Genomic DNA, 461,373 nt, shown 5'->3' with positions numbered 1-461,373 from the left:
CCGGCGACGGTCAGGTCATGTAGACGTGCTGCGCATGTTCGGCGGTGATCAGGCCGTTCTTCACGTCCCGGGCCACCAGGGCGGGATCGCGCAGGGCGGGATTGCCATAGCCGCCGCCGGTGCCGGTGACGATGCGGATCACGTCGCCCTTGTCCACGCGCAGGCCGGAGACGAAGGCATGGCGCTCCTGCGTGCCGTCGCGGCGCAGGATCAGCGCGTAGTTGCCCGTTCCCTCATGCCCCTCTTTCAGGGACCACGGCATGATGCGCGAGCGCGTATAGCCGATCGTCAGGAAGGAATTGTCCTGGCGCACGCCATAGTCGATGACGATGCCGCGCCCGCCGCACCACTGGCCCTCGCCGCCCGGCCCGGTATGCAGCGCCATCCGGCCGATATGCAGGCCGTTGCGGGCTTCGGAAATCTCGGCGGGGCAATTGTAGGTTTCGCCGTGGAAGCCCGAGAACAGGGCGCTGTTGCCGTCATGCCCCTCGCGGCCGCCCCAGCCGCCGATCTGCGGTTCGATGATGGTGTATTGCCGGCCCGTATCGGGATGGATGCCGCCGATGAAGGTGCCGCCGATCGTGGCGAAATGCCCGGCCCCGAGGCGCTCGGGCATGTGCTGCGCCAGGCAGCGCCAGATCAGGTCGAAGACGCGCACTTCGGTTTCGAAATAGAAGCCGATCGCGGCGGGTTCGCGCGCATGGAAGACCGAGCCTTCGCGCGTCAGCAGGCGGATCGGCCGGAAGGTGCCGTCATTGGCCGGCGACTGGGGGTCGCACAGCGCCTTGAGCATCATCTGCGCGCAGATCATCGCGCCGTCGCGGCTGGTGTTGGTGGGGCCGACGTCCTGATCGGGGTTGTTGCGCAGGTCGACGACGAACTCGGTCGGTGAGATCGTGACCTTTACGTTGTAGACGCGGCCGTCATCCTGCTCCTCGTCCAGTGCGAAGGTGCCGTGGGGCAGGGAGGCGAGGGTGGAAAGCGTGACCTTCTCGCCGAAGGTCATGAACCCTTCCATCGCGGTTTCGAATGTCGCGACGCCGTATTTCGTCGCCAGTTCCGTCAGGCGGCGGGCGCCGATCCGCACGGCGGCGATGGCGGCCCAGAGATCGCCTTCCAGAAAGTTCGGCATCCGCGAGTTGCAGCGCAGGATCGCGAAGACCGACTCGTTCGCCTCGCCGGCGTCGATCAGGCGGATGGCCGGCAGGCGCAGGCCCTCCTGGAAGATTTCGGTCGCCTGGACCGAAAGGGAGCCGGGTGCCATGCCACCGACATCGGAATTATGGGCGATGTTCGCGGTCCAGGCGATGATGCGCCCTTCCGCGAAGACCGGCATGGCGACCACCAGGTCGTTCAGGTGGGTTACGCCGCCATAATAGGGGTCGTTGGTGATGAAGACGTCACCCGGGCGGATCGTCTCCTGCGGGAACTTGGCCAGCAGGACCTGGACGGCCTTGTCCAGCACGCCGACGAACGAGGGAATGCCTGCGCCTGACGAGGCGATGCGGCCCCGTGCATCGAGGATGCCCGTCCCCATGTCGAGGACTTCGTAGATGATCGAACTCATCGCCGTCTTGCGCATCGTGGCGAACATCTCGTCCGCCACGGCCTGGAGCGAGTTCTGGATGATCTCCAGCGTGATCGGGTCGTGGCCGGCCGGGCCCGTGCTGTCGTTCATGCGGCTTCTCCGGAAGCGAGAAGGATATGAAGATTGCCGTATCCGTCGACGGATACGCCGTTGCCGGGATGGATCACGATGGTGGTGCCGCTGTCCTCGACGATGGCGGGGCCCTGGAAACGCATGCCGGGGGCAAGCCGGTCGCCGTCATAGATCGCCGCGTCGTGCAGGCCGTCCTGCGCGTAATCCACCTGTCGCCTGCCCTTCAGCGCGCCATCGGCGTCGGGCGGGCCGCAGGGCTTTTCCTTCATGTCCAGCTTGCCGACGGCGGCCGAGGCCACCAGGTGCACGCCGACCATCTCGACGGGCGCATCCAGGCGGTAGGTATATTCGCGCTCGTAGGTCTGGTGGAAGGCCGCCAGGATATCGGCCAGATGTCCGGCGGCGAGGTCGCCGGCGGGGATCTGCACCTCGGTGGTATGTTCCTGGTTCTGGTAACGCAGTTTCACGTAGCGGATGAAGCGGATGGTCTCCGCCGGCACGCTTTCCTGGACGAAGCGTTCGGTGGCGGCGGACTCGATCTCGGCGAACAGGGTGCCGATCGCGTTTTCGGCGCCGTCCGCCATGTCCATCAGGCGCGTCACGAAATAATCGTGCCGCAGGTCGGACATCATCATGCCCCAGGCCGAGAACACGGACGCGCTGGCGGGGATGACGACCTTGCGCACGCCGAGTTCCATGCCCAGCGCGACCGCGTGCATCGCGCCGCCGCCGCCGAAGGCGACCAGCGTGAAGTCGCGCGGGTCGAAGCCCCGGTTCAGCGAAATCAGCTTCAGCGCGTTGGTCATGTTGTTGTTGGCAATGCGGATAATGCCGCGCGCCACGTCGGTGGTGGAGATGCCGATCTTCGCGCCGAGCGCCTCCAGCGCCCGTTCGGCGGCTTCCATGTCGGCCTTTACCGACCCGCCGCAGAAATAATCGCGGTTGATGCGGCCCAGCCAGAGATTCGCATCGGTCGTCGTCGCGTCGGTGCCGCCTCGGCCGTACGCGGCGGGGCCGGGGCTGGCGCCAGCGGATTTGGGCCCGACATGGAGTTTGGCGAATTCGTCGACCCAGGCGATGGAACCGCCGCCATTGCCGATTTCCACCAGGTCGACCACCGGCACCATGATCGGATAACCGGCCGAGGTCCGGTCCCGCTCGATCCAGTAATCGGTCATGATCCGGACCTGGCCGTTCTCGATCAGCGAGCATTTGGCCGTGGTGCCGCCGATATCGAGCGCCAGCACGTTCGGCTCGCCGATCATCCGCCCCAGTTCGGCGGCGCCCCAGAAGCCGGAGGCGGGGCCGGATTCGACCATCGTGATCGGGGTCGCGGCGGTGGAATCGACGGAATCGACGCCGCAATTGGACTGCATGATGAAGAGGTTGCCGGCAAAGCCGCGATCGGTCAGGCCGCTGCGCAGGCGCGACAGGTAGCGTTCGGCCACAGGCTGGACATAGGCCGACAGGACGGTCGTGTTCGTCCGTTCATATTCCCGCCATTCGCGGGTGATCTGATGCGACGCGACGACGGAAACCTCGGGCCACAGTCGCCGGATTTCGGCTGAAACGGCCTGTTCGTGCGACGGATTGGCATAGGAATGCAGGAAGCAGATCGCGATGGCCTGCACGCCTTCGGCACGAAACGTCTCGACGATCGACGGCAGAGTGGCCATATCGAGCGGCGTGGATTCCTCGCCCTTGTAGGACAGCCGGCCCGGCAGTTCCGCGCGCAGGTGGCGGGGCACGAACGGCGGCGGCTTGCGGTAGTTGAGGTTGAAGAAATCGGGCCGGTTTCCACGGGCGATTTCCAGGATGTCCCGAAAGCCCTCGGTGCTGATCAGGCCGACCTTCGCGCCCTTGCGCTCGGTCAGCGCGTTGATGACCACCGTTGTGCCGTGGGCGAGAAAATCGATCGCGCTGGCCGTTATCCCGGCCTTTTCGATGACGTTCAGAACCCCCTGCTCGAAGTTGGGGGGCGTCGTATCCGACTTGGCCGTCAGGACATGCGACTCGCCTGTGGCATGATCGGTCTCGAAACAGACCAGATCCGTGAATGTTCCGCCGACATCCGTTGTTACCCGGATCGTTTTCCGTGACATGATCCGATCTCCTGATCGAGATTGCTATGACAAGAGGCAGACTGCGCCGGGCACTTTGAGAAACTGCGCGGCCTGGACGCGTGAGGGCGTGTAATATCCGGCCTCGTGCAGGCAGTTGATGCTGCCGATATTCCGCCCGCCGACGATGACGGGAACATTGATGACCGAAGCGCAGCCGAGTGAATGGATCAGCTCATGATCGTTGAAGACTTCGGCGATTTCCGAGATCGTGTTGGCGACGAACGTCTCGTGCCGCTCGAGGACGACGGTGGACCATTTGCCGGGGCTGAGCGGCTTGGTGCCCGATACGGGATAGGCAGCGGGCATGTTGGTATAGCGGCGCTCGGAAACGCCCTTTTCCAGATCATAGGCCGTTATGGTGAACAGCTTGACGCCCACGGCCTGGTCCGCAAGCGTGTGCAGGGCATGAAACATGCCGGCGGGTTGTTCGCACCCGTTCTGCATCGCCGGAATGAAGATATCGTCCAGTTGTTCGGACATGATCTTTCCCTCGCCGGCCGGATGGTGATCCGGCCGGTGCATTTATTGATATGGTCTTTCCACTTCCCCGCCGTGGGGAAGTATCGTGATGCTACTTGTGTGTCATGACGATGCATCGCTCCGTTTTCGGGAGCGGGTTATCGCCACGACATCGGTGACTGGCGTGACGTGCCCATCCTCGGCGAACACGTCCATCGTGCAGGTATGCAGGACGGAGGCGGGTTCCATGGTATGGTTCCAGACCGAATGCTTGTGTGTCGACTGGAAATGCGCCGAATCGCCCGCGCGAAGGATCGAGCGGTGGCCGGCGACTTCCAGGGTGATTTCCCCTGCCAGGACGAAGAAGATTTCCTCGCCCTCATGGCTGACGGGGGCATCGCGAAAGCCGGGTGGCTTATGGATGATCACGCTGCGCAGGATGTTGCCCTGGAAGGGAACGGACAGGCGCTCGTATCGCACCGCCGTATGGGTTGACGGGTCCAGGGAGCGTTCGTGTCGTTCTTCACCAGCATCCTTTTCCAGCCGGAAGTTGGAAAAGAAATCGTTGGTGTCGATGCCGAGCGCCTGGCCGATCGAAAGCAGGGAGGTCAGGGACGGGACCGTGATGCCGCGTTCCACCTGCGAGATGAAGCCCACGGAGAAGCCCGCGGCACCGGCGACGTCCTTCAGGGTCAGGCCGCGCTCCTGGCGTACGGCACGCAACCGTTGCCCCAGCGGAGCAAGGCCGTCTGCCTGCGCAAGTCGAGAGGTGCGTGAACCCTGTTGAGACATCGCAAATCGTACCATACCCAGTTCGTTCCGTGACACGATTGAAGTATTCCTTCAAAGTGTCAATCGGAATTTTAGTGTGGGTGAAATTTTGTCCGTGAGGAGGGGAAGGTCGGGCATGATCCTCTCTTTCATGGCGTGGGGCCAGCATGGTGTGTGGCTGGCGGAAGGTGGCAGCGGCCAGCCCATTCGTGGATCACGACGGCGAACAGGATGGTTGCCAGATCGGCCGATGCGGTGGACAGGAGATGCTGCCCTCCGAACGGGCTGGCGCGGGAGAGAATGATCAGGCCCGTGAAATAGACGAAGATCCAGCCGGCATGGCGCAGGTCGTGACGCAGGGTGGCGCGCCCGTCGCGCGTGAAGCGCAAGGCCAGCATGAGCGTTGACAGGCCGAGCAGGACGGGCAGCAGCCATCGCAGGGTCGGCCAGCCTGTCCAGAGTACGATCAATGTCGCGATGGCGAAGGCGAGGGGAGAAAGCAGGGTGAACCCCCTGACGCGGAACGGGCGTTCCATGTCTGGACGGTTGCGTCGCAGCGCGACGGCGCAGACCGGCGCGAAGGCGTAGCTGAGCATGAGGGCGGAGGACACGACGGAGATCAGTGCCTGCCAGGAGGGAAAGGGCAACGTCCAGAACAGGGCCAGCCCGAAGGTCAGGAGCAGGGCGCCATCCGGTACGCCGTTGCGGGGGTTTACGCGGGTGAAGGCGGAAAGGAACGTGCCGCTCCGGGCCCATGCATAGATGATGCGGGGCGTCGCCGACATATAGATGTTTCCCGTGCCGGCGGGGGACAGCACGGCGTCCATGACCACGAGGGTTGCCAGCGTGCCGAGACCCAGCGCCATCGCGATATTGTGGAATGGCAGGGGCAGCCGGGTGCCGATGTCTGTCCAGCCGCCGGCAAGGAAGGCCGTCGGCAGGGCGCCGATGAAAGCAGCCTGCAACAGGACGTAGACGATGCTTGAGAGCGCGACGGACGCGATCAGGGCGATGGGAATGGTGCGCTGTGGATGGCGCACTTCGCTGGCGACGGACAGGATCGGTGTCAGGCCGAGATAGGCGAAGATGATGCCGCCGGTGGCGACGGCGCTCTGCACGCCCGCCGCCCCATGCGGCGCGAAGCCATGCGCGGTGAAATTGCCGCCGTGCAGATGGGCAAGCAGCACCACCACGACCATGGCGGGCACGCAGAATTTGAAGATCGTCATGAGGGTGTTGACGCGGGCGAAGGTCGCGATGCCGCGCCAGTTGATCCAGCACAGGGCGGCGAGGAGGGCCGTCTGCGCGCACCAGCCGGCGATTGTTGGATCGCCCGCCGTGTCGCGCGTCAGGCCGCCGATCCAGGCGCCGGCATATTGGCGCGCGGCGACGATTTCGATCGCGATCAGACTGGAGAACGCGATGGTGGTGATGAGGCCCATCAGGAAACCGGCGATCGCGCCATGGGACTGTTCGGGGTAGCGCACCACCCCGCCCGTCAGCGGCAGCGCCGCGCCGAGTTCACAGTAGATCAGGCCGATCAGGAGCACCGCGACGCCGCCTATGGCCCAGGAGATCAGGCTGGCGGGCCCTGCGATGTCCGCGACGTGGGCGGCGGCGAACAGCCAGCCGGACCCGAAGATCGCGCCGAATCCGATCATGGTCAGATCGAGCAGTCCCAGATCGCGTTTGAAACCGTCAGGGGGCATGCATGCCAATCCTGTCTGCTCGCTGTTGCCGGGGCGGTATGGATCAGTCCGTGCCGTCGATCATGCGGTGGAGCGCCAGGGGATTGCCGTCCCGCAGGGCGGCCGGCAGCAGGGCGTCGGGCAGGTCCTGATAGCAGACCGGACGCAGGAAACGCTCGATGGCCGCCGTGCCGACCGAAGTCGTGCGGCCATCGCTGGTGGCGGGGAAGGGGCCGCCATGAACCATGGCCGGGCAGACCTCGACGCCGGTTGGCCAGCCATTCGCCAGGATTCGGCCCGCCTTGCGTTCCAGCACCGGTATGAGCGCCCGGGCCTGATCGGTATCGGCCGCGTCCATCTGGAGGGTGGCGGTCAACTGGCCTTCCAGCCGACGCGCGACGGTGTGGAGCGTATCGAAATCGGGGCAGGAGACGATCAGGGCGCAGGAGCCGAAAATCTCGTGTGACAATACCGGATCGTGCAGGAAGGCGTGTGCGTCCGCGGCGAACAGGGTGGCGTGGCAGGCCCGTGGCCCGGACTCGGGGCCGCTTGCCAGCAGGTGAACGCCGGGGCGAGCCGCCAGCGCGGCGACCCCGGCCTCGTAGGCTGCGTGGATGGACGATGTCAGCATCGTCTGGGGTGTCACGGTGGCCAGGGCCCGTGCCGCCGCGGCCTTGAAGCGGTCCAGGCTTTCTCCCGCGATCGCCAGGACCAGGCCCGGTGAGGTGCAGAACTGGCCGGCGCCCATGCTCAGGGAACTGATGAAAGCGCTGGCCAATGCATCGGCGCGCGCGGCGAGAGCGGCAGGCAGCAGGAAGACCGGATTGATGCTGCTCATCTCCGCGAAGACGGGAATCGGAACCGGGCGTGCCGCCGCGATGGCGGACAGGGCGAGGCCGCCCGCGCGCGAGCCGGTAAAGCCCACGGCCGCGATGGCGCCGTCGCTGACCAGTGCCGCGCCGATGGCGTGGTCGGGGCCGCCGAGCAGCGAGAACACGCCCTCTGGCAGGCCGCATCGTTCCACCGCCCGCCGGATCGCCCGGCCCGCGAGTTCGCTGGTTCCCGGGTGGGCCGGGTGGGCCCTGGCGACGACGGGGCAGCCGGCGGCAAGGGCGGATGCCGTATCGCCGCCGGCCACGGAGAAGGCGAGCGGAAAGTTGCTGGCGCCGAAAACCGCGACCGGTCCCATGCCGATGCGGATCTGGCGCAGGTCGGCGCGCGGCATCGGCGTGCGTTCCGGCTGTGCCGGGTCGATCCGGGCGTCGAAGCAGCGTCCGGCGCGCAGAAGCCGGGCGAACAGGCGCAACTGGCCGGTGGTGCGCGCCCGTTCGCCCAGCAGGCGCGCCATCGGCAGGCCGCTTTCGCGATGGGCGCGCTCGGGCAGCGTGTCGCCCAGGGCGTCCAGTTCCTCCGCGATGGTGTCCAGGAACCGGGCCCGTTCCGCGGGGGGTGTCGTGCGGTAGGTGTCATAGGCCGCGTCGGCCAGCATGCAGGCCTCGCCGACATCCTCGGCCGTCGCGCAGGAGAAGGCGGTGGGCAATGCCTCGCCCGTGGTGGCGTCCACCGCATGGAAGGTCTCGGCGCGCGCGCGCGGGCGCGAACCGACAAGAAGCTCGCCTGTCAGGGTCATGATGTCCCTCTTGTTCTGGGATGAAATCGGTCTGGAGACAGGGCAGGCGGAATCGGCGTGCCCTCCAGCATGTGGGCCGCCATTCGCTCGGCCGTGGTGGCTGCCAAGGTCAGGCCCAGATGATTGTGCCCGCATGCCATGAAAAGGCGCGGCTGGCCGGCCGGTCTGCCCAGCATCGGAAGATAGTCGGGCAAGGTCGGACGCGACCCGTGCCAGCGTGCGATCGCGGAGGCGACCGGCAGGCCCAGCGCATGGATATGTCGTTCGAGTGCCGCCCATTTGCGCGGGTCCGGCGGTGCGTCGTGGCGCGTGAATTCGACGAACGACGTTGCGCGGAGCCGTTTGCCGAAGCGGGTTACCACCAGGGCGCGGTCCTCGAACACCATGTTCGGCAGGTCATGGACGTCGCCGTGATCCCATTCGATATGATAGCCGCGCTCGGCAATCATGGGGACCCGAAGATCGGGAAGCAGGCGCCCCGAGGTGACGCCGCCTGCGACCAGTGCGGCGTCGAACCGCAGGACGCGATCCGGAGTGCTGACGGTGATGCCGTCGATGTTCGCGCGCAGGCCTGTCGCTTCGTTGGCAATCCATGTCCCGCCCGCATTGATAAGGGCCTCGGCAAGTCGTTCCAGAACCTCGCTGGGCGAGACGACATGGGCCGTACCACCATAATGCACGCCCGCCGCGACCGGCGCATGCAGGCGGCTGCTGATCCGCGCGCATTCACTGTCGGTCAGCCGCCTGGCGGTCGCGGTGCCGCAATCGGCCTGGCAGGCCGCGTGGGCGCGCAGCGCGGCGCCGCTGCCTTCCCAGAGCTTCGTCGTGCCGTCGCGCTGCAGCAGCGTGGGGCCGGGCAGCGAGTGATCGAGGCGTTCCCATGCTGGAAGGGACTCCGCCTGAAGGGCGCGGAGCACCTGACGCCCGCGCGCCACCTGATCCGGCAGGCAGGCGCGCAGGAAACGGAACGACCAGGGAAGCCAGGCTGCGGGATGGCGCATATCGACCGCCACCGGACCCCGGGGGAAGCGGAGGCGTGGAAGGGACAGCAGGGTTGAAACCCGTGGCAGGGGCTCGACCTGTTCCGCCGCGATATGGCCGGCATTGCCGAAGGACGCCGGCGCGTCATCTGGTTTGGCGATGATCGTGACGGCGACGCCACGGCGTTGCAGGGCCAGGGCACAGCTGCGTGCGATGACACCGCCACCAACGACGGCAACCGATTTCAGGCCATGGGTCATGTCGTTTCCGCCGGTCGTTCAAAGCCCGAATGCCGGCGATGTGGAATATGGCAACCGTTCATGCTTTCTCATTTCCACACAAAAACGAATTACGTATACGATAGACGTCGCGTGCTTTTCCTGACAAGGTATGAGGCGATGCGTCAAGGGGGAGAGGCGATGAAAATGCTTCGGCATCCGCGAGCAGGCTGTGCGGCGCGATCGGTGCGGATTCCCCGCATTGGTCGCACGGACAGCGTGGCGTGCGGACATCAGCCTTCCCGCGCGCGATCGCGTCGTAACGGGAATTGCGGAGATGCATCATGACCAAAGTGTTGTGGATCAACCCAGTTTCCGATTCCGGTCAGAACGCGGGCATCGCACGGGAGCTGGCGGCCATCGTCGAGGATCGTGCCGAAGGGGTCGTCCTGGGATGCACGAGTGCGTTCGGTTATGCGGACCGCCTGCGCGAAGAATTCAGCATTCCGGTCGTCGATTGCCAGCAGGCCGCGTTCAAATGCGCGGAATTCATGGGGCAGGCCCGTGAGATGGTGCGCTGGATGCCAAGCCGGAAGGGAAGCTGTCAGGCGCCGACGAAGGATTTTCTTGAACGGTCGGGTCTCTTCGGGAAACCGTCTCCTCTTGCGGGACGAATCGTTGTCCCGGCGGTTTAGAGCATTTCCATCGAACGCAGGTGCGGTGGAAATGCTCTCGTTTATTGTTTTGACGAGTCTCTTCGCCTGTTCGAACGCACCCGTTCAAACATGATCTGCTCCAGGTCGCCAGCGGAACCAGGATGGGCCCATGGATATCTCCCACGACGAATATGTGCAGACACCTGTTCCGTATGAACGGCGCGGCAATGGCTGGAGCGTGTTTCTCATTATCCTCGGCACGCAATGCGGCCTGCCGGGGATTATTCTTTCCGGGGAGATCTTCAGGTCCATGGGGATCGGCATGGGGTGCCTGGCCATTGTCGCGGGTACGCTGCTGACGGGGGTGCTGTCCAGCGGCACGTCCTATCTGGGGGCGAAGAGTGGATTGAGTTTCGCGGTCATCACCGAATCCGTTTTTGGACGACGGGCCTCAATGCTGGTGAAACTGGCAATCGGCCTGGCGCTGGTAGGATGGTTCGCATCGACATGCGGCCTGCTTGGGCAGAGTGCGTCGGCCATCCTGCGGGCCCATTATGGCCTCGATATCAGCCCGCTGGCGATCTCGGCTCCGATCAGCGTCCTGATCGTCGCATCGGTGCTGTTCGGGGCGGAAGGGCTGGAGCGGATCGGCACCATCGCGGCCCCCGCTGTCGGGCTTGCGATCGCGGGAGTGATATGGATGGTCTGGCGGGGGGGATCCCCGCATCACGCCGAGGCGGCGGCTTCGGCGGGCATCTGGCATGGGTCGGCGGAATTCGGTCGCTTCGTATCGGCCGTTGTCGGGTCGTACGTCGTTGGTATTCTCATTCAGCCCGATTACAGCCGTTATGTCCGCAGGCCGACCGATGCGATGGCCGGCACGTTCGGCGCGCTTTCGATCGCCTGGCCGCTGGTCATGATCGGTGGCGGCGTTCCGGCCGCGATCAGCGGCCATGCCACGCTGATCGAGGCGCTGCCTGACGCGGGCCTGACGCTTCTTGCCGTTCTGATCTCGGTGCTCTGTGCATGGGTCGATGCGGCGGCCTGCCTCTATTCAGGCAGTCTTGCGCTGGCGAATCTTGGCGGAAGCCGGCGTCTGAACCGCTGGGTCGTCGGAGCGGGCGGTGCGGGTGTCGTTCTGAACATTCTGGGCATGAACGGGGCCTTCATGTCGTTTCTTCTTGCCCTGGGTATTATTCTTCCGCCGATCGCGCCGGTCATCCTGCTGGATGTCGTAATGCCGCCCCTGCCGGGCATGCGCTCGCGCACCGTTATCCACTTGCTGGCCTGGGGCGGGGGTGTGCTGGCCGGCATCGCCTCGCTGGCCGGTGTCGGCGCCTTGACCGGCGTGCCCAGTCTGGATGCGCTGATCGCCGCGGCTTTCGTGTCCGTGGCGGCGCGTCTGGTCCTGCAGATTCAGGACATGGGCGCCATCGGGCGTCGGCGGCAGGTTTGACGTCGATCATCACGTTTCAGGAGCCTTCATGGGTAGACAGATAGGAATTTCCACGCTGGCCGAGCAGTTGGCCTGCGTTCAGCCGCTGGCGCAGGATCGACCGGGGATTCCGGACGGGGACTATGCGGTGCGGCTCGGCAAAGCGGTGGAACTGTGCGCGGCGCGTGATATCGATGCGCTCGTCATCGGTGCCGGTTCGTCGCTGCGCTATTTCAGCGGCGTACCGTGGAAGGCCAGCGAACGACCGGTGCTTCTTGTGCTGCGCGCCGGCGCGGAGCCGGTCATGCTTTGTCCTGCGTTCGAACGGGGCTCGCTTCTCGACTGCCTGCGGATTCCGTGCGCCCTTGCATTGTGGGAGGAGCATGAAGACCCCTGTGCGGTGCTCGCGGACCTGCTGCACGGCAGGAAGCGGGTCGCGCTCGACCCCGAACTGCCGTTCCGGATTGCCGGGGCCGTCGCCGCGCTGGTCGGGGGGGCTGCGTTCGAAAGCGCCGCGCCGGTGATCGACGCGCTGCGGATGGTGAAATCGGCGGCGGAAATCGCCGTTCTGCGCTATGCGATGACGCTGACGCTCCAGGTTCATCGCCATGTGGCGGCGGCCATGCGTCCGGGGGTGCGGGCCAGCGAGGTCAGGAGCTTCATCGACCAGGCCCATCGTCGCATGGGGGCCGATAACGGGGCCTCCTTCGCGGCGGTGCAGTTCGGCCAGGCAACGGCCTTTCCGCATGGAATCGCGGGAGACCAGATCCTGCGGGACGATGAACTGGTGCTGGTCGATTGTGGCTGCCAGGTTCACGGATATCATGCCGATATTACCCGCACCTATGTCTGCGGGACGCCCGGGAGCCGGCAGCGGGAGATATGGGATATCGAGCGCCGTGCGCAGCAGGTCGTCTTCGATGCCGTGAAGCCGGGTGTGGCCTGCGGCGCGCTCGACGACGCCGTGCGCGGCTTCCTGGCGGACAATGGGCTTGGACCCGGCTACCGTCTGCCGGGCCTGCCGCATCGGGCGGGACACGGGATCGGCCTGGATATTCACGAAGCGCCCTACATCATGGGGGGCGATCGTCGTCCGATCGAGGTCGGCATGTGCTTTTCGGACGAGCCGATGATCGTGGTGCCCGATATGTTCGGCGTGCGGCTTGAAGACCATATCCACGTCTCCGAGGCCGGGCCGTGCTGGTTCAGCCAGCCGGCGGTCAGCATCACGCAACCCTTTGACGAGAAATGAACGAAGGTCAGTCGATGAACGAGCAGAAGACGGACGTGATTGCCGCTGCCGACGTGTTGCTTCCCCCGGCGGTCATGCGGGTGCTGGATGATGCGCAAAGGCGCTTTGCGGAGATCCTGCCCTTCCGTACCTTTACCGTCCTGGTCCTGGACGAGGCGCGGGGATTGAACCGGCGCATCTATTCCAATGTGCCGCACATGTATCCGGTCGGCGGGGCGAAGCCGATTCCGCATACCGCCTGGTTCGATATCGTGGTCGGCCGCCGCGAGCCGTTCGTGGCTGGAGATGTCGCAGGTTTTGCACCGCATTACGGCGACTGGGCCTATCTTGAGTCCCATGGGCTGCTGTCCGCGCTGAACCTGCCGATCGTGGTGGATGATCGCTGTGTCGGGAGCTTCAATTTCATGGGGGAAGGGGAGGATATCTTCACGCCCGCCATGGTCAGCGCCGCAATGGCATGCGCCGCCGACCTCGGCCCGACATTGAACGGGATCGAGGCCTATGTGTGACGTGGTCGTCGATTGGCATGGATATGGGACTTTGATTGTTTCGCCTGGGCGGAGCGGCTAGAGTTGAACGCTGTTCATCGGTTTTGTTGATATGGAAGACGAGCCCGGGATTATATGCATACCAAAAGCAAAGCGGACCAACTCTATACCCGGTCTATTTCCGATCAGCTTTATGATCTGCTGCGTGAGCGTGTGCTCTCGGGCGAACTGCCGGCCGGGAAACCGATCCGGCAGGATGTGATCGCGTCCTCCTATCAGGTGAGCAAGATCCCCGTCCGCGAGGCGCTGGCGCGCCTGCAGCAGGACGGGTTCGTGTCCGTCCATGCCAAGCGGGGATTTTTCGCCACATCCCTGACCCGTGCCGAAGCCGAGGACGTCTTTCGTCTGAGGCTTCGGATCGAGCCGGAAGCCGCCGCGCTGGGGGCGCAAAACGCGACGCCGGAAGATGCGCTCTATGCGCGCGAAACACTGGAGGCGCTGGAAGCGGCGATTGATCGCAAGGATGCCCAGCGCGGTGTCTACAACAGCCGTTTTCACTACGCCCTGGTCAAGCCGGGTGCTGGTCCGACCACGCTTCATGTTCTCGACCTGTTGAACGTGACGGCGGATCGCTACGTGCGATTCCACCTGCACATGCAGGATCATGACACACGTGCCAATCAGGAACATCGGGCGTTGCTCGAATGCTGGCTCAAGGGCCACAAGCGCCAGATCGAGAACCTGATGCGTGATCATATCCAGACGACGCTGGACGATCTTCGCAAGGCGCTGTAGCGCCGGGAGAAAGGAAAGCGCGGGGCGGAGCCTTTTGCGCGGCCGGCTTCTGCTGAGCCCTGTCGGTGGCGCCGCATAAGCCGACGCAGTCTCGATTTGACGACTTTTTGCGAAATATCAGGAAGATGACAAAATCGCGCGGAGGCGAATATTTTTCATTCCGCTATCAAATGATACATAGTATACGATAAACGATAGCCTCGTCATTCGGCGGCGAGGCGAACGGGAGTATGAGTTCATGAAGTGGTCCGGTGTTTTCCCGGCGGCGACGACGCAGTTCCATGCCGATCTGTCCATCGACATCGCTGGCACGCAAAAGGTTCTCGATACGCTGGTCGGCGACGGCGTGCATGGTGTCGTGATCATGGGAACATGCGGCGAAAACAATTCGCTGGAGCCGGACGAAAAGATAAATGTACTCGAAGCGGCGGTCGAAGCCGTGGCGGGGCGGGTGCCGGTCATCGTCGGCGTGTCGGAACTGACGACGCCCCGGGCCGCCGCCTGGGCGAAGGAGGCGGCCCGGATCGGTGCCGACGCGCTCATGGTCCTGCCGGCCATGGTCTATGTGCCCAAGCCCCATGAACTGGAGTACCATTTCCGCGCGGTTGCGGCGGCGAGCGATCTGCCGATCATGCTCTATAACAACCCGACGGCCTATCGGGTGAATATCGGCATGGATGTGCTGCAGCGCCTGGCGGAGGTGCCGACGATCGCGGCGGTCAAGGAAAGCTCCGCCGATACGCGACGCTACACCGATGTCTACAATACGTTCGGCGATCGCTTCGTCATCATGGCGGGGCTTGATGACGTGGCCTTCGAGGGGCTTCTGCTGGGCGCGCAGGGATGGGTCTCGGGCCTGACCAGCGCCTTTCCGAGGGAATCGGTGGCGCTGGTGGAGGCGCTGGCGCGGGGCGACGTGGAGACGGCCCGGAAAATCTATCGCTGGTTCATGCCGCTGCTGCATCTCGATGCCGAACATGACCTGGTGCAGTCGATCAAGCTGGCGGAGCAGATCATGGGACGCGGAAGCGAACGGGTGCGGCTGCCGCGCTTGCCGCTGGAAGGCGCGCGACGCGACGAAGTCGTGCGCATGGTCGAGCGGGCGGCGGCATCCCGGCCGCTCTGAGAGCCCGTTTTTGGAAAGACATGGAGAGCCCGCTATGCGTCACACCTTCTTTTGCATCGACGGTCACACGGCGGGCAATCCGGTGCGGCTGGTGGCGGGTGGGGCGCCGCTGTTGCGCGGCGCCAGCATGAGCGCGCGTCGGCTGGATTTTCTTGCACGCTATGACTGGATTCGTACCGGCCTGTGCTTCGAGCCGCGTGGTCATTCGATGATGTCGGGTGGCTTTCTTTATCCGCCGACACGCGAGGACAGTGACGGTGGCATTCTGTTCATCGAAACGTCGGGCTGTCTGCCGATGTGCGGGCATGGCACGATCGGCCTGGTCACGTTCGGGCTGGAGCATGGATTGCTGACGCCGCGCGTTCCCGGGCGGTTGCGCCTGGAAGTGCCTGCGGGGATTATCGACATCGACTATGTGGTGCAGGCGGGACGTGTCGCCAGCGTGCGGATCCGTAACGTGCCGTCCTATGTGGCGCGCACCGGCATCGCGATCACGGTTCCGGGGCTTGGGCCGCTGACGGTCGATGTCGCCTATGGCGGCAATTATTATGCGATCGTCGAGCCGCAGGAGGGTTATGAGGGGCTGGACAGCCTCGGGGCCGCGCGCATCCTCTCGCTCAGCCCGCTCGTGCGCGAAGCCGTGCGGGCGCAGTTCCATCCCGTTCATCCCGGGGACTCTTCGATCAACGGTGTCAGCCATGTCCTGTGGGCTGACGGAGGAGTGACACGGGAGCGCGGGCGGAACGCGGTGTTCTACGGCGACAATGCGATCGATCGCAGCCCCTGTGGAACCGGAACCTCGGCGCGCCTGGCGCATCTGCGGCACAAGGGCATTCTTGAGGTCGGCGACCGGTTCATTCATGAAAGCTACATTCACAGCAGCTTCATTGGCACCGTGGAGTCCGACACCAGCCTTTCGTCGGAAGGCGGTCCGATCCCGGCCATCGTTCCGTTGATCGAGGGAAGCGCCGTTTCCACCGGGTTCAATACAATCTGGATCGATTCCGAAGACATGTTCCAGCACGGGTTCCAGGTCGTGTGACGGATGGGGGCATGGGACATGCCCCATGATGCGTAATGGGCCGCCGCATCGACGAGATATTGGTTTTGACAGTGATGACGCGAGACGTGGCTCCAGGGCATGTCGTTCCGTCTTCATGGCAGGAAGATGACAGATGCAGAGTACGACAAGGCGTATTGCGACGGATGTCGGTGGAACCTTTACCGACCTCGTTTATTTCGAGACCGATCCGTCGACCGGAACGCAGAGGATCGTCACCGCGAAAGCGGACACCACCCCGCCGAACTTTGCCAAGGGGGTACTTGACGTCGTGGACAAGGGCGGCCTGAAACTGGACGAGGTCGATTTCTTCGCCCATGGCTCGACGGTCGTGATCAATGCCCTGACCGAACGCAAGGGGGCGCGAACGGGACTGATCACGACGGCGGGCTTCCGCGACGTGCTGGAAATCGCGCGTGGAAACAGGCCCGATTTCTTCAATCTGTTGTACGAGAAGCCCGAACCCTTCGTCGAACGCTATCTTCGGCGGGAGGTCGCGGGCCGGATGGATTATCGTGGCAACGAGACGGTACCCCTGGACCTGTCGGGCCTGCCCGCGATCCTGGATGATTTCCGGCGGGACGGGGTGGAGGCGATTGCGATCTGCCTTCTGCATGCCTATGCCAACCCCGCGCACGAACAGGCGGTGGCGGCGGAAATCCGTCGCCTGTGGACGGATGTCTCCGTTGTCGCGTCACACCAGATCACGCGGGAATGGCGGGAATACGAGCGTACGAGCACGACCGTGCTGTCGGCCTATGTCCAGCCGGTGGCTGAACGCTATCTCAGCGGACTGGGTGATGGCCTGCGCGATGCGGGATATCGGGGCAGCCTGTATGTCATGCAGTCCAATTGCGGTGTCGATTCCCTGGCATCGGCGAAGGCGACGCCGATCACCATGGTCGAGTCGGGGCCCGCGTCAGGTTTCTGGGCGGCGGCCGAACTCGGGCGGCTGATCGGCGAGCCCAATGTCCTGGCACTGGATATCGGTGGCACGACCGCCAAATGCTCGCTGATCGAAAATGGCCAGGTGCGTGTCAAGACGGATTACTGGATCGAGCGGAATCGTAAATCGGCCGGTTATCCGATCATGGTGCCGGTCGTGGATCTGGTCGAGATCGGCAATGGCGGCGGTTCGATCGCCTGGGTCGACGAATTCCGCAAATTGCATGTCGGGCCGCGATCGGCGGGCGCGATGCCGGGGCCGGCGGCCTATGGGCGCGGTGGAACCGAAGCGACGACGACCGATGCGAACCTGGCGCTGGGGCGGATCAATCGTGATTATTTCTGTGGCGGGACCGTCGTGGCCGACATGGATGCGGTGGATCGCGCGCTGGAGCGGCTTTCGGTGGCGCTGGGCTGCGCGCCGGCCGAGGCGGCACGCGGAATCGTGCGGATCGCGAATGCGAACATGGTCAATGCGCTGAAGCTCGTCTCGGTCAATCGCGGCTACGATCCGCGTGATTTCACGCTCGTCGTCTTCGGTGGCGGCGGGGCGATGCATGGCGTGGCCCTGGGGCAGGAACTGGGGGTGCGCAAGGTGGTCGTGCCACGCGGGGCGCCGGTATTCTCGGCGTGGGGCATGATGATGAGTGATCTGCGCCGCGATTATTTCATGACCCGGCTGCTGGAACAGGACGATGCGGGCGGACTGGATACTCTGGCGCGTACGCTTGTCGACCATGCGACGGCGCGTTTCATCGAGGAAGGCATTCCGGCAGAGCGGGTGCGGCACCAGCTACTCGTCAAGCTGCGCTACATGAACCAGGAACATGCGATCGAGGTTCCCCTGGCGGCCGGCCCGGTGGATGCGGCGTCGCTGGCCCGGCTGCTGGGCGATTTCCACGATGCCTATGAGCGCGAATATACCTATCGCCTGGATTCGGGCGTCGAGATCGTCGGATTGCACCTGATCGCCTCGGCCGAGGTCGGCCGGTTGGAGGTCATGCCCCTGCCGGTGACGGGGGCGGTGCTTCCCGATGCCGTGAAGGGCCGACGCCTGGTCGATTATGCAACGGACGGCATCCATGAAGCGACGGTGTACGATGCCGAACGGCTTGAACCGGGCATGACCTTCGCCGGCCCCGCCATCATCGAGGATCCGGGCACGACGATCGTCGTCCATCCGGGTAACGGCGTCACCATCGACGCCTACGGCAACACGCATATCGAGCTTGGGAACTGAAGCCATGGGTCATCCTTCCCACGACCAGGTCACGTTCGACATTATCCAGAATGCGCTGGAAGCCATTGCGGATGAAATGTTCGTCGTCCAGCGCAAGACGTCGATGAGTGCGATCATCTATGAGGTGCTAGACCTCGGCACCGGCATCTGCGACGCCAAAGGCGATATCGCCGCGTCGGGTGCCGGGATTCCGGCCTTCATCGGGGTGCTCGACAAGGCCGTGACGGCTATCCTGAAGAAGCATCCGCCCGAGACGATCCAGCCGGGCGACCTGTTCGCATCGAACGACCCCTATTGGGGTGGTGTCACGCATCTGAACGACATGATCCTGGCGATGCCGGTCTTTGCTGCCGGGCGTCTGGTCGCCTGGACGGCGAACATCGCCCACTGGAACGATGTCGGTGGACTTGTACCAGGCTCGATGTCCTCCGACGCGACCGAGATCTATCAGGAGGGTGTGCGGATTCCGGCTGTCAAGCTGATGGAGGCGGGCCGGCCGAACCAGGCGGTCTTCGATATCCTGTATGCCAATACGCGGCTGCCGGCCTTTCTCAAGGGCGATCTCTGGGCGGGGATCGCGGGTGTGCGCATCGGCGAGCGCCGGCTTCAGGAACTGATCGCGAAATATGGCGTGGACGTGGTGATCGCGGCGATCGACGACTTCATGGATCTGGGGGAACGCCGCGCCCGGGCGGCGCTCAAGGGTTTGACGAAGGGTGTCTTCACCTTTGCCGAGGAACAGGACGACGGCGCGGTCTACAAGGTCAGCATCGAGATTACCGACGATGCGTTCATCGTCGACCTGCGCGATAATCCGGACCAGTCCGGATCGCGCAATTCCAGCCTGGAAGGGGTGGTTATCGCGGCGCAGCTTGCCTTCAAGGCCATGACCGATACCGATGCCCCCGGCAATGGCGGATTCTTCCGCCCATTGAAGGTCGTGACCCGGCCCGGTTCGGTCTTCCATGTGGTCGAGCCCGGAGCGCTGGGCTATTATTCCGAAGTCGAGATCAGGCTTTTCGACCTGATCCTGCGCTGCATGGCCCGGTATGTGCCCGAGCTGGTTCCGGCTGGAAATTTCGCGTCGATCTGCGGCACCAATATCGGCGGAAAACATGCCGAGACGGGACGTCATTACACGATCGTCGAGCCGCAACTGGGCGGCTGGGGCGGCCAGCGCGGCCGGGATGGCAACAGCGCGATGTTTTCGGGCTTTCATGGCGAGACCTTCAATTGCCCGGCGGAGGTCGCCGAGGCGCGTTATGGCCTGGGGGTTGAGGAACTCGCCCTCAATCCCGCTGCCGGCGGCGAGGGCCAATGGCGCGGGGGCAAGGGGATTTCCCTGCGCTACCGGGTGCGCGCCGACGACAATTTCCTGAGTGTCGGCTACACGCGCTCGCGCATTCCGCCCTGGGGGGTCGATGGCGGACTGGATGGCTCGCCGAATTTCGTCGAAGTGCTGCGGCCGGGGGAGACGCCCGAGCGCTATGCGTTCGGAACCAACATCCCGTTGCGCGAGGGCGATGTCGTCCATGTCGTGACAGGGGTGGGAGGTGGTTTCGGACCGCCGGAACGCCGTTCTCGCGAGGCGGTGCTGCGGGATCTGCGTGACGGATACCTGACCGGCGAGCGCGCGCGTGAAATCTACGGCATCGAAGACTGAGAGAAAGGGACGACGCATGGTCACGCAGTCCGAAGGCCTGGCAGCGCGCCTTGCGCAGGCGGTGGAAGCCGACTGGGCCAAGCAGGTGTCCTGGCTCGGCACGTTGGCTTCCTTTCCCAGCCTGCGTGGCCAGGAAGCCCCCTGCCAGGACTGGCTGGCGGGCCAGTTCGCCGCGCGCGGCTGGGCCGTGGACCGTTTTACCCTGGCCGAGGTCGAGATCGAGGCGCTGCCGGGCTTTTCTCCAGTTTTCGAAGCCGATTACGAAAAGGCCGTCCAGGTCGTGGCGACGGTGCCCTCCAGCGCGGGAGGGGGGCGTAGCCTGATCCTCCAGGGCCATATTGATGTCGTGCCTCCGGGGCCGCTGCAGGACTGGGCGCATGATCCGTTCGCTCCACGGATAGACGGCACGTGGATCTCGGGCCGGGGGACCGCCGACATGAAGGTCGGCGTGACCGAGATCGTGTTTGCGCTCGATGCGCTCCGTGCCGTCGGCCTGCGCCCGGCCGCCCCGGTCCATGTCGAGACGGTAAGCGAGGAGGAATGCACGGGTAATGGCGCCCTGGGCACCCTGGCCCGAGGCTACCGGGCCGATGCCTGCCTGATTGCCGAGGCCGTCGGCAACCGCCTGCAAAGGGCACAGCTTGGCTCCATCTGGTTTCGTGTGCGTCTTTCCGGTACTGCCGCGCATATTCTCGAAGCCGGTCGTGGCGCCAGCGCGATCCTGGCGATGTATGATTTCATCACCGCATTACAGGGGCTTGCCGACCGCACGAACGAAGAGCACCGGGGCTCCCGATGGTACGGGCACATGGCCGCGCCCGTTTCCTTCAGCGTCGGCAGGATCCGGGGTGGGGACTGGATCGGCATGGTTCCGTCCTGGTGCGAGATCGACTGCCGTATCGGCATCCTGCCGGGGCAGTCGCTGGAAGCGGTGCGTCGCGCCATTCTCGACACGGTGGCCGCATGCGCCCGCGAGAAGGGCAACGAGGCCAGCGCGGACGTGACGTGGGTGGGATTCCAGGCGGAACCATATGTCCAGGAACCGGGCAGCGCGGCCGAGGCCGCTCTTGCCCTGGCGCACAAGACCGTTTTTGGAACCGAGCTGGAAAGTTTCAGCATGCCGGCGACCTGTGACGTGCGCCTGTATGGATTCCATTACGGCATACCGACGCTCTGCTACGGCTCGCTTGGAGAGGGGCTGCACAGTCCGCGAGAGCGGGCCGACCTGGAAAGCATGAAGAAAACGACTGTCGTGCTGGCACTTTTCATCGCGGAGTGGTGCGGAACGGCACCGCTCAATTCCGCGGACCACGGATAAGGACGACAGCCTATGGTGACCGTCTTCGATCATTGCAATCTGCTCGATCTGGAACTGGGCGACATGCGGCCCGCCTATATCGTGGTCGAGAAGGGAACGGTTCGGGAAGTCTCCGACACCAGACCGTCCTTCAGCGAGGCCAGGAGGATCGATGTCGGGGGGCGGACCGTCATGCCGGGCCTGATCGACGCCCACGCGCATGTGACCCTGAGTGAAGTGAATCTCGGCCGGCTCGGCGCGGTGCCGCCGACCCTGATGGCCGCACGGGCTTCCAGTTCGATGCGGGCGATGCTTGACCGGGGCTTCACGACGGTTCGCGATATGGGCGGCGCCGATTACGGGCTGGTTCAGGCCGTGCGCGAAGGCCATTTTGCCGGCCCGCGCCTGTTCATTTCGGGCCGTCCGCTCTCGCAGACCGGGGGGCATGCCGATCATCGCCTGCGGACCGAAGGGGACGGCTGCGGATGTAGCGGTGCCCTCGCGTTCCAGTCGCGCATCGTCGACGGGCGGGATGCCGTCCGGCACGGGGTGCGCGAAGAACTGCGTCTGGGCGCGCACCAGATCAAGATCATGGCCTCGGGTGGCGTGGCATCGGAGCATGACCCGATTGACGGTACCCAGTTTTCCATCGAGGAAATCGAGACAGCGGTCGCGGAAGCGGCAAGCTGGGGTACCTATGTCGGCGCGCATGCCTATGGTGCCGACGCGATCCGCCGGATCGTGCAGGCGGGTGTGCGCACGGTGGAGCATGGCAATCTGCTCGATGCGCAGGGTGCGCGTCTCATGGCCGAGCGGGGGGCCTACCTGGTACCGACATTGGTGGCTTACGACATGCTTGCCAAATCGGGGGCCGAGCACGGCCTTTCCCCGGCGAGCGGGGAAAAGCTGCAGGTCGTGCTGGCGGCTGGCCTGGATTCTCTGCGATTGGCGCGAAACGCCGGCGTGAAGATCGGCTTCGGCTCCGATCTGCTCGGTCCTTTGCAGGGTGCGCAGTCCCGGGAGTTCCTGATTCGCGCGGAAGCGGAACGGCCGATTGATATTCTGCGTTCCGCAACCATCGTTAATGCCGAGATCGTGCAGCAGAGCGGAAAGCTGGGCGTCATCGCACCTGGGAGCCACGCCGATCTTCTGGTTGTTGACGGAAATCCCTTGAAGGATTTGTCCGTGCTTGCCGATACGGGTGCAAGTCTGGCGCTTATCATGGCCAATGGCCGCATTCATAAAAACACGATCGGATGAAAACCGTCTATCTTATCACGAAATCAGCGTCTTATTTTATTCTGTATAATAAATGATTCAGCCGGATATTTTGTATCCGGCATTCATTTCAAGAATGCCGATGGCGGGTTCGGTCCATGCAGGCGGGTCGTGCCGAATGCCCGGATAGGGAGGAATGGCCACCTTCATGCCGATCCGGGAAAGCCTGGTGTGATTGTTTGTTTGCAGGGGCTGTATTTCCATCGTAGCCGTTTGCCGGGTCGGCTCCATCTTCATGAAACATGCGACAGGAAACGGGCCATCGGGCACGTCATAAAAATTCTTATTACGAAGAAGTATCGTTGTGCGGGCCTCTCGTTTCGTATACGGTATCCGAATGAAGACCTTCGTCTTGCCATATGGGAGAATGTTGATGGCCGGCTCTTCGCATCTGATGGCATTGCTCGTCATTCCAGGGGTTCTGGCGGCAAGTAGCATCGCGTCAAAAGCTTATGCCCAATCCACATCGGACGAGGCGTCGAGCAAGTTGAAAACACGTGGACCGGCGGCAGTGAAACGGTCGGATTCGACGGACAAACGACCATCGTCCAAGATCCGTGCCTCACGGGATACAGCCAGAACCGATTCCCCGGCCAAGCCCGAGGACATCATGGTGACCGGCATTTCCAGGCGCGAGGCAATGCAGAAGGCGCCCGTTACGGCCAGTGTCTTTACCAGACAGCAACTGGCGGATGCGCGAGTTCAGTCGGTCGAGGACCTGATCGCGATGGTCCCCAATATGGCGATTTCGCAGGGTGAGAGCGTTGGCACGACGTTCGTGACACTGCGCGGCATTTCTCAGGTGCGCAACGGGCAGAGTCCGGTCGCGGTCGTTGTCGATGGTGTCCAGCAAATGAACTACCGTCAGTTCACGCAGGATCTTTTCAATCTCGACCAGATCGAAGTACTGGAGGGCCCTCAGGGCGATCTATGGGGACGCAATGCCATCGGCGGTGCGATTATCATCAATACGAAGCAGCCGACCAATAAACATCAGGTCGATCTTCAGGGCCAGTATGGCAACGGGGGGTACAGGGTGGGGCGTATCTCACTTCGTGGACCGCTTGTGAAAGACCGCCTCTATTATGATCTGAATGCCGATGTGCGTGATTTCGACGGCCTGTTGTATAATGTCTATCGCGACAAGACAGTCGATTTCCAGACGGAATATTCCGCGCGTGGCCATATCAAGGCTATTCTGACCGACGATCTGGTCGCTGATTTCCGGGCGGGAATCGATGAAGTGCGTGGTGGCGCGTTGAATGCCTGGTACCAGGGGACAAAACTGCAGCCGGGTACGTGCAACCCTTCGGGTTCCAGCTACAGCAGCAGCACGTTCAGTGCCGATCACGTATATGATACATTCTGTGCGAATAATGGTGGCCTGAACACCAGGGATATTCGCGATGCGTCATTTCGGCTGACCTATACTCAGCCATGGGGGCGGGTGACGAATACACTCGGATGGATGAAGCTCAATGAGTATTTCGCCAGCGATAATTCGCCCTATACGGCTGCCCTGGATGGGACCCAGTCCCAATGGCGTACCAATACCTCGTGGGAAGACGAACTTCGCGTGACATCCTCCGACCGGTGGAAAGTCAAGTGGATGTTCGGAGGCTATTTTCTGGACGAGCGCGACTTCCTCTCGACGACCAGCGCCACGGATACGGGGCAGGGGATCGCGCGTGTCAGTACGACGCCGTTGTTTGGCTATGCTCCGAACCCGACAAATGCGTTCTTTGCGAATTCGGATCACAACCAGGATTTCGCGCTATTTGGCCACCTCTCCTATGATATACTCAAAAACCTGACGGCGGATTTCGGATTTCGTTACGACTGGAACGATTTGAGCCAATATGTGTCTCCAGATAGTACGGCTGGTGTTCCAGATGGCTGCTCAGCTTCCGATGGCGCGACATGCAAGCGTGAGCGCTGGTTCAGGCAGGCGCAACCAAAAGGCACGCTGTCCTATCGCCTCACGCCGCAGGTGACCTTCTATGTCGACTATGGCATCGGGTTTCGGAGTGGTCAGTTCAACCAGAGTGGGACGGCCGCCGCCGTCGGGTTGCCGGGTGCCTACGATGTCGTCAAGCCCGAGCGCGCGAATACGGTGGATGTCGGCTTCAAGACGAGCTGGCTGCACGACAAGCTGCGAATCAATGGCTCTTTCTTCGATACGAGAGATCACAATTCGTTTTTCTTCCTGTTCAATCCGTCTGTAAACGCGCAGATACTGGTCAATATCGACCAGGTGCATCTGACGGGTGGCGAATTGTCGGCGACCTATAATCCTCTTCCCGGCCTCAGCTTCTTTGCCAATCTGGGTTATACGCATAGCAGCATAACGAAATACAGCTACAATCCTTCGGCACAGGGTAATGCCGCGCCGGTCGTGCCAGAATATACGGTTTTTCTCGGAACGCAGTATGAGCACAAGCTTTTCCGGGGTGTTAACGGGTTCGGGCGGTTCGATATGACGTCGACCGGGAAAGAATATTGGGATCCGGAAAATACGACGGCACGCACCGCGTTCAATCTTTATAATTTCCAGCTTGGCCTGACGGCGGCGAACAAAAAGTGGCGCTTCGTCGGGTGGGTAAAGAATGTTACAAACAAGCGCTATAATTCCGAATATGATAGCTATGGCTGGTCGTATGCGGCCGAGCCGCGCACCTATGGCGGATCGTTCACCGTTTCTTTCTGAATTTGGAACGGGGCCGGTACTCATCCTGTGACGACGGTATCGGCCAATGCTGAAATCATGCGGACGGTCGTGATTAAAAAGCCATCATGGGAAGATTACCATGATGGCCAGCAGGCGGGGTGGACGGCATGACCTGGTATCGCTGCTTTCTGATGTTTGTTCTGGTATCGGGTGCCTGGTGCGGGGGGCTGTTCGCTGCGCATGGGTCGCCTCCGCAGCATCGCTGGCGGATCGCGTTCCTCGCTGCCGGTGCGCAGAATGGATATAACCAGTCGGTCTGGAATGGTATCCAGGCCGCTGCCGCGCGGGCAGGCAATGTCGATGTCCGCCTGTTCGATGGCGGTTTTGATTCGACTCTGCAATACAATCAGGTGGAAGATGTCGTTGCGTCCCATCATTATGACGGGATCATTCTCTTTCCCAATGATACGGTTTCCATCGCATCGGCGGTCGCCGAGGCGGCGGCGCTTGGCATGCCGACCGTTGCCCTGAATTTTCCGATCGGGCCTGATCTCGAGCAGATCACGCCGCAGACACGGGGAGTGGTATCTACGGTGGCGACGGCACCCGCCGTGATGGCGCGGCGTCAGGCGGAGGATGTGGGATTGCATTGTCGTGCCCGGCCGGTGTGCAATGTCCTGCTCTTGATCGGGCAGAAGGTCTATCCGTTCGATCAGTTGCGCTATCGTGTCTATCGCCAGACCCTGGCCAGTTTTCCCAATGTGCGGATCGTGGCGACAATCGAAGGGCAATATGATGCTGGAACAGCGATGAATGGCGTGCTGGACCGGCTTCAGGTCGATCGCCACATCGATGCCGTCCTGTCCACCGCGGATATTCAGACCATCGGCGCGGAAATGGCGTTCAAAAGTTATGGAATCGATCCGGCAGGGCTTTATCTTTCATCGGCAGGAGGGTCCGGAATCGGGGTGAGGGCTGTGCGGGAGGGACGCTGGGCAGTCACCTACGGGACCCTGACCAGAAGCATGGGAGAGGCATCGCTGGATGCGATTGTCGGTGCCGTGTCCGGACGAAAGATTCCCCCGGTTATCGACGCCGACAGCCTGTCGCCGCTGCCGCCGCTTTGGACGCGCGATATATTGCTGGCGCACCCTGCCTTTCAGGCGCAATGGGCGGGATAGGGATGCCGGAGGTCGGTCACCAGTCGTCTTCCACGGAAAGCCTGCTGAGCTTGAGGGGCATTTCCAAGCAGTTCGATGGGATCAAGGTTCTGTCGGATGTTAGCCTTGATGTCCGTGCGGGAGAAATTCACGCGCTGATCGGTGCCAACGGGGCCGGGAAATCCACGGTGGGCAAGATCGTCGCCGGGTATTACCGCCGTGACGCGGGCGAGATCCTTCTTGCCGGCCGGGCCGTCGGATTATGGACGCCGCACCGCGCTCTCAACAGCGGTGTTGCGATGATCCATCAGGAGATACAGTTGGTACCGGGGCTTTCGGTGGCCGATAACGTGTTCCTGGGGCAGGAGGAACGCCGTGGCTTCTTCGTGCCGAAGGGCAACAGGGAACGTTATCAACAATTGGAATCCGAACTCGCATTCGGTATTCGCGGAGATGCGATTGCGGGAACGCTGCCGCTTTACCGGCAGCAGCAGGTGGAAATCATGCGTGCGCTGGCGCGGCGTGCCGACGTCATTGTCATGGATGAACCGACGGCGATACTGGGGCCGCATGAGGCGGAGCGCCTGCATGATGTCATGCGTGCATTGCGGGCGAAGGGGCGGGCGATCATCTATGTTACGCATTTTCTCGATCATGTGCTGGCGCATTGCGATCGCGCGACGATCATGCGCGATGGGCAGGTTGTCGAAACCTGCGTGTTGAGCGGCCGGCGGCGGTCCGATCTGGTGGAAACCATGCTGGGGAGGTCCGTTACGCAGACTTACCCGGACAAGCGCACTCCGGCCCCGCAGGGGCCGACGATATTGCGTGCGCGGGGACTGACGGCCGGCTCCGCCGTCAGAGATGTGTCGCTGGACGTGCGAAAAGGCGAAATCGTCGGGCTTCTTGGTCTGGTCGGCAGTGGGCGGACCGAAATCCTCCGGGCACTGGCTGGGGTGGATCGGCGCGACGGAGGGGATGTGATATTTGACGGCCAGGCCCTGCCGTCCGGAGACCGACATCGCGCGCGGCAGAGCGGGTTGGTCCTTCTTCCCGAAGATCGGCGCAGGCAAGGGATTTTTCCAGAGGCAAGCGTGTGTGCGAATATGACCCTGCCCTATCTGAGCCGGTTCAGTCGTTTCGGCTTTGTCAGGCGGGGCGCGGAGCGGGCGGCTGTCGGGAAGCGAATCAGGCAGTTCGCCATCGTGCCGTCGAACATGAATCTGAAAATACGTGGGCAGTCTGGTGGCAATCAGCAAAAAGTCCTGATGGCCCGATGGCTTCTGGATGATCCCGGGTTGATCATGCTCGACGAACCGACGCGGGGGGTAGATATCGGCGCCAGGCAGCGCATTTATGATGTGATTGTGGACATGGCAGCGCGCGGGATGGCTGTTCTGCTGGTGTCCTCTGATTTCGAGGAGGTCCTGGGGCTGGCCCATCGGGCCTATCTTATACAGGACGGCCGTACGATCGGCGAAGTCGCGCCGGACCGGGTTGTCGCGGACGATATCACGCGCATGCTTTTTTCCGGCGACACCAGAACGGGGCAGGATCTGCCATGATGGCGCATTCAGCGGATTCCCTTCGGCGAGGCCTTTCAGAGCGGCTGGGATCGCTCTCCCGGCATGATGTTTCAGACATGCTGCGTTCGGGGGCCGTGCTTATTCTCATCCTGCTGACGGCAGCCGTCCTGGCCATTGGCAGCCCGCATTTTCTTGACCTGTTGAATCTGTTTAATATTCTCAACCAGAATGCGCCGCTCCTGATCGTGGCATCCGCTCTGACCCTGGTCGTGATCGGTGGTGGCTTCGACCTGTCGACTGGGGCGATCTTTGCGTTGTCGGCTGTCGTCTCGGCCAAGTGCGCGCACGATCCGTTCTTTATCCGCTGGTTCGGCGCGTCGGCCTGTTTCCTGGTTGGGCCGATGATCGGGCTGGGGCTGGGGGTGATCAATGGGGTCGTCATCACGACGCTGCGTGTCCACTCCTTTCTGGCCACTCTGGCGACCGCCCTTATCTTCCGTGGCGTGGCCCAGCAGATCGCCGGTGGGAATTCTCTGACGCTGTTCGACCTCATGCCGGCGATCGAATGGCCGATACGGCCGCGTATCGGCCTGATCACGATTGCCTTCATGACCATGGCGGGATTCTGCGTGGCCATGGCGATCATTCTCAGTCGTACGATATTCGGGCGCCATGTCTTTGCGGTTGGTGGCAACGAAGATGCGGCGGTGCTCGCGGGAATCAGCCCCGCAAAAGTCAGGATCGGTGCCTTCGCGCTTGTCGGTCTGGCGGCAGGCCTTGCTGGTTCCATCGGGCTTTCGCGCGTTCTTGCCGCCAAGGCCAGCGACGGTGCGGGCCTGGAGTTCGATGCGATCGCGGCCGTCATTCTGGGTGGCAACAGTATCTATGGGGGTGCGGGCGCGGTCTGGCGGTCGTGGGCCGGGGTTATCCTGTTGGCCCTGGTCAATAATGGGTTCAATATCCTTCAGATCGATCCTTTTTATAAGGATATCGCGAAGGGCCTGATTATATTGTCCTCGGTAGCGATTGGCTTCCGCAAGCGCGTTTAGGTGTTTAGTCCCGGGGTTTGGTGGTGCATTATTTTCACATGAGTGGGAAGGATGCGCTATGGGCCAGGTCGCCATCGATCGGACCAGCAAGTTCGCCTATGTCGAGCCTCATCAGCAGGCGGGCAAAAGGGTTGCAGCGGAGTTCCTTCGACGCCTGATCGAGGCCGTTCCCTATAAAATCCATACGATACTGACCGACAACGGGATCCAGTTCACTTCCCTGGCGCGTCATGACAGGCGGTGGAGAATATGCGCCTGGGTTTTCGATCGGGCTTCATGGGCCTTATTGAAGGCCCAGCACGTCTTCCATGCTGTACAGCCCCGGTGCGCGGCCGCGCAGCCATAGCGCGGCGCGGACGGCGCCGGTGGCGTAGATGCGGCGGTCGAAGGAGCGGTGGGTCAGGGCTATCTGTTCGCTGGCGGACGTGAAGAGCAGCGTATGCTCCCCCACGATCTGGCCGCCGCGCAGGGAGGCGAAGCCGATCGCGTCGGCTTGGCGGGGGCCGGTATGGCCGGTGCGGCCGGATTCCATGTGGGTGGGCAGGTCGATGTTGCGCCCGTCGGCGACGGCCTGGCCGATGGCGAGCGCGGTGCCGGAGGGGGCATCGACCTTCTGCCGGTGGTGCATTTCCAGGATTTCGGCGTCGTAAACCGAAGAAGGCAGCACTTCGGCCATCTGACGCGCCAGCCGGGTGACGAGGGTGACGCCCGGCGAGTAATTCGCGGCCTGGACCACGGGGATGGTGCGGGCGGCCGTGATGACGGCGTCCTGGTCCGCGTCCGACAGGCCGGTGGTGCCCAGTATCCAGGCCACGCCGGCTTTGGCCAGGGTGGCGGCATGTGCCTGGACGGTGACGGCATGGGTAAAGTCGATCACCACGTCGCATCGTGGGGCCAGGTCATCGAGGGTGGCGAAAAGCGTGGCGTCGGTCTGCTGGTCGCGACTGGTGCCGCCGGCGAGGAGGGCGCCGGCGGCCGTGGCCTCCTCGCGCAGCAGGCGGCCCATGCGCCCGTTGATGCCGGCGATGCCGATGCGGATCGTCTCTGTCGTCATGTCATGCTCCGGCATGGGGAAGGGAGTGGCATCATCGGGGCGCCGAAGGTCAGGCGAACCGGGCGGGGCGGTAATCGGACAGCCAGTCGATGGGGACGCCGTTCAGCACTTCCATGGCGACGCATTGCCCCATGATCGGCGCCTGCGTCATGCCGCTATGCATGACGGCGACATAGACGTTGGGATCGCTGGACGAGGCGCCGACGATCGGGTGCCCGTCGACCGGCAGGACCCTGTGGCCGAGGGTCATGAATTCGAGCGGCAGGGGCGGCAGGTGGGGGAAGAAGGTCCGGACTTTCGCCAGGAATTTCTCGCCCGTGGCGGCGTCGGCCGGGGTGTCGCCGCTGTCGCCGAAATTGGAGCCGGTGACCAGGCGCCCGTCGGGATTCTGCTTGATGTCGCAGCCCGGGGGCATCACGACCTGTCCGAACAGGGGGCGCAGGGGCTCGGTATGGGCCAGGACGCCCCGTGATTCCTTGAGGGGGGTCTTCAGACCCGCCGTGGCCGCCATCGGCGGCGTATCGTTGCCCATGCAGAGGACCACGTGGTCGGCGCGGATCAGGCCCTTGCTGGTCTGCACGCCCGTGACGCGCCCGCCCGTGCGGTCGAGGGCCAGCACGTTCGTGCCCATGGCGAGGCGGGCGCCTTTTCTGGCCGCAGCAGTGACCAAGGCCTCGGCGGCGGCGACCGGGTCTACCGTGCCGTCGATATCGGATCTCCACGCGATGGCGCAGGGACCGGTCCGCACGCCCGGCAGCCGGGCCTCGACGTCCGACCTGGGGATCGCGCGGATGGGATAGCCCCAGCCTTCGAGCCGGCGGATGACGTCCTGGGTTTCGGCCACCGCGTTTTTCTCGTCGGTGTGCCAGGCGATGCCGCCGCCCCACTGGATGGCGAGATCCTGGCCGATCTCCTGCTGGAGGCGGCGCCAGCCCAGGATGCCGAGCATGTTCAATGTGTAATAGGAATAGGGCTTCTTGTTGAACGCATTGAGCCAGGCGAAGGATTTGGCCGTGGTTTCCTGCCCCGGGCCGGCACGGTTGACGATCGTGACGTCGGCGCCGTAGGCGGCAAGGTGATAGCCGACCGACGCGCCGATGATCCCCGCCCCGACGACGACCACGGATTTGCGGGGCGATGCGGCAAAGGCGGAGGGCGCGGCCGTGCTGGCGAGGCCCATCAGGACGTGGCGTCTTTTCAAAAGCATGGGATGGCTCCTGTTCTGTTCGGATGGATTCGCGGGGATCAGCGTTTGTCGGCTGCCGGGATGACGTGGCCGAGCGGGTGCATGAGCCGGTTGGCCCAGCCGAAGATCGCGACCGCGTGGATGAGGTCGATGATGTCGGTCTCGGACAGGCCCGCGTCGCGCAGGGCCCGGATGTGGGCGGGCGTGGCGGATGAGGGCGTGGTCGAGAGGGCGCGGGCGAACGACCAGATCGCCTGGCCGCGTTGGGAAAGCAGGTCCGGGCGATCACGCCACAGGGCGGTGACCGCGTCGTCGCTGCCGGTCAGGTCGGTGAGGCGGCGGGCGTGGACCATGGCGCAATAGGGGCAGCCATTCACCACCGATGCGCCGAGGGCGCCCAGTTCGCGGTCCGCGCGCGGCAGGCCGCCGGGTGCGTACATGATCGCGTTGAACAGGATCGTGCGGGCCAGGTAGCTTTCCGGATCGTGGGCGAGCGTGCGGACATAGGGCGAAACCCCGATGGATGACGGGGTGACCTGCATCGCCTCGCGCTGCTTCTGGTCGGCCTGCGCGACGTCGACCGGCTCGATATAGGGGGCCCAGTCCAGGGGCTTGACGCGGATTCTGCCGGGCATTGTTCAGTCTTTCAGCAGGCGCAGGCCGGCGGTCACGCGGCATTGGTAATTGACGAACGCGATCAGTTCGGACAGCGCGACGATCTGGGGATTGGACAGGCCGGCCCCGACCAGGGCTGCGATGTCCGCCCGCGAGGCGGCCTGGTTGTTGGTGGTCACCAGATCCGCCTGCCGGGCCATGGCGGAGAGAGGGGCGGGAAGGGTGGAGGCCCCGTCGGCCAGGGCGCGGATGTCCGCGTCGGCATCGGTGTCGGCGAGGGCCGCCCGGTAGGATGCGGCCAGTGCCGCGTCCGCATTGAGCGTTGCGATGCGGCAGGCCAGGGCGAGGCGCAGCGCCGGCCCGAGGCCGTGATCGTCCGCAGGGGCCAGCACGGCATGGCGGCAGGATTCCGAGCCGGTGACGAATGCGGCTCTTGCCCGGCGGTGGGCGAAGAGGGGGGCGTCTTCGGCGAGCCCGACCGCGGCATCTATGGCGTCCATCATGTCGGATGACTTTCCTGGTTTCAGAGCGCGGGCAATGGAGTGTCGGTCCATTCGTCGCCCATCAGTTCCGGGTCGCTGAAGGCCACGAGGCCTGCGTAGTGAAGGGCGCGGTCCTCCACGAAAAGGGATTCGGCGATGTGGCGGACCAGCCGTTCCGCGCCATCGCTGATGGCGGGGATGTCGCCGCTGACCTTTCCGTGCGACAGGGTCGCCGGGTAGCAGAAACAATGCACGAGCCGGAGTGACGGACAATCTCCTGGAATTTTCTCGAGAAATTCGAAGCCTTTTCCGAGGTCGGGCGAGTTGTCCAGTTCCGCGTAGCGTATGCCCGAGGGCATGTCCTGCGGGGCCGGTGTGAAGCGGTCTTTCCAGAGACGGATGTGGGGCGCGATGGCCGACAGTTCCGGTCGCTGCGACAGATCTGCGGAAAAGCCTGTTGCGGCAATGATATAATCCGTATCCAGACGACCGCGCGATGTTTCGATATGGACGCTGTCGCCCTGGAGGGTGACGGATTCGAGGCTGCATCCGAGATGGAAGAACGCATTGGGCCGGCGGGAGACCCGCAGGACGCTGGCGCGCGGCGGCGGTGTCTGCGCATCGAGCACGCAATCCATGAAGCGCCATTTCCAGCCGTCGGGCAGGGCCTGGAAGCCCAGCACGACGCCCATGCTGCCGATGCCGGTGAATTTGTTGACGCGCGGCATGGCCGGTCGCCTCAGCAGGATATCGACGCGGCGCGCGCCGGCCTCCAGCGCGGTCGCGGCATTGTCCATGGCCGAGGCGCCGGCGCCGATGACGGCGACATCCCGGCCCCGGAGGGCCGCGAAGTCGATCCTGTCGGCGGAATGGGCCCATGCATGATGGGGCAGGGCCGCGATGACCGGCGGTACATAAGGGCCGCCCAGCCCGTCGCGCCCGGTTGCCAGGACGAGGCGCCGGCACAGGATCGTCTCGGGCCGGCCGCCCGAGAGGACGCGCAGGGCCAGCAGGCCGTCTTCGCGGAAGGCGATGCCGTCCAGGGTGGTTTCGTTGCGGACCGTGATTTCGAGGATTTCACGAAGCCAGATCAGGTAATCCATCCAGAGTGCGGTTGGAATCTTGTCCAGTTCCTCCCATCTCTCCTGTCCGAAACGATGTTCGTACCAGGCCCGGAATGTCAGGCTGGCGAGGCCCATGCAGGGGCCGGAGAGGGATTTCGGCGAGCGCAGCGTTTCCATGCGCGCGTAGGTCGCCCAGGGACCTTCGTGACCGGCCGGGGCGCGGTCGAGGACGATATGGTTGTCGATGCCGCAACGGCGCAGCGAGGCGGAGACCGTCAGGCCCGCCATGCCCGCGCCGACGACCACGACGTCGATTACCCGTTGGCCGTCCATCTGGCGTGGCGGGACCCACGGGCGCGTCGGGATTTCGAGCCATTGCAGATCCTGCCTGACCCGTTCGTTCAGCCGCTCCAGTCCGCCGGGGATGTCTTCGAAGTCGGGGTGTGACATTTCGTATCCTCTTACGGGGACAGACCAATATCACATTATAACGGAATCGGAACGCCTGGCGGTAGGTCTCGAATCTTTCCAATGGGTAATCGTATGATGAATTTTTCTCCTTCGAAACAAAACGGGTCCGACACGATTATGCTGGAAAGTGGGAGAGGATCGGCGGGAGAATGCGTCGTGACGGACGGGCGGGCGCCGAATGGGCATGACGCCCGGAGAAGAGGGCGGGGGATCGTCAGTCGGGATCCGGGCCCGGCCGGGACCGGCGAAGCGGTTACGGGAATTCTTTTCATGGTACCCGTAGAAACAATATCGGATCGCTATCCATATATGTTTTGTTGCCCAATCGAACTGAGGTAGGCTTTGCCGTGTATCGGGTTTGGTTCCTTGCGAAATGAGGCAATGGTTCCCGTAGGGTGCGATCTGGTGGCTGGCGAATATCGCGTCGTACGGCGAAAGAGGCGAAAGAGACAGAGCAGAATGAAACGTCAGGCACTTTTCTCCACGGCTCTTGCCGTTGTACTTCCGGCGGTGATGGCGTCCGAAGGCCTTGCCGCGACAAGCACGGATACCAAGGCCGCGCATGCCGCGAAGAGCCGGGCCGCGGCGTCGGTGCGCAGCCGGCCGGCACTTGTCCCGCAGCCGGTGGCGGCCCCGGCACCGGTGCCCGCCCGCGTCGTCGCGCCCGTGACGGTGCCCGTGCGTGGTGGCGGGGGCGATGGGGACGAGCAGGTGATCGTGACCGGCACGCGCGATCCGCATGCGAGGGCGCGTGACAGTATCAGCCCCGTGGTCGTGATTTCGGCGGCGCAGCTCAAATCCACCGGGCAGGCCGACCTGCGCGATGCGCTGACCACGCTGATCCCGTCCCTGACCCGCCAGACCGTCGGCACCGGCACCGCCAACACCATCGATTCGATCAACATGCGCGGCCTGACATCGAACCAGACGCTGATCCTGGTCGATGGCAAGCGCCGGCATACGACATCGACCGTCTATTACGCGCCAGGTCCGCAGCAGGGAACCACGCCGGTCGATATCGACATGATCCCGGTTTCGGAAATCGACCATATCGAGGTTCTGGAAGACGGTGCCGCCGCGCAGTACGGGTCGGATGCCATCGCGGGCGTCATCAACGTCATTCTGTCGCACCGCAACCACGGTATCCAGATGTCGGCCAACAATGGCGGATATTACAAGGGAGATGGCTTTACCTCGAAGGACTATATCGGGGGCGCCTTCGAATTGCCCAATGGGGGCTTCTTCAACCTGGGTGCGGATTTCAAGTTCCAGGACCATGCCATTCGGGGGGGCTGGGACAAGCGCACGAACAAATACGACAACCCGATCATGAGCATGCCGCGCGCGATTCAGGTCGTGCTCGGCTACAACATGGAATACAATATCAACAAGGACCTGACGCTGTATTCCTTCTCGACCTTCGGCCACAAGGTTGCCGATGCGCTGCAGAATTTCCGGACCGGTGTGGACGTGGCGGGAGCGACCTTCCCGACGCTTTTCCCCAATGGCTATGTTCCGATCATCCAGACCGACGAGACCGATTACGGCGTGACGGTCGGCTTCAAGGGCAAGACGTTCCTGGGCTTCGATTTCGACTTCTCGACGACCTATGGCGGCAATCATAACGATGTGAATATCGCCAATACGGGCAGCCAGAGTTATCTGGAAACCTACGGCTATACGCCGACGGAGTTCCACCAGACCGCCTATACGGCCACGCAGTGGACGAACAATCTCGATTTCCGGCGGAGCTTCGATACGGGTGTGCTGGCGGGACCGCTCAACTTCTCGATCGGCGCCGAATATCGTTATGAAACCTACAAGATCGGTGCCGGCGATTACAACGCCTATTATATTTCGGGTGCCCAGGGGCAGCATGCGATTCCGCCGGGCCTGGCCAGCACGTCGAGCCGCGACGTGACGGCGGGGTATATCGATGTCGGGACGGAACTGCTCAAGGGGTGGAAGCTCGACCTGGCGGGCCGGTTCGAGCATTATACCGATGTCGGGGATACCGAGATCGGCAAGGTGTCGACCCGGTATGACGTGAACAAATATTTCGCCTTCCGTGGCACCGTCAGCAGCGGTTTCCGCGCGCCGACGCTGGCGGAACAGTTTTTCTCCAGCCTGACGGAATCGCCGACATCGGCCTCGGGCGTGCTCGGCGTGAATTCGCCGGGTGCGAAGCTGCTGGGGGCGCGGCCGCTGAAGCCGGAACGCTCGACCAGCTACAGTGCCGGCATCATCCTCAATCCCATCAAGAACATGCATGTCTCGCTGGATGCCTATCAGATCGATATCCGCGACCGCATCGTGATCGGCGGCGTTTATGGGGGTGCCATGGCGATACAGGCCATGAACCTGTCCGGCCTGTATTTCCCTTCCACTTCGGCGACCGCGACCGCGCAGTATGAGACGAACGGGGCATCGACCCGCACGCGCGGCCTGGATATCACGGCGACCTATCTGACCAACCTGGGCCGGTACGGCCGGATCAACTGGGATGCGGCGGTCAATTTCAACCAGACCAACATCACGCATGTCGGGGAGGACCTGAATGGGAACACGCTGCTGAATGCCCAGCAGCGGTCGTTCCTGACCTCCTACATGCCGCGCAACAAGCTGATCTTCGGTGGTCGCTGGACGTGGGGGAAGCTGGATTTCACGGTGCATGAAACCCGCTATGGCCGGACGACGTCGAACAATACCTATTGGAACGACGTGCCGAGTTCCATGATCAATTCGGTTTCGCAATTCCTGCGCTGGGTCCAGACGCCGCGTTTCCAGACCGATCTTGCGATCGGCTACCAGGTGACGCCGCGCCTGCATGCCACGGTGGGCGGGAACAATATCGGCAATGCCTATCCGCGCAAGCTGCCCTATCAGGTGCAGTATCTCGGCTCGGAAATCTACAATATGGATGTCCAGCAGATGGGACTGTTCGGTGGCTACTACTATATGCAACTGGACCTGACGCTCTGACGGGGCGAAGAATATCCTGAACGACCGGGAGATGTCGCGTTGGTGAATACGCCGAAGAAGACCATGTCGATCGGTCTTTCGATCCGGTATCTGGGGTATCACGCGGCCGGATGGCGACATCCGGCCGCTGACCCCGGGGGGAGTACGCGCTTTCGCCATTTCGCGACGGTGGCGCGTCTGGCGGAGGAAAGCTGTTTCGACATGCTTTTTCTCGCCGACGGGATTGGCGTGCGGGTGACCGATACGCCGCCCGGTGCCCTGGCCCAATCGTCGCAGGTGGCGGATTTCGAACCGCTGACGCTGCTGTCGGCACTGTCGGCGGTGACCGAGCGGATCGGGCTGGTGGCCACGGCCTCCACCACCTATAACGAGCCGTTCCATATCGCGCGGAAATATGCCTCGCTGGACCGGATCAGCGGTGGCCGCGCCGGGTGGAACATCGTGACCTCGTGGTCGGACGCGGAGGCGCGCAATTTCGGGCGTGACAGGCATCTGGATTATGACACCCGCTATGACCGGGCTCTGGAATTTGCCGAAGTGGTCAAGGGGTTGTGGGATTCGTGGAGCGCGGATGCGCTGGTCGGCGACAAGGAGGGGGCGCGGTTCCTCGATCCGGCCGGATTGCATGTCCTGAATCATGAAGGCCCGCATTTTCGCGTGCGCGGGCCGCTCGACGTGCCGCGCAGCCCGCAGGGGCGGCCCATCATGGTCCAGGCCGGGGCCAGCGATGCCGGGATCGAACTGGCCGGGCGCAATGCGGAGGTGATCTATGCCCTGCCGCGCTCGCTGGCGGAGGCGCGGGCCTATTCCGAGAAATTGCGCGTGGCGATGGAACGGCACGGCCGTCGCCGCGAGGATCTGCGGATATTGGCGGGCGTCACCCTCTTCGTCGGGCGGACCGAGGAGGAGGCGCGCGCGCGATATGACGCGATGCGGGCGCTGATCCCGCCGGAACTCGGCCTGTCCTATCTCTACGCGCAACTGGGCGACCTGTCGGGCTATCCTCTGGACGGGCCGGTGCCGGAGCCGAAGGACCCGATGGTCAAGAGTATCGCGCGGGCGCTGGTCGACCAGGCGCATCGCGAGAACATGACCATCCGCGACCTGTATTCCCTCATTGCCTCCGGGTTCGGCTCGCATGTGCTGATCGGCACGCCGGAGCGCATCGTGGACACGATGGAGGAATGGTTCTCCTGCGGGGCGGTGGACGGGTTCAATCTCTGTCCGGCGCTGCTGCCGCTCAGTCTGCAGGAGTTTACCGAGATGATCCTGCCGGAACTGCGCCGGCGTGGGCTGTTCCGCACCCATTACGAGGGCACGACCCTGAGAGAGCATCTGCGCCTGCCGCTGCCGGCCAGCCGCTATGGCGATCCGGTCGTGCCCACTGTTGTTCCCACCGTCGCGGAGCCGATGTCATGACATGCGTGATCGCGGGGGAACCTGAGGATATCGCGCCGTTCCGGGATCGTTTTCCCCAGGCGCGGTATCTGTCCGCCATGGAGCAGCCGGTCTGGCATGGCGAGCCGGAGCGGCTCTGGGTCCAGTCGGAAGGGCGGGTCGAGACCGTGCCTTTCGCGCGGCTGGTGCTGGTGGGCGAGCCCGTGTTGCTGTGTGCGGTGCTGGGCTGCCGGATGGGCGAGGCCGGACCAGTTACCGATGCGAACCATCAGACCAGCCGGCAGGGGATTTTCTTTCTGCCGGGGCGGCCGGACGAAGCGGCCGTGGAGCGGATCGCGACCGCGATGGCGCGGGATCTGCCGCCGGTGGAGCGGGAACCGGTCGGGCCGGTTGAGGCAGTGGCGCGTCTGGAGCCGCTGGCGGTGGCCATGGTGTTGGGGCAGCCGGAGACGCCGATGCGTGACCGGGAGTTGCTCGCGCAGGTCGCGCTGACCGGCCCGATCGCCTTCTGTGCGCCGGTGAAACTGGCCGCGCTGGCGGCGATCGGGGCGGAGCGGCCGGCCCCTTATCCGATCCAGATGGATCCGGAGGGCGCATGAGCCAGGATACGGACCTGATCGTCATCGGTGGCGGGCTTCAGGGGCTTTCGACCGCATTCTGGGCCGCGCGCGACGGGCTGCGGGTGACGGTGGTGGAGAAGAACGCGCCGGGGCGCCATGCTTCGGGATTTTCCGCCGGCGGGGTGCGGACGCTGGGACGGGCGCTGCCCGAGGTTCCGTTGGCCTTGGCGGCGCTGGACCTCTGGTACGATCTTCCGGCGCTGCTGGATGACGATGGTGGCTTCGTACCCTCGGCGCAGGTGCGTGTCGCGGAAAACGATGCCGACATGCGCAGTCTGCGGGAGCGGGTGGCGGTGACCGCCGCGCGCGGCTGGACCCATGAGGTTCTGCTGGACGAGGCGGAGGTGAAAGCGCTGCTTCCGGCCGTGGCGCCGCATGTCGTCGGCGGGCTGGTGTGCCGCAGGGACGGGTTCGCGGACCCGATGCGGACGACGAAGGCGTTCCTGCGGGCCGCCACCCGCGCCGGCGCCGTGGTGCGCGTCGGTGCGGGCGTTGCCGGGCTGGATCGCGTGCAGGGGGGATGGCGCGTGACGCTGGAGGATGGCAGCGGGCTGCGCGCGCCCCGGATCGTCAATGCGGCGGGCGCGTGGGGCGGGCGGATCGCCCGCATGGTGGGAGATGATTTCCCGCTTGGGTTCAACGCGCTGATGATGATGTTTACCGCGCCGCTGCCGCCCTTCATCACGCAGGTGGCGCTGGCGACGGGGCGCCCGCTGTCGTTCAAGCAGGTCGCATCGGGCCATGTCATGATCGGTGGCGGCCCCAAGGGGGTGGCGGATCTCGATACCGGGCTGACGACGCTGGATGTCACGCGGCTGGCGGCTTCGGCGCGCACGGCGCTGGAACTGTTCCCGGTCCTGAAGGATGTGGCCATTCTGCATGCCTGGGCGGGGATCGAAGCGATCATGCCGGACGAGATTCCGGTGATCGGGCGGTCGTCGCGGGCGGAGGGCGTGGTGCATCTGTGCGGCTTCTCCGGCCATGGGTTCGCGCTGTCGCCCCTGACCGGGCGGATCGCGGCCGATCTGGCGCTGGGCCGGGAGTCCGCTTATCCGATCGAGGCGTTTTCGCCCGATCGCTTCGTGCCGGGCGGGACCGCGGACCGGCCCTCCGGCACGCTGCTCCAGCCTGCGGGCTAGCGCATTTCCACCGAACGCAGGTTCGATGGAAATGCTCTAGTTTATTGTTTTTACGAGCATCTTTACCTGCTCGAACGCACACGTTCAAACAGGATCTGCTCTAGGATGGGGGCCGTGCCATGATGAGCAGGCGAAGCCGGGCCGTGATCGGTTCCATCGCGGGCAATGCGCTCGAATGGTACGATTTCATGGTCTTCTCCTATCTCGTGCCGGTCATCAGCGCCGTTTTCTTCGGCGGCGCGGGGGAGCGGGCCGTACTGTTCACGACGGTCCTGTTCGGCATGGGCTTTCTGACCCGGCCGCTGGGCGGGCTGGTGCTTGGGCTGTTCGCCGACCGGCATGGCACCGGTAGCGCGATGGTGCTGGGCATGAGCGTCATGGCCGTCTCGATGCTGCTGATCGCCTGTGCGCCGGGGTGGCACACGGCCGGGCTGGTGGGGGCCGGTGTCGTCGTCGTCGCCCGTCTGTTGCAGGGATTTTCCGCAGGGGCGGAGTTCGCGACCTCGACGTCGTTCCTGATCGAGGAGGCGCCGCCCGGGCGGCGGGGCTTTTACGGATCGTGGCAGATGGTCGGGCAGGCCGTGGCCCAGATCCTGGGCAGCGGGGTCGGGTTCATGCTGGCCACCGCGCTGAGCCCGGAGATGCTGGTCGCGTGGGGGTGGCGGCTGCCCTTCGCGTTCGGGCTGGTCATCCTGCCGGCGATCCTGGTGCTGCGCCGGAGCGGGCAGGATACCGCGCCTCGCCCGGCCCGGGACACGCTGCGCGGCAGTGCGGTGCGTTTTCTGCGCGACCTGGGGCGGCAGAAGGGGCGGGCGCTGTCGGTGGCCGGGCTGGTCGGCGGCACGTCGGCGACGCTATACATTCTTTATGGCTACAACATCACCTTTGCCACGCGCACACTGCATCTGCCGATCCGGATGGTCTTTTTCATTACCATGGCCGCCGCGATCGTGATGGTGCCCTTTATCCTGCTGGCCGGGTGCCTGGGCGACCGGTTCGGCGGGCGGCGGGTGCTGTTCGCGTCCCTGATCGGGCTGTTGATCGCGATCATCCCGCTCTCCGCGTTCCTGGTCGCCGGGCCGTCGGTGGGGCGGCTGCTGATCATGCAGGTCGGGCTGGCGGTGTTCTCGGGCCTGTTCCTGGGGTCGTACAGCACGGTCGTGACCGAAGTGTTCGAGCCGGGGTCGCGGACCACGGTGCTGGCGACAGTGCATAACATGACGGTCATGCTGGTGGGCGGCACGTCGCAGACGATCGTGACCTGGCTGCTGGCGGCAACCGGGTCGCCGATGGCCAGCGGGCTGTATGTCGCGATGGCGGTGCTGGGGGCGACGCTGGGCGCGGGCTGGCTGGCGGCGGAGCGCAGGCCCGCCCGGCGCATGGCCCTGCCCGGTGGGGAGCCGGTGGCGATGCATGTCTGACGCGATGCGGCGTGCGCGGGCGATGCGCGGGGTGCTGCTTCGCTGGGTGGTCCTGCTGGCGGGGTCGATGGCTTTGGCCGAACTATTGCGCCGGATCGGTCTTCCCGCGTCGGCGATGCTCGGCCCCATGATCTGCGGCATCGTCGCCGGGGTGACCGGGCAGGGGTTGCGGATGCCCGGTCCGGTCTTTGCGCTGGCCCTTGGGGTCGTGGGCTGCCTGATCGCCACCAGCCTGCCGCTGTCCGTCCTGGCCAGCATCCTCGACAAGGGGCCGGTCTTTTTCGCCGGGGTCTTGTCCATCGTGTTGGTGAGTGCCGCCGCCGGCTTCGTGCTGGCGCGGACCGGGGTGCTGCCGGGTACGACGGCGCTGTGGGGATCGTCGCCGGGGGCGGCGACGCCGATGACCATCATGTCCGCCAGCTACGGCGCCGACATGCGGCTTGTCGCCTTCATGCAATATCTGCGCGTGATCTTCGTGTCGGGAAGTGCGGCGGCCGTCACGCGGTTTTTCGCCGTGGCCCCGGCCGGGCACGACGTGCTGGTGCGATCGGTGCCGCTGGCGGAGGGGAATGCGGGGGCGATCGGCGGTACGCTGCTGACCATCGTGGTGTCGACGTTCCTTGCCCAGAAATTCCGGATTCCCGCCGGGGTGCTGATGGTTCCGCTCGTCGTCGGCGCGGCGCTGCAGGATACGGGGCTGCTGACCATCGCCCTGCCCGGATGGGTGCGCGTGCCGGCCTATACCGCGCTGGGATGGGGGATCGGCCTGCGCTTCACGCCCGCCATCGTGCGGCATGCGCTGCGGGCCTCGCCCTGGGTTATCCTGTCCACCCTGCTGGTGATCGGCGCGTCGGGCGCTGTGGCTTGGCTGCTGGTGCTGTGCGGCGAGACGGACCCGCTTTCCGCCTGGCTGTCGTGCAGTCCGGGGGGGGAAGATACCATCGCCATCATCGCCTCCACCACGCCGGGGGTGGATATGTCGTTCGTGATGGCGATGCAGACGGTGCGTTTCGTGCTGGTGCTGTTTACCGGGCCGGGGCTTGCGCGTTGGCTCGGCCGCTGGATTCCATCCGTCGCCGGGCCCGGCAGCCGCTCGTCTCTTTCGGAAGGCGAGGCTTCCTGACCGGAGCGGCGTGCCGGGGAAAGCGTGTCAGCGGGCGAGGGCGGTGGCGATGATCTCGACGCGGATGTCGGGCAGCGCGAGCTTGACCTCGCCGCAGCAGCGGGCGGGGGCGCGGCCGGGGACGATCCAGGCGTCGTAGACCTCGTTCATGGCCTTGAAATCCTCCATCGAGGCCAGCCAGATCGTCACGCTCAGCAGGCGGTCCTTGCCGCTGTTCGCCTCGGCCAGGATCTGTTCGATCGCGGCGAGGATCTGGCGGGTCTGGCCGGCGGCGTCCTGGCTGCGGTCGGCGGCGGTGTGGCCGGCCACATGGACCATGCCGTTGGCCACCACGGCGCGGGAGCGGCGGTGATTGGTATCGATATAGAGAATGTCGCTCAATTTCGTGTTCCTTCATATCCGTTGAAATGCAGTGTGCCCGGCGCCGGGATGCCCAGGCCGCCATAGGCGGCGCTCTCCGCGCAGATCCAGCGGATGAAGGCGGAGATGGCCGGGTCGTGCGCCTTTTCGACCGGCGTGACGACGTAATAGGCGCCGCGCGAGCGGATCGTCTCCTGCGAGACGACGCAGAGCGTGCCCTCGGCGAGTTCGCGCTCCACGAAGATCGTGGGGACGAGCGCCACGCCGATCCCGGCCATTGCCGCCTCGATCGTCGCGTTGAACTGGTCGAAGACGTGCCCCTTGAAGGAGGCGGCGCCGGTGACGTTGACCTGGGCGAACCAGAAATCCCACAGGGCCGGGCGCGTGGTGAGCTGGATGAGGCTGGCGCGGGCCAGGTCCTCCGACGTCCGCAGTTCGGCCGCGTCGCGGTAGGCGGGGCTGCAGACCGGCACGATCGTCTCGTCGAACAGGTGGTGGAGCTGGCCGTCCGGCCAGACCGGCGCGCCGTAATGCACGGCGATGTCGCAGTCGGACCCGTCGAAGCTGAACGGTTCGAACACCGTGGTGATATTGACCTTGAGCTGCGGACATTGCGCCATCAGCCGCGGCAGGCGGGGGATGAGCCACCGGGACGAAAAGGTGGAGAACATGTGCAGGCTGAGCGTGTTCTCGCCGTCGCCCGAGGACAGGACGCGGTAGGTGGTGCCGGCGATCTGTTCGAGGATCGAGATCACGGACGGCAGGATCGACTTGGCCTGGCGCGTCATGATCAGGCGCTTGCGGCGCCTGTCGAACAGCGAAACGCCCAGCGTCATCTCCATGTTGCGGATCTGCTTGCTGATCGCGCCCTGGGTCAGGCTCAGTTCCTCGGCGGCGGCGCTGAAATTCTGGTGCCTGGCCGCTGCCTCGAACGCGACGAGTTCGGGCACCGACGGCATCAGGCGGCGGGGAAGGAGCATGCCGGCCTCCTTGTGATCTTGCGGCTGAGACTCAGCAGGGCGGCCGCCCAGGCGACGGCGACCGCGTAATCCAGGCAGAGGAGCGTCGGCCTGTCCGCTACCCGGGCCATGATCATGGCGACCAGGGTGGCGCCGCAGGTCTGGCCCATGATCCGTGACAGTGCGATCATGCCGCTGGCGCTCGCGCTGCGGTCGTGGGGGGCGGCGAGGACGATCGCCCGGTTGTTGGGCGAGACGAACATGGCGAAGCCCAGCCCCGCCAGGGCGAAGCGCCACATGATGTCGAAGCCGCCGGCATCCAGGGGCGTCATCCGCACCATCAGGAAACCGAAGCCGTTGATCGCCAGCCCGATCGACGACAGCGTGCCGGCCGGGACGCGGTCGGAGAGCCGGCCGACGAGCGGGCCCATCGCGACCATGGAGGCGGGCCATGCGGTGATCAGCAGCCCGGTCGTGACCGGTGAGCGGCCGAACAGGCCGGTCAGGGAAAACGGGATCGAGATCATGAAGAAATTCGCCGCCGTATAGCCCAGGAAGCAGGTCGCGGCCCCGATGGAGAAGGCGGGGAGGGCCAGCAGGTCCACCGGCATCAGCGGGGCGGCGTGCTCTTTCTGGCGGGCCAGCAGCAGCCCCCCTGCCGTCGCCCCCAGCAGGACCAGCACGGCGCCGCCCGATGCCCATTCGTTGCGGGCCAGGAAATCGCTGCCGGTGAGAATGAGGCAGAAGGCCGCCATGTTCAGGAGGATGGACAGCGGATCGATCAGCCTTTGGACCGGCGGCGTGGCGGGAAGGCGCGCCTTGCACAGGGCGAACACGAGCGCGCCGGCGGGCAGGTTGAACAGGAACAGCCAGCGCCACGAGCCGGTGCAGTAGAGGATTGCCGCCGCGACGGAGGGGCCGAGCGCGACGCTCAGTGCCGTCGTCAGCGAATTGAGCGCGAGGCAGTGGCCGAGGCGGGCGGGAGGGCAGACCATGCGGATCAGCGCGGTATTGACCGCCATGATCGCGGCGCCGCCCGCGCCCTGCACGCCGCGCGCGAAGGCGAGGGTGACGATGTGGTGCGACAGGGCGCACAGCAGCGAGCCCCCCATCAGCACCGCCAGCCCGCCCAGGCAGACCTTCTTGGCGCCGATCCGCTCGGCGACCGCCGCGAGCGGCAGCAGCAGCATGCAGTTGACGAGCTGGTAGGCGTTGACGACCCAGATCGAGACCGATGCCGAGGCGTGCAGGTCGGCTCCGATGGTCGGGAGGGCGATATTGGCGACCGCGTAATCGAGCACCGCGAGAAGGATCGCCAGCAGGATCGCCAGGAGCGCCCCCCGGTCGATGGCGGAGGGGCTTTCGTGAACCGGTGTTTCCGTCGCGATCACGTTCATGGAGCGGTCAGAGACGGAAACGGAGGAACCGGGCGGGGTCGTAGGGTGCGGCTTCGGGGACGGGCGTGCCGGTGACCATCCGCCCGATCAGCTCCGCCGTCCAGGGGGCGCTGACCAGCCCCAGATGGCCGTGGCCCGTGGCGTAGAACACGCCGCGCACCTTGGGGGAGGGCCCGATGACGGGCAGGCAGTCCGGCGTCGAGGGCCGGTTGCCCATCCAGTGCCGGACGGTGCCGAAGCCCCCGATCTTCATGAGGGGCAGGCCTTCGCGCAGGCAGTCGAGAAGGATACGGGCCCGGCGCCAGTCGGGGGGCGCCCCGTCGGGAGCGAATTCGACCTGTCCGGCGGCGCGCAGGCCGCCCTTCATGGGCGTAATGCCGAATTTGAGGTCTGACATCATGACGGGAATGGCGGGTTCGTCGGTCACGCCGGGAAGCTGGACGTGATAGCCGCGCTCGCTGACCAGCGGGATGGTGTCGCCGAGCATCGCGCCCAGTGCCCGCGAGCCCATGCCGGCGGCGGCGACGACGCCGTCGCACGCCATGACGCCGCCGGGTGTCCGCACGCCGCGTACCTGCCCGGCCTCGACCACGAAGCCGCCGGCATGGCCGTCGACGAAGCGGACGCCCTGGTCGCGCGCCAGGGTGGCCAGGGCCGCGACATAGCCGCCCGGGTCGGCGCAATGGGCGCCGTCGGGCAGCAGGGCGCCGAAGGTGTATTGGGGGCCGAGGCCGGGGCAGGCGGCTTCGAGCGCCGCGCGGTCGAGCGTCTGCCAGCGCACGCCGTTTTCGCGCCGGAGATGCCAGCCCAGGGCGTCGGCTTCGTATGCCGCCTCATCGGGATAGACGATCACCAGGCCCTTGCGCTGGATCAGGTCGGGCACGCCGGCTTCGGCGGCCAGCGTGGCGTGGCGGTCCGGCGCGTCGGCCAGGAACGGCCGCAGGGCCGAGGCGATGGCGCGGGCGCGGGCCGGCGTGGCACCGCAGGCGACGAAGCGCAGCAGCCATAGCCAGATATGCGGCAGGGACGAGGGGCGCAGGCGCAGCGGACCCCGGGCATCCAGCAGGTAGCCGGGCACCTTCTTCCACATGCCGGGCATGGAGATCGGCACCACGGAGCCCGGGCTCAGCCATCCGGCGTTGCCGTAGCTGGTGGCATTTTCCGACCCCGGCGCATCGGTGGACAGGAGGGTGACGTCATGCCCCAGGCGGCGCAGGTGCAGTGCCGTCGTCACGCCCACGGCCCCCGCCCCGATGACGACCAGCCGCGCGCCTTGCGCGGCGGTGGTGGACGTGTCTGCCATCATGCTTTTCCCATATGGAAATGTTTGAGGAATTCCCGGGTCCGTTCCTCGCGCGGGTCTTCGATGACCTGCCGCGCCGGACCCGATTCCACGATGGAGCCGTCGGCCATGAAGACGACGGTGTCCGCCACGTCGCGCGCGTAGGCCATTTCGTGCGTGACCACGATCTGTGTCATGCCGGCCTGGGCGAGGTCGCGCATCACGCTCAGGATTTCCGCCACGCGCTGCGGGTCGAGCGCGGAGGTGGCTTCGTCGAACAGCATGACCTTCGGTTCCATCGCCAGGGAGCGGGCGATGGCCACGCGCTGCTTCTGGCCGCCAGACAGGCGCTCGGGCATCGCGTCGGCGAAGCTGTCCATTCCCATGCGTTCCAGCAGGGGCCGGGCGATCTGCTCGGCTTCGTCGCGCGACTGGCCACGGACGAAGCGGGGGCCGGACATCACGTTTTCCAGAACCGTCATATGCGGAAACAGGTTGAAGGACTGGAAGACCATTCCGGCTTCGGCACGGAAGGCGGCCATCGCCTTTGCGCGGTGGCGCGAGGCGGTGGCGCCGAAGCGCATGGTGCTGTCGTCGATGGTAATCGAGCCGGAATCGGGAGTTTCCAGAAGATTGACGCAGCGGAGCAGGGTGGATTTGCCCGACCCACTGGGGCCGATCAGGGCGAGGACCTTCCCCTTGGGCACGCCCAGCGAGATGTCCCTGAGTACGTCGCGGCGGCCGAAACGCTTGGAGACGTTCACGATGTCGATCATCAGGGGTTCCCTAGCCATGACGGCGGCGCTCCAGCAGGCGCGCGCCCTGCGTCAGCGGAAACAGGATCAGGAAATAGATGACGGCGATCGTGGTGTAGACCTCCAGCGGCTTGTAGGTGGCGGAGGCGACCATCTGCCCCTGATAGACCAGGTCGGGAACGGTCACGACCGAGATCAGCGACGTGTTCTTCAGTTGCAGCACCACCTGGCTGACCAGCGGGGCGGTCATGCGCCGCAGGGCCTGCGGGACGATGACCCGGCGCATCATCGTGAAGGGGGTCATGCCCAGCGCGGCGGCGGCGTCCCACTGGCCGCGATCGATCGAATCCAGTCCCGCGCGGAAGATTTCGCTGTAGAAGGCCGCGCCGTAGAGCGACAGGGCCAGGAGCGCCGCCGTGGCGGGCGCCAGGCTGAGGCCCAGCACGACCGGCAGCGCGTAGTAGCACCAGACCAGTTGCACCAGTGCCGGCGTGCAGCGGAAGATTTCGACCACCGCGCCGGCGGGGATGGAAAGGATCTTCCAGCCGCTGCGCCGCGCCAGCGTCAGCAGCAGGCCCGCCGCCATGCCGACGATTGCGCTGGCGACGGTAAAGCCCAGCGTATATTCGAGGCCGATCCGGAAAAGCGACCAGTATTGCAGGATCGGGCCGAAATCCCATTTGTAGGTCATGAGGAGTGCCGCATCGGATCAGAATTCCAGGCCGGGCGGCAGCGATGCCGGATCGACATTGCTGGCGCGAAGCGCCTTGAACATCCACTCCTGCACGATGCCTTCCGAGCGGTTGTAGAGCAGCCAGTTATTGACGAAGGTCAGGAAGCGCGGGTCGGGCGAGACGGGCACGCCGATGCAGGTCGGCTGATGCACCACCGGCTGTGGCAGGATCAGGTCGCCCACCGCCGGGTTGCGCGCGTGCATCACGGCGGCGATCACCACCACCTGCACGACGCAGTCCGCGCGGCCGGCCTGGAGCGCCATGATGGCGTCGGTCGGGGACTGGACCGCGACGGGGGTGCAGTGAGGCAGGCTGCGCCGGACGAAGATGTCGTGCGACGAGCCGGTATCGAAGGCGACGCGGATCTCGGGCTTGTCGAGATCCTCCCATTTCGCGACGGAAAGGCCCTTCTTCGCGATCACCGTGAAGGCGTTGTTGATGGCGATGTCGCTGAACTGGATCTGGAGCGCCCGCGCCGGCGTGGGGCTGAGGGCGAACATGACGTCGATCTTGCCGGTCTGGAGGTCCATGACCGACGTGCCCCACTCGGCCTCGACGATCTCCGGCGTGACGCCCAGGGCCGAGGCCATGTCCTTGACCATGTCGATGCAGGCGCCGGTCCAGCCGCCGCCCAGCAGGTCCTTGTGGAAAAAGGGTTCGGCCCCCGGAATGGCCGCGGTGCGGAGCTTGCCCGAGGCCTTGATGCGTTCGATCGTTCCCCCCGCCTCCTGGGCGCGCGCCGGACGCAGGCCCGGAAAGGACGTCGCGGCGGCAAAGCTGCTCAGGGCCAGAACCGATGCAAAGGCTCGACGTGTTGTCACTTCTGGATCTCCCCCGCCATCAGGCGAACCGTTCACAATAGAGACCGACTTTAGGGGGGTGGACGGCACCGTAAAGCCGAAATCGCCCCGGCTCCGCCTGTCGCCCCCGGCCTGTCGTCAGACGATCTGGTTCTTCAGGGGCGTTCCGGCTTCGAGCGCCGCGATGTTCGCCATCAGGATGTCGACGACGTTGCGTTCGTAGAACTGCGTCTCGCCGGCCGCATGCGGGGTGACGACCACATTGTCCATCGACCAGAGGGGGGAGGCGGCGGGCAGGGGTTCCTCGACGAACGTGTCGAGCGCCGCGCCGGCGATCTGCCCGGATTGCAGGGCCGCGATCATGGCGCCCTCATCGACGACCTTGCCGCGCGCGACATTGATCAGCACCGCGTCCGGACGCATGGCGGCGAAGGCGTCCGCGCCCATGAGGCCGAAGGTCTCGGGCGTCAGCGGGCAGGTCAGGATCACCACGTCGGCCTGCGGCAGGGTGGCCAGGAAATCGCGGTTCGAGATGACCCGCACGCCTTCGGGCTGCGTTTCGGGAACCGAACGGCGCATCGCGATGACGTTCATGCCGAATGCCGCGCAAAGCCGGGCGACGCGGGCGCCGATTCCGCCGAAGCCGACGATCAGCACGGTCTTGCTGTCGAGTTCCTGCAACCGGTCTTTCGGATTGCTGCTGGTCGGACGCCAGTAGGCGTTCTTCTGGTCGTCGCGGGCTTCGTAGAGCCGGCGTGACAGGGAGAGCAGCAGGCCCAGCGCGTGGTCCGAAACGGCGTTCGCGTTCGCGCCCTGGGCGCTGCACAGATGGACGCCGCGTTCCCGGAACAGGGCATGGTCGTAATGATCGACGCCGGCGCTGACCGACTGCACCAGCTTGAGTTTCGGCGCCCAGTCGAGAATGTGGTTTTTCCAGAGCATGGACACGACCAGGACCTCGGCGTCGCCGATCACCGGCTCGAGATCCTTGAGGTTGGTCACCTGGGTGCAGGGCGGCGGATTGGGGCGGCGTTCCATCTCGCCCTTCAGGTCGTAATGCGCGTGCGCGACACAGACGTTGGGTTGTGCGCCGATCCATGGTTTTGTCATGTTTCATTTCCATCCGTTGCAGGAGAAAAAGGAGGGGAAACCCGACCTCCCGCGATCGTCTCTGTCCTGGAATGGAATGTATTATTCCTTTGTCGGAATGAGAAGGAAAAACGCCTCTGGCTTATATTCCATTTTGGAATGGTTTTGGCTTGTTTAGAGGCTGTTTCAAAAGCTCTGATAGTGAGCGGAAGCGCGGCGCCAGCCGCGCGTCTGGCGGTGGTTTTTGAGCATCGGAGCGGAGCGGCCTTGATGGCCGTGAGCACCGAAGCGCAGGAAACCGCCGTCAGGCCGCCGCTAGCGGGGCTTTTGAAACAGTCTCTTAGAATAGGCCGCGATAGTCGCCGCCATCGACCAGCAGGCTCTGGGCCGTGATGAAGCCGGCCTTGTGCGAGCAGAAGAATGCGACGGTCGCCGCGACCTCGTCGACGTCGCCGAAGCGTTTTGCGGGGTTGGCGGCGGCGCGTTCCGCCCAGATGCTGTCGTAGCTGCGCCCGGTCAGGCGCGACAGGTCGCGGACATGGGCATGTTGCGCCGCCGAATCGATGATGCCCGGCAGGACGTTGTTGATCGTGACGTTTCGCGCGATCAACTGCCGGGCCAGGCCCGACGAGAAGGCGACCAGTCCGGATCGCGCGGCGTTGGAAAGCGCCATTTCCGCCTGGGGATTCTTCACGCTGCGGGACACGATGTTGACGATGCGGCCGAAGCCGCGGTCGCCCATGCCGTCTACCGCCAGCCGGATCATCTCGATCGGGGCCAGCATCATCATGTCGACGCCGGCGATCCAGTGGGCGCGGTCCCAGTCGCGGAAATCGCCCGGTGGCATGCCGCCGCCGTTATTGACCAGAATGTCGGGTGCTGGGCAGGACTCGAAGATCCGTCGGCGGTCCGCGTCGCGCGTCAGGTCCGCCGCCACGGGCGTGGCGTCCCGCCCGGTTTGCGCGCGCACCAGCGATGCGGTTTCCTCCAGCGCCTTCGGGTCGCGCGCCACCAGCGTGACGGAGGCGCCTTCGGCCGCCAGGGTCAGGGCGATCGCCCGGCCCATGCCCCGGCTGGCGCCGCATACGATCGCCCGCCGGCCCTCAAGTCCCAGATCCATGCCCTGCCTCCGCCGAAAACATTACAGCCTTGAATAATCGCGGGAGAAGGCGCGCGGCCGGATGCCGGCCACGAACCACGTCACCATCGAATAGATATCGTACACCGGCAGGCCGGTCGCGGCGGCGACGGCTGCCGCATAGGGGGGCATGTTGGTGCATTCCAGGACGATCGCGCCGATATCGGGATTCTGGCACACCAGCGTGCGCGCCGCCTCCACGACATCGCGTTCCGCCAGGCCGATATCCATCATGTCGCTGTCGGCCTTGATGAGGACGCGGAAGAATTCGGCACCGTTTTCGGTGCCGGCGACCGGTGTGTCGGCCGGCGCCCCGACGGCCGCGAGATGGGCGGGGGTCAGTGCCGCCGCGCAGACCGTGACGATGCCCGCGCGCAGGCCCGGGGGCAGGGTCGCGTTGACCCATGGGACCTGCATGAGCGACGAGGTCGCGACCGGAACGGCGAGGGCGCTCGCCAGTTGTGGCTGGAGCAGGGCGAGGAAGCCGCAATTGGTGGTGATGGCCGAAACGCCCAGCTCGATCAGCCGCCGGCCGGCCCGGATGAAATGATCCAGCTGATCGCGCGGGTCGCCCAGGACGATGCGCTCGGGCGTGGCGCCCTCCACGACGCAGAGCTGGACCGGAAACGGCCAAGTTTCGGCATTGCCCATGTCGCCCGGAATGCGCGGGAAACGGGCTTCCAGCATCAGGATGCCGAGTGGTACGCCGTATATGGCCCGCCCGCCCCGTGCGATCATGTCCGCCATCGTTCGCCGTTTCCTATCCCGCCAGTAACCGGTTGACGCCTGTTTTCATGCGCTCCAGCGCGTCGTCGATCATCTCGTCGGATGCCGCGTAGGACAGCCGCAGATATCCCGGCCCTCCGAAACAGAAGCCGGGAACGATCGCGACATGGCATTCGTGCAGGAAATACCGGCACAGTGCGGCATCGTCGGTGATATCCTTGCGTTTTAATTCCGGTCTGGCAAGAAGCGCGCGCATGTCCGCGAACGCATAGAATGCCCCGTCGGGCATGGCGCAATGGACGTGCGGAATTGTGTTGAGGCCGGCGACGATCCTGTCCCGCCGGGCGCGAAAGGCGTCGCGCCGGCTGGTTATGACATCCTGCGGACCATCCAGGGCCTCGATCGCGGCGACCTGGCTGATCGAGCAGGGGTTGGACGAACTCTGGCTCTGCACGACCGCCATGGCGGTGATGACCTCCGGCGCGGCGGCGGCGTACCCCACGCGCCAGCCGGTCATCGAATAGGCCTTCGACACGCCGTTGACGGTGACCACGCGGGGCTTGAGGTCCGGGCATGTCGCGGCCATCGTCGCGAACGGAGCCGGATCGTAGAGGACATGCTCGTAGATGTCGTCGGAGATGATGCCGACGCGCGGTGCCGCGCGCAGCACTTCGCCCAGGGCCGCGAGATGCGATGCCCTGTAGACGGCGCCCGTGGGATTGGAGGGGGAGTTGAGCAGCAGCCAGCGCGTCCGGGGTGTCAGGGCGGCGGCAAGCTGCTCCGGCGACAGGCGGAAGCCGGTTTCCTCGGAACACGGGACCACGGTCGCCGTGCCGCCGGCGAGGCGGATCATGTCGAGGTAGGTTGTCCAGCACGGCGAGGGGACGATGACCTCGTCGCCCGGGTCCAGCGTCGCCATCAGGATATTGAAGAGCACCTGTTTTGCGCCGGCGCCGACGCTGATTTCGTTCTCGGCGTAATCCAGGCCGTTTTCGCGCTGGAACTTGCGGCGGATCGCCGCCTTGAGTTCGGCCGTGCCGTCGAGGGCCGTGTAACGGGTCTGGTTGGCCAAGATGGCATTGATGCCGGCCAGCTTGACATTGTCGGGGGTGGGAAAATCGGGCTCGCCCGCGCTGAGGGAGATGACGTCGTCATGAGATGCGGCCAGTTTCCGGGCTTCCGCGCCGATGCGGATGATCTCTGAAATGCCGATACCGTTCAGCTTCGCGGATCTGGAGAATTCTGGCCAGCGCCCCATGATTGCGTTCTTCCTATTCCTCTGGCTGATCGGGAATTTCTAGCAGGTCGGCAGCGGGCAGGCCTCTTCGTTCGGCTTACTTTTTGTGCGGAAATCATTCCATTGCCAGGATGAAGGACGATCCGGATTCAGGGGGGGCGTTTTGGTCAGGCCCGTTCCCGCGCCAGGGTGGACAGGTTCCGGGCGCGGTCTTTTCCGCTGCCACCGGCAGTCGTGCCCGGTCCTGAGGGCGCATTTCCAAACACGCTCTGACGATCCTGCGTCAAATACCCCATACGCATATCGTTTCAGGGTCGGTATCATCATTTTTCTGCGGTGGGTAAATGCGCGGAAGGGTGGAACATTGGCGTTATCCTGGTCCCGGACTGCCGTCATGCGGTTCGGCTTTGCGTTCCTGATCGGCGGATTATGTGCGACGTCCGTCGCTCTGGCGGCTCCAGCGCCAAATGCCGAGGCGGGCAAGGACCCGGCCGACCAGACCGAGACCGAGGTCGGTATTCCGGTCGCCAGCGCTCTTGTTCGCGAGAAATGCGGCTCGTGCCACACGCCCGACGACAAGGGCGATCTCTCCCGCATTTCGTGGGTGCGGGCCACGCCGGAAGGGTGGGCGCAGACCCTGAAGCGGATGGTCAAGCTGAATGGCCTGTCGATCACGCCGGACGAGGCGCGCTCGGTCGTCAGATATCTTTCGACCTATCAGGGCCTGGCCCCCGACGAGGCGAAACCGGTGATGTATCTGGCCGAGCATCGCGACCCGGACGAGACGATCATCCCCAATGAGACCCTGCGCCAGACCTGCGCCAGTTGCCATGCCTTCGCCCAACCCATGTCCTCGCGTCGCAGCCATCGTGAATGGGCGCTTCTGGAGAACATGCACAAGGCGCTCTATTCCACCGCGCAGGCCATCTACGATGCTCCGTCGGGAGGGGCGCAGGAAGGATCGGCTCTCGCCAGGGGGGCTGGGGACGAGGACAAGAAGTCTCCGCCCCGCTGGCAGGTCGCCCTCGACTGGCTGAGCGCGAACGCGCCGTTGCATACGGCCGAGTGGGCAGCGTGGCGCCCCGGTATCCATGCGCCGCATCTGGGTGGAAAATGGCTGGTCAGCGCCGTTCTGCCCGGGCATGGGCGTTTTGTGGGCGAAATGGTCATCGCGCCCGGACCGGGGGGGGCTGACGAATTCACCACCACGACGACGCTGCGCTCGATCGATGGGGGAGAGCAGGTCGTCCGCAAGGGGGTTGGTCTGGTCTATGCCGGCTATTCCTGGCGCGGTACGTCACAGGGCGGGACGAAGCCTGTCCGGCCCGACGACATGCCGGCCACCATGCGCGAGACGATGTGGTTCGCGCCCGACCAGGCCACCGCGATGGGGCGCTGGTATTGGGGCGAATATCACGAGTTCGGTTTTGATGTGACCATGACGCGCGAAACCGGTGGCGCGGCCCTGGTCGCGGCATCGGAGCAGGGATTGCGGATCGGTACGAATGGTGTGCGTCTTCGTCTGTTTGGCGCGAACCTGCCGACGGACCTGAAAGCCGCCGATATCGACCTGGGTGCGGGGGTGACGGTACGCCAGGTGGTGTCGGCCACGCCGGACGAGGCGGTGATTGTGGTGGATGTGGCGGGTGACGCCATTCCGGGACCGCGGGATATCGCCATGCGGGGCGCGGTCCTGCGCAAGGGCATATCGGTCTATGCCCATGTCGATTATATCAAGGTGGCGCCGGAAACCGCGCTTGCGCGGCTGGGTGGCATCAAGTTCGGCAAGGGCTATCAGCAATTCACTGCCATCGGCTGGTCGAACGGCGCGGACGGCAAGCCTGGCACGCAGGACGATTTCGCCGTGGGCACGGTGCCCGCGACGTGGTCGCTGGCGGAGTTTGCGACCGTGAGCTATGACGACGACATCAGTTTCGTCGGGACGCTCGATCCGAAGACCGGCCTCTTTACCCCGAATGTCGAAGGGCCGGACCCGAAGCGCCGTTTCTCGCGCAACAATTACGGCGATGTCTGGGTTGTCGCGACCGCGAAGGACGACAGGGGCAAGGCATTGACCGGGCGAGCGTTCCTGGTCACGACGGTGCCGGCCTACAAGCGTTGGGATCAACCGGAGGTCTCCAGATGAACGCATTGCGTGACGCTGTTCGCCCCACGACGACGGTGCGCTACCGTCGTGGAGAACTTCATGAATTCAGGGCGGCCGGCCAGGATTTCATCTATCTGGTGACGGCGGGGGCGATCTTCGCCCTGGACGATGGCGCGCGGCGTGTCCTGTCGGAGCTGAACGGCCGGGAGATGCGGCATGACGAGCTGACGGATGCGCTGACCCGGCAGGGTTTCCAGCATGGGGATGCCGAGGACCTGATTCGCGAACTGCTGCTCGTGCGGGGGATCGTGTCGGATCGGGATGGGATGGCGGTGAGCGGCCCGGAGACGCCGGCGGCCGATTTTCCGCTCCAGGCGCTGGTGCTCAACATCACCAACCAGTGCAATCTGGCCTGCACATATTGCTATGAATTCGGTGCGGACAAGATTGCGACCCCTCGGGGCAAGCCGAAATACATGACCCTCGACACCGCGAAGGCGTCTGTCGATTTCCTGCTGTCACAGTCGGCGGGACGCAAGGGGGTGCATATCACCTTCTTCGGCGGGGAGACGTTGATGAATTTCCGCCTGCTGCGCGATGTCGTGCAGTATGCCGACGAGCAGGCAGCGGAGCGCGGAAAGGCCATTACGTATAGCCTGACGACCAATGCGACCCTGCTGACGGACGAGATCATTGCGTTTCTGTCGGAAAAGGCGGTCGGGGTGACCGTGAGCATCGACGGGCCGGCGGATCTGCAGGACAAGCGGCGGGTCAGCAAGAGCGGCAAGGGCACGTACGATGTGATCGAGCCGCGATTGCGCAAGCTGATCGCCACGCATCGCACGCGCGCGGTGACCGCGCGCGTTACGCTGAGCGCGGGCGTGACCGATGTGATCCGCATTTTCCGTCATCTCAAGGATGATATCGGATTCCATGAGATCGGGTTTGCACCGGTGACCAATTCCGGCGATCAGGACTATGCAATTTCCGACGAGGACATGCACGATGTGCTGAGGCAGTTCCGCGAACTGGCCAATGAGTGGCAGGAATTCGCGCTGCGCGGGGAAATGCATGGATTTTCGAACGTATCGGAAACGATCGGCGAGCTTTTCCAGGGGGTGAACAAGTCGCATCCCTGTGGTGCCGGGCTTGGGCTTCTGGGTGTCAGCCCGTCCGGCGACCTGTCGCCCTGTCATCGCTTTACGGATGCCGACACGCATACGCTGGGGAATATCCGCACGGGTGTCGACGCGGATCGCCGGGAGGATTTTCTCGCGCGCGGGCATGTCAGCGCGAAATATGCGTGTCAGACATGCTGGGCTCGCCCCCTGTGTGCCGGTGGTTGCCATCATGAGGCGTTCGTCCGGTACGGCGATACGGGCCATGCGAACCTGCATTACTGCGACTGGATCCGGGATTGGACCGATACCTGTCTGACGATCTACGGCGCGCTGGCCGTGCAGAATCCGGACTTTCTTGATCGTTTCGCCGCGCGGAAGGCTCTGTCATGAAACATCTCAAGCCACTCAACCAGAAAGCGCGCCGCATCGATACGCAGCAGACCGATGCGGCGCAGGAAAACGATGTCGTGGCCCTGCAACAGGGGCCGTCACCTCATCCGCATGTTCCGACGGGATGTACCCTGGCTTTCTCTCCGGGATGGGAGGTCGATTCCACCGGCGGCACAGCGGGGCTGTGCCAGCCGGTCGAACGCGACATCTACGACTGTTATGTCAGTTGCTTCTGGCCGGTGCAGGTGCCCGACCACGTCAATTACTCCCCCGACTGGGCGAGCAAGTGCGCCACGGCGACGAAGGACTGGCGCAATCTGGATATCGTCTTTCCCTGAGCCCGTCGGCCGTCGTCCATCCCGAAGGTTCCCGCGTCTCCAGATCGAGAAAGAGTTCGCGTTATGAAATTGCTTTTTTCCGGCCTTGCGCTGTTTGCCGCTGCCGTGGCGACGGCCGCGCCTGCCGATGCGGCGACCGTGGTGCTCGGGGGGTATCCGGACCAGCTTCAGTTTATCAATGACGTCACCGGCAAGGTCACCGACAAGGTTACGCTCGACGAGGGGCTGCCCAATCGTATCCAGCTCTCGTCGGATGGCAGCAAGATCTACGTCACGACCATGTCTTCGGGGATCGAGGTCGTCGATGCCCGGAGTCACAAGGTTCTGAACCATTTTACCCTGAACGGGCCGCTCACCCGTTACCGTCTCAACGGCATGGCCGTGGACCCGTCCGGCCGCTATCTTTATGCGATCGGACACCGGATCGACAAGCTGATCGATCGCTACCGGTTCGGGAAACCGCAATATTTCGCGGTGGACCTGCAGGAGAAGAAGGTGATCCGCTCCGCCGATGTCGACGAGAAGGCAAAGACCGGGGGCCGGCCCCGGTTGCAGGTGTCTCCCGATGGCAAGAGTCTGTACGTCTTTGGCAAGAAGATCGAGGTTCTGAACGTCGCCGACTTCAAGGTGGCCAAGACGATCGACCTGTCGCGACCGGAGATGCCCTGGAAACAGGACGTCAATATGGGGGATGCGCTCGATAGCCTGCGGGGGCAGAAGGAATATGTCTCGCTCTATGAAAGCCGGGACCCCTATATCCATAACAAGATTTTCGGAATCGCCCGTTTCGATCTCGCCACGCAGGACGTGACATATCGACCGGTCGGTGCGGAGCCCCAGGCGATCGTCGGGTTGCAGGTGACGCCGGATGGCCAGGATGCCTATACCGTGGTGGTGAATGGCGATGCCGGGAGCCGGCGCTGCGAGTTCTGGCATTACAATCTGACGACGGCGGTGGCGGTAGCCCATGCTGAGTTCGCCTGTCGCCGGCGGTTCTATTTCGGTATGTCGCATGACGGTTCCAGCCTGTATATTTACGGGGCCGGATACGATGTGGCGTCCTATGACGCGAAAACGTTGAAATACCGGACCGACTGGGAACTCGGGAATGACATCACCATGGCCGGAATCATTACCCTTCCCTGATGACGGCATCGTCGGCCGGGACTGTCGCCCGGATGTGAGGACGGTTGGCGGACCGGATGTGATGATTCGGGGTGGTGGCGTGGCCGCGCGATGCTGCGACCGGCTGCTGCGCCATCACGGGTGTCGCACCGTCATCAAGGCTGGTGCGCCGACGCCGTCGCCGGCCGTTTTGCTGGGGGATGCCGCGCAGGCCCTCCTGCGCGATTGTTTCGGGACGCTGCCCGACTGGCCCGGAGTTGTGCGGATCACGCGCCGGGTCGTCGCCTGGGGGGGGCAGGAGCCGGTTTCGGTGCCGCATGATGCCCTGGCGCTTCAGCCGGGGGCATTGGATGCGCTGGGGCCGTTTGCCGGGCGTGTGGCTGCTGATGCGCGCCAGGGGGATGACGGCGCATTCACTATCCATGCCACGGTGCCGTTTCCCGACCCGGCCCGGCATGGTTTCGGCTGTCGCCAGGGGCTTGCCGTTCCCGTGGAAATCAGCGCGTCGGAGAGCGATTCCTGCTGGATCGAAGCGCTGGCGGATGGCTGGCTGTTCATGATTCCGACCGGGGGCGGGCAGGGCTGGCTGCTCGGGGTGGGGGGCGCGCTCGATGACCTGCTGGGCATGAGCCGTCATCTGGCGCCGCATGTGACCCTGACCGGGGCGGTGGCGCGGCGGTTTGAAACGGCGCCGCGCATGATCGGGCGGCTTTCGGGGGCGGGGTGGCTGGCGTGCGGTACCGAGGCCATCGCGTTCGATCCTCTGTGCGGGGATGGAACGGCGCAGGCGGTACGCGAAGCGATCCTGGCCGCCGCGGTGATCGAGGCCATGGGGCGGCATGCGGACGACCCATGCGAAAGGGAGGCCTTGTCCGTTCATTATCATGCGATGTTGCTGGCCGCGATGCGGCGGCATCTTCGTCTGTGCGCGGGGTTCTATCGCTCCGGCGGCAGGACGCCCTGGTGGGATGCGCAGGTGGCGGATCTTGCCGAGGGCTTTGCCTGGTGTAGCGGGCAACTCGCCCTGTTGCCCGAGCCGCGATATCAGTTGAGGGACCTGCGCCTGTTTCCCATGAGCCGGCCGCAATGACGCCACACGCCGTCGCGCGATGGGGCAGCTACCGGCTGCTGCTGTCGTTCATGCGCCCTTATGCCGGGTCGCTGCTGCTGGTCGGTATCATCAGCCTGTGCGCCACGGCCCTGGGGCTGGCCCAGCCGTGGCTGTCCAAGCTGATGATCGACAAGGCCCTGACGGGGCACGACCTGTCGGCGCTGATCGTCATTGCGGGACTGATGGTCGTGGTCGCGATCGCCGGGCATGTGCTGGGGATCCTGTCCGCTTATCGCTATGCGGCGACCTCGGCGGCGATGCTGTTCGATATCCGCGTGGCGCTGCTGAGTCATTTGCAGACATTGTCGCCCCGGTTCTATGCCCGGTTCCGTCTGGGCGATCTGATGTCGCGCCTCAACGGCGATGTCGGCGATGTGCAGCGTATTGCCGCCGATACGGTGCTGTCGGTACTGAGCAACCTGATGATGCTGGCCGGATGCGTGACGGTCATGCTGTCGCTCGATTGGCGGATGTTCGTCATCAGCGTGGTGCTGATCCCTTTTTGCGTCCTGTCGTTCCTGTATTTCCAGCGACGCCTGACCGCCCTGACACGGCAGATGCGCGAACGGGGCGCGGATGTCGGCAGCATGCTGGTCGATAGTATAATGGGCATGCGGGTCGTGACCTCGCTGCGCGCGCGCGACCATGAGATTGCGCGTTTTCGCGGGCGGAATGCCGCGTTCGTCGCCGTGATGCTGCGTATGCAGGTTTCCTCCTTCCTGGCCGGTGCCATCCCTGGTTCGCTGCTGATGCTCGCGACGTCGGGCGTGGTCGTCTATGGCGGCATGCAGGTCCTGGCCGGCAAGATGACGATCGGCACGCTGGTGGCGTTCATGACCTACCAGTCGCGGCTGTTCGGCCCGATCCAGGCGTTGATGGGCCTGATTTCAGGCTTGAGCGCGGCCCGCGTCTCCCTGGCGCGGCTGCTGCAACTGCTGGAAACCAGGCCGGACGTGCGCCAGAAGGAGACGGCCCGTGCGTTTGGCGGCTTGCGGAACGAGATCCGCATGTCCGGTGTCGTCCTGCGTCATGATGGGCGGGACATCCTGCGTGGTGTCGACCTGGCAATTCCGAAAGGCCGGGTCTGTGCCGTGCTGGGGGTCAGCGGCGTTGGAAAATCGAGCCTCGTCGACCTCATCGTCCGCAATCTCGACCCTGATGAAGGGTGTGTGACGATCGACGGCATTGATCTGCGGGACCTGGATCTTGACGACCTGCGGCGGGACATCGTGCTGGTCGATCAGGCGCCGCATCTGTTCAATGATACGATCGCCGCGAACATCGCCTTCGCGCTGCCGGAGGCGAGCCAGGCCGACATTGACCGCGCGGTGATGCTCGCCGGGCTGGATGGGTTGATCGCGCGGCTTCCGCAGGGGCTGCAGACCGAAGTGGGCGAACGCGGACTGGCCCTTTCCGTCGGGGAGAGGCAGCGGGTCGCCCTGGCACGGGTGCTGCTGCGGCGCCCCGGGGTGCTGGTGCTGGATGAACCGACGGCGGCGCTCGACAGCCAGACGGAGCGGCTCGTGATCGCGCGCCTGCGCGAAGCCCTGCCGGATGCGACGATGATCGTCGTGACGCACAGGCCCGCTGTGGCCGAGATGGCCGATCTGGTCATCGTGATGGAGGACGGACGCGCTTGCGTGCAAACGGCCGCGACGGCTGGAACCGTCTGAAATGACGATCTTTCCCGATATCCCCGACGACCGGCTGGACGCTTTGCCGGATCTTTTTCCCGGGCGGAACGGGGCGGGGGTGAGGATCGCCGTGATCGACAGTGGCGTGCAACCGGAGCACCCGCATATCGACAGGGAACGGATCGAGCCTGGCGTGGCCATATTGTCGGACGGCAGCATCGGGAGAACCGGGCCGGTACCTGACCGGCTGGGTCATGGGACCGCTGTGCTTGCTGCCATTCAGGAAAAGGCGCCTCGGGCGACGTTTGTGCCGGTTCAGGTCTTTCACGATGCCCTCAGGACCAGCGCGAAGGCCCTGGTCACGGCTATCCGATGGGCGGTGGCGCGGGATGTCGATCTGATCAACCTCAGTCTTGGTTCGACCAATGCGGCGCATCTGGCCCTCTTCACGGAGGCTGTCGAGGAGGCGGGCCGCCGGGGGGTGTCTGTGGTCGCGGCGCGGGAGACCGGGGAGGTACCCTGTTATCCTGGCACCATTCCCACTGTGATCGGTGTCGGGCTTGACTGGGACGTGCCGCGATCCCGCTATCGGGCGGCAAGGTGCGGTGGACAGTTCGTCATGATTTCGTCCGGTTACCCGCGCCCCATTCCTGGTGTTCCCCGCCGTCGCAATCTGTATGGCATCAGCTTCGCTGTCGCCCAGGCGACCGGGTTCGCGGCCCTGGCGATACAGGAATGCCGCAGTCGGGGGGCGGCGGGCTGCGATACCGGATTGGCGATGCGGTACAGGCCTGGGCACGCCGATCTTGCACGATGTCTGGAGGCTCCGCCCGGAGGCGCGGGCTGAAAGTGATAGCCGGAGATTATAGAGATTCGACACAGAAACGTGACGGCAGGATACGTCAAATGCCTCATGTTCATTTCGGGCGCGTATAGTCAGCCTGACGTCATGCCGGGGTCTTCAAACATCTGCGGCTGTCCATGTGTAGCCAATTACGACTGGGGCTTTGAATGAGAACACGTCTTGCATTCATGGCGGCCGTGGCGCTCGCGTTGCCGGCTATATCCGGTGGCCGCGCGGTTGCTGCGCCGACCGCCGACACGCCGGCCTTTCCCAAGGCCCCGCCGACCGTGCCCGGGGAGGTGCCGAAATATATCGATGCCTACACTCCGGGCATGATAAAACCGAAGCCTGTCACGATTCCAGACGACGTCATGGCCCGCCTGAAGGATATTCCGGCGGACAAGATCGACTTCCTCAAGAGTGGCAAGGCGTCGTCCGTCCTGCCTTCCGAGCTGATGTTCAAGCAGATCCGGGAGACGTCGTCGTCGAAGGACGTCGCGGAATATGTCGATACGGTCTCGGCACTGTATGACAAGATGGCGTTCCACAAGGGAACCGACGCCGAAACGATTCCGCTGGATACCGCGTCGTCGCGTTTCAACGACTGGCATCTGCGCCGGCCGGCGGAACTGGACCCGCACCGCGAGCCCGGTACCATCCAGGCGTCGCGCTATATCCATGGTCGGGGATCGGACATCCCGACCTTCGCGGGGTCCAGCATTGCCCTGACGCCCGAGGATCTGAAGGCCGCGAAGGTCGATATCGCCATCATGGGGGCGCCGCTGGACATGGGGAGCGGCTGGCGTGATGCCCGGCATGGCCCGACGGCGATGCGCGTCATGACCCAGGGAACCGGCGGCACGGAAGTGTCGAGCATGATCTCCCCGACCTCGGTGCTCAAGGTCGTCGATTACGGGAATGCCGCCATCGACCAGAACAGCACCGAGCGCAGCGTGCAGGAAGTCCGCCACATGGTGCGGGATATCGCCCAGGCGGGCGCGATACCCGTCGTGATCGGCGGTGACCATAGTCTGGAATATCCGGATGTTGCCGGCATCGCCGATGTCTATGGCAAGGGCAAGGTCGGGGTGATCCACTTCGACTCTCACCTGGATACCGGGCGCGGCCGGGTGCATCTGCTCGATCATGGGCAGCCGATCTACCGGGCGATGAAGGAAGGCCATATTCGCCCGGAGGATTATATCCAGATGGGTATCAAGGCCCATTATTCGGCGGTCGATTACGAATGGGAGCGCCTGATCGGCATGCGCTACCATACGATGGCGGAGATCGAGCGGCGCGGCTGGGATGCCGTGATGGAACGGGCGATTCAGGAAGCCAAGAAAGATACCAAATATCTGTGGATTTCCTTCGACGTGGACGTGCTCGACCCCGGTATCGAACCGGGCACCGGCACGCCGGTGGCGGGTGGTCTGACCATGCGTGAAGCCATCCCCATGATGCGTCGCCTCTGTGCGGAAGCGAATGTCGTCGGGTTCGATATCGTGGAGGTCGCTCCGGCGCTTGACCCCACCTATCGTACGGCGCTGAACGCGAACACGATTCTGTTCAGCTGCATGACGGGTATCGCGATGCGCAAGAAGGGCATCACGCAGGCGAATTATTTCAGCCCGCTGTCGTCCGAGCATGGACAGGACAATTATTACGGCACCAAGGGCAAGGGAGCGAAGCAGTGAGGCATTCAGCAATCTTGCGGGCCATGGGAGTTCCTGGCCTGCGCGCCGGTCTGGCGCGCAGGGCGACCCTCAATACCGCTCTCGGCCTGGCCATGGGGCTTCTTGTCGGCAGCGCGGGCGTTGCGTCCATGGCACATGCGGCCAGCCCGTCGATCGAGGGACTGACGGCGGAGCAGAAGACGTTCGTCGACAATGCCGACATGCTGGAACGGTTCGGCATGACGAAACGGAAGCTCGAACTGCTTCTGTCCGCGAAGACGCCGGAGAACGCGCGCAAGACCGTCGCGGCGATGATGAGCACGGTCGAAGCCGAGAAATTCCATGCGGCGCCGGAAAACACGACAGCCGGCCGGTCGGCGCTTGACCCCGAAGGCGACATGGCGGCGATCGCGCTCAACCCCCAGGCGGGTGGCTATAACAGCTCTTCGGCGTTGCGTCCGCCGATGCTGGACGAGTTCAAGCGTGAGCCCGGTCCGATCAACCTGAAGCGCTACATGTATGAGACGGACGGCATCCCGACCTTTGCCGGCGCGCCGCTCGCCCTGCGGAAGGAAGACCTGGTCGCCGGCAAGACGGAGGTTGCGTTCGTCGGTGTGCCGATCGATTTCAGCAGTGGCTGGCGCGATGCCGCCAATGCGCCGAAAGTGCTGCGCGCGATGTATGGGCTGGGCGATTTCGACGTCTATGCCGGGGTTAATCCCGGACTGGTCCTGAACATCGCGGATTACGGCAATATCGCCGTTGATCGCATGAGCGTCGAACTGTCCATGGGGCATGTGCGCCAGATGATCGGCGGCATGGCCGAGGCGAATGTCGTGCCTTTCGTCGTCGGCGGCGACCATTCGGTGCTGATCCCCACGATGCGGGCGATGGTGGACCATTACGGGGCGGGGAATGTCGGGCTGCTCCAGATCGATGCCCATAACAACGTGAACCACGACCAGGCCCATTTCTATTCCGACGATCAGGCGGTGTCGCGCCTGGTGGTGGATGGAACGGTCAAGGGCAGTGCCGTGGTCCAGGTCGGCACCCGTGGGCCGGGCCTGTCGGGCGCCGATTTCGAATGGATGAAGGCGCAGGGCATTCGTTATCACAGCATGGCGCAGGTCGAGACGAACGGCTGGAACAGCGTGGTCGAGGCCGCGCTGAGCGAGATTGAGAGCGGCCCGCAGAACGTCTTCGTGGCGTTCGATATCAGCGCGCTCGATCCGGCCTATGCGAGCGGCGCGGGGCGGCCGGCGGCCAACGGCCTGACGATCCGCGAGGCGGAATCCTTCGTGAGGCGCGTATGCGCGGAAACCAAGGTGGTCGGGTTTGCGATGCTGGATGTCGCGCCTTATCTCGACAATCGGTTCGCAACCGCGCTGAATGCCGACCAGATCATGAATGCGTGCCTGACTGGGGTCGCGATGCGCAAGCTGGGTGTGCAGGGCAAGAACTATCACGCACCGCTTACGGTCGCCGCATCGACGGCGCATTGATCCAGGCTGCCGCTCTTTGACGCAGCCTCTTCGCGATGCGGCCGGGAAGCTATTCCCGGCCGTTTTTGTTTCAATTATGTGTTGAAAATTTCGGGAAAGACGGCTTTTCTGGAAGCATGAAGACGAGAGCCCGTATTTCCTTCCTCCTTGTGATCATCACGGCTCTTGTTCTGGGGGGAGGCCTGGAAGATGCGATCGCCGCACCGGACGTGTTCGTGTGCAGTGGAACGACGACGGCACGCAACATGGAGCAGGAGCACGCCACGCCCTTCAATGCTCGCTTCGTGATCGACACCGTAGCGAAGAGCTGGCTCCGGGTAGACCCCGCGACATCTGTCCCGCATCCGCTTTGTACGACGCCCGATTGCACGATTACCGTCGATGGCGACACCCTCACCGCGCGCACCGGTACGCTCGTGGTCCGGTTCGACCGCAGACATCGGACGTTGACCGCAGGGGATCTCAAGACCGTTGGAGATGTTATGGTCGAACTGATTACCAAGGCATCCTGCCGTGCCGCTTCGGCCGATCCCGCGCCCCGCAGTCCCGCGCCATGATGGCGCATGCACGTCATGGCGAGCCGGTGGTGGCGAGCCCGCTGGATTATTTCCGCTCCGTGCGTTCCGGCACGGCCTTTCGGCCAGGCGCGATCGGGCTTTTCCCTTCGGGGGGAGGTGGTGCGGAACTGTCTTGTGCGATGCCTGTTGAGTGCGCGGAGGCGCTCTCCGTTGACCGGCCGGCCGTGAACGAACGTCGGAGAGCGGCGGGCATTCGGCCGATTCGGCAATTATTACGTCAAACACCCCATATCAAACGCGAAACGATAGCCGTAGAATAATTGCAGATGGATGGCGCTGATGGGCGCCATGTCATTGCGGTGTCGAAATGTGGCGCGTGGTGTGTCACGCATGCATGAGGTTTGAATGAGGAGTCGTGCCATGAAAAGAACCCTTCTGCTTTGTGCAACAATGTTTGCAACCGGGTCGTCGTCGGTCTTTGTTATGTCGGCGTCTGCGGCAACGACACCGACATCGGCACCGGTTTCTCCGACAAAGCATGTGAAGGGAAAGGCGTCGCATGCAGCCGCGACGCAGCCCGCGTCGGCGTCCGCGCCCGCCGCCGCTCCTGCGGCCGCAAAGGCCGGCCCCAGTGCGACCGCGGCTGGCACCGCTCAGGGGGCGGCAGCCGCCAGCCCGCTTCCGGCAGCGAACGAAGAAGTCTACGTCACCGCCACCCGCCGCCGTACGCGCCTTGAGGATTCGCCCATCAATATTTCGGTCGTAGACCAGAAATTAATCCAAACTCAACGTATTACCGACATCAAGCAGCTCAGTTCGTTCGTGCCCGGCCTGACGGTGGTGGATACCGGCCCTGGCAGCGCCGGCAACATCGTCCTGCGTGGCCTGGCATCCAGTGGCACCGGGACCAGTGGCAGCAACAGCAACAATTCTGTCGGCGTCTATCTCGGCGAAATCCCGCTCTATACGGATTTCAAGATGATCGATATTGATCGTATGGAGGTGCTGCAGGGGCCTCAGGGCACGCTGTATGGCCTTGGCACCCTCGCTGGCGCCATTCGCTACATGCCGCATCGACCCGACCTCAATAAATGGTCGGCGGATCTGACGGGCAAGACGTTCGGCGAGTCCGAGAGTAATTCTCCCGGTGGCGAAGTTACCGGAACCTTCAATATACCGATTCTGCGCGACCACATCGCCTTTCGGACGGTTGTCGGATATTATAACGATCCGGGCTTTATGGACTATAATTACCTGCTGAAGAATCCAGGGGTTTCAAATCCGCAGCCGGGTCTGGATTCCTTGGGAACGCCAGCCCAGCAGCGTGAAAACTTCTACAAGCGCGCGGATCTGAACTACGACCATACATTCACTACCCGCAATCAGTTGCTGCTTGAGGTCAACCCGCATATCAGGGGGTATCTGACCTATATGCATCAGGATACGCGCACGGGCGGCTCGCAGGCCAACGGGGTGGGCGTCCTTGGTACGGGGCATTACGAAGCGCCGTGGCGATATCAGGAGCCGGTATCTCGTACGTCCGATCTCTATAGTGGCGAATTCTATTTTGATATCGGAAACTTCGCTCAGTTGGTAAACAGCACGGCCTATACAAACCGGACAGTCGACAGCACGAGTGACAATACCGATCTTCTTATTGATCTGGATTACGGATATCAGGCGTTCCCGGACTTTTCGTCGTATGCGGTCGTTCATTCCAAATATACCCAGTTCAACGAAGAGCTTCGTCTCGTGTCGAAGCATCCCGGCCCCGTCAGCTGGGTCATCGGTGGATTCTATAACGACCAGAAGTCCGACTCGGCTCGTTCGGAATTCGTGCCGGGCTTTCCGGCGTGGGCCGGTATCGACCGGCCCGATGAACTTGAATACGCATCCAAGGTCCATAACAAGACCCAGGAGCGCGCGCTTTATGGCGAGCTGACTTATCATATCACGCCGAAGCTGCAGATTACCGGCGGGTTCCGTTATTTCGTCTATGATGCGTACGTCAATGGTGGAACCGCGCTTCCGCTGTTCCAAGCTTACCCGAATGTTGTTCTTTCGGACAAGACGGGCTCCACCGGTGCCAATGGAACGACGTGGAAGGCTAATATTTCCTATCGTTTCAATTCGAATATCATGGCGTATTTTACGTACAGCACCGGATATCGCCTTGGCGGCGCGAACCGTGTGGCGCCATGCGTGCTGCCCATGGACCCCAACACCCAGCATGCCTGCGCGCTTCCGAACGAAGTCGCGTATAAGCCTGATACAACGAACAACACCGAGCTTGGCATACGCGGCAATTTCTTCCATCGCCGCTTGATGTTTACTCTTGCCGGATACAATATCGACTGGAGCAGCATCCAGGTTCCCGGTCAGACGGTTTACGGCAATGTCGGGATTACCAAGAACGGCTCCAAGGCTGTTTCGCGCGGCTTCGATGCCACGGCGAGCGTCCGTGTTACGAAGAATCTGACGATTTCGGCAAATTACTCCTATGACGATGCACATCTGACGGCAAGTGCGCCTGGGCTCGTAACCAATGTGCTCGGCAGCTACGACGGTAAGCCGGGGGATCGGCTGCCGGGATCGATGAAGAATTCCGGTAGCATTATCGCCAATTACACGTATCCGATCGATGAAAACCGAAATGTCCAGTTCAACTGGGCGACGAACTATACCGGCAGCATCTATTCCCGTGTCGGCCTGATCGGGTACGGCACCCGGATGCCCAGCTATGTGACGCATCGCGTGTCCGTTACCTACAACACCCGTAAATGGAGCGCGGATCTCTTCGTCAACAACCTGACGAACCAGTATGCCGCGACCGCGGTCAGCGAGGACTCCAGCTCGATTCGTTCTCGTGACAATGTCGTGGAGCGCTATTACTCCTATAGCGTGCTGACACCGCGTACGTTCGGTCTCGAAGGGCGCGTTCATTTCTGATTGCACATGGAAGGGCGGGGCGCGTCACGAAAGGATGCGCCCCGCCCAACCTGTTCGTATAACAGCGTGAATATTTCGGCGTATTTTTAGAGTATCGTTCATCCGGCCATTACGGCCGAAGAGACGCGCGGTTTTCTCGTATCGGGTCGAGGTCGCCCGTCAGTCCTTCGCCCGTCCATACACGATCATGTGGACCTTTGGTCCATAGCTGCCGCGACTGAAGTGGTCCCGGAAAATGGGATCGGCCCTTAAGTTGGAAACGCGTGGCTCTGTCATATGATGGACGACGCTGACGCGTCATCCACATCTCCACAGGCTCAACATCATCAGGACGATCTGATGGTCGCCTGAAAAAAGGATCAACCGGGCCACGCTCTCCAACTTAAATTTGGCCACCCGTGGTCCTCATGATGGGGGCCACTTCACCGATTTCAATAAAAAAACCGCCTTGGATAGGATCGGTTCCCTGTGGAAATCGACAGGGTCCCTAAAGCAGATCCTGTTTGAACGTGTGCGTTCGAACAGGTGAAGATGCTCGTAAAAACAATAAACTAGAGCATTTCTACCGAACCTGTGTTCGGTGGAAATGCTCTAGCCGGTCAAAAACCCGCAACCGCCGTGGAAGTTGACCGGATGCCCGCACTTCGCATCGGTTCGGAAGGGGCGGACAGGGGGTGATCTACGCCAGATTGCGTATGGTCAGCCATGTCCGGATGCGGGAGGAAGGATGTTCTGTCACAAGGATAGATGCCATGCCTAAGTCGCCGTTGAGTTTTACCCGCCGTGATTTGTCCCGCTTCGGTCTTGCGGCCTCGGCGGCGATGCTGGCCGGCATCAAAGGGTCTCGCGCGGCGGCTCCTTCCGGCGAGCCGATCCGGATCGGTGTGCTGCACTCGCTTTCCGGTACCATGGCGATCAGCGAAACCACGCTCAAGGATGTGATCCTGATGCTGGTCGACCTTCAGAACAGGAAGGGCGGCGTGCTGGGCCGCCCGCTGGAGGCGGTCGTGGTGGACCCGGCATCCAACTGGCCGCTGTTCGCCGAAAAGGCGCGGCAGCTTCTGGCCGTGGACAAGGTGGCGTCCGTCTTCGGCTGCTGGACCAGCGTGTCGCGGAAATCCGTTCTGCCCGTGTTCGAGGAGCTGAACGGCATCCTGTTCTATCCGGTGCAGTACGAAGGGCAGGAATGCAGCCGGAACGTCTTTTATACCGGTGCCGCACCGAACCAGCAGGCGATCCCGGCAGTCGACTACCTGTTGAGCGCGGATGGCGGCGGTGCGTCGCGCTTTGCGCTGGTGGGCACGGATTACGTCTATCCGCGCACGACGAATCAGATCCTTCAGAATTATCTGAAGGGCAAGGGCATCGCCGATGCCGATATCATGGTCAATTATACGCCCTTCGGCCAGTCCGACTGGCAGACGATCGTTTCGCAGATCAAATCCTTCGGTTCGGCGGGCAAGAAGACGGCGGTGATATCGACCATCAATGGCGATGCCAACGTGCCGTTCTACAAGGAGCTTGGCGCCCAGGGTGTCGCCGCGACCGATATCCCGGTCATGGCCTTCAGCGTGGGCGAGGAAGAACTGGCCGGCATGGATACCGCCGCACTGGTGGGCCAGCTCGCGGCCTGGAACTATTTCGAGTCCATCGACTCTCCGGCCAACAAGAGCTTCATCAACGCATGGCATGGATTCACGAAATCTCCGAAGCGGACCACGAACGACCCGATGGAGGCCCATTATATCGGCTTCAATCTGTGGGTTCAGGCCGTGACCAAGGCCGGCAGCACAGACCATGACAAGGTGATCGCGGCGATGGTCGGGCTGAAGCAGCCCAACCTGACCGGCGGGATCGCCGAGGTGCTGCCGAACCATCACATCACCAAGCCCGTCTATATCGGCGAGATTCAGGATGACGGGCAGTTCAATGTCGTCTGGCAGACGCCGAAGGAGGTGCCGGGCCAGGCCTGGTCGCCCTACGTGCCGCAGACGAAGACCCTGATCGGGGATTGGACCGCGCCCATCAATTGCGGCAATTACGATACGGTCAGGAAGGCCTGCCTCGGTACAAAGCATGCGTAACGTCCTGGCGGCGGTGGCCGTCGCGATCCTGCTGGCGGCGGGCTTGCCGATGGCTGCCGGCGCGCAGGATGCGCCCGCTCCCCCGTCGTCCGCCGATGCGGTGTCGGATGATCCCTATGCGGGCCTTGCGTCCATGCGTTTCGACGATGTCGCGACGGCCGTGACGCACCTGGGCACGGCCGGCGACCAGCAGGCGCTGCCGGTGCTCCAGGCGCTCGAACAGCATCGGCTCTGGGTCGCGCGGGAGGGCGGTGCGCTCTATATCCGCTCGGGCGAGCAGTATGTGGACGCGCGGACCGGGCAGCCGGCTTCGCCGGAGCCGGGGACCGTACGCGCCGTGCGCGTCAATAATCGCGTGCGCCTCGCGGTTGCCGCCGCGCTGGCGGAGCGCCAGTTGGCGGCCGGTTCGCCCGGCGAGCGCCTGGCGGCGGCGCAGACCCTCTATCAGCGGCATGATCCGGCGTTGCTGCCGGCGATCGATCGTGCGCTGGCGCATGCGCCCGACGGCCGGCTGCACGCCGAGCTTGAGATTGCGCGTGCCGCGACCCTGCTCAGTCCGGGCGGGCCGGACGTGTCACCGGAAGACCAGGCGCGGGCCGTCGCGGCGTTGCGGGCCGCGGGCGGCATGGCGGCGCGATCGGTGCTGCTGGGGGCGGCCGATATGCCGCGTCTGGCGCCCGAGACACGGCGCGCTGCCCGCGACGCGGTGGCCGCGATCGATTTCAGGCTGCGGCTCTGGGGGTTCGGCCAGGATGTCTTCTACGGACTGAGCCTCGGTTCGGTATTGTTGCTGGCCGCGATGGGGCTGGCCATCACGTTCGGCGTCATGGGCGTTATCAACATGGCGCACGGCGAGCTGATGATGATCGGCGCCTATACCACCTATCTTACGCAGCGGGCCGTGGCGTCGTTCGCGCCCGGCCTGGAGCCCTTTGCCCTGTTGCTGGCGATTCCGGCGGCCTTCGCGGTCTGCGGCGGGATCGGCATCCTGATCGAGCGTGGGTTGATCCGGTTTCTCTACGGCCGGCCGCTGGAGACGCTGCTGGCGACCTGGGGCCTGTCGCTCGTGCTTCAGCAGGCGGTTCGGTCGCTGTTCGGCCCGACCAATGTTGCCGTCTCGACGCCGTCCTGGCTGGCGGGGTCGTTCGCGCTCGGTGGTCTGGACATTACGGGCGCGCGCCTGGCGATCATGCTGTTTGCTGGTGCGGTGATGGTGGGCCTGATGGTGGTCATGCGGCGTACGCCGCTCGGGCTGCAGATGCGTGCCGTGACGCAGAACCGGCGCATGGCGGCATTGATGGGGATTCCCACCGCGCGGGTCGATGCGCTGACCTTCGCGCTGGGGTCGGGCATTGCCGGGCTGGCGGGCGTCGCGGTCAGCCTGATCGATAATGTCAGCCCCAATCTGGGGCAGGGCTATATCATCGACAGTTTCCTCGTGGTCGTGTTCGGCGGCGTGGGCAATCTGTGGGGAACACTGGCGGCGGCGGCGACGCTGGGGGTCGGCGGCAAGGCGCTGGAGCCGCTGGTGGGGGCGGTTTCGGGCAAGATCCTGCTGCTGGTCCTGGTCATCCTGTTCATCCAGCGCCATCCGCGCGGGATGTTTCCGTTGCGCGGACGGGGGGTGGAATCATGAGGCGGGATTCCGCGTTCCGTGGGGCGGTCCGGGCGGCGGTTGCCGTCGGCCTGATCGTGGCGGTGCTGGCGCTGGCCAGTCTTCTGCCCCAATCCAATCCGCTGTCGGTTTCGCCCTTCCTGCTGACGCTGGCCGGTAAATATCTGGCCTATGCCCTGCTGGCGCTTTCGGTCGATCTGGTGTGGGGGTTCGCGGGAATCCTGACATTGGGCCATGCGGCGTTCTTCGCGCTGGGTGGCTACGCGATGGGCATGTACCTGATGCGCGAGATCGGCGCGCGCGGGGTCTATGGCAATGCGAACCTGCCGGATTTCATGGTGTTCCTGTCCTGGAACCGTCTGCCCTGGTACTGGTGGGGATCGGACCATTTCGTGGTGGCGCTGGGGCTGGTCCTGCTGGTGCCGGCGGCGCTGGCGGGGCTGTTCGGGTGGCTGGCCTTTCGCGCCCGTGTCTCGGGCGTGTATCTGTCGATCATCACGCAGGCGCTGACCTATGCGCTGATGCTGGCCTTCTTCCAGAACGGGTTCGGTTTCGGCGGCAATAACGGCCTGACGGATTTCAAGGACGTCCTGGGCTTCGACCTGCGCCGGACGGAGACGCGGGCGATGCTGCTGGTGGTGACGGGGGCGGTGCTGGTGTTGGCGCTGCTTGTGGCCCGCTGGGTGGTGGGCGGCCGGTTCGGGCATCTGCTGGTTGCGGTGCGTGATGCCGAGAGCCGGACGCGCTTCCTGGGCTATCGCCCCGAACAGGTGAAGCTGCTGGTGTGGGTGCTGTCCGCGATGATTGCCGCCGTGGGGGGGGCGCTTTACGTATTGCAGGTCGGCATCATCAATCCCGGGGAGTTCGCGCCGGCCAATTCGATTGAGGCCGTCATCTGGGTTGCCGTTGGTGGTCGCGGGACACTGGCGGGCGCGGTGCTGGGGGCGGTGCTGGTCAATCTGGGCAAGACACTGTTCACGGCGTGGCTGCCGGAATTCTGGCTTTACGGCCTGGGGGCGCTGTTCATCGCGACGACGCTGTTCCTGCCCGACGGGCTGATGGGGCTGTTCCGCCGCCGGGTCGCCCGCCCGCCGCAGGAAGTCACGCCCGAGATCACCGCGCCGGAAGGACATGAGGCATGAGCGCCGACCCTCTTCTCGACCTTCGGCATGTGTCGGTCAGTTTCGACGGGTTCAGGGCGATCAACGACCTGTCGCTCGGCCTCATGCCCGGCGAGATGCGCGCCATCGTGGGGCCGAACGGCGCGGGCAAGACGACGATGATGGACATCATTACCGGCCGCACGCGGCCGGATGCCGGCATCGTGCGGTTTCGCGGCCATGACCTGACCCGCCTGGACGAGCCGTCGATCGCGCGGCTGGGCATCGGGCGCAAATTCCAGAAACCGACTGTCTTCGAAGCCCTGAGCGTGCGCGACAACCTGATGCTGTCGCTCAAGGGGCTGCGCGCGCCGTTCGCGGTGCTGTTCGCGCGGGAGACGCCGGAAGAGGCGGAGCGCATCGAGGCGCTGCTGCGGATCGTGCGCCTGGGCGCGCGCGCGGATGTGCAGGCGGGCGGGTTGAGCCATGGCCAGAAGCAATGGCTGGAAATCGGCATGCTGCTGGGGCAGGAGCCGGACCTGCTGCTGGTCGACGAGCCGGTCGCCGGCATGACGGATGCCGAGACGATGGAGACCGCCGACCTGCTGCGCGAGATCAACCGCACCCGCAGTGTGGTCGTGGTGGAGCACGACATGGATTTCGTCCGCGCCCTGGGTGTCGGCGTGACCGTGCTGCATGAAGGGTCGGTGCTGGCCGAGGGAACGCTGGACGAGGTGAGTGCCGACCCGCGTGTCATCGACGTTTATCTGGGGCGCTGAGGGGGCGGATATGCTGCATGTTGACGATATCCGCCTGCATTACGGCGCCGCCCTTGCCCTGCGCGGCGTGTCGCTGGAGGCGCGTCCGGGGGCGGTGACCTGCCTGCTCGGGCGCAACGGGGTGGGCAAGACCAGCGTGTTGCGGGCGGTGACCGGGATGCATGCCGTGTCGTCGGGCCGTATCCTGTGGGAGGGGGCGGACATCACCCGGCTGCCGGCCCATGAGCGTGCCCGGCGCGGCATTGCGACCGTGCCGCAGGGGCGCGACATCTTTCCGCTGCTGACCGTCCGGGAGAACCTGGAGACCGGGTTCGGGCTGCTGCCCCGGGCGCAGCGCCGGGTGCCGGACGAGATTTTCGACCTGTTCCCCATCCTCGGCCAGATGCTTTCGCGCCGGGGAGGCGACCTGTCCGGCGGCCAGCAGCAGCAGCTTGCGATCGCCCGGGCGCTGGTGATCCGGCCCCGGCTGCTGGTGCTCGACGAGCCCACCGAGGGCATTCAGCCCAGTATTATCAAGGACATCGGAGCGGTCATCGCCATGCTGCGCCGGCGCGGCGACATGGCGATCCTGCTGGTGGAGCAATATTTCGATTTTGCCTACGACCTGGCGCAGTCGATCGTGGTGCTGGACCGGGGGAAGGTGGTGGTTTCGGGCGCCGTCGACAGCCTGGAGCGCGACATCGTGCGCGGCCACGTTGCGATCTGATTCCCCTGGAGGACGTGGAACCATGAGCGGGACGGATGTGCGGGCTGTGGGGGATGGGGCGGCCTGTGTGTCGGGCGGGGTCTCGCGCCGGCGCTTTCTTGCGGGGGCGGGGCTGTTGCTGGCTTATGCGGCGTCGGGGCCGGGGCGGGCGCGGGCAGACGTGCCGGCGGCGCCGGCGTGGCATGGGCTGGGCGGTTTCGTGCGGATCGGCACGGATGATTCGATTGCCCTGATCGTGCCGAATATCGAGATGGGGCAGGGGATCTTTACCGCCGAGGCGATGCTGATCGCGGAGGAACTGGAGGTTCCGCTCGACAGGATCGCGGTTCTGACGGCCTCGCCCCAGGATTTCGCCTCCGTTCCGCCCACGCTGCTGAAGACGCTGTCCACGGGCGGGTCGCGGTCGGTGCGCAGTGCCTGGCTGCCGTTGCGGCAGGCGGGGGCCGCCGCGCGCCTGATGCTGCTGGGTGCGGCGGCGGAACGGTGGGGCGTGGGGAGGGAGCTGCTGGTCGCCGAGGGGGGAGTGGTCCGCGATCCGACGGGGCGGCACCGGGCGACCTACGGGGAACTGGCCGAGGCGGCGGTGGGCCAGAGCGTGCCGGACCCCGTGCCCCTGAAGCCGCGCGAGGCCTGGACGTTGCTGGGCCGGCCGATGCCGCGCACCGACATTCCGGCCAAGACGACCGGCCGCGCCGTGTTCGGGATCGATGTGCGCCTGCCGGGCATGGCCTATGGCGCCGTTTCCGCCTGCCCGGTCATCGGCGGCACCGTCGCGCGCCTGGACGACCGGGCGGCGCGGGCGATTCCGGGGGTTGTGGATGTGGTCTCGATCGGGACCGCTGTTGCGGTCATCGCGCGGGCGTACTGGACCGCGCGGCGGGGGCTGGCGGCGCTGGAGATCGTGTGGGATGAGGGCGCGCATGCCACGCTGTCGTCGGCCGATGTGATGACGGCGCTGCGGGACGCGCACACCCATGTGCCGCCCGTGATGGCGCGGGACGCGGATGGGATCGATGCGCTGCTGGCCGATCCGGCCCGGCGGATCGAGGCGGCCTATGAACTGCCGTTTCTGGCGCATGCGGCGATGGAGCCGATCAATACGACGATCCATGTCCAGGCGGATCGCTGCGATGTCTGGGTCGGCACGCAGGTGCCGACCCGCGCGCGGCTGGCGGTCGCGAAACAGACGGGCCTGCCGGTCGAGAAGATCGCGATCCACAACCAGATGATCGGTGGCGGGTTCGGGCGCCGGCTGGCCACGGATTCGATCGAGCAGGCGGCGGCGCTGGCGCGGCATCTGCCTTATCCGGTGCAGTTTATCTGGAGCCGCGAGGAAGACATCCAGCACGATCTCTTTCGCCCGGCCTATTACGACCGCATGACCGCGACGCTGGGCGCGGACGGGTTGCCGAGCGCGTGGGTACACCATGTCAGCGGAGGTTCGGTCGCGGATCGTTTCGCGCCCGGAGGGCTGCCGCACGGCAAGCTGGACAAGGATGCCGTCGCGGGGGCGGCCGATACGCCCTATGGTTTTTCGAAGATGCGCGTGCTGTGGACGCGGGCGGATTCGCCGGTGCCCATCAGTTGGTGGCGGGGCGTGGGGCCCGCGCATAATGTCTATGTCGTCGAATGTTTCCTCGACGAGGTTGCCGCCGCCGCCGGGGCGGACCCTGTCGCCTATCGGCGGCGGCTGCTGGCGCATAATCCGCGTTCGCTGGCGGTGCTCGACCGCGTGGCGCGCGAAAGCGGGTGGGGACAGGCGCTGCCGGCGGGATCGGGGCGCGGTGTGGCGCTGCATAACGCATTCGGCAGCTTCTGTGCCGTGGTTGCGGAAATCTCGGTGCGGGCGGATGGGACGATCCGCATTGCGCGGGTGACGGTGGCGCTGGATTGCGGGTTCGTCATCAACCCCGATATCATCCGCGCGCAGATCGAGGGCGGCCTGCTGTTCGGGTTCAGCGCCGCGCTGAATGGTGAGATCACGTTCCGCGAAGGGCGTGTGCAGCAGAGCAATTTTCACGATTATCCGCAGATGCGCATCAACGAGGCGCCTGCGGTGGATATTCATATCCTGGATAGTACCGAGGCGCCCGGCGGTATTGGCGAGGTCGGGACGGTGTCGGCCTTTCCCGCCCTGGGGAATGCGCTGTTCGCCGCCACGGGGCGGCGCTGGCGGCGTTATCCGTTCCGGGATGCGCGCAAGACGGCCTGAGAGCCTGACCTGAAATGTGGGCTGGCGAGCGAGAGCGGTCCGGAACGGGCCGCGCCCGGCGTGTGTTTCCGAGCATCGGAGCGGAGCGGCCTTGATGGCCGCCCGCCGCGAAGCACAGGAAACGCGCGCTGGATCGCCGCCAGCGCGCATTTTAGGTCAGGCTCTGAGTCAGTGGCCGTCGGGCTGGGGGTCTGACAGCGGGATCACGTGCAGGTGGGCGTTATAGACGCCGCGCTGGGTGGTGATCGTGTCGGACAGTTTTTGCAGGGCGGATGCCGCGCCACGGAGCACCGTCGCCTCCAGGCACCGGTCATGATCGAGATGGACATGCAGGCTGGCGACCGAAAGGTCGTGATGATCGTGCAGTTCCTGGTTCAGGCGCTGGGCGAGGGCGCGGGTCTTGTGGTCGTAGACGTAATCCAGCACCGCGACGCAGGTGCCCTCGCGTGACAGGACTTCCTCGCGTGACGCGGCGTCGCGGATCATGTCGCGGATGGCTTCCGAACGGCTGGTATAGCCCCGCCGGTTCATGACGGAATCCACCACCTCCAGAAGCGCCGCGTCGATCGTGATCGTGATTCGCTCCATGTCCGTCCCTGTCCTTTCGGCCGCGCGCGTACGCAGTATGACCTATATGAATTTAAGTATGATCTCTCTTATCGTGGTGCCGGCCACGTTCGTGGCGTTCGCTGACCGTCCAGTCGAGGCCGGAGTTATCCATGTATGTTCTCCGCCGGGCCGTGGCGTTCGGCTTTCTGCAGATTCTTCTGGCATCGACCGCCTTTGCCGCACAAGAGACGCCTGCCGCCGCTGACCCGGATGGGGCGGCCGAGACGGTGACGGTGACGGCCTCGCGCCTCAACCTGCTGGGGCGGGCGCTCTCGGCCGGGCAGGGGAGCATTACGGAAGAGGAATTGCGGCTGCGCCCGGCCTATCGGGTCGGCGAATTGCTGGAATCCGTGCCCGGCCTCGTCGCCACCGTTCATTCGGGGGAAGGCAAGGCCAACCAGTTCCTGATGCGCGGCTTCAACCTCGATCATGGCACCGATCTGGCGAGTTTCGTCGATGACATGCCGATCAACGAGGTCACGCACGCCCATGGCCAGGGATATACCGACCTGAACTTCCTGATCCCCGAGATGATGGGCGGGATCGATTATACGAAGGGGCCGTTCAATGCCGCGACGGGGGATTTCGGGGTGGCGGGGTCGGATCGTATCCGTCTGGTCGAGGAAATGCCGGACATGATCGGCGGCAGCGGCGATACGCTGGGCAACGAGCGGTTCGTCACCGGGGGGACGGCGCATTTCCATAATGGCGACAAGCTGCTGGGGGCCTTCGAAACCGATCATGCGGATGGGCCCTGGACGTATCCGGACAATTTCCGCGCCATCAAATCCATGGCGCGTTACCTGCACGGCACCGCGACCAACGGTTTCGACCTGACCGGGATGTATTATCGCGGGCAGTGGCGCGCGACCAACGACCAGCCGCTGGAGGCGATCGAGCAGCATCTGATCGGCCGTTTCGGTTCGCTCGATCCCACGGATGGGGGATTTTCGGAACGGTACAGCCTGTCGGGTCATTACCGGTTCGGCGGTGACCGGCAGAAATGGAATGTGAGTTTCTATGCCGATCATAGCCGGCTCGCGCTGTGGAACGATTTTACGCATTACCTTGTCGATCCGGTCGATGGCGACCAGTTCCAGCAGGACGAGACGCGGACGAAGGTCGGTGGGACGGCGAGCTATGCCCGTTCCGACACGGTCCTGGGGCATATCCCGACCGAGACAATCTTCGGGATCGATGGGCGGTATGACACCGTTTATATCGACCGGCGCCATACCCGGCAGCGTGTCGTGCTCGCCACCTGTCCCGACAGCCCCTATGGGGGCGGGGTGGATGCCTGCAATGCCGACGATGTGCAGGAAGGCCGTGTGGCGGGCTATGTGCAGAACACGACGCACTGGCGGCCGTGGCTGCGTACGGTCGTCGGCTTGCGCGAGGAATATTATCAGGGCGAGGATCGGAGCCTGGTGACCGGCTTTTCCGGGCATGTGGGACAGGCGCTGTTCCAGCCGAAGGGGAGCCTGATCTTCGGGCCGTGGAACCGGACCGAGCTTTATCTGAGCGCGGGACGCGGCTTTCATTCCAACGATCTGCGCGGCGTGGTGGGCACGTTTTCCGGCGACCGCTTCACCGCCGGGTCGGTCCAGAGTCCGCTGATGACCAAGGCGGTTTCGGAGGAAATCGGGATTCGTTCGAGCCCGCTGGCGCATCTCGCCACCCAGCTTTCCTTCTGGCGGATCGATTTCGATTCCGAACTCATCTACGACCCCGATGAAGGCGTGAACGAGGCCGGGCCGCCGAGCCGCCGGCAGGGGATCGAGTTCTCGGCCCAGTATAATCCGCTGCCGTGGATGGAACTGAATACGGACGTTGCGTACTCGCATGCGCGCTACCGGGTGCGCGATCCGGAATATTACGGGATCGACGGCCGGTATGTCGCCAACGCACCGGACATGATCTGGTCCTTCGGGGTTCTGATCGACGACAAGGGGCCGTGGTTCGGTGGGCTTCAGGTGCGGTGGCTGGGCGGTTACCCTTTGCTGGAGGATAACAGCCTGCGCGCGAAAGGCTATCGCGAGGTCAATCTGGATGTCGGGTATCGTTTCAGCAAATGGCTGAAAGCGACGGTGTCGATCTTCAACCTGACGAATTCGCACGATAATGCCATCGAATATGGATATGATTATCGTATCTCGCCGACGGCCGGGCCGGTTACGGGGGCGAGCGTCCATCCGCTGGAGCCGATTTCGGCGCGCTTTGCGCTGACGCTCACCCTGTAGACCGGTTCCCGTCTTTTCCGGCCTGCAAAGGGAGATCAGTCCCTTTCCAGGCCGCCCTTGTCGCAGATGAAGCGGGCGATCTCTTCCACGCCCTGTCCCGCGCGGATATTGCAGAAGACGAAGGGCCGGTCGCCGCGCATCCTGCGGCTGTCGCGGTCCATGACCGCGAGGTCCGCGCCGACATGGGGGGCGAGGTCGATCTTGTTGATGACCAGAAGGTCGCTGCGGGTGATGCCGGGGCCGCCCTTGCGGGGGATCTTGTCGCCGGCGGAGACGTCGATCACGTAGATTGTCAAATCCGCCAGTTCGGGGCTGAAGGTGGCGGCCAGATTGTCGCCGCCGCTTTCGACCAGGACCAGTTCCAGGTTGGGGAATTTGTCGTTCAGCGTGTCGATGCCGGCCAGGTTGATGCTGGCGTCTTCGCGGATGGCGGTGTGGGGGCAGCCGCCGGTTTCGATCCCCATGATGCGCTCCGGCGGCAGGGAGCCGGCGCGGGTCAGGAATTCCGCGTCCTCACGGGTATAGATGTCGTTGGTCAGGGCCGCGATGTCGAAGCGGTTGCGGAACTGGCGGCAGAGGGCATCCATCAATGCCGTCTTGCCGGTGCCGACGGGGCCGCCGATCCCGACGCGCAGGGGGCCATTGTGGCGATATGTCATGTCCTGAACAGCCTTGTCTGTTGTGTTTCATGCTTCATGGCGGCCAGGTCGGCGCGGAAGCAGAGCGAGCCCGCGTCGTCGAGCGTCAGGTCGCGGGTGGCGTCGATGACGTCGCGCAGCGTGGGTTCGAGCGCCGCCAGGGCCCGGAGGCCGCAGGTCTGCCCCAGGGGGACGAGCCTGACGGCGGCGGAGACCAGCGAGGCGATCGCGGCGTGCGCGTTGGCCCAGGCGACGGTCTCCTGATCCAGGCCGGAGGCGCGGAAGGCCACGCCATGGGCGACCGGCAGCGGCCAGCGTGTGGCGCGGGGGTCGAAACCGGGCGGGAGGGCGTGCGGCCAGTTGGCGGCGGCCTTGAGAAAGGCTTCGCCCTGCTGGACGGTTTCCTCCCACCGTTCGCGGGACGAGGCGAGGGCGCAGCCGACCTGGGCGACGCGGATGCGCTCGGGCGCGGTTTCGGCCCGCCAGGCCGCGCGGAGCAGAATCAGGTCGGTATGGAGCGAGCCGTACCGCAGGAGATCGGTGATCCAGCCGACGAGGGTGGCGACATCGTGGATCTCGCCGCTTTCGACCACCCATTCCAGCCCGTGGCTGTAGGCGAAGCCGCCGGTGGGGAAGGACGGCGAAATCCATGCCAGCAGTCGGGCGAAGCGCATGTCGTGGGGCGGGAGGGATGGTGGTGGCCGGTCAGTGATGATGGCCGCCCCCGTGGTGCCCGTGGTGCCCGTGGTCTGCGTGGTCGTGCTCGTGGTCGTGACTGTGCCCGTGCCCATGGTCGTGTCCTTGACCGTCATAGGCGCCGCTTTCGGGATCGAAGGGGGCGCGGATTTCGCGGACATGGCCGCCGAGGCCGGACACCATGGCGGCGATGACGTGATCCTGGCGGATCAGGATGCGGTCCGGCGCGATCATCGCGGGCAGGTGGCGGTTGCCCAGGTGCCAGGCGAGGCGGAGCAGGTGGAGCGGGCCGTGGGCGGTGACTTCCAGCAGGGTTTCGGGTTCGGCCTCGACCAGGATGATGCTGCCGTCGTCGCAGCGCAGGCCGTCTCCCTGCCGCAGGAGGCGGGCCTGCGGGAGGTCGAGCATCACGCGGTCACCGGATGCGAGGTCGAGCACCATGCGGCGCCTGTGCCGGGCCTCGTAATCGCCGCGAAACCGGTCGGTGGCGTGTGCGGGGTCCCAGGTCCCGCCGGTCAGGATGTCCGTGCAGCGTTTCATTGTGTCATCGTGCCCTCAGAACAGGAAATAGCGTTGGGCCATGGGCAGGACCTCGGCGGGTTCGCAGGTCAGCAGGACGCCGTCGGCACGGACCTCGTAGGTTTCGGGGTCGACCTCGATCACGGGCATGGCGTCGTTATGGATCATGCTGCGCTTGCCGATGCCGCCACGCACGTTCGAGACGGCCGCGAGCTGGCGCTTCAGGCCGAGGCGGAGGCCGATTTCGTCCTCCAGCGCGGCCGCCGAGACGAAGGTGATGCAGGTGGCGGCCAGCGCGCCCCCGAGGGCACCGAACATCGGGCGGCCATGCACCGGCTGCGGGGTGGGGATCGAGGCGTTCGGGTCGCCCATCATGGCGTAGACGATGGCGCCGCCCTTGACGACCAGGTCCGGCTTGACGCCGAAGAATGCCTGGTCCCACAGGACGAGGTCGGCGAGCTTGCCGGCCTCGATCGAGCCGACATGGCCGGACAGGCCGTGGGCGATGGCCGGATTGATGGTGTATTTGGCGATATAGCGTTTGGCGCGCTGGTTGTCGGCGCGGCCGTCGCCCGGCAGGGCGCCGCGCTGGGCCTTCATCTTGTGCGCCGTCTGCCAGGTGCGGATGATGACCTCGCCCACGCGGCCCATCGCCTGGCTGTCGGAAGACATCATCGACAGCACGCCGAGGTCGTGAAAGATGTCTTCGGCGGCGATGGTTTCGCGGCGGATGCGGCTTTCGGCGAAGGCGATGTCTTCCGGCACCGAGCGGTCGAGATGGTGGCAGACCATGAGCATGTCGAGATGCTCGTCGAGCGTGTTGATGGTGTACGGGCGGGTCGGGTTGGTCGACGAGGGCAGGACGTTGGGCAGGCCGGCCACGCGGATGATGTCCGGGGCGTGGCCGCCGCCCGCGCCTTCGGTGTGGAAGGCGTGAATCGTCCGGCCCTGGAAGGCGGCGATCGTGTCTTCGACGAAGCCGCTTTCGTTGAGCGTGTCGGTGTGGATCATCACCTGCACGTCCATGCGGTCGGCGACGGACAGGCAGGTGTCGATCGCCGCCGGGGTCGAGCCCCAGTCTTCATGCAGCTTGAGGCAGCATGCGCCCGCGCGGACCATTTCCTCCAGCGCCTCGGGGCGGGAGGCGTTGCCCTTGCCGGCGAAGGCGAGATTGACCGGGAGGCCCTCGGCGGCCTGCAGCATGCGGGCCATGTGCCATGGGCCGGGGGTGCAGGTGGTCGCCGCCGTGCCGGTTGCCGGGCCGGTGCCGCCGCCCAGCAGCGTCGTGATGCCGGAGGCCAGGGCCTCTTCGACCTGCTGGGGGCAGATATAGTGAATGTGGCTGTCGATGCCGCCGGCGGTGAGGATGCGGCCTTCGCCGGCGATGATTTCGGTGCCGGGGCCGATGACGATATCGACGCCGGGCTGGATGTCCGGATTGCCGGCCTTGCCGATGCGGCTGATCCGCCCCTGGACGATGCCGACATCGGCCTTCACGATGCCCCAATGGTCGATGATCAGGGCGTTGGTGATGACCGTGTCGGCGGCGCCGGCGGCATTGGTCACCTGGGACTGGCCCATGCCGTCGCGGATGGTCTTGCCGCCGCCGAACTTGACTTCCTCGCCATAGGTCGTGAAGTCGCGTTCCACTTCGACCAGGATGTTGGTATCGGCGAGCCTGACGCGGTCGCCGGTCGTGGGGCCGTAGCTTGCGGCGTAATCGAAACGGTTGATGCGTGTCATGTCAGTCCAGTGCCCCCATCACGGTGCCACGGAAGCCGGTGACGTGCCGGCGGCCACGGAAGGGGACCAGGGTGATTTCCCGCTCCTGGCCCGGTTCGAAGCGCAGCGCGCCGCCCGAGGGCACGTCCAGCCGCCAGCCGCGCGCGGCCGCGCGGTCGAACAGCAGGGCCGGGTTGACCTCGGCGAAATGGTAATGGCTGCCGACCTGGATCGGCCGGTCGCCGGAATTGACGACGACGAGCGTCTGGCGGGGCGACCCTTCGTTGAGGGTGATTTCGCCCTCTTCCGGCAGGATCTCGCCCGGGATGGCGTCGGGCGGGAGGATGTCAGCGAATCGGGTCATGAACCGTCACCAGTTTTGTTCCGTCGGGGAAGGTGGCTTCGACCTGGACGTCGGGGATCATTTCGGCCACGCCGGCCATGACCTGCGCGCGGGTCAGGACGGTGGCGCCGCCTTCCATGAGATCGGCGACGCTGGCGCCGTCGCGGGCGCCTTCGACGACGAAATCGGTGATCAGCGCGACGGCTTCGGGATAGTTCAGCCGTACGCCGCGTTCCAGCCGGCGGCGCGCGACCTGGGCTGCCATGGCGATCAGCAGCTTGTCCTTCTCCCTGGGGGTCAGCTTCATTGCCTCATAAGCTCCATGTCGGTCGTGGGCGGCCTCTGTCCGTGCGTTACCAGCGCCATGTGGCCGGTTCCGGACTGTCGGGACGCAAGCGGGCCAGTAATCGGCGGGCCAGCGATGTTGCCGGGCGTGAACGGGCGGACAGGATACGGGCGACCAGAAGCCCGTTCCAGGCCGACACCGCGCATTCGACGTCTTCGCTTGTGCTGGTGCAGGTCTCCCGAAGCGGTTCGAGCCACGATGCGGCGTCCGGCGCGGCGTAGAGGATCGTGTGCATGATCGTGCGGCCGGCGGCGACGCTATCACGGTTCAGCGCGGCGTCGAAGGGGCCTTCGGTCAGGAAGGCGTCGATCATGACGGGGATGCCGTCGCGTTCGATCCTGATGACGTCGCGCAGGCGGAGCTGTTCCGTGCGCTCGCCGGATGCGGACCTGCCGAAGACCCGGCATTCGCTGACCAGTGCCGTGGCGCTGCCGGCCATGCGGATCGCCAGCGTGCGGTGGGCGGCGCTGTTGTCGAAGAAAATGGATTCGTGCGGCAGCCAGTCGAGACGCGCGCCGGGGGCGAGGGTGCAGTCGACATGGATCCGTGCCGCGTCCTCGCCCTTTCTGGCGCGATAGAAGCGTTCCGCCGCCTGGGTGGTGATGACGAGATGGCTGTCCGCGTCGCAGGTTATCTGCCCGGACAGCCTGTCGCCCGCAGCGATTCCGCCGGAGATGTTGACGAGGATGGCTTCCAGCGTGCCGGGGGGGCGGCGGGGGATCAGGACGCGGCTGCACCCTTGCTGCCGCAGAGCGTTCAGGGCCGTCCTGCCGTGCGTGTCATTGCGGACGCCGATGGAGAATGTGCCCTGGGCGCGTTGCAGGAACGGATGGGCATTCTGTTCGGGCAAGAGCCGGTCCTGCATGGCGTTCCGTGAAGTGCGAGAGGCGCATGCTTCCTGAAATTTCGGCTTTGGGCAAGGCGGGGCGGGGAAGGTTGGCGCGGGATTGTCGCCTTACGTCAAATGGACACTGTTCGCCGGTGGTGGCGGGGAATAGAGTGATATATTGTGTTGAAATGCCGTGGTTTTCTGGATTTTTCCCGGAAGCCTGGTTTCCGGTGACAGGCTCTGCCCGCGCGCGTCCCTCGGGTTTAGGATACGGTATGTCGTTCAGATTCGCCCCTTTGGCCAGTGCCATGGCTGTCAGTATCCTGGCGTTCGTCGCGATCGGCGTCATGGCCCCGGTGGCGGCGTGTGCGGCGGCCCCCGCGCCGGCTGGTGACAAGCCGTTCGATCCGCTGGCGGACAAGGTGGCGCCGCCCCCGCAGCCCATTGCCGTGCCCGCCGACCTGGACGCGAAGCTGTCGGGCCTGTCGCCGGAGCAGGTCGCGTTCCTGCGAAGCGGCAAGAGTCGCCGGATCGTCGATCCGGAGCTGATGTTTCGCCGGTTTCGCGAGATGACGCCCCAGCAGATCACGGCTTATGTCGAGGCGCTGGAATCGGTTCAGGCGCAGATCGATTTCAAGCCGGGGCGGGACAAGGCGGCGATTGCGCTGGATTCTTCCGCGCCGGATTTCAATGCCTGGAAAGTGGTCCGGCCGGCCATTCTCAACCCGAAGCGCGAGCCCGGGCCGATTGCGCTGTCGCGCTATGTCGGCGGGTGGGGAACGGGCTTTGCCACGTTCGCCGATGCGCCGGTAGCGTTGACGCTGGAGGATCTGCGCGCGGGAAAGGTGGAAGTCGCCATCGTCGGCGCGCCGCTGGATATGGGGTCGGGTTTTCGGGATGCGAAGGAGGGACCTGCCGCGCTGCGTACCGCGATGGGGGCGCAGGCGCCGTGGGGCCTGGACATGTATTCCATGATCGACCCCACGAAGGATCTGCGGATTGCGGATTATGGGGATATCGCGATCGATAATCTGAGCACGGATCGCAGTGTCGCGCATGTGCGCGAGGAGGTCGCGGCGATCGCGCGGACGGGGGCGATCCCGATCGTCGTCGGTGGCGACCACAGTCTGGAATATCCCGACGTGGCGGCGATGGCCGATGTTTATGGCAAGGGCAAGATCGGCGTCGTGCATTTCGACTCGCATTACGATGCGGGCAGCGATCGCGTGCATCTGATCGACCATGGCCAGCCGGTCTATCGGGTCATTCACGAAGGGCATGTTCTGGGCAGGAACTATGTGCAGGTCGGGCTGCGTGCGCGCATTCCCGACGCGCCGACCTTCAAATGGATGCGCAATGAAGGCATGCGCTATCATACCATGGTCGATGTTGAAAAACGCGGCTGGGAGGCGGTCATGAACGATGCCGTGGCCGAGGCGCGCGAGGGCACGGACAAATTATGGATTTCGTTCGATATCGACAGCCTTGATCCGGCCTTCATGCCGGGTACCGGGACGCCGGTTCCCGGTGGGCTGACGATGCGCGAGGCGCAGCCGATCGTGCGGCGCCTGTGCGCCGAGAACAACATCGTGGGCATGGATCTGGTCGAGGTCGCGCCGTATCTCGATACGAGTTACAAGACCGCGCTCAATTCGGACTTCCTGATCAATGCCTGCCTGTCGGGCATTGCGATGCGCAAGAAGGGGCTGACCAAGCCGCATTGGCTCAGCCCCCTGTCCAGCAGCTACAAGGGGGCGCTCGGCCCTGACGGAGTCCGGTGATGTTTCGCGCTCTTGTTGCCGCATTGCCGGTATTTGCGTTTTGTGTGCAGGCGGCGGTTGCCGCGCCGGCCACGTCCCCTGTGGGCAGCGAGGGGCGGCTGGCGGCGCTGACCCCCGAGCAGCGCGCGTTCGTATCCGACGCGCATATGCTGGCGCTGTTTCATCTCAGCCCCGAGAAGCTGTCCGATATCCTCGGTGCCCGGGATGACGCGCAGGCGCGGGCCTATGTGGCGGCGCTGATGCAGGTGGTGGCGGATTCCCGCTTTCAGCAGGGCAAGGACCAGGATGCGATTCCGCTGAATCCGAAGGCGACGGCGTTCAATATCTCGATGACGCTTAAGCCGGCGCTGTTCGATACCTACCGCCGCGACCCCGGGCCGATCAGCCTGGATCATTACATGTTCGAGCGCGGGGGGATTCCGACCTTCGCCCATGCGCCGGTGGCGATCCGCGCCGAGGATCTGAAGGCCGGGAAGGTCGATGTCGCCTTCGTCGGGGTGCCGATGGATTTCAGCACCGGCTATCGCGATGCCGCGCATGGCCCGATGGTGCTGCGCGGGGCGGATTCGCTGGTCGGCACGGACGTCTATACCGGTATCGACCCGGCGACCGTGCTGCGCCTGGCGGATTACGGCAACATCGCCATCGACTATATGAGCGTCGAACGGAGCGTGGCGCATGTGCGGACCATGGTCGGCGACATGGCGCGCGCCCACACCATCCCTTTCATCGTGGGGGGAGACCATGCGCTGATGTATCCGGACGTCGCCGCCATGAGCGATGTCTATGGCAGGGACCGTGTGGGGGTCGTGCAACTGGATGCCCATTATGAGGGCGAGGCGGCGAATGCCCACACCATTTCCGACATGCAGTCGGTGCGTCGCCTGTTGTCGGACCATATTCTCGATGGCCGGCATCTGGTGCAGATCGGGCTGCGCGGCGGCGAGGCGACGTCGGCGGATCTGGAGCGTCTGCGCGCGCAGGGGGTGCGGATGCACACCATGGGCGAAATCGAGCATGACGGCTGGCAGGAGGTCATGCGCCGGTCGTTGAGCGAGGTGCGGGACGGGACCGACTATCTGTTCGTCTCGTTCGACCTGTCGGTGCTGGACCCGGTCTATGCCACCGGTGTGGGGCGCCCGGTGCCGAATGGCCTGACCATGCGGGAGGTCGTGCCGCTGGTGCGCGAATTGTGCGCGCAGAAGAATGTCGTGGGGTTCGAGGTGCTGGACCCGGCGCCGATCATGGATGCGACATACAAGACCGCCCAGAATGCGAATTATATCATGCATAGCTGTCTGGCCGGGGTCGCCCAGCGCCATCTGATGGTTGCCGGCCCGTCGCACTGAGGGCCTGTTTGGAAATGCGTGCTGGCGGCGTGTCCTCCGCGCGTTTCCTGCGCTTCGCGGCGGGCGGCCATCAAGGCCGCTCCGCTCCGATGCTCAGAAACACACGACGGGCGCGGCCCGTTCCGGGCCGCTCTCGCCCACCAGCGCGCATTTCCAGGCAGGCTCTGGGGGACACGCCGCGGGGCCGGAGCCGGTGGGCTGGCCGCGCTATTCGTTTCGTGCGGGTCGGGTCCTGGTGTATAGGATCGTCCGTCGAAACGATTGAAGGCCCGGGTTGTGGCGGGCGGTGTGTCTGTTCCTTCACCGAGGGGGAGATCGAGGGCGAGGCGTGCTTGATGAAGACCGAAGTGTGATTCGTCCCGACCGGCGGAAATATAATCAGTGGGTCAATGCGCAGACCCTGGAAGATTTCGCTTTACGCTACACGGCGCCGCGTGGCCGGCGCTGGGGGGACTGGACGGTCGCCAATACCGCGCTGGGGGCGGCGGGCTTTCTGGCCTGCGAGGCGATCGGCGGCACGATTACCCTGCAATTCGGTTTTGCCAACGCCATTCTGGCCATTCTGGTCGCGACCGTCATTTTCCTGGTTGTCGGCGCGCCCATCGCCATCAATGCCGCGCGTGAGGGGCTGGATGTCGACCTGCTGACCCGCGGGGCGGGGTTTGGCTATCTGGGATCGACGATTACCTCGCTGATCTATGCCAGCTTTACGTTCCTGCTCTATGCCGTCGAAGCCTCGATCATGGCGGCGGCCATCACGATCGCGACCGGGTTGCCGATCGCGCTGTCCTATGTCGTGAGTGCGCTGGGTGTCGTGCCGATTGCCCTGTATGGCATGCGGGCCATCACGCGCATGCAGATCCTGACGCAGCCTTTGTGGATTCTGCTGCAATTCGGCCCGATCCTCTATGTCGTGCTGTTCGAGCGCCCGGCCCTGCATGTGTGGATGCGCAGCGAAGGGGTTCTCGGCGCCGCGCCGCTGAACCTGATCTATTTCGGGCTGGCCATTTCGACGCTGCTGTCGCTGCTGCCGCAGATCGGCGAGCAGGCCGACTATCTGCGCTTCATGAGGGTTCCCGGGAAAAAGGGCCGTCTGCGCTGGTGGTTGGCCGTGCTGTGCGGCGGGCCGGGCTGGGGGCTGGTGGGCGGGTTCAAGCTGGTCGCGGGGTCGTTCCTGGCCGTTCTGGCCATGATGCGCCATCAGCCGCCCGGCAGCGCGGACAGTCCGCCCGTCATGTATCTGGTTCTGTTCCACGACATGACGGATTCCCGGACGGCGGCGTTGATCTGCATGCTGCTGTTCGTGGTGGCCTGCCAGACCAAGATCAATGTCACGAACGTCTATGCCGGGTCGATCGCGTGGTCGAATTTCTTCGCCCGCCTGACCCATGCGCATCCGGGCCGGGTGGTCTGGCTGGTCTTCAATGCGATTCTGGCCCTGCTGCTGATGGAGGCGGGGGTCGTCAGGACCACGGCGACGCTGCTGGCGCTATACGCCAACCTCGCTTCCGGCTGGATCGGCGCGCTGTCGTCCGACCTGATGATTGCCAAGCCGCTGGGGCTGAGCCCGAAGGGAATCGAATTCAGGCGGGCCTATCTGTATGACATCAACCCGGTCGGCGTGGGGGCGATGGGGTTGTCCTTCGCCTGTTCGTCGCTGGCGCTGACCGGGATGATGGGGACGATGGCCGAAGCCTTCGCGCCGGTCCTTGGGCTGGCGGTGGCGTTCGTGGCCGCGCCGGGCATAGCGGCGCTGACCCGGGGGCGTTTCTATATCGCCCGGCCGCCCGAGATTTTCGCGCACGAAACCCGCTGCGTCGTCTGTGCGATGACGTATGACGGGCCGGACATGGTGTCCTGCCCGTTTCATTCGGGGCCCGTCTGCTCGCTGTGCTGCACGCTGGAAAGCCGGTGCCATGACACCTGCAAGCAGGCGAGCAATTTCACCCAGCAGACGATCGCGCTGCTGCTGCGACTGGTGCCCCAATGGATGGGGCGCTACCTGCGGGGGACGGTCGCGCATTTTCTGACGATCATGCTGGCGTTCAGCGTGACGCTGCTTGCCGTGTTCTATGTCGTGACGTTCGGCGAGACGGTTTCGGAAAAAGACAATGCCATCGTCTGGAAGACGTTCGTCATTCTGGAAGTGCTGGCCGGCATCGTGGGCTGGCTGCTCGTCCTGGCCCATGACAGCCGGCGTGCCGCCGAACGGGAGACGGCGGAGCAGACGGCGATGCTGCAACGTGAAATCGCGGCGCATATCGTCACGGACGCCAAATTGCAGAAGGCCCGCGACGCGGCCGAGGCCGCCAATGCGGCGAAGACGCGCTATCTTGTTGCCGTCAGCCACGAAATCCGGTCGCCGCTGAACGCCATTTATGGATATGCGCAGCTTCTGGAGCGTGGCAGCGCCGTGCGGGCGGACGAGGCCGGGTCGGTCATTCAGCAATCGGCGGAGCATCTGACCAACCTGGTGGAGGGGTTGCTGGAGATCTCGCGGATTGAAAGCGGGGTGGTCAGCCTGAGTTCGGATGTCGTCGCCTTTCCCCTGATGCTGCGCCATGTCGTCAATATGTTCCGCATGCAGGCATCGGCGAAGGGGCTGACGCTGGAGCTGAAGATCCATGACCGCTTGCCGTCCCATGTCCGCACCGACCAGGGGCGGCTGCGCCAGATCCTGATCAACCTGCTGTCGAACGCCGTGAAATATACCTATGCGGGCGGGGCCACGGTTTCCGTCTGGTACAGGAACGAGGTGGCGCGGATCGAGGTTGCCGATACCGGCATCGGCATCGATCCCGAGGATATCGAGCGGATTTTCCAGCCCTTCGAGCGTGGCGCGGCGCTGGAGGCGAGCCATGAGCCCGGGATCGGGCTCGGCCTGTCGATCACGCGCGTGCTGACGGGGGTTCTGGGGGGCGAACTGACGGTGACCAGCACGCCGGGCCAGGGCAGCGTGTTCCGTCTGCGCATGATGCTGCCGGTGGTGCGTGGCGCCACGGATTCGGCCATCGGGCAGGGAACCGTGCTGGGGTATGAAGGGCCGACGCGAACGGTGCTGGTCGTCGATGACGATATCAGGCAGCGGACGATGCTGCGCGAATTGCTGGTGCCACTGGGCTTTGTCGTCTTCACCGCCGGCAACGGGGCCGAGGCCAGGGACATCGCCGCCCGGGAAGCGGTGGACCTGGTGCTGCTGGATATCCAGCTTGTGGGGGAGGATGGCTGGACGATCGCCTCCGCGATCCGGCAGATGGCGGGGGCGGCGATCCGGATCGTGATGGTGTCGGCCAATGTCATGGACCAGCGGACGCGCAGCGATGCCGCGTCGGATCATGACGGGTTCGTGGCGAAGCCGGTCGATGTGGATCTGCTTCTGGATGTGATCAGGCGGCAGCTTGGGCTGACATGGCAGCTGGACACGCGCGAGACGCCTTCTCTCTTGCCGTCTGCCTTCGATCAGGCTCCAATGGCCGCGAAGGCGGAGGATCTGCCGGAGGCCGTGCGGGGGGGGCTGCCCGAGCTGCGCCGTCTGGCCCGGCAGGGCCATGTGCGGGCGGTCGAGGCGCTGGTTGCCGACATGCGCGGCGCGACTCCGGGCCGGCAGGCCCTGCTGGACCATCTGGAGGCATGTCTGAAACAGTTCGACCTGAAGGGCGTGATAAGGATTCTTGATGACGCAGGGGAGTGATGACAGTGCCGCGTCCCTCTCCGGTGCGTGCGTTCTGGTTGTGGACGATACCCCTGAATCCCTGCGCTTCGTCATGAATGCGCTGGAAGGGTGCGATATGACGGTGCTGATCGCGCAGGATGGGGATAGCGCGCTGGACCTGCTGCAGAATGTGGTGCCCGACCTGATCCTGATGGATGCGTCGATGCCGGGCCTGGACGGGTTTGAGACGACCAGGCGGATCAAGGGGGATGCGACGCTGAATCATATCCCGGTCATCTTCATGACGGGGTTGACCGAGACGGAGTATGTGCTGCGGGGCCTGCGCGCCGGCGGGGTGGATTATGTGCGCAAGCCGGTGATGGTCGATGAACTGATCGCGCGGGTCGAGGTGCATCTGCGGAATGCCCAGGCCATGCGCGCCAGCAGGCGGGCGCTGGACCATGGGCGGCGGCCGACGATCGGCACGACCATCACCGGCAGCCTGCTCTGGCATACGCCCGAGGCCGCCAGCGTGCTGGCGACATGCTTTCCGGGCTGGAAGCTGGGGGGGGCGTTGCCGGAGCCCCTGCGCGGGATCCTGATGGACCTCAACGGGCAGCGGCCCATCGTCGCGCGGCAGTCGATGGAACTGGACGTGGGGACGCTGGAGTGCGTTTTCAGCGGGATGGCGGATGACCGGTCGATGTGTTTCGCCCTGCTGCTGCGCCGGCCCGGAGAGGAAGAGCGTCTGCTCGCGCAGCGGCACGGCCTGACCACGCGCGAGGCCGAGGTGCTGCTGTGGATCAGTCGTGGAAAGCCCAATCGGGATGTGAGCGAGATCCTCAATATCAGCCCGCGCACGGTCAACAAGCATCTGGAGCAGATCTTCGCGAAGCTGGGCGTCGAGAACCGGGCATCGGCCGCCGCGATCGCCGTCACGACCCTGAACGACTGAGAGCCGGTTTGGACATGCACGCTGGCGGCGTATCGTCCGCGCCGTTCTCGCTCGCCAGCGCACATTTCCAAACCGGCTCTGAGGTGTTTGACGTAGTGACGGTAGCGTCACTGGAGAAAAGAGTGATGGGGTCGCGCTTTGTCGGCGTCATCGGGCATGGTGTCGTGGTGGTCGGCGCGGCATGCCGGATGACCGGTCATTTCGCTCTGGAGCGATGGGGCAGGCTGGCGAATGTCGCGCGCTTTTTCCGACGGAGGTTCCGGCTGTCCTTCCTGATGCGTCATGCGGAAAATCGCTGGAGATGTGGGGCGGTGAGGTGAGGGTTCGCCGGTGACGGGAGGGTTTATGGGGACGCAGACAACCGCCGGATGGTGGGATCGGGTGAGGGGCGGGGTGCCGTTCCTGATCTTCATCCTGATCGGCGGCAGCTTTTTCCTGCTCTATTGGCTGGTTGACGGCCGGCGGGAGACCATCAGCGTTTCGCGCACCGTCCAGACCTCCCTTTTCGACGATTACGCGGCTTTGTCGGGGCATGTGCCGGATGCGGCGGAGAAGGCGCGGGTCATAGAGAATTACGTTACGGACGAAGTGCTGTTCCGGGAGGCTGTCCGCCGCCATCTTTATCTTACGGATGGCGGTATCCGGCAGCGTCTGATCGAGCAGATGCGGTTCATGCTGGCCAGTCTGCCGCCTGATCCGACGGAGGATCAGATGATGGCGTATTATGCCGGGCATGCCCGCCTGTATCGCACCGAGCCCGAAATCAGCCTGCGGCATGTTTTCTTCCAGACGATGCCTGCCGATCCGGCGGGGATTCTGGCTGCCCTGAACAAGGGGGAGGACGTCAAGGGCGACGATTTCGGCATGGGGCTGGATCTGCCGCATTATGGCGAGTCGATGATCAGCGGCATGTTCGGCCTCGATTTTCTTCATGCCGTCCAGACGGCTCCGATGGGTGTCTGGATCGGGCCGGTGCGTTCAAGCCGTGGCGTGCATTTTGTGCGTGTCGAGGCGCGGGTGCCGTCGGAACGGGTGCCCTATGACCGCGTGCGTGATGAAATCAGGCAGGATTTGGTTTCCGAGCAGAGTGACGGGCTGGTTGCCAAGGAGGTCGCGGGCCTGAAACGGCAATATGATATCGCGGTGGATCGTTGAGATGACGCGGCGCGTGATCGTCTTTGCGGTATTGTTCCTGCTGTCCGGCCTGCCTGTGGCACGAGCCGATGTGTTCAATATGGGACGGTTCGTCTTCACCGCCGGTTCGGAACCGAACGATTATTTTCTGACCGTGACGCTGCCGCAGAGCGTCATGAACGAGGATGCCCTGGCGTTGCCCGGCGGGTGCCGGGAAAAGCAGCGCGTGGGATCGGGGGGCGGGGCGCGGGTTACGGTCGCCATCGAGATAAGCTGCGATCGGCCGCTCGTGGCGACGGACCATATTGGAACGCCCTGGCGGATTGATGGGGCCACCCTGCAAAGCGTCCTGAACGCGGATCGGGGGCAGCATCCCGTCGAACTGGAAGATGGTCGGGCCGTTCTGGCGGTCGCGGCGGCGGCGCCGGTTGCGCGGAGTCTGCCGCAGGCCGTCATCTATTACAGCACGCGCGGCGTCCTGCATATTCTGACCGGCTGGGACCACCTGACCTTCGTGTTCTGCCTGTGCATGCTGGTTGGCGGGTCGCGTCTGCTTCTGTTGATCACCACCTTTACGGTGGGGCATTCCATTTCCCTCGCGCTGTCGTTCCTGCATATCGTTGACATCCCGGAACCGCCCGTCGAGGCCGTGATTGCGCTCTCGATCATGTTCATGGCCCAGGAGGCGTTGCTGGCGGGGGCCGGTGCGCCGCGCGGTTCGTTCCCGCTGGCGAAATATGCTTTTGTTGTCGGCAGCTTCGGTTTGCTGCACGGGCTGGGTTTTGCCAGCGCGCTGGAGGAGATCGGGGTCGCGTCGGGGGAACGCCTTGTGGCGCTGGCCAGTTTCAATGTCGGGGTCGAGGTGGGGCAGTTGATCTTCGTTGCCCTCGTGACACTCTGTTTCGAGATATTCCGGCGGCTGAAGATAAGCATCGCCGTGCGGGCGATTGCGCTATACGCCGCCGGAGCCATGGGAGCATTCTGGATGATTGACAGGATCGCGTCGATGTTCGGGATTGTGGCGGCGATATGAAGCAGGTGAACAGGAATGCGCGCGATGCGCTGGCCGCGGGCGATCCGCAACGGGCGCGCCATCTTGCGGCTGGGGTTCTGTCCAGGGACGCCGCCAATGCGGAAGCGCATTTTCTGCTGGGCGTGAGCGAGGCGACGCTCGGGAACATACGTGGGGCGATCACGCATCTGCAGGCCGCGACCGAACTGGAGCAGTCGGCGGAATATTGGGCGCAACTGGCGCGGTGTCTGCTGCTTCTGCGGCGCGACGGCGAGGCCGCGACGGCATTGCGGGCGGCGGAAGAGTGCCTCCTGGCCGGCCGGCGGGCCGATGCGCTGACCCATGATACGATCGGATGCGCCTATGCGCGGCTGGGTGAGCATGCGGCGTCGCTTCCGCATTTCTCGATCGCGGTGAAAGAGGCGCCGGGCGTGGCGCAGTTTCGCTATAATCAGGCGGTGGCGCTGAGTTTTATCGGGCGTGTCGACGAGGCGGAGGCGGCGTTCGAAGAGCTGCTGAAGCGAGAGCCCGACCATGCCCGGGGGCATCATACGCTTGCCGGATTGCGACGCCAGACGGCCGAGCGCAACCATATTCCGCGTCTGCTGGCCGCGCATGGCCGCGCCCGGGCGCCTGAATCCCGGCTGTTGCTGGGCTATGCGCTGGCCAAGGAATATGAGGAGGCAGGCGAGGCGGGGGAAGGCTTCCGGTGGCTGGCGCAGGCGAATGCGGAACATCGGGCGCATCTGCCTTACAGTTTCACGCGCGATGAAGAGGTTTTCGATGCGATCGAGGAGAACTGGCCGGTCTGTGCCGCCGCGCCTGCGGTGAATCCGTCCGGCGAGGCGCCGATTTTCGTGATCGGCATGCCGCGTACCGGCACGACATTGGTGGATCGCATCCTGTCCTCTCATCCGCGGGTGGTGAGTGCCGGCGAGTTGCAGGCGTTTCCCCTGGCGGTGAAATTCGCGTCAGGTACGCGCACGCGCGTCGTGCTGGATCCGGAAACCGTGCGTCATGCCTCGGCGACCGATATGGCGGTGATCGGCCGCGCCTATCTGGAGCGGGCGCGGCATCATGTGCCCTCGGGCGGCGAGCGGTTTTGCGACAAGTTTCCGGGAAATTTCTTCTATGCGGGCATGATCGCCCGGGCCTTGCCCAATGCGCGCATCGTTTGCCTGAGGCGGCATCCGATGGATACGGTTCTGAGCAATTTCAAGAATCTTTTTGCGACGACATCGCGGTATTATGACTATAGTTACAGTATCGAGGAAATCGCCCGTTATTATGTCCGCTTCGATCGCCTGATGCGGTTCTGGCAGTCGGTGTTGCCTGGGCGGGTTCTCGAAGTCGGCTATGAGGACCTGGTGGGTGATCAGGAGGCGGAAACGCGGCGGCTTCTGGCGCATTGCGGCCTGGAATGGTCGGAGGCGTGCCTGAATTTTCACGCAAATGCCGCGCCGGTTTCGACCCCCAGTGCCGCGCAGGTCAGGCGACCGATCTATCGGGATTCCGTGGCGCGCTGGCGCCGTCACGAACGCGAACTGGAGCCGGCGCGACTGGTGTTCGCTCAGGCGGGGATTGACGTGCTGTAAGAGCCTGTCTGGAAACGCGCGTCGGATCGCCGCTGTCCAGTCGATTTAGTGAATCAGGCAGCGGCCTCGGCGATCGGCGTCCTGCATGAACTGGTTCAGGCTTACGCCTTTCCCTGCGGCAGCTTCGGCCGCACGTGCATGCAGTTCCTCACTCACGCGAACCTGGAACTTGCCCGAATAGTGCCGCACCGGGTCGATCCCTTTTTCGGCGCACATCTCGAGGAAGACCCGTAGCGAGGTTCCGCCCTCTTGCTGCAAACTGGCCACGCTATCCGTGTAGAAATCCGGGCTGCCGCCGAGGCCCAGGAACTCCCCGCGAAACAGGCCGATCTCGGGATCGAACTGGATCACGGCCCGCTGGCCGCCGATGGTCATGACCGGCGCAGGATAACCGCCTGTTTTTCAATGGAATGCTTTGCCATGAGCAGGTCCGGCGGATGGGTGAACCACGAACAGCCCCCATGGGGGCATGGAGAATGTGAGCATTCCTATACAGAATGCTTGGCCGCAGCCGAGGCCGCATAGTACGCGGATTGCCAATGGGCTCAGGGCGTTTGGCGTGAGGCCACTTTTTCCCGAATCCACTTCAGTCCGTCGACCATACTATGGTCTTCTAATGTATCGGAAATACCCAGGTCCTGTTCTACATGATCAAGATGCTCGGTCATCAGGGCGACGGCCAATGCCTTGTCGCGAGCCTGAATGGCGTCGGCAATGCGTGCGTGTTCATGGTCAGGGCAGCAGCTATAGCCCTTGGCATGTTGAAGGATGCACAGGCAGGTGAGTGCCTGCAATTCCGTCATGAGGCGCGCCAGGATTGGATTGCCGCACAAATCAGCGAGAATCAGATGAAATTCTCCCGTCAGTCGCACGAGAACACCGCGGTCCTTCTTCTCTCGCGCGAGCCGTTCACTCTCGATATGGGCTCGGAGAACGGCCAAATCCGTGTCTTCGACCATACTAATAACGGTCTTCACGATCTCGGGTTCGATAATACGGCGGACTTTAAGGATCTGGATCGTCTCTTTCTTGTTGGGCGACGCTACGTAAGTCCCATGATTTGATTTCTTGACGAAAATTCCATCCTGGCACAATCGCCCGATTGCCTGACGGATAATAGTCCGGCTGACACCAAAGGTACAAGCGAGATCGTCTTCCACCAAGTGGCTTCCCGGCGGTATTCTCAGTTCGAAAATGGCGTGCAGGAGATCCTTTCTCACTGCCTCTTCCGTGACACGTCGATCTGAAATTTTCCCGGCAGTCACATCGCCTACTTTCTTCATCAAGGACTTCCGCCCGTTGCCTCAGTGTATACAACGTTGAGAGCCTTCCGAAAATCCCCCCTTTGGCGGCACGCATGCCATTCTCATTTCAGCATTCTTGAAAACGAACCAGCCTGCCATATTAACTCTGGCATGCCAGGATGTTGCGGGCGCGCGCACTTTCGAGTGCGCGGCTCGTATCACCGATCGGCGCATGGGGGCGGCCGTTATGGAATCGGCCGATCGCCTGCAATCACGCCGCCATCCAACCTCCGTCCACCATCAGATTCACGCCCGTGACGAAGCTCGCGTCGTCGCTGGCGAGATAGAGTGCTCCGCGTGCTACGTCGTCGGGGTGCCCGAAGCGCGGCCAGGGGGTACGACGGCGCGCTCGGTCGAGCACCTCCTCGTCGAGGAGATGGCCGCCTTGTCCCGTCACGATCTTGCCCGGCGCGATGGCGTTACAGACGATACCATCCTTCGCGTAGTCGGAAGCGATCTGCCGCGTCATATAGGCGATGGCCGCCTTCGTGGTGCCGTAGGCAAGATCGCCCGGTGCCGAGATCATACCGTGCTGGGAGGAGAGATTGACAATGCGCCCGCGTACCTCGCCGCGCGGCGGTTGGGCCAGCATCTGCCGCACCGCCGCCTGGCAGCACAGGAAGGCGCCGGTGAGATTGACGTCAAGTATCCGCTTCCAGTCCGCCTCGGCCAGTTCCACGAGCGGGCGCGGATGGCGGAGGCAGGCATTGTTGACGATGATGTCCAGCGCGCCGTAATCGGTTGCCGCGCGGGCCACCAGCGCGTCCACCTGCGTGCTATCGGATATGTCGCAATGCTGGAAGACCGCGTGTCCGCCTTCGGCATTGATAATCGCTACGGTGGGTTCGCCACCCTCGATCACGGTCTCGGTGACATCCGCCACCAACACGTGCGCGCCATGGGCGGCGAATAACCGGCAGATTGCCCGGCCGATACCGGAGGCGCCCCCGGTGATGATGGCCACGCGCCCTTCGAGGCGCCTTGCGTCGGGGGGAAGTATCATGGAGCGCTCGTTTCCAGAAAGAGGTCGGAATTCGCCTTGAACCAAGGCAAATAGTCATCAAGTGCCGCGTCGAGATCAAAAAGCGGGATAAAACCCGTGTCGGTCCGCAGACGCTCCATGTCCATGGCGGCGCGGTCATAGTCCGCATAAAGTGCGATCGTACCTGGTGCCTGAATGTGGAAGTCGAGCCCTAGGTGACGAATGGCAAGGCCCGCGCAGAAGGCTTCCAGCGTCCAGACGAAGCCGGCCGCCAGATTGTAGATTCGGCGGGAGAGGAGCGGTGCGTCAAGAAGCGCGAGTATCGCGGCCGCACCATCACGAGAATAGAGGAAATCGCGCCGATGTGGCCGGTCGATCGTCACCGATTGTCCATGCAACGCGCTCAACAGAATCTGTAATGGTGCGCTCGGCGTGTCGCGGGCGGATGTGGCGTACTCCCAAGGTCCGAAACATGTGCCGAGACGGCCTATCGCGAGATCCAGTCCGTGCAGGTCGGCCAGGCGGACGGCGGCCGCTTCGGCTGTCAGTTTGGAGATTCCATAGAGACCTTCGGGCGCGAGAGGTGTTTCATCCTCGCGCAGGAGAGCAGGGGTGCGTCCGCTGGTGCCGTATACGGAACCGGAGCTGACATGCACTATGCGCCCCACGCCAGCCTCGTGCGCCGCGGTTAAGAGGTTCAGGGTGCCGAGCACGTTTACCTCAAAGACGGAGGTCGGGTCACGGCGCTCGCGCGCTGCGTCCGCCGTTACCGCGGCGAGATGGATGATACGATCTGCACCGAACGCGCGTATTGTCTGACGGACCAATACGGAATCACGCATGTCGCCTGCCGCAAATTCGTAACGGCCCGGCTGGAGACTGAAAACGCGCTTCGCCGCTGCAGGGGCAGGCGAGAGGTCCAGCCCCACCACATGCTCTCCGCGTGCCAGCAGGGCTTCGCAAACAGCGAGGCCCATGAAGCCGGAAGCGCCGGTAAGAAGGATGGTCATTGCCGATCCGCCCTCGTTAGAAAACGTCACGGAAGAGAGAGCCCCAACCGGTGACACGGCGGGTGTCCACGCCGGCCATTTTGAGGCTCTTCCATACCGAGGTGGCAATGGTGTCATAGACCGGGATGCCGGTCCGTGATTCGAGTTCTTCCACCAGCGGGGCGCCGCGCAGGTTAGTACAGATCACGGCGATTGCTTCTGGTTTTCCTGTCGCAACCATGTCCACCATGGCAGTCAACTGTTCGGCAGAAACTTCGGAGAAGGAGAAATTGTCTCGCAGGCCGAGATGACAATCGCCTAGGCATTGATATCCGAGCTTTTCGTAATTGGCGACGATGCGTGCCTGTACGTCATCGAGATAGGGCGATACATAGCCAAGCGTTTTCACATTCTTCGCGGCAAGTATCTCGTTGAGTGCCAGCATCGAGGTGTTTGTCGGAATGCCGGTGGCGGCGGTGATCTGCTCGCAGAGGCGCTCATCGGCTTCGAAACCGAGCCATCCGGACGAGGTGCCGTTCCAGGAGATGACGTCCACATTGGCATGGGCAAGAAGTTCGGCGGCGCGAAGAATCCCGGTGTTATCGAACTGTTTGAGCGCCGTATCTGACAAGGCGATTTCTGTCACCTTGAAGCGGCTAAAATGAGCTGAGACCTCAGGCAGGTTTGCAATCATCGCCTGCGTCACCGGCTCCAGTACCGTGTTGGATGAAGGTGTGAGCATGCCCAAGAGAACACGTTTCGTCATGGTGAACCTTATTTCCATTGATGAGAGGCCGTGCCGGTGGACTGCCGGCGACCTAGTGCCAGCAGGACGGAGCGCAGTTTTTTTATTTTTTATCGAACTTCCCCGAGAGGCGACTTGGCTCCTAAGGCTAATGGCCGAGAAGATTGAATTTGGTATGCAATGTTATTTTTTTTCATTAATTTTAATGGTATATGAACAGAAATAATTTGTTTGCAAGCGGAAAGGTCAAAAAATGAAAATGAACAAGAAAGAGGCGGATTTGGCGCGGAATCTGCCTAAAATTAATGCATGTGGAAATGTTTCTAAAACGGTTCGTCCAAAGCCTCGCCTTCGGTTCAAGCCGGCTCGATTGAAGCTCTCAATACAAGAGGCAAGTCGCCCGCTGCAGACCGCCTCCCTGCATGACCAATTGGTTGCCCGCCTGCGAGAGATGGTTCTGGACGGAGAATTGCCGCCTGGGAGTCCTCTGCCTGAACGCATGCTGTGTGCTACGTTCGGCGTTTCCCGGACGCCGCTGCGCGAATCCTTCAAGGTCCTGGCAACAGAAGGCCTTATCGAGTTGCGCCCTCATCGCACTCCCGTCGTTACGCCCGTGGACCCTACCGAAATCGCCGCTGTCTTCGAGGTGATGGAAGTCTTGGATCATCTGGCGGGGCGACTTGCCTGCATGAAACTGAATGCAACGGACCTCGCGCGTTTGGAGGGAATGCACACGCGCCTTGTCTCGTTCCATGCGGACGGCATGCGGGGTGAGTACTTTCGTCAGAACCAGCAGATTCACGCAGAAATTACACGACTCGCCCGCAATCCGATACTTTTAGCCGACTGGGAAGCGCATAATGCAAAGATCTATCGTGCTCGCGCTCAAGCCAATTATGATAGCACCCGCTGGTGTGCGGCCCTCAAGGAGCATGACGCCTTCATGGCTTGTCTGCGAGACCGTGAAGCGGAGAAGTTCGCGTCGTTGCTCGCCGAGCACACTCGGTGCAGTGGTATTGCAGTTCTCGCGAACCTCAAGAAGATCATGGACGTCTCCTGATGGATGGCGCCGAGGGGAGCTCACAGGCAGTTGGGTACTTGGTTCGTATAGAAGTGACAATTCTATATAGTAATGAAAAATTTCTTTATATTCTGTATAAAATATCGAATTATGAAAAAATTTACTAAATAAAAACAAATATAAAGTTGAATTTTTTCCACAAAAAAATCATATAAATGATATTATTATTCTCTTGAGAAGTGATTTTATTGAAAAATTCTGCCTGATCCGGCAGGAAAAATTTTGATTGAGGCATTATATTTATTCTCTCCATTCATCATTTTGATGATCGTTTCCATATCGAGATGCTCATTGACATTGTATCCAACATGGTGCACAGGTTGTTTCGGCCCATTTCCGAGGGCTTGTGTCTTGATGGAGCGATCGCAGGATGTCTAAATTTGATCTGGTCATCCATGGAGGAACAGTCGTTACGGCGAGCGATAGTTTCGCGGCGGATGTCGGAATTAAAGATGGGATCATCCAGGAAGTCAGTCGACATATCGATATCGTTGGCGTCGAGTCGATTGATGCCAGCGGGTTGCTTGTCCTTCCCGGTGGCATTGATAGTCATGTACATCTTGCCCAGCATACGCACGATGGTACCGTCATGGCAGATGACTATGAAAGCGGCAGTCGGTCAGCCGTCGCTGGTGGAACGACTTCTATAATCACTTTTGCCTTGCAGGATAAAGGGGTTTCCTTGCGTCGTACGCTTGAGATCTATCATGCCAAGGCGGACGCAAGAAGTTATTGCGACTATGGATTCCACGTTATCGTGACTGACCCCAACGCGGAAGTCCTGCAATCCGAGTTTCCGGCGTTGGTCACGGAAGGGTATCCTTCTTTTAAAATATTCATGACCTACGACGATCTTGTCTTGCGGGATCGACAGATTCTGGATGTTCTAGAGAAGGCGCGAGAGTGCGGTGCCTTCGTAATGGTGCATTGTGAAGGGCATGACGCTATTCGCTTTTTGACGGAGAGACTGGAAAAGTCGGGTTGTAAGACGCCTTACTACCATGCCTCATCTCGTCCCGAGGCGGTTGAGCGCGAAGCCGCACATCGCGTGATTAGTTATGCCGAACTTCTTGATGTTCCAATCATGATTGTTCATGTTTCCGGTCGCGAAACAGTAGAGCAACTACGATGGGCGCGGAAACGTGGCTTGAAAATATATGGCGAGACATGTCCGCAATATATTTCCTTGACAGCCGACGACCTGAAAAATGTTCAGTCTCCCGAGGAGGGAGGTAAATATGTTTGTTCGCCGCCGCCCAGGGATCGTGAAAGTTGGGACGCAATATGGGAGGGGCTGCGGGAAGGCTTGTTTCAGACCTTCTCTTCGGACCATTCGCCCTTTTATTTTGGAGGAGAAAACGGAAAGACGAGTCCGCGCGCTCTGACGTCTTTCCGGTGGGTTCCTAATGGCGTGCCCGGAGTAGAGACACGACTTCCGATTTTTTTCAGTAAAGGTGTCGTAGAAGGTCGGATCAGCGTGAATGATTTCGTGGCGCTTACATCGACCAATCACGCCAAACTCTACGGGCTCTATCCACAAAAAGGGACGATCGCACCGGGATTCGACGCTGATATTGCTTTGTGGGATCCATCACGCAAGACCGTTATTCGACAAAGTATTCTTCATCATGGTGCTGACTATACGCCATATGAAGGTATGGAAGTTACCGGTTGGCCGATCATGACAATCTTGCGCGGAAAAGTCGTGTATCGTGATGGAAAGATAATCGGACGCCCCGGCGACGGACGCTTCGTGGCCCGAAGAAAAACTGCGTCGGGATTATAATATATTATAAATAAAAACGTTCCGATTCCGATTAAATACCCGAAGTGTATGCTGAATAATATTGTGGTTCCTTAAAAAGGAATCCAAATTCTCTTAAAATGGAGTGTGGAAATGCAATGTTGTCGACGTATATCATTTTGCACGGGCATATTGGCTTCTACAATATTGGCTGGTGTGAGTGTCGCTCACGGTCAGGAATCGGCGCTAAAATCGCCAAATGAGGTCTTGGTAGGATCGGAGGAAGTCAGCGTTTCCGGTCAGGCTGCGCCGGGAAATTCTGTTCTGTCGACTTCGACGAAGAAAAATAGCACTACGCAAGTCTTCGTTTTTTCTTCGAAACAATTACAACAGACAGGACAGACCAATATAATGGCGGCGTTGGCGCAACTTTCGCCCGCGGTAACGTCATCGCCGTTTTCGGGTATGGGAGGAAACGGTTTCAATCGTACCATGCAACTTCGTAATCTTTCGGCGGATCAGACACTCATTCTCGTCAATGGTAAGCGTCGACATGTTGATGCCAATTTCAATTATCAGGTAGGCTCGAATTATGGCACCGAACCGACGGATATTTCTCTCATTCCGATGAGCGCTATTGATCATATAGAGATTATTACGGAGGGCGCGAGTGCATTATATGGACAAGACGCCATCGCAGGTGCGGTTAATATTGTTCTGAAGAGCGATAAAAAAGGTGGAACCACCACCGTGCAGAATAGCGGGTATTATCCGGGCGATGGCCAGGGCATCGACGGGACCGCAAGTTATGCATTGCCACTTGGACATAATGGTGGCTATTTCGATATCGCGGGTCAGATTACGAACCAACTTCCCACAAATCGTTCCGGAGACTATCTCGGGCAGCTTTATTTCGATCCAAATGATCCGCGCAATCAGTCATTGGGAAGGAATCTTCAGAGATTCCAAGGAATTATTCAGAGCCGTCTCGAGGCAGTCAGTATAAACACAGCTGTTCCGATCTCTCCAAAATTCGAATGGTATGGGACCTACACATACTCGCGTAAGGATTCGATCCAGGCGGAGACCTATCGTGCTCCGATGAACGATAATGTCGTCAGAGCGCTGCATCCCAATGGCATGGAGCCGCGCCGGACGGCGGCGGAAAATGATTTCCAGATCAATAATGGATTTCGCTCGGCAAATTTTATGGGAATGCAATGGGACGCCTATGCCACGTACGGCCGCGATCAGATGCGTTATGGTGAGTTCGACACCGATAATCCGACTTATGGCGTGGATAGTCCGACGACCTTTTATAAAGGCACCTATATAGCTTCTGAACTGACGGCTGGAATCAAATCGACCAAATATATTCATACGTCTATCTTGCCGCGACCCATTAATGTGTCTTTTGGTTTTGAGTATCGTCACGACACATACCAGTTGGTGGCTGGCCAGCCTCAATCGGTATCGGATGGCGGCATTCCGATCCTTGATGGGCCGGACGCCGGAATGCCCGCTTCCGCCGGTGCCGTAGATGATTTTGGTATTCCTCAGATCGCTGCCGGAACACTGTCTCGAGGTGTCTACGATGGTTCGGTAAACGTGGACCTATTTGCCACACGCAAATGGGAGTGGACGTTGGGCGGTCATGTCGCAGCATATAGCGATGAAGGTATCGCCCCAACGGGCTCGATCGGAACGCGCTATAACTTCAACAAACATTGGGCCATTCGCGCCAATGCCAATACGGGATATCGACCGCCGACGTTGGGCGAAGAAGGTTTTTTTGCAGAAACGACATTTCCAACATATCGGACCGCTCAATTGCCAGTGAATTCTCCATGGGCGCGGGCGCTGGGTGAGGGGCGGCTAAAGGGCGAATCTTCTCGCAGTTTCAGTGTTGGTCTTGATGCAAGCATTACCGATAACTGGACATTGACTGCCAATTTATATAGAATATCGATTAATGATCGTCTTTATAATACATCTCAATTTGGTGGAAGTGAGATCCAGAATCTCCTGACCCCTCTCGGTCTTCCTGGGGTCGAATACGCCTCTTATTATGCCAATCCGGTTAATACGGCAACAAACGGTGGAGATGTATCGACTTCCTATACGTTGCATGCCTCGCATCTGGGGCTGTTCAGATTTTCATTTTCGGTGAATATTTCCGATACGCAGATAAGCAAATATAATGCTGCGCCTCCGTTGCTTGCGGCGATGGGGCAGCCGTATTTCAATCGGACGAATGTTGAATATCTGCTTCATTCCAATCCAAGAAATACCGAGATGCTGACTGTTTATTGGCAGCGCGGTCCGTGGTCGATCAATGCGCAGGAAGTTCGATATGGCTCGTACACGTATGTGGCCGCGCCTTCATTGACCGAAGCCCAATGGACGCATGCGAATCCGTCATTTATTACGAATCTCGAGGTTGGGTATGATTTTATGAAAAAATGGCATGTCGCGGTAGGTGCCTATAATCTTGGAAACAAATATCCAACAAGGGCCAATTCCGCGTCCCGCGGCGCATTGCAGAATGCTTTCACATATGCTGCGAATTCGCCATACGGATTTAGCGGTGGTCAATATTATGTTAAGGCGTCGGTGAAGTTTTAGAACAATTTCATATATCAAGGAAGTGAGCGCGCGTAGCTTATCAGTCTCCGAAAAGATTTTGATATGCCTGAGTGCGATAGAAAGCGAGCAGTGGCAGTGGAAACGTATCGGCAAGTTTTGCAGCGGGGTCGGCATGGCTGTCGGTCTGTTTTAGAAAAATGTTCCTTTCTATCGCGCGCAAGGAGCGCGGTATGGATTTTGATTTGGATTTGGATCACGGCGTTTCTTTACATCAAGCCGGCGCAAGCAGATGAAAACGTGATCCGATTGGGATATGCGAAATGTGCCCATTGTCTTTCTCTTAAGCTGGTCCCCCGTTATGCGGGTAATGGAATCCGGATTGAGTTGCTGCCGTTCAATACAGGTAGTGATGTTTTTATCGCGCTTTTGTCGCATGTTATCGATATTGGACAATTGACCTACATGAGTCTGCCGATGGGCTTGGACAGGGGAATCGATCTTGTGGCAGTGGCCGGACAGGTCAGCGGCGGCTCCCAAATAGTAATACGACCTGATCTTGGGTTGAAGGCGGGTGACTGGGAGGGGCTGAAAGCTTGGGCGGCTCGTTATAAGGCCGGAGGCAAGATGCTTCGTTTTGCCGCATCGCGCGGCAGTCCGCAAGATTTGCAGATACGCTCGATTCTTAAAGAACACGATATACGTGTTGGTGAAGACGTTCAGTTTGTGAACATTCCCAATCCGGCCGACCATCCGGCGGCGTTGGCTCGGGGTGACATAGACCTGATCTGTACGGTTGAGCCGTTTGCTTCGAAGATCAGGCATTTGAGATCGGGTATCTATTTCGCATCGCCTTATGAGACAGCAAGCGGCAATTTGACGAACTTGATGATTACACGCGCCGATGTGCTGCAGTCCAATCCAGCGGGCATACAATCCGTTGTAGACGCGGTCGTCGCGGTGAACGCGGCAATCGACCGTGACCATGGATTGTGGATTGATACTGTCATGTCGGCGACCGGACTGGATCGTGATATTGTTACAGATGCGGTTGGAAATTTGGTTCCAGATTATCGCATGCATCGCTCTCAGGCGCAGGCAATCGCGCGAATGATGTTCGCCTTGAAATATATATCGCGGGACAGGTCTGAAGATGTGGCAGCACATATGGATTATCGTTTTCTAGAAAAGGCGACTTCTAAGACGATTCCGGAATTGGGTGGTTAGACATGATAATTTCGCAGTACGCGCGACGTCTTCTGGTTCCTCTGGCCTTGCTATTGCTTTGGGAAGCGGCTTCCCGGCTTGGGTACATTACACGTGGACTGTTACCGGCACCTTCTGGCATTTTGATGATATGGTGGGACTGGATAACCGGTTTTCAGGGAACCGCGCTCGATTATAGCGGTCATTGGGCCATTGATGCCGGAGCGAGCCTAAGGCGGGTCGCTTGCGGCTATGGTCTTGCTGTCATAGGCGGTGTTCTGATTGGTATTGCCATGGGCTGGTCAAATCTCGCTGACATACTCATGGAACCGACCTTGCAGATATTGAGACCGATTCCTCCGGTCGCCTGGATCCCATTGGCTATTATCTGGTTCGGGGTCGCTGATCCGCCTGCGATCTTTCTCGTATTTCTAGGATCTTTTTTTCCTATTATGATGAATACGGTCTATGGCGTGAGGGCGGTGGACAGGAATCTGGTGCGCGCCGGTGAGATGATGGGCGCTAAGCCATGGCAGATTTTGCTGTACATCGTCTTTCCGGCGGCATTGCCAGGGATTTTCGCCGGTCTACGTATTGGAATTGGTAGCGCGTGGATGTTATCGGTGACTGCCGAAATGGTGGCCGTCAGGTCTGGGATCGGCTATGTGCTTTGGGATTCCTATTATTTCGTTCGCTACGATCTGGTGATGGCGGCAATGGCGAGCATTGGAATGCTCGGCTATCTTAGTGATCTTGCCTTGCGGCTATTGATGAATGTCAGTCTTCGGTGGCAGCGTGGAACCACGATTGCAGGAAAGGGATGAGATGGCAAATATAAGAGTCGAGAGCGTTACCAAGCGGTTTCGCGGCAAGGCGGGCGAAGATATGCTTGCGCTTGATCGGGTAGATGTGAGCGTAAGCGACGGCGATTTCCTTTGCCTTCTCGGGCCATCGGGATGTGGAAAGTCGACGTTGCTGAATATGATAGCGGGGTTCGAATATCCGACGACCGGTACGGTAAGTGTGGATGGCGATATCGTAAGCGGTCCCGGCGCGGATCGAGGCATGGTTTTTCAGCAGGCGACATTGATGCCCTGGCTCAATGTGTGGGAGAATGTGGCCTTTCATGCTCGTCTCAAGGGAGTCGGGCGGAGGGCGCAACGCGAGCAGGCCCAGCCGTTTATCGAAATGGTCGGGCTGGCTGGTTTTGAAAATCACCTCCCCGCGCAACTTTCAGGTGGTATGCGTCAACGGGTGGGAATAGCCCGGGTTCTCCTCATGAATCCACGTGTGATCCTGATGGATGAGCCGTTCGGTGCGTTGGATGAGCAAACCAAGATGCAGATGCAGGCGGAGTTGACGCGCATCTGGGAGGTTAGCGGAGCGACGATCGTATTTGTTACGCATGGTATTGACGAGGCTTTGACGTTGGGTACGCATGTCGCAGTAATGTCTGCCCGACCCGGCCGTATCGCTGAGTTCATGTCTGTCGAATTACCTCGCCCACGTGATATTACGTCCATGGCCTTTAATAATATGAAACGACATGTTCTGTCCTTACTGAGTGCGAGGGAATCGTAAGGTTGGGCCAGTCCTGCGGGACGACAAATGCCTCTGATCGATCAGAGGGGAATGGTTCTTGACCGTGCCATGCCTGTTCCTGAAACGCGAGGCTGGACACGATAGACCTCGGTGCTTTCATCGCGCATAGTTAAGCTGTTTCGTGAGGGGAAAAACATGAAGTTGTGTCGTTTCGGTATGCTTGGGGCAGAGGTTCCAGGTATCATCGATCATGACGGACTCTTGCGAAGCCTTGAAGGCATCATACCGGATTTGTCACCTGAATATCTGTCGCCGGACGCGCTTGCCGCGCTGGCCGACATTGATCCTGTCACGTTGCCATATGTTCGAGAACCGGTTCGGTATGGTGTGCCCGTGAGTGGGTGTGGAAAATATATCGGTATCGGACTCAACTACCGTGACCATGCGGCTGAGGTCGGTCTGCCTGCTCCTGATGAACCGATTATTTTTCTGAAGGCCATTACTGCGCTGTCTGGGCCTGACGACGATATTGTTTCTCCTGTCGGGAGCACCCGGCTGGACTGGGAGGTCGAACTGGCTGTCGTGATCGGTATTCGTGCGAGGAACGTTTCCGCACATTCCTCTTTGCGCTACGTTGCCGGCTATTGCGTGGCCAATGATGTGTCCGAGCGGGCGTTTCAGCAGCAGTCCGGTCAGTGGGATAAGGGGAAGGGCTGCGATACGTTCGGGCCGCTTGGTCCGTGGCTTGTCACACACGATGAGATTCCTGATCCGCAATCATTGGATGTATGGCTGAACGTAAACGGTCAGCGCATGCAGTTTAGCAATACCGGGCAGATGATCTTCAGCGTTCAGACTATTATCTCATATGTCAGTCGTTATATGACCCTTATGCCTGGCGATGTTATCGCAACGGGAACACCGGCGGGCGTCGGTATGGGAAGGCGGCCGTATCCCGTGTACCTTCAGGCCGATGACGTTGTTGAACTCGGGATCGATGGATTGGGTTGCCAGCGTCAAAGAGTGGTCATGCCGATGACGCAACTCTGAGAAGAGTAGGGCGGTGTCTGGAGTGCCTTCCTGACCCTATAACCGCCTTCGTCCTGATTGCGGAGGAGGTCCGATCGGCGGAGGCGGGCGGCGGGCAGACGAGGCCATCTAGCATGCTGTCGGGTTGGGCCCTGCTATAGTGATAAGTGGCGAGGGCGTTTACGCGGCCGTCAGCCGTGTGATGCTGCGGCAATTCTATGCGAGGGCGACGAGCGTCCATTCTGTTGCGACGTTGGCGAGGCCACGGAGGTGGAAGCGGGTGAAACCCATGGCGCTTTTGATGATGCCGAAGACCGGTTCGACGGTCTGCTTGCGTAAGGCGTAAAGGGCTTTTGCCGGGTTCTGTTGCAGCCTGGCCTTCATTTCCAGGCGCCAGGGCTCGGTGATCCGGCGCGGCTCCCTGGGTGGCGGTTCCGCCCGGAAGTCATAAGGGCGCCGGTCCATGCGTCCGATGGCGACCAGCGGATCCACGCCGCTGGCCTGCAATAGTCCGATGGCTTTGCCGCTGGCGAAACCCGTGTCGGCAAGGACGGTGCGTGGCAGGCCGATCCTTTTTTCCATGCCCAGGATGGTGGCGGCGAAGCTGGGCGCGTCCGCCGTCGTCGCAACGACCCCATGTTCCAGGATCAACTGGCTACCCTCGGCACAAACCACGGCCTGGGCGTTGTAGGCTTGCCGGTATTCATGGGCGTCGGAGCGACGCATCAGCTTGCTGTCCGGATCGGTCAGGTTGATCTGCCGGTCTGGTGGCGGTTTATCGTCCGGCTCTTTCGGCGGCCGACCGCGCCGTCCCCGCTTCGCATCAAAGGCTGTCTTCTTGCGTTCGTATTCGGGCCGGGCGGTCTCGGCCTGGTCCCGGGCTTCCGCTTCCAGCCGCGCACAGGCTTCATCCAGCTTTGCCTTCAGAGCCTCCCGGCGGGCCAGTTCCTCCGGCAAGGCCTGGTGATCCGTATTGGTTGCATCTGCCGCTTCTGCCCGCTCCATCAGGGTGGCGATGTCGGCGGTCAGCTTCTCGCGCAATTCTTTCGCGCGATCATAACGGATGGAACGGTATTTCGGGGCATTGGCATCAATCTTCGTGCCATCGATCGACACCGTGCCAAGCCGCATCAGCCCCGTCTCGCGTGCCAGTTCCAGCACATGCAGGAACGCTGCCTCGATCGCCGTGCGATTGCCGCGCCGGAACGTCGCGATCGTGTCATGGTCAGGATGCAGGTTCGCCGGCACAAAGCGCATACCGATGTCACGATATGTCGCCCGTTCGATCCGACGCGATGAGAATACGCCGTTCGCATAGGCGTAAATCAGCAGCGCCAGCATCAGGCGCGGATGATACTGTGCCTTGCCGCCAGTCCGCCGGGGCACCGAAAAGGCCCCCAGCGGCACCCGCTCCACCGCCGCCACGATGAAATGCGCCACATCGTCCGACGGCAGCCATGACTTCACATCCGGCGGCAGAAGATACGGCTGCGATCGATCAAATGGGATGAAGCTGCTCATCCTGAAAGCTTACCCCAGATCGCCAGAGGCTGGTACCCCAACCCGACAGCCTGCTAGAGCGCGTCCACGTTATTCCGGTTCATAGCCTGCGGCGGTGAAGAAGTTGGCGCATTCGCCTGGAGTGAAAGCATCCAGGACTGATCCGGCGGCGTCCCACAGCGCTGTGACGGTTCTTGCTGCCTTGGCTCGTAAGAGGGCCTTGAGCTTGGCGAACGCCATTTCGATCGGGTTGAAATCGGGACTATAGGGAGGCAGGAACATCATCTGTGCCCCCACTCGTTCGATGGCCTTTTGCGCGCCCGGCATCCTGTGAGCGGGCAGATTGTCCAGCACGACGATATCGCCCGGGCTCAGCGTCGGCACGAGACCATGCTCGACATGGGCCTGAAAAATCTCGCCGTTCATGGCGCCTTCATGCACGAAGGGTGCGGTCATGCCCGTGAGGCGCAAGCCGGCGGTGAAAGTCGTGGTTTTCCAATGGCCATGAGGAACACCAGCCCGACAGCGTTCTCCGCGTAAGGCGCGACCACGCAGGCGGGCCATCTTCGTGGAGAGGCTGGTTTCGTCGATGAAGACCAGGCGGTGCGGATCGAGATCAGGCTGGCCGTCGAACCAGTCCTGCCGACGTGTCAGCACATCTTCGCGCTCCTGCTCCAATGCATGTGCGGTCTTTTTTTGCATGTCCACCCGCGCTGTCGCAGCCATCGGCTGAGCATGCTGCGGCCGATCCCGACGGACTGCTCACCCTGCAGGCGCGCGACCATCTCGTTGAGTGTGATGTCTTTTTGCGCTTCGATCATGCCAGCAATAAAGGCTTCATGCCCGTCCAGCTTTGAGCCGCGTGGCTTGCCCTGGCGGCGTGCCGCCCGTTCGCCGCTTTCACGTTCGCGCCGAAGCCACCGGATCGCCGTGGAAATCCCGATCCCGAACCGCTTCGCTACTGAGCGGGCTGACCCGCCCGCTGCGCCGGCCTCCAGAACGCGCACCCGAAGATCGTCACTCAATGCTCGCGCTATCACCATCTCCATCAATGGAAACGGTGAATCACAATCCGCACTCCGCGTCATCCCCACGATTCATATTTCAGTGGATGTGCTCTAGCTCTGGCCAAGGGGTCATGGACCAAGTGTCGGCTTCTTTCGATTCTGCTGTTACCGTGACAGGGACAGGGCTTGTAGTGGCACCCAGACCACCAAGTCTGATAGCCCGTTCCAGCCCTTCCGTGACGCCCTTGCCATGAGCATCGGCCCACGCATCGGTCAGGATTCGGATGTTTTCCAGATTGGCCCGTTCTGCCCGATTTTCACCGTCCAGGCGGTCGCTTCTGGCGTTCATCCAGTCGGCCACCAGCTTCAGGTCGGTCTGGGGCAACTGGTCGATTTCGTCCCGATGCTCGCGCAGGAAGGCTTTCAGGTCCGACAGCGTGATGTCGTTGTCGTTATAAGCCTTGATGGCCTGGGCCAGCTTCAGACGCATTTCATCCCAGAGTCCCGACAGTGTCGCCACCAAGGCTACGGCCCTGTTTCGTGCCGTCATCCTATCATGGGTTCGCAGTGTCCTGACAACATAGCACCCGGCAACCGGGCGAAGGTCAGAAGGAACCCTGACACGTAGAAACCAGGTGTTTCCACGCTGGGTCATATAGGGTGTGGCCATGTCGATCCGTGTGTCACAAGCATGTGTCACACTGTGGGAAGCCATCTAAGTTGTGGTGGAAAATCAATGCCTTATGTGGCATGGCGGAGAGAGTGGGATTCGAACCCACGGTACGCTATTAACGCACACACGCTTTCCAAGCGTGCGCCTTAAGCCGCTCGGCCATCTCTCCGGCGCACTGGCGGGGCTGCCTGTTCGGCGGGCCCGTCGGTATGGGGCGGGAACATAGCAATAATTCCGGCCGGCGCAAGGGGGTAAAGGTGCGCCGCATCTGCGGCGGCGCACGGTGGGGTGGGGTGGTTCGTGGGCCGGCCAGTGGCCGGCCCGTGGTCGGTCGGTGGTCGGGTCAGTGGTCCATCTTCAGGGCGGCCAGGAAGGCGCTCTGGGGGATTTCGACCTTGCCGAACTGGCGCATGCGCTTCTTGCCTTCCTTCTGCTTTTCCAGAAGCTTGCGCTTGCGCGAGATGTCGCCGCCATAGCATTTGGCCGTCACGTCCTTGGACATCGCGCCGATCGTCTCGCGCGCGATCACGCGGCTGCCGATCGCGGCCTGGATCGCGATCTTGAAGAGCTGGCGGGGGATCAGCTCCTTCAGCTTCGCGCAGATCGAGCGGCCCCGGCTCTCGGCCGCCGAGCGGTGGGCGACGAAGGACAGGGCGTCCACCGGCTCCAGATTGACCAGGATCGAGATGCGCACCAGGTCGCTCTCTTCGTAGCCGTCCATCTGGTAGTCGAAGCTGGCATAGCCGCGCGAGACCGATTTCAGCCGGTCGTAGAAATCGAACACCACCTCGTTCAGCGGCAGGCGGTAGACCGCCATGGCCCGGTTGCCGACATAGGTGAGGTCCTTCTGGATGCCGCGCCGTTCGGTGCACAGGGTCAGCACCGCGCCCAGATATTCGTCGGGCACCATGATGGTGGCGACGATCCAGGGTTCCTCCATCTTCTCGATCACCGAGCCGTCGGGCATGTCGGCGGGGTTGTGGAGTTCCTCCATCTCGCCGTTCGTGCGGTAGAGGCGATAGACCACCGAGGGGGCGGTCGCGATCAGGTCGAGGTTGAATTCGCGGCTCAGGCGCTCCTGGATGATCTCCAGGTGCAGCAGGCCGAGGAAGCCGCAGCGGAAGCCGAAGCCCAGGGCGGCGGAGGTCTCGGCCTCGTAATGGAACGAGGCGTCGTTCAGCCGCAGCTTGGCCAGGCTGTCGCGCAGCTTTTCGAAATCGTCGGCATCGACGGGATACAGGCCGCACCATACCACCGGGATCGACGGCTTGAAGCCCGCCAGCGGGGTTTCGGCCGGGCGGCGGTCGTCGGTCAGCGTGTCGCCGACATTGCAGTCGGCCACCGTCTTGATCGCGGCGTTGACATAGCCCATCTCGCCCGGGCCCAGGTCGTCGACCTGCGTCATGCGCGGGGCGAAGACGCCGACCTGGTCGACGTTATAGACCGCGCCGTTCGACATCATGCGCACGCGCATGCCGCGCTTCAGCCGGCCTTCCTTGACGCGCACCAGGATGATCACGCCCAGATACGGGTCGTACCAGCTATCGACCAGCAGGGCCTGCAACGGCTTGGTGTCGTCGCCGACCGGCGGGGGCAGGCGGGTGACCAGGGCTTCCAGCACGCCTTCGATGTTCAGGCCGGTCTTGGCGGAGATCTGGACCGCGTCGTCGGCCGGGATGCCGATCACTTCCTCGATCTGCGCCTTCACGCGCTCGGGCTCGGCGGCGGGGAGGTCCACCTTGTTCAGGATCGGCACGATCTCGTGATGGGCGTCGATGGCCTGGTAGACGTTGGCCAGCGTCTGCGCTTCCACGCCCTGCGAGGCGTCGACCACCAGCAGCGAGCCCTCGCAGGCCGCGAGCGAGCGGCTGACCTCGTAGGCGAAATCGACATGGCCCGGCGTGTCCATGAGGTTGAGGACGTAGGTCTTGCCGTCCTTGGCCGGGTAGGTGAGGCGCACCGTCTGCGCCTTGATGGTGATGCCGCGCTCGCGCTCCAGCTCCATGTTGTCCAGGACCTGGTTGGTCATTTCGCGCGCCGTCAGCGCGCCGCAGGCCTGAATCAGCCGGTCGGCCAGCGTCGACTTGCCGTGGTCGATATGGGCGATGATCGAGAAATTGCGGATCAGCGAGAGCGGTGTGTCGGTCATGGGCGCAGACATAGGCCAAAACCCCGTGAAAGTCAGCGGGTCGCGCGTAAATTCTCCCGTGGCTCCGGTGCTTCGGTTTCGCGTTCAGGGTCCTGTCAGCTTGGTGTGTTAGAGCGCGCTTTCGGCAGGGATGGCAGCGGGCCATCCGGAGCGCGGGGACGGATGGATGCCAGGGGGCCTGTTGCGTCGGCAGGATGTCGGAAAGCCGGCTCGGGGTGCCATGCTGGCCAGGGTTTTTGGCGCCGGGATTCTGGGGGCCGGGATTCTGGGCGTCTGGGTTCTGGGCGTCGGGCTGGTTGTGGGGGCGGCCGGTGGGGCGCGGGCGGCCGAGCTGTCCTTTCACGAGGCGGTCAGCGCCGCGTGGGCGGTCGATCCGACGCGGGCGGAACTGACGACCAACCGGCAGTCGGCCGATGCGCGGGCGGATGCCGCGAAATCCTGGTTTCCCGGTGGGCCCGTGGTGTCGGCGCAATATTTCGACGACCATTTCATCGGCACCAACATTGGCTACACGACCTATCAGGGCACGGTCTCGGTGCCGCTGTGGCTGCCGGGGCAGGGTACGGCGACACGGCGGGTGGCGCAGGCGGAATCGGCCAGCGTGCAGGAAAAGCTGAATGTCGCGCATATGGCCGTTGCCGTGCGGGTGCTGGAGGCGACCTCCGCCCTCGTGATCGCCCAGCGCCGGCAGGCGGTGGCGCTGTCGCTGGTGCAGGCGATGCAGCGCGTCGGCACCGCGATCGACCGGGCCGGGCGTGTGGGGGAATCGACCGCCGCCGACCAGCAGGCGGCCGCCGCCGAACTGGCCGCCGCGCGGACCGAGGCCGGGCTGGCGCGCGAACAGGTGGATACGACCGGCGCGGCGCTGGCGGTGCTGCTCGGCCGGCCCGGCCTGCCCGACATTCTCTCTTATGATGCGCGGTTTCTGGCGCGCACGCGGCTGGATACCCCGCAGGTGGTGGAGGATAACGATCCGCGCGTGCGGGCCGCCCATCGCGACGTGGCGGCCGCGCAGGAAGCGGTGCGGCTGGCCCGGGCGTCATTCATGCCCAATCCGGAAGTGGGCGTCGGGGCGATCCATGAAGGGTCGTACGGCAGCCCGTGGGACAACCGGGTGGGGGTGCAGATCTCGGTGCCGCTACCCAGCGAGGCGCGCAACGTGCCGATGATGGCCGAGGCCCGCAACCGGCTGGCGGCGGCCGGCAGCCAGGAAGTGCAGGCGCGGCGCATGGTGAAGGTGGAACTGGCGCAGGTGCGCGCCCGGCTGGACGCGGCGCGGACGACGCTGGAGAGCGCCCGCACCTCGGCCGCCGCGCTGAACCGGCGGGCCGATGAAATGGAAAAGGCTTGGCAGGTGGGAGAGGCGGCGCTGATCGAGGCATTGCGGGCGCGGCTGGGGGCCTATAACGCCATTCTGGCGTTGAATTCCGCCGAAATCGGCTGGCATGCGGCCATCCTGCGGGCGGCCATTGCGACCGGGATGACGCCATGAGCCATTTGCGGGCGCGGTTGGGGCGCGTGGTCGGGCTGGGCTGTCTTACGCTGTCTCCTGTTCTGTCTCCCGCCGTTTGGGCTGAGGCGCCGGCGCCGCCCGCGCCGGTGACGATCGGGGCCGAGGCGCGGCGGGCGGAGGGACTGACCGACAGTGTGGCGCGGGCGGGGAGCCTGTCGCGCATGCTGCCGGTGCTGGCCAGCGTGATGGCGGACGAGACGCGGATCGTGCGCGTGCGGCCCGTGGGGGCGGGCAAGGTGCTGCGGGTGCATGTCATGGCCGGGCAGCATGTGGCGCGCGATAGCGTGCTGGTCGATTATCTGGACCATTCGCTGCATGTCGCGCGGTTGCAGGCGGTGCAGATGCATGCCGGCCTGGCCAGCGCGCTGGCGGCGCAGGCCGAGGCCGAGGCGGCGTGGAAGCGGGCCCGGGCGCTGGCGGGTAGCACCGTTTCGCAGGGTGAGGTCCGGCGCCGGCTGGCGGTGCTGCAGGAGGCGCGCAGCACCGTGGCCGCCCGGCAGGCGGATGTGGGCACCATGACCCATCGCTTCGAGGAGGAATTCAATTCCGTCAGTGAACGGACGACGACCGGCGGGGACGAGACCTCGTCGCTGCTCGCCCCGATCGACGGCATGGTGCAGGATGTGGGGGTGTCGTCGGGCGGCGATATCGAGACCGGGCAGGTGGCGGCGACGCTGGTCGACCTGTCGTCGGTCTGGATCGTGTCCGACGTGTCGCCGCAGGATGCCGCGCGGCTGGCGGTGGGCGGACGGCAGAGCGTGCTGCTGGGGGGGCGGCGGATCGAGAGCCGGATCAGTTCGGTCAGCGGTGCGGCGTCGCCCGTCACCGGCCTGGTGCGCGTGATCAGTGTCGTGCCCAATCCGGACGGCGCGCTGCGGCCGAGCATGATGCTGGATGCGGAACTGGAGACGGCCGACAGCCGGACCGGGATGGTGGTGCCCGCCGAGGCGGTGCAGCAGATCGCGGGCCAGGACGTGGTGTTCGTGCGCGAAGGAGCGGACAGCTATAGGCCGGTGCCGGTGACGGTCGGTGTGGAGAGTGACGGGCGGGCGGTGATCCTGTCCGGCCTGTCGGCGGGGCAGGATGTGGCCGCTCATGGCAGTTTTGCCCTGAAATCCATGGTTCTGCTGGCCGGGATGGGTGGGGACGACTGACATGCTTGCCCTGCTGAACCTGCTCCAGGCGAACCGCTTCGTGGTTCTGGGGGCCGCTGTCGCGCTCATGCTGGCCGGGATGGTGGCGGTGGTGGGGCTGCCCGTCGAGGCGGTGCCCGATATCTCGCCCCGGCAGGTGCTGGTTTCGGTCGTCGCCCCCGGGCTGGCGACCGAGGAGGTCGAGCGGCTGATCACCTTCCCCGTCGAGGCCAGCATGGCCGGGATTCCGGGGATGAACGACCTGCGGTCGGTCTCGCGGTCGGGCGTTTCGGTGGTCTATGTGCAGTTCGACGATGATACCGACATCGATCTCGACCGTACGCGGGTCAATGAGCGCATCGTGCAGGCGCGCTCGCTGATCGCGGTGCCGGGGCTTTCGATCAATATGGGGCCGCTGGCTACCGGCATGGGCGAGATCATGCAGCTCCAGATCCATGGCGCCGGGCACTCGCTGATGGAGCTGAACCGGCTGATGACCTGGAGCGTGGTGCCGCAACTGAAGCTGGTGCCCGGCGTGGTGGATGTGAACGTCAATGGCGGGGCCGAGGAGACGTTTCAGGTGGCGCTCGACCAGGCGCGGCTGAATGCCTATGGCGTTTCGGTCGGCGATGTCTATCGAGCGGTGGATACCAACAACGCGGCTTCGGGCGGCGGCTGGATCGAGCATCATGCCGAGCAGCAGATCGTGGTCGGGCGCGGGCTGATCCGCACGCTGGACGATTTCGGCGCCCTGGCGGTGCGGAGCAATGCGGATGGCACAGCGATCCGCCTGCGCGATGTCGGCGCGGTGTCGATGGGGCCGCGCACCCGGCTGGGTGCCGTGACGCGCGACGGGCGGGGCGAGATCGTCAACGGCGTGGTGATGATGCGGCAGGGGGCGAGTTCGGATACCACGCTGGCCGCCATTCGCGCGGCCCTGCCGGGCATCAGGCGTACCCTGCCCGCGGGTGTGACGCTGGAGCCCTATTACAGCCGGTCGGACCTGACGAACCGCACCATCGGCACCGTGCGCGACAATCTGCTGATGGGGGCGGCGCTGGTCGTGGTGGTGCTGGTGGTGGTGATCGGAGACTGGCGGGCGTCGCTGGTCATTGCCTCGGTCATTCCCTTTGCCCTGGTCTGTGCCATGACGGGGATGCGGCAGTTCGGCATTTCGGCCAATCTGCTGAGTCTCGGAGCCATCGATTTCGGCATGATCGTCGATAGTTCGCTGGTGGTGGTGGAACATCTGCTGGCGATGCGCGAGACCGACCGGGCGACCGACCTGCGGGCGCAGGTAGTTACGGCGACGGCGCAGGTGCTGCGGCCGGTGACCTTCGCCATTCTGGTGATCGTGATGGTCTATCTGCCGATCCTGACCTTGCAGGGGATCGAGGGGAAGATGTTCCGGCCGATGGCGCAGACTGTCATCATGGCGCTGCTGGCCTCGCTGACCTATTGCGTGCTGTGCGTGCCGGTGATCGCGGCGCTGGCGATGCGCGGCAGCCGGTCGCATGGGGATACGCGGCTGGTGGCGGCGCTGCGGCGGCGCTACGGGCCGGCGGTGCGCTGGGGGGAGAGCCATCCCGGCCCGCTGTTCGGCGGGACGATCGCGGTGTTTCTGGTCGCGGTGGTGCTGGCGACGCGGCTGGGGGGCGAGTTCATCCCGCAACTGGGCGAGGGGGCGCTGGTCGTGACCGCGACGCGCCTGCCCAGTGCCTCGCTGCCCACGGTGCTGGACTCGGTTCGCAAGCAGGAGCAGATCCTGATGGGGTTTCCCGAAATCGCCACCGTGGTGAGCAATACCGGCACCTCGGCGATTCCGACCGATCCGATGGGGGTGAACGAGACCGACAGTTTCGTGTTCCTGAAGGACCCGTCGCAATGGCGGACGGGCCGGACGCAGGAGGATCTGGTCGAGGCCTATGACCGTGCCTTGCGCGAGCGGTTGCCCGATGCGCGGTTCTCGTGGAGCCAGCCGGTGCAGATGCGCATGGACGATCTGCTGTCGGGCGTGCGCAGCCAGATTGCGGTGTCGATCTACGGGCCCGATCTGGAAATGCTGTCGCGGCTGGGCGACCAGGTGGCGGCGGCGCTGGACAGCGTGCGCGGGGCGGCCGATGTGGCGCCGCAGGGGGATGGCACCGTGCCGTTCATTCATGTGGATGTCGATCGCGAGCGGGCGGCGCGGCTGAATGTGGCGATGGCGGACATTCTGGACACGGTCGAGGCGGTGGGCGGGCATATCGGCCGCCCGGTGATCATGGATGATGCGGTGGTGAATACGCAGATCCGCTTTGCGCCGGACCAGGTGGGCTCGGTGGGGCAGATTGCGGGCCTGCGGGTGCGGCGGGCCGACGGGGCCGGGTTGGTGCTGCTGTCGCAGGTGGCGCGTGTCTCGGTGGTCGATGGGCCGCCGCGCATCAGCCGTGACCGTATCCAGCGCCGGCTGGTGGTGCAGGCCAATGTGCGCGGGCGGGACCTGAGTTCCTACGTGGCGGCCGCGCAGGTGGCGGTGGCGGCGAAGGTGCGGCTGCCGCCCGGCTATCGGCTGACGTGGGAAGGGCAGTTCCGCAGTCTGCAATCGGCCATGGCGCGGCTGGAGATCGTGGTGCCGATCGCGCTGGCGCTGATCTTCGTGCTGCTGGTGCTGGCGCTGGGATCGGTGGCGTCGGCGGCGCTGGTGTTCGTCAACCTGCCGATGGCGGCGACGGGGGGGATCATGGCGCTGGCGGTGCGCGGGCTGCCGTTCAGCATCTCGGCCGGGATCGGGTTTATCGCGCTGTTCGGGGTCGCGATCCTGAACGGGGTGGTGCTGGTGAGTTCCATCCAGCATCTGCGCCGCACCGGCATGGATGTGGCGCGGGCGGCGTTCGAGGCCGCGGAACAGCGGTTCCGGCCGGTGATCGCCACCGCGCTGGTGGCCAGCCTCGGCTTCTTTCCGATGGCGTTTTCGACCAGTGCGGGGGCCGAGGTCGAGCGGCCGCTGGCGACGGTGGTGATCGGGGGGCTGGTGTCGTCTACCGTGCTGACGCTGCTGGTGTTGCCCTCGCTTTATGCGCGGGTGATGCGGGAGCGGAAAAAGGGGTAGGCTTTCGGGGCTCTGCCCCGAACCCCGCCAAAGGGCGGTCGCCCTTTGGAAACCCATTCGTTCGTGCCGGAAGGGGATGCCGTGCGGATCCTGGTTGTTGAGGATGAAAGGCCGTTGGGGTCGGCGGTGCAGGAGCGGTTGCGGCGTGCCGGGCATGCCGCCGACTGGTTCACCACCCTGGCGGATGCGCGGGCCGCGCTGGGGGCTATCGCCTATGATTTCCTGCTGCTGGATCTGGGGTTGCCGGATGGCAGCGGGCGGGACCTGCTGCGCGAGATCCGGCGGGGCGGGTCGGCGATGGCGGTGATGATCGCGACCGCGCAGGACCAGATCAGCGACCGGATTGCCGGCCTTTCGGACGGGGCGGACGACTACATCGTCAAACCTTATGATTTCGACGAATTGCTGGCGCGGCTCGACGCCGTTTCGCGCCGTTATGGCGCGCTGGCCAGCAACCGGCTGGTGCTGGGGGAGGTCGAGATCGATCTGGGCCAGCGCAGCCTGCGTCGGCAGGGGCAGGAGGTGGACCTGACGGCGCGGGAATGGGCGGTGATCGCGCTGCTGGCCCGGCGGGCCGGGGCGATCTGCTCGCGCGAGCAGATCGAGGACGCGCTGTACGGGCTGGGCGAGGAGATCGAGAGCAATGCGATCGAGGTCTTTATCAGCCGCGTGCGCAAGAAGGTGGGGGCGGGGCTGATCCTGACCGTGCGCGGGCGCGGCTACCGGCTGGCGCGCGAGGGCAGGACATGAGGCGGGGTGAGGGACGATGGAGCCTGGCCACCCGGATCATGGCCGGGGTGCTGGTGGTGGTGCTGGGCTGTCTGGCGCTGCTGAGCGTGCTGGTGGCGGGTTTTACGCGCTACGAGGTGACGGAGCGGCTGGATAATTCGTTGCAGGAGGTGGCGGAGCGGCTGGAATTCGTCATTGCCGCCCATGCCGTGCGCCCCGCCGGGGGGACGGTGGCGCTGCTGCCGGAGGTGGGGCCGCGCACGCTGGCCTATCAGATCGCGACGCCGGACGGGACATTGCTGCTGCGTTCACAGAACGCGCCGGTCGAGACCTTCGTGCCGGTGGTGAAAGGCGGGTTTTACGACCGGCCGCGCTTTCGCGTCTATGTCGTCAAGGCGCAGGATGGCGGGCACTATATTCTGGTGGGCGAGCCGACCTTTCATCGGCGTGAGGCGGTGCGGCGGGCGACGCTGATCTCGATCCTGCCGATGATCGTGTTTCTGCCGGCGGTGTGGTTGCTGGTGCGTTGGGTGGTGCGGCGGGCGCTGCGGCCGCTGACGGCGTTGCAGGCGGAAATCCGGGCGCGGGGAGGTGGGAATCTGTCGCCGATTCCGGCGCTGGACCTGCCCGAGGAATTGTCGGCGATCCATATGGCGGTGAACCTGCTGCTGGACCGGCTGAAGAAGGCGCTCTCGACCGAGCGGGCCTTTGCGGCCAATGCGGCGCATGAACTGCGCAACCCGATCGGCGCGCTGCTGGCGCAGGCGCAGATGCTGCGCGAGCAGTTGCACGAGCCCGAGGCGCCGGGGCGGGTGGCAGCCATGATCGGGCAGATCCGCCGGCTGGGGCGGATGACGGAGAAATTGCTGCAATTGTCGCGCGCGTCGTCGGGGGCCGCGATGGGGGATGACCGGTTCGACCTGATCGCGGTGTTGCAGATCCTGGCCGAGGAATTTGCCGACATGCCGCCGGTCTTTCCCGTCGTGACGGTGGATTGCGACGGGATGGAGGCGCTGTTCGCGCGGGGCGATATCGACGCGGCGGGCATCCTGTTTCGGAACCTGATCGAGAATGCGGCCCATCATGGCACGCCCGACGCCGTGATCGCGGTGACGGTGTCGCGGGCTGGGGTGGTGGATATCGTGAATGATTGCAGTGCTTTGCCGGAAGCGATCCTGCCCGGGCTGACCGAGCCCTTCGTGCGCGGGGGGAGTGCCGCCGACGGCAGCGGGCTGGGGCTGGCCATTGCCGCCAGCATTGCCGGGCAGATGGGGGCGCGGCTGGAGATTGCCTCGCCGGTGCCGGGGACGGACCGGGGGTTTCGGGCGCGGGTGGTGCTGGCGGACTGCGAGGCCGTGCCGGCGGTCGTTTCCCTGCGCGCGCTGGCCGGGGCTACAGGAAGGCCATCATGACGCGGTGCGGGTGATCGGCGGGGCGGCCTTGAAGGGGTACCTCACCGCCGGGCTGGTCATCGACATCAGCGCGCTCCGGTTGGGCGCCCCCGCTTTCCGACAAGGCTCGGGAGTGATGTTGGTGGATAATGAAAATATGGACCGGCGCTTGTCTTGCCCTTTGTTTTGTGTGAAGAAATATTAAATTATGCCCATATATGAGGTGATTTCATGCTTATTTATATAAATAGAGACAAGGATGTGAAAAGAAGAGAGGAATTTATAAAAAACAATGCGCATATTTCTGATCTTATTAGATATAGTGCATTCGACAAGAATCTTATAGATAGAGATGATTTGATCGAGCGTGAGATTATTGATAAGGACTGCCCCTATTCCAAGGCGGCCCTGGCGAATGCCCTTTCCCACATAACGATATGGAACGCGGTGCTGGAGACGGGAAAAACCGCCTGCATATTCGAAGATGATGCTGTTCTCTGCAATAATTTCGTTTCTGAATATGAGAGAATCGTTTCGTCTGTCGGAGAGGACTGGGATATCATACTGTTTGGAAACAATTTTGACAGTTCGCTGAAGGTCAGTCTGGTTCCGGATATCCTGGATAGTGTCACGAGATTCGACAATGAGAAATTTATTCAAAATCACAAGGAATTTTCTAAAAAAGATATAAATTCAGTGCCGCTGAAGCTCGTTGAGGCATTTGGGCTTTGCGGATATGCCATATCCCAGAAAGGGGCGTACAAGTTAATCAATTCGGTTGTTCCTATCAAGGATCTCATGCTGAATATAGAAATATGTGGCAGTTATTTAAGAAATGAAAGTCTGGATAACTTCCTGTGTGCTGTATATCGATATTTGAATGCTTATATCTGTATTCCGCCATTGTGTGTTACCGAGAATGACAAGTCCAAATCCACGATGTGGAATGGCGATGATTTTTATTTGTAAAGGGTGAATGGGCTTGCATATGAGGCCGGTATTGGCAGGCTAGGGGCCTATAGGAAGGCCATCATGATGCGGTGCAGGTGGTCGGCGGGGTCGGCTGCGAAGGGGCCGCCGCCGGCCGAGGCGCCGATCATGGCCAGCAGGGGGCCGGTGGCCTCGCCGGCGCGGGCATCGACCACCACCGCGCACAGGGCGCCTTCGGGGCGCAGGACCAGCACCCGGTCCTGCCGGCGGATCGGGATGCCGGGGGCGACCATGAGGATGGTGCCGGCGCGGAAGACCGGCTCGAACAGGGAGGTGTCCAGGGCCACGGCATAGAGGTCGGCCTCGGTGGTGGCGGGCATGTCCCACTGGTCCCAGTGGCGGCCGCTGGGCAGGCCGGTGGCGTCGAACATGCCGGGGTGGTCGAGATGGGAGAAGGGGGACAGGCGGAGGCGCGACCGGGCGGCGGCGCGGGGGGTGGGAGAGAGGGGATGCTGGCCGGCCGCGAGGCGGGCGAATGCCTCCAGGCTCAGGCCGGTGATGTCGAGCACGCGGGCCAGGCTTTCGGTGCCGGGCCAGCGCGGGCGGCCGGCGGCCGTGATGCGTTTGGAGGGATTGAAGCTGGTCGGGTCCAGCCCCGCCGCGCGAGCCAGGCCGGAGGGCGTGAGGCCGCGTTCGGCGGCCAGCGTGTCCAGCGCGCGCCACAGATCGTCATGCCGGATCATGACGGCGACAGGATTTCCGATTCATGCCGGGCCGCGCCCTGCGGCGTGGGGTGGTAGCGGCCGGCGGCGTCCTGGCTGGCCAGGCCCATGCGCGCCAGCCGTTCCAGGCATGGCTGGTCCTTCATGCCCGGCGGGCGGCCCGCCGCGCCGCTGAGCATCAGCCGGTGCAGCGCCGACCGGCAGCAGGTTTCCAGATAGGGTTCGCTCCACATGCGGCGGAGGATCGGCGTTTCCGGCCCGGCTTGCAACCGTCTGCTAGAAGATCACGCGCAGGCGCAGGCCGAGGACGCTGAGGTTTTTGACCTTCCGTTCCAGGTTGGGGTTGATGACATACTGGAAGTCGGGCTGGACCCAGACGCCCTGGCGGATATGGATGTTGTACGTGGCCTCGACCACCGTGGCGGAACTCTGGGGCGTGATGGCGTTGGCCGGCAGTTTCTTGCCGCGCAGGTAGTCGAGTTTCTGGGCTGCGACGAGTGTGGAACTGGCGGTGACATGGTTGACCATGATGCCGATCACATCGTTCGGCCGGCCCGGGACCATGCCGCGATCGGACAGGCCGAGATAATATTGATGCTCGTAGGGCGAGGCGCGCGGGGTGTTGTGGATGTAGCCGGCCATGACATACAGGCCCTCGTAGATGCCGCGACCGTGGCGGAAGAGCATCTGGTCCATCGTGGTCCAGACCTGGATCTTGCCGCGACCGGTGCGGGCCGGCAGGCCGGTCAGCGGGATGGGATTGCCGTTGATGTCCGTGTAGTACGAGGGATAGGGCGAGGAATCGTAGGCGGCGGCGATCTTGTAATGGCCGACCAGCGCGTGGGGGCCGAAAACGGGAATAGCCCCGATTTCAAAGGGAACATACACGCCCGTATAGGCGCTGGTATCGAATTCGAAGCCGGTGCGGGTATATTGCGGCTGGCCGAGGCCGGAATTGACGCCATAGGCGCCGCCTTGCATGTACAGGCCATGCAGCGGCCAGAACCGCAGCCGGCCGCCCAGCACGCCGTTGGGCGTATTGGAGAAGCCGATCGAGCCCTTGGTTTCGGTTTTCGGGTTGCCGCATATGGCATTGTTCATGAAGGTGCAATAAAGCGGCGAGGTCGAGAAATCGAGATTGACCGACATATAGCCCAGCGCGAGCTGCAGGCGCTGGTTCAGGAAATCCTGCGTGCCGTAGGCGGATACGAGATGGACGATGACATTGCCGCCGCCGCCGTAGATTTCCTGCACATTGACCACCGAGCGGTCGCCGGCATCGGTCGAGAGATTGTGGCCGGCGCGGTTGACGAAGGTGAAATGCGTGTTGAAGCCTTTCCAGCCGATCAGCTTCTGCCAGTTCAGATTGACCTGGACCGCCACCTGGTGCGTGTAGCCGGCCGAGCCGGTGACGTCGGTGCGGCCGCCATTGAGGATGATGCCGCTCTCGCCGATATAATCGATGCCCAGGCCGATGCCCTTGTTGGCCAGGCTGCCGCGCAGCTTGTTCCAGTCTCCATAGGCATGTTCGGTATTGGGCATGAAGGGCGTGTTGTCGTACGCCGTCGGGCTGTCGAGGAAGAAGGACGGGCCGCTGGGAGACGTCAGGCCCGTATAGGGGGGCGCCGTTGCCGCCGAGAGCGGGCCAGGATGGGCGACGAGGAAGAGGCTCGCGACGGCGAGGGACAGCTTCCTGTTCCCGATATGGGAAAGAAAGGATGATATGGACACGACAGTTTTCCTGTTCTTCGGGATGTCCGGGGTGGGGTCGCCATTTTTCTGGTGACCCTGTTTTTTTGTTTTTATTTGTGCGCGCGTTCGCAAGGGCGCCATTGTGGTGGTGGCGCCTTTGTTCGTGTTGTTCTATTGCCCGTTGCGCCGTCTTTCGGGCGTGCCGGGTGGGTTTTACTTTTGGGGTGGAGTTTCTATTTCTCTACGCCGGGCGTAGCTTCTCGCGATAATGGCGTGCGCGGTCGCGGTAGGACTGGCTGGCGCGCTTCATCATCGCCTCGTGTTCCGGGGTGACGGGGCCGACGAGCGTGGCCGGGCGGCCGCGGATGACCGAGCCGTCGGGGAAGATCTTGCCTTCCGGGATCAGGCTGCCGGCGGCGACCAGGCAGTTCCGGCCGATCCGTGCGCCGTTCATGATCACCGAGCCCATGCCGATCAGCGAGCCGGCGCCGATCCGGCAGCCATGCAGGAGGACCAGGTGGCCGATCGTGACCTCTTCCGCGATTTCCAGCGGAAAGCCGGGATCGGTGTGCAGGACGGCGTTGTCCTGCACGTTGCTGCCGGCGCCGATGACGATGCGTTCGGAATCGCCGCGCAGGACGGCGCCGAACCAGATGCTGGCCTGTGCCTCCAGCGTGATGGCGCCGATCAGGGTGGCGGTGGGCGCCACGTAGGTCTCTTCGGTCGACAGGTCGGGGGTCTGGCCGTCATATTGAAACAGCATCTCGTTCCTCACTCCCGTCCAGCGAGGCCAGGGCGATGCGCGCGCTGGTCCCCGCGATGTGGTCGCGCATGAGTTGTGACAGGCGCGCCCCGTCGCGCTGTTCCAGGGCGTCCATGAATTCGGCATGTTCCGCGATGGCGGCGGCCCAGTCGCGATCGTCCTTGCGCCGGATGAAGCGGCAGACATGGATGCGTGCCAGGATCTGCTGGTACATCTCCGACAGGGCCGGATTGCGGGCCAGGGTGAAGATGGCCTCGTGGACCTGCCGGTTCTGGCGCAGGTAGCGTTGTTCGTCGCGCCGTTCGTAGCTTTCCATCATCTCGTCGTGCAGCTTGCGGACGCGGGCGATGTCCTGCGCGGTGGCGCGGGCGCAGGCCAGTTCGCCGGCCACGCCTTCCAGCGCGCCCATGATCGGGAACAGGTTGTGGATATCGGCCTCGGTGATCTGTGCCACGACCGCGCCGCGCCGGGGGAGCAGTTCGACCAGCCCTTCCGACGCCAGAACCTTCAGCGCCTCGCGCAGCGGGGTGCGGGAAATGCCGAACCGGTCGCATAGCGCGCGCTCGGCGATCTTCTCGCCCGGCACCAGCACGCCGTCGAGAATCATGCCGCGCAGGGCGGTGATGATCGTGTCGTGAAGGTTGAGGCGCGGGACGATCGTGGGCTCGGTCATGGTGGGCTGGGTCTCCGGAGGTCAATGACCGTGGGCGTTGCCGAGCGGGTGGCCCGGCAGGGGGGAGCCTGAAAGCGGCGCGCCCGGGGTCGCGCCGGAGATCGTGGAATCCGGGATCGACGATCCGGCATTGGCGTCGGGGCGCGACGGCAGGTAGTGGAAGGCCAGGGCGGCGCCGACGATCAGCAGGACGACCGGGCCGTAGAACGGCAGGCTGTAGCTGTGCGAGAGGTCGATGATCAGGCCGAAGGCGAACGGCGACAGGATGCCGGCGATGGCCGAGCCCGTGTTCATGATTCCGCTGCTGGTACCGGCATATCGGGGCGCCATGTCCATCGGGATCGCCCAGATCGGCCCGACAGTCAATTCCAGGAAGAAGAAGGCCGCCGACAGCGCGATGCCGATGGTGGTGAGATCATGCACGAACAGCGCCGGCAGCAGGCAGAGCATGGAGCCGATCATGCTGGCGATGATCACCTGGCGGCGGGCCTGCGGCAGGTTGCCGTGGCGGCGATACAGATAGTCGGTGAACAGGCCGCCGCAGGTGTCGCCCACCACGCCGGCGGTGAAGACGCCGAACGAGAAGATGGCGGTATGTTTCAGGTTCAGCCCGTAGGCCTGCACGAAGAAGGACGGCAGCCAGGTGATGTAGAGCCACAACGTCCAGTTGTAGCAGAAATAGATCAGCGTGGCTGGCATCATGGCGCGGATCAGCGCCCGCCAGGGGATGGACGGTTTGGCGGCACCCCGGGGCGTGTCGATGACCGGGAGTTCGGACAGTTCGGCCGCTGTGACGCCCGGATGGCTGGCCGGGCGGTCGCGGAACATGAAGGCCCAGGCCAGCGTCCAGCCCAGGCTGACGCAGCCCAGCGCCATGAAGGCCCCGCGCCAGCCCAGCCACAGGGCGATCATGACCGTCAGCGGCGGGGTGAGGGCGTTGGCCAGGCGGGATGACGAATGCATCATGCCCTGGGCGTAGCCGCGCCGGGTGGAGGGAACCCATGCCGCCACGGCGCGCGTGGCGGCGGGGAAGGTGGCGCCCTCGCCGATGCCCAGCAGGACGCGGATGGCGATCAGCGAGAACAGGCCGCCCACCAGGCCGGTGAGGATGGTGGCCGCACCCCATATCAGCCCGCTGATGACCAGCGTGCGGCGTGGGCCCAGGCTGTCGGCCAGGCTGCCGCCCGCGATCTGCAGCAGGGCGTAGGGATAGCCGAAGGCGGACAGGGCCAGCCCCAACTGGACGTTCGACAGGTGCAGGTCGTGCGCCATCAGCGGTGCCAGCGTCGAGATGTTCACGCGATCGACATAGGTGATGAAATACATCACGCACACCAGACCGAAGATCCGGCCCGGCGCGGTGGTGAGGGTATGACGGATATAGGCGGTCGGCGTCATTGTCTTGCCATGGAACATGGTCGGCCTCGTTTTCTTGTTTTTTTTGAGTGCGCCGTCGCCGGTCCCGTTGGGGAGCATGGCCGACGCGGCGTTTTCTGGCCTCTCACAGAACGGAGTACTGTCCCTCCCATCCTGCCGGAATGCTTGTAGCACACCGGCATTATGAATTATGAATGCAAAATACCAACACCCGTTCGATCACGAAGACGGGATGAAAGACGGAGGGCCCATGATGGACAGAACGCTCCACTCTCACGACACATCCGTTCCCCATGATGAAAGGGATGGCGGCGTCCGGCCCGCCCCGGCGGGCGGGCGGCCGCTGCCTTTGGCCGGCATCCGGGTGCTGGACGTGACCCAGGTGATGGCCGGGCCGGTCTGCACCATGCTGCTGGGCGACCTGGGGGCCGATATCATCAAGATCGAGCCGCCGGGAACCGGGGACCAGACGCGCGGCGCCATGGGTTTTCGCATGAAGGGCGATGACAGCATGGGGTTTTTGAACATGAACAGGAACAAGCGCAGCATCGCGCTGAACCTGAAGAACCCGGCCGGGCGGCAGGTTTTTCTCGATCTTGTGAAAACTGCCGATATCGTCGTGGAGAATTATCGGCCCGGCGTGGTGCGCAAGCTGGGCATCGATTACGAGACGCTGTCGAAGATCAATCCGCGCCTCGTTTACGCCAGCATTTCGGGGTTCGGCCAGACCGGGCCGTGGGCGATGCGGCCGGGATTCGACCTGATGGCGCAGGCGATGTCCGGCGTGATGAGCGTAACCGGGCACCCTGGCGGGCCGCCGGTGAAGGCGGGCGTGCCGGTGGCGGATATCGGCTGCGCGCTGTTTGCGACCTATGCGATCCTGGCGGCCTATATCGGCTGCGAGAAGAGCGGGCAGGGGCAGTTTATCGATGCTTCGCTGTTCGACTCGGCGATGGCGTTTTCGATATGGGATATCTCGGAATATTGGGGGAAGGGCACTATTCCCGAGCCGCTGGGCACCGCCAACCGCATGAGCGCGCCCTATCAGGCGGTGCGGGCGTCGGACGGGTATTTCGTGATGGGGGCGACCAACCAGAAATTATGGATCAAGCTCTGCACCGAACTGGGGCGGGAGGATCTGCTGGACGATCCGCGCTTTGCCACCATTTCCGACCGGCTGGCTAATCGCGTGGTGCTGATCGAGGAACTGGAGAAGGTCTTCATGACGCGGCCCTCGGAGGAATGGGTGGAGACGCTGCTGGCCAAGGGGATCCCCGCCGGGCGGATGAATACCTATCCGGAGGCGTTCGAGAGCGATCATGGGAAATTCCGTGAGATGAAGATGGAGATTGCGCATCCGGTGGAAGGGACGATTCCCAATATCGGTTTTCCGGTGAAGCTGCGCGGCACGCCGCCGACCGTGCGCCGGCCACCGCCGCTGCTGGGGGAGCATACGCGCGAGATCCTGGCCGAGCGCGGCCTGTCGGACGATGCGATTGCCGGTCTGGCGGATGAGGGAGCGTTTGCGTCATGAGCGCCGTGACCGCGCAGCAGGATTCTGTCGCCGGGCGGGTGCGCCTGGCGATCGATAATGAGGTGGCCTCGATTGTCTTCGACCGGCCGCAGGCACGCAATGCCATGACGTGGCAGATGTATCGCGACCTTGGGGAGGCGATCGAGCGGATCGATGCGACGCCTTCCGTTCGGGTGGCGGTGCTGCGGGGGGCGGGAGGGCAGGCTTTTGTGGCCGGGACCGATATCGTGCAGTTTCGCGATTTCCGCTCGGGCGAGGATGGGGTGGCGTATGAGCGCGGGATCGACGCCTGCATCGCGCGGCTGGAGGGGATTGCGGTGCCGACTCTGGCGGTGGTCGAGGGCTGGGCGGTCGGCGGGGGGCTGGCGATTGCCAATGCCTGCGATTTTCGCATCGCGGCGGCGGGGGCGCGGTTCGGCGTACCGATCGCCCGCACGTTGGGGAATTGCCTCTCGGGCGCCAATCTGGCCCGGCTGGAGAGGACGCTGGGGGTAAGCTGGGTGAAGCGCATGACGCTGCTGGCCGAGATGCCGGCGGCCGAGGATCTGGCGGGTATCGGGTATCTGCACGCCATCGTGCCGGCCGGGGAACTGGATGACGCGGTCGTCAAGTTCTGCCGGCGGATCTGCGGGCATGCGCCGATCACGATTGCGGTGACGCGCGAGGCGTTGCGCCGGCTGGGAGAGGGGGAGGTGCCGGAGATGGCCGACCTGATCCGGCGGTGCTACGGCAGCGCGGATTTCCATCGGGGGGTGGCGGCGTTCGGGACCGGGGCGCCGGCGCAGTGGGAGGGGCGGTGACAGGCGGGTGTGGGGCGCGTGCCCCATGCCCCACCCTGTGCTTATGATACGGCGTAGCGGTTGCGCGGTGTGGCGAGCCCCAGATTGCCGCGCAGGGTCGTGCTTTCATACGCGGTTCTGAAGAGGCCGCGCTGCTGGAGGATCGGGACCACGAGGCGCGTGAAGTCGCGCAGGTGGGCGTGGGTGCCGAACAGGATGAAGCCGTCGGCGGTCTGCTGTTCGAACGCATGCTGGATGCGGTCGGCGACCGTCTGCGGGGTGCCTACATAGATGCCGCGCGGTGCGGCTGCCTGGTAGGCCAACTGGCGGAGGGTCAGGCCTTCTTCCCTTGCCAGGCGCAGGTAATATTCGGCGGTGGATTTGAAGCTGTTCGCGCCGATATCGCCCAGGTCGGGCAGGGGCTCGTCGAGGGGGAACTGGCCGAAATCGAAAAAGCTGAAATAGCGCGCCAGATATTTGACGGCGTGATCGGGGTCGATGAAGGAGAGTTCGCGCTGGTACTTGGCCTCGGCCTCTTCTTCCGTTTCGGCCACGATCGGGCGGATCGAGGGAAAGACGAGGATGTCGTCGGGATGGCGGCCATGGGCCACGGCGCGGGTTTTCAGATCCCGGTAATGTTCCTGGCAGGCTGTCAGGTCATCGGATTCGGCGAAGGTGGAGAAGACCGCGTCGGCGTGGCGGGCGGCGAGGTCGCGCCCGGCATCGGATGCACCGGCCTGGAAGATGACCGGTCGCCCCTGGGGGGAGCGTTCCAGATTGAGCGGCCCTTCCACGCTGAAGAATTCCCCCTTGTGATCGAGGGTGTGCATCTTGTCCCAATCCACGTACTGGCCGGTTTCGCGGTTGCGCACGAAGGCATCGGGTTCGAAACTGTCCCAGAGATTCTGCACCACCTCGATATATTCCCGCGCGATGCGGTAGCGCAGGGCGTGGTCGTGCAGGCGTTCGCCGCCGAAATTTCTGGCCATGCCTTCCAGCGCGCTGGTCACCGCGTTCCAGCCGGCGCGGCCGTGGCTGATATGGTCCAGCGTCAGGACCTGGCGGGCGGTGGTGAACGGGTAGCTGTAGGAGGTGCTGAACGTGCCGACCAGGCCCAGACGGCTGGTGCGGGCGGAGATGGCCGACAGGGCGGCCAGCGGTTCCAGCCGGCTGAGGAAATGCCAGGTGGAATCGCGTGTGATGTAGGGTGAGTCGGCGATGAATCCGAAATCGAACAGCGCGTCCTCGCCGATGCGGGCGGCGCGCTGGTAGCTTTCGATGCTGACGGCCTCGGCGGGGCCGATATCGGGATCGCGCCAGTGGCCGCCGCCGCCCTGGAGGCCGATGCCCAGTCTGAGCTTTCCATCTCGCGCCATGGTCGATGTTTCCTGTTCTGGAAGGTCTGGTCGGGATGTTCAGGGAATGAGGATCGTGCTGCCTGTCGTGCGCCGGGATTCCAGGGCCGCATGGGCTGCTGCGGCGTCTTGCAGGGGGAAGGTCTGGCCGATCTCGACGCGCAGGATGTTCCGGCGCAGCAGGTCGTACAGTTCGGTCGCCGCGCCGACCAGGGCCGTGCGCTCGGCGATGAAGGTGCCCAGTGTGGGGCGCGTGGCGTACAGGCTGCCCTTGCTGGCGAGGGTGGAGAAGGAGACGCCGGTGACTTCGCCGGATGCATTGCCGAAGCTGACGAGCAGGCCGCGTGGCGCGAGGCAGTCCAGGCTGGCCTCGAACGTATCGCGGCCCACGCTGTCATAGACGACGGGAACGCCCTTTCCGCCATTCAGGGCGCGGATGCGGGCGGGCAGGTCGTGATAGCCGACCAGGGTCTCGGCCACGCCGGCACGGCGCGCGATCGCAGCCTTCTCCTCGCTCGACACCACGCCGATGACCCGCACGCCCAGGTGGCTGGCCCACTGGGCCAGGAGCTGGCCGACGCCGCCGGCCGCTGCGTGCAGCAGGATCGTCTCGCCGGCCCTGACGGGATAGACCTGCCGCAGGAGCGCCTGCACCGTCAGCCCGCGCAGGGTCGCGGCCGCCGCCGTTTCGAAGCTGATGCCGTCGGGCAGGGTGAGCAGGTCGGCGGCGCGGACGATGCGCCGGTCGGCATAGGCGCCGCGCACATGGGCGTAGGCGACCCGGTCGCCGACCGCCAGATCGGTGACGTCGGGGCCCACGGCCTCGACGGTGCCCGCGGCTTCCATGCCCACGCCGGCCGGGTAATGGGGCAGGGGGCGCGTGCCGTCGCGGAAATACGTATCGACGTAATTGACGCCGATGGCGTGCTGGCGGAGCAGCACCTCGCCCGGTCCCGGCGCGGCTTCGGGCAGCGTGCGGGCCTGCAGGACGTCGGGCGGGCCGGGGCGGGTGATTTCGATCGTGTGGAACATGCGGGATCTCCGTGCCGGGGTCAGGGTTCGTCGGCGAACAGGGTGGTCGACAGGTAGCGTTCGGCGAAGCTGGGGATGATCGTCACGACCAGGCGGTCCTGTGCCTCGGGGGCCTTGCCCAGGCGGATGGCGGCGGCAAGGGCCGCGCCGGCGCTGATGCCGACGGGGATGCCCTCCAGGCGGGCGACGTCGCGGGCGGTGGCGATGGCTTCGTCGTCCTCCACCGTCAGGATTGCGTCGATCACGTCGCGGTCGAGGATCGCGGAGAGGAAGCCCGAGCCGATCCCCTGGATGCGGTGGGGGCCGGGTTTGCCGCCGGAGAGGACGGCGCTGCCGGCGGGTTCGACACCGACCATGCGCACGGCGGGGTTCAGCGCCTTGAGCGCGCGCCCGACCCCGGTGATGGTGCCGCCGGTGCCGATGCCGGCGACGACCGTATCGACCGTGCCGGCGGTATCGGCCCAGATTTCGCGGGCCGTCGTGCGTTCGTGGATTGCGGGGTTGGCCGCGTTTTCGAACTGGCGCATCAGCAGGCTGCCGGGGATTTCGGCGGCCAGGGCCTCGGCGCGGCGGATGGCGCCGGACATGCTCTCGGCGGCCGGGGTGAGTTCCAGCCGGGCGCCGAGATGGCGCAGCAGGCGCCGGCGTTCGACCGACATGCTCTCCGGCATCGTCAGGATCAGGCGATAGCCGCGCGCGGCGGCGGCGAAGGCCAGGGCGATGCCGGTATTGCCCGATGTGGCCTCGATCAACGTGGCGCCGGGGGCGATCAGGCCCCGCCGTTCGGCGTCCTCGATCATGGCGATGCCGATCCGGTCCTTGACCGAGGCCAGCGGGTTGAAGAATTCCAGCTTGGCGACAAGCTGCGCCCGGACGCCGTGGGCCTGGGCCAGGCGGGACAGGCGGACCAGCGGCGTGCCGCCGATGGTGCCCGTGATGTCGGCGTGGATGCGCATGGCGGGGGCGGTGCCGGAGGCGCTCATCGGTGCATGTCCAGCCGGCCGAGCAGTTCGCCCAGCCAGATCAGTCCCTCGGGCCAGAGGCCGAGTTTCGCGGCCGAGCCGATATGGCCCAGGGCGCCGGCATCGACGAAGCGGGTGCGCCAGTCTTCGGCGAATTGCTGCGCCCTTGCGAAGTCGCAGCGCGGGTCGTCGGTGCTGGCGACGATCGTGGCCGGGAAGGGGAGAGGCTGGCGGATCATCGGCGCGAAGCCCTGCGGCTCGCCGGGTTCGGATTCCCACCGGTCGCGATCGGTGGTGGCGACCAGCAGGGCGCCGGAGACGCCCCAGCCGCCGGTCTGGATCGCCCAGCGGGTGGCCAGCGAGGTGCCGAGGCTGTGGGCGACGAGGATGACGGGTCGGGTGGCGGCTTCGACGGCCTGCGACAGGGCGTCGGCCCAGTCTTCGTAGGTCGGGTGGTCCCAGTCGGCCTGCTGGACGCGGCGGAAGGTGGGAAAACGTGTCTCCCACGCCGTCTGCCAGTGGTCGGGGCCGGAATTGTGCCAGCCCGGCAGGAGGAGAATATCGAAATCGCGGAAGTCGCTCATGATGGTCCTGATGGTTCGGAAGATACCGATGGTGGCCAGGCGGGGCGGTTCAGGCCCCGCGCGTTTCGGCCTGGGTCAGCAGCTCGATCGCCCTGTGCCTGACGGGCTGGAGGCGCGGATCGCCGCGGTCGCGCGGGCGGGGGATGTCGATATCCAGCACTGCCGCGATCCGTCCGGGGCGGGGATGCATCACCACGATCCGGTCGGAGAGGTAGGTCGCTTCCTCGATGTCGTGGGTGACGAACAGGGCGGTGATGTTCGCCTGCTGCCAGATGTCCATAAGCTGGTCCTGAAGATGCTGGCGCGTCAGCGGGTCCAGCGCGCCGAAAGGTTCGTCGAGCAGCAGCACGCGGGGGCGGGCGACCAGTGCGCGCGCGATGGCGACGCGCTGGGCCATGCCGCCCGACAACTGCCGGGGCAGTGCGTTTTCGAAGCCGTTCAGGCGCACCAGGGCGATGTGGTCGGCGACCAGGGCCTTCTTTTCCGCTTCGGGGAGCGGGGCGTTGATCAGGCCGAGGGCCACGTTGCGTTCGACGGTCAGCCACGGCAGCAGGCGGGCTTCCTGGAAGACGATGCCCCGGTCCAGGCCCGGTTCGGTGATCGGCCGTCCGTCGAGCAGGATCTGCCCGCCATCCGGCCTGTCCAGGCCGGACAGGATGCGCAGCAGCGTCGATTTGCCGCAGCCGCTGGGGCCGAGCAGGCTGACGAACGCGCCCTGGGGAATGGCGAGATCGATGTCGGCCAGGACGTGCAGCGTCGTCCCGTCCAGGGCGAAGCGCCGGTCGATATGGTCGAGGACGAGGTGGGCGGGTGCCGCCATGGCTGTATTCCCTGAGATGATGGCCGTCATGATGCTGTGGGGCCTGCCGGGTGCCGCGCGGGCGGGCGGGCGGACAGGCATCGTTGCAGGGCGGTGCCGGCGAGCGGCAGGAGGAAGCCGATGCCGCCGGCCAGCAGGACGCCGGCCAGGACCTCGTCCATGCGGAAATTCTCGCGCCCGTCGAGCAGCAGGCGCCCGACCCCGTCGGTGGAGGCGAGCATGTATTCGGCGCCCAGCGTCACCATCCATGACAGGATCAGCCCCAGCGACAGGCCGGAGAGAATGGCGGGGGCGGCCGCCGGCAGGATCACGCGCATGACCGTCTGCCAGCGTGTCAGGACCAGGACGCGCGCGAGGTCGGTATAGGTGTCGGGCACGCGCTCGACCCCTTCCATGGTCGCGAACAGCACGGGAAACCACGCGGCAAGGGCGATGGTGACCAGCCGTGCGCTTTCGCCGACGCCGAACCAGACGGAGACGAGCGGAATCCATGCGAACATCGAGACGTGGCGGAAGGCCAGCGTGGTCGGCAGAAGGGCCTGCCGCAGGAGGGGAAACAGACCCAGCGTGAGGCCGGCGATGACGGCCGGGGCGGCCCCGAGCGCGAAGCCCGCCAGGTCGCGCCCGATACTGCTGGCGACCGCCCGCCACAGGCCGCCCTGGCGTTGCAGGTCGTACAGATAGCGCGCGACATCGGTGGGGGAGGCCCCGAGCCGGGGGTCGATCGCGCCCGAGGCGGCCGCGGCCCACCATCCGCCGAGCAGCAGGAGCGGCAGGACGAGGCTGCGCAGCCTGCGGGCGGCCATGGGCGGAGGGAAGCGGCGGGCGCGGCCGGCGGTGCGGGCGCGCGGGATGGCGCGGGTGGCGGCGTGCGGCATCAGGCCCTCCTGTCCCTGGCGGCCCGGCCGGCCGGGTTCTGCCAGAACAGGACACGGTCCTCGACGCGCTGGAGGATGGCGTCCAGCAGGAAGCCGAAGGCGCCGATCAGGAAGATCGTCACGAACATCACATCGACCCGGTACAGGCCGCGTGCGTTGGTCATCAGGAAACCCAGCCCCGCCGTCGACGCCAGGAGTTCGACCGTGACCAGCGCCATCCAGGCCTTGGTCAGGCCGAAGCGGATGCTGCTCCACATCAGCGGGAAGGCGGCCGGGAGGATGATCCGCCGGAGCATCTGCCTGCGTGTCAGCTTCAGCACCGCGCCGAGTTCGCGGTATTCCGGCGCGACGTCGCGGACGCCGGCATAGGTGCCGAAGATGATGGGAAAGGCGGCCGCCTGCGCGACCAGGACGACGTTCAGCGTCGTGCCGATACCGATGACCAGCAGCCAGATCGGCAGCCAGCCCAGCACCGGAATGTAGGACATGGCCTGCAGGCCCGGCAGCAGAGTGTCGCGGACCCTTGGCGACAGCCCGATGGCCAGGCCGGTCGCGGCGCCGGATGCGGCGCCCAGCGCGAAGCCCGCGACCAGCAGCCAGACCGTGACTGCCACGTTCGCCAGGAGGGTGCCGTCGGCGGCCATGGTGGCGAAGGCGCGCAGGACGGCGCCGGGGCCGGGAATGACCTGGAGCGGCAGCAGATGCCAGCGCGTCAGGACCAGCCAGCCGAAGAGCAGGGCGAGCGGAGGCAGGAGGGCCAGCGCCCTGCCGGCCAGTCGGTCGAGGGGGGGCGGCGAGAGAGAGGATGGCGCGGCGGGGCGGGTCATTGTCCGCCTTCTGCAACAGCGGGGATGAAGGGGCGGTCGGCCACGCCCTGCGCGTCGAAGCGGGGCCAGTAGGTCGTGAGGCCTTCATCGTTCAGGGCGCGGTCGAGGAAGCGTCGGTCCATCCAGGCTTCGATATCGACCGGCCCGTCCATCAGGCCCGCGCCGATCGCGAGGTCCTGCGTATGGTGGTATTGCGACAGGACGAAGGGGTCGATCAGCGGGCTGGTGCGGCCGATCAGGTCGCCCGGGCCCAGATCCTCGGCCACGTCGCGGGCCGCGTTGCGGCTGCCATAGACCCATGACTCCATCAGGGCCGGGCGGTTCTGCGGCAGGGAGGCCCACCGGGCGGCGCGCACCATGGCCCGGACGACCGCCAGCGTGGTCTGCGGATAGTGCGCGACGAAGGCGCGGCGGGCGAAAAGGCCCGTCTGGGCGGTTTCCACGGGTGTGGTGCGGGTGTTGTAGACGATGCGGCCCAGGCCGCTGTCGCGGACGGGCAGGGCAAGCTGGCTGCCGTCGAAGATGCCGTCGATCGCGTGGCTGGCCAGCATGGAGGCGGCGGTTGCCGGGTCCATGTTGACGGGGATGAAATCGCGTTCGCTCATGCCGTGGTCGGCCAGGATGCGCAGGACCTGGATGTTGATGTAGCGCCCGCGCGAATAGGCGATGCGCTTGTTGCGGATGTCGGCCAGGGTGCGGATCGGTGAATCCGGAGGGACGACCAGATAGGCGTTTTCGAGCCGGCTGTTGGGCATCAGCAGGCTGGTATCGCTGCCGGCGCGGCGGGACAGGAGGGCGATCAGTTCGCCCTGGCCGCCGAAATCGAGATTGCCGTTGGTCAGGGCCTCGCCGACCATCGCCGGCGTGGCGAAGCCGCTATAGTCCAGCCGGACGCCGGCGGCCCCGGCCGGGGTGTCGCGCAGGGTGCTTTCGAGAAAGCCCTGGCTGCGGGCGATTTCGAGCAATCCCCACATCCGCTGGTTCTCGTGAGAGCGCCCCGGCCCGCCGAAGCGGATGACGGCGGGCGGGGCGGCTTCGACCTCCTGCTCCAGCGGGCGGCGGGCGGCGGCGGGCCGGATGGGCCGGTCGGGCATGATGGCCAGGGCCGCGTCGGCCGCCGCCAGCGCGCCCGCGGCCGACAGGGCCAGCAGCGACCGCCGGTGCAGCACCGGCCGGGCGGGAGGAGACGCTGACGAGGGGAAAGACCGATGCATGTCTGCCTGTCGCCCTGGCGGGACGGCGATTTCGCAAGGAGATCGCGTCATTGTCCACCGCCTATGAGGTATTCGACTATTTCCCTTCTCTCCTGCTCGGAGCTTACGCCGGAAAACGGCATTTTATTTCCGGGAACAAGGGACTGGGGATCGGTTAAGAAATCGGTGAGCGTTTTCCGATTCCACGTTATTCCGCTGTGACGCATCGCGCTGGAAAAACGATAGCCTGCCAAGGATCCTGCCTGCCGGCCATCGAGATGTCGTAGATCCGGCCCTGGCTTGTCTGTATCTCCATGGAGGTCGTGGCAGGCCGTGCAGGAGGCGAAGGCCGGTTTTTCCATGTTCCTTTCGGCCGATATGGCGCCGGTGACGGGGGCTGCCGTCAATATGATTGCGACCGTGATTCTGCCGAGCCGGACAAGATGCGCCATTTCATGTATCCTTATCAGAGCGGCAAGAGCGAAGCGGGCTGACGCAGATATTGGTGGCGAATTGCATCGGCGGTGAAAAAGGCCATCGCCCCGAGGGTCGCGGTTGGATTGGTCGCGGCGTTATGCGGCAGCGTGGAGCCGCCAACGATAAAGAGATTTGGGACGTCCCAGCATTGGCCGAATTTGTTGACGACGCCGGTCGTGCGGTCTTCACCCATGATGGTGCCGCCGGTGTTGTGCGTTCCCTGATAGGGACTGATTGCATATGGTCCGGACAGTCCTTTAGCGGGAATGACGTGGTCCGGCTTCAGGGCCGCGGCGATATCATTTATCTTCCTTGCTGAAAAATTGATCGATTTCCGATCGTTTTCTGAAAAATCGAACGTAAGTCGCAGCATCCTGTTGCCATATGGATCGAGGTGGAGCGGATCAAGATCGAGATAATTGCGCCGACTGGGCATCACGCTGCCCATGCTCTGGATGGTCATGTTTCGCTGATAGTAATGCGCGACGTGATTTTTCCAGAGCGTTCCCCATCTTGGTGTTCCGGGTGGAACGGGATGACGGCCGATCGGGCGCCCGTTTGTATTGCCGGACATGAAGAGCACCCCGCCGACAAAGCCCTCGGTCGATCGATCGAAGTCCCAGTTGCCGTTGAAATCATCAATGGCACTATAATTCCCGCCGGCACCGATGAAAGGATTGAAGGACCTGTCTTCGAAGAACAGCGTCGATGCCGCGCCCGTATTGTAAGCGTAATTCTTTCCGACCAGGCCGGCTCCGGTTCGTGGATCATACGGTGCGCCGATATCGGATGTCAGCAGAAGATGGGTATTACCCAGGGCATAGGCTCCGAGCACGATCAGGGCCGCTGGCTGGAATACGGATTCTCCGGTCAGAAGATCGAGATATTCGACACCTGTCGCGCGTCGGCCGCCATCGGTGGTTCGGAGACGGAGCGCGCGCGCATGGGTGCGCAATTCGAAATTTTCAAAACGCCTGGCAGCCGGAATGACGGTATGATGGGGGCTGCCTTTTGCGTTGGTCTCACAACCGAATCTCTCGCAAAATCCACAATATTGGCATTGACCAAATGGAATTCCATCTGGATTGACGTAAGGGCGGGAGGCGTTGGCGACCGGGACAGGAAACGGTGCGTAACCCGCCTCTTGTGCCGCTTTCGCGAACAGGGCCGATGCAAGAACCGGTTCCAGGGGGGGTAATGGATATCCATGCCGGCGGGGTTCCTCATAGGGATTGCCACCCGGAATTTTCTGGTTGCCCAACCGTCCTTCCTGCCCGGAAACTGCTGAAATACGCTCGAAACGCTCATAATGGGGCTCAAGGTCGGCGTAGCTGATGCCCCAATCCTGGATGGTCATGTCATCCGGTATGAAACGGCGCCCGTATCTTTCAATATAACGAGAGCGGATTTTGAACTCGTTGTCGCTCCAGCGCCAGCTCAGGCCGTTCCAATGGACGCCTGAGCCACCGACGCCTTCTCCGGGCAGAAATGACCCCAGGCGCCGCATCGGACGGGCGATCTGGTCGTCGGAATTGCGGAAACTGAGCGTATCGCGCCTTACATTCTGCATGAGCCCCATTCGCACGCCATACGTCAGCTCGTCGCGAATGTGCGGTAACGAAAAATCCTGTTCGGTCGTGCGTTCGGCGCCGCGCTCCAGGCCTACGATCCGCAAGCCCGTTTCTGCCAACTCTCGCGCCACGATGCCACCGGTCCATCCCATGCCGACAATCAGTATGTCGACCTCTGGTAACGTCCTCATATCGCACTCCATCCTGTATTTTCAGCTGATATCGGAAATTGAAAAATAATCTCTTATCGGAAGAGGCTTATCGAGATAGTCGACGACATGCCGGGTGTGTGTCGCGACGACGCCGGGAAAGCCAACCAATTTCCAGCCGGCCTTGTCATGATTGCCACCATGGACGGGATCGCTGAAAAGCCCTTCAATGACTAACTGGTATAGAAGTGACGAGAAATTTTCCAACAGTTCCTCCGGTGCCAATTGAGGAACTATTGAGAAGAGGTCGTTCAGGGTACTCTCTTTTTCTTGAAAATCCATCCGTTCGAATGTTTTTTTATGGTGTAGAAAAATATATTTTGAGAAAATTTCGTGACCGCTCCGGAACAGTTCGGCTGGAGTCAGTGGGAGCTGGTATCCCTGGCTGGGTGTGCCTCGCCCCCATGGACCGCCAAGATAGAGCCCCTCGCCAGATCCCCAGGCACCGCCCAAGGCTCTGTCGATATAGGCCGGAATGCCGATATCGGTCCCGGACGGAGAGAGCGTATCGGCCGGCACCATATGATCGGCTACCGCTTCCACGAAATCCGCTTCGGCGGGACGGAGAAATGAATAGCTCCGAGCCGCGTTCACGTTTCCGGCTGCCAATGTGCGAGATGTAGCTGGAATCTCTTTTGAGGACGACGTGGCGGGGAGGATATCGGTGGCGAGCGCTGTCGGTGTGACGAGCGCGACCTTGAGAAAATTCCGTCGGTCTCGAATCATGGCTGATCATATCCTTTCCGTGATGGGCTCCCGGAGCGGAAGAGATCGGCGGTGCTGCCGGCGATGTGGGGGACTGGCGATGCATTCATTGCAGAAGGTCCGGCTGTTCCCGTACGATCGCCTGGTATGTCGGCTGGAAGTTCAGCCAGCCGCGATAGGCGTCGAAATGTGCGCTGATCCGTTCGACCGCCTCTTCCGGGATCGTGAGCGCGCCGCCGATCTGTTCGGCGATCAGTTGTTCGGCACAGACTTTTTCGAGCGACAGGAACAGGTAGACCGTTTCGTCCACCGTGCTGCCGGTGGTCAGGATGCCGTGATTCTGCATGATGACGGCGCGGTTGCCGGCCGCGGCGGCGCCCAGGGATTCGCGCTCGCCGTGCAGATGGGTGTCGTAGACGACGTGGCGGCCGTGGAAGACGGCGGCCTCGGTCGAGATGGGGCGCAGGGGGCGCCCGAAGACCGACCATGCCTTGCCGGCCGCCGAATGGGTGTGCGCGACCGACTGGATGTCGGGGTTCGCCCGGTAGACCGCGGAATGCTGCGGGACCCCGCCGATATGCGGGAAGCCGCCGCCATGCACCACCTGCCCGTCCAGCGTGATGCACATCAGGTCGCGCACGCGCACCAGCGCGAAGGACAGGCCGAATGGATTCATCCAGAACCGGTCGGGAAATTCGGGGTCGCGGAACGAGATGTGGCCCATGACGCCTTCCTCGTAGCCGAGTTTGGCGAAGACGCGGAACGATGCGGCCAGGCGGCGCAGGCTGTCCTGCCTCTGCGCTTCGGCGGAGGTAAAGACGGGCGGGTCGAGCAAGGCGGAGCCTTCGGCGGCCGGGTTGCCGGCCGCCTGCTGGCCGCGTTGGGCGAGCGAATGCCAGATACGGTCGGAATTGCCGTAATAGGTCTTGTCCTGCCCGGTCATGATGCGTTGCTCCGGTGGTGGGCGGGGGTGCGCAGGCCGAGATGCTCGCGCAGGGTCGTGCCCTCGTATTCGTGCCGGAACAGGTTGCGTTCGCGCAGCAGGGGCAGGACGTGCCGGTTGAAGTCGCGAGCCTGGGCGTGGGTGACGTAGAGGATGAAGCCGTCGACGGCGCGCTGTTCGAACGCCTGCTGCATGCGGTCGGCGATCGCCCGGGGCGTGCCGACGAAGCTGCCCTTGGGGCTGGCGGCGCGATAGGCGAGCTGGCGCAGGGTCAGTTTTTCCTCGCGCGCCAGGCGGATGTAATATTCCGCCGTGGATTTGAAACTGTTGGCCCCGATATCGCCGAGGTCGGGCAGTGGTTCGTCGAGCGGGAAACGGCTGAAATCGAAGAAGCTGAAATAGCGGCTGAGGAACTTGACGGCGTGGCCGACATCGACCCAGGCCAGTTCGCGTTCGTATTTCGCATCGGCTTCGGCCTGGGTGGCACCGACGATCGGGCTGATCGCGGGGAAGATCAGGATGTCCTCGGGCGCGCGACCGTAGGCGACGGCGCGGGATTTGACGTCAGCGTAGTAGGCCTGTCCGCTGGCGAGGTCGTCGGATTCGGTAAAGGTGGAGAAGACGGCTTCCGCATGGCGTGCGGCGAGGTCGCGCCCGGCCTCGGACGCGCCGGCCTGGAAGATGACGGGGTGGCCCTGGGGAGGACGCTCCAGATTGAGTGGACCTTCGACCTCGAAGAATTCGCCCTTGTGGTTCAGCCGGTGCATCTTCGCCCAGTCGACATACAGGTTGCGGGCCCGGTCGCGCACGAAGGCATCGTCTTCGAAACTGTCCCACAATCCCTTGACGACATCGATATATTCGCGGGCGATGCGATAGCGCAGGGCATGGTCGTGCAATCGGTCGCCGTTGAAATTGCGGGCGACGCCCTCGAGGGCCGCGGTGACGGCGTTCCAGCCGGCGCGGCCGTGGCTAATGTGATCGAGCGAGGCGAACTGCCGCGCCGTGGTGAAGGGAAAGCTGTAGGAGGTGCTGGCCGTGCCGACCAGCCCCAGGCGTGACGTGCGGGCGGCGACCGCCGACAGCGCGGTGAGCGGTTCCAGCCGGCTGACATAGGGCCAGGTCGAATCTTCGGTAATGTAGCTGGAATCGGCAATGAACCCGAAATCGTATTTGCCTTCCTCGGCGATTTCGGCGGATTCGATATAGCTTTCGATCCGGATGCTGGCATCGGGCCGGATGTCGGCGTCGCGCCAGTGGCCGCCGCCGCCATGAAGCCTCAGGCCGAGGCGGATGCGATCAAGACGTTCTTCCGTCATGGACGATCTCCTGATTGGATGATTAGAAACTGTAGTTGGCACCGACAATAATCATGCGGGGAGGATTGTAGACAGTCGCGGCCAGGCCCGATACGCCGAGCATGTTGGGCAGTCCGCCCACGGCATAGGTGCTGTTGATGAGGTTATCAGCACGGACATAACCGCCCCAATGTGAGCCGGGAGCGGTATAATAGGCGCCGATGTCGAGGTGGACCTGTTTGGGAATGCGGACCGTGTTCGCTATGTCGCCATAACTTCTCGATGTATAACGGACGTTTGCCATCAGTGAGATCGCGCCGATTTTTGGATCGAGAGGCAGTGTATAGGTGACGTTTCCCCCCACGTTCCACCGGGAGGTGTAGGGAAGGGCATTGCCAGTATAATTCACATTTCCGACGGCGGTTTTCTTGTTGAAGTTTGTAAAGTCGGCCTGCAATAAAGTCGCGTTCAGGCGGATCGTCAGATCGTTCGTGGGGTGCAGAACGGTTTCTGCTTCTCCGCCGTAAGTTCGCGCGCTTTCCGCATTGATCGCGACAGCACCATTCACGATCTGCCCGTTATAGTAGGCATTGCGCAAAGTTGTCTGGTAATTTGAAAAGTCATTATAAAATCCATCGATGTTTACGATGTACTTTCTGTCTGGCGAAGTGTATTTGAAGCCGGCTTCGTAGGTTGTAACCCACTCTGGCATGACGGGTATCGTTGCCACGGCGGCATTGGCGGCGACAGGATTGAACCCTCCTGATTTTTCACCGCGTGTTATGCTTAGATATCCGTATATCTTTTTATTGAATGTATAGTCCAGCCCGCCTTTTGGCGTGAACCCGTTGGTATGCTGGTGCAGCCCTGTTAGATTATACAAGGTCGAAAGTCGCGTGTAGCTGTTACCGTAACGATATCCGGTATTGCGGTAGTTATCCCATTCGGTGAAATATCTCAGGCCGAGGGTGAGACCGAGCTTGCTGGTGATCTGATAGTGGCCCTGGCCATAAAAGCCGACGCTGTCCACGGTCGTGTGGCTGGATATGCCAGCATAGACATTATTTGTGACGCTGGGACGATAGACGTCATAGATCTCGTGGTAATCGATGACGCCCGACGTAAATGAGAGTCGATTGTAGTGGCCCTGAATCTGGGCTTCCTGCGAAAACTGGTTCTGCTTCATGTTCAGAAGCCATTGGTATGTATTCGTGGCAACGCCATCGACCGTCCATGGATCGGGGGAATTGTTGAAATGACGAAAACCCGTAATGGCACGAAAGGTAAGGTGCGTATTGATTTTCTGTGTTGCCGTGAAGGACGTCAGAAGCGCGTTATTACGGTAGCGTGGATCGACATTGTCATAAGTCACACGGGGATTGCTGCCTGGAACGCCCACGGGCGAGGGTTCGGAATTGTCTGAACGGTCTCCCAGGTAATAGACCGAAAGCAGGAAATCCGGTCCATGATCACGTAATGGCGTAAAATGAATTTTGACGCGCCCCTGGTCGCTAAGTGTCCGATTGACGTTTTCCTTCAGGGTTCTGTTATACGTGTAACCATTGTTTTCATTGTGTGCGTAGGCAAGGCTGGCCGAGAGAACGTCCTTGATGATCGGTCCGGAAATGTAAGCGTCACCGTTCAACTGGCCGTATGTTCCTCCGGCGATTCCCAGATAACCTGTGGTCTTGTTCCCAGGCGTCCGACTGATGATCTTGACCGCGCCGGCACTGGTATTTTGGCCGTACAGCGTTCCCTGCGGTCCACGCAGGATTTCTATTCGCTCGACATCCGGCAGGCCGAAGACCCCGCCATTGATGGTGCGTGACTGGTAGACGTCATCGACATATACGCCTACGGCCGAACTATATGTGGGTACGGTCGTTCCGAGGCCCCGGATGAAAATGTAGGGTACGTTGTTTCCAAACGGGGCCGGAATCTGCAAGCCCGCTGTCGAACTGCTCAAACTGGTGAGTGTTCGCAGATCGCGCTTGCGGAGTTCGGACGATGTGACGACACCGACAGCGACAGGTGTTTTCTGAGGGTCCGTCCGTTGACGAGTAGCGGTGACATAGATGGTTTCTTCCTGCTTGGGAGGCTGACGCCTCGCTACAGCCGCTCTGGTATCGACCGGGAGGTAAGAGGATTTTCTTTTGATATCACCTGATTTATCTGCGGCGAGTCCCGGGTTTTCGGCATAGGCCAGGCTGACGAGGCATGCGATGGCGGATAGGCGGGTGGTTCTGCCCCACCGCACGGGCCGGTCGCTTCGGAATGGCAGGGCGCGTGGACGGACATCATGCTTCATGTTGTTAAAATTCCTCAGTGTCTCACGAGAAATGACTTTCGACGGCGTCTTCGCCGGACTGTCGGTTTCATCGGGCTGATGGTATTTGGGGCGAGCGGAGCGACCGCGTCGTGACGGGTAGGAAGATGCGAATCAGGTGGGCGGTCGACGGTAGCTGTTTCGTCAACAGGACCGTGCTTCGTCGTGCGCTGCGCGGCGGTCGGCGCAGAACGGGCGACATGGGCTGGCCGGCATGGCGAGGGGCTTGCTCGCCGAGGGACGGGCAGCGACTGAAAGACGTGCAGACATCGGAATGCCGAACCTTTTCCTGACTGGCATGACCTATTGATTTTCCTGACGAATTTCGAAGTTTTGGCTCGAAACAACAAAAAAAATCGTAGAAAAATCTAGTCGGTCGTTTATCTCTTTTATGAGCGTATAATATCTTTATGATCAATGACAACGTATATTGATATGTGGATGAAAGAATATCACTATGTGGAAAGTGGAACCTATGCGCTCAAACCCGTGCTCCAAGACCAGATTGGTAAAAGACCAGAAAAATCCAGGAACACAGGCGATCGGGCGTGCCTTTCAGATCTTGCGCATCGTTGCAGGGCAGGGAGGGCAGGGGGTGCGTTTGACGGACCTGACGGCTGAAATCGATCTGGCGCCGGCCACGATCCATCGCATTCTCCAGGCCTTGCGGCGGGAGGGGGTGCTGGACCAGAATCCGATGACGCGCCGTTATCAGATCGGAAAGAGCTACCTCGCGATGATGGAACTGTTCTCACGGAACAGTTTTCAGGAGCGTGCGCGGCAGGCCATGCAGGACATCGTCGCCGCCCTGAAATGCAGCGCGTATCTATCGGTCAATGCGGGGGGGCAGATGGTATGTATCGACCGTGTCATCAGCAGCGCGGCGATTCTGGTCATTCCCTACGATGTCGGGGAGAGGCGCAGCCTTGGGATCGGTGCGGCCGGTATTGCCCTGCTTGCTGCGGAAGCGGAGCAATACAGAGAAATCATCCTCAAGAAAAATGAGGGCGCCTATGCCAGGTATGGCCTGAAGGTGACGGTCATAAGGGAGATGGTGGAAGAGTGTATACGGAACGGGTACAGTTATAATCCGGGCCACTTCATTCCGGGTATTGCAGGTATCGGCGTTGCATTTGTGGAGCCTGCCATGCAGCGGACGGCCGTCATCAATGTCGCGGTGTTGAGCCACCAGGTTGCGGATGCGGAAAGCAGGAACAGGATCGCGGATATCCTGCGGCAGCAAGTCGCGCTGAATGTCATGACGTGACGTGACGGGAGGGATGCGGGAGGCTTGTCTTCCGTCGGATATGATGGCCGAAGCCGGCGTTCTTGGAAGTTATGGCGCGGATTGTTTATTATATTTTTCGCGTGGCCTGCAATACGGTGCGCCTGTAGAACGTGCTGGAAACTGGAAAGCGATGCTTTCTGCATGATTACCCCTGGGCGGCCTGCCGCAGTCTCGTCGTTTTATGAAGGTATTGCACCATGCTCCTGATCGACGACCCCGCCATCGTGGACGAAGTGACTGCGATGTCCGACCGGTACGAAGCGGCGCTGATGGCCAATGACCTGGATGTTCTGGATGCGCTGTTTCGCAATGCGCCGGAGACGATCCGTTATGGCGTGGGTGAGGTGTTGTACGGTTTTGCCGAGATCGCGGCCTTTCGCCTGGGGCGTGTCGGCGGGTCGCCGCAGCGGCGGGTGCTGCGCCGGGTGGTGACGACCTTCGGGAGTGATCTGGCGACCGTCAATCTGGAATTCCAGCGCGAGGGGGCGGCGCGCATCGGGCGGCAGAGCCAGACATGGATCCGCACCGATGAGGGGTGGAAGATTACCTGCGCGCACGTCTCGCTGATGGCGGATGTGTCCTGACGGTTCAGCCGGGCCGAACTGTGGTGGCCTACGTCGAAAAGATCATCCAGACCGGTGATGAAAAGGATGCCGTATTACTTCGCCTGGTACTGCATAAGCGGCATCGGGGCCAGATATGAGGACGTGACCCGCCCCCAACTTGCCCTCAGTCCAGATATCCTGCCAGGGCCTGCTGTGTGCCCATCAGAAGCTTGCGGTCGTGCTGCAACTCTGCATTCTCCGCCTGGAGTTCCTTCTGTCTTTCGGCGACGTTCTTCTCCAGATGGGCGAAGACTTCCTTCACATGCTCTGTCACCCAGCCTGAGGCATCCTGCTTGAAATCGGCCAGGTATGTGGAAGCAGCGTCGTCAATAGCCTTCGCGATCCTCTCCATGGCCCTGCGCTCATTCATCTCCTGCTTGATGGCCATGCCAACACTCACCAGGCCCGTAGCGATGCTGAGTGCCGGACCTAGCGCCTTGCTGATCTTGGAGGCCGTAGCCCCCAGTTTAACGACGCCCTTCCCATGGAATAAAGGCTTCAGGAACTTCCCCATATCCGTTTTGGATAGGTCCTTGCCATACATCAGAACGCTTTTGACGACAGAGGTAACCTCCTCTGCCGGAAGAGAGCTGATATTGGAACCCAGTGCTTCCCCAAATTTCGAGACGTGTTTTCCAATGCCGGGGCCCGAAGCTCCATTCTGATGGCCGATATTTATCGTGTTGCCGCCGAGGCGACCCTTGGCCGCAAAACGGGCGACCTTCTCCACATCCTGGTCCAGATTTTTGAATTCAGCTTCCAGCTCGGCGCTCAGGAACTCGATCAGAGCATCCTGCATGCGCAGGGTGATGTTCTCGAGGCCCTCGTCTGACTGGTCTGGATTCTCTGCCTTGGAGCGACAGAAGGAAATCACCCTGGGCCGGGAGTTCTCGACGATGTTCTCGAGTCGTGAGCGGGTCTTGAGAAGGGTCTGTTCCTTGCTCTTGCGAACCGCCTGCGCCAGTTCCTCGACACTACGGCTTTCGTCGTCGCCAGCCTTTATCTCGAGGGCGATTGACGTCTTGTCCACCAGTTCCAGGACATCCCGGGCTGCAGAATGGCACACATCAGAAAAGTTACACTTCCCGAAGAAGGCGAACAGTTTCTGCTCCAGTTCTTCCAGGCCGCTGCTCCGGATGAGCAAGGATTTGTTCTGCATTCGACCCTTTAGCGCGGTCCGGGCGTTGACGACACAGACATCGACCTTGTCGAGGATGTCCTTGATATCAGCCTTTTGTGCGGCTTCCTGCATATGGGCACGCGCGTTGTTGATGACTGTCAGGTATTCCTCGCCACCACGGTCGAGCGCCATCTTGTCATTGATGACGACCATGACCCGGCGGCCGCGTGAGACAATGTCCGTGAGAGCATTCCACGTTGCGCTCTCGGCTGCGACCCCGCCGACAGCAACCACGAAGAGAACCACATCGCTCCTGTTGAGGGATTCCTCGGTGACTTTCTCATGCTCAATGGGCGCATCAATGCCCGGCGTATCCAGCAGCGTGTAGCCGAGCCAGTCGTAGCCCTTAATTTCGGCGGTTTCCGGGCGGTCAGCCATGGAGGCTTCCTCGGAGCCAATCAGGGCATTGAGCAGCGTGCTCTTTCCGGCATTGTAGACGCCATAGACCATGATGCGTGGCCGGTCCGTCTTGGACTTCTCTTCAAGTGCAGACGCCATTTCGGCGCTGGCTCCAGCACCCAGCCACCGGTCAATTACCGGCCTGACATTCCCGAAGGTATCCAGGATGGGGGTAAATTCAGGAATTGCCATGGCCAAAGTCCTTTTTCAGGCTCTCCAGATTGCTGGAGACGATGTTCTTCAGATGACTGACTTCAGCCTGCATCAACTTCAGAGAAGATAGGGTGTCAGTTTTAAGCCAGATCTTCAGGTCAGTTCTCATCTGGGAGAAGGCCTCATCCAGCCAGATACCTATCTGGCGCTTACAGTTGGCCACAACGACTGAAGTATTGTCACCTGTCTTCACCTGAGTTTCGGTGGTGCCGTCAAAAATGCTGCCGGTCATCCCACCGGCAAACGAGCCCGCAGCACTTCCCGCCGCTGCCCCTAATGGGCCTCCGACCAAGCCCGCGAATCCACCAACAACCGAACCTACTGCATCCCCGATATTGCTACCGAGTTTGCTCTCCCGCTTTGTGGTGACAAAAGTGTCCTTGAAGTCCGGAATACCCGAGGAGAGGGTAAACTGGAAATTTGGCCTCCTGCCATGCCAGCATCCTATTTCATGGTAGAGGTCAGTCGCCACTTCCTGCAGGCTGTCCTTGAAGCCCGTCTTCAGGCGCTGGCGTAAGAGGCTGCTTGTCTTGTGCTTGGCGGCGATGATGGCAAGGTTTGATGCAAATTCCATGAAGACAGGACTTGCCTTGGCTTGGGCTTCCCTGCAGCGCTTGCCCAGCATCGTCAGCGCCGAGTCAATCTCCTTGGCAAACGCTGCATCAGGAGCTTCATAGGAAGCCAAACTGTCCAGCGTTTCTTCTAGGCAAGTCTTGATGTCCCTAAGCGCGGTCCGCTCACGCACGCTTTCTCCCTGTGCATGGAAGGTGGTCGCCAGGTTCGAAAAGAACCCCTGCATCCCACTTTCCACCCACCGCTCCTCTTCCGTTCCCTCGCCTTCACAGGCGTAGCGGGCAGACAGGGATACGACGGAGAAATCGTACCGGCCAGCTTCCTCCGGATCCAGTGCGCTCTCTATGAATGCCCTCATCCTGGTGCATTGTTCCTGCCGAACGGCATCGGATTTCATGACCAGGACCTTGATGTATTCACCTTTGGGGCTTTCGTCCTCCTCAACGCTGTCGCTGGCTGTAATGACCACCATGAGCGGCTTCCCCCGGCGAAGGAAGGATACAATCTTGGCCCGGTCGGATTCACGCTCAGGGCTGCTGGAGTTCAGGGTAAAGATAATGAGGTCTGAAGCGTCGATATACTGATAGGTTAGATCACCATTGGCGGCGTTGACGGAATCAACGCCCGGTGTGTCCACCCATGTAAACCCGGGTAGTGAAAAGCCCTGAATGGAGGACGTGGTCTCGGCAATACCGATGCCGAAGTGCCTCTGCCTCTCCATGATTTCAGATGTCATCTTCTCGTTGAGGCCGCTACAGGTCTCGTAGAAGAAGTTGGGTTGCGGTGAGGCGTCGGCAACGATGTTAGACGTCGGGGTGGATACGCCATAGGCGACATAATTGCCTAGCGACGATTTGCCAGCTTTCACCTTCCCGAAGACACAGACCATCCGGCCCCTGCCGCGCCTGAGAGCGAAGTCATCGCGTTGCCTGTATGCTTTGACGGACTGGGTCCATTTGCCTCTTATGGCCTCAATGGCTTGCATCCATTCCTGTCTGGCCGAGAACAGTGGATGGAAGACATCATCAGCAGCCTTCTCTCTGGCATCTCCACCATCGGCTTCTTCGTTTAGCCTCTCACTGATGGCCTTTGCCTTGCGGGATTCTTCGATTTGTCGAACGAGGTTCTGGCCTTCTGCGGCAAGAGTCGCAAAGGCTCTGTTTAGCTCAGCTTCAACCTGAGAAAGGGCGCGGTGATAGCGTCTGGCCCCATGCTTTCTGCCCTCCTTATCCAACTCGGCAACGTAAGAAAAAAAAGCGCTGCGGTCACTTAACCTGAGGTCGCCGGTCACAAGGGTCATAGTCTCTACACGTGGAATAGTTGCTTGCGTTCTATACTAGTTTGCAACACTTCATACAAGGTAGAGTGTGTCAGGACTGGCGCCTCAAGAGAGATGCCGCCGTCTGCTGGGAAATCCAGATTGCGGCTGTTGCCACCCAGACGGCGTGCCGCGGATACTGTCGCGTCGTCAGCGGACGTCAAGTGTTCGAGATCCGGACGCTTACCTTTCAGCCATGAAACCGATTGAGATGAGCCACCAACAGCATTCCGATGTGGGATTTTTGCTCTTCTGTTCCGTCTGAAATATTAATGTTGTTTTGTTGAAATAATTATGAGATAATTAAAGTATATTTTCTTTTTCTTTATAAAAAGAAGAAGATATGACGCGGTGGTGGACGACTTCGCCGACCAGGATCAGGGCCGGGCTGCCGACGTTGTTGGTGCGGGCCAGGGAGGGGAGGGTTTGTAGCGTGCCGGTGAGGACGCGCTGGTCGGGGCGGGTGCCGCGTTCGATGATCGCGGCGGGCCAGTCGGGGGGCAGGCCGTGGTGGATGAGCATGGCGCAGAGGTCGGGGAGGGCGCTGACGCCCATGTAGATGGCGATGGTCTGGCCGCTGCCGGCCATGCGCTCCCACGGTAGGTCCAGCGTGCCGTCCTTGCGGGCGTGGCCGGTGACGAACAGGCAGGATTGCGCGCAGTCGCGGTGGGTGAGGGGAATGCCGGCATAGGCGGCGCAGCCGCTGGCCGCCGTGATGCCGGGGACCACCTGGAAGGGGATGCCGGCTGCGACCAGCGCCTCGATTTCCTCGCCGCCCCGGCCGAAGATGAACGGGTCGCCGCCCTTGAGGCGCAGCACGCGTTCGCCGGCGCGGGCGCGGCGGATCAGTTCGGCATTGATCTGCTCCTGCGGCATGGTGTGGCGGTCGCGCTGCTTGCCGACGAAGACCCGCGTGGCGTCGCGCCGCACGCGGTCCAGCAGGTCGGGCGGCAGGAGCTGGTCGTAGAGCACGGAATCGGCGTTCTGCATCAGGTGCAAGGCGCGCAGGGTCAGCAGGTCCGGGTCGCCGGGGCCGGCGCCGACCAGCCAGACCTCGCCGGTGACGGGGGTGTCGTCCAGCAGGTGGTCCAGTATCTGGCGGGCGGCTTCGGTGTCGCCGCGCTGGGCGGCTTCGCCGCCCCGGCCGTCGAGGAAGGCTTCCCACACGCGGCGGCGGCGGTCGATGTCGGGGCAGCGTGTGACGACGTGGGCGCGGGCGTCGCGCAGGAAGCGGGCCAGATTGTCCAGCCCGGCGGGCATGGCGGCCTCGATGCGCTCGCGCAGGCGGCGGGCGAGGACCGGGGCGGCGCCGCCGGTGGAAATCGCGATCCGTACCGGGCCGCGATGGATCTGGGCGGGGGTGATGAAGCTGGAGGGTGTGGGGTCGTCGACCGCGCAGACCGGGATGTTCAGTGCGTCGGCGCGGGCGGCGACGGCGCGGTTGACGGTGCGGTCATCGGTCGCGGCATAGACCAGCCGGCAGCCGGGGAGCAGGGCGTCGAGCTGGTCCGCGTGGGCTTCGGCGGGAATGTGGTGGATGTCGCCCGCGTCGCGCAGGCTGGCCAGCGCGTCGTCCAGCGTGGGGGCAAGCACCTCGATGCGGGCGGCGTGGGCCAGCAGCAGGCGGATCTTGTTGAGCGCGATGCCGCCGCCGCCGACGACCAGCACCCTGGCGTCGCGCAGGCGCAGGGCGATGGGGAACCAGCCCGGTTCGTCGGGTGCGCTCATGGCGTGTGTCCGGTGGCGGGACGGGCGGGAGCCGGCGCGGCCGGGATCGGCGGCGGGCGGAGTGCCGGCGTCATAATGCCCGTGCCGCCATGCCCGGTGGTGCCCTGCCGCATCGTGTTGCCCCGTCGTGCCCGTGTCCTGCGTGTTCGTCCGGGGACTGGTGCCTTCAATCCCCGATGATGGCAAGGTCGGGACCCGGCGGGCCGGCGACAAGGGGCGTGGCCGAGGCCTGTCTGGAAACGCCCGCTGGCGAGCGGGAGCGGCCCGCCAGGGGCGCGCATGTTTCCGGGCAGGGGGGGAGCGAGTGGAGCGGCCTTGATGGTCGCCTGCCGCGAAGGGCTGGAAATGCGCGTCGGATCGTCGCCGGCGTGCATGTCCTGGCGGGCTTTCAGGCGCGGGTTTTCTTCGGGCGTTTTGCGCGGCGGCCCACGGAGCGTTCGCTGATGTCGATGGCCGCGCGCAGGTGGCTGATCATTTCGGCTTTCGCGACGTCTTCCTTCCTGCGGAGCAGGGCGTCGACGATGCGGCGGTGTTCGGCGATCGTGCCGTCGACCGAGTAGGTCTGGAGCGAGACCAGGTTGCCGACCTTGGAAAACCAGATCTGGTCGTAGCTGACTTCGAGCTGGTGCGCCAGGAGCCGGTTTTCCGCGCCGTTGGCGATGGCGACGTGGAACAGGGCGTCGAGGCGTTCGTAATCGTAATAGCGGCGCTGGTCGGCGACCCGCTGCTGCTGCTCCACGATGTCGTGGATCTGTCGCAGGGTCTCGTCGCTCGCCCGGCGGCAGCACAGGACGATCGTGCTGGCCTCGATGGCCTCGCGGAACTCGTAGAGTTCGCGGATGCGTTCCAGCGGCGGCTGGGCGACCGTGTAGAAGCGGCCCTTGCGGCCGATCAGATTGTCCTGGTGCAGCCTTTGCAGCGCCTCGCGGACCGGTGTGCGGCTGACGCCGTAGCGGGCGGCGATCTCGTTTTCCTGCAGGACCGTGCCGCCGGGCGTGCGGTCGTTGATCAGGTCCTGCCGGAGAATGAGATAGAGTTCCTCGCCCGTATAATGGCGCGCCAGGCCGCTCTCCGCCGGCTCTTCGGGCCGTTCGGCTTTTGTCATGCGTTGCGTCTCCCCGTCCGTCACGCTTTCGGCTTTGCCACAGACGCGCGGTGGGAACAATAAAGCGCCCGCCGGTGGGGCCATGCAGTTTCAGAGGCTGTTTGAAAAGTCGGCCTGCCGCGCATTTCCAGATAGTCGCCCGGTCGCCGTTGAGAGCCTGAGCGCAAATGTGGGCTGGTGAGCGAGAGCGCCGCATAGCGGCGCGCCCGGCGTGTGTTTTTGAGCATCGGAGCGGAGCGGGCTTGATGGCCGTGAACACCGAAGTGCCGGAAACGCGCGTCGGATTGCCACCAGCGCGCGTTTCCAGACAGGCGCCCGGTCGCCGTTGAGAGCCTGAGCGCAAATGTGGGCTGGTGAGCGAGAGCGCCGCATAGCGGCGCGCCCGGCGTGTGTTTTTGAGCATCGGAGCGGAGCGGGCTTGATGCCCGTGAGCACCGAAGTGCCGGAAACGCGCGCTGGATCGCCGTCAGCGCGCATTAGGCAGTCGCTTGGTCGCCGTTGAGAGCCTGAGCGCGAATGTGGGCTGGTGAGCGAGAGCGCCGCATAGCGGCGCGCCCGGCGTGTGTTTCTGAGCATCGGAGCGGAGCGGCCTTGATGGCCGTGAGCACCGAAGCGCAGGAAACGCGCGTCGGATCGCCGCCAGCGCGCATTTGCGCTCAGGCTCCGGGGTGGAAGCGGTCTAGCCGGAAGGGCGCGGCGGCGTCGGCCGAGGCCGTGCCGGTGACGATGTCTGCCATCAGGCGGCCGGAGGCCGGGCCGATGCCGAAGCCGTGCGCCGAGAAGCCGGTGGCCACGAACAGGCCGGGATAGCGCGCCACCGAGGAGAGCACCGGCAGGGCGTCGGGCAGGACGTCGATGGTGCCGGCCCAGGTGCCCGCGATCCGCGCGGAGCGGAAGATGGGGGCGTCTTCCTTGAGATGGTCGAAGGTTTCCTTCAGCGTGTCGATATCCGGGGCCGGGTCGCAGGTGCGGAAATCCTCGAACGGGTTGGGCCGGCCGGGGCCGAATTGGCGCTCCTGCCGCAGGGCGCGGAAGAAATCGAGCCCCATGCGGACGCGCAGGAGCTGCCGCTGCCTGAGATAGTTCGGCAGGTACTGGCGCATGAAGCGCAGGGAGTCCGGCGTGACGTGGGTGAGGGACGAATTGCGGCGGGCGACCGTGTAGCCGCCGTCGGCGCGGCGGCGCAGGCAGTAGCGGGTGGAGGCCACGTTGACCTCGGGGCCGCCTTCGACGGGCGTGGTGCGCAGGACCGAGGCCGTGACGCGCAGTTGCGGCAGGACGATGCCCAGCGTGGCGCACAGCCAGCGGGACCAGATGCCGGCCGCGATCACGATCCTGTCCGCCGCCACGAAGCCGGTTTCGGTCTGCACGCCGGCCGCCCTGCCGCCGCTGATGTCGATGCGCTTGACGGCGTTGCCGGTGACGATCGCGACGCCGGCGTCGCGGGCCTTGCGTTCGAGAAAACGCATGGCCTGGTCTGGCTCGATGCCCGCGTCGCCGGGGGCGAATACGGCGCCGGCCCAGGGGCGCCGGAATTGCGGCAGCAGGCGCGCGACTTCGTCGGACTGGGCGATTCTTGCATCGAGCCCGCGACCGGCGGCGTGGTCCAGCCACGCGCGCAGGCCGGACCATTCCGCGCCGTCGGCGGCCAGGGACAGCAGGCCGCAGGGGCGGAAGCCGAAATCGCCTTCCTGCGCCCATTGCCGCCAGAGGGGGCGGCTGTCGAGGGCCAGGGAGAGTTCCGCCATGTCCTGGCTGATGGTGCGCATCCAGCCCCAGTTGCGGCTGGATTGCTCGTACGCGACCGCGCCCTTGTCGAAGACCACGACCGACAGGCCCTGCTCGCGCAGGAAAAGGGCGGTGGCCAGGCCGATGATGCCCGCGCCGGCGATGGCGACATCGTAATGCTGGCCTGGATTCTGGCCGGGACTCTGGCCCGGATTCTGGGGCGATGTCATGTCATGTGGGACCGATTGCCGTTGCCCGATCTGTTTAGACCGCATTCTGGTATACTGAAAAGAGGGTTGGTGCGGGTTTTGCGAATCCGGGATGGAATCTGCCTGGAGATATTTCCCAGAGATATAAAGAAATGGGACGATTCAAGGATTCGTTTCCGGAATGGACTCGACGCGGATTTTCGTTTCAGTATACCGTATGGCAACGGACGACGCGGGAGCCTCTCATGACATGTCTTGCCATCAGGTCTGGTGGGGCTTCGGTGCTGCCGGACTGGCGGGCGGCGTTTGCCCGCCTGATGCCGGAACTGGAGGTGATGGGGTGGGCCGAGGCCCGTGCCGCGCCCGAGCGGATCGATTTCGTGCTGGCATGGGAGCCCGAAGGGGCCGTGCTGCAACGCATGACCGGGCTGAAGGCGATTATCAGCAGCGGGGCGGGGGTGGACCATATTACCCGTGACCCGGACTGGCCCCGGCAGGTGCCGCTTTATCGCATGGGCGATGCGGAACTGGGCCCGCAGATGGCGGAATACGTGCTGTGGGCCAGCCTGTGCTGCCTGCGGCGTGCATGGACGTGGCGGAATGCCCAGGCGAACCATGAATGGCTGCGGTTTTCCGGCAACCGGCTGGCCGGGGACGTGACGGTCGGCGTCATGGGGCTGGGCAATCTGGGGCGCGAGGTGGCGACCCGGCTGGTGGGCGCCGGGTTCGGGGTCGCGGGCTGGGCGCGGTCGCGGCATGACGTGCCCGGCGTGGCCTGTCATGCGGGGGCGGAGGGGTTTGCGCCCTTTCTGGCGGGGCTCGATATTCTCGTCTGCCTGTTGCCCTCGACCCCGGAGACGCGGGGGATTCTGGGGGCCGGTACATTTGCGGCCCTGCCGCGCGGGGCCTGTGTGATCAATGTGGGGCGGGGCAGCCATCTGGTCGAGGCGGATCTGATCGCGGCGCTCGATGCGGGGCAGCTCGACGGGGCGGTGCTGGATGTGTTTGCGCCGGAGCCGCTGGCGCCGGAGAATCCGTTGTGGGCGCATGGGAAGATCATCATCACGCCGCATGCCGCCGCCGAGGCGTCGCGGCCCGCCAAGGCCGCGCATGCCGTGCAGGTGATCCGCGCCGTGCTGCGGGGCGAGGAAGCGCCGCTGCGCTATCGGCCGGAGCGGGGATACTGACCTTGCGCCCTTCCGCCGCCATGGCGGCGGAAGGGGCGGGTTTCGTTCCGGCGGGCGGGTTGCCGGGCTGGGCTGCCTTCGGTGTGCGGACGGGCATGGCGGGCGCGGTGTGTCTGAAGGTGATCTCGCTTTCCTGACGGTTTTTACACGAAGATTCCGAGGCGTGTCCTGGGGGATGTTTCGTTGCGGGAATCGTCTTTTCCGCGCGGCGTTTGCTGCGGCCCGTGGTTGGGCGGGTATTCCGGCATACTGAATCCGGGTTGCGGAATGGGTCGATTTCGGCAGAATTTCAGGGAGGTGGGTAATTTTATGCCCGATAAAATGAGATTTCTGATCATTTCGTTTAAAAAATAGATGGACAGCATGGGGTGTGCTTCCTAATCTGGGCATACTGAAAAGCGGAACGGATGCTGGTGGGTGGGAGTATTCCCGTTGTCCGGCATACAGAATTCGTCAGTCCCCTATCCATGGCAGGTCGTTTGTGCGCCGCCTCCCTGTATCGGAGATACGTTTATGCCTCGCCTAAGACATTACGTGCTCGGAACTACGATTCTTCTCGGCGTGAACCAGTTTTATCCGGCGGGGGGTGCACGGGCCCAGTCGGCGCATGCCGCCGACCTGCCGGCCGGCGACGAGCAGGTGATCGTGACCGGCACGCGCGACCCGCACCAGACGGCGCGGAGCAGCGTCAGCCCCATCCAGGTGGTGACCGCCAAGCAGCTTGCCGCCACCGGCCAGAGCGATATCCGCGATGCGCTGATCCAGCTTGCGCCGTCCATGACCCGCTCGGACATGAATATCGGCAATTCGAACATGACCGACGCGATCAGCCTGCGCGGGCTGACGCCCAACCAGACGCTGATCCTGGTCAACGGCAAGCGGCGGCACACGACGGCGGTGCTGTCGACCTTCCAGGGGCCGCAGCAGGGGACGAGCCCGGTCGATATCGACCTGATCCCGGTCTCCGCCGTCGATCACGTCGAGATTCTCCAGGATGGCGCGGCCGCGCAATATGGGTCGGATGCCATTGCGGGCGTCGTCAACATCATCCTCAAGCACGATACCAGGGGGATTCAGGCGCAGGCCATCAATGGCGGGTATTATGCGGGGGATGGCTTTACCTCGGGTGAATCCATCAACTGGGGAACGTCGCTGGCCGATCGGGGGTTCTTCGACCTCAACGCCGAATTCAAATATATGGACCATACGTCGCGCGACGGGGTGGATAACCGCACGGGCGTGAAGGACAATTTCGTGCTGGGCAATCCGCGCCAGATGCGCGAGACCATCGGCTACAACATGGGCTATCACATCACGCCCGGGATCGAGCTGTATTCGTTCTCGACCTTCGGGCATCGTGATGGCGAGAGCATGCAGTATTTCCGGCCGTCGACCATCATGCCGTCGATGTACCCGTACGGGTTCAGCCCGCAGATCACGCTGGGCGAGAACGACTATAGCGTGACGGTGGGTTTTCGTGGCACGAAGTTCGACTGGGACTGGGACGTGAGCACGACCTATGGCGGGGATTCGGCGACGATCGGGATGCTGAATACCGAAAATCCGTCGCTGATCGCCACCTACGGCTCCTCGCCCGCCCGCTTCAACAAGATGATGACGCTGAGCAATACCCAGTGGACGACGGATGCGGGGCTGCGCCATGCCTTTCACGTGCCGTTGCTGGCCGCGCCGCTGAATTTCGCGATCGGCGCGCAGTACCGCTATGACAGCTACCATATCGGCGCCGGCGAATATGGCGCCTGGTATGGCGCGGGACCGGCGGCCGACCATGGGTTGAGCCCGCAGAATGCCTCGGACAGCAATCGGGACGTGACGGCAGGCTATATCGACCTGTCGACGCAGCTTCTGCCGAAATGGCAGATCGACCTGGCGGGGCGGTTCGAGCATTATACCGATGCGGGCGACACCAAGACCGGGAAAGTGTCCTCACGCTATGATTTCAATAAATATTTCAGCCTGCGCGGCACCATCAGCAACGGGTTCCGCGCGCCGACCCTGGCGGAAGAGAACTGGTCGAGCCTGGCGGTGTCGCCGACCGGCGCCAGCGGGTTCCTGCCCGTGAACTCGCTGGCCGCGCGCCAGCTCGGGTCACGGCCGCTCAAGCCCGAGCGGTCGACCAGCTTCAGCGCCGGCTTCGTGCTGAACCCGGTGCGCAACCTGCATATCACGTTCGATGCCTATCAGATTACGCTGAAGGATCGGATCATGGTCGGCGGCGTCTATAGTGGACAGCAGGCGATCGATGCGCTGACGGCCGGTGGCTTTGGCCTGCCTCCGGATCTGATCGCTTCGGCCGTGAAGGCGCAATATTTCGCGAACGTCGCCAATACCCGGACACGGGGCATGGATATTACGGCCACCTATCGCACCGATGTGGGGCGGTATGGGGTGATCGACTGGGACCTGGCGGCGAATTTCAACCAGACCGATATTCTCAAGATCAACAAGGACGGTACCGGCAAGGACCTGATCAATGCCCAGACCCAGGGGTATATCACCTCCTATACGCCACGGAACAAGCTGATCTTCGGCGGCAACTGGCATATGGGGAAATGGGATTTCACCGCCCATGAGATCCGCTATGGGCGGGCGACCTCGCAGCTTGAATATTATGTCGGCCCGCTGGCCTATTCGAACACGCAGTTCATGCGCTTCGTCGACCGGCCGCGTTTCCAGACCAACCTGATGATCGGCTACCAGATCAACCCGCAATGGCGCGTGGCGCTGGGCGCGAACAATGTCGGGAACGCAAAGCAGAGGAAAATACCGAAAGATTTCCGCTATATCGGGACGGCGATGTATGATTATGATATCCAGCAGATCGGCTTCAACGGCGGATACTACTATTTCCAGGTGAACCTGAAACTTTAAGAGGCTGGGGTTCTGAGGATATGCAATGACAGATACGTTCGTCTCCCGGCTCGCCCGCATGGTCGTTACCCTGGCGATCGTTTCTGTCACCGGTTTTCTGCTGCTTCATCTCGCCCCCGGCGATCCGCTGGCGCAGTTTGCGCTCTCGCCGGGGATGACGGAGACCCAGTTGGGGATGATCCGGCACCAGATGGGGCTCGATGTGCCGCTGCCGCTGCAATACCTGATCTGGGTGAAGGGGTTGCTCGTCGGGGATTGGGGGCGCTCGTTCCGCGACCATCAGCCGGTGCTGACCATCATCTTCGGGCATCTGGGGGCGACGATGGAACTGGCGGGCACCGCCAGCCTGCTGGCGACGTGGGTTGGGGCGTCGATGGGGCTGTATGGCGCCTTTCGCCAGGGATCGCGGGGCGATACGATGATGACGGTTCTTTCCGTCGTGCTGCTGTCGATCCCGACCTTCTGGTTCGGGCTTGTGTTCATCTCGCTGTTTTCCGTCCGGCTGGGCTGGTTGCCGTCGGGGAATATCCATACGGTCGGCGGGGCGTTTTCGCTGGGTGATTATCTGCGGCATCTGTTTCTGCCGGCGATCGTGCTGGCGCTGGGCTCTACCGCGATCTGGTCGCGCTATACGCGCAATGCGGTGGCCGAGGTGCTGGGGCAGGATTGCATCCGCACCGCGCGGGCCAAGGGGCTGTCGCCCCGGCGCATTCGCTACCGGCATGTGCTGCGCAATGCGCTGCTGCCGATGATCACGCTGGCGGGCTTGCAGTTTCCGACCCTGCTGAGCGGGGCGCTGGTGACGGAGACCGTGTTTACCTGGCCGGGGATCGGCCGGTTGTTTCTCGATTCGCTCGAATATCGCGATTATCCGGTGGCCATGGGGATTCTCATGTTTTCCGCCGTGCTGGCGACCTTCGGCAGCATTCTGACCGATGCCCTCTATGCCGTTGCCGACCCTCGTCTGCGCGTGTCGCGCCGGTGAGGGGGGGGATGCGCGATGTCTTTAAAAGGGCCGTGATGTGAAGACGCTTCGCCGACTCATGAAGATCCGCACCGCCTCGACCGGGATGGTCATGGTCGTGGTGCTGGCCTTTGCCTGCGCGGTGCTGCCGCCGCTGCTGCCCTTTGATCCGCTGGAGATCGACCTGCATCATCGCTTTCTGCCGCCCCTGTCGGGCAGCCATGTACTGGGGACCGACGAGATCGGCCGCGATACGCTGGTGCGGCTGCTGGCGGGAGCCCGGACCTCGCTGCTGATCGGGCTGTCGGCGATGGCGCTGAGTACCCTGACCGGGTGCCTGACGGGTGGGCTGACGGGGTTCTATGGCGGCTGGACGCGGCGGGTGCTGATGCGGGTGGTCGATTCCGTGCTGTGTTTTCCGACCATCTTCCTGTTGCTGACGCTGGCCTCCTTCGGGCAGCCGGGGGCGCTGACCATCGTGGGCATCGTCTCGCTGGTGGCGTGGATGGAAGTGTCGCGGGTGGTGGACGGGCAGGTGCGGGCGTTGCGGGGGCGCGAGTTCGTCGTCGCGGTGGAGGCGATGGGGGCGTCGGCGGCGCATATGCTGCTGCGCGAGCTGCTGCCGAACATTACTGGGGCGATCATCGTCGTCTCGACGCTGAATGTCGCGCGGGCGATCCTGATGGAGGCGTATGTCAGCTACCTTGGCAACGGTATTCAGCCGCCGCAGCCCAGCCTGGGGGCGATGCTGAACGATGCGCAGGAATATCTGCGGCCGGACCCGTGGCTGGCCATCCTGCCCGGACTGGTGATTGCCGTGGCGGTGATCGGGCTGAATTTCATCGGGGATGGGCTGCGCGTGGCGGTCGATCCCCGGCAGGGGCGCCGGGCATGAGCGGGCCCCTGCTTTCGGTGCGCAAGCTGGCGGTGACGTTCGCGCAGGGTGGCGGCCCGGATATTCCGGCGGTGGAGGGGGCGAGCTTCGACGTGGCGGCGGGGGAGACCGTGGCCATCGTCGGCGAGAGCAGCTCCGGCAAGAGCGTCACCGCCATGGCGTTGCTGGGGTTGCTGCCGGCGGGAGCGGGCACGGTGGTGTCGGGGCAGGCGCTGTTTCGCCGGGACGGGGAGGCGGTCGTCGACCTGCTGGCGCTGCCCGACCGGGCCATGCGGGCGATCCGCGGGCGCGATATCAGCATGGTGTTCCAGGACCCCATGACCAGCCTGAACCCGGTGCTGACCATCGGTGAGCAGATCGCCGAGGTGCTGATGACCCATGACGGGCTGACGCGCCGGCAGGCGCGGGCGACGGTGGTCGAGATGCTGGCGCGGGTGGGGCTGCGCGATCCGGGGCAGATCGTGTCGCATTATCCCAACCAGCTTTCCGGCGGCATGCGCCAGCGCGTCATGATCGCCATGGCGCTGGCCTGCCGGCCCCGGCTGCTGATCGCCGACGAGCCCACCACCGCGCTGGATGTGACCGTGCAGGCGCAGATCCTGGCGCTGCTGCGGGAGTTGCAGGCGGAAATGGGCATGGCGATCATTTTCATTACCCATAATATCGGGGTGGTGGCGCAGATTTCGGACCGGATCGTCGTCATGTATTCCGGCCAGGTGGTCGAGAACGCGCCGGTGCGCGATGCGCTGGACGACCCGCTGATGCCCTATAGCCGCGTGCTGTTCCGCACCGTGCCGACCTATGATGCCGTGCTGGCCCGGCGCCAGCGGCTGCCGACCATTCCGGGGCATGTGCCCGACCCGAGGCATCGGCCGCAGGGCTGCACCTTTCATCCGCGCTGCGCGCATTTCCGGCCGGGGGTGTGCGACGGTTTCCGTCCGTCGCTGGAGGTCGCGCGGAGCGGGCATGAGGTGCGCTGCGTGCGCTGGCAGGAGATTGCCCGTGGCTGAGCCGCTTCTGGACGTGCGCGACCTGACGAAGATCTATCCGCGCAGGAAGGGGTTGTTCGGCAAAGGGGCGGATTTCGTCGCGCTGGACGGGATCTCGTTTACCGTCGGGCGGGGCGAGGTGCTGGGGATTGTCGGGGAATCCGGGTCTGGCAAGAGCACGGCCGGGCGGATTGCCATGGATATCCTGGCGCGGACCTCGGGGCAGGTGCTGTTCGACGGGGTCGATCCGCTGGGCATGGACCGGGCGCAGCGCCGGGGGTTCCGGCGGCGGGCGCAGATGATCTTCCAGGACCCCTATGCGTCGCTGAACCCGCGCATGACGGTGGAGCAGCTTCTGCGCACGCCGCTGGCGCTGCATGGGCTGACGACGTCGGCGGCCGAGGATCGGCGGAAGCTGGTGGCGGCGCTGGACCTTGTGGGCCTGCCTGCCACGCTGCTGAATCGCTATCCGCATGAATTCTCCGGCGGGCAGCGGCAGCGGATCAATATCGCCCGCGCGCTGATGCTCGATCCGGCGCTGGTCGTGGCCGACGAGGCGGTGTCGGCGCTGGATGTGTCGGTGCAGGCGCAGGTGGTGAACCTGTTCATGGATCTGCGCGAGCGGCTGGGCATCGCGATCGTGTTCATCGCCCATGACCTGCCTGTGGTCGGCATCATCTCCGACCGGATTGCCGTGATGTATCGCGGGCGGATCGTCGAACTGGGCGAGACGGTGGCGATGTTTACCCGCCCGCGCCACCCTTATACCGCCATGCTGCTGAATGCGGCGCCGGCGCCGGGCAGTTCGGCCGCGTCGCTGCTCGCGGCCCAGCCGGTGGCGGAGGATGCGGGCATGACGGGGGGGTGTGCGTTCGCCCCCCGCTGCCCGTTTGTCATTCCGGCCTGTGCGGCGGGAAAGCCGCCCGTGCGTACGCTGGAGGGCGGGCACATGACCGCCTGCCTGCGTGACGACCTGGTGATCGACGGGCCGCTCGCCGGGCAGTCCTGCTGCTGAAATCTCATTCTCCTACAACGGAACATTGATCATGGGACCTGAAGTCGTCACCATCGAGAGCGATACGACCCCGCCGGCCGCCACCGATGTCGTGGTCATCGGCGGAGGGATCGTCGGGGCCAGTACGGCGCTGGCGCTGAGCCGCAAGGGGATCGATGTGACCCTGTGCGAAAAAGGCGTGATCGGCGCGGAACAATCCAGCCGCAACTGGGGGTGGGTGCGCAAGAACGGCCGCGATGCGCGGGAGATTCCGCTGATGCTGGAGAGCATGCGGATCTGGCATGGTCTGGGGCCGCTCGAACAGGCCGATACCGGCTTCAAGGTGACCGGCGTGCTGTCGGTGGCGTTGACCGAGGCCGACCAGGCACGGCATGAGCGCTGGGCGGAGAATGCGCGGATCTGGCAGACCGGATCGCGGGTGATCGGTTCGTCGGAGATCGCGGAACTGCTGCCGGGGGCGACGCGCAGCTTCCGCTCCGCGCTGTATAACGCGACCGATGCCCGTGCCGAGCCGCAGAAGGCCGCGCCGGCCATTGCGGCGGCGGCGCGGGCGCGGGGCGCGCATGTGCTGCAATCCACCGCCGTGCGGGGGCTGGATGTCGCCGGCGGGCGGGTGCGGGGCGTGTTTACGGAAAAGGGGCGCATCGCCTGCAATGCCGTGGTGGTTGCCGGGGGGGCGTGGTCGCGGCTGCTGCTGGGGAATCATGACCTGACCCTGCCGCAGCTCAAGGTGCTGGCCTCGGTGGCCCGGACCTCGCCGATCGCGGGGCTGCCGGAGGTGAGCGCCTATACGGGCAAGGTCGCGTTTCGCAAACGCGATGACGGAGGCTATAATTTCGCGCAGTCGGGAACCGTCGTGGCGCCGATCGTGCCTGATACGATCCGCTTCCTGCCGAAATTCCTGCCCGCGCTGCGGGCCGAGCGGCGGGCGCTCAAGCCCAGGCTCGATCATCGCTTTATCGAGGCGCTGCGGCAGCCCCGGCATTGGGCGATGGACCAGGCGACAATCTTCGAGCGGGTGCGGACGCTGGACCCGAAGCCGGTCGCGGCCCTGCTGAAACAGGCCGAGGAGGCGTTCCTGAACCTGTTCCCCCAGGCGGCGGGCATGAAGGTGGTGCAGACCTGGGGCGGCATGATCGACGTGATGCCCGATGCCGTGCCGACCATCAGCCCGGTTCCGGGCGTGGAGGGGGTGATCGTGGCCACGGGGTTCTCGGGCCATGGGTTCGGGATCGGGCCCGGGGCCGGGCAGTTGGCCGCCGATCTGGCGACGGGGGCGGACCCGGTGGTCGACCCCGCGCCTTTCCGCTGGTCGCGCTTTACCGATGGCTCGAAACTTCAGATCGATGTCGGGTTCTAGGGCCGGTCTGTGCGGAGATCGCTGATGCATCCTCTGGGCCGCAGGGCATTCGTGGGCGGGCTGGGGGCTGCGGTCGCCCTGCCGGGGCTGGCCGGGCGGGCGCGGGCGGCCCCGCCTGGGCGGCGCGGCGGGATCGTCGTCGGGCTGTCGCAGGAGCCGACCGTCTTCAATCCGCTGTTTCCGCATATCGAGGTGGATGACGGCGTTCATATGAACCTGTTCAGTCCGCTCTGGTCGATCGACGAGGCGGGCATGTTCGTGCCCGAACTCGCGGCCGATATTCCGACGCCGGATAATGGCGGGATTTCGGAAGACGGCACCTTCTGGCGGATCAGGCTGCGGACGGATGTCGTGTGGCATGACGGGGCGCCTTTCTCGGCCGAGGATGTGCGCTTCACGCTCGGGTTGCTGCATGATCCGGATTTTCCGGCCTATTCGCGCGCCGGGCATGAGCTGGTCACGGATGTGACGGTGGTGAGCCCGACGGAAATCACGTGGCGGATGAAGGAAAGCTCGGCGTCTTACCTGTCGCAGCTTGCGAATATGTTCGTCGTGCCGGCGCATCTTCTGGGACATGAGCATAATTGGAGCGCCTCGGCGTTCTCGCAGCATCCGGTCGGCACCGGGCCGTTCCGCTGGGGGAGCCGGGTGCCCGGTGATCAGATCACGCTGCTGGCCAATGCGCGGTACTACCGGCCCGGGGAGCCGCATGTCGAGACGCTGATCTTCAAATATATCCCGGACCAGACGGCGCTTTTTACCCAGTTCGAGGTTGGCGCGATCGATTATCTGGGCATGCAGGGGATTGCGCCGGATCGGTATCGGGAGGCGCTGGCGCTGCCGGCGGGGCGGCGGATCGAGATTGCGCCGGCCGCCGCCGCCGGTATCGTGGCGCTCAATCTCGGCCGGCCGCAATTTCAGGATCTGGCGGTGCGGCAGGCGCTGTATCTGGCGCTGGACAAGGAGGAGATCATCTCGATCCTGCTCGAAGGGCTGCCGCATGTGAGTGAGTCGTACGTGCCGCGCGAATCCTTCTGGTTCAATCCGGACCTGCCGGCGCATCGGCACGACCCGGCGCAGGCGCGGGCGGTGCTGGATGCGGCGGGCTGGGTGGCGGGCCGGGACGGGATTCGCAGCCGGGATGGTGTCCGGCTGGAATTCGGCAATTCCTCGACCTCGGGCGATCCGCTGCGCCAGCAGATCCAGCAGGTGATGCAGGCGCAATGGAAGGCGATCGGCGCCGCCATGACGCTGCATGACGCGCCGCCCGCCATTACCTGGGGCAGTAGCTGGACCCATTCGCAGTTCGATACCGCGCTGGTGGAAATCGACTTCATGGTCGGGTCCGATCCGGAATGCTCGCTGCATTTCGACAGCCACCAGTCGGTGGCCCGGGGGGGTGTGGGGAGCAATGTCTTCCAGTATCAGTCCGCCGCCGCCGACGCGCTGATGGTGGCGGGCATGCATGAGCAGGACCGGATGAAGCGGCGGGAGATCTACCGGAAGATCCAGGCCGTCATCCGGCACGACCTGCCCGTTCTGCCGCTGTACCAGCGCAGTTCGATCGAGGGGGTCAAATCCGCGCTGGTGGGATATAAGAGCAATATCAACGTGAGGTCGAACTGCTGGAATATCCGGTCGTGGTACTGGGCCTGAGAGCCTGACCGCAAATGCGCGCTGGCGGCGATCCAGCGGGCGTTTCCTGTGCTTCGGTGCTCACGGCCATCAAGGCCGCTCCGCTCCGATGCTCGGAAACACACGCCGGCCGTGCCGCTGCGCGGCACTCTCGCTCACCAGCCCACATTTGCGGTCAGGCTCTGAGAAAGAATGGCGTCAGTCGGTCTTCTGTTCCGCGCCGGTGACCCGCCATACGGCGTTGCCGACGTCGTCGGCGACCAGCAGGGCGCCGGATTTGTCCAGCGCCAGGCCGACCGGGCGGCCGTGGACGTGCTCTTCGTCCTGCGTCAGGAAGCCGGTCAGCACGTCGCGGGGCGTGCCGTCGGGGTGGCCGTCGGTGAAGGGGACGTAGATGACGCGGTAGCCGCTCTTGGGCTTGCGGTTCCATGAGCCGTGCTGGGCGACGAACAGGCCGCCGCGCCAGGCCTCGGGCAGGCTGCTCTGCTGCGAGAAGGCGATGCCGAGCGAGGCCGTGTGCGGGCCGACGGCGTAGTCGGGGGCGATGGCGCTGGCCACCAGGTCGGGCCGCTGCGGCTTGACGCGGACATCGACATGCTGGCCGTAATAGCTGTAGGGCCAGCCATAGAACGCGCCCTCCTTCACCGCCGTGATGTAGTCCGGCACCAGGTCGCTGCCGATTTCGTCGCGTTCGTTCACCACCGCCCACAGGGCGCCGGTCTGCGGTTCCCACGCCAGCCCGTTGGGGTTGCGCAGGCCGGTGGCGTAGGGGGTAAGCTTGCCGCTGGCGATGTCGAACCTGTCGATCCGCGCGCGGCCTTCCTCGACCTCCATGCCGTTGTCGGCGACGTTGCTGTTGGAGCCGATGGTGACGTAGAGGGTGCCGCCATCCGGGCTGGCGAGGATGTTCTTGGTCCAGTGGTGGTTGTAGCCGGCCGGGAGGTCCACGGCTTTTTCGCCCGGTGCGTCGATATGGGTTTCGCCCTCGTGATAGGGGAAGCGGACCAGTGCGTTGGCGTTGGCCACGTAGAGCGTGTCGCCGACCAGGGCCATGCCGAAGGGCGAATAGAGATGGTCGAGGAAGACGCTGCGCTGGTCGGCGACGCCGTCGCCGTCGGTATCGCGCAGCAGGGTGATGCGGTCGGGGCTTTTGCCGCCCGCGCCGGCCTTGCCCATGACCAGGCCGGCGATGCGGTTCTTCACCGTCTTGATGTCGGTGCCGGGGGAGCCGGATTCCGCCACCAGGATATCGCCGTTGGGCAGTCTGTACAGCCAGCGCGGGTGGTCCAGGTCCCTGGCGAAGGCATGCACCGCCAGTCCCTGGGCCGGGACGGGGGCCTGCGTGCCCTGCCAGCCGATCGGGGTGGCGATGTTCACCGTGGGCATGAAAGTGGGGTTGGGGGGCAGCAGGACGGGGTGGGGGCCGGTTCCGGCCTCGACCGTCTGCCGTGCTTCCTCGGGCGAGACGACCGCGCGGTAGCCGGCGGCCACCAGCAGCGCGGTGACGCCGGTGGTCGCGACGAGAAGCCTGATCTGGGTACGGGTCATGAGGGCGGCCTTGCGAATCTGTGGCTCCGCCAATGGATTGGGAGCCGTCGAGGACTGGAACGGGCCAACCATCATGCCGTTTCGTGGGGGCGTGCAACCGGCATGTGATCGGGCGTGTGGCCGGGTGGGCGGCGCGAAAAGACGGAAACCGAGGGTTTCCGTCTTTTGGGGTGTCGGGGGGCGGGGTGGGCCGTATGGTCGGCCGGGTATTGTTCGCCCCGAGGAAACGGCCCTGGCGCCGGGAAGAGGTCATGATGACGAAGCTGCTGGTTCTCTATTACTCCACTTACGGGCATGTCGAGACGATGGCGCAGGCCGTCGCCGAGGGCGCCCGCGCGGCGGGGATCGAGGCCGATATCAAGCGCGTGCCGGAGACGGTGCCCGAGGAGATCGCGAAGACGCATCACTTCAAGCTGGACCAGGCGGCGCCGGTCGCGACGATCGACGATCTGCCGCAGTATGATGCCATCATCATCGGCGCGCCCACGCGCTTCGGGCGGCTGCCGTCGCAGATGGCGGCGTTCTGGGACCAGACCGGCGGGCTGTGGCTGAAGGGCGCGCTGATCGGCAAGGTGGGTGCGGCCTTTACCTCGACCGCCAGCCAGCATGGCGGGCAGGAGACGACGCTCTATTCGCTGCTGTCGAACCTGATCCATCACGGCATGGTCATCAGCGGCCTGCCCTACAGCTTTCAGGGCCAGCTTGCGGTGGACCAGGTCTCGGGCGGCGCGCCTTATGGCGCGACCACGATCGCCGCCGGTGATGGCTCGCGTGCCGTTAGCGCCAACGAACTGGATGGCGCGCGCTTCCTCGGCCAGCATGTGGCCGGGCTGGCGAAGAAGCTCGCCTGAATGAGGGGCCGTCGCCCCAAGTTATTGTTGTGATTGTTACAGAGGCTGTTTGAAAAGTCGGCCTGCCGAGCGAGAGGGCCGCGCTGGAAACGCGCGTCGGATCGCCGGCAGGGTGACTTTGCAAACAGCGGCGGAGCCTGACCGCAAATGTGGGCTGGTGAGCGAGAGCGGCCCGTGAGGGCCGCGCCCGGCGTGTGTTTTCGAGCATCGGAGCGGAGCGGCCTTATGGGCCGTGAGCACCGACGCGCAGGAAACGCGCGTTGGATCGTCGGCAGGGTGACTTTGCAAACAGCGGCGGAGCCTGACCGCAAATGTGGGCTGGTGAGCGAGAGCGGCCCGTGAGGGCCGCGCCCGGCGTGTGTTTTCGAGCATCGGAACGGAGCGGCCTTATGGGCCGTGAGCACCGAAGCGCAGGAAACGCGCGTTGGATCGCCACCAGCGCGCATTTGCGGTCAGGCTTCAGGCCATGGCGGGGTCGGTTTGGCTGGGCCGCCCCGTTTCGACGCGGCCGGCGAACTGGTAGGTCAGTTCGGGCTCGGCCGGGCTGGTGAGCGTGACATCATACCACATTGCGCTGCCTGACAGGTCGAACGCGGCCTCGGCGGCGTGGCCGGGGGCGACGCGCAGGGTGCGCTTCACGTTCTGGCCGGCCAGGGCGCAGGCGATCGTGACCGTCTGCGGGCCGCTGTTGGTCACCCGCAGGGTGAGGTCCTTGCCCCGGCCGTGGAGATAGCCGCATTCCACCTGCAAACGCAGGCCGCCCTGCCGGCCGCGGAAATGGCGATAGAAGCCGTTGGGGGCGTGGACCGCGACATCGTAGAGCCTGTCGGCGAAGCTCGTCATGTCGAAGGCCGCGTCCAGCGTGTCGCCGGCGGCGACGGCGTAGGTGCCCGCCTGCATGGTGCCCTTGGCGCCGGTCCTGCTGGGTGCCAGGCCGTGGCAATAGACGTTGAAGGGCAGGCCCGCCGCGTTCGCGCCGTGCAGCGTGCGCCCGGCATGCAGGCGCAGGGCGATCTGTTCGCCATCCGGCGTCAGGCCGCCGTCGCAATGGGCTTCGTAGGGCAGGGCGCAGGAGGGGCGGGTGCCGGGTTCCTGCCGGACCATGGTGCGCAGGCTGGCGGGATTGGTGCGCAGGGTGGCGAGGTCCGTCGTGCTCAGGGCGCGGAAGCCGCCGGGCATGGGGCGGTCCTTCGCTTCCTCGATGGCCTGGAGATGGGCGTTGCGGTTGAGGAAGGGCAGGGTGGGCACCGTGCCGTCATAGAGGCGGAAGCAGGAGGTCAGGTTGCCGCTGATCGCGCGGCGCCAGGGCGAGATGTTGGTTTCGGTGACCGCCTTGCCGAATTTCGCCTGGATGAAGGTTTCCAGGAACTGCAGGGTGGAGGTGTGCTCGAAAAGCTGGGAATTGACCCAGCCGCCCCGGCTCCACGGCGAGGCGACGATCATGGGCACGCGGAAGCCCAGCCCGATCGGGCCGGTGCGGGCCAGGCGGGGCGGGACGCCGCGCTCCACCTCGTCGCGCGCCGTGGTGTGTTCCAGCCCGTCGGGGCCGATCGCGGCCGAGGAGCGGCCGGTTTCCGGGCGGTAGGGGTCCGGCGCCGTGTAGGAACAGCCATGGTCGAAATAGCCGTCATTTTCATCGTAGGTGATGATGAAGATGGTCTTTTTCCACACGTCCGGATTTTCGGTCAGGATATCCATGATCTCCGACACGTACCACGCGCCGTACCATGGCGAGGTGGGGTGGTCGGAGAAATGCTCCGGCGCGGCCAGCCACGAGACGGTGGGCAGGCTGCCCGCGCGCACGTCCTGGCGGAACTGGTGGAGGATGTCGCCCTTGGGGGCGTCCATGTGCAGGGGTTTGTCGCCTTCGGAGAAGGACAGGGTTTCCAGCGCGCGGTAGTGCGGGTCGCCGTTGTTGATGACGAACGCCTTCTCGAACAGGGCGCGTTCGGCGGGGGTGAGCTTCTGCATCGTGTGGCTGGCGGAGGGGCGGCGGCGGGTCAGCACGTCGAGCAGGGCCCGGGCTTCGGCCAGTTGTTCCTCGTGCGTTTCGGAGACCAGCATTTCCTGCTTCGTCAGCCGGTCGATATGGCGTGTGCAGTCGTCGATGCGGGCCTCCAGCCAGTCGCTGAAGCCGGGATTGGCCGAGACGCAATACTGGTCGAAGCACTCCAGGACGTTGCAGCCGAAATTGGAGAGCCACGCGCGTTCCGGCGCACTCATGCCGCCGGTCTGGGACAGTTCGTTCTGGTAGAATTTCCACGAGACGCCGGCGCTCTCCAGCCGTTCGGGGAAGGTGGTCCAGGTCATGCCGCCTTCGAGGATCTCGCCATTGCGCATGTAGACGCGGGAATCGGTCGTCTGCGTATCGCGGACCGTGCCTGTCCAGAACAGCAGCCGGTTGGGGGTGGTGCTGGTCATGGCGCCGCAATAATGCTGGTCGCAGACGGTGAAGGCGTCGGCCAGCGCGTAGTAGAACGGCAGGTCCTCGCGCGTGTAATGGCCCATCGTCAGCGGGTAGCGGTCATAGCCCTTGTGGTGGGATTTCTTGGCGTCGATCCAGCGGTCGTGGCCGCCATCGTTCCACGCATCGACCTGGCTGTCGCGGGAATGGGGGATGGAGCCCATCCAGGTGACGCGCGTGTCGCGGATGTTCAGGCGCCAAGGCACGTAGGTCTGGCCGTCCGCGCCCGTCTGGGCGAAGACCGGGTTGCCGTTGGCCTGCCGCATCGCCCTGGGGTCGTTGAAGCCGCGCACGCCTTGCAGCGTGCCGAACACATGGTCGAACGACCGGTTTTCCTGCATCAGGATCACCACATGCTCGGCATCCTGCCAGGTCGTGCCCGGATTGGGGGCGATGGCGAAGGCGCGCTGGATGGCGGCGGGAAGCGTGGTGGTGGCGCCCGCCGCGCCGGACAGGAGGGCGTATTTGAGGAAGTCCCGGCGTGTCGTCATGCGTCTGCTCGGCCTGTGCGTGTTGTTCCGCGTCGGACGGAAATCGTGTGGATGCATCGTGACATACGGCATGGCTGCCGATTTCCATTGTGACAATTTCATGAAACAGGGACGGAGGGAACCGGTTCGTGCGATGCCGGCGGTGGCCGGACATTGCCAACTTGTCAGGAAAAAATGGACCGGGACCGCATTGGAAATCCGGGAGCGGTGATCTATGCCCTGCGGGCACCATGAACGACATCCGGGGACCATGAACAGGACCATTCGCTTTCTTCTGCTGCTGCCGGGCCTGTCTGTTCTGCAAGGATGCTACGAGATCGGGCCGACGCGGCTGGACCGGGACCAGAGCGACTATTCGCGCGCGCTGACCAGCTCGGCCAAGCAGCAGACGCTGCTGAACGTGGTGCGCCTGCGCTATGCCGACACGCCGGGCTTCCTGGACACCACCCAACTGATTTCGGGATATCAGCTCCAGCGCAATGTCTCCGTGGGGATCGGGACCTATTCGCTGGCGACCCGGCCCTATGGCGGGGCGGGGATGCAGGTGCAGGAGAGCCCGACCTTCACCTTCCAGCCCGTGACCGGGGATTCCTACGCGCAGAGCTTCCTGCGGCCGCTGCCACCGGGCAACCTGCTGCCGCTGGCCATGGGCGGGCTGCCGATCGACGTGCTGTTTCGCCTGGCGGTGCAGTCGATCAACCTGATCAGCAATGCCGGGTCGCTGGGTGGGGATGTGGGGCGTGGGTCGCCGGCTTTCTTCGACCTGATCTACGACCTGCGGCTGCTGCAACTGGCGGGGCTGCTGGGCATCCAGCTTGAGCGGAATCCGGCCGTCTCGGACAAGGACGCGATGGCGGACCGGGTGTTCCTGTCGATCGCCTCGACCGACAATCCGGACCTGGCGAAGGTGGTGCATGACACGCGCCGCCTGCTGGGCATGGCGCAGGATGACGAGCGGGTGGAGGTGGTCTATGGCGGCGGGCGGCCGCGCCGGGGGCAGATCCAACTGCTGACGCGCACGGTGCTGGGGGTGCTGGGGCAGATTGCCTACCAGATCGACGTGCCGGAGGAGGATATCTCCTCGGGCCGCACGCGGCCCACCGTCAAGCTGGTCGGGCGGGTGACGCGGCCGGTGGTGGTGATTCACGTGACGAAAGAGCGGCCGGAGGCGGTGTTTTCCTGGACGAACTACAATCACAAATTCTACTGGATCGCCGACGACGATTTCGACAGCAAGCTCGCCTTTACCATGTTGCAGATCCTGCTTGAGCTTTCCAAGACCAGCAAGGGGCCGAATACCATCGTCACCATCCCCGCCAACGGCTAGGCGGGGTGGATGGCCGGGCGTGTCGGCGAGATGCCCGGGCAGGATCGCACCGGGGCATCATGAATGACGGGCGATCGCATACACGAGCAATATTTCGGCTACGACCATGAAAGCCATGATGAGGACGCGGATATAAAGCGGATATGATTTTACTTTCGTCTTGATGCGGGATTTGTCGCCGGTCGCGCACCAGAGGATGGTGGAGATCCATCCTGCCCATGTAAAGCCCAAGGTGACGTTCAGGGTCAGTGCTTCCTTGAAGGGGGTCTTGCGCAAGACGAGGCTGAGAATGGTTGGAATGAAGAAGACAATGGATAGAAAGAGAATGGTATAATTCCCGACCATTATTTGTTTCCTCCGGATGGTATTTTTTGAAGCGCGGCATTCGGAATGCCATATTGTAACGATTTTTAAATGATAGTGGCCTGGATATGATATATCAATATGGATGCATCCGGAAAGCACGCGGCTGGGCGGGAGCCATTGCGAACGGATGGCGAAGTGATGTGAATAGGCGAGATCAATATCCAATTCAATTTTGAATCGAAGAGTGAATTGTAACCCATTACTTGTGGGAACTGTTTATTTAATGTTCGATGTCTGTTGTAATATAGTGACGATTTTTTATGAAGCCTTGTTGTGGGTGTGGGAAATGTGAGGGGCGGGCACTAGTCGAAAAGACCGGTCTCGGCGTAACATTCCGATACTTTATTGGAAGGACTGTCGACCATGCTGCGTATCTCGGATCTTGTGCAGGTCTATGCAAGCGGCACGCGCGCCCTGGATCATGTTTCGCTTGAGATCCCGCGGGGGATGTTCGGGCTGCTCGGGCCGAATGGTGCGGGCAAGTCGACCCTGATGCGCACCATCGCGACCTTGCAGGCCCCGACATCCGGCAGCGTGACGTTCGACGGGATCGACGTGCTGCGCGAGCCGGAGCGCCTGCGGGAGACGCTGGGTTATCTTCCGCAGGATTTCGGCGTCTATCCCCGGGTCTCGGCCTATGACCTGCTGGACCATCTGGCGGTGCTGAAGGGGATTACCGGCAGGGGGGAGCGCCACGAGACGGTCGAGACGCTGCTTCACCAGGTGAATCTGTGGACCGTGCGCAAGAAGGCCGTCGCGGGTTTTTCGGGCGGGATGCGCCAGCGGTTCGGCATCGCGCAGGCGTTGATCGGGCAGCCTTCGCTGATCATCGTCGACGAGCCGACGGCGGGGCTCGACCCTGAAGAGCGCAACCGCTTCCTTAACCTGCTGGTGGAAGTGGGGGAGCAGGTCGTGATCATTCTCTCGACGCATATCGTCGAGGATGTCGCCGATCTGTGCCCGCGCATGGCGGTGCTGGCGGGCGGGCGCATTCTGCTGGAAGGCGCGCCGCAGGCGCTGATCGAGGAGAGCCGGGGGCGGCTTTGGCGCAAGGTGATCCCGCGCGAGGCGCTGGAGCAGTACCAGCGGGACTATCGGGTGATCGCCGTGCGGCTGTTTGCCGGGCGGACCATCATCCATGTCGAGGCGGAAAGCGATCCGGGGGCGGGTTTCGAGCCGATGGAGGGCAGCCTCGAGGACGTCTATTTCCGCACGCTCGACAATTCGCGCCGGGCTGCCTGATCCATGCTCGGACGTATCGCGCGGTTCGAGATCCGCTACCAGATGCGGGGCCCGGCTTTCTGGGTCTGCGCGCTGATCTTCTTTACGCTGACCTTCCTCAGCACCACCGTCTCGGTCATCCAGATCGGCAGCGGCGGCAACGTGCACAAGAACGCGCCCTATGCCGTCGCGCAGATGGAGCAGGTGTTCTCGGTCTTCTCGCTGTTCGTCTGCGCGGCGATCGCGGCCAATGCCGTGATCCGCGACGAGGAGACGGGGTTCGGCCAGATCCTCTACGCCACGCGGCTGCGGCGCCTGCCTTATATTTTCGGCCGTTTCCTCGGTGTCTTCGTGACCTGCTGCCTTGTGTTTCTCGCGGTGCCGCTGGGCGTGTTCCTGGGGTCGTTCATGCCCTGGGTGGACCCGGACACGCTCGGCCCGGTCCATGGGCTGGCCAATCTCAAGGCCTATGGGCTGATTGCGATTCCGAACCTGTTCCTGATCAGCGCCCTGATGTTCGCGGCCGCGACGCTGACGCGCTCCATGATGGGGTCGTATATCGTCGCGGTGTCGCTGATGGTGATCTGGACGATCGCGATCACCATGATCGGCAAGCTGCCGCGCCTTGAGGAGACGTTCGGCTATCTCGAACCGTTCGGCTTCGGGGCGGTCGACCTGGCGACGCGGTACTGGACTTCGGTGGAGCGCAACACGCTCGCGCCGCCCCTGACGCCGATGCTGCTGTGGAATCGTGTGCTCTGGTGCGGCATTGCGGTGGGGCTGCTGGCCCTCGCGGGCGGCCTGTTCAGCTTTACGCGCCGGCAGGGCAGGCTTTCCCGCCGGCGGGCGGAGGCCCCCGCCGAGACGCCGCCGGTCTTCGACCCCCGTGCCCTGCCGCGCCCGCGTTTCGACGCGCGCACGCGGCGCGCGCAGTATGTCGCGCGCCTGCGCTTCGAGGTGCGGCAGGTGTTGCGCAGCCCGGCCTATATCGTGCTGCTGCTGCTGGGCATCGTGAACACGGTGGGCGGGCTGGTCGATCTGGACGAGATGTATGGCACGCCCGTCTGGCCGGTGACGCGCGTCATGATCCAGCATCTGATCGGCGCGTTCACGATTATTCCGCTCATCATGGCCGCGTTCTATGCGGGCGAGGTGGTCTGGCGCGAGCAGGACCGCAAGATGCACGAGCTGATCGGCGCCGCGCCGCTGCCCGGATGGATCTTCGTCCTGAGCAAGGTGCCGGCCATTGCCATCGTGCTGTTCACGACGCTGCTCGTGGGGGTGGCGGTCGGGGTGGTCTACCAGCTTGCGCATGGCTACACGCATCTGGAACTCGGGCACTATCTGCTGTGGTTCGTGCTGCCCGGCACGGTCTGGATGCTGCTGACCGCCATTCTGGCGGTGTTCTTCCAGGTTCTCGCACCGCAGAAATTCGTCGGCTGGGGGCTGATGTTCCTCTACATGGTGCTGCGGCTGATCGGCGGCACGCTGGGGCTGGACGATATTCTCTACAATTACGGGCGCACGCCCGGCATGCCGCTTTCCGACATGAACGGGGTGGGCAATTTCTGGAAGGGGTTGGTGGTCTGCGACCTCTACTGGGCGTGCTGCGCGGTCATCCTGATCGTGCTGTGCCATGTGCTGTGGCGGCGCGGCGCGGCGATGACGCTGCGGGCGCGGCTGGCGGCGTTGCCGTCGCGCATCCGGGGCATGCCGGCGGCGATCGGCGGCGCGGCGCTGGCGTGTTTCGCGGTGCTGGGGGGCTTCATCTTCCTGAACACGCATGTCTGGAACGAGTATCTGACGCCCAACCAGCGTGACCGCTACATGGCGGATTACGAGAAGGCGCTGCTGGCGTACGAGCATGTGTTGCAGCCCGACGTGACGGCGCTGCGCTTCGACATCGACATTCATCCCGACGGGCCGGCGATGACGGTGAGCGGACATTATGCGCTGACCAACCATCAGGCGGTGCCGCTCGACCATGTGCATGTGCGGATGGAGACGCGCGAGACAAAGCTGATCGACCTGAAGATCGAGGGCGCGACGCTGGAGCGCGACTATCCGAAATTCCACTACCGCATCTACCGGCTGGACCGGCCGCTGGCGCCGGGGGCGAGCATCGGGCTGGATTTCCGTACCGAGCGGGCGCAGCGCGGCTTTGCCAATTCGGCCAATACCGACCTTGGCATCTTTCCGAACGGCACTTTCGTCAACAAGGAGGATTTCGCGCCGTCCATCGGCATGACCCGTGACGGGCTGCTCCAGGATCGGGTCAAGCGCCGCAAATACGGGCTGGTGCCGGAACTGCGCATGGCGAAGCTGGAGGACCGTGCGGCGCAGGCGCAGAACTACATCCATGCGGGCTGGACGACGGCGGACATCACGGTGACGACCGATGCCGACCAGACGCCGATCGCGCCCGGCGACCGTGTATCGGACGTGACGCATGACGGGCGGCGTACTGCGCATTTCGTCACCTCCGCGCCGGTGCTCGACTTCTTTGCCGTGCAGTCGGCGCGCTATGCCGAACGGCACGCGATTTATGACGGGCCCAACGGCAAGGTGGACCTGACGGTCTATTACGACCCGCATCATCCGTGGAACGTCGAGCGGATGCTGGACGGCTTCAAGGCCGGGCTGAAATATTACGAGCCGAATTTCGGCCCGTATCAGTTCCATTATGCCCGCATCCTGGAATTTCCGGCCTATTCCGCCTTCGCGCAGGCGTTTGCCGGGACGATTCCGTATTCGGAAGGGATCGGCTTTATCGCCAACCTCTCGAACCCCGACAATATCGATTACGTGACCTATGTGACGGCGCACGAGCTGGGCCACCAATGGTGGGCGCATCAGGTCGTGGGCGCGGACATGCAGGGCTCGACCATGCTTTCGGAGACGCTGGCGCAATATTCGGCGCTCATGACGATGCGGGAACTCTATGGGCCGGACAAGATCCGGCGCTTCCTGAAATACGAACTGGACCAGTATCTGCGTGCGCGCGGCACGGAGCGGCTGGAGGAGGAGCCGCTTGAGCGGGTCGAGAACCAGCAATACATCCATTACCGCAAGGGTTCGGTCGTGATGTATCTGCTCCAGGACCGGCTCGGCGCGGACCGGGTGAATGCGGGACTGCGCCAGCTTCTGGCCGATTATCGCTTCAAGGATGCGCCCTGGCCGCGCTCGCTGGACCTTGTCGGCGATTTCCGCGCGCAGGCCGGACAGGCGGGGGAGGGCGATGCCGCCGGGCAGCAACTGATTACCGACCTGTTCGAGAAGATCACGCTCTACGACCTGCGCACCGTCTCCGGCACCGCGACGAAGCGGGCCGATGGCCGGTTCGACGTGGCAGTGAAGGTTTCGGCGAAGAAGCTCTATGCCGACGGCAAGGGCAACGAGACGGAAACGCCGATGAACGAGCCGGTCGATATCGGGCTGTTCACCGCCATGCCGGGGGAAGCGGCCTTCGACCGGAAGAACGTCGTGCTGATGCAGCGTGTGCCGGTCAGGACGGGCGAGAACACGCTGCATTTCACGGTGGATCGCGCGCCGTCCTTCGCGGGGGTCGACCCCTATGTGGAGATGGTCGATCGCAATCCCGACGACAATGTCCGGGCGGTGACGGGGCCATGAGGAGGGTCTTGCTCGCGGGCGCGCTGGCGCTGCTGGGGCTGGCGCCGCAGCCGGGGCGCGCCGCCGACCGGAGCTTGCCGGTCGTCTATGAGGCCGGCCATGTCTATGCCGTGCCGACGCTGGCGAACGGGCGGCGGATGCGGATGCTGATCGATACCGGGGGAGGCACGTTTCCGTCCGCCTGGATTTCGAACATCGAAGCCGGGCGGCTTGGTTTGAAGGGCGACGGGCGCTGCGCGTCGACCTTCGGCCCCGTTGTCGTCGCGCGCGCCGCGTTTCAGCCGGGAAAGGGCTGGCCGTTGCCGGGCGCGGGCTGCGACGGGATCGTCCTGTATCCGGGCGAGGCGGGCGACGGTCAGGTGACGCCGATGGTGCTCAAGCCCGGTATATGGACCTTCGATTATGGTGCCCGCAGCGTGACGCTGCGGGCCCGGGACGCCGTGCCGGAGGCGGGTGCGACCGTGGCCGCGCTGGGGTTCAAGCGCCTCGGGCCGGGGCGTACCGGCGCATGGCCGCGCATCCGGATCACCGTTGACGGGCAGGTTCTGGACATGCTGCTCGATACCGGCGCGACCAGTCACCCGACGGCCGAGGCGCTGACGGCATCGGGCGCCAGTGTCAGGGACGGTGTCGGGGTGGCAAGCTATATTACGGCGTCGACCATGGCGGCGTGGCATGCCCGGCATCCCGAGTGGCGCTATATCGCCCAGGGTGACGATCTGTTCCCCAAGCGGGTCGCTTCCGTCATCGAGGTTCCCGAGATCGGGATCGCCGGCCAGAAGGTCGGGCCGGTGTGGTTCACGCAGCGGCCGGATGCGGCCTTCCATGGCATGATGGCGCAACTCATGGACCTGTCCCCTGAAGGGGCCGTCGGCGGGAACGTGTTCGAGAATTTCCGCATGACGATCGACTATCCCCATGCCCGCGCCTGGTTCTTCTGCGAAACGGCGCGGTGCCGGCCGTAACCCCGAGGGGCAGGGCTATCGTCACGGCCGCCCCGTGCAGGGGCGAGGTTGCCTGTCCGGCGCGAGGGGCCGGCGCCCGCTATGCCGGCGTGGGGTAACGGCTGACCGACTGATCCCGGACGGCAAGCCTCTCGCCCAGGCGCACCAGGTCGGCCAGCGACTGGGCGCCCATCTTGCGCATGACATGCGCGCGGTGGAGCTTGATCGCCGGCAGGCTGAGGGACAGGTGGCCGGCGATCTGCTTGTTCATCAGCCCGGCCACCACCAGCGCCATGACCTGGCGCTCGCGATCGGACAGGGTGGCGTAGCGTTGGCGGATATCGTCCGGGCAGGGCGCGTCGGCCTGTGTGCGGGACCAGTGCTCGAACGCGCGGGACACGGCGGCGAGCAGGGTTTCGTCGTCCAGCGGCTTGGCGAGGAAGTCGATCGCGCCCGCGCGCATGCCCCTGACGGCCATGGGAATATCGCCATGGCCGGTCATGATGATGACGGGAATGCCGCAGCCGGATTCGGCGAGTGCGGCCTGGAATGCCAGGCCGTCGATGGTGCCGAGCCTGACATCGAGGATCAGGCAGCACGGGCCGGCCGGAAGGGCGGCGCGGAGAAAATCATCCGGGTCGGCATGGGTGGTGACGGTATGGCCGGCCGAGCGCAGCAGGCTGTCCAGCGAGGCGCGCATGCCGGCGTCATCGTCGATCACGATGACATGGCCGGCCGGTTGCGGCGGCGTGGCGTGCGTCATGAGGCGATCTCCACCACCGGCAGGCGCACCGTGACGACGGCACCGCGCGGGGTGGCGTTTCGGGCCTCGATCGTGCCGCCGTGAGACAGGGCGATGGTGCGGCAGATCGCCAGCCCCATGCCCATGCCCGATGCCCTGGTGGTGACGAAGGGCGCGAAGAGGTGATCGGGATCGAGATGCGGGAATCCCGGCCCCGAATCCTGGATTTCCAGGCGGATCGTCCTGGGCTTCGACACGTCTTCGGTCAGGGTCATGGTGATGAGTCTCCGGTGCTCGGTCATCGTCTCGAGCGCCTGGATGGCGTTCAGCATCACGTTCATGACGATCTGCTGGATGGCGATCCGGTCGCCGGTGATGGTCGGAAGATTGGGGGCGGCATGCCGGCGCACGTCAATGCCGCGCGTGGCCAGTTCGGAGCGCAGCAGAAGGAGTGTGTCTTCGATCAGGGAGGGGAGGTCCAGCCGGGCATGGGCGAGCGGGGCCTTGCGGGTGAGATCGCGGACGCGGCTGATGATGGCGGCGGCGCGGCTGCTGCTGGCCCTGATCTGTTCGAAGCAGGCGATGGCCTCGGGGAGGTCGGGCCGGTCGCGGCGGAGCCACCGGCCGCCCGATTGCGCGAAGGTGGCGATGGCCGACAGCGGCTGGTTGACCTCGTGCGCGATCGAGACCGTCAGGTGCCCCAGCGTGGCGATGCGGTCGGCATGCGCCAGCAGCCGGACCTGTTCGGCCAGCGCATCCCTGGCCTGCCGGTTGCGGGTGGCAAGAATCGTGACGACGACGGTGGCGATGATGCCCAGGGCCAGCCGGGCATACTGGCCGTCGAAAGGTTCGCCGTAATGGAGGAGGGTGAAGGATGTGCATTCGAGAGCGACGCATGCGCCGCCCACGGCGTGAAGCATGCGCGGCGTGCAGCGGTCGGCAACCAGCACGACGACCAGAACATACAGGACACCGAACGCATCATGGGACGGGAACAAGGTAATCGCGAAGATGAAAACCGACATTATGGCTGCGATGAACCAGTACCAGCGCCCCATGCCTCAAGAGAGTCCTCCGGCTCGGCAGTTTTCGGATGCTTTTGCGGTCGGCCCGGCGTCTGGGTGCCGGGGCCGTGTCGCACGCGATGTTCCACGTGACACAGAACGTCTTCGTGTATCATAACATTTCTGGCTGGAATTGGGAACCTATACCTAAGTTTATGATCTTTATGCTGTTTGTGCAATTGTGAGTGATTCTCATTCGTGTTCTTAAGGCACCACCTAACCGTGGTTGCGAGAACGAGAGAATGTCCAGTCCATTGATCCGCCGCCGTGTTCATCCCGCGCCGCTGATGGCGGGGTTTGCGTTGCTCTGTTCCGGATTGCAGGTCGGTTCGGCCGAAGCCGGCACCGATGGCGAGGCGGCGGCGAACGCGAAGCATCATCGCCATGCCGGGCGCAGGGCGCATGCCGGGGGCCATCATCCCGCCGGGGAGGTGCCGGTGGCGGACCATCAGGCGACCGAGGCCGTGCCGCCGCGTGCCGACGGGGTTGTGCCGGCGCGGCCGGTGAACGGCCAGCCGCTGGACCAGGCGGGGCGGAACGCCACGACGGAAGAGCATGTGACGGTGATCGGCAGCCGCATGAACATCCTGCACGAGGATATCGGCCTGAGCCGGATGCCGCAGGATGTGATGCATACGGCCCAGACCGTCAATGTCGTGCCCAAGCTGCTGATGGAACAGCAGAATGTGAAGTCGCTGGAAGAGGCGCTGCGCAACGTGCCCGGCATTACCGCCTCGGTCGGCGAGGGGGAAGGCGGGATGAGCGGCGATCAGTTCCTGATCCGCGGCTTTCAGGCGCAGAACGATATCTATGAGGACGGGCTGCGGGATTTCGGCGTCTATAGCCGTGACAGTTTCGACTACGACCATGTTTCGGTGATCAAGGGCCCGTCGTCGGAAGTGTTCGGCAACGGCACGACGGGTGGCGCCATCAACATGGTGACCAAGATGCCGCATCTGGGGAACAGCTATGGCGGGCAGTTCGGGGGCGGTTCGGCCTCCTATTACCGTGGCACGCTGGATGTGAACCAGCAGATCGGCGAATCCACCGCCGTGCGGATTGCCGCCATGGGCAACGAGAACGACGAGGTGGGCCGCGACAGCGTCTATTCGCATCGGTGGGGCATCGCACCGTCGATCGCGTTCGGGCTGGGCAAGCCGACGACGCTGACGATCGAGTATTTCCACCAGACCGACAACCGGGTTCCCGATTACGGTGTGCCGCTGCTGAAGAAGCCGGGGACGAGCGTTTCGCGGCCCGCGACGGCGTTCGGCCTGAACCGGAACAACTGGTATGGCACGCAGTACGATCAGGATGCCACGAACGTGGACATGCTGTCGGCGCATCTGAAGCATGAGATGAACAGCCATATCTCCTTCTACGACGATCTGCGCGGGGGGATGTACGAGCGGTACTTCTCGGCGTCGCAGGAAAGCTGCGATGCGACCTGCAATACGGATTATTTCACCGATCCGTCGGCGGCGATGGTGGACCGTCGCGGGCATCTGGGGGGGCCCGAGCCCTATCAGCAGAATGACTGGTCGGTGCAGAATGTCTTCTCCACTATCGCGAAGTTCAATACCGGTGCACTGAGGCATCAGATCATCGCCGGGTGGGACGTGGCGCATATCTATGACCGGCGTACCAACTATGCCTATAATTACAACGGGCAGAACGGAACGCAGGCGGATATGACCAACCTGCTCAACCCGACCAACAATGTGCCCGGCCTGCTACTGGGTAGTAAGGGTCAGTATAGCTACGACCTGGTGAATATCAGCGGCGTCGGGCGGGCCCTGTACAAGACCGGGTCCGCGACCGATGTGGGGGCCTTCTTCTCGGACCAGATCTGGTTCACGCCGAAATTCTCGGCGCGCGCGGGGTTCCGCTGGGACCATTGGGACAGCCATTATGCCGCCAATGAGGGGATGGTCGGCGACGGGGTGTCCTACGGGCAGAATCAGGACACATACAATCCGACCGTCAACCTGATGTATACGCCTGACGACAATACGATGCTCTATTTCAACTGGGCGAAATCGACGACGCCGCTTGGACTTTACGTGACCAACAGTTCCGAGCCGCTGAAATCCTCGACCGAGGGGTTCAAGCCCGAGACCAGCAGCCTTTATGAAGTCGGCGCGAAATATAACGCCTTTCACGGGCGGATGGGCTTTACCGTTTCGGCGTTCCGGCTGGAAAAGGGCAATTCGCTGCTGACGGACCCTTCGACGGGGGATGTGACGTCATCGAGCGACCGGCAGCGGAACCAGGGGTTCGAACTCAGCGCGTCGGGCGAGATCCTGAAAAACTGGAACGTGATCGCGACCTATGCCTATTACGACGCGAAGACGATCGCCTCGCTGACGGCGGTGGATGTGGGCAAGCGCATTCAGTATGCGCCGAAGAATTCGGCGACGTTCTGGACCACCTATACCGCCGGGGCGAATACGCCGTGGAACGTGACGTTCGGTGGCGGGCTGACCTGGCGGCAGGGCGTGTGGCTGGATGCGGCCAATACCGCGCGGGCGCCGTCGACCGTGGAATGGGATGCCATGATCTCGCACAGCTTCCTCAAGCACTGGCGCGTGCAGATGAACGGCTACAATCTGGCCAATCGCCTGAACTATTCCAATCTGTTCAGTGACCGCATGACGCCTTCGACGGGCCGGGCGTTCCTGTTCAATCTTTCGGCGACTTACTGACGAGGGCTCTTCTTTTTCTGAAGAAAAAGAAGCAAAAAGACTTTTATCCGTTCAGGAGCCTTCGCGTGTGCAGGCACAAGGCTCCTGAACGGATCAGAAGTTTTTTGGTTCTTTTTTTCAAAAAAGAACAGAGACGCGCTCTCTCATGAGGCATCCAGCGTCATCAGCGACGCATTGCCGCCGGCGGCGGTGGTGTTGGTGCTGACCAGGCGCTCTTCCAGCAGCCATTCGGGCAGCGGGCCCTGTGGCGTGAGGGTGTGGAGCGTCACCACCGGGCCGTTATCAAGGGCCTGGAGGACCGTTGCCAGGCCGGGGAAGTCCGGTTCGGCGAGGATGGTGGCCGGTGGCGGGCTTGCCAGTGCGGTCAGGGATGCGAGGTCGGGCACCGTGCGGATATGCGGGCGCAGGGCGGCGGGCAGGTCGGCGGTCCAGGCGGTGGCGGGGCCGGCCAGCAGGACCACGCTGTTGCCGGCGGCCAGCGCCATGCCGGTGGCGCGGCGGGCGGCGGCTTCCGAACCGGTCAGGCACAGCACGCTGCCGCGCGGTTCCAGCGACCAGAGATTGGTTTCGCCCACCGGGCCGGGCATCGGCACGCGCAGCCCGTGCAGGGGCTGGCCGGTGACGCCGTCCGGATAGCCGGCGCCGGCCGAGAAGGCCTGCCAGTCGCGCGCGGCCTGGGGCAGGTGGCCGGGGCGGGCGTCCTGCCGGTCGGCGGTGGCGGGCGGGGGGGGCGTGAAGGCCGGGCAGGTGGCCAGCAGGCGGCGCAGGATCAGCGGGCCGCCGGCCTTGGGGCCGGTGCCGGACAGGCCGCGCCCGCCGAAGGGTTGGACGCCGACCACGGCGCCGATCGTGTTGCGGTTGACGTAGAGATTGCCGGCCGCGATGCGGCTGGTGACGTGGTCCACGGTTTCGGCGATGCGGGTGTGCAGGCCGAAGGTGAGGCCGTAGCCGGTGGCGTTGATCGCGTCGATCAGGCGGTCGAGATGTTCGCGCCGCCAGCGCAGGACGTGCAGGACGGGGCCGAAGACTTCGCGGCCGATGGTGGCGATGTCGTCGATCTCGATCAGGGTGGGGGGCAGGAAATGGCCGCCGGGCACCGCGTGCGGCGTGGCGGGGGACCAGACGCGGCAGCCGGCGGCGCGCATGCGCGCGATATGGGCGGCGATGCCGGCGCGGGCGTCCTCGGTGATGACGGGGCCGATATCGGTGGCCAGGAGGGCGGGGTCGCCCACGCGCAGTTCGTCCATCGCGCCGCGCAGCATCGCCAGCATGGGTTCGGCGCAGTCATCCTGCACGCACAGGATGCGCAGGGCGGAGCAGCGCTGGCCGGCGCTGTCGAAGGCGGAGGCGATGACGTCGGTGACGACCTGTTCGGCCAGGGCCGAGGAATCGACGATCATCGCGTTCTGGCCGCCGGTTTCCGCGATCAGGGGCACCGGCTGGCCGTTGGCGCTGGTGCGGCCGGCGAGCTGGCGGGCGATCAGGCGCGCGACCTCGGTGGAGCCGGTGAACATCACCGCGGCGATGCGTGGGTCCGCGACCAGGGCCGCGCCGACATCGCCGCCGCCGGGCAGGAGTTGCAGCGCGCCGGCGGGGATGCCGGCCTGATGCAGCAGGGCGACCGCGCGGGCGGCGACCAGCGGGGTTTCCTCGGCGGGCTTGGCCAGCACCACGTTGCCGGCCGCCAGCGCGGCCGAGACCTGGCCGAGGAAGATGGCCAGCGGGAAGTTCCAGGGGCTGATGCAGACGACCGGGCCGAGGGGGGTGTGCGTGGCGTTGTTGAAACCCTGCCGGATGGTGGTGGCGTAATAGCGCAGGAAGTCCACGGCCTCGCGGATCTCGCCGACCGCGTTGGGGTAGGATTTGCCGGCTTCGCGCACCACCAGGGCGATCAGTTCGGCGTGGTGGGCTTCCAGCAGGTCGGCGGCTGCTTCAAGGCACGCGGTGCGCGCGGCGGGGGGACGGGCGGACCAGTCCGGCTGGGCGGCCACCGCGAGCGCGACGGCGTGGGGTGCCTGGGCGGTGTCGGCGAACCGCACGGTGCCGGGGGCGTCGTCCGGGCGGGCCGGGTTGGGAACCGGCTGCGGCGCGGTGGTGGGGGCGGTGCCGTCGGCCAGGAGGGGGGCGGCCTGCCAGTGCTGGGGGGCGGATTCCATGGCGGTGGCCAGGGTGGCCAGGGACGGTTCGTCGGCGAGGTCGAGGCCGGCGGAATTGCGGCGGGTGGTGCCGAACAGGGCCGGGGGCAGGGCGATGCCGGGGTGCGGGGCGCCCACCGGAAGGCCGCCTTGCGCCGCCAGGTCGCGCGCCGTCCGCACCGGGTCGGCGATCAGGGTGTCCAGCGGGATGGCGCTGTCGCCGATCTGGTTGACGAAGGAGGAATTGGCGCCGTTTTCCAGCAGGCGGCGCACCAGATAGGCCAGCAGCGTCTCGTGCGAGCCGACAGGGGCGTAGATGCGGCAGGGGCGGTCGAGATTCTTCGTGCCCACGACGTGGTCGTAGAGCCCTTCGCCCATGCCGTGCAGGCACTGGAATTCATATTTCCCGTGGTGGAAATCGGGGCCGGCCAGTGTGTGGATGGTGGCGACCGTGCGGGCGTTGTGGGTGGCGAACTGGGGGAAGATCGCGTCGGGCGCGCCCAGCAGCAGGCGGGCGCAGGCAATGTAGCTGATATCGGTATGGGATTTGCGGGTGTAGACGGGGAAATCGGTCTGGCCGTCGAGCTGGGCCTTCTTGATCTCGCTGTCCCAGTAGGCGCCTTTCACCAGACGGACCATGATGCGGCGGCCGGTGTCGCGCGCCAGGGTGATGATCCATTCCAGCACCGACGGCGCGCGCTTGCCGTAGGCCTGCACCACGAAGCCGATGCCGTTCCAGCCCGCGAGGTCGGGGTGGCGGCACATGCCCTCCAGCAGGTCCAGCGACAGGTCCAGCCGTTCGCTTTCCTCGGCGTCTATGTTCAGGCCGATATCGTAGCCGCGCGCCAAGCGGGCCAGACGGACCAGCACCGGGAGCAGTTCGGCCATCACCCGCTCGCGCTGGGCGCGGGCGTAGCGGGGGTGGATGGCCGAGAGTTTGATCGACAGGCCGTTGCGGTCGTAGATGTCGCGGCCGCCCTGGGCCTGGGCGGCGCGGCCGATGGCGTGGATGGCGGTTTCGTAGTCGCGGCAGTAGCGGGCGGCGTCGGAATCGGTCAGTGCGGCTTCGCCCAGCATGTCGAAGGAATAGCGGAAGCCGCGATCGTGGCGGGGCTGGCTGGTGCGCAGGGCGCCCTCGATCGTCTCGCCGCAGACGAACTGCTCGCCCATCATGCGCATCGCGACATCGACCGCGCGGCGGATCAGCGGTTCGCCGCCGCGCGCGACCAGGCGCGTGAGCGTGCCCGCCAGGCCGTGCTGGCGCTCGGGCGTGACCAGGTGGCCGGTGACGACCAGCCCCCAGGCGGCGGCGTTGACGAACAGCGAGCGGCCCCGGCCGACATGCGCCAGCCAGTCGCCGGTGCCGATGCGGTCTCGGATCAGCGCGTCGCGGGTGGCGATGTCGGGGATGCGCAGCAGGGCCTCGGCCAGGCACATCAGGGCCACGCCCTCCCGCGAGGACAGCGAGAATTCCTGCACCAGCGCCTCGACCCCGCCGGGGCGGCGGCCGTCGCGCAACGCGCGGGCCAGGCGCCGCGCGGTGGCTCCGGTCTGGGCCGCCAGGTCGGGCGACAGGGTGGCGCTGTCGATCAGGGCGCCGACGCATTCGGCCTCGGGCCGGCGCAGGTGGGCCGCGATGCGCGTGCGGGCCGCGTCGCGGGGCGGCAGGGCGCCTTGCAGGGCGGCGGTTGGGGGGAGAGGCGCGGAAAGGGGGATGGACCGGGATGTCATGGGACCGCTTGCCGATGATAAGACGAGGGGGAAAGACAGGAATACCGTTCCCGTATCATATCGTATATGATTCGCAAGATAATATATGATCTGTCGGGTCGCGAAGCAGGGAGGACAGCCATGCTGCCAGAGAGCATCTTCATGAGCGCGCAGCAGGAGACGCGCGGCCTGGCGTCGGAGCGCGTGAGCAATGCGCTGCGCGAGGCGATTCTGGACGGGGTGCTGGTGGATGGGCAGTCGCTGCCGCAATCCGAGTTGGCCAGCGGATTCGGGGTCAGCACCATTCCGGTGCGTGAGGCGCTGAAGCAGCTTGAGGTCGAGGGGCTGGTGCTGTTTCAGCAGAATCGGGGTGCCACGGTGACCGGGCTGTCGGAAGCGGACATCATCGATTTCTCCGAGATCCGGGCGGCACTTGAGGAAATGGCGGCGGTGCAGGCGGTGCGGCGCATGACCCGCACGGACCTGGCGCGGATCGAGGATGCGTACGAGGCCTTCGTGGCCGGGACCAGCGAGCAGCCGGAGGGGATGGCGCGGTCAGGGGCGCTGAACTGGGCGTTTCATGGCGCGATCTATCAGGCGGCGGGGCGGCCCCGGTTGCTGGAGATGATCGAGGGCGTGCATCGCCGCGTCGATCGCTATATCCGGGCGCATCTGGAAATCGCGGGGCGGAAGGCGGTGACGGACGAAGAGCATCTGGCGCTGCTGGAGGCCTGCCGGCGGCGAGACGAGGCGGCGATCGGGCCGTTGACCCGCCAGCATATCCTGGATGCGGCGAATGTTTCGGTCGATGTGTTGCGCCGGAATCGCGCGGGCAGCTAAGGGTGCACAGAGTGTCCGGCCGATGATCCCTGGCTCTTACGGGTGAAGGGCGCGGCTTCGTTCTCTCCGTGCTTCCACGAAGGCGGTGGAGGTGTGGGCGAACTTGCGTGCCTGCCAGTGATGGTAATCTTGCAATAAAGTTCCTGAAATCCACGGGCCTTTTTCGTCTTTTCCGAAGTTTCCCGCGGACTGGACCTTGGCGAGCAGCCGGGCCACGTTGGCGCGCGATGTGCCGTAGCGCTGCGCCATGGCGCTCGCGCTGTCCATCTCTATGGGAATCCGGTCGGCGGGTCCCTTATCGAGCGGCCCGATTCCACGGGTCATCTCATTCAGGACGGATATGCCGATCGTGGTGTTGATGAGGGGGGCGATCGAGGCGGGCGGTGTATGGTAGGCGCAGTCGGTCATCATTTTTCGTGCGAAAATCGGATGCATATGGGTCAGGATTTTCGGATCGGCCCGCGTGGCATCGGCTCTGCCGGCGCCGTCGAGCAGATCGACCCCGCCGAGATTGATGCCGAGATAGATATAGAACATCCGTTCGGAAAATGCGGTCATGCGGTAGGCACGATTGCGGCGGTTCTTGTCGGGCAGGGCTTCTATATAACCGAGCGCCTCAAGCTCCTTCAGGAAATTCGTGACCGTATTGGGGCTGGCCATGCCCGTAATCGATACTTCCCGGTAAAGATTGGTGGCCGTCATGGGAGGGGTCGCCGGATCGATCTGGTGCGAGAAGTGCAGCGCGAGCGCACCATGTGTCAGGACCCACCGCCGCATATCCGCGACATAGCGCACTTCCCGTTGCATCTGTTTGTGAATGGCCAGGAGGGCCTGGTTGCTGAAGGCCAGGCAATCCATGAACCTCGGCATCGTGGCGAGGGTATCTGCATTGTAGATCGGGGTGTCGCGCGGGGGTGTTGCAGTGCCGGCCTCTTTTTCGGCGGCATTCGTTCCAGAGCGTTCGGCCAGCTTGGTCGTCATTCTATTGCCTCAATCCCCGGGAAAGGGCGGTTTGTAGCATTTTTGGCGATGTTGCGGCAGCCTTCCTGATGCCTGCCCGCCGATCTCGACCAGAACGGGTTCGGCAACAGGGGCCTTTGGTAATCTGTCGCCGACGATCGGATACCGACGGAGGGCGTGGCCGTTCCTGATCTGGCCGGCAGGCGCGGGTGCTGACGGTCCTGTCAGCATGGACGCGCGTGTCCGGTTCATGCTTCTGTCAGGCGTTCCCGAAATGACGGTTTCATGGAGTCCTGTCTTCGGGAGGGTGTTGGGCCGGACAGGGAGCGTGGTGCCATGGACGGGATGGGGATGCCGGGGCCGGTTGGCGAGGTCGTTGCGCCGGTCCGCTACAGTGTCGAGACACGGTGGCTGCACTGGTCGTGCGCGTGGCTGGTCGTTGCGCAGTTCGGGCTGGGGGAAATGATGCATCGGGTGCCGCAAGGGCTGCGGGGGTCGGTCGTGTCGGCGCATCTGTCGCTGGGGGTATTGCTGGCGGCGCTGTTCGTGACGCGCATCGTCTGGCGGGTGACCGGGGGGCGGGCGATCCGCTTTCCGGCTGGCGAGGGGCTGGCCGGGCGCGCGGCGGGGGCGATGCATGGGCTGCTGTATCTCGTGCTCGGGGTGGTGATCGCGCTGGGTTATCTGGCCCGGTGGTCGGGCGGGCGGCCGGTGACGGCGTTCGGGGCCGTGATCCGCTCGCCGTTCGGGCCGATGTCGCAGGCGACGCATCATCTGTTCGGCAGCGCGCATGGCTGGCTGGCCTGGGCGATCGTGATCCTGGCGGCCGGCCATGTGGCGGCGGTGCTGTATCATGCGCGGGTGCTGCGCGACGGCGTGCTGCGCCGGATGTGGGGCAGGGCCTGATGCGGACGGGTGCGCGGATGATGGCGTTGGCCCTGCTGCTGGCGTTGGCGGCGTGCGGGGTGCGGGACGGCAGGGGGCATGGCCATCGTGCGTCCGGGCCCTATCTGGATGGCGGCGCGGGGTATGGCGCGCCGTGACGCCGGGGTAAGGCGACGCGGGCTGGTTCGGTAATCTCGGTGATTTGAACGGGGGATTCCGTATTTTGTGCCGGAGGGGGCGCTTGCGCTATCGTCGGGACAGGGCACCAGCAGGGAGCGGGACGATGTATATCGGCATTGACGCGGGAACGTCCGGGATCAAGGCGGTGCTGGTCGATGACGGCCAGGTCGTGCTGGCCACCCGGACCGAGCCGCTGACCAGCCAGTCGCCGCATGCGGGCTGGAGCGAGCAGGACCCGGAGGCCTGGTGGACCGCTTTGCTGGCCGCCATCGATGCCCTGTGCGACAGCCATCCGCGCGCGGTGGCGGCGGTCAGGGGGATCGGCCTGTCGGGGCAGCAGCATGGCGCGGTGCTGCTGGACGATGGCGGGCGGGTGCTGCGGCCCTGCATCCTGTGGAACGATGTGCGGGCCAGCGCGGAGTGCGCGGTGTTCGAGCAGCGTTTTCCCGACAGTCGGGTGGTGACGGGGAATATCGCCATGCCCGGCTTTACCGCGCCGAAGCTGCTGTGGGTGGCGCGGCATGAGCCGGACATTTTTCGCGCCACGCGGCATGTGCTGCTGCCCAAGGCGTGGCTGCGCTATCGGCTGACCGGCGAGATGATCGAGGAGATGTCCGACGCTTCCGGCACGTTGTGGCTGGATGTGGGGCGCCGGCAATGGTCGGAGGCGGCGCTGGCGGCGACCGGGCTGTCGCTGGAGATGATGCCGGCGCTTTGCGAGGGGACGGATCGGGCGGGAGTGTTGCGCCGCGAGCTGGTGGAGCGGTGGGGGATGGATGTGCCGCCGGTGCTGGCCGGCGGGGCGGGCGACAATGCAGCCGGGGCCGTGGGGCTGGGGGCGGTGCGGCCGGGCGATGCCTTTGTCTCGCTGGGGACGTCGGGGGTGGTGTGGGCGACGACCGACCGGTTCCGGCCGGGGCCGCGCGCCGCGATCCATGCCTTCTGCCATGCCGTGCCGGGGATGTGGCACCAGATGGGGGTGACGCTCTCGGCGGCGTCCTCGCTGGCCTGGTGGGCCTCGGTCGTGGGGCGGAGCGAGGCGGAATTGCTGGCGGAGTTGCCGGAGGTGATCGCGCGGCCGTCGGGGCTGCTGTTTCTGCCTTATCTTTCGGGGGAGCGGACGCCGCATAACGATGCCGCGATCCGGGGGGCGTTTATCGGGCTGGAGCGGGGCACGAGCCGCGCGCAGATGACGCAGGCGGTGCTGGAGGGCGTTGCGTTTTCGCTGCGCGATGCGCTGGACGGGCTGGGCGGGGCCGGGTCGGTGCTGGAGCAGGCCGATGTGATCGGGGGCGGGTCGCGCAGTGCCACGTGGCTGGGGATCCTGGCGTCCGTGATGGGGATTCGCCTGCATCGTCTGGCGCATGGCGAGCAGGGCGGGGCGTTCGGCGCCGCCCGGCTGGCGCGGCTGGCGGTGACGGGGGAGGACGTGGCGGCCGTGTGCCTGCCGCCGGAGCGGGTGGAGGAGATCGCGCCCGATGATGCCTTGCAGGCGGCCTATGGCGCGGTGCTGCCGCGTTATCGGGCGTTGTATCCCGCGTTGGCCGATCTTGCGTCCGTGTCATAGGATTCGGGGGTGAGCGGCGGCCGTGTCGGGCTGGTCGGGAGAGGGAGGAATGAGGCGATGACGCAGGTGAGGGGCTGGCGGGCCGATCCGCTGGTGTGGGGGCACGGGCCCCGGCTGTTCGAGATGTTTCTTGAGCCGACCTGTCCTTTCTCCGTCCGCGCTTTCGGCAAGATGGATGCGTTTCTGACGGCGGCGGGGGAGGATCGGGTGACCGTGCGGCTGACGATGCAATCGCAGCCCTGGCATATGTATTCCGGTGTGGTGACGCGCTGCGTCATCGCGGCTTCCACGCTGCCGGGCGGCAGGGAGAGTGCGCGGGCGGTGCTGGCGGCCGTTGGGGCGCATCGCGAGGCATTCGAGTTCGCGCACCATTGCGGCGGGCCGAACATGGATGCCACGCCGAGGCAGATTATCGCCCGGCTGGAGGAGTATAGCGGCGTGGCGCTGGCGGAGGCGTTCGCGATCGTGGATCTGGACCGGGAGATCAAGCGCCATTGCCGCTATGCGCGGCAGAACGGCATCCATGTCTCGCCGACCTTCATGATCGACGGGCTGGTCGATCCGGCGATCGGTAGTGGGGATGCGGTTGCGGACTGGGTTGCGCGGTTGGGTTGAAACCCGAGTTTCCGGGCGGCCTGTGGGCCGCCCGGTGTTCCATAGAGCCTGACCGGAAATGTGGGCTGGTGAGCGAGAGTGCCGCGAAGCGGCACGGCCGTCGTGTGTTTTCGAGCATCGGAGCGGAGCGGCCTTGATGGCCGTGAGCACCGACGCGCAGGAAACGCGCGTCGGATCGCCACCAGCGCGCATTCGCGGTCAGGTTTTTAGAGGCTGTTTGAAAAGTCGGCCTGCCGAGCGAGAGTGCCGCGAAGCGGCACGGCCGTCGTGTATTTTCGAGCATCGGAGCGGAGCGGCCTTGATGGCCGTGAGCACCGACGCGCAGGAAACGCGCGTCGGATCGCCGGCAGGGTGACTTTGCAAACAGCCTCTCAGAAGCGGTGGTGGTAGTAGTCGCCTCGCCACCCGCCGCGATCGTCATACCAGCCGTAATGGCCGCCGTGATGGCCGCGATGCCAGCCGCGATAGGGCGGGCGCTCGTAGGCGCAGGCCGCCAGCGTCAGGACCGCAAGCAGCGCGCAGGTGGAACGGATCAGTCTGGTCATGCTCGGGCTTCCTTCCCTCTGATCTCATTCGTCGCCGGATTGGCGCGTCGGGTCAGGCTGACGGGGAATCGTGGCGGCTTGGGGGCGGAAACGCCCGACCGGGCGCCGGGATCATTTCCAGACCCATTTTCCGACCACGCGGCCGTTGATATGCACCTCGTCCAGCGCGCGGGTGTAGGTGGGGTAGCCGGGGTTGATGCTCATGATCTGGACCATGACCGGATCGGTGGTGCCGTAGACGATCTCCAGCCGTTTCAGCACCAGGCCGAAGCCGTCCCACAGCACATAGACGCCGGGGGGTGAGGGCGTGCGGTGCGCGGTATCGACCAGCACCCGCTCGCCGGCCTGATAGTCGGGCTCCATGCTGTCGCCCGCGACGCGCAGGACCACCAGGGCTTCCGGGCTGTCGGTAAAGGCGCTGAGGAAGCGGCGGGGCAGGAACCAGTGATCGACCGGCTGGGGGCCGTCCTCGACCGCCATGTGGCCGGGCAGGGCGCCGGGGCCGGCCTGCGGGGCCACGTTATATTCGGGAATGCGGAACAGGCCCTCGGCCGGCGGCGGATCGCGCTCGACCGGTGCGGCGCCGAACGGGGCGCGGGGGGTGGCGAAATGCGGGCGGCGCGGCGCGGAATCGCCGGTGTCGGGCAGGGCGCCGGGGGGCAGGGGCTCCCAGTTCGGGTCCGCGTCGTCGCGGAACACGTTGGCGCTGACGGCGAAGCGGCGGGCCAGGGCCTCGCGCACGTCCTCGGGCAGGCGCTGGGGGGTGCCCTTGTGGATATATTGCTGGAGATAGGCGTGGTTGCGCCCCAGCGCGAGGGATTCCGCCTTCAGGTTGCTGCCGGCCTCGGCGATCAGCCTGAGCAGCGCGTAGCGGGAGGGGGTCAGGACCGACATGACCCTATTATGCCGAGCGGAATAGGGAATTCCCAATAGGATATATCCTCTTGACGGCAGGATTATGCCTATTATTGTGCCTATCCATGCGGACTGATCCTGTTTCCCTTTCCTATCGGCCTGATCCCCTGCTGGGGATGATCGAGCGCTTCCTGTCCGAAAGCGGCCTGTCGGCGACGGCTTTCGGCGTGCTGGCGATGAAGGACCCGCGCTTCGTCCATGAGATGCGGACGGGGCGGGAGGTGCGGCGGGCGACGCGGCTGCGGGTCGTGGCGTGCATGCGCGATGCCCGGGCGCGGGGTGGGGGAAATCGGCCGGTCTGCCCGACGGAGTCTGGGGGGCGGGATGAGGCCATCGAAATATGACTGGGCGCGGCTGGATCCGCAGGTGGATGCGCTGCTGGCGAAGGGGCTGCGGGTGACGCAGGTGGCGGAGGAGCTGGAGATGCGGGTGCAGACCATTCGCGACCGGCTGAGTTATCGCCGCCGGGCGCCGAGGGCCGGGATGAAGCGGGTGGCGCCGAAGCTGATCGACCGGACGTGCCTGAATTGCAGGGGCGCGTTCCAGGTAGCGTCACCGTTTTTGCGTTTGTGCCCGACCTGCCGGGCCGAGTGCTGACACCTCAACGACCAGGGGTGAAGGGGACGACTGTCCCCTTCCGGGTGCAGGGCAGCGCCCTGCTGGAGGCTGTTTCAAAAGCCCCGCTGGCGGCGGCCTGACGGCGGGGCTTTTGAAACAGCCTCTGATAGAAGAAGGAAAGATTATGACGGGAACGGCAGGCATTCCGTTCGATGCGATCAACGCGGCGGCGCTGGCGAACTGGCCGGCGCTGGTGGCGGGCTGGCTGCCGGCGGGCCGGCGGCGGGGCGATGAATGGGTGGTGGGCGGACTGGACAATGCGCCCGGGCGGTCGCTTTCGATCAATCTGCGCACCGGGCGGTGGGCGGATTTTGCCGGGGGGCCGCGTGGGGGCGATCCGATCAGCCTGTATGCGGCGCTGCATGCGCGTGACGACCGGGTGCGGGCGGCGCGGGAGCTGGGGACTCTGCTGGGGGTGGAGACGGGCGTGCCGGTGCGGATTGCGGCGCCTGGGGAAGACGAGGATTGGCGGCCCGGGGTGCCGCCGCCGGGGGCGCCGATGCCGGACCTGGCGGGATGGGACCATGTCTATGCCTATCGCGACGCGGCCGGGCGGGTGATGCGCTATGTGGTCCGGCGCGATGCGACGGCGCATGCGCGCAAGCGGATCATGCCGCTGACCTGGGGCACGCTGCGGGCCGAGGGTGGGGAGCGGACGGGGTGGCATCCGCGCCATGCCGGCGTGCCGCGCTCGCTGTACGGGCTGGAGCGGGTGATGCGGGCGCGCACCGTGCTGGTGTGCGAGGGCGAGAAGGCGGCCGATGCGGCGCAGTGCCTGTTTCCGCGCATGGCGTGCGTGACGTGGACGGCGGGCAGCGGGCATGTGGGGCGGGCGGACTGGAGCGTGCTGGCGGGACGGCATGTAATTCTGTGGCCCGATCATGATGCGCCGGGGGCCAAGGCGGCGGCGGAGATTGCCGCCATCCTGGGCGGGATTGCCGCGACGGTGCGGCTGGTGGATGTCGGCGACCTGGAGCCGGGGGACGATGCGGCGGATCTGCGCGTGCCCGATGCGCGGGCGTGGCTGTGCGAGCGGGTGGGGCCGGTGCTGTGCGGCACCAGCGTGAAGCGCGCCGGGGCACGGGGCGGGCCGGCGGTGGCGCGGCGGGTGGCCGGGCTGGAGCCGATCGCGGTGCGGGGCGGGGAGATCGACCTGGTGGCCAGTGCCGGGGAGCGGGCGCTGGTGGCGGCCAATGCGCCGGTCTATCAGCGCGGTACCCGTCTGGCGCGGCCGGGGCGGCGGGAGGTGGCGGCGGCGGACGGGCGGCTGACGCAGGCGGCGTGCCTGATGGATGTCGGCGTGGCGGCGCTGACCGACCTGCTGTGCCAGGTGGTGGAATGGCGGCGGTTCGACCGGCGCAGCCAGGGGTGGAAGGCGATCGACCCGCCGGCGGCGGCGGCGCAGGTGATCCTGAGCCGGGCGGGGACGTGGCCGTTTCCCGTGCTGGCCGGGGTGATCACCACGCCGACGCTGCGGCCGGATGGATCGGTGCTGATGGCGCCGGGCTATGACGTGGCGACGCGGCTGTACCATGTGGACGATCCGACGCTGGAACTGAGCCTGCCGGAGCCGTCGCGGGCGGCGGCCGAAGCGGGGCTGGCGCTGCTGGAGGGGTTGCTGGCGGAGTTTCCGTTTGCCGCCGAGGCCGACCGGTCGGTGGCGCTGGCGGCGATTCTGACGACGGTGGCGCGGGGGATGATGCCGGTGAGCCCGCTCTTTGCCTTTCGGGCCAATGCGCCGGGGTCGGGGAAGAGTTTTCTGGTGGATCTGGCGAGCGTGATCGCGACCGGGCGGGTGTGCCCGGTGACCAGCGCGGGCGAGGATGTGGCGGAGATGGAGAAGCGCCTGACCGGGCTGCTGCTGGCGGGCTATCCCATCATGTCGCTGGACAATGTGAACGAGGAACTGGGCGGGGACCTGCTGTGCCAGGCGACGGAGCGGCCGATCCTGCGGCTGCGCGAACTGGGGGCCTCTTCCAGCGTCGAGATCGAGAACCGGGCGGTGATCTTCGCCACCGGCAATGCGCTGCGGGTGCGCGGCGACATGACGCGGCGGGCGCTGCTGGCGACGCTGGATGCCGGGATCGAGCAGCCGGAACTGCGCCGGTTCGCCCGCGATCCGGTGGCGGACATCATGGCCGATCGGGGGGCTTATGTCGCGGCGTGCCTGACGATCCTGCGCGCGTGGATGCGGAGTGGGGCGGTGGTGGACCTGCCGCCGCTGGCCTCGTTCGAGGGCTGGAGCCGGACCGTGCGGGCGGCGCTGGTGTGGCTGGGGCGGGCCGATCCGTGCCTGAGCATGCAGGCGGCGCGGGAGGACGACCCGGAGCGCGGCGAGTTGCGCGAGATGCTGGGCCTGCTGGCCGAGGCGGCGGGGGTGGGGCGGCATTGCGGGCGGACGGTGCGGGAGATCGATGATCTGTCGGCGCTGGAGCGGCAGGATTCCGCCGGGTATCGCGACGGGTTGCGGCACCCGGAGTTGCGGGATGCGCTGCTGCGTATTGCCGGCACGCCGGCCGGGCGGGTGAATTCGCGCCGGCTGGGGCGGTGGTTTCTGGCGCGGCGGGGGCGGGTGATCGACGGGCTGCGGATCGTGGAATGCGGGATGGCGCATGGTGGGGTGAAGCGTTGGGCGGTGGAACGGGTGTGATGTGCCGGCAACCCTGGCCGGTGGCGTGTCGTTGACCCCGATGGAAGCGGCCTGCCGGGGAGTGGTGCCCATGGGGAACGATCATCGGGTCAGGGGGCTGGCCCTGCTGGCGGGGGTGGTTTTCGTCGCGTGCCCGGTCTGGCCGGCCCGTGCCGGGAATGCGCCGCCGCATCCGACGATGTGGTACTGGCATAACTGGACCGATCATGACGGCATCAGCCACATGACGAAATGCCCGGTGCGGGATTTCGCGCTGAAGACGATGTCGGCGCCGGCCGGGCCGCAATGGCAGGACCGGCTGAAGAGCGGGCCGGCGCAGGTGATCTTTACCGTGCAGCCGGCGCACTGGGATGGTGCCTGGCATCCGGACCCCAAGGTGCAGTGGATCATTCCGCTGAAGGGCACATGGTACGTGACCGCCATGGACGGGCACAAGGTGGTGATGGGGCCGGGCGAGGTGTCGCTGGGAGAAGACCAGTTGAGCCGGAAGGACCCGCGGGGGCGTGTGGGACATGATGCGGGGAATGTGGGGGACGAACCGGTGGAATTGATGGTGGTGCAGCTGGAGGAGGCGCCGACGGTGGATCGGCCTTGCCGGTTCGGGTGAGGGGTGGAAGGCGGCCGGTGTTGGCGCGGGGAGGCCGGACGCCGTCAATGCCGTGGCGTTGCGGGTATCTTTTCAGGAGGAACGGCTGAATGATTGGCCCGCCTTTGCCTTCTCCGGAAATCTTTCAGCATGTGCGCATCATCATGGGAATGGTGGTGGGGTTGAGCGTTACGCGCCTGCTCAATGGTCTGGTGCGTATCATCCAGCATCCCGGACAGACGCGGATCTATCCGGTTCATATCGGCTGGGTTCTGACCTTGCTGCTGATGCTGGTGCATTTCTGGTGGTGGGAATTCTGGCTGGTCACGCTGCCGTCCTGGCGGTTCGAGACCTATCTGTTTCTGATCGTCTATGCGATCGTGCTGTTCTTCCTGAGCGCGTTTCTTTTTCCTGATTCGATCAGTGACTATGCCGGATATGAGGATTTCTTCATTTCGAGGAGAAGGTGGTTTTTCTCGTTCCTGGCGCTGACCGTTCTTTTCGACCTGGTCGATACGCTGATCAAGGGGCCGGCGCATTATGCCATGTTTTCGGCCGAATACTGGTTCCGGGTTCCGCTTTATCTGGTTCTTTGCGGTATCGCGATCGTTTCCGCCAGTCGCCGGTTTCATGTGGCCTTCGTCAGCCTCGGGCTGGTTTACGAGATTTCCTGGATACTCCGGCATTTTGAAACATTGAGCTGACGGCGGAAACGATCGGGATGCCGACGATCCGCGAGCCTGAACGCTCGTGACATGACGGGTTGCGCTTCAGGGGCGGCCCTGGGGCGGTGTCGGCCAGGCGTGCATGGCGATGCGGGCGATTTCGAGCAGTTTTTCCCTTGGGGCGCCGTCTCGGGCCTGGACGGCCATGCCGCGCAGGATGGCGCTGTAGAAGGCGGCGAGGGCGTCGGTGTCGGTGCCCGGGGGGAGGTCGCCGGCCTGGAGGCCCTGGCGGAGGCGGGTGGCGAGGGCGGCTTCGGACTGGGTGCGCTGGGTGGCCAGCAGATCGCGCAGGCGCGCCTGGGTAGGGGCGCACTGGGTGGCGGCGGCGGCGATCATGCAGCCGGTCGGCAGGTCGTCGCGGGTGAATTCGGCGGCGGCCGTCGTCAGCAGGCGTTCGAAAATGGCGCGGGTGTCGGCCCGGTCGGCTTGATCATTCAGGATGGTGAAGAACCATGCGGCGGCGACCTTCAGGTAGGTGTCGATCGCCTCCTGATACAGGGCCTCCTTGCCGCCGAACGCATTGTAGAAGCTCGACGGGCTGATGCCCATGGCGGCGATCAGGTCGTCGAAGCTGGTGCCGTCATAGCCACGGTCCCAGAACAGGCGCATCGCCGCGCACAGGGCCTGCGACCGGTCGAAAGCCTGCGGGCGGCCCCGGCCGCGCCGGGTGGCGGCGGGCGCGCTGGTCGGCGCGGTGGGCTGCGCGGCGGCAATTATTTTTGGTGTCATCGCTCCATAAATCCTTGAACGCGGGGATGCGTCTCTCAATATGCCTTATGTTGGAGCGGACGCTCCACATTTAAACGCAGCTATTTCGCACACCGGGCATGTGGGGCGCACGCGCTTCCCGGCCCAGCAGGGGCATGACACGCATGAGCAAGCTTTCAGGAAAAGTCGCGATCGTTACCGGCGCCTCCAAGGGGATCGGGGCCGGGATCGCCACGGCGCTGGCGGCGGAAGGGGCGGCCGTTGTCGTCAATTATGCATCAAGCAGGGAAGGGGCCGATGCGGTGGTCTCGGCGATCGTCGGGGCCGGGGGCAAGGCGGTTGCCGTGCATGGGGATGTCTCGCGCAGGGACGAGGCGCGGGGGATTGTCGATGCGGCGGTGAGCGCGTTCGGGCGGCTGGATATTCTGGTCAATAACTCGGGCGTTTATGAATTCGCGCCGATCGAGGAGATTACCGAGGCGCATTTCCACCGGCAGTTCGACATCAACGTGCTGGGCACGCTGCTGGTGACGCAGGCGGCGGTCGGGCATCTGGGGGCGGGGGGGAGCATCATCAATATCAGTTCCGTCGCCTCCCGCGTCACCCCGCCCCATTCGGCGGTCTATAGCGGGACGAAGGGGGCGGTCGATGCCATTACCGGGTCGCTGGCGCGCGAACTCGGGCCGAGGCAGATCCGGGTCAATGCCATCAATCCGGGCCTGATCGTGACCGAAGGGGCGCGGAGCGCGAATGTCGTCGGGTCGGAGATGGAACAGGCCATCGTGGCGCAGACGCCGCTGGGCCGCTCGGGCCAGGTGGACGATATCGCGCCGCTGGCGGTCTTTCTGGCATCGGACGATGCCAGGTGGCTGACCGGGGAGACGCTGATCGCGTCTGGCGGGCTGCGTTGAGTTGAGTTGAGATAGGGGAGCCGGCCCGGTGCGGTGGCGCCGGGCCGGGACGGGACGCCGTGGGCGCAGTGTCGCGCGCATAAAAAAACCGCCCCGAAGGGCGGTTTTCCGAGGGTGCCGCTGGCGGAACCTTCACGCAGCCTTGAGATTGACCGCGGACTTCTTGCCGTTGCGGCCAGCCTCGATTTCATACGAAATCTTCTGGCCCTCGTTGAGGGTGGCCATGCCAGCGCGCTCAAGAGCGGTGATGTGGACGAATACGTCCGCAGTGCCGTCCTCGGGCTGGATAAAGCCGAAGCCTTTGGTGGAGTTGAACCATTTTACGGTGCCTGTTGTCATAACGAGGCTCCTTTACTGTAGTGCGGTGGTGCATACAAAACGTGTACGCAATCGTAACTTGTCACGGGACAACGCCGACGCAACGCGCGTCAGAGATCCTCATAAAAGCATCCACCGTCGCCATCTACACATGAATAAATTCTGGAAGCAAGCTAAAAATTCTTGCTGGCTTCATGATCCATTACATTGGAAATATTTTCTATATCGTTGATTATATGCACCGTTATCCCGAAAAACAGCAGAAAAAGACCAGTTTTCGTAATGGAAATTCTCTCCGCCGGCGTGGTGGGAGAGGTGGGAATGGTGAGGTCGGAGCCCTTGGGGGAGGGAAACTGGCCTTGCCAATCCGGGGGAACGGAGGGTGGCGGAGCCGACTTTCCCACCTTGGCCACCATGGGCTCGGGAGGATGTCCGGGATGGCATCATTCCGTCCTGTCGGGTGGCAGCAGGCCGGTGGCGCGGGCGGCGGCGATGATGTCCTCGGCCGGGACGGCGGTCCAGCGTTCGGCGGACAGGGGGCCGGCGGTGTCGCGCCAGGCCTGCACCATCTGGCTGCCCAGCGTGTAGCCGAACCAGCGGGGGACGTCGGCGGTGCCGAAATACCAGAGGGCGTGATCGTAGCCGGTGGCGGACATGGGCGGCAGGCGGTCGTGGTGTTGCAGGATCGTGGCGCGGTTGACCGCGCCTTCCCACGGGGCCGGGGGCATCTGGCTGAGCGTGTGGGCGAAGTGGCAGGCGAGGCCCTCGCTGACCAGGGCCTCGCCGAAGGTGCGGCCGTAGCCGGGGCCGGCCATGCGCAGGGTGTGGTGGGCCTCGTGCAGCATCTCGCGCGTCAGGGTGCCGTTGGCGATGGTAGCGGCCGTGTTGGGGTTGTCGGGGTTGATCATGAGCGACACCAGCCGGGCGTGCCAGGCGCGGCCGCCGATGCCGATCTCGGGGATGGTGCCGGGACGGGCGGGCTGGATGAGGATATCGAGCGGCGGGGGCGGGATCTGGGTCGAGAGCAGGGCGTGGGCCCGTGCGATGGCGGCCTGGATGCCGGGCTGCTGGGCATCGAGGTCGCCGGTGGCGCGCAGCCAGTGGAGGTGCCAGTTGTGCATGGGATGCGCCCTTTTCACGCCGGTTCGTGACGCAGGATGCAGGGGGTGGCGGGTGGCGTCAACGATTCCGGTTTTCGTCTGTATTCGTAAAAAACAAACCAAACCATCCTGTGGGGAGGATGGGGCGGAATAAGGATATCCGTGCCCCCGGATCGGGCGATATGGTCGGCGCGGTGAGACGGGGAGGGGAGCGATGGCGGCGGACGTGGAGGAGGTGCGGGCGCGGGGATTGACCGTGCGGCAGGCGCGGTTCGTCGCGGAGTATCTGGTTGATCTGAACACGACGCAGGCGGCGATTCGGGCCGGGTATGGGGCGGGGTATGCGCGCCGGCATGCGTGGAAGCTGCTGCGGTCGGCGCGGGTGCGCGAGGCGATCGGGCAGGCGGAACTGGCGTTGCAGGAGCGGGCGAAGTTCAGTCAGGACCGGGTGATTGCCGAACTGATGCGGCTGGCCTTTTACGATGTGGGCACGATTGCGGCCCATCCGCTGAAGGGGCCGGAGGATATTGCGACGCTGCCGGTGGAGGTGCGGACGGCGGTGACCGGGTGGTCGTGGGACAAGGCGGGGAATTTTACGGTGCGGCTGGCGGCGCGCACGCCCAGCCTGGACCTGCTGGCCCGGCATTTCGGCCTGCTGAAGGATGTGAAGCAGCATCTGGGCCGGGACGGCAAGCCTGCCGATCCGCCGGGATTGTACACCGTCGTCGTTCGCTGAGCGCCTGAGTGCAAATGTGGGCTGGTGAGCGAGAGCGCCGCATAGCGGCGCGCTGGATCGCCGCCAGCGCGCATTTTCGGTCAGGCTCTGAGAGGGGTGAAGGGGGCGACTGCCCCCTTCCGGGTGCAGGGCGGAGCCCTGCGGAAAGATCGGGAAAGATGACCATGCGACAGCATAAAGAACTGGCCGAGGGCGAGATGATTCCGGGCGAGGCGCAGGATTTCGGTGTGGGGAAGCTGACCGGCGCGCCGAGGCGCGGAGCGTGCGGCAAGGCCGATGGCGGGGTGCTGAAGGACCACGAGCGTGCGGCCGCGCCCGCGCCGCGTCCGCGTGGCGGAAAGATGGGGGTGGCGCCGTTGCCGGATCATGGGCCGCATCGCATGGACAAGGGGCGCTGAGGGCGCCGGGTGCGTGCTGGGATATAATCGGGAGTCGGTGCCGACGATCCGGCGTTTTATGGAATCGGATGCCTTTATCAGGGGGCTGATGGGGCCGTTCGGGTCCGGGAAAAGTTCGGGCTGTGTCTGGGAGATCGTGCTGCGGGGGTTGCGGCAGGCGCCGGGGGCGGATGGGGTAAGGCGTTCGCGCTGGGCGGTGATCCGCAATTCCTACCGGCAGCTTGAGGACACCACGATCCGCACCGTGCATCAATGGTTTCCGCCGCTGCGCTTCGGGCGGTGGAAGCCAAGCGAGCATTCCTATGTGATCGACCGCATGGTGGCGGAAGGGGACGAGAAGCCGGCCGAGATCGAATTTCTGTTTCGCGCGCTGGATCGGCCGGACCAGGTGGGGAACCTGCTGTCGCTGGAACTGACCGGGGCGTGGGTGAACGAGGCGCGGGAGGTGCCGTGGGCGATCATCGAGGCGGTGCAGGGGCGTGTGGGGCGGTATCCGGCGCGGCGGGATGGTGGGGCGACGTGGTCGGGCGTGATCATGGATACCAATCCGCCTGATGCGGAATCGGACTGGTACCGGTTCTTCGAGGAAAAGGACCATGGGGAGGCGGTGGCGGCGCTGGCGCAGGTGATTCCGGGCATGAATGTGGAGCGCTTTGCGCGGATCTTTCGCCAGCCCGGCGGGCGGGCTGCCATGGCGGAGAATCTGGACAATCTGCCGCCCGGTTATTACCAGCGGCTGGCGGTCGGGAAAAGCGACGAGTGGAACAAGGTTTATATCGACGGGGATTACGGGTTCGTCATGGAAGGGCGGCCGGTCTTTGGCGAGTATAATGACGGGTTCCATTGCCGGGAGTGCCGGACGGTGCCGGCGCTGCCGGTTTACCGGGGGTGGGACTTCGGGCTGACGCCGGCCTGCGTGTTTACCCAGATGCTGCCGTCGGGCCAGTGGATCGTGGTGGACGAGCTGGTGTCGGACGCCATGGGGATCGAGCGGTTTGCCGAGATCGTGGGGCGGCATTCGGCGCAGCATTTTCCCGATACGCGCTTTGTGGATATCGGCGATCCGGCGGGGATGCAGAAGGCGCAGACTGACGAGCGGACCTGTTTCGAGATCCTGCATGCGCGGGGGATTGCCATCGAGCCGGGGATGCAGACGCTGGCGATCCGGCTGGAGAGTGTGCGCCGGCCGTTGCGCACGCTGCTGGACGGGGCGGCGCCGGGGTTTGTGCTGCATCCGCGCTGCACGACCGTGCGGCGGGCGCTGATGGGCGGATACCAGTATCGGCGCGTGCAGGTGAGTGGCGAGCGCTATACCGACCGGCCGGAGAAGAACCGGTGGTCGCATGTGATGGACGCGCTGCAATACGTGGCCACGCGATTGTTCGGCAGCGAACTGCGCGGGGCCGGCGGGGCGGAGGCGGATGACGATATCTGGCGTGCGCTGCCTGATGACGGGCGGACGCGATCGCACATTACGGGATACTGACATGGCAGGATTGGTGATTCCGGCACATCTGGGGGCGCATCTGGGATTGGGGCGGCGTAGCTGCCGCCAGTGCCGCCATCATGGCGTGGAGGGCGGCGATGTGGTGTGCCGGCGTTATCCGCCGCAGGTGACGGTGGTGCTGGTGCCGCAGGGGGCGCCGCGCGTGGGGCAACTGGCGCCGCAGCCCTTTGCCACCTTTCCGCCGGTGGTGCCCGAGCATGTGTGCGGGGAGTTCTCGCCCGGCGGCGAGGGGCGCTGAACATGGATGCGGCGGAGCGGGATGGACCCGACATGGATCTGGCGGAGCGGCTGCGGCGCTGGATCGAGATCCCGAATATTGCGGCGGAGCTGGACGAGGCGACGCACGGGCGGGTGGCGGACCGGGTGGCGCGCGACTGGCGGGCCGACGAGGCCACGCGGGCCGAGTGGAAGGAGAATTGCCGCCGCTGGCTGGATCTGGCGCAGCAGGTGGCCGAGCCCAAGACCTATCCCTGGCCGGGGGCGTCGAACGTCATCTATCCGCTGTTGACGGTGGCGGCGGTGCAGTTTGCGGCACGGGCCTATCCGGGCATCGTGCGTGACCGCGACGTGGTGCGGGGCACCGTGCTGGGGGATGATTCCGGTGTGCCGATGCCCGATCCGCTGCGGCCGGGGCAAGTGCTGGCGGGGCCGGATGGCGGGCCGTTATGGCTGGTGCCGCCGGGGGCGAAGCGGGCGCGGGCGACGGCAATCGGCCGGCATATGAGCTGGCAGTTGCTGGACGAGATGGCGGAGTGGGAGGAGCAGACCGACAAGCTGCTGCTGAAGCTGTCCATTATCGGCACCATGTTCCGCAAGACCTATTTCGACCCGGCCTTGCAGCGCAATGTCAGCGAGACGGTCGACCCGCTGCGGCTGTGCATCGATTACCATGCCAAATCCTTTGCCACCGCGCCGCGGATTACCGAGGAGATCGATCTTTATCCTTGGGAGATCGAGGAGCGGATCCGCGCCGGGCTGTTCCTGGAGCAGGATTATGGCGGCAATCATGAGGCTGGCGAGGACAGCGACGCGCCGGTAACGTTCCTGGAGCAGCATCGGCGGCTGGATCTGGATGGGGACGGGTATGCCGAGCCCTATATCGTGACCATTGCCCGTGATTCGGGCCGGCTGGCGCGGATTGCCGCCGGGTTCGACATGGATGGCGTGATGTTCGATGCGCAGGATCATCGCATCCGGCGGATCGAGGCGGTGTCGTATTACACCAAATTCTCCTTTATCCCGTCGCCGGATTCCGCGATCTACGATATCGGGTTCGGCACCTTGCTGCATCCGCTGAATGCGGCGGTGAATACCAGCCTGAACCAGATGTTCGATGCCGCGCATCTGGCCAATGCCGGCGGCGGTTTCGTTGGTTCGGGCATGTCGCTGAACAGTGGGTCCGTGCGCTTTCAGGTCGGCGAATACAAGGTGGTGAATACGCCGGGTGCGACGTTGCGCGAGAATCTGGTGCCGTTGCAGTTTCCGGGGCCCAATCCGGTACTGTTTCAGTTGCTGGGCTTTCTGGTCGATGCCGGGCGGGAGATTGCCTCGGTCAAGGATATCCTTTCCGGCGCCATGCCGGGTGGGAATGTGTCCGGTGTGCTTGGGCTGGCGGTGATCCAGCAGGGGCTGAAAGTGTTCAGTGCCATCTTCAAGCGGATTCATCGCAGTCTGGGCGGAGAGTTTCGCAAGCTCTATCGGCTGAACCGGCTGTATCTGCCCGATGAATCCGGCTTTCGGGACGGCAGTGCGTTCTTTCGCGTCACCCGCGCCGATTACGAGCAGGGGGGTGGGGTAGAGCCGGTGTCGGACCCCGAGATCGTCACCGACATGCAGCAACTGGCGCGGGCCAATTTCCTGCTTGCCTTCAAGGATGATCCCTGGTGCGACGGGCATGAAATCCGCCGCCGGGCCTTCGAGGCTGCTGCCATCGGGCTGGTGGACAAGGTGTTGCGGCCGGCGCCGGCACCCGATCCGGCGGCGATGGCGCGGGCGGCGGAGCTGGATCTGCGCGCGAAGCGTGAGGCGCGGGAGATGGAGATGCGGGCGGGGAGCGAGGCGGTGGAGCAGGTCTCGACGCTGGCTGAGGCGGCTTTGCGGTTGGCGCAGGCTCGGAAGGTGGAGCGGGAGTAGGGATGTTCTTTTTTTGAAAAAAAAGAACCAAAAAACTTCTGATCTGTTGGGTTCGGTGGGGTTGGTGGGTTGGGGGGAAATACTTGCCGCATTTTTGTGATTTAAAAATACAAGACTATAGATTTTTAGGAATACTCCCTCTCCATCCTGATGCTATCGAGAAACGTCGAAAAGTTTTTTTGCTTCTTTTTCTTCAGAAAAAGAAGAGAACCGGAAAAAGGAAATCCCCCCCGATGGAGCAGCGTCAGGCGATGTTGGAGGATCTGTCGGAGGAGGCGTTTCGGGCCTGGCGGCATCATCCGGTGACGCGGGCGGTGCGTTTGTTTCTGACGGATTATGGCGAGAGCATCGAACAGCGGATGCTGGGCCAGTGGCGGGCGGGGACGATTACGCTGGCGCAGGAGCATGAGGCGCGGGGCCGGGCGGCGCTGGCGGCCGAGATGGCCGAGTTGCAATGGGCGGCGATGCGGGCGTTTTACGGCGTGGGGGCGGAAGAGAAGGAGGGTGGTGATGCGTGAGGGACGCATTCTGAAATTTGACCAGCAGGAATTTGTGGTTTCCGACTGGGATGGGGTGAATCGGGCGGGGTATGTGCCGCTGGATGACAAGATCCTGGTGCTGGCGGACGTGCATGCCGAGATGACCAGCGGGGCTGTGCAGTTGCCGGCGGAATATGTGGAGCGCCAGACGCTGGCGGCCGAGCATGGGACGGTGATTGCGGTGGGGCCAGCGGCGTTTCGCTGGAACGATGACGGCACACGGCAATGGGTGGGAACGATTCCGGCGGCGGGAGACCGGGTTTATTTCGAACGCTATGCCGGGCAGTTGCTGAAGGGTGAGGATGGGCGGCTGTACCGGCTGATGTCGCAGCGCTGCATTGCCGCGATTGCGGCGAAGGCGGCGGGCGATGGCGCGGTGGTGGAGCAGGGAGAGCTTGCATGACGGACGAGCGCGAAGAGGGCGTGGTACTGCACGCGGAGGCCGAGGGCCACGAGCCGGTGGCTGTGGCCGATGTGCCGGAAGGGGTGGCGGCGCCGGCTGAGGGGGACCCGGAGGTTGAGGCGCAGGCGCGGCGGATGGGTTGGGTGCCGCGCGACGATTTTCGCGGTGATGCGGAGAAATGGCGGCCGGCGCGGGATTTTCTCGATCGGGGGATGACGCTGCTGCCGGTGTTGCAGCAGCAATATCGGGCGCTGGATGGGCGTTATGCCAGCATGCAGGCGCAGTTGCGCGACAGCCAGAAGGCGCTGGCGGACCTGACGGAACGCACGCGGCGGGCCGACGAGCGGGCCTATCAGCGCGCGGTGCGCGATATCGAGGGGCGGCGGCAGGCGGCGGTGGCCAGTGGCGATACGACGGCCTTTGCCGTGGCCGAGCGGGATTTGCAGGATCTGCGCGATACGGCGCCGTTGCCGGCGGGGCGGGTGGAGGAGGCCGCGCCGGCGCCCTCGCCTGCTCCGGTGGAGCGGGTGGAGACGATGCCGGTGGAGATTATGGATTTCGTGCAGGCGAATCCGTGGTTTTCGCGCGATGCGGAGGCGCGGCAGGATGCGATTGCGATCCAGTCGGCGGTGGATCGGCAGCATCCGGGGCTGAGCCTGGCGGAGCGGCTGGAGATCACCCGACGCAAGGTGCGGCAGTTGCATCCTGCCCTGTTCGAGAACAAGCGCCGCGAGGCGCCGCCGCCGGTGAGCCCGTCGCGGGGTGAGGGCGGGCGCGGGGGGAATCCGCGTGGGTTCGAGGCGCTGCCGGCGGAGGCGCGGCGGGAATATGACCGCTACGCCCGCGCGCTGGCGGGCAAGGGCAAGCCGCTGACGAAGGACGAATGGGCCGGATATTACTGGGAGAACGACGCATGAGCGAGGACACACGCGGGCGCGTGCCGCTGAACGAGGCGGCGCGGAGCCGGGCGGCCCAGAGTGCCGCGTCGGGTGCCGCGCCGGGGGTGGGGTCTGCCAGGCGCGTGACCTCGCGCCGGCCGTTCGGGCTGCGGGAGCAGAAGCTGGCCTATCCGGATCGGGAGGGGTACCACCGGCACTGGTTCAATGACGAGCCGGGGCGGATCGCGCGGGCGGGGGATGCGGGCTACAAGCAGGTTCTGGATGAATCCGGAAAACCCGTGAGCATGACCGTGGGTGTCGCGCGCGGCGGCGGGGCGCAGATTGCGTATCTGATGGAAATCCCGGCCGAATGGTATCGGGAGGATATGGCGGCGCAGGAATCGGGGCATCGGGAATTGATGGAGCAGATCCGGGAAGGCCGTGTGCCCGGTGGCCCCACGGGCGCGGATCGGCAGGCGCAGTATGTGCCGCGGGATGTGGGGATCTCGATCCGGGAAGAGCGACGCTAGGCGTCTGGTTGGAAATGCGCGCTGGTGGCGATCCGGCGCGCGTTTCCTGTGCTCCGATGTTCACGGCCCATAAGGCCGCTCCGCTTCGGTGCTCGGAAACGCACGACGGGCGCGGCCCGTTCCAGGCCGCTCTCGCTCACCAGCCCACATTTCCAACCAGACTCCAGGAGTAGGGCGTTCTTTTTTGAAAAAAAAGAACCAAAAAACTTTTGGATTTTTGGGTTCGGATTCTTGTTGCGAGGCAGGGTCTGGAATGGGGTCCTGATTATTTTAATATATAAGGCTATGGATTTTTAGGAATACTCCCTCTCCATCCATATGCTATCGAGAAACGACCAAAAGTCTTTTTGCTTCTTTTTCTTCAGAAAAAGAAGAGTTCAGGCAGCACAAACAGGCAAGGACGATTCGGCGGGCGCATGGCGTGCCTGCCGCCTTTTCACCCGTGCAGAGGTCTGCCCGATGAATTCCAATGCTCCATTTGGCCTGCGGCCGATGGCTTATGCGTCCGGTGCGCCGTATGCCGGCGGCGTGCAGGTTTATTATGTGCCGGCGAGCAATCCGACGCCGTTGTTTCTGGGTGATCCGCTGGTGGTGTTGCCGGGGGCGGATGCCAATGGTGTGCCGGCGGTGGGGATTGCCACTGCCGGGGCGTCTGGCGTGATTACCGGGGCGATGCAGGGCATTGCCAGCAATGCGGGCGAACTGGTGCTGCCGCTGTTGCAGAACCAGGCGCCGTATCTGCCGGCGGGGCAGGCGGCCTATGTGTATGTGGCCGACGATCCGAATCTGGTCTTTGCCGTGCAGGAGGATTCGGTGGGCGGTGCGCTGCCGGCCGGTGCGGTGTCGGGCAATGTCAACCTGGTGGCGGGGGCGGGATCGACCGTGTCGGCGCAGTCCGGGTGGCAGATCCAGTCGAGCAGCGCGGGGACGCTGGCGACCGGGCAGATGCGCATTCTGCGGGCGTATCAGGCGATCGACAATGCGATCGGCGCCAATGCGAAATGGTTGTGCCGCATCAATCTTCATTCCATCACCAGCACGCTTGGCGTCTGAGGAGTCTGTTCAATGGCCGTAATTACGACGGGCGCGCACCCCAAGGCTCTGTGGCCCGGTATCAAGGCGTGGTGGGGGCGCAGCTATGACGAACACCGTGTCGAATATATGGATCTGTTCGACAAGCAGACCTCGGACAAGGCGTATGAGGAGGAAGTCGAGATTACCGGCTTCGGCCTGGCGCCGGTGAAGCCGCAGGGGCAGCAGATCTATTACGACACGGAAGCGCAGGGGGCGGTCAGCCGCTTTACGCATGTGGCGTATGCGCTGGGTTATATCGTGACCTATGAGGAGCTGCGCGATAATCTGTATGAGGCGGTGTCCAAACGCCGGGCTGCGCAACTGGCGTTTTCGATGCGCCAGACCAAGGAAAACGTGCTGGCCGGCATTTACAACATGGCGTTTTCGGCCGGTGCGCTGGGGGGTGACGGGGCGCCGCTGATTTCGGCCAGTCATCCGACGCTGGCGGGCAGCCAGTCGAACCTGCTGGGGACGGCGGCGGATCTGTCGGAGGCGGCGATCGAGGATCTGACGGTGCAGATCATGCAGTGTCAGAACAACCGGGGGATGCGGATTTCGGCGCTGCCGCGCACGCTCAATGTGCCTTCGGCGCTGTGGTTCGAGGCCAACCGGGTGTGCAATTCGGTGCTGCAGAACGATACGGCGAACAATGCCATCAACGTGCTGCGGGCGACCAATGCGTTCCCCGAAGGCATCAAGCTGAACCATTACTTCACCAGCCAGACGGCGTGGTTCATCCGGACCAATGTGCCGAATTCGCTGACCTATTATGAGCGGGATCCGATCTCGTTCGATCAGGACAATGATTTCGACACCAGGAATGCCAAGGCGGCCTGTTATGAGCGCTATTCCGGCTATTGGGCGGATTGGCGGGGGTTGTATGGGACGCCTGGGGTTTGAGATCCTGACCGTAAATGCGCGCTGGTGACGCGTCCTGCGCGTGTTTCCTGTGCTTCGCGGCGGGCGGCCATTTAGGCCGCTCCGCTCCGATGCTCGGAAACACACGACGGGCGCGGCCCTGACGGGTCGCTCTCGCTCACCAGCCCACATTTCCGGTCAGGATCTGGATTCTGAAGAAAAAGAAGCAAAAAGACTTTTGTTCGTTTGGTGTTGTGCTGGCGGGTGAAAATCTTTTTCTTAAATAATCAAAAGTTTTTTGGTTCTTTTTTTCAAAAAAGAACAGAACGCTGACAATGGAGCAATCCTCATGACCAAACGCAAACCGACTCCTCCGACTCCCCGCCGTCCCGCCGTGGTGGAGGTGCATCATCATTACCACGGCACCACGCAGGCACCCGCCGAGGCGAAGACGGTGCCGGTACGCCGCAAGCCGGCGCCGGCGACGCGCCGGGGCTGATGGAGCGGGCGCGGCCGGTGGGGCCGGCTGCGCCCTGATGGGGGGGAGGGACGGCATGGCGGATGTGACGACTGTTCAGGTGATCGCGAACGGTCCGCGTAATCTGGTTTTGCGCGTGACGGATGTCAGCGATGGGACCGGGCTGGCGGCGATGAAGATCGTGGATGCGCAATCCATGGCTTTTGCGGTCGGTGGGCAGGTGCCGGGGGTGCATCTGACGGTGCGGCGCATTGCCTATGACGTGCATGGGATGGTGGCGCGGCTGCAATGGGAAGCCACCGATCCGGTGGATCTGGCGACGCTGTCGGGCTTCGGGCATCTGGATTTTCGCCGGTTTCAGGGTGTTCCCAATCCGAAAGCGGCGGGGGCGACGGGGTCGATCCTGCTGACGACGATGGGGGCCGGGGCGGGGAGTGCTGTCACGATCGTTCTTGAGATGATCAAGGGTGTGCCGCAGGCGTGACGGGAGGAGCGGTGTGAGCGAGCCCTGGCGGTACCGGCCTGGCGACCATTATGTGCTGGACGATCTGTCGGGTTTCAAGATCCGGCGGTCTCGGGCGCGCACCATCCCTGGCGGGCAGACCGGGCAGGCTTTGGTGGATGGAAGGCGGTGGGAGGCGCAGCAGCCGCAGGATTTCGTGCGCGGGGTAGCGGACGAGCAGAGTGTGGATGTGGCCCGGCCGCGCCAGGAGAACCGCTTTACCGTGGTGGGAACCTGCGTGGCGGCACCTGCCGCCGCCGGGAGCGGCGTGGTGGCGGTGGCGTCCACGCTCGGTTTCGCCGTTGGCGACCGGATTCAGATCATGCTCGACCGGGGCGAGAATGTTGCGGTTTCGGTTGTGGCGATTGGGGGCGGGATGCTGACGATCGCGCCTGGTCTGCCCGGGGCGGCGGGGGTGCTGGGCGGGGGGATGGAGAATATGGTGCTGAAGATAGCGCAGGAATCGTCTTCGTCTTTCCTGATGGTGGAGGGCGGCGGGCTGCTTGGGGCCGAGGATGGGCGGTTGCTGGTGCGGGAGGCCGGGGCGTGACGCAGGTTGCGGTATCGCAGTTGCCGGACAGCGCGGATGTGCGCAATGGCGACCTGCTGCTGGTCTCGCGCCAGAGCGGGACCGGATGGACGAGTTGCCGGGCGGCGCTGTCCTATGTCCTGGCGTGGCTGGGTGTGGGGAAAGCCGGCGGGATCGCGCCGTTGGATGGCGATGGCGCGCTGGTGCTGAATGGGGTGGCGGCGCTGCATGTGGATGAAGGCGGCCATCTGATCGTTGACGTGGCGCTGCCGACCGCGGACCCCGGTGTAAAAAACGCGCTGTGGACACAGGGCGGTGTTCTTCTGCTTTCGACGGGACCGACATCATGATGCTGTTTCGTTGTGGATTGGTTGCCGGTGTCCTGGCGGTACCGGTGTCGGCGTGGGCGCAATATGCGCCGTTCCGGCCACCGGGCGGCCTGGCGCCGGCCACGGTGGTGGGCAGCCAGACGCTGGCGCAGATGCAGGCGGCGACCCTCGCCGCGCAGGCTGTGGCGGCGGGGGCCATTCCGTCATCGCAGAAGGGGGTGGCGGGCGGTGTGGCGGCGCTGGATGGCGGCGGCGACGTGACGGCGCCGCTGATCGGCGATGCCACGCATGCGGCTGTCACGCCTGCGGGTGGCGCTGCGACCATGCTGGGCGCCTATCTGGGCATTCTGGCGAAATCGTCCGATCTGTCGGCCTATCTGACGGTGACGGCCGCCGGGCAGGTTTATGCGACGCAGACGGCGCTGGCGGCGACGACCGGGACGGCGAACGCGGCGCTGACGGCGGCGCAGGGGGCCGTTCCGTCATCGCGCGTTGGGGCGGCGTCGGGTGTCGCGGGACTGAACGCATCGGGGCAGGTGACGGCGCCGATCGCCGGTGACGTGACCGGGGCGCCCGTTACGCCGGCGGGCGGCAGCAGCGTTACGCTGGGCACGTATCTGGGTGGTCTTGCGACCCTGGCCGGCCTCTCGGCCGAGACGATGCGCGCGACGGGCGCCGAAGCCGCATTGCAGGGGAATATCAACACCGAGGCGGCGACGCGGGCGAATGCGGATGCGACGCTTTGCGCGGTGTCCGGTTGCGCGATGACAGGGGGTCTTTCTGCGCCCTCTCTTGTCGTCGGATCAAATATATCTGTCGTTACGAACGTCAATCTGAATTCCAGTTCTGGTGTATACAGGCAAGTGCAATACCAGACGGAAGGAATTAACAGATGGTCCATGGCAGTCGATTCGACTTCAGAGGCAGATGGAAATGTAGGGTCTAACTGGACATTGGTTGGATTTTCCAACAGTGGAGCTTATTTATATAACGCTCTGTTATTTTCTCGCGCCACAGGCGTAGGAAAATTTTATGTGGCGCCTCAATTCCCGACTCCGCCCGCCGGAGATAACTCGACGAACGCGGAAACGACGGCGGGTGTCCGGCGCGAAATAGCAACCGGCTACACGGTCGCGACGCTGCCGACGGATGCACGGCGGTATACAGGCGCACGCGCCTTCGTCACGGACGCAACGGCCTGCGCCTTTCTTGGATCTCTGACCGGCGGCGGGTCGACGTTCTGCCCGGTGATCTACAGCGGCACAGCCTGGATTGCGGAGTGACGGCCATGACGACGAATTATATCCTCTACCGCACCGCGAATGACGTCGTGATACCGCCGCCTTACACCGATCCGACGACTGGCAGGACGGTCACGCCCGCGCCGTTCGTCGCGTCGCCGGCAGGCGCCGTCATTCTGACCCAGCAGATCGCCGACCCTGCATCGGTAAGCGTGCCGGCGGGGTTTGCGTTGGCGGCCGATCCGCAAGGGCAGTATCCGGTGGGCAGTCTCTATCCGGTGCCGGCATGAGCGGCGGCGGCGCGGGCTGGAATCCCGGTACGGCCGACATCATCAACGGCGCGCTACGGCTGATCGGTGCGATTGCCAGCGGGGAGGTGCCGCCGGCGAACGAATATCAGGACGCGCTGTCTGCGCTGAACGGGCTGATCAAGGCGTGGCAGGTGTCGGGCGTGCATGTCTGGGCGCAGGGCGAGGGGACGGTGTTTCTCCAGCCCGGGCAGGCCCGGTATGGGATCGGCGGCGACAGTGCGGACCATGTGGCGCAGGGCTATGCGGCCACGGTTGCGGGAGCGCCGGTTGTGGCGGGGGCGGCGCAGGTGACGGTGGCCTCGGCTGGTGGCATCGCCGTTGGCAGCCGAATCGGTATTGTGCTCGATGCAGGCGGGATATTCTGGAGTTCGGTTCTGTCGGTGGTGGGCGGGACGGTCTATCTGGCGTCGGGGGTTGCCGGCACGGTATCGGCGGGGGCGGTGGTGGTCGCTTATGGCGCGCCGTCCGTGCGGCCGCTGACGGTGATCGGGGCGCGGGCCGTCGATCTGGCGACGGGGGTGGAGACGCCGCTGATTCCGATGTCGCGGCTGGATTATGCGAACCTGTCGGGCAAGGGTGCGCCGGGTGGAGCGCCGGCGCAGTATTTTTACGATCCGCAGGTGGGGACGGGGGTTTTCAGCGTCTATCCGGCGCCCGCGAGCGGGCAGATGGCGGTGACCCTGACCTGCCAGCTTCCGTTGCAGGATGTGGGTGGGGCGGCCGATAGTGCCGATGTGCCGCAGGAATGGATCTCGGCGCTGCGCTTTGCGCTGGCGGTGGAGCTGGCGCCGGAATATGACTGCCCGGCCCAGCGTTTCGAGATGCTGAAGGCGATGGCGGCGGAGAAATTCGCCGTGGTGGCGCAGTGGGATCGGGAACCGGAAGGGACGACCACCTGCCCGTTCAGCCAGCCGGTCTATCAGATGATCGCGGGGGCGTTGCGGCTGTGCGGGGCGGTGGGGCCGCAGGAGGTGCCGCGCCTGGGGCTGGTGGAGAATGCGTTCGCGTCGCTGAACGCGATGGTGCGGGCGTGGCAGGCTTCGGGGATTCATGTGTGGGCCGAGGAGGATTGCACGCTGTTCCTGCAATCCGGCCAGGTGCGCTACCTGATCGGGGCCGGGTCGGCGGACGCGGTGGCGGTGAGCAGCCAGTGCGTCGAGACGGTGCTGGCGGCGGCGGGGAGTGGCGCGCAGGTGAGCGTTGCGGCCGTGGGGGAGATTGCTGCCGGCTGGCGGGTGGGGATCTGGCTGGATGGCGGGAGTGTGTTCTGGACCGGCGTTGTGGCGGTTGCGGGGGCGGGGCTGACGTTGGCCGTGGCGTTGCCGTCCGTGGTGTCGGTGGGGGCGCGGGTTGTGGCCTATCCCTGCCCGATGGGGCGGCCGTTGCGGGTGCCGGCGGCGCGGCGGAGGCAGTTCGCGGGCGGCGGGCAGGCGATCGAGATTCCGCTCGTGCCGATGTCGCGGCTGGATTACGCGAATGTTCCGAACAAGACGGTGCCGGGGGTGGTGACGCAGTTCTTCTACGATCCGCAATTGGGGGCGGGGGTGCTGCATGTGTGGCCCGCGCCCGCGGATAGCGGGAGCGCGGTGGCCTTTACCGCGCAGCGGCCGCTGGTGCCGTTTGCCGATTTGAGTGCGGTGCCGGATTTTCCCGATGAATGGCTGGCGGCGATGCGGTGGAATCTCGCGGCCGAACTCTGGCCTGAATATAACGGGTCGGGCAAGGCGGCGGGGAATCCGGCGCAGTATGTGCTGCTGAAGCAGGAGGCCGCCGGCAAGCTGGTGGTGGCGCAGGCGTGGGATCGGGAGCCGCAATCGGTGCTGTTTGGCGCTGGTTGCGGCCCGGCCGGGCGGGCGGGGTAGGGCGATGGCGGTTCAGCAGGTGGCCTTTGCCGCGCAATCGTACCAGGCGCATTCGGTGGCGCTGGATGCGCAGCGTTGCGTCAATTTCTATGCCGAATATGCGCCGAAGGAGGCCAAGACGCCGGTGCCGGTGTGGGGGTGCCCGGGCATGGTGGCGTTCGCGCAATGTGGGGACGGGCCGGTCTGGGGCATGTGCGTGATGGGCGGGGCGCTGTATGTGGTCTCGGGGCAGGCGCTGTATCGGGTGGATGCGGACGGGGCGAGCGTGGAACTGGGCGCGACCTGGGTGACGGGGCCGGTGTCGATGGATACCAACGGCACCGACCTGGTGTGGGTGGATGGGGAATCCGGCTGGTCGTATTCCGTGGCCGGCGGCGTGCAGCGGATTGTCGACGAGAATTTTTATCCGGCCGACTCTGTCGTTTATTTCGATACCTATTTCGTTTTCAACCGGGCCGGGACGCAGGAATTCTTTCTGTCGCCGCAGGAGGCGGTGACGCCGTTCGACGGGACGATGTTCGCCGCGAAGGAGGCGACGGCCGACCCGTTGCTGGCGATCGTGAATTCGCATGAGCAGCTCTATCTGTTCGGCGCGGCGCGGACCGAGGTGTGGTACGATGCGGGGAATGCGGCGCCGTCCTTTCCGTTCCAGCGGTTTGACGGGGCGTTTATCCAGCGGGGGATCGCGGGGCCGCATGCGCATTGCCTGGAGGATAATACCGTCTTTTTCCTCGGCGATGACGGGATGTTCTATCGGCTGGCCGGGTATCAGCCGCAGCGGGTCTCGACCCATGCGATCGAGGGGGCGTGGCAGGCTTATCCCACGCGGGCGGATGCGCGGTGTTTCAGCTACACGCTGGAAGGGCATAAATTCGTCACCCTGCTGTTTCCCTCGGCGGCGGCGACCTGGGTGTATGACGTGGCGACCGGGCTGTGGCACGAGCGGGAATCGTGGGCCGGGGATGGCGCCGACAGTTCGATCGGTCGGTGGCGGGCCAATTGTGCGCTGATGGCCCATGGCAGGGTGCTGGTCGGCGATTGCCTGAGCGGTGTGGTCGGGGTGTTGAATCCGCTGGTCTATACCGAGCTGGGGGCGACCATGCGCGGGTTGCTGGCGGCACCGCCGGTGCAGGGGCTGCGCGGGCGCGTGTTCATGCGGCGGTTCGAGCTGGATGTGGAGACGGGGGTTGGCCTGCCGGGGGCGCCTGCCGTGCGCGATGTGGCCTATCAGCCGCGCGGGGTGGAGATGACGACGCCTTCGGCACTGGTGCGTGCGGGCGCGCCGGAGGGGATGGCGGCGGGGTTGGCCAGTCTGCTGGTCAGCCTGTGGGTGGATCTGCCGGAGGATGGCGCGCCGCGCGGGCTGGTGCTGGGGAATGGCGACGCATCGGGCGGGCGGCCGGGGTTTTTCATTGGCGTGGCCAATGACGGGACGCTGGCCGATGCGCAGATCGTGGTGCGCGCGACCGACGGGCTGGGGCAGGCGATCGTGGCGGCGTCCTTTGCTTTTGCCGGCTGGGGGGCGGGGTGGGTGAACCTGATCCTCTCGCTGTCGCCGGGGGAGCGGCAGGTGCAGCTTTATGCCGATGGGGTGGCGCTGGTGCCGGTCTCGGCCGTGTGGTCTTCGGCGGCGCCGATCGGCAATCCGGCGGGGCAAGGGTGGCGTGTGGCGCCGTGGAATGGCGGTGAAGGGGAGGGGCTGCTGGCGGCGCCGCAGTTCGGCGGCCATACGGCCGGGTCGACCGCTGTTTATAACGGGTGGGCGAATACTTCCTGCATGCCGGACCGGTCGGGGAACATGGTTTCGCTGGGGAGCGGGGCGGTGAATGCGGTGTCGCCTGCGGGGGCGGTGCTGTGGATTCTGGCGAAAGCTGCCGTGCAGGCCGATATCCTGACCGTGGCGCCGGGGTTGGACATGCTGAATTTCCGGCTGAATGCGGTCTCGGTGCTGCTGCTGGGGCAGTATCTGGTGGTGGGGGTGGATGACGGCGCGGTTTGGGAAGGAATCGCGCTGTATCAGGCCAATGGAGAGGGGGCGCCGGGTTTTCTGGGCTTTGTCTATAACGCCATTGGCGGGCCGGGGCCGATCTATGGCGCCAATCAATGTTTCCTGGCGGGGTCTCAGACGATCGACGATCCGATCCTGTCGTACCAGATCGACTATCCGGCGGTGCCGAGGGTGGTGCTGGTGTTTCCCAGTATTGCGCAGATCATCGGTGGGGCGGCGCGGGTGGGGGGGCTCAACGGGCTTTATCCCAAGCTGGGCAGTACGGTGGCCTGGGCGGCGTGCCGGGTGCCGGTGATCAAATATGCCTATCCCGCGCAACTGGGGACGCATCTGCTGATCCAGTCCGGCTATAACGGCAATGTCGGGTTCTTTCTGCCGGATGGGCAGGGAGGGACCCATCATTATCTGTATTTCAGCCGGGGGGATATGGCGGCCAACGCGGTGGCGGGCGGCAATGCCAATCCGGAAGTGCAGGGGGTGATCGGGCCGGCCTGTCCGCATGGGGCGATGGTGCGGATTGCGATGGGCGTTGTGAATTACGATGTGCTGGCGGCACAGTTTGCCGGGAATGGGCTCACGGCGCTGACGGGCACGCTGCCGATGTACAGCATCGACAATGAAAACTGGATTGATGCCGATGGGGCCGCGCAGATTCCGTTCGCGGATGAATATGCATTCATTGCCGATGGGCAAGCGGGCGGGACGGATGTTTATGGCGGCCAGCCGGGGCTGACGCCGATCGGGGAGAGTGGCGACTGGCTGGTGTCGTTTCTGCTGGTGGGGCTGTCGGACAGTGCCGTCAACCGGGGCGATGCGAGCATGTGGGATACGGTCAGGGTCTTTCGCTATTCCGCCGGGCGGGCGGTGCAGATCGGGGCGCCGGTTTCGGGCGAGGCCTATGCCGCCACCGACTGGGCGGGATACACGATCGGGCCGTGGAGCGATGGCAATGCCGTGGCCTATGTGAACGGCGGCGAGGTGACGATCTGCGGTAATATGAGGCAGACGGCCGTGGGGTCTTATCCCATACCGGCCGGGACGCAGTATCAGACGCGCTTTGGCCGGCTGGACTTTGCGACGGCGCGGATTGCGGATCTGTTCGTGGCGGCGCCGGCGACGTTCGTGGATCTTTCGGTGGCGGCGAACCGGGGGCTGTTTCTGAACGCGGCGGGCGGGGCGCGGTCTCTGGCGTCTGACGGGTCGGGGGCGTTGGGGGTGGCGCCGCCGGTTTTCCTGAGCGTGGCGGCGGGGGCGCCGGTGGCGGCGTTTGCCGATAATGGCGGGTCGGGTGGCGGTTTTGCGGTGACGGGGCGGATCGTGCCGGCGGGATCGAACCCTCCGGGGAGCGTGTATTCGGAGACCGTGCCGGTCGCCGCCGACGCACCGCCGGAGAGCGAGCCCCGGATCATGCTCGACTGGTCGGACGATGGGGCGCGGACCTGGAGCGCGTTGCGGCTGTGGCGGTCGATGGGGCGGCAGGGTGCGTATCGGACGCGGTTGCGCTGGCTGAAACTGGGGCAGGCGCGGCAGAGGGTGCTGCGGCTGCAGGTGACGGACCCGGTGCGGCGCAATCTGATCGGGTTCTATCTGGATACCGAAACGGGGATGGAGTGATGCCGGCGGCACCGCGCCAGACCCTGCCGGTGGGCGACTGGCCGTTCGTGGATATGACGACCGGGCGGCTGACACTCTCGGCCTATCAGTTTCTCGCGCGGCTTCAGGCGGGGGCCAGCGGGTCGATCCGTAATCTGTCGGTGATTGCCGATGCACTGGGAGCGCCGGTGGCGGAGATTGCCGCCAGCGGGCCGGCCGCGATCGTTCTGCCGGTGTCGTTTCCGCCGCCGGCGCCGGTGCCGGCGGGGCAGGGCGCGCGGCTGCTGGCGATGCTGGCGGCGGTGCCGCGCCCCGTCGCGCCCAGTCTGCCGGTGTTGCCGGCCGTTCCCGCGCGGCCGGGGGATGTGGTGGCGCTGCATCATGGCGCGCGGGTGCTGGACGGGTTCGGCGGGCCGGAGGGCCGGGTTGCGGGGTGGGTGGGGGACCTGTTCCTGCAACGCGATGGCGGGCCGGCGGGGGCGGTGTGGGCCAAGCAGTCCGGTGCCGGGACGGTGGCGGGCTGGGGGGCGCTGGGGCAGGCGGCCGGTGCGGGGGGCGCCGTGCTGCCGCTGGTGAATGGGGATATCGCGCCGGTCGGGCTGCTGTCCGATCCGGCGGGGCAGACAATCGGGGTGCCGATCTGATGGGCAACAGCACGCTGATTACCGATTATCTCGGCTATGGCACCGTTGCCGCGCGGCCGGTGGCGCCGAACCTGCCGGCGGGGTGTCTTGGGGTCTATTACGCGACCGATACCGGGCAGATCCAGGTGTGGAACGGGGCGTGGCGGGATTGGGCGCCATCGGCGGTTTCGTTCTCCGGCGGCCTGGTGGCGGCGGGGAGCGGGCAGGGGACGGCGACGGCCGTGTCGTCGGATGTCAATCTGTTTACCACCGTGACGTCGGGCACCGGGGCGGTGCTGGTGGCGGGGCTGGTGGGCACCTGGCGCAAGGTGCTGAACCGGGGAGGTGCCGTGCTGCTGGTCTATCCGCCCGTGGGGAGCGCGATCGACGCGCTGGCGGCGGGGATGCCGGTGGCGATCGTGCCCGGTGGGGGCGCCACTTTCTGGCAGAACAGTGCAACGCAATGGTATTCGGAATGAAGACGATTCTGCTGAGTCTCGCCGGCGCGCTGGCGCTGGTGGCGTATGGGGCCGGCCCGGCATGGGCGCAGATGGTGGGGCCGGTGGGGCATGGAGAAATCCCGGCCTGCCCTGATAATGGCGGCAACCATCTGAATTATGTGCCCGCGGGCGGGAGCTTTTCCTGTGGCACGACGGGCGCGCCCTGGGTGGGGGCGATGGTGACCCTTTCGGCGGACGTGGCGATGGCGGCGACCGGCAACGCGCTGGCGCAGATGAACGTGTGGAACAGCAAGGTTCTCGATACGTCGTCTTTCTGGTCGGCCGGGGCGCCGGGGCAGTTCACGATCCCGGCCGGGGTGAGCAAGGTGCGGGTTTCGCTCTCGATCTCGCAATCGGGCATTGGTGCCAACCAGTTTCTGGTGCATCGCAACGGGGCTGGGGTGATGGGGTCGTTCCGGATCTCGGTTCCGACCGGTTACAGCGATGACGGAGCGAATGGGGTCTCTGGCGTCATTCCCGTGTCGCCGGGCGATGCGATCAGTATTTCCTATGCCTCGGTCGCGGCTTTTACGCTGACGGCCGATACGGCCACATGGTTCCAGATCGAGGCCGTGCCGTAGAGCCTGAGCTGAAATGCACGCTGGGCGTGGCCCATTCCGGGCCGCTCTCGCTCGCCAGCCCGCATTTTAAGGTCAGGCTTTTAGAATCTGGCCGTCATGGCCGCGCTCGCGCGCCGGCCCATGTTTTCGGTCAGGTTTTGACGCGCTGGGCCGGGCTGCGTGGCCGGGTCTTGACCCCGCGGCCCGTGCCGGCCCACCTTCCCCGCTCGAGAGAGAGACCGCCATTGCCCGGCCGCCGGGCTTCGGCGGGGCTTTCTGGTTTATGCGCGGGATGGCGACACCATGGATCTGATCGAGATTCTCCAGCATCGTTATACGGCCAAGGCCTACGATCCGGGCCGCCGGCTGCCCGAGGAGATCGTGGCGCAACTGAAGGCGGCGCTGCGATTCAGCCCGTCATCGGTCAATGCGCAGCCCTGGCATTTCATTCTCGCCGAGGACGAGGCGGGCAAGGCGCGCGTGGCCAAGGGGGCGGCGGGGGCGTTTGCCTATAATGCGCCGAAGATCCTCAATGCCTCGCATGTGGTGGTGCTGTGCGCGCGCACGAGCCTGCCGGCCGACCATTTGCAGGCGGTGCTGGACCAGGAGCAGGCCGATGGCCGCTTTGCCGGCGAGGAGGCGCGCGAGGGCCAGCGCAAGACGCGCGGCGGCTATGTGACGCTGCATGAGCAGGCGGGCGATCTGCCCATGTGGACGCAGAAGCAGGCCTATATCGCGCTGGGCTTCCTGCTGCTGGCCGCCGGCGCGCTGGGGGTGGATGCGACGCCGATGGAAGGGTTCGATGCCGAGGCGCTGGATGCGGCCTTCGGCCTGGCGGACAAGGGGCTGGCGCCGGCGGTGATCGTGGCGCTGGGCTATCATGCCGATACCGATTTCAACGCGAAACTGCCGAAATCGCGGCTGACGGACGATTTGCTGTTCTCGCGCGCCTGATGGCCGCGCGGGGCGGTCTGGCCCTTGTGATCCTGTTGCGGGAAATGTTCCGTTCATGACGACCCTCTCCGGCGCCGATGCGCGCGACGCCGATCTGGCGGCCCAGTACGAGGCCTATCCCTATCCCGCGCGCGATCCGCGCGACGAGGCGAAGCGGCTGCTGATCGGCAGCCCCAGCCATCTGCGGGAGATCGATTACTGGGTGTTCGGTGCCCGGCGGCCGCAGGCGGTGCCGTTGCGGGCGCTGGTGGCCGGGTGCGGCACCGGGGATGGCGCGATCATGCTCGCCACGCACCTGGCGCGCGCCGGGCGGGCGGGCGAGGTGGTGTGCGTCGATCGCGCCACCCATGCGCTGGGGATTGCCCGCGCGCGGGCCGAGGCGCGCGGGCTGGGGAATATCCGCTTCATCCAGGGGTCGCTGAATGCGCTGGATGGGCTGGATCTGGGGGTGTTCGACTATATCGATTGCTGCGGGGTGCTGCATCATCTGCCCGACCCGGCGGCGGTGCTGGGCGGGCTGGTGGGCCTGCTGGCGCCCGGCGGCGGGATGGGGCTGATGGTCTATGCCCCCTATGGGCGGACCGGGGTCTATATGGTGCAGGAGGCGCTGGAGATCCTGGCGCCGCATGGCCAGAAGCCGGCGGAGCGGCTGGGCACCGCCAAGCGGGTGATGGCGGCCCTGCCGGCGACGGCCTGGCTGCGCCAGAACGGCAATTTCGGCGACCATCTGACCGGCGGGGATGCGGGGCTGTACGACCTGCTGCTGAATCCGCGCGACCGGGCCTATACGATCGGGGGCTTTCTCGACCTGCTGGACGGGGCGGGGCTGGAGCCTTCGTGCCTGATGGAACCGGCGCGCTATGACCCCGCGCTCTTCCTGCCCAATCCGCGCCTGCGCGCGCGGGTGGCGGAGCTGGGCTGGCGGGAGCGGGCCTGCGTGGCCGAGGCGCTGATGGGGAACATGGCGACCCATGTGGCCTATGTGGTGCGCAAGGGCGCGCGGGTGGCGGCGCCCGATTGCTGCGATGCCGACGCCGTGCCGGTGATGCGGGAAATGCCCGGCGCCGAACTGGCGCGGCAGATCCGGCCCGATGGCATCCTGCCCTTCGCCTTCGGCACGCTGACCGTGCCGGTGCCGGTGCCGCCGCAGATCCGGAGCATTCTGCCGCTGGTGGACGGGACGCGCAGCGTGGGGGCACTGGCCGGGCTGATGGCCGACGGGGGCATGGAGCGGGGGCGCTTCCTGAAGGTGTGGCGCGAGGGCTTTGCCGTGCTGGAGAGCCTGAACCGGGTGCTGCTGCGCGCGCCCGCCTGACGCGGATTGCGGTTGGGCGGGCATTGCGCGGACGGTGCCGGCGAGGGGTCGGAAGACAATAATTGTCTGCTTTCCAGGTGGTTGCGACCGCTGGGAACCGCGCCCGTCATTCCGACGGATTTGAAATTATCGTGACGATATCGGAAAGAGTTCCGGTAAAAATGGCGGCGGTCTGAAACCCGGGCCGCCGCGTGGCGTATTGAGACGGAATGTTGCCGCCATATACCGGCTCACTTTTGGGCGGCGGCGGTCGTCACGCCTGTCTGCATCGGCAGATTCCGCGCATCGTGTTTCACGATATTATTCGATTTTCACTGTTGTTTGACGATCTGCCTCGGGATCGAGGGCAGGGATGGTTCTTGGCCATTTCTGGAAATCTTCTGGCCCGGTTGCTGACATACTGAATTGGAGCCGCGTGCGATTTTTGTAATGGGGATTGTTGAAAAACACGAATAATCCGGAGTGCGTTCGTATGACGGTCTACGTGGATTTTGAAGCTGCGACGGATTCTGCCGTCCTTTCCAAGTCTTTCGACGTCGTCATTATCGGTGGGGGGGCTGCCGGCCTGACGCTGGTGCGCGAACTGGCCGGGCATAATATGAAGATCGCCGTGCTGGAAAGCGGGGATCGGGAGGAAACGCCCCAGATCGAGGAACTCAACGAGGTCGAGGTCAATGGATCGCTCCAGGAGGGCGCGGTCCAGGAGGCCAGGCGGCGGCAGAATGATGCCCAGATGAAAGTCTGGAGCGCCGATCGGCAGAGATTCGGTATCCGCTGCCGGGTTCTGGGAGGCTCGACGGCGGCCTGGGCCGGGAAGGTGGCGGTGTTCGACCCGCTCGATTACGCGCAACGGGCCTGGATCGCCAATTCTGGCTGGCCGGTCGGGGAGGCCGATCTGCGGCCCTTTCTGGAGCGGGCGGCGCGGTATCTCGACCTTGGGCCGCTGCTTCGGGGATCGGCGCTGTGGAAGGCCATCGGACGCCGCGAGCCGCCCGAACTGGCCTCGCTGCGTCGTTTCAGGTCGTTCTTCTGGCAGTTCGCCCGCTCGCGCCATGCCCTGACCGATGTGATGCGCTTCGGCCCCGACTTTCTTGCGGAAGATCATAAGGGCGTCACAATTTTCCTGAAGGCGACGGCGGCGCGGGTCCGGGTGGATGCGGGGGCGGTGACCGGGGTCGATGTTCTGTCGTCGCTGACGGGGCGCAATCGGGGCACGATCTGGTGCAATCAGGTGATTCTCGCGGCCGGGACCATTGAGAACGCGCGGCTGCTGCTGCTGTCGCCGGGGGCCGGGCATGGGCCGGTGGGGCGTTATCTGACCGATCATCCCAGTGTCAAACTGGGCGATTTCGCGCCCGGGTATCGGGAGAAAGCCGCCACCCTTCTGGGGTTCTATCCGCTTCAGAAGGATTACCGGGTTTATATGTATTCCTGCGGGGTGGCGCTGGCACCGGAGACCCAGTCCGAATATCGGATGCCGAACATGGCCGCCTTTGCCGGGGTGAGCATCGCCAGTGACGATCCGCTGATGGCATTGGGGCGTCTGGCGAAGCGGGAGAGCCGTGCGCCGCTGGGCGACGGCCTGACGGTGTTGCGCAATGCCGGGCTGGTCGTGTCGTCCGTCGGGCGGAAATTGCTGAATTACCGCAGGATACCGGAGAAGATCCGCCGCGCGATGGCGGATGCCGCCGTGTTTTTGAACGCGAACATGGTGGCGCGGGATTATGCGGGCGGCGGCAGGGGGCGGCGGCTGGATGCGGTGACGCTGAACATCATTTCCGAACAGCCGCCGGAGGAAGGCAACCGGGTGACGCTGGCGGAGAAGACCGACCGGCTGGGCCTGCGATTGCCGGCGGTCAGTTGGGAAATATCGGACGACCTGCGCCGCGACATGCTGCGTTTCGCGCGGTTGCTGCGGGAGGATTTCGAACGGAGCGGGATCAGGGGACTGCGCCTGGCACCCGGCTTCGACGCGGGCGATCTGTCATCGCTGGTCGTCTATGACATGGCGCATACGGCCGGCACGACCCGGATGGGCACCGATCCGGCGACCAGCGTGGTCGATCCCGCGTTGCAGGTGCATGGGGTGAAGGGGCTGCATGTGGTCGGGGCCTCGGTGTTTCCGACCAGCGGCCATGCCAACCCGACCTTGATGATCATGGCGCTGGCGATCCGGCTGGCTGACAAGATTCGGGAGGAGATCATGGAAACCAGGCTTGGCACCCTCTCTGCCCTGCACATGGATGACGAGACGCGCCCGCTGGTGGTGGTGACCGGGGCGACCGGGAATCTGGGCCATGCGGTGATCGGCCAGCTTGCCCGGCGCGGATATCGCATCCGCGGGCAGTTCCGCAGCACCATTCCCGATGACGTGCGCGTGGCGTGGGTGCAGTGCGATTTTGCCCGGCCGGACCTGCCCGACAGTGCGTTGGATGATCTGGTGCGTGGTGCCAGCGCCGTGATTCATCTGGCGGCGAGCCTGTCGGATGTGGCGACGATGGAGATCGTCAATGTCACGAATCTCGACCGGCTGGCGAAAGCCTGCGTGCGGCAGGGGGTGTCCTATTTCGGGCAGGCCAGTTCCATGGTCGTCTACGGATCGCCGACCACGCGACTGGTGACGGAGGAGACGCCGCGCATCAATCTGGGCAGGCCGATCGGGAAACAATATTTCTTTGAATATTTCATGCGGGAATATGCACGGAGCAAGATTCTGGGGGAGGATATCCTGTTCTGTTATCAGAACGACATGCATATCGACCTGTATCGCATCGCCGTGGCCCAGAGCCATGCCTTTCTTGTCGACTCCCTGAACTGGGGCCGGATGCGGAAAATGTTTTCTCTCTACCGGAACTCGCACTTCATCTCGTCCACCTATGCGGCCAAGGCCATGGTGCATCTGATGGAGCGCGGGCTGAAGGGGGAGGCGAAGGGGATCGACGTCTATAATATCGCCGACCGGAACTCGCCGACCTTTGCCGAGGTGCGCAAGGCGGCGGGGCTGAAGGTCGGCTTTAACGTGCCGCTGCTGTTCGATGTCCTCAAGGGCTTCAAGATGGGGAAGACTCTCTCCCGGCGCTATCCGATGGGGTTCTTCCGGCTCGATGACCGGAAGCTGGAGGCGACGGGCTTCAGCGGGGATTCCGACTAGGCGGTGCCGGCCAGATGCCGTGCATGGGTGCGATTGTGCCGCCCTTGAAGCCTACGCCGCCGCCTTCGCTGAACAGGGATACGCGGTCGAACTTCTCGGACGGGAAGACGGTTTCCGTCATGACCGTCTGGCCGTCATCGGCGAAGAGTTCCATCGATGCCGCGTCCATCAGCAGGCGCATTGTGATGGCCGGGCGTGTTGCGGTGCGCGGGGCGGTGTCGATCTGGCTGGCGAAGCTGTTCGAGAACGCGGTACTGGCGGCCTTGCGCCGGTCGCTGAAATAGCGGTTGGTTGCGGCGTCGTAGCCGACGCGGAGTTCCTCGCCGCGCGCATTGGAGAAGACCAGGCCAAAGCGGCTTGGGCCGATGGGGCGATCGAAATGCAGGGTCATGTCCGCCTGGCTGACGGTGTCGGGGGGGACGTCCAGCGCCAGCGCGCCGTTGACGCTATGGGCGGGCAGGGTTTGGGGTGTGCCGTGGAGGGTGGCGATCTCCTGCACCGGGGCTGCGAACAGGCGGTAGCCCGCGGCGAGCCTGTGCAGGGTGAGGGTGCGCGGTACGGTCATGGCGCCGCGCCATTGTTCGGTGGGCACCGTGCGCGCATAGGCCCAGTTCGACATCCAGCCGATCGCGATACGGCGGCCGTCGGTTGCCGGTATGCCGGCCCAACTGATGACGGCGTAATTGTCGCGGCCCCAGTCGAGCCATATGGCGCCCTGTTTTCGCACGTCGCCGGCAAAGCGGGGATCGGGGGTGAAGCGTGTGCCGTCGAAATCGCCGACGAAATATTGCGCGCCGGAGCCGCCATTGGGGGCGCCGGCGTTCAGGCTCTGGAGCAGCACCCATTTCGTCTCGCCGGTCTCCGGCACCGCGAGGGGGAACAGGTCGGGGCATTCCCACACGCCGCCATGGGCGCCGAGGCCGCTGCCGAACTGGCTGAGATAATGCCAGTCCTTCAGGTTGGGCGAGCCGTAGAAGGCGGTGTGGTCGCCTTCTGCCAGGGTCATGACCCATTGGTGCGACGCGGCGTGCCAGGCGACCTTGGGGTCGCGGAAATTCTTCTGGTCGCCGGGGTTGGGCAGGACGGGATTGCCGGCGTATTTCCGCCAGGTACGGCCGCGATCCAGGCTGTAGGCGAGGTTCTGGCGTTCCGGCTGGGTTTGCCCGGCGGCCTTGAAGGCCCGGTTGTGCGCGGTGTAGAGCGCGACCATCGGCGGGATGCCGTCGGTGCCGAGGCCGCTGCTGTTGCGCTCGTCGACGACGATGCTGCCGGACCAGGCCTCGCCGTCGGTATCCGGCGCGAAGGCGAGGGGCAGGTTTTGCCAATGCACCAGGTCGCGCGAGACGGCGTGGCCCCAATGCATCGGGCCCCACAGGCTGGTGCGGGGGTTGTGCTGGTAGAACAGGTGATATTCGCCGTCGAAATAGACCAGGCCGTTCGGGTCGTTCATCCAGTGCGCCGGTGGCGAGAAATGGAATTGCGGGCGGTGGTTTTCGGCGTAGGTCGGCGCGGGCGGGGTGGCGTCCGGTGTGGTTCGGGCGGGGGGCGTTGCCGTGCAGGCGCCGAGCAGCAGGCAGGCGAGGGCGCCGGGCAGGGAGGGGGTCCGGATCATGGAATCCACTTTCTGTCGCGCGGGGTGGCCGGGTGTGCGGAATACCCGGCCTTCCTGCGGCCGGAGAGCTGTCGATTCGTGAAAATGCGAGACCGGAGGAACAGCCTATTGCACCTTGTTACGATGAGGGGATGAATATGGCGGCATAGGGAAATCATATGGGGTCGGTGCCGCCGGGTTGCGTCGTGGGGGATGGGGGCCGGCCCGCGAAGTTGCGGCGGTATTCGCTGGGGCTGAGTTTGACGCGGTTGCGAAAATGGTGGCGCAGCGCGAAGACGCTGCCGAAACCGACGGCTTCCGCGACGTCTTCCATCGGGCGGGCGGTTTCACGCAGGATGGTCTGGGCGGCCGCGATGCGTTCGGCGGTCAGCCATTCTCCGGCCGGCATGCCGGTGGCGGCGACGACGCGGCGTTCGAAGCTGCGGCGGCTCATGCCGGCTTCCTTGGCCAGGCGGCCGATGGGCCAGGGTTGGTGGAGCGTCTGCCGCACCCGGTCGAGGAAGGGGGCGATGTCGGTGTCGGCGCGCGAACTGACGGGGCGTTCGAGAAACTGCGCCTGGCCGCCGGCGCGGTGGGCGGGCATGACGATGCGGCGGGCCACGGAATTGGCGGCTGCCGGGCCGAAATCCTGTCGGACGATCGCGATCAGCAGGTCGATGCCGGCGGCGCTGCCGGCGGAGGTGAAGAGGCGGCCGGTCTCGCGATACAGGGACGCGCTGTCCACGCGGATGGCGGGGAAGCGGCGTTGCAGGGCGGCCGCGTGGCGCCAGTGGGTCGTGACCGGCGCGCCGTCGAGCAGGCCGGTGGCGGCGAGCACGAAGGCGCCGGAACAGATGGAGGCCAGCCGGGCCCCGCGTGCATGGGCGCGGCGCAATTGATGCACCAGGGCGGGCGGGACCGGGGCGTCGGCGCCTTTCCAGCCGGGGATGACGATCAGGTCCGCCTGGTCCAGGAGGTCCGGTCCGTGATCGGGGAGGATGGTGAAGCCGCCATGGGCGCGCAGGGGGCCGGCTTCGATGGCGCAACTGGCGAAGCGGTACCAGCCCGGCCCCATTTCGGGGCGCGGCAGCCCGAAGATTTCGGAGACGATGCCGAATTCGAAGGTACACAGGCCGTCATAGAGCAGGGCGGCGACCAGCGGGCCGGTTGTGTTTGGCATGATCTGCATGATGATTGTCATTTGTGCCAATTGCAAGCGTGGGGCGGAGGACGGACTCTGGCTGGGAGAAGCAGCAGGGAGCCGTTCGATGGCGTCATCCGTCACCACCATTCCGCCCGCACCGTCCGCCGAGGCCGTTGCGTATTTCTCCGCGCTGTTCGGGTTCGAAACCGATTGTTGGGATGTGCATGCGGCGATGGCCGGACAGGCCGATTTCGTGTTGCTCGATGTGCGTGGGCCCGATCTCTTCGCGCGGGGGCATATCGCCGGGGCGCTGAATATCCCGCACGGAAAGATTACGGCCGCGCGTATGGCGGCCTGGCCTGACGAAGTGGTCTTCGTGACCTATTGTGTCGGGCCGCACTGTAATGGTGCGGTACGCGGGGCCCTGCGTCTGGCGCGGCTGGGGCGGCCGGTCAAGATCATGGCCGGGGGCGTTGCGGGGTGGCTGGACGAGGGCTTTGCCCTTCACGGGGGATACCATGCTTGAGATGCGTCCGGATTGCGGCTGTTGCGGCAGGGCATTGCCGCCTGCATCGCGCGGGGCGGTGATCTGTTCGTTTGAATGCACTTTCTGCGTTACCTGCGCAGCGGAGGTGCTGGACCATCGGTGCCCGAATTGTGGAGGGGAACTGGTCGGGCGGCCGCGCCGGGATGCGCCGGCTGCCGGGGAAGGCGCCGGATCGGGGTGAGCGGCCGCCATCGCGCCGGTGCCGCGATGGGGATTCTGTTGTGAATTTATTCTCAAAGGGCGTCATACTCGGACCCGCTAAGATGAGGGAACGGTATGAACAATAAAAATCAGGTGCGCCCGTCTGCAAACATTGGTCGTCGTGCTTTTGCCGGGTTGACGCTGGCGGCATTGGCAACGGAGACGGCGCGTGCCGCATCTGCCCCACCGGGTGGCGAGGCAGGGCATGGCGAATATGGGATCGGCATGCCGCCTGCCCGATCGCCGGTCACGGTGGCCATGCTGGTCTATCCGGACATGGTGTTGCAGGATCTGGTCGGGCCGCAGACCATTCTCAAGCTCCTGGGGGCGGATATTCATCTGGTCGGGATGGATATGACGCCCGTGAGGACGGATATCGGCATTCCGGTGCCGCCGACGGATACGCCGGAGACCTGCCCGCATGCGCTCGACGTTCTCTTCGTGCCCGGTGGGCTGATCGGGACGATCGCCTGCATGAACAGGCCGGAGGTTCTGGAGTTCCTGAAAAGCCGGGCCGGGTCCGCGCGCTTTGTCACCAGTGTCTGCACGGGCAGCCTGATCCTGGCGGCGGCCGGGCTGCTGAGAGGCTATCGGGCGACGTCGCACTGGGGGGTGGTGGATCTGCTGCCTCTCATGGGCGCGCGGGAAAGTCGCGAGCGCGTGGTGGTGGATCGGAACCGGATGACCGGCGGTGGGGTGACGGCCGGGATCGATTTCGGCCTTTCGCTCGCGGCGCAGTTGCGGGGGCAGGTGGAGGCCGAGCATGTGCAACTGGTGATCCAGTATGCGCCGCAGCCGCCGTTTCGCCATGGAGAGCCGTCGGACATATCGTCCGGCCAGATGGCGGTGGAATGGCAACGGCGGGCCGGGATCGATCGCAAGGCGCGGGAGGCCGCCGAAATCGCGGCCAGGCGCCTCGCGATATAGCGGGCGGGCTTTCAGGCGGGCTCTGCCGCCTGTGTGGCCCAGAGGGGAAAGGGGTCGGGCAGGTTGGCGTGGCGGTGGGGGAGGAATTCCTCTTCGGGGACGAGGCAGGCATCGAGGGCGGCGCGGAGGGCGGGTTCGTCCATGGCGGTGCCGATGAAGACCAGTTCCTGCCGGCGGTCGCCGTAAATATCGTCCCAGTTCCGGGTGAGGGTGCGGCGCCAGTCTTTGTCCTGCGGCCAGTGCCGGTGCGGGATGGCGGCCCACCAGTGGCCGGCGGCCTGGTGGCGGGCCAGGGCGCCGGCGATGCTGAGTTCGCCGACCCAGTCGGGGCGGGTGGCCAGCCAGAAATAGCCTTTGGCGCGGACCAGGCCGGGCCAGCTCTGTTCGATGAAGCGGGCGAAGGCGGCCGGGATGAAGGGGCGGCGGGCGCGGTAGACGAAGCTGCCGATGCCGTATTCCTCGGTTTCGGGAACATGCCCTGCGTGGCCGTGCAGTTCCTTGAACCAGAGGGGGTGGGTGTGGGCGCGGTCGTAGTCGAAGTGGCCGGTGTCGAGCACGCGCGCCAGGTCGACCCGGCTGTGGTTGGTCTCGATCAGGTCGGCGTCGGGGTTCAGGGCGCGGATGATCTGGCGGGCGGCGTCGCGCTGGGCCGGGGTGGCGCTGTCGGTCTTGTTCAGGATTACCACGTCGGCGAATTCGATCTGTTCCACCAGCAGGTCGACCAGCGCGCGGTCGTCGCCGTCGCCCGCGACTTCGCCCCGGTCGCGCAGGAAATCGGTCGATGCGTAATCGTTCAGCAGGTTGGCGGCATCGACCACCGTGACCATCGTATCCAGCCGGGCGAGGTCGCTGAGGCTGGTGCCGTCTTCGTCGCGGAATTCAAAGGTGGCGGCGACGGGTAGCGGTTCGGCAATGCCGGTTGATTCGATCAGCAGGTAATCGAAGCGGCCTTCGCGGGCCAGGCGGCCGACCTCGTGCAGCAGGTCGTCGCGCAGGGTGCAGCAGATGCAGCCATTGCTCATCTCCACCAGCTTTTCGTCGGTGCGCGACAGGTCGCCGCCGCCGTTGCGGACCAGGTCGGCGTCGATATTCACCTCGCTCATGTCGTTGACGATGACCGCGACCTTGCGGCCCTCGCGGTTGTTCAGGATGTGGTTCAGCAGCGTGGTCTTGCCGGCGCCGAGGAAGCCGGACAGCACGGTGACGGGAAGCCGGGTGTCCATGATCGCGATGCTCCGAGGGAAGGTTGCGTTCGCGGCCTCTACACCGTATGTTATAATATATCAATCCATGCCGTAGAGTGGTGTCCGTTCGATGTCCTGTTGCCCCACACGCGACCGACTGAGTGATCTGGCAGGCTGTGCCGCGATCCGGGAGGATGGCCGGTTTATCCTGGAACACCCCCGCGCCCCGGCTGCGCGGGTGCGGGAAGCGGCTGGGGTGTATCTGGCCGAGGGGGCGCGGCTGATCCAGGCGCGGGGAACGGTGCCGGAGATTCGGGCCGGGATTGCGGGCGCTTTTACCGGGCGGACCGTGGCGCTGCTGGAGGATGTGCTGGATTTGGCGCGGCTGTACGGCGCGGTGGCGGGGCAGGAAGCGGTGCGGCTGCGTCTGGAGCGGATCGTGACCGACAGTTGCCGCAAATTTCATGTCGATCAGGTCGGGCTGCGGCTGCTGTGTGCCTATGTGGGGCCGGGGGTGCAGTGGACGGCGGATGGCGGGGCGCGCATCGGGCAGGCGGAAACCGGCGCGGTGGTGCTGATGAAGGGGCGGCGGTACGCCAACTGGACGGAGGAGGGGCATGTGCTGCACCGTTCGCCGCCGCTTTCGGGGTTGCCCGAGGCCGAGCGGGTGCGGCTGCTGCTGACGGTCGATGCCGCCGATGCCTGCGGGGCGGCGGACGATGCGCCCGTGACGATCGCGGCCTGAACGATGTTCCTGATGGAAAGCTGGTCTGGCCCGGAGCGGGGGGCGGCGCCGCATGTGCGGGCTTCGGCATTGCCTGGCGCGCTGGCGGACCTCGCCGGGCCGGGGGTGGATATGGTGGTGTGGGCGCGTGTCGTACCGCCGGTGTGGCATGAGATGCTGGAGGCGTGCGCGCTGCCGGAGGGGCGTGTCGTGCTTGGCGGGACGCTGGACGAGGTGACGCTGGCGTTGCGGCGGCCGGACATGCGGCGGCGCTATCCGGCGTTTCTGATCGAGGATGTGGAGCAGACGGTGGCGCTGGTGGCGGCGCTGGCGGTGTGTGCGACGCTGACGGTCGTGCTGGGCGATCCGGCGGCGTGGGTCGGGGCGACGCCTTTGCCGCCGGGGCGGTTGCGGGCGCTGTGCTGTTATGGCGGGGGCACGGTGGATTGGGTGTCGGGCCGGGCGGGTGGGTGCGATCTGGTGAGCAGTGTTTCGCCTTATGCGCTGGCTTTCGTGCCGGCGTGGGGGGCTGCGCATGTGGCGTGGCGGTTCGGCCAGTTGGGGGCACGGGCGGTGGCGGTGGAGATCGTGGCCGGGTAGAGGGGAGCGGCTTCTTTATCCTGCTTGGTTTCTTCTTCTTGTATGGAAAACTGTTCGTGCGGTAGAAACGGGTATCGGGCGCAGGCATCGCTCACCATCCGGCCCCTTTCGGGGGGTGTTGCGCGAAGGTCGATGCCTTATGTCCGTTCAGCCTGTTGCCCTGATTCCGGCCCGGAGTGTGCCGGGTGCGACCGCCGCGCTTTATATCGCGCCGGCGGGGGTGATCGCGCGGATCGATAGTCTGGGCGTGTGCAATGTGGGCGCGGTGCCGGTTTCGGTGACGCTTTATCTGGTGCCGTCCGGGGCGGTGGCGGGGCCGGCGACGGCGACGACCTTTGGCCAGACGATCCTGCCGGGGCAGACCTGGAACAGTCCCAATGAAATCGGTCGGGTTCTGCAACCCGGTGACGCGATTGCGGCGCAGGCTTCGGCGAGCGGCGCGCTGACGATTTCGGCGGGCGGGCTGCTGGTGACCGTATCGTGACAATCTATGCCGTCGAGCCATGGAGCGACGTGGTGGAGGAGATGCGCGGGCTGTGGCAGGCGCATTTTCACGAGGTGGCCAGTGACCGGGAGCGTGCGCCGCTCGACCCGGACCTGGAGGCGTATGGGCGGCTGGAAGCGGCTGGGGCGCTGCATGTGCTGACGATGCGCGAGGGCAGGGTACTGGCGGGGTATCTGGTGGCGCTGGTGTGGCCGCATCTGCATCATCGCAGTGTCAGCCATGCGTTTTTCGACCTCTATTACGTGCGGCCGGCGCATCGGCGCTGGACGGCGGGAATCCGGCTGTTTCGCGAGGCCGAGCGGACGCTGGCCGCGCGGGGGGTGCGGCGGATGATTACCGGCACCAAGCTGCATCGTGCGCCCGATGGCCGGACGCTGGATGTGGGGCCGATCTTTCGCCGGCTGGGCTGGGTGGAAATGGAACGCCAGTATGGGAAGTGGATCGGGGCATGGTAACGGCGATCGGGGGCGGGCTGTCGGCGCTGGGGTCTCTGGCGAGCGGGATCGTGGGGTCGGACGCGGCATCGAAGGCGGCGCGGCAGCAGGCGCAGGCTTATAACCAGGCGCAGCAGTTTCAGCAGAACGTCTATGACCAGACGGACCAGAACCTGTCGCCCTATGTGGGGACGGGGACCAATGCGCTGTATAGCCTGGCCAGCCTGCTGGGCTTGCCGGGCGGGGATTCGGGGCAGGGATCGGGGGCGGCAGCGGCCTATCAGGCGTTTACCGACACGCCGTATTACCAGTTTCCGTTGCAGCAGGGGGAGCAGTCGCTGGACCAGTCGGCGGCGGCGCGGGGGCTGACGCTTTCGGGCGGGCAGATGAATGCGTTGCAGAATTATGCGCAGAATTATGCCGGGCAGCAGTTTGGCGACTACATGAATGCGCTGTCGGGGCTGGCGAACATGGGCAGTTCGGCGGCGTCTTCGCTGGGCAGCCAGGGCAATGCGTCGGCCAGCACGTTGCTGAGTGCGTTGAGCGGGCAGGGCAATGCGCTGGCGCGCGGCACGACGGCATCGAGTTCGGCCCTGATGTCGGGCATCGGCAACGCGCTGTCGCTGCTGGCAGGCACGAACACCTCCCCCGGCGTACTGGGCAACGTCTATGGCACACCCAACGGCGGCAGCTACACCGTCTAGGGGTCAAGGGGATGACCATCCCCTTGCGGGTGCAGGGCAGAGCCCTGCGTCAAGCCTGATAATATCAAGATCTTTCGAGACCATGAAATTTCTGGCGCATAGCGCGCCAGGATCGGGTGTGGGGGTGGTGCATGGCTTATTCTGGCGCCCGGTTCGTCTGGCCCAACAGTTTCAGCGTGGATGCGACGGGCGTGCCGAGGGCCGGGGCGCGGTTGTTCTTCTACCAGAGTGGCACGACCACGCTGCTTGCGACCTATGCCGACGCGGCGCTGACGGTGGCGAATGCCAATCCGGTGGTGGCGGACGCGCGCGGGCAGTTCGGCAATATCTTCCTGAGTGGCGGGGCGGCTTATGCCGTTGTGCTGTGCGATGCGGCCGGCGAGCAGATCTGGACCATGGACCCGGTCGGCGCGGCCGGGGGCGCGGGCGGTGGGGCGGTGCCGGTGGGGGTGATCGTCGATTATGCCGGTGCGGCGGCGCCGGCCGGGTGGCTGCTGTGCTGCGGGCAGAATGTGAGCCGGACGGTTTATGCCGCGCTGTTCGGGGTGCTGGGCACGCTGTATGGCGCGGGCGATGGGGCCACGAGTTTCGGGCTGCCGGACCTGCGGGGGCGGGCGACGTTCGGCGTCGATAACATGGGCGGGGCGGCGGCCAATCTGGTGACGATGGCGGGGTCTGGCGTCAATGGCGTGGTGCTGGGGGCTGTCGGCGGCAGCCAGTTGGCGGCGGCACATGCGCATGATGTCACCGATCCGGGCCATACGCATGCGCTGACCGATCCGGGCCATGCCCATGGACCGAACCATGGTAGCGGCTTCGTGGTGCCGCAGGGATCGGGCGGCGAGATGGATGCTGTGTTCGCCGGCGGTGGGGATGTCGAGGAAAAGGCGACGGCGCAGACGGCCGTGGCAACGACGGGGCTGGTGGCGGCGAGTGCGACCACGGGGCTGACGATCGTCTCGGCGGGGAGCGGCGACAGTCAGAACATGCCGCCTGCCATCATGCTGAACAGGATTATCTATGCCGGGCCCTGAGGGCGGTCCGGAGTCTGGTTTTTGGAAAAGACGGGGTCAGGACATGAATGACGGGCATGTTGTTCCTGATCCGGCTGGCCTGTCCGATACGTTGCGCCAGCATGATGCGCGGATCGGGCGGCTGGAGGCCGGACAGCGGGACATGATGATGAAGCTGGTCGAGATTTCGGCCGAGGGACGGGCGCGGGGGGCGCATCAGGACCAGCGGGCGGATCGCGATGGAGAGGAGATGCGGCGGGCGATCGTTGATCTGCGGCGGGAGATGCGGGCGGTGATTGCCGACACCACGGCGCCGCTGGCGGAATCGCAGCGGACGCTGATTGCGATGAATGCGCAGATTGCCGGTGGCGTCAGGCTGATTCGCAATGCGGGCTTTGCGCTGGGGGGCGTGATGTCGGCGCTGATGGGGTATCAGCCCTTCGTCGACTGGCTGGGCCGCGTGATGCGTGGGGGTGCGGGATGATGGGGGGCCTCGATCCCTCGGACCTGAAATGGCGGGTGGTGGCGCCGGTGCTCGACCGGCTGGGGTTGGGCGGGGCGGCGGCGGTGACGCTGCTGACGGGCACGGCGCTGGTGGAATCGCGCGCCGCCCGGCTGGTGCAGGGCGGGGGCGGGCCGGCGCTGGGGCTGTGGCAGATGGAGCCGGCGACCCATGATGCGCTGTGGGCCATGTTGGCGGGGGGTGGACATGCCGATCTGCAAACCCGTGTGGCGGGCATGGGTTGTTCGGATATATCGCGCGTGGAGCAGTTGATCGGGAATCTGCGCTATGGCTGCGCGATGGCGCGGGTGAAGTATTTTTTCGATCCGGCGCCGGTGCCGGATGCGAAAGATGCCGGTGCGCTGTGTGCTTATTGGAAGCGGATTTACAACAGCGCGCTTGGGGCCGGCAGGGTGGATAGTGTGCATATTGCCGCCTTCGCCACCGCAATCGGAGCGTGACCGGACTGGCGGGCTGGCGGCGATCCGACGCGCGTTTCCTGTGCTTCGGTGCTCACGGCCATTAAGGCCGCTCCGCTCCGATGCTCGGGAACACACGACGGGCACGGCCCTTTGGGCCGCTCTCGCTCGCCAGTCCGCCTGTCTGGCCACGCTCGCGTCTGACCGGACAGGCGGGCCGGCGGCGATCCGACGCGCGTTTCCTGTGCTTCGCGGCGGGCGGCCATCAAGGCCGCTGCGCTCCGATGCTCGGAAACACATGACGGGCGCGGCCCTTGGGCCGCTCTCGTTCGCCAGTCCGCCTGTTCGCCCATCAGAAGAGATTTCTCGTTCGGCTTTGAAGATTCGGTGATTTTTCGCAATATGGAATGGAACGATCCATGGATTCGATGACGATTTTCCAGACCCTGATTTCGGTCGTGCCGGTTCAGGATGTGGTTTATGTGGCCGCGCTGTGTGGCGTGTGCGCGGCGCTGATGCCGTGGTTGCCGGTGCCGGCCAGTGCGGGTTCGGTCTATGGGCGGGTGTATGTGGCGCTGAATCTGCTGGCGCAGAATTTCCGCAATGTCGCGAACCGGACGAAGCCGGGCGCCGCGCCGGGGAAGGATGGCGGGGGTGGGCCCGCGATCATGCTGCTGCTGGGACTGGGGATGGCGACGGCGCTGGGGGCCTGCACCGTGAGCGGCGGCACCGCCAGCATCAATACCGCCGAACTGGCGGCGGATGCCGGGGCGATCGATTTCGCGGCGCAGGCGATCGAGGCGATTCCGGGCCTGTCGGCGCATCTTTCCGCCGACCAGGTGGCGCGGATCAATGAGGCGCTGGATGGGATCAGGACCGTTACCGCGCAGATCAATGCGGCGTCGGGTGGCGCGATCGATATCGAGACCGGCAAGGGGTGGGCCACGGCGCTGGCGGGGGAGTTCCAGACCATTCTGACGATTGCCGGTACCGTGGCGTCGGCGCTCGATCCGGCGGTGGCGGGGTACATCACCACCGCCGAGCAGATCATTCCGCTGATCGAGGCGGCGGTGGGGCTGACGCCGGCGACGGTGTCGGTGGCGGCGACGGGTGATGCGCCGGCGGTGCGCGCGGCGCTGTATCGGGGCGTGTGACGATGCCGCGCGTGATCGGGCGGCGGCTGGGTTGCCTGCCGGCCGCGACGCGCGCCGGCCAGCCGTCGCTGGCCGGGTTGCGGATGATGGCGCGGCGGGCGCCGGAGCGGCTGGTGCGCGAGGGGATCGACCCGGCGCCGCTGATGCTGGGCAATGACCGGCTGGGGAACTGCACCGCGGCCGGGCTAGGCAATCATATCCGCGCCACGGCGGCGCTGGCCGGGTTTCAGGTGGCGGTGCGCGATGCGGATGCCATCCTGTTTTACGAACGCTCGACCGGTTATACGCCGGGCGATGCGACGACCGATCGGGGCGGGGTGGAGGTGGATGTGCTGGCCTGTGCCGCGCGCGATGGATATGCGCTGGCGGACCAGAGCTTCTATCCGGTCTGGGGCTCGGTGGCGCCGGACGACCTGAATGCGCTGCGGCTGGTCATGGCCGGCATGGGGGCGGCCTATCTGGGCGTGCGGCTGGCGCTGGCCGACCAAGAGGAAGGCGGGGTGTGGGACACGACGACCCCCGGCGACCAGACGCCGGGATCGTGGGGCGGGCATTGCCTGCTGGCGTGGGCCTATGACGGCGTGGAAGAGGACTCCATGGTATCGCTGCTGACCTGGGGCGGCATTCAGCGCGCGACGTGGCGCTGGGTGCGGTCGCGGATCATGGAATGCCATGGCGTGGCCTGGCGACAGTTGATGCCCGCCGGGGCGGACTGGGATGCGCTGATCGCGGCGAATGCGGCTTTTCTGGAACGGGGATGACGGTCCTGGTGGGGTCGTTCAGGTGTATCGGGCGTACTGGCCCGCGACCCAGTCGATGAAGACGCGGACCCGCAGGCTGAGCTGGCGGTTGCGGGGATAGAGCACATGGACCGGTGACGCGGAGGGCGGGGTGTCCGGCAGGCAGTCGACCAGGGTGCCCTGGGCGAGCTCCTGTTCCACGGCGTAGCGCGGCACCTGGATCAGGCCGAGGCCCTGCAATGCGGCCTCCTTGTAGGTATCGGCGCCGTTGACCGTCAGGACCGAGGGCAGCAGCATCGCCGTCCGCAATGTGCCCTCCACCATGAATTCCAGCGGCAGCACGCCGCCGGTGGCGGAGGAATGGAAGCCGACCATGCGGTGGCCGTCCAGCCTGTCCCAGCGTTCCGGCATGCCGAAACGGCGCAGATAAGCGGGGGAGGCGACCGTTATTTCGGGCAGCAGGGCGATGCGGCGGGCGATCAGGTCGCTGTCCTTCGGTGTGCCGACGCGCAATGCGCAGTCGACGCCTTCGCTGATCAGGTCGATGAAGCGGTCCGTCTCGCTGAGATAGAGCGTGATGTCGGGATATTCGGCGAAGAATTGCGGCAGGGCGGGCACGATGACGCGCCGGGCCTGCGCGCCCAGGACATCGACGCGCAGGCTGCCGCGCGGGCGGGGGGCGCTGAAGGCGCTTTCGGCTTCCTCGATGTCATCGAGGATCGCCAGGCAGCGGCGGTAATAGGCCTCGCCATCCAGCGTCGCGCGGACCTGGCGCGTCGTGCGGTGCAGCAGCCGGACCTTCAGCCGCGTCTCCAGCGCCTTGATCGCATCGGTGACGGTCGAGGCGGGGAGGCCGAGATCTTCCGCCGCGCGGATGAAGCTGCTGCGTTCCACCACCCTTGTGAAGACCCGCATGGTGTCGATGCGATCCATTATTCGCCCCAGCCGGATAGTGATCGCGAATTCTGGCCGATTATGGGCGTGGGAGAAAGTGCCATTCATGGGGCCTGTTCTGGAAAGGATCGGCACATGACATTGCATGACACGAAAATCGCCCTGGTTACCGGCGCCAGCCGTGGGTTGGGGCGCAGCATGGCGATCGCGCTCGCCCGCAAGGGGGTGGATGTGATCGGCACCTATCACAGCAATCGGGAGGAGGCCGATGCCACGGCGGCGTCCATCGGCGCGCTGGGGCGGAAGGGGGTGATGTTGCGCCTCGATACGGGCGATGTCGGCGGTTTTGCCGCGTTCGCGGGGGAGGTGAAGCAGGTGCTGGAGGACGAATGGGGCCGGGGGCGGTTCGATTTTCTGGTCAATAATGCGGGTATTGGCATTCATGCGCCTTTTGCCGAGACGACCGAGGCGGATTTCGACCGGCTGATGAACATTCATCTCAAGGGCGTGTTTTTCCTGACCCAGAAGATGCTGCCGCTGATTGACGATGGCGGGCGGATCGTGAATCTCTCCAGCGGTCTCGCCCGGTTCAGCCTGCCGGGTTATGCGGCCTATGCCGCGATGAAGGGTGGGGTGGAGGTGCTGACGCGCTATCTGGCCAAGGAACTCGGGCCGCGCGGCATCGCGGTCAATACCGTGGCGCCCGGCGCGATCGAGACCGATTTCGGCGGCGGCGCGGTGCGGGACAACCAGCAGGTCAATGCGCTCGTCTCCAGCGTGACGGCGCTGGGGCGGCCCGGGCTGCCGGAGGATATCGGCCCGGCGGTGGCGTCGCTGCTGATGGAGGATAATCGCTGGATCAACGCGCAGCGGATCGAAATCTCCGGCGGCATGTTCATCTGAATTCATGCCCGTAAACGCGCGCTGGTGGCGATCCGACGCGCGTTTCCTGCGCTCCGATGCTCACGGCCCGTATGGCCGCTCCGCTTCGGTGCTCGGAAACACACGACGGGCGTGCCGCTGCGCGGCACTCTCGCTCACCAGCCCACGTTTCCGGGCATGAATTGCGGAGGGTAAAAACCCTGATTCGTTCATGAGTCTTTATGCTTGCGGCTTGCGATGGCCCTGAACGAATAAAAGTCTTTTTGCTTCTTTTTCTTCAGAAAAAGAAGGTCTTTACACTGTCTTTTCCGTCGCGAAGCGGATGCCCAGTGCCATGAAGGCCAGGCCCGAAGCCCGGTCGATCCACTGGCGCAGGCGCAGGAAGGCCTGGGAGACGTGGCGCAGGCTCAGCACCGTGGCGACCAGCGCGAACCAGGCTACGGCGATGACGAACATCGTGCCGACGCAGGTGAGGCCGAGTCCGATGGACGCATGTTGCGGCAGGGCGGCGGCGAACAGGCTGGAGACGAAGATGGGGGCCTTGGGGTTGGCCAGGTTGGTCAGCAGGCCCATGCGGAAGGCGCGGGTCGTGGCCAGGGCGGGAGTGGCAGGCTGGTCGGTGGGGGCTTTCTTCCAGCTTCCGGCGAACAGGCGGGCGCCCTGGATGAACAGATAGAGGCCGCCGCCGACCTTCAGCAGGGTGTAGAGCCAGGGCGAGGCGATGAAGAGGGCGCGGATGCCGAAAAAGCCCGCCAGGCCCCATGCGGCGATGCCGGTCGCGATGCCCAGGGTGGCGCGGAGTGCGGCCATGCGGCCTTTCATCATGGCCAGGCGGGTGACCAGCAGGAAATCGAGGCCGGGGACGATCATGGCGACCAGCCAGAAGGTGGCGATGGCGCCGATGACCGAAATGTCCTGTGCGAGGTTCATGGGATGTCCTGTCCTGTTTCTGTCCCGGACGGTCAGGTGACGAGATTGATGGGGTTGCCTTGCGCGAATGCCTGGATGTTGGCGGCGGTGGTCTCGGTGATCCGGCGGAAGGCTTCGGCGGTGTTGTAGGCGTTATGGGGTGTGACGATCACGTTCGGCAGGCTGGCCAGCACGCGGGCGGCCAGTACGTCGCGCATCGTGGCCGGGGCGGCGGGTGCGTCGGGCGCGAACAGTGTGGCGGGGTGGCGGAGCAGGGATTCGTCGGGCAGCACGTCGAGGCCCGCCGCCGCGAGGTGGCTGGATTCCAGCGCGCGGAGGAGGGCGGCGTTGTCCACGACCTGCCCGCGGGCCGTGTTGATCAGCACCGCGCCGCGCTTCATGCGGGCGAACTGGCGTTCGCCGATCATGCCGTCGGTTTCGGGGGTGGCGGGCACGTGCAGGCTGATGATGTCGGCCTGGGCCAGCAGGTCGTCGAGGGGGGCGTAGCGGACGTTCGGGGCATCGCGCAGCGCGGGCGCGGGGTATTCGTCGTAGGCGATGACGGACATGCCGAAACCATGTGCCATCTCGATTGCGCGGCGGCCGATATGGCCGGTGCCGATGGCGCCGAAGACCTTGCCCCGCAGTTCGAAGCCCCGGGCCGGGGTGTAGGCGAAATCGCCGCGCCGGGTGGCCTCGGCGCAGGGGACCGTCCAGCGCGAGAGGGCGAGGAGCAGGCCGAATGCGTGTTCCGCCACCGTGCTGTCACCATAGACGGGCACGTTGGAGACCTGGATGCCGTGGGCGCGGCAGTAGGCGAGATCGACGGAATCGAAGCCGGTCGCGCGGATGGCGATGAAGCGCAGCTTCGGCAGGCGGGAGAGGATAGCGGCGCTGAAATCGCAGCCGGCGAAGCCGCTGATGATGTCGGCGTCGGCGTAGCTGTCCACGATCTCCGCCGTGATCGGCCCGGCCACCCGGGTGACCGCGAAGGCGGGATCGAGCGCCGTGATGGCTTGGGCGGTCTCGGCCTCGTTGGCCGAAAACAGGACGATCTTCATGGTCTGGTCTCTCCAGGGTGGCCGGTGCCGCGCGGTGCGGGGCAGAGGATGTTCTGGATAATCGCTTCCCGCCGGTCTGTCTTTGACTTCCGTTGGGGGTTATCGGGGGGCTTGGGGCTGCTGGTTGCCCGTGGGCCTGCGGTGTTCCCAGCGGGCCAGATGGCCTTCGATGACCAGGCTTTCGTAGCGGATGCGCTGGCGGATCCAGTTCAGCAGGCCGGAGAGGGTGAGGACGATGATGCCCACGAAGGTCCAGCCATCCAGCGACTGGTGGAAGAGCAGGTAGCTGAACGCCACCGCCCAGACCATCTGGCTGTATTGCGGCAGGGCGACGCGGTTGGCCGGGGCGCGGGCGGTGGCCAGCATCATCAGCAGTTGGCCGAGCGCGGCCAGGAAGCCGTAGCCGAACAGGTAGATCCAGGCCTCGGCCGTGGCGGGCCATGTGGCGTTCAGCCCCATCAGCAGGCCGTCGCCCACCAGGGGGCCGACGAGGCTGGAGCCCAGGAGCGACAGGCGGACCGTCTCGGCGCTGGAGAGGCGGTAGGCGATGACGCTGCCGGCATTGGCGAAGGCGGCGAGCAGGGCGCAGAGATGCCCCAGATTGAGGGGGCGCATGCCGGGGCGCAGCACGATCAGCACGCCGAGGAAGCCGAGGATGACGGCCAGCCAGGCCCAGGCGGTGACCTTTTCCTTCAGCAGCGTCACCGACAGGATGGTGACGAAGAGCGGCATCAGGAACATCAGCGCGAGGGCTTCGGGCATCGACAGCAGCATGAACGCCTTGACGCTGGCGGCCGTCGCCACGAAGACGCACACCGCCCGCAGCACCCAGGTGGCGCGCAGGCGGGGCCGGAAGACGTCGAGATAGGATTCGTGCGGCTTGCGGACGAAGGGCAGCAGCAGCAGGCCGAAGACGCCGCTGGAGAACGCGACCTCGAACGGGTTGAGCGATCCGGCCAGCAATTTGGAAAACGCATCGCTGATCGAGAACAGGGCATAGCCGGTGAAGGCCAGGGTCATGCCGGAGAAGAGTGCCTTGAAACCCATCGCGATGTGCCCCCCTCATTGCCTGCCGTTACCTTGGCAGCAAGTGGAAGCGGGGCCAATGCCGGGAGGGCGGAGCTGGCATCCGGGTGTAGGTTTGCAAGCCGTGTTCCGGGAGCCTGCCGGGGAATGTGGGCTGGTGAGCGAGAGCGGCCAGACCGCATTTGCGGTCAGGCTCTATGGCGAGAGTGTGAGGGTCCATTGGGTGGTGCCCGGCAGCAGCGGACGGGGCGCGCCGGTGACCCAGGCATGCTGGCCCGCGCCGTAATAGGGGGTCTGGGGGTTGGCGGCCTGGCCCATCGGCATTTCGAACAGGGCCGTGTCTTCATGGCCCGGGCTGACCACCAGCCGTTCCGAGGCGCCGAAGCCCGGTACCGCGACGCGCGGGACGATGGTGTCGCCGGCTTCGGGCAGGTCGGGCGGGTCGGTCATATGGCCCAGCAGCGGCACCGCGCGGGCCAGCGGGTGGTGGATGCCGACATGATTGGCCGCCCCCCAGCGGAACGCGGCCACGCCGCCGGCGGCGCGGACCTCGGCCGCCAGCGCGTCGAGGATGGCGTTGTCCATCGCGGCCCAGTCGCGCTGGCCGGGTGGGAGGAGGCCGGGGGGATGGTCGGTGAGCAGGCGCTGGACCGCCCAGGCGGCGCGGGGCGGCATGCGTGGCGTGGCCTCGGGCAGGCCGGGCAGGGCGTGGGCGTAGGCGCCGAAGACGATCGACAGCGCGTGGGCGCGATATTGCCGCACCAGCCGGTAGCCGATCGATTCCGGCCGGGCATGTTCGCCCCATGAGGCGACATAGGGGGCCATGGCGGCGAGGTCGGCCCGGCCGGGGCGGGCGGCGATGGCGGCGGTGAGCAGCGCCTGCCAGGTGCGCAGGACGGTGGCGTGGTCGTCGGTCTGGATGGCCAGCAGGTCGGATTCGGCGAAATGGTCGCGTGCATACAGGTCGTCGCGGATGCGGCCGGCGCGCAGGCCGTCGGCATACCCGCCGTCGCCCAGGGTGGTCAGCGCCGGGCCGCCGACGACGCGGCCGTTGGCGCTCCAGAGACGGCCGCCGGGTGGGTCCAGGATTTCGGGGATGTCGGACGGGGCCAGCATGCCGTCCCAGCGATGGGTGCCGTCGGCCCAGGAATGGGGCAGCCGGTCGTCCAGCCCGACGCGGCGGGGGACCTGGCCGATGACGGTCCAGCCGATATGGCCGTCGCGGTCGCCGGCCAGCAGGTTTTCCTGCGGCAGGCCGGTACGATGTGCGGCGTCCAGCGCCGCGCGGACGCTGCTGGCGGATTCCAGCGCGCGGATGCCGCGATAATCGACGGCGCCCGCGTCTTCGGCGCTCCAGTGCCAGACGAATGGATGGCCCTCGGCGTCCTGCCCGTTGACCGGGCCCCAGATCGTGGTGCGGATTGCCATCGGATGGCAGGTTTCGTGCGCGGCGCAGAGGGTTTCCCGCGCGGTGCCGAATGGCTTCGGGCCGTCGGGGGTGCGGTAGTGGGCGGGATCGTCGGGCGGGATGTCCAGCGCGATCAGGTCGCCGGATTCGATATAGCCGTCGGTGAAGGCCCAGGCGACGTGGGTGTTGGTGCCGACGATCTGGTAGGGCTCGCCCGGCAGGGTGATGCCGGTCAGCTCCAGCACCGGGGGTTGGGTGTCGTCGGGGCGCAGGATCTGGCGGGCGCGGTACCAGATGTTCGGCACCATCAGGCCCAGATGCATGTCGTCGGCCACCATGGCGCTGCCGGTGGCCGTCAGGCGGCCGGCGACCGCGAAATTGTTCGATCCGCGTTCCGGTGCCGGGAGCGCGGCCGGTGTGGTCGGGGCAGCGGCGGGCGGACGGGCGGGCAGGGTGGCGGGCATGGCGGGTGGCGAGGCGGTTGAGCCGTCGACCGGGGCATCCAGCGGTGTCAGTTCGGGATCGAGGAAGGCCGTCATCTCCGGCCCCCACCTGTCGCGCAGGGCGGCGCGCAGGCGTTGGCCGGCGCCGTCGGGCTCCTGAAGGTCGAAATACATCGCATAGACGACCAGCAGCGAATCCTCGTCGCGCCACGGGGTGGGGGCGACGCGCAGGAGGGTGTATTCGAACGGCGCGTGGTGCAGGGCCGCCCGGCCGGCATTGACGCCCGCCGTGTAGGCCGCCAGCAGGGCGCGGTCGGCCGGGTCCTGCCGGGCCAGCAGCGCCTGGGCCAGGGCGCGGAAACGGTGCAGGCGGTGCGTGCGGTCCAGATCCAGCGCGGCGGGGCCGACCAGTTCCGCCAGTTCGCCCGCGCCCAGGCGGCGCAGCAGGTCCATCTGGAAAAATCGTTCCTGGCCATGGAGAAACCCCATGGCGCGGGCCAGGTCGGGGCGGGTGCGGGCCGTCAGTGTCGGGACGCCTTCGCCGTCGCGGGTGATCGTGACGGGGGCATCCAGGCCGGGCAGGGCGAGCGTGCCGTCCAGCGTCGGCCGGCTGGCGTGCAGCACCCATGTGCCGTAGCCGGCGACCGCGCCCGCCGCCACGGCGCCCATGCAGGTCGCGGCCGCCGCGATCAGCAGGGCCAGGCGTGCCCGGCGACGTGGAAGGGCGGGCGCGCTGGGGGTGGTGGTCATGAGGGGGCTCCGGTTTGCAGCCAGTAAACCGGAGCCATGGGGAGGCGGCAATCCGGCACCGTGCCAGACCCCGCCGTGCGCGGGGATTTAATGTGTGTAGAGAAATGGTCTTATATATTTTTTGAATGGAATGATTCGGGCGGGGAATGGAGCCGGTATACCGAAAGATGCCGGCGAGCGGGTGGACCGGGAGCGGGTTTCGGGCGGATTCGTGGGGGTGTTTCCTGCGGGTGTGTTTAAAAAATCATAAAATAACCGTTAAATTCCAATTCGTTGAATGGAATTTGCGTCGGCGTGGATGGGGTTGTGATAAAAATGTCATACATTCCGAATTCGTTATGGAGGGGTGTGATTCGGTATTGAACTGAGGCCGGTTTCCGTCGCTTGATGAGGCGGTAAAGTAACGACGTTCGCGGGAGCACGTTAAGTCTATGACCCTGAGGCGAAGCCTTATCGCGGCCACGATTTTAGCCATTCAGTTCGACGTCGCCGCTGCGGTGGCGCAAACTGCCCCGACGTCTGGTACGTCGACGACCAGCCATCGCCAGGCGGCGAAGGCCAAGAAGGGCGTGAGTGCTTCTGCCCGTTCCACGCCGAAGGCGGCGGTGGCTCCGGCGGTTGCGGCTCCGGCCGCGCGGGTCGTGCCGGTTGCCGAGCCCGTCTATCACGCGCCGCCGTCCGATCCGGGCGAAGCCGTGATCGTGACCGGCACCCGTGACACCAACCGCCATGCGCGCCAGAGCACCGCGCCGGTGTCGGTCGTGACGGCGGCGACCCTGACCCGCTCGGGCCAGATGAACCTGTCGGACGCGCTGACCAAGACCTATGCCTCGATCAACGTCGTCGCCATGGCCGCGGACTCCGCGGCGCTGACGCAGTCGATCCAGATGCGTGGCCTGGGCCCGAACGAAGTGCTGGTGCTGGTCGACGGCAAGCGCCGCCATTCGACCGCGAACATCGTCGCGGATTCCGGCCCGCAGTTCGGCTCGACCGGCGCGGATCTGAATACGCTGCCCTCGAACATGATCGACCATATCGAAGTGCTGGAAGACGGCGCGGCGGCCCAGTACGGGTCGGACGCGATCGCTGGCGTGGTCAACATCATCACCAAGAAGCAGGATCACGGCTACAACCTGAGCGCCACGACCGGTGCGAACGCCTATAGCGGCCAGGCGTGGCAGTACCAGGTGAATGGCGATGCCGGCTTCAAGTGGGGTGACAATGGCTTCCTGCATCTGAGCGGGCAGGTCTATCACACCGACTTCTTCGTCGCGCCGGCGTCCGACCATCGTGTGATGCCGCTGAGTGCCGCGCCGGAAGGGGCCTATACGGGCGCCAACTATACCGGTCCGCTGAATGTTCCGACCGATTCCAACCGCATCATGGGCCGCCCCGAGGAAACCCGTGAGAATTTCGGGATGGAGTGGGGCAAGGACATCATCGGTGACCGCCTGCAGTTCTACGGCAACCTGACCTATGCGCATCGTCATGGCGAGGCGTACGAGAACTATCGTATTCCGACCCGTGCGCCCTCGATGTATCCCGCCGGCTTCTCGCCCCGCGAGACGAACGAGGAAAATGACTACGCCGTCACGATGGGCCTGAAGGGCAGCCATCTGTTCGGCGACTGGGACTGGGACGCGAGCTCGACCTACGGTGCCGACGGCACGAAGATCGGCAACAAGAACACCGCCAATACCGGCATGCTGGCATCGACCTGCTCGACCAACCCGAGCAGCGACTATTATTCGACCGATGGGTGCGGCTGGTCGCCGAGCTCGACGCTGGCGGAAACGTACCGCATGGCGCAATGGACGAATAATCTGGATATCCGCCACCACTTCAACATCGGCAACGTCGTTCCCATGACGCTGGCGTTCGGTGGCGAGCACCGGATGGAGACCTACCAGATCCAGGCGGGCAATCCGAACTCCTACGAGCTGGGCGGCACGCAGGGCTATGCCGGCCTTGGCCCGCAGAGCGCCGGCAACTGGAACCGCAACATCTTCGCCGCCTATATCGACGGTGACTTCCATCTGACCAAGCACTGGGACCTGGATTTCGCCGGCCGGTTCGAGCACTACACCGACGTGGGCAACACCCAGAACGGAAAGGTTTCGACCCGCTACGATTTCTCTCGTCGGGTTGCGATCCGCGGCACGATCAGCACCGGCTTCCGTGCGCCGACGCTGGCCGAGCAGCATTACAGCGCGATGAATGTCGGCCCCTCCAGCGCCTCGGGCATGCTGGCGGTGGATTCGGCGGCGGCCCGTGCGCTGGGCGCCCAGCCGCTGAAGCCCGAGCAGTCGGTCAGCGCGTCGGGCGGTATCGTTCTTGAGCCCGTCGACGGGTTCCATGTCGAGGCTGACGTCTATCAGATCAACCTGCGCAACCGGATTGTCGGTGGTGGTTCCGTCAATGGCGACGCGGCCGTCCAGGCGATCCAGGCGATGGGCTATACGCTGGCAGGTCCCGCGCTGGAAGATACGACGCAGGACAGCGCCTATTACCTGACCAACGGTGCCAGCACCCGCACGCAGGGCCTGGACATCAAGGCGGACTACCGGTTCCATCTGCATCAGTATGGCAATCTGGACCTGAGCATGGCGCTGGACCTGAACCGGACGCGCCTGCATCATAACGGCACCTCCCCGAACGGGACGCCGATCCTGAATGCGCAGAATATCGGTTACATCACCACGGCGTATCCGCGCAGCAAGATCATCCTGAATGCCTACTACAAGGTGGGCAGGCTGGACGTGAACGTTCGCCAGACCCGCTATGGCCAGACGACCGACATGATGTCGTATCAGGATTGGTCGAACGTCAACACGACCTGCCCCCTGGATGGCCAGTCGATCCAGTATTCGAATTCCTGCTTCAAGGAGTTCAAGAATACGCCGCGCTGGCTGACGGATATCGAAATCGGGTATCAGTTTACCGATCACCTGCACTTCGCCGTCGGCGCCAACAACGTCTTCAATGTGCGGCCGCGCCGGGTCTCGCAGGACGTCAACTCCTACGGTGCCCAGGTCTACGACCAGTTCTCGCTACAGGTGCCGATCACCGGTGGCTACTACTATGGCCGTCTGAACGCTACGTTCTGACGCATGCGGCATGGCTACCGGGAGCGATCCCGGTAGCCATTCTCTTTTGGGAATTCATGCCGCGTATGCGGCATTTTTTGTTTCAGCATGATTGGAAATATGGACCGGTGACCGGGCGTGCCGCGATGGGCGGCAGCCGGTCGCCCGGCACGGGAGACGCGCGCGCGATGCGCGGCCGGTGCGCTTTTTCCATCAGGCGCGAAGAGGATGATCGATGACCGGAGAGTCCGGCTTTCAGGCGCAGACGCGCCGTCAGCTTCTGACGAAAATCGGGGTTCTGGCCGGAAGTGCCGGGCTCTATCAGGCGATGACCAGCATGGGTCATGCGATGGGCACCGACTTCAAGGGGCCGCCGAAATTGTCCGGTGCCAAGCCGGGGACCCGGGTGGTGGTGCTGGGGGCCGGGCTGGCGGGGTTGCTGGCGGCGTATGAATTGCGGCAGGCCGGCTATCACGTGCGGCTGCTCGAATTCCAGAACCGGGCGGGCGGCCGCAATATCTCGCTGCGTGGTGGCGACAGCGTGACGGAACTGGGGGGCGCGACGCAGAAGGTTGGTTTTGCGCCCGGTAATTATATCAATCCGGGACCGTGGCGGATTCCGTATCATCATCAGGGGCTGCTGTATTATTGCCGCAAGTTCGGCGTGGCGCTGGAGCCGTTCATTCAGCTCAACCACAATGTGTGGCTGCATTCCTCGCAGGCTTATGGCGGCAAGCGCCTGCGCTACCGGGAATTCGCGGCGGATTTCTCGGGCTATACGGCCGAGTTGCTGGCCAAGGCGATCAACCAGCATCGGCTGGATGATATCGTCACACCCGAGGAGCGCGCGCATGTGCTCTCGTCCATCGGGACCTGGGCCAATCTGGATGATGACGGCGTGTGGCGTGCCGGGGCGCGGTCGGCGCAGCATCGGGGGTATGACAAGGCACGCGGGGCCGGTGTGGATGGGGCGCCGACCTTCTCGACCCCGGCGCCGCGTTCGGACGTGATGGGGTCTGGCCTTGCGCAGTGGCTGGCCTTTCCCGAACAGCTCGACATGCAGACGACGATGTTCCAGCCGGTCGGCGGGATGGACAATATCGGCAAGGGGTTCGCGCGGCAGGTCCTGGATCTGATCACGCTGGGCTGCATGGTCACGGCCATCCATCAGGACGAGCATGGCGTGAAGATCCTGTATGACGATGTGGCCCATGGCGGGGCGTCGCGGGTGGAAGAGGCGGATTATTGCGTCTGCACGATTCCGCTGCCGGTTCTCTCGCAGCTTGATGTGCAGGTCAGCGACCGGATGAAGGCGGCGATCGCGGCGGTGCCTTATGCGTCGTCGGTGAAGCTGGGCATGGAATTCAAGCGGCGCTTCTGGGAGGAAGACGACCAGATCTATGGCGGGATCAGCTTTACCGACCAGCCGATCGGCCAGATCGCCTATCCCAGTCACGGTATTTTCTCGCAGGGGCCGGGGGTTCTGCTGGGCGGCTATATGTTCGGGCCGGCGGCGATGGATTTCACGACCATGACGCCCGCGCAGCGGATCGAGGAGGGGCTGCGGCAGGGGCTGGCGCTGCATCCCAACTACCGCAGCGAATTCCGCAACGGCGTGGCGGTGGCGTGGAGCCGCATGCCCTGGACCCTGGGCTGCTGTTCCATGTGGTCGGAGCAGGCGCGCAAGATGCATTACAAGACGCTGGTGGCGATGGAGAACCGGCTGGTGCTGGCCGGCGAGCATGCATCTTATGTCGGCTGCTGGCAGGAGGGGGCGATCCTGTCGTCTCTCGCGGCGGTGGAGCAGGTGCACAAGCGGGCGCAGGGAGTGGGCTGATGCGGGGCGTCTCTTTTTCCTTCCTGCTTCTGGCGGGGATGGTGCTGGCCGGTGCCTCGGCCCGGGCCGATACGGCGGGCGGGGTGCCGAGCACCATGACCCGGCTGGATAATGGCGATCTGGTCTATCACCATATCTGCGCCGCCTGTCACATGGCCGACGGCAAGGGGGCGCGGGGTGCCGGGGCGAAATATCCGGCGCTGGCCGGGGACCAGAAACTGGCGATTGCGGCCTATCCGACCATGATGGTTCTGAACGGCCATGGCGGCATGCCGTGGTTCGCGGGCATTCTGACCGACAGGCAGATCGCGGATGTGGTGACGTATATCCGCGGTCATCTCGGCAATCACTGGACGGACCCTGTGACGCCTGAGCAGGTACAGCAGATGCGCCAGCCGATCACGCTGGAAGAATAGCGGTGGAAACCCGGCGGCGTGCGCCGGGTCGCCCTCTACCGAAGGGCGGCTTTGGCTGTTAGGGTCGCCGGATGCAATCGATTATCATCTATATCGGCGCGGCCATGGCGGAGATCGCCGGGTGCTTCGCGTTCTGGGCGTGGCTGCGGATGGGGAAATCGCCGGCCTGGCTGGTGCCCGGTTGTGCCTCACTGGTGCTGTTCGCGTGGTTGCTGACGCGGGTCGACAGTTCGGAAGCCGGGCGGGCTTATGCGGCCTATGGCGGGATTTATATTCTCTCGGCGCTGCTATGGCTGTGGCTGGCCGAGGGGGTGCGGCCGGATCGGTGGGATCTGATCGGGGCGGCGTTGTGTCTGTGCGGGGCGGGGGTGATCCTGTTTTCTCCGCACCGGGTGTAAAGGCTGTTTGATAAAGTCACCCTGCTGGCGATCCGACGGGCATCGTCTGCGCTTCAGCGCTTCAGCGCTTACGCTCGGCGGGTCGGGCCTGATCTTCTTTTGTCTTACGAAAAAGAAGCAAAAAGACTTTTGATCTGTTCAGGAGCGTCGCGTGTCCCAAACGAAAAACTCCTGAACGAATCAAAGTTTTTTGGTTCTTTTTTTCAAAAAAGAACAGAAACGCCTGCTCACTCTTCGCGAATATTCAGCATACGGATGGCCACGACCCCGTGTGGGGCAGGGCGGGCGCCGCGGCTGGAGCCGAGGCGCCAGAGCAGGTGGGCGACCGCCATCACGGCCGGGCCGATGAACAGGCCAGGGAGGCCGCAGCTTTCCAGCCCGCCCAGGATGCCGAGCAGCACCCACATGAAGGGCAGCCTGATGGAGCCGCCGATCAGGACGGGGCGGATGAAATGGTCGGCCAGGAACAGCACCACCGCGCCGAACAGGCCGACGCCGATGGCGGCCGCCAGGCTGCTGCCCTTGATCAGGATGGCCAGGACGCACAGGGCCAGCGCGAAGCCGCCCACCATCGGGATCATGCACGCCAGCGCCGTGAACATGCCCAGCAGCAGCGGCTGGGGTGCGCCCGCGAGCACATAGGAAAGGCCGATCAGGAGGCCTTCGCCGAGCCCGACCAGCACGAGGCCGGCGAGCGCGCCGCGCACGGCGCCCACGACCTGGCGCTGGACCATGCCGCCCCGCGCGCCCAGCAGGCGCCAGATCAGCAGGTCGATGCGGGTGACGAGCGGTGTGCCGGCCCGCAGGAAGAAGAAGAGGATGAGCAGGGCGAAGCCCATGATGACCAGACCGTCGGCGACGCCATGGCCCAGATGCTCCACCGTGCCGAGGGCATGTTCGGGCCTGAGGCGGTCCATCAGGTCGTGCACGCTGTCTGGTGTGGCCAGATTGGCCTGCCACCAGTGCTGGGCCTGCGCCCGGCCCCATGGCAGGCGGTCGAGCCAGGCGGGGGCGGGGATACCCTGTTCGGTGGCCTGTCTGACCCATTGCGCGCCTTCCCGGGCTTCGCCGGCGGCGGCGGAGATCAGCACGGCGGTCGGGATGATGAAGACCAGCGCGATGCCGAGGACGATGGCGGCCGGCAGCAGGGAGGCGGCGTGGGGGAAGGACCATTTCCGCCGCAGCCCTGTCAGCAGCGGCCAGCAGACGATCGCGAGCACGCCGCCCCAGAACAGCGCGGAACGGAAACGCCCGAGGACGAACAGGGCCAGTGCGACCACCGCCAGCGCGAGCGCGCCCTGGGCCCAGCTTTGCAGTTTTGTGCGCGGCTGGCAGGGGAGCGTGGGGGCAGGGTGCGGCGTGGCGGGTGAGGGGCGTGAAGGCGGGGATGGGGGCATGCGGGCTCGATTCAGGGGCTGTGTCAAAGACTTGCGGGCGTGTGGTGTGCAGAGTGATAACGGGACCGGGCGGGCGGCGTTGCAGGATGACAGTCGGGCGCCCGCCGTTGCCCCGGTGATGGGCGGCACGGCCTGTGACAATGACCCTGTGACACTTGGCCCTGTGACACTGGCCCTGTGACAATGGCATTGTCTGGCCGGGTTTGGTGAATGATTCGTTGTCGGTATGAAATTTGCTCGCCGCGCAGGGCAGCCATACGGTCTTTCGAGGGAACTTGCCCTTAAAATGCCGCACCACTCTTCCTATGTTTGAAAGCCAAGCCGTTCCGGCCTGTTGTCGGGGCACCTTGAGCAGGAGGATCGTGATGTCGGTTTCGTCCGTCGAGGGGAAAGCAGGGTTCGCTTCGGCCAAATGGTCCGATGGGGTCGAACTGACACCGGCACAGATTCATGCGGCCCATCGCAAGGCGATGCGTCAGGCGGGCGGGCGCCTCCGCAGTCGGGCGGGCCGGGTGGAAGAGCCGGACGCCATGGCGCGGCCGGGTGCGCCTTCACCGGACAAGTCCGGGAAGAAGACACCGGGCCGGGCGTAAGCCTGACCTGAAATGTGGGCTGGCGAGCGAGAGCGGCCCGGAACGGGCCGCGCCCAGCGTGTGTTTCCGAGCATCGGAGCGGAGCGGGCTTAATGCCCGTGAGCACCGAAGCGCAGAAAATGCGCGTCGGATCGCCGGCAGGATGACTTTGCAAACAGCTTCTTAATCTTTCAGCGCGCGGCGACCCAGTGCCGGGTCGTCGGTGAAGAAGCCATCCAGCCCCATATCCAGATAGCGGCGGATTTCGGCGATCGCGCCTTCGGGGTTGCGGGCGTCGTCTCCGGCGCCGTTGCGGAGCTGGCGGGGCAGGAAGCGGTTTTCCGGGCGGCAGGTGTAGGAATGGACCAGCAGGCCGGCGCGGTGGGCGTCGTCGATCAGGGTGGTCGGGGCCTGCCAGGCGCCTGAGGCGTCACGCGGGATCAGGCCGGTGTTCGACGGGCCGATGGCGTCGGCGTAGGCGCGGATCTGGCGCAGGCCGTCCGGCGTCATGAGGTCGCCGAAGGTGGTGCGGTCGCCGGACGCCGCGAGGTCGGGCACGCGCTCGCTCCGTTCGCCCATCAGGAACATCAGGCGGGCCTGCGGGTTGATCGCCTGTACGCGCCCATGCAGCATCTTCAGGTTCGTGGTCTCGAACGACTGGACCTCCAGCGGGGCGTAGCGGGTGTACTCGTGCGCCGCGATCACGCGCAGGAAGGTTTCCTCCGGCGTGTGGCCCAGGGCGTGGAAATGGGTCGAGTTCTTGATCTCGGGGATCAGGCCGATCACCCGGCCGCGCGCGGCGGATTCGGCGGCGACGAAATCGATCACCTCCTCGAAGGTCGGGATGTCGAAATGCCCGTCATAGCGGGTGTTGTGCGGACGGGTGGCGGGCAGGCGCTCGCGGGCGCGCAGGGTCTTGAGTTCCGCCAGGGTGAAATCGGTGGTGAACCAGCCGGTCTCGGCCGCGCCGTCGATCGTCAGCGTGCGGCGGCGGGCGGCGAATTCGGGCCGGCTCGCGACGTCGGTGGTGCCGGCGATGTTGCTCTCATGCCGGGCGACCAGCACGCCGTCGCGGGTGGGCACCAGGTCTGGCTCGATATAATCCGCGCCGTCGGCGATGGCCTTGGCATAGGACGCCAGCGTGTGTTCCGGCCGCAGGGCGGAGGCGCCGCGATGGGCGAAGACCAGCGGCCGGGGCGCGAGCGATGATGCCGCCCGGGCGCGTGGCGCGGCGGCCAGGATCGCGGTGGCTGCCGTCAGGGGGAAGATATCTCGGCGTGTGAGCACGGAAGGGACCTCGGGATTCGGCGCGATCGGACGGGCGGTATAGTGGGCGCAAGGCTTGCGGATGCTCAAGGTCGGCCGGTTGCCGGCAACGGGGGATGGGGCCATTCGGCCTGTGAATATTTGAAGACGGCGCGAGAGGCGGTGCCATGCCGTGGCGCGTCCGGGGCTGGACACGCGGTTGCCATGCAATTAATGGTCATGGCAATTATTATGATGACAACCTAAAACAGCAGCATGACCGAAAGTAACAGGCCGCAGGCGACGGGCCTGCGCGCGCTCCTGAATATCGACGAGGCCCCGTTTCCCGGCATGTCCGTGACCTTTCGCGTCATGCGGCTGGGGGCGGTGTGGCGCACGCGGCTGGAGCGGGAACTGAAGCCGACCGGGATGACCGTCGCCGGCTTCCGGCCCATGGTCTATCTGATGATGATGCCCGAGGGCACCTCGCAGCGGGAACTGGCGGCGGCGCTGGATACCGATACCTCGGCGCTGGTGCGGGTGCTGGACCTGCTGGAGACGGCGGGCCTGGTGGAACGCCGGCCGGATTCCGTCGACCGGCGGGCCAACAACCTGTTCATCACGCCCGAGGGGCGGCGCAAATGCCGCGAATTCCATGAGATCGCGGCGCGGGTGGAGGCCGAACTGACGGAGGGCCTGCCCGCCGGGGAGATCGCGGAGCTGGTGGGGCGGCTGGAGCATATCCTGGACAATGCCGGGCGCCCCCCGGCCGCCGACCTGCCCGACGGCGGCGAGGCGGCGTGACGATGTCCATCCCCGCGCGCATCCTGCCGGCCTTTCTGGTCGATGATGCGCGTTGGCGCGAGATGCGCGGGCGGGCGGCCTTCTGCCTGCGGGCCTTTGCCGCGATCGGGCTGGCCCTCTCCTGCTCGTTCTTCTTTCAGCTCGAATCCCCGATGTCCTCGGTGACGACGGTGATGATCGTGGCCAATCCCACGGTGGGCGCGCTGATGGCCAAGAGCATGTGGCGCGTGATCGGCACGCTGCTGGGGGCCACCATCGCCGTCGCGCTGATGGCGGTCGTGGCGCAGTCGCCGGTACTCTACACGATGATGCTGGCGGTGGTGGTGGCCTTCGCCTGCCTGGTCGCGACCTTCCTGCGGCTGTTCCGTGCCTATGCCGCCGTGCTGACGGGCTATACGATCGTGATCGTGGCCGGGCCCTCCTATGCCGATCCCGACGGGATCTTCCTCAGCGCCATGGCGCGGCTGTCGGCGGTGACGGTCGGGATCGTCGCGACGGCGGTGGTGTTCATGGTCACGTCGGTGCGCCGGCCCGACCGGGTGATGGCGCAGGTGGGGCAGATGGTGCGCGACGTGATCGCCTATGCCATGGACTTCCATCGCTTTCAGTTCGCGGGTGGCCGGTCGCCGGATGCCTCGGCCGAGGAGGCGGTGGTGCTGGGCGGGTTCCGCACCCTGCCGCTGCCGTTGAACGACAGGCGGGGCACGCTGCTGGCGCGGATCGGCGGCCTGATGTCGTCGGTGGAATATGCGGCGGCCGACACATATGAAATCTCGCGCCGGGTGAATGCGCTGCGCGTGGGGCTGAGCGGGCTGGCGGGGGTGGTCGCGACCTATCATCCGCTGTGGCACGACCTGGAGAACGACGTGGCCCCGATGCGGCGCCTGCATGAGCGCGTGGCGTCGCTGATGGCCGAGATCCTGGACCTGACGGCGGGGGCGGACTGGATCGAGACGCCGGAGCCGGTGCTGGCCGCGCTCGGCACGGCGCTGGAGGACCTGGCGGCGGCCGAGCGGGCCGAGCAGGACATCGCGCTGCTGTCGGCGATCGACAATATGCGCGACGTGCTGGTGCAGCTCGACGCCGTGATCCGGATGGTGGTGGCGCCTTCCCTGTCGCGCCGGGTGCGGCTGCGCTGGTTCCTGGACTGGCCGACCGCCCTGCGCAACGGCGCGCGCGGCGGGCTGATCGCGCTGCTGGCCGGGCTGCTGTGGTATGTGCTGCACTGGAGCGCCGGGCCGATGCTGATGCTGTATGTCGTCGCGGCATCCAGCCTGGTGGCGACGACGCCTTCGGCCTCGCGCTCCAGCGTGATGATGGCGGCGGGCACCACGCTGTCGGTGCCGGCGGGGATTGCCTGCCACATGCTGGCGCTGCCGCGCATCGACGGGTTTCCGCTGCTGTGGTTTTCGCTGTGCGTGTTTCTCGCGCCGGGGATCTGGTTGCAGTTCAGCCCGCGCTACGGGATCGGGGCGTTCGGTTATGGCGTGTTCTTTGCCGCGATGCTCGATGTGTCCAATCCCATCCATTACGACGACATCGCGCTGACCAATACGTGGATGGCCTTTCTGGCCGCCGCCGCGCTGCTGGTGCTGGGCTTCCGCGTGATCCTGCCGCCGGACGACCGGCTGGATGCGGGGCGGCTGGTGGGCTCGCTGTCGCGGGCATTGCGGCGGCTGGCGCTGGTGCTGCCGGTCGCGCCCGAGAACTGGGTGGTGTGGGAAGGATTGCAGATCCAGAAGATCTGGCGACTGGCGATGCGGCTCTCGGTGGGCGTGGGGCCGGACGAGCGGCAGGCCTATACCGATGCCGCGCTGGGGGCGGTGTCCCTGGGGCGGCTGGTGGTGCGGGCGCGGCGGATCGCGGCATTGCCCGCGCTGGACGTGGCGGATGCCGAGGCGATGCGCGCGGCCGTGCGCGGCTTCGACGATCTGATGCGGGACCCCGAGGCGACGGCGCGGGGGCTGGTGGAGGCGGCGCAGGCGATCCTGGGCCGGGCTGTTACCGGCGAGGCGGGGTTGCAGGCGCGGCGCGGGGCCGCGTGCCTGCAGCAGGCGGCCTATATCCTGCGGGCGGTGCCCGGCTTTTTCCATCGTCATGGCCCGCTGCAACTGTCGCCGGAGATGCCGGACGCGCATCGCCCGCTCGGTGCGTCGGTGCCGGTCTACACACCCTTGCTGGGACGGGTGCGACGCCATGCCGGGTGATGTGCGATTGTCCGCCGTCGGTCGGAATGTGGGCCGCCCGGATGCCGGCATTGCGCGGGCGCCTGTTTGTGCTGCCCTGTTTTTTGTTGTTCGCACCGGCCGCGCTTTGCGGTCCGTGCCTGTCCATCCGGTCGTTCTGATGGGCCGGTCATGAAAGATCCGAGAGTCTGATGCCTCTTTTCCGCACCCTGGTCCGCGTGGTTCTGACCCTGAGCGTCGTTGTGGTGGCGATCGTTCTGGGGGTGACCCTGTGGGATACCTATATGATCGCCCCGTGGACGCGCGACGGGCGCGTGCGCGTGTATGTGGTGAGCGTGGCACCTGAAGTTCCGGGCACGGTGGTGCAGGTTCCGGTGGTGGACAACCAGTTCGTGCACAAGGGCGAGCCGCTGTTCGTGCTGGACCCGGTGCGCTTCCGCCTGGCGATCCGCGAGGCGCAGGCGCGGCTGGATGGAGCGGAAGAAGACCTGAAGCTGAAGCGCAACGATGCGAAGCGCCGCATGGGGCTGGGCGGCATCGTGTCGGCCGAAGAACAGGAAGTGTTCAACTCGAACGTGGCAACGCAGGTGGCGGCGGTGGACGCGGCGCGGGCGGCGCTGGACCTCGCGAAGCTGAACCTGCAACGCTCGGTGCTGTATTCGCCGGTCAACGGCTACGTGACCAACCTGAACCTGCGGGTAGGTGACTACCTGCCGGCGGGCCAGGCGCGGATGGCGGTGATCGACGCCGATTCCTACTGGGTGAACGGGTATTTCGAGGAAACCAAGATGTGGGGCGTGCATGTCGGCGACGTGGCCCGGGTCAAGCTGATGGGCTACAAGCAGATCATCCCCGGCCATGTCGTCTCGATCGCGCGCGGCATCAACGACCAGAACGGCAATCCGGACCGGCTGGGGCTGCAGGACGTCAACCCGATCTTCACCTGGGTGCGTCTGGCGCAGCGTATTCCGGTGCGCATCCATCTGGACCATGTGCCCGAGAGCGTGACGCTGGCGGCGGGCATGACCTGCACGGTGACCGTCGGCCCGGAAGCACGCAGCCAGAGGGGGCATCTGACCACATGGCTCCAGGACCACCTGTGACCGCGTCTGCCGGTAGACGCGGTCTGGTGGCGATCCGACGCGCGTCCGCTGTGCTCCGGTGCTCACGGTCGTCAAGGCCGCTCCGCTCCGGTGCTCGCGGACCCACGCCGGGCGCTGCACTGCGTGCAGCTCTCGCTCACCAGTCCACGTCTGCAAGCAGACGATTATCCGTTTATATTCAGGTCTGTTCGCAATCATGATCATGACGACGAAAAGCCGGCGGGCCGGACTGGTTCTGACCTCGCTGGTCGTGCTGGCGGGATGCACGGTCGGTCCGCGCTACCAGCCGGACCGGATGAAAGTGCCCGAGCACTTCACCGAGGACGAGCATCCGGCGACCGATGCCGAGATCGCGCGCACCAATGCCGAGCTGAAGGATTGGTGGCACCGCTTCGGCGATGCGGAACTGGACCGGCTGGTGGATCGCGCGATCGGCGGCAATTACGATCTGCAGATCGCCGGCCAGCGTATTCTCGCCGAGCGGGCGCTGCGCGACAGCCAGGCTTCGGCCTGGTATCCGCAGGTCGATGCCAACACCACCAACGGTGACGCGCGGTATTCGATCAACGTGGATAACTGGCCGATCAGGCCGGGGAATCCGATCAACCGGCCGGGTGCGTCGTATCTGTCCTACGGGGTGAGCGCGAGCTGGCAGATCGATGTGTTCGGCCGTATCCGCCGCAGCGTGGAAGCGCAGGAACGCGCGGTCGAGGAGACGGTCGAGGACCGGCGCGCGGTGCTGATGACCATGCTCTCGGCGCTGGTCAGCGACTATATGGTGCTGCGCGATACCCAGTTACGGCTGGAGATCTCGAACCGCAACATCAGCGTGGCGCAGGAAGCCTATGATCTGACGCAGCGGCTGTATCTGGAAGGCGTGGGCAACACGTTGCAGATCGCGCAGGCGAAGGCGGAGCTGGACAGCCAGCTTGCGGCGCGCGAGCCGTTGCGCACGCATATCGCCCAGATCACGCATGCCATCGACGTGCTGATGGGGCAGATGCCCGGCACGACGGAAGCCGAACTGAAGATCGCCCGGCCGCTGCCCAAGGTGCCGGATTTCCCGGCGACCATGCCCTCGATCGTGCTGGCCAACCGGCCGGACATCCGCCGCGCCGAACGTGCCTACGCCGAAGCCACGGCGCGGATCGGGGTCGCGGTGGCGCAGATGTATCCGAATTTCAGCATTCCGCTGAACTTCAACCCGAATGCGTCGGCGATGTACCAGCTCTTCCAGGCGGGGGCGCTGAGCTGGCAGTTCTTCATGCTCGCCTCGCTGCCGCTGGCCCATGGCGGCAAGCTGACGGCGCAGGTGCGCGGCATGCAGGCGGCGGCGGAAGCCAGCCGTCTGAGCTATCGCCAGACGGTGCTGACGGCGTTCCGCGAGGTCGAGGACGCGATGGCGGCCTGGCATGACGACGTGGAACATACCGAATTGCTGCACAAGGCCGCCGAGGACAGCCGGCTGGCCAGCGACCGGGCGCGCAAGCTCTACAGCGCCGGCCTGGTCGGCTTCCTCGACGTGCTGACGACCGAGCGTACGGCACTGGCGGCGGAGAATGCCGAAGCTACGGCGCGGCTGGAGCGGCTGCAGGACGCGGTCAATCTCTACACCGCCATGGGCGCGGGCTGGCAGGGCGTGGCCGTTACCGCCACCGCGCTGCCCGTCTCGCTGGAAAAGCAGAACATTCTCGCCCGCGCCTTCAAGGAGTAGGACTGGATCGGTCTTCCGTCATGATTCCGCTGTTGCGATCAGGGTTTTCCAGATAAAGGCGCCGAGCAGGGCGCCGATGAGCGGGGCTGCCCAGAACAGCCAGAGCTGGCTCAGCGCCGCCGTCTGCGCGAAGAATGCGACCGCCGTGGAACGGGCCGGATTGACCGAGGTGTTCGTGACGGGGATCGAGACGAGATGGATCAGGGTCAGGGCGAGCCCGATCGGGAGCGGCCCGAACCCGGCCGGCGCGGTGCGGGAGGTTGCGCCCAGAATGACGACCAGGAACCCCGCCGTCAGGATCGTCTCGATCAGGAATCCGGAGAGAAGCCCGTAATGTCCGGGGGAGAGGGCACCGTAGCCGTTGGAGGCGAAGCCACCGGCCACGAAATCCGGCTTGCCGGAGGCGATGAGGTATAACAGGCTGGCCGCCAGCAGACCGCCGAGGATCTGGGCGGCCCAATAGGGACCGAGCGCGTTCCACGGCAGGCGGCCGGCGGCGGCGGCGCCGAGCGAGACGGCCGGATTGAAATGGCCGCCGGAAATGCCGCCGACGGCAAAGGCCATGGTGAGGACGGTGAGGCCGAAGGCGAGTGCGACGCCCGCGAAACCGATCCCGAGTTGCGGGAAGGCCGCATCGAGGACGGCTGCGCCGCAGCCGCCGAAGACGAGCCAGAATGTGCCGAAGAATTCTGCGCCGAGTTTTTTTATCATTTTTCGAGCGTCCTTCGTCTGCGGCGTGCGCTCGCCGCGCGCGACCCGGTGTCGCAGACGAAATTATCGCTTCATCGGGCGCGGAAAGGGCGTGAAATCATCCGGATATTACCGTCATCTTCCAGAGGCGGCATTGCCGGGAGGCGGTTTCCCCTTGGCCCAGCCTGCCGCCAGTGAGGCTTTTTCAGCTTCTTGGAGCCTGTCTGGACATGTGCGCTGGTGAGCGAGAACAGCCCGGAACGGGCCGCGCCCGTCGTGTGTTTTTGAGCATTGGAGCGGAGCGGCCTTGCTGGCCGTGAGCACCGACGCGCAGGAAACGCGCGTCGGATCGCCGCCAGTGAGGCTTTTCAGCTTCTTGGAGCCTGTCTGGACATGTGCGCTGGTGAGCGAGAGCGGCCCGGAAGGGGCCGCGCCCGTCGTGTGTTTTTGAGCATCGGAGCGGAGCGGCCTTGCTGGCCGTGAGCACCGACGCGCAGGAAACGCGCGTCGGATCGCCGCCAGCGTGCATGTCCAGACAGGCTCTTACCAGTCCGCGCTGTGGCCGAGCTGGGTCAGGATGTTCTTGCGCAGGTCCAGCAGGCGCGGGTCATCGCGGTGGCGGTGAGGGGGGAGGTCGATCGGCAGGTCGCCGATGATGCGGGCCGGGCGGGGGCTGAAGACGATGATCCGCGTGGCCAGCAGCAGGGCTTCCTCGACATCATGCGTGACCATGATCGCCGTGAAGCCGCGGTCGCGCCATAGGCGGTGCAGTTCGGTCTGCATCGTCAGGCGTGTCAGGCTGTCCAGCTTGCCCAGCGGTTCGTCCAGGATCAGCATGCGCGGGTCGTTGACCAGGGCGCGGGCGAGCGCCGCGCGCTGGGCCATGCCGCCGGACAATTGGTGTGGCCAGGCGCGTTCGAAACCCTTCAGCCCCACCAGTTCGATGGCGGCGTCGACCGATTCCGGGTCCTTGCGGCCGGCGATGTCGTGGCCCAGGGCCACGTTGCCGCGCACGGTACGCCAGGGATAGAGCGTCGGGTCCTGGAACATCACGATGCGGTCGGGGCCCGGGCCGGTGATGGGGGTGCCCTCGGCCAGGATCGTGCCGCCGTGCGGGGGTTCCAGCCCCGCGATCAGGCGCAGCAGGGTGGATTTGCCGCAGCCCGACGGGCCGAGCAGGGCGACGAATTCGCCCGGCGCGATGGTGAGGCTGATATCGTCGAGAACGGGCGTGAACGCGCCGCCGATCATGTAGCCGTGGTCGATATGGTCGAGTTCCAGCCCCAGCGGGTGGGCGGTGCGGGTGGGGGTGGTTACCATTTCAGGCCGTCCTTCTGCCAGGAGAGGACGCGGTCGCGTACCTTGAACAGCAGGGTGACCAGCCCCGTGCACATCAGCGACATCACCAGCAGCGCCGCATACATGTTGGGATAGGCCGCCCAGCCCTGGGCCCATTGCATGTAGAAGCCCAAGCCGGATTTCACGCCCAGCATCTCGGCCACCACCAGGGTTGCGAACGAGACGCCCAGCCCCATGAACAGGCCGACGAAGATCTGCGGCATCGCGGCCGGCAGGGCCACGCGCAGGACCAGGAAGCGGTTGCGCGCGCCCATGGTGCGGGCGACATCGTAATAGGCGGGATCGACGGCGGCGACGCCGGACCATGTCAGGATCGTGGTCGGAAAGCCCGCTGCCAGCGCCAGCAGCGCCTCGCTGGCCAGCCGGCTGGAGGGGATGACGATGAAGGCCAGCGGCAGCAGGGCGACGGGGGGCAGCGGGCCGATCAGGCGGATCAGCGGCCGCACCCAGTAGCGGAATCGCAGCGAGCGGCCCAGCCCGACGCCGATGGCGACCCCGAGCATGGCGCCGATGCCATAGCCGACCGCGAGCAGGCCGAGCGAATGCAGCAGGCTGTCGCCCAGCCGCTTCCAGTCGGTCAGGAACACGTCCATCAGGTCCTGCGGCGTACCGAAGAAGGGGCGGGGCAGCCAGAGCAGCTTGGCCTGGGCGATTTCCCACGCCGTGAAGCCCAGCCCCAGCGCGATGGCCCAGGGCGCGCGCGCGGACAGGCGGCGCAGGGCCGCTGCAGCGATGAGGGCGAGGCCGATCGCGCAGAACAGGGCCGCAAGCTGGTTGGTGTCGGGGAAATCGTCGGCGTCCGGCCAGCGCCAGGTGACCAGGGCCGCCAGGAACCAGGCCGGCCCGGCGGCCCAGGGCAGCAGGGAGGTCGTGCCGGGCTTTGTTGCTGTCTGCCCGGTAGGGCGGGGTGGGGTGTCTGCGGTCTGGTTCGGCGACGGCGTATTCGGTGGACTCATGTGGCGAACAGATCCTGCGTCACCTTGCCGGCATAGCGCGCGGAATCGAGCGAGGGACGGAAGACACCGATCTGTTTCAGCGCGTCGGCGTAGCGTACGACCTCGTCATGCAGCGACGGCCCGAGGACCTGATGATGGTGGCCCTGGAGGCGCAGCATGTCCGCGATATCCTCGGCGCTGGCGCGGGCGGCGAAGGGTTTGAAAATGCGCCCGGCTTCGTCCGGGTTGCAGGCGACCCAGGCGCCGGCGTCCAGGATCGCGCGGGTGACCGCAGCCGCCACGGCGGGGTCGTTGCGGATCAGGCTGCCGCGCAGGCCGATGACGCAGCAGGCGACCTGCGCCCAACTGCCGTTCATGTTGCTGTCGATTTCCACCAGATCGAACTGGCGCTTGTAGAGATAGGAGAACGGGTCGGTGCCGGTGATGGCCTGCACGTCGCCGCGCTTCAGGGCCACCGACAGCAGGTCGGCCGGGTATTGGCGCCACTGGATGTCGGATTCCGGGTCGATTCCGACTTCCTTCAGGCGGATGCTGAAGAAATTCTTGTCGGGGCCGCCGATGTCGGTCACGCCGATGGTCTTGCCGCGCATGTCTTCCAGCTTCGCCGGGCCGCCCTTGGGGGCGAGCATGTGCATGCAGCCCGCGTGCAGGCCCGCGACCAGCTTGACGTCGAACCCCTGCTGGAGCGGCTTCAGCCAGCGCAGGGCCATGCCGGGGGCGCCGTCGGCCTTGCCGGTGGCCAGGGCTTCCAGCAACTGGTCGGTCGAGCCCGCGAAATTGACGTAATCGACGTCGAGATTGTAGCGCGCGAAGAAGCCTTTCTCTTTCGCGACCGGAATCGCGGCGGTGCAGGTGGAATTCTGGTTCCACGCGATGGTCAGCTTGCGGGCGGGGCCGGGGATGGGGGCGACGTCGGCCGTGCCGGCCGGGTTGCAATGGGGATCATGAATTGCCGTATCTTGCGCCTTCGCGTGAACGGCCACCGCTTCCGCCAGCGAGGCCATCAGCAATGTACGGCGCCTCAGAGGGCTGGTCAGGGGCATCGAAATGACCTCCAGCATGACAATTCGGACTCTCCAGCCGGCTGGTTGCAGAAGGAAGGGAACGATGCGGCGAGAGGTCGTCGTATCACGTCGGGTCGTGGCACCTCCGCGATGGCCTGGGCCAAGGTGTTCATGCGCGGTAACCGGCTAGGAAAGGCCATATCAACGATCTTCAATGGTTGTAGAGCCATTTTATAATACGATATGGCGGCGTTCAAGGGGGGATGTGGGGAAATTTTTACGCAATAAAAATGTATAATTTAACCGACGAAGGAACTTGCCATCATGAATGGCCCGCGAATGGTCTGGGGCCGGACGCGGATGCAGTCATCAGGATATATCCGTGCCGGCAGATCGGTGCAGGATACGCACTCTTTCGTGGCTGTTCTTGCGTCGGCTATCGCTGGATCGGCACCGGAAGGAAACGGATGGGGAGAGCATTTTTACTGATCATGCAGGAGTTTCACGGCGGAATGGGGGGGACGGCATGTGCGCAGGGCCAGGAAAGCCAGTGTGGCTGGTGCCTTGAGCAACTCGCTCTCCTTGACCCTGTCTTCGGTAAAATGCCCGGCCTTTCCGAGGCAGTTTATCGTGGCAATGACACTCCCTTTGAAAACGATCGGAATATTGACGATGGATTCGCATCCAAGTTGAAAGATTTCTTTGTGATCGTAAAAAACTTCCGCGATTTCTTCGCTTGAATTGGCGCAGAAAGTGCGTTTTTGTTTCATGACCCATTCACTCCACCATGTCTGATTGACGGGCTTTCTTCCTGACACGGGATATTCCATCGGTCGCGACGAATACAGTCGTTCTGCTTCCCCTGTTGTTTCATCAAAACTTGAAATCGTCACGAAGTGGATATCCAGAATATGCGCGGCCATGTTGCCGACGATTTTTAAAATATTCTGGACATCGATCTGATCAGTGGAGATTGCCGCAAGCAGGGAGGAAAGATGCCGGGTATAGATGTCGAGAGTCATAGCGCATTCCAAAATTTATATTTTTCACGATAAGAATAGGATAACGCGGGTGGGGTGCATGGCGTTGTTTGTGAGAGCCTGACCGCAAATGCGCGCTGGCGGCGATCCAGCGCGCATTTCCTGTGCTTCGGGGCGGGCGGCCATCAAGGCCGCTCCGCTCCGATGCTGGGAAACACACGCCGGGCGCGGCCCGCTCCGGACCGCTCTCGCTCCCCAGCCCACATTTCAGGTCAGGCTCTGAGAGACAGGTATAAATAGACATTGTCGGCAACCTGGCGTGCGCTTTGAACGCCGGGAAGCCCAAAAACACGGGCCGCCGCTCCCGCCCATTTAACGGGGAGAGCAGCATGCCGCTGCGTGTTCTGGCGCTAGTAGCTGTAGCTCAACTCGCCGCCCAATGTTCGTGGTTCGGCGGGCTGTACGAAACCACCCGACACGTATTCAGCATTATAAGCCTTGTCTGTCAGGTTTTTTACAAAAAATACCGCAGACCATTTCCGCTGTGGCCCCGTAAAGCCCACCTGCAGGTTGTAGAGGTTGAATTCTTTGCGTGCCGTGTCGTTCTCTGGATCCCAGTACTGCTTGCCATGTGCTTCAACATCGAAGCGGCTGAACAGATTCAAGCCCTTGGCGATTGCACGCGTGTATTGTACTCCTGCGTTCGCCGTGAATTCCGGGACATAAGGCGCTGCATTTCCAACATCAGCCCTATCGAACCCGTATTTCGTAATTGTACTGTGCGTATAGCCACCATTTGCGAACACATCCAGGCCGGGAAGGATTGTGTACCGCGCTTCAAGTTCGCCACCAGTCAACTGGATCTTGTCGATATTTACGAGGATCTGGGCACTGACGGCGCCGACAAAAAGGAAATAGTCGGAATTTCGATCCCAGGTTCGGAAGAAGGATCCATTAACCGTTAGCCGATTGTGGAACCACTGGCTCTTGAAGCCGGCCTCGATCGTGTGTGCGACTTCGGGCTTCACGGTATCGAACACGCCGGGCAGTTGCGCCGCCTGGGCCGAACCGCTCTGATTGAATTGCCCGCTGCGAAAACCGATTCCATAATCGACAAAGAACATGAGATTCGGGTTGACGCGGTAACTTAGCGTGCCCTTTGGCTGGGCCTGCTTGAACCAGCGTGTGCGCTGGCATGCCGCCCCAGCCGTGATGGTGCAGCCCGCCGGAATGCCTGCCGTGCTGAGCGGACTGACATACTGATTCATGGCATTCCAGTCGTACCGGTACCCAAATTCGGCTGTCAGATTTTTCAGGATATCATAGGACAAATGTCCGAATAGTGCGAAATCCTGATTGTGGTCGGAGTTTCCAAGAAAGGACTGAGTGGGATTTGCCGCATAATTATAGAGCGGGTTTACGCTGATGCGCGCAATACCCTTTCCGTAATCAGAAGCGGTAGCTGAGCTGAAATAATCGCGTGTATCCAGGAAATACCCTCCCGCAACCCAACGGAAGCGCCGATCGGAACGGGAAGTAAAGCGTAGTTCATCCTCCCATGATGTGCTTTGTGACCATTGGCTCTGCGTTCCGTCGTATCCACTTTTTCCCTCATATGCGGTATAGGGGAACTGGTCTGACGCAATATATTCATTGATCTTTACCCAGCCGAGCGTATTGGTGATAGCTCCCCAAGGCTTCGTATAAGCCAGTCTGAAGGAGGCATTGCGGATATCTCGCGTATTGAGGCCACGGTTGTTGGAACAGAAGGTACGAGAGACGTGGTTTGCGTCTGGCGTCATGCCACCGAACGGATTGGAGAGATCGAGAAAACAGGGGTTATTCGGGTCGAGCTTTGCCGGCTGGTATTGGTAGTAGTTGGCACCCCCGCGCGTCTCATTGAAGCCGACGCGGAAATCCGCCACGAGATCATCGGTAATGACGGCCTTGATATGGCCACGCCCGCTATATTGGTTGGTGCGATCGGCTGTCTTGTGGAGATAGACATTTTCAAGTAGGCCGCCGAAATAGTGTTCGCTGAAATCAAGGTCGTAGAACAGGCGGTCTTTGACGATCGCACCAGCGACTCCCACCTTGCCGCGATACATGCTTCCGTTTCCAAACTGTGCATCCGCATAGGCATATTGCTGGTTGGTTGGCTGGCGGGAGTTGATGACTATTGCGCCTCCGATTGCGTTCCTGCCCCACAGATCGCCCTGTGGCCCGCGCAGTACCTCTACTTGTGCGACGTCATATAGATCTTGGGTAAATTGTCGGGAATCCATCTGTTGTACGCCATCCACGATGACGGCAACGGGGCTTTGTCCGTTGCGCACCTGTGTGACGCCGCGGATCGTCATGAACGATACGCCGGCCTGCTGTGCTTCAACGATCGAGACATTCGGTGCCAGGGCGATAAAATCCGACACATCCTGAATGCGGGCATCCGTGATGGCGCGGGATGTGAATACGGTGGCGGAGGTTGGGGCCGATTGCAGCTTCTGTGTTCGCGAAAGGCCCGTTACGACGATGGTTTCAGGTCCTGCATCAAGGCTATGTGCGCTGGATGCGGGCGCTGGTACCTGTATCCGGCTCTTCGTGCCCGCGTTTGTGGAGGATATGGGGCGTACTGGCCTGGATGGATGCGGTGCATCCACATTGCGTGTCTTCGCCTGGGTGCCTGCCGCGGCGGAGGACATCCAGAGGAATGCCGCTCCCGTCGAGACGCAAGAAAGCAGAAGGTTTGGCAAAGCTGAAAGCGGTCTGGACATTATCAGGTTCTCCGGAAAGGTTCGTCAGGCGGACGCAGGGATTCTTCCGGCCGTCACGGAATGCTGCCATGGGCGGCCTCGATAATGAGTCGGTGCCGCATCTGGTCATGTATGCCCTTCCCCTGACGAGGGAGAGCTGACGCGTGGGATTCCGTTCGGAGGTCATGCATTTGTACAGCGAACGGCAATGCGGGCGCAGACGATCAACCGGCATGGTTTGTATCCGATGGAGGCGGAGACAGGCACCAGAGTGCATTCCATTTTTCAAATGATTTGGAATCGTAATGATAAACTGCCGGCGAAAGGTCTTCTGAAGAAAGGCTACGGGAAATGCGCCAAGTCCGCCGGATGTTCACGGCATGGATGATCGGTCGTGTGAACTTTATGCCGATATCCGTGACTGAACGCATGGGTCTAATCGCGCCCTTCTTTGATATTGGTCCATGGACTGTCCCCGATACGGGTGCTTACCCGCTCATGAGACATCATCATCACGTTTGTTAACCGAAACTTTTTCTATCGTCAAATTATTTCTTTATATCGAAAAATTTGATAGAGAGCGGCGGCCGTGAAGATGTGACGGCTCGATTCCGTATGCGAGATGCTACGGCAAGGGGGCGTGTTGCGTTAAATATGTAGTTGAACTGTTCGGTATGATAGATTGTCTATGCTGGCGCTGTGTTCGGATCCGGGAAGCCAGCGCACGCATGAAACGTGCGACTGGATCGAGGGATCATGACGGCCTGATCGGCTCCGGCGATGCTTTCCGGGCCTTGCCGATCATCGCAGCCAGCTAGACCGGGTAGGCGCGGCTGGCTTCTTTTTTTCGAAACCGTATGGTTTTTTTTGAAGTGACTCCAGAATGATAGATTTTATTCTTGTCTTACTGGTCGGCTATGTTGCGAAAAATAGATGGCGTGCCGACATAGAGCAGGATGACGGGCGTGTTGGACTCATTCCATGCCGTATGCGGTGATATGGAACGGAAATGCATGCTGTCGCCTTTGCGCAGCGTGGTGCAAAAATCTCCGACCTGCGATATGATTTCGCCTTCGACCACGAATAGAAAGTCTTCACCGTCTCGTTGATCGACTGGAAAGCGATGGCCCGGTGGAATCGTCATGAGAATTGCGTCCATGAGCTGGTCGGGCAGGCACGAACTCAATTGATGGTAGACCACGGGCGAATTCAGTTCGATGGTCTCTGGCTCATCGCTTCGGTGGACAATATTTTCGTCTTTCGGTACGTCGACGAAATAGCTGACCTCTATCTGCAAAGCTCGAGCCAGTGCTGTCAGGGACACAAGCGAGGGTACTGTCTTGTTATTTTCAGCCTGTGAGATGAAAGGCGCCGAAAGTCCACTCGCTTCGGCCAATTGGGCCAATGTCATTTTGAGCTTCTTGCGACGACTCTTTATCTTCCCACCTATCGCGATCGTGCCTGCTTTCGCTGGTGCGCCAAGAAACGGGATGGCCAATATATTAATCCCGTTACCGATCTGCTCCGCAGCTGAGGTTGCGGCGGGTGCAGCGTTGCGGGGGCGGCCTTTTCTGTGAGGCGTCTTGCTGGCGGCGGGCAATTTGGCGTTCATATTTTCGCTCAATATTCCAATTCCATGGGATGACCGACGTCAAGCGGTTCCCCGAGTTCTTTTTCCGAGGCGTTCTTCGCCAGGAGATTGTTTTCGTTGGCCATAAGAGACTGGGAACCCCGATGCGATGAAACCTTATCCTGCATTATCATAGGTCGCGTTGGCGCTTGGCAACCAGGTGCGGCATCTGATGACGAGATTATCAAAATATTTGACGTATGGAAATAATTTGACGTCGGAAAAGGTTTCGTTTAACGAACATGATGACGATACGTCGCGGGCGGGTGAGAGGCCCGTGCCGTCGAGGGACGTCAACAGGCTCATATTCAGAGAGGGGCGCAGTCAGACCCATGCGCGTAGCTACGGATGTCGGCGGAACATTCACGGACCTCGTGGCGATAGGGCCAGACGGGATCGTCACTGCCAAAGTAGATACAACACCGCCGGATTTCGATCGGGGAGTAATTAACTCTATCGATAAGGCTCGTATTTCTCCCGAAGGGTTCGAATTTTTCGCCCATGGGACGACGGTGGTGATCAATGCACTGCTCTCTCGGAGTGGTTGCAAGACGGCACTCATCACGACACGTGGATTTCGGGACGTTCTGGAGATTGCACGTGGAAATCGGCCCGATCTGTTCAATCTCGCATTCAGGAAGCCGGCTCCTTTCGTGCCGCGCTATCTGCGCTTCGAGATCGATGAACGTATCGGTCCGGATGGCGAGGTGCTTACGCCCCTGGATATCTCGGGCATTGAAGACCTTGGAAAGAGCATGGAGACGAATGGGGTCGAGGCAGTTGCCGTCTGTTTCCTGCATGCCTATGCCAACCCCGAACATGAAGCCGCTGTCTGTGCCCTTTTGCGTGACCGGTGGCCGGATCTCTCGGTTGTGGGATCATACGAGGTTTGTCGTGAATGGCGAGAATATGAGCGGACGAGTACGACGGTTCTTTCAGCTTATGTCCACCCTATCGCAAAGCGTTATCTGGGTCAGCTTGAAGCCGGTCTGCAGGCGCGTGGATTACGCCGGCTCCCTTATATCATGCAGTCGAACGGTGGCGTGACGACCGTACGGGGGGCGCGCAACAATCCGATCGCACTGGTTGAATCCGGCCCTGCGAGTGGTGTTCTGGGTGCCGCAGCCCTGGGGAGGACGATCGGCGAACCCAATCTGATCGCTCTCGATATCGGCGGTACGACTGCGAAGACAGCGCTTATCCGCGACGGACAAGCCAGAATCACAACCGATTACAAGATTGAATGGAGTCGCACCAACCCGGGTTATCCAATCCGCACCCCTGTTATCGACCTTGTCGAAATCGGCAATGGCGGCGGTTCGATCGCCTGGATTGATGAAGGGGGGCGCATGCATGTCGGCCCCAAGAGCGCCGGCTCTTTCCCTGGGCCGGCCGCGTATGGCCGCGGAGGAACCGAGCCGACGACGACGGATGCCAATCTCGTATTGGGGCGCATTAATCCCAGGCTGTTCCTCGGCGGCGCACATGAACCCGATATCGGGAACGTACAGGCGGCTTTTCAGAAATTCGCCGACCGCATGGAGGGGACGGTTCAGGATATCGCCCGTGGCGTGATTCGCATTGCCAACGCGAACATGATCAATGCATTGAAGCTCGTGTCCCTGAACCGCGGTTTTGATCCGCGCGACTTCGTGCTGATTGCCTTCGGGGGAGGGGGCGGAATGCACGCAGTCGCGCTGGGCAAGGATCTGCAGGTGCGGAAAGTTATCATCCCCGCCAATTCGTCCGTTTTCTCCGCCTGGGGAATGTTGATGAGCGATATTCGTCGCGATTTCCTCGTGACCAGGGTCGAGCAGCTGGCGTCACGTGCGCTGGACGTACTGAATGCGACTTATCGCGAAATTGAACGTGAAGCGGAGGTTTCTTGTAAGGCGGAAGGTATGGACACGTCGCACCTCCGGTTCGAGCGCTATGCCGACATGCGATATTGCGGGCAGGAGCATACCGTGAAAGTGCCGGTGGCAACGGGATGCCTTGACGTCGCGCGGATCGAGCAGGCAGCAGAATGTTTTCATGCCGAACACGAGCGGGAATATAGATTCCGTCTTCCGAATGAGGTGGAGCTCGTCAATTATCATGTTGTCGTTGTGAGCGAGACGGAGAAGGTGGACCTGCCGCCAAAGCCCGTGAGTGGAGCGAAGATCCAGGACGTGCTGACTGGCCATCGCATGATCGACTTCGATGTGGATGGCATTCATCATAGTTCTTTATATGACCTTCATCGATACGAGCCTGGTATGGAGGTGATCGGTCCGGCGGTCATCGAGGATGAGACCACAACGATCGTGATTAATCCAGGCTGCAAGGCCACGATGGATTCTATCGGGAATATCCATATCGAGTTGGGGAATTGACCATGAGCCAGCATGACCCCTTCACGCAGGAAATCATCAAGAACGCTCTCGTAGCGATCGGTGACGAGATGTTCCTGGCGATGGCCAAGACCAGCATGAGTCCTATTATCTATGAGGCGCTGGACTATTCGGTTGGCATTACGAATGCTCGTGGCGATCTCATTACCCAAGGTAATGGGACCACGGTTTTTCTTGGCATGATCGATTCCCTGGTACGCGATATACTGCATAAGTTTTGGTCGTCCGGCGAGATTTATCCAGATGACGTTTTCATCTCGAACGATCCTTATAAAGGGGGCGGGACACATCTGTGCGATGTCGCGATAGCCAAGCCAATCTTCTATCAGGGTGAGCTGGTGGCCTTCGCGGTGAACAAGGCGCACTGGGTCGATGTGGGCGGCGCCGTCGCCGGCAGCTTTACCACGGATTCCAGAGAAGTTTTCCAGGAAGGCCTGCAGATCCCGACCATCAAGGTCATGGAGAAGGGAAAGCCCGTTGCCGGCGTAATGGAGATTCTTCAATCGAATATTCGTATGCCGAAGGATTCGATGGGAGACTTCTGGGCCGGAATGGCCGCCAATAACGTCGCCGAAATGCGGATGTTGGAGCTTTTCGCCCGCTACGGTCACGATGCCATGAATGTGGCAATGGACGATTTGCTCGATTACGGCGAGAGGATGATTGCGGCTGAACTCAAAAAGCTGCCACAGGGTACCTTCTACGCGGAAGACTGGATTGATAACGATGGGATTACGGACGAGCCGCTGAAGGTTTGCGTCAGGATTGACATTACCGAAGATAAGTTCAAGGTCGATTTTACAGGCAGTGCGCCGCAGACCCTTGGACCCATCAATAATTCACGGACTGGTCTGGTTTCCGCCGTTCGTACGATCTTCAAGGCCCTGACGAATCCGGGTATTCCGGCCAATGGGGGATGTTTTCGCGCGATAGAGGTCGTGTGTCCGGATCGGACGCTGTTTACCGCCGAACGCCCGGCTCCGGTCTCTACTTATTGGGAGACCATGCTTTACGCACAGGACCTGATCTGGCACGCACTCGCCGAGCATCTGCCCGAGCGGCTGACAGCCGGGCATGTGCTTTCAGTGTGTGCTGTTATTTATTCTGGCCAGCATCCGAAGACAGGTGTGCCGACCATCCTGGTCGGGCCGCTGGTCGGCGGATGGGGCGCCATGCAAAGTCGCGACGGTCAGAACGGCCAATTCTCCGTAGCAGACGGCGAGACCTACAATTTTCCGGTCGAAGTGACAGAGGCAAAATACGGGGTCCGGGTACGCGCTTACGGCTTCCATACGGACGATGGTGGCGCGGGGCAGTTTCGTGGCGGCAAGGGGGTCATGCTGGAATACGAAATGCCTGCCGACGGGTGGAGCTTTACCGGCAGTTTCGGCCGTTCCAAATTCCCGCCATGGGGCGTTGCCGGAGGTCAGGCAGGCTCTCCCAACTACGCGGAAATTCTCCCCCAAGGCGTTCGCGCGGAGCCGCCTGTACGCATGGCCAAGGCGGCGCATGTCGTGCTGCGGAAAGGTGACGTTGTGCGGATGGTCACCGCTACCGGCGGTGGGTGGGGAAATCCGAGGTTACGAGACAGGTCTGCAGTCGAATGGGATATTCGTAACGGGTTCATCACTCTGGCGCAGGCCTGTGCCGATTATGGCTACGATGCCTGATGCAATGTAATCCCGGCAGATAAAATGCGCGCGGCCTCGTAAACAGAAAGGCCATGATGGCGGTGCGGCTGGACCGATTCGGAGTGGCCGATCGGGCCAGCCCAGTCAATCAGGCGTAGAGGTCGACGCTGTCCGAACCGGCTGAGGCGTTCTGGCTGCCGGTGGTGGTTTCGGAGATGATGTTGCCCTGCGCGTCCTTGGTCACGATGGTGATGGAGCCGTCGCTGTTGGCGATTTCGCTCGTGGTCGTGGTGGAAGAGGACGACGAGGAGGAGGACGCGTCGCTGCTGCTGCTCGTGCTGCTGGTGCCGTACAGGCTGTCGAGCGCGCTGCCGCCGAGGCTGGAGATGGACGAAGACATGTGAGGATTTCCCGTAACTGGTGGCGAGGGAACGTGGCATCGGTGCGTCTGTGGACGGACCGGCGTGAAGCCCTTGCGCGGTGGACCAATTGACCCGGCCAATAGTCCGCGACCGCATCGCTGGCAGAGTAGGGCGGGGCTAACTTATCGCAAAGTCAGCTTTTTCTTTCAATTTGCAACGGAGTGTTGCGGGTGCGGACGGTCTCTTGGAGCCTGTTTGGAAACGCGCGTCGGATCGCCGCCAGCGCGCATTTTAGATCAGGCTCTTATCGGGCGTCGGCGCGCAGGTGGGGGCGGCTGCGGTCCCACAGGCGCAGGCCGCGCAGGGCGAGGTCGGCCATGGCGGGCAGCAGGCGGGGCTGCATCAGGTCCGGGTCGAATACCTGCATCCGGCGGGCGTTCTCGCGGTAGCAATCCTCGACGAACTGGCGGAACGAGAAGCGGTCGAGGAAGACATTGGCCTGGGTGACCGCGAAATCGCGCCCGTCATTGGGCTGCCGGCCGCGCCGGACCATGGCCAGCAGGCGCTTCAGCGCGCGGCCGTAATAGCGGGTGGATTTCAGGGCGCGGCGTGTCGGGCCCAGGCCGCGCCGGCGCTCGCGCCACGCCATGTAGTTGATGAAGAAGACGATGTGCCGCGTTTCCTCGAACATCAGCAGGTCGAAGATCTCGAACAGTTTTTCGGGCAGGAACTGCGACTGGCGGGCGTTCTTGAACGCCCCGAAGCCCAGGAAGGCATCGAGGCACTCGCCGAAGCCGAAATCGATGAACGCGGTTTCGAGATCGGCGGGGAATTGCTCCAGCGGCTGTTCGGTCGCGTCGATGCCGTAGCGGTCGATCATCGTGCGGATCAGCTTCGCGTGGCGGGCTTCCTCCAGCCCCTGGAGGGTAACCGCCTCGCGCACCGTCGGGTCGGTGATCCGGGGGGCGAAGGCATCCACGATCGCGCCCGCCCGGCGTTCGGTGTGGTACACCTCCTGCCAGAACGGGATGGTGCGCAGGCGGTCCAGTTCTTCCGCCGTCAGTTCGGGCCACGGCAGGGTCTCGGGGTCGAAGACCTGGTGCGTGGCGATGAACTGGCGGCAGAAGAGAGTCTTGTGGGTTTCCGATCCGGCTTCGATTCGGCTCAAGCAGTCTTCTCCAGCGCCCTGGCGCCGGAGGGACGGCGGAGGAACAGGCGCAGGAAACGCGCGAGGTTCGGGGCCAGTTTCGGGCGCAGCAGGCGCGGATCGTAGCCGGAGAAGCGGCGCTCGTTCTCTTCCAGGCACAGATCGATCATGTCGCGCAGGCTGATATCCATGTCCGCCACGTCCTTGGCGCCGCTGACGGTGAAGTTGTTATCCTGTTCCTGCACGTTGCCGTCGGCGTCGATGCTGGTGGCCAGGCCGATCCGCTCGTAGACCAGGAACACCCAGACCGCGAGGACGCGCAGTTCGAACCACGGGCGCTGCCATAGCGGCATGGTCGCGCGGTGCCAGGCCAGCCAGTTGGCGAACAGCAGGATGTGGCGGCATTCCTCCTGCATCACCGGCTCGAACGTCTCGATCAGTTCGGGGGGGAAGAAGCCGGAGCGCTGGGCGAGGGCGAACAGGCCGAAGGCGAAGAAACTGTCGACACATTCGGAGAAGCCGGTGACCAGGTAGGCCCATTCGGTGTCGCGCGGCTCGATATAGGGGGGCTCGGGCGCCATCTTGATGCCGTAGGCCTCGACCAGCTTGGACAGGACCTCCTTGTGGCGGTTTTCCTCCCACGCATTGCGCGACAGGGCGTCCTTCATGTCCGGGTCGTCGATCATGCGGGCGTAGGCGGCCATGCGCAGGCGGGCCTTGCCCTCGGTCTGCACCGCGATGTCCCAGATCGGCAGGGAAGTGACGCGCTTCAGCGTTTCCGGGTCCAGCTTCGGCCATTCGATGACCGAGGGCTTATACGGGTTGAAGGTGTCGCGGAACATCTCCGCCACCGCGCGCTTGTGCTCCGCCGAGCCGGGCTTGAGCGGGCCGGGCACCGGGCTGGACCAGTGGCGGGCGTTGAAATCGGCCTCGGCGACCGTCTTCGTGTCGGCGCCCTTGGGGTCGATCGCCTCGGGGAGGGAGGAATAGATATCGGAGAGAGACGTCATGCTTCGCAAGCTCGCACAATGAGTACAGACGCCGGCCCGGCCTGCAGTCAGGCCGGACCGGACGTCACCTTGCGGCCCCCCCTGCGATGGGGGGGAGTAGGGGGGCCAGCGATCAGTGGATGTCGGAGATCGTGGAGATGATCCGTGTCACCAGGCCGTAGGTGATCGCCTCTTCGGCCGACATCCAGTAATTCCGGTCGGTGTCGCGGCAGATCTTTTCGTAGGTCTGGCCGGTTTCGCGCGCGAACAGGCGGTTCAGCCGCTCGCGCATCTTCACGATTTCCCGCGCCTCGATGTCGATATCGGTCGCGGGGCCGCGCACGCCGCCCATTGGCTGGTGCAGCAGGAAGCGGGTGTTGGGCAGGCAGTAGCGGCGCTGCGCATTGCCCGCGGCGAAGATCAGCGCGCCGGCCGAGGCGACCCAGCCGGTGCCGATCACGTTCACCGGGGCGACCGAATCGACGAAGCGGATCATGTCGTGGATCGTGTCGCCGCTTTCGACATGGCCGCCGGGCGAGTTGACATACACGTCGATCGGCTTGTCGGACGCGCCGGCCAGCGCCAGCAGGCGGCCGGTGACGTCGCGCGCCAGCTTGTCGTTGATCGCGCCGAACACCAGCACCTTGCGCTGGTCGAACAGGCGGCTTTCAAGCTCGTTGACCGGGGAGGACAGGGTCTTGTTGTCGTCGGGCTCTTTCGGCTCGGGACCCTGGGGCTCGGGGATGTCGGGACCGTTGGGGTCTTCGTCATCCATCCGGATACGGTGGTTCGGCTGCATGCCGTTCAGCATCATAATCTCCCTGTATCCAGGACTGGTCTGCGTCATCACTCTATCCTGCGCCGCCTTCGGCCCGGTGCCAAGACCCGTCCTTGTCCGCCTCTCTCGCTAAAGGCCCGGGGGCGGGTTAGTAAGAGGAAGTGGGCGCGCCCCGGCCGGGATGCGGACGCCAGACGCTGGTCATGGAGAGAAGATGGGTATGAAAGCGCCGCTGCCAAGAGACCGCGCGGCTTTGGCCGGCCCGGCAGGCCGCCGGGGGGCGGCCGTGGGCGCGGCGATGGCGGGGATGCTGGCCGGCCTGCTGCCCGGCCTGCTGCCCTTGGGGGGCTGTGCCCATCGCGATGCCGTCGATACCACGCTGGACTGGTGGCACCAGTATCAGGGCGGGGTGATCGCCCAGCAGCGGCCGCCGCCGCCGGGCGCGCACGAGCCCTATCCCGCCGTGGGCCTGACCCCGACCACGCCGCCGGTGCTGCCCTCGGCCGAGCGGCGGCAGGATGTGACCGAAGCCCTGATCGAACAGCGTAATCTGGCGCACCGGATGGCGGCGGAGGTCGGGCCGCTGACGAATACGGCCGTGCCAGTCGCGCCGGCGCGGCCGGCCGCTCCGGCGGCGGCGGATGCCGCGTCTTCGGCGACGCTGGAGGCGGCGGAGGCGCCCCCCGCGCCGGTCGTTGCGCCGAAACCGGCCGGGAAGGCGTCTTCGGCTCCTGCTGACGGCAGCGCCGGACCGCTGGTGGCGATGCCCGAGGTTGGGGAGGATGTCGGCGGGGTGGGCGGCAAGGCGCAGGCCGTGGCGGGGCCTCTGCCCGAGATTCCGGCCGGGCCGCCGATGGCGCCGCAATTTCCCGGCTTCGCGGTGCCGAGCGATGCCGCCGTCGCGGTGAGCCGTCCGGATTATACGCTCTCCGATCCTGGCGGCACGCGCATTCTCTTTCCCGTGGGCAACGACCATCCGGTGGCGGGGCAGCAGAAGGAGATCGACAGCGTGGCGCGTCATGCGCCCGACGGCCCGCTGTTCGTCCATGGATATGGCGAGGCCGCGTCGACCGATTCGGCGGAGCAGGCGCGGGCGATGGCGCTGGGGCTGCTGCGGGCCCGCGTGGTGGCCGAGCGCCTGGTGGCCGATGGCGTGCCGGCGAAGGCGATCCATCTGCGGGCCCATCCGTTCGGCGACGGCGTGCGCATTCGCACGGCGGAGTAGAGCGCGGCGCGGTTGCCTGCCGGGCCTGGGCGTCGCTAATATCCGCGACTGGCGGGGAACCATCCCGCCAGTCGCGACATGCCGCCGGAAGAGCGGTGCGAAACGGCCATCCTGAACCTTGTCCGGGGCGCTGGGTCCCGGGCAAACAGTCTCAACGAGCCAACCCATGACAGAAGAATTCCATCGCATCCGCCGCCTGCCGCCCTATGTGTTCGCCGAGGTGAACAAGGCCAAGGCCGCGGCCCGAGCTAGGGGCGAGGACATTATCGATCTGGGCATGGGCAATCCCGACAGCCCCACCCCGCCGCACATCGTGCAGAAGTTGGTGGAAACCGTCGCGAACCCGCGGGCGCATGGCTATTCGGTGAGCAAGGGCATTCCCGGCCTGCGCCGGGCGTTGGCAGCCTATTACGCGCGTCGTTTCGAGGTGACGCTGGACCCGGAAACCGAAGTGATCGCCACCCTGGGGTCGAAGGAGGGGCTGGCCAATCTGGCCGCCGCGATTACCAGCCCCGGTGACACCATCCTGGTGCCCAATCCGTCTTATCCGATCCATCAGTTCGGCTTCATCATCGCCGGGGCTTCGGTGCGCTCGATCCCCGCGACGCCGGACGAGGAGATGCTGCGGGCGCTGGATCGGGCGGTGCGCCATTCGGTGCCGAAGCCGACCGCGCTGATCGTGAATTTTCCCTCCAACCCCACGGCTTATGTCGCGGACCTCGATTTCTATCGCGAACTGGTGGCTTTCGCCCGCCGGCACGAGATCTGGATCATGTCCGACCTGGCTTATGCCGAGATCTATTTCGGTGACCGGGTGCCGCCTTCGATCCTGCAGGTGCCGGGAGCGAAGGAGATCGCGGTCGAGTTCACCTCGCTGTCCAAGACCTATTCCATGGCCGGCTGGCGCATGGGGTTCGCGGCCGGCAATCCGCGGCTGATCAATGCGCTGACGCGGATCAAATCCTATCTGGATTATGGGGCGTTCACGCCGATTCAGGTGGCGGCGGTGGCGGCGTTGAGCGGCCCGCAGGATTGCGTGGCCGAGATGCGCACGCTCTATCGCGACCGGCGCGACGTGCTGATCCGTGGCCTGCATGCGGCCGGGTGGGATGTGCCGTCGCCCGAGGGGTCGATGTTCGCCTGGGCGCCGCTGCCGGCGGCGTTCCGCGAGATGGGGAGCGTCGATTTCTCCAAGCTGCTGCTGAAGGAAGCCGGGGTGGCGGTGGCGCCGGGGCTGGGCTTCGGTGAGTATGGCGAGGGCTTCGTGCGGATCGGGCTGGTGGAGAATACGCAGCGCCTGCGCCAGGCGACGCGGGCGATCCGGCAGTTCATGGGCCGGCATGGCGTCAATCTGCCCGAGACGTCCGGCGCTGGTCGCCGGGTGGGGAAGGATGCGGATCAGGCGGCCGATGCGGCGCCGGTGATCTGAACCGCACAGCCCGGGGAGCCGGCTGCTTTTTGACCCGGACGCGGCGCGGTGGGTGCCGCGTCCGGCTGATTGCTGAATTCAGGAACGACGACAGGATATCAGGTGACCGGACGGATGATGGCTACGGGTGGCGCGGGCGGACAGGTGGGCGGAACAGGGCCGGCGCCATTGCGGATCGGCATCGCGGGGCTGGGGACGGTGGGGGCCGGGCTGGTCAAGCTGCTGCGCGGCAATGCGGCGATCGTCAGTGCCCGGGCCGGGCGGTCGTTGGTGGTGACGGCCGTGGCCGCGCGCGACCGCACCCGCGACCGGGGCATCGATCTGGACGGCGTGACCTGGCATGACGATGCGGCGGTGCTGGCACAGGACCCGGACGTGGACGTGGTGGTGGAACTGATCGGCGGGGCCGAAGGCATTGCCCGCCGGCTGGTGACCGAGGCGCTGCGGGCCGGCCGGCCGGTGGTGACGGCCAACAAGGCGCTGATCGCGGTGCATGGGGCCGAACTGGCGGCGCTGGCCGAGCAGGCGGGCGTGCCGCTGATGTTCGAGGCCGCGGTGGCGGGCGGGATTCCGGCCATCAAGACCGTGCGCGAGGGGCTGGCCGCCGACCGGTTGAACCGGGTGGGCGGCATTCTGAACGGCACCTGCAACTATATCATGACCGCGATGCGCGAGAGCGGTCGGGCCTTTGCCGATGTGCTGGCCGAGGCGCAGGCGCTGGGTTATGCCGAGGCCGACCCCTCGACCGACGTGGATGGCATCGATGCGGCGCACAAGCTGGCGATCCTGGCCGGGCTGGCATTCGGGCGGCCGGTGGCGTTTTCCTCGGTCCATGTCGAGGGGATTCGCGGCATCGACGCGCTGGACCTGACCTTTGCCCAGGCGCTGGGCTATCGCATCAAGCTGCTGGGGCTGGCCCGGCGCCGCGAGGATGGGGTGGAGGCGCGCGTGCATCCCTGCCTGGTGCCGGAGACGATGCCGATCGCGCAGGTGGACGGCGTGTTCAATGCCGTGCTGGTGGAAGGTGCGTTCGTCGGGCGGCTGATGCTGGAAGGGCGTGGCGCCGGCGAGGGGCCGACTGCCACCGCCGTTGCCGCCGACCTGATCGACATCGCGCGCGGCAATGCGGTGCCGGTCTGGGGCCGCAGCACCGACGGGCTGACGCAGGTGGAGGCGCTGCCGCGCACGGCTTTCCACGAGGAATATTATCTGCGCCTGCAAGTGCAGGACCGGCCCGGCGTGATCGCCGATGTGACGGCCGTGCTGCGCGATCACGGCGTGTCTTTGCGCAGCATGCTGCAACATGGGCGCGCCGCCGACGATATTGGTGGAGCGGACGAACCGTCCGTGCCGCTGGTGCTGGTCACACATCGGACACAGGAATCCGCCATGATGGCGGCGTTGGCCCGGATCGCGGCGCTGCCGGCCGTGATCGGCGAGCCGGCGATGATCCGTATCGAGGCCGGCTGACCACGCCCGCGGGCCCGCTTATCAGGCCGGCGGTGAGAACCGGCCCAGACAGTCAAGGAACAGAGTGATGACGTCCAGACCCACTACCGCCTATCAGGTTACCGACCGCAATCTTGCTCTGGAACTGGTCCGTGTGACCGAGGCGGCGGCGATGGCGGCATCGCACTGGACTGGCCGCGGCCAGAAGAACGATGCCGACGGCGCCGCCGTGGAGGCGATGCGTCTGGCCTTCGATACCGTGGCGATCGACGGCACGGTGGTGATCGGCGAGGGCGAGATGGACGAGGCGCCGATGCTGTTCATCGGCGAAAAGGTGGGAGCCGGCGGCCCGGCGATGGATATCGCCGTGGACCCGCTGGAAGGCACCAATCTGTGTGCCAAGAACATGCCCAATGCCCTGACGGTGGTGGCGCTGGCCGAGGCGGGCAACTTCCTGCATGCGCCCGACGTGTATATGGACAAGATCGTGGTCGGGCCCGATCTGCCGGAAGGCGTGGTGGATCTGGATGCGAGCATCGGTGCCAATCTGCGTGAGCTGGCGCGGGCCAAGCGCAAGGATATCACCGAACTGACGCTGTGCGCGCTGGAGCGCGAGCGGCATGAGGAACTGATCGCCAAGACCCGCGAGGCCGGGGCGCGGGTGATGCTGCTGAGCGACGGCGATGTGGCCGCCGCCATTGCCGCCTGTCTGCCGGACGGCGAGGTGGATATCTATGCCGGTTCCGGCGGGGCGCCCGAGGGGGTGCTGGCCGCCGCCGCCGTGCGCTGCGTGCGGGGGCAGATGCAGGGTCGCCTGCTGTTCGAGGATGACGAGCAGATTCGCCGCGCGCGGGAGATGGATCCGGGCAAGGACCCGTCACGCAAGTTGAGCCTGTTCGATATGGCCAAGGGCGATGTCCTGTTCTCGGCCACCGGAGTGACCGGCGGCCCGCTGTTGCGCGGCATCCGCCGCGATGGGCGCCATGCCGTTACCCATTCGATCGTCATGCGCTCGAAATCCGGCACGGTGCGCTTCGTCGAGGGGCATCACGATTTCAGCACCAAGACCTGGCCGGCCTACTGACGGCCGATGTCGCTTTCGACCATGGCGGACGGGACCCTGATGGACGCGATGCCTTCGGACCCGGCTGAGGGGGAGATCGTGCTTGGGGTACGGTCCAGCCTGGGCGGCCGGCGCTGGCTGTGGCGGGATTCCCGCCTGGCCGATGCCGGCGGGCGGATCGGGCTGATGATCGCGCAGCAGGCGGGCGTATCCGAACTGGTCGGTCAGATGCTGGCGGCGCGCGGGTTGGACGGGAACACCGCCGCGACCTTCCTGGACCCGACCCTGCGGGCACTGATGCCTGATCCTTCCGCGTTGCAGGACATGGACATGGCGGCCGATCGGCTGGCCGAGGCGGTGCGCCGGGGCGAGACGGTGGCCGTGTTCGGCGATTACGACGTGGACGGCGCCTGTGCGGCCGCGCTGGTGACCGGGTTGCTGCGCCAGTTGGGCTGCCCGGTGATGACCCATGTGCCGGACCGGATGACCGAGGGCTATGGCCCCAACGCTCCGGCGCTGGATGCGCTGGTGGCACGGGGGGCGACGCTGGTGGTCTGTGTCGATTGCGGCACGGCGGCGGGCGATGTGCTGGCGACGCTGGCCGGGCGGGCCGACATCGTGGTGCTGGATCATCACAAGGCCGAAGGGCCGCCGCCTTCCGTGCTGGCGACTGTCAACCCCAACCGTCCGGATTGCGTGTCTGGCCAGCGCGGACTGTGTGCGGCGGGGGTGGCGTTTCTGACGGCGGTGGCGCTGGTGCGGGCGTTGCGTCGGGCGGGGTGGTTTGCCGGGCGGCCGGAGCCGGACCTGATGGCGTTTCTCGATATCGTGGCGCTGGCGACGGTGTGCGATGTGATGCCGCTGACCGGGCTGAACCGCGCGCTGGTGACGCAGGGGCTGAAGATCCTGGCGCGGCGGCGGCGGGTCGGGCTGGATGCGCTGATGGAGGTGGCTGGGGCGCGCGATCCGCTCTCGGCCTTTACCTGCGGCTTCGCGCTGGGGCCGCGCATCAATGCCGGAGGGCGGATTGCCGAATCCGGGCTGGGGCTGGATCTGCTGCTGTGTGACGACGCGGCCGAGGCCCGGCGTCTGGCCGAGCGGCTGGATGCCGTGAACCGGCGTCGCCAGACGGTGGAGAGCACGATCCTGGATCGGGCGATGGAAGAAGCGGCGGCCCAGCGCGCGGCCGGGCATGCGGTGCTGGTACTGTCGGGGCGGGACTGGCACCCTGGCGTGGTGGGCATCGTTGCCGGGCGGATCAAGGAGCGGTTCAATCGCCCGGTGCTGGTGGGCGCGGAGCTGGAAGATGGCACCGTCAAGGGATCGGGCCGGTCGGTGGCCGATGTCGATCTGGGGGCGGCGATCATCGCGGCGCGGCAGATGGGGCTGCTGACGACCGGTGGCGGCCATGCCATGGCAGCCGGGTTCTCGCTGCCGGGCGATGGCGTGCAGGCGCTGCATGATTTCCTGAACGAGCGGCTGCGTGATGCGGCAGCGTTGCCGGATGCGGTGGATGTGCTGATCGAGGGCGTGGTGCATGTGGCAGGCGCGACGGTGGCGCTGGCGACCGATATCGGTCGCATGGCGCCCTTCGGGGCGGGTAATGATGAGCCGGTGCTGGCCATTCCGCGCGTGCGGGTGGTGCGGGCCGACCGGATCGGCCGCGAGGGCGGCACGCTGCGGGTGCTGGTGGAAGGCGAAGGGGGAGGGGCACGACTGAAGGCGCTGCTGTTCCGTGCCGACGACCACCCTGCTGCCGCGATGTTGGAAGATCGAAACGCCCCGCCGCTGCATCTGGCGGGCTGGCTGCGCGCGGAAAACTGGAATGGTCGCACCGACGCCAGTTTCTTCATTCGCGACGCGGCGGTGGCGAACTGAGGGCGGGCTTCCGCAAAGAAAATGTCATCATCCGGCTGAGGGGGCTTGACCGCCCGTCCCCGTCGGGATACGAACCCGCCCAAGCCAGATGTCCCATTCGTCTAGAGGCCTAGGACACCGCCCTCTCACGGCGGCAACAGGGGTTCGAATCCCCTATGGGACGCCAATAACTTAGCATAGTTATCCACCGGCTGAAATGGTCCATATGGACCACTACAATTCAAAATCATCAGCGATGCTCCTGAGGTAAGTCGGGTCGGATTTTCGATAGACGCGCCGCAGCGTCGTCGGATCGGTGGCCAGCCAATCCGCGGCTTGGTCGATCGGCACGCGGTCCATGGCGAACCACGATGCCACGCTGTGCTTCAGATGATGGGGCGTCGGCTTCCACGATAGGCCAGCCCGTTCGCATGCCTTGGCAAAGGACCATCGAAGGCCAGTCGGCACGGCCCTCCCATGGCACTGCACGACGTAGGGGCCGTTGGCATTTGCGTGCGCGGTCTCCATCTCCCGGCGAAGTGCCTTTGTCATGCGGACGATTGATCTGCGCTTTCCGGTGATCGGCTTGTCGATCATGCCAGTTTCCCGGTGGACGCGGTCCCAAGTCAGGGCCAGGATTGATTCCTTTCGCGCTCCCGTGTAGATCGCGATAGCCATGAATGCGCGCACGTGCTCGGTGGCACAGGCATCCAGCAGCACCTTGAGCTCTCGTCGCAGCGTCCCGGGGGACACTGGCGTGGGGCTGGGATTGCTCGCCGTTGGTTTCCTCACGCGGGTTGCCGCATAGCGATCCCGAGCGCGCTGATCGACCTGATCGACACGCAGATGTCCCATGGTGCGGTTCAATGGAACGATGGCCTCTTCGAGCTGCTTCAGCGCGGAGATCTTGCCGCGTCGAGAATCCACATACCGGTCGAATGCGTCGGCCATGCCCAATTGGACCGGCCGCACCTCCATCTGCGCTTCGAAATCCGTCTGGAACCGACGAGCGACCTTTTCATCCGCGCTACCTGTAGAACGGCGGTGACGCTCACCGCCCTCCCACCAGACGACGGCCCACTTGCCGCGGCGTAGTTCCACGCGGGGCTTGTCATCTCTGTCGCGGGGCAATGGTAGGTATCCAGATAGGCTTTGAGGTCGGACTCTGAGTGTCCGTCCGAGATCATCTTGAATCTTTGGAATCATCTGTGATTCCATGTCGGCAGCCCCGATCTGGAGAGGCCGCTCGATGTGGACGATTGAAAATCGCGTCCGGTATGACCGCAGCGAACTCCGCTATCCCAGCGACCTGACTGACGAGGAATGGTCGCTGATCGAGACGATGATCCCCCATGCGAAGCGGGGCGGCAACAAGCGACCGTGAACGTACGCGAGGTCATGAACGGTCTGATGTATATTCTGAGCATCGGGTGCCAGTGGCGCGCGCTCCCGAAAGATCTGCCGCCACGCAGCTACGGTGAACTATTATTTCTGCCGCTGGCAGTATGAGGGTACGCTCGAGCGGTTGCACCATGCCCTTTACGTGCTCTGCCGCGAACAGGTGCATCGCGACGCCAGCCCCACAGCGGCCATTATTGACAGTCAGAGCGTCAAAAGCGCCGAAAAAGGGGGCGCCGGATCGACCCGTCCGGCTTCGACAGTGGCAAAACCATCAAGGGCAAGAAGCGGCATATCCTCGTCGATACACAGGGACTTCTGATGGCCGCCATCGTGCATGCGGCTGATATCCAGGACCGCCACGGCGGCGTCATGCTGATGGCAACATTGTTCGGACTGTATCCGTTCCTTCTGAAACTCTACGCCGACGCTGGCTATCAGGGGCCGAAGTTCCAGCAGGGACTGGCCCATGCCTGCCGCACTGTGAACGTCGAGATCGTGCGACGATGCGATGCCCGAAAGTTCGTGGTGTTGCCCAAGCGCTGGATTGTGGAACGCACCATCGCTTGGCTGAACCGCTGCCGACGCCTGAGCAAGAATTGGGAGTGCCTCGACCAGAACGCACTCGCTTTCCTTCAATCGGCATCAGTCCGGATGATGCTCCGAAGACTCTGTAATCATAAAGTATGATCTTGGACGGACTCTAAGGGATGAGTGCGTGCCCAACGCGGGGGGTCTTGCCAAGGATCAAGGCGAGCGCTCCGTGAGCGCCGGCCATGTGCTGGACCGCCAGGTTACTGCCGACAGGCCCAACTGGGGTTGGGTCGCTGACTTCTCCAACATCTGGTTCGTCGAAGGATGGTTCTACGTGGCGGTCATCATCGACCTGTTCTCGTGTCGGATTGTCGGTTGCTTGATGAGCAGCAGCACCATTCCGACCAGGGTGGCCAATGCTCCGACCCGACAGCTTGCCAGGGGGTATCGTCAGTTACAGCCAATGATTGAGATTATATCCCCGACGGTTTATTTTTTGTATCAGTATTTTTTGTCTAAGGTATCGACTCAATCTGACTGGGGTATTTTATACGATGACGACTAGCCGGACCCGATCGAAGCCAGCATCCGGCTCAGCCCGGAGCGCACCGGTCGACAAGATGACGCTCCGTGTCTGGTTGCGTCTGCTGACAAGTGCTCAGCTTATCGAGCGCCACATCCGCTCGCTGCTGCGTCGGGAGTTCGATACGACGCTGCCGCGTTTCGATGTTCTCGCGCAGCTTGATGCCAGTAACGGTGTGCTGAGCATGGGCGAACTGTCGGAACGCCTGATGGTGACGAGCGGCAACGTCACCGGCCTGATCGACCTGATGGAAGAGGATGGGCTGGTCGAGCGGGTTCCGCATCCGACGGACCGTCGCAGCACGCTGATCCAGATGACGGCTCGCGGCGAGAAGCTTTTCTCTCAGACCGTTCCCGCGCATCAGAATTGGGTCCATGAGATCATGGCCGATCTGACGAACGAGGAACTGCGGGAGCTGCATCGCCTTCTGGGCAAGGTCAAGACATCGGCGCTCGACCTGCGGGTGGGGCAAGGGCGCGGGGCGAGGGAGCGCTGACGGACATGAGGGAGAATAATGCGATGGACATGGCGGAGCAACCTCGCGGCGAGATGAAGCTGCGTACGATGACGATGCCGGGCGATCTCAATGCCGTCGGCACGATTTTCGGCGGGTGGATCATGGCGCGGATGGATCAGGCGGCCGGCATGGCCGCCAGCGCCCGGGCACGCGGCCTGACGACGGTCGCTGCCGTCAAGGAGTTGCGGATGCTCAGACCCCTGCATCCGGGGCAGGAAATCGAGATCTTCGCGGAACTCGTGAAGACGGGACGCAGTTCCATGCAGTTCATGCTACAGCTCTGGGCCTGCGATCACGGGAATGCGCCGCGTCAGCTTTGCGCCGATGCGCTGTTCGTCATGGTGGCGGTCGACGAGACAGGCCGGCCGCGCCTGCTTCCAGAAGGATAATGTACGATCTGGTTCAAAACGCTCTTGCACTGAAACTAGTTTAGGCATTAACTAAATCCGTATCGTTGCGAGGGACGTCCGATGGCCGAAAGATCATTCGCTCGAGAGGTGCAGGACCTTCGGCTCGGCGCGGGGGACGTTTTCCATGGCGAGGGAATTCTCGCCATTACCAAGGCTCTGCTGCAATCCGGTGTCGGATATGTCGCGGGGTATCAGGGCGCGCCGATTTCTCACCTCATGGACGTGCTGGCCGATGCGCGCGACCTGCTCGATGAACTGGGCGTTCATTTCGAATCCAGTGCGAGCGAGGCGACGGCGGCCGCGACCCTCGCCGCCTCGGTGATGTATCCGATCCGTGGGGCGGTGACGTGGAAATCGACCGCGGGCACGAATGTCGCCTCCGACGCGCTGTCCAATCTCGCTTCGGGCGGCGTGCTGGGCGGGGCGCTTATCATCATAGGCGAGGATTACGGCGAAGGCTCTTCGATCATGCAGGAGCGTTCGCACGCCTTTGCCATGAAATCACAGATGTGGCTGCTCGATCCGCGTCCGTCCCTGCCGCATATCGTCGATATGGTCGAGACCGGCTTTGCGCTGTCGGAGGCATCGAATACGCCGGTCATGCTCCAGGTCCGTATCCGGAGCTGCCATCTGCACGGCGCCTTCGAAACGAAGGACAACAGGCGTCCGGCGATGACTGTTACCGAGGCGACGCGCGCGGCAAAGCGCGATCTCGGCCGGATCGTCCTGCCACCGGCGGCCTATGTTCATGAAAAGGAAAAGCTGGAACGACGCTGGCCCGCCGCGCAGGCTTTCATCCGCGAGCACGGGCTCAACGAGCGCCTCGGCAATCCGGAGGGCGGCCTGGGCATTATCGTGCAGGGCGGCCTTTATAACAACGTGCTGCGCGCGCTGAAGCGGCTGGGGCTGGCCGATCTCTACGGCGAGAGCGCTTTACCGCTTTATGTGCTGAACGTTGCCTATCCGCTGGTCGATGATGAAGTCGTCGATTTTTGCCGTGACAAGGAGACGGTGATCCTCGTCGAGGAAGGGCAGCCGGATTACCTGGAACAGGCGATCAGCAAGATCCTGCGCCAGAATGATATATCCTGTGTCCTGCGGGGCAAGGGTCCACTGCCCATGGGGGGGGAGTATACCGTCGCCGTGGTGACGGACGGGTTGCGCGCGATCCTTGCCGAACGGGCGCCCCATCTGCTGACGGACGAGGCGCGCGCCGCCAACCGGCCGCCAGTCACGCAGGAACCGCTGATCGAGGCCCTGCGGGACGTCGTGCCCGCCCGGCCGGCCGGTTTCTGCACGGGGTGCCCGGAGCGCCCGATCTTTGCCGCCATGAAACTGGTGGAAGGCGAACTCGGGCCGCACCATGTCGCGTCCGATATCGGCTGCCATCTCTTCTCCATCCTCCCGCCCTTCAATCTCGGCGCCACGACGATGGGATACGGCCTGGCACCGGCTTCGGCGGCCGCCTTCAATACAAGCGGCGATTCCTGTGGCGGCGGGCGCAAGCGCACCATCGCCGTGATGGGGGATGGCGGATTCTGGCACAATGGCCTGACCAGCGGCATCGGCAATGCGGTGTTCAACAAGAGCGATGACGTCACGATCGTCGTCGACAATTACTATTCGGCCGCGACGGGGGGGCAGGATATTCCGTCTTCGCGCGTGAACAGCGCCACGCGTTCGACACGGCATCCGATCACCGAAGCCGTCAAGGGCGTGGGCGTGAAATGGGTCCGTCAGATCGACCGGACCTATGACGTCACGACCATGCGCGACACGCTGCGCGAGGCGCTGACGACGGAAGAGGCTGGCCCGAAAGTCATCATCGCCTCGTCGGAATGCATGCTGAACCGGCAGCGACGGGAGAAGCCTCTCAAGAAGCAGGCCGTTCGGGAAGGAAAACGCGTCGTCAACGAGCGTTTCGGTGTGGATGAGGCCGTCTGTACCGGCGATCATGCGTGCATCCGGCTTTCCGGTTGTCCGTCGCTGTCGGTCAGGCCATCCGCCGATCCGCTCAAGGAAGATCCGGTCGCCAGCATCGACCAGAGCTGCGTCGCCTGCGGCAATTGCGGCGAGGTCGCCGAGGCGGCGGTGCTCTGCCCATCTTTTTATCGTGCCGACGTGACCGTCAATGCGGGGTGGGGCGAACGGGGACGCCATTGGCTGCGGACGCGCGTGATCCGCTTTCTCCAGCGGCGCCGCGAGGCCGCCCGGCCCGTTTTCTCGTGAAAGCTGATGAAATGGACGGGTTTTTTCCCTATCGCCATATTACCGTGAGGGCAGGATGAACGTCATGCCGTCCATGCAGGGATCGATGGAGAGGCCCCAGGCCGCCCAGGCGCCGATTGCGGTCGCTGTCTGTGCCATGGGGGGGCAGGGCGGTGGCGTCCTGGTGAACTGGATCGTGGACATGGCCGAGCAGGCGGGGTGGGTCGCGCAGGCCACCTCGGTGCCTGGCGTGGCGCAGAGAACGGGGGCCACGATCTATTATCTCGAGATCGTGCCGGCGGACCCGGCGGGGCGGCGGCCCATTCTGGCCCTGATGCCGACGCCCGGCGAGGTCGATATCGTGCTCGGCTCCGAATTCATGGAGGGTGGCCGCGCGATGCTGCGCGGGTTGGTGACACCGGACCGCACGACACTGATCGTTTCGACCCATCGGAATTATGCCATCGAGGAGCGGATCGTGCCCGGCGACGGCCGGCATGATTCCGGCGTGGTGCGGGAGGCCGCGTCCTATGCCGCCCGGCACTGCGTCGCCTTCGACATGGAAGAGGCGGCGGCGGAGGCCGGAAGCGTGATTTCCGCCGTCATGTTCGGCGCGCTGGCCGCCAGCGGGGCGCTGCCTTTCCCCCGCGAGGCGTTCGAAGATGCGATCCGGCGCGGCGGTGTGGGTGTCGGGCCCAGCCTGACGGCTTTCGATCTGGGGCGGCGCCGCGCGCTGGAACCGGAAGATGGGCGCGGGGAAGAGACGGCCGAGGTCCCGGCCGCGCTTCTTCCGACGGGCCATGCGGCGTTCGATGCGCTGCTCGACCGGGCGCGGGGCCTGCCCGAGGCCGCCCATGCCATGCTGGAGGCGGGGCTGCGCCGTACCGTCGAATATCAGGATATCGCCTATGGCGGCGAATATCTCGATCGGATCGAGGGGATTCTGCGTGCCGCACCTGCGGGGGCGCCCCCCGCCTTGGCGGTCGAGGCCGCGCGCCAGATTGCGGTCGCGATGGCTTATGACGACGTGATCCGTGTCGCCGATCTCAAGACGCGCCGTTCCCGTTTCGAACGCATTGCTGGCGAGATGGGTGTGAAGGACGGGCAGCCTCTGGCCCTGACCGAGTTCATGCACCCGCGTATCGAGGAGGTCCTCGGGCTCCTGCCCGCGCCTCTCGGCCGCTTCCTGGAACGGACGCGGCTGGGCGCGCGTCTGCTCGGGCCGTTTCTCAAGACGGGCTGGCGCGTGCGCACGGATCGGCTGCGCTGGTTCCTGATGCTGTCGGTCGTGGCGGGGCTCTGGCGCTTCAGGCGTCTGTCGCTGCGCCATCGCTATGAGCGGGCGCATTGCGACGCATGGCTGGCGCTGGTACGGTGCGCGCTGGAACGGGACGCTTCATTCGCGGTCGAAATCCTGCGCTGCCGCCGCCTGGTCAAGGGCTACAGCGATACCCATGCGCGGGGCGTCGGCAAGTTCGACCGTGTCATGGGAGCGGTGGAAGCCCTGCTGGCCGGCACGCCGGCGGACGCGGACAGGGCGGCGGCCTGGATCAGGCTGCTGCGCGAGGATGCGTTGAAGGACCCGGAAGGCCAGGCCCTGGATATGGCGCTCGCGCGCATGGATCGCGCATTCGGCAACGCAGGAGTTTGAGCATGACGATTCTTCAGCAACTGGCGAAGGCGATCGCAGAGGCCGCCATCGAGGTGGTCGACCTCACGCATACGCTCAGCGAGGATTTCCCGACGTTGCTCCTGCCCGAGCCGTTCGGACAGACCGCGGCATTCTCCACCGAACTGATCTCGCGTTATGACGAGCGCGGCGTGGCCTGGTATTGGCGCAATTTCACGGTAGGGGAGCATACGGGCACGCATTTCGATGCGCCCGCGCACTGGATCACGGGCCGGGACCTGGCAGAAAACACGGTCGACACCATCCCGCCCGCGCGCTTTGTCGCCGCGGCCTGCGTCATCGATTGCGCGCCCCAGGCCGCGGAGAATCCCGATTTTCTGCTCTCTGTTGCGGATATCGCGGTATGGGAGGACCAGCACGGCCGGATTCCGGCGCGAAGCTGGGTCCTGATGCGGACGGATTGGGGGCGGCGTACGGGCGACGCCTATGCCAATCGCGCGGCGGATGGCGCGCATACGCCCGGGCCATCGGCCGAGGCGATCCGTTTCCTGATCGAAGAGCGCGACATCCTCGGTTTCGGGACGGAGACGATCGGTACCGATGCGGGGCAGGGGGGCACGCTGACGCCGCCTTATCCCGCGCATACGCTGCTGCATGCGGCCGGTCGCTACGGGCTGCAATGCCTGACGGCGCTTGACCGCCTGCCGCCCACGGGCGCGGTCGTTCTGGCGGCTCCGCTGAAACTGCGCGACGGGTCGGGCAGTCCGCTGCGTGTCCTGGCGCTGGTGGAACGGTAGAGGGCGCGCCTCGAGCAGAATGCCCCATGCGGTGGGTCCGCATGAGGCGATTGCTGCCTAACAAGTTTATGTACGAAATATTTCGTCATGGATTGGAACAGGCGTCCTGCCGGGGCGCGGAACATGCAAAGGACGGCGCTCATGGATATCGTGGTGGTCGGCGGCGGCCCGGCCGGGCTTTACGCGGCGCTTCTCATCAAGCGTGACAGACAGGCAGCGCGCGTGCGCGTTTTCGAACGCAACGCGCGCGCGGATACGTTCGGGTTCGGTGTCGTGTTCAGCGACCAGACGCTCGACATTTTCGCCGCTGCCGATCGTCCGTCCTACGAGACGATCCGCGCGCGCTTCGCTTATTGGGACGATCTGGACATCGTGCTGCGCGGCAGGCAGTTCCGCGTTCCGGGCAATGGGTTCTGCGGCTTCGCGCGCAGGACATTGCTGGAAATCCTCTATGACCGGGCGGAGGCGCTGGGGGTGGAGATCCTTTTCGACCGGCAGGTGTCGGTCGGGGATTTCCCCGAAGCGGACCTGATCATCGCCGCCGACGGGATCAACAGCGCAACGCGCGAGGCCAATCGCGATCGTTTCGAGCCCGCGATCGACCTGCGGAGCAATCATTTCACCTGGCTGGGCAGCACGCGTCCGCTGGAAGGCTTCACCTTCTTTTTCAAGGAAATGCCCGAGGGCCTGTTCGTCGCCCATTGCTATCAGTACGAGCCCGAACGCAGCACCTGGGTCATCGAGGTCGATCAGGAGACGTTCATGCGCTGCGGTTTCGCCGACATGGCGGAACCGGACTACGTTGCCTATATCGAGAGGGTCTTCGCCGACGAACTGGCCGGTCACGCGCTGATCGCCAACCGCTCGATCTGGCGCCAGTTCCCGGCGATTCGCTGCCGGCACTGGTCGTTCGACAATGTCGTCCTTCTCGGCGATGCGAAATCGACGGCGCATTTCTCCATCGGCTCGGGCACCAAGCTGGCCATGGAAGATGCCATCGCCCTGCACAAGGCGGTGATCGAGACGGATGACATTGCGGGCGCGTTGGCCGCGTTCGAGCGTGACCGGCGGGACGAAGTGGAGCGTATCCAGCACGCGGCCGAGGTGTCGCTGGGCTGGTTCGAGCAGATGCGCCGTCACTGGATGCTGAACGACACGCGTTTCGCGTTTTCCCTGATGACTCGTTCCAAGGCGATTACCTGGGATGATCTGGCGCTGCGTGCGCCCGCCTTCATCGCCCAGGTCCAGGCGGATTTCGAGGCCGAGCAGCAGGCGGCCGGATTGCCGGTACGACCGGGCGTGGTGCCTGCCCTCCAGCCCTGGCGCCTGCGGGACATGACGCTGGCGAACCGGCTGGTGGTCTCGCCCATGTCCACCTATCGCGCGACGGACGGCGTGCCCGATGACTGGCATATCGTGCATTACGGTGGCTTCGCGCGCAGCGGGGCCGGGCTGATCTTTACCGAAATGACCGATATCGCACCCGATGCGCGTATCACGCCTGGTTGCTGCGGCCTGTATACCGACGCGCAGGAAGCAGCGTGGAAACGCATCGTCGATTTCATCCATGCCGAAGGCGAAAGCCGCGTCTGCTTGCAACTGGGCCATGCCGGGCGCAAGGGAGCCACGAAATGCCTGTGGGACGGCATGGACCAGCCGCTCGACGAGGGCGGATGGCCGCTGATCTCGGCTTCGGCCATCCCCTATCACCCGCATAGTGCCGTGCCGCGCGCCATGACCCGGGCGGACATGGATGCCGTGCTGGCGGATTTCGTGGCCGCTGCCCGGCGTGCCGTGCGCTGCGGGTTCGATATGCTGGAACTCCATTGCGCCCATGGCTATCTGCTCGCGAGTTTTCTCTCCCCGCTGACCAATCGGCGCGAGGATGATTATGGCGGCAGCCTTGCCAACCGTCTGCGCTATCCGCTGGAAGTGTTCCACGCCCTGCGCGCGGCGTGGCCGTCCGACCGCCCGATGTCCGTCCGGCTTTCCGCCACGGATTGGGAGGAAGGCGGTGTGTCGATGGACGACATGGTGGCGATCGCCGTCGCGTTCCGGGAGGCAGGGGTGGATCTGGTCGATGTTTCCACCGGCCAGACTACGCCACGCGCGCGTCCGGTCTTCGGGCGCATGTTCCAGGTTCCCTTCGCCGAGGAGATCCGGACCCGAGCGGATAGCCCGGTCATGTGCGTGGGCAATATCTCGACCATCGACCAGGCGAATACCATCCTGGCGGCGGGGCGCGCCGATCTGGTGGCGTTCGGGCGCCCGTTCCTCGCCGACCCGTCCCTCGTGCTGCGCGGTTACGGGCGCTACGGCGTGCAGGCGCCACGCCTGCCCGCGACGATGGGGCCCGGCCTTTTCGCGCTCTCCCGTCAGGAAGAACGTGGTTTCGCGGAGGAGCAGATCCTTCGCCAGCGGGGCCGCCCCCGTCGCCACGGATAGCGGAGGCGACTGCCGGGGGGCATGGCCGACGCCTCGCCGCCCGACGGCCGTGCCGTCAGGACGATGCCCGGCCGAGCATCCGGCCGAGGAAGGCGGTGCGCGACAGGATTTCCTGCGCGGCCAGATAACCCGACATGCCGCCAAGACCAGGGCCGGGATGCGTCGATGCGCCGATCCGCCACAGGCCACGCAAGACTGTGCGGTAATTCGTTTCCGTCGGAATCCCACGGTTGAGATGGAACTGATCGATTCCACAGGCACCGGAATAGGGATCGCCCTGTTCGAGATTGACGTTGCGCGCGGCAAGGTCGGCCGGAGACAGGATGGCCCGCGCCATGATTTGCCCACGCAGGCCCGGAATATGGGTTTCCAGGCGCGCAATGATGCGGTCCGCATAGGCTTCGGCCAGTTCCGCCGTCCATTGGCCGGAACATGAGGATGCCAGGGTACCGGCGGCATCGCCGATCGGGGCGAACGGCAGTTCCTGAAGCTGGATCCACAGGATGGAACGGCCGGCGGGGCAGCGGGACGGATCGGCATGGGCGGGCTGCCCGACCACGATCGTCGCCTCCGCCGGAAGCAGGCCGCGCTGTGCCTCGCCGGTCGCGCGCAGGACGCCGTCCAGCCCCGGCGTGATGTGCAGCAGCGCGACCCCGCCCAGCGCCGGATCCTGCCAGGCGGGCGGGGCGGCCAATGCCAGGTGGATCTGCATGCACCCCCGCCCGTAGCGATAGCGCGAGGCATGGCGGCGGGCCGTGTCCAGCGCCTTTGCTCCGGGGTCGAGCAGCCGCCCGTAAAGCTGGCCGGGCGTGACGTCGCAGACGACGCGGCGGGTCGCGAAGCGGCGCCCGTCGGCAAGGCAGACGCCTCGCGCCCGTCGCCCGTCATGCAGGACACGCGTGACCTCGGCGGCGCACGATACCGTCCCGCCGCGTTTTTCGATCATGCGGATCAGGGCCTTGACAAGTTCGTCGCCGCCGCCGGCGACGAGGGGGGCGCCGGCGGCCTCGATGGACAGGGTGATCGCCTTGCCGATCAGGCCCGACATCGGTTCATCAGGCGACTGCCCTGCATGCAGGATCCAGGGCGCGAGGAGCGCGCGCGTCAGATCGGAGCGGAAATCCCGCTCAAGCCATGCGCGCATCGGTTCGAGCAGGGGCGGGGCGAGGGCGCGCATGCCGCCGATTCCGTAACGGCGCAGGGCCCGCCAGGCCGTCAGTCCGGCCTGGGCGCCCAGGGGAGCGTTGCCCAGCATCCCGAAGACGAAAGGCGCATGCGCCAGCAGGTCGTCCATCGCCAAGGCATAGGCCGTGCCGTCTCCCTCCGACACCGCATTGAGGCGCGAGACGTTCTCCGGTCGCGAACGCGTCAGGATCAGGCTCCTGCCGTCGGGCAGTACGGTCGCGGTGGGCCATTCCGCATTGACGAAAGCGACACCGAGCGCACGCAGTTCGGCTTCCCAGCGCGGGAAATGCGGCGAGGTGACGAAGAGGGGCCAGGACATGGCCATCATGTCGTGGCGGAAGCCGGGCAACGTCGCTTCCTGCGTATCCACGCATCCGCCGGGCTTTGCGCGGCGTTCGAGGACCAGGACCTTCTGGCCCGCGTCGGCCAGCGTCAGGGCGCAGATGAGGGCGTTGATGCCGCTGCCGACAAGGACCGTATCGTAGCGGGTCGAAGCGTGGCTCATGAGGGGCGTTTCGTCAAATCTTGTTGTTGCTGGGGGATGAAAAGGCAGAGGCAGGCCGACAGGGTGAACAGGGCGGCGAAACATTCGACGACACGGGCGATGTTGCCCGAGGTGAGCTGGAGGATGGCGCCGGCAATGAACGGCCCCCCGATCGCGCCAAGGCGGGCAATCCCCAGGATCGGGCCGATCGCCGCGGCCCGGCTGTGCGGCGGGAACCATGATGCGGCATAGCCCGTCAGGACGAGGGAACTGGCTACCGAGGCATATCCGGCAACGCAGACAGCCGCGAGTGTCAGGCCCGGCGACATGGGGTGACGAAGAAAGACCGTCGCGAGCGCGCCGCTGAGAAAGGAGAGGAAAAGAATGCGCCGTGTGCCGAAACGGTCTGCGAGCCAGCCGCAGGCAACGCCGCCGAATGCGCTGGACAGGCTGAACATCGCCAGGAAACGCAGGCTTGATCCGATTCCCCGGCCCTGCATGGCTAGCAGCGTCGGCAACCATGTGCCCAGCCCATAGATGAGAAACAGGCCGATCAGCAGCGTCGCGCTGAAACTGCACCCCGCCCGGAGCGCGCGCCGGGAATGCAGGCCTCCATTGGCAGCGGGAGAAAAGACCCTGCGCGAAGCCACCTGGCGTGTTCGCAGAAACGCGGGGGATTCGGGCAGAAAGGCGACCAGCACCGGTAGAAGCACGCAGGGCGTGCCGCCGATTAGGAACAGGGTATGCCAGTTGCCGGACCTGACAAATGGAATGGCGATCAAGGCGGCGGAAAGCATGCCGATGCTGTAGCCGGAATACATGATGGCATAATTGCGCGAGGCATGACGGGGTGGAGAATGTTCCGTTGTCAGCGCAGCCGCGCAGGGAAGCGCCGCCCCCATGCCCAGGCCCGCGATCGCGCGCCACAGGGCGAGGGCCGGGAGCGTGGCAACCCATGCGCAGGCGAGGGTCGCCACGCAGAACAGCGCGAAGGCCCCGATCAGGACGGGCTTGCGGCCCAGATGCTGCGCCAGCCTGCCGCCTAGCGGCGACCCCATGAACATCCCGACCAGTGCGGCGCTGGAAACGGCGCCGAGCGTGGTGGCATCGGCGGCGAAGGCCGGTGTCCTGCGAAAGACGAGCAGCACGCCTCCCATGATGCCCATGTCATAGCCTTCCGCGCAGATGACGCTGCCGCACAAGGCGATGGTGGACCAGGTCAATGCTGATGGCTGCGGCTCATCCGGACCGGCGCGGAGACCCGCGGATGAGCAACCGGTATCTGTCATGCCGACCTGTCCGGGCTGTATCGTCTTTTGATCGATGGCAATGTTGAGTTGAGGATTCTGCCGAGTCAAACAAATTTAGAGCCTGACCGAAAAAATCCCGATTGGTGTTGATGGCAATATATTTTATGCATAAGATACATCCTGCGTGATGCGCTGAGGGGACGGAATGAACCCAAGACATGTAATGATCACCGGCGGGTCCCGCGGGATTGGACGCGCCATCGCGCGCCATTTCGCGCATGCCGGCGACCGGGTCACGATCCTTGGACGTGATCGTGCGACGCTCGATCACGTCGTCGAGGCTGGAGATGCGTCTCTGGCCGTCGTGGGGAATGTGACGTCGGAAGATTCGATGCAGCGTGCGCTGGATGCGGCCGTGGCGCAGGCGGGCGAGGTCGAGGTGCTGGTCAACAACGCAGGCGGAAGTGCAAGCGCCCCTTTTATCCAGACCACGACGGATGATTTCCGGAATGCCTTCACGCTCAATACCCTTTCGGCTGTCTGGCTGTGTCATCAGGTCCTGCCGGGCATGGTTGGCAGGGGGGGCGGGCGTATCGTGAATGTCGCTTCGACCGCGGCTCTCAAGGGATATGCCTATGTCGCGCCCTATGTCGTGGCCAAGCATGCCTTGCTGGGCCTGACCCGCGCGCTTGCGCTGGAATATGCGCGGCATGGTGTGACGATCAACGCGGTCTGCCCCGGTTTTACCGACAGCGACCTGGTCGCCGACAGCATTGCGCGGGTAGCGGGAAAGACCGGACGAGATCCTGAGGCGGTACGCACCGATTTCGCACGTTTCAATCCGCGCGGCCACCTGAACACGGTCGATGAGGTGGCCGTCGCGGTTGCATTTCTGTGCGGACGCGACGCCGGGGCGATCAATGGCATCGCCCTGCCAGTAGCCGGTGGTGAAGTCACCTGATCCTGCTGCGGAAAATGAGAAACAGAACGACGGGTACGAAATCATGGATGTCAGGGAAATGGACGGATCGGGACACCGCGCTCTTCTGCCGGAAGGATGGGCGCCCCCGCGCGGCTATTCCCATGCGGTCAGTGCGACGGGACGCATATTGGTCACAGGCGGCCAGATCGGCATCCGTCCGGACGGGACGATGGAGGACGGTTTCCTGGCCCAGTGCGCGCGTGTGCTCGAGAATATCGCCTGTCTTCTGCGCGAAGGCGGGGCGCATCCTGAACATCTCGTACGCCTGACATGGTATGTGACGGATATCGAGGCCTATACGAGTCAGCTTCGGCCGCTGGGGGTGATTTACCGGCGGATCATGGGAAAGAATTTTCCGGCCATGGCTCTTGTGCAGGTGGTCCGCCTTGTCGAACCGAAGGCGCTGGTCGAGATCGAGGCGACAGCGATCATACCGTAAATATAGCGGGCATTTCGACGACTGCCTGAAAGGAGCGCAAGATGTGGAAGCCGGCCCCGCGCCTCCAATGGTTGCCAGACCCGGTCGTGCCGTCCACTCCCGAGGCGGTGTCTCGCGCGCGCGTTTTCTCGCCCCTTCGGGCCGGACGATTATCGCTTGACACGCGCAGCTGGTTTCCGGCGGTCGTGAGCTGGCGCGCCGAGGCGGACGGGTCCGTCGGGCAGGATACCCTCGCCTGGTACGAACGGATCGCCCTCGGGCGACCGGGTGCGATCGTCATCGAGGCATCCGGCATCAGGGATATCCCAAGCGGACCACTTCTGCGCATATCGGACGACCGTTTTATCGAAGGATTGAGCCGGCTTGTGCGCGCGATCCGTGCGGCCAGTGATGGGCAGACACGGGTCTTTATCCAGATCATCGATTTCCTCGCCATTCGCCGTCGCCCTGATCCTCGTCGTTATTTCTCCGACTTCCTCGTCCTGCGCGACGAACATCGCAAGGCTATGGGTACGGGGGATGATACGGATGTCCGGGCGCGTCTTGCCGCGCTGCCGCCGGAAGAACTGCGCGAAGTCCTGTCGGCCAGCGAATGGCGCGATCTGAACTGGGGCGCGCGCGAGCGCGTGACCGACATCGCGCAAGCCGCCATCCGCGACCTGCCCCTGCATCTGCCCGGACTTTTCGCGCGGGCTGCATGCCGGGCGGAGGCGGCGGGATGCGATGGCGTCGAATTGCATTATGCCCACGCCTATACGATGGCGTCGTTTCTGTCCGCGACAAATACCCGAACCGACGGATGGGGCGGGTCGCTGGAAGGACGTGTCCGCCTGCCCGTGGACGTCATTCGTGCAACACGCCAGGCAGTCGGCGACGGCTTCTCCGTGGGGTGCCGGATGCTCTCCGACGAATGTATCGAGGGCGGCACGACGGTCGAGGAGGCGATCTGGATCGCTACCCGCCTTGGCGAGGCCGGGCTCGATTTTCTGTCGCTTTCGCGGGGCGGCAAGTTTGACGATGCCGCCCAGCCAAAAATCGGCGAGGCCGCCTATCCGTACACGGGACCGAGTGGTTACGAGTGTATTCCCCATGCGATTTCCGACGAGCGGGGACCGTTCGGGCGGAACATCGAGGCCTCGCGGCGTATCCGGTCGGCTTTGCGCGTGGCAGGGCTCGACTTGCCGGTCGTCTGCGCTGGCGGCGTGCACTCCCTCGACAGGGCGGAGCGAATGCTGCGGAGCGATGTCTGCGATATCGTCGGCAGCGCCAGGCAGTTCATGGCCGATCCGGACTGGCTGGAGAAGATTCGCAAGGGCGAAGGCGGGTGCGTTCGCGTCTGCACCTATACCAATTATTGCGAAGGGCTCGATCAGAAGCACAAGCAGGTGACATGCCGCCTGTGGGATCGCGAGCGGCTTGACGCCCCGAATGTGCGTCTGGCAGCCGATGGAAAGAGGCGGCTGGAATGCCCCGTTGTCACGTCCGGGGACCAGGCGGTGAATGACCGTCGGCCGTAGGGCATGCATGGAAATATTTCGTTATTAGATCGGAATTTCGTGTGGGATTATCTTCTGCATAAAATTTATTGTCTCAAGTTAAATCGTCGCATCGGATCGCCATGGACGAGGTCGAAATATCCCGCAAGCCGTTGTGGCATCGGATGTTCAGCGGCATTGTTTCAAGGAAGAAGATATGAGAACTCTCGTCAAATCATTGAATGACGGCCAGTTCCTTCTGGGCAGTTTCGCCACGAACTGCTCGGGCGGCATGTCGCCGACGAAGATCGCCAATCGTTGGAGTGCCAGTTGGGAGGACAATCTCCGGCTGGCCCGGTTGCTCGACGACGCGGGAATAGACTTCATGCTGCCGATCGCGCGCTGGATCGGATATGGCGGCGAGACGGATTTTCATGGCAGCGTACTCGAACCCGTCGCATGGGCCGGAGGGCTGTTGAGCGCAACGCGCCGGATCAGTGTGTTCTCGACGATTCAGGTCGTGGCAAGTCATCCGGTCGTCATGGCCAAACAGATCGCGACACTCGATCAGATGGGTGGGGGCGGTCGGGCAGGGCTGAACATCGTCGCGGGCTGGAACGAGCCCGAGTACCGCGCCCTCGGCCTCACGCTGCCGGAGGGCCATGAGGAGCGATATGCATATGCCCAGGAATGGTTCGACATCGTCCAGGCGCTCTGGACATCCGAAGAGCCGTTTGACTGGAACGGAGAGAATTTCCAGCTCTCTGGGGTCTATGGAAAGCCCGGGCCGTTCGACGGCCGACCGCCGATCTTCAATGCCGCGGGATCGGCCGAAGGTCGGCGGTTCGCCCTCAGGAACGCCGATTTCCTGTTTACACCGGCGATCGACATCGAACGCTCCAAAATGGAGATTGCCGGGCTGAATGCGACAGCGAAGGAAATGGGACGCGATGTCAGGGTATTGACGTTCAGCCATGTCGTCTGCCGCCCGACAGAGGCGGAGGCACGGGATTATGTCCGGTATTTTGTCGATGAAAATGGCGATGGCGAGGCCGTCGACAATCTGGTTCGTCTGCAGTTCGCCCATGCCCAATCCTTCCCCCATGATCTGCTGAAGCTTATCCGCGACCGGATGGCGATGGGTCATGGTGGTTTTCCGCTTGTGGGAACGCCGGAGCAGGTTGCGGAGGGCATCGCGGCGCTCGCGCAAGCGGGATTCAGCGGAACGACATTGTCTTTCGTCGATTATGTCGAGGAATTTCCTTATTTCCGGGACACTGTTCTTCCGCTCCTGAAGCAGATGGGAATTCGCCTGCCCAGCACGGCATGAGGCAGTGCGCACCGCAGAAGCAGAACGTGATTCCGAGCTGGAGGAAGCTGATGTTCGCCTATTTTCTTTCCATTCCCGGGACGGGGTCATCGATGTCCGGCGCCGCCGGTTGCCATGTGCTCTCACGGAGCCTGACCGTGAGCTCCGTCCCCGGAATGAAGGGCGGATTGCTGTTCGTGCCGGGTGAAGCCGAGGATCGGCATCTCCAGAGCGCGTCGACACCGGCGCTGGTCGTCGAATTGTGGTTCGACGCTCTCGCAGACCTCGAACTGTTCGCGGCATGGGATGGGATGACGGAATGGCTTGCGCTCGCGGATATTGACAGTGGGCCGGAACGCATTGTGACGGAGCAGGCGATGGCGCTTCGCGCACTTCCCATGCGCACTCGTCGCAGCCTTGAACCGGAAGAGGCGGGATTCAGCTACGTGGTATCCTATGAGGGGGAGGCAGAGGACGAGATCCGGTGGATCAATCACTATCTTTCCAGTCATGTTCCCCTGCTTTCGACCTTGCCGGGCCTTCGGGATGGTGATGTCTGCACCCGTGTAACATGGAACAGTCCCATGAGGGCGGGCTGGAAACGCGGCGCCGCGCTTTTGCGCAACCGCGTGACGTTCGAGAATGCGGAGGCACTGACAGCGGCATTGCATTCTCCGGTTCGTGACGAGCTGGGCCGGGATTCGATGCGTTTCCCGCCATTTTCCGGTCACGCTCCGCATGTGCCGATGCACAGCTACGCGCTGGCATGAAACAGATACGATCCCCCGCCCGATACCGGGGAGGGCCGGTCCGGGATACGGGGGCCTGGTGCCGACGGAGGTAGCGGTGCATTCCGGAACCAGGGAAAACAGGGTGGCGCCACGACGGTATCTGGAGGCCGTTCCCGAATACGGGCGCCCGCTGATCGAAGCGCCCGGATTGTTGCGTGTCGTGGCCCGGAATCCCGGCCCGATGACGTATCACGGGACCAATACGTGGCTGGTGGAAGGCAAGGGTGGGTGGATTGTTATCGATCCGGGGCCCGATGATCCATACCATCGCCAAGCGGTCCTGGATGTGTGCGACGGCCGGATCGGCGCCATCCTGGTAACGCATGCCCATGAGGATCATGATGGGGGATCGGTTGCGCTTTCGCACATGGCAGACGCGCCGCTCCATGGCGGGCGGTTCGGGACGCCACTGACGGATGGCGCTGTTCTTCACGGCGTACAGGTGATTGACACGCCCGGTCACACCATGGACCATGCCTGTTTCGATTTGGGCAACGGATGTCTGCTCGCAGGCGATCACATCATGGGCTGGTCGACATCCGTCGTCATGAGGGCGCCGCATGGGAGCATGGCGGCCTACCTGGAAAGCCTGATGAAAGTGCGGTCCGGCGAATACGGGCGTATCTTCGGCGCGCACGGCCCGGCGGTCACCGAGCCGGATTCCTTCATTGATGGCCTGCTGAGTGCGCGACGCCGCAAGATCGAGCAGATGCATGCGCTGCTGACGACGGAATGGCAGACCGACATGGCATTGGCGGTCCGGCTCTATCCGGATCTGGCGAACGCGTTGCGTCCGGCCGCGACGGAAATGACGGTTGCCATGTTGGAGCAGGCCGAGGCGGCCGGGCGGGTGGTCCGGGGACCAGAGGGCTGGAAAATATCCTGAATGCAGGGATTTTCCCGTTCCATGACGATGGCGGCATGCGCCGTCCGCTCGGAGCCGTCGATGCGACGCACCGCAGGAACATCGGCGATCTCGTCCTCCAGAGTCGGTGCGGGGATAAAATATCTTTGGCCAAAAATAATTCTTGTTCGGAACGAAAAAATTAGCTTTGTTATGATAACTTCATACCTAAAGTATTTTTGGGGATGCCCGACAGGGAGACGCGAATGTATCCGAGTTCAAAGCGGCCGCTGTGTTTCGTTCGTACCGGGACGGTGCTGGCCTGTTTTTCTGTAACAATGGCCACCGGCACCCCTGCGCCCGCAGCGACTCCGGCCGCTCCAACTACTGTTCACAAGGTGAAGAAGGCATCGGCGGCTCCGGCGAGGAAAGCTCCGGCAGCGGCTGCCGCGAAGCCGGCCGCCGCCACGCCCGTGACGAAAAAGGTGCCCCCGGCCGCGCCCGAGGAGATCATGGTCGGTGCCCAGCGCCGCCTGCAGCGCGCGCAGAATGTCGGGATCGTGGTCAATACCTATTCCGGAACGGAATTGCGTGAGCGGCAGATCAATAATAGCGCGGATATCGGGCGCACGACACCCGGTGTGTTCGTTTCGGCATCTGACGGTGGACAATTTGCCGCTTTTTCAATTCGCGGCGTCACGCAGAACGATATTACGGACGGCGTCGAACCGCCTGTCGCCGTCTATGTCGACGATACCTACGTTCCGAGCATCCAGGGACAGAGTTTCGGCCTTTTTGATTTGACGAACGTTGAGATTCTCAAGGGGCCGCAGGGGACCCTGTTCGGGCGCAATGCGACTGGCGGTCTTGTCAATTTCAATATCGCGAAGCCGACCGACTATCTGAGCGGCTATATCAACGCCACCTACGGTGCCTATAACCAGGCCAAGGTCGAAACCGCGGTCGGCGGCCCGGTTGCCAGGCACCTCGAAGGGCGTGTCTCGTTCCTCTATAAAAGGAACGATGGATTCATGACGAACGAATATCCCGGCAAGCCGAATCTTGGCGGCGACGACACGGTTGGGGGGCGCCTGCAACTCCAGTCGCAGGTCACCGACAACCTGAAGATCCGCCTGACGGGATCGGGCATGCGCAGCAACGATTCGTCCTCGCCCTATAACACCTATGCGTCTACACCGGTGAGCGACGCGGAAGGCAGGACCACCAATAGCCTGTTTTCCAGTGGAAAGACCGGTCTGGGCTATTACGGGCAGCCGGCCGGGAAATTCGCGACGTCGAGCGACTTCGCCTGCGCCTCCTGCAACCAGGTCCGTCTGTATGATGCCGCGCTGCATATCGATTACGATCTGGGCAATACGACCATCAGTTCCGTGACGGATTTCAAGCGGATGACGAAGCAGTTCTTCATGGATGCCGATTCGTCGCCTTCGAATTTTGTGAATGTCGGCCAGGCGGCACAGCAGAATGCTGTCTGGCAGGAATTGCGTGCCACTGGCCATTTCGACAAATTGATCTGGAACGCGGGAGCGAACTTCCTGTATATCGATACCCACTCCCAAGCGGGATATCTGGCGCCTGAAGATAGCCTTTACGCGCTTGGTAACGGATTTGAGGGAACTGGGATCGACGACATCAACCAGACCCATTTGAGGGATCGGTCCTTCTCCGAATTCGCCCAGTTCGAATACAAGATCACGCCCAAACTGACGGCTACAGTCGGTGGCCGGATCATCGAGGAACATCAGAATTATCACCTGACGTCAGACCGGTTTCTCAGTGCCAATCCCTATTCCATCAACGTCACGGATTATTATGCCACCCTGCAGAATCCCTATGCGGATACGCGTGGCAATACTCTATGGTCGGCGAAGTGGGCGTTGAATTACCAGATGACCAAAGACGTACTGTTTTACGCCAATGTCAGCCGCGGTACGAAAGTCGGCAACTTCAACGACAAATATTATGATCCCGCTTCGTCGTTGCCGGCTTCCCAGGTCGCTTACAAGCCGGAAACGCTTTGGGATTACGAGGGCGGCATCAAGTCGAGCTTCCTCCATGATCGTATCATGTTCAATCTCTCTGGATATTATTACGATTATCAGAATTACCAGGCCTATACGTTCGCCAATGCCTCGGGTTACGTCCAGAACCGGAACGCGACGATGTATGGCGGGGAGTTCATGTGGGGGTTCCGGCCCTTGAAAGGGTGGACCGTCACGGCAGGCCTGTCTCTGCAGCACGCCACGATTCACGACCTGGCCATCGCTCCCGGTCTATACAGGAACACGCAGCCCAGCTTCATGCCGCAGCGCCAGTTCACCGCCCGTTCGGACTACAGATTCCCCTTCACGGTCGGTGGGGGTACCTTGAACTGGGGGATCGACGTCTACAGCCAGTCGTCCTTCTTCACGAATGTGCGGAACTTCTCTTCCCAGCGCCTGAACGGATACAATATCTTCGGCTCGCAGCTGACCTGGAAGCATCCCTCGGGCTGGTCGTTCGAGGCCAATGTCGCCAACATCTTCGACAAGCGCTACGGTATCACCTCCTACGACCTCTCGACGATCTGCGGATGCAGCGAAATCGCCTACGGCATGCCCCGTTGGTGGGGGGTAACCGTCGGTTATCACTTGTAATGGGTTCTTTTCTTTCCGTGCGTGACCTGTCCGTGTCAGGCCTTCCGGATGGGGCACATCCGCCTAAAGACCTTCACCGCAATGCAGATGTCGGGCGTAATGCTCTCGACCAGGCGGCGCCATCATCGGGATGCCGGTAAGGTCACACCGAATCGTTAGTCTTACTGAGTCACGAAAGCGCTCTGTGGGGATTCGCGGGCAGTTTGATTGTGATAGGCTTCTGACTCACAGCGATGGATCGGCGCCATGGTGAGCGAGGACGGTAGCGATACGGCGGCATTTGATAGGTATCTGGACGCGCTGATCGAGGTCATGGGACACGCCGATCGGGCGGAGCCGCTGGCGGCGGCTACGGCGCCAGCGCGCGTTTCGGCCCAGCACCCTGGTTGGACGTCGCGTTGATGGCGCGCGTTCGTGACTGGGCCTTGCCGCGCATGATCGAGCGTGGCAGGGCGATCACGGCATGGATTGTCGTGAAGTGGTCCCCGTCATGAGGACCACGGGTGGCCAAATTTAAGTTGGAGAGCGTGGCCCGGTTGATCCTTTTTTCAGGCGACCATCCTATCCACAGGCGTCGCCGCAGCCCGGCTTTCCTCCCAGACTGCCATCGGCGTGCGGTAGCCGAGCGCCTGATGCAAGCGCGCCCGATTGTAAAAGTCGAACCATTCGGCGATGCCTGCCTTCGCCTCGCGCCCGTCGGCATACCCCTTCAGGTAGATGTCCTCGTGTTTGAGCGAGCGCCAGAGCCGCTCGATGAAGACATTATCCATCCAGCGCCCCCTGCCGTCCATCGAGATCCGGATGCCTGCCTGGTGCAGCGCGCCGGCAAAGGCGCCGCTGGTGAACTGCGAACCCTGATCCGTGTTGAAAATCTCCGGTTTTCCATGACGGGCCAGGGCATCTTCCTGTGCCAGAAGGCAAAAGCCCGTGTCCATCGTGTTCGACAGCCGCCACGCCAGAACAGCCCGGCTGTGCCAGTCGATGATCGCCACCAGATACAGGAAGCCCCGACCGATCGGGATAGAGGTGATATCCGAGGCCCAGACCTGGTTCGCGCGATCGATCACCAGATCCCGCAGCAGATACGGATAGATCTTGTGTCCCGGACCCGGGATCGTCGTCCCGGGCTTCGGGCCCAGGGCTGCGATCCCTATCTTGCGCATCAGGCGGCGGACGCGCTTGCGGTTCACCAGATGCCCTTCCGCCCGCAGCATCACCGTCATCCGCCGAGAGCCCAGAAACGGCCAGGCCAGAAACAGCTCGTCGATCCGGCGCATCAGCGCCAGATCATTGTCGTTGACCGCCTGCGGCTTGCGATAAACGCCCGAACGCGCCAGGCCGAGCAGCGCACATTGCCGCCGCAGCGACAGCCCACCTCCCTCGCGGACGAGCAGTCCTCGACGGTCCGACACGCTCATCTTCCGGACCTCGACGCTAAAAAATCCCGCTCCACCGTCAATTGCCCGATCTTCGCATACAGATCGTCAATCCGCTTCTGCGCCGCGCGCTCCGCGTCCTGACCCACCGTCGCGTCAAACGCCCGCGCCGCCTGTTCCTGCAACTGCTTCTTCCAGGCGTAAATCTGGTTCGGGTGAACCTCATAGCGCTGTGCAAGGTCCGTCACCGTCACATCCCCACGGATCGCCTCCAGCGCAATCTGCGCCTTCAACGCCCCGTCCAGCTTCCGTCTCGTCTTCTTCGTCATCATCGCTCCATCATATGACAGAGCCTCGCGTTTCCAACTTAAGGGCCGGTCCCATTTTCGGGGATCATTTCAATTTCTTATCTGCGACGTAGTGTCTGCAAAGGATTTAGTCCAAATCGCTTGCGATATGCAGTGGCCATTGCACTCATGTTGATATAACCCAAAGACTTGGCGATCGAAGAGACCGTTTCACCCGGAGGCGCCTCAATGAGAGCCTTGTGCAGGGTTTCGAGTCTTCTCGCCTGCATGAAACTATGGGGCGTTATGCCGCGGAATTCTCGGAAACCGGAAGACAAGCTGCGTGCGCTAATACCTAATTGTGCCGCAATATCCAAAATAGTAGGATTCTGTTTCACCTGTAGAATCATCAATTTTTCCGCATCACGTACATAGCGCGGAGCAGCCGAACGCGCTCCGCTTTCAAGACCGAGTCCCGCCCCGTTTGCCCAATTGTGCAATAGATCGATACAAAGTAACTCGTTGGCTTTTTTTAAAATGACTTCATCATGTTTGGAGGATGCGGAGACCGATTGGATCGTATAATCCAGGAGGGAAAGCCAGGCAGATCCCGCGCCTCCGAAAACTATACGCTTTTTCCAGAAATCATCGTCTGGAATAAAACCATACCATCGTTCCGAAATTACCTCCATCAAACTATGTGGTATCGTTATGTTAAGTTGAAGATCATCCCCGCTGGCTATATTCCAATAATCCGTCCGACTGCTGTCAACGACGTAGCTTTCTCCTGTTCTCGTGTCGGAATAACTTTGATCTGTAAGTGGATGACGGACATTGCCGCGTAATGTATTGACAACAATGATATTTCCCGCCTTGGGGTCGAAATTCTCAACTCGCGTCGGAACCCCGAAGCAAAAACGGCTGAATGTTATATCATTGCATTGCAGACGTTTAAGAACGGCATTGGGCGAAGACCCTTTGATTAAAGGGATGGCCTCAAGAGGGGCGTATGTTAGACCGCAGAACGAACGGGCTACGTCCCATTCCCGCGTGTCTTCACGGCAGTAGAAAGAGTTTTCATCTTCCAGAGCTTTATCGAGCATACCGCACCTCCAGAACGCCAAGCTGCGACATATTATTGTACGAACATATAGATAAGGCTTCCAAGGGAGCGCAATAGCCGCCTTGTTCAAATGAACGTTAGATAGAAGCTTCCTCCGGAACTTGTTGCAATTTTTCCTGCCACCTCATCCTTTAGTACGGAATTTCATAAAGAACTGACTGTATATTATAATATAATAGAAAGAGCGAAGAAAAAGGATCGTTTCAAGATATCCGTTGTTGTCAGAAGACGTAGATGATTTTTCCGAACCATGCGTTCGTTTCAGGCGTATTCCTCCCTTCGACGGAATGGGAATAGCGTGTTGTAAACGTGAGCGATTTAGTCAGAGGGAACATCATCCCCACGCCCAGTGCGATCTCTCGGCTACTGGAATCCGAGACCCAATTGCCAGCGGTGTGATCGTATGAGCCGCCAGCATTCTGCCAATCGAGCGCCAGAAATGGTTCGGCGACCTTGCTGGCCTTCCAACTGAAGCGGAGATTGGTATAGAAGGTCGTTCCGGGTGTGTAGCTGTGTTGGCCAGTCTCGTGAAGTGTGGCCGCAACAACCGTTCCCACATCGCCGTCGACACTGAAATCCTTCCATTCATAATCAAACACGAGATTGAGATTGACCGACCAATAATTGGTCGATAACGCATCGCGCGTGCCGACCGGGGTTTGCATGAATGCCTGCATTCCGAATGTACTCTTCCGGTTCGGCTTGAACCAGACAACCGGTCCCGAGATTGTAGGGCCGAGTCCTCCGTAATTAGTCCCATTGCGCAAAACATAATTTTCAACTTGAATAAGCTCCCACCCAAAGCCGACATTGGGAATACCCTTGAATTTCCAGAAATGAACCCATTTTGACATGCCCTGCCATGTATGGGAGCCACCCTCGGCTTTTCGTTGGCCGAGGGTGTTGTACATTGATCCTGCTGCATTTCCATTGAGATATTGCACCAAAATATCCCACGGTTTGTCGAAATCGATGGGCAGTTCGTATTCATGAGGCCCGATAACATCAAGGGTAATGTCAGAAGCTCGGGCCGACTGGGACTCGTATGTCCCGGTTAACGAAATAATAAGCCACAGGAATCCGTATTTACCACGTCGGCATGCAGGGGCGGACATGAAGGGATCTTTTCTTTCTCGCCTTTTAACGATATCGAAACACAACGCCATCATTATCTCCAACTTTTACAAATGCCATAGAGTGTGGCTTTTTTTATTAGACTGACGTGGTTCTTATAGAATGATGAGAGTAGCCCACTAAAAAGCGGACTATAGGCCGAGAAGGACAATTTTTCCGGTTGTCGGAACCGTCGGCCAGAGGATGGAGGTAAAGCCAGTCGCTACGGCGATCTTTTGCGATCCCTCAAAGCTGTATGTGATTACGCCGCCGCCAATGGCACCATCAATTTTTTGACCCCAAAGCTTTTTTCCGCTTTCGGAATCAAGGGCATAAAAATAGCCGCCCATGTCGCCGAAAAAGGTTACGCCACCCGCGGTGGGTGTAATGCCGCTCTGGATCGGATAATTGGTCTTGACGCGCCATTTCCAGGCGCCGGTGTCCGCGTCAATGCCGGACAACCAGCCTGCCCATTGTCCGGCAGAATCCGGCGCGCTAAACATATGATAGGGATTATGGGTGTCCATTCCGGACCAGGGCTGGCCAGGGGCGACCCCTTTTAGCTGCTCGTCACTCTGTGTGGTTACACTGCCGCACCATTCGACTTCACCTACCATAATGAGATTGGTTTGGGGGTCATAACCAGGGCTGTTCCACTCGTCACCGCCGACGGAACCTGGGCAGAAATGAACGGTTTTTCCGACCTCAAAGGGAGCATCGGCGTTTTCGATTCTTGTAGCTGGAGTTTTATACAGTAGTCCGCCTGTCGCGATGTCGAAACCGTACAGATAACCATTCTTGGGTGCGACAGCGAGAAGCTTTTTCCCGTTTCGCGTTTCGAGCAGAACGGGAGGATTGGATGCATCCCAGTCATGCCAGTCTTTTTTTGAAAGCTCATAATGACGTTTGTACTCGCCGGTCGCGGCGTCAAGCACGACGATCGAATCGGAAAACAGGTTTTTTCCCTCGCGCGTGGCAGTAACGTAATCGGGTGCCGGATTCCCGCCGGGAATGTACAATTCACCCGTATCAGGATCGAGAGAGTAGGACGTCCAGGTGCCACCCCCGGTGATCGGCATACCCGCGGGGTTCTTCCATGTTGAGAGATCGAGGGGAGTTTTACCTTGCGGCCCGCGAGTCGGATCATTTGGTTCCCTGGGAACCATATAGAATTCCCAAATGATGTGACCAGTTTTGGCATCCAGAGCGTACATCCGACCTTTTACGCCTTTTACGTCGCCGCCAGCATTGCCGATATAGACCCGCCCATTCCATACGATAGGTGCCGCCGGCACGGACTCGCCGGCGGCACCATCGCCAATATTCGTCGACCAGATTTTCTTTCCGGTTTTAAAGTCATAAGCAATCACATCGCCATGTGACGTGCCACGATAAAGCATACCGTCAGCATAAGCGGCTCCTCGGTTCACCCGTAACAAGGCAGACGGAAATTCCTCATGTGTACGCCAGTTTTCATGACAGTTCGCTGGATTGAGAGAAAATATGTCGTGTTCGCTCGTGCCAATCAAGGCACCGTTAACCATAAGCGGGCCCGTCTCAAAGCTCGTATATTCCTTGGTGTCGTACGTGCATAGAACTTTCAGGTTTTTGACATTGGTGGTGTTGATCTGATTGATGCTCGAAAATCTCTGAGACTTCAAAGTTTTATTATAACTTGTCCAGTCCTCGGTTGTTTCTGGTGTTACGCCTCCCGAAGTCGATGGTGTCGTATCTTGTGCGGCCTCCGTCACGAATGTATCGGGCTTCAGAAGGGCCTCTGACACATCGGAGGCCGTATGAGCTGTCACGGGATTGGAGGTCGAAGATGATGCTGTTTCAGTCGCCAATGTTCCCGGTGCCTGACCGATCGTCCGGAACCAGTTAATGACGAGACCGGCCGGCGGTACAAGATCGAACCAATATTTATAAACGAGCGCTCCTCCAATACCCCCTCCGCCAATGATGACCGCTGCGGCGGTGGCCAGAAGCTTCTTTTTGGTTGGTAGCGTGCTTATGGAAGAAATAGGCATGTCTCTAACCTTTCCTAACGACTGGTAGTGAAACCAACGCGGAAAGTGATCGTCAAACAAGGTGCCGGCAGATCAAAAACGGAATTCTCTAATTCGAATGAGAAGGCAATTGATACACGAGCGCGTGATGGAGATGCATGTAGATGGCATACAAGGCATATTCGTTCGGAAAAGAATCAGAATTTCGATATTGAAGCGGATTCGCGAATAATTTCGGTTGTCTCTAAAGAGATTTGACGCCATTACGCGATGAGAGTGCGATAAGAGCCTGACCTAAAACGCGCGATGGATCGCCGCCAGCGCGCATTTTAGGTCAGGCTCTAAGGGAAAATGTGAGTCTTACCCTCTCTCGATCAGGAATCGAGAGATGCGACAGCTCTTGGAGGCTGTTTGGAAAGTCGGCCTGCCGAGCGAGAATGCTGCGATGCGGCATGGCCGGCGTGCATTTTCGAGCATCGGAGCGGAGCGGCCTTGTCGGCCGTGAGCACCGAAACACAGGAAATGCGCGTCGGAGCGCCCCCGCAGAGTGACTTTGCAAATAGCCTCTTAAAGAACATGAGGACCAGCTTGCTGTCCCTTTAAATAAATATGTTAATACTCAGTAAATAATAATTTTTGATATTATAAAAATATCGGGAGATAATCGTTGCCGGAAAAGATAACATTTTGGACATCGCTGTCTTCTTTCTCCGCCATGCTCATCTTTTTTCCTATGCAGACCGTCTTGGCGCAGCCGGTACTGGCGACGGCCGCGGACGGTGTGTCGGCCGGCGTGCAGCCGGAGGATATTACCGTGATCGGCACCTCGCCCTTGCCCGGGTCGGGCATCGACCGTGACCGTCTTCCGGCGGCGACCGCCATCGTGACCGCGCATGATCTGCAACTGACCGGCACGTCCGACCTGCTGCATGCGCTGGATAGCCGTCTGGCGGGTGTCAGCCTCAATTCGCCCGCGGGGAATCCCTATCAGCCCACCATCGTGATGAACGGCTTTCAGGCATCGCCGTTGCAGGGTACGTCGCAGGGTATTGCGGTCTATCTCGATGGTGTGCGCTTCAACCAGGCTTTCGGCGATACGGTGAATTGGGACCTGATCCCGGACCTGGCGATCGAACGGGTGGCGGAGGAGGGATCGAACCCCGTCTTCGGCCTGAATGCGCTGGGTGGGGCGCTGAATGTGCGGATGAAGAATGCCTTCAATACTGCTGCCGGCGGCGAAGCCGATCTGTCCGGCGGGTCGTTCGGACGGATCGTGGCGCAGGGCGATTATGCCGCGCGCCGGGGGAACTGGGGCTTCTATGTCGCCGGCCGGGAGGTTCATGAGGATGGCTGGCGGGACCTGCAAAGCACCGACATCCAGAGCCTGTATGCCGACCTGGGCTGGAAAGGGCTGGCGACGGAGGTGCATGGCAGCCTCGATCTGGCCAATTCGGTGCTGAACGGGCCGGGAACTTCGCCGGTGGAGCTTCTGCGCGCCGACCCCAGGGCGCAGTTTACCGCGCCCAACCAGATGGCGAACAAATTCATCCAGTTCGCGGTGAATGGCCGGCACAGCTTTACCGACACGCTCTCGGTGCAGGGGCAGGTGCATTACGATTATTTCCAGCAGCGGGTGATCAACGGCAACGCACCCAACGATGCGCCGTGCGATGATGGATCGGGCCTGATGTGCACCGACGATGGCGATCCTTCGACCACGCGGGGCGGGGCGACGATTCCCGATTTTCTGGATGGTGGCGCGTATTCCGAACTGGATTTGCAGACGACGAATACCAACGGCTATGGCGTGACGATGCAGGAGACCGAGGAGCATTCGGTGTTCGGCCTGCGCAATCATGAGGTGGCGGGCGTCAGTTTCGACGGGGCGCAGACGATGTTCACCGGTTCCGCCGTACTGGGGGGACTGACCCCGGTGACGCGGGAATATTATGGCCCCGGCTACGTGATTGACGAGCCGGGGGAGACCGTGCCGGTGCGGGTGCGGGTGAATGATGCCTATGTCGGCGTGTTTGCGACCGATACGATCGACCTGACGCCGCGTCTCTCGCTGACCGGCTCGATGCGCTACAATTTCGCGCAGATCAATCTGGTCGACCAGAATGGCGGGGATCTGAGCGGCCATCATGCCTATTCGGCGATCAATCCGGGGGGCGGGATCAGCTACCGCCTGACGCATTGGGCCACGATCTATGGCGGCTATGCCGAGGCGAACCGTGCGCCGACGCCGGCCGAACTCTCCTGCGCCGGACCGGAGAATGCGTGCAGTCTGGCCAATTTCTTCGTCGGCGATCCGGAGTTGAAGCAGGTGCGGGCGCATACGTTCGAGGCCGGCCTGCGTGGCGGGTTTACGATCGGCAAGGCGGGCCGCCTGACCTACGATCTGGGGCTGTTCCGCACCGATGCCGACAACGACATCGTGTTTATCAACAGCGAAACGCTGAACCGGGCGTTTTTTGCCAATATCGGGGCGACGCGGCGGCAGGGGGGCAAGGTGCATCTGGCCTGGCAGGCGGATGGCTGGTCGGCCTGGCTGAATTATACCCATACCGACGCGACCTATCGCAGCGGCTTCGTCGAGGATGCGGGCAGCAACCCCGCCGGCGATGATGATGGCGATATCACCGTGCGCCGGGGCAATCGCCTGCCGGGGATTCCGCTGGACAAGCTGACCGGCGGAGTGGATGTGCGTATCACCCCGATCTGGACCGTTGGGGGCGATTTTCTCCTGCAGGGCGGGCAGTATCTGTTTGGCGACGAAGCCAACCTGACGCCGCGCCTGCCGGGGTTCTTCGTGCTGAACCTGCACACGTCGGTTCAGGTCACGCATTCCCTGCAACTGTTCGGCAGCATTTCGAATGTGACCGACCGGCATTACTACACCTTCGGTACGTTCTCGCCGACCGGTTCGGTCTATCTGGCGCAGGCGCCGGGGGCGACCAATCCGCGCAGCTACAGCCCCTCCGCGCCGATCGGCGGGTTTGGCGGCGTGCGCGTGACGTTCTGAGAGCTTGACCTGAAATGTGGGCTGGCGAGCGAGAGCGGCCCGGAACGGGCCGCGCCCGGCGTGTGTTTTTGAGCATCGGAGCGGAGCGGCCTTGATGGCCGCCCGCCGCGAAGCACAGGAAACGCGCGCTGGATCGCCGCCAGCGCGCATTTTTGGTCAGGCTCTAACAGGCAAATAGAGACTTCATCTTATCCTTCAGGATGTGCTCGACCATCCTTTTCAGGTGGCGCATATCGCCTTTGAAGTTTTCCTTCAGGACTGTCTGTTCAAGACCATCCAGCGTGAACCATCTGGCATCCAATCCGATGTCTTCCAGCAATTCACAGATGATCCTTCTGGACAATTGCGGAACGTGCTCTTTTTGAGGTTTTCCGACATGCACGATCTGGCATCTGGATTTCAGGGGGGCGGGAACCCGGTCCAGGTCATTGGCGGTCAGTACCCATCGGACATGGGAGAGATCCACTTCCGCATTCAGGAAGACATCCCTGAATTTTCTTGCTTCGGTCGGTTCGAGGAATTGCAGGAGGACATCCTTGACGCTTCCATGCTTGCCCCCTTCGGGAGACTTGTCGATCTCATCGAGGATCATGCAGGGGTTCGCCGTTGCCTTCTGCGCAAGGAATTCCACGATCACGGATGGTTTGGCATCGCCGAAGGTCTGGTGCGTTCCCGTGAAGGCCAGGGTATCGGACATGGCGCCCACATTCATCGTCATCGCGGGGTAGCCGAGTTCCTCATGATAGGCGCGTGCCAGACTGGATTTTCCGCAACCCGGAGGGCCTGCGAGCAGGACAGGGCGAAAGGGCCCCGGTTTTCCGAAATCCATCTTCATCCTGTCGGAGGACGACAGGATTTCGATGGTATTCATGGCGTGGGGGAAATCAGCCCTGATCCGTTCAATTGACTCCCGGATACGGCTCGGCTGAATAATTTCAACCGGATCTTCCAGCCTGCGGACCGTCCTGTAAGGGTCGATTGAATGGCCTCGGAGCTTCTTGAAATCAGGGAAGGCATACCCTCTCTCGAGGACAAAGACCTTGCTGCCAGACAAGATGTCCTGCCTGAACTGCTCCCGTTTTTGTGTTTCTTCCCGTTCGCCGCGCTCTTCGCGCAACCGGGTACGGCGCCGGATGGCAGATTCTTCGCGGACATCGTCTGCGCGGTCATCCGCGTGCGGCGGGTTCTGGTCCGGACCTTCATCAGCAGATGGAGAATGGTCCGGCTTTTCAGTCCCGCATTCTTGCGAAAGACGATTCAGGCACTCTTCGAAGGATTCGCCTTCACGAGGGGTGATGATGTCATCATCATCGAAACTATCGGACATACAGCCACCTTGAGGATTGAGTTATCGACGCATTCCAGGTCGGAGCGTCGTATCTTCAAGTGGCTGTCGAGGCTGGTCATCCCGGCCGTATAGCATGAAACAGGGAGACGAGACAGGGATTTGTGTCCTGGCCGGGCTGCGGTGTGATGCGGGAGGCTATTGGCCCCGCGCGGCGTTAGGGGATTTAGCTGCGCATCGCCTGTCTGATTTTCTGGTCTGTCTTGTACTGGCTGAGCGCATAGACCGACCAGATGGCGGCGGGGATCCAGCCGATGATCGTAATCTGAAGAATCAGACAGATGATGCCGGCAATGGGGCGGCCGATGGTGAAAAACTGAAGCCAGGGGAGGAGGAGGGCGAGAAGGAGGCGCATGTGGACGGTCTCTGTGCGGCGTGTTGATCGATGGGTTTCCACGCGATGCGGGAGAAACCCTGCGCCGTGTATTCTGCGTGCATTTTGGCCGCAAGCCAAGGAAAGTTCCAGGGCGGCGTTGCAGCGCGGCCTTCCGTGGCGGTGGGTTGGGGATCGGGCCGGGCGGGGCTGTGTACAATCATGTGGATAACGGGTACAATCATGGGATGTGCGGCGGTTCATGACCCGCGTCTATCATTAACCAGTCAGAAAGTAATATCGGACGTCATGACGGTGATGTCCTGCTTTGCTTCAGGTGAGAGGCACCGGTTCTGCCGCGCTTTGGGGCGGAATTTCAGCATGGCATAGAACTGTTGGCTGTCCGACGCGTTCTGGATTCGGACTATACGGCCCGCAGACGATGTGATCCGGCTTCTGTCGTGAGTTGCGTCCCGGGCTGTTGTTTGGATGATTTGCCGGGAGGTTCCGTCATGCTGATGAATCGATTTTCCGTTCTTGCCGTTTCCTGTGGTCTGGCGTTTTCCGTCGTCGGGGCGGCGCATGCGCAGGGCGTGCCGGCACAGGTGCCCGCGGGAACGACGCTTTCGGCTCCGCCGACCGGCAGTGTGCCGGTGACATCGCCCGCCGATCCGGCGTCCAATCCCGTGACGCAGGGCGCGCAGATCGTCAATGGCGTGACGGGGTCGACGAATGCCGCGACGCCGGGTGCGCTGGGGGAAAACGGGTTGCCGACGCTGGCCTCGGCCGGTGCGGGCAATGTTGCCGGTCTGGTGACGTATTGCATCCACAAGAAACTCGTCTATGGCACGACGGCGCGCAGCACGGCGCGTGCGCTGGTCAAGCGTGACGACGTGAAGAAGGACCAGTTCTATTCGGTCGGCGGGCAGGGTCTGCTGCAGACTGGCACGAGCACGCCGTTCGATATTTCGACGCTCGATCGATCCAAGCGTGTTGAACTGTGCAGTGATCTGGTCAAGAAGGGCCAGTCCATGACCGACTGAGAGTATCCGTTGTGATCAAGCGGTTTTTGGTGTCCAGAGGCGATTGTCGCGCAACAGGGCGTTGGCGAGGACGATGAGTTTTCGCATGATGGCGGTAATGGCGACTTTGGCGTGCTTACCGGTGGTGGTCAGTCGGTCATAGACCCGCTTGAGATCGGGGTTGAAGCGCATGGCGACGATGGCGGGCATGTAGAGTGCCTGCCGAAGGGCAGCCCTGCCGCCTTGAATGAAACTTCTTCCCCGCCATGTTCCGGACTGGCGGGTGATGGGGGCGAGCCCGGCAAGAGCGGCTGCCTGGCCTTCTTCCATCGTGCCGAGTTCCGGCATGTCGGCCAGCAGGGCGTGGGCGGTGATCATGCCAAGCCCTGGGATGCTGGCCAGCACGTCCCGGCGCCGAGACAGGTGCGGGTCTTCTGCCACCAATGCCGCGATGGCGGCATCGAGAGAAGCGATCTGCCCATCAATCTGCCGCAAACGATGCCGGCCATGGCGTTTCAGCAAATCGATCGTCAGGGTTTTGAGGCGATTGATCGTTGCCGTCCGGTCTCGCATCAGGCTGCGGCGGGCTGCGACCAGTTCGGCCAGGCGGTTCTGCTGGTCCGAACGGACCGGGCGTGCGACCGGCTCCAGCAGCGCGCCATAGCGCGCCGGCATCAGTGCATCGATACGATCGGTCTTGGCGAGCCTGCCGGTAGCCTCGGCGAAACGGCGCGCCTGCCGCGGATTGACCTTGATCGTTGGCACGCCGAGGGACGCCAGACGTTCCTCCAGCAGCCGGTGATACGGGCCAGTCGGCTCGAACACCACCCGCGCGACGGTCTTCATGTCGCCGATCCAGCGCAGGAGCGCGGTCTGGCCCTTGCGGGTGTTGGCCACGCGCACGGTCTCTCCACCGGGGTGACGGGCTGCATCGAGATGGTCCTTGGAGACGTCGATCCCGATCGTGATCGACGTGGGCTGTGGTTCGGGCTTGGAAGCCGTGGCCGGATGCGTCATCTTTTCCATGTCCTATGCTTGTCATCCGAGGCCGAACCTCGGGTATCCGTTCAGGGCACAAGGAAAAGAAGGGGCGGTCATACTCTCAAGCCGACCCATCACGGTCTGCCTGTCACCGACCCGTCCCCTTCCTGATTTTTCCGGGGTGGCCACTCCGGAAAAATCAGTCCTTTGTCGCACACAGCGACACGGAAGGCATAAGACAAGCCTGACCTGAAATGCGCGCTGGCGGCGATCCGGCGCGTGTTTCCTGTGCTTCGGTGCTCACGGCCCATAAGGCCGCTCCGCTCCGATGCTCGGAAACACACGCCGGGCGCGGCCCGTTCCGGGCCGCTCTCGCTCGCCAGCCCACATTTCAGGTCAGGCTGTGAGGCATTCTTCGTGTAGGGCGCGTGCCGCGTATCGCCGCGTATGGGGTGTTCGGGCTTCGATGGGTGGAGGATCGCGGCATGATCCGTCATGTGACCTCTGGTGGGAGGTAGGGCCTTTAGCAGTGCGACGTCGCCACGCTGATGCATTCGGTCGATCCGGAGGTCCGTTCGGAGACGATCATGACGATAAAAAAGATGGTTTGTTCAGGATTTTTTCGTGATCGATTAGTGATGCTCTCGAACGAATAAAAGTCTTTTTGCTTCTTTTTCGTAAGACAAAAGAAGTGTCCTTCACAACCGCGCCATGATCCCCGCGATGGGCATGATCAGGTGCCGATGAAGCCAGCGGTGGAATGGCTGGAAGAGCCCGGTATAGGGATCCAGGGCGGCGGATTGAAAATCGGGTGCTGCGCAGCGCCGGCCGAAATCCCTGGCGAAGGGAACGGCTGCGCCTTGCCGGACATAGCGGTGGTACAGGTCGGCATCCGCTCCGGCGCCCCAGCCGGCGGCCTGGCACAGCACGGCGGCGAAGGCCTGGGAGCGGGGCGGGAGCAGGTCGGCCGCGTTTTCGGCCTGGTCGACGGCGATGGCGCGGTAGTGGAAGCGGCGGTAGGGAGCGGCTTCGCTGGCGGCGAAGCGGGTGCGTTCGCCCTCGGTGACGAATGGGCCGGGCAGGGCGGCGGCGGTGCGGGCCTTTCGGGTGATGGGGATTGTCAACTGGTTGTCGGGCGGGGAGAGAACCGCGACGGTACGGCCGGCGCCCATGGTGAAACCGCCATGGAAGACCGCATAATCCGGGTCCTGCTCGGTACCCATGATCTCCATGCCGTGGGTGCGGGCGATGGTCGCCGCCGTGAACCACGCCTGGGCGCGGCCGACTTTCGTCCAGCGATGCTGTGCGTCGTGCAGGGCGTCGCCGTAGGTTTCGGCCCAGGTGCGGAACGGGGTGGGCTTGCCTTCGCTGGCGTAGCGGAGGTCGTTTTCCTCGGGGAAATAGAGGAGGGATTCGGTGACGCGGCCGGCGCGGACCAGGCGGCGGGCGAGGATCATCCTGATCGTGTCGGGTTCGGGTGGGGCCGCCCATGGGGTGGCCGGCCCGTATGTGGCCGGGATGTGGGTGTCGACATAATGGCGGAGTTCGTCGGTCGTCAGCACCCGTTCGGCGACGTAGGCGGCATCGAAGGCGACGCCGCTGCGGCTGCCTGCGCCGACTGCGGCGGTGTAGAGGCAATCGAAGGCCGCGACATACTGGCCACGCGATAGGGTCAGCACGCCCTGTTCGGCGTGGAGGCGGCTGATCTCCTCCGGCGCCAGATCGTCGCGGAGAGTGGGAAATCCCTTGGCAGCTTTGGCATAGTCGCGGGAGGCGGCGGCGAGGTCGCCGCGCTGGATGGCCAGTTTGGCCAGCACCCAGTGCGATAGCGGGCTGGGCTGCATGGTGGCGAGCGTTCTGGCCAGATCGTAGCGGCCGCCGCGATAGGCCAGGGCGGCCAGGCGGTCGGCCTGCGCGATGTGGTCGAGGCCGCGTGCGTGAATGGCATCGACGAGGGTGACGATGGCCGGGTTGGGGCGGATGGTCCGGATTGCGGTGCAGTAGGGGCAGCCATTGCCGCGAGGGCCGCGCGCCGCGTCGTGATAGCCGAGGCCGCCAAGGTCTGGCGCGTTGTAATCGGACGCCGTGCCGGGGTCGTCGTTGATGATGTCGCCGGTGCGGGCCAGGGCATAGGCGACCAGGAGTTTCTGGCCGATCGGGTCGTCGATCAGGCGCTGGGCGCGTCGCGGGTCCGCCATGGCCCATGCGGCGATCAGTTGCAGCGAGGTGACGCCGCTGGCGGAGCCGCGCGCGGCCTGTTCGGCATAGAGCGTGACGGCGTGTTTCAGGTTGGCGGCTTCGATATGATCGGCGCAGGGGGCGCTGGCCAGGAAGGCTTTCCAGCCGCAGGCGGTTTGGCCATCCATCAGATAGGATCTGGCCTGTTCGCCATAGCTGGCGACGGCCAGGGAGAGTGGATCGGGCGCATCCTGCCGGGCGAGGGCACGGGCCTGGGCAAAGGCGTGGGCGGCGGCCTCGCGCGCATCCGCGTTGCCGGTGGCGAACAGGCGGTCCTGTTGCAGGCGGCCGAGCATGTAGGCCGCCCAGACCGCGCGGCTCAGGCCCTGGCCGTCCGGGAGGTTGAGCACGGCCTGGAAATGCTGGCGGGCGTGCTCGGCATAGTCGCCGGCAATGCCTTTGCGGGTGAGGGCGTAATCGACCGTGCCGGCGGTATAAAGGCGGATCGCGGGAGGGATGCCATCGCCGTGGTTGTAGGCGGACTCGCCATCGATCGCGTCGCGCATCATGGTGACGCGGTTCTGTTGGAGGCGGGTAAGGGCCTCCATGCCCGGTTCGGGCGGGGTGCTGTCGGGCTCGGTGGGCTGGGCGGTGCGGGGGGCGGGCCTGGTGATGCGCAGGGCGTCGTCCGGGACGACGAGGTGGCTGGCTTCGTAGGCGAAGGATGTGGTCGGTGTGCTTTTGAGCGTGCCTTCGCGGTCATCGAGCAACTGGTTTGGAAAATCCATGCCGCAGGCGAGGACGAGCGAGATGCCGGCTGCGCTGGACAGGGCGAAGGCCAGGGCGTGGCGGCGGATGGCGTGCGTGGCGGATGCCTTCGGTGCGGGTGGATCAGCTCTGTTTGTCATTGGTTCCGACATAGGCCCTGACTGTTCCCTGATCGCATCGCACCCATCCGATGACGGATTGTTGCCCTGCCCGCAACAGGCCGGGCTGCGCGCGCCGCAGCCACATGCCCTTGGCATCGAAATCCAGACTGTAGCCGTTCAGGCCGTCGGCGCCGGACGGGCAGCGGCTTTCGATCCGGATGGCGGACGGAGCTTCGGAATCCGCGTTGCCGGCATTGGACAGGACGATATCGTAGGGCGCCGAGGCCGAGGGACGGTGCAGGCTGACCGACAGCGCGGCGCGCAGGGGCTGGTGTGCGATGACCGCGCGCCATGTCGGCAGGCTCCAGGCCCTTCTGTCGTCGGTCGTGGGCAGGCGGAACCAGACCCAGCCGGCCAGGCCATGCGGCGGGGCGTGTTCGATGCGCTTCATGAAGGCGGCGATCTCGGCGGGAGGGGCTACGAGTTCGTGGCCGCTGTCGGCGCCCATGAGGCGGTCCTGCTCGCTTTCGATGCCGGCGATCCGTCCGTTGGTTCCCCATGTGACGCGCGTGCCGTAGGCGGGAAGGGCGACATGCCATGGGCCGCGGCGGTACTGGGCGAAGGTTCTGATCCATTCATGGGCCTTCTCCGGGTTGAAGAGGCCGAATTGCGGGTTCTGGACGGCGTGGATCTGCAGGACGGCGTCATCGGCCCGGGCCAGCACCTCTTCCAGTTCGGGGGAGGCCAGCCAAGCCGGCAGGACGGTGATGGAGAGGGGCGTCGGGCCCAGCCGGCCGTGCAGCAGCGCCAGGAAACGCGCATAGGCCGGCAGGCGGACGGTGGCGCAATCATGGTCGATTTCGACGCCCGAGAGCGTGATGCCGCGCTGCTGCCAGGCGGTTTTCACGGCGAGGATATGGGCGGCCAGTTGCTCTTCGTCCCAGTCGGCCAGTTGGCCCTCGATGCGGATGACGGCGACGGTGGGGGGGTGTGCGTGTGCCAGCAGGGTGCTGTCGGGGGTTGTGTCCACCCAGGTGCCATGGCCGTCCAGTTCCGCCGCCAGGATGCGCCATGTGTGGATGACGGGCTGGCTGGCGGTGACGGCGGAGCTGACGGCCGGGGTCCATTGGCGTTGCCAGATATAGGCGTCACTGGGCAGCGCCCGGCCTGTGCGGGTGGTGAAGGCGGCGTGGATGCCGACGAGGCATAATAAAAATGCGATGGGGAGATAGGGCTTTTTTAAAAAATCGGTCATTTCGTCTGGTCAGGAGCTCCGGCGGCGAGGGAGGGTGGATCTGCGTCCGAAGCGGCGTTTCCAGATGATCATGCCCGCGACAGGCGCGCGGTCAACCACTTCCTGCCGTCCTGCCCGCTTGGGAGCGAGTGGAACGTGGCTGGAGAGGGGGGCTGGTGAGCGAGAGTGCCGCGAAACGGCACGGCCGGCGTGCGGCCGCGAGCACCGGAGCGGAGCGGCCTTGACGGCCGTGAGCACCGGAGCACAGCGGACGCGCGTCGGATCGCCACCAGCCCCCCTCTCCAGCCACGTTCAGGGGATGAGGTGGCGTTGGCGCATGCCTTCCAGATGGGCCAGCAGGACGTCGTCCGACCGGCGGGTCATGCCGGGGAAACCGGCCTGGCGGGCTTTCGTGACGTCGAAGATCGCGTCGGTCCGTACATGAAAAATGAAATCGCCGAAGCTGCCGGGGCCGATCCGCCGGGCGTCGGATTCCGCCAGGCCCTGGCGCGCGGCCAGGGCGGACCAGACGGGGGCCAGCGCGTGCAGGCGCTGGTCGAGCGAGATCGGCTGGGGCTCGCCGACTTCGAGCCCGAACCACTCCGCCAGCCGGGGCCAGACATGGGACCAGCGGAAGACGTCGCCATTGGTGATGTTGAAGGCGCCGTCGGCCTGCGTGGTTGCGGCCCACAGGGCGGCTTCGCCCAGCACCTCGGCGCCCGTGACGTTGACCAGCACGTCGCGATAGGCCGCCGCCGGGCCGGGGAACTGCATTGCGGTGCGGGTCTCGCGGCACAGCGAGCCGTAGACGCCGATCAGGTTGCCGAGATTCATCGCCGAGCCCAGCGAATGGCCGATCACGATATCGGGGCGCAGGGCCGTCCATCGCACGCCTTCGCGCTCCAGCGAGCGGGCGAAATCCTCGTGGCGGAAATAGAGGTTGGGCGGGAAATGGCGGCTGTCGTCCTCGCGGGCCGGTGTCTTGTAGACGCCGAGATGCGCGCCATAGACCTTGCCGCCCTGGATGATGATCAGCCGTTCCAGCGACGCGCCGGCCGTGCGCAGGGCGGCGACCAGGTTTTCCAGCATCGCGGCGTTCTGGTCGGCCTCGACGCCCGGATCGGCATCGGGTTTCAGCGCGGCATAGAACAGATGCGTGATGGATTTCAGCGCCTCCTTCCGGCTGGCCAGACTCACCAGGTCAAGCAGGTCGGCGCTGATATGGGTGCCGTGGCCCGGCCCCTGTGCCGCGCGGCCGAGGGTGGAGACGGCCCAGCCGGCATTCTGGAATGCCTCCAGCGCCGCCAGACCGACGACGCCGGTGGCGCCCGCGATCAGGATATGTTTGTCGACCATGTCGTGCCTCCCTGGCTGCGAAGAGGATAGCTGTGGCGTGGAAGGGACAGAAGCCGCCATGTGGGAGGGGGTCTGTTCTTTTGGGGGAAAAGGACCCAAAAACTTTGATTCGCTGGGGAGCCTTGTGCTGGGAGCATGGGATGTTCCCTGGTCGAATAAAAGTCTTTTGCTTCTCTTTCTTCAGAAAAAGAAGAGATCGCTTGCGGCCTCTCCAATAATTTTCACTGTCGGGGATGATTGCCCCCTTTAAAATAAAAAATGCATCTTTGGCCGCTGCGCCGTGTTCTGTCCGGGGCCGCTTTGACTGGGAACACGCAAGCGTGATGACTGCGCTGTTCCGGCGTGTGGGGCGCGCGGTATTTTCGGGGGCGTGTCCCGCGGTTTTCCAGGAATAGCCTGGGTGCTGATCGGCGATCTTGCGGAATGGCTCTGAAACGGGCAGGGGGCTTCGCTCTTGTCGGATCCATCCTGTATCCGGCCCTTTTCCGAGAACAGCCAGAGTGACCCATCCCGCCCCTTCCTCCCCGTCTCACGGCGGTGCCGATACGCTGCGCGGCATCATGCTGGCCTTTGCCGCATTCGCCGCGTTCTCGTTCAGCGATGCCAGCGTGAAGCTGATCCGGGACGGGCTGCCGCCGTATGAATGCGCGTTTTTCGGCTCGCTGTGCGCGCTGGTGGTGTTTCCCTTCCTGCTCGGGGGGAAGGATCGGCTGGTCGATGTGTTCGCGACGCAGAACCGTACGCTGTGGATGGTGCGCTTCATCGCCTATCCGCTGGGCATTATCGGCAGTGTTACGGCGTTCAGCCATCTGTCGATGGCCGAGGCGTTTACGCTGATCTTCCTTCAGCCTTCGTTCGTGACGCTGATGTCGATCGTCTTTCTGAAGGAGCGGATCGGGTGGCCGCGCTGGCTCGCGATCGCGTTGGGCTTCATCGGTGTGCTGATCGTGCTGCGGCCCGGTCTGCGGCCGCTGTCGATCGGTCATCTGGGCGCGGTGGTGGCTGGGCTGGCGGGGGCGATCTCGGTCGTGACCTTTCGGGCATCGGGGGCTCATGAAAAGCAGATCTCGCTGTTCGGGGCCGGTATTCTCGGCGGCATTACCATCTGCGGGCTGGTCAGCCTGCCGTCCTTCGCCCTGCCCAACCTGCATCAGCTCGGGCTGCTGGCCAGTTACGGGCTGCTGGCGGCGCTGGCGAACGTGCTGCTGATGCATTCCGCGCTCCACGCCTCGGCGGGGGCCATCGCGCCGACCCAGTACAGCCAGATGATCTGGGCACTGGCGATCGGCCATCTGGTCTTCGGCGATTCGGCCGACATGGTGACGCTGACGGGTATCGGCCTGATCATCTGTTCCGGGTTGATCACGCTGGTGCGCGAGCAGGAAAAGCATGTGCCCGGCCCGCCTCCGATCGCGGTGAGCCGTGGGCATGCGGCGTCGATGCTCGTGGTTGAAGACCAGCAGGAATCCGCCTGACCGGGTTTGCCGGCCTCGTTGCATAGGGAACGGCGTGGCGGCGGCGGGCGTTTGTGCGGCATTCCTGCGCCGTGCTGTCCACCGTCATGCGTGCAGGGGCGGGTATGGCGGGGAGGCGTTGTCCTGAACCGATGACCTTCCTATGGTCCCTGACCCTCTGCCGGCCTCGATCGGCGCGGGGGGCATGGTGGAACTTGGATCGAAAGGCTTTTCAGGCATGAAAAGATTCTTCAACACGCGCGAACGTCTGGTGCCCGAGGCGCTGGAAGGATTGTTGCGTTCGCCCGCCGGGAAGGATCTGTGCCGCCTGGACGGCTATCCCGATATCAAGGTCATCCTGCGGCGGGACTGGGAGCGCGGCGCGGGCAAGGTTGCCGTGATTTCCGGTGGCGGGTCGGGGCATGAGCCCGCCCATGCCGGGTTCGTGGGGCGCGGCATGCTGACGGCGGCGGTCTGCGGGTCGCTGTTCGCCTCGCCGGGCGTGGATGCGATTCTGGCGGGCATCCTGGCCGTGACCGGCGAGGCCGGGTGCCTGCTGGTGGTGAAGAACTATACCGGCGACCGGCTGAATTTCGGGTTGGCGGCCGAGCAGGCGCGCGCCCTGGGGCTGAAGGTGGAGATGGTGATCGTCGGGGACGATATCTCGCTGCCCGGCCATCGGCAGGCGCGCGGCATTGCCGGCACGGTGATCGTACACAAGGCCGCCGGGCACATGGCCGAAAGCGGGGCGTCGCTGGAGCGGGTGGCGGCGTTCGCGGCTGACGTGGCGGCGCGCACGCGCTCGATCGGCCTGTCGCTGAGCGATTGCGACACCTATGACGAGGAACATGCCAGCCGTCTGGCGGCGGACGAGGGCGAACTGGGCCTGGGCATTCATGGCGAGCCGGGGGCGAAGCGCATTGCGCTGGCCGATGCCGGCGGGTTGATGGCGCTGGCGGCGGATGCCCTGCTGGCGGCCCTGCCGGAGGGCGATGCGCGCCATGCCCTGATGCTGAACAATCTGGGCACGACGCCGGTGATCGAGATGTCGCTGCTGCTGGAAGCCTTCGCCGGCACCGCGCTGGCGCGCAAGGTGGCGCTGGTGGCGGGTCCGGCGCCGTTCATGACCGCGCTGGACATGAACGGGTTTTCCCTCACGCTGGTGGAACTGACCGACGAGATCGCGGCGGCGCTGCAAGCCGACGCGGCACCCACGGCGTGGACGGGCATGGCGCCGTGGCAGGAGCCGGTGGTGGTTCCGGTGCCGGATCTGCCGGATATTTTCGCGGCTGCGCCTTCGAATAATCCGGCGTTGCGGGACGCCGTGCAGCGTGGCGCGAAGGTGCTGCTGGAAAATGAAGAGGCGCTGAATGCGCTGGATGCGCGCATCGGCGATGGCGATGCCGGCTCCACCTTCGCCGAGACGGCGCGCGTGATCGATGGCGCGCTGGATCGGCTGCCGCTGGCCGATCCGCAGGCGCTGATGCAGACGCTGGGGCGCCTGCTGGCCCGCCATGCCGGTGGGTCGAGCGGGGCGCTGCTGTCGATCCTGTTCGCGACGGCGGGGCGGAGCGATCAGGCGCGCTGGGAGGCTGCGTTGCTGGAGGGCATTGCGGCGATGCAGGCTTATGGCGGCGCGCGGGAAGGCGACCGCACGATGCTGGATGCGCTGATCCCGGCGGTGCGGGCTCTGGATGCGGGCGCGGCATGGGCCGAGGTGGTGCGCGCGGCGCGCGGCGGGGCCGATGCGACGGCGAAGATGGGCAAGGCGGAAGCCGGGCGGGCGTCTTATATTCCCGATGGGCAGTTGGACAATGTGCCCGATCCGGGGGCCGAGGCGATTGCGCGGTTGTTCGAGGCGCTTCGTCCGGGGGCGTGAGGGAAGGCGAGGGCTCTGCTCTCGACCCTGCTGCTCGGGGAGGGGGGGCCTGCGGTGGCGCCCCTTGCCGGGCTGAGACGATGGGGCGTCGGCCCGGCCGGTGCGCCGGGGCTGGAACCGGGGGAATGCCTGCTCGTGCGCCCCGACGGCTATGTAGGCGCGGTTGTGCCCCTGACGGAGAGAGACCGGCTGGAACCCTATCTGGCAGGCATGATCTGAACGTCCCAGAACGAATCAAAGTTTTTTGGTTCTTTTTTCCAAAAAAGGACGCCTATCCAGCGGCCAGGCTCCGCCGCAGCCGCGCCATGGCGCCGGGCAGGGCGCGTAACTTCAGCACGCGCCCGGTCTCGTCGTGATCCTCGGAGAGAACGCGGGCGCTTTCGTAGATTTCGCCGATCAGGTTCTGTTTCGCGTAGGGCAGGACCAGGACGTCATCCACCATCTCGGCTTCGAAGAAGGCGATGATGGTCTCGCGCAGGGCGCTGACGTCTTCGGGCGCGTGGGCGGAGAGCATGATGGCGTCGGGGTATTTTTCCAGCAATGCGGCGCGGCGGGTGGCGTCTACGCGGTCCATCTTGTTCAGGACCAGGCGGGAGGGCACCGTATCGGCGCCGATTTCGCGCAGCACGCTGCGGCTGACTTCCAGTTGCGCTTCGTAGGTTGGGTCTGACGCATCGACCACGAAGAGGAGCAGGGAGGCTTCCAGGGCCTCGGAGAGGGTGGAGCGGAACGAGGCCACGAGATCGTGGGGAAGCTGCTTGATGAAGCCCACGGTGTCGGAGACGAGCACGCGGGGGCGGGTTTCGGGCTGGAGAGTGCGCACCGTAGTGTCGAGGGTGGCGAAGAGCTTGTCCTGCACCAGCACCTGGCTGCCGGTGAGGGCGCGCATCAGGGAGGATTTGCCGGCGTTGGTGTAGCCGACCAGGGCGACGCGCAACTGGTCGCGGCGGGCGGAGCGGCGCTGGTCGCTGTCGCGCTGTACGGCTTCGAGCTGAGTTTTCAGTTCCGCGAGGCGGTCGCGGATCTTGCGGCGGTCGAGGTCGAGGTTGCTTTCGCCGGCGCCCGGGCCCTGTTGGCGGCCGCCGCCGGTGGCGGATTCCCGCAGGCGTGGGGCGACATATTTCAGGCGCGCCATTTCCACCTGCAATTTCGCTTCGCGGGTGTTGGCGTGGCGGTGGAAGATCTCGACGATCACGCCGGTGCGGTCCAGCACCTGGGCGCCGGTGGCGCGTTCGAGATTGCGGATCTGGCTGGGGGAAAGTTCGTGGTCGACGATCACGAATTCGGGCCTGGGCGGTGCATCCGGCTCGGGTTCGGGTCGGGATGGGCGGGGGGTGTCGGCGGTGTTTTCGAACCGCTTCCGGGCCTTGGTCATCGGGGGCGTGGCCATGGAGGTGACGATGCCGCTGCCGCCGGTCAGGGCCGCCAGTTCCTCCAGCTTGCCGGCGCCCAGAAGGGACGCGGCGCCGGTGCCTTCGCGCTTCTGCGAGACCGAGCCGACGACTTCATAGCCCAGCGTCTTGACCAGGCGGCCCAGTTCTTCAAGGCTGGCTTCGTGGGCGACGTCGTCGACATCGGGGGTCTGGATGCCGACGAGGACGGCGCGCGGAATGGGGGGCGTGGTTTCCATCGCGTGCTTGTAGCATGGATCGGGCCGGGCCCGGAGTGGTCGTTCTTTTTTGAAAAAAAGAACCCAAAAACTTTGATTCGGTCGGGAGCCTTGTGCTGGGGACACGCGATGGCCCTGAACGGATCGGAAGTCTTTTTGCTTCTTTTTCGGAAGACAAAAGAAGAATCAGGGCACCGGTTCAGCCAGTCCTTGCAGGAGCGCGGCGTGGAAGGCGTTCGGGTCCTGCATCTGCGGCGAGTGGCCCAGTCCGGGGAATTCCACCAGTTTCGCGCCGGGGATGGCGGCGGCGGCGTCCTTGCCCAGTTGGGGATAATGACCCAGCATGGCGCGGATGGCGGGCGGGGCGGTGTCGCTGCCGATGGCGGTGATGTCCCTGTCGCCGATCATCAGCAGGGTGGGGACCTTGAGGTCGGGCAGGTTGTGGACCACCGGCTGGGTGAGGATCATGTCGTAGAGCAGCGCGGAGTTCCAGGCGACGGCGTCGCTGCCGGGGCCGCGATACATGCCCGCCAGCATCCGGGCCCATTTTTCGTAATCGGGGCGCCATTCATCGGCGTAGTAGACCCGTTTTTCGTAAACGCGGATCTGGGCGGCGGTCTTGCCGCGTTCGGACTGGTACCATTCGTCGACGGTACGGTAGGGGACGCCTTTTTGCAGCCAGTCTTCCAGGCCGATCGGATCGACCAGCACCAGATGCGTGAGGTCCCGCGGGTACATCAGGGCGTAGCGGATGGCGAGCATGCCGCCGGTGGAATGGCCGATCATGACGACCCTGTCGGCACCGAGATGATGCAGCAGGTCGCGCGTGTTGCGGGCCAGTTGCTGGAAGCTGAACTGATAGGAAGGCGGCTTGCTGGATTTGCAGAAGCCGATCTGGTCGGGCGCGATGACGCGGTAGCCGTGGTTGGTCAGGAAGCGGATCGTGCCTTCCCAGGTTGCGGCACAGAAATTCTTGCCGTGGAGCAGGACCGCGACCTGCCCGTTGGGGTGGGGGGCCGGGACGTCGAGATAGGCCATCGTCAGGGACTGGCGCTGGGAGGTGAAGGTGAATTGCCCGACCGGCCAGGGATAGGCGAAGCCTTGCAGTTCCGGGCCGTAGGCAGGGCCGCTATTGCCGCCCGGCTCCGCCGCGTGGGCCGGCGCTCCGGCGGCGGAGAGGAAGGCGCCGCACAGGGCGGCGGTCGCGATGCGGCGGAAGCGGCGGGGCATGGGGCTTATCCTTCGACGGCGGCGCCCAGGCGCAATGCGCCCTGTCGTTCGGGCAGGGGGAGGGACAGGACAAGGAAAGGGGCGTGGGTGCCGTCGGTTCCGCCGTTGAACATGGCGAGCTTTTCGATCTGCGAGCAGGGCACATAGAGCGTGCGCTTGCGGTCGATGAACATGGCGTCGGGCGAGATCAGGCGCGGGTCCTGCACCAGCGTCGTGCGCTGGCCGTCGGGGGCGAGGATGGTGATGCGGCTGTTCTCGCCGTCGGAGAGGTAGATGTTGCCCAGCGTATCGATGCAGGTGCCGCCGATGCTGGGGATTTCGGCGGCGACCTGCACCAGGGCGGCGAGGTCGATATCCGATTTGCGGTCATCCAGCAGGTCGGCGACGCGGATCTTCTTCAGCGGGCCGGCGGGGACGGCGAAATAGAACCAGGTGCCGTCGGCGTCGATTTCGATATCGTCGCTCTGGACCTGCGGGCGGTTGCCCTGGGCGTCCTGGAGGATGCGGCCGCCACCGCCCTTGTGGATGTGGGTGGCGTCGTTGCGCAGCAGCGGGTGCGCGGAGAGGCGGCGCAGCGTGCGGCCGGTTTTCAGATCATGGATGACGATGCCGCCCAGCCCGCTGTCGGTGGCGAACAGCAGGTCGCCATTGATGCGCAGGTCGTTGAACTGCGCGCCGGGGGGCATGATGTCCTCGGGGAAGCGCAGGACGCGCAGGATGGCGCCGGTGGCGGTGTCGAGTTGTACCAGTTTTTGGGTGCCGGGTTCGGGTGTCTGGCCGGGCGGGGCGCCCTGGTCGACCGCCCAGAGCGTGCCGTCGGCGAAGATATGGATGGCGTTGACCATCACGAAGGCCGCGGTGCCGTCCTGGCCGGGTTTCCAGCCGTTCCAGCTTCCGCCGGGGAAGGGACTGACCGTGCCGTCGGGGGCGACCCGGCCGACCGAGAACGTGGCCTCGTAGCCGGGAAAGCGGGGCATGCCGAGAAAGATCGTCTCGTCCGGCGTGACCGCGACGCCGCTGCACAGGAAGGGCGCGGTGGCGGCGACGGAGAGAGTGGGGGCCGCCTCCGTCGCCGCCACCGCGTGCCGTGACAGCGGGATGGTGGCGGCGGCCGCGAGCAGCGTCCTGCGTGTCAGGCCCTGGGTTTCCGGTTTCATGGCGTGTGCTGCCCCCTTGCTTGATCTGGTCGGGGAACGGTTTACCGCCGGGGCGGCCGGGTCAAGGGGTTCGGGCAGGCTTTCAGGGAATGTAGCGCTGGGCCCGCAGCATTTCGAACAGGTCGAAGAAGGAATCCGGCGTGGCCTGATAGGCGGTGAAGCCGAGTGTGCGGCTCTTGCTCATGTCGGTTACGCATTCGATCGGGCGGCCGAGATCGGCGTCGGTGTGCCAGGGGGAGGCCAGGCGGTCGAGCGTGTTTTCGCGCAGTCCGTGCCGGGCCGCGATGTCGGCCCAGAGGGGAGCGTCGGTGGACAGGCTGTCCTCAAGCGACGTGGCGTGGCCGGGATAGGGGGCGGCGGGGATGCCGAACCAGGCGGCAAGCTGCGGCCAAAGCCAGTTCCAGCGGAAGACGTCGCCATTGACGATGTTGAAGGCCTGGTCGCGGCCGGCGGGGTTGGTGGCGGCCCAGTGGAGCTGGCTGGCCAGTTGGCGGGCGTCGGTCACGTCGGTCAGGCCGTTCCATTGCATGGGCGAGCCCGGGAAGACGAATGGGCGGCCGGTTTCGCGGCAGATGCTGGCATAGACGGCCAGTGTGGAGCCCATGTTCATGACGTTGCCGATGGCGTGGCCGATGACGGTGTGCGGGCGGTGGACGCTCCAGGAGAACCCGTGTCGGGCGGCGGCTTCGAACAGTGCATCTTCCTGATCGTAATAGAAATTCTCGACGTCGAGACGGGGCATGGTCTCGCGGAAGGGCGTCTGGGGCAGGGGGCCTTTGGCATAGGCCTCGAACGGGCCGAGATAATGTTTCAGGCCGGTGACGAGGCTGCCGTGGGTCAGGGCGCCCGGGGCCGGCAGGGCGGCGAAGACGTTGCGCAGCATGGCGCTGTTGACGGCGCAGTTCTCGGCCTCGGTGGCGCGGCGGGACCAGGTGGTGAAGAAGACATGGCTGGGCCGGAGACCGGCCAATGCCGGGCGCAGGGAGGCGGCATCCAGCACGTCGGCGGTGACGGGCAGCACGGTGGCGGGCAGGGCGGCGGTGCGGCGCGCCAGGCCGTGGACGGTCCAGCCTTCGGCGACCAGGCGGTTGGCCAGGTTCTGGCCGACGATTCCGGTGGCGCCGACGATCAGGGCTGTGTGGGGCATGGAACTCTCCATAACGGGAAAACAGTTTCCGCAAATTGGGGTGTGGGGGTACAAAGGGCAATCCGGCACCATTTCGTGCCCTGGGTACCCGAAGGTTCCCATAGGAGGGTCCATGTCGCTTGCTCCGCTGCCCGATGCGTATCGCCAGGCCCCGTTCGATGAAGGCTGCGCGCCGCGACGGCTGCTGCGGCTGTTCAGCGGCAAATGGGTGACGATGATTTTGCACACGCTGCATCTGCTGGGCGGGGCGTCGCGGCCCGGGGCGCTGCTGCGCAGTATTCCCGGCCTGTCGAAGAAGATGATGACGCAGACGCTGCGGGAACTGGAAGAGATGGGGCTGGTGACACGCGCGGTGCATCAGGTGATGCCGCCGGTGGTTGAATACCGGCTGACGGAACTGGGGCGGAAAATGGTCGAGCCGGTGGAGATGCTCTATCGCTGGGGTGCGGAACATGCCGCCGTGCTGGACCGGGTGGACGAGAATGTGACGCGCGCTCGCAAGGGAGCGCAGGCGACTGTTTGAGGGTTGCATAGACGGTTTCGAGGTATTCGCCGCCGGTGCGCGCTGTTGCTCCGTTCGATAACGAAACTTTGCAAGCATCTCCGGCGTTCAGGAAACATCCTTGAAGCCAAGTTCGGGTGGTCCGGTTGGTGGCGCTGGTATTTCGGCCTGGTGATGTTTGGTAACCGGATGGTGAATTGAGGGATTTTCCACACTGGATTGTGACCATGATTTATCCGAAAAACATATAATTGTTATTTCTTCTTTAAGGAAAAATCCGACAAAAGCGGATGGTCACTCTCTTCGTAGAGGGCAGGTGGATTGTTTTTGTGACCGTTGGAGAGTTGGGTCATGATTTTGCGCCGGCTTTGCTCCCGTGGGTTTTCCCGATCCGGGATTGTTTCCTGTGCTTCCGAGGGCTTTCAGGAAGTCTGTGTGGCGCGCTTCCCGTTTCTGACGGGCAGCATGAGGGCGGGTTTCGCGGAATAGGAATCCTGCGGCGCGGCCCGAGCCTCGCCCGGTTGGTGGTTGTCGGCGGAAGCATCAATCATGGGGTGGTTTCCCGCCTGTCTCAGAGACAGAACAGCGTGTGGCGGAATGAATGCGTGGTTGTTCTGTGATGTCTGACAATAATAAAGAAAAAGATCTGGCTATGTATATTTCCTCTGGGTTTTCGTCGTTTTCCCGTTTGCAGAAAAGTGGGTGGGTTCTGCTGCCTGCTCTTGCCGGCGTGGTGTTCGTCCTACCCGCCCACGCGGCGCAGGGAGACGCCGGGACCGTGACCACCTATATCCAGCTTGCCCAGGCGACGGCAGGGAGCAGTGCGACAGCCACGAGCCCGCTGCCGACGCCGATCGGTGCGGCAACGACGGCGGCGCCGGCTGTGACGCCGATCGTGTCGGGTCGGGACTCATTCTGGCATGCGCCGCTCCAGCAACTGCCGCCGCTAACCAGCCGCCCGGAACTGTATGGCCAGCCGCAATCGCTGATGCTGCATCCGCTGACGCCGATCCAGTTGCATCAGGGGCCGTGGGGGGTGTTCAACGCGAATACGGGCGCGGCGTCCGGATTTGGTACGGTGGGATATTACGCGGTGGCGCGTTGGGCCGAGGATTGGTCGAGCCTGCGCGACAAGCGTAACCGCCAGGATTTTCTCGATCCGCTGAAATTCATCGCGCTCAATGATAGCGGGTCGATCTACCTGACGCTGAGCGGCAATTTCCGTCATCATGGATTCTGGGAACAGCATCCCGCGTTGGGGGCAGTGGGGAAGAGCCATACTTATCTTTCCAACCTGCGCACCAATCTCGGTGCCGACCTGCATCTGGGCGAGCATGTCCGTTTCTACGGCGAACTGATGAGCGGCCAGGCGACCGGCGGCAATAAATTCGGCTACAACGCGCGCTGGCGGAACCGGGTCGATGCGCAGCAGGCGTTCGTGGAAGTGCGCGGGCACATGCTGGGGGCGACGATGGGCGCCATGATCGGCCGCATGTCGTTCCTCGACGTGCCGCCCAATATTTCGGCGGGCAGCGTCTATCCGTCCATCCCGTATTCATGGAACGGGCTGCGCGGCTACAGCGTCTGGAAACGGTTCCGCGTCGATCTGTTCGACCTGTCGCTGACCAATTACGAATATCGGGCGTTTCATGACCAGGTTGGCTGGAAGACCCGGCTCTTTGGTGCCTATACCTCGTACGCGGTGCCGGAGTTCAAGACATTCGGCAAAAAGAGCCAGATTTTCGTCGATACGTACTATCTCGGCTATCTGCTGGCCAGCAGCCCGCTAACCGCGACGAAGGGTGTTGTCGCGGGCTCGACGCATCGTGACACGCCGGGGGTGCGCGTGTGGGGCAATGCCGGACCGATTGAGTTCACCGCCAACGGCATGTGGCAGGGCGGCGATTTCCAGGCGGCGAAGAACGGCCCGTCGCGCCCGGTGTCGGCCTATTCGTTCAATGCTTCGGTGGCGTGGCGTTTCTCGAAATGGTGGGGGCGGCCTTCGATCGGGATCCAGGCCGACGATATTTCGGGTGGGGATACCCGCAAGAGCGCGACCAGTAGCTGGGGTGGTTTCCTCTCGCCCTTCGTGCCCAGCGCGTACTATCTGGACCTGGCGCAGAACTTCAACCTGCAGAACGTGATTGATGTCGGGCCGCTGGTGACGCTCGCGCCCACGGTCAATACGTCGCTGCTGCTGAGGGTGCCGGTGCTGTGGCGCAATTCGGTCCACGATACGATCTATTTTCCCGGTGGCGTGAATTATGCGTACCGACCGACGGGCGGATATAGCGGCGTGCTACCGCAGGGAAGCTTCACCTGGCGGGCGACGCGGCATGTGACCTTCAGCATCGATGGGCAATATACTGCGCTTTCACGTGGATTGCGGGATGCCGGTGCGAAGCCGGGTGCCTACTTTCAGACCAATCTGGAACTCACGTTCTGAATGGTGCAGGATGGCGTGCCGCCGGGCTGATCTGGCGGCATGTCCGTGGGGCCGCGTGCCTGGCGGGCCCGATTCCCAAGAGCGGATCGACCGTACTCTCTTATGATAACGTAGCCGTGAGGTTCCTCTTGACGGAGGCGCTCCGGATGATCGTTATCACAAGCATCGGGCCGGAAATGGCCCGCTGGAAGGAACACGACTATGGCATACGCAACCACCAACCCCTATACCGGCGAAGTGCTGGCCACGTTTCCGGATGCCACGGATGACGAGGTGCGTCAGGCGATCGCCGATGCCCACGCCGCATTCCTGGACTGGCGCGACACGCCGTTTGCGACCCGCGCCGCCGTAATGACGAAGGCGGCGCAGATCCTGCGTGCCGAGGCCGATGCGTTCGCGCGCCTGCTGACGCTGGAAATGGGCAAGCTGTTCAGCGAGGCCAAGGCCGAGGTCGAACTGTCGGCGGCGATCTTCGATTATTACGCCGAGCATGCCGAGAGCCTGCTGGCGCCCGAGAAGCTGCCGGTGTCGGACCCGCGCTCGGGCGAGGCGGTGCTGGTGCATCAGCCGCTGGGCGTGCTGCTGGCGATCGAGCCCTGGAATTTCCCCTACTACCAGATTGCGCGCATCATCGCGCCGCAGCTTTCGGCCGGTAACACCGTGCTGCTGAAGCATGCTTCGAACGTGCCGCAGTGTGCCGGGATCTTCCAGACGCTGATGAAGCGCGCGGGCCTGCCGGACGGTGCGTTCCGCAACCTCTACCCCACCCGCGCGCAGGTCGAGATGATCCTGAACGATCCGCGCGTGTGCGGCGCGGCCCTGACGGGCTCCGAAGGGGCCGGCTCGGTGATCGCATCGCAGGCCGGCCGCGCGCTGAAGAAGACGACCATGGAGCTTGGCGGTGCCGACGCCTTCGTGGTGCTGGAAGACGCCGATCTGGAGAAGACCGCGAAGTGGGCGGTGTTCGGCCGGCACTGGAATGCCGGGCAGGTGTGCGTATCGTCCAAGCGCGTGATCGTGGTCGATGCGGTCTATGACCGGTTCATGGAACTCTACACCGCCGGTGTGGCGGCGCTGAAGGCCGGTGACCCGATGGCACCGGACACCACGCTGGCGCCGCTGTCGTCGCAGGGCGCGGCCAAGGAGATCCGTGATAACATCGCCAAGGCGGTGGCCCATGGCGCCACGGCGACCGAGGTCGGGCCTCGCGTGCCCGAGACCGGCGCCTTCGTGCAGCCGACGATCCTGACCGGCATGACGGGCGACAACCCCGCCCGCCTGTGGGAGTTCTTCGGCCCGGTGTCGATGATCTTCCGTGCCCGTGACGAGGCCGACGCGATTCGCATCGCCAACGACACGCCGTATGGCCTCGGTGGCTCGGTCTTCACCAGGGACACCGCGCGTGGCGTCGAAGTGGCCAAGAAGATCCATACCGGCATGGTGTTCGTGAACCATCCGACGATGGTCAAGGCCGACCTGCCCTTCGGTGGCGTCGGGCGCTCGGGCTATGGCCGCGAGCTGATCGGGTTGGGAATCAAGGAGTTCGTCAACCACAAGCTGATCGACGTCGTCGATATCGACGCGCCGTTCTGATCGCCTGACCGGGGCGCCGGCCGGTCCCGCGGGATTGGCCGGCGATCCGTCGGAAGGGGGCTTGCAATGCCCTTTCAGGCCCGTTATACGCTCGCCTCGTTGCCGGTGTAGCTCAGTTGGTAGAGCACGTCATTCGTAATGATGGGGTCGGGAGTTCGAATCTCTTCACCGGCACCACTTGAGTCTTCCGCCGATCGCTCCTGCCGGTCGCCGCATATGGACTGGGTGGTTTGGCAGCATGCCGCATACCCCGTTTGCGGGTTCAGCCGCGGGCATTTTCCTTCACGATGAACGGACGGGCCTTCTGATCGGCTGATGGCCGAGGCGGCAAGGCTCAAGAGATCGTTATCCCAGCGGGACGTTCGGACCATTTTGCCGCCTTGCCGGGGTGTTATCCAAATATTCTGATTGTCTTGCGATGATCAGGAAAATGCCGGACCGGTCATGCGATGGACCGGCCGTTATTCGGGGGAGAATTCTCCCCTTCCTGTCGTCTTCCGGCTCTCGTCATGGCAGCAATATGCTGAATGACTATCGCCGATCCGATTTTGATTTATAGTACGGCGAGTCATGAGCGAGACGATGTCAGCGCGGACTTCACGCATGTTCCGTCGGGCCGCTTGGCCACGTCGGACAGCCGACCTGCGCCATGTCCGGACGATCGATGATCTGGTGGAATGCCCCGGATGCGGCCTGTTTCAGCGCCGCCCGCCGCTGGAGGCTGGCGAGCTGGCCGCCTGCTCGCGGTGTGGGCAGACGCTGGAGTGGCGGCGCCGGACCTCGCCGCTTCAGACGCCGCTCGCCTTCTGCATCAGTTCCTGCGCCCTATATCTGGCGGCGCTGGCGTCGTCCCTGATGACGCTGGACGTGTATGGGCGTGAACGTACCGTGGACCTGCTGACCGGGCCTATGGAATTGCTGCATGAAGGGTGGGGGGAAGCCGGGCTGCTGGTCGGGCTGGTCACCATCGCGGCGCCGGCGGTGGTGATCGGCATGATGTTCGCCATCCTGTACGCCGCCAGCCGGCGTCATATGCCCGACTGGGCGCCGCACCTGCTGATCTGGTACGAGAAGATGCGGCCCTGGTCGATGATCGAGGTCTATGTCCTGGGCATTTTCGTTGCCTATACGAAGCTGACGGATTTGGCCCATGTCGATGTGGGCCCCGCCGTCTATCTGATCTCGGCCCTGATGCTGACCATGGCGGCCACGGATTCGACCCTGGATACCGAACGGATCTGGCGGCACCGGCGCGTGGATGCCATCACCAGACAGGAAGACGGAGAGCGCGTGGCGGTCAGCCATGTGCATATCGACGAGATTCCGTTGCCGCCGGTCGACCATCTGGTGGCCTGTCCCTCCTGCGGGCTGGTGGGCGAACTGGGGGCACCGGTCAGCAATCTGCGCTGTGTCGGCGTCTGCCCGCGCTGCGGCCACAAGGTATGGCGGCGGGCGCCCGACACGCTGGCGCGGACCAGCGCCTTCCTGATGTCGGCCGTTATTTTCTATTTCCCGGCCAATCTCTACCCGGTCATGACCTTCTCCAAATTGGGAGGCGGAGGTGGCCATACGATCATCGAAGGGGCGATCGAACTGTGGGATGACGGGATGATCCCGCTGTCGCTGCTGGTGTTCTTCGCCAGCATCCTGGTGCCGATGCTCAAGATTCTCAGCCTGAGCTGGATGGTGATCAGCACCTGGCGCGGGTCGTCCTTCGCGCTGGTCAAGCGCACGCGGCTGTTCCGCGTGGTGGATGTGATCGGCCGGTGGTCGATGATCGACGTCTTCATGGTGTCGATCCTGGTGGCGGTGGTCCGCTTCAATTCGCTGGCGAGCGTCACGGCCAATGCCGGCATGGTGGCCTTTGCCTCGGTGGTGGTACTGACCCTGTTCGCGGCATGGAGCTTCGACCCCAGGGTGATGTGGGATGCGGCGGGCCTGAACGGGCCGTCGCCCGATGGCGTGGCGTCCGCCGCCGTGCGTGCGCGGGCAGGCCGGCGCGCGGCAAAAACTGACAGGATGGAGCCGAGGCAGGCGTGACCGACGACCCCCAAGATCATTCCGACGATCGTGCCGCGGCTTCGCCGCCCGAGGCTTCGGCGCGCCGATATCGTTTCTCGATCGTCTGGCTGGTGCCGATCGTGGCGCTGGCCATCGCCGGCTATCTGGGCTGGCGTGGCATCATGGGGCGTGGGCCGGTCATTACCATCGTCTTCGATACCGCGGACGGGCTGACCAGTGGCCAGACCCAGGTGAAGAACAAGGCCGTGCCCCTGGGCACGGTGCAGGACGTGACGCTGACGCGTGACATGCGCCATGTCGAGGTGAAGGTGCGCATGAGTGCCAGTGCCTCGCCGATGCTGACCGATCGCGCACGGTTCTGGGTGGTGCGGCCGCGCCTGAACGGCGCCAGTGTCACCGGGCTCGAGACCCTGATGACCGGGGCCTATATCGCCATGGATCCGGGCATGCCGGGGGGAACCAGCACCAACACGTTCAAGGGACTGGAGTCGCCGCCGGGCATGCGATCGGACCAGCCGGGCAATACCTACACGCTGATCAGCCCCTCGCTGGGGTCGATCGGGCAGGGGGCGCCGGTCTTCTTCCGCGACATCGATGTGGGTGAGGTGCTGGGCTATACCATGCCGCCGGGGGGCGAGGGGCCGATCCTGATCCAGGTCTTCATCCGCAAGCCCTATGACAGCTATCTGCGCACCGATACGCGGTTCTGGAACGTGTCGGGCGTGCAGGTCGGGCTCGGTGCTGGCGGCCTGAAGGTGAAGCTGCAATCGATCCAGGCCCTGTTCTCGGGCGGGGTCGCATTCGGGCTGCCGGACAAGCGGGAGGGAACTTCCGCGCCGCCCGCGCCCAAGAATTCGGTCTTCCGGCTGTATGACAGCAATGAAGCGGCGGATAATGCGGGCTATCGCGAGCGTGTGTCGCTGGTCACTTACCTGACAAGTTCCGTGTCGGGGCTGACGGTCGGCGCGCAGGTGACGATGTTCGGCATCCAGGTCGGCACCGTGACCAGCGTGAAGCTGGTGCTGGACCAGAAGGCCGGGGTTGCCCGGGTGCGGGTGGGGATGGAAATCCAGCCCGAGCGCATCCTGCCGTTGAGCGAGATTCATCGCGACACCATGGCTGCGACCATTCAGGCGCTGGTGGATAACGGGCTACGGGCTTCGGTCGACAGTGCCAGCCTGCTGACAGGCGAATCGATGATCGGCCTGAATTTCGTGAAGAAGGCCACCCCGGCCGTTGTGACGACCGAAGGGACGGCGCTGGTCATTCCCAGCAAGGCCGGCGGCATGAGCGGCATCATGGACTCGCTCTCCACGGTTGCCGACAAGATCGCCGCGATGCCGCTGACCCAGGTGGGCGACAATCTGAACAACCTGCTGGCCCATTCCGACGCGCGGATCAATTCGCCGGAAGTGAAGCAGGCCATCGTGGCGCTGCGCGATTCGCTGCGTAGCATCCAGGCGCTGGCGAGTGATGCCCGCACCGGCATGCACCCGCTGTTCCAGCGCCTGCCGCAGATGAGCGCGCAGTTGGACGGCACGCTGAAGAACGCGAACAAGCTGATGGCCAGTTATGGCGGCGATACCGACTTCCACCGCGATCTGCAGCAGATGCTGGTGCAGCTCAACGAAGCGGCGCGGTCGCTGCGCTTCCTGACCGATTTCCTCAACCGCCATCCCTCGGCGCTGATTACGGGACGCTAGCCTATGAGACTGTCAGGGCCTTCTTCCCGCCCGTTTGCCTCGCGCCGGGCGGTTCTGCGAGGAGCAGGCGGCTTGCTTGCCGCCGCCGCCACCGGGCCGTTGGCCGCGTGTTCGTCGGACCCGAACCTTTATGCCCTCGTGCCATGGCCCGGTACCGCCCAGGCGGGTGGACCGGCGGTGATCGAGGTGCGGACGCCTTCGGTGGCGACGGCGCTGGATCGCGAGCGCATCGTGCGCAGCGAGGGCGATTACCGGCTGCAGACCGCCAGCAGCGATGCCTGGGGCGAGTCGCTGCCGAGCATGCTGGGCCATGTGCTGACGGCGGACCTTCAGCAGCGCCTGCCGGGCAGCACCATCTTTGCCCAGAACGACGCGGTGGCGACGACGGCGCTGGCGGCGGTCGAACTGACGGTGACGCGCTTCTCGCGCGATGCCGGCGGGCAGGCTGTGCTGGGGGGCAGCCTGGCTGTCCACTGGCTTGGGCATGATGGCGGGGCGTCGGACGTGCTGGCGCTGAACCTGCCGGTCAGCGGTTCGGGGACGGCCGGTCTGGTCGCGGCGCTGAGTGCGCTGCTGGGGCAGGTGGCTGATCGTGCAGCGGCGCATCTGCGGGCGTTGGGCACCGTGGCGCCGCCTGTTTGACAGTTAGACCAGGGCTCTGCCCTGGACCCGGCAGGGCCTGAGGCCCTGCACCCCCATTATTTGATAACGACTGGGTTTCCAAAGGGCTCTGCCCTTTGGTGGGTCAAGGGCAAAGCCCTTGGAACAAAAAAGGGGCGCCTCGCGGCGCCCCTTCTTGTATTCGGATGGTCGGGCTGTTCAGAGCTTTTCGACCTGGCTGTATTCGAGGTCGACCGGGGTCGAGCGGCCGAAGATCGAGACGCTGACCTTGAGGCGCGCCTTTTCCTCGTCCACTTCCTCGATCGTGCCGTTGAACGAGGTGAAGGGGCCGTCGGACACGCGCACCTGCTCGCCGATTTCGAAGGTGATGGAGGGGCGGGGACGCTCCACGCCTTCCTGCGCCTGCTTCATGATCCGCTCGGCCTCGGCCGCGGGGATCGGCGAGGGGCGGGTCTTGGTGCCCAGGAAGCCGGTGACCTTGGGCGTGTCCTTGACCAGATGCCAGGCTTCGTCGGTCAGTTCCATGTTGACCAGCACGTAGCCGGGGAAGAACTTCCGCTCGGAACTGACCTTCTGGCCGCGACGGACCTCGACCACCTCTTCGGAGGGGACCAGGATGTCACCGAAATGGTCGGACAGGCCCTTCTGAGCCGCCTGCTCCTTGATGTGCTGGGCGATCTTCTTTTCGAAGCCTGAATAGACGTGAACGACGTACCAACGTTTTGCCATCGTTCCTCAGCCTCCCAGCCCAAAAAGTTCACGTACGCCCAGGCCGATGATCTGGTCGACGACAAAGAAGAAAACCGACGTCATGGTGGCCATTGCCAGCACGGCCCCCGTCGTCACCAGCGTGGCGCGACGTGTGGGCCATGTGACCTTGGTGGCCTCGGCGCGGACATCTTGCACAAATTTCGCGGGACTGACCGACACGAAACACCCTTCTCGAACCACCACGCCGCCGTCCGGACCGGAGCGCGGACGAGGCCGGAAACAACCAATACTGCATGTCGGGGGCACCGTCACGGTCCGGGCGGGAAAACTCCCGACCGGGGCGAGTGGCAGGGGTGGAGGGTCTCGAACCCACAACCTCCGGTTTTGGAGACCGGCGCTCTAGCCAATTGAGCTACACCCCTGCAAGCCGCCTGCGGCGCCGACCAACGGAATAGCGGAAAGCTCTTCCCCTGGCCACCCGTGCGAACCCGGCGCAGGCAGCGGAAAAAAGTATGCCCGGCGGGCAAAGTCAAGAGGGGGGGAGGCGATTCGTTGTTTCGGCCGGGGCATCGCGCCCGTTCGGCATGGCGGAGAGGGCTTGCCGGAGAGGCGGGTTCGGCGGTATGGAAAGGCCATATGGGCGGGCGTAGCATAGTGGTAATGCAGTAGCCTTCCAAGCTTCTGAGGAGGGTTCGATTCCCTTCGCCCGCTCCATTCTCCCGATTCCCGGCATATGATCCGATCTTCTCCAGTCCGGCCGCATCTGGTGCTGGCGGCCTGCTGCCTCAGCCTTTTTCTGGTGATGATGGACGTGACCATCGTCAACGTGGCGCTGCCGGCGATTCGCGCCGGGCTAGGTGGCGGGCTGTCGACCCTGCAATGGGTGGTGGATGCCTACACGCTGGTGGTGGCGACACTGCTGGTGCTGGCGGGATCGACCGCTGACCGGATCGGGCGGCGGCGTGTGTTTGTTTCCGGCATTATCGTCTTCTGCCTTGGCTCCGTGCTGTGCGGACTGGCGCCCAGCGCGTGGGCGCTGGTGCTGGCGCGCGGGTTCCAGGGGCTGGGTGGGGCGATGCTGAACCCGGTGGCGCTGTCGATCATCGCCAATGTCTTTGTCGAGCCGGCCGCGCGGGCGCGGGCGATCGGCGTGTGGGGCGCGATGTCGGGGCTGGCGCTGGCGCTGGGGCCGCTGATCGGCGGCATGCTGACGACGCTGGTGGGCTGGCGTGCGGTGTTCTGGGTCAATCTGCCTGTCGGGGCGCTGGCGCTGGTGCTCAGTTTGCGGGTGATTCCCGAATCGCGGGCGGTCCATGTGCGGCCGGTCGACCGGGTGGGGCAATTGCTGGTGGCCCTGATCCTGGCGGCCGCGACCGCCGCCCTGATCGAGGCGCGGGATTATGGCTGGCAGGCACCGGCGATCCGGGCCGGGCTGGCAATCGCGGCGGTGGGGCTGGTGGTGCTGTATCGGGTGGAGCAGCGCAGCGCGCATCCGCTGCTGGACCTGCGGTTTTTTCGCGCGCTGCCGTTTTCCGGGGCGATCGTGATCGCGGTCTGCGCCTTTGCGATCTTCAGTTCGTTCCTGTTCCTGAACACGCTTTATCTTCAGGAATCGCGGGGCCTGTCGGCCATGCGGGCGGGGCTGTACACGTTGCCCTTCGCGCTGGGGGTGGTGGTGTGCGCGCCGCTGTCGGGGCGGCTGGTCGGGGCGCGTGGGGCGCGGTTGCCGCTGCTGCTTTCGGCGGGCGGGCTGGGGTGTGGGGCGTTGCTGCTGACGGGGCTGACGCCGGCGACGCCGTCTTGGGTGCTGCTGCTTTCCTACAGCCTGTGCGGCTGTGGCTTCGGGATGTGCAATGCGCCGATTACCAACAGCGCCGTCTCTGGCATGCCGCGGGATCAGGCGGGGCTGGCGGCGGCGCTGGCCTCGACCAGCCGGCAGGTCGGGGCGCTGCTCGGGGTGGCGGTGTCGGGGACGATGATGGGGGCCGTGTTGACCCATGGCGCGGGGGGCGTGCTGGCACAGGCGACGCACCGGGTCTGGTGGGTGCTGGTGGGGCTGTCGGGGGTCGTGGGTGGGCTGGGGCTGCTTTCGACCGGGGTGAGGGCGAGGGCCAGCGCGCGGGAGGCGCGCGGGCTGTTCGGGGAGGCGGGTTACAGGACCGACAGCACGCCGCCATCGACATAGAGCGTCTGGCCGTTGACGAAGGACGAGGCGTCCGACGCCAGGAAGATGGCGGCGCCCTGGAGTTCCTCCACCTTGCCCCAGCGGCCGGCCGGCGTGCGCTTCGTCAGCCAGGCGTTGAAGTCCGGGTCTTCGACCAGGGCGCGGTTCAGGGGCGTTTCGAAATAGCCGGGGCCGATGGCGTTGATCTGCATGCCGTGGCGCGCCCAGTCGGCGCACATGCCGCGCGTGAGATTTTTTACCGCGCCCTTGGTGGCGGTGTAGGGCGCGATGCCGGGGCGGGCCAGTTCGCACTGCACGCTGCCGATATTGATGATCTTGCCCATGCCGCGCGGGATCATGTGGCGGGCGACCGCCGTGCCGACGAAAAACACGCTGTCGAGATTGGTGCGGATGATCTCGGCCCAGTCCTCGGGCGGGAAGACGTCCAGCGGGGCGCGGCGCTGGATGCCGGCATTGTTGACCAGGATGCGGATCGGCCCGTCCTCGGCCTCGATCGCGCCCACGGCATCCTCGACTGCCTGGCGGTCGGTGACGTCGAAGGGGCGGGTGAGGATGGTGCGGGTGCTGCCCTGCGGCGTGGTGTCGCGCAGGCGGGTGGCGGCTTCCTCCAGCCTTGTGGCGTCGCGGCCGTTCAGGATGACGTGAGCGCCGGCATCGGCCAGGCCGGCGGCGAGGGCGTAGCCGATTCCGCCGCTGGAGCCGGTGACGAGGGCCAGCCGGCCGGTCAGGTCGAAGAGGGGCGAAGCGGGCATGGGCGATTCCTTTGTCTTCCTACGCGCATGCATCCGTCCCTGGCCGGGCACATGGCGGGTTTGATGATATATCTGGCGTCGGCCGCCGGGCGAGGCGACTATAAGCGCCTCGCGGTGGACAACGCGCCAACGCGCGGGGTGGTCGCGATGCGCAGGGGCACGGGCGGAGATGGCAGGCAGGCGGACGGCGGACGGGGAAGCGGCGGGCAGTGCGCGGCAGGCGACGGAGCCTGACGCCTCGGCTTCCGTGGCGCGCGCCGGCGCGCGGCCGACCATCATCGATGTATCCGCGCGGGCCGGGGTGTCGCGGATGACGGTGTCGCGCGCGCTGCGGGCGCCGCATCTGGTGCGGCCCGATACGCGCGAGGCGATCGCGCGGGCGATCGACGAACTGGGCTATGTGCCCGATCGGGCGGCCGAGGCGCTTTCGACCCGGCGCAGCGGATTCGTCGGGCTGGTGGTGCCGACGCTGACCAATACGAATTTCGCCGATGCGGCGCGCGGCCTGACGGACATCATCCGTCGGGAAGGCTATGAGTTGCTGATCGGGTATACCGACTATGATGAGAACGCAATGCTGAGGCATGTGCGGGACATGCTGGGGCGGCGGGCCGAGGCGCTGGTGCTGCCGGCGGGGCCGCGCGGGCCGGCGTTGCGGACGCTGCTGGCGGGTGAGACGATACCCATCGTGCAGATGGCGGGGCTGGTGGCCGAACCGGTGCACCCCATGGTCGGCTACTCGAACCATGAGGCCGGACGGCTGGCCGCCCGCCACCTGATCGCGCTGGGCCATACCCGAATCGGCGTGCTGGCGGCGGAGGGAGACGGGCTTTCCTGCGACCATCGCGGCGGCAGGCGGCTGGAAGGTTTCCTGGAAGTATTGCGCGAGGAAGGGCTGGCGGACGACCTGGTGCAGCGGATGGGCAAGCCGCCGGTGTCGTTTACCCATGGGGCGCAGGCCATGGGCGCGCTGCTGGAGCGGGCGCCGGACCTGCATGCCGTCTTTGCCGTGTCCGACCTCGTGGGCGTGGGGGCGCTGATGGAATGCCGGCGCCGGGGCGTGCGGGTGCCGGAGGATCTGTCGCTGATGGGGTTTGGCGGATTCGAGATCGGGGGGGCCGTGGTGCCGGCGCTGACGACGGTGGCGGTCGATTACCGCGCGATCGGCGAGCGGACGGGGAGCATGGTGCTGGACCTGCTGGCAGGCAGGCGCGACCTGCCGCGTATCGTGGATCTGGGCGTGACGCTGGTGCAGCGCGAGACGACGGCCTTCCGGCCCGCGCTGCTCTCGGTGCCGGCCTGACGCGCGTGTTGCGCGTGGCGGGTCAGCATGCTAGAGGCGCGCCATCGGCTTGGACTTCGTGCCCGGCCGTTGGCGCGCTGCAATGACCTAAAGACACTGGGATGGAAAGACCGACCGTGGTTTCGGGTGGAACGACAACAATACCGATCGCCTCCGTTGCCAATGGCCTGCCCGGTCGTTACGCGACGGCCCTCTATGATTTCGCCGCCGAGCGCTGGCTGCTTGATGACGTGCTGGACCATGCGGCGGCGCTGCGGCGCCTGATCGCGGAAAGCGCCGAGCTGCGCGCCGTCCTGACGAATCGCACGCTGGATATCGCCGTATCGACGAAGGCGCTGGACGCCGTGCTGGAAGCCCAGGGCTTCGGGTGGGTCATCCGCAATTTCGTGGGCGTGGTTGCCCGCAACCGCCGGCTGCCCCGCCTGGCCGACATCCTGGACGCCCTGGCGGCGATCGCGGCGGCCCGTCGGGGCGAGGCCGTGGCCGAGATCGTGTCGGCCCAGCCGCTGACGGACGTGCAGCGCATACAGATTCAGGGCCGCCTCGCCGAGGCCGGCTATTCCAAGGTCAATATCCAGGAACGCGTTGACGCGGCCCTGCTGGGCGGTCTGGTCGTGCGCGTCGGCGCCCGGCTCTATGACACCAGCCTCAATTCCCGCCTGACCCGCCTGCACCACGCCATGAAGGGAGCCGCGTGATGGAAATCCGTCCCGCTGAGATTTCGGATATCCTCAAGCAGCAGATCGCCTCGTTCGACACGAGTGCCGAGGTCGCCGAGACCGGCACGATCCTGTCGGTCGGCGACGGCATCGCCCGCGTCTATGGCCTGCAGAACGTGCAGGCCGGCGAGATGGTCGAGTTCCCGGCCTCCGGCCAGCAGGGCATGGCGCTGAACCTCGAGAGCGACAATGTCGGCGTCGTGATCTTCGGCGACGACTCCGAGATGCGCGAAGGCGACACCGTCACCCGCACCGGCAAGGTGGTCGAGGTTCCGACCGGCAAGGCGTTGCTGGGTCGCGTGGTCGATGGCCTGGGCAACCCGATCGACGGCAAGGGCCCGCTGGTCGGCGACGTGATCATGAAGCGCGCCGACATCAAGGCGCCGGGCATCATGCCGCGCCAGTCGGTCGGCGAGCCGATGCAGACCGGGATCAAGGCGATCGACGCCCTGGTGCCGATCGGGCGCGGCCAGCGCGAACTGATCATCGGTGACCGCCAGACCGGCAAGACCGCCATCCTGATCGACACCATCGTCGCGCAGAAGCCGGTCAACGCGCTGGGCGACGACAAGAAGTCGCTTTACTGCATCTATGTCGCCATCGGGCAGAAGCGTTCGACTGTGGCGCAGCTTGTCCGCACGCTGGAAGAAGCCGGCGCGCTGGAATATTCCATCATCGTCGCCGCGACGGCCTCGGACCCGGCGCCGATGCAGTATCTGGCGCCCTATGCCGCCTGCGCGATGGGCGAGTATTTCCGCGACAACGGCATGCATGCGCTGATCGTCTATGACGACCTGTCCAAGCAGGCTGTCGCCTACCGCCAGATGTCGCTGCTGCTGCGCCGTCCGCCGGGCCGCGAGGCGTATCCGGGCGACGTGTTCTACCTGCATTCGCGCCTGCTGGAACGCGCCGCGAAAATGTCGGACGAATATGGCGCGGGTTCGCTGACGGCGCTGCCGGTCATCGAGACGCAGGCCGGCGACGTGGCGGCCTACATTCCGACCAACGTGATCTCGATCACCGACGGCCAGGTGTTCCTGGAGACCGACCTGTTCTATCGCGGCATCCGTCCGGCGGTGAACGTGGGTGGCTCGGTGTCGCGCGTCGGTTCGGCCGCGCAGATCAAGGCGATGAAGCAGGTTGCCGGCAAGATCAAGCTGGAGCTGGCGCAGTATCGTGAGATGGCCGCGTTCTCGCAGTTCGCCTCGGACCTCGATCCGGCGACGCAGAAGCAGCTTGCCCGTGGCGCGCGCCTGGTCGAGCTGCTGAAGCAGCCCGAGACCTCGCCGCTGCCGGTTGAGGAGCAGGTGTGCATCCTGTTCGCCGGGACGCGCGGCTTCATCGACAGCGTGCCGGTGGAGAAGGTGACGGCCTATGAGCGCCAGCTTCGCACCGAACTGCATGCGGCGGGCAAGGAAATCCTGGAATCGATCCGCACCGAGCGGCAGATCACCAAGGACAACGAAGCCCGTCTGACCGACTTCCTGACCGGCTTCAGCCGTCAGTTCGCGGGCTGAGGCGGACAGGCACCCATGGCATCCCTCAAGGACCTTCGCGCGCGGATCGGCAGCGTCAAATCGACGCGGAAGATCACCAGCGCCATGAAGATGGTGGCGGCGGCCAAGCTGCGCCGGGCCCAGACCCGTGCCGAGGCCGCCCGCCCCTATGCGGCGGCGATGCGCCGGATGCTGGCTGAACTGGGTGCCGGCACGCGGGGCCAGTCCGGCCTGCCGACCCTGCTGGCCGGCTCGGGCAACGACCGGATTCACCTGCTGATCCCGGTCACCAGCGATCGCGGGCTGGCGGGTGGCTTCAACGCCAACGTCAACCGCAAGACCCGCGACCTGATCGGCCAGTTGCAGGCCGAGGGCAAGACCGTCCGCCTGCTGCCGGTCGGCCGCAAGGGCGGCGACTACCTGATGCGCGAATTCTCCGACCTGATCGTGGACACGATCCACGGTTCGGGTGGCAAGGAGATTCCGTTCTCGGCCGCCGCCGAGCTTGGCGAGCGGATCGCCGCCATGGCGGAGAAGGGCGAATTCGACGTCTGCACGCTGGTGTATAACCGCTTCCAGAACGTCATGTCGCAGACGCCGACCGCGATGCAGCTGATCCCGCTGGCGCTGCCGGCGAACGATACGGCGGTATCGGCCGACGCGCCGGTTTACGAGTTCGAGCCGGGCGAGGAAGAACTGCTCTCCAGCCTGCTGCCGCGCAACCTCCAGGTGCAGATCTATGCCACGCTGCTGGAGAGTGCGGCGGGCGAGCAGGGCGCGCGCATGACCGCGATGGACAACGCCACGCGCAATGCGGGCAAGGCCATCGACCGGCTGACCCTGAAATACAACCGCACCCGCCAGACCAACATCACCAACGAACTGATCGAGATCATCTCGGGCGCCCAGGCGCTCTGAGCTACGATCCGCTTCCCTCGCCGCAGGAGCTGACCCCATGTCGGAAACCACAGTGAACCAGGCTCCTGCCGCCACGCAGGGCCAGTCCAGCAACATCGTCGGCCGCGTGACGCAGGTACGCGGCGCGGTTGTGGACGTGCAGTTTGAAGGCACGCTGCCGCATATTCTCGACGCGCTGCATGTCACCTTCAACGGCCAGACGGTCGTGCTGGAAGTGGCGCAGGAAATCGGCGAGCACGAAGTGCGCTGCATCGCCATGGACTCGACCGACGGGCTGACCCGTGGCGCCGAGGTCGTGGCGACCGGTGCCCAGATCACCGTGCCGGTCGGCCCGGGCACGCTGGGCCGCATCCTGAACGTGATCGGCGAGCCGATCGACGAGCGCGGCCCGGTGCCGGCGGCCAAGCGCTACCCGATCCATCGCAAGGCGCCGTCGTTCGAAGAGCAGGCGGCCGCGACCGAGATCCTGGTCACCGGCATCAAGGTCGTCGACCTGCTGTGCCCGTACCTGAAGGGCGGCAAGATCGGCCTGTTCGGCGGTGCCGGCGTGGGCAAGACCGTCATCATCCAGGAACTGATCAACAACATCGCCAAGGCCCATGGCGGCGTGTCGGTGTTTGCCGGCGTCGGCGAGCGGACCCGCGAGGGTAACGACCTGTATTACGAAATGCAGGACGCGGGCGTGATCAAGCTGGGCGAGAACACGACCGAAGGCTCCAAGGTGGCGCTGGTCTATGGCCAGATGAACGAGCCGCCGGGTGCCCGCGCGCGCATCGCGCTGTCGGGCCTGTCGCTGGCCGAGTATTTCCGTGACGAGGAAGGGCAGGACGTTCTGTTCTTCGTCGACAATATCTTCCGCTTCACGCAGGCGGGTGCCGAGGTTTCGGCGCTGCTGGGCCGTATCCCCTCCGCCGTGGGCTATCAGCCGACGCTGGCGACCGAGATGGGCGCGCTGCAGGAGCGCATCACCTCGACCAAGAAGGGTTCGATCACCTCGGTGCAGGCCGTGTACGTGCCGGCCGACGATCTGACCGATCCGGCGCCTGCCGCGACCTTCGCCCATCTGGATGCGACCACGGTGCTGAACCGCTCGATCGCGGAAATGGGCATCTATCCGGCCGTCGATCCGCTGGATTCGACCTCGCGCTCGCTCGACCCGAAGATCGTCGGCGAGGAGCATTACCAGGTGGCGCGCGACGTGCAGCGCATCCTGCAGACCTACAAGTCGCTGCAGGACATCATCGCCATTCTGGGCATGGACGAACTGTCGGAAGACGACAAGCAGCTCGTGGCGCGGGCGCGCCGCATCCAGCGTTTCCTGTCGCAGCCGTTCCACGTCGCCGAGGTCTTCACCGGCGCGCCGGGCAAGCTGGTTTCGCTGGAAGACACCGTGCGCTCGTTCAAGGCGATCGTGGCCGGCGAGTATGACCACCTGCCCGAAGGTGCGTTCTACATGGTCGGCTCGATCGAAGAAGCGGTCGCGAAGGCCGAGAAGATGAAGGAATCGGCCTGAACGGCCGGCTCCCGCGCAAGGAAGACAGCCCATGTCGATTGAGGTCGAGATCGTCAGCCCCGAGAAGGTTCTCTTCTCGCGTGCTGTCGAGATGGCGGTGATCCCGGGCCTGGAGGGCGATATCGCCGCCATGCCCGATCGTGCGCCGATGATGCTGCTGCTGCGCGGCGGTGTGGTCGAACTGTATGAGAACGGGGCGGTGACGGAGCGGTTCTTCGTGGCCGGCGGATTCGCCGACATGACCGCCACGCGCTGCACCATCCTGGCCGACCAGGCGACGGCGCTGGCCGACCTGTCGGTGGCCGATGCCCAGAAGCGCCTTGCCGGGCTGGAGTCGTCCTACGACGCCGCCGACAAGATGAACGTGCCGGCGCTGGACCTGCTGATGGCGAAGATGCAGTCCGCCCGGGCTGAAATCGAGGCCGCTGGTGGCGAGGCCGTGAAGGCGGCCTGAGCCTTTCTTCAGCGGACTGGTTTCATGTGGAACGCCCCCGGCTCCTGCGAGCCGGGGGCGTTTTGCGTTCTTTTTTGGAAAAAAGAACCAAAAAACTTCTGATCTGATCGGGGGCCTTTGTGCTTGCGTGTTCCGGGGCTTCGGAGCGGGGCGCTATCCGCCCTCTGGGTTCTGCTTTAAAATACCCATCTGGTTGGGTTTGTGGTAGAAGGGCGTATGCCGACGGTTCATCGGGTGGGGCGCTTCCGGTTCGTGATCTACGCGAACGACCATGACCCGGCGCATGTCCATGTGTTCTGCGACGGGCGGGAGATTGTTATCAATCTCTGGGGCGCCGAGGTGACGATCCGGGATATTGATCCTGGTGTGAAGCGGTCGGACGTGCGTGAGGCGTTCAGGATCGCGGTGGAACAGCGCGAAACCCTGTTGCAGGCATGGAGGATGATTGATGCGCAGCGATCATGATATCGAAAAGCAGATTGATGCCGCCTATGAACGGGGGCGTATCCGGCGTGAGACCGTGCCGCAGGCTGTTGCCGCCGGTTACGATGCCGCGAGCGGTCGCGTGACGATTGAACTGTCCAACGGCGTCCGTTTCGAATTTCCGGCCGCTCTGGCGCAGGGACTTGAAGGGGCGATGGCCGAGCAACTGGCCCAGGTGGAGATCATGGGTGGTTACGGCCTGCATTGGGAGGCGCTGGATGTCGACCTGCTGGTGCCGGAACTGATGGCCGGGCTGTTCGGGTCCCGTGCCTATATGGCGGCCAGGGCGGGGCGGCAGGTTTCGCCAGCCAAGGCGGCGGCGGCACGGCGGAACGGCACCAAGGGTGGGCGGCCACGAAAAGTGGCATGATGGGCGTTCTTTTTTAAAAGTCTGATCTGTTCAGGAGCCTTTATGCCTGCACGTTCCAAGGCTCCTGAACGAATAAAAGTCTTTTTGCTTCTTTTTCGTAAGACAAAAGAAGGTCTTTAGCCGCGCCCGCGATACCCCGGCACATCCTGATCGGGAATCCACACATCGGCCGGCGGGGCACCGGTCTGCCAGAACACGTCGATGGGCATGCCGCCGCGTGGGTACCAGTAGGCGCCGATGCGCAGCCAGACCGGGGCGAGCAGGTCGACCAGGGTGGTGGCGATCTGGACCGTGCAGGCTTCGTGGAAGGCGCCGTGGTTGCGGAAGCTGGTCAGGAACAGTTTGAGCGACTTGCTCTCCACGATCCACTGGTCGGGCACGTAGTCGATGACCAGGTGGGCGAAGTCGGGCTGGCCGGTGACGGGGCAGAGCGAGGTGAATTCGGGCGCGGTGAAGCGGACCAGGTAGCGCCGGTCGCGATAGGGGGCGGGGACGCGCTCCAGCGTCGCGTCCTCGGGGCTGGCGGGCTGGGCGGAGGCGCGGCCGAGTTGGGTGAGGGCCTGGGTGCCGTCGTCGGGCGGGGTGGATGCGCTCATGGTGTGGTCCTTGCGATACGGGGAGGTGGGATCTGTGGGGAGGGGTGATGTCAGAGCCGCCTTTCCCGCGTCAAGCGGCGGTTTTCCCCCGTGGGTGCTTTCGCACCGGTAGGGCCCCATGATAACAGGACCGGATGGCGCGTGCACTCAAAGCGGATTTTCCCGCCCCTGTCCTGATGACCTCCACCGACGAACTGGTTGCGGTTGTCGAACGATTGCGGCGGGAGCCGTTCGTGACGATCGATACCGAGTTCGTCCGCGAACGGACCTACTGGCCGGAACTGTGCCTGGTGCAGTTGGCCGGCGAACAGGACGTGGTGGTGGTGGACACGCTGGCGCCCGGCCTGGACCTGACGCCGCTGGGCGAACTGCTGGACGATCCGGCGGTGACCAAGGTATTTCATGCCGCGCGGCAGGACCTGGAGATTTTCCTGCATCTGTTCGGCCGGCTGCCGGCGGCGCTGTACGATACCCAGGTGGCGGCGATGGTCGCCGGGTATGGCGACCAGGTGGGGTATGACAACCTGGTCTCGTCGCTGACCGGCGCGCATATCGACAAGGCGCACCGGTTTTCCGACTGGTCCGCGCGGCCGCTGTCGCCGGCGCAGATTGCCTATGCCGCCGCCGACGTGACCTATCTGCGCACCGTCTACCAGCTTCTGCGCGAGCGGCTGGAGACGGAAGGGCGGACGGAATGGGTGGCGGCCGAACTGGCGGTGCTGACCCGGCCGGAGACGTTCCGCCCCGACCCGGAGACCCTGTGGGAGAAGATGCGCCCCCGCACCAGCAACCGGCGCATGCTGGGCATTCTGCGGGCCATCACCGCGTGGCGCGAACTGGAGGCCCAGCGGGTGAACGTGCCGCGCCAGCGGCTGCTGAAGGACGAGAGCCTGCTGGAGATCGCGGCGACGGCCCCGACCGATGCCGAGGCGCTGGCGCGCGTGCGCGGGGTGTCGCGCGGCTTTGCCGAGGGGCGCAGCGGCGCCGGGCTGCTGGAGGCCATTGCGGCGGCGCATGCGCTGCCCGAGGCATCGCTGCCGCGCCAGAGCCGGGGCAAGGACGGCCCGCGCCCGTCGCCGGCGCTGGTTGCGCTGCTGAAAGTGCTGCTGGCGGCGTGCTGCGAGGAACATGACGTGGCGCCGCGCCTGGTGGCGTCGTCGGAGGATATCGACCGGCTGGCGCTGGAGGCCGAGCCCGACCTGCCGTTGTTGCAGGGCTGGCGGCGCGTGGTGTTCGGCGAGGAGGCGCTGGCGCTGAAAGCCGGGACCATGTTGCTGGGGGTGGACGGGACGCGCATTCGCCGGGTCGGGTCCTGAAAGCCTGACCGCACATGCGGTCTGGCGGCGTGTCCTCCGCGCGTTCCGGCACTTCGATGCCCGGAAATACATGACGGGCGCGCCAGCCACGTGCGCGGTCGGGCTTCGATAAGTTCCGCACGTTTTTTCCCCCGGGTTGTGAACAGGTTACTCCCAGCCTTGTCCACAAGATTTTGTGGTGGGATGGTTGAGTCCACCACAAGATAAGCCTAGTTTTCGGCTGTCCTTCGTCAGGAGAGATGGCATGGCAATGGAATGGACCGAGGAGACGATTGCGCGTCTCCGCGCGCTTTGGCAGCAGGGGCTGTCGACGGCCGAGATCGGTCGCCAGCTTTCGGTGACGAAGAACGCGGTTGTGGGCAAGGCGCATCGCCTCGGTCTGCAGGCGCGTCCGTCACCAATTCGCAGACCGCCGGCTTCGGCCCGGGCGGCCGAACCGGGCGAGGCGGTTGCGCCGGCCCCGGAAAACGCCGCCGCTCCGGTGCCGGTTGCGCCGGTTGTGGTGCCGCCGGCCGCGTCGCCGGTGGCCACGGCGCCCGCGCCCGTTACCGCACCCGCGCCTGTTGCGGTGGTGCCTTCACCCGTCGTGTCGCCTGTGGCGGCACCTGCCGTGCCGGCGCCGCGTGTGGCCGAGGCCGCGCCGGTCGTGAGCCCGGTCCGGCCGCCGGCCGAGCCGGTGGCCAAGGCGCCGGTGCGCGCCGAGCCTGCGCCGGTGGTTCAGGTGGCGGCGGAGCCGCCGGTTGCCGCGGCCAGCGTGTCGCGGCCGGAAACGCCGCGTGCGCCGTTGCGCGCGGTCTCCAGCCCCGCGCCGCGCCGCAGCGGCCTGAGCTGCTGCTGGCCGCTGGGCGATCCGGGCACGCCGGGCTTTCATTTCTGCGGGGCGACGCCGGTCCCTGGAAAGCCCTATTGCGCGGAACATGCGCAGCTTGCCTATGTGAAGCTGCGCGACCGGCGCGACAACGTGGCCTGACAGGCCGGCCACGCCGGAACCGATTATGAAAAAACGCCGCGGATCGTTGTGATCCGCGGCGTTTTTTTATGGTGTTTTCTGGAATGCCCGTGAAGGCCGGCGGCGCGTTGCCGCGCCGCCGTGCATGGACCGGTTGGGCGGGGTTCAGCCGGCCGGGGCTTCCGTCGGCGCCTCGGTCGGGGCGGGGGCCTCGGTGGCCTGCGGGATCGGCGGGGCGCCGGTGATCATTTCCAGATGACCGCTGACCTGGCCGCCATCTTCCACCTGCAGGCGGCGGCACTTCGCCTTGCCCAGCAGGCGGCCGGAGGAGCGGATGGTCAGGCTGCCGCGCACCGTCAGCGTGCCGTCGATGGTGCCGGCCAGATCGGCGTCCTCGACCTCGATCTCGCCACGGAACATGCCGCCGTGGGCGACCTGGAGTTCCTGCGCGTTGATCATGGTGGATTCCACCGTGCCTTCGACGACCAGGCGCTCGGCATCCTGGATCGAGCCCTGGACGCTGATGCCGCGCCCGACCACGAGCGTGCGGCGGTCGCTGTTATCCTTGCGGGGGGCGGGTGCCTGGCCCGGCAGGCCGGGGCGGCCGGGAATCGGGGAAGCGCCGGGCGGAGAGGGCGGATTGGACGGGAGCGGGGCGCGGGCCATGGGAGCGGTCTCCTTGGACGACTGGGGAAAGGAAGGGGTGCCGGCGGCCGGCGTCGCGCCCTGGCGGACGGGAGTGGCACCGGCAGGAGGGGGCGGGAACTCGATCTGCGAACTCGCCGGCCGGCCGGTGGGCGACGAAGCGCCGACGGGCGGCTTCGCGTCTTCTGGCTTGGGTTTTTTTCTTGAGAACAAAAGCATACCCCGCTGCTGTCGAAGGTGAAGCCGCGCATGGCCCGGCGATCGGGACACGGATGGTTCGCGAACGCATCCGGAAAACCGGTGTCTGGAACGATTAAGGATTACACGCGCGGGTGATGTCGGAAAAGCGGGAAGCCGCAACTTTACGAACAAGAAATGCAGCCATTGCGACCCCGCTGCCCCGGTGTTAGCGAAAGGGCTGTCTGTACGACGATCTTGGTGATTTGATGGCACGCCGGCCGCACAGGTCCGCCGGCGCGCGCGGGAGAAGAATGGAATGTCTGTGACGGGTGCCGGCAGCGCGGCCGAATGCCGCTTCGATCTGCTGGGGATCGGCAATGCGATCATCGATGTTCTGGCGCCGGTCGAGCCGGATTTCCTGGCCGAGCAGGACATGATCCCCGGCAGCATGATGCTGATCGATGCCGAGCGTGCCGAAAAACTTTACGGCCTGGTGCGCCGCGAGCGCGAGATGGGGGGCGGTTCGGCGGCCAATACCTGCGTGGTGGCGGCCAATCTGGGCGCGCGCGTGGCCTATCTGGGCAAGGTGGCGGACGATGCGCCGGGCCGCACCTTCGCCGCCGACCTTCAGCAGTCGGGCGTCTATTTTCCGTCGTCGTTCCTCGATGGCCGCGCGGGGCGCGAGCAGCCGACGGCGCGCTGCCTGGTGATGGTGACGCCGGACGGCCAGCGGACGATGAACACCTATCTGGGCGCGTGCGTGACCTTCGGGCCCGAGGACGTGCTGGCCGACGTGGTGGCCGACGCGCATGTGACCTATCTGGAAGGCTATCTGTTCGACCCGCCGCATGCGCAGGAGGCGTTCCGCCAGGCGGCGGCGCTGGCGCACGCGGCCGAGCGGCGGGTGGCGCTGTCGCTGTCCGACCCGTTCTGCGTCGCGCGGCATCGCGATGCCTTCCGCGAACTGGTGCATGGGCATATCGACATCCTGTTCGCCAACGAGGAGGAAATCTGCTCGCTGTACCAGACCGAGGATTTCACCACCGCGATGAACCAGGCCGCCGCCGACACGCATTTCGCGGTGCTGACGCGCTCGGGGCAGGGCAGCGTGATCATCCGGGGCGACGAGCGGATCGACGTGGCGCCGGTGGCGACGCAGGTGATCGACACCACCGGGGCGGGCGATGCCTATGCCGCCGGCTTCCTCGCCGGCTGGACCTCGGGCCGGACGCTGGCGGAATGCGGGCGGCTGGGCAGCGTCGCGGCGTCGGAAATCATCTCGCACTATGGCGCGCGGCCGCTGGTGAACCTGCAACAGGACATGGAACTCTAGGCTCCCGGCCCCGCGCCCGGGGCGCGGCGGGACGCATCCATGCGGCGGGCGGGCGGGACCTGTGGTGAAGTTTCGCGTGCAATCCGCGTGCGTCCCCTCTATCTAGCGCGGTGAATAGAGATCATCCGTCGGTTCCGGCCGCCGTCCGCAGGGCGCGCGGCCGGCCGGCTTGCCCGTTCGGGCCCGCGAAGGAAGTCAGGTCACACACGTATGGACATTCGCAATATCGCCATCATCGCTCACGTCGACCATGGCAAGACCACGCTGGTCGACCAGCTTCTGAAGCAGTCCGGGTCGTTCCGCGAGAACCAGCATGTCGCCGAGCGGGCGATGGACAGCAACGACCTGGAGCGCGAGCGCGGCATCACCATCCTGGCCAAGTGCACCTCGGTGGTGTGGAAAGATACCCGCATCAACATCATCGATACGCCGGGCCACGCCGATTTCGGCGGTGAGGTGGAGCGCATCCTGAGCATGGTGGACGGTGCTGTGGTGCTGGTGGATTCCGCCGAGGGCGCGCTGCCGCAGACCAAGTTCGTGGTCGGCAAGGCGCTGGCGCGCGGGCTGAAGCCGATCGTGGTCGTCAACAAGATCGATCGTGGCGATGCCCGTCCGGACGAAGTGCATAACGAGATCTTCGACCTGTTCGCCGCCTTGGGCGCGAATGACGAGCAGCTCGACTTCCCGATGCTGTACGCCTCGGGCCGTCAGGGCTGGGCGGATGAGGAGCTGGAGGGCGCGCGCAAGGACCTGTCGCCCATGTTCGACCTGATCCTGCGCCATGTGCCGGCGCCGACGGTGGACAAGGACGCGCCGTTCGCCATGGTCGCGACCATTCTGGAGAACGACAACTTCCTGGGCCGCGTGCTGACCGGCCGCGTCGAGCAGGGTCGCGCGAAGGTGAATATGCCGGTGCGCGTGCTGCGCCCCGACGGCTCGGTGGTCGAGACCGGCCGCCTGACTAAGCTGCTGTCGTTCCGTGGCCTGGACCGCGTGCCGGTGGAAGAGGCCGAGGCGGGCGACATCATCGCCGTGGCCGGGCTTTCCGAAGCGACCATTCCCGAGACCATCGCCTCGCCCGAAGTGACCGTGCCGCTGGAATCCATGCCGGTCGATCCGCCGACCCTGTCGATGACCTTCCGCCTGAATGACGGCCCGCTGGGCGGCCGCGAGGGCAAGAAGGTGACGTCGCGCCAGATCCGCGACCGGCTGTTCAAGGAGACCGAGGGCAATGTGGCCATCCGTGTTTCCGAAAGCCCGGAGAGCGAGGCGTTCGAGGTGGCCGGCCGTGGCGAACTGCAGCTTGGCGTGCTGATCGAGCAGATGCGCCGCGAAGGCTTCGAGCTGACGATCGGCCGTCCGCGCGTGCTGTTCCGCACCAATGAAGAGACCGGCGAGCGCGAAGAGCCGTACGAAGAGGTGCTGATCGACGTCGACGAGCCCTATTCGGGCGTGGTCGTCGAGAAGATGGCGATGCGCAAGGGCCTGATGCAGGACATGCAGCCTTCGGGCGGCGGCAAGGTGCGCCTGACCTTCCTGATCCCGTCGCGCGGGCTGATCGGCTACCACGGCGAGTTCCTGACCGACACGCGCGGCACGGGCATCATGAACCGTCTGTTCTCGGGCTATCAGCCCTGGGCCGGGCCGATCGAGGGACGCCGCAACGGGTCGCTGATCTCGTCGGAAGACGGTGCGACGACCCAGTATTCGCTGTACTCGCTCCAGGATCGCGGCACCCTGTTCGTCGATGCCGGCGAGAAGGTGTATATCGGCATGATCATCGGCGAGCATTCGCGCGAGAACGACCTGGAAGTGAACCCGGTCCGCGAGAAGAAGCTGACCAACATCCGTGCCGCCGGCAAGGACGAGGCGCTGCTGCTGACGCCGCCGCGCAAGATGAACCTGGAACAGGCGATCGCCTATATCGAGGACGACGAACTGGTCGAGGTGACGCCGTCGGCGGTGCGGATTCGCAAGCGCTATCTGGACCCGCACGAGCGCAAGAAGCGTGACCGCGCCGGCGCTTCGGCCTGACAGGGCTGTTACCCGTCCGGATCTGAAGATCCGGACGGCTGGCACGGTTTGAGGGCAGGGCCATGGCGGCTTTCTGGCGAGCGGATGCGCGCCGGGGAGCCGCCATGGCCCGATCCGTTTGGGCGGTTCTCCGGCGGATTGCGCAACCGTCGTCGCGGGGCGGTATGACAAATTGTTGCCGGCGGTACTGCCCTTCAAGAGATTAAGATGCGGGAAATTGCCACGGATAGGCAAATCTGATAGGCGCGCTGAAAAATGACGGGAGGCTTGCCTGCCTGCCCTGTTCGCACAACCATTGACGACGCACGCTATTTTAACGACGCAAGCTCAGGACTAGAAAAAAAATCCTTCTGAAAAGGAAGCGCACGTGTTTTTCGCCGAGAATTTTGTGTCGATGCCTGTTGAGGAACAATGGGAGTATATCATCGCCCATACGCCGGACAGGATCAGGCACGGGCTTAGCGAAATCGTCCGGCGGGACGGCAGGACCTGTGTCGTCAATTTCTACGAAGCCCTGCTCAAGCTGCCCGATGCCGCGATCTTCCTCGAACGGGATACGGTCGAGAAGCGCCTGAGGGGGAGCCTGCTGGCCTGGCTGGAGCGGCTGTTTCCGGAGCAGGAGACGGATATCGGCGAACTGCGCGCGTTGCAGGAGCGGGTCGGCTCGATCCACGCGCAGCTCGAAATTTCGCCCGGCCTCGTGTCGTATGGCTTCTATTTCATAAAGATGAGCATCAACCTGCTCATTATCGATTATTTCGAGACGAAGGAGGACCAGCTTCGGGCCGTGATCTATTGCCAGTCCATGGTCGATTTCGCCATGGCCTACATGAACAGGGCCTACAATACGAAGTTCAGGAAGAAGGTCGAACAGGACCAGTCCTTCAAGATGTTCTCGCTGGGGCAGGACCTGAATTTCGAGAAGGAAACCCAGAAGACGACCTTCTTCGAGTGGAGCACCCAGGCCCTGTTCTGCCTGTGCGAGCAGCGGCTGGGCGACCTGCAGACGATCGGTGAATCGCAGTTCGGCCTGTGGATGGCCCACAAGGGGCAGAACCTGTTCAACGGCACGGACGATTTCGCGCTGCTTCAGGACATGATCGGGTCCATCGACCGGCGGATCGCGGACGTGCGCGCGCTGGATGTCGTGCCCGCCGGCTTCGCGATGGAACTGAGGAACAATATCCGCGACGTCACCTTCCTGACCGGCCGGCTGTTCCAGGCGATGGAAGCCTTGCAGAGCGGGCTGGACCCGCTGACCAAGACGCTGACCCGCCGTTTCCTGGATGTGGTGATCCAGAACGAGATCGCGTTTTCCCTGTCGCACGACAAGGTGTTCAGCATCATTCTGCTCGATATCGATTTCTTCAAGAAGATCAACGATACCAGCGGCCATCTGGCGGGCGACGAGGCGCTGCGCCACGTTGCCGATATCATCATGAATACGGTCCGCAGCAACGATTTCGTCTTCCGTTACGGCGGGGAGGAATTCCTGATCGTCCTGACGGAAAGTTCGGGCGCGGAGGCCGCCGAGTGCGCGGAGCGCATTCGCAGCCGGATCGAGGACAGTGCCATTCCGTGTTCGACGGGGATGACCATTTCGCTGACCATCTCGGGCGGGATTGCGACATTCCGTGGCGGGACCAAGATCAGCACGCTGATCGAGCAGGCGGATCGCGCGCTCTATGCCGCCAAGGAGGCGGGACGGAACCGGATCGAAATCTATTCCCGCACCGGCTGAGGGCTGCCTGTCGCCGCGCGCCGGCGGTGCATGTGACGCATGTGACGTACTTCGTAACGATTTTGAGTTTGAGATTACGTTGCAATTAAGGCAATGTGCCGGGTAGTCGGCGGATATTTATGTATTTTAATGCGAGACGAGGCGGGGGCGGCGTGCTACCAATGCAGGGCACGGTCCGCATGCCGCGTTGCGTCGTCTGCCAGAACGGGGATGCGTCCTCCGGCTGCGGATCCGGGTGTTGATTGGGATGACGTCCTGATTCTGGAGACATTCAATGATCGTTTCGACTCGTCGGTTCCTGGCCGTTCTTTCGACCGTCGCCCTGGTGGGCGCCGCCATTCCGGCAATGGCGCAGGAAGCACCGGCCACGCCGGCGGCTCCCGCCGCTCCGGCCGTGACCGCGCCTGCGGCGCCGCCCGCCCCGAGCACCCCGGAAGCCGCGCCGGCCGAGCAGGCGGCTCCGACGACCTCCAGCGAGGCACCGAAGACGCATAAGCACAAGCGCAAGCACCACCACAAGAAGACGACGACCGCGCCGACGGAAGCCAGCCCGTCCAACTGATCGGGTCTACCGTCATGGCGCGGGCTTTGGCCCGGTCGCCGGAAGGAAGCGGGGGTGGCTTGGCCACCCCCGTTTTTTTTGGCGATTCGGGTGTGGCCGTGCCTTCGAGAGGGTGCCGCGTGCCTGGCGACAAGGTCAGGCTATGGCCAATGCCTCGGCCTGCCGAAGGACCAGCTTGACCGCTTCGGACGCCAGATCGGGCGGGTAACCATGTTTTTTCAGGATCCGCTTGATGGCGACCCGCATTCGTGCGCGCACATTCTCGCGCTTCCACCAGTCCGTGCCTGAGTTGTTGCGGATCGTCGAGACCAGTTCCGTCGCGATGACCCTGAGATCGTGATTGCTCATGACCTGCACGGCGCTTTCGTTCTGCGCCAGTGCATCATAGAAAGCGCGTTCTGCCTCGTTCAGGCCGTCTTCGGGTTCATTGCGCAGATCCTTTGCCAGCGCGATCAGTTCCTGGAGGATCTGCAACGCATCGACGCTGCGGTTGTGGTAGCGCGCGATGGCCTGTTCCAGCCGCGCCGAAAAGGCCTCATGCTGCACGACATTCGTTCGGGTCCGGGCTGAAATCTCGCCATTCAGCAGCTTCTTGAGGGCCTCTACCGCCAGGTTGCGGTGTTTCATGGCCTGGAGTTCCAGCATGAACGCATCCGACAGCACGCTGATGTCGGGACGATCGAAACCGCAGGCTTTCAGAATGTCGACGACCTCTGTCGAAGCGACGGCCTTGTTGATCAATTGCTGGATGGCGAAATCGCTCTCGCCTTCATGACCACCGCCCCTCGCATCCAGTTTCACCAAGCTGGACCGTACGGCTGCAAAGAAGGCCACTTCCTCGGCATGCTCCGTTGCCTGGGGACCTCCCGATGCCAGCTTGTAGGCCTTTACCAATGCTGCGACCGCGTTGTGAAAACGCCTGATTTCCTTCGTGCCGTCATGGTCCTTGGCCAAGATGTGGTCGATCGCTGCTGGCAGGGCGGCCAGGCGTTCGCCCGGCGTGCCATGCAGCGCCGCCGAATAGTCGAACCCGTGAAATTGCGTTCGCGCCACATCCAGCGCATCGAGAAACGCCGCGACCGCTTCTGCCTCGTCGATGCCAGTCTGGGCCTGATCGGTCTTTGAATAATGGGCCAGCGCCGCCTTCAGTTCGGCGGCGATGCCGATGTAATCGACCACCAAACCCGCCGGCTTGTCGCGGAACACGCGATTGACGCGGGCGATGGCCTGCATCAGGCCATGCCCCTTCATCGGCTTGTCCACGTAGAGCGTGTGCATGCATGGCGCATCGAATCCCGTGAGCCACATGTCACGTACGATCACGAGTTTGAGGGGGTCGGCCGGGTTCTTGAACCGCCCCCGGATCGCCTCCTGTCGGCTTTTGGAGCGGATATGGGGCTGCAAGGACGCCGGGTCGGTCGCCGCGCCGGTCATGACGACCTTGACGCTGCCGGTGTCGTCGGTTTCTCCGTGCCAGTCGGGGTGGGCGGCGACGATGCGGTCATAGACCTCGGCGCAGATGCGGCGGCTCATGCAGACGATCATCGCCTTGCCGTCCATTGCCTCCAGGCGGGCGTCGAAATGGGCCAGGATATCCCGCACCACCGTGTCGAGCCGCTTGTCCGCCCCCACCAGCGCTTCGACCCGCGCCCATTTCCTGGCGCTTGCGCTGGCCTGGTCCTCGGCCAGCGTTTCGGTCGCCTCGCTGAAATCGTCATCCAGCGTGGCGGCGATGTCTTCATCGAGGGTGATCTTCGCCACCCGTGCCTCGTAATAGATCGGCACGGTCGCGCCGTCGGCCACGGCCTGGGCGATGTCGTAGACGTCGATATAATCGCCGAAGACGCCGCGTGTGTCAGCGCCGACCAGTTCGACCGGCGTGCCGGTGAAGGCGATATAGACCGCGTTCGGCAGGGCCTTGCGTAACTGATAGGCCAGGCCGTGGCGGATTTCGCCAGTCTCCCGGTTCAGTTTCGCCTCGAAGCCGTACTGCGTGCGATGTGCCTCGTCGACCAGGACCACGACATTGGAGCGTGTCGTGAGTTCCGGGAAGGTCTCGCCTGTTTCCGGGCGGAATTTCTGGATGGTCGAGAAGATGATGCCGCCGACATTGCGATCCAGCAGGCGGTGCAGGTCCTCGGTTTTCTCGGCCTGCACCGGTTCCTCGCCCAGCAGATCCTTGCAGCGAGCGAAGGTGGCGAACAACTGATTGTCCAGGTCGTTGCGGTCGGTCAGCACCAGCAGCGTGGGGTTTTCCATTGCCGGGTCGTGCATCACCCGGCCCGACAGGAACGCCATCAGCAGGCTCTTGCCCGACCCCTGAGTGTGCCAGATGACGCCGCCCCTGCCGTCGCTCATGCGTGCCGACAGGATCGTGTCGCACGCCTTCCGCACGGCGTGGAACTGGTGATAGCCGGCAATTTTCTTGACCGGGCCTTTGCCCTCGTCCTCGAACACCACGAACCAGCGCAGCATATCGAGCAATATCCCCGGGGCGAGCAGCCCCTGAGTGAGGGTGGACAGGTCCAGCGCGGCGCCTTTGGGCACCAGCGTCTGGCCATCGATCGTACGCCAGTTCATGTAGCGGTCGAAACCCGCCGAGAGTGCGCCGTACCGTGCATGCAGCCCGTCGGAAATGACCGTCAGCAGGTTGGTGCGGAACAAGTCCGGGATATCGGCGCGGTAGGTGTCGATCTGGTTCCACGCCGCCTTGATCGCGGCCCCTTCCACGCCCTTGAGTTCCACCACCACCAGCGGCAGGCCGTTGAGGAACAGCACCACATCGGGAATGCGTGCCGTCTTGCCCACCACGTCGAACTGCCGGACGGCGCGCCAGTCATTGCGCGTGTTCGCCCAGTCCACCAGTTGCACGCGGGCATGGCGTTCCTCGCCGTCGCGGAAGAACGTCACCGGGACGCCATGCACCATCAGGTCGTGCAGGCGGCGGTTTTCCTGCACCACGTCCGACACGAACACCGGGTCCGTTATCCGGCGGGCCGCTTCTTCGCGTGCAGAGAGGGGGATATCCGGATTCAGGCGTTCGAGGCTGTCGCGCAGAACGGGGGTGAGGATCGTGTCGCGAAAGCTGGTGCGAAGTTGGGGCTGCGCCTCGGGTGAGGCGGCGGCACCCTGCATCAGCGTGTAGCCCAGCGGGGCGAGGCTTTCCATGAAATGCGTTTCAAGCGCCGCCTCGCTGATCCAGGCCATTATTCCTGTCCTTCTTCCTGGAGGCCGAGCAACTGGCCGGCCTGCCTGAGGGGTGCCTGTATTGCTGCGACCAGGGCCTTCAGATGTACGGACAGCCAGCGGACCATGTCTGGCCAGGATTCCTTGTTGTAGCCATCGAACGGCTTGGCATACACGATGCGGCAAGCCTTCTTGTCATCCATGCGTCGCCAATCAAGCGGATGGCCGAAGGCGGCTTCTATTTCGGCGCGGCGCGCAAAAAGCTGATCGAACAGCCACTTGTTTTCCGATGCTTCGAATCGCGACAGCGATAACTCAACCCGAGCCTCGCTATGGCTGAACACCATCGAAAACGGGCATGACCGCACGCCTGATCCGGCATTCAGCCAATGATCCCTGGACGGACTGATATTTGCATAAAGCCCGATGCCGTCCGCCTGCAGGCGTGCCAAAGCCTGCGTCCAGAACTGGAGACGCAATTCATGTGCGCGTTGCCGTGTTCCCTGTGCGGCGGTCTCTTCGACTTCCTTCGACGAGATGCCGATCATGTAGTCTGCCGCTTCAGGCGGGGGGATGATCTGCTGGAGATCAAGGAATAGTTCTTCGGCGTATGCAAAGGGTGTCACGCGGAAACATTGTGCCCGGATTCCTCGGCTGATAAGCCACATAACCGTTGCCGTCACTTCACGCCTGAAATGTGCCGCGACGAAAACCATTCTTTGGCCGTTTCCGGGGTTCAGGCCCGCTTCCTGTAGCTCCTCGACTTCCAGAAAATCGCAGATCCGTTCGCTCGCCGAGCCGCCACCACAATAGCGGTCCAGGTATTTCTGGTAGATGTCGACGATCTGGCCTGCTTTCAGGGTGGACACATAAGCTGTGTATTTCAATGCCTGCCAAGTGACGTCCCGCCCGGAATCATCCAGTTTGTTTTCGATCACGACAAGGTTGCCTTCCTTGTCGAGAGCCAGCAGGTCCAGCCGTTCTCTGGTTTCGTCGAAACCGTCGAATTCCTTTTGCAGGATCAGCAGGTCTTCGCCCAAAGCATCGGGCTGATGAACGAGCCATTCCTGTAGATGGTCGCGCTCGCGCAGGGCAAGGTCGCAGAAGCGCTTCTGCGTGAGGCGAGAGATGCGGTTGCTGGCACGGTCCACGCGATACATCAGGCGATCTCCTCAATCATCTCGCGGGCTGCGGGGACGCGGAGTTCGCCGGACATGAGGCGGGGGAGAAGGGTGTCGCGCAGGCTGGCGAGGGTGCGGTTTTGGTCAATGGCCAAGCGAATACCCGCAAACCATGTCACTACAGCCGCATCGAAAGCTGAATGCACATTCGGAGGCGCTTCTACGAAAGGTATTTTCTTCATATTTGCCTGATTGAGTTTCGCCTGCACAGCGCCATTAACGAAACCAGAAATTTCGGCTTGGTCAAAATAACATTTTAATTGCGGAACGGAGAAGCGGCGTCCTTTCAGTACATGTGCATGATTGTTGACCCAGGATGGTCCCCATATATATTGAGTGAACGGTGTTCCATTTGATCTAACTACAGAGCCATCTTCACCAATGAGGAGTAATTCCTCATCGAAAAGGGGCTGATTTACATAATCCATTATTGATGTTGCGCCGTAATAGGGGATGTTTCCGGCTTTTTGGGCGCGCTGAGTTTTTGAGAGCGGGATACGTCGAGAATCTAGAATTTCCAGTTCTTGACCGATACTCGAAATCCTCCACCCCATTGGTAGCCCATTTTCACCAAAGGTATCCGGGAAAAGCGCAGCCGTAGCAGCGTCCATGTGAGAGGGGGCGCGGCTTTCGGCGCGGGCGTACACCGGGTCGAAATCCACGAACCACGAGCGATAGAGCGCTCGCGCCATTTCTTCCAGCGTTGCCGCTGTTTTGCGGTTTAGCTCGATTTTGTTGTCTAGTGCGCCGAGGGTGGTGGCGATTTCGTGCTGTTCGCAAAGTGGAGGGAACGTGGCAGGAGCTTCTCTCAGGATACCTAAATTAATATGAGGTACACCTGTTTGTATTGTTTGTCTCTGCGAGTGTTCTGTGAACTCCGAGGAGCGAAGGTAGTAATAAACGAAGTCTCTATTCGCAATTTTATGGTCTATGTCAATCGCCATTTGACTTTGTGATACGACGTATGTTGATATTACACTTTTGTCTGGAATAATAGATACTTGTCCGAGTGTTCCGCGTTGAGTAACGATTATATTTCCCGGTCTTGCAACATTTGTTGCGAGATCCCGATCGAGTTTCTGCTGCGAGACATACGCAAACTCCCCCCCAACCCAGCGTCCGTTAATTTCCATGTTCGAGCCACGAATTACAGGGACGCCACAATCTGAGTAATCCCGTGTGGTGAGCTTCGAGCCAAAGGGGCCACCGATAATGCGCTTGGCGCCGCCTATGGCTTCGGCAAGGGTTTTCATCCAAGCATCCCCAGTCGAGCCTCAATCTCGCCTTCCAACCGTTGTCCTTCCGCAAATTGCTCTCGCAGAGTCTCCATCAACCGCTCGAACTTCTCCTCGAACGGTTCGTCATCTTCCTCGGCTGCGCCTGCGCCGACATAACGTCCGGGTGTGAGGACAAAATTGTGGGCGGCGATCTCTTCCAGGGTCGCGGATTTGCAGAAGCCGGAGACATCTTCATAATTGCCCTCGCGCGCTTCGCCGCGCCAGGCATGGTAGGTGGCGGCGATGCGGTGGACTTCTTCTTCCGACAATTGTTTCTGCTTGCGCGAGCCGGGTACCAGCGCGCCCATCTTGCGCGCGTCGATGAACAGGATCTCGCCGCGCCGGTCGCGCAGTTTCTCGTCCATGGCGACGCCGTTGGATTTGTCCTTCGCCAGAATCCACAGACAGGCCGGAATCTGGGTGCCGTAGAACAGTTGGCCCGGCAGGGCGACCATGCAGTCCACGGCGTCGCCCTGCACGAGGGCCTGCCGGATTTCGCCCTCGCCGCTGGACATGGAGGACATGGAGCCGTTGGCCATGACCACGCCACCGATGCCGGTGGCGGACAGGTGGGCGTGGATATGCTGGATCCAGGCGAAATTGGCGTTGCCGACGGGGGGCGCGCCGAAGCGCCAGCGATGGTCCTCGCGCAGCAGGTTGCCGGACCAGTCGGAAATGTTGAAGGGCGGGTTGGCGAGGATGTATTCGAAACGCTCGTCGGGGAATTCGTCGCGCAGCAGCGTGCCTTCGGAATTCCAGCGGATATCGCCGAAGATGCTGCGGATGGCGAGGTTCATTCGGGCGAGGCCGAAGGTGGTGTGGTTTCGTTCCTGCCCGTAGATCGCGATGTCTTCGCTGCGGCCCTGATGGGCCTCGATGAATTTTTCCGACTGGACGAAGAAGCCGCCGGTGCCGCAGCAGGGGTCGTAGACTCGGCCGCGGGTGGGCTCGATCATCTCGATCAGCGTATTGACGATGGATTTGGGGGTGTAGAACTCGCCGCCCCGCTTGCCCTCGTTGCCGGCGAATTCGCCGATGCAATATTCGTAGATACGGCCGATCAGGTCGAAATCGTCGGGGGTGCCCGCCAGCTTGAGGTTGGAGAACAGGTCGATCAGGCCGGTGAGCATGGCGCGGTCGATGCTCTCCTTGCCGAACACCTTGGGCAGGGCGCCCTTGAGGCTGGGATTCTCGGCCTCGATCTCGCGCATCGCGTCGTCGATCATGATGCCGATGCGGGCATCCTTGGCTTTGGCGGCGAGGGTGGACCAGCGGGCGGATGGCGGCACGAAGAACGTGTTTTCGGCCAGGTATTCCTCGCTGTCGTCCGGGTCGCCGCCCTCCTGGACGATCAGCGCGCGGCGGCGGTCAAAGGCTTCGGAGACGTAGCGCAGGAACAGGAGGCCGAGGGCGATATGCTTGTATTCTCCGGCATCCATGGCGCCGCGCATCTTGTCGGCGGCGGCGAACAGGGTTTTTTCGATACTCAAAATCGTCTCCGGGACAGTGCTTTCTATCGTGATAGACCGGGTTGTCCGGAATGGTCCATGCGCGGGCCGAGGGGGGCAGGCGTGCCGGATTGTGGCCGGCGCGCCTGTGTGATCGTCTGGTTCAGGCCGTGTAGCGGTCGATGGACAGGTCGAGGTGCGGGATGGCGGGGCGGCGGCCGGTGATCAGGTCGGCCAGGAGCTGGCCGGAGCCGCAGGCCATGGTCCAGCCCAGCGTGCCGTGGCCGGTGTTGAGCCACAGATTGCCGAAGCGGCCCGACAGGCCGATGACCGGGGTGCCGTCGGGGGTGTTGGGACGCAGGCCGGTCCAGTAGGTGGCGCGGCCAAGGTCGCCGCCGCCGAACAGCTCGGAGAAGGAGAGTTCCAGCGTGCGGCGGCGGTCGGGGCTGAGGCGCAGGCTGTAGCCCGTCAGTTCGGCGGTGCCGCCGATGCGGATGCGGTCGCCCAGGCGGGTGATGGCGACCTTGTAGCTCTCGTCATTGACCGTCGAGCTGGGGGCGCGGGCCTCGTCGGTCAGCGGGACCGTCAGCGAGTAGCCCTTGACCGGGTAGACCGGCAGGCTGATGCCCAGCGGGCGCAGCATCAGCGGCGAGTAGCTGCCCAGGGCCAGCACGTAGGCGTCGCCCGTGATGCGGCCGGTGGAGGTGCGGACGCCCATGATCTCGGTGGCGCTGGCGTCCAGCCCCTCGATGCGGGTTTCGTACTGGAAGGTGACGCCCAGTTCCTCGGCTTTCTGCGACAGGCGCTGGGTGAACATATGGGCGTCGCCGGATTCGTCGCCGGGGAGGTAGAGGCCGCCCTTCAGCAGGTGGCTGGCGTGGGCCAGGCCGGGTTCGCGCGCCACGATCTGCGTGACGTCGAGCAGTTCGTGCGGGATGTTGCTCTCGGTGAGCAGGCGCATGTCGTCGTGGGCGTGGTCGAGCTGGGACTGGGTGCGGAAAAGCTGGATCAGGCCCTTCTGGCGGTCGTCATAGGTGATGCCGGTTTGCGCGCGCAGGTCGGTCAGGCAGTCGCGGCTGTATTCGGCCACCCGCAGCATCCGCGCCTTGTTGACGTCGTAGGCATGGGCGTTGCAGTTGGCCAGCAATTGCGTCATCCAGCGCAGCATTGCCAGGTCGAGGCGGGCGCGGATGACCAGCGGGCTGTTCTTCTTCAGCATCCAGCCCAGCGCCTTCGGCGGCAGGCCGGGCATGGCCCATGGTGTGGAATAGCCGGGCGAGACCTGGCCCGCATTGGCGAACGATGTCTCCATCGCGGCGGCGGGCTGGCGGTCGATGACGGTCACCTCGTGACCCTGCCTGGCCAGATACCAGGCGGTGGTGGTGCCGATGACCCCGGCGCCCAGGACAATAACCTTCACGCATTCTCTCCCTGCGGTGATGCGGCGTCGCGACGGCCATGTGGCGAAATGTCCTCGCCTTCGGCACGCGTTGATATGTCCTCGCCATTTGCGCGCATTGATATGTCGTCGCGATAGAGGCGATGGTAGCGCGCGCCCAGGCCGGTCAGCAGTTCGTAGCCGATGGTTCCGGCGGCGTCGGCGGCGTCTTCGAGCGGATGGTGGGGGCCGATCAGGTCCAGCGCGGTGCCGGCGGCGAGGGGCGCGTCGTCCAGCGCCGTGACGTCGACCGCCAGGCAGTCCATGGAAATCCGGCCGACGATCGGCAGCATGATCTCCGGCCGGGCGGGCAGGATGGCGTGGCCCCGGCCGCCGATGGCGCGGGGGAAGCCGTCGCCGTAGCCCACGGCCAGCGTCGCGATCCGGCTGGGGCGGTCGGCGATGAAGCCGGCGCTGTAGCCCACCGCCGTGCCGGGGCCGATCTGGCGGGTCTGGATGATTCTCGCCTGGAGCCGGACGACCGGGCGCATCGGGTTCGGCTGGCCCGGGGTGGGGTTGATGCCGTACAGCGCGGCGCCGGGGCGCACCATGTCGAAATGCCAGTCGGGGCCGAGGAACAGGCCCGAGGACGCCGCCAGGCTGGCGGGCAGGGCGGGCAGGCGTGCGCGCAGGCGCTGGAAGGCGGCGTGCTGGGCGTGGTTGGCCGGGTGCGCGGGTTCGTCGGCGCAGGCCAGGTGGCTCATGACCAGTCTGGGGGTGAGGCCGGCCAGCGGGTCGTCCTGGGCCAGCAGCGTGTCGAGGTCTTCGGCCGACAGGCCGAAGCGGGACATGCCGCTGTCGAGTTGCAGCGCGGCGGGGAGAGCGGTGCCGGTCTGGCGGGCCAGCGCGCGCCAGCGGGCGATCTGTTCCAGGCTGTTCAGCACCGGGACCAGCCCGGCCTGGTGCAGGGCGGGTTCGGTGCCCGGCATGGCGCCGTTGAGGACGAAGATCGTGCTGTCGGGGCCGAGCAGGGGACGGATGGCGGCGCCTTCGGCCAGGTGGGCGACGAAGAAGGTACGGCAGCCGGCGCGGTGCAGCGCCGGGACCACCCGTGCGGCGCCCAGCCCGTAGGCGTTGGCCTTGACGGCGGCGGCGCAGGTGACGGCGGGGCCGACCCGGTCGCGCAGCAGACGGTAATTGTCGGCGAGGGCGGCCAGGTCGATGGTCAGGATGCCGCCGGCCGAGGCGGCGGGTTCGTTCGGTTCAGCGTCGACTGGCACGTAATGCGGGCTCCGGTCGGGATGCCTCACGATAGAGCATATTCCCCGTCGTGCAATGTCGGGCGTGCGGATCCGGGTGCGCGTTCCTGTTGTCTGTCTTGCCGGTGCCTGTTGCGTGGGACCTCGTTCAGACGTTGTGCAGGTCGTAGATCGTGCTTTCGAAATCCATGAAGCCCTGGAAGGAGGGGCCGTCGGCGAAGGGCAGGATCTGCGTGGCCCAGAAGCCGCCGAGGCCGTTCCGGCGGTCGATCCAGTAATACAGGTTGGCCAGCCCCGCCCAGCCGAGGGCGCCGGCCGGGCGGCCGGTGGGGGCGGTGGCGTCGTTGATCATGAAGCTGTAGCCCCATGATTTGGAAATGCCTGGGAAGAACTCCGCGTCGTTCGACAGGGTGGGAATCACGCTCCGGAGGGGAGGGAGCTTCAGCGCGCCCAGTCCGTTGGTGGCCATCATGGCGACGGTCTCGGCGTTCAGCACGCGCCCGTTCTCGCCCTGGCCTTTATTGAGGATCATGCGGATGAAGCGCATGTAGTCGCCGACCGTGGAATAGAGCCCGTGTCCGGCCATGTGCAGTTCGGGCTCCTGCGGCAGTTCGAAATCGGGGAGGGGGGTGAGCGTGCCGTCCGGCTCGCGCTGGTGCATCGTGGCCAGGCGGCGCCGCAGGGCGGGGGTGAGGGTGAAGCCGGTATTGTGCATGCCCAGGGGGACGAACACCCGTTCATGCAGCACCGTGCCCAGGCGGGTGCCGGTGATCCGTTCGACGATCTGGCCGGCCCAGTCGATATTGACGCCGTAATTCCAGCGTTCTCCCGGATCGAACAGGAGGGGGGCCGTGATGGAGGCTCTGGTGGCGGACATGACGCTGGGGAGCCGGCCGGATTCGGCGAGGCGGCGGTAGGGCTCGTTGAAGAAATCATAGCCGAAGCCGGCCGTATGCAGCAGGAGCATGCGCGCCGTGATCTCGCGTTTCGGCGGGCGGAGCCTGGGCGTGCCGTTTCTGTCGAAGCCTTCCACGACCTGTATGGCGCCGAGTTCGGGAACGTGGATCCTGGCCGGGGCGTCGAGATCGAGCCTTCCTTCCTCGACCAGTTGCATGACGGCGACGGCGGCGATGGCCTTGGTGCAGGAGAAGATGCGGAAGACCGTGTCCGTCGTCATGGCCGTGCCGCCGCCCTGCATGCGTTCGCCGGCGGCGCCCTCGTAGAGCGTCTGCCGGCGGTCGGTGACCATGGCGACGAGGCCGGGGATTCTGTCCTCGCCCCGCACGATTTCGGAGAGGAGGGCGTCGCACTGTGTTTTCGCCGTTGCGTGCATGGCTGTCCCGTAAAAACCGGATGGATGCGGGGACAATGCGACCGGGGCGGTGCGGTTATCTGCCTGCTGTCGGCAGGGGCTGTCTCGGATCGGCAGGTTTGTGAGCCTGATCGCAAATGTGAGCTGGTGAGCGAGAGCGGCCCGTCAGGGCCGTGCCCGTCGTGTGTTTCCGAGCATCGGAGCGGAGCGGCCTTGATGGCCGTCCGCCGCGAAGCGCAGGAAACGCGCGGAGGACACGCCGCCAGCGCGCATTTGCGGTCAGGCTCTATGCGGCGGCGCGCTTCAATGCGTGGTGAGCGCGGGCGAGCGTGGCCGAGGGCAGTTCGTTGAAGCGCCTGAGGAAGCCCTGGGCGAATTCGCTGAAATTCACGTAGCCCCATCGGCTGGCGATGGCGCCGACCGTCTCGCCGGGGCCGGCGGCGAGCAGTTCCGCCCTGGTGCCGAGCAGGCGCTGTTCGCGCAGGAAGGCGCTGGGCGTGGTGTCGCGGTAGCGCCGGAAGGCGCCGGACAGGGCGCGCACGCTGACGCCGGCCGCCATGGCGACATCGGTCATGGTGGGCAGGGCGGCCGCGTTTTCACGCATGAAATCCTCGGCGCGCCGGACGTAGAAGGGCGCGGCGCAGGCGCTCGTGCGGTTAAGGTCGATGCCGGCGCTGTCGGCCCAGTGTTGCAGGAGTTCGACGCAGACGGTTTCCGCGATGCGGGCGCGGATGCGCTCGCCCGTGCCGGGACGGGCCGTGCGGCCGAGGGTGCGGGTGACGTAGTCGAGCAGGGCGATCCAGGAGGAATCCCGGTCGCCGAAACGGACCTTCGTTGTCCACAAGGCGTCATTGGGCAGAAAGCCGAACCATTGCTGGGCGGTGGCCGCCAGCATGTCGTGGCCGATCGTGAGGTTGAACTGGAGATGGTCCGCGCTGGCCTTGAGCCAGTATTCCGTGCGGCTGCAATCGGCGACGAAGCTCTCGCCCGGGCCTGTGAAGAGGCTTTCGCCTCGGCCGGCCGCGTGTTCGATGCTGCCGCGCAGGGTGGTCAGGACCAGGACGCGCCCGGCCTTGGGATCGAAATCCGAGAGATGCACCGGGACGCCGTAGGAAAAGCGGGTGGCGACGATGCCGCCGGTTTCGACGGAATACATCGTGGCGTCGGGCATGAGGGTGCGGACCAGCGGCCGCGTGCGGTAGGGCATGTAGACCTGCCGGCAGAACGCGCTGACTTCCTCCCAGTCGGAAGAATGGGGATTGTGCTTCTGGACGAGGGGGTTGCCGCCGGCGTCGAGCAGTAACGCATCTTCGAGCATCGGTTCTCTGTAACCTTCGCGGGCCGGACTGTCGTGTCCGGGAATATTGTCCGTCGCGCCGCCCCCGTTGGCAGGGAATCGCCTCTCGGCAAGGGGGAGGGCGTGACTGGATGCCTTACGCGCGAAGGGGATGCCGTGTTTCGTCTTTTTGAAAAGATGGGGAAATTTTATGCTTTTGCGGGCGCCTGGCCGGAAATCCGGGCTGGTGAGCACCGAAAATGCAGGAAACGCGCGGCGGACATGCCGCCAGCGCGCATTTTAGGTCAGGGTCTCAGGCGAGCCAGGATGGGACGGGAAGATTCTTCTCGCGCAGGAAGGTGGGATTGAACAGCTTGGACTGGTAGCGGCTGCCGCCGTCGCACAGGATGGTCACGATGGTGTGGCCGGGGCCCATCTGGCGCGCCACGCGGATGGCCGATGCTACGTTGATGCCCGACGAGCCGCCGATCGACAGGCCCTCGTGGATCAGCAATTCGTAGATCAGGTCCAGCGCCTCGGCGTCGGGGATGCGCTCGGCGTCGTCGATCGCGATGCCTTCCAGGTTGCCGGTGACGCGGGACTGGCCGATGCCCTCGGTGATCGAGCCGCCGCTGATGCTCATGTCGCCGGACTTTACCCAGCCGTAGAGGGCCGAGCCTTCCGGGTCGGCCAGCACGATGCGGGGGCGGGCGCGGCCTTCGGCGCGGGCGGAATCCTCCAGCCCCAGCGCGATGCCGGCCAGCGTGCCGCCGGTGCCGCAGGAGCAGGTAAAGGCGTCGACCCTGCCTTGGGTCTGGGTCCAGATCTCGGGGCCGGTGGTGGCGCGGTGGCCCTCGCGGTTGGCGAGATTGTCGAACTGGTTGGCCCAGACCGCGCCCGTTTCCTCGGCCAGGCGGCGGGAGACGTGGACGTAGTTGCCCGGATCGCGGAACGGCTTGGCCGGCACCAGGCGCAGATCGGCGCCGATCATGCGCAGGAAGTCGATCTTCTCCTGGCTCTGGGTCTCCGGCATCACGATCACCGAGCGGTAGCCGCGCGCGTTGGCGACCAGGGTGAGCCCGATTCCGGTATTGCCCGCCGTGCCCTCGACCACCGTGCCGCCGGGCTTGAGCACGCCGCGCCGCTCGGCGTCGTCGATGATCGCCAGGGCGGCGCGGTCTTTCACCGAGCCGCCGGGATTCATGAATTCCGCCTTGCCCAGGATCTCGCAGCCCGTCAGTTCCGACGCGCGCCGCAGGCGGATCAGCGGCGTGTGGCCGATCGCGGCAGTCATGTCGGGGGACGAGGTCGTCCAGCCGATCGGGGCGGGATTTGCACTTTGGCCCATAACGCAGCACCTTCTCCGCAACGTGCGTGGCGGCCTATGCCGCCGGAATGCGCCCGGCCGGGGCCGGGCGGCCGTCAGGCGCACAATGTGCATTCTTGCGATGGGACACAAGATGATCGAGGACGTAGCCCCCACCCAGACCTGGGACGCGCTGGGAAACCGCCCGCAGGCGCAACTGGTCGATGTGCGCACCGACGCGGAATGGATGTTCGTGGGCCTGCCCGACCTGGCGTCGGTCGGCAAGCAGGTGATCCCGGTCTCGTGGCAGGGCCTCAGCGGGCAGCCGAATCCGCGTTTCCTGGAGCAACTCCAGGCGGCGGGGCTGACGCCGGAGCATGAGATCCATTTCATCTGCCGCTCGGGCGCGCGCAGCCATTCGGCCGCCATGGCGGCGCGGATGGCGGGGTTTGCGCATGTGTTCAACGTGGCGGGCGGATTCGAGGGGCCGCTGGATGCCGAGGGGCATCGGGGCTCCAAGGCCGGGTGGAAGGCCGACGGCCTGCCCTGGCGGCAGAATTAGGACCGCGGGCGCGCGTCAGGGACTTTCGCAGGTTTTCGTCATGTGATCGAAGAACCGCCCATTGGGGCAGACCGAATCAGGTGACGCGACCTGCGGGGGAACCGGCTGGGCAGGATAGGGCTGCGCGGGAGAGGACGGCACGGAGTAGGGCTGCGGCGGATAGGGCTGTGCAGGGTACGGCTGCGCAGGGGGCTGGGGATAGCCGTATTGTCCGGAGGGATAAGTCCCGCCCTGATCGCCCCCCGACGGATCGTAATAGGAAGGATTGGTGGTGGGCGGGGCATAGCCGGCGGCGTTATCACCGACATAGGCCTGAGCCAGCGCTCCGGCCGGGACAATCGCCATGCCCTGCGTGATCATCACGGCCCCGAACATCATAAATCGCCGCATCTTCCAAACTCCATCAGGTCGTGTGATGGCGTTTATACGTGCGAATCGCGGTGGTTGTTCCAGCAGGAGTGGGCAGGGCGGCAATGCGTGCCGCGTTGAGGTCGGGCGTTTTTTCCGACTGGTCGTGATCAGGATGCTTGGCGCAGGGCGGCGCCGGCGGTGCGGTCGAGGCGCAGATAGCCGGGGATCGAGAGGATCAGCGGGATGGCGACGACCAGGAACGCCCAGTGGAAATCGGTGGGGGTGAAGGCGTCGGTGGAGGGGTGTTCGCCGCGCAGGATCGCGGTCAGTCGCAGGGTGAGGGCGGCGAAGGCGACGGCCATGCCGATGCACATCTGCTGGCTGACGCTGAGCAGCGTGCTGGCGGCACCCTTTTCCTGGGCGCCGATATCGGCATAGCCCAGGGTGGCGAGCAGCGTGTACTGCATCGAGCGCGTGACGCCGCAGCCCAGCAGGACCAGCAGCAGGAGCGTGACCGGGGTGGCCGGCACCATCGTGCCCGCCAGCAGCACGAACAGCGCCCCCAAGGCCGCGTTGATGGCGGCGGTGGCGCGGAAGCCGAAGCGCTGGAGGATGCGGGTGGTGAACATCTTCATGCCCAGATTGCCCAGCGCGAAGGCCAGCATCAGCGAGCCGGCATGGAAGGCGGTGAGGCCGAAGCCGATCTGGAGCAGCAGCGGCACCAGATAGGGGATGGCGTCGATCGTCAGGCGCGACAGCGTGCCCGCCAGCACCGTGATGGCGAAGGTGGGGTGACGCATCAGCCGGAAATCGAGCAGCGGATGGGCCTGGCCCGCCGCGTGGCGCAGGGTCATGGTGCCCAGCAGCAGGCCGCCGCCGAACAGCAGGCTGGCCAGGATGGGGCTGGCCTGCGTGTTGCTGGCCAGCTCGGTGCCCAGCAGGATGGCGGTGAGCGAGACGCCGCCCAGCACGAAACCGGCCCAGTCCAGCGGGCGGCGCTCGCCGAACTGCTGCGGCACCACGGCGAAGATGACGCCCAGCACCGCCAGGCCCAGCGGCAGGTTGATGAAGAAGATCCAGTGCCAGCTTGTGAACGTCACGATCATGCCGCCGACCGTGGGGCCGATGACGGGGGCGGCCACCGCCGGCCAGGTGATGGTGGAGATGGCCTGGATCATGCGGCTGGTCTCGGTATTGCGCACCACGATGAAGCGCCCGACCGGCACCATCATCGCGCCGCCCAGCCCTTGCAGCACCCGGGCGGCGACGAACATGGGCACGCTGCCGGCGAAGCCGCACAGGACCGAGGCGGCGGTGAAGATGGTGACGGCGGTGGCGAAGATGGTGCGCGAGCCGAAACGGTCGGCCATCCAGCCGCTGATCGGGATGAAGACCGCCAGCGTCAGCATATAGGCCGTCATGCCCAGGCTGAGTTCGTTGGGGCCGACATGGAAACTGCGCGCCATCGCCGGCAGCGCCGTGGCGATGATGGTGGAGTCGAGATACTCCATGAAGAAGGTGGCGGCGACGATATAGGGCAGGATCGGCATGGGGAGAGCATAACGCGCCACGTGCCCGACTGCCATGCCTTGGAGGCCGGTCGGGGGCGCCAGCCCCTATACACATATTCCGCGAGGACAATGTGCTCTGGCCGCGATCTGCGCGGATGGTACGGCGATGGGCATGACGGGTTCAGGGCAACCCGGCACCGGCAAGTGGGCTCATTACGCTACCCAAACTTTGGGCCTCTCTACCCAAGACGCGCCTCGCATCGCGATGCTCTTCGCGTATAGCCTCTTCAGTAGTCGAGCTGCCGGGCGGGAGCTCAGAAGAGAGATCGATTGTCGTGCTGTACTTGCCGGTTTCATCGAAACGACGAAGTGCCGAATGGAAAGCCGCGACTCTATTTTCTTATTTCGACGCGCTGCCGCGCGGATCGTGTTCCGGAGCCAACGGCTACAGATTATGGGAGACAGGCAAAGTGCATCGCAATCGCCCCTTATTTCCGGTCTTTTTGCAAATCGCAGCGATTGTCTGTCTGCCCATCACGGCATGGTCGAACGACGAAGTGGCGGGGAAGAGCCCTTCCGTGCGGCCATCGGGCCACGGGGCATCGTCAACGGCCGGGCGCAGGGCGTCGGTGCCGCGAAAAAAACAGGCAGCGACGGTCGTGGGCGAAGATATCGTCGTGGCGGCCGATCATAATGCCCTGAAAAACCGGGCACAGAAAAAATCGATGCAGTCGGTGGTGATTTCCGGTGAGGAACTGGCGAATGCCACGGCCCGAACGACCCAGGATACGTTAAACCTGATTCCCAACGTCAATATGGCGCATTCATACGATTTTCTGAACAGCTTTATCGTCGTGCGTGGCCTTCAGGAGGTCAATAATTCGACATCGCCATTGCAGATCGTGGTCGATGGCGTGCCGCAGAACAATCAGAAGGAAGCCTTTCTCGATATGGTCGACGTATCGAGCGTGGAAGTCATGAGCGGGCCGCAGGGGGCGCTTTTCGGCAACGGTGCCCTGGGTGGCGCGACCGTCATCACGACCAAGCCGCCGACGAATGCGTATCACGGGTTCGTTCAGGGCAGTTATGGCAACGGGGCCTATTACCAGGGGCTGGCCGGGCTTTCGGGGGCGATGGTCAAGGACAAGGTCTTCTTCAGGCTTTCCGGCGGCTCGGACGGGTTCGGCGGCCTGATCCGCAACACGTATCTGGATCGCAATGTCGACCATATCAATCATAACGACTCGGTGCAGGGGCGGATCATTGCGCTGCCGACAGACTGGTTGAGCATGGATTTCCGTGTTCACTACAACTGGTTCAAGGCGGGAGCGGAGCAGGACAGCATCGTCACCGGGACCAATGATTTCGCGCGCCCTAGCAGCGATCTCGAGGGGGCATCATGGGGGCATGTCGCCAACGCGACGGTCAAGCTGGATGCCCAGCTCGGATTTGCGACACTGACGACCATCACTGGCCTGACCGACCTTGCCGATGCCAATCGCGGGGATCTCGACTTCTCGAATCTGAAGCAGAATCCGCTGGGTCTTGGTGGATTGGGAGCCGTTGGACAGGGGCAGGACCTGGCGTATCGGGGGATCAGCCAGGAGGTTCGCCTGACGTCGCGGCAGGACCGGCCTTTCAGGTGGGTGACCGGATTCTACTACAATCATCAGGACCGCGCCTTGCAGACCAAGGGGTTTTTCGACCTGAACCACACCAGGGACCAATATAACGATCCTTCGCTCGTGATCATCGACCACAATGAATTCGACAAGGATTATGCGTGGGCGGCCTATGGCCAGATGGAATATGACATCACGAAGCATCTGACGCTGACGGCGGGGACGCGCTACGATTCCATCAACAGGAACCAGACCGACCTGTCGGACGGTTCGCAACGCTCCAAGACCTATAGCAGGCCCCAGCCGCGCGTGACCCTGACATGGCACTTCACGCCGAACCATCTGCTCTATGCCACATATTCGGAAGGGTTCCGCCCCGGCGGGTTCAACGCACCAGGGGTTCCCGTGGCGCCGTTCAAGGCGGAGCATCTCGATAATTACGAACTCGGGTTCAAGACCGCGTGGCTCGATAACAGGCTGACCCTGAATGGTGCTTTCTATTACGAGAAAGACAGGAATTTCCAATTTTTCTATGTCGACGTCGCCACGGCCTCGCAGATCATCGGCAATATCGACAAGGCGGATATCTATGGCGGGGAAGTGCAGCTTCAGGCCCTTCTGGCACGGGGCCTGACCTTTTCGGCGGGGCTGGGGACGACGCATTCCCAAGTCGTCAAAAGTTCAAGCTATGCCGGTGTGATCGGGAACTACACGCCGCGTACGATCCCGTGGAAACTGAATGTCGCGTTGCAGTACGAGCGCCGGCTATGGCGCGACCTCAACGGGTTCGTGCGCGGTGACTTCGAACATCGGGGCCATGAATACTGGCAGGTCGACAACCTCAACGTGCAGTCGCAGATCAACCTGGTGAATGCGCGGCTCGGTCTCAAATGGGGGAACTACTCGGTCTATGTATGGGGCAAGAACCTGACGAACGAGCAATATTTCGAGGATTACAACCCGAAGGCATTCTCAGGGGCCGCGTATGATCTGGGCTGGCTGGCCGAGCCCCGGACCTATGGCGTCGAAGCGCGCGCGTCCTTCTGACGGTGATGACCGCGCGCTCCCCCTGGCTGTTCAGCATAACCATCGCTTTCTTCGAGTTTTCCCGATGACGGCATCCGATGAAGTCCCCGGTTCGCTCTCCGAAAGCTATGCCCACGGGATCGTCCCTGCTTCGGCACAGGGGAGTGCGTGGCGGCTGTTCTTCATCATGGCGGGCGGGTTGTGCGGACTTCCCGCCTTCACGCTGGGTGCCCGGATCATGGGGAGCATGGCTCCGACGGCCGGTGTACAGGCGATTCTGGCGGGCAGCCTGATTCTGGCGGCGGTCGGGGGAGTGACGGCGGGGATCGGATCGAAGAGCCGGATGAGCCTGGCGCTCCTGGCCGAGCCGGTGTTCGGGTCCGCCGGCGCGCAGCTCGTCAGGCTGGCCGTGTCCACGGCACTTGTCGGCTGGTACGCCGTCGAGGTCGGGCTGATGGGGGCTACGGTCCATGGTGCCCTGGTGTCGTTCGTCGGGGTCGAGACCCCGGAATGGCTGATGTCGATGGTGCTGACGCTCCTTGTCGGCGGTGTCGCGTCGAGGGGGACTGTCGGCCTCGAACGGCTGGGGATCGTGCTGATTCCGCTTGGCGCCATGCTGCTGGCGGCATCGGTCGCGCTGGCATGGCCGGGCGTGCAGGGGGGCAGGCCGGCGCCGGCGGTCGCGATGGGGTTCGGCCAGGCGGTTTCGGCGGTGATCGGGGCCTATGTGGTCGGGATCGTCATCCAGCCCGACTATAGCCGGTTCGTCCGCAGGCCGGTGGCGGCACGCGCGAGTATCATGGTCGTGCTGGGGGTGGTTTTTCCGTTGATCCTGATCGGGTCGTCGGTTTCGGGGGCGCTGCTCGGCCAGCCGGACCTGCTGGCGGCGATGACCGTGCTGGGCTACGGGCCGCCGGCTTTCGCGATCCTGATGCTGGGTGCGGGGCTCGATGCGTCGTCGTGCCTCTATTCCGGCAGCCTTTCGCTGTCCGCCCAGTTCGAACGGGCGCGCTTCGGGTGGGTCGTGATGCTGGTTTCCGCGCTGGGCCTGCTGATGGACCTGCTGCGGGTGGGGCAGGCATTCGTGCCTTTCCTGACGATTCTGAGCATCGCCCTTCCGCCGATCGCCGCGATCATGGCGTGTTCGATGTCGGGGGCGGATCTGTCGGCCGGAACCTCCGCGCGCTTTCGTGGCGGTGCGCTGTCCGCCTGGGCGGCCGGCAGCGCGGTCGGCCTGGCATCGACCACGGGCCTTCTTTCCCTGACGCAGATCCCGAGCCTGGACGCCATGCTGACCGCCGCCGTCATCATGAAGGCGTCGCAGGCCCTGCGTGGCGCCTTCGCCGCGCAATGACGGCCGTGATGGGGATGCCCGCGCTACCCGAGCGCGCCGGGCCGCTACCCCGCACCGGGTTTGACGCCTGTCGCGTCCATGCGCGATCCTTTTCTTCTCATGACGGAGCGGGAATGCCAGATGGTCTTGCTGATCCATAATTGCCGGGTCTTCGACGGCCTGTCGGAGGACATCGCCGAGGGGCGCACGCTGTATATCGAGGATGGCGTCATCCGCGATATCGGTCCTCGTGCCGCGTTCGCGGACAGCGGGGCTTCCATCGATGCCGGCGGCCGCTTCGTGATGCCGGGCCTGATCGATGCGCATTTCCATGCCTACGGAATGGAGGTGAATCCGGCCCGCATCGATACGATTCCCGAAGTCGTGCGGGGATTGCGGGCAAAATCCATCCTGGAAGGTGCATTGGCCCGTGGCTATACGACTGTGCGCGACGCCGCCGGAGGAGATTACGCCCTGGCGGCGGCGCTCGAAGCCGGGCTGATCGATGGCCCCCGCTTCTTCTTTCCCGGACTGGCGTTGAGCCAGACGGGCGGCCATGGCGACCTTCGCGCGCCGAACCACGCGGATATCTGCGCCTGCGCCTATTGCGGGGCGCTGGCGATGGTGGTGGACGGGCCGGACGCGATGCGCAAAGCCGTGCGCGAACAGTTGCGGCGCGGGGCCCATCAGGTAAAGCTTTTCGTATCGGGCGGCGTGCTTTCGCCCAGCGATCCGATCTGGATGAACCAGTTCGCGGTCGAGGAAATCCGCGTCGCCGTCGAGGAAGCGGCCACCCGGCGCTGTTATGTGATGGCCCATGCCCACACCAATGACGCGGTGCTGCGCTGTGTGTCGAATGGCGTGAAATCGATAGAGCATGCCACCATGCTGGAGCGGGACGGCGCCGAGGCCATCGTGGCCCATGACGTCTTTGCCGTGCCGACGATGGCCATCATCGATGCCATTCGCACGCTGGGGGGGCAACTGGGCCTGTCGCGCGCGATGGTGGACAAGGCGGCAGAGGTGGAACGCCACGCCATGAGGTCGCTCGACATGCTGCGGAGCGCGGGGGCGCGGATCGGTTTCGGCACCGATCTGCTGGGCCCGCTCATGGAACGTCAGTCGCGTGAGTTCCTGCTGCGCCGGGAGGTTTGCACGCCGCTGGAGATTCTGCGCTCGGCGACCTCGACCAACGCGGCATTGCTCGGGATGCAGGGGCGGCTGGGTACCCTGGCGCCGGGAGCGATGGCTGACCTGTTGATTGTCGATGGCGATCCGCTGAAAGATATCGCCTGCCTGGCTCAGGAAGGGAATATCCGGCTCATCATGCGCAACGGCCGGATCTGCAAAAACGGGATCGATGCCTGAGGCGGCCAAGATGCTTCCTCAACCCGGCAGGCCGGTGCTGCGCCGGCTGTCGCCGCCGATCCATTATCTGCGCCTGTGTACCCGTACGCTCATTCTGCGGTCACTGGATGTGGCGCGGCAGGGACGGCTGACCATTATCCTGGGGCCGCCGGGTTATGGGAAAACCAGCGTTCTTACCCAATGGCATGCGCGGCTGACCGCGGCGGGTGTCAATGTCGCGTGGTACAGCGCGCTGGAAACCGAACGCGAGCCGTTGCAATTCCTGCGCATGCTCGTCCTGGCGCTGGAGGCCGGGCATGTCGATCCGGGGGATGCGGCGCGGCGGATCCTCTTTGACGGCGACACGGATGCGGCTCTGGATGCTTTGGCCCTCGGCCTCGATAACCTGCCTCAGCCGGTCACGATTATTCTCGACGATTTCGACAAGGTCGATCATCCGCGCATCATCGAGTGCCTGTCCATGCTGGTCGAAGCGACATCGGAGCATGTGCATTTCGTGCTTTCGACGCGGCACAAGCCCGCCCTGCCCATCGCGTTGCTGCGGGCCCAGGGAAGCGTGCGCGTGATCGAGCCGGGCGAGCTGAAGCTGCGGGGACGGGAACTGGCCGATGCGCTCGACCTGCCGGAGGATGCTCCCGAACTCGCGGCCATTGCCGAACAGACCGAAGGCTGGCCGATCGCCGTCCAGCTATACCGGCTGTGGCGGGAGCGGGTGGGTGGGATGCAGTCGATGCCGCGCTTCAGCGGCCTTGCATCCGAAATGGCCGATTATTTCGCCGAGCAGATCTTCGGCCATCTTTCCGCATGCCATCAGGCCGCGCTGATCGAGCTTTCCATCGTGGACGTGATCGAACTTTCGCTGGCCGATCATGTGCGCGACGCCTATGACAGCGCGCATGTGCTCCAGCAGGTGGCGCGGGCGCTGCCCAGCCTGGTGCAGCAGAGCATCCTGGACGGCGAGGTGGGCTATCGCCTCCATCCGCTGCTGGCGGAATATGCGCGTGGACGGCTGGCGGTCATGCCCGGACGCATGGGAGTGCTGCATGCGCGCGCCGCGATCTGGTTCGAACGGCAGAGACGCTATGTCGATGCGGTGCGCCACGCGGTCCAGAGCAAGGATGACGGGCTCCTGCAACTCCTGCTTTCCCGCCTGCCGTTCCTTGAAGTCTTCCTTTCGGCGGGGGTCGGGCATCTGCGTGCGATCATCCGGGAGATCCCGGCCATGGCGTTGCAGGATAGCCCGAGGATGCGTCTGGCCGCGATCCTCGTCTATTTCAAGGAAGGGTTCCATCGCGAGGCGGCGCAGATGGTGTCCGCGATGGTTGAGGAAAGCGATCGCCTTCTTTTTTCGGAAGAGCAGGCAAAGGCAGAACGGGAGCGGTTCCTGACGGAGAGCCGCGCGCTGATGAGCTTCTTCGCGGTGGATATGCTGGGACCGCTCGTGCTTCCGACGCTCTCTGTCGCAACGCTGCGCGAACAATCGGCGAATATGCCGATGATGTGGGGATGGTACGAAAATCTCGAACTGGTGCTGCAACAGCAGATCGGAGAGATCGACGCGGCCGCGCTGGCGCTGGAGAGGGCGCGTACCGCCTATGGGACCATCGACGGGCTGCATCATGCGGACATGCACCTTGTCTGCCATGAAATCCTGCTGGATCTGGCGCGGGGAGACCTGCATCGGGTCAAGGAACGGAACCTGGCCGTGCGGAGGCGGCTGCCGGTCCACATGGCCGGAGAGCGCAGCCTGCATGCCATGGCCAGGATCGCCGATGCCTGCATAGAATATCTGCAGACATATCGACCCAGTGCCGCCGAGGAAATGCGCATCGCCCTGTTCGAGTTCGGCAGGAATGAAGCGTGGTTCGATCAATATGCGCTCGCCCTGCCGGTGATCGTGGAAGTCAGTTTCCGCCGTCATGGCAGGGACCCGGCGCTGAAGGAACTCGCGGTGACGGCCGCCGACCTGAGGCAGCGCGGCATGGAGGCGCTGGAAGGGCTGCTGTCCGCCCTCGCCCTGTTCGTCCATGCGCGGAGCGGGGATGTGCCGGCGGAACTGGAAGCCCGTTGCCGCGACCTGGTCATGCCGCCGGCATCGGACCGGCCCTGGCTGGAGCGCGAATGGTGCCTGCGTGCCCTGGCGATGGTGGCGTTGATTCGTGACACTCCTGATGAAGCCGAAAAATTTTCGGAAGAGCTGATTCGCGTCTCTCGATCGGGCGGGCGGCTTGTCGGTGAAGTCTGGGGGATGGTACTGGGGGCCCGCGTCGCCTTGTGGCGTGAAGATCGGGACGTGGCGCGTGGCATGGCGTTGCAGGCCGTGCAACTGTCGCAGCAACAGCAGATCGTGGCGCCTTTTGCCGAAATCCAGGATGGGCTCGCTGAACTCCTGGGTGAACTTGTCGAGGAAATGCCGTCGGAATTCGGCCGCCGTCACATCGATGCGATCCTGCGTGCCATTGCCAACGAACGGAGCTTGACCGCGACCGATGCGCTGAGCGACCGCGAGGCGGAGATCATGGCGCATGTGGCGGATGGTGCATCCAACAAGCTGATCGCCCGGCGGCTTGGCATCAGCGACAACACCGTGAAATTTCACCTCAAGAAGATCTACGCCAAACTGGGCGTGTCGGGCCGCAAGGCGGCGGTGGCCCGGTTCGACAGGGCGCGTTGATACCTACCCGTTCGAAACGTCCACTATCCTCCTTGGCGCTGGCAATATCCGGTCAACGCTGTTCTTCTCGACCATATTCAATTCGCATGGAGACAGGCTGGTGAGCAGGGACAAACTGCGGCTGGGAATCGATGTCGGCGGCACGAATACGGATGGTGTCCTCATGCGGGGCCGGGACGTGGTCAGCGCGGTCAAGAGTTTTACGACCGCCGACGTGCGGGATGGTGTGATGGCCACCGTGCGGGGGCTCGTGGAGCAGCATGGCGTTTCGCCGCAGGCGATAGAGGCCGTGATGATCGGCACGACGCAGTTCGTGAACGCCTTCATCCAGCGCCGGGACCTTTCGCTGGTCGCGGCGATACGGGTCGGCCTGCCGATGGGAGACGGCGTGCCGCCTTTCGCCGGATGGCCGGATGACGCGAAAGAGGCGGTGGGAGGGCGATATTACCTGGTGCGCGGGGGAGCCTTCTATAACGGCAAGGATTATGCGCCGCTGGATGAAGAGGCGATCACGGCGGCTGCGCTGGACGCCGCCGGCGCCGGTGTGCGGGCCTTTGCCGTCTCTGCGACGTTCGCGCCGCTGCGGCCGGATATCGAAAGGCGGGCGCGGGATGTGATCCTGGCGGCGGTGCCCGATGCGCAGGTGACGCTGTCCAGTGACGTGGGTGGCATCGGGATACTGGATCGCGAGAACGGTGCGATCGTGAATGCCAGCCTGTCGGCTCTGGCGGGGCGGGTGGTCGGGTCGCTGCGCCGGGCCTTTACCGACCTGGAGATCACGGCGCCCATCTTCATCAGCCAGAATGACGGCACGCTGATCAGTACCGACGTCGCGGCGCAATTGCCGATTCTGACCTGTTCGGCCGGCCCGACGAACAGTATTCGCGGTGCTGCCTTCCTGAGCGGCCTGCGGGATGCGATCGTCGCCGACATCGGGGGGACGACGACGGATATCGGTTTTCTGCGCGACGGCTTTCCGCGCGAGACGAGTTCGCCCAATTTCATCGGCGGCGTGCGGACCAATTTCCGGATGCCCGACGTGCTGTCCATCGGGGTCGGTGGCGGCAGTCTTGTCACGCCGACGGCGGGGGGGGCGCGTGTCGGACCGCGATCGGTCGGCTTCCGGCTTCAGGACGAGGGGCTTGTCTTCGGTGGTGACACGATGACGGCGACCGATATCGCGGTGCGGACCGGGCAGGCGGCGATCGGTGATCCGGCACTGGTTGCGGGCATCCCCCAGGCGCTGGCGGAAGCCGCGCTCGACGACATCCATGCGCAGGTCGAGGACGCCATCGACCAGATCAAGGTCAATTCCACGCCGCAGCCGATCATCCTGGTGGGAGGGGGCAGCATTCTGTTGTCGCGGCCCCTGAAGGGTACGTCGGAGGTGCTGCGCCCCGCCCATGCCGAGGTTGCCAATGCGGTAGGAGCCGCCATCGCGCTGGTCAGTGGCCGCGTTGACAAATTGTATGATTTTGCCGGGCTGGGGCGGGAGGGTGCGCTGGACCTGGCCCGCAGGGAGGCGCGGGACGCGGCGGTTCTGGCGGGGGCCGCCGCCGGCCAGATCGAGATCGTCGACTTGCAGGAACTTCCCATGACCCACATGAAAGCGGGCTCGGTACAGGTGAAAGTGCGGGCGGTCGGGCCGCTTGCGGCGCTCGTCTGACCTTCTGCCTCCTGATCCAAAGGTAATCGGACATGTACAAGATCGATGCGATTCGGGATATTCAGGACATGGCGCGGGGCGCGGTGTTGCTGGGCACGGGTGGCGGCGGGGACCCCTATGTTGGCGAATTGTTCGTGCGCGAGCAGATAAACCGTGGTCGCTTTCCATACGTCGTGGCGCCCGAGGAACTGGCGGACGATGCGTTCGTCCTGTCGATCGCCGGGATCGGGGCGCCGACCGTCATCATCGAGCATCTGGTCAGCGAAAAGACGCTCTTGCGCCTGCTGGCCCAGGCCGAGGCCTTTTACGGCCGGCGTGTCGATGCGCTGATCAGTGCCGAGATCGGCGGGGCGAATTCGGTCTTTCCGCTCGCCTTGTCCGCCATCAGCGATATTCCCGTTGTTGACGCCGACGGGGTGGGGCGGGCGGTACCCCAACTGGAAATGACGACCTTCAGCATTTACGGCGTCAAGGCCACGCCTGCCATCATCATGGACGATAGCGGGAATGTCGTGACGATGGAAACGGCCAGTGACCGCATGGCCGAAGACCTGGCCCGCGCCGTGACCACCGCGATGGGGTCGATGTCGTTCGGCTCGCTCTATCCCATGAGCGGAAAGCAGGTGCGCGATTGCGCCGTGCTGGGTACGCTGACACAGGCGCTGGAAATCGGCCGGGCGATCAGGGCGGCCCGGGAAGGCGAGGGTGACGTGTTCGACTCGCTGCTCGGTTATCTCAACGGGCTTGACGGCCGCCATGCGCGCATCCTGTTCGACGGCAAGATCACCGATGTCACACGCGAAACGCGCGATGGCTGGCATTGGGGCCTAGCGACCATGCAGGGGCTTCGCGACGAAGCGGATATGTTCACGGTCGAACTGCGAAACGAATATATCGTCGCGCGCCACAATGGCGTGCCCGCCACCATGGTGCCGGACCTGATCGCGATCCTCGACCGTGAGTCGGCGGAGCCGCTGACAGGCGAGATGCTGAATTACGGACAACGTGTGAAAGTGCTGGGATTCAGTGCCGATCCGATGTTGCGCACGCCGGAAAGCCTTGAAGTCCTGGGGCCGCGACAATTCGGGCTGGAAATGGATTATGTCAGGATCGAGGATCTCTGACCGGAAAACCGAAAAGGGGTGCGGCCGGGGGAAAAAATGAAGCTTCTCAATCTCGTTCCCGTTATCGGCGACGTATGGACGCCGGAAATGAGTGATTACACCTTTAAATATCTGAAGCCGGATACGGAGGTCGTTACCAGGGGGCTGGTCCATGGGCCGAGCAGCATCGAGGGCGAATATGATGAAGCCCTGGCTGCTCCGGAAACGGTCTTTCGTTGCGAGCAGGCGGCCAGGGAAGGATTTGACGGCATATTCGTCAATTGTTTCGGGGACCCGGGGGTGCGGGCCGCGCGTGAAGCCGTCGATGTTCCGGTGTTTGGCGGGTTCGAACCGGTCATGCATCTGGCGATGGGAACGGCCGACAGGATCGCGATCATCACGGTCTTGCCGCATCCGGTTTCAATGCTGAACGGAAGCGTCGCCAAGGCAAGGCTGGAAGGGAGGGTCGTCTGTATTCGCAATATCGACATGCCCGTCCTGGACCTTCAGGATCATGAGAAGGTGGTGACGGCATTGACGGAGCAGGCGGTGCTGGCGATTCAGCGCGAGCATGCCGAGGCGATCGTCCTGGGCTGCACGGGCTTCATCGACGTGCGCGAGGATGTCCGGTACAAGCTCACGCAGGCCGGTTACGATGCGCCGGTTCTGGAAGCGGCACAGGCCGCCATGGTGACGCTGGAGGCTTTCGTGACGATGGGGCTGCATCATAGCCGCCTTACGTACCTTCCTCCCCGCGAGAAAGATCGTCATTGGTGGCCTGCCTGACCGAAAATGCGGTCTGGCAGGCTGTCGGGTCGGGCCCTGCCGATGGGGGCCCGTCCCTTGGCGGGGTCTGGGGCAGCGGGCAGCGCGCTTGGGCGCTGCCCGCTGGGGGATCAGGCGGCTGAAGCGCCCTTTTCCTTCAATGCGCGCAGCACGTCCGCCGGGCGGATGGGCAGGTGGCGCATGCGCACGCCCACGGCGTTGAAGATGGCGTTGCCGATCGCGGGCGCCACGACCGTGGTGCCGGGTTCGCCCAGGCCGGTCGGTTTTTCGGTGCTGGGGAGGAATTCGATCTCCATCTCCGGCACGTCGGCGATGCGCAGCGGGGTGTAGGTGTTGAGGTTGCGGTCGCGGGGGAGGCCGCCGACGATCTCCGAGCCCTCGAACAGTGCCATGCTCAGGCCCCACAGGGCCGCGCCCTCGGTCTGGGCGCGGGCGCCGTCGGGGTCGACGATGGTGCCGGCATCGACCACGATCGTCAGTTTCTGGCAGTGGACGATGCCGGTGGCGCGGTCGACATGGACCTGGGCGGCGCAGGCGATCCAGGTCGGCATGCCGCGTTCCTGGCCGAAGGTGGTGGCGATGCCCAATGCGGTGTCCTTGGGCAGGGTGCGGCCCCAGCCGGCTTTTTCGGCGACGCGGCGGACGACGGCGGCCTGGCGGAGGGCGCCGCCGGTGGAATCCGGGGCCTCGCCCTTGTTGCGGCCGGCGCCGGTGAGGTGTTCCAGCCGGAACTGGACCGGGTCCTTGCCCTGGATGTGGGCGATTTCATCCCACGAGGATTCCAGGCCCCAGCTCACCCAGCCGGGGCTGACCGAGCGCAGCCAGCCGGGACGGAAGGTGCGGTTGGCGAGATCGTTGGACAGCGCGCGGACGCGCAGCGGCCCGACCTCGTACCAATGGTCGCCGCCGGCGATGGCGAAGGGGTCGTAGGGCTTGCCGTCCACGCCCTTGGACATGAAGGCGGCGGCCATGACCTGCGTCGGCCAGCCGGCGGAGGCATGGTATTCCATCGCCGTGATCGCCTTCCTGTCGTCCAGGGCCATGCGGATGCGCTGGATCGAGGGCGAGCGGAAGGAATCGAACTGCATGTCGTCCGAGCGCGTCAGGATCAGCTTGACGGGCTTGCCCAGCGCCTTCGAGGCGAGGGCCGCCGGGATCATGTAGTCGCCGTTCAGCCGGCGGCCGAAGCCGCCGCCCAGCAGGTAGCTGCGCAGGACGATGCTCTTTTCCGGCCGGCCCAGCGCCTTCGCCAGCGTCGGCAGGATCAGCGACTGCCACTGGTTGCCGGCGTGGATTTCGAAGATGCCGTCCTTCTCGAACGCCAGCGCGTTGGTCGGTTCGAGCTGGTAGTGCATCACCGAGGCGCAGGTGTAATCCTGCGAGAAGGTCGAGGCGGCGGCGGCGAAGGTGCTGTCCACGCCCTTGTCGTCGAACACCATCACGCCGCCTTCCTTGCGGTCGATCTGGGTTCTTCCGTGGTCGATGATGTCCTTTTCGGAGACGTTGATCGTCTCGCCCGGGGCCCAGTCGACCTTCAGCAGGTCGGCGGCGCGGATGGCGGCGCTGTAGGTGTCGGCGATGGCGACCACCCAGCCCTGTACGACCTCCGACGGGTCCTCGATCACCAGATAGCGCTGGTAGCCCTTGATGGCGCGGGCGGCGCTGTCATCGACCGAGCGGACGCGCGAGCCGTAGCGGGTGGGCGGCATCTTGGGCCGGGCATAGACCATGCCCTCGACCTTGGCGTCGATGCCGTAGATGGCGGTGCCGTTGGTCTTGCCGGGGATGTCGAGCGCCTTGAGGTCGTCATTGCCGATCAGGTGGCGGTCGGCGGCCGGCTTGAGCGGCAGCTTGGCCAGTTCGTCGGGCGTGAAGCTGCGGGCCGGGTGGGCGCGGGCGACGATGTCGCCGTAGCTGATGCTCTTCGTGCCGGCGATGACCATGCCGTCGCGGGTGGTGCACTGGGATGCGGGCACGCCGAGCAGGGTGGCGCCGGCGTCGGTCAGGGCGATGCGCGCGGCGGCGCCGGCCTGGCGGAAGACGTCCCACGTCATCCACACCGACCAGCTTCCGCCGGTGACCATCAGGCCCCATTTGGGGTCGCTGTCCACGTAGTTGATCTTTACGTGGGCCCAGTCGGCGTTCATCTCGTCGGCGATGATGCGGGCCAGGGCGGTGCCGATATGCTGGCCCATCTCGGCGCGGATGATGTTGACGGTGATGGTGCCGTCGGGGGCGATGGCGCACCAGATCGTGGGCTCGAACGCGCCGTCGCCGGGCAGGCCCATCGCGGGGAACTGCTGCGAGGCGCGGGGGATGGCGGGGAAGCCGAACATGACGCCCGCGCCGACGGCCGCCATCAGGAAGCCGCGCCGCGAGAGCCCGTTGCCGGCCTCGCCTCCGGCCCGCTGGCCGAGCCCCATGCGACCGAGCTTACCCATTGGACGGTTCTCCCCCGGCGGCGGCGGCCGCGGCCTTCTTGATGGCGTCGCGGATGCGGATATAGGTCATGCAGCGGCACAGCGAGCCGCCCATCACCGCGTAGATATCCGCGTCGGTCGGTTGCGGAAAATCCTTCAGCAGGCTGGCGGCCTGCATGATCTGGCCGGACTGGCAGTAGCCGCATTGCGGGACCTGCAAGTCCTTCCACGCTTCCTGCACCGGGTGGTTGCCCGCCGGGTCCAGCCCCTCGATGGTCGTGATGTCGGCGCCGGCGACCGCCGAGACCGGGGTGATGCAGGAACGGGTGGCGCGGCCGCCCACATGCACGGTGCAGGCACCGCACATGCCGATGCCGCAGCCGAACTTGGTGCCGGTCAGGCCGATTTCGTCACGGATCACCCATAGCAGGGGGGTGTCCTCGGGAACGTCGACCGATATGTCGTGGCCATTGAGCCGAAAACTGGTCATGTCGGGACTCCGTCTCTCAATGGGACGCGGCGACCGGTGGGGCCGGAAGCGTCGCGCGGACGGCGGCGGCTTTCTTCTCCAGGTCGGTCCAGGGCGGCAGGGTGGTGCGGGTGCGGCGCAGATAGGCGGCCAGTCGCGCCAGGTCGGCGTCGGTCAGCGCGTGATAGAAGCTGGGCATGGTGATGCCGTCCTGCCCTTCCTCGGTGCCGATGCCGCGCAGGATCACCTGGTAGAGGTTGGTGGGGTCGTCCAGCCACAGCGCGTTGTTCAGCGCCAGTTCTGGGCGGCCCAGCACCGGCTGCGCGCCGGTATTGGCGTGGCAGGCCGCGCAGGCGCCCTGGTAGAGCCGTGCGTCGGCGTCGGAGGTCTGCGGCGTGGTCAGGTCGCGGGTCGAGGTGGCCATGGCCGTGGCCAGATGCTGGGCGTCGCCGGGCTGGCGGGCGTCGGCATGGTCGATATTGGCCAGGTAGTGGGCGATGGCGCGGACGTCGGATTCCGGCATCTCGCTGAGGCCGCCATGGACCACGGGCGACATCGGGCCGGCGGCGCTGCCATGCAGCGGGGCGACGCCGTAGCGCAGATACTGGAAGAACTCGTTTTCCGTCCAGGTGACGGGGGTGGGGTTGGTGGCGTTGAGCGGCGGGGCGATCCAGTTATCGACCGGGGCGCCGTCATAGGGGGCGCTGGCCTTCTCGGCCCCCATCGCGTTGCGCGGGGTGTGGCAGGCGCTGCAATGGCTCAGGCCCTCGGCGAGGTAGGCGCCGCGATTCCACTGGGCGTCATGCGCCGGGTCGTTGGTGTACGCGCCCGGATGCAGGAACAGCAGCTTCCAGCCGGCCTGGAGGATGCGCATGTTGAACGGGAAGGGCAGCGTGTTCTCGCGCTTGACCGACGCGACCGGCTTCTGCGCCATCAGGAACGCATAGACATCGGCGATGTCGGCGTCGGTCATGTGCGTGAAATGGTCGAACGGGAAGGCGGGGAACAGGTTGGCGCCGTCACGCGACACGCCGTAGCGCATGGCGCGGGTGAAGGCGGCCAGCGACCAGGTGCCGATGCCGGTCTTGGCATCCGGCGTGATGTTGCTGGAATAGATGGTGCCGAAGGGCGTGGCCATGGCGTAGTCGCCGGCCAGGGGGATGCCCGGCTGCCCGTCGCGGCGGGTGTGGCATTCCGCGCAATAGCCGCCGGCGGCGAGGACGCGCCCGCGCTCGACGCTCTCGGCGGCGAAGCTGGTGGCGGCGGGGGGCGCTATCGGGGCGATGGCGGGGTGCAGGGCGTAGGCCAGGAAGCCCACGCCGGCGACGGCGCCGAGACCGACCGCGCCGGCTGCGAGGCGCAGGATGGCGGTGCGGCTGATCATGAATCTCTGGTGGACGGAAGCCGCATGTCGTCACCCCTCTGTCATGCGCGGTGGCAGATTGCCGTGCGTGCGGACTTTGCGGGGTGGAAAAAGCTGTCCGTCCCTGTCCGTCTTGTGCCGGGCGGCCCCTCTTATGGAGCCGCCCGGCAGCCTGCAACCAGAAAGCAGGCTTTGTGACGAAATATTAATCAATAAACCGTGAATTTTAACAATCACAATTTATTGAGATTTTCGTCACCGACGGAGGGAGGCGGTCAATGTCCTTCAGGCAGGGCGTAGGCCACCACGTAATCGCCCAGTCTGGTGCCGAACGAGCCGTGGCCGCCATCGGCGGTGACGATGAACTGACGCCCGCCCACCGCATAGGTCATCGGGGTGGACTGGCCGCCGGCCGGCAGGCGGTCCTGCCAGAGCTGGCGGCCGGTGGTGACGTCATAGGCGCGGATATAATAATCGGCCGTCGAGGTGAGGAACGCAACGCCGCCGGCCGTGGTCAGCGGGCCGCCCAGGCTGGGGATGCCGACCTTGAAGGGTAGGGGCAGCGGCGCGCTGTCGCGGATCGTGCCGTTGCGGTGCATCCAGACGATCTTGTTCGTCCGCAGGTCGATGCCCGCCATGTAGCCCCAGCCCGGCTGCTTGCACGGCAGGCCCAGCGGCGACAGGAACGGGTTGAGCGTGACGCCGTAGGGCACGCCGAACTGCGGCTGGACGCCGGTTTCGGACCCGGACGGCGAGGCATTGTCCGGCGAGGCCGGGTTGCCGGGGCCGCGCGGGATCAGGCGCGAGACGAAGGGAATGGCGATGGGGTTGGCGATGGCGATCTGCCGCTGCGGATCGACCGCAAGGCCGCCCCATTCGAACATGCCCAGATTGCCGGGGAACACCAGCGTGCCCTGGAGCGACGGCGGGGTAAACGGTCCGTCATAGCGCAACTGGTGGAACATGATGCGGCACATGAGCTGGTCGAACATCGTGCCGCCCCACATGTCGGCGTCCGTCAAATTGTTCTTCGGCCGGAAGGTCAGCTCGGAGAAGGGCTGGGTGGGGGAGAGGTGGTCGCCGGGGGCCGGGCCCTGCGGCACTTTCGTCTCCGGCGCGGGAACGACCAGCGCGCCGGTGCGGCGGTCGAGCACGAAGATGTTGCCGGTCTTGGCCGGGGCGTAGAGGGTCGGCACGATTTCGCCCGAGGCGGTGCGGATATCGACCAGGCTGGGCTGGGCGGGGATGTCCATGTCCCACAAATCGTGATGCACGGTCTGGTAGGACCAGGCCAGCCTGCCGGTGTCGGCGTTGAGCGCCACGATCGAACTTGCATAGCGCTCGGCGTCCGACGTGCGGTTGCCGCCCCAGATGTCGGGGGTCTGCACGCCCATGGGGATGTAGATCAGGTTCAGTTTCGGGTCGTAGGACGACACGATCCAGGAATTGGGCGAGTTGGGAACGAAATGATGCGTCTCGGACGGCATCTCGTTCGGGTCGGGGTTGCCGGGGTCGAAGGCCCAGATCAACTGGCCGGTATAGACGTCGAACCCGCGCGTGACGCCCGAGGGCTCATGGGTGGAGTAATTGTCGATCACCGCGCCCGAGACGATCACCGCCTTGTCGGTGACGACCGGGGGCGACGTGGCCTCGTAGAAGCCCGGTGTCTTGATCGTCATGTGTTCCTGGAGGTCGATGACGCCGTTGTCGCCGAAATGGGAGCAGCGGTCGCCGGTCTCGGCGTCCAGCGCGTAGAGGTGGCCGTCATTGGTCGGCAGGAAGATGCGGCGCGGGCAGTCGATCGGGGCCTGCGCGCCGTCGATCGTCTCGGCGCCCGGCTGGGTCTCGTGGTAGGAGACGCCACGGCAGGTCATGTGCTGGAAGGTGGCGTTGTATTTGATCTGCGGATCGAACTTCCATTTCTGCTTGCCGGTCGCGGCGTCGAGCGCGAACAGGATCTGGTGCGGCGAGCAGAGATAGACGGTGTCGCGGATCTTGATCGGCGTGACTTCGTCGGTGAATTCGCCCGGGTCGTCGGGGCGCTTCATGTCGCCGGTGCGGAAGGTCCAGGCCACTTTCAGGTCGTGCACGTTGGCGGTGGTGATCTGCTTCAGCGGGCTGAAGCGGTCGCCGAACTGGGTGCGGCCGTAGGCCCGCCAGTCTTCGTCGGGCATTTCGGTGGCGTCGCCCGGCGTCGGCGCGTTGCTGGCGAGCTGGGGCAGGGCGCCGGCGCGGTCCTGCGGGTCGTTCATCAGGGCGGCGGCGATGACGGCGACGGCCGCCACCACCGAGGCGCGCAGCGGCAGGATGGTCGCGACGCTGGCGGGGCCGAGATGGCGCGTGACCGGCGGCAGCAGCAGCCAGATGCCCAGCGGCACCAGCACGTCGCCGCGCGGCGCCAGGGCCCAGAAATCGAAACCGACCTCCTTTACCGCCCAGATCATGGTCCCGATCAGCAGGGCGGCGTAGACCCACAGGGCCTCGCGCCGCCCGCGAAACAGCAGCCCCGCCGTGACCAGCATCGCCAGTCCGGCGAGCAGGTAGTAAGGCGACCCGCCGAGCGCGGCGAGCCAGACGCCCCCCGCCAGCAGATAGAGGCCGATCAGGATGAAGATCCCGGCGGTAAGGGTAAGCACGGGAGGCGTCCCGTTTCGATTTTTCATGAACTATCCGATAACTGTTAAAAACGGATCGCGGATGCGCGACGGGCGTCCAGGCGTCGCGATCACGGCGGCCATGCGGTGCGTAACAACGTTTCAACGTGATGTGAAACGTTATCAACTTTCCGTGTTGTCTTTCGGTGCCGCTGGCGGCCGTGCCGGATGGTCAGGTCAGGAGGTGGACTCCGGGGGGCTGACGAGGGCGCGGAGGCAGGCGCGGGTGCCGCCGGTGCGCAGGAATGTGCGGGTCCGGGTGAACAGATCCACGAAGGAGGGATGGTCGCGCAGGCCCCAGCCGGCGAAGACCGACATATCCAGCGCCTTCGCCGGGTCCTCGTCCGCCGCCAGGGCGAGGTCTTCGGGGCTGAGATGGGGTTCGTGGAGCTCGTAGGTGGCGCCGGTATCGTCGTGGCCGCGCAGATATTCGGCGAAGCAGGACAGCAGGAAGGCGATGCGCGCGGCATCCGCCCCGCGTGCCAGCGTGCCCTCGGCGGTGGGGCGGACGAAGACCGGCAGTTTCGAGGCGCTGTCGGAGGCGATGCGGGGGAGTTGGTCGCTGATGGCCACGTTGCTGAAGCGGCGCAGGAGCTGGGCGGCGTAGGCGCGGAGTTCCATGCCCGGCGGGGCCTCGAGCAGCGGTTCGGCATCCTGGGCCAGGTACTGTTCCAGCAGCGCCACGACGTCGGGGTTGTGCATGATGTCGCTGACGATGCGGTAGCCCATCAGCATGCCGGGCAGGCCGAGCATGGAGTGCGAGGCGTTGAGCATCCGCAGCTTGACCTGCTCGTAGGGCGTGACGTCGCCGGTGAACAGGGCGCCGACATCCTCCAGCGGCGGGCGGCCGGCGCAGAATTTATCCTCGATCACCCACTGGATGAAATCCTCGCAGAAGACGGGCACGCGGTCGTCGACGCCGCTGCCGGTATCCAGGCGCGTGATGTCCAGCGGGCCGACGCCTGGGGTGATGCGGTCGACCATGGTGCTGGGGAAGGTGACGTGGGCCGCGATCCAGTCCGCCAGCTCGGCGTCGCGGGCGCGGGCCCAGGTGAGGAAGGCGGTGCGGGCGACGCGGCCGTTATGCGGCAGATTGTCGCAGGAGAGGACCGTGAAGGGGCCGGTGCCGGCGTCGCGGCGCAGGCGAAGGGCCTCGGTGACCAGGCCGAAGACGGTGTGCGGCACCGGGCGGGCGAGGTCTTCGGCGATCGTGGGGTGGTCGAGCTGGAAGCGGCCGTCGGCGTCGATGTAATAGCCGCCTTCGGTGACGGTGAGGCTGACGATGCGGATCGCCGGGTCGGCCAGGCGATGGATGGCGGCCGCGCGGTCGTCGGGCGCGTGCAGGTATTCCACGATCGAGCCGACGAAGCGCACCGTGTCGGGCGCGTCGGCCGGGCATTCGGTGAGGGTGTAGAGCCCGTGCTGGGCCAGCAGGGCCTCGGCCTTGGCGCGCTCGTGCGCGTCGTCCATCACGCCGATGCCTACGATGCCCCATTGCGCGTTGCCCGGCCGCGCCAGCACGCGGTCGAGATAGACCGCCTGGTGGGCGCGGTGGAAATTGCCCACGCTGAGATGGGCGATGCCGGGGCGCACGGCGGCCCGGTCGTATGACGGGACCAGCACGGCGGGCGGGACCGCGCCGAAGGGGGGGAGGATTGTCATGGGATGATCCCTGGTTGATGGCCGGTTGGCAGGTTGGTCGCCTTGTGCCCGGCGGCTTCGAGGGTGCATCCCGTCATTGCGGGTCGAAAGAGGGAACGCAAGGCTTGATTGCGGGGCGAGGTTTGTCTATAGGCAGCGCCTGTTCGCGCGTCCGGGCCTGAAATGGGCATGCCCGGCCGTGACTGCTGCCTGACCGTTCGCGGTCGCAGCCCGCAGAATTGAAGGAGATGAAAATGCCCAAGATGAAGACCAAGTCGTCGGTCAAGAAGCGGTTCAAGATCACCGCGACCGGCAAGGTGCTGGCTGGGCCGGGCAACAAGCGCCACGGCCTGATCAACCGCTCGCAGAAGATGAAGCGCACCAACCGCGGCTCGCAGACCCTGACCGAAATGGACGGGAAGACTGTGAAGCAGTGGGCGCCCTACGGGCTGGCATAAGGAGCACCTGAAACATGGCACGTGTAAAACGGGGCGTCACGACGCACGCCCGTCACAAGAAGGTCCTTGAGCAGTCCAAGGGCTTCCGCGGCCGGTCTTCGACCAACTACCGCATTGCCCTGGAGCGCCTGGAAAAGTCGCTTCAGTATGCCTACCGCGATCGCCGGAACAAGAAGCGCGATTTCCGCGCCCTGTGGATCCAGCGCATCAATGCCGCGGTGCGCGAGCATGGCCTGACCTACAGCAAGTTCATCTTCGCGCTGGACAAGGCCGGGATCGAGATCGACCGCAAGGTGCTGGCCGCCATCGCGTATGACGATGCCGCCTCCTTTGCCGAGATCGTGAAGAAGGCGCAGGCTGCCCTCGCAGCCTGATTGCTCCTTTACGGTGGTGATCTGGAACGGGCTGCCCCCACAAGGGGCGGCCCGTTCTGCATTTGGGGGGTTTATTCCCGCCGTCGGAGGCTGTATCCGCGCAGGTCTGCGGTTTATCGCCCCCTGACTTGTCTATCGCGTGTCTGTTTCCAGCGAGGTGCCATGAGCGACGATCTCGAAACCCTGCGGCAGGAGACGCTGGCCGCGCTCGCCGCCGCCGGCGACCGGCGGGAATGGGATGCCGTGCGTGTGGGCACGCTGGGCAAGTCGGGCCGGCTGACCGGCCTGCTGAAGGAACTGGGCCGGATGTCGCCCGAGGAGCGCAAGCTGCGCGGCGGGGCGCTGAACCGCCTGCGCGACGACCTGTCGCGCGCCATCGAGGAACGGGGGGCGGAGATCGAGGCCGCGATCCTGAATGCGCGGCTGGCCGCCGAGCGGGTGGACGTGACGCTGCCGGCGCGGCCCGAATCGCAGGGGGCGATCCATCCGATCAGCCGCACCATGGAAGAGATGGCCGCCATTTTCGGCGCCATGGGCTTCAAGGTGGCCGAGGGGCCGGATATCGAGACCGACTGGCATAATTTCTCGGCGCTCAATACGCCCGACCATCATCCGGCGCGCACCGACCAGGATACGTTCTATCTGCCGGCCGAGCAGGGCAGCCTGCGCGAGCGGGTGCTGCGCACCCAGACCTCTGGCGTGCAGATCCGCACCATGCTGGGGCAGGAGCCGCCGATCCGCATCATCGCGCCGGGGCGGACCTATCGCGCCGACCATGATGCCACCCATTCGCCGATGTTCCATCAGTGCGAGGGGCTGGTGATCGACCGGGGGATCACGCTGGCGCATCTGAAGGGCTGCCTGATCGATTTCCTGCGCGCCTATTTCGGCCAGCCGAGCCTGCCGGTGCGGTTCCGGGCCTCGTATTTCCCGTTCACCGAGCCGTCGATGGAGGTGGATATCGGCTGGTCGCGCAAGACCGGCGAGATCGGCGGCGGCGGCGACTGGCTGGAGGTGCTGGGCTCGGGCATGGTGCATCCGCGCGTGCTGGCCAATTGCGGGCTGGACCCGCGCGAGTGGCAGGGCTTCGCCTTCGGGATGGGGATCGAGCGCCTGACGATGCTGCGCCACGGAATTCCGGACCTGCGTTCGTTCTATGAGAGCGACGTGCGCTGGCTGCGCCATTACGGCACCAGCCCGCTGTCGCCGGCCCTGCTGCATGAAGGTCTGTGATCGATGAAGTTCACCCTGTCCTGGCTGCGCGACCATCTGGATACAAATGCCTCGGTCGATGATATCTGCGCCAAGCTGAACACGATCGGGCTGGAGGTGGAGGGCGTCGAAGACCCCGGCGCCAAGCTGGCCCCCTTCCGCACCGCCCGCATCATCGAGGCCGTGCAGCACCCCAATGCCGACCGGCTGCGCGTCTGCCGCGTCGATGCCGGGCCGGGCTTCGAGGAGGTGCAGGTGGTCTGCGGCGCGCCGAACGCGCGCACCGGGCTGTCGGTGATCTTCGCGCCGCCGGGAACGTGGATTCCGGGGTCGGACATCACCATCAAGGCCGGGTCGATCCGGGGCGAGGCCAGCGGCGGCATGCTGTGCTCGCTGCGCGAGCTGGGGCTGGGCGACGAGCATGACGGCATCGCCGAACTGCCCGAGGGCACGGTGACCGGTCTTTCCTATGCCGATTTCGCCGGGCTGGACGATCCGGTGATCGAGATTGCGGTGACGCCGAACCGGGGCGATGCGCTGGCGGTGCGCGGCATTGCCCGTGACCTGGCGGCGGCGGGGCTGGGGCATCTGCGGCCCTGGCTGGCCGAGACCGTGGAAGGCACCTTCGACTCGCCGGTGACGTGGGCCAACGACTTCCCCGAAGCCTGCCCGTGGGTGCTGGGGCGGACCGTGCGCGGCGTGCGCAACGGGCCCAGCCCGGACTGGTTGCAGAAGCGGCTGCGGGCGATCGGGCTGCGGCCGATCTCGGCACTGGTGGATATCACCAATTTCTTCGCCTTCGATCTGGGCCGGCCGCTGCATGTATTCGATGCCGACCGGGTGACCGGCGGCCGGCTGACGATCTGCCGGGGCGCCGGCGAGCGCTTCCGCGCGCTGGACGGGCGCGATGTGGTGGTGTCGCCCGAGGATTGCGTGATTGCCGATGCGGCCGGGGTGCAGTCCCTGGCCGGGATCATGGGCGGCGAGGCGACCGGGGCCACCGACGAGACCACGACTGTATTCGTGGAATGCGCGCTGTTCGACCCGGTGCGGATCGCGCTGAGCGGGCGCCGGCTGGGGCTGCATTCCGATGCGCGGCATCGCTTCGAGCGCGGTGTGGACCAGGCGTTGCCGGTGGCGGCGCTGGAGGCGGCGACGCGGATGATCATCGAGCTGTGCGGCGGCGAGGCCAGCGAGGTGGTTTCGGCCGGCGAGGCGCCGGCGTGGCAGCGGGAGGCGCATCTGCGCTTCGCGCGGATTGCCGGGCTGGGCGGGCTGGATGTGCCGGCGGACGAGGCCGTGGCGTCGCTGGAGGCGCTGGGCTTTGAAGTGCGCGCGCGCGACGAGGCGCGGGTGGTGGTGGATGTGCCGTCCTGGCGCAACGACATCGCCATGAAGATGGTGCTGGACCAGGCGCCGGATCTTTCGGCCGAGCGGGCCTTTGCCGCCGCCGAGGGGGCCGTGGCGGTCGATTCGGAGTGCGACCTGATCGAGGAGATCCTGCGTCTGCGCGGGCTGGATTCGATTGCGCCGGTGTCGCTGCCCGCGCTGTCCGCCGTGCCGCTGCCGGCGCTGACGCCGCGCCAGACGCGGACGGCCACGGCGCGGCGCGTGCTGGCGGCGCGTGGGCTGATGGAGACGGTGGCGTATTCCTTCGCGGCGCAGGAGGCGTGCGCGCGCTTTGGTGCGGTGCCGGAGAGCCTGCGTCTGCTGAACCCGATCGCGGCCGACCTGGACCAGATGCGGCCGACGCCGCTGGTGAACCTGCTGGCGGCCGTCGAGCGCAATACGGCGCGGGGTTATCCGGATCTGGGGCTGTTCGAGGTCGGGCCGGGTTTCTCGGACGCCGGGCAGAGGCAGATTGCGGCGGCGCTGCGCAGCGGGCACGCGCCGCGCTTCCCCGGCCGGGCGGCCGAGCCGGTCGATCTGTGGGATGCCAAGGCTGATGCGCTGGCGGTGCTGGCCGCGCTGGGGGCGCCCGTCGAGGGTGTCAGCGTGACGGCGGATGCGCCGGGCCATTATCATCCGGGTCGGTCCGGCGTGCTGCGGCAGGGGCCGAAGATCGTGCTGGGCGTGTTCGGGCAGTTGCATCCGGCGCTGCTGGCCGGGCGGGGGCTGGACCGGCCGGTGGTGGGGTTCGAACTGTTCCTCGACGCGATCGCCGAGCCCAAGCGGCGGCGGCGGGCGGCGCCCGAACTGTCGGCGTTCCAGCCGGTGCATCGGGATTTCGCCTTCGTCGTCGGGCGCGATGTGGCGGCCGAGGCCGTGCTGCGCGCGGCGCGGGGCGCCGAGCGGACGCTGATTGCCGGCGTGCGGCTGTTCGACGTCTATGAGGGCGACAAGGTGCCCGAGGGCAGCAAGTCGCTGGGCGTGGAGGTGACGTTGCAGCCCCTCAAGGCCAGCCTGACCGATGCCGAGATCGAGGCCGTGTGCGCTGCCGTGGTGGCGGCGGTGCAGAAGGCCTGCGGGGCGACGCTGCGCGGGGAAGGCTGACCCGCATGGCGGAGGCCGCGCCCGGCCGGACGGTCTGGCTCCTGGCCGGCGAGGCCAGCGGCGACGTGCTGGGGGCGCGGCTGATGGCGGCGCTGCGCCGGCGGGACCCGACGCTGCGGTTCGCCGGGGTCGGCGGCACGCGGATGGAGGAAGCCGGGCTGCGCAGCCTGTTTCCGCTGCGCGACCTGGCGGTGATGGGGCTGGTGGAAGTGCTGCCCCGGCTGCGGCATCTCTCACGCCGGCTGGACCAGGCGGTCGCGGATATCGCGGCGACGCGGCCCGACCTGGTGGTGACGATCGACAGCCCCGGCTTTGCGCTGCGCCTGCTGCGGCGCATCGCGGATCTGGGCATTCCGCGCGTGCATTATGTCGCGCCGCAGGTGTGGGCGTGGCGGGAGCACCGGGTGCGGGAATTTCCCGGCCTGTGGGACCGGCTGCTGTGCCTGTTGCCGTTCGAGCCCGATTTTTTTGGCCGGCATGGGCTCGATGCGCGGTTTGTCGGCCATCCGGTGCTGCAATCGGGCGTCGATCGGGGGGATGGGGCGGCGTTTCGGGCGCGGCATGGCATTGCGCCCGACACGCCGGTGCTGATCCTGATGCCCGGCAGCCGCCGGTCGGAGGCGCCGCGCCTGTTGCCGGTGCTGGGGCGGACGCTGCGCATCCTGATGGCGACCTGTCCGGGGATCGTGCCGGTGGTGCCGGTTTCGCCCGTGGTGGCGGATGTGGTGCGGCGGGGCGTGGCCGACTGGCCGCTGCGGCCGATCGTGGTGACCGATCTGGCGGAAAAGCACGATGCCTTCGCGGCGGCGGGGGCGGCGCTGACCAAATCGGGAACCTCGACGCTGGAACTGGCGCTGGCCGGGGTGCCGATGGCGGTGACCTATCGCGTCAACCCGATCACGGCGGCGCTGGCGCGGCGGCTGATCCGTGTGCCTTATGTCGCGATGGTCAATCTGCTGGCCGGGCATCGGCTGGTGCCGGAATTGTTGCAGGAACGCTGCCGGCCCGGTCTGCTGGCGGACACCGTGCATCGGCTGCTGACCGACAGGCACAGCGCCGCCCTGCAACGCGCGGGCTTTCGCGCCATCGCGGCTTCGCTGGCCGCGCCGAAGGGTGACCCGGACGATGCGGCGGCGGCCGAGCTGATGGCGGTGCTGGGGACGTGATCCTGCTTCTTTCCTGACCGGCGCGGGAAAAGAACGGAACCTGTCGCCTGTTATGGGTGGACTGGCGCGCCTTTATCTTCGGGATCGACGCGCCGGCCGCGCGTTTGGCGATCCCGCTGCATCATGTTCCGTTTCTTCCCTGCAACATGGTCGAGATGGTTTCAAACGGCTCGAGCGAGAACATGATTTCGACCGGGACATCGAAGACCCGGGCGATCTTGAACGCGAGTTCCAGGCTGGGCTTGTAATCGCCGCGTTCCAGAAACCCGATGGTCTGTGGATTGACGTCCACGAGGTCCGCCAGCGCCTTGCGGGTGAGGCCGCGCTCGGCCCTGAAAAGTCCGATCCGGTTGAACATGGCCCTGCATACCGGTTTCTGTTGTGCAAACGAAACGGAAGGATGGGTCGAGACAAGTTTTATGGCGGGTTCGGTCGCGCCTGGGGGGCGGCGCGATTCGCTCCTTGTCGGGGAGCGGGCCGGTTTGGCGGGGTGAATCCGGGGGGAGGACATCAGCCGGGTCATGAATTGTCTCCTGTGGCGCGGAGACAGTTTACCGGATGGGGGATGGTTTATACCCGATTGTAAAAGCTGATCTTTTTCGGGTCGGGATCGGAGCCTGTCCGCGAGCGGACGCGCTGTCCGGAAGCGGACAGGCGCGCGGCGGCGTCAAGGGGGCGGTGGGCGGGTTACTGTTTGGCGGAATCGTGGGGGGCGGGGGGCGGCGTGGTCGTGCCGTCCTGCACCGTGCTGTGCAGGGCGGTGAAGGCCGAGTGGATCGTGTAGACGCCAAGCCCGATCGTCACGGCGAGCAGGATGACGAGAAAAACGATCTTGCCGGCGGGCGAGGGGTCGGGCTTGGACATCGGGAGCGCTTTCGTGAAAGGGGCGGGCGGGGGCGTCAGCCGCGCCCGTAGAGAGTGTCGGCGGCGATCAGCGGCGCGCTGGTCTCGACCAGTCCCGTGGGGCGCATGGCGTTGAAGAAGCAGCTTCGGCGGCCGGTATGGCAGGCCACGCCGGTCTGGTCGACCAGCAGCAGCACCGCGTCGCGGTCGCAATCCAGACGGGCATCGACCAGATGCTGGACCTGGCCGGAGGTCTCGCCCTTGCGCCACAGGCCGCCACGGCTGCGCGAGTAATAGCAGACGCGGCCGGTGCGCAGGGTTTCGTCCAGGGCTTCGCGATTCATCCACGCCAGCATCAGGACTTCGCCCGTATCGTGCTGCTGGGCGATGGCGGCGATCAGGCTGGCGGCGTCGAAGCGCACCGTGTCGAGCATGGTGGCGCGGATGGTGGCGTCGGGTGCCGTGTAGGCGGGGGCGGGGTGGGAGGGGACGGTGTCGGTCATGGCGGCACAACACTCCATGGCGGCGCGCCTGTCCAGCAGGTGCGGCGCGACACGGTGGGGTCTTCGGCTCAGTCCTTGGGCGTGTCGGCTTCCGGCAGGGTCAGCCAGTCGGGGATGTGGACCTGCACCGAGTGGCCGGCTTCCGTCGTCAGTTCGTCGCTGCGGTGGGCCAGCCGGACCATGGCCAGCCCGTGGCCGTCGCGCGAGGAGGCCATGTGTCCGGCTTCCTTGCCGGCCTGGAGCAGCGGCGTGCCGGGCGGGGGCAGCGCCGCGCCGGTGACGGGCAGCAGCTTGCGCTTGACCAGGCCGCGATAGCGGGTGCGGGCCGTCAGTTCCTGGCCCATATAGCAGCCCTTGGTCCAGGAGATGCCGTTCAGCGCCTCGAAATTGGCTTCCAGCAGCAGGGTCTTGCCGTCCTCGCAGTCGCGCGAGCCGTCGGGCAGGCCCAGCGCCAGGCGGTGGGCGTCGTAGGCGGCGTGGTCGGCGGCGCCCTCTGCCGGGCGCGGCAGGAGCAGGCGCCAGCCGGCGTCGGCGAGGCGCGGGTCGGGGGCGCCGATGGCGGAATCGATCATCGCCGGCACCGCGCCCCAGGCGGCGTGGACGGCGAAGCCGGTCTCGTCGATCGAGACGTCGGAGCGCAGGCGGTAGCGCAGCAGGCGCTGGCGGATCATGTCGGCCTGCGCGGCCTCGCAATCCAGCAGCAGGCGCGCGCCGTCGGGATCGGCGAACAGGAAGAAATCGGCCACCCAGCGGCCCTGTGCCGTCAGCAATGCCGTCCAGACCGCGCGGCCGGGCGTCGCTTCCGTGACGTCGTTGGACACCAGCCCCTGGAGGAAGCTGTGCCGGTCGAGGCCGGAGAGGGCCAGTACGGCGCGGTCGGGGAGGTGGGCGAGATGTGTCGGGTCAACCATGCCTGTGATCCTATGACTCCTGGGCCTGTCTGGAAATGGGCGCGGAGGGCGGCCCAGCCTTGATGTGTGGTCTGTCATCGGGTTGGGGAAGGGGCGATTTCGCCGGGGTGTGCGATGGGGTAGGGTCGGCGGGTATGCGTATCCTGTTCATCACCTCCACACGGCTGGGTGACGCGGTGCTGTCCACCGGGTTGCTGGATGTTCTGCTGGCCCGCTATCCGCTGGCGCGCTTCACCATTGCCTGCGGGCCGGTGGCGGCGGGGCTGTTCGAGGCGATGCCCCGGCGCGAGCGCACCATCGTGGTGACCAAGCGCGGATACGACCTGCACTGGCTGGCGCTGTGGCGCGACTGTGTGGGAACGCGGTGGGATCTGTGCGTGGATCTGCGCGGTTCGGCGGTGACGCTGTTTCTGGCGGCGCGGCGGCGGGCGATCATGCGTGGCGGGCGGCGGCAGGGGGCGCGGATCGCGCATCTGGGCCAGGTGCTGCGCCTGTCGCCGCCGCCCCTGCCGGTGATGTGGACCGGCGCGGCCGATCGGGCGCGGGCGGAGGCGCTGCTGCCCGATGGGCCGATGTGGCTGGCGCTGGCGCCGACGGCGAACTGGGCGGGCAAGGTGTGGCCGGCCGCGCATTTCATCGCGCTGGCCCATGCCTTGCAGGCGCGCTGGCCGGGGATGCGGCCTGTTATCCTGTATGGGCCTGGCGAGGCGGAGCGCCGGATGGCGGCCCCGGTGCTGGCGGCGCTGCCGGGGGCCGTGGATGCCGGGGGCGGGTTGACGCTGGCGCAGGTGGCGGCGGTGCTGGCGCGGTGCGCGGGATTTGTCGGCAATGATTCGGGGCTGATGCATCTTTCGGCGGCGGTCGGGACGCCGACGCTGGGGCTGTTCGGGCCCAGCCGGATGTCGGAATACGGGCCGGTCGGGCGGTGTGCGCGCGGCATCGCGGCGCCGGGGCCGGAAGGGAGCGCGCCGATCGCGGGGCTGGATGTCGCGCCCGTGGTGGCGGCGGCGGTCGGGCTGCTGGAGCGGGCGCCCGTGACGGCCGATCTGGCGGGGGTGGGCGGGTGAAGACCGTTCTCGTCTATCGCGACCGGCTGCTGCCGGCTTCGGAACATGCCTTCATGCGGCGGCAATATATCGGATTCCAGAGCCTGCGGCCCTGTTGGATCGGGTGTCGGCGGGATGGGGCGGTGGCCGATCTGCCGGGCGATGTGCGGTTTCTCGGCGGGGATGGGCCGTTGCGGCCGCTGCGTCAGGCGGCGTTCAGGCAGTTCGGCTGGGGGGCGGCGCGGGATGTCGCCGGTCTGGCGCCCGCGCTGGTGCATGCGCAGTTCGGGCGCGGCGGGGCGCTGGCGCTGCCGATGGCCCGCGCGCTGGGCGTGCCGCTGGTGGTGACGTTTCATGGCGGCGATGCCTTCAAGGACCGGCATTATCGCCGGGGGGTACCGTCCATTTTCCATCGGCGCTGGCGGGCGTTGCAGGCTTATGCGTCGCTGTTCGTCTGTGTTTCCGAAGGTGTGCGCGACAAGTTGCTGGAACGGGGGGTGCGGCCCGGCCTGCTGGAGGTGATCCCGATCGGGGTGGAGCCGGCGGCGCCCGCCGCCGGGCCGGCCGAGCAGTTCGTGTTCGCCGGGCGGTTTGTGGACAAGAAGGGGGTTGCGACCCTGATCGACGCGCTGCGGGTGCTGGCGGGGCGCGGGCTGGCGCCGCCGGTGGTGCTGGCGGGCGATGGGCCGCTGCTGCCGGCGATGCGGGATTATGCGGCGGGGCTGGCGCATGTGCGCTTCACCGGGTGGCTGGCGGCGGCGGATCTCGCGGCGTTGATGGACCGGGCGATTGCGCTGGTGGTGCCAAGTGTGGTCTCGGCCGGCGGCGATCGCGAGGGGTTGCCCAGCGTGGCGGTGGAGGCGATGGCGCGCGGGGTGCCGGTGATCGGGTCCGATCAGTCGGGACTGGATGACGTGCTGGAACGCTCGGGGGCGGGGGTCGTGGTGCCGGCCGCCGATGCGGTGGCGCTGGCCGATGCCATGCAGGCGATGCTGGCCCCCGGTGCCCGTGACGGGATGGCGGGGGCCGCGCTGGAGGTGGTGCGGGCGTCGCTGAGCGCGCCCGCGCAGTCCGCGCGGCTGGAGGCGCGGCTGCTTTCGCTGCTGTAGGTTCCGTTTCCGCCTGTTGCGGACTGGCTGGATGTCCAGACGGTCTTTGAGACCGGATTTTCTTTCGCGGAAAAATGATTTTCTATTTTCTTTTCGTTCCCGTATGAATTTGGGGCGGTATTCGGTTCCGGTTTACGCTTTCGTTGGGCGCGATATTCAGTGGTCTGAAAGCCTGTTTGGAAATGGGCGTCGGACCGCCAGCGTGGATTTCCAAACAGGCTCTGACGCCGTGTTGAATGCCTGGGTTGAAATGGAGTGATGTGGGCCATGAGACGATCGGGAATCGATATGGAGAGAATGACTCTGTAGTTTTTCGAGGCATTGTGCGCTTCCGTTGCTTGCGGCGATCTGCCTTGCGTGGCCGGTTACGATTGCTGCCGTATGTTCATTGTTCTTTTCTTCCCTTTTGACTGACCACAGTCTCTGGCCAAAAATAGCGGAACGCATACCGGCGGCGCTCGATGTGCGGGGATGGGGGGTCAATGACTGGCTGGCGAACCTGGTTTATGCGTTTTGCGGTACGCAGTTGGGACAATTTATCACCGGCATGAAATCGGCCGGCGCGGTTTCCTCGGAAAATATCCGTAGGCTTTCCTATGTTCCATTTGTTTTGTATTCGTCGATGATCGTACGGTTGCTGTGCCGGTCTGCCATGGATATTTTTGAGGATATTTCTGGAGACGTTCGGATTCAATATCATTATTTCGATTCTCTGCACTGGTGGGAACTTGGCCTGTCGGTTGTGATTTGTTATTTTTATTATGTTTCTTATATTGGTCGGCGCGGCGGCGAAGCTGCTCAAAATTGAGGTTGCCTGGCAATTACCGCCACACGCATGGCGCACGCCACGATTCTGCTCATCGTCGGAGCTTCCGAGACCTGATGTCGCCCTTTTGAGAGCCTGTTTGGAAATGCGCGCTGGATCGCCGCCAGCGCGCATTTTATGTCAGGCTCTGACGGGCTGATGCGAAGGGAAGCAGAACGCATGAATACCGACCTGATTGCGGCGCTGCGCGCACGGCTGGGGGAGGAGCGGGTTTCGACCGCCGAGGCGGTGCGCGAGCAGCATAGTCATGGCGAGGGCCATCATGCGCCGAGTATGCCGGGGGCCGTGGTGTTCGCGCAGAGTACCGACGACGTGGCGCGGACGCTGGCGCTGTGCAACGCCCATGGTGTGCCGCTGACCGCGTTCGGGGCCGGGACCTCGCTGGAAGGGCATGTCAATCCGCCGGAAGGGGGGATCAGCCTCGATCTGTCGCGCATGACCGAGCTGCTGTCGGTCCATCCGCAGGATATGGATTGCCGGGTGCAGGCGGGGATCACGCGGCAGGCGCTGAACCAGCTTCTGCGCGATACCGGGCTGTTCTTCCCCGTCGATCCGGGCGGGGAGGCCACCATCGGGGGCATGTGCGCCACCCGCGCTTCCGGCACGGCGGCGGTGCGCTACGGCACGATCCGCGAGAATGTGCTGGGGCTGACCGTGGTGCTGGCCGATGGGCGGGTGATGCAAACCGGCGGGCGGGTGCGCAAATCCTCGACCGGGTATGACCTGACGCATCTGATGATCGGGTCGGAAGGCACGCTGGGGGTGATTACGGAAATCCAGTTGCGGCTGCATCCGATTCCCGAAACCATCGCCGCCGCCGTGGTGCAGTTCGAGACGCTGGCCGACGCGGTGGCGACCGCCATCGACATCCTGCAGTTCGGGGTGCCGATCGGGCGGGTCGAGCTGCTCGACGATGTGCAGATGGATGCCAGCATCCGCTATTCCAGCCTCGCCGGGTTGCGGGCGCTGCCGACGCTGTTTCTGGAATTCGTCGGCGGGCCGGATTCGGTGCGCGAGCAGATTGCCGCGGTGGAGGCCATCGTGGCGGATCGCGGGGGGCTGGGTTTCGACTGGCATACCGATCCGGACCAGCGCGCCGCCCTGTGGCGGGCGCGGCATCATGCCTACTGGGCCTGTCTGGCCTATCGCCCCGGCTACCGCGCCATGACGACCGATGCGATCGTGCCGATCTCGGCGCTGACGGAACTGGTGACCGGGGTGAAGGCGGATATCGCGGAATCCGGCCTGACCGCGCCTATCGTGGGGCATGTGGGGGATGGTAATTTCCATACGATCATCCTCGCGCCGCCGACGCCGGAAGGGCTGGAGCAGGCATGGGCGCTGGACCGGAAGATCGTCCGGCGGGCGCTGGCGCTCGGCGGGTCGTGCAGTGGCGAGCATGGGGTGGGGCTGGGCAAGCGCGAGTTCATGGATGACGAGCATGACCCGGTGGCGCTGGAGGTGATGCGGGCGCTGAAGCGCACGATGGACCCGAATGATATTCTGAATCCGGGGAAGCTGCTTTGAGAGGCTGATCGTAAATGCGCGCTGGCGGCGATCCGACGCGCGTTTCCTGTGCTTCGATGCTCACGGCCATCAAGGCCGCTCCGCTCCGATGCTCGGAAACACACGACGGGCGCGGCCCTAGCGGGCCGCTCTCGCTCGCCAGCCCGCATTTTCGGTCAGCCTCTGAAGGGTTCTGTTCTTTTTTGGAAAAAAGAACCAAAAAACTTCCTGATTACGCACTATTTTCAGCCATGGATTTATGGCACAAAACGAGAACATTTGTTGTTTTCGAGAGGCTTGATCGATGGCTCGCAACAAGGTCCAGTTTCAGAAAGGGCTAAGCGAAGCCCAATTTAACGAACTTTACGGAAGCGAAGAGAAGTGCCGAGCGGTGATCTTTGGCTGGCGCTGGCCATCGGGCTTTGAATGTCCGGCCTGTGGCGGGCGAGAACATAGCGTCATCCGGAGCCGTGGGCAGTATCAATGTAGCGCCTGCCGGAAGCAGACGTCGCTGATCGCCGGAACGATCTTCGCGGCAACCAAGGTACCGTTACGGACCTGGTTCCGTGCCCTGTATCATCTGACCCAGAGCAAAGGGGGCATCTCCAGCATCGAACTGGGGCGCAGGCTCGGCGTGACGCAGACCACGGCCTGGAAGATCAAGCATAAACTCGCGCAGGTGATGATGGAGCGCGAGGCCGGCAAGCGACTGAAGAGACGGATCGAATTGGATGACGCCTATCTCGGCGGAGAACGCGGCGGCGGCAAACGCGGGCGAGGATCAGCGGGCAAGACGCCGATCGTGGCCGCAGTTGAAACCACACCGCAAGGCAAGCCAATCCGCCTGAAACTCCGCCGCGTGGCCGGGTTCAGCAGGGCCGAGATCGCAAAGATGGCAAAAAACAACTTCGACCCCGCCAGCAGCGTGGTCAGTGACGGTCTACGCTGTTTCGCCGCCGTCACCGAAGCAGGGTGCGTCCATCATCCCATCCTGACCGGTTCGGGACCAAAGGCAGGCCGCAACCCTGCTTTCAAATGGGTCAATACCGCTCTCGCCAACATCAAGAATGCTATGACCAGTACTTACCGCGCTATCCGTGACAAGCATGCACCGCGCTATCTCGCCGAGTTCGTTTATCGTTTCAATCGCCGCTTCGACCTCGCCGCCATGATCCCTCGCCTCGGATACGCCGCCGTCAGAACCCCACCTATGCCCTATCGACTGCTCAAATTAGCTGAAATTAGTGCGTAATCAGGAAAAACTTTGATTCGTTCGGGAGTTTTTTGCTGGGGCATGCGATGGCCCTGAACGGATCAAAGTCTTTTTGCTTCTTTTTCTTCAGAAAAAGAAGAAACCTTACTATTCCAGACCATCGTCTTCCGTGGTCTCGACTTCCCACAATCCGTCGATTTCGCCGAGTTTTTCGATCAGGCGCGCGATCGGGCGTTTGCCTTTGACCTGCATGTACAGGGTGACGCTGGAGGGGCGGGGGTCTGACGGTTTGGTGTGGTGGCTGCTGAGCCGGACCTGTTCGATGGTGAAGCGGCACTGGGTGCAGCAGAGCAGGATCGTGCGCAGGAGGCCGCGTCCGTCTTCGTAGACCAGGCGCAGGACCGTGTCGTTCTTGCGGTTGACCCGGAAGCGGCTGATGATCTTCGGGAAGCCGAACATGATCGCGAAATGGCCGAAGGTGGTGGCGATGGCGAGCAGCGGCATGCCCGCGCCGCAGGCCATGCCGAGGGCGGCGGTGAGCCACACCGAGGCCGCCGTGGTGAGGCCGCGCACGACATCGCGCCGCATGAAGATGACGCCGCCGCCGATGAAGCCGATGCCGGAGACGATCTGGGCGGCGATGCGGGATGGGTCCAGGACCACGGCTTGGGGGCGCAGCACGTCGTCGAAGCCGTATTTGGAGACCAGCATGAACAGGGCGGCGGCGACGCCGACCAGCGTGTAGGTGCGTACGCCGGCACTCTTCTGCCGGATCTCGCGCTCGATGCCGATCAGGGCCGACAGGATGAAGGCGAGGGCCAGTTCGCCGAGTTGCAGCCAGCCCTGGCCGTGGAATGAGATCATGCGGCCCTCCCTGCCTGTGTTGCCGTCGTTGCCATGCGGGGGAAACGCGGGGGATGGGCCTTAAATTCCCTGGCGACCCGATTTCGGGAGATCCCGTGCGGGGCGCGGGGCGCGGGATCGTCGTGCGGTCTTGCCGGGGGAGGGGTGATGGGAGTACCTCGCGAGGAGGCGACAGGCTGCGAGGGACCGATGCATTACGACCTGATCATCCGCAATGGGATTTGCGTTCTGCCGTGGGGCGAGGCGCGGACCGATATCGGCGTGCGCGCGGGGCGGATCGCCAGCCTGTCGGTCGTGGCGGCGGACGAGGCGGACGAGGTGATCGATGCCGCCGGGCTGCATGTGCTGCCGGGGCTGATCGACCCGCATGTGCATCTGCGCGATCCGGGTGACGCGACGGTGGAGAGCATTCCGACCGGCACGCGGGCGGCGGCGCTGGGGGGCGTGACGATCGTGTTCGACATGCCCAATACCGCGCCCTCGATCACCGACGGCGACATGCTGCGCTGGAAGCAGGAATATGCCTCGCGCGAAAGCTGGGTCGATTTTGCGATGTATGTCGGTGCCACGCGCGGGAACACGCCGCGCCTGGGCGAATATGAGCAGTTTGACGGCGTGTGTGCGGTCAAGGTCTTTGCCGGGTCCTCGACCGGCGACCTGATGATCGAGGATGACGAGGGCATCCGCCAGGTGCTGGAGCATGGGCATCGGCGCGTGGCCTTTCATTCCGAGGACGAATATCGGCTTCAGGCGCGCAAGAAGCTGCTGACCGAGGGGATGTCGTACGAAAGCCATCCGTTCTGGCGCGACGAGGAATGCGCCTTTCTGGGCACGCGGCGGATCGTGGGGCTGGCGCGGCGCGCGCGGCGGCCGGTGCATATCCTGCACACCTCGACCGAGGAGGAACTGGACTGGCTGGCGGGGCATCGGGATATCGCGACCGTCGAGGTGCTGGTGAACCATCTGACCCAGGTGGCGCCGGATTGCTACGAGACGCTGGGGGCGCTGGCGGTAATGAACCCGCCGATCCGCGACCGGCGGCATTACGAGGCCTCGTGGGAGGCGGTGCGCAACGGCATGGTGGACACGATCGGCTCGGACCACGCGCCGCATTCGCTGGCGGCGAAGGCGAAGCCCTGGCCCGCCACCCCCGCCGGGCTGACGGGCGTGCAGACGCTGGTGCCGGTGATGCTGGACCATGTGAATGCCGGGCGGCTGTCGCTGGGGCGGATGGTGGACCTGATGGCGGCCGGGCCGGCGCGGGTCTACGGCCTGCAGGCCAAGGGGCGGATCGCCATGGGATACGATGCCGATTTCACGCTGGTCGACATGGCGGCGAAGCGGCGGATCACTAATGACTGGATCGCCACCCCCGCCGGCTGGACGCCGTTCGACGGCATGGCGGTGACGGGCTGGCCGATGGCGACGATCGTGCGCGGGCAGGCGGTGATGCGCGAGGATACGATCCTGGGCGCGCCCGTGGGGCGGCTGGCGTGCTTTGCGCCCTGATTTCGACATCTTGTCGGCATAGGCGGCATCGTCCGCGATTTCCGTCATCGTGACGGCGGGACCGTAGTCGAGAAGGATGTGTCTTGCGTGTTATGAGATCGGCCCGGTTGCCGGGCTGTGCCGTTGCCCTGTGTCTGACCGTGGCCCTGGCGGGCGGCCCTTCGGTGGCCCGTGCGGCGGATGCCGCGTGGTCCGCGCCCGCCTGCGGGAAGGAGCCGGTGGCGCCCACCGTCGATGCCAGCTCGGTGGCGAAATACAATGCCAGCGTGGATGCCGCGACGGCGTATGAAAAGGCCGCGCGGACCTATAATGCCTGCGTCAGTGCCGCCGCCGCGCGCGACGAGAGTGCGATCAGCGCCGAGGCCAAGGCGCGGATCGGGCAGGTCCATCAGACCAGCGTGGCCGTGCAGCAGCGGATTGCCGGGCATTTCACGAAGCTGACGGCCGACCTCAAGGCCGGGGCCGCGCGCTTCTCGCATCCCTGATCGGGCCTTCCGAGGCTGCTCGGCCGGTTGCTCGCGGGTTTGTTGCCCGCGTGCGCCGGGACCGCTATGGTCCGCCCTTGGAATGACGGGCCCGGGCCCGTCTGGGCTGGATGCGGAGAGCGGTTGAGACGTGGCTGACGACATCTTCAGGGAAGTCGACGACGACATGCGCATGGAGCGTCTGCGGCTGATGGCCCGGCGCTATGTCGGCGCGGCAGTGGCGGCGGTGGTGGTGGTGGCCGCCGGCGTGGGTGGCTGGCAGTACCATGCCTGGCGCGGACGGCAGGAGGCCCAGGCGTGGGGCGCGACCTATTTCGCGGCGCTGCACCTGGCCGATACCAGCCATATCGCCCCCGGCGAGACCAGTGCGCTGACCCCCCAGCAGAAGGACGCGATGGCGCGTCTGGCGACGCTGGACAAGGTGCCCTCCGGATTGCGCACGCTGTCGCGGCTGGAACGCGCGGCGCTGCTGGCCTCCAGCGGCGACACCAAGGGCGCGCTGGCGCTTTGGACGCAGGTATCCGACGACCAGGCGGCCGACCCGCTGTTGCGCGGGCTGGCGAGCCTGCTGTGGGTGCAGCACCAGATCGACGATGGCGACCCGGCGGTGCTGCGCTCGCGCCTGGCCACGCTGGACGGCGCGGGCAAGCCCTGGCGCGGACTGGCGCAGGAAAGCGAGGCGATGCTGGACCTGCGGCAGGGGCACCTGGCCGATGCGCGCCGGAAGCTGAGCCAGATCACGACCCAGATCGATGTGCCGGAGGGGCTGCGCAGCCGGGCAGGCGGCATGCTCCAGACGCTGAATGCCACGCCTTCCTAGACCCTGTCCGGTCGATCTCTGTCTGGCGGTGTCGCGCGGACGGTGTTTTGATGCCGGTGGGCGTACCGAGACCGAAATGGCCCCGTTTTCCTTTCGTAGCGCAGGATTTACATGAACAAAGTTCTGACCCGCCGGCATGCGCTTCTTGGTGGCGCGATGGTGCCGGTCCTGGCCGGATGCAGCCTGTTCGATGATGACGAAAAGCCGCTGGTGGCGGGCAAGCGCGTCGATGTGCTGACGACGGGCGCCGGCCTGATGGTCGATCGTGAGGATAAGACGCCGATCGCGCTGCCCGCCCAGACCACGATCGGCGAATGGTTGCAGCCGGGGCGCGTGGCCTCCCACGAAGGGGTCAACATGGCCTGGAGCGGCCAGATGCGGCGCGAATGGTCGCATGGCATCGGTGCCGGCGTGTCGGAACCCGAACTGCTCTCGTACGCCGCCCTGGGCGATAGCGGGCGCGGGGTGTTGCCGGCGACGCCGATCGTGGCGGGCGGACGGATCTTTGTCGGTGACGCGCAGGGGGTGATCCGGGCCTATGAATGGCCGCGCATGCGCCAGATCTGGCAGTTCAAGCCCAAGCCGAAGAAGATGCGCTCCAGCAATCTCGGCGGCGGGATCAGCATTGCCGGCGATACGCTCTATATCGTCGATGGCGTGGGGCAGGTGCTGGCGGTCGAGGCCGCGACCGGCAAGGTGAAATGGCGGATCGACATCGACGCGCCGGGCCGCTCGGCGCCGACGGTGGCCGATGGCCGGCTGTTCTTCGGCACGATCGACGAGCGGCTGATGGCGCTCGACGCGGCGACGGGGAAGGTGCTGTGGAGCTATACCGCCACCGAGGCCGATACCGTGATCTTCGGCCAGCCCGCGCCCGCCGTGATGGGGGATGTGGTGGTGGCCGGGTTCGGCTCGGGCGACCTGGTCGCGCTGCGGGTGGCCAGTGGCGAGGTGGTGTGGAGCGACACGCTGGGCAGCACCAACGGCCAGGAATCGACGGTCGATTTCTCCTGCGTGCGCGGCATGCCGGTGATCGTGGACAACACGGTCTATGCCATCAGCGCCGGGTCGGTGATGGTGGCGATCGACCTGCGGTCGGGCCGCCGGCTGTGGGAGCGCACCGTGGCCGGGCAGGACACGATGCTGGTGATCGACAACTGGCTGTACGTGCTCTCGCTGGACCAGCAGCTTGCCTGCCTCGACCGGGTGAACGGTCATGTGCGCTGGATCACCCAGTTGCGGCGCTATCGCCGGGTCGAGGCGCAGAAGGACGGCGTGACCTGGACCGGGCCGATCATGGCCGGGGGCAAGCTGGTCTGCATCAGCACCATGCCCGAGACCGGTTATGCGACGATCGACCCCGCGACCGGGGCGCTGCTGACCATCGGCAAGCTGCCGGGGGTTGCCACGGTGGCGCCGATCGTGGTGGATGGCCGGCTGCTGATCGTGACCGACGACGGCAGGCTGAACGCCTATAGCTGACGCCGCGGCCGAGGCTGCAACCGGAGACCGATCGCCCCGGGTCGCTGCGACCCGGGGCGTGAATCGGTCCTGGAAATGATATAAGGAGAGCGGGTGCGCCAGCATGGGCGAACGCATCGTGCTCCAGGGACAGTTTCATATCTTGGCCAAGCTTTCTTCCGTTCCGACCGGGGATGACCTGCCGATCGTCGTGATCGCCGGGCGTCCGAATGTCGGCAAGTCCACCCTGTTCAACCGCCTCGTGGGGCGGCGGCAGGCGCTTGTTGCCGACACGCCGGGCGTGACCCGCGACCGCAAGGAAGCCGAGGCCATCGTGCGCGGGCGGCGGGTGCGGCTGATCGATACCGCCGGACTGGAGGAGGCCGCGCCCGATACGCTGTACGGGCGGATGCGCGCTTCGTCGGAATCGGCGGTGGCGCAGGCGGACCTGGTCGTGTTCTGCATCGACGCGCGGGCGGGCATTACCCCGGCCGACGAGCATTTCGCCGCGTGGATCCGTCGCCAGGGGCGGCCGGTGCTGCTGGTGGCGAACAAGGCCGAGGGCCGGCAGGGTGCCGCCGCCGCGATGGAGGCGTTCGCGCTGGGGCTGGGAACGCCGCTGGCGATTTCCGCCGAGCATGGCGAGGGCCTGTCGGAACTGATGGGCGAGATCGCGGACCGCATGCCGCCCGAGGCGCCGCCGGAGCCGGTGGAGCCCGTGGCCTATGGCGAGGATGGCGAGGAACTGGACGAGCGGCCGCCCGGCCCGCTGCGGCTGGCGATCGTCGGCCGGCCCAATGCCGGCAAATCGACCCTGCTGAACCGCCTGCTGGGCGAGGAGCGGATGATCACCGGGCCGGAGCCGGGGCTGACCCGCGATTCCGTCACCGTGCTGCTGCATGACGAGCAGGGGCCGATCCAGCTTGTCGACACCGCCGGGCTGCGGCGCCGGGCGCGGGTGGAGGACGGGCTGGAGAAGATGTCCACCTCCGCCACCATCGAGGCGCTGAAGATGGCCGAAGTGGTGGTGCTGGCGCTGGATGCCACGCTGGGGGTGCATGAGCAGGACCTCCAGATCGCGCGCCTGATCGAGCGCGAGGGGCGCTGCTGCGTGCTGGCGCTGAACAAATGGGACGCGGTGGAAGACCGGATTGCCACGCGGCAGGCGATTTCGGACCGGATCGAGACCTCGCTGGCGCAGATGCGCGGGATTCCCGTCGTGTCGTTCTCCGCGCTGACGGGGGCGAACGTGCACAAGCTGCTGCCGGTGGTGCGGCGGGCGCATGAGGTGTGGAACAAGCGCATCCCGACCGGCGCGCTGAACCGCTGGTTCGAGATGATGCTGGAGCGGCACAGCCCGCCGCTGGTAAGCGGCCGGCGGCTGAAGCTGCGCTACATGACGCAGGCCAAGGCCCGGCCGCCGACCTTTATCCTGTTCGGCACCCGCGCCGAACTGCTGCCCGAGGATTACCAGCGCTATCTGGTGAACGGCCTGCGCGAGGAATTCGACCTGCCGGGCACGCCGATCCGGCTGCTGCTGCGCGGTACCCGTAACCCGTATGCGGAGAGTGGCTCGTAAGGCGCCGCCCAACGTTTTTCCGCCAATATGGAACTAATCGCGATCTGCCCTGAAGCAAGGCGACGCGGATTTCGTCGTTACCGTATCATCTGAAGGAAACGGGTCAGGGCGGGATTCGTCCGGTCTGCCCGCCATGCAACGCCGACATCCCATGAAAGGTCCGGATCCGGCAAGGCACGGATCGCGATCGATCCCGTGTCCGCGGCCAGCGCGGCAATGGCCGATTTATGGATCAGGGCGACGCCGATGCCGGCCGACACCAGCGCCACCAGCGTCCAGATCGTGTTGACCCGATGAATGGATGCCGGCGTAAAATTCCGTTCAGAAAACAGCCTTTCGATCCGTTTGCTCAGGTCCGGGGACAGTTCGGTCCGTAACAGGATGAAGGTCGCGCCCAGCGGCAATGCGTTGTTCAGCCCGTCGATCGTATCTGACCAGTCGCGGGGGATTGCCAGCACCAGCGAATCCTCGGTCAGCCGCCGCGCGTCCAGGCCATGGCCCACCGGAAGGCGCAGAAAACCGACATCCAGTTCACCGCTGCGAATCTTTTCGACCTGGTCGTGGGACGGCGCGTCGTCCAGCGTGAAGGTCACGTTTGGATAGCGGGCCTGGAACCGGGGCAGCAGCGACGCCATGATGTCGACCACCGATAGATTGAAGCCCACACCCAGATGGCCGCGCTCTCCCCGCGCCTCGCGCACGCCGCTCTGCCAGATTTCATCCGCGTGATGCAGCAGCGGCCTGACTTCGGTCAGGAACCGCCGGCCGAAGGGCGTCAGGGCCGTGCCTTGCCGGCTGCGATCGAACAGTGGCGCGCCCAGAAGGTCCTCCAGCCGCCGGATCTGCTTGGTCAATGACGGCTGGGACAGGTGAAGCCGGGACGCGGCACGCCCGAAATGGCCGGTTTCGCCCAGGACGACAAAAGACCGGAGCAGTTCCAGATTGGCACTCTGCATCCGATCGACGGCCGGCAACGGGTCACTAATCGAAGACACCTGTGAACATCCTTCCGACGGAAACCGGCGTCGGCGACCGGATTGCGGCGGGGCATCATGCCCGCTGGTTATCAGGATAACCAACAAGAGTTTATTTATTCCACAAAAAATTTGCGCAATAATAACGACGAGTAAAAAATCAACTATTTTTAATAGTTAAATTGGCCGCCATGCGGGCTGCCGAAACGACAGGGATGCGCATATGTCGACCAAGGGAAGGATCTGTCTCGCCGGGTTCCTGAATGCCGGCCCCCAGGGCACGGCGGGATGGCGCCATCCGGATGCCGCGCCGGATTTTCTGTCGGCCGCCTATTACACCCGGGTCGCGCGGATGCTGGAGGACGCCTGTTTCGACATGGTCTTCATTCCCGACGCCCTGGCCGTTCCCAGAAGCCTGTCCGACAGCACGGCGCCCGCCGTCACCTGGGGTGCCGGGACGCCCCGGATGGATCCGATGATCGCGCTGGGGGCGATGGCCGGGGTGACAAGCCATATCGGGCTGGCCGCGACCATGTCCACCAGTTTCAACGAGCCGTATAATATCGCCCGTTCCTTCGCCACCTTCGATCATCTGTCCGGCGGCCGGGCCGGCTGGAACGTCGTTACCAGTTTCCAGGATGCCGAGGCGCAGAATTTCGGCGTGGACCGGCTGCCGCCGCGCGAGGCGCGGTATGACAGGGCGGAGGAAGTCCTGCAGGCGACGACGCGGCTGTGGGATAGCTGGGCCGACGACGCGCTGGTCGAAGACAGGGGGAGCGGCCTGTTCGGCGTCCCGGAAAAGGTCTCCGATGTCGCCTATCGTGGTGAGCATGTGCGGGTGCGCGGCCCGCTGGCGGTGCCGCGCCCGCCGCAGGGCTATCCCGTCATCGTCCAGGCCGGTGCGTCGCCGCGCGGACGCGATTTTGCCGCCCGCTGGGCGGACGTGATTTTCTGCAGCCACGAATCCCTGGAATCCGCCATCGCTTTTTACGCGGACATGAAATCCCGGGCAGCCGCCTGGGGGCGGGACCCCGAACAGCTCAAGATCCTGAGCGCGACGAGCGTCATCGTCGGCACCAGCGAGGACGAGGCACTAAGGAAGAAACGGATCGCCGAGGACCTCGTCCTGCCGGAAGCCGGCCTCTCGCGTCTCGCCTATCATATCAATGTCGACCTGACCCGATACGACCTCGATAGCCCCCTTCCACCCCTGGAGGAGGTCGGTATCGACGGGCATTACCGCGAAATCGTCGAATTCGCGCAGCGTGAAAACGCGACCCTGCGCCAACTGGGCAAATGGTATGGCGCGCGCAGCGAAGGCAACATGGTCGGCACGCCGCGGCAGGTGGCGGACGCGATGATCGAATGGCAGGGCCGTGGCGCTGCGGACGGCTTCATGATCATCCCCACCCATGTCCCGGGCGCGTTCGACGACGTCATCACACTCCTGCTGCCGGAATTGCGGCGGCGGAACGTGGTCCGGACCGCCTATGAGGGCACCACCCTCCGGGATCATCTGGGCCTGTCCCGGCCCGCGCGTGGCGCGTGGCGCAGCCGGACCCGGGAACGCGGCCTCGCTGCAGAGGGGAAGGCATCATGAATCAGGTCAGTTGGGCACAGGACGATGTGCGCCGGACCTGGCATGCCCTGTCCGCGCGCAAACCCTTCGTGTATGGGCAGACCAACTATATCGCGGCCGCCCTCAGCGCCAACGTGCTGCTGGCCGCCGGCGCAGTGACGGCGATCGGTGCGATTCCCTCGGCGATCGAAATTTTCGCCGGTGGCGCCGACGCGATCTGGATCAACGCCGCCGCACAGGTGACCGATACCCCGGAACAATTGCTGGCTGCCGCCCGCGTCGCGCGGGAACGGGCCATTCCCTGGGTGCTGGATCCGGTCGCCATGGGCGCCGGCGCGGCGGCCTATGACGCCGTGATCACGCAATTGCTGGCCTGTCGTCCGACAGTGATTCGGGGCAATGCCAGCGAACTGATGGCCCTTGCCGGCGGCCAGGGCGGCACAAAGGGCGTCGAGGCCACGGTTTCGCCGGAGGCGGCCCTGGCGGCTGCGCGCGACCTGGCCCGCCGTTCCGGCGCCGTGGTCGCGATCAGCGGCCCGGTCGACCATATTACCGATGGAGACACGGTCGGGCTCGTCACCGGCGGCTCGCCGATGCTGACGCGCGTCACTGGCGCCGGATGCAGCCTTGGGGCCCTGGTCGCGGCCCTTCTCCCCGTCGCCGGGACGCCGCTGCACGCGGCCTCTGTCGCGCACGCGGCCTACGCCGTCGCCGCCGAGCGCGCGGCTGCGCGCGCCCGGGGGCCTGCCTCCTTTACGTTGGAATTCGTCGACGAACTGTCACGCCTGGCGGAAACCTGACAGGCCGGACGGCCCGGGCCGTCCGGATGGTCTGACCGTCCATGCGCGCACCGCCGCCCGCGTTGCCCCAACCCCGGATGACGCGGGCGTTTTCGTTTTTGCTGTGGTTATTATAATTCACTCTGTCTATCAGCGTGCATAACAACGAGCACTTCCTAAAATAACATCAGAAACCGTATGATGCGTTCAAAGGTCAAAATATATCAACATAGAAATTTAGTTGATTAATGCGGCCTGTGACGTGTTGCGGGACCATATCAGATGAAACAGGCCTATCACCCAGGACCATTCTTGTTTTTCCTGTCCATTCTTGCCATCGGGGAGACAAGGGCCGCCACCGTGCCGCCTGACCCCAGGTCGCCGTCGACGGCGCACCTTGCCCGCAAGGGGCCAGTCCCGCGACCCGCCGTTACGCGCAGCGAGGACGTATCGGTCACCGCGATCCGGCACCAGGCTGGCGGCGCGGCCGAAGTGGTGACCCAGGCCACCCTCAGCCATTATGCGCCGGGCACCAACCCGATGCAGATGCTCAACCAGATACCGGGGCTCAATTTCGTATCCGACGACGCCCTTGGCAATGAAAGCTGGGGTTCGAACCTCTGGCTGCGCGGCTTCACGCAGGCCCAGCTGGGCGTCACGCTCGACGGCATTCCGCTCGGCGCCCAGGAATATAATACCTATAACGGGTTGCTGGCGAATTTCGCCATCACGTCCGAGAATATCGACCATATCACCGTCTCGGACGGCGGCGGAATGGTGGCGACTCCCGCGACGACGAATCTCGGCGGCGCCATCCAGTATGTCTCCACCGATCCGTCCGACCGCCTGGGCGGGAAAGTGTCCCAGATGTTCGGCAGCCGCGACAGTTTCCGTACTCTCGTGCGGTTCGACAGCGGAAAGCTGAATGCTTCCGGTACGAAGTTCTATGTATCCTACGTACGTTCCGACCAGAATAAATGGAAGGGCAGTGGCGATCAGTTCAACCAGCAGTTAAACGCGAAATTCGTTCAGCCCATCGGCGAGGAAAGCCGGATTTCCGCCTTCTTCGACTGGGACGAGCAGGCCTATTTCTCGTACGCAGACCAGTCGCTGGACATCCTTTCGACACTGGGGCAGCGAAACGATTTCTATTACCCGAACTATACGGCCGCCTATCTCGCCGCCCAGGGCAGCTTTCCAAAAAACCTGCAGAATTATCCCGGTGCGACGGACGTGTCCTATTATGACGGGGTTACGTTGAGCAGCGAATATCTCGGCGGCCTGAATTTCGACTTCAAGCTGGCCGACCGGGTCCGCTGGCTGACGACCGTCTATGGACATGGGGACCGGCAATGGTCGACCTGGACCGATCCCTATCTTCCCTCGCCGAACGGCGCGCCCCTGTCCGAACTGGTGATCCAGCCGCAAACCCGGCGTTTCGGCCTGACGTCGGCGGTTCAGTACCGGCTGGGGCGCCATCATTTCGAAGCGGGGGTCTGGTACGAAAACAACGCCAATTCCATTGGCGAGTTCATGTATCAGGAGCCGCTCCTGGGCCAGGGCAGTCCGATCAACCCGCTCGCCAATCGCTTCGGAACGCCGTTCCAGGAAAACTGGGGGATGCGGTATAGTACCAACAGTTTCCAGTTTCATCTGGAGGACGTGTTCCAGGTCCTGCCCACTCTCCGGCTTCAGGCCGGATTCAAATCGCTGCTCGTGACCACGCATGGGGGCGCCAGCGAGAACGACGCCGCCTATACCGGCCAGGACATGCTGGCCAGCGGTTCGTTGACCTCGGCCGCGGCTGCGTTGCCGCATTTCAACGCCCTGTGGACCTTCCTGCCGCATCATGAAGTCTATTTCGATATTTCCAAGAACATGCGGGCCTATGATTACGGGGCCTATGAATATGGCTCCGCCTGGGGCGTCACCAACCAGCAGACATTCCAGCAGATCCATGACAGGCTGAAGCCGGAGACCGACTGGGACTATACGATCGGCTATCGGTACTCCTCCAAGCCGCTCAGCGCCTCGATCGACCTCTATCACGTCGATTTTTCCAATCGCCTGCAATCGCTGACATCCGGGTCGATCATCGCGCCCATCTCGACCCTGATCAATGTCGGCAGCGTGACCATGAACGGCCTGGACGCTTCACTGACCGTCAGGCCGGTCGCCGGCCTGACGATTACCAATGGCGTCAGCTACAATCACTCGGTCTATGGTCAGAACGTGGTCAGCGGCGGTGTGTCCTATGCGCTGAAGGGGAAGAAGGTCATCAATTATCCGGAAGTGATGTATAAAACCCGGATTTCCTATGCCTATCATGGCGCGGAGGCCTATTTCGACGCCAACTACATTTCCCGCCGCTATCTGAGCTACGTGAACGATAGCTGGGTACCCAGCTACTGGATGACCAACCTGGGCGCGCGCTATCGCGTCGGCGACTACGGGCTGATGCGCGACGTGACCTTCGGCTTCAATATCTACAACCTGATCAATACGAAATATGTTGCGCAGATGGGTGAAAACGGCAATCCGCTCAGCGGCGACTACCAGTCCATCATGTCGGGATCACCACGATCCTATTTCGGTTCCATCAGCGCCGGGTTCTGACGAAACCATGACCGGCAGGGCCAGGATCGAAAAATCATGACACATCCCGACGACACCGCCCCTTCCTGTGCCGAGGCGCCGCTCGTTTCCGCCGACTGGCTGGCGGGCAGGATTGGCGACCCTGATCTGGTGATCCTCGACGCCAGCATCATGCGAGAGACCGGTGCCGACGGCAGGGGGACCTATCGGTCGGGTGCTGCGCATTTCCGACAGGAAGGACATGTACCAGGGGCACGATTTGCCGACCTGTTCGATGATTTTTCCGATCCTGCCGCCCGGTTTCCCTTCACCCGTCCGGATACCAGCCGCCTGGATGCAACCGCGAGGAAACTGGGCCTGCACGCGAACAGCCGGATCGTCGTCTATGACGCCCTGACCGGCGCCTGGGCGGCGCGCGTCTGGTGGATCCTGCGGGTGCATGGTCATCGGCATGTCGCGGTACTGGATGGCGGCCTTGCGGAATGGTGCCGGCAGGGCGCGCCCCTGGAATATGGCGCCCCGGCCGATCCCGGAACCGGAACCTGGGTTGCCGCGGCCGCATTGCGGCAAGGCTTCGCCTCGCTGGCCGAAATGGTCGACATCGTCGAGGGACGCCGCGCCGCGAGTGTGGTGTGTGCCCTGTCGGAGGCGGATTTCAGTGGTGCCGGCAGCACCGATCCCCGGCGGGGCCACATACCCGGCAGCCGCAATCTTCCCTATCGCAGCCTGCTGGACCGCCATGGCAGGTTCGATCCCGCTTCCATCAGGCGGAAGGTGGCGCGGCTGGATCTGAAAAGGGACGAGGACATCGTCCTTTATTGCGGCGGCGGCATCAATGCCGCCGGGCTGGCATTGGCGCTGGAACAGGATGGGTTCCAGCGCCTGTCCATCTTCGACGGATCGCTGGCAGAATGGCGGGCCGATCCCGCCCTGCCGCTGGAAACCGGCGAGGACCCGGCGACAGCGCCCTGAAAGGGCCGGACCGCGATCGGGGCCCGAAGAGAGGATCGCGGACGCGCCCCTAGTGAATGAAGATCGAGGCCAGCAGGCAGAAGAGCAGGCCCAGCACCGCGATCAGGGTTTCGACGACCGACCAGGTCTTGATGGCCTGGCCGACGGTGAGGCCGAGATATTCCTTGATCTGCCAGAAGCCGGCATCGTTCATCGGGCCCAGGGCCACCGAGCCGGCGCCGGTGGCCAGCACCATCAGCTCGGGCGACGTGCCGTGGCTGTGCAGCAGGATCGGGCCGACGATGCCCGAGGCGGTGCTCATGGCCACGGTGGCCGAGCCCGCCGCCACGCGGACCACCACCGCCACCAGCCACGCCAGCACCAGCAGCGGCACATGCGCGCCCACCGCGACGTCGGTGATGGCCTTGGAGACGCCGCTGTCGATCAGTTCGCGGCCGAAGCCGCCGCCGGCGCCGACCAGCAGCATGATCAGGGCCGTGGGGCCGAGGCATTCGGTGGTGAAATGCAGGATCGTCTCGCGCGAGAAACCGCGCGCCAGGCCCAGCACGTAGAAGGACAGGACCGTGGCCAGCAGCAGGGCGATGTCGGTATTGCCCACGAAATGCAGGACCGTGTTCGCCAGGTCGCCGGGGGTGGTGACCAGGTCGGCGGCCGAGCCCACCAGCATCAGCAGCACCGGCGCCAGGATGGTCAGCACCGTGGTGAGGAAGGGCGGCATGTCGGTCGGCCGCTCCTTGCTGGCGAACTGCTCGGCCAGCGCGGCCTCGCCTTCCATATGGATGTGCGGCGTGATGAAGCGGGCATAGACCGGGCCGGCGAGGGCGGCGATCGGCGTGCCGATGATCACGCCCCAGAAGATCGTCCGCCCGGTATCGGCGTGATACGCCGCCAGGGCCAGCAGGGTGGCCGGGTGCGGCGGGACCATCGCATGGGTGACGGAGAGGGCCGCCGCCATCGGCAGCGCCACCAGCAGCAGGGGGGTGGATGTGCGCCGAGCCAGGGTGAAGGCCAGCGGGATCAGCAGCACGAAGCCGACCTCGAAGAACACCGGCAGGCCGATCAGCAGGCCGATGACCATCATCGCCCAACTGATGCGCTTTTCGCCCGCGAGGCGGGTGATGGTGAGCGCGATCTGGTCCGCGCCGCCGGATTCGGCCAGCATCTTGCCCAGCATCGTGCCCAGCGCGATGACGGTCGCGATATGGCCGAGCACATGGCCCGCGCCTTCCTCGAACGAGGCGATGGCCTTCTGGGGCGGCATGCCGGCGCAGATCGCCAGCAGAATAGAGACGCAGACCAGGACGATGAAGGGATTGAGCTTGTAGCGCCCGATCAGGAGCACGACGGCACCAATCGCCGCGGTCGCCAGGGAAATCGCCAGAATTGGGGACATTGAACCGCGTCTGTAGTGAATGTGAACGTGCATCAGCGCGGAACGGGTACACGAATGTCAATGGTTTCGGCCTCATATCCGGGAGAGGTGGATCGGTTCACTGTCCGGGCATTTTTTTTCTTCGCGGACCGGATTGCCCTGGTGTCTGGCCATGAGCATGGATTTGGTTCCATAACGGAGCGATTTCCCTGCTTCGCGGTGCCGGGATCGGGCTTGCATGGAACGACACAGGACAGACAGGGCGGGAGACAACCCGCCCGGACGCCCCGCCGGGCGCCGAATCCGGAAAAGGACTCCATGACATGACAGCGGATCAGACGAAGGCGCCCCAGACCGCAACGGGCCAGATGACCGGGTCGCACGCGGCGGCGCGGGCGGTGGTGGTCGGCATTCTGGCGGCGATGGCCGGGCTGATGTTCGGGCTGGATACCGGGGTGATCGCCGGGGCGCTGGGCTTTATCGGCGACGAATTCCATGCCGCCGCCCGGACGCAGGAATGGATCGTCTCGTCGATGATGGCCGCCGCGGCCCTGGGCTCGCTGGTGGCGGGGCGCATCTCGTTCCGGCTGGGGCGGCGGCGGGCGCTGCTGGCGGCGTCGCTGCTGTTCGTCGTGGGCTCGGGGCTGTGCGCGCTGGCGCCGTCGGTGGCGGTGCTGATTGTCGGCCGGGTGCTGCTGGGGCTCGCGGTCGGGATCGCGGCGTTCGCGGCGCCGCTCTATATATCGGAAATCTCGCAGGAATCGGTGCGTGGGGCGATGATCTCGTTCTACCAGCTCATGGTCACGCTCGGGATCTTTCTCGCCTATGTCACCGACAGCCTGCTCGCCTATGGCGGGCACTGGCGCTGGATGCTGGGGCTGATGGCGGTGCCGGCGGCGCTGTTCTGCGCCGCATGCCTGTTCCTGCCCGACAGTCCGCGCTGGCTGATGATGCGGGGCGAGCGGAGCCGGGCCAGCCAGGTGATGCGGCTGCTGCGCGTGAGCCCGGCGGAGGCCGATGCGGAAATCCGCGACATTGCGCAGGAGCTGAAGCGCGAGGGGCATAGCGGGCTGGCGCTCTTTCTCGGCAACCCGAATTTCCGCCGCTCGGTGCTGCTGGGGGTGGCGTTGCAGGTGATGCAGCAGGTCACCGGCATCAACGTGCTGATGTATTACGCGCCGAAAATCTTCCAGGCCGCGCATTTCGGCGTATCGGCCGCGACCTGGGCCACGGCGCTGATCGGGCTGGTGAACATGGCCGCCACCGGCTTTGCCATCGCCTTCATCGACCGCTGGGGGCGGCGCCCGCTGCTGGTGTTGAGCTGCGCGATCATGACCGCCGCGATGCTGATGGCTGGCGGGCTGGCCGCGACCGGCGGGGAATCGACGCTGGTGCTCGGCGGCATGGTGGTGGCGCTGCTGCTGTTCGTGGCCGGGTTCGCCATCGGCGCCGGGCCGATGGTGTGGACGCTGTGTTCGGAGATCCAGCCGCTGCGGGGCCGCGATTTCGGCATTGCGTGCTCGACCTTCACCAACTGGGCGGCGAATTGGCTGGTCAGCAACATTTTCCTCAGCGTCATGGCCGCGCTGGGGCAGAGCTGGACCTTCTGGCTGTTTGCCATCATGAACGGGTTGTTCATCCTGATCACCCTCGCCTACGTGCCCGAGACCAGGGGCGTGTCGCTGGAGGAGATCGAGGCGCGGCTGCTGGCGGGCCGGCGGCTGCGGGATCTGGGACGATAGGGCGGTGGGACGATAGGGCGGGGCGACGGCGATGATACTGCGCGGGGACGAGACCCAGGATATCGCGACGGCGACCGGCCCGATGCGGCTGCATGTGCTGCGCCCGGCGGCGGAAGGGCGCTTTCCCGGCGTGGTGCTGTTTTCCGAAATCTATCAGGTGACGGCGCCGATCCGCCGGCTGGCCGCGATGGTCGCGGGGATGGGCCATGTGGTGGCGGTGCCGGAAGTCTATCACGAATACGAGCCGGCCGGCTGCGTGCTGGCCTATGACGCGCCCGGGACCGATCGGGGCAATGCGCTGAAATATGCCAAGCCGCTGGCGGCCTATGACGGGGATGCCCGCGCGGCGGTGGCGTGGCTGGCGGCGCATCCGGCCTGCACCGGGCGGATCGGGACGATGGGGGTGTGCCTGGGCGGGCATCTGGCGCTGCGGGCGGCGATGAACCCGGCCGTGCAGGCGGCGGCGTGCTTCTATGCCACCGACATTCATTCCGCGTCGCTGGGCGAGGGGCGCGCCGACGATACCCTGTCGCGGCTGGGCGAGATCGGCGGCGAGGCGATGATGGTCTGGGGGCGGCAGGACCCGCATGTGCCCTTCGCGGGGCGGCAGGCGATCCGCGCGGCGCTGGAAGAGGCGGGGGTGCGGCATGAATGGTACGAGGTCAACGGCCAGCATGCCTTCCTGCGCGACGAGGGGCACCGGTTCGACCCCGCGCTGTTCCTTCAGGCCATGGGGTGGGTGCAGGCGCTGTTCGCCCGTGCCCTGCGGGCGGGCTGAACGGCCATGACGGGAAAAGTGCTGCACGAAGGCGAGGGCCTTTACGGCCTGCCCCGGGCGCTGGCGATGTTCGCCGTGGCGCTGTCGGTGCTGCTGTCGGTGCTGGATTATGCCATCGCCAATGTCGCGCTGCCGACGATCGCGCAGGATATCCATGCCAGCCCGTCTTCGTCGATCTGGGTGATCAATGCCTATCAGATGGCGTGTCTGGCGACGCTGCTGCCGCTGGCCTCGCTGGGGTCGCGGCTGGGGTTCGCGCGGCTGTGCCGGATCGGGCTGGCGACCTTCGTGGTGGCGTCGGTGTTCTGCGCGATGTCGCATACGCTGCTGGAACTGGCGCTGGCGCGCGCGCTTCAGGGCATCGGCGGCGCGTGCATCATGAGCGTGAATATCGCGCTGGTGCGCTTCATCTACCCCCATGCCGAGATCGGCAAGGGCATCGCGCTGAACGGCGTGGTGGTGGCGACGGGCGTGGCGCTGGGGCCGACCATCGCCTCGGCGGTGCTGTCGGTGGCGGACTGGCCGTGGATCTTCCTGATCAACCTGCCGCTGGGCGGGGCGGCGATGGTGGCGGCGCTGGTCTATCTGCCCGCCACGCCGCGCAGTCTGTCGTCGTTCGACCTGTTCAGCGCGGTCCTGAACGTGGTGGCCATCGGCTGCCTGGTGGTGGGGCTGGACAGTCTGGCGCATCGCAGCGGGCCGGTGGTGGCGGTGTGGCTGCTGCTGATCGGCGGCGCCGCGTTCTTTCAGCTCGCGCGGCGGCAGACCGGGCGTTCCGACCCGATGCTGCCGCTGGACCTGCTGGCGGTGCCGGATTTCCTGATCGCGTTCAGTGTCGGCTCGCTGGCGTTCGTGGCTTCCAATTTCTTCATCATCTCCATGCCCTTCACGCTGGAGACGGTGCTGCATCGCTCGGCGGTGGCGACCGGGCTGCTGATCACGCCGTGGCCAGTGGGCATCGTCGCGATCTCGCCGCTGGTGGGGCGGCTGGCGGACCGGGTGCCGGCGGGCATTCTCTCCTCGATCGGGCTGTGCGTGACGGGAACGGGCTTCGTGCTGCTGTGCCTGCTGCCGGCCGATGCGGGGAACCTGGACATCGTCTGGCGGATCGCCATCGCCGGGATGGGATTCGGGATTTTCCAGGCGCCGAACAATCGCGCGATGATGGTGGGGGCGCCGCGCGGGCGCTCGGGCAGTGCCAGCGGCATGGTCTCGGTCGCGCGACTGTGGGGGCAGACGATGGGGGCGATGTTCGTGGCCCTGACGTTCGGCTTCGTGCGCCATGATCCGACGCTGCGCTGCCTGGAACTGGCGGCGGCCTGCGCCTACGGGGCGGCGCTGATCAGTTCCAGCCGGCTGGTGCGCGGACGGCGGGGAGAGGGCTGAGGGCCTGACCTGAAATGCGCGCTGGCGGCGATCCAGCGCGCGTTTCCTGTGCTTCGCGGCGGGCGGCCATCAAGGCCGCTCCGCTCCGATGCGCGGAAACACACGCCGGGCGCGGCCCGTTCCGGGCCGCTCTCGCTCGCCAGCCCACATTTCAGGTCAGGCTCTGAGGGGGAGAGAACGAATGTCGTTAATTTATTGAATTCACGAAGATGACGCTGGCGCGGCGCGGGTTTTCGGTCAATCCTGCATAGAAAGTAATTTTCTGTTTCGAAAGCTGGACTGTCTGATGCGTCTGCCGCGCGTTTTGTTGCCTGCATCACGTCGTCTCGCGACGCAAGCCGAAGGTGAACCGGAACGCGGCGGTGACGAAGGCGGTCCGCGCCATCGCAGGCGGTATCGGCAGCTCCAGCGGCTGAACGGCTTCAATGCCTTTCTGGCGCGTGTCGGCATGGCGTTCGACCCCGCGCTGGACGAAGCCGCCATGCTGAGTGCGGCGTGTGAGGCGGCGACCCGGAATGCGCGGCTGCGGGCGGCCTTTATCGCCCGCCCGGACGCGCAGGGGGCGTTTCATCTGCTCGCGCAGAGCGGGCCGGTCGACCAGTTGCATGATCCCGCTTTTTCGGCCCGGCCGGACAGGGCGGGGGATCAGGGTCTTGTCGGGCGTGTCTGGCACGGGAAGCAGCCGGTCTTCTGCGCCGATGTCGCGCGGGAGGAGGGGCTGCGGCCCTGGCAGGCGCGGATGCGGGGCCAGGGCGTGCGGTCCTGCGCGGTGCTGCCGCTGTGGCGCGACGGCAAGGTCTGGGCCGTGTTCGGCGTTTATGACGAGCAGGCCGATGTGTGCGATCCGGCGATCACGGCGATTCTGCTGGAGGCGGCGACCAGCCTGTCGCGCGCGCTGAATATGGTTGACGAGCGGCGGCTGAAGGCCGCCCAGCTCGACCGGGCCCCGGTGGGAATCGTGCTGGTGCGCGACGGGCGCATCCATTCCGCGAACGCCTTTGCCTCCGGCCTCGCGGGCTGCGTGCCGGACGGCCTGCATCATGCGTCCGTGGAACGGATCGTGGGGGGCGACGAGGCACGGCTGGAGCAGGCGCGGGCGCAATTGCGGGAGACGGGCCGGGCCAGGCTCGCCGGCGTGCCGCTGGCGCGGCCGGACGGGCATGACGTGATCGCCGACCTTTCCGTCGTGGCGCTGGACGATCCGCCGGGCGCGGATTCGGTGTGGACCATGGAGGACGTGACCGGGCGCGATGAGACGGAGCGCCTGTATCGCGCCCTGATCAATGCCGTCTCCGCCATGCTGGCCGCTGAGGACGAGGCGGAAAAATGCCGCGCCGTGTGCGAGACGCTGGTGGACGACACGCTGTTCAACGCCGTGTGGCTGGTGCGGCCCGACCTGTCCGGCCTGATGGCGGTGCGGGCCCACGCGGGCCGGGGCGGGGACCTGATCGCCCAGTTGAACTGGCGGATCGATCAGGATGCCGGCCCCGTGCCGGTGACGGTGCGGGCCTGGCGGGAAGAGCGCCTGGTCCATAGCAACGATGTGGTGGCCGACCTTGTCGGCATTCCGGGATACAGGAAGGTGATCCGTCACGGCTGGCGCGCCGTGCTGGCGGTTCCGGTGCTGCGGGGCGGGCGGATCTGGGCCGTGCTGACCTTCGCGACGCTGCGGGCCAGCGGGTTCGAGGACAAGAGCATCACGCTGTGCCGGCGGCTGGCGGACTTGCTGGGCCAGAGCCTGGACCGGCTGGATATCAGCCGCAATCTGGAACAGTTGCGGCAGGAGGAAGCGAGGCGGGCCCGGCGCGATACGCTGACCGCGCTGCCCAACCGGCTGGCGCTGGAGGAATATCTGCCCAAGGCGCAGGAACGGGCGCGGATGCGCGGCATGTCCGTGGCGGTGGGGCTGATGGATCTGGACGGCTTCAAGGCCGTCAACGACACCTATGGCCATGCGGCAGGCGACAAGGTGCTGATCGAACTGAGCCGGCGGTTGTGGGAGGCGCTGCGCGAGAGCGGCTATGTCGCCCGGCTGGGGGGGGACGAGTTCGTGGTCGTGCTGGAAAACCTCCACATGGACACGGCGAACGAGCAGGCCTCGGCGGAACTGGACCGCCTGTCGTCGGTCGTGGGGGAGCCGTTCGTCCTGGGAGACGGGAACAGCGCCCGGGTGGGGCTCGCCATGGGGGTGGCGTTTTATCCGCAGGACGGTGAGAAGCCGGAGGCGCTGCTGCGCCAGGCCGACAATGCGATGTACCAGGCCAAGCAGAGCCAGGACCCGCGCGCCGCCAACTGGCATTTCGCCGCCGCCCTCGATGAGGCGCGGGTTCTCGACGACGAAGCGGCCGCGGACCTGTTTCCGATCGTGCCGTACGGGGCGGTCGCCGCCGACCTGCTGGGCCGGGCGGCGGCGGCCGTCGCGCGGGTCGGCGAAAACATACGCAGGGGCGTGATTCCGGCGGTCTGGCAGAAAAGCGGCGGTGCGCCGGTGCTGGCCAACCTGACGGCCGAGCAGCATGAGCGCCTGACCGAGCGCGAGGCGAAGCATCTGGAATTCATGGTCGCGCCGATGATCTCCCGGGCGGACCTGCTTGCGGACGCGCGGACGCTGGGTTCGATGTATGCGCTGTTCGGCGTCGATCCGGCCGTGTTCGTCGCCGAACAGGGCTTCTATCTGCGCCTGCTGCTGGCGGAGATGGAGGCCGGCGGCATGGATGGCGACGACCGCTATCGCGTGCAGCAGATCGTCGAAGCCCGCTATCGGGACGATCGCAGGATGCGGCGCATGATCGCGCAGCGCGTGCGCAAGGCCTATGTCGCCGCCCTGTCCGACGATACGCCCGGCGGCGCGTGGGGTGCGATCAGCAACGACGCGCTGACGGCGCTTGCGAAACTGCCCGGGATTCAGGCGGCATTTCTGATGCGCCCCAACGCGGCGGGGGAACTGGTCGCGCAGACCATCGCCGGGCCCTGCGCCACGGCGCTGGACGAGGCGCTGCTGCGTGGCGAGATACGGCCCGTGATCGCCGCCAGCGCGCGCCGGGGCAGCTTTATCGGCGCGCAGGCCTGGCGCACGGGCGCGTGGCAGAGCTGTCCGTCGATCGAACTGGACGACGCCATGGCGCCGTGGCACGCGCTGATGGCCAATCTGCGGATCCATTCGGCCATGAGCGTGCCGATCCGGCGCCTGGACGGGACGACGGCGCTGGTGCTGACCCTGTTCGGTGCCTGCCCCAACCAGTTCGAATCCGCCGACATGCGGCAGTTCATCTGTGGATTGCAGGAGAAATGGGAACGCTTGTGGCGGGAGGGGCAGGATATGTCGGACGCGCGGGCGGCCCGCCTGCGCGAGCGCCTGTTCTCCGGGGGGCTGCGCATGTTCATGCAGCCCGTCATCGACCTGCGCACGGGGCAGTTGCTGAAGGTGGAGGCGCTGGCGCGGCTGCAGGATGCCGACGGCACCATCCTGCCGCCCGCGATCTTCCTGGCGCTGCTGGGGCATGATGAACTGGACCGGCTGTTCCAGTTCGGGCTCGAGCAGAGCCTGGCATGGCTGCGGTCATGGGACGGCAAGGGCCTGTCGACCGAAATGTCGGTCAATCTGCCGCCATCCTGCCTGTCGAACACCAATGTGCTGCGCATGGTCGGCGACATGCTGAACCGTCACGAAATCGCCCCCCGCCGGCTGACGCTGGAAGTGCTGGAGACCCAGGGCCTCGATTCCGCCAAGCAGGGGGCGGCGCTGCGGGATTTCCGCTCCAAGGGCGTGCAGATGGCCATCGACGATCTCGGGGCCGGCCATAGCACGCTGCTGCGGCTTTCCGCGGCGCCCTTCGACTGCATCAAGGTGGACCGGGGCCTGCTGCGCTATGTCCGCGACGTGCCCTTGCAGGTGTTCAGCGTGATCCGCTCGCTGCGGGAAATGGGGCACGACCTGCACAGCCAGGTGGTGGTGGAGGGGCTGGAGGACGCCGACATGATCGAGGCGATCTGCCATCTCGGCTGCCGCTACGGACAGGGATTCGGCATTGCCCGGCCCATGCCGCCGGATGATTTCCTGGACTGGCATCGCGCCTATGCGGACCGGGACCGGAGCCGTGACCGGGTGGAGGAGGACAGCGAAATCCACAGCGATCTCGGCGCGCTGGCCTGGCTGTGGACGGCCACGCGCGACCGTCCGCCCCTGGGGCAGTTCGATCTGGGGGGCGGGCCGCTGGTACGATGGCTGGAACGGTTCGGCCGCGACGATGCCGAAGCCGGGCGGTGGTACCGCATCCTTTCCGCCGGCCCGGTGCCCGAGGAGGTGGCGCGGGACATGCGGGACTGGCTGGAGGACCGTGTGGTCAATGCGCCGCGCACCGGATACGGATTGTGAGCGAATCGGTCCCGTGGTTGCGCAAGCAGGTGGCGTGCGGGGTGATGTAGCAGAGGGCAGGAGCCTCTCTACTTGTGGCCTGAACGGAAAAGATGGACGGCTGGTTTGTCGCGCACAATAATATGTCTTTAATGCATTAAAAGCATAAATGGAGCGCTGGCATCTGGTGTATGTACCGGTCCAATCCCCGCCGGTTTTTCTCTGTTCCGAGGTGAAGGTTGTCTGATGCGTCTGCCGCGTTCCCTGTTGCCCGCTTCGCGACGCCTTGGCCTGACTGTGGAGGAAGGGGCGGATAGCGAGGGGAACAAGGAGGGCCAGCGGCAGCGCCGGCGGTTGATGCGGGCGCGTCGACTGAGCGGCTTCAACGCCTTTCTGGCACGCATCGGCCTGGCATTCGATCCTGCCGTGAGCGACACGGCGCTGCTGGACGCGGCGTGCGAGGCCGCGACCCGGAACGCGCGCCTGCGGGCCGCCTTCGTGGCCCAGCCGGACGCGGCGGGGGATTTCCAGTTGCTGGCGTGCAGCGGGCCGGTCCGGCAGTTGCACGATCCCGCCTTTTCTATCCGGCCCGACGAGGTGGCGCGCCTTGGGGCAGTCGGCCGGGCCTGGCAGGAGAGGCAGCCGGTCTTCTGTGCCGATATCGCGCGAGAGGACAGCCTGCTTCCGTGGCAGGCGCACATGGACGCGCTGGATGTGCGGTCGTGTGCGGTGTTGCCGCTGTGGCGCGCCGACAGGATCTGGGCCGTGTTCGGCGTTTATGACGAGCAGGTGGATGCGTTCGAGCCCGTGATCCGGACCATTCTGCAGGAGGCGGCGAGCAGCCTTTCGCGCGGGCTGATGATGTATGACGATCGGCGGTTGAAGGCGGCCCTGTTCGAGCGATCGCAGGTGGGGATCATGCTGTTGCGCAATGCGCGCATCCAGCGCGCGAACGCCTTTGCCGCCTCCCTTGCGGGCCGCGCGCCGGACGACCTGCACGATGCCCCGGCGGAAACGATCCTGGTCAGGGGGAAACATCGTGCGCAGCTGGCATCGGCGCAGGCGCAATTGTACGCCAGCGGGCGGGCCAGGCTTGCGGGTGTGCATATGCCCCGGCCGGACGGGCATGATGTGATCGTCGACCTGTCCGCCGCGATGCTGGACGATCCGCAGGGTACGGATTCGGTCTGGGCCATCGAGGACGTGACCGAGCGCGAGGAGGCGCGGCGCCTGTATCGGGCGCAGGTCAATGCCGTCTCCGCCATGCTGGCCGCCGGGGACGAGGCGGAGAAATGCCGCGCCGTGTGCGACGCACTGGTCGACAATACGCTGTTCAGCGCCGTCTGGCTGGTGCAGCCCGATCTGTCCGGTCGGATATGCGTGCTGGCCCAGGCGGGCAGGGGCGCGGACCTGATCGCCCGGTTGGGCTGGCGGATCGATCAGGACGCTGGCACCGTTCCGGTGACGGTGCGGGCCTGGCGGGAAGAACGCCTGGTCCATACCAACGATCCGACGAGCGATCTTGTCGGGATCTCGGGGTACGGGAAGGTGATGGGCCACGGCTGGCGTGCCGCGCTGGCGGTGCCGGTGTTGCGGGGAGGGCGGATCTGGGCCGTGCTGACCTTTACCACGCTGCGGTCGGGCGGTTTCGATGAGAACGGCATCATGCTGTGCCAACAGGTGGCGGTCTTGCTGGGCCAGAATCTGGACCGGCTGGATACCAGCGGCAATCTGGAAAAATCGCGGCAGGAAGAAGCAAGGCGCGCCCGGCGCGACGCGCTGACAGCCCTGCCCAACCGGCTGGCGCTGGAAGAATATCTGCCCAAGGCGCAGGAGCGGGCCCGCGAGCGGGGTACCTCCATGGCGGTCGGGTTGATGGATCTGGAGGGTGTCAAATCCCTCAGCGACACCTATGGCCCCGCCGCAGGCGACAAGGTGCTGGCGGAACTGAGCCGGCGGTTGTGGGAGGCGTTGCGCGAGAACGGCTATGTCGCCCGCCTGGGAGGCGACGAATTCGCGGTCGTTCTGGAAAATCTCGACGCGGACACGGCGAACGAGCAGGCGGCGGCGGCGCTGGACAATCTGTCTTCCGTCGTGGCGGAGCCGTTCGTGCTGGATGACGGGAAGACCGCCAGCGTGGGGCTCGCCATGGGGGTCGCGCTCTTTCCGCAGGATGGCGAGAAGCCGGGGGCATTGCTGCGCCAGGCCGACAATGCGATGTCCCAGGCCAAGCGGCACAAGGGCGGGCGCGGGGGCAACTGGCATTTCGCCGCCGCCGTCGAGGAATCGCTGGATTTTGACGACGACGCTGCCGATCTGTTCCCCATCGCCCCCTATGGCGCGTCGGCCGCGGAGCTTATGGCGCCGGCGGCCGGCGCGGCCGCGCGGATCGGGGAGCGGGTGCGCAAGGCCGCGATTCCGGCGATCTGGCAGAAAAGCGGCGGTGCGGCCGTGCTGGCGCATCTGACGCCGGAGCAGCATGACCGGCTGACCGAGCGCGAGGCGAGACATCTCGAATTCCTGGCCGCCCCCGGCACCACCAGGAAGGACGTGCTTGTGAACGCGCGCACGCTCGGCACCATGTATGCGCTGTTCGGTGTCGAGCAGGCCGTCTTCGTCGCGGAGCAGAGCGGCTATCTGCGCCTGTTGCTGGCCGACATGGCGGCCAACAACATCAGCAGTGACGACAGCTATCGGGTGCAGCAGATCATCGAGGCCCGCTATCGGGACGATCGCAAGATGCGGCGCCTGATCGGGCTGGGCGTGCATAAGGCCTATGCCACGTCCGTGTCGGAGGATTTGCCCAGCGGCGCATGGGCGCCGGTCAGCACCGACCTGTTGGGGCGCCTGGCAAGATTGCCCGGTATTCGGGCCGCATTTCTGGTTCGGCCGAACGCGCATGGGGAACTGGTCGCGCAATCGGTGGCCGGGCCGTGCGCGGCGGCGCTGGACGAGGCGCTGCTGCGCGGCGAGGCGCGTCCGGTGATCGCCGCCGGGGCGCGCCATGGCGGTTTTGTGGGCGCCCGGGCCTGGCGCATGGGCAAGCCGCAGACCTGCCCCTGTATCGACCTGGATGAGGGCATGACGCCCTGGCACGGGCTGATGACCGATTTGCGGATCCATTCGTCCCTGAGCGTGCCGATCCGGCGCCCGGACGGGACGACCGCCCTGGTGCTGATGCTGTTCGGTTCATGCCCCAACCAGTTCGAATCCGCCAACATGCGGGAATTTGCCGACGGATTGCAGACGGCATGGGAAACGCTGTGGAAGAACGGGCAGGGGATGTCCGACGAGCGTTCGTCCCGCCTGCGCGAACGCCTGTTCTCCGGCGGGCTGCGCATGTTCATGCAGCCCGTCATCGACCTGGGCACGGGCCAGTTGCTGAAGGTCGAGGCGCTGGCCAGGCTGGAGGATACCGACGGCACGATCCTTTCTCCCGCCGTTTTCCTGGCTCTGCTGGGGCATGACGAACTCGACCGGTTGTTCCTGATGGGGCTCGAACAGAGTCTGGAATGGCTGCGGGCGTGGGACGCGCGGGGCCTGTCCACCGAGATGTCGGTCAACCTGCCGCCATCCTGCCTGTCGGATGCCAATATCCTGCAGGTGGTCGGCGACATGCTGAAGCGCCACGACATTGCCCCCGAGCGGCTGACGCTGGAGATCCTGGAAACGCAGGATCTCGACCCTGACAGGCAGGGGAAGGTGCTGCATGGATTGCGTTCGATGGGTGTGCAGGTGGCCCTCGACGATCTGGGCTCCGGCCATAGCAACCTGCTGCGGCTCTCGGCGATGCCGTTCGATTGCATCAAGGTGGACCGGGGCCTGCTGCGCTATATCCGCGACGTGCCTTTGCAGATCTTCAGCCTCATCCGCTCGTTGCAGGAAATGGGTAACGACATGCAGAGCACGGTGGTGGTGGAGGGGCTGGAAGATGTCGACATGATCGATGCCATCCGCCATCTGGGCTGCCGCTACGGGCAGGGGTTCGGGATTGCCCGGCCGATGCCCGCCGATGGGTTGCTGGACTGGTATCGTACCTATTCGGGCCCGGGGCCGGAGGGGGAAAGCGAAATCCGCAACGATCTGGGCGCGCTCGCCTGTCTGTGGACGGCCACGCGCGGCGCGGCGCCGCAGGGCGGGTTTCATTTCGCGGATGGGCCGCTGATGCGGTGGCTGGAAGGGCGCGGCTGGAATGACGGTGATGCCGCGGGATGGTACCGTATCCTCGCGGCCGGCCCCGTGTCGGAAGAGGTGGCGCGGGATCTGCGGGACTGGCTGATCGACCGCGTGGTCAATGTCGAACGCGACTGACGCCATTCCGACAGGAACCGGAAAACGCGCGTCGGATCGCCGGCAGGGTGACTTTTCAAGCACCTTCTCAGGGGGTGACGCGGTATAGGGTCGTGCGTCTGGCATCGCGGTCTTCGAGTTCGCGGGTGGTCGGGATGTCGCGGGTGATGATCGGGTGCAGGCCGGCGCGGGGCAGGTAGGCGCGGCCGGGATCGGCGATCCAGACCTCGGCGGTGCGCGCGGCCTCGCGCAGCCAGGGCAGGATATGCTCGGTCATCGGGTTTTCGTAACAGACGTCGCCGCACAGGATCAGGTCCCAGCGCGGTGTGGTGCCGACGAGGTCCGCGCCGGTGGCGGTGACGGCCACGCCGTTGGCGCGGGCGTTCAGCGTGATGGCGGCGACGGCCAGCGGGTCGATTTCGGCGGCCTCGACCATGCTGGCGCCGGCCCGCGCGCAGGCGATGGCGGCGATGCCGCAGCCGGCCGCGAAATCCAGCACCCGGCGCCCGGCGACCAGGGCGGGATTGTCGAGGATATGGCGCGCCAGCAACTGGCCGCCCGGCCAGGCGAAGGCCCAGAAGGGGGGCTCGATATCCTGCCTGGTCAGCCAGTCCTCGCTGGCCTGCCAGATCGGGGTGATCTCGGTGGCGAGGTGCAGCGCGATCTCGGGCACCAGCGGGGCGTGGGCCGGGCTGGTGTTGGCGAGGATGAAGGATTCGGGATCGGGGCGGGCGGTCATCGGCCGGTCAGCCCGGCCAGGATGGCCAGGGCGACCGCCAGCCCGGTTTCGCGGTTGGAGCGGAACAGCATCAGGCAGCGGCGCGGATCGGTGCTGTCGAGATGCGCGACCTGCCAGCCCAGCGCGATGGCGGGCAGCACCATCGCCACCCAGAAGCCGATGGTGCAGCCGGCCAGCCAGCCGGCCAGCAGCAGGGCGGCCACGGCCAGGACGTAGCACGCCCCGACGAACTGGCGGGGCTGGCCCGCCCATAGGCGGGAGGTGGATTTGACGCCGATGCGCGCATCGTCCTCCATGTCCTGGAAGCCGTAGATGGTGTCGAAGCCGAGCTGCCACAGGATGGTGGCGGCATAGAGCGCCGCCCAGGCGGCGTCGATCCGCCCGGCGGCCGCCGCATAGCCCATCGGGGCGCCGAAACCGAAGGTGAAGCCCATGACGAGCTGGGGCCACCAGGTGAAGCGCTTGGCCAGCGGATACAGCCCCACCAGCAGCAGCGAGCCCACGCCCAGCAGGCGGCAGAGCCCGTTGAGTTGCAGCAGGATGGCCAGCCCGATGGCCAGCAGCAGGGCGAGGAACCAGGCGGCCTGGCGCATGCGCAGCGCGCCGGAGGCCAGCGGGCGGCCCGCCGTGCGCGCCACCATCCGGTCGATATCGCGATCCCACATATCGTTGACGACGCAGCCGGCCGACCGCATCACCACGCTGCCGATGCCGAACAGCAGCGCCAGCCGCAGGCGCTCGCCGGCCTCGACCCCGCCGGGCAGCAGGATGCCCCACAGGCCGGGCAGGAACAGCAGCCAGGTGCCGATGGGCCGGTCCAGCCGTGCCAGCAGCGCGTAGGGGCGCAGCGTGGCGGGCAGGCGGCTGATCCAGCCTGTGGTCCGGATGTCGGTATGGGGGAGCGGGGTCACGCTGGGGTCTCCGTCTGGACATGCGGGCACAATAGAGGCATCGGGGGCAGCTTGTGCCCGCGTGTGAATGGGACGCGGGATGGAAGCGGTCAAGGGCCGGGCGCGGGAGGGTGCGTTCCCGGCCGGTCGGAGGGGGTGTCGTCATGAAGGATTGTCCTCGCCTGTTCGCCGATCCGGCCGGAAGGCCGCCGATGGAGGCGGATGCGGTGCGCGATCTGGAGTCGGGGCAGGCCCATTACCTCGGCACCGTGATGCGGATGGCGCCGGGGGCGGAGGTCGCGCTGTTCAATGAAGGGGACGGGGAATGGCTGGCCAGTCTGGTGGCGGTGCGGCGCGACCGCGCGCAGGTGCGGCTGCTGCATCGCCGGCGCGCGCCCGAGCCGACCCGTGGGCCGGTGCTGCTGTTCGCGCCGCTGAAGCGCGATGCCACCGACATGGTGGTGCGCATGGGCACCGAACTGGGGGTGACGCGCTTCCTGCCCGTGCTGACCGAGCGCACCAATACGCACCGGGTCAATGTCGGGCGGCTGGAGGCGATCGCGATCGAGGCGGCGGAGCAGTGCGAGCGGCTGGACGTGCCGGCGATCGGCGAGCCCGCGCGCCTGCCCGAGCGACTGGCGGCGTGGCCGGCCGACCGCGCCCTGTTCGTGGCGGCCGAGCGGAGCGGGCCGGATGACGGGGTGGGGGAGATCGACCGCGTGGCCGATGGCGACGGGCTGCTGGTGGGCCCCGAGGGCGGGTTTTCCGACGCCGAACGGCGGATGTTGCGGGCGCGGCCGTTTGTCAGGATGATCACGCTGGGAAAACTGATCCTGCGGGCGGACACGGCGGCGGCATGCGGCCTGTCCTTGATGGGGGCTGGCTTCCGGCGCGCGTCTGGTGCAGATTCGCGCTGACCGACCGGTCGGTCGCATGGCTGCGGCGGACCCTTCCGTCGATCCGTTCTGTCTTTGAAGGCTTGTTCAGAAACGATGTCGAACCCCGGCGAGCAAGATACCACCCCTATTGAATCGATCGGCCAGTTGGCCGGGTTGCTGGCGGATGGGGGCAAGCCGCGCGAACGGTGGCGCATTGGCACCGAGCATGAGAAATTCGGCTTCGTCCAGCCGGCCGCCACCGGGCCGGAGCGCGCGCCCTGGATGCCGCCGCCCTATGCGCCCGATGGAATCGGCGCGATCCTGACCGACCTGAACCGCCAGGATGGCGGCGGCAGGTGGGAGGCGATCGAGGACAGGGGCAAGCTGATCGGGCTGAAGGGAATCGGCCCGGAACGCGGCGGGTCGGTGTCGCTGGAGCCGGCGGGGCAGTTCGAACTCTCGGGCGCGCCGCTGGCCAGCCTGCACGATACGAGCCATGAGATGGCCCGGCATTTCGAGGCGATCCGCCCCGTCAGCCGCGCGTTGGGCATCGGCTTCGCGCCGCTGGGCTTCCACCCGCTGGCGCGGCGCGCGGACATGCCGTGGATGCCCAAGAGCCGCTATGCGATCATGCGCAACTACATGCCCAAGGTCGGCACGCTGGGGCTGGACATGATGACGCGGACCTGCACCGTGCAGGTCAATCTGGATTTCGCCTCCGAGGCCGACATGCTGCGCAAGCTGCGCGTGTCGCTGGCGTTGCAGCCGGTGGCGACCGCGCTGTTCGCCAATTCGCCCTTCTATGAGGGGAAGCCGAACGGGCTGCTCTCCAACCGTGCCCATGTGTGGACCGATACGGACAATGTGCGCTCGGGCATGCCGCTGGCCTTCTTCGCGCCGTCGTTCGGCTTCGAGGCCTATGTGGAATGGCTGCTGGATGTGCCGATGTATTTCATCGTGCGCGACGGGCGGATCCTCGATGTGGCCGGGCGGTCGTTCCGGGCGTGGATGAAGGGCGAGCGCCAGGATGGGCTGGAGGGCCTGGTGCCGACCATCGGCGATTTCGAGGACCATATGACCACCGCCTTTACCGATGTGCGGCTGAAGCGCTTCCTGGAAATGCGCGGCGCGGATGCCGGGTCGCCCGAGATGATGCTGGCGCAGTCCGCGCTGTGGGTGGGCCTGCTGTATGACGATGCGGCGCTGACGGCCGCCGACGCGCTGGTGCGCGAGCGGGACTGGGCGGAGTATGTGGCGCTGCGTGCCGCCGTGCCGCGCCAGGGGCTGGATGCGCCCTGGGCCGGGGGTGTGGCGCGCGATCTGGCCGCCCGCATGGTGGCGATCGCGACCGACGGGCTGCGCGCGCGCGCGGTGACGGATAATAACGGGCGGGACGAGAGCCATCTGCTGGCGCCGTTGCAGGCGATTACGGCCGGTGCGCCGACCCAGGCCGAGCATTGGCTGGAGCGGTACCACGGCGCGTGGCAGGGCGACGCGAGCAGGATCTTCGCCGAGGCGGCCGTTTAATCGGTCTTTGGTTTGTTGTAGTCGATAACGCGAGTTATTCTCACGATATCGAAACGTCTTGTGTATGCCGGAAGAATTCCGGCATACAGTTTTCATGCGCAAATTCACGACGCTGAACGACCAGGAGATCCTTGCCCTCGCCATTTCGAACGAGGAGGAGGATGCGCGGATCTATGCCGATTTCGCCTATGCGCTGCGGGAGAAATATCCCGATACCGCCAATATCTTTTCGGACATGGTGCATGAGGAGAACGAACATCGGCGCGATCTGATCGACCTGTATGTCGGGCGGTTCGGCCAGCATATTCCGCTGATCCGCCGGCAGGATATCGCGGGCGTGATGGTGCGGCGGCCGGCCTGGCAGGTGCAGAGCCTGGGAATCGAGGCCGTGCGGCGGCATGCGTGCCAGATGGAAATGGACGCGGCGCGGTTCTATCGCCAGGCGGCGTTGCGCACCAATGATGCCGCCACGCGCAAGCTGCTGGGCGATCTGGCGGTGGCCGAGGACCGGCACGAGCAGGCGGCGGGGGTGATCGAACAGAAGCGCCTGCCGGTCGGCAAGCGTGAGGACGAGGACGAAGACGCGCGGCGGCGCTTCGTGTTGCAGGTGATTCAGCCCGGTCTGGTCGGGTTGATGGATGGGTCGGTCTCCACGCTGGCGCCCGTCTTTGCCGCGGCTTTTGCATCGCATCGGCCGTGGGAGGCGTTTCTGGTCGGGATTGCGGCGTCGGTCGGGGCCGGGATTTCCATGGGGTTTGCCGAGGCGTTGTCGGATGACGGCAAGCTGTCGGGGCGTGGGGCGCCGGTGCTGCGCGGGTTGATCTGCGGGCTGATGACCACGGCGGGCGGAATCGGCCATACGGTGCCGTTCCTGATCGACCGGTTTTCGCTGGCCATGAGCGTGGCGGTGGCGGTGGTCGTGGTCGAGCTGCTGCTGATTTCGTGGGTAAGGTGGCGTTATCAGGATACGCCGTTCGGGTCCGCCGTGGTGCAGATCGTATTCGGTGGCGCACTGGTCTTTGCCGCCGGGATCCTGATCGGCTCGGCGGGATAGGATATCTTCCTTCGGAGCATCATGTGTCCCGGCACAAGACTGCCGAACGAATGAACGTTTTTTGGTTCTTTTTTTCAAAAAAGAACGCCTGCCCCGGACAGGAGCAAATCAATGGCCAGGAGCGCGGCCACAGCCTTGATCTTGCCGGAATGATCGGGCAACGAAGTCGGGCTGGACCGGTGCCTGCGTGGGGTGTCGGCCGGCGTTCTCCCAAGACCGACCGGGTGCCATGACGCGACCGAACCGCCTGCCTTTCCTGCCGACCCGTCTTGCGGCCTGCCTGCTGGGCGGGCTGGTCGCCGTGGCCTGCCTGCCCGTGGATGCGCCGCGCGCCCAGACGGCGGCGACGCTGTCGCCCGCCGATCGGGGCTGGGTGCAGCGTATCCAGACCTATCTGGACGGTATCACCACGCTGGAGGCGCAGTTCCAGCAACTGGCGCCGGACGGCAAGCGGGCCACCGGCACCGCGTGGCTGAACCGGCCGGGGCGGATGCGCTTCGAATATGACAAGCCCAGCCCGCTGCTGCTGGTGGCCAATCATGGGCAGGTCGTCTTCAACGACAGCCAGTTGGGCCAGACCACGACCCTCCCGCTGGACAAGACGCCGCTGGGGTTGCTGCTGCGCCCCGGCCTGCAACTGTCTGGTGACGTGACCGTTACGGCTTTCACGCATGCCAACGGGCTGGTGCAGGTTACGCTGGTGCGGACCGCCTCGCCGGGGGACGGGAGCCTGACATTGGTGTTCCATGACAATCCGCTGTCGCTGCGCTCGTGGAGCGTGGTGGACGCGCAGGGGCAGGCGACGCAGGTCGATCTGTTCAATGTCCGCCTTGGCGGCGGCCCGATGCCGGATGGGCTGTTCGATACGAATATTGGTGACCGGTAGGCGGGAGATGCCTGCCGGCGGCCGGGGGCTAGCGGGGCTGGTCGTCGGCGCCGGCCTCGCGCGCCAGTTCCAGCGCGCGGGCATAGACCGTGCGGCGCGGCAGGTTGATCGCGCCGGCGACCAGGGCCGCCGCATCCTTGACCGACAGGGTGGCCAAGGCCGCGCGCAGCCGGTCGTCCAGCTCGTCGGCGCCGCTGTCATCCTCGGCGGGCGGGCCCAGCAGGACGGTGATTTCGCCGCGCGCCCGATTGCCGGCGTACCAGGCGGCCAGCGTGCCGACCGGGCCGCGCCGCACTTCCTCGAACCGTTTGGTGAGTTCGCGCGCCACGGCGGCGGGGCGGTCGGCGCCGAAGATGTCGGCGAGGTCGGCCAGCATTTCGGCCAGCCGGTGCGGGGCCTCGTGCCAGATCAGGGTGGCGGACAGGCCGGCCTGCTCGGCGGCGCGCAGCCTGGCCAGCACCTCGCGCCGCGCCGCCGTGCGCGGCGGCAGGAAGCCCGAGAACATGAACGGGTGCGGCGGCAGGCCGGACAGGGTCAGCGCCGTGATCGCGGCGTTGGGGCCGGGCACCGCCGTCAGCGTGATGTCGGCCGCGATCGCGGCGCGCGCCAGGCGGAAGCCGGGGTCGGAGAGCAGGGGCGTGCCGGCGTCGGAAATGATGGCGATGCGGCGGCCGCGTTCCAACTGGCCGATCAGGGCGGGAATGCGCTGCTGCTCGTTATGGTCGTGCAAAGGCTCGGTGCGGGTGGTGATGCCGCGCGCGGTGAGCAGCCGCGCGCTGGTGCGGGTGTCCTCGCACAGGATCAGGTCGGCTTCCGCCAGGGTGGCGGCGGCGCGGTCGCTGAAATCGCCGAGATTGCCGATGGGCGTGGAGACGAGGGTCAGCACGCCCCGGCCGGGATGGCCGGTGGGGGCGCTGTCGTCGTCTTCTTCGGCCTCTTCGGCCGGATTTTCGGCCAGGGTTTCGAACGGGTCCTCGGTCGGCGGCGCGTCGTGCGCGGCGGGGGCATGACGGGCGGGGCCGGCTCCGCTATGGGAAGATGGCGCAGGGCTGGAGGACGCGGCTTCATGGGGCGCGTGGAAAGGCAGGGACGAGGAAGATGAATCGGTCATTCGCAACCCGGATGCAGAAACAGCCCGTAGAGTCAGCCCGTCAGGGCCTGTCTGGCAAGGCCGGACTGCTGCTGGCGGCCTCGTTGGCCGGACTGGCCGCCTGCGCGGGGCCGGGCACGGAGCACCCCATGCCCGTTCCGGCGGTACCCGCGGCGGTGCCCCCTGGGCGGACGGTCGGCGTGCTGCTGCCGCTGAGTGGCGGGAACGCGCGGCTGGGCCAGGCGATGCTGTCGGCGACGCGCATGGCGCTGGGCAGCCCGACGGCGCCGCCGCTGGATATTCGCGACACGGGCGCCCCCGGTGGCGCGGGGGCGGCGGCGCAGGCGGCCCTTGCGAATGGCGAGGGCGTGATCCTCGGGCCGCTGACCGCCGCCGAGACCGGGCAGGCCGCCGCGATCTCCACCACGGCTTCGGTGCCGATGCTGGCCTTTACCAGCGACGTGTCGGTCGGCCGGCCCGGCGTGTGGGCGCTGGGGATCGCGCCGGAGCAGCAGGTCGAGCGGATGGTGATGGCGGCGCAGGCCGAGGGGCGGCAGCATTTTGCCGCCTTCCTGCCCGAGACGGCGCTGGGCCGGGCGATGGGCCGGGCGCTGGCGCGGAATTGCGCGGCGCGCGGCCTGGCCGTGCCCCAGATCGTCTATCATGCCGACAGCCCGGCCAGCATTGCGCAGGGGCTGAAGACCCTCTCCAATTTCGATGTGCGCGCGATGGCGGCGCAGCCGGCCGCCCAGGCCGCGCTGCCGCCCGATGCGGCGGCGGCGGTCGATCCGGTGGGGGGCGCGGTGCAGCAGGCGCAGCCGGTGGCGGCACCCTCGCGGCTGGGACCGCCGCCCTTCGATGCGCTGCTGCTGGCCGATACCGGGCTGCAACTGGCGGCGGTGATCGACGCGCTGCGTTCCTTCCAGGTGATCGGCGTGCCGCCGCAGCCGGGTGTGGCGGCCACGGCGGATGCCTCCGCCGCCCCGGCGGTGCCGGCGCAGCCCGTGGCTGCCGGCATGCCGCCAGTGCGGATTCTGGGAACGGCGCTGTGGGCGTCGTTCGCCGGCAAGCTCGGCCAGTTGCAGGGCGCATGGTACGCGGCGCCCGATCCGGCGGCGCGGCAGCGGTTCGTGCAGCTTTACATGGCGCGCTATCACATCATGCCGACGCCGCTGAGCGACCTGGCCTATGACGCCTCGGCGCTGGTGGGCGCGCTGGATCGCGGGCGGCCGGCGGACAGGCCGAACGGCTATACGGTCGAAGCCCTGACGCGGCCGGACGGATTTTCGGGGGTGGATGGCGTGTTCGGGCTGACGCCGGATGGTCAGACACGCCGGGACCTGGCGATTTTCCAGATCCAGCCCATGGGGGGCGGGCGGATTGTCAGTCCCGCGGCAGGGCGTCTGGCACGGGAACAGAGCTGACGGGCTGGAGGTTGGCGGGAACGGGCTGAAAGGGGCGGCGGCGGTCAGGCCGCCGCGGTCGCGCCGCAGGCCAGGACGGGGCGGATCGCATACAGCGCCGCTTCGAAGGTCTTGAAAGTGCCCAGCCGGTGGTCGCGCAGATTGTCGACCAGGACCCAGTTCATGCCCTCGGGGCGCAACAGATAGGCCGGATCGGCGTTCTCGCGTACCCAGACCAGCACGTGCTCGATCGGGCCGTTGCCGGAGCGGGGGGAGACATCGACGTCACACAGTCCCATGCAGGTTCCGGCGTCGAGCCAGCGCATCAGATATTCCCGATGGCGGGGCAGGAAATTCGCGCGCAGCGGAACGACGTTGTCGGTGGAGGGGGTGGTCGCCTTCAGGGTCATCGTCGCGGGCATCTGTCATGTCCTCGGAGTATGGGGCGGAGCGAGGGAACGCTAGAGCGCGGTGCCGGGCATTGCCAAATTGAATCTGGTGGGTGTCGCCACTCAAAAGGGCAGAAGTTCGGGCATGTGGCAAAAAAGCAATGATTTGTTGCTAAAATGTCCTAATTTTAGGCACGAAATAGTGCATATGATCGTAACGTAATCAGCGCGTAAACGCGGGATTCATCTCTTCGTCACACTCCTGGCGTGAATTGCCTATGATTGATGCGATTGTGAGACGAATCTGCCCGCGATTGACCCGGATCGGGGCTGGGGGCGGGGCGGGCGTGTGGCCCGTTGGTCACGTATAGGCGGATTTGGGCCAGCGGCGGTGCAGCCACAGCCAGGTGCCGGGGCGGGCGCGGACCCAGCGTTCCAGCCGGTCGTTGACCGCCTGCGTCAGGGCCAGGATGTCGGCCTGCCGGTCGCCGCTGTCGGGCAGGTCGAGCGGGGGTTCGACATGGATGCGCAGGCGGGCGGGGCCCAGCCGCTCGACATAGCCGGGGATGACCGGGCAGCGATAGCGCAGGGCCATGGCGGCCAGGGCGGGGGCGGTCATGGCCGGGTGGCCGAAGAGCGTCGCCTCGATGCCGTCATTCATCTTCTGGTCGACCAGCATGCCCAGCCGGCCGCCGCGCGCGATATGGGCCAGCGCGCCGCGCGCGCCGCGCGCGCCCTTGGCGAACATGGGCACCGTCTCGCCCCCCGTTGCCTTGTTCATGGCCGCCTCGCGCAGCGCGCGGATCATGCCGTCGACCAGCGGATTGCCGGCGGCGCGGTAGAACGAGGCGAAGGGCAGCCCGTGGCGGGCCACGCCGGGGGGCAGCATCTCCCAGTTGCCGATATGGCCGGACATGAAGATCACCGGGCCGCCGCGCGCGACCTGTGCGGCCAGGTGTTCGGCCCCCACGACGTCCCAGCCCGGCCCGGATGCCGGGTTTTCCGGCAGGGCGGCGATATGGGGGAATTCGCCGACCGTGCGGCCCAGATTGTCCCACACCGCGCGGATGACCGCCCGCCGGGCGGGGGCGTCCAGCTCCGGCATCGCCAGCCGCAGGTTGGCGTCCGCGACGCGGGAGACCGGCAGGCGCGGGCCGATGACGCGGCAGACGGCCCCGCCGGCATTCGAGGCGCCGACCGGACCCAGGCGGCGCAGCAATGCCAGGGCCGCGCGCGCGGCCAGGGCTTCGAGGCGCATCAACCGGGTGACGGGCCGGGTGTCGCGGGCGTCGCTCATGGGGTCCTGCTTTCCGGTCTGCCTGCCAGCCATCGGTCCAGCAGCCGTTCCGGGGCGGTCGGGTCGGCCCAGGTCAGCCCGACGCCGATGGTCAGGACCTGGGCCCGCATAGTCTCGGGCAGGCGTGTGGCGTCCTTTGGCGTGGTCAGCAGCACCGCATTGTGGGTGGTGGCCAGGGCGTGCAGGCGGCGCAGGTCGCGGGGGGTGTAAGGGTGGTGATCGGCGAAGGGCATGCAGGCCGCCGGTGCGATGCCCTGCGCGCGCAGGCCGTCGAAGAATTTTTCCGGACGGCCGATGCCGGCGAAGGCGATGGCGGGGCGGCCGGCCAGCAGCGATGCGGCGTCCTGCATCGCCAGGTTGGCGCGCAGGATTGGCAGGTGGGTGGGCAATTGGGTGACAGCGCCGGTGCGGTCGTCGCCGATCAGGAGCGCGGCGTCGGCGCGGGCGGCGCCGGTCGCGACCGGTTCGCGTAGGGGGCCGGCGGGGATGACGTGGCCGTTGCCGAAGCCGCTGGCGCCGTCGATGACCAGCAGTTTCATGTCCTGAAAGAGGCCGGGATTCTGGAACCCGTCATCCATGAGCAGGCAGTCCGCGCCCGTGGCGAGCGCGGCCCGGGCGCCGGCCGCGCGGTCGGCCGAGACATGGGTGGGGGCGAGAGAGGCCAGCAGCAGGGCTTCGTCGCCCACATCGGCGGCGGTGTGGCGGGTGGGATCGACCCGCAGCAGGTCGGCGCGGCGGCGGCCGTAGCCGCGCGTCAGGATATGGACGCGGCGGCCGCGCGCGATCAGCCGGGCCGCCAGATCCAGCACCAGCGTCGTCTTGCCCGCGCCGCCGGCGGTGAGGTTGCCGCAGCAGAGGACCGGGACCGGGGCGTGCCAGCCGGGCCGGCACAGGCGGCGCGCGGTGGCCTGTGCGTAGAGGGCGGCGGCGGGGGCCAGCAGGCGGGTCGGCCAGCCGCCATCTGCCGTGTACCAGAAGCGGGGGGCGCGCATCAGCGTGCGTCCGTCAGGGCGAGCAGGCGCGTGGCCAGACGGTTGGGGAGGGTGGAATCGGCGTGGGTGGCGGCTGCGGCCCGCTGCCCGGCTTCGGCGCGGCGGGCGGGATCGGCCAGCATCGTGTCCACCCATGCGGCCAGGGCGTCGGCGTCGGGCACGATCTGTACTGCGTCGCCCAGCAGGGCGAAGGCGTCGAGGAAGTTTTCCGTCAGGGGGCCGGTGGCCAGCGCGGCGCCGAAGCGGGCGGGTTCCAGCGGGTTGTGACCGCCGCGCCGGCCGGGGCCGGGTAGGCTGTTGCCGATGAAGACGATCGGCACCGCCCGGTAGAACAGGCCCAGTTCGCCCAGCGTGTCGCAGATCCAGAAGGCGTCCGGCGGGCCCGGCTCCTGCCCGGCGGCGCGGCGGGGGGCGTTGTCGAGGCTCTCGGCGATGGCCGGGCCGCGCTCGGGGTGGCGGGGGACGATGATTGTCAGCAGGTCGGGGTGGCGGATGCGGACCTGCCGGGCGGCGCTCGCGATGGCGTCTTCCTCGCCCTCATGGGTGGCGGCGGCCAGCCAGACCGGGCGGTGGGCGAGCAGGGCGCGCACATGGGCGAGTGCCGCCGGGTCGGCCGGCAGGGGTGGGGCGGCGTTCTTCAGGTCGCCCGGCGTGTCGATCCGCTCGGCGCCCAGGGCGTGGAACCGGGCGGCGTCGAGATCGGAGCGGGCGGCGATCCAGGCGAAGCGGCCCAGCATGCGCGCGGCCAGGCCGGGCAGGCGGCCCCAGCCGGCCCGTGCGCGGTCGGAGAGGCGGGCGTTCAGCAGTGCCAGCGGGATGCGGTTGCGGTGGCAGGCCTCGATCAGGTTGGGCCAGAGTTCGCTTTCGGTCAGGGCGGCGGCGTCGGGGCGCCAGCGGCGGAGGAAGCGGCCGATCCAGCGGGGGACGTCCAGCGGCACGAATTGATGGATCACCCGCGCGCCGTCCTTGGTGCCGGCCAGTCGCTGCTCCAGCAGGGTGGCGGCGGTGACGGTCGCGGTGGTGACCAGCACATGCAGGGTGGCGTCCCGGGCCAGCAGTTCCGTGATCACGGGCAGGATCGACAGGGTTTCGCCCACGCTGGCGGCGTGCAGCCAGACCAGTCTGCCGGGGGGGCGAGGCTGCGCGGTCAGGCCCATGCGCTCGCGCTGGCGGCCGCGGATTTCCTTGTCGCGCGTCAGGCGGCGGTGCAGCAGCAGCGTCAGGGCCGGGGCCAGCAGGGTGGCCAGCCCGGCCCAGAGCCGTTGCGCCGTGCCGGCCGGGGTGGGCGCTGCGGCGTGCATGGCCGCATCGAGGGCGGTGGCGAGGTGGGAACGGGCCGCGTCCTGATCGTCGCGGGTGACGGCGATCGGCGCGCCGCAGACGATCCGGCCGCGCCCGAACGGCAGAGGGAGCATCATGCGGTCCCAGCCGCCCAGCCGCCAGTGGGCGCACCAGCCGCCCACCGGCACGATCGGGGCGCCGGAGAGGCGGGCCAGCCCGATCGCGCCCTGTTCGACCTGCCGGCGCGGGCCGCGCGGGCCGTCGGGGGTGATCACGACCGGGTCGCCGCTCCGGATCAGGGCCAGCAACTGGCGCAGGGCTGCCGCCCCGCCCTTGTCCTTGCCCTTGCGGTCGGTCGAGCCGGCGATGGTGCCGGCGCCCCATGGCGCGATGATGTCGGCGATCAGCCGGCCGTCGCGGTTGCGGCTGATCAGGACATGGGGCCGGAGCGTGGGATTGCGGGCGGTGGACCACCAGAGCAGGGCCGGGGTCAGGGCCAGCGCTTCATGCCAGAAGGCGACCAGAACCGAATGTTCGCCTTGGCCGGTCAGCAGCGGATAGGCGTCGGGGTGGATGTCGAACGTCCAGCGCGTGGTACCGATGGCGAGCCGCAGATAGGCGCGCAGCAGGGCGATCGCTGCCGCGCGGGCCGCGCCCGTCGCCGTCAGGCGTTTCAGCATGCCGCGTCGTGTCATGGGTTCGGCGGTAGCATGCGCGACTGTTGGGTGGAAGGGGTGCGCGGGGGAGGAGCGTTTCTTCTTTTTCTGAAGAAAAAGAAGCAAAAAGACTTTGATTCGTTCAGGAGCCTTGTGCCGGGGGCACACGATGTCCCTGAACGAATGGAAGTTTTTTGGTTCTTTTTTCAAAAGAGAACAGGGAGATCAGAGCACCCGGCGCAATGTCGCGCCTTCGGCGCGTTCGCCCAGCACTGAGGGCTGGTAGGCGGTGCGGAAGCGCGTGTGGGCGCGGGCCCAGACTTCCGGGTCGCTGCCGGGCGGCAGGTCGACGGTCGAGACGCCGCAGCGGAGCAGGAACTCGTACTGGTCGGGCAGGGGCTTGCCGGTGGCGCGGATTTCGCCGGTGAAGTGCAGGTGCTCGCGCAGGGCGCGGGCCTGGCTGAAGGCGCGGCCGTCGCGGAAGATCGGGAAGGTGACCGCGATTAGCGACAGGCGGGGCAGGACGGTGCGCAGCGTGTCGATTTCGGCATCCTGCGGAATCGCGACGCCGAGTTTCTCGCCGGGCGCGCGGGCCAGCCCTTCCTCCAGCCGGGACAGCGGCACGATGACGGGGCCGGTGGCGGGGAGGGGGGCTTCCTCGTTCAGGGTCGTCCAGGCGTCGGGAACGAGCCGTCCGTTTTCAAGCAGTGGCATAGACGGCATCCTTGAACAGGGCGGCGCCCAGGCGCCGGTAGGTATCGAGGAAGCGCTCGCTCCCGGTGCGGTGGACCAGATAGGCATCGACCAGGCGGGCGATGGCGTCCACCGTCGCGTCCTCCGGCAGGGCCGGGCCGAGGATCTGGCCGACCGAGGCGTCGCTGCCCGGCGAGCCGCCCAGCGTGAGCTGGAAATATTCCTCGCCCTTCTTGTCCACGCCCAGGATGCCGATATGGCCGGCATGGTGATGGCCGCAGGCATTGATGCAGCCCGAGATCTTGATCTCGATCGGGCCGATCGTCTCCTGCAACTCCGGGCTGGCGAAGCGGGCGCTGAGTTTCTGGGCGATCGGGATCGACCGCGCATTGGCCAGCGAGCAGTAATCGAGGCCGGGGCAGGCGATGATGTCGCCGATCAGGCCGATATTGGCCGAGGCGAGGTCGGCCGCGCGCAGGGCCTGCCACAGGGCGTGCAGTTCGTCCTGCCGGACATGGCCCAGCACCAGGTTCTGCATGTGGGTGACGCGGATTTCGCCGAAGGCGTAGCGGTCGGCGAGGTCGGCGATCAGGTCCATCTGCGCCGAGGTGGCGTCGCCGGGGATGCCGCCGGCGGGCTTGAGCGAGATGACGGCCGAGATATGGCCGGGCACGCGGTGCGGGTTCGTGTTGGTGCGCACCCAGCGGTCGAACGCCGGGTCGGCGCGGCGGGCGCGGTCGAGTTGCGCCGCCGCGTCGTCGGGCGCGTGCAGGTCGGGCGTGCCGAAGCGGGCGCGAATGGCGGCGACGGTTTCGGGCGGCAGGCGGTAGCGGGCGCGGTTCATCGCCGCGAATTCGGCATCGACTTTCTGGCGATAGCCTTCGGTGCCCAGCGCCTGGACCAGGATCTTGATCCGCGCCTTGTAGATGTTGTCGCGGCGGCCGTACTCGTTATAGACGCGGACCATGGCCTCCAGATAGGCCAGCAGGTCTTCTTCCGGCAGGTCGTCGCGCAGATGCACGCCGACGATGGGGGTGCGGCCCATGCCGCCGCCGACGAAGACGTCGAACTGCGTGCCGCCGTCCGGCGCCGGCTTGGCGACCAAGCCGATATCGTGGAAGCGGGCGGCCACGCGGTCGTTCGGGCTGCCGCTGATCGCGATCTTGAACTTGCGCGGCAGGAAGGTGAATTCCGGGTGCAGCGTCGACCATTGCCGCAGGATTTCGGCATGGACGCGGGGATCGACCAGCTCGTCCTTCGCTGCGCCGGCGAACTGGTCGCAGGTCACGTTGCGGATGCAGTTGCCGCTGGTCTGGATGGCGTGCATGTCGACATCGGCCAGGCGGGCCAGGATGTCGGGCGTGTCTTCCAGCCTGATCCAGTTGAACTGGAGATTCTGGCGGGTGGTGAAATGGCCGTAATCGCGGTCGTAGGTGCGGGCGATGTGGGCCAGTTCGCGCAGCTGGCGGGAATCGAGCACGCCGTAGGGGATGGCGATCCGCAGCATGTAGGCGTGGAGTTGCAGATACAGGCCGTTCATGAGGCGCAGCGGCTTGAACTCGTCCTCGGACAGGGTGCCGGCGATGCGGCGCGCCACCTGGTCGCGGAACTGCTCCACCCGGTCGGCCAGGAAGGCGCGGTCGACCTGATCGTAGCCGTAATGGCCGACGGGCAGCGCGGGTGCTGGGATGGTGTCAGGCATGGGCTTCGAGCTCGGCTGCGGGCGTGAAATCGGGATGGACGGTGGGGCCGAAGGCGCGGATGCGCTCGCGCACCGTCACGGGGGTCGGCGTCGTTTCGTCGGATTCGATCTGCACGCCGTAGACGCCGACCAGGCCGTCTTCCTGCTGGCGGGAGGCGGCCTGGGCGATGGCGGCTTCGATCTCCGTGTTCGGGATGATCCGCGCGTCCCTGATCATGGGGGACCAGTCGCCCTCGGCCACCTGCCAGACGATGCGCCCGTCCAGCAGCCGGTTGGCGGTGATCACGCTCGAACCGCCGGCCTCGCGGCGGTTGTTCCTGACATCGCTCACTGGTCCGTCCTTACTTTGCCCGATCCGGCCGACGCCGACAGGATGTCGCCCCGTTCTACAGAGGCATTAGGGGTTTCATGGGCGCAATACAAGAGGAATGCACGATTGTTAATCGTGCATTACACTCTGTGTATGTGCCGGCGCCGTCCGGTCAGGAGCGGCGGCGGGTGCCTTCGGTCAGCTTGACGCTGTCGGCCACGTAGCTGGCCAGACGGTCCGCGACCTCGCCCACGCTGTCCTGGCCGGTGGGCAGGCGCAGGTCCGGGCTGGCGGGAACGTCGTACGGCGCGTCGATGCCGGTGAAGCCGGTGATCCGGCCGGCGCGGGCGGCCTGGTACAGGCCCTTGGGGTCGCGGGCCTCGCAGGTGGCCTGGTCGGCGTCCACGAAGATTTCATGGAAGCCTTCGCCCACCACCTGGCGCGCCAGTTCGCGGTCGGCGGCGCGGGGCGAGATCAGCGCCACCAGCACCACCTGGCCGGTTTCGGCCAGGATGCGGGCGACGGCGGCGGCGCGGCGCACATTCTCGGTGCGGTCGGCCTCGGAGAAGCCCAGATCGGCGCACAGGCCGGCGCGCAGCGTGTCGCCATCCAGCACCGAGACGTCGACCTTCTGCGCGAACAGGCGGGATTCCGCCGCGCGGGCGATGGTGCTCTTGCCGGCGCCGGGCAGGCCGGTCATCCAGAACACGCCGCCGCGATGGCCGCGCGCCTGCGCCCGGTCCCACAGCGACACGGTGCTGTCGGTGGGGTGGATGGCCTTGGTGCCGCTGGCGATATCGGCCGGGCCGATCAGCGGCGCGCCGCCGACGATGCGCTGGTGACGGTCGACCAGCACGCCGCGCCCGTCGGTGGTGCCGGGGGTGAAGGCGTCGAACAGGATGCTCTCCGACGCCGCCAGGGTGATCTCGGCGAAGCCCTCGGGCGGGACGTGATCGGAGGCGTGTTCCGTCAAATCATCCAGCCGCACCACGGAATCGATCGAGGCCACGGTGACCTGATGCTCGGCGGTGGCCAGGCGCAGGCGGAAGCTTTCGCCGACGCGCAGCGGCTCCTGGCGCAGCCAGAACAGGCGCGAGCGGATGCGCGCGGTGCGGATCGGCGCTTCCTCCGGCCGGTGCAGCAGGTCGCCGCGATCGGGGATGACGTCCGGTTCCAGCGTGATGGCGACCGACTGGCCGGCGACCGCCGAAATCTGCGGTGCCGTGTGCCAGCTCTCGATCGAGGCGACGCGGGCGGTGGTGCCGTGGGTGCCGATGACCAGCGTGTCACCAACCTTGACGCGGCCGCGCTCGATGCGGCCGGCGACGACGCGCTTGCTGTCGAAACGGTAGACATCCTGCACCGGCAGGCGCAGCGGCAGGTCGGCGCGGCCGGCGGGGGACGGGACCAGGGCCAGGGCCTCGGTCAGGGTCGGGCCCTTGTACCATGCCATCTGCGGCGAGCGGGAGGCGATATTGTCGCCCTCGCGCGCCGAGGCGGGGATGAACAGGCTGGGTTCGATGTCGAGCTGCTTGAGCAGGGCGGCGACCGCCTGTTCGGAGGCGGCGATCTTCTGCTCGTCATAGTCGAGCAAATCCACCTTGTTCATCAGCACGATGACGTGGCGGATGCCGATCAGGCGCAGCAGCATCGCGTGGCGGCGCGTCTGCTCCTGCGCGCCTTCGGCGGCGTCGACCACCAGCACGGCGGCTTCGGCATCGGCGGCGCCGGTGATCATGTTGCGCAGGAACTGGCGGTGGCCGGGTGCGTCCACGATCACGAACTGCCGGTTGCCCAGCAGGAACGGGATGCGGGTGGAATCGACGGTCACGCCCTGGTCGCGCTCGATCTGCAGGCTGTCGAGCAGGAAGCTCCACTCCACCTTCAGGCCGCGCTTGCGGCTGGATTCGATGATCTGCGCCACCCGGCCTTCGGGCAGGTTGTCGGTGTCATGCAGCAGGCGGCCGATCAGGGTCGACTTGCCGTGGTCGACATGGCCGACGATGACGATGGGGGTGGCCGCGTCCTGGCGGATATCGTTGCTCATGGTGTGTCTCGATCCGTCCGCTGGGTTCAGAGATAGCCGGCGACGCGCAGCCGCTCGAACGCATCTTCCGATTCATGGTCCATGGCGCGGCCGGCGCGCTCGGAGGTGCGGGTGGTCTGCAACTCCGCGATCACTTCGGCCACTGTCGAGGCCTCGCTCTCGATCGGGCTGGTGATGTCCTGGTCGCCCAGCGAGCGGTAGCGCTTGCCGTTCTTCGAGAAATACAGGTCGACCAGCGGGATGCCCTCGCGCTCGATATAGCGCCAGATGTCGATCTCGCGCCACGACAGCAGCGGGTGGACGCGGATATGCACGCCCTCTTCATGCGGGGTGGCGTACTGGTCCCAGAACTCGGGGGGCTGGTTGCGGACGTCCCATTTATGGCTCGATCCGCGCGGGCTGAAGACGCGCTCCTTGGCGCGGGTGGCCTGCTCGTCGCGGCGGATGCCGGCGATGACGCCTTCCAGCTTGTATTTCTCGATCATCGTCGCCAAGCCGGCGGTCTTGCGTGCGGCGGAGCGAGCGGCGGGGGGGAGCGTCGGGTCGATTTCCTCGACCGGGGGGCAGTCGCCCAGCAGCAGTTCCAGCTCCCACTTTTTGACGTATTCGTCGCGGAAGCGGTACATCTCGGGGAATTTCTTGCCGGTATCGACATGCATCACCGGGAACGGCACCCGGCCGAGGAACGCCTTGCGCGCCAGCCACAGCATGACGTTGGAATCCTTGCCCAGCGACCACAGCATCGCCAGCGGCTTCAGCTTCCGGTACGCCTCGCGCAGGATGTAAACGCTCTGGGCTTCGAGTTGGTCGAGATCGTCCATGGTGGGCGCTACCTTACAGGTTCGGCAAAAAGGGTTCGGGGTCGTTGCGGCGGGCGGTCAGACGTGGATGCCGCATTCGGTCTTGGCCAGTCCGGCCCAGCGTCCGGCGCGGGGGTCCTCGCCCTCGGCGACCGGCCGCGTGCAGGGCGCGCAGCCGATCGAGCGATAGCCCAGATGGCTGAGCGGGTGGCGCGGCAGGGCGCGGCGGGTCATTTCCGCGTCCAGTTCCGCCGCATTCCAGCGTGCCAGGGGGTTGATCTTGAAGCGGCCGTCCGCCTGAGGCTCGATCACCGGCAGGTGGGCGCGGGTGGCGGCCTGGCTGCGCTTGCGGCCGGTGATCCAGGCGTCGAAGGGGATGATCGCCTCGTCCAGAGGCTCGACCTTGCGCAGGGCGCAGCAGGCGTCCGGGTCGAACGCCCAGAGCTGGCCCTGCGGATCGCGGGCTTCGATCTGCGCCGGGTCGGGGTGGATGTTGCGCACGCCGGTCAGGCCCAGCCGGGCGATGAGCTGGTCGCGATAGGCCAGGGTCTCGGGGAAATGCTGCCCGGTTTCCAGGAATAGCACCGGCACCGAGGGATCGACCTCCGCCGCCATGGCCAGCAGGACGGCGGATTCGGTGCCGAAGGAGGAGACGAGGCCGATCCGCCCGCGCGGCATGGCGCCCAGCGCCGCGCGCAGGATCGCCGGGGCGTCCTCGCCGGCGGCTTCTATGGCATGGATGATCGACGGCTCAAGACCCACGGTGCAGACCCATATCCTCAATGCACGAGACGTAATCGTGCTTTGAGGGGCATCTAACCATTCCTCGATCCATATTCAAGTGAAATATACGTCTTATAGTCGTGGTATTTTCGGCATGGCACCTATGTCGAGGGGGATTGGACCCGATATGTTGGGCGTATGACGCGCCTTAGCGGCTCATCAGCACGGGTATTTCGGCATTCTCCAGAACGTGGCGTGTAACGCCGCCGAGAATCAACTGGCGCAGGCGGGAATGGGAATAGGCGCCCATGGCCAGCATGTCGGCGCCGAAATCGTGGCAGGCGGCCAGCAGGCTGGCGCCCACGGTCTCGTCCGGGTCGCCGAATTCCACCAGGTCGGCGTGGATGCCGTGGATGGTCAGGTAGTCGGCGGCGTCGCGCGCCTCGGGGCCGCGGCGCTGGTAGTCTCCGGAATAGAGCACGCGCACCGCCTCGGCCTCGGCCGCCCAGGGCAGGATATGGTGCAGGGCCGCCGTGGCTTCCGACGTGCC

383 protein-coding genes, 5 tRNA genes and 2 pseudogenes (1 of these 390 running past the window's edge) are annotated in these 461,373 nt (G+C 65.0%); 228 read left to right on the top strand and 162 right to left on the bottom strand.

All coding sequences use genetic code 11. The annotated features are described in order from the left end of the window. Positions 1-10 precede the first annotated feature (10 nt). The 7 genes from ACMAUO_RS08350 to ACMAUO_RS08320 all read right to left on the bottom strand — a co-directional run bounded on the left by ACMAUO_RS08350 (position 11) and on the right by ACMAUO_RS08320 (position 9,572). The gene (locus ACMAUO_RS08350) at positions 11-1,678 is read right to left on the bottom strand and encodes a hydantoinase B/oxoprolinase family protein (protein WP_420356454.1); all 1,668 of its coding nucleotides are present in this window, start codon (positions 1,676-1,678) and stop codon (positions 11-13) included. Further along, positions 1,675-3,762 (bottom strand): hydantoinase/oxoprolinase family protein, encoded by a 2,088-nt coding sequence (locus ACMAUO_RS08345; protein ID WP_420356453.1) that lies wholly within the window; start codon positions 3,760-3,762, stop codon positions 1,675-1,677. Before ACMAUO_RS08345 ends, ACMAUO_RS08350 begins: the two co-directional genes overlap by 4 nt. 24 nt (positions 3,763-3,786) lie before the next feature. After that, positions 3,787-4,263, bottom strand: a complete 477-nt coding sequence (locus ACMAUO_RS08340) for a GAF domain-containing protein (protein WP_420356452.1) — start codon at positions 4,261-4,263, stop codon at positions 3,787-3,789. Between the two features lie 102 nt (positions 4,264-4,365). Next, complete coding sequence (locus ACMAUO_RS08335) at positions 4,366-4,965, bottom strand: helix-turn-helix domain-containing protein (RefSeq protein ID WP_420356451.1); 600 nt, start codon at positions 4,963-4,965, stop codon at positions 4,366-4,368. Positions 4,966-5,162: 197 nt separating this feature from the next. Further along, positions 5,163-6,722, bottom strand: a complete 1,560-nt coding sequence (locus ACMAUO_RS08330) for an APC family permease (RefSeq protein WP_420356450.1) — start codon at positions 6,720-6,722, stop codon at positions 5,163-5,165. Positions 6,723-6,765: 43 nt separating this feature from the next. Continuing rightward, positions 6,766-8,331, bottom strand: coding sequence for an aldehyde dehydrogenase (NADP(+)) (locus ACMAUO_RS08325; RefSeq protein WP_420356449.1), 1,566 nt, complete (start codon positions 8,329-8,331; stop codon positions 6,766-6,768). Further along, positions 8,328-9,572, bottom strand: a complete 1,245-nt coding sequence (locus ACMAUO_RS08320; protein WP_420356448.1) for an NAD(P)/FAD-dependent oxidoreductase — start codon at positions 9,570-9,572, stop codon at positions 8,328-8,330. The genes ACMAUO_RS08325 and ACMAUO_RS08320 overlap by 4 nt, the downstream gene beginning before the upstream one ends. A 302-nt stretch (positions 9,573-9,874) precedes the next feature. Between ACMAUO_RS08320 and ACMAUO_RS08315 the strand changes: the two genes are divergently transcribed. The 11 genes from ACMAUO_RS08315 to ACMAUO_RS08265 all read left to right on the top strand — a co-directional run bounded on the left by ACMAUO_RS08315 (position 9,875) and on the right by ACMAUO_RS08265 (position 22,747). Further along, positions 9,875-10,225, top strand: coding sequence for an aspartate/glutamate racemase family protein (locus ACMAUO_RS08315; RefSeq protein WP_420356447.1), 351 nt, complete (start codon positions 9,875-9,877; stop codon positions 10,223-10,225). A gap of 130 nt (positions 10,226-10,355) precedes the next feature. Next, entirely contained in the window at positions 10,356-11,642 is a 1,287-nt protein-coding gene (locus ACMAUO_RS08310) for a cytosine permease (protein WP_420356446.1), read from the top strand. A gap of 28 nt (positions 11,643-11,670) precedes the next feature. Then, entirely contained in the window at positions 11,671-12,873 is a 1,203-nt protein-coding gene (locus ACMAUO_RS08305) for a M24 family metallopeptidase (protein WP_420356445.1), read from the top strand. A 14-nt stretch (positions 12,874-12,887) separates the two neighbouring features. After that, complete coding sequence (locus ACMAUO_RS08300) at positions 12,888-13,382, top strand: GAF domain-containing protein (RefSeq protein WP_420356444.1); 495 nt, start codon at positions 12,888-12,890, stop codon at positions 13,380-13,382. A gap of 114 nt (positions 13,383-13,496) precedes the next feature. After that, complete coding sequence (locus ACMAUO_RS08295; RefSeq protein ID WP_420356443.1) at positions 13,497-14,156, top strand: GntR family transcriptional regulator; 660 nt, start codon at positions 13,497-13,499, stop codon at positions 14,154-14,156. Positions 14,157-14,394: 238 nt separating this feature from the next. Continuing rightward, a complete protein-coding gene (locus tag ACMAUO_RS08290; RefSeq protein WP_420356442.1) occupies positions 14,395-15,282 on the top strand; it encodes a dihydrodipicolinate synthase family protein in 888 nt (295 codons plus the stop codon). Between the two features lie 34 nt (positions 15,283-15,316). Next, a complete protein-coding gene (locus ACMAUO_RS08285) occupies positions 15,317-16,324 on the top strand; it encodes a 4-hydroxyproline epimerase (RefSeq protein WP_420356441.1) in 1,008 nt (335 codons plus the stop codon). Positions 16,325-16,457: 133 nt separating this feature from the next. Then, positions 16,458-18,527, top strand: coding sequence for a hydantoinase/oxoprolinase family protein (locus ACMAUO_RS08280; protein ID WP_420356440.1), 2,070 nt, complete (start codon positions 16,458-16,460; stop codon positions 18,525-18,527). 4 nt (positions 18,528-18,531) lie between these two features. Further along, a complete protein-coding gene (locus ACMAUO_RS08275; RefSeq protein WP_420356439.1) occupies positions 18,532-20,190 on the top strand; it encodes a hydantoinase B/oxoprolinase family protein in 1,659 nt (552 codons plus the stop codon). Positions 20,191-20,206: 16 nt separating this feature from the next. Beyond that, positions 20,207-21,508 (top strand): ArgE/DapE family deacylase, encoded by a 1,302-nt coding sequence (locus ACMAUO_RS08270; RefSeq protein WP_420356438.1) that lies wholly within the window; start codon positions 20,207-20,209, stop codon positions 21,506-21,508. Positions 21,509-21,679: 171 nt separating this feature from the next. After that, positions 21,680-22,747, top strand: a complete 1,068-nt coding sequence (locus ACMAUO_RS08265) for a metal-dependent hydrolase family protein (RefSeq protein WP_420356437.1) — start codon at positions 21,680-21,682, stop codon at positions 22,745-22,747. A 57-nt stretch (positions 22,748-22,804) separates the two neighbouring features. On the opposite strand, the gene ACMAUO_RS08260 is transcribed toward ACMAUO_RS08265, so the two are convergent. Then, a complete protein-coding gene (locus tag ACMAUO_RS08260) occupies positions 22,805-23,176 on the bottom strand; it encodes a hypothetical protein (RefSeq protein ID WP_420356436.1) in 372 nt (123 codons plus the stop codon). Here ACMAUO_RS08260 and ACMAUO_RS08255 point away from each other — a divergent pair. The 5 genes and pseudogenes from ACMAUO_RS08255 to ACMAUO_RS08235 form a co-directional block, all read left to right on the top strand. Further along, on the top strand, positions 23,139-25,472 hold the full coding sequence (locus tag ACMAUO_RS08255; protein WP_420356435.1) for a TonB-dependent receptor: 2,334 nt from the start codon (positions 23,139-23,141) through the stop codon (positions 25,470-25,472). The genes ACMAUO_RS08260 and ACMAUO_RS08255 overlap by 38 nt on opposite strands. 128 nt (positions 25,473-25,600) lie before the next feature. Then, entirely contained in the window at positions 25,601-26,614 is a 1,014-nt protein-coding gene (locus ACMAUO_RS08250; RefSeq protein WP_420356434.1) for a sugar ABC transporter substrate-binding protein, read from the top strand. Positions 26,615-26,664: 50 nt separating this feature from the next. Further along, positions 26,665-28,158, top strand: a complete 1,494-nt coding sequence (locus tag ACMAUO_RS08245; RefSeq protein ID WP_420356433.1) for a sugar ABC transporter ATP-binding protein — start codon at positions 26,665-26,667, stop codon at positions 28,156-28,158. Between the two features lie 77 nt (positions 28,159-28,235). Then, positions 28,236-29,168: an ABC transporter permease gene (locus ACMAUO_RS08240; RefSeq protein ID WP_420356432.1), complete on the top strand. Its 933-nt coding sequence runs from the start codon at positions 28,236-28,238 to the stop codon at positions 29,166-29,168. Between the two features lie 67 nt (positions 29,169-29,235). Next, positions 29,236-29,394: pseudogene (locus ACMAUO_RS08235) on the top strand (IS481 family transposase); the annotation flags it as partial. 57 nt (positions 29,395-29,451) lie between these two features. Here ACMAUO_RS08235 and dapB read toward each other — a convergent pair. From dapB to ACMAUO_RS08210, 5 genes are read right to left on the bottom strand one after another with little or no spacing between them, the layout of a single operon-like run. Then, positions 29,452-30,222 carry a 4-hydroxy-tetrahydrodipicolinate reductase gene (gene dapB / locus ACMAUO_RS08230; RefSeq protein WP_420356431.1) on the bottom strand — a complete coding sequence of 257 codons (771 nt, stop codon included), beginning with the start codon at positions 30,220-30,222 and terminating at the stop codon, positions 29,452-29,454. 49 nt (positions 30,223-30,271) lie between these two features. Further along, positions 30,272-31,429 carry an NAD(P)/FAD-dependent oxidoreductase gene (locus ACMAUO_RS08225; RefSeq protein ID WP_420356430.1) on the bottom strand — a complete coding sequence of 386 codons (1,158 nt, stop codon included), beginning with the start codon at positions 31,427-31,429 and terminating at the stop codon, positions 30,272-30,274. 38 nt (positions 31,430-31,467) lie between these two features. Continuing rightward, positions 31,468-32,043 (bottom strand): peroxidase-related enzyme, encoded by a 576-nt coding sequence (locus ACMAUO_RS08220; RefSeq protein ID WP_420356429.1) that lies wholly within the window; start codon positions 32,041-32,043, stop codon positions 31,468-31,470. A 3-nt stretch (positions 32,044-32,046) separates the two neighbouring features. Continuing rightward, positions 32,047-32,526, bottom strand: a complete 480-nt coding sequence (locus ACMAUO_RS08215) for a hypothetical protein (protein ID WP_420356428.1) — start codon at positions 32,524-32,526, stop codon at positions 32,047-32,049. A 20-nt stretch (positions 32,527-32,546) separates the two neighbouring features. Further along, positions 32,547-34,019, bottom strand: a complete 1,473-nt coding sequence (locus ACMAUO_RS08210) for an FAD-dependent oxidoreductase (protein ID WP_420356427.1) — start codon at positions 34,017-34,019, stop codon at positions 32,547-32,549. A 480-nt stretch (positions 34,020-34,499) separates the two neighbouring features. On the opposite strand from ACMAUO_RS08210, the gene ACMAUO_RS08205 reads away from it, so the two are divergent. The 6 genes from ACMAUO_RS08205 (at position 34,500) to ACMAUO_RS08180 (ending at position 42,723) form a co-directional block, all read left to right on the top strand. Continuing rightward, positions 34,500-37,022, top strand: coding sequence for a TonB-dependent receptor plug domain-containing protein (locus ACMAUO_RS08205; RefSeq protein WP_420356426.1), 2,523 nt, complete (start codon positions 34,500-34,502; stop codon positions 37,020-37,022). Between the two features lie 42 nt (positions 37,023-37,064). Beyond that, the gene (locus ACMAUO_RS08200) at positions 37,065-38,441 is read left to right on the top strand and encodes an LLM class flavin-dependent oxidoreductase (protein ID WP_420356425.1); all 1,377 of its coding nucleotides are present in this window, start codon (positions 37,065-37,067) and stop codon (positions 38,439-38,441) included. Further along, positions 38,438-39,019, top strand: coding sequence for a hypothetical protein (locus ACMAUO_RS08195; protein ID WP_420356424.1), 582 nt, complete (start codon positions 38,438-38,440; stop codon positions 39,017-39,019). Before ACMAUO_RS08200 ends, ACMAUO_RS08195 begins: the two co-directional genes overlap by 4 nt. Beyond that, positions 39,016-40,179: an NAD(P)/FAD-dependent oxidoreductase gene (locus tag ACMAUO_RS08190; protein ID WP_420356423.1), complete on the top strand. Its 1,164-nt coding sequence runs from the start codon at positions 39,016-39,018 to the stop codon at positions 40,177-40,179. The genes ACMAUO_RS08195 and ACMAUO_RS08190 overlap by 4 nt, the downstream gene beginning before the upstream one ends. Positions 40,180-40,298: 119 nt before the next feature. Then, positions 40,299-41,600, top strand: a complete 1,302-nt coding sequence (locus ACMAUO_RS08185; protein ID WP_420356422.1) for an MFS transporter — start codon at positions 40,299-40,301, stop codon at positions 41,598-41,600. Further along, positions 41,593-42,723, top strand: coding sequence for an AbrB family transcriptional regulator (locus ACMAUO_RS08180; protein WP_420356421.1), 1,131 nt, complete (start codon positions 41,593-41,595; stop codon positions 42,721-42,723). The genes ACMAUO_RS08185 and ACMAUO_RS08180 overlap by 8 nt, the downstream gene beginning before the upstream one ends. A gap of 27 nt (positions 42,724-42,750) precedes the next feature. Here ACMAUO_RS08180 and ACMAUO_RS08175 read toward each other — a convergent pair whose 3' ends face one another. From ACMAUO_RS08175 to ACMAUO_RS08125, 11 genes are all read right to left on the bottom strand, one after another. Further along, entirely contained in the window at positions 42,751-43,104 is a 354-nt protein-coding gene (locus tag ACMAUO_RS08175; protein ID WP_420356420.1) for a RidA family protein, read from the bottom strand. Further along, positions 43,101-44,063: a LysR substrate-binding domain-containing protein gene (locus tag ACMAUO_RS08170; RefSeq protein ID WP_420356419.1), complete on the bottom strand. Its 963-nt coding sequence runs from the start codon at positions 44,061-44,063 to the stop codon at positions 43,101-43,103. The genes ACMAUO_RS08175 and ACMAUO_RS08170 overlap by 4 nt, the downstream gene beginning before the upstream one ends. Continuing rightward, entirely contained in the window at positions 44,042-45,439 is a 1,398-nt protein-coding gene (locus ACMAUO_RS08165) for an MFS transporter (protein WP_420356418.1), read from the bottom strand. Before ACMAUO_RS08165 ends, ACMAUO_RS08170 begins: the two co-directional genes overlap by 22 nt. Before the next feature lie 7 nt (positions 45,440-45,446). Beyond that, complete coding sequence (locus ACMAUO_RS08160; RefSeq protein ID WP_420356417.1) at positions 45,447-46,745, bottom strand: NAD(P)/FAD-dependent oxidoreductase; 1,299 nt, start codon at positions 46,743-46,745, stop codon at positions 45,447-45,449. Continuing rightward, entirely contained in the window at positions 46,742-47,515 is a 774-nt protein-coding gene (locus tag ACMAUO_RS08155; protein ID WP_473965175.1) for an amino acid ABC transporter ATP-binding protein, read from the bottom strand. Before ACMAUO_RS08155 ends, ACMAUO_RS08160 begins: the two co-directional genes overlap by 4 nt. After that, positions 47,508-48,167, bottom strand: a complete 660-nt coding sequence (locus ACMAUO_RS08150; RefSeq protein WP_420356416.1) for an amino acid ABC transporter permease — start codon at positions 48,165-48,167, stop codon at positions 47,508-47,510. The genes ACMAUO_RS08155 and ACMAUO_RS08150 overlap by 8 nt, the downstream gene beginning before the upstream one ends. Positions 48,168-48,185: 18 nt before the next feature. Next, the gene (locus tag ACMAUO_RS08145; RefSeq protein WP_420356415.1) at positions 48,186-49,031 is read right to left on the bottom strand and encodes a transporter substrate-binding domain-containing protein; all 846 of its coding nucleotides are present in this window, start codon (positions 49,029-49,031) and stop codon (positions 48,186-48,188) included. Positions 49,032-49,148: 117 nt separating this feature from the next. Continuing rightward, complete coding sequence (locus ACMAUO_RS08140) at positions 49,149-50,120, bottom strand: D-2-hydroxyacid dehydrogenase (protein WP_420356414.1); 972 nt, start codon at positions 50,118-50,120, stop codon at positions 49,149-49,151. A 319-nt stretch (positions 50,121-50,439) separates the two neighbouring features. Then, positions 50,440-51,219, bottom strand: a complete 780-nt coding sequence (locus ACMAUO_RS08135; RefSeq protein ID WP_420356413.1) for an SDR family oxidoreductase — start codon at positions 51,217-51,219, stop codon at positions 50,440-50,442. A gap of 21 nt (positions 51,220-51,240) precedes the next feature. Next, a complete protein-coding gene (locus ACMAUO_RS08130) occupies positions 51,241-51,984 on the bottom strand; it encodes an aspartate/glutamate racemase family protein (RefSeq protein ID WP_420356412.1) in 744 nt (247 codons plus the stop codon). Between the two features lie 13 nt (positions 51,985-51,997). Next, a complete protein-coding gene (locus ACMAUO_RS08125) occupies positions 51,998-53,221 on the bottom strand; it encodes a pyridoxal phosphate-dependent aminotransferase (protein WP_420356411.1) in 1,224 nt (407 codons plus the stop codon). A 373-nt stretch (positions 53,222-53,594) separates the two neighbouring features. On the opposite strand from ACMAUO_RS08125, the gene peaA reads away from it, so the two are divergent. From peaA to ACMAUO_RS08040, 17 genes are all read left to right on the top strand, one after another. Beyond that, positions 53,595-55,346 (top strand): quinohemoprotein amine dehydrogenase subunit alpha, encoded by a 1,752-nt coding sequence (peaA, locus tag ACMAUO_RS08120; RefSeq protein WP_420356410.1) that lies wholly within the window; start codon positions 53,595-53,597, stop codon positions 55,344-55,346. After that, positions 55,343-56,818 carry a quinohemoprotein amine dehydrogenase maturation protein gene (gene peaB, locus ACMAUO_RS08115; protein WP_420356409.1) on the top strand — a complete coding sequence of 492 codons (1,476 nt, stop codon included), beginning with the start codon at positions 55,343-55,345 and terminating at the stop codon, positions 56,816-56,818. Before peaA ends, peaB begins: the two co-directional genes overlap by 4 nt. Continuing rightward, the gene (qhpC, locus tag ACMAUO_RS08110) at positions 56,815-57,156 is read left to right on the top strand and encodes a quinohemoprotein amine dehydrogenase subunit gamma (RefSeq protein WP_420356408.1); all 342 of its coding nucleotides are present in this window, start codon (positions 56,815-56,817) and stop codon (positions 57,154-57,156) included. The genes peaB and qhpC overlap by 4 nt, the downstream gene beginning before the upstream one ends. A 63-nt stretch (positions 57,157-57,219) precedes the next feature. Continuing rightward, positions 57,220-58,302: a YncE family protein gene (locus tag ACMAUO_RS08105; protein WP_420356407.1), complete on the top strand. Its 1,083-nt coding sequence runs from the start codon at positions 57,220-57,222 to the stop codon at positions 58,300-58,302. A gap of 61 nt (positions 58,303-58,363) precedes the next feature. Next, the gene (locus ACMAUO_RS08100) at positions 58,364-59,371 is read left to right on the top strand and encodes a hypothetical protein (RefSeq protein ID WP_420356406.1); all 1,008 of its coding nucleotides are present in this window, start codon (positions 58,364-58,366) and stop codon (positions 59,369-59,371) included. Next, the gene (locus ACMAUO_RS08095; RefSeq protein ID WP_420356405.1) at positions 59,368-61,065 is read left to right on the top strand and encodes an ABC transporter ATP-binding protein; all 1,698 of its coding nucleotides are present in this window, start codon (positions 59,368-59,370) and stop codon (positions 61,063-61,065) included. Before ACMAUO_RS08100 ends, ACMAUO_RS08095 begins: the two co-directional genes overlap by 4 nt. A 1-nt stretch (position 61,066) precedes the next feature. Continuing rightward, the gene (gene qhpE, locus ACMAUO_RS08090) at positions 61,067-61,873 is read left to right on the top strand and encodes a subtilisin-like serine protease QhpE (protein ID WP_420356404.1); all 807 of its coding nucleotides are present in this window, start codon (positions 61,067-61,069) and stop codon (positions 61,871-61,873) included. A 164-nt stretch (positions 61,874-62,037) separates the two neighbouring features. Then, positions 62,038-63,567, top strand: a complete 1,530-nt coding sequence (locus ACMAUO_RS08085) for an agmatinase family protein (protein ID WP_420356403.1) — start codon at positions 62,038-62,040, stop codon at positions 63,565-63,567. 23 nt (positions 63,568-63,590) lie between these two features. Further along, positions 63,591-65,048, top strand: coding sequence for an agmatinase family protein (locus ACMAUO_RS08080; RefSeq protein WP_420356402.1), 1,458 nt, complete (start codon positions 63,591-63,593; stop codon positions 65,046-65,048). Between the two features lie 35 nt (positions 65,049-65,083). Beyond that, positions 65,084-65,605 carry a hypothetical protein gene (locus tag ACMAUO_RS08075; protein WP_420356401.1) on the top strand — a complete coding sequence of 174 codons (522 nt, stop codon included), beginning with the start codon at positions 65,084-65,086 and terminating at the stop codon, positions 65,603-65,605. A gap of 381 nt (positions 65,606-65,986) precedes the next feature. After that, positions 65,987-68,515: a TonB-dependent receptor gene (locus ACMAUO_RS08070; RefSeq protein WP_420356400.1), complete on the top strand. Its 2,529-nt coding sequence runs from the start codon at positions 65,987-65,989 to the stop codon at positions 68,513-68,515. Between the two features lie 752 nt (positions 68,516-69,267). Beyond that, positions 69,268-70,599 (top strand): urea ABC transporter substrate-binding protein, encoded by a 1,332-nt coding sequence (gene urtA, locus ACMAUO_RS08065; protein ID WP_420356399.1) that lies wholly within the window; start codon positions 69,268-69,270, stop codon positions 70,597-70,599. After that, positions 70,592-72,235, top strand: coding sequence for an urea ABC transporter permease subunit UrtB (urtB, locus tag ACMAUO_RS08060; RefSeq protein WP_420356398.1), 1,644 nt, complete (start codon positions 70,592-70,594; stop codon positions 72,233-72,235). The genes urtA and urtB overlap by 8 nt, the downstream gene beginning before the upstream one ends. Then, positions 72,232-73,356, top strand: a complete 1,125-nt coding sequence (gene urtC / locus ACMAUO_RS08055) for an urea ABC transporter permease subunit UrtC (protein ID WP_420356397.1) — start codon at positions 72,232-72,234, stop codon at positions 73,354-73,356. Before urtB ends, urtC begins: the two co-directional genes overlap by 4 nt. After that, complete coding sequence (urtD, locus tag ACMAUO_RS08050; protein ID WP_420356396.1) at positions 73,353-74,093, top strand: urea ABC transporter ATP-binding protein UrtD; 741 nt, start codon at positions 73,353-73,355, stop codon at positions 74,091-74,093. The genes urtC and urtD overlap by 4 nt, the downstream gene beginning before the upstream one ends. 10 nt (positions 74,094-74,103) lie before the next feature. Then, the gene (gene urtE, locus ACMAUO_RS08045; RefSeq protein WP_420356395.1) at positions 74,104-74,799 is read left to right on the top strand and encodes an urea ABC transporter ATP-binding subunit UrtE; all 696 of its coding nucleotides are present in this window, start codon (positions 74,104-74,106) and stop codon (positions 74,797-74,799) included. A gap of 22 nt (positions 74,800-74,821) precedes the next feature. Then, positions 74,822-77,011: a xanthine dehydrogenase family protein molybdopterin-binding subunit gene (locus ACMAUO_RS08040; protein WP_420356394.1), complete on the top strand. Its 2,190-nt coding sequence runs from the start codon at positions 74,822-74,824 to the stop codon at positions 77,009-77,011. A 168-nt stretch (positions 77,012-77,179) separates the two neighbouring features. Here ACMAUO_RS08040 and nikR read toward each other — a convergent pair whose 3' ends face one another. After that, a complete protein-coding gene (nikR, locus tag ACMAUO_RS08035) occupies positions 77,180-77,599 on the bottom strand; it encodes a nickel-responsive transcriptional regulator NikR (RefSeq protein ID WP_420356393.1) in 420 nt (139 codons plus the stop codon). Positions 77,600-77,730: 131 nt separating this feature from the next. On the opposite strand from nikR, the gene ACMAUO_RS08030 reads away from it, so the two are divergent. Then, the gene (locus ACMAUO_RS08030; protein WP_420356392.1) at positions 77,731-79,860 is read left to right on the top strand and encodes a TonB-dependent receptor; all 2,130 of its coding nucleotides are present in this window, start codon (positions 77,731-77,733) and stop codon (positions 79,858-79,860) included. Positions 79,861-79,895: 35 nt separating this feature from the next. On the opposite strand, the gene ureG is transcribed toward ACMAUO_RS08030, so the two are convergent. From ureG to ACMAUO_RS07995, 7 genes are read right to left on the bottom strand one after another with little or no spacing between them, the layout of a single operon-like run. Next, positions 79,896-80,519: an urease accessory protein UreG gene (gene ureG / locus ACMAUO_RS08025; protein ID WP_420356391.1), complete on the bottom strand. Its 624-nt coding sequence runs from the start codon at positions 80,517-80,519 to the stop codon at positions 79,896-79,898. Further along, positions 80,516-81,172: an urease accessory protein UreF gene (locus tag ACMAUO_RS08020; protein ID WP_420357236.1), complete on the bottom strand. Its 657-nt coding sequence runs from the start codon at positions 81,170-81,172 to the stop codon at positions 80,516-80,518. The genes ureG and ACMAUO_RS08020 overlap by 4 nt, the downstream gene beginning before the upstream one ends. Positions 81,173-81,203: 31 nt before the next feature. Next, on the bottom strand, positions 81,204-81,734 hold the full coding sequence (ureE, locus tag ACMAUO_RS08015; protein WP_420356390.1) for an urease accessory protein UreE: 531 nt from the start codon (positions 81,732-81,734) through the stop codon (positions 81,204-81,206). Between the two features lie 15 nt (positions 81,735-81,749). Then, positions 81,750-83,456, bottom strand: coding sequence for an urease subunit alpha (gene ureC / locus ACMAUO_RS08010; protein ID WP_420356389.1), 1,707 nt, complete (start codon positions 83,454-83,456; stop codon positions 81,750-81,752). A 1-nt stretch (position 83,457) separates the two neighbouring features. Beyond that, the gene (locus ACMAUO_RS08005) at positions 83,458-83,799 is read right to left on the bottom strand and encodes an urease subunit beta (protein WP_420356388.1); all 342 of its coding nucleotides are present in this window, start codon (positions 83,797-83,799) and stop codon (positions 83,458-83,460) included. Continuing rightward, positions 83,783-84,085 carry an urease subunit gamma gene (locus tag ACMAUO_RS08000; protein ID WP_420356387.1) on the bottom strand — a complete coding sequence of 101 codons (303 nt, stop codon included), beginning with the start codon at positions 84,083-84,085 and terminating at the stop codon, positions 83,783-83,785. Before ACMAUO_RS08000 ends, ACMAUO_RS08005 begins: the two co-directional genes overlap by 17 nt. 46 nt (positions 84,086-84,131) lie before the next feature. Beyond that, on the bottom strand, positions 84,132-84,989 hold the full coding sequence (locus ACMAUO_RS07995) for an urease accessory protein UreD (protein WP_420356386.1): 858 nt from the start codon (positions 84,987-84,989) through the stop codon (positions 84,132-84,134). A gap of 239 nt (positions 84,990-85,228) precedes the next feature. On the opposite strand from ACMAUO_RS07995, the gene ACMAUO_RS07990 reads away from it, so the two are divergent. The 8 genes from ACMAUO_RS07990 to ACMAUO_RS07955 all read left to right on the top strand — a co-directional run bounded on the left by ACMAUO_RS07990 (position 85,229) and on the right by ACMAUO_RS07955 (position 96,431). Then, complete coding sequence (locus tag ACMAUO_RS07990) at positions 85,229-86,734, top strand: agmatinase family protein (RefSeq protein WP_420356385.1); 1,506 nt, start codon at positions 85,229-85,231, stop codon at positions 86,732-86,734. Further along, positions 86,734-88,083: an agmatinase family protein gene (locus ACMAUO_RS07985; protein ID WP_420356384.1), complete on the top strand. Its 1,350-nt coding sequence runs from the start codon at positions 86,734-86,736 to the stop codon at positions 88,081-88,083. The genes ACMAUO_RS07990 and ACMAUO_RS07985 overlap by 1 nt, the downstream gene beginning before the upstream one ends. A gap of 349 nt (positions 88,084-88,432) precedes the next feature. Beyond that, positions 88,433-91,774: a hybrid sensor histidine kinase/response regulator gene (locus ACMAUO_RS07980; protein WP_420356383.1), complete on the top strand. Its 3,342-nt coding sequence runs from the start codon at positions 88,433-88,435 to the stop codon at positions 91,772-91,774. After that, the gene (locus ACMAUO_RS07975; RefSeq protein WP_420356382.1) at positions 91,758-92,690 is read left to right on the top strand and encodes a response regulator; all 933 of its coding nucleotides are present in this window, start codon (positions 91,758-91,760) and stop codon (positions 92,688-92,690) included. Before ACMAUO_RS07980 ends, ACMAUO_RS07975 begins: the two co-directional genes overlap by 17 nt. An 8-nt stretch (positions 92,691-92,698) precedes the next feature. After that, positions 92,699-93,010, top strand: coding sequence for a hypothetical protein (locus ACMAUO_RS07970; RefSeq protein ID WP_420356381.1), 312 nt, complete (start codon positions 92,699-92,701; stop codon positions 93,008-93,010). 25 nt (positions 93,011-93,035) lie between these two features. After that, a complete protein-coding gene (locus ACMAUO_RS07965) occupies positions 93,036-93,845 on the top strand; it encodes a peptidylprolyl isomerase (RefSeq protein WP_420356380.1) in 810 nt (269 codons plus the stop codon). Position 93,846: 1 nt separating this feature from the next. Continuing rightward, positions 93,847-94,857 carry a HupE/UreJ family protein gene (locus ACMAUO_RS07960; RefSeq protein WP_420356379.1) on the top strand — a complete coding sequence of 337 codons (1,011 nt, stop codon included), beginning with the start codon at positions 93,847-93,849 and terminating at the stop codon, positions 94,855-94,857. Then, positions 94,854-96,431, top strand: a complete 1,578-nt coding sequence (locus tag ACMAUO_RS07955) for a tetratricopeptide repeat-containing sulfotransferase family protein (protein ID WP_420356378.1) — start codon at positions 94,854-94,856, stop codon at positions 96,429-96,431. The genes ACMAUO_RS07960 and ACMAUO_RS07955 overlap by 4 nt, the downstream gene beginning before the upstream one ends. Before the next feature lie 45 nt (positions 96,432-96,476). On the opposite strand, the gene ACMAUO_RS07950 is transcribed toward ACMAUO_RS07955, so the two are convergent. The 5 genes from ACMAUO_RS07950 to ACMAUO_RS07930 form a co-directional block, all read right to left on the bottom strand. After that, positions 96,477-96,806 (bottom strand): type II toxin-antitoxin system HicB family antitoxin, encoded by a 330-nt coding sequence (locus tag ACMAUO_RS07950; RefSeq protein ID WP_420356377.1) that lies wholly within the window; start codon positions 96,804-96,806, stop codon positions 96,477-96,479. Positions 96,807-96,976: 170 nt separating this feature from the next. Beyond that, entirely contained in the window at positions 96,977-97,714 is a 738-nt protein-coding gene (locus ACMAUO_RS07945) for a GntR family transcriptional regulator (RefSeq protein WP_420356376.1), read from the bottom strand. 232 nt (positions 97,715-97,946) lie between these two features. Continuing rightward, a complete protein-coding gene (locus ACMAUO_RS07940; RefSeq protein WP_420356375.1) occupies positions 97,947-98,738 on the bottom strand; it encodes an SDR family NAD(P)-dependent oxidoreductase in 792 nt (263 codons plus the stop codon). Continuing rightward, positions 98,735-99,727, bottom strand: a complete 993-nt coding sequence (locus tag ACMAUO_RS07935) for an NAD-dependent epimerase/dehydratase family protein (protein WP_420356374.1) — start codon at positions 99,725-99,727, stop codon at positions 98,735-98,737. Before ACMAUO_RS07935 ends, ACMAUO_RS07940 begins: the two co-directional genes overlap by 4 nt. A 16-nt stretch (positions 99,728-99,743) precedes the next feature. Next, a complete protein-coding gene (locus tag ACMAUO_RS07930) occupies positions 99,744-100,472 on the bottom strand; it encodes a maleate cis-trans isomerase family protein (protein WP_420356373.1) in 729 nt (242 codons plus the stop codon). Positions 100,473-100,704: 232 nt separating this feature from the next. On the opposite strand from ACMAUO_RS07930, the gene ACMAUO_RS07925 reads away from it, so the two are divergent. The 7 genes from ACMAUO_RS07925 (at position 100,705) to ACMAUO_RS07895 (ending at position 109,657) form a co-directional block, all read left to right on the top strand. Next, on the top strand, positions 100,705-101,511 hold the full coding sequence (locus ACMAUO_RS07925; protein ID WP_420356372.1) for a GntR family transcriptional regulator: 807 nt from the start codon (positions 100,705-100,707) through the stop codon (positions 101,509-101,511). A 391-nt stretch (positions 101,512-101,902) separates the two neighbouring features. Beyond that, the gene (gene hydA / locus ACMAUO_RS07920; RefSeq protein WP_420356371.1) at positions 101,903-103,318 is read left to right on the top strand and encodes a dihydropyrimidinase; all 1,416 of its coding nucleotides are present in this window, start codon (positions 101,903-101,905) and stop codon (positions 103,316-103,318) included. A gap of 174 nt (positions 103,319-103,492) precedes the next feature. Beyond that, positions 103,493-105,901 (top strand): TonB-dependent receptor plug domain-containing protein, encoded by a 2,409-nt coding sequence (locus ACMAUO_RS07915; RefSeq protein WP_420356370.1) that lies wholly within the window; start codon positions 103,493-103,495, stop codon positions 105,899-105,901. Positions 105,902-105,991: 90 nt separating this feature from the next. Continuing rightward, positions 105,992-107,086, top strand: a complete 1,095-nt coding sequence (locus ACMAUO_RS07910; RefSeq protein WP_420356369.1) for an ABC transporter substrate-binding protein — start codon at positions 105,992-105,994, stop codon at positions 107,084-107,086. 2 nt (positions 107,087-107,088) lie between these two features. Next, positions 107,089-107,889, top strand: a complete 801-nt coding sequence (locus tag ACMAUO_RS07905) for an ABC transporter permease (RefSeq protein WP_420356368.1) — start codon at positions 107,089-107,091, stop codon at positions 107,887-107,889. Position 107,890: 1 nt separating this feature from the next. Continuing rightward, positions 107,891-108,646 (top strand): ABC transporter ATP-binding protein, encoded by a 756-nt coding sequence (locus tag ACMAUO_RS07900; RefSeq protein WP_420356367.1) that lies wholly within the window; start codon positions 107,891-107,893, stop codon positions 108,644-108,646. Positions 108,647-108,802: 156 nt separating this feature from the next. After that, positions 108,803-109,657 (top strand): fumarylacetoacetate hydrolase family protein, encoded by an 855-nt coding sequence (locus ACMAUO_RS07895; protein ID WP_420356366.1) that lies wholly within the window; start codon positions 108,803-108,805, stop codon positions 109,655-109,657. Between the two features lie 195 nt (positions 109,658-109,852). Here ACMAUO_RS07895 and ACMAUO_RS07890 read toward each other — a convergent pair whose 3' ends face one another. The 5 genes from ACMAUO_RS07890 to lepA all read right to left on the bottom strand — a co-directional run bounded on the left by ACMAUO_RS07890 (position 109,853) and on the right by lepA (position 114,965). Continuing rightward, positions 109,853-111,157, bottom strand: a complete 1,305-nt coding sequence (locus ACMAUO_RS07890) for a transposase (RefSeq protein WP_420356365.1) — start codon at positions 111,155-111,157, stop codon at positions 109,853-109,855. Positions 111,158-111,226: 69 nt separating this feature from the next. Next, positions 111,227-112,173, bottom strand: a protein-coding gene (locus ACMAUO_RS07885) for an IS630 family transposase (RefSeq protein ID WP_420357235.1) whose coding sequence is annotated in 2 segments (ribosomal slippage) — positions 111,227-111,837 and positions 111,837-112,173 — 948 coding nt in all. Because the reading frame shifts where the segments join, the coding sequence is not laid out codon by codon here. Between the two features lie 67 nt (positions 112,174-112,240). Further along, a complete protein-coding gene (locus ACMAUO_RS07880) occupies positions 112,241-112,798 on the bottom strand; it encodes a DUF6538 domain-containing protein (protein WP_420357234.1) in 558 nt (185 codons plus the stop codon). A gap of 96 nt (positions 112,799-112,894) precedes the next feature. Further along, positions 112,895-112,985 (bottom strand) — tRNA-Ser (locus ACMAUO_RS07875). Positions 112,986-113,159: 174 nt separating this feature from the next. After that, positions 113,160-114,965: a translation elongation factor 4 gene (lepA, locus tag ACMAUO_RS07870; RefSeq protein WP_420356364.1), complete on the bottom strand. Its 1,806-nt coding sequence runs from the start codon at positions 114,963-114,965 to the stop codon at positions 113,160-113,162. Positions 114,966-115,131: 166 nt separating this feature from the next. Here lepA and ACMAUO_RS07865 point away from each other — a divergent pair, with 166 nt between their 5' ends. The 6 genes from ACMAUO_RS07865 (at position 115,132) to ACMAUO_RS07840 (ending at position 123,791) form a co-directional block, all read left to right on the top strand. Next, positions 115,132-116,457: a TolC family protein gene (locus tag ACMAUO_RS07865; RefSeq protein WP_420356363.1), complete on the top strand. Its 1,326-nt coding sequence runs from the start codon at positions 115,132-115,134 to the stop codon at positions 116,455-116,457. After that, positions 116,454-117,632: an efflux RND transporter periplasmic adaptor subunit gene (locus tag ACMAUO_RS07860; RefSeq protein ID WP_420356362.1), complete on the top strand. Its 1,179-nt coding sequence runs from the start codon at positions 116,454-116,456 to the stop codon at positions 117,630-117,632. The genes ACMAUO_RS07865 and ACMAUO_RS07860 overlap by 4 nt, the downstream gene beginning before the upstream one ends. 1 nt (position 117,633) lies before the next feature. Then, complete coding sequence (locus tag ACMAUO_RS07855) at positions 117,634-120,702, top strand: efflux RND transporter permease subunit (protein WP_420356361.1); 3,069 nt, start codon at positions 117,634-117,636, stop codon at positions 120,700-120,702. Positions 120,703-120,783: 81 nt separating this feature from the next. Continuing rightward, positions 120,784-121,452, top strand: coding sequence for a response regulator transcription factor (locus ACMAUO_RS07850; protein ID WP_420357233.1), 669 nt, complete (start codon positions 120,784-120,786; stop codon positions 121,450-121,452). Further along, a complete protein-coding gene (locus ACMAUO_RS07845) occupies positions 121,449-122,843 on the top strand; it encodes a sensor histidine kinase (protein ID WP_420356360.1) in 1,395 nt (464 codons plus the stop codon). Before ACMAUO_RS07850 ends, ACMAUO_RS07845 begins: the two co-directional genes overlap by 4 nt. Positions 122,844-123,053: 210 nt before the next feature. Beyond that, complete coding sequence (locus ACMAUO_RS07840) at positions 123,054-123,791, top strand: glycosyltransferase family 25 protein (protein WP_420356359.1); 738 nt, start codon at positions 123,054-123,056, stop codon at positions 123,789-123,791. 47 nt (positions 123,792-123,838) lie between these two features. Here ACMAUO_RS07840 and ACMAUO_RS07835 read toward each other — a convergent pair whose 3' ends face one another. From ACMAUO_RS07835 to ACMAUO_RS07810, 6 genes are all read right to left on the bottom strand, one after another. Beyond that, positions 123,839-124,495, bottom strand: coding sequence for a helix-turn-helix transcriptional regulator (locus tag ACMAUO_RS07835; protein WP_420356358.1), 657 nt, complete (start codon positions 124,493-124,495; stop codon positions 123,839-123,841). Next, the gene (locus ACMAUO_RS07830) at positions 124,492-124,707 is read right to left on the bottom strand and encodes a hypothetical protein (protein ID WP_420356357.1); all 216 of its coding nucleotides are present in this window, start codon (positions 124,705-124,707) and stop codon (positions 124,492-124,494) included. The genes ACMAUO_RS07835 and ACMAUO_RS07830 overlap by 4 nt, the downstream gene beginning before the upstream one ends. A 43-nt stretch (positions 124,708-124,750) precedes the next feature. After that, a complete protein-coding gene (locus tag ACMAUO_RS07825) occupies positions 124,751-126,205 on the bottom strand; it encodes a carbohydrate porin (RefSeq protein WP_420356356.1) in 1,455 nt (484 codons plus the stop codon). A gap of 202 nt (positions 126,206-126,407) precedes the next feature. After that, positions 126,408-126,929: a gamma carbonic anhydrase family protein gene (locus ACMAUO_RS07820; protein WP_420356355.1), complete on the bottom strand. Its 522-nt coding sequence runs from the start codon at positions 126,927-126,929 to the stop codon at positions 126,408-126,410. Continuing rightward, the gene (locus tag ACMAUO_RS07815) at positions 126,913-127,602 is read right to left on the bottom strand and encodes a GntR family transcriptional regulator (protein ID WP_420356354.1); all 690 of its coding nucleotides are present in this window, start codon (positions 127,600-127,602) and stop codon (positions 126,913-126,915) included. Before ACMAUO_RS07815 ends, ACMAUO_RS07820 begins: the two co-directional genes overlap by 17 nt. A 21-nt stretch (positions 127,603-127,623) precedes the next feature. Further along, positions 127,624-129,018: an MFS transporter gene (locus tag ACMAUO_RS07810; protein ID WP_420356353.1), complete on the bottom strand. Its 1,395-nt coding sequence runs from the start codon at positions 129,016-129,018 to the stop codon at positions 127,624-127,626. 211 nt (positions 129,019-129,229) lie between these two features. Here ACMAUO_RS07810 and ACMAUO_RS07805 point away from each other — a divergent pair, with 211 nt between their 5' ends. Both ACMAUO_RS07805 and ACMAUO_RS07800 read left to right on the top strand, forming a co-directional pair. Beyond that, entirely contained in the window at positions 129,230-130,513 is a 1,284-nt protein-coding gene (locus tag ACMAUO_RS07805) for a CaiB/BaiF CoA transferase family protein (protein WP_420356352.1), read from the top strand. After that, the gene (locus tag ACMAUO_RS07800) at positions 130,510-131,313 is read left to right on the top strand and encodes an enoyl-CoA hydratase (RefSeq protein ID WP_420356351.1); all 804 of its coding nucleotides are present in this window, start codon (positions 130,510-130,512) and stop codon (positions 131,311-131,313) included. Before ACMAUO_RS07805 ends, ACMAUO_RS07800 begins: the two co-directional genes overlap by 4 nt. A 41-nt stretch (positions 131,314-131,354) precedes the next feature. Here ACMAUO_RS07800 and ACMAUO_RS07795 read toward each other — a convergent pair whose 3' ends face one another. From ACMAUO_RS07795 to ACMAUO_RS07730, 14 genes are all read right to left on the bottom strand, one after another. Continuing rightward, positions 131,355-132,668: an NtaA/DmoA family FMN-dependent monooxygenase gene (locus tag ACMAUO_RS07795; RefSeq protein ID WP_420356350.1), complete on the bottom strand. Its 1,314-nt coding sequence runs from the start codon at positions 132,666-132,668 to the stop codon at positions 131,355-131,357. Positions 132,669-132,707: 39 nt separating this feature from the next. Then, positions 132,708-133,679 carry a quinone oxidoreductase family protein gene (locus tag ACMAUO_RS07790; RefSeq protein ID WP_420356349.1) on the bottom strand — a complete coding sequence of 324 codons (972 nt, stop codon included), beginning with the start codon at positions 133,677-133,679 and terminating at the stop codon, positions 132,708-132,710. A 20-nt stretch (positions 133,680-133,699) separates the two neighbouring features. Next, on the bottom strand, positions 133,700-134,662 hold the full coding sequence (gene cysK, locus ACMAUO_RS07785) for a cysteine synthase A (protein ID WP_420356348.1): 963 nt from the start codon (positions 134,660-134,662) through the stop codon (positions 133,700-133,702). Next, on the bottom strand, positions 134,659-135,225 hold the full coding sequence (locus tag ACMAUO_RS07780) for an RBBP9/YdeN family alpha/beta hydrolase (RefSeq protein WP_420356347.1): 567 nt from the start codon (positions 135,223-135,225) through the stop codon (positions 134,659-134,661). Before ACMAUO_RS07780 ends, cysK begins: the two co-directional genes overlap by 4 nt. 49 nt (positions 135,226-135,274) lie before the next feature. Next, positions 135,275-136,045, bottom strand: a complete 771-nt coding sequence (locus ACMAUO_RS07775) for an ABC transporter ATP-binding protein (RefSeq protein WP_420356346.1) — start codon at positions 136,043-136,045, stop codon at positions 135,275-135,277. A 26-nt stretch (positions 136,046-136,071) separates the two neighbouring features. Continuing rightward, on the bottom strand, positions 136,072-136,923 hold the full coding sequence (locus tag ACMAUO_RS07770; protein ID WP_420356345.1) for an ABC transporter permease: 852 nt from the start codon (positions 136,921-136,923) through the stop codon (positions 136,072-136,074). After that, the gene (locus ACMAUO_RS07765) at positions 136,923-137,750 is read right to left on the bottom strand and encodes an ABC transporter permease (protein ID WP_420356344.1); all 828 of its coding nucleotides are present in this window, start codon (positions 137,748-137,750) and stop codon (positions 136,923-136,925) included. Before ACMAUO_RS07765 ends, ACMAUO_RS07770 begins: the two co-directional genes overlap by 1 nt. Continuing rightward, positions 137,747-138,964 carry an ABC transporter substrate-binding protein gene (locus ACMAUO_RS07760; protein ID WP_420356343.1) on the bottom strand — a complete coding sequence of 406 codons (1,218 nt, stop codon included), beginning with the start codon at positions 138,962-138,964 and terminating at the stop codon, positions 137,747-137,749. Before ACMAUO_RS07760 ends, ACMAUO_RS07765 begins: the two co-directional genes overlap by 4 nt. A gap of 47 nt (positions 138,965-139,011) precedes the next feature. Next, positions 139,012-139,395: a c-type cytochrome gene (locus tag ACMAUO_RS07755; RefSeq protein ID WP_420356342.1), complete on the bottom strand. Its 384-nt coding sequence runs from the start codon at positions 139,393-139,395 to the stop codon at positions 139,012-139,014. Between the two features lie 14 nt (positions 139,396-139,409). Further along, positions 139,410-141,182 (bottom strand): GMC family oxidoreductase, encoded by a 1,773-nt coding sequence (locus tag ACMAUO_RS07750; protein WP_420356341.1) that lies wholly within the window; start codon positions 141,180-141,182, stop codon positions 139,410-139,412. A gap of 21 nt (positions 141,183-141,203) precedes the next feature. Beyond that, positions 141,204-141,926 (bottom strand): gluconate 2-dehydrogenase subunit 3 family protein, encoded by a 723-nt coding sequence (locus ACMAUO_RS07745; protein WP_420356340.1) that lies wholly within the window; start codon positions 141,924-141,926, stop codon positions 141,204-141,206. Positions 141,927-142,011: 85 nt separating this feature from the next. After that, positions 142,012-142,848, bottom strand: a complete 837-nt coding sequence (locus ACMAUO_RS07740; protein WP_420356339.1) for a class II aldolase/adducin family protein — start codon at positions 142,846-142,848, stop codon at positions 142,012-142,014. After that, complete coding sequence (locus tag ACMAUO_RS07735; protein WP_420356338.1) at positions 142,845-144,167, bottom strand: LLM class flavin-dependent oxidoreductase; 1,323 nt, start codon at positions 144,165-144,167, stop codon at positions 142,845-142,847. The genes ACMAUO_RS07740 and ACMAUO_RS07735 overlap by 4 nt, the downstream gene beginning before the upstream one ends. Before the next feature lie 22 nt (positions 144,168-144,189). Then, on the bottom strand, positions 144,190-146,454 hold the full coding sequence (locus ACMAUO_RS07730; protein ID WP_420356337.1) for a TonB-dependent receptor: 2,265 nt from the start codon (positions 146,452-146,454) through the stop codon (positions 144,190-144,192). Between the two features lie 523 nt (positions 146,455-146,977). On the opposite strand from ACMAUO_RS07730, the gene ACMAUO_RS07725 reads away from it, so the two are divergent. Beyond that, positions 146,978-147,739, top strand: a complete 762-nt coding sequence (locus tag ACMAUO_RS07725; protein ID WP_420356336.1) for an IclR family transcriptional regulator — start codon at positions 146,978-146,980, stop codon at positions 147,737-147,739. Between the two features lie 218 nt (positions 147,740-147,957). Continuing rightward, positions 147,958-148,344, top strand: coding sequence for an oxalurate catabolism protein HpxZ (gene hpxZ, locus ACMAUO_RS07720; RefSeq protein ID WP_420356335.1), 387 nt, complete (start codon positions 147,958-147,960; stop codon positions 148,342-148,344). 145 nt (positions 148,345-148,489) lie between these two features. On the opposite strand, the gene ACMAUO_RS07715 is transcribed toward hpxZ, so the two are convergent. The 5 genes from ACMAUO_RS07715 to ACMAUO_RS07695 all read right to left on the bottom strand — a co-directional run bounded on the left by ACMAUO_RS07715 (position 148,490) and on the right by ACMAUO_RS07695 (position 156,839). Further along, entirely contained in the window at positions 148,490-150,136 is a 1,647-nt protein-coding gene (locus tag ACMAUO_RS07715) for a dynamin family protein (RefSeq protein WP_420356334.1), read from the bottom strand. Continuing rightward, positions 150,123-152,030, bottom strand: coding sequence for a dynamin family protein (locus ACMAUO_RS07710; RefSeq protein WP_420356333.1), 1,908 nt, complete (start codon positions 152,028-152,030; stop codon positions 150,123-150,125). Before ACMAUO_RS07710 ends, ACMAUO_RS07715 begins: the two co-directional genes overlap by 14 nt. Positions 152,031-152,351: 321 nt before the next feature. Further along, the gene (gene cysG, locus ACMAUO_RS07705; RefSeq protein ID WP_420356332.1) at positions 152,352-153,776 is read right to left on the bottom strand and encodes a siroheme synthase CysG; all 1,425 of its coding nucleotides are present in this window, start codon (positions 153,774-153,776) and stop codon (positions 152,352-152,354) included. Between the two features lie 388 nt (positions 153,777-154,164). Next, positions 154,165-154,881, bottom strand: a complete 717-nt coding sequence (locus ACMAUO_RS07700) for a GntR family transcriptional regulator (RefSeq protein ID WP_420356331.1) — start codon at positions 154,879-154,881, stop codon at positions 154,165-154,167. A 656-nt stretch (positions 154,882-155,537) separates the two neighbouring features. Beyond that, positions 155,538-156,839: an NAD(P)/FAD-dependent oxidoreductase gene (locus tag ACMAUO_RS07695; RefSeq protein WP_420356330.1), complete on the bottom strand. Its 1,302-nt coding sequence runs from the start codon at positions 156,837-156,839 to the stop codon at positions 155,538-155,540. A 224-nt stretch (positions 156,840-157,063) separates the two neighbouring features. On the opposite strand from ACMAUO_RS07695, the gene ACMAUO_RS07690 reads away from it, so the two are divergent. From ACMAUO_RS07690 to ACMAUO_RS07650, 9 genes are all read left to right on the top strand, one after another. Next, a complete protein-coding gene (locus ACMAUO_RS07690; RefSeq protein WP_420356329.1) occupies positions 157,064-158,005 on the top strand; it encodes a 2-hydroxyacid dehydrogenase in 942 nt (313 codons plus the stop codon). Between the two features lie 2 nt (positions 158,006-158,007). Beyond that, complete coding sequence (locus tag ACMAUO_RS07685; protein WP_420356328.1) at positions 158,008-158,142, top strand: hypothetical protein; 135 nt, start codon at positions 158,008-158,010, stop codon at positions 158,140-158,142. Positions 158,143-158,518: 376 nt separating this feature from the next. Continuing rightward, positions 158,519-160,897 carry a TonB-dependent receptor plug domain-containing protein gene (locus ACMAUO_RS07680; protein WP_420356327.1) on the top strand — a complete coding sequence of 793 codons (2,379 nt, stop codon included), beginning with the start codon at positions 158,519-158,521 and terminating at the stop codon, positions 160,895-160,897. 25 nt (positions 160,898-160,922) lie between these two features. Further along, a complete protein-coding gene (locus tag ACMAUO_RS07675; protein WP_420356326.1) occupies positions 160,923-161,882 on the top strand; it encodes an ABC transporter permease in 960 nt (319 codons plus the stop codon). Between the two features lie 37 nt (positions 161,883-161,919). Beyond that, positions 161,920-162,756 carry an ABC transporter permease gene (locus tag ACMAUO_RS07670; RefSeq protein ID WP_420356325.1) on the top strand — a complete coding sequence of 279 codons (837 nt, stop codon included), beginning with the start codon at positions 161,920-161,922 and terminating at the stop codon, positions 162,754-162,756. Further along, the gene (locus tag ACMAUO_RS07665; protein ID WP_420356324.1) at positions 162,753-163,766 is read left to right on the top strand and encodes an ABC transporter ATP-binding protein; all 1,014 of its coding nucleotides are present in this window, start codon (positions 162,753-162,755) and stop codon (positions 163,764-163,766) included. Before ACMAUO_RS07670 ends, ACMAUO_RS07665 begins: the two co-directional genes overlap by 4 nt. Further along, complete coding sequence (locus ACMAUO_RS07660) at positions 163,759-164,760, top strand: oligopeptide/dipeptide ABC transporter ATP-binding protein (RefSeq protein ID WP_420356323.1); 1,002 nt, start codon at positions 163,759-163,761, stop codon at positions 164,758-164,760. Before ACMAUO_RS07665 ends, ACMAUO_RS07660 begins: the two co-directional genes overlap by 8 nt. A 31-nt stretch (positions 164,761-164,791) precedes the next feature. Then, positions 164,792-166,120 carry an NAD(P)/FAD-dependent oxidoreductase gene (locus ACMAUO_RS07655; RefSeq protein ID WP_420356322.1) on the top strand — a complete coding sequence of 443 codons (1,329 nt, stop codon included), beginning with the start codon at positions 164,792-164,794 and terminating at the stop codon, positions 166,118-166,120. 24 nt (positions 166,121-166,144) lie between these two features. Then, positions 166,145-167,776, top strand: a complete 1,632-nt coding sequence (locus ACMAUO_RS07650) for a peptide ABC transporter substrate-binding protein (RefSeq protein WP_420356321.1) — start codon at positions 166,145-166,147, stop codon at positions 167,774-167,776. Between the two features lie 177 nt (positions 167,777-167,953). On the opposite strand, the gene ACMAUO_RS07645 is transcribed toward ACMAUO_RS07650, so the two are convergent. Continuing rightward, on the bottom strand, positions 167,954-169,303 hold the full coding sequence (locus ACMAUO_RS07645) for a PQQ-dependent sugar dehydrogenase (RefSeq protein ID WP_420356320.1): 1,350 nt from the start codon (positions 169,301-169,303) through the stop codon (positions 167,954-167,956). Between the two features lie 254 nt (positions 169,304-169,557). Here ACMAUO_RS07645 and wrbA point away from each other — a divergent pair, with 254 nt between their 5' ends. Next, a complete protein-coding gene (wrbA, locus tag ACMAUO_RS07640; protein ID WP_420357232.1) occupies positions 169,558-170,154 on the top strand; it encodes an NAD(P)H:quinone oxidoreductase in 597 nt (198 codons plus the stop codon). A gap of 459 nt (positions 170,155-170,613) precedes the next feature. Here the strand turns inward: wrbA and ACMAUO_RS07635 are convergent, their stop codons facing one another. After that, positions 170,614-173,109, bottom strand: coding sequence for a phosphocholine-specific phospholipase C (locus ACMAUO_RS07635; protein ID WP_420356319.1), 2,496 nt, complete (start codon positions 173,107-173,109; stop codon positions 170,614-170,616). A 250-nt stretch (positions 173,110-173,359) separates the two neighbouring features. Between ACMAUO_RS07635 and ACMAUO_RS07630 the strand changes: the two genes are divergently transcribed. Further along, on the top strand, positions 173,360-174,436 hold the full coding sequence (locus ACMAUO_RS07630) for a hypothetical protein (RefSeq protein ID WP_420356318.1): 1,077 nt from the start codon (positions 173,360-173,362) through the stop codon (positions 174,434-174,436). A gap of 57 nt (positions 174,437-174,493) precedes the next feature. Here the strand turns inward: ACMAUO_RS07630 and ACMAUO_RS07625 are convergent, their stop codons facing one another. Beyond that, a complete protein-coding gene (locus tag ACMAUO_RS07625) occupies positions 174,494-174,781 on the bottom strand; it encodes a hypothetical protein (RefSeq protein ID WP_420356317.1) in 288 nt (95 codons plus the stop codon). Positions 174,782-175,165: 384 nt separating this feature from the next. On the opposite strand from ACMAUO_RS07625, the gene ACMAUO_RS07620 reads away from it, so the two are divergent. From ACMAUO_RS07620 to ACMAUO_RS07610, 3 genes are read left to right on the top strand one after another with little or no spacing between them, the layout of a single operon-like run. Continuing rightward, complete coding sequence (locus tag ACMAUO_RS07620) at positions 175,166-176,044, top strand: ABC transporter ATP-binding protein (RefSeq protein ID WP_420356316.1); 879 nt, start codon at positions 175,166-175,168, stop codon at positions 176,042-176,044. Positions 176,045-176,047: 3 nt separating this feature from the next. Then, complete coding sequence (locus ACMAUO_RS07615; RefSeq protein ID WP_420356315.1) at positions 176,048-179,656, top strand: ABC transporter permease/M1 family aminopeptidase; 3,609 nt, start codon at positions 176,048-176,050, stop codon at positions 179,654-179,656. After that, complete coding sequence (locus ACMAUO_RS07610) at positions 179,653-180,621, top strand: hypothetical protein (protein WP_420356314.1); 969 nt, start codon at positions 179,653-179,655, stop codon at positions 180,619-180,621. Before ACMAUO_RS07615 ends, ACMAUO_RS07610 begins: the two co-directional genes overlap by 4 nt. A 79-nt stretch (positions 180,622-180,700) precedes the next feature. Here ACMAUO_RS07610 and ACMAUO_RS07605 read toward each other — a convergent pair whose 3' ends face one another. Together ACMAUO_RS07605 and ACMAUO_RS07600 are read right to left on the bottom strand one after the other, a co-directional pair. Beyond that, entirely contained in the window at positions 180,701-181,363 is a 663-nt protein-coding gene (locus ACMAUO_RS07605) for a response regulator transcription factor (protein WP_420356313.1), read from the bottom strand. Beyond that, positions 181,360-182,367 (bottom strand): sensor histidine kinase, encoded by a 1,008-nt coding sequence (locus ACMAUO_RS07600; protein ID WP_420356312.1) that lies wholly within the window; start codon positions 182,365-182,367, stop codon positions 181,360-181,362. The genes ACMAUO_RS07605 and ACMAUO_RS07600 overlap by 4 nt, the downstream gene beginning before the upstream one ends. A gap of 281 nt (positions 182,368-182,648) precedes the next feature. Here ACMAUO_RS07600 and ACMAUO_RS07595 point away from each other — a divergent pair, with 281 nt between their 5' ends. Further along, the gene (locus ACMAUO_RS07595) at positions 182,649-185,111 is read left to right on the top strand and encodes a TonB-dependent receptor (RefSeq protein WP_420356311.1); all 2,463 of its coding nucleotides are present in this window, start codon (positions 182,649-182,651) and stop codon (positions 185,109-185,111) included. A gap of 143 nt (positions 185,112-185,254) precedes the next feature. Here ACMAUO_RS07595 and putA read toward each other — a convergent pair whose 3' ends face one another. Beyond that, the gene (gene putA, locus ACMAUO_RS07590) at positions 185,255-188,977 is read right to left on the bottom strand and encodes a bifunctional proline dehydrogenase/L-glutamate gamma-semialdehyde dehydrogenase PutA (RefSeq protein ID WP_420356310.1); all 3,723 of its coding nucleotides are present in this window, start codon (positions 188,975-188,977) and stop codon (positions 185,255-185,257) included. Positions 188,978-189,097: 120 nt separating this feature from the next. Here putA and ACMAUO_RS07585 point away from each other — a divergent pair, with 120 nt between their 5' ends. Next, positions 189,098-189,796, top strand: coding sequence for a GntR family transcriptional regulator (locus ACMAUO_RS07585; protein ID WP_420356309.1), 699 nt, complete (start codon positions 189,098-189,100; stop codon positions 189,794-189,796). Positions 189,797-189,832: 36 nt separating this feature from the next. Here the strand turns inward: ACMAUO_RS07585 and ACMAUO_RS07580 are convergent, their stop codons facing one another. Beyond that, complete coding sequence (locus tag ACMAUO_RS07580; protein ID WP_420356308.1) at positions 189,833-190,777, bottom strand: hypothetical protein; 945 nt, start codon at positions 190,775-190,777, stop codon at positions 189,833-189,835. A gap of 315 nt (positions 190,778-191,092) precedes the next feature. Here ACMAUO_RS07580 and ACMAUO_RS07575 point away from each other — a divergent pair, with 315 nt between their 5' ends. The 4 genes from ACMAUO_RS07575 to ACMAUO_RS07560 all read left to right on the top strand — a co-directional run bounded on the left by ACMAUO_RS07575 (position 191,093) and on the right by ACMAUO_RS07560 (position 194,003). Further along, the gene (locus ACMAUO_RS07575) at positions 191,093-191,662 is read left to right on the top strand and encodes a cytochrome b (RefSeq protein ID WP_420356307.1); all 570 of its coding nucleotides are present in this window, start codon (positions 191,093-191,095) and stop codon (positions 191,660-191,662) included. Further along, positions 191,662-191,799, top strand: a complete 138-nt coding sequence (locus ACMAUO_RS07570) for a hypothetical protein (protein WP_420356306.1) — start codon at positions 191,662-191,664, stop codon at positions 191,797-191,799. The genes ACMAUO_RS07575 and ACMAUO_RS07570 overlap by 1 nt, the downstream gene beginning before the upstream one ends. A 125-nt stretch (positions 191,800-191,924) precedes the next feature. Then, positions 191,925-193,388: a xylulokinase gene (gene xylB, locus ACMAUO_RS07565; protein WP_420356305.1), complete on the top strand. Its 1,464-nt coding sequence runs from the start codon at positions 191,925-191,927 to the stop codon at positions 193,386-193,388. A 57-nt stretch (positions 193,389-193,445) separates the two neighbouring features. Further along, positions 193,446-194,003: a DsbA family protein gene (locus ACMAUO_RS07560; RefSeq protein WP_420356304.1), complete on the top strand. Its 558-nt coding sequence runs from the start codon at positions 193,446-193,448 to the stop codon at positions 194,001-194,003. 371 nt (positions 194,004-194,374) lie between these two features. Here ACMAUO_RS07560 and ACMAUO_RS07555 read toward each other — a convergent pair whose 3' ends face one another. Next, positions 194,375-194,548, bottom strand: a complete 174-nt coding sequence (locus ACMAUO_RS07555) for a hypothetical protein (protein WP_420356303.1) — start codon at positions 194,546-194,548, stop codon at positions 194,375-194,377. Between the two features lie 111 nt (positions 194,549-194,659). Further along, positions 194,660-195,442: a S24 family peptidase gene (locus ACMAUO_RS07550; protein WP_420356302.1), complete on the bottom strand. Its 783-nt coding sequence runs from the start codon at positions 195,440-195,442 to the stop codon at positions 194,660-194,662. A gap of 86 nt (positions 195,443-195,528) precedes the next feature. Between ACMAUO_RS07550 and ACMAUO_RS07545 the strand changes: the two genes are divergently transcribed. The 5 genes from ACMAUO_RS07545 (at position 195,529) to ACMAUO_RS07525 (ending at position 200,021) form a co-directional block, all read left to right on the top strand. After that, the gene (locus ACMAUO_RS07545; RefSeq protein WP_420356301.1) at positions 195,529-195,807 is read left to right on the top strand and encodes a hypothetical protein; all 279 of its coding nucleotides are present in this window, start codon (positions 195,529-195,531) and stop codon (positions 195,805-195,807) included. Then, positions 195,788-196,060, top strand: coding sequence for a hypothetical protein (locus tag ACMAUO_RS07540; RefSeq protein ID WP_420356300.1), 273 nt, complete (start codon positions 195,788-195,790; stop codon positions 196,058-196,060). The genes ACMAUO_RS07545 and ACMAUO_RS07540 overlap by 20 nt, the downstream gene beginning before the upstream one ends. 145 nt (positions 196,061-196,205) lie before the next feature. Next, positions 196,206-198,731, top strand: coding sequence for a topoisomerase (locus ACMAUO_RS07535; protein WP_420356299.1), 2,526 nt, complete (start codon positions 196,206-196,208; stop codon positions 198,729-198,731). 1 nt (position 198,732) lies between these two features. Beyond that, positions 198,733-199,338 carry a cupin domain-containing protein gene (locus ACMAUO_RS07530; RefSeq protein ID WP_420356298.1) on the top strand — a complete coding sequence of 202 codons (606 nt, stop codon included), beginning with the start codon at positions 198,733-198,735 and terminating at the stop codon, positions 199,336-199,338. An 89-nt stretch (positions 199,339-199,427) separates the two neighbouring features. Continuing rightward, positions 199,428-200,021, top strand: coding sequence for a hypothetical protein (locus ACMAUO_RS07525; protein WP_420356297.1), 594 nt, complete (start codon positions 199,428-199,430; stop codon positions 200,019-200,021). A gap of 66 nt (positions 200,022-200,087) precedes the next feature. Here the strand turns inward: ACMAUO_RS07525 and ACMAUO_RS07520 are convergent, their stop codons facing one another. Continuing rightward, the gene (locus tag ACMAUO_RS07520; RefSeq protein ID WP_420356296.1) at positions 200,088-200,771 is read right to left on the bottom strand and encodes a TetR/AcrR family transcriptional regulator; all 684 of its coding nucleotides are present in this window, start codon (positions 200,769-200,771) and stop codon (positions 200,088-200,090) included. A gap of 143 nt (positions 200,772-200,914) precedes the next feature. Between ACMAUO_RS07520 and ACMAUO_RS07515 the strand changes: the two genes are divergently transcribed. Then, the gene (locus ACMAUO_RS07515; RefSeq protein WP_420356295.1) at positions 200,915-201,661 is read left to right on the top strand and encodes a glucose 1-dehydrogenase; all 747 of its coding nucleotides are present in this window, start codon (positions 200,915-200,917) and stop codon (positions 201,659-201,661) included. Positions 201,662-201,793: 132 nt separating this feature from the next. On the opposite strand, the gene ACMAUO_RS07510 is transcribed toward ACMAUO_RS07515, so the two are convergent. From ACMAUO_RS07510 to ACMAUO_RS07500, 3 genes are all read right to left on the bottom strand, one after another. Beyond that, the gene (locus tag ACMAUO_RS07510; RefSeq protein WP_182950141.1) at positions 201,794-202,000 is read right to left on the bottom strand and encodes a cold-shock protein; all 207 of its coding nucleotides are present in this window, start codon (positions 201,998-202,000) and stop codon (positions 201,794-201,796) included. Between the two features lie 152 nt (positions 202,001-202,152). Continuing rightward, positions 202,153-202,395 (bottom strand): hypothetical protein, encoded by a 243-nt coding sequence (locus tag ACMAUO_RS07505; protein ID WP_420356294.1) that lies wholly within the window; start codon positions 202,393-202,395, stop codon positions 202,153-202,155. A gap of 27 nt (positions 202,396-202,422) precedes the next feature. Continuing rightward, positions 202,423-203,100 carry a DUF2268 domain-containing putative Zn-dependent protease gene (locus ACMAUO_RS07500; protein ID WP_420356293.1) on the bottom strand — a complete coding sequence of 226 codons (678 nt, stop codon included), beginning with the start codon at positions 203,098-203,100 and terminating at the stop codon, positions 202,423-202,425. A gap of 193 nt (positions 203,101-203,293) precedes the next feature. Here ACMAUO_RS07500 and ACMAUO_RS07495 point away from each other — a divergent pair, with 193 nt between their 5' ends. The 25 genes from ACMAUO_RS07495 to ACMAUO_RS07375 all read left to right on the top strand — a co-directional run bounded on the left by ACMAUO_RS07495 (position 203,294) and on the right by ACMAUO_RS07375 (position 228,091). Further along, positions 203,294-203,815: a terminase small subunit gene (locus ACMAUO_RS07495; RefSeq protein WP_420356292.1), complete on the top strand. Its 522-nt coding sequence runs from the start codon at positions 203,294-203,296 to the stop codon at positions 203,813-203,815. A gap of 164 nt (positions 203,816-203,979) precedes the next feature. Beyond that, positions 203,980-204,213 (top strand): hypothetical protein, encoded by a 234-nt coding sequence (locus tag ACMAUO_RS07490; protein WP_420356291.1) that lies wholly within the window; start codon positions 203,980-203,982, stop codon positions 204,211-204,213. Between the two features lie 58 nt (positions 204,214-204,271). Next, positions 204,272-205,699, top strand: a complete 1,428-nt coding sequence (locus tag ACMAUO_RS07485) for a terminase large subunit domain-containing protein (RefSeq protein ID WP_420356290.1) — start codon at positions 204,272-204,274, stop codon at positions 205,697-205,699. Between the two features lies 1 nt (position 205,700). Continuing rightward, positions 205,701-205,958: a hypothetical protein gene (locus tag ACMAUO_RS07480; RefSeq protein WP_420356289.1), complete on the top strand. Its 258-nt coding sequence runs from the start codon at positions 205,701-205,703 to the stop codon at positions 205,956-205,958. A 2-nt stretch (positions 205,959-205,960) separates the two neighbouring features. Next, a complete protein-coding gene (locus ACMAUO_RS07475) occupies positions 205,961-207,853 on the top strand; it encodes a co-chaperone GroES (RefSeq protein WP_420356288.1) in 1,893 nt (630 codons plus the stop codon). A 233-nt stretch (positions 207,854-208,086) separates the two neighbouring features. Beyond that, entirely contained in the window at positions 208,087-208,371 is a 285-nt protein-coding gene (locus ACMAUO_RS07470) for a hypothetical protein (protein WP_420356287.1), read from the top strand. Beyond that, positions 208,364-208,795 (top strand): co-chaperone GroES, encoded by a 432-nt coding sequence (locus ACMAUO_RS07465; RefSeq protein WP_420356286.1) that lies wholly within the window; start codon positions 208,364-208,366, stop codon positions 208,793-208,795. Before ACMAUO_RS07470 ends, ACMAUO_RS07465 begins: the two co-directional genes overlap by 8 nt. Beyond that, positions 208,792-209,712 carry a hypothetical protein gene (locus tag ACMAUO_RS07460; protein ID WP_420356285.1) on the top strand — a complete coding sequence of 307 codons (921 nt, stop codon included), beginning with the start codon at positions 208,792-208,794 and terminating at the stop codon, positions 209,710-209,712. Before ACMAUO_RS07465 ends, ACMAUO_RS07460 begins: the two co-directional genes overlap by 4 nt. After that, positions 209,709-210,203: a hypothetical protein gene (locus ACMAUO_RS07455; protein WP_420356284.1), complete on the top strand. Its 495-nt coding sequence runs from the start codon at positions 209,709-209,711 to the stop codon at positions 210,201-210,203. Before ACMAUO_RS07460 ends, ACMAUO_RS07455 begins: the two co-directional genes overlap by 4 nt. 459 nt (positions 210,204-210,662) lie before the next feature. Continuing rightward, positions 210,663-211,256 (top strand): hypothetical protein, encoded by a 594-nt coding sequence (locus tag ACMAUO_RS07450; protein WP_420356283.1) that lies wholly within the window; start codon positions 210,663-210,665, stop codon positions 211,254-211,256. A 12-nt stretch (positions 211,257-211,268) separates the two neighbouring features. Beyond that, complete coding sequence (locus ACMAUO_RS07445; protein WP_420356282.1) at positions 211,269-212,177, top strand: phage major capsid protein; 909 nt, start codon at positions 211,269-211,271, stop codon at positions 212,175-212,177. Between the two features lie 307 nt (positions 212,178-212,484). Continuing rightward, positions 212,485-212,634: a hypothetical protein gene (locus tag ACMAUO_RS07440; protein WP_420356281.1), complete on the top strand. Its 150-nt coding sequence runs from the start codon at positions 212,485-212,487 to the stop codon at positions 212,632-212,634. A 55-nt stretch (positions 212,635-212,689) separates the two neighbouring features. Next, on the top strand, positions 212,690-213,097 hold the full coding sequence (locus ACMAUO_RS07435; protein ID WP_420356280.1) for a hypothetical protein: 408 nt from the start codon (positions 212,690-212,692) through the stop codon (positions 213,095-213,097). A gap of 13 nt (positions 213,098-213,110) precedes the next feature. Next, positions 213,111-213,665 (top strand): hypothetical protein, encoded by a 555-nt coding sequence (locus ACMAUO_RS07430; protein ID WP_420356279.1) that lies wholly within the window; start codon positions 213,111-213,113, stop codon positions 213,663-213,665. Next, on the top strand, positions 213,662-213,994 hold the full coding sequence (locus tag ACMAUO_RS07425) for a hypothetical protein (protein ID WP_420356278.1): 333 nt from the start codon (positions 213,662-213,664) through the stop codon (positions 213,992-213,994). The genes ACMAUO_RS07430 and ACMAUO_RS07425 overlap by 4 nt, the downstream gene beginning before the upstream one ends. Further along, complete coding sequence (locus ACMAUO_RS07420; RefSeq protein WP_420356277.1) at positions 213,991-215,256, top strand: hypothetical protein; 1,266 nt, start codon at positions 213,991-213,993, stop codon at positions 215,254-215,256. Before ACMAUO_RS07425 ends, ACMAUO_RS07420 begins: the two co-directional genes overlap by 4 nt. 5 nt (positions 215,257-215,261) lie before the next feature. Continuing rightward, positions 215,262-215,504, top strand: coding sequence for a hypothetical protein (locus ACMAUO_RS07415; RefSeq protein ID WP_420356276.1), 243 nt, complete (start codon positions 215,262-215,264; stop codon positions 215,502-215,504). Further along, on the top strand, positions 215,501-217,387 hold the full coding sequence (locus ACMAUO_RS07410; RefSeq protein ID WP_420356275.1) for a phage adaptor protein: 1,887 nt from the start codon (positions 215,501-215,503) through the stop codon (positions 217,385-217,387). Before ACMAUO_RS07415 ends, ACMAUO_RS07410 begins: the two co-directional genes overlap by 4 nt. 4 nt (positions 217,388-217,391) lie before the next feature. Then, a complete protein-coding gene (locus ACMAUO_RS07405) occupies positions 217,392-221,009 on the top strand; it encodes a packaged DNA stabilization protein (protein WP_420356274.1) in 3,618 nt (1,205 codons plus the stop codon). Continuing rightward, entirely contained in the window at positions 221,009-221,632 is a 624-nt protein-coding gene (locus ACMAUO_RS07400) for a hypothetical protein (RefSeq protein WP_420356273.1), read from the top strand. The genes ACMAUO_RS07405 and ACMAUO_RS07400 overlap by 1 nt, the downstream gene beginning before the upstream one ends. Beyond that, positions 221,632-222,090 carry a hypothetical protein gene (locus tag ACMAUO_RS07395; protein WP_420356272.1) on the top strand — a complete coding sequence of 153 codons (459 nt, stop codon included), beginning with the start codon at positions 221,632-221,634 and terminating at the stop codon, positions 222,088-222,090. Before ACMAUO_RS07400 ends, ACMAUO_RS07395 begins: the two co-directional genes overlap by 1 nt. After that, positions 222,087-222,692: a hypothetical protein gene (locus ACMAUO_RS07390; protein ID WP_420356271.1), complete on the top strand. Its 606-nt coding sequence runs from the start codon at positions 222,087-222,089 to the stop codon at positions 222,690-222,692. The genes ACMAUO_RS07395 and ACMAUO_RS07390 overlap by 4 nt, the downstream gene beginning before the upstream one ends. 282 nt (positions 222,693-222,974) lie before the next feature. Next, complete coding sequence (gene nfsB, locus ACMAUO_RS07385) at positions 222,975-223,625, top strand: oxygen-insensitive NAD(P)H nitroreductase (protein ID WP_420356270.1); 651 nt, start codon at positions 222,975-222,977, stop codon at positions 223,623-223,625. A gap of 55 nt (positions 223,626-223,680) precedes the next feature. Next, a complete protein-coding gene (locus tag ACMAUO_RS07380) occupies positions 223,681-224,940 on the top strand; it encodes a class I SAM-dependent methyltransferase (protein WP_420356269.1) in 1,260 nt (419 codons plus the stop codon). A gap of 472 nt (positions 224,941-225,412) precedes the next feature. Beyond that, entirely contained in the window at positions 225,413-228,091 is a 2,679-nt protein-coding gene (locus tag ACMAUO_RS07375) for a GMC oxidoreductase (protein WP_420356268.1), read from the top strand. Here ACMAUO_RS07375 and ACMAUO_RS07370 read toward each other — a convergent pair. Both ACMAUO_RS07370 and ftrA read right to left on the bottom strand, forming a co-directional pair. Beyond that, positions 228,072-229,703, bottom strand: coding sequence for a glycoside hydrolase family 32 protein (locus ACMAUO_RS07370; RefSeq protein WP_420356267.1), 1,632 nt, complete (start codon positions 229,701-229,703; stop codon positions 228,072-228,074). The two genes, ACMAUO_RS07375 and ACMAUO_RS07370, sit on opposite strands and share 20 nt — an antisense overlap. 154 nt (positions 229,704-229,857) lie before the next feature. After that, positions 229,858-230,871 (bottom strand): transcriptional regulator FtrA, encoded by a 1,014-nt coding sequence (ftrA, locus tag ACMAUO_RS07365; protein ID WP_420356266.1) that lies wholly within the window; start codon positions 230,869-230,871, stop codon positions 229,858-229,860. A gap of 79 nt (positions 230,872-230,950) precedes the next feature. On the opposite strand from ftrA, the gene ACMAUO_RS07360 reads away from it, so the two are divergent. From ACMAUO_RS07360 to ACMAUO_RS07350, 3 genes are all read left to right on the top strand, one after another. Next, entirely contained in the window at positions 230,951-231,352 is a 402-nt protein-coding gene (locus ACMAUO_RS07360) for a rhodanese-like domain-containing protein (RefSeq protein WP_420356265.1), read from the top strand. After that, the gene (locus tag ACMAUO_RS07355) at positions 231,345-231,554 is read left to right on the top strand and encodes a DUF1272 domain-containing protein (protein WP_420356264.1); all 210 of its coding nucleotides are present in this window, start codon (positions 231,345-231,347) and stop codon (positions 231,552-231,554) included. Before ACMAUO_RS07360 ends, ACMAUO_RS07355 begins: the two co-directional genes overlap by 8 nt. 95 nt (positions 231,555-231,649) lie before the next feature. Continuing rightward, positions 231,650-232,501, top strand: coding sequence for a DJ-1/PfpI family protein (locus ACMAUO_RS07350; RefSeq protein ID WP_420356263.1), 852 nt, complete (start codon positions 231,650-231,652; stop codon positions 232,499-232,501). Between the two features lie 11 nt (positions 232,502-232,512). Here ACMAUO_RS07350 and zigA read toward each other — a convergent pair whose 3' ends face one another. Next, positions 232,513-233,724 carry a zinc metallochaperone GTPase ZigA gene (gene zigA / locus ACMAUO_RS07345; protein WP_420356262.1) on the bottom strand — a complete coding sequence of 404 codons (1,212 nt, stop codon included), beginning with the start codon at positions 233,722-233,724 and terminating at the stop codon, positions 232,513-232,515. A gap of 91 nt (positions 233,725-233,815) precedes the next feature. Here zigA and ACMAUO_RS07340 point away from each other — a divergent pair, with 91 nt between their 5' ends. From ACMAUO_RS07340 to ACMAUO_RS07295, 10 genes are all read left to right on the top strand, one after another. Next, positions 233,816-234,430, top strand: coding sequence for a DUF1826 domain-containing protein (locus tag ACMAUO_RS07340; RefSeq protein WP_420356261.1), 615 nt, complete (start codon positions 233,816-233,818; stop codon positions 234,428-234,430). A gap of 12 nt (positions 234,431-234,442) precedes the next feature. Further along, the gene (locus ACMAUO_RS07335; RefSeq protein ID WP_420356260.1) at positions 234,443-235,009 is read left to right on the top strand and encodes a hypothetical protein; all 567 of its coding nucleotides are present in this window, start codon (positions 234,443-234,445) and stop codon (positions 235,007-235,009) included. Positions 235,010-235,148: 139 nt separating this feature from the next. Next, complete coding sequence (locus ACMAUO_RS07330; protein ID WP_420356259.1) at positions 235,149-235,493, top strand: hypothetical protein; 345 nt, start codon at positions 235,149-235,151, stop codon at positions 235,491-235,493. Beyond that, entirely contained in the window at positions 235,490-235,969 is a 480-nt protein-coding gene (locus ACMAUO_RS07325) for a GNAT family N-acetyltransferase (protein WP_420356258.1), read from the top strand. The genes ACMAUO_RS07330 and ACMAUO_RS07325 overlap by 4 nt, the downstream gene beginning before the upstream one ends. Beyond that, complete coding sequence (locus tag ACMAUO_RS07320) at positions 235,963-236,652, top strand: hypothetical protein (RefSeq protein ID WP_420356257.1); 690 nt, start codon at positions 235,963-235,965, stop codon at positions 236,650-236,652. The genes ACMAUO_RS07325 and ACMAUO_RS07320 overlap by 7 nt, the downstream gene beginning before the upstream one ends. A 131-nt stretch (positions 236,653-236,783) precedes the next feature. Beyond that, the gene (locus tag ACMAUO_RS07315; protein WP_420356256.1) at positions 236,784-237,686 is read left to right on the top strand and encodes a tail fiber protein; all 903 of its coding nucleotides are present in this window, start codon (positions 236,784-236,786) and stop codon (positions 237,684-237,686) included. A gap of 43 nt (positions 237,687-237,729) precedes the next feature. Beyond that, positions 237,730-238,149 carry a hypothetical protein gene (locus ACMAUO_RS07310; protein WP_420356255.1) on the top strand — a complete coding sequence of 140 codons (420 nt, stop codon included), beginning with the start codon at positions 237,730-237,732 and terminating at the stop codon, positions 238,147-238,149. Continuing rightward, positions 238,146-238,628 carry a hypothetical protein gene (locus ACMAUO_RS07305; RefSeq protein ID WP_420356254.1) on the top strand — a complete coding sequence of 161 codons (483 nt, stop codon included), beginning with the start codon at positions 238,146-238,148 and terminating at the stop codon, positions 238,626-238,628. Before ACMAUO_RS07310 ends, ACMAUO_RS07305 begins: the two co-directional genes overlap by 4 nt. 377 nt (positions 238,629-239,005) lie before the next feature. Further along, positions 239,006-239,740: a hypothetical protein gene (locus ACMAUO_RS07300; protein WP_420356253.1), complete on the top strand. Its 735-nt coding sequence runs from the start codon at positions 239,006-239,008 to the stop codon at positions 239,738-239,740. A gap of 2 nt (positions 239,741-239,742) precedes the next feature. Then, positions 239,743-240,501 carry a hypothetical protein gene (locus ACMAUO_RS07295; RefSeq protein WP_420356252.1) on the top strand — a complete coding sequence of 253 codons (759 nt, stop codon included), beginning with the start codon at positions 239,743-239,745 and terminating at the stop codon, positions 240,499-240,501. A gap of 18 nt (positions 240,502-240,519) precedes the next feature. Here the strand turns inward: ACMAUO_RS07295 and ACMAUO_RS07290 are convergent, their stop codons facing one another. Then, on the bottom strand, positions 240,520-241,413 hold the full coding sequence (locus ACMAUO_RS07290; protein ID WP_420356251.1) for a LysR family transcriptional regulator: 894 nt from the start codon (positions 241,411-241,413) through the stop codon (positions 240,520-240,522). Between the two features lie 96 nt (positions 241,414-241,509). On the opposite strand from ACMAUO_RS07290, the gene ACMAUO_RS07285 reads away from it, so the two are divergent. Next, positions 241,510-242,277, top strand: coding sequence for an SDR family NAD(P)-dependent oxidoreductase (locus ACMAUO_RS07285; protein WP_420356250.1), 768 nt, complete (start codon positions 241,510-241,512; stop codon positions 242,275-242,277). Between the two features lie 273 nt (positions 242,278-242,550). On the opposite strand, the gene ACMAUO_RS07280 is transcribed toward ACMAUO_RS07285, so the two are convergent. The 4 genes from ACMAUO_RS07280 to ACMAUO_RS07265 all read right to left on the bottom strand — a co-directional run bounded on the left by ACMAUO_RS07280 (position 242,551) and on the right by ACMAUO_RS07265 (position 247,853). Continuing rightward, on the bottom strand, positions 242,551-243,186 hold the full coding sequence (locus ACMAUO_RS07280; protein ID WP_420356249.1) for a LysE family translocator: 636 nt from the start codon (positions 243,184-243,186) through the stop codon (positions 242,551-242,553). Positions 243,187-243,218: 32 nt separating this feature from the next. Further along, entirely contained in the window at positions 243,219-244,226 is a 1,008-nt protein-coding gene (locus tag ACMAUO_RS07275; protein ID WP_420356248.1) for an NAD(P)-dependent oxidoreductase, read from the bottom strand. 99 nt (positions 244,227-244,325) lie between these two features. Continuing rightward, entirely contained in the window at positions 244,326-245,273 is a 948-nt protein-coding gene (locus tag ACMAUO_RS07270) for a DMT family transporter (RefSeq protein ID WP_420356247.1), read from the bottom strand. A gap of 174 nt (positions 245,274-245,447) precedes the next feature. Next, positions 245,448-247,853, bottom strand: coding sequence for a penicillin acylase family protein (locus ACMAUO_RS07265; RefSeq protein ID WP_420356246.1), 2,406 nt, complete (start codon positions 247,851-247,853; stop codon positions 245,448-245,450). A gap of 431 nt (positions 247,854-248,284) precedes the next feature. On the opposite strand from ACMAUO_RS07265, the gene ACMAUO_RS07260 reads away from it, so the two are divergent. From ACMAUO_RS07260 to ACMAUO_RS07245, 4 genes are all read left to right on the top strand, one after another. Beyond that, a complete protein-coding gene (locus tag ACMAUO_RS07260) occupies positions 248,285-250,960 on the top strand; it encodes a TonB-dependent receptor plug domain-containing protein (RefSeq protein WP_420356245.1) in 2,676 nt (891 codons plus the stop codon). A 214-nt stretch (positions 250,961-251,174) separates the two neighbouring features. Further along, entirely contained in the window at positions 251,175-252,776 is a 1,602-nt protein-coding gene (locus tag ACMAUO_RS07255) for a flavin monoamine oxidase family protein (protein WP_420356244.1), read from the top strand. Continuing rightward, complete coding sequence (locus ACMAUO_RS07250; RefSeq protein ID WP_420356243.1) at positions 252,776-253,192, top strand: c-type cytochrome; 417 nt, start codon at positions 252,776-252,778, stop codon at positions 253,190-253,192. The genes ACMAUO_RS07255 and ACMAUO_RS07250 overlap by 1 nt, the downstream gene beginning before the upstream one ends. A 71-nt stretch (positions 253,193-253,263) precedes the next feature. Beyond that, positions 253,264-253,590, top strand: coding sequence for a YnfA family protein (locus ACMAUO_RS07245; protein WP_420356242.1), 327 nt, complete (start codon positions 253,264-253,266; stop codon positions 253,588-253,590). A 227-nt stretch (positions 253,591-253,817) separates the two neighbouring features. Here the strand turns inward: ACMAUO_RS07245 and ACMAUO_RS07240 are convergent, their stop codons facing one another. After that, a complete protein-coding gene (locus tag ACMAUO_RS07240) occupies positions 253,818-254,987 on the bottom strand; it encodes an AI-2E family transporter (RefSeq protein WP_420356241.1) in 1,170 nt (389 codons plus the stop codon). 365 nt (positions 254,988-255,352) lie between these two features. On the opposite strand from ACMAUO_RS07240, the gene ACMAUO_RS07235 reads away from it, so the two are divergent. Further along, positions 255,353-255,580, top strand: coding sequence for a hypothetical protein (locus ACMAUO_RS07235; RefSeq protein ID WP_420356240.1), 228 nt, complete (start codon positions 255,353-255,355; stop codon positions 255,578-255,580). Positions 255,581-255,742: 162 nt separating this feature from the next. On the opposite strand, the gene ACMAUO_RS07230 is transcribed toward ACMAUO_RS07235, so the two are convergent. Further along, entirely contained in the window at positions 255,743-256,846 is a 1,104-nt protein-coding gene (locus ACMAUO_RS07230; protein WP_420356239.1) for a glycerophosphodiester phosphodiesterase, read from the bottom strand. A gap of 234 nt (positions 256,847-257,080) precedes the next feature. Here ACMAUO_RS07230 and ACMAUO_RS07225 point away from each other — a divergent pair, with 234 nt between their 5' ends. The 4 genes from ACMAUO_RS07225 to ACMAUO_RS07210 all read left to right on the top strand — a co-directional run bounded on the left by ACMAUO_RS07225 (position 257,081) and on the right by ACMAUO_RS07210 (position 262,611). After that, positions 257,081-257,608: a MarR family winged helix-turn-helix transcriptional regulator gene (locus ACMAUO_RS07225; RefSeq protein ID WP_420356238.1), complete on the top strand. Its 528-nt coding sequence runs from the start codon at positions 257,081-257,083 to the stop codon at positions 257,606-257,608. A 2-nt stretch (positions 257,609-257,610) separates the two neighbouring features. Beyond that, on the top strand, positions 257,611-259,815 hold the full coding sequence (locus ACMAUO_RS07220) for an FUSC family protein (protein ID WP_420357231.1): 2,205 nt from the start codon (positions 257,611-257,613) through the stop codon (positions 259,813-259,815). Positions 259,816-259,985: 170 nt separating this feature from the next. Next, positions 259,986-260,897: an HlyD family secretion protein gene (locus tag ACMAUO_RS07215; protein ID WP_420356237.1), complete on the top strand. Its 912-nt coding sequence runs from the start codon at positions 259,986-259,988 to the stop codon at positions 260,895-260,897. Positions 260,898-261,093: 196 nt separating this feature from the next. Beyond that, positions 261,094-262,611 carry an efflux transporter outer membrane subunit gene (locus tag ACMAUO_RS07210; protein ID WP_420356236.1) on the top strand — a complete coding sequence of 506 codons (1,518 nt, stop codon included), beginning with the start codon at positions 261,094-261,096 and terminating at the stop codon, positions 262,609-262,611. Positions 262,612-262,629: 18 nt separating this feature from the next. Here ACMAUO_RS07210 and aqpZ read toward each other — a convergent pair whose 3' ends face one another. The 7 genes from aqpZ to ACMAUO_RS07175 all read right to left on the bottom strand — a co-directional run bounded on the left by aqpZ (position 262,630) and on the right by ACMAUO_RS07175 (position 271,974). After that, positions 262,630-263,322: an aquaporin Z gene (gene aqpZ, locus ACMAUO_RS07205; RefSeq protein ID WP_420356235.1), complete on the bottom strand. Its 693-nt coding sequence runs from the start codon at positions 263,320-263,322 to the stop codon at positions 262,630-262,632. Positions 263,323-263,844: 522 nt separating this feature from the next. Beyond that, on the bottom strand, positions 263,845-264,621 hold the full coding sequence (locus tag ACMAUO_RS07200) for an ABC transporter ATP-binding protein (protein ID WP_420356234.1): 777 nt from the start codon (positions 264,619-264,621) through the stop codon (positions 263,845-263,847). Continuing rightward, positions 264,615-265,616 (bottom strand): ABC transporter permease, encoded by a 1,002-nt coding sequence (locus tag ACMAUO_RS07195; protein ID WP_420356233.1) that lies wholly within the window; start codon positions 265,614-265,616, stop codon positions 264,615-264,617. The genes ACMAUO_RS07200 and ACMAUO_RS07195 overlap by 7 nt, the downstream gene beginning before the upstream one ends. Beyond that, positions 265,613-266,677, bottom strand: coding sequence for an ABC transporter substrate-binding protein (locus ACMAUO_RS07190; RefSeq protein ID WP_420356232.1), 1,065 nt, complete (start codon positions 266,675-266,677; stop codon positions 265,613-265,615). Before ACMAUO_RS07190 ends, ACMAUO_RS07195 begins: the two co-directional genes overlap by 4 nt. A 425-nt stretch (positions 266,678-267,102) precedes the next feature. Next, complete coding sequence (locus tag ACMAUO_RS07185; protein WP_420356231.1) at positions 267,103-267,642, bottom strand: GAF domain-containing protein; 540 nt, start codon at positions 267,640-267,642, stop codon at positions 267,103-267,105. A gap of 368 nt (positions 267,643-268,010) precedes the next feature. Continuing rightward, positions 268,011-270,299: a TonB-dependent receptor gene (locus tag ACMAUO_RS07180; protein WP_420356230.1), complete on the bottom strand. Its 2,289-nt coding sequence runs from the start codon at positions 270,297-270,299 to the stop codon at positions 268,011-268,013. A gap of 955 nt (positions 270,300-271,254) precedes the next feature. Further along, positions 271,255-271,974 (bottom strand): helix-turn-helix domain-containing protein, encoded by a 720-nt coding sequence (locus tag ACMAUO_RS07175; RefSeq protein ID WP_420356229.1) that lies wholly within the window; start codon positions 271,972-271,974, stop codon positions 271,255-271,257. Positions 271,975-272,312: 338 nt separating this feature from the next. Here ACMAUO_RS07175 and ACMAUO_RS07170 point away from each other — a divergent pair, with 338 nt between their 5' ends. Beyond that, positions 272,313-274,355, top strand: coding sequence for a hydantoinase/oxoprolinase family protein (locus tag ACMAUO_RS07170; RefSeq protein ID WP_420356228.1), 2,043 nt, complete (start codon positions 272,313-272,315; stop codon positions 274,353-274,355). A gap of 2 nt (positions 274,356-274,357) precedes the next feature. Further along, positions 274,358-276,043 (top strand): hydantoinase B/oxoprolinase family protein, encoded by a 1,686-nt coding sequence (locus ACMAUO_RS07165; RefSeq protein WP_420356227.1) that lies wholly within the window; start codon positions 274,358-274,360, stop codon positions 276,041-276,043. A gap of 109 nt (positions 276,044-276,152) precedes the next feature. On the opposite strand, the gene ACMAUO_RS07160 is transcribed toward ACMAUO_RS07165, so the two are convergent. From ACMAUO_RS07160 to ACMAUO_RS07145, 4 genes are all read right to left on the bottom strand, one after another. Next, positions 276,153-276,404, bottom strand: a complete 252-nt coding sequence (locus tag ACMAUO_RS07160; RefSeq protein ID WP_420356226.1) for a hypothetical protein — start codon at positions 276,402-276,404, stop codon at positions 276,153-276,155. A 266-nt stretch (positions 276,405-276,670) separates the two neighbouring features. Next, positions 276,671-277,534 carry a hypothetical protein gene (locus tag ACMAUO_RS07155; protein ID WP_420356225.1) on the bottom strand — a complete coding sequence of 288 codons (864 nt, stop codon included), beginning with the start codon at positions 277,532-277,534 and terminating at the stop codon, positions 276,671-276,673. Next, a complete protein-coding gene (locus ACMAUO_RS07150) occupies positions 277,531-278,523 on the bottom strand; it encodes a ferritin-like domain-containing protein (protein ID WP_420356224.1) in 993 nt (330 codons plus the stop codon). The genes ACMAUO_RS07155 and ACMAUO_RS07150 overlap by 4 nt, the downstream gene beginning before the upstream one ends. A 112-nt stretch (positions 278,524-278,635) precedes the next feature. Continuing rightward, on the bottom strand, positions 278,636-279,310 hold the full coding sequence (locus ACMAUO_RS07145; protein ID WP_420357230.1) for an ATP-dependent Clp protease proteolytic subunit: 675 nt from the start codon (positions 279,308-279,310) through the stop codon (positions 278,636-278,638). A gap of 184 nt (positions 279,311-279,494) precedes the next feature. Here ACMAUO_RS07145 and ACMAUO_RS07140 point away from each other — a divergent pair, with 184 nt between their 5' ends. The 6 genes from ACMAUO_RS07140 (at position 279,495) to ACMAUO_RS07115 (ending at position 286,490) form a co-directional block, all read left to right on the top strand. Beyond that, complete coding sequence (locus ACMAUO_RS07140) at positions 279,495-280,505, top strand: OmpA family protein (RefSeq protein ID WP_420356223.1); 1,011 nt, start codon at positions 279,495-279,497, stop codon at positions 280,503-280,505. Positions 280,506-280,671: 166 nt separating this feature from the next. Then, positions 280,672-281,934 carry an LL-diaminopimelate aminotransferase gene (locus ACMAUO_RS07135; RefSeq protein ID WP_420356222.1) on the top strand — a complete coding sequence of 421 codons (1,263 nt, stop codon included), beginning with the start codon at positions 280,672-280,674 and terminating at the stop codon, positions 281,932-281,934. 117 nt (positions 281,935-282,051) lie between these two features. After that, positions 282,052-283,404: a homoserine dehydrogenase gene (locus tag ACMAUO_RS07130; RefSeq protein ID WP_420357229.1), complete on the top strand. Its 1,353-nt coding sequence runs from the start codon at positions 282,052-282,054 to the stop codon at positions 283,402-283,404. Between the two features lie 67 nt (positions 283,405-283,471). Continuing rightward, positions 283,472-284,467, top strand: coding sequence for a class II fructose-bisphosphatase (gene glpX, locus ACMAUO_RS07125; RefSeq protein ID WP_420356221.1), 996 nt, complete (start codon positions 283,472-283,474; stop codon positions 284,465-284,467). 21 nt (positions 284,468-284,488) lie between these two features. After that, the gene (gene recJ, locus ACMAUO_RS07120) at positions 284,489-286,324 is read left to right on the top strand and encodes a single-stranded-DNA-specific exonuclease RecJ (protein ID WP_420357228.1); all 1,836 of its coding nucleotides are present in this window, start codon (positions 284,489-284,491) and stop codon (positions 286,322-286,324) included. Positions 286,325-286,414: 90 nt separating this feature from the next. Continuing rightward, positions 286,415-286,490 (top strand) — tRNA-Glu (locus ACMAUO_RS07115). 47 nt (positions 286,491-286,537) lie between these two features. Here ACMAUO_RS07115 and ACMAUO_RS07110 read toward each other — a convergent pair. After that, positions 286,538-287,404 (bottom strand): tyrosine-type recombinase/integrase, encoded by an 867-nt coding sequence (locus ACMAUO_RS07110; RefSeq protein WP_420356220.1) that lies wholly within the window; start codon positions 287,402-287,404, stop codon positions 286,538-286,540. Positions 287,405-287,552: 148 nt separating this feature from the next. Between ACMAUO_RS07110 and ACMAUO_RS07105 the strand changes: the two are divergent. From ACMAUO_RS07105 to ACMAUO_RS07070, 8 genes and pseudogenes are all read left to right on the top strand, one after another. Continuing rightward, positions 287,553-288,391, top strand: a pseudogene (locus ACMAUO_RS07105) (IS5 family transposase). Positions 288,392-288,419: 28 nt separating this feature from the next. Further along, positions 288,420-288,800 carry a hypothetical protein gene (locus tag ACMAUO_RS07100; protein WP_420356219.1) on the top strand — a complete coding sequence of 127 codons (381 nt, stop codon included), beginning with the start codon at positions 288,420-288,422 and terminating at the stop codon, positions 288,798-288,800. Positions 288,801-288,855: 55 nt separating this feature from the next. Further along, positions 288,856-289,314 (top strand): MarR family winged helix-turn-helix transcriptional regulator, encoded by a 459-nt coding sequence (locus tag ACMAUO_RS07095; protein ID WP_420356218.1) that lies wholly within the window; start codon positions 288,856-288,858, stop codon positions 289,312-289,314. Positions 289,315-289,343: 29 nt separating this feature from the next. Further along, on the top strand, positions 289,344-289,724 hold the full coding sequence (locus tag ACMAUO_RS07090) for an acyl-CoA thioesterase (RefSeq protein ID WP_420356217.1): 381 nt from the start codon (positions 289,344-289,346) through the stop codon (positions 289,722-289,724). 81 nt (positions 289,725-289,805) lie between these two features. Continuing rightward, positions 289,806-291,974 (top strand): thiamine pyrophosphate-dependent enzyme, encoded by a 2,169-nt coding sequence (locus ACMAUO_RS07085; protein ID WP_420356216.1) that lies wholly within the window; start codon positions 289,806-289,808, stop codon positions 291,972-291,974. Between the two features lie 64 nt (positions 291,975-292,038). Continuing rightward, positions 292,039-293,604 carry an indolepyruvate oxidoreductase subunit beta family protein gene (locus tag ACMAUO_RS07080; RefSeq protein ID WP_420356215.1) on the top strand — a complete coding sequence of 522 codons (1,566 nt, stop codon included), beginning with the start codon at positions 292,039-292,041 and terminating at the stop codon, positions 293,602-293,604. 2 nt (positions 293,605-293,606) lie between these two features. Beyond that, complete coding sequence (locus tag ACMAUO_RS07075) at positions 293,607-294,380, top strand: cyclase family protein (protein WP_420356214.1); 774 nt, start codon at positions 293,607-293,609, stop codon at positions 294,378-294,380. A 141-nt stretch (positions 294,381-294,521) separates the two neighbouring features. Continuing rightward, on the top strand, positions 294,522-296,825 hold the full coding sequence (locus tag ACMAUO_RS07070) for an oxidoreductase (RefSeq protein ID WP_420356213.1): 2,304 nt from the start codon (positions 294,522-294,524) through the stop codon (positions 296,823-296,825). Between the two features lie 55 nt (positions 296,826-296,880). Here the strand turns inward: ACMAUO_RS07070 and ACMAUO_RS07065 are convergent, their stop codons facing one another. Together ACMAUO_RS07065 and ACMAUO_RS07060 are read right to left on the bottom strand one after the other, a co-directional pair. Further along, positions 296,881-298,515 (bottom strand): phytoene desaturase family protein, encoded by a 1,635-nt coding sequence (locus tag ACMAUO_RS07065; protein ID WP_420356212.1) that lies wholly within the window; start codon positions 298,513-298,515, stop codon positions 296,881-296,883. Next, positions 298,512-299,717, bottom strand: coding sequence for an MFS transporter (locus ACMAUO_RS07060; protein ID WP_420356211.1), 1,206 nt, complete (start codon positions 299,715-299,717; stop codon positions 298,512-298,514). Before ACMAUO_RS07060 ends, ACMAUO_RS07065 begins: the two co-directional genes overlap by 4 nt. A gap of 232 nt (positions 299,718-299,949) precedes the next feature. Between ACMAUO_RS07060 and ACMAUO_RS07055 the strand changes: the two genes are divergently transcribed. The 6 genes from ACMAUO_RS07055 to ACMAUO_RS07030 all read left to right on the top strand — a co-directional run bounded on the left by ACMAUO_RS07055 (position 299,950) and on the right by ACMAUO_RS07030 (position 305,626). Continuing rightward, positions 299,950-300,705: an SDR family NAD(P)-dependent oxidoreductase gene (locus tag ACMAUO_RS07055; protein ID WP_420356210.1), complete on the top strand. Its 756-nt coding sequence runs from the start codon at positions 299,950-299,952 to the stop codon at positions 300,703-300,705. 43 nt (positions 300,706-300,748) lie between these two features. Continuing rightward, positions 300,749-301,165, top strand: a complete 417-nt coding sequence (locus ACMAUO_RS07050; RefSeq protein WP_420356209.1) for a RidA family protein — start codon at positions 300,749-300,751, stop codon at positions 301,163-301,165. A gap of 185 nt (positions 301,166-301,350) precedes the next feature. Further along, positions 301,351-302,682, top strand: coding sequence for an oxidoreductase (locus tag ACMAUO_RS07045; RefSeq protein ID WP_420356208.1), 1,332 nt, complete (start codon positions 301,351-301,353; stop codon positions 302,680-302,682). 175 nt (positions 302,683-302,857) lie between these two features. Next, positions 302,858-303,970, top strand: a complete 1,113-nt coding sequence (locus tag ACMAUO_RS07040; protein ID WP_420356207.1) for an LLM class flavin-dependent oxidoreductase — start codon at positions 302,858-302,860, stop codon at positions 303,968-303,970. 50 nt (positions 303,971-304,020) lie between these two features. Beyond that, complete coding sequence (locus ACMAUO_RS07035) at positions 304,021-304,719, top strand: EthD domain-containing protein (RefSeq protein ID WP_420356206.1); 699 nt, start codon at positions 304,021-304,023, stop codon at positions 304,717-304,719. A 103-nt stretch (positions 304,720-304,822) separates the two neighbouring features. Next, positions 304,823-305,626 carry an MBL fold metallo-hydrolase gene (locus ACMAUO_RS07030; RefSeq protein WP_420356205.1) on the top strand — a complete coding sequence of 268 codons (804 nt, stop codon included), beginning with the start codon at positions 304,823-304,825 and terminating at the stop codon, positions 305,624-305,626. Positions 305,627-305,975: 349 nt separating this feature from the next. Here ACMAUO_RS07030 and ACMAUO_RS07025 read toward each other — a convergent pair whose 3' ends face one another. Beyond that, positions 305,976-306,098, bottom strand: a complete 123-nt coding sequence (locus tag ACMAUO_RS07025) for a hypothetical protein (protein WP_420356204.1) — start codon at positions 306,096-306,098, stop codon at positions 305,976-305,978. On the opposite strand from ACMAUO_RS07025, the gene ACMAUO_RS07020 reads away from it, so the two are divergent. Next, on the top strand, positions 306,097-308,241 hold the full coding sequence (locus tag ACMAUO_RS07020; protein ID WP_420356203.1) for a TonB-dependent receptor: 2,145 nt from the start codon (positions 306,097-306,099) through the stop codon (positions 308,239-308,241). The two genes, ACMAUO_RS07025 and ACMAUO_RS07020, sit on opposite strands and share 2 nt — an antisense overlap. Before the next feature lie 548 nt (positions 308,242-308,789). Here the strand turns inward: ACMAUO_RS07020 and ACMAUO_RS07015 are convergent. The 4 genes from ACMAUO_RS07015 to ACMAUO_RS07000 all read right to left on the bottom strand — a co-directional run bounded on the left by ACMAUO_RS07015 (position 308,790) and on the right by ACMAUO_RS07000 (position 314,170). Continuing rightward, a protein-coding gene (locus tag ACMAUO_RS07015; RefSeq protein ID WP_420357227.1) for an IS3 family transposase occupies positions 308,790-309,946 on the bottom strand; the annotation gives its coding sequence in 2 pieces (ribosomal slippage) (positions 308,790-309,658 and positions 309,658-309,946; 1,158 coding nt in all). A gap of 77 nt (positions 309,947-310,023) precedes the next feature. After that, positions 310,024-311,007, bottom strand: coding sequence for a helix-turn-helix domain-containing protein (locus ACMAUO_RS07010; RefSeq protein ID WP_420356202.1), 984 nt, complete (start codon positions 311,005-311,007; stop codon positions 310,024-310,026). A gap of 241 nt (positions 311,008-311,248) precedes the next feature. Continuing rightward, positions 311,249-312,142 carry a transporter gene (locus ACMAUO_RS07005; protein ID WP_420356201.1) on the bottom strand — a complete coding sequence of 298 codons (894 nt, stop codon included), beginning with the start codon at positions 312,140-312,142 and terminating at the stop codon, positions 311,249-311,251. Between the two features lie 150 nt (positions 312,143-312,292). Further along, entirely contained in the window at positions 312,293-314,170 is a 1,878-nt protein-coding gene (locus ACMAUO_RS07000; RefSeq protein ID WP_420356200.1) for a pyrroloquinoline quinone-dependent dehydrogenase, read from the bottom strand. Between the two features lie 724 nt (positions 314,171-314,894). Between ACMAUO_RS07000 and ACMAUO_RS06995 the strand changes: the two genes are divergently transcribed. Then, entirely contained in the window at positions 314,895-317,174 is a 2,280-nt protein-coding gene (locus tag ACMAUO_RS06995; RefSeq protein WP_420356199.1) for a TonB-dependent receptor, read from the top strand. Between the two features lie 163 nt (positions 317,175-317,337). On the opposite strand, the gene ACMAUO_RS06990 is transcribed toward ACMAUO_RS06995, so the two are convergent. Further along, positions 317,338-318,501: an AAA family ATPase gene (locus tag ACMAUO_RS06990; RefSeq protein ID WP_420356198.1), complete on the bottom strand. Its 1,164-nt coding sequence runs from the start codon at positions 318,499-318,501 to the stop codon at positions 317,338-317,340. A 184-nt stretch (positions 318,502-318,685) separates the two neighbouring features. Continuing rightward, positions 318,686-318,874, bottom strand: a complete 189-nt coding sequence (locus ACMAUO_RS06985) for a YqaE/Pmp3 family membrane protein (RefSeq protein WP_420356197.1) — start codon at positions 318,872-318,874, stop codon at positions 318,686-318,688. Positions 318,875-319,344: 470 nt separating this feature from the next. Here ACMAUO_RS06985 and ACMAUO_RS06980 point away from each other — a divergent pair, with 470 nt between their 5' ends. After that, positions 319,345-319,875, top strand: a complete 531-nt coding sequence (locus tag ACMAUO_RS06980) for a YjjA family protein (RefSeq protein WP_420356196.1) — start codon at positions 319,345-319,347, stop codon at positions 319,873-319,875. Positions 319,876-319,890: 15 nt separating this feature from the next. Here ACMAUO_RS06980 and ACMAUO_RS06975 read toward each other — a convergent pair whose 3' ends face one another. From ACMAUO_RS06975 to ACMAUO_RS06960, 4 genes are all read right to left on the bottom strand, one after another. Beyond that, entirely contained in the window at positions 319,891-320,871 is a 981-nt protein-coding gene (locus ACMAUO_RS06975) for an IS110 family RNA-guided transposase (RefSeq protein ID WP_420356195.1), read from the bottom strand. 662 nt (positions 320,872-321,533) lie between these two features. After that, positions 321,534-323,921 (bottom strand): hypothetical protein, encoded by a 2,388-nt coding sequence (locus ACMAUO_RS06970; protein WP_420356194.1) that lies wholly within the window; start codon positions 323,919-323,921, stop codon positions 321,534-321,536. Continuing rightward, entirely contained in the window at positions 323,905-325,137 is a 1,233-nt protein-coding gene (locus tag ACMAUO_RS06965; RefSeq protein WP_420356193.1) for a DUF3142 domain-containing protein, read from the bottom strand. The genes ACMAUO_RS06970 and ACMAUO_RS06965 overlap by 17 nt, the downstream gene beginning before the upstream one ends. Before the next feature lie 291 nt (positions 325,138-325,428). Next, entirely contained in the window at positions 325,429-326,472 is a 1,044-nt protein-coding gene (locus ACMAUO_RS06960; protein ID WP_420356192.1) for an SDR family oxidoreductase, read from the bottom strand. A 500-nt stretch (positions 326,473-326,972) separates the two neighbouring features. Between ACMAUO_RS06960 and ACMAUO_RS06955 the strand changes: the two genes are divergently transcribed. The 3 genes from ACMAUO_RS06955 (at position 326,973) to ACMAUO_RS06945 (ending at position 330,024) form a co-directional block, all read left to right on the top strand. Continuing rightward, the gene (locus tag ACMAUO_RS06955) at positions 326,973-327,947 is read left to right on the top strand and encodes a DMT family transporter (RefSeq protein WP_420356191.1); all 975 of its coding nucleotides are present in this window, start codon (positions 326,973-326,975) and stop codon (positions 327,945-327,947) included. A 217-nt stretch (positions 327,948-328,164) separates the two neighbouring features. Next, positions 328,165-329,805: a dihydroxyacetone kinase subunit DhaK gene (locus ACMAUO_RS06950; RefSeq protein WP_420357226.1), complete on the top strand. Its 1,641-nt coding sequence runs from the start codon at positions 328,165-328,167 to the stop codon at positions 329,803-329,805. Positions 329,806-329,859: 54 nt separating this feature from the next. Then, the gene (locus tag ACMAUO_RS06945) at positions 329,860-330,024 is read left to right on the top strand and encodes a hypothetical protein (RefSeq protein ID WP_420356190.1); all 165 of its coding nucleotides are present in this window, start codon (positions 329,860-329,862) and stop codon (positions 330,022-330,024) included. A 52-nt stretch (positions 330,025-330,076) separates the two neighbouring features. Here the strand turns inward: ACMAUO_RS06945 and hflX are convergent, their stop codons facing one another. The 4 genes from hflX to ACMAUO_RS06925 all read right to left on the bottom strand — a co-directional run bounded on the left by hflX (position 330,077) and on the right by ACMAUO_RS06925 (position 334,948). Next, positions 330,077-331,435, bottom strand: coding sequence for a GTPase HflX (gene hflX / locus ACMAUO_RS06940; protein WP_420356189.1), 1,359 nt, complete (start codon positions 331,433-331,435; stop codon positions 330,077-330,079). A 165-nt stretch (positions 331,436-331,600) separates the two neighbouring features. After that, positions 331,601-332,644 carry an alpha/beta fold hydrolase gene (locus ACMAUO_RS06935; RefSeq protein WP_420356188.1) on the bottom strand — a complete coding sequence of 348 codons (1,044 nt, stop codon included), beginning with the start codon at positions 332,642-332,644 and terminating at the stop codon, positions 331,601-331,603. A 5-nt stretch (positions 332,645-332,649) separates the two neighbouring features. Then, on the bottom strand, positions 332,650-333,801 hold the full coding sequence (locus ACMAUO_RS06930; protein WP_420356187.1) for an SMP-30/gluconolactonase/LRE family protein: 1,152 nt from the start codon (positions 333,799-333,801) through the stop codon (positions 332,650-332,652). A gap of 82 nt (positions 333,802-333,883) precedes the next feature. Beyond that, positions 333,884-334,948, bottom strand: coding sequence for an SDR family oxidoreductase (locus ACMAUO_RS06925; protein ID WP_420356186.1), 1,065 nt, complete (start codon positions 334,946-334,948; stop codon positions 333,884-333,886). A 112-nt stretch (positions 334,949-335,060) separates the two neighbouring features. Between ACMAUO_RS06925 and ACMAUO_RS06920 the strand changes: the two genes are divergently transcribed. The 7 genes from ACMAUO_RS06920 to ACMAUO_RS06890 all read left to right on the top strand — a co-directional run bounded on the left by ACMAUO_RS06920 (position 335,061) and on the right by ACMAUO_RS06890 (position 343,856). After that, positions 335,061-335,471: a winged helix-turn-helix transcriptional regulator gene (locus ACMAUO_RS06920; protein ID WP_420356185.1), complete on the top strand. Its 411-nt coding sequence runs from the start codon at positions 335,061-335,063 to the stop codon at positions 335,469-335,471. A gap of 631 nt (positions 335,472-336,102) precedes the next feature. Continuing rightward, a complete protein-coding gene (locus ACMAUO_RS06915) occupies positions 336,103-337,896 on the top strand; it encodes an alginate export family protein (protein WP_420356184.1) in 1,794 nt (597 codons plus the stop codon). A 201-nt stretch (positions 337,897-338,097) separates the two neighbouring features. Continuing rightward, on the top strand, positions 338,098-339,489 hold the full coding sequence (locus ACMAUO_RS06910) for an NAD-dependent succinate-semialdehyde dehydrogenase (RefSeq protein ID WP_420356183.1): 1,392 nt from the start codon (positions 338,098-338,100) through the stop codon (positions 339,487-339,489). Positions 339,490-339,590: 101 nt separating this feature from the next. Next, positions 339,591-339,666, top strand: a tRNA-Thr gene (locus tag ACMAUO_RS06905). A 426-nt stretch (positions 339,667-340,092) separates the two neighbouring features. Next, positions 340,093-341,529 (top strand): paraquat-inducible protein A, encoded by a 1,437-nt coding sequence (locus ACMAUO_RS06900; RefSeq protein WP_420356182.1) that lies wholly within the window; start codon positions 340,093-340,095, stop codon positions 341,527-341,529. Beyond that, positions 341,526-343,214, top strand: a complete 1,689-nt coding sequence (locus ACMAUO_RS06895) for a PqiB family protein (protein WP_420356181.1) — start codon at positions 341,526-341,528, stop codon at positions 343,212-343,214. The genes ACMAUO_RS06900 and ACMAUO_RS06895 overlap by 4 nt, the downstream gene beginning before the upstream one ends. 72 nt (positions 343,215-343,286) lie before the next feature. Then, positions 343,287-343,856: a PqiC family protein gene (locus ACMAUO_RS06890; RefSeq protein ID WP_420356180.1), complete on the top strand. Its 570-nt coding sequence runs from the start codon at positions 343,287-343,289 to the stop codon at positions 343,854-343,856. 177 nt (positions 343,857-344,033) lie between these two features. On the opposite strand, the gene nusG is transcribed toward ACMAUO_RS06890, so the two are convergent. The 3 genes from nusG to ACMAUO_RS06875 all read right to left on the bottom strand — a co-directional run bounded on the left by nusG (position 344,034) and on the right by ACMAUO_RS06875 (position 344,968). Beyond that, positions 344,034-344,564 carry a transcription termination/antitermination protein NusG gene (gene nusG, locus ACMAUO_RS06885; RefSeq protein ID WP_114729055.1) on the bottom strand — a complete coding sequence of 177 codons (531 nt, stop codon included), beginning with the start codon at positions 344,562-344,564 and terminating at the stop codon, positions 344,034-344,036. 6 nt (positions 344,565-344,570) lie between these two features. Further along, entirely contained in the window at positions 344,571-344,765 is a 195-nt protein-coding gene (gene secE / locus ACMAUO_RS06880) for a preprotein translocase subunit SecE (protein ID WP_182950217.1), read from the bottom strand. 126 nt (positions 344,766-344,891) lie between these two features. Continuing rightward, positions 344,892-344,968 (bottom strand) — tRNA-Trp (locus tag ACMAUO_RS06875). Positions 344,969-345,186: 218 nt separating this feature from the next. Between ACMAUO_RS06875 and ACMAUO_RS06870 the strand changes: the two genes are divergently transcribed. Together ACMAUO_RS06870 and ACMAUO_RS06865 are read left to right on the top strand one after the other, a co-directional pair. Then, positions 345,187-345,260: transfer RNA gene (locus tag ACMAUO_RS06870), tRNA-Gly, on the top strand. Positions 345,261-345,279: 19 nt separating this feature from the next. After that, positions 345,280-346,731: an MFS transporter gene (locus ACMAUO_RS06865; protein ID WP_420356179.1), complete on the top strand. Its 1,452-nt coding sequence runs from the start codon at positions 345,280-345,282 to the stop codon at positions 346,729-346,731. On the opposite strand, the gene ACMAUO_RS06860 is transcribed toward ACMAUO_RS06865, so the two are convergent. After that, the gene (locus ACMAUO_RS06860) at positions 346,698-347,483 is read right to left on the bottom strand and encodes an SDR family oxidoreductase (protein WP_420356178.1); all 786 of its coding nucleotides are present in this window, start codon (positions 347,481-347,483) and stop codon (positions 346,698-346,700) included. The genes ACMAUO_RS06865 and ACMAUO_RS06860 overlap by 34 nt on opposite strands. 169 nt (positions 347,484-347,652) lie before the next feature. On the opposite strand from ACMAUO_RS06860, the gene ACMAUO_RS06855 reads away from it, so the two are divergent. The 8 genes from ACMAUO_RS06855 (at position 347,653) to ACMAUO_RS06820 (ending at position 354,739) form a co-directional block, all read left to right on the top strand. Beyond that, positions 347,653-348,786 carry a LacI family DNA-binding transcriptional regulator gene (locus ACMAUO_RS06855; protein ID WP_420356177.1) on the top strand — a complete coding sequence of 378 codons (1,134 nt, stop codon included), beginning with the start codon at positions 347,653-347,655 and terminating at the stop codon, positions 348,784-348,786. A 101-nt stretch (positions 348,787-348,887) separates the two neighbouring features. Then, entirely contained in the window at positions 348,888-349,484 is a 597-nt protein-coding gene (atpH, locus tag ACMAUO_RS06850; protein WP_420356176.1) for an ATP synthase F1 subunit delta, read from the top strand. Beyond that, positions 349,484-351,022, top strand: coding sequence for a F0F1 ATP synthase subunit alpha (gene atpA / locus ACMAUO_RS06845; protein WP_420356175.1), 1,539 nt, complete (start codon positions 349,484-349,486; stop codon positions 351,020-351,022). The genes atpH and atpA overlap by 1 nt, the downstream gene beginning before the upstream one ends. Before the next feature lie 15 nt (positions 351,023-351,037). Continuing rightward, positions 351,038-351,919, top strand: coding sequence for a F0F1 ATP synthase subunit gamma (locus ACMAUO_RS06840; protein WP_420356174.1), 882 nt, complete (start codon positions 351,038-351,040; stop codon positions 351,917-351,919). Positions 351,920-351,956: 37 nt separating this feature from the next. Further along, positions 351,957-353,432, top strand: coding sequence for a F0F1 ATP synthase subunit beta (gene atpD / locus ACMAUO_RS06835; protein ID WP_420356173.1), 1,476 nt, complete (start codon positions 351,957-351,959; stop codon positions 353,430-353,432). 31 nt (positions 353,433-353,463) lie between these two features. Beyond that, on the top strand, positions 353,464-353,886 hold the full coding sequence (atpC, locus tag ACMAUO_RS06830; protein ID WP_420356172.1) for an ATP synthase F1 subunit epsilon: 423 nt from the start codon (positions 353,464-353,466) through the stop codon (positions 353,884-353,886). A gap of 216 nt (positions 353,887-354,102) precedes the next feature. Then, the gene (locus tag ACMAUO_RS06825) at positions 354,103-354,351 is read left to right on the top strand and encodes a DUF4160 domain-containing protein (RefSeq protein WP_420356171.1); all 249 of its coding nucleotides are present in this window, start codon (positions 354,103-354,105) and stop codon (positions 354,349-354,351) included. Continuing rightward, the gene (locus tag ACMAUO_RS06820; RefSeq protein WP_420356170.1) at positions 354,335-354,739 is read left to right on the top strand and encodes a DUF2442 domain-containing protein; all 405 of its coding nucleotides are present in this window, start codon (positions 354,335-354,337) and stop codon (positions 354,737-354,739) included. Before ACMAUO_RS06825 ends, ACMAUO_RS06820 begins: the two co-directional genes overlap by 17 nt. Before the next feature lie 116 nt (positions 354,740-354,855). Here ACMAUO_RS06820 and queF read toward each other — a convergent pair whose 3' ends face one another. Next, positions 354,856-355,335 carry a preQ(1) synthase gene (gene queF / locus ACMAUO_RS06815; protein WP_420356169.1) on the bottom strand — a complete coding sequence of 160 codons (480 nt, stop codon included), beginning with the start codon at positions 355,333-355,335 and terminating at the stop codon, positions 354,856-354,858. A gap of 134 nt (positions 355,336-355,469) precedes the next feature. On the opposite strand from queF, the gene rnd reads away from it, so the two are divergent. Then, positions 355,470-356,651, top strand: coding sequence for a ribonuclease D (gene rnd / locus ACMAUO_RS06810; protein WP_420356168.1), 1,182 nt, complete (start codon positions 355,470-355,472; stop codon positions 356,649-356,651). Between the two features lie 250 nt (positions 356,652-356,901). Next, the gene (locus tag ACMAUO_RS06805; protein WP_420357225.1) at positions 356,902-357,621 is read left to right on the top strand and encodes a GcrA family cell cycle regulator; all 720 of its coding nucleotides are present in this window, start codon (positions 356,902-356,904) and stop codon (positions 357,619-357,621) included. Between the two features lie 144 nt (positions 357,622-357,765). On the opposite strand, the gene ACMAUO_RS06800 is transcribed toward ACMAUO_RS06805, so the two are convergent. Beyond that, on the bottom strand, positions 357,766-358,266 hold the full coding sequence (locus ACMAUO_RS06800; protein ID WP_420356167.1) for a bactofilin family protein: 501 nt from the start codon (positions 358,264-358,266) through the stop codon (positions 357,766-357,768). Positions 358,267-358,741: 475 nt separating this feature from the next. Between ACMAUO_RS06800 and ACMAUO_RS06795 the strand changes: the two genes are divergently transcribed. The 4 genes from ACMAUO_RS06795 (at position 358,742) to ACMAUO_RS06780 (ending at position 364,095) form a co-directional block, all read left to right on the top strand. Further along, positions 358,742-359,758 carry an adenosine kinase gene (locus ACMAUO_RS06795; RefSeq protein WP_420356166.1) on the top strand — a complete coding sequence of 339 codons (1,017 nt, stop codon included), beginning with the start codon at positions 358,742-358,744 and terminating at the stop codon, positions 359,756-359,758. 210 nt (positions 359,759-359,968) lie between these two features. Beyond that, a complete protein-coding gene (gene typA / locus ACMAUO_RS06790; RefSeq protein WP_420356165.1) occupies positions 359,969-361,792 on the top strand; it encodes a translational GTPase TypA in 1,824 nt (607 codons plus the stop codon). Positions 361,793-362,186: 394 nt separating this feature from the next. Next, positions 362,187-363,533: a GGDEF domain-containing protein gene (locus tag ACMAUO_RS06785; protein WP_420356164.1), complete on the top strand. Its 1,347-nt coding sequence runs from the start codon at positions 362,187-362,189 to the stop codon at positions 363,531-363,533. A gap of 274 nt (positions 363,534-363,807) precedes the next feature. Beyond that, positions 363,808-364,095 (top strand): hypothetical protein, encoded by a 288-nt coding sequence (locus ACMAUO_RS06780; RefSeq protein ID WP_420356163.1) that lies wholly within the window; start codon positions 363,808-363,810, stop codon positions 364,093-364,095. Between the two features lie 135 nt (positions 364,096-364,230). Here ACMAUO_RS06780 and ACMAUO_RS06775 read toward each other — a convergent pair whose 3' ends face one another. The 9 genes from ACMAUO_RS06775 to ACMAUO_RS06735 all read right to left on the bottom strand — a co-directional run bounded on the left by ACMAUO_RS06775 (position 364,231) and on the right by ACMAUO_RS06735 (position 377,760). Next, entirely contained in the window at positions 364,231-367,302 is a 3,072-nt protein-coding gene (locus ACMAUO_RS06775) for a type I restriction endonuclease subunit R (RefSeq protein WP_420356162.1), read from the bottom strand. Next, on the bottom strand, positions 367,302-368,441 hold the full coding sequence (locus ACMAUO_RS06770; RefSeq protein WP_420356161.1) for a DUF4268 domain-containing protein: 1,140 nt from the start codon (positions 368,439-368,441) through the stop codon (positions 367,302-367,304). The genes ACMAUO_RS06775 and ACMAUO_RS06770 overlap by 1 nt, the downstream gene beginning before the upstream one ends. Beyond that, positions 368,441-369,715 (bottom strand): restriction endonuclease subunit S, encoded by a 1,275-nt coding sequence (locus tag ACMAUO_RS06765; RefSeq protein ID WP_420356160.1) that lies wholly within the window; start codon positions 369,713-369,715, stop codon positions 368,441-368,443. Before ACMAUO_RS06765 ends, ACMAUO_RS06770 begins: the two co-directional genes overlap by 1 nt. Then, positions 369,712-371,229 carry a type I restriction-modification system subunit M gene (locus ACMAUO_RS06760; RefSeq protein WP_473965174.1) on the bottom strand — a complete coding sequence of 506 codons (1,518 nt, stop codon included), beginning with the start codon at positions 371,227-371,229 and terminating at the stop codon, positions 369,712-369,714. Before ACMAUO_RS06760 ends, ACMAUO_RS06765 begins: the two co-directional genes overlap by 4 nt. A gap of 121 nt (positions 371,230-371,350) precedes the next feature. Beyond that, positions 371,351-372,607 (bottom strand): D-amino acid dehydrogenase, encoded by a 1,257-nt coding sequence (locus ACMAUO_RS06755; RefSeq protein WP_420356159.1) that lies wholly within the window; start codon positions 372,605-372,607, stop codon positions 371,351-371,353. Next, on the bottom strand, positions 372,604-373,845 hold the full coding sequence (gene alr / locus ACMAUO_RS06750; RefSeq protein WP_420356158.1) for an alanine racemase: 1,242 nt from the start codon (positions 373,843-373,845) through the stop codon (positions 372,604-372,606). Before alr ends, ACMAUO_RS06755 begins: the two co-directional genes overlap by 4 nt. Positions 373,846-373,972: 127 nt before the next feature. Then, complete coding sequence (gene acmB, locus ACMAUO_RS06745) at positions 373,973-375,157, bottom strand: methyl acetate hydrolase AcmB (RefSeq protein ID WP_420356157.1); 1,185 nt, start codon at positions 375,155-375,157, stop codon at positions 373,973-373,975. A gap of 265 nt (positions 375,158-375,422) precedes the next feature. Next, positions 375,423-376,454 carry a helix-turn-helix transcriptional regulator gene (locus ACMAUO_RS06740; RefSeq protein ID WP_420356156.1) on the bottom strand — a complete coding sequence of 344 codons (1,032 nt, stop codon included), beginning with the start codon at positions 376,452-376,454 and terminating at the stop codon, positions 375,423-375,425. 271 nt (positions 376,455-376,725) lie between these two features. Then, complete coding sequence (locus tag ACMAUO_RS06735) at positions 376,726-377,760, bottom strand: cysteine synthase A (protein WP_420356155.1); 1,035 nt, start codon at positions 377,758-377,760, stop codon at positions 376,726-376,728. 112 nt (positions 377,761-377,872) lie between these two features. On the opposite strand from ACMAUO_RS06735, the gene ACMAUO_RS06730 reads away from it, so the two are divergent. Beyond that, positions 377,873-378,280, top strand: a complete 408-nt coding sequence (locus tag ACMAUO_RS06730) for a rhodanese-like domain-containing protein (protein ID WP_420356154.1) — start codon at positions 377,873-377,875, stop codon at positions 378,278-378,280. A gap of 15 nt (positions 378,281-378,295) precedes the next feature. Here ACMAUO_RS06730 and ACMAUO_RS06725 read toward each other — a convergent pair whose 3' ends face one another. Beyond that, positions 378,296-378,670, bottom strand: a complete 375-nt coding sequence (locus ACMAUO_RS06725; RefSeq protein WP_420356153.1) for a hypothetical protein — start codon at positions 378,668-378,670, stop codon at positions 378,296-378,298. A 128-nt stretch (positions 378,671-378,798) separates the two neighbouring features. Next, complete coding sequence (locus tag ACMAUO_RS06720) at positions 378,799-380,217, bottom strand: MFS transporter (RefSeq protein ID WP_420356152.1); 1,419 nt, start codon at positions 380,215-380,217, stop codon at positions 378,799-378,801. A 91-nt stretch (positions 380,218-380,308) separates the two neighbouring features. On the opposite strand from ACMAUO_RS06720, the gene ACMAUO_RS06715 reads away from it, so the two are divergent. The 8 genes from ACMAUO_RS06715 (at position 380,309) to ACMAUO_RS06680 (ending at position 391,720) form a co-directional block, all read left to right on the top strand. Further along, on the top strand, positions 380,309-380,836 hold the full coding sequence (locus ACMAUO_RS06715; RefSeq protein WP_420356151.1) for a hypothetical protein: 528 nt from the start codon (positions 380,309-380,311) through the stop codon (positions 380,834-380,836). Further along, entirely contained in the window at positions 380,802-382,811 is a 2,010-nt protein-coding gene (locus ACMAUO_RS06710; RefSeq protein ID WP_420356150.1) for a TonB-dependent receptor, read from the top strand. Before ACMAUO_RS06715 ends, ACMAUO_RS06710 begins: the two co-directional genes overlap by 35 nt. Positions 382,812-382,875: 64 nt before the next feature. Further along, complete coding sequence (locus ACMAUO_RS06705) at positions 382,876-384,144, top strand: purine-cytosine permease family protein (RefSeq protein WP_420356149.1); 1,269 nt, start codon at positions 382,876-382,878, stop codon at positions 384,142-384,144. A 120-nt stretch (positions 384,145-384,264) separates the two neighbouring features. Then, entirely contained in the window at positions 384,265-385,491 is a 1,227-nt protein-coding gene (locus ACMAUO_RS06700; RefSeq protein WP_420356148.1) for a metal-dependent hydrolase family protein, read from the top strand. Positions 385,492-385,501: 10 nt separating this feature from the next. Continuing rightward, positions 385,502-388,165 carry a LuxR C-terminal-related transcriptional regulator gene (locus ACMAUO_RS06695; RefSeq protein WP_420356147.1) on the top strand — a complete coding sequence of 888 codons (2,664 nt, stop codon included), beginning with the start codon at positions 385,502-385,504 and terminating at the stop codon, positions 388,163-388,165. 100 nt (positions 388,166-388,265) lie between these two features. Further along, positions 388,266-389,831 (top strand): hydantoinase/oxoprolinase N-terminal domain-containing protein, encoded by a 1,566-nt coding sequence (locus ACMAUO_RS06690; protein ID WP_420356146.1) that lies wholly within the window; start codon positions 388,266-388,268, stop codon positions 389,829-389,831. Positions 389,832-389,863: 32 nt separating this feature from the next. Continuing rightward, a complete protein-coding gene (locus ACMAUO_RS06685) occupies positions 389,864-390,955 on the top strand; it encodes an S-methyl thiohydantoin desulfurase family protein (RefSeq protein WP_420356145.1) in 1,092 nt (363 codons plus the stop codon). Between the two features lie 87 nt (positions 390,956-391,042). Beyond that, on the top strand, positions 391,043-391,720 hold the full coding sequence (locus ACMAUO_RS06680; protein ID WP_420356144.1) for an aspartate/glutamate racemase family protein: 678 nt from the start codon (positions 391,043-391,045) through the stop codon (positions 391,718-391,720). Between the two features lie 110 nt (positions 391,721-391,830). Here ACMAUO_RS06680 and ACMAUO_RS06675 read toward each other — a convergent pair whose 3' ends face one another. From ACMAUO_RS06675 to ACMAUO_RS06655, 5 genes are all read right to left on the bottom strand, one after another. After that, positions 391,831-394,161: a xanthine dehydrogenase family protein molybdopterin-binding subunit gene (locus ACMAUO_RS06675; RefSeq protein WP_420356143.1), complete on the bottom strand. Its 2,331-nt coding sequence runs from the start codon at positions 394,159-394,161 to the stop codon at positions 391,831-391,833. Next, the gene (locus ACMAUO_RS06670; protein WP_420356142.1) at positions 394,154-394,630 is read right to left on the bottom strand and encodes a (2Fe-2S)-binding protein; all 477 of its coding nucleotides are present in this window, start codon (positions 394,628-394,630) and stop codon (positions 394,154-394,156) included. Before ACMAUO_RS06670 ends, ACMAUO_RS06675 begins: the two co-directional genes overlap by 8 nt. Before the next feature lie 16 nt (positions 394,631-394,646). Continuing rightward, on the bottom strand, positions 394,647-395,993 hold the full coding sequence (locus tag ACMAUO_RS06665; protein WP_420356141.1) for a c-type cytochrome: 1,347 nt from the start codon (positions 395,991-395,993) through the stop codon (positions 394,647-394,649). 254 nt (positions 395,994-396,247) lie between these two features. After that, the gene (locus tag ACMAUO_RS06660; protein WP_420356140.1) at positions 396,248-398,635 is read right to left on the bottom strand and encodes a glucose/quinate/shikimate family membrane-bound PQQ-dependent dehydrogenase; all 2,388 of its coding nucleotides are present in this window, start codon (positions 398,633-398,635) and stop codon (positions 396,248-396,250) included. Between the two features lie 168 nt (positions 398,636-398,803). After that, positions 398,804-400,288: a mannitol dehydrogenase family protein gene (locus ACMAUO_RS06655; protein ID WP_420356139.1), complete on the bottom strand. Its 1,485-nt coding sequence runs from the start codon at positions 400,286-400,288 to the stop codon at positions 398,804-398,806. Positions 400,289-400,521: 233 nt separating this feature from the next. On the opposite strand from ACMAUO_RS06655, the gene rpmI reads away from it, so the two are divergent. The 5 genes from rpmI to lpxB all read left to right on the top strand — a co-directional run bounded on the left by rpmI (position 400,522) and on the right by lpxB (position 405,970). Beyond that, on the top strand, positions 400,522-400,725 hold the full coding sequence (rpmI, locus tag ACMAUO_RS06650) for a 50S ribosomal protein L35 (protein WP_114729229.1): 204 nt from the start codon (positions 400,522-400,524) through the stop codon (positions 400,723-400,725). Positions 400,726-400,739: 14 nt separating this feature from the next. Further along, a complete protein-coding gene (rplT, locus tag ACMAUO_RS06645) occupies positions 400,740-401,099 on the top strand; it encodes a 50S ribosomal protein L20 (RefSeq protein WP_114729155.1) in 360 nt (119 codons plus the stop codon). Positions 401,100-401,261: 162 nt separating this feature from the next. Then, a complete protein-coding gene (gene pheS, locus ACMAUO_RS06640; protein ID WP_420356138.1) occupies positions 401,262-402,332 on the top strand; it encodes a phenylalanine--tRNA ligase subunit alpha in 1,071 nt (356 codons plus the stop codon). Between the two features lie 3 nt (positions 402,333-402,335). Beyond that, positions 402,336-404,804 carry a phenylalanine--tRNA ligase subunit beta gene (gene pheT, locus ACMAUO_RS06635; protein ID WP_420356137.1) on the top strand — a complete coding sequence of 823 codons (2,469 nt, stop codon included), beginning with the start codon at positions 402,336-402,338 and terminating at the stop codon, positions 404,802-404,804. Between the two features lie 5 nt (positions 404,805-404,809). Then, positions 404,810-405,970: a lipid-A-disaccharide synthase gene (lpxB, locus tag ACMAUO_RS06630; protein ID WP_420356136.1), complete on the top strand. Its 1,161-nt coding sequence runs from the start codon at positions 404,810-404,812 to the stop codon at positions 405,968-405,970. A 121-nt stretch (positions 405,971-406,091) separates the two neighbouring features. Here the strand turns inward: lpxB and ACMAUO_RS06625 are convergent, their stop codons facing one another. From ACMAUO_RS06625 to ygfZ, 4 genes are all read right to left on the bottom strand, one after another. Continuing rightward, complete coding sequence (locus tag ACMAUO_RS06625) at positions 406,092-406,493, bottom strand: helix-turn-helix transcriptional regulator (protein ID WP_420356135.1); 402 nt, start codon at positions 406,491-406,493, stop codon at positions 406,092-406,094. A 164-nt stretch (positions 406,494-406,657) separates the two neighbouring features. Then, the gene (locus tag ACMAUO_RS06620; protein ID WP_420356134.1) at positions 406,658-406,834 is read right to left on the bottom strand and encodes a hypothetical protein; all 177 of its coding nucleotides are present in this window, start codon (positions 406,832-406,834) and stop codon (positions 406,658-406,660) included. Between the two features lie 35 nt (positions 406,835-406,869). Continuing rightward, a complete protein-coding gene (hisI, locus tag ACMAUO_RS06615; protein WP_420356133.1) occupies positions 406,870-407,316 on the bottom strand; it encodes a phosphoribosyl-AMP cyclohydrolase in 447 nt (148 codons plus the stop codon). Between the two features lie 68 nt (positions 407,317-407,384). Then, positions 407,385-408,227 carry a CAF17-like 4Fe-4S cluster assembly/insertion protein YgfZ gene (ygfZ, locus tag ACMAUO_RS06610; protein ID WP_420356132.1) on the bottom strand — a complete coding sequence of 281 codons (843 nt, stop codon included), beginning with the start codon at positions 408,225-408,227 and terminating at the stop codon, positions 407,385-407,387. A gap of 134 nt (positions 408,228-408,361) precedes the next feature. Between ygfZ and ACMAUO_RS06605 the strand changes: the two genes are divergently transcribed. From ACMAUO_RS06605 to ACMAUO_RS06585, 5 genes are all read left to right on the top strand, one after another. Beyond that, positions 408,362-409,294 (top strand): glycosyltransferase family 9 protein, encoded by a 933-nt coding sequence (locus tag ACMAUO_RS06605; RefSeq protein WP_420356131.1) that lies wholly within the window; start codon positions 408,362-408,364, stop codon positions 409,292-409,294. Next, positions 409,291-410,382 carry a glycosyltransferase gene (locus tag ACMAUO_RS06600; protein ID WP_420356130.1) on the top strand — a complete coding sequence of 364 codons (1,092 nt, stop codon included), beginning with the start codon at positions 409,291-409,293 and terminating at the stop codon, positions 410,380-410,382. The genes ACMAUO_RS06605 and ACMAUO_RS06600 overlap by 4 nt, the downstream gene beginning before the upstream one ends. A 334-nt stretch (positions 410,383-410,716) precedes the next feature. After that, the gene (locus ACMAUO_RS06595; RefSeq protein ID WP_420356129.1) at positions 410,717-411,190 is read left to right on the top strand and encodes a hypothetical protein; all 474 of its coding nucleotides are present in this window, start codon (positions 410,717-410,719) and stop codon (positions 411,188-411,190) included. 177 nt (positions 411,191-411,367) lie between these two features. Beyond that, positions 411,368-412,735, top strand: coding sequence for an FAD-binding oxidoreductase (locus tag ACMAUO_RS06590; protein WP_420356128.1), 1,368 nt, complete (start codon positions 411,368-411,370; stop codon positions 412,733-412,735). A gap of 283 nt (positions 412,736-413,018) precedes the next feature. Continuing rightward, a complete protein-coding gene (locus ACMAUO_RS06585) occupies positions 413,019-413,966 on the top strand; it encodes an IS1595 family transposase (RefSeq protein ID WP_420356127.1) in 948 nt (315 codons plus the stop codon). 108 nt (positions 413,967-414,074) lie between these two features. Here ACMAUO_RS06585 and ACMAUO_RS06580 read toward each other — a convergent pair whose 3' ends face one another. After that, positions 414,075-414,791: an MgtC/SapB family protein gene (locus ACMAUO_RS06580; protein WP_420356126.1), complete on the bottom strand. Its 717-nt coding sequence runs from the start codon at positions 414,789-414,791 to the stop codon at positions 414,075-414,077. A gap of 189 nt (positions 414,792-414,980) precedes the next feature. On the opposite strand from ACMAUO_RS06580, the gene ACMAUO_RS06575 reads away from it, so the two are divergent. From ACMAUO_RS06575 to der, 5 genes are all read left to right on the top strand, one after another. Continuing rightward, the gene (locus tag ACMAUO_RS06575) at positions 414,981-416,300 is read left to right on the top strand and encodes a dihydroorotase (protein ID WP_420357223.1); all 1,320 of its coding nucleotides are present in this window, start codon (positions 414,981-414,983) and stop codon (positions 416,298-416,300) included. 92 nt (positions 416,301-416,392) lie between these two features. Further along, positions 416,393-416,785, top strand: coding sequence for a hypothetical protein (locus tag ACMAUO_RS06570; protein WP_420357222.1), 393 nt, complete (start codon positions 416,393-416,395; stop codon positions 416,783-416,785). 130 nt (positions 416,786-416,915) lie between these two features. Next, positions 416,916-417,605, top strand: a complete 690-nt coding sequence (locus ACMAUO_RS06565; RefSeq protein WP_420356125.1) for a hypothetical protein — start codon at positions 416,916-416,918, stop codon at positions 417,603-417,605. A gap of 111 nt (positions 417,606-417,716) precedes the next feature. Next, positions 417,717-419,087: an outer membrane protein assembly factor BamB family protein gene (locus ACMAUO_RS06560; protein ID WP_420356124.1), complete on the top strand. Its 1,371-nt coding sequence runs from the start codon at positions 417,717-417,719 to the stop codon at positions 419,085-419,087. Positions 419,088-419,229: 142 nt separating this feature from the next. Further along, positions 419,230-420,645, top strand: coding sequence for a ribosome biogenesis GTPase Der (gene der / locus ACMAUO_RS06555; RefSeq protein WP_420357221.1), 1,416 nt, complete (start codon positions 419,230-419,232; stop codon positions 420,643-420,645). A 77-nt stretch (positions 420,646-420,722) separates the two neighbouring features. Here der and ACMAUO_RS06550 read toward each other — a convergent pair whose 3' ends face one another. Further along, positions 420,723-421,640, bottom strand: coding sequence for a LysR family transcriptional regulator (locus tag ACMAUO_RS06550; protein ID WP_420356123.1), 918 nt, complete (start codon positions 421,638-421,640; stop codon positions 420,723-420,725). Between the two features lie 202 nt (positions 421,641-421,842). Between ACMAUO_RS06550 and ACMAUO_RS06545 the strand changes: the two genes are divergently transcribed. From ACMAUO_RS06545 to ACMAUO_RS06530, 4 genes are all read left to right on the top strand, one after another. After that, positions 421,843-423,219 (top strand): LLM class flavin-dependent oxidoreductase, encoded by a 1,377-nt coding sequence (locus tag ACMAUO_RS06545; RefSeq protein WP_420356122.1) that lies wholly within the window; start codon positions 421,843-421,845, stop codon positions 423,217-423,219. Further along, complete coding sequence (gene thiM / locus ACMAUO_RS06540) at positions 423,216-423,998, top strand: hydroxyethylthiazole kinase (protein WP_420356121.1); 783 nt, start codon at positions 423,216-423,218, stop codon at positions 423,996-423,998. The genes ACMAUO_RS06545 and thiM overlap by 4 nt, the downstream gene beginning before the upstream one ends. Before the next feature lie 291 nt (positions 423,999-424,289). Then, positions 424,290-426,593: a TonB-dependent receptor domain-containing protein gene (locus ACMAUO_RS06535; protein ID WP_420356120.1), complete on the top strand. Its 2,304-nt coding sequence runs from the start codon at positions 424,290-424,292 to the stop codon at positions 426,591-426,593. Positions 426,594-426,629: 36 nt separating this feature from the next. After that, entirely contained in the window at positions 426,630-427,544 is a 915-nt protein-coding gene (locus ACMAUO_RS06530) for a sulfurtransferase (RefSeq protein WP_420356119.1), read from the top strand. A 49-nt stretch (positions 427,545-427,593) separates the two neighbouring features. Here the strand turns inward: ACMAUO_RS06530 and ACMAUO_RS06525 are convergent, their stop codons facing one another. Further along, positions 427,594-428,937, bottom strand: a complete 1,344-nt coding sequence (locus ACMAUO_RS06525; protein WP_420356118.1) for a GntT/GntP/DsdX family permease — start codon at positions 428,935-428,937, stop codon at positions 427,594-427,596. Positions 428,938-429,239: 302 nt separating this feature from the next. Between ACMAUO_RS06525 and ACMAUO_RS06520 the strand changes: the two genes are divergently transcribed. The 5 genes from ACMAUO_RS06520 to ACMAUO_RS06500 all read left to right on the top strand — a co-directional run bounded on the left by ACMAUO_RS06520 (position 429,240) and on the right by ACMAUO_RS06500 (position 441,487). Beyond that, positions 429,240-430,658 (top strand): sugar porter family MFS transporter, encoded by a 1,419-nt coding sequence (locus tag ACMAUO_RS06520; RefSeq protein ID WP_420356117.1) that lies wholly within the window; start codon positions 429,240-429,242, stop codon positions 430,656-430,658. A gap of 31 nt (positions 430,659-430,689) precedes the next feature. Further along, positions 430,690-431,436, top strand: coding sequence for a dienelactone hydrolase family protein (locus tag ACMAUO_RS06515; protein WP_420356116.1), 747 nt, complete (start codon positions 430,690-430,692; stop codon positions 431,434-431,436). A gap of 6 nt (positions 431,437-431,442) precedes the next feature. Further along, on the top strand, positions 431,443-432,822 hold the full coding sequence (locus ACMAUO_RS06510; RefSeq protein WP_420356115.1) for an MFS transporter: 1,380 nt from the start codon (positions 431,443-431,445) through the stop codon (positions 432,820-432,822). Between the two features lie 286 nt (positions 432,823-433,108). Continuing rightward, a complete protein-coding gene (locus tag ACMAUO_RS06505; RefSeq protein ID WP_420356114.1) occupies positions 433,109-437,197 on the top strand; it encodes an EAL domain-containing protein in 4,089 nt (1,362 codons plus the stop codon). Positions 437,198-437,422: 225 nt separating this feature from the next. Continuing rightward, positions 437,423-441,487, top strand: coding sequence for an EAL domain-containing protein (locus ACMAUO_RS06500; protein ID WP_420356113.1), 4,065 nt, complete (start codon positions 437,423-437,425; stop codon positions 441,485-441,487). 67 nt (positions 441,488-441,554) lie between these two features. Here ACMAUO_RS06500 and ACMAUO_RS06495 read toward each other — a convergent pair whose 3' ends face one another. Beyond that, entirely contained in the window at positions 441,555-442,205 is a 651-nt protein-coding gene (locus ACMAUO_RS06495; protein WP_420356112.1) for a class I SAM-dependent methyltransferase, read from the bottom strand. After that, positions 442,202-443,116, bottom strand: a complete 915-nt coding sequence (ubiA, locus tag ACMAUO_RS06490) for a 4-hydroxybenzoate octaprenyltransferase (RefSeq protein WP_420356111.1) — start codon at positions 443,114-443,116, stop codon at positions 442,202-442,204. Before ubiA ends, ACMAUO_RS06495 begins: the two co-directional genes overlap by 4 nt. A gap of 143 nt (positions 443,117-443,259) precedes the next feature. Here ubiA and ACMAUO_RS06485 point away from each other — a divergent pair, with 143 nt between their 5' ends. From ACMAUO_RS06485 to ACMAUO_RS06470, 4 genes are all read left to right on the top strand, one after another. Then, positions 443,260-444,012, top strand: coding sequence for a 16S rRNA (uracil(1498)-N(3))-methyltransferase (locus ACMAUO_RS06485; protein ID WP_420356110.1), 753 nt, complete (start codon positions 443,260-443,262; stop codon positions 444,010-444,012). Between the two features lie 75 nt (positions 444,013-444,087). Then, complete coding sequence (locus tag ACMAUO_RS06480; protein WP_420356109.1) at positions 444,088-445,500, top strand: glutamate--cysteine ligase; 1,413 nt, start codon at positions 444,088-444,090, stop codon at positions 445,498-445,500. A gap of 94 nt (positions 445,501-445,594) precedes the next feature. Then, positions 445,595-446,554 carry an iron exporter MbfA gene (gene mbfA, locus ACMAUO_RS06475; protein WP_420356108.1) on the top strand — a complete coding sequence of 320 codons (960 nt, stop codon included), beginning with the start codon at positions 445,595-445,597 and terminating at the stop codon, positions 446,552-446,554. Positions 446,555-446,783: 229 nt separating this feature from the next. Beyond that, positions 446,784-447,440 (top strand): LolA family protein, encoded by a 657-nt coding sequence (locus ACMAUO_RS06470; RefSeq protein ID WP_420356107.1) that lies wholly within the window; start codon positions 446,784-446,786, stop codon positions 447,438-447,440. A gap of 28 nt (positions 447,441-447,468) precedes the next feature. Here ACMAUO_RS06470 and rsmI read toward each other — a convergent pair whose 3' ends face one another. Beyond that, on the bottom strand, positions 447,469-448,551 hold the full coding sequence (gene rsmI, locus ACMAUO_RS06465; RefSeq protein WP_420356106.1) for a 16S rRNA (cytidine(1402)-2'-O)-methyltransferase: 1,083 nt from the start codon (positions 448,549-448,551) through the stop codon (positions 447,469-447,471). Between rsmI and ACMAUO_RS06460 the strand changes: the two genes are divergently transcribed. Next, a complete protein-coding gene (locus ACMAUO_RS06460; RefSeq protein ID WP_420356105.1) occupies positions 448,539-449,954 on the top strand; it encodes a penicillin-binding protein activator in 1,416 nt (471 codons plus the stop codon). The two genes, rsmI and ACMAUO_RS06460, sit on opposite strands and share 13 nt — an antisense overlap. 44 nt (positions 449,955-449,998) lie before the next feature. On the opposite strand, the gene ACMAUO_RS06455 is transcribed toward ACMAUO_RS06460, so the two are convergent. The 11 genes from ACMAUO_RS06455 to ACMAUO_RS06405 all read right to left on the bottom strand — a co-directional run. Next, a complete protein-coding gene (locus ACMAUO_RS06455) occupies positions 449,999-450,355 on the bottom strand; it encodes a hypothetical protein (RefSeq protein ID WP_420356104.1) in 357 nt (118 codons plus the stop codon). A gap of 328 nt (positions 450,356-450,683) precedes the next feature. Further along, a complete protein-coding gene (locus ACMAUO_RS06450; protein ID WP_420356103.1) occupies positions 450,684-451,619 on the bottom strand; it encodes a lysophospholipid acyltransferase family protein in 936 nt (311 codons plus the stop codon). After that, complete coding sequence (lpxK, locus tag ACMAUO_RS06445; RefSeq protein ID WP_420356102.1) at positions 451,616-452,611, bottom strand: tetraacyldisaccharide 4'-kinase; 996 nt, start codon at positions 452,609-452,611, stop codon at positions 451,616-451,618. Before lpxK ends, ACMAUO_RS06450 begins: the two co-directional genes overlap by 4 nt. After that, complete coding sequence (locus ACMAUO_RS06440; RefSeq protein ID WP_420356101.1) at positions 452,611-454,572, bottom strand: glycosyltransferase N-terminal domain-containing protein; 1,962 nt, start codon at positions 454,570-454,572, stop codon at positions 452,611-452,613. The genes lpxK and ACMAUO_RS06440 overlap by 1 nt, the downstream gene beginning before the upstream one ends. 201 nt (positions 454,573-454,773) lie before the next feature. After that, positions 454,774-455,262, bottom strand: coding sequence for a DUF934 domain-containing protein (locus ACMAUO_RS06435; protein WP_420356100.1), 489 nt, complete (start codon positions 455,260-455,262; stop codon positions 454,774-454,776). Further along, on the bottom strand, positions 455,249-456,943 hold the full coding sequence (locus ACMAUO_RS06430; protein WP_420356099.1) for a nitrite/sulfite reductase: 1,695 nt from the start codon (positions 456,941-456,943) through the stop codon (positions 455,249-455,251). The genes ACMAUO_RS06435 and ACMAUO_RS06430 overlap by 14 nt, the downstream gene beginning before the upstream one ends. After that, the gene (locus tag ACMAUO_RS06425) at positions 456,936-457,274 is read right to left on the bottom strand and encodes a DUF2849 domain-containing protein (protein WP_420356098.1); all 339 of its coding nucleotides are present in this window, start codon (positions 457,272-457,274) and stop codon (positions 456,936-456,938) included. Before ACMAUO_RS06425 ends, ACMAUO_RS06430 begins: the two co-directional genes overlap by 8 nt. 151 nt (positions 457,275-457,425) lie before the next feature. Further along, entirely contained in the window at positions 457,426-459,300 is a 1,875-nt protein-coding gene (gene cysC, locus ACMAUO_RS06420) for an adenylyl-sulfate kinase (protein WP_420356097.1), read from the bottom strand. A gap of 26 nt (positions 459,301-459,326) precedes the next feature. Further along, on the bottom strand, positions 459,327-460,121 hold the full coding sequence (gene cysD, locus ACMAUO_RS06415; RefSeq protein ID WP_420356096.1) for a sulfate adenylyltransferase subunit CysD: 795 nt from the start codon (positions 460,119-460,121) through the stop codon (positions 459,327-459,329). Positions 460,122-460,178: 57 nt separating this feature from the next. Next, positions 460,179-460,862, bottom strand: a complete 684-nt coding sequence (locus ACMAUO_RS06410) for a phosphoadenylyl-sulfate reductase (protein WP_420356095.1) — start codon at positions 460,860-460,862, stop codon at positions 460,179-460,181. Between the two features lie 169 nt (positions 460,863-461,031). Beyond that, positions 461,032-461,373, bottom strand: the 3' end of a protein-coding gene (locus ACMAUO_RS06405) for a universal stress protein (protein WP_420356094.1). Its footprint extends 543 nt past the window's final position; only the last 342 of its 885 coding nucleotides appear in the window; its start codon lies beyond the right edge, outside the window; it ends in the stop codon at positions 461,032-461,034.

This window comes from Gluconacetobacter brunescens (genome assembly GCF_048695475.1).
Lineage (GTDB): Bacteria > Pseudomonadota > Alphaproteobacteria > Acetobacterales > Acetobacteraceae > Gluconacetobacter.
The sequence above is the reverse complement of the archived record's forward strand: the minus strand, read 5'-3'. Positions and strand labels throughout refer to the sequence as shown.

Excerpts from the sequence above, each read along its gene's own strand:
- ACMAUO_RS07600 (WP_420356312.1), bottom strand. The coding sequence starts at position 182,367 with ATGTCGGTTTTCATCTTCGCGATTACCTTGTTCCCGTCCCATGATGCG.
- ACMAUO_RS07820 (WP_420356355.1), bottom strand. The coding sequence starts at position 126,929 with ATGCTGTTTCAATATGACGGCCAGACCCCCGACCTGTCGACCGAAGAG.
- ACMAUO_RS06460 (WP_420356105.1), top strand. The coding sequence starts at position 448,539 with ATGAATCGGTCATTCGCAACCCGGATGCAGAAACAGCCCGTAGAGTCA.
- ACMAUO_RS06925 (WP_420356186.1), bottom strand. The coding sequence starts at position 334,948 with ATGCCCCACACAGCCCTGATCGTCGGCGCCACCGGAATCGTCGGCCAG.
- ACMAUO_RS06775 (WP_420356162.1), bottom strand. The coding sequence starts at position 367,302 with ATGGCCTGGATCAGCGAGGCGGCGCTTGAAACGCATTTCATGGAAAGC.
- ACMAUO_RS06670 (WP_420356142.1), bottom strand. The coding sequence starts at position 394,630 with ATGACCAGTTTTCGGCTCAATGGCCACGACATATCGGTCGACGTTCCC.
- ACMAUO_RS07710 (WP_420356333.1), bottom strand. The coding sequence starts at position 152,030 with ATGACCCTTGTGACCGGCGACCTCAGGTTAAGTGACCGCAGCGCTTTT.
- ACMAUO_RS06915 (WP_420356184.1), top strand. The coding sequence starts at position 336,103 with ATGTATATTTCCTCTGGGTTTTCGTCGTTTTCCCGTTTGCAGAAAAGT.
- acmB (WP_420356157.1), bottom strand. The coding sequence starts at position 375,157 with ATGCACGCAACGGCGAAAACACAGTGCGACGCCCTCCTCTCCGAAATC.
- ACMAUO_RS06965 (WP_420356193.1), bottom strand. The coding sequence starts at position 325,137 with ATGACCGATTTTTTAAAAAAGCCCTATCTCCCCATCGCATTTTTATTA.
- ACMAUO_RS06860 (WP_420356178.1), bottom strand. The coding sequence starts at position 347,483 with ATGCCCGCTTCGCCCCTCTTCGACCTGACCGGCCGGCTGGCCCTCGTC.
- ACMAUO_RS07840 (WP_420356359.1), top strand. The coding sequence starts at position 123,054 with ATGCTTATTTATATAAATAGAGACAAGGATGTGAAAAGAAGAGAGGAA.
- ACMAUO_RS08290 (WP_420356442.1), top strand. The coding sequence starts at position 14,395 with ATGAAGTGGTCCGGTGTTTTCCCGGCGGCGACGACGCAGTTCCATGCC.
- ACMAUO_RS07595 (WP_420356311.1), top strand. The coding sequence starts at position 182,649 with ATGTCCAGTCCATTGATCCGCCGCCGTGTTCATCCCGCGCCGCTGATG.
- ACMAUO_RS07405 (WP_420356274.1), top strand. The coding sequence starts at position 217,392 with ATGGCGGTTCAGCAGGTGGCCTTTGCCGCGCAATCGTACCAGGCGCAT.
- ACMAUO_RS06450 (WP_420356103.1), bottom strand. The coding sequence starts at position 451,619 with ATGAGCGACGCCCGCGACACCCGGCCCGTCACCCGGTTGATGCGCCTC.
- ACMAUO_RS08005 (WP_420356388.1), bottom strand. The coding sequence starts at position 83,799 with ATGACCCGATTCGCTGACATCCTCCCGCCCGACGCCATCCCGGGCGAG.
- ACMAUO_RS07220 (WP_420357231.1), top strand. The coding sequence starts at position 257,611 with ATGTCCATCCCCGCGCGCATCCTGCCGGCCTTTCTGGTCGATGATGCG.
- ACMAUO_RS07055 (WP_420356210.1), top strand. The coding sequence starts at position 299,950 with ATGAACCCAAGACATGTAATGATCACCGGCGGGTCCCGCGGGATTGGA.
- ACMAUO_RS07990 (WP_420356385.1), top strand. The coding sequence starts at position 85,229 with ATGTCGTTCAGATTCGCCCCTTTGGCCAGTGCCATGGCTGTCAGTATC.
- lpxK (WP_420356102.1), bottom strand. The coding sequence starts at position 452,611 with ATGCGCGCCCCCCGCTTCTGGTACACGGCAGATGGCGGCTGGCCGACC.
- ACMAUO_RS07995 (WP_420356386.1), bottom strand. The coding sequence starts at position 84,989 with ATGCAGGACCGGCTCTTGCCCGAACAGAATGCCCATCCGTTCCTGCAA.
- ACMAUO_RS06700 (WP_420356148.1), top strand. The coding sequence starts at position 384,265 with ATGGTCTTGCTGATCCATAATTGCCGGGTCTTCGACGGCCTGTCGGAG.
- ACMAUO_RS08305 (WP_420356445.1), top strand. The coding sequence starts at position 11,671 with ATGGGTAGACAGATAGGAATTTCCACGCTGGCCGAGCAGTTGGCCTGC.
- ACMAUO_RS08040 (WP_420356394.1), top strand. The coding sequence starts at position 74,822 with ATGAGCGGGACGGATGTGCGGGCTGTGGGGGATGGGGCGGCCTGTGTG.
- ACMAUO_RS07475 (WP_420356288.1), top strand. The coding sequence starts at position 205,961 with ATGGATGCGGCGGAGCGGGATGGACCCGACATGGATCTGGCGGAGCGG.
- ACMAUO_RS06585 (WP_420356127.1), top strand. The coding sequence starts at position 413,019 with ATGGCTCGCAACAAGGTCCAGTTTCAGAAAGGGCTAAGCGAAGCCCAA.
- ACMAUO_RS06455 (WP_420356104.1), bottom strand. The coding sequence starts at position 450,355 with ATGCCCGCGACGATGACCCTGAAGGCGACCACCCCCTCCACCGACAAC.
- ACMAUO_RS07255 (WP_420356244.1), top strand. The coding sequence starts at position 251,175 with ATGACCGGAGAGTCCGGCTTTCAGGCGCAGACGCGCCGTCAGCTTCTG.
- ACMAUO_RS07140 (WP_420356223.1), top strand. The coding sequence starts at position 279,495 with ATGGGTATGAAAGCGCCGCTGCCAAGAGACCGCGCGGCTTTGGCCGGC.
- urtA (WP_420356399.1), top strand. The coding sequence starts at position 69,268 with ATGCCTAAGTCGCCGTTGAGTTTTACCCGCCGTGATTTGTCCCGCTTC.
- ACMAUO_RS07320 (WP_420356257.1), top strand. The coding sequence starts at position 235,963 with ATGGTAACGGCGATCGGGGGCGGGCTGTCGGCGCTGGGGTCTCTGGCG.
- ACMAUO_RS07650 (WP_420356321.1), top strand. The coding sequence starts at position 166,145 with ATGCATCCTCTGGGCCGCAGGGCATTCGTGGGCGGGCTGGGGGCTGCG.
- ACMAUO_RS07815 (WP_420356354.1), bottom strand. The coding sequence starts at position 127,602 with ATGACCGAGCCCACGATCGTCCCGCGCCTCAACCTTCACGACACGATC.
- ACMAUO_RS06975 (WP_420356195.1), bottom strand. The coding sequence starts at position 320,871 with ATGACGCATCCGGCCACGGCTTCCAAGCCCGAACCACAGCCCACGTCG.
- ACMAUO_RS07655 (WP_420356322.1), top strand. The coding sequence starts at position 164,792 with ATGGGACCTGAAGTCGTCACCATCGAGAGCGATACGACCCCGCCGGCC.
- ACMAUO_RS07900 (WP_420356367.1), top strand. The coding sequence starts at position 107,891 with ATGGCAAATATAAGAGTCGAGAGCGTTACCAAGCGGTTTCGCGGCAAG.
- ACMAUO_RS07855 (WP_420356361.1), top strand. The coding sequence starts at position 117,634 with ATGCTTGCCCTGCTGAACCTGCTCCAGGCGAACCGCTTCGTGGTTCTG.
- ACMAUO_RS07360 (WP_420356265.1), top strand. The coding sequence starts at position 230,951 with ATGGCGTCATCCGTCACCACCATTCCGCCCGCACCGTCCGCCGAGGCC.
- ACMAUO_RS07635 (WP_420356319.1), bottom strand. The coding sequence starts at position 173,109 with ATGACGACACGCCGGGACTTCCTCAAATACGCCCTCCTGTCCGGCGCG.
- ACMAUO_RS06900 (WP_420356182.1), top strand. The coding sequence starts at position 340,093 with ATGTTCCGTCGGGCCGCTTGGCCACGTCGGACAGCCGACCTGCGCCAT.
- ACMAUO_RS08160 (WP_420356417.1), bottom strand. The coding sequence starts at position 46,745 with ATGATGGCAGACACGTCCACCACCGCCGCGCAAGGCGCGCGGCTGGTC.
- ACMAUO_RS07170 (WP_420356228.1), top strand. The coding sequence starts at position 272,313 with ATGCGCGTAGCTACGGATGTCGGCGGAACATTCACGGACCTCGTGGCG.
- ACMAUO_RS07215 (WP_420356237.1), top strand. The coding sequence starts at position 259,986 with ATGCCTCTTTTCCGCACCCTGGTCCGCGTGGTTCTGACCCTGAGCGTC.
- ACMAUO_RS07790 (WP_420356349.1), bottom strand. The coding sequence starts at position 133,679 with ATGTTCCACACGATCGAAATCACCCGCCCCGGCCCGCCCGACGTCCTG.
- ftrA (WP_420356266.1), bottom strand. The coding sequence starts at position 230,871 with ATGCAGATCATGCCAAACACAACCGGCCCGCTGGTCGCCGCCCTGCTC.
- ACMAUO_RS06510 (WP_420356115.1), top strand. The coding sequence starts at position 431,443 with ATGACGGGAAAAGTGCTGCACGAAGGCGAGGGCCTTTACGGCCTGCCC.
- ACMAUO_RS06440 (WP_420356101.1), bottom strand. The coding sequence starts at position 454,572 with ATGCTGAAACGCCTGACGGCGACGGGCGCGGCCCGCGCGGCAGCGATC.
- ACMAUO_RS06560 (WP_420356124.1), top strand. The coding sequence starts at position 417,717 with ATGAACAAAGTTCTGACCCGCCGGCATGCGCTTCTTGGTGGCGCGATG.
- ACMAUO_RS06685 (WP_420356145.1), top strand. The coding sequence starts at position 389,864 with ATGTACAAGATCGATGCGATTCGGGATATTCAGGACATGGCGCGGGGC.
- ACMAUO_RS06665 (WP_420356141.1), bottom strand. The coding sequence starts at position 395,993 with ATGATCAGCCGCACCGCCATCCTGCGCCTCGCAGCCGGCGCGGTCGGT.
- ACMAUO_RS08085 (WP_420356403.1), top strand. The coding sequence starts at position 62,038 with ATGAGAACACGTCTTGCATTCATGGCGGCCGTGGCGCTCGCGTTGCCG.
- ACMAUO_RS08345 (WP_420356453.1), bottom strand. The coding sequence starts at position 3,762 with ATGTCACGGAAAACGATCCGGGTAACAACGGATGTCGGCGGAACATTC.
- ACMAUO_RS07435 (WP_420356280.1), top strand. The coding sequence starts at position 212,690 with ATGGCGGATGTGACGACTGTTCAGGTGATCGCGAACGGTCCGCGTAAT.
- ACMAUO_RS08255 (WP_420356435.1), top strand. The coding sequence starts at position 23,139 with ATGGCCGGCTCTTCGCATCTGATGGCATTGCTCGTCATTCCAGGGGTT.
- ACMAUO_RS06840 (WP_420356174.1), top strand. The coding sequence starts at position 351,038 with ATGGCATCCCTCAAGGACCTTCGCGCGCGGATCGGCAGCGTCAAATCG.
- ACMAUO_RS08070 (WP_420356400.1), top strand. The coding sequence starts at position 65,987 with ATGAAAAGAACCCTTCTGCTTTGTGCAACAATGTTTGCAACCGGGTCG.
- atpD (WP_420356173.1), top strand. The coding sequence starts at position 351,957 with ATGTCGGAAACCACAGTGAACCAGGCTCCTGCCGCCACGCAGGGCCAG.
- lpxB (WP_420356136.1), top strand. The coding sequence starts at position 404,810 with ATGGCGGAGGCCGCGCCCGGCCGGACGGTCTGGCTCCTGGCCGGCGAG.
- ACMAUO_RS07860 (WP_420356362.1), top strand. The coding sequence starts at position 116,454 with ATGAGCCATTTGCGGGCGCGGTTGGGGCGCGTGGTCGGGCTGGGCTGT.
- ACMAUO_RS07480 (WP_420356289.1), top strand. The coding sequence starts at position 205,701 with ATGGCAGGATTGGTGATTCCGGCACATCTGGGGGCGCATCTGGGATTG.
- hisI (WP_420356133.1), bottom strand. The coding sequence starts at position 407,316 with ATGACCGACACCGTCCCCTCCCACCCCGCCCCCGCCTACACGGCACCC.
- ACMAUO_RS07355 (WP_420356264.1), top strand. The coding sequence starts at position 231,345 with ATGCTTGAGATGCGTCCGGATTGCGGCTGTTGCGGCAGGGCATTGCCG.
- ACMAUO_RS08300 (WP_420356444.1), top strand. The coding sequence starts at position 12,888 with ATGAACGAGCAGAAGACGGACGTGATTGCCGCTGCCGACGTGTTGCTT.
- ACMAUO_RS08100 (WP_420356406.1), top strand. The coding sequence starts at position 58,364 with ATGATTCGGGGTGGTGGCGTGGCCGCGCGATGCTGCGACCGGCTGCTG.
- ACMAUO_RS07285 (WP_420356250.1), top strand. The coding sequence starts at position 241,510 with ATGACATTGCATGACACGAAAATCGCCCTGGTTACCGGCGCCAGCCGT.
- ACMAUO_RS07150 (WP_420356224.1), bottom strand. The coding sequence starts at position 278,523 with ATGACGTCTCTCTCCGATATCTATTCCTCCCTCCCCGAGGCGATCGAC.
- ACMAUO_RS08150 (WP_420356416.1), bottom strand. The coding sequence starts at position 48,167 with ATGACCTACAAATGGGATTTCGGCCCGATCCTGCAATACTGGTCGCTT.
- ACMAUO_RS08295 (WP_420356443.1), top strand. The coding sequence starts at position 13,497 with ATGCATACCAAAAGCAAAGCGGACCAACTCTATACCCGGTCTATTTCC.
- ACMAUO_RS07250 (WP_420356243.1), top strand. The coding sequence starts at position 252,776 with ATGCGGGGCGTCTCTTTTTCCTTCCTGCTTCTGGCGGGGATGGTGCTG.
- ACMAUO_RS07605 (WP_420356313.1), bottom strand. The coding sequence starts at position 181,363 with ATGACGCACGCCACGCCGCCGCAACCGGCCGGCCATGTCATCGTGATC.
- ACMAUO_RS06715 (WP_420356151.1), top strand. The coding sequence starts at position 380,309 with ATGGGCATGACGGGTTCAGGGCAACCCGGCACCGGCAAGTGGGCTCAT.
- ACMAUO_RS07525 (WP_420356297.1), top strand. The coding sequence starts at position 199,428 with ATGATTGGCCCGCCTTTGCCTTCTCCGGAAATCTTTCAGCATGTGCGC.
- ACMAUO_RS06680 (WP_420356144.1), top strand. The coding sequence starts at position 391,043 with ATGAGTGATTACACCTTTAAATATCTGAAGCCGGATACGGAGGTCGTT.
- ACMAUO_RS06970 (WP_420356194.1), bottom strand. The coding sequence starts at position 323,921 with ATGACAAACAGAGCTGATCCACCCGCACCGAAGGCATCCGCCACGCAC.
- ACMAUO_RS06530 (WP_420356119.1), top strand. The coding sequence starts at position 426,630 with ATGACACATCCCGACGACACCGCCCCTTCCTGTGCCGAGGCGCCGCTC.
- ACMAUO_RS07730 (WP_420356337.1), bottom strand. The coding sequence starts at position 146,454 with ATGAAGCATGATGTCCGTCCACGCGCCCTGCCATTCCGAAGCGACCGG.
- ACMAUO_RS07235 (WP_420356240.1), top strand. The coding sequence starts at position 255,353 with ATGTCGGTTTCGTCCGTCGAGGGGAAAGCAGGGTTCGCTTCGGCCAAA.
- ACMAUO_RS06485 (WP_420356110.1), top strand. The coding sequence starts at position 443,260 with ATGAAGGATTGTCCTCGCCTGTTCGCCGATCCGGCCGGAAGGCCGCCG.
- ACMAUO_RS08280 (WP_420356440.1), top strand. The coding sequence starts at position 16,458 with ATGCAGAGTACGACAAGGCGTATTGCGACGGATGTCGGTGGAACCTTT.
- ACMAUO_RS07680 (WP_420356327.1), top strand. The coding sequence starts at position 158,519 with ATGCCTCGCCTAAGACATTACGTGCTCGGAACTACGATTCTTCTCGGC.
- ACMAUO_RS08195 (WP_420356424.1), top strand. The coding sequence starts at position 38,438 with ATGACATGCGTGATCGCGGGGGAACCTGAGGATATCGCGCCGTTCCGG.
- ACMAUO_RS07760 (WP_420356343.1), bottom strand. The coding sequence starts at position 138,964 with ATGCATCGGTCTTTCCCCTCGTCAGCGTCTCCTCCCGCCCGGCCGGTG.
- urtE (WP_420356395.1), top strand. The coding sequence starts at position 74,104 with ATGCTGCATGTTGACGATATCCGCCTGCATTACGGCGCCGCCCTTGCC.
- nfsB (WP_420356270.1), top strand. The coding sequence starts at position 222,975 with ATGGATCTGATCGAGATTCTCCAGCATCGTTATACGGCCAAGGCCTAC.
- ACMAUO_RS07455 (WP_420356284.1), top strand. The coding sequence starts at position 209,709 with ATGAGCGAGGACACACGCGGGCGCGTGCCGCTGAACGAGGCGGCGCGG.
- ACMAUO_RS07880 (WP_420357234.1), bottom strand. The coding sequence starts at position 112,798 with ATGACCCAGCGTGGAAACACCTGGTTTCTACGTGTCAGGGTTCCTTCT.
- ACMAUO_RS07450 (WP_420356283.1), top strand. The coding sequence starts at position 210,663 with ATGAATTCCAATGCTCCATTTGGCCTGCGGCCGATGGCTTATGCGTCC.
- ACMAUO_RS07510 (WP_182950141.1), bottom strand. The coding sequence starts at position 202,000 with ATGACAACAGGCACCGTAAAATGGTTCAACTCCACCAAAGGCTTCGGC.
- ACMAUO_RS07545 (WP_420356301.1), top strand. The coding sequence starts at position 195,529 with ATGCGGACTGATCCTGTTTCCCTTTCCTATCGGCCTGATCCCCTGCTG.
- ACMAUO_RS07550 (WP_420356302.1), bottom strand. The coding sequence starts at position 195,442 with ATGTCGGTCCTGACCCCCTCCCGCTACGCGCTGCTCAGGCTGATCGCC.
- ACMAUO_RS06990 (WP_420356198.1), bottom strand. The coding sequence starts at position 318,501 with ATGTCCGATAGTTTCGATGATGATGACATCATCACCCCTCGTGAAGGC.
- ACMAUO_RS07160 (WP_420356226.1), bottom strand. The coding sequence starts at position 276,404 with ATGTCTTCGTCCATCTCCAGCCTCGGCGGCAGCGCGCTCGACAGCCTG.
- ACMAUO_RS07180 (WP_420356230.1), bottom strand. The coding sequence starts at position 270,299 with ATGTCCTCCGCCGCGGCAGGCACCCAGGCGAAGACACGCAATGTGGAT.
- ACMAUO_RS08340 (WP_420356452.1), bottom strand. The coding sequence starts at position 4,263 with ATGTCCGAACAACTGGACGATATCTTCATTCCGGCGATGCAGAACGGG.
- ACMAUO_RS08270 (WP_420356438.1), top strand. The coding sequence starts at position 20,207 with ATGGTCACGCAGTCCGAAGGCCTGGCAGCGCGCCTTGCGCAGGCGGTG.
- ACMAUO_RS07350 (WP_420356263.1), top strand. The coding sequence starts at position 231,650 with ATGAACAATAAAAATCAGGTGCGCCCGTCTGCAAACATTGGTCGTCGT.
- ACMAUO_RS06795 (WP_420356166.1), top strand. The coding sequence starts at position 358,742 with ATGTCTGTGACGGGTGCCGGCAGCGCGGCCGAATGCCGCTTCGATCTG.
- ACMAUO_RS07835 (WP_420356358.1), bottom strand. The coding sequence starts at position 124,495 with ATGATCCGGCATGACGATCTGTGGCGCGCGCTGGACACGCTGGCCGCC.
- ACMAUO_RS07400 (WP_420356273.1), top strand. The coding sequence starts at position 221,009 with ATGCCGGCGGCACCGCGCCAGACCCTGCCGGTGGGCGACTGGCCGTTC.
- ygfZ (WP_420356132.1), bottom strand. The coding sequence starts at position 408,227 with ATGGTTGACCCGACACATCTCGCCCACCTCCCCGACCGCGCCGTACTG.
- ACMAUO_RS07535 (WP_420356299.1), top strand. The coding sequence starts at position 196,206 with ATGACGGGAACGGCAGGCATTCCGTTCGATGCGATCAACGCGGCGGCG.
- ACMAUO_RS07200 (WP_420356234.1), bottom strand. The coding sequence starts at position 264,621 with ATGGTAACCACCCCCACCCGCACCGCCCACCCGCTGGGGCTGGAACTC.
- ACMAUO_RS07890 (WP_420356365.1), bottom strand. The coding sequence starts at position 111,157 with ATGAGCAGCTTCATCCCATTTGATCGATCGCAGCCGTATCTTCTGCCG.
- ACMAUO_RS07165 (WP_420356227.1), top strand. The coding sequence starts at position 274,358 with ATGAGCCAGCATGACCCCTTCACGCAGGAAATCATCAAGAACGCTCTC.
- ACMAUO_RS08125 (WP_420356411.1), bottom strand. The coding sequence starts at position 53,221 with ATGGGGCGCTGGCCAGAATTCTCCAGATCCGCGAAGCTGAACGGTATC.
- ACMAUO_RS07470 (WP_420356287.1), top strand. The coding sequence starts at position 208,087 with ATGGAGCAGCGTCAGGCGATGTTGGAGGATCTGTCGGAGGAGGCGTTT.
- ACMAUO_RS08155 (WP_473965175.1), bottom strand. The coding sequence starts at position 47,515 with ATGGCTAGGGAACCCCTGATGATCGACATCGTGAACGTCTCCAAGCGT.
- ACMAUO_RS06800 (WP_420356167.1), bottom strand. The coding sequence starts at position 358,266 with ATGGCCCGCGCCCCGCTCCCGTCCAATCCGCCCTCTCCGCCCGGCGCT.
- ACMAUO_RS07370 (WP_420356267.1), bottom strand. The coding sequence starts at position 229,703 with ATGATCCGGACCCCCTCCCTGCCCGGCGCCCTCGCCTGCCTGCTGCTC.
- ureG (WP_420356391.1), bottom strand. The coding sequence starts at position 80,519 with ATGACATATCGCCACAATGGCCCCCTGCGCGTCGGGATCGGCGGCCCC.
- ACMAUO_RS07610 (WP_420356314.1), top strand. The coding sequence starts at position 179,653 with ATGAGGAGGGTCTTGCTCGCGGGCGCGCTGGCGCTGCTGGGGCTGGCG.
- ACMAUO_RS06435 (WP_420356100.1), bottom strand. The coding sequence starts at position 455,262 with ATGCCACTGCTTGAAAACGGACGGCTCGTTCCCGACGCCTGGACGACC.
- ACMAUO_RS07865 (WP_420356363.1), top strand. The coding sequence starts at position 115,132 with ATGCCAGGGGGCCTGTTGCGTCGGCAGGATGTCGGAAAGCCGGCTCGG.
- ACMAUO_RS06505 (WP_420356114.1), top strand. The coding sequence starts at position 433,109 with ATGCGTCTGCCGCGCGTTTTGTTGCCTGCATCACGTCGTCTCGCGACG.
- ACMAUO_RS07935 (WP_420356374.1), bottom strand. The coding sequence starts at position 99,727 with ATGACCATCCTTCTTACCGGCGCTTCCGGCTTCATGGGCCTCGCTGTT.
- ACMAUO_RS07930 (WP_420356373.1), bottom strand. The coding sequence starts at position 100,472 with ATGACGAAACGTGTTCTCTTGGGCATGCTCACACCTTCATCCAACACG.
- ACMAUO_RS07065 (WP_420356212.1), bottom strand. The coding sequence starts at position 298,515 with ATGAGCCACGCTTCGACCCGCTACGATACGGTCCTTGTCGGCAGCGGC.
- ACMAUO_RS06470 (WP_420356107.1), top strand. The coding sequence starts at position 446,784 with ATGACGCGACCGAACCGCCTGCCTTTCCTGCCGACCCGTCTTGCGGCC.
- ACMAUO_RS07340 (WP_420356261.1), top strand. The coding sequence starts at position 233,816 with ATGTCCTGTTGCCCCACACGCGACCGACTGAGTGATCTGGCAGGCTGT.
- ACMAUO_RS07305 (WP_420356254.1), top strand. The coding sequence starts at position 238,146 with ATGATGGGGGGCCTCGATCCCTCGGACCTGAAATGGCGGGTGGTGGCG.
- hflX (WP_420356189.1), bottom strand. The coding sequence starts at position 331,435 with ATGGAAACCACGCCCCCCATTCCGCGCGCCGTCCTCGTCGGCATCCAG.
- ACMAUO_RS08350 (WP_420356454.1), bottom strand. The coding sequence starts at position 1,678 with ATGAACGACAGCACGGGCCCGGCCGGCCACGACCCGATCACGCTGGAG.
- putA (WP_420356310.1), bottom strand. The coding sequence starts at position 188,977 with ATGACATCCCGGTCCATCCCCCTTTCCGCGCCTCTCCCCCCAACCGCC.
- ACMAUO_RS07575 (WP_420356307.1), top strand. The coding sequence starts at position 191,093 with ATGGACGGGATGGGGATGCCGGGGCCGGTTGGCGAGGTCGTTGCGCCG.
- recJ (WP_420357228.1), top strand. The coding sequence starts at position 284,489 with ATGGCGGACGGGACCCTGATGGACGCGATGCCTTCGGACCCGGCTGAG.
- ACMAUO_RS08140 (WP_420356414.1), bottom strand. The coding sequence starts at position 50,120 with ATGACAAAACCATGGATCGGCGCACAACCCAACGTCTGTGTCGCGCAC.
- ACMAUO_RS07010 (WP_420356202.1), bottom strand. The coding sequence starts at position 311,007 with ATGCTCGATAAAGCTCTGGAAGATGAAAACTCTTTCTACTGCCGTGAA.
- ACMAUO_RS06765 (WP_420356160.1), bottom strand. The coding sequence starts at position 369,715 with ATGAAAACCCTTGCCGAAGCCATAGGCGGCGCCAAGCGCATTATCGGT.
- ACMAUO_RS06735 (WP_420356155.1), bottom strand. The coding sequence starts at position 377,760 with ATGGGCCAAAGTGCAAATCCCGCCCCGATCGGCTGGACGACCTCGTCC.
- ACMAUO_RS06865 (WP_420356179.1), top strand. The coding sequence starts at position 345,280 with ATGATCCGATCTTCTCCAGTCCGGCCGCATCTGGTGCTGGCGGCCTGC.
- ACMAUO_RS07555 (WP_420356303.1), bottom strand. The coding sequence starts at position 194,548 with ATGACCAGACTGATCCGTTCCACCTGCGCGCTGCTTGCGGTCCTGACG.
- ACMAUO_RS06545 (WP_420356122.1), top strand. The coding sequence starts at position 421,843 with ATGTCGACCAAGGGAAGGATCTGTCTCGCCGGGTTCCTGAATGCCGGC.
- ACMAUO_RS07665 (WP_420356324.1), top strand. The coding sequence starts at position 162,753 with ATGAGCGGGCCCCTGCTTTCGGTGCGCAAGCTGGCGGTGACGTTCGCG.
- qhpC (WP_420356408.1), top strand. The coding sequence starts at position 56,815 with ATGAAACATCTCAAGCCACTCAACCAGAAAGCGCGCCGCATCGATACG.
- ACMAUO_RS06855 (WP_420356177.1), top strand. The coding sequence starts at position 347,653 with ATGGCAGGCAGGCGGACGGCGGACGGGGAAGCGGCGGGCAGTGCGCGG.
- urtC (WP_420356397.1), top strand. The coding sequence starts at position 72,232 with ATGAGGCGGGATTCCGCGTTCCGTGGGGCGGTCCGGGCGGCGGTTGCC.
- ACMAUO_RS08205 (WP_420356426.1), top strand. The coding sequence starts at position 34,500 with ATGAAACGTCAGGCACTTTTCTCCACGGCTCTTGCCGTTGTACTTCCG.
- ACMAUO_RS07315 (WP_420356256.1), top strand. The coding sequence starts at position 236,784 with ATGGCTTATTCTGGCGCCCGGTTCGTCTGGCCCAACAGTTTCAGCGTG.
- ACMAUO_RS07975 (WP_420356382.1), top strand. The coding sequence starts at position 91,758 with ATGACGCAGGGGAGTGATGACAGTGCCGCGTCCCTCTCCGGTGCGTGC.
- ACMAUO_RS08170 (WP_420356419.1), bottom strand. The coding sequence starts at position 44,063 with ATGCTCCTTCCCCGCCGCCTGATGCCGTCGGTGCCCGAACTCGTCGCG.
- ACMAUO_RS07895 (WP_420356366.1), top strand. The coding sequence starts at position 108,803 with ATGAAGTTGTGTCGTTTCGGTATGCTTGGGGCAGAGGTTCCAGGTATC.
- ACMAUO_RS07755 (WP_420356342.1), bottom strand. The coding sequence starts at position 139,395 with ATGGCGCATCTTGTCCGGCTCGGCAGAATCACGGTCGCAATCATATTG.
- pheS (WP_420356138.1), top strand. The coding sequence starts at position 401,262 with ATGAGCGACGATCTCGAAACCCTGCGGCAGGAGACGCTGGCCGCGCTC.
- rnd (WP_420356168.1), top strand. The coding sequence starts at position 355,470 with ATGGCGCGTGCACTCAAAGCGGATTTTCCCGCCCCTGTCCTGATGACC.
- ACMAUO_RS07185 (WP_420356231.1), bottom strand. The coding sequence starts at position 267,642 with ATGACTCTCGACATCTATACCCGGCATCTTTCCTCCCTGCTTGCGGCA.
- ACMAUO_RS08190 (WP_420356423.1), top strand. The coding sequence starts at position 39,016 with ATGAGCCAGGATACGGACCTGATCGTCATCGGTGGCGGGCTTCAGGGG.
- ACMAUO_RS07615 (WP_420356315.1), top strand. The coding sequence starts at position 176,048 with ATGCTCGGACGTATCGCGCGGTTCGAGATCCGCTACCAGATGCGGGGC.
- ACMAUO_RS08135 (WP_420356413.1), bottom strand. The coding sequence starts at position 51,219 with ATGGATCTGGGACTTGAGGGCCGGCGGGCGATCGTATGCGGCGCCAGC.
- ACMAUO_RS07695 (WP_420356330.1), bottom strand. The coding sequence starts at position 156,839 with ATGACATCGCCCCAGAATCCGGGCCAGAGTCCCGGCCAGAATCCAGGC.
- ACMAUO_RS08265 (WP_420356437.1), top strand. The coding sequence starts at position 21,680 with ATGCCGGGCCTGATCGACGCCCACGCGCATGTGACCCTGAGTGAAGTG.
- ACMAUO_RS08080 (WP_420356402.1), top strand. The coding sequence starts at position 63,591 with ATGGGAGTTCCTGGCCTGCGCGCCGGTCTGGCGCGCAGGGCGACCCTC.
- ACMAUO_RS07845 (WP_420356360.1), top strand. The coding sequence starts at position 121,449 with ATGAGGCGGGGTGAGGGACGATGGAGCCTGGCCACCCGGATCATGGCC.
- ACMAUO_RS06590 (WP_420356128.1), top strand. The coding sequence starts at position 411,368 with ATGAATACCGACCTGATTGCGGCGCTGCGCGCACGGCTGGGGGAGGAG.
- ACMAUO_RS07940 (WP_420356375.1), bottom strand. The coding sequence starts at position 98,738 with ATGATACTTCCCCCCGACGCAAGGCGCCTCGAAGGGCGCGTGGCCATC.
- ACMAUO_RS07965 (WP_420356380.1), top strand. The coding sequence starts at position 93,036 with ATGGGGACGCAGACAACCGCCGGATGGTGGGATCGGGTGAGGGGCGGG.
- ACMAUO_RS06430 (WP_420356099.1), bottom strand. The coding sequence starts at position 456,943 with ATGCCTGACACCATCCCAGCACCCGCGCTGCCCGTCGGCCATTACGGC.
- ACMAUO_RS08215 (WP_420356428.1), bottom strand. The coding sequence starts at position 32,526 with ATGATGGACGCCATAGATGCCGCGGTCGGGCTCGCCGAAGACGCCCCC.
- ACMAUO_RS08130 (WP_420356412.1), bottom strand. The coding sequence starts at position 51,984 with ATGGCGGACATGATCGCACGGGGCGGGCGGGCCATATACGGCGTACCA.
- ureE (WP_420356390.1), bottom strand. The coding sequence starts at position 81,734 with ATGAAACGCTGCACGGACATCCTGACCGGCGGGACCTGGGACCCCGCA.
- ACMAUO_RS07280 (WP_420356249.1), bottom strand. The coding sequence starts at position 243,186 with ATGAACCTCGCACAGGACATTTCGGTCATCGGCGCCATCGCCACCTTC.
- ACMAUO_RS07805 (WP_420356352.1), top strand. The coding sequence starts at position 129,230 with ATGATGGACAGAACGCTCCACTCTCACGACACATCCGTTCCCCATGAT.
- ACMAUO_RS07275 (WP_420356248.1), bottom strand. The coding sequence starts at position 244,226 with ATGAAGATCGTCCTGTTTTCGGCCAACGAGGCCGAGACCGCCCAAGCC.
- ACMAUO_RS07395 (WP_420356272.1), top strand. The coding sequence starts at position 221,632 with ATGGGCAACAGCACGCTGATTACCGATTATCTCGGCTATGGCACCGTT.
- ACMAUO_RS07500 (WP_420356293.1), bottom strand. The coding sequence starts at position 203,100 with ATGCACAACTGGCACCTCCACTGGCTGCGCGCCACCGGCGACCTCGAT.
- ACMAUO_RS07420 (WP_420356277.1), top strand. The coding sequence starts at position 213,991 with ATGATGCTGTTTCGTTGTGGATTGGTTGCCGGTGTCCTGGCGGTACCG.
- queF (WP_420356169.1), bottom strand. The coding sequence starts at position 355,335 with ATGAGCGCATCCACCCCGCCCGACGACGGCACCCAGGCCCTCACCCAA.
- ACMAUO_RS06655 (WP_420356139.1), bottom strand. The coding sequence starts at position 400,288 with ATGACAATCCTCCCCCCCTTCGGCGCGGTCCCGCCCGCCGTGCTGGTC.
- ACMAUO_RS07690 (WP_420356329.1), top strand. The coding sequence starts at position 157,064 with ATGACATGTCTTGCCATCAGGTCTGGTGGGGCTTCGGTGCTGCCGGAC.
- ACMAUO_RS06985 (WP_420356197.1), bottom strand. The coding sequence starts at position 318,874 with ATGCGCCTCCTTCTCGCCCTCCTCCTCCCCTGGCTTCAGTTTTTCACC.
- ACMAUO_RS07090 (WP_420356217.1), top strand. The coding sequence starts at position 289,344 with ATGGCGGAGCAACCTCGCGGCGAGATGAAGCTGCGTACGATGACGATG.
- ACMAUO_RS06770 (WP_420356161.1), bottom strand. The coding sequence starts at position 368,441 with ATGTATCGCGTGGACCGTGCCAGCAACCGCATCTCTCGCCTCACGCAG.
- ACMAUO_RS07210 (WP_420356236.1), top strand. The coding sequence starts at position 261,094 with ATGATCATGACGACGAAAAGCCGGCGGGCCGGACTGGTTCTGACCTCG.
- ACMAUO_RS07265 (WP_420356246.1), bottom strand. The coding sequence starts at position 247,853 with ATGACCACCACCCCCAGCGCGCCCGCCCTTCCACGTCGCCGGGCACGC.
- atpC (WP_420356172.1), top strand. The coding sequence starts at position 353,464 with ATGTCGATTGAGGTCGAGATCGTCAGCCCCGAGAAGGTTCTCTTCTCG.
- ACMAUO_RS07485 (WP_420356290.1), top strand. The coding sequence starts at position 204,272 with ATGGAATCGGATGCCTTTATCAGGGGGCTGATGGGGCCGTTCGGGTCC.
- ACMAUO_RS07465 (WP_420356286.1), top strand. The coding sequence starts at position 208,364 with ATGCGTGAGGGACGCATTCTGAAATTTGACCAGCAGGAATTTGTGGTT.
- ACMAUO_RS07040 (WP_420356207.1), top strand. The coding sequence starts at position 302,858 with ATGAGAACTCTCGTCAAATCATTGAATGACGGCCAGTTCCTTCTGGGC.
- mbfA (WP_420356108.1), top strand. The coding sequence starts at position 445,595 with ATGCGCAAATTCACGACGCTGAACGACCAGGAGATCCTTGCCCTCGCC.
- ACMAUO_RS07445 (WP_420356282.1), top strand. The coding sequence starts at position 211,269 with ATGGCCGTAATTACGACGGGCGCGCACCCCAAGGCTCTGTGGCCCGGT.
- ACMAUO_RS07225 (WP_420356238.1), top strand. The coding sequence starts at position 257,081 with ATGACCGAAAGTAACAGGCCGCAGGCGACGGGCCTGCGCGCGCTCCTG.
- ACMAUO_RS07300 (WP_420356253.1), top strand. The coding sequence starts at position 239,006 with ATGGATTCGATGACGATTTTCCAGACCCTGATTTCGGTCGTGCCGGTT.
- ACMAUO_RS07375 (WP_420356268.1), top strand. The coding sequence starts at position 225,413 with ATGACGGTCTACGTGGATTTTGAAGCTGCGACGGATTCTGCCGTCCTT.
- ACMAUO_RS07735 (WP_420356338.1), bottom strand. The coding sequence starts at position 144,167 with ATGACGGAAGAACGTCTTGATCGCATCCGCCTCGGCCTGAGGCTTCAT.
- ACMAUO_RS07925 (WP_420356372.1), top strand. The coding sequence starts at position 100,705 with ATGAAAATGAACAAGAAAGAGGCGGATTTGGCGCGGAATCTGCCTAAA.
- ACMAUO_RS06660 (WP_420356140.1), bottom strand. The coding sequence starts at position 398,635 with ATGAAAAATCGAAACGGGACGCCTCCCGTGCTTACCCTTACCGCCGGG.
- ACMAUO_RS07700 (WP_420356331.1), bottom strand. The coding sequence starts at position 154,881 with ATGACAAAAGCCGAACGGCCCGAAGAGCCGGCGGAGAGCGGCCTGGCG.
- ACMAUO_RS07245 (WP_420356242.1), top strand. The coding sequence starts at position 253,264 with ATGCAATCGATTATCATCTATATCGGCGCGGCCATGGCGGAGATCGCC.
- ACMAUO_RS06780 (WP_420356163.1), top strand. The coding sequence starts at position 363,808 with ATGATCGTTTCGACTCGTCGGTTCCTGGCCGTTCTTTCGACCGTCGCC.
- peaB (WP_420356409.1), top strand. The coding sequence starts at position 55,343 with ATGAACGCATTGCGTGACGCTGTTCGCCCCACGACGACGGTGCGCTAC.
- ACMAUO_RS06575 (WP_420357223.1), top strand. The coding sequence starts at position 414,981 with ATGCATTACGACCTGATCATCCGCAATGGGATTTGCGTTCTGCCGTGG.
- ACMAUO_RS06495 (WP_420356112.1), bottom strand. The coding sequence starts at position 442,205 with ATGACCGCCCGCCCCGATCCCGAATCCTTCATCCTCGCCAACACCAGC.
- ACMAUO_RS07085 (WP_420356216.1), top strand. The coding sequence starts at position 289,806 with ATGGCCGAAAGATCATTCGCTCGAGAGGTGCAGGACCTTCGGCTCGGC.
- ACMAUO_RS07330 (WP_420356259.1), top strand. The coding sequence starts at position 235,149 with ATGTCCGTTCAGCCTGTTGCCCTGATTCCGGCCCGGAGTGTGCCGGGT.
- ACMAUO_RS08275 (WP_420356439.1), top strand. The coding sequence starts at position 18,532 with ATGGGTCATCCTTCCCACGACCAGGTCACGTTCGACATTATCCAGAAT.
- cysC (WP_420356097.1), bottom strand. The coding sequence starts at position 459,300 with ATGAGCAACGATATCCGCCAGGACGCGGCCACCCCCATCGTCATCGTC.
- rplT (WP_114729155.1), top strand. The coding sequence starts at position 400,740 with ATGGCACGTGTAAAACGGGGCGTCACGACGCACGCCCGTCACAAGAAG.
- ACMAUO_RS06520 (WP_420356117.1), top strand. The coding sequence starts at position 429,240 with ATGACAGCGGATCAGACGAAGGCGCCCCAGACCGCAACGGGCCAGATG.
- ACMAUO_RS06950 (WP_420357226.1), top strand. The coding sequence starts at position 328,165 with ATGAAAAGATTCTTCAACACGCGCGAACGTCTGGTGCCCGAGGCGCTG.
- ACMAUO_RS08030 (WP_420356392.1), top strand. The coding sequence starts at position 77,731 with ATGTATGTTCTCCGCCGGGCCGTGGCGTTCGGCTTTCTGCAGATTCTT.
- rpmI (WP_114729229.1), top strand. The coding sequence starts at position 400,522 with ATGCCCAAGATGAAGACCAAGTCGTCGGTCAAGAAGCGGTTCAAGATC.
- ACMAUO_RS07745 (WP_420356340.1), bottom strand. The coding sequence starts at position 141,926 with ATGATTCGAGACCGACGGAATTTTCTCAAGGTCGCGCTCGTCACACCG.
- ACMAUO_RS06515 (WP_420356116.1), top strand. The coding sequence starts at position 430,690 with ATGATACTGCGCGGGGACGAGACCCAGGATATCGCGACGGCGACCGGC.
- ACMAUO_RS07310 (WP_420356255.1), top strand. The coding sequence starts at position 237,730 with ATGAATGACGGGCATGTTGTTCCTGATCCGGCTGGCCTGTCCGATACG.
- ACMAUO_RS07770 (WP_420356345.1), bottom strand. The coding sequence starts at position 136,923 with ATGCCGCACGCCGCCACCCGCGCCATCCCGCGCGCCCGCACCGCCGGC.
- ACMAUO_RS06580 (WP_420356126.1), bottom strand. The coding sequence starts at position 414,791 with ATGATCTCATTCCACGGCCAGGGCTGGCTGCAACTCGGCGAACTGGCC.
- ACMAUO_RS07195 (WP_420356233.1), bottom strand. The coding sequence starts at position 265,616 with ATGAGTCCACCGAATACGCCGTCGCCGAACCAGACCGCAGACACCCCA.
- cysG (WP_420356332.1), bottom strand. The coding sequence starts at position 153,776 with ATGAGCGCACCCGACGAACCGGGCTGGTTCCCCATCGCCCTGCGCCTG.
- ACMAUO_RS06920 (WP_420356185.1), top strand. The coding sequence starts at position 335,061 with ATGTCGCTTGCTCCGCTGCCCGATGCGTATCGCCAGGCCCCGTTCGAT.
- wrbA (WP_420357232.1), top strand. The coding sequence starts at position 169,558 with ATGACGAAGCTGCTGGTTCTCTATTACTCCACTTACGGGCATGTCGAG.
- ACMAUO_RS07190 (WP_420356232.1), bottom strand. The coding sequence starts at position 266,677 with ATGCTGGAGGTCATTTCGATGCCCCTGACCAGCCCTCTGAGGCGCCGT.
- ACMAUO_RS07505 (WP_420356294.1), bottom strand. The coding sequence starts at position 202,395 with ATGGTGGCCAAGGTGGGAAAGTCGGCTCCGCCACCCTCCGTTCCCCCG.
- ACMAUO_RS08250 (WP_420356434.1), top strand. The coding sequence starts at position 25,601 with ATGACCTGGTATCGCTGCTTTCTGATGTTTGTTCTGGTATCGGGTGCC.
- ACMAUO_RS06525 (WP_420356118.1), bottom strand. The coding sequence starts at position 428,937 with ATGTCCCCAATTCTGGCGATTTCCCTGGCGACCGCGGCGATTGGTGCC.
- nikR (WP_420356393.1), bottom strand. The coding sequence starts at position 77,599 with ATGGAGCGAATCACGATCACGATCGACGCGGCGCTTCTGGAGGTGGTG.
- peaA (WP_420356410.1), top strand. The coding sequence starts at position 53,595 with ATGCGGTTCGGCTTTGCGTTCCTGATCGGCGGATTATGTGCGACGTCC.
- cysD (WP_420356096.1), bottom strand. The coding sequence starts at position 460,121 with ATGGACGATCTCGACCAACTCGAAGCCCAGAGCGTTTACATCCTGCGC.
- lepA (WP_420356364.1), bottom strand. The coding sequence starts at position 114,965 with ATGACCGACACACCGCTCTCGCTGATCCGCAATTTCTCGATCATCGCC.
- ACMAUO_RS08180 (WP_420356421.1), top strand. The coding sequence starts at position 41,593 with ATGTCTGACGCGATGCGGCGTGCGCGGGCGATGCGCGGGGTGCTGCTT.
- ACMAUO_RS07080 (WP_420356215.1), top strand. The coding sequence starts at position 292,039 with ATGCCGTCCATGCAGGGATCGATGGAGAGGCCCCAGGCCGCCCAGGCG.
- ACMAUO_RS07460 (WP_420356285.1), top strand. The coding sequence starts at position 208,792 with ATGACGGACGAGCGCGAAGAGGGCGTGGTACTGCACGCGGAGGCCGAG.
- rsmI (WP_420356106.1), bottom strand. The coding sequence starts at position 448,551 with ATGACCGATTCATCTTCCTCGTCCCTGCCTTTCCACGCGCCCCATGAA.
- ACMAUO_RS08285 (WP_420356441.1), top strand. The coding sequence starts at position 15,317 with ATGCGTCACACCTTCTTTTGCATCGACGGTCACACGGCGGGCAATCCG.
- ACMAUO_RS08000 (WP_420356387.1), bottom strand. The coding sequence starts at position 84,085 with ATGAAGCTGACCCCCAGGGAGAAGGACAAGCTGCTGATCGCCATGGCA.
- ACMAUO_RS06620 (WP_420356134.1), bottom strand. The coding sequence starts at position 406,834 with ATGTCCAAGCCCGACCCCTCGCCCGCCGGCAAGATCGTTTTTCTCGTC.
- ACMAUO_RS06695 (WP_420356147.1), top strand. The coding sequence starts at position 385,502 with ATGCTTCCTCAACCCGGCAGGCCGGTGCTGCGCCGGCTGTCGCCGCCG.
- ACMAUO_RS07750 (WP_420356341.1), bottom strand. The coding sequence starts at position 141,182 with ATGAGGACGTTACCAGAGGTCGACATACTGATTGTCGGCATGGGATGG.
- ACMAUO_RS07390 (WP_420356271.1), top strand. The coding sequence starts at position 222,087 with ATGAAGACGATTCTGCTGAGTCTCGCCGGCGCGCTGGCGCTGGTGGCG.
- ACMAUO_RS06930 (WP_420356187.1), bottom strand. The coding sequence starts at position 333,801 with ATGAAACCGGAAACCCAGGGCCTGACACGCAGGACGCTGCTCGCGGCC.
- ACMAUO_RS07490 (WP_420356291.1), top strand. The coding sequence starts at position 203,980 with ATGCGACAGCATAAAGAACTGGCCGAGGGCGAGATGATTCCGGGCGAG.
- ACMAUO_RS07000 (WP_420356200.1), bottom strand. The coding sequence starts at position 314,170 with ATGCCTATTTCTTCCATAAGCACGCTACCAACCAAAAAGAAGCTTCTG.
- ACMAUO_RS07955 (WP_420356378.1), top strand. The coding sequence starts at position 94,854 with ATGAAGCAGGTGAACAGGAATGCGCGCGATGCGCTGGCCGCGGGCGAT.
- ACMAUO_RS07035 (WP_420356206.1), top strand. The coding sequence starts at position 304,021 with ATGTTCGCCTATTTTCTTTCCATTCCCGGGACGGGGTCATCGATGTCC.
- dapB (WP_420356431.1), bottom strand. The coding sequence starts at position 30,222 with ATGACGACAGAGACGATCCGCATCGGCATCGCCGGCATCAACGGGCGC.
- ACMAUO_RS07335 (WP_420356260.1), top strand. The coding sequence starts at position 234,443 with ATGGAAAGCTGGTCTGGCCCGGAGCGGGGGGCGGCGCCGCATGTGCGG.
- ACMAUO_RS07095 (WP_420356218.1), top strand. The coding sequence starts at position 288,856 with ATGACGCTCCGTGTCTGGTTGCGTCTGCTGACAAGTGCTCAGCTTATC.
- atpA (WP_420356175.1), top strand. The coding sequence starts at position 349,484 with ATGGAAATCCGTCCCGCTGAGATTTCGGATATCCTCAAGCAGCAGATC.
- urtB (WP_420356398.1), top strand. The coding sequence starts at position 70,592 with ATGCGTAACGTCCTGGCGGCGGTGGCCGTCGCGATCCTGCTGGCGGCG.
- thiM (WP_420356121.1), top strand. The coding sequence starts at position 423,216 with ATGAATCAGGTCAGTTGGGCACAGGACGATGTGCGCCGGACCTGGCAT.
- ACMAUO_RS08020 (WP_420357236.1), bottom strand. The coding sequence starts at position 81,172 with ATGCGCTTCGCCCGACTGCTGGCATGGATTTCGCCGTCCTTCCCCACC.
- ACMAUO_RS07775 (WP_420356346.1), bottom strand. The coding sequence starts at position 136,045 with ATGGCGGCACCCGCCCACCTCGTCCTCGACCATATCGACCGGCGCTTC.
- ACMAUO_RS07830 (WP_420356357.1), bottom strand. The coding sequence starts at position 124,707 with ATGTGGAGCGAACCCTATCTGGAAACCTGCTGCCGGTCGGCGCTGCAC.
- ACMAUO_RS07495 (WP_420356292.1), top strand. The coding sequence starts at position 203,294 with ATGGCGGCGGACGTGGAGGAGGTGCGGGCGCGGGGATTGACCGTGCGG.
- ACMAUO_RS06935 (WP_420356188.1), bottom strand. The coding sequence starts at position 332,644 with ATGCCCCGCCGCTTCCGCCGCATCGCGACCGCCGCCCTGTGCGGCGCC.
- ACMAUO_RS07240 (WP_420356241.1), bottom strand. The coding sequence starts at position 254,987 with ATGCCCCCATCCCCGCCTTCACGCCCCTCACCCGCCACGCCGCACCCT.
- urtD (WP_420356396.1), top strand. The coding sequence starts at position 73,353 with ATGAGCGCCGACCCTCTTCTCGACCTTCGGCATGTGTCGGTCAGTTTC.
- atpH (WP_420356176.1), top strand. The coding sequence starts at position 348,888 with ATGGAAAGACCGACCGTGGTTTCGGGTGGAACGACAACAATACCGATC.
- ACMAUO_RS08075 (WP_420356401.1), top strand. The coding sequence starts at position 65,084 with ATGCGGCCGGGAAGCTATTCCCGGCCGTTTTTGTTTCAATTATGTGTT.
- ACMAUO_RS07270 (WP_420356247.1), bottom strand. The coding sequence starts at position 245,273 with ATGGGTTTCAAGGCACTCTTCTCCGGCATGACCCTGGCCTTCACCGGC.
- ACMAUO_RS07380 (WP_420356269.1), top strand. The coding sequence starts at position 223,681 with ATGACGACCCTCTCCGGCGCCGATGCGCGCGACGCCGATCTGGCGGCC.
- ACMAUO_RS07290 (WP_420356251.1), bottom strand. The coding sequence starts at position 241,413 with ATGGATCGCATCGACACCATGCGGGTCTTCACAAGGGTGGTGGAACGC.
- ACMAUO_RS07585 (WP_420356309.1), top strand. The coding sequence starts at position 189,098 with ATGCTGCCAGAGAGCATCTTCATGAGCGCGCAGCAGGAGACGCGCGGC.
- cysK (WP_420356348.1), bottom strand. The coding sequence starts at position 134,662 with ATGAGCGCCTCCGGCACCGCCCCCGCCATGCGCATCCACGCCGACATC.
- ACMAUO_RS06805 (WP_420357225.1), top strand. The coding sequence starts at position 356,902 with ATGGAATGGACCGAGGAGACGATTGCGCGTCTCCGCGCGCTTTGGCAG.
- ACMAUO_RS06960 (WP_420356192.1), bottom strand. The coding sequence starts at position 326,472 with ATGGTCGACAAACATATCCTGATCGCGGGCGCCACCGGCGTCGTCGGT.
- ACMAUO_RS06725 (WP_420356153.1), bottom strand. The coding sequence starts at position 378,670 with ATGCGGCGATTTATGATGTTCGGGGCCGTGATGATCACGCAGGGCATG.
- ACMAUO_RS07410 (WP_420356275.1), top strand. The coding sequence starts at position 215,501 with ATGAGCGGCGGCGGCGCGGGCTGGAATCCCGGTACGGCCGACATCATC.
- aqpZ (WP_420356235.1), bottom strand. The coding sequence starts at position 263,322 with ATGATAAAAAAACTCGGCGCAGAATTCTTCGGCACATTCTGGCTCGTC.
- ACMAUO_RS07715 (WP_420356334.1), bottom strand. The coding sequence starts at position 150,136 with ATGGCAATTCCTGAATTTACCCCCATCCTGGATACCTTCGGGAATGTC.
- pheT (WP_420356137.1), top strand. The coding sequence starts at position 402,336 with ATGAAGTTCACCCTGTCCTGGCTGCGCGACCATCTGGATACAAATGCC.
- ACMAUO_RS08185 (WP_420356422.1), top strand. The coding sequence starts at position 40,299 with ATGATGAGCAGGCGAAGCCGGGCCGTGATCGGTTCCATCGCGGGCAAT.
- ACMAUO_RS07630 (WP_420356318.1), top strand. The coding sequence starts at position 173,360 with ATGAACAGGACCATTCGCTTTCTTCTGCTGCTGCCGGGCCTGTCTGTT.
- ACMAUO_RS07580 (WP_420356308.1), bottom strand. The coding sequence starts at position 190,777 with ATGACGACCAAGCTGGCCGAACGCTCTGGAACGAATGCCGCCGAAAAA.
- ACMAUO_RS07810 (WP_420356353.1), bottom strand. The coding sequence starts at position 129,018 with ATGTTCCATGGCAAGACAATGACGCCGACCGCCTATATCCGTCATACC.
- ACMAUO_RS08330 (WP_420356450.1), bottom strand. The coding sequence starts at position 6,722 with ATGCCCCCTGACGGTTTCAAACGCGATCTGGGACTGCTCGATCTGACC.
- ACMAUO_RS07740 (WP_420356339.1), bottom strand. The coding sequence starts at position 142,848 with ATGACCGGGCAGGACAAGACCTATTACGGCAATTCCGACCGTATCTGG.
- ACMAUO_RS08240 (WP_420356432.1), top strand. The coding sequence starts at position 28,236 with ATGCTGCGTTCGGGGGCCGTGCTTATTCTCATCCTGCTGACGGCAGCC.
- ACMAUO_RS07295 (WP_420356252.1), top strand. The coding sequence starts at position 239,743 with ATGCCGCGCGTGATCGGGCGGCGGCTGGGTTGCCTGCCGGCCGCGACG.
- ACMAUO_RS07520 (WP_420356296.1), bottom strand. The coding sequence starts at position 200,771 with ATGACACCAAAAATAATTGCCGCCGCGCAGCCCACCGCGCCGACCAGC.
- ACMAUO_RS08315 (WP_420356447.1), top strand. The coding sequence starts at position 9,875 with ATGACCAAAGTGTTGTGGATCAACCCAGTTTCCGATTCCGGTCAGAAC.
- hydA (WP_420356371.1), top strand. The coding sequence starts at position 101,903 with ATGTCTAAATTTGATCTGGTCATCCATGGAGGAACAGTCGTTACGGCG.
- hpxZ (WP_420356335.1), top strand. The coding sequence starts at position 147,958 with ATGCTCCTGATCGACGACCCCGCCATCGTGGACGAAGTGACTGCGATG.
- ACMAUO_RS08095 (WP_420356405.1), top strand. The coding sequence starts at position 59,368 with ATGACGCCACACGCCGTCGCGCGATGGGGCAGCTACCGGCTGCTGCTG.
- qhpE (WP_420356404.1), top strand. The coding sequence starts at position 61,067 with ATGACGATCTTTCCCGATATCCCCGACGACCGGCTGGACGCTTTGCCG.
- ACMAUO_RS07130 (WP_420357229.1), top strand. The coding sequence starts at position 282,052 with ATGGCTACGGGTGGCGCGGGCGGACAGGTGGGCGGAACAGGGCCGGCG.
- ACMAUO_RS08260 (WP_420356436.1), bottom strand. The coding sequence starts at position 23,176 with ATGACGAGCAATGCCATCAGATGCGAAGAGCCGGCCATCAACATTCTC.
- ACMAUO_RS07570 (WP_420356306.1), top strand. The coding sequence starts at position 191,662 with ATGCGGACGGGTGCGCGGATGATGGCGTTGGCCCTGCTGCTGGCGTTG.
- ACMAUO_RS07070 (WP_420356213.1), top strand. The coding sequence starts at position 294,522 with ATGGATATCGTGGTGGTCGGCGGCGGCCCGGCCGGGCTTTACGCGGCG.
- ACMAUO_RS07135 (WP_420356222.1), top strand. The coding sequence starts at position 280,672 with ATGACAGAAGAATTCCATCGCATCCGCCGCCTGCCGCCCTATGTGTTC.
- ACMAUO_RS07960 (WP_420356379.1), top strand. The coding sequence starts at position 93,847 with ATGACGCGGCGCGTGATCGTCTTTGCGGTATTGTTCCTGCTGTCCGGC.
- nusG (WP_114729055.1), bottom strand. The coding sequence starts at position 344,564 with ATGGCAAAACGTTGGTACGTCGTTCACGTCTATTCAGGCTTCGAAAAG.
- ACMAUO_RS06910 (WP_420356183.1), top strand. The coding sequence starts at position 338,098 with ATGGCATACGCAACCACCAACCCCTATACCGGCGAAGTGCTGGCCACG.
- ACMAUO_RS07050 (WP_420356209.1), top strand. The coding sequence starts at position 300,749 with ATGGATGTCAGGGAAATGGACGGATCGGGACACCGCGCTCTTCTGCCG.
- typA (WP_420356165.1), top strand. The coding sequence starts at position 359,969 with ATGGACATTCGCAATATCGCCATCATCGCTCACGTCGACCATGGCAAG.
- ACMAUO_RS07780 (WP_420356347.1), bottom strand. The coding sequence starts at position 135,225 with ATGAGCGACTTCCGCGATTTCGATATTCTCCTCCTGCCGGGCTGGCAC.
- ACMAUO_RS07765 (WP_420356344.1), bottom strand. The coding sequence starts at position 137,750 with ATGACCCGCCCCGCCGCGCCATCCTCTCTCTCGCCGCCCCCCCTCGAC.
- ACMAUO_RS06570 (WP_420357222.1), top strand. The coding sequence starts at position 416,393 with ATGAGATCGGCCCGGTTGCCGGGCTGTGCCGTTGCCCTGTGTCTGACC.
- ACMAUO_RS07645 (WP_420356320.1), bottom strand. The coding sequence starts at position 169,303 with ATGACCCGTACCCAGATCAGGCTTCTCGTCGCGACCACCGGCGTCACC.
- ACMAUO_RS07625 (WP_420356317.1), bottom strand. The coding sequence starts at position 174,781 with ATGGTCGGGAATTATACCATTCTCTTTCTATCCATTGTCTTCTTCATT.
- ACMAUO_RS07025 (WP_420356204.1), bottom strand. The coding sequence starts at position 306,098 with ATGATCTCCTCGGGCGCGGCCGGGGGCACCTTTTTCGTCACGGGCGTG.
- ACMAUO_RS07560 (WP_420356304.1), top strand. The coding sequence starts at position 193,446 with ATGACGCAGGTGAGGGGCTGGCGGGCCGATCCGCTGGTGTGGGGGCAC.
- ACMAUO_RS06720 (WP_420356152.1), bottom strand. The coding sequence starts at position 380,217 with ATGGCAGTCGGGCACGTGGCGCGTTATGCTCTCCCCATGCCGATCCTG.
- ACMAUO_RS06730 (WP_420356154.1), top strand. The coding sequence starts at position 377,873 with ATGATCGAGGACGTAGCCCCCACCCAGACCTGGGACGCGCTGGGAAAC.
- ACMAUO_RS08320 (WP_420356448.1), bottom strand. The coding sequence starts at position 9,572 with ATGACCCATGGCCTGAAATCGGTTGCCGTCGTTGGTGGCGGTGTCATC.
- ACMAUO_RS08210 (WP_420356427.1), bottom strand. The coding sequence starts at position 34,019 with ATGTCACACCCCGACTTCGAAGACATCCCCGGCGGACTGGAGCGGCTG.
- ACMAUO_RS07945 (WP_420356376.1), bottom strand. The coding sequence starts at position 97,714 with ATGAAGAAAGTAGGCGATGTGACTGCCGGGAAAATTTCAGATCGACGT.
- xylB (WP_420356305.1), top strand. The coding sequence starts at position 191,925 with ATGTATATCGGCATTGACGCGGGAACGTCCGGGATCAAGGCGGTGCTG.
- ACMAUO_RS06675 (WP_420356143.1), bottom strand. The coding sequence starts at position 394,161 with ATGGGTAAGCTCGGTCGCATGGGGCTCGGCCAGCGGGCCGGAGGCGAG.
- ACMAUO_RS07905 (WP_420356368.1), top strand. The coding sequence starts at position 107,089 with ATGATAATTTCGCAGTACGCGCGACGTCTTCTGGTTCCTCTGGCCTTG.
- ACMAUO_RS08325 (WP_420356449.1), bottom strand. The coding sequence starts at position 8,331 with ATGACCCTGACAGGCGAGCTTCTTGTCGGTTCGCGCCCGCGCGCGCGC.
- ACMAUO_RS07415 (WP_420356276.1), top strand. The coding sequence starts at position 215,262 with ATGACGACGAATTATATCCTCTACCGCACCGCGAATGACGTCGTGATA.
- ACMAUO_RS08220 (WP_420356429.1), bottom strand. The coding sequence starts at position 32,043 with ATGCCCGGCAGAATCCGCGTCAAGCCCCTGGACTGGGCCCCCTATATC.
- ACMAUO_RS06480 (WP_420356109.1), top strand. The coding sequence starts at position 444,088 with ATGTCGAACCCCGGCGAGCAAGATACCACCCCTATTGAATCGATCGGC.
- ureC (WP_420356389.1), bottom strand. The coding sequence starts at position 83,456 with ATGACACGCATCAACCGTTTCGATTACGCCGCAAGCTACGGCCCCACG.
- ACMAUO_RS08225 (WP_420356430.1), bottom strand. The coding sequence starts at position 31,429 with ATGCTTTTGAAAAGACGCCACGTCCTGATGGGCCTCGCCAGCACGGCC.
- ACMAUO_RS06500 (WP_420356113.1), top strand. The coding sequence starts at position 437,423 with ATGCGTCTGCCGCGTTCCCTGTTGCCCGCTTCGCGACGCCTTGGCCTG.
- ACMAUO_RS07800 (WP_420356351.1), top strand. The coding sequence starts at position 130,510 with ATGAGCGCCGTGACCGCGCAGCAGGATTCTGTCGCCGGGCGGGTGCGC.
- glpX (WP_420356221.1), top strand. The coding sequence starts at position 283,472 with ATGACGTCCAGACCCACTACCGCCTATCAGGTTACCGACCGCAATCTT.
- ACMAUO_RS07515 (WP_420356295.1), top strand. The coding sequence starts at position 200,915 with ATGAGCAAGCTTTCAGGAAAAGTCGCGATCGTTACCGGCGCCTCCAAG.
- ACMAUO_RS07950 (WP_420356377.1), bottom strand. The coding sequence starts at position 96,806 with ATGACCATCGGCGGCCAGCGGGCCGTGATCCAGTTCGATCCCGAGATC.
- ACMAUO_RS06705 (WP_420356149.1), top strand. The coding sequence starts at position 382,876 with ATGACGGCATCCGATGAAGTCCCCGGTTCGCTCTCCGAAAGCTATGCC.
- ACMAUO_RS07985 (WP_420356384.1), top strand. The coding sequence starts at position 86,734 with ATGTTTCGCGCTCTTGTTGCCGCATTGCCGGTATTTGCGTTTTGTGTG.
- ACMAUO_RS06625 (WP_420356135.1), bottom strand. The coding sequence starts at position 406,493 with ATGACCCGGCTGATGTCCTCCCCCCGGATTCACCCCGCCAAACCGGCC.
- ACMAUO_RS07795 (WP_420356350.1), bottom strand. The coding sequence starts at position 132,668 with ATGGCGCGAGATGGAAAGCTCAGACTGGGCATCGGCCTCCAGGGCGGC.
- ACMAUO_RS07260 (WP_420356245.1), top strand. The coding sequence starts at position 248,285 with ATGACCCTGAGGCGAAGCCTTATCGCGGCCACGATTTTAGCCATTCAG.
- zigA (WP_420356262.1), bottom strand. The coding sequence starts at position 233,724 with ATGGACACCCGGCTTCCCGTCACCGTGCTGTCCGGCTTCCTCGGCGCC.
- ACMAUO_RS06825 (WP_420356171.1), top strand. The coding sequence starts at position 354,103 with ATGCCGACGGTTCATCGGGTGGGGCGCTTCCGGTTCGTGATCTACGCG.
- ACMAUO_RS06980 (WP_420356196.1), top strand. The coding sequence starts at position 319,345 with ATGCTGATGAATCGATTTTCCGTTCTTGCCGTTTCCTGTGGTCTGGCG.
- ACMAUO_RS07540 (WP_420356300.1), top strand. The coding sequence starts at position 195,788 with ATGAGGCCATCGAAATATGACTGGGCGCGGCTGGATCCGCAGGTGGAT.
- ACMAUO_RS07020 (WP_420356203.1), top strand. The coding sequence starts at position 306,097 with ATGGTCGGTGCCCAGCGCCGCCTGCAGCGCGCGCAGAATGTCGGGATC.
- ACMAUO_RS08105 (WP_420356407.1), top strand. The coding sequence starts at position 57,220 with ATGAAATTGCTTTTTTCCGGCCTTGCGCTGTTTGCCGCTGCCGTGGCG.
- ACMAUO_RS07005 (WP_420356201.1), bottom strand. The coding sequence starts at position 312,142 with ATGTCCGCCCCTGCATGCCGACGTGGTAAATACGGATTCCTGTGGCTT.
- ACMAUO_RS07620 (WP_420356316.1), top strand. The coding sequence starts at position 175,166 with ATGCTGCGTATCTCGGATCTTGTGCAGGTCTATGCAAGCGGCACGCGC.
- ACMAUO_RS07675 (WP_420356326.1), top strand. The coding sequence starts at position 160,923 with ATGACAGATACGTTCGTCTCCCGGCTCGCCCGCATGGTCGTTACCCTG.
- ACMAUO_RS07075 (WP_420356214.1), top strand. The coding sequence starts at position 293,607 with ATGACGATTCTTCAGCAACTGGCGAAGGCGATCGCAGAGGCCGCCATC.
- ACMAUO_RS06605 (WP_420356131.1), top strand. The coding sequence starts at position 408,362 with ATGCGTATCCTGTTCATCACCTCCACACGGCTGGGTGACGCGGTGCTG.
- ACMAUO_RS08310 (WP_420356446.1), top strand. The coding sequence starts at position 10,356 with ATGGATATCTCCCACGACGAATATGTGCAGACACCTGTTCCGTATGAA.
- ACMAUO_RS06785 (WP_420356164.1), top strand. The coding sequence starts at position 362,187 with ATGCCTGTTGAGGAACAATGGGAGTATATCATCGCCCATACGCCGGAC.
- ACMAUO_RS07440 (WP_420356281.1), top strand. The coding sequence starts at position 212,485 with ATGACCAAACGCAAACCGACTCCTCCGACTCCCCGCCGTCCCGCCGTG.
- ACMAUO_RS06740 (WP_420356156.1), bottom strand. The coding sequence starts at position 376,454 with ATGCTCGAAGATGCGTTACTGCTCGACGCCGGCGGCAACCCCCTCGTC.
- ACMAUO_RS08165 (WP_420356418.1), bottom strand. The coding sequence starts at position 45,439 with ATGAACGTGATCGCGACGGAAACACCGGTTCACGAAAGCCCCTCCGCC.
- ACMAUO_RS06820 (WP_420356170.1), top strand. The coding sequence starts at position 354,335 with ATGCGCAGCGATCATGATATCGAAAAGCAGATTGATGCCGCCTATGAA.